Here is a 461373-nt window from a genome sequence, read left to right as displayed (position 1 = left end):
GCATCGGCTTCACAAGCCTAAATCAGCTATTTTCAGGATCCTTTGCTTCTTCGCGCGCGCAGGATGCCTTTGAGCGCGGTGAGCATCCTCTACTGGCTCCACTAACCGAAACGATCTGGCCACTTGTAGAGGCGCAGCGCTCTGGAGACAGCCGGGCGATCATCGACATTCTTAGGCGGAGTAGCCCGGCTTTCGCGGTGGACGGCGTCAACGCAGCGAAAAGCCTGCGCTCCATGGTCGAAACTTCGATCGACATTGTCTCCGAACTTGTCAAACGATGGGATGCCGCGCCGGTCGGCGAGATTCTGCTTTTCGCTTCCGAGAAGAAGCTAATCCGAGTTACCGACCGCCTACAGGCGCACTTAGATCGCGCCCCGCGTGGCGAGGAATACGACTCTGAGCAGCATAGTTTGGAGAAGGGTGACTGGCTCGCTGATGCGCTATTCGCGATGGATACCGGCGAGATTCCTGCCTATGCATCCTTCATCGGCAACCACACAACTTACAGCACTCAGCATGGCGTTAAAGGTGAGGAATACTCCAAGGTGTTAGTTGTATATGACGACATTGAAGCAGCCTGGAATAATTACAACTTCAGTAAGCTCCTAACGCCGGGAGTTGCGGGAGGTGCAGGTACGGACAGACAGGAGACTCGCGGCAGAAAGCTCGCCTATGTTTCCTTCTCGCGAGCACTTCAAGATCTGCGAGTGCTGTTGTTTACAACCAATCCAGAGGCTGCGCGCGACGAGATTATTGCGAATGGTCTACTGGCGGCCGAGCAGATCGAGATCGTTGCTTGAATTAACGAACGTAATTATTAAAGGCAATCGGGGTCAGGTTCACTTACCCGCGAATCAGCGCTGAAGGCGCGCCTGGAATTCGGCCTCGGCCTGCGCGAGTTCCTAGAGCTTGAGTTCGCGCTGCTAGTCCGCCTTGCGCAGCGATTCGCGCGCTTCCTTTATCACTTCCTGCGCGAGGTTGTGGCTGGTGTGGTGCTGCTTCATGTCGATCGCGGACGCCAAGAGAATAATGGGGTCAGGTTCATTTACGGCCATGCCCGGTCAGTGCCGCATAGCGTCATGGTGCCCAACCTGTCCAGCAAGCCGTAGCATCAGCCTTCAAATCAAGGCTGACATCGCGGGAAAGTCCTACGCTGAAACGTCCGGAATTCCCAACGATCAGGCTTGACCGCCTCGCCTGCTCATTGCAGACTCGATGCCAAGGAGCGTAGAAACTCCTCGTACAGCGGTTCCCACCTCCGTCAAGCCGGTGGGTTTTTTGTGCCCGTGTTGCTGCGGGCATGAGCCGACGCGATGCCTGCGTCGGGAGGGCGGCTAATACAACACCCTTCGGGGAAATACGCCCGCCGTCTGTACGCGGTTTCTAACCTCCCGACTTCCCGTCCACCTGCGTGGACGGGCACTTCATGGAAGGAGGAGACGACGATGTCGAAGTTCGATACGGAAGAGCGCGGAGTGCAGGGCTATTTCCTGCCCGAGGACGGGCAGGCCCGGCTGCGCAAGTTGCAGGCACACATGGCATGGCTGTCGCGCCTGCCGGAGCCGGGAGCGGGCGAGGTTGCGCCTGCGCACGGGACCGACGTGCCTGCCTTGGCCGGTGGCCTGGCCCTGCTGGCGGAAGAGGTGCAGCGGATACTCGATACGGTGTCCTGGCTGGCGCGCATGGAGGCGAAAGATGCGCCGACCGCCGCTGACGGCGAGGCCGAGGACGCGAGCGATGCCGACGCGATCGCGCAGGCGGGGGACGCCGAGTTCAGCGCGTCGGCAGCTAAGGCTCCCAGGCGGTATGTCTGCGCCATGACGCTCGATCAGTTGGACGATATCAACCGTCTGCTCGAACGGTTGGCTGCGCAAGGCGATCTGTTGGCGGCCGGCCCCGGTGACTTTGCGACCAGTACGATCACTGCGATCGGCGAGGCCCTCTTCGCGGGTGCGAATGAGGTGCATGACATCATCCGGGACGTGGCATTGCAGCGTGTCGAAGCGGGTTCGCGGGTGCGGGAGATGCCGGCCCTGTACGGCCGCGTCGTGGGGCATGAGCCTTCACGCCTGTCCAGACGCGCGGCGGCGCAGCGTTCGCGTCCTGCCTATGGAAGTGGCGCAGCGCAGTTGCATTGAGTGCGGTCGCGGGGCAGCGCGGTGAAAGACCGTGCCGCCCTACACGCGATCAGGCCAAGCTCGAGGTTCCCCGCGTCCGGCGGCAAGCCCCGGCAACGCTTCGTTCACTCTTCCGCCAGCAGGTTCAACAGGCTGCGACGGCGTGCCGCTGAGGCCGTGCGGAAGCGGGTGAGCAGGGTCATCTCGTCCCGGGTCTGCACGGTCTTTGCGGACTCGCGTGCGCCTTCGCCGACCCGGCGGGTGTCGCCGCGCGTGGATGTGATGGCGTAGGTGTCGTCGATCAGGTAGTCCAGCGACAGTCCATCGGCGGCATACAGCCGGCGGATCTTGGCCAGGCTGGCCAGGTTGGGTTGTGCGCGCCCGGTTTCCCATTTGGACACCGTGGCCTTGCTGACATCCAGCTCGAAACCGACCCGCTCCTGGGACCAGTCCCGGGCATCGCGGAATGCCTTCAGGCGTGTGCCGAATGTCGTGCTCATGGCGGGCATTCTCGGTGCCGTGGGCACATCTGTCGTTTCCATTGTGTTGACTTTTGATGTCTCTTTTATGGATACTATCGATGTTGCGGGAACGGAGACCTGCGGCCAGCGCAGTGGAAGACGTCGCTTCTGGCGGCGGGCGCAGGCGGGGCTCGCGATGCAGCGATCAGGAGGACGGCATGCGGTGGTGCCTTCGCGACCCGATGGCAACTGCCATGCTGACCTCTTCACTTCCGTCAACGCGTCGCGGCGGGCGGCCACTTCAAGGAAGGAGGAGACGATGATGTCGACGTTCGATTCGAATGATCTGGGCGCCCCGTGCTACGTGCTGACGGAAGACGGCGAGTTCCGGCTGCGGAAATTGCGTGACCACATGAGGTTCCTGTCGCGTGTTGCGCAGCCGCGCACGTGGGACGAAGAGGCGGACGGCGCGCCGGAGATCGCCATGGGTGAACTGGCGGTCTGCCTAGAATTTCTGGCGGAACAGGCCCATCGGGTGGTGGAGGCGGTGTCGCCTTCGCGGCAGCGGAACGCGACCCAGACGGCCCATATGCCTGAGCCCGGCGAGGCAGCCGATGGGGTGCAGGATGCGGACGACACCGGGGATGACGATTTCAGTTACGGCGTCACCATGGACCAGGTCGATGCGCTCAACCACCTGAGCGCCTTGCTCTCGGCGCATGGCGACGTGGTGTCGGCAACGCAGACGACCGCATTCGTCGATCACACGGTGCCTGTCATCGGCCACGCGATCTTCGACGGCGCGCAGGCCGTGCGCGACCTGGTCCGCGAGGTGGAAACCCAGTCGTTGCATCGCGACAAGCGTTCCGCGAGCGGTGTGCGCGAAGCACGGGCCACCTACGGCCTCGCGCCCGCGCAGGTGTCGCTGCTGTGGGAACCTGGGCTACCCGGAGACGCTGCACGCCTGCACTGACCGGCACCGGCGTAAACCGGGGTCAGCGTAGACTTTGGAGGTGGGTGCCTGTCGCGACGACACGCACCTGCCTGTGCATGGCGTATTGCAGGGGATTCCATATCTATACACCAAGTGTATAGTGGCCCCATGGACAACGCATTGACCCTGCTGGGTCTGGCCTGTGTGGCGCCAAGCTACGGCTACGACTTGAAGCACACGTACGACCGCTACTTCGGTTTGAAGAAGCCGCTCGCCTTCGGCCAGGTGTACGCGACGCTCGCTCGCATGATCCGCGATGGCTATATCGCCGAAGTGGGCACCGAGGCGGGAGGTGGGCCGGATCGCAGGCGCTACCAGATCACGGACGAAGGCAGGCAAAGGCTGGAGACCTGGATCGCGACGCCGGACGTGCCCTCGGAAGCGCTGCAATCCAATCTGTTTGCCAAGGTCGTGGTCGCGCTGCTGACCGGGCGTGACGCCGACCGGCTGCTCGACCTGCAACGTGCCCGGCACATGCAGCAAATGCGGGTTTTGACCAAGGCCAAGCAGCAGGCCGACTTGCTGCATGTGCTGCTGTATGACCACGCTCTTTTCCACATCGAAGCAGATCTGCGCTGGATCGAGATGACCAGCGCGCGTCTTGACGCCATGAAAGCCGAACTCACATGACCCCTGTCCTGCGCGCGGAAGCATTGAACAAGCACCTCGGGAACACGCACGCGCTGCGTGGCGTCGACCTGGAGATCGACCCGGGCGACATCGTGGCCATTACCGGGCCGAGTGGCTCGGGCAAGTCCACGCTGTTGCACTGCCTTGCGGGGATTCTGGCGCCTGACGGTGGGCGCGTGCTGTTGTCGGGTACCGATATCGGAAGCCGTAGCGAGGATGAGCGCAGCAGGTTGCGGCTGACACGGTTCGGTTTCGTGTTCCAGTTCGGGCAACTGCTGCCCGAACTCACGGCGCTGGACAACGTGTGCCTGCCGCTGCTGCTGGCGGGAAAAGCCCGTCACGTCGCGCGTCGCGAGGCCATGGCCTGGCTTGAGCGCCTTGGCATCGGGCAGTACGCGGAGGCTCGCCCCGCGCATCTGTCTGGCGGACAGGCGCAGCGGGTCGCGGTTGCGCGCGCGCTGGTGATTCATCCGGAAGTGCTGTTTGCCGATGAGCCGACCGGGGCGCTCGATTCCTTGAATGCCGAAGACACCATGGCCCTGCTGTGCGACCAGGCCAGGGCGACGGGAACCACCCTGGTGGTCGTGACCCACGATCCGCGCATGGCCGCCTATGCCGACCGCGAGGTCATCATCCGCGACGGTCGCGTCTCGGTGGACTCGCGGCAGGCCGCATGATGAATCCCGCGTTCCTGCGCCTGGCCATTGTTGGCAACCGGCACGCCATGGGACGGCTCATGGCCGCAGCCTTCGGCATTGCGCTGGGCACGTCCATGATCATGTTGCTGATGGGGGCCTTCAGTGCGCTGTCCGACCGCGAGGAGCGCAGTGCCTGGGTCAGGCCGGTTGGCGTGGCTGCCGGTGCTGATGCGGTCGCCGATGGTCGTACGGCCGTCCTTGCCGAGGTGCAGGACTGGTTCGATGGGCGTTCAATCGCGCGTCTCGATGTCTTCGCGCCAGCAGCTAGCGTGTCGACGCTGCCTGCCATCCCCGAATGGCCGGCGCCAGGGCAATACTCTGCATCGCCTGCACTGGCGGCGCTCGTCGATTCGGTGCCTTCGGACATGCTCGGGGACCGTTACGGGCAACGTGTCGGCATCATTGCCCCCGAGCATCTGAAGGGCCCGAACGCGCTCGTCGTGGTGACCGGGCAATCGCTCGATGACATGCGGGTGCGCAAGTGGCTGCTTGTCGCCGCATCTGCGAAGGGGCAACCGGATACCGAAAGCACAGGATTCCAGGCTGTCGCCGCGATCGGGGCGATTGGCATCCTGTTCCCTGTCCTGCTGTTCGTGACGATTGCCGCCCGGCTGGGCGCGGCCACGCGGCGCGAGACATTTGCGACCTTGCGTCTCATTGGGGCCACGTCGAAGCAGAACGGCCTGGTGGCGGGCCTGGAAATGCTGCTGGTCAGCACCGCCGGCGCCGCACTCGGCATTGGCGCGGCACGGGTCGTGCGGCCGCTGGTGGCGCGATTCGAACTCGCTGGCACGCAGTTCTATCCATCGGATCTCGACGTGGGCCCGGTCGCCACGCTGTTGCTGGCGTTGATGGTGATGGCGTCGTCCACGCTGGTGAGTGCCATCAGCACCTGGAGGGCGGGCATCGGTCCCCTCGGTCCAACGCGGGCGATGGCCGAGCCGTCTGTCCGTTGGCATCGCGCGACGCTATTGCCCGCGGGACTGTGCATGATCGCCTTGTGCGGACCGGGCGGGCTGGGGCCCTCCCTCTCCAGGGAAGCGGCGCTGGTGCTGTTCCTGTCCGGGTTTGCCATCACGTCGTTCGGTGTGGTCTGGATGGGGCCGTGGCTGACGGCAATCGCGGGTCGCGTGGTCGCTCGGCGGACGCAAACCGCTGCGGGCGTGATGGTGGCCAATCGCATCGCGCAGGCGCCGGTGGCCTCGTTCCGCTCGGTCAGCGGTCTGGTGGTGGGCGTGTTCATGGTGACGGTGTTCGCCGTCGCCAGCAGCGGTGTCTCCAGCCGTTTCCTCGTCGAAGATGTACCCGATCGCTTGCCGACAGAGGCATTGCTCGTCCTGCTCGCCGAGCACTCGCGCGTGCCCGAGACGATTCCTGGCAGTTCGCTGCAGGTCGTGGGCTTCGAGGCACCGGGCACGGGCAATGAATTCATTTTTTCCGGCAGCGATCTGGCGCAGCTTGGTGTCAGCACGCCCCTTGCGGCGGCCGCCTATTACCAGGTGAACCTGTCGACGTTCGCTTCAGCGAGCCGTGAAGGCGTGCTTGCACCCAGGCAAGTGTCCGTGGACGCAGGGACGTTGGCGCCTCGGGTATTGATTGCGGTCACCCGCGGGGCGCCGCGCACGCTCGAGCTTGCGCGAACGTACCTGCAGACGGGGACGACATGGACCATTGCGCCGCTGCTGCGGACGGAAGCCAGCCTGCTCGGCGCCAACAGGGTGCTGAAGGAGTTGTCCTTCGTTGCGTACAACGGCGCCCTGGTCACGATACTGATCGCGGGGCTGTCGCTCGTACTCTCAACGCTGGGTTCGATCATGGATCGGAAGCGTGTGTTTGGCCTGCTCCGGCTGGCCGGGATGCCGGCAAGCATGCTCGATCGCATCGTGCTGCTTGAAGCGACGGTTCCCCTGGCGGCAGTCCTTGCCTTGTCTGTCGTCTCGGGCGGTGTCTCGGCCTATCTCATCGTGCATGCGCTCAGCGACACGATCGGCATCGGCATGCCGGACCCGCGCTACTTCTATTTTGTTGGAGCCGGCCTCCTTGGCGTGCTCGCCCTTCTGCTGATGAGCAGGCGGGCCGCCTATCGCTTGCTGGATCGCCAGACGTTGCACTTCGATTAGGCCCTTGGGCAGCGTCGACGTGCGCGGCGATGAATGCCGATGGCGACGCCGCCTGTCCGCATCGTCGCCCCTTGCCGTCCTTGACCTCAACCGGGCTTAAGGCCGCATCCTCGTCGGCCCGATCCCCCGTAGCCGCAAGCAGCACCCCAGATGACGATCTCCAGCGAAGACTCCAGCGGTGCCTGTGTCGGCGACGCCTTGCCTGCCATTCCGACCCCGCGCGCGGACGCGTCGCTCTCGATCCTCGGGCCGCGCTACCGCATGGCCACGATCGGCATGGTGGTGCTGGTGGCCTTGGGCGCGTTCGAGGCGCTGGCGGTGGCGACCGCGATGCCGACGGTGGCGCTGGAACTGGATGGGCTGCGTCTGTACGCGCTGGCCTTCGGCGGCACGCTGGCGACCAGCGTGATCGGCATGACGCTCGCCGGGAGTTGGAGCGACCGCCGCGGCCCGGGGCCGGCGCTGTATGCGGGCCTGGCCTGCTTCGTGCTGGGACTGCTGGTGGCCGGGCTGGCCCGGCAGATGCCCACGCTGATCGTGGGCCGCCTGTTGCAGGGGCTGGGCGCGGGGGCGTACTCGGTGGCGCTGTACGTGATTGTCGGGCGGCTTTATCCGGAGGCGCTGCGGCCGCGGATGTTCGCTGCGTTCTCGACCGGCTGGATCGTGCCATCGCTGGTCTGGCCGGCCTTGAGTGGACTGATCGTCGAGCACGTCGGTTGGCGCTGGGTCTTCCTGAGCGTGCCGCTGCTCGCGATCCCGGCAGGACTGCTGCTGCGTCCCACCTTGCGTGGGCTGACCGGTACGCCGTCGTTGGCGCAGGACCACCAGCGTGTGTATTGGGCGATCGGCTCGGCGACGGGCATCCTGTTGCTGTATCTCGGCGGACAGCAGCGGGCGCTCGATGCACTGCTGTGGTTGCTGCCGGGCTTGGCGCTGTTGCTGCTGTGTACGTGGCGCCTGCTGCCTGCCGGCACGCTGCGGCTGGGCCGTGGGTTATCCAGCGTCATCGTCCTTCGCGGACTTGCGGCGGCGGCCTTCTTCGGCTGCGAGGCCTTCCTGCCGCTGTTGCTGTCGCATCATCGCGGCCTGTCGCCGTGGCACGCGGGCCTGGCGCTTGGCATCGGTGCACTCGGCTGGTGCAGCGGTTCCTGGTACCAGGGCAACCACACGCGCGGTTGGTCGCGCTCCGGCCTGATCGTCACCGGTGTCGGTTTGATGGTCGTCGGCATCACGGGATCGGCGCTGGTGCTGACGACGCAGCCGGTATGGCTGGCGATCATGGCCTGGGCAGTGACCGGCCTGGGCATGGGCCTGGTGTATCCGAGCCTGTCGGTACTGACCCTGGCGCTGTCCACGCCGGAGCAGCAGGGACGCAACACCTCGGCGTTGCACCTGAGCGAGGCGATCGCGGTGGCGACGACGCTGGCCGTGTCGGGGTCGCTGTTCGCCTTCCTGCTGACGCAGTCCGAACGCGCCGCCTACATGGCCTGCTTCATCGCGCCCATCGGACTGGTGCTGTTGTCGGTGCTGGTCGCACGCCGCGTGCAGGAGAAGCGCTAAACGCGAGCACGACGAATGCTGCGGTCGAAGCGAGGGCCGCGCTTCGAGGCAACAAACACGCACCTACTGACGCTTCTGTTTCAGGGGTCCGCGTCGCCTTTCTCTAGACTGCTGTGCAACAGGCCACGATGGCGGCGGTTCTGTTGCCGCTGTGGTGGCCGCTGCGGCTGTCCCTCTAGCCGTAGTAGGCGAGAAACATGTCCACGGCCGACGCGCCGACCTGCTGTTGGCGCTCGGGGCTGAGCGTGGGTTGGCCCATCGACAGCTGAGGCCAGAACGCGAAGCCTTTGATGAGGCCCTGCAGCTGCATGGCGGCGAACACCGGGTCGTCGGTCTTCAGTCGACCGTCGGCGGTGGCGGCGCGCACCCAGGTGGTCAGGCCTTCCTCGCGGTCGCCGAGGCGGGCGAGCATCTCGCGTGCGAGTTCCGGCGAATGGATGCCGGCGGCGATCGCGACGCGGGCAAGGTCGACGAAATGCACGTCGTCGAGCAATCGCAGCTTCTGCCCGACCAGCTCCATCAGCTGTGGGCGCAGCGGGCGATCGGCGCGGTAGGCGAGGTCGGGGCCGGCGATGCCGCGGTCGAGCATTTCCTCGAGGATCCGCGTGAACAGCGCTTCCTTGCCCGGGAAGTGGTTGTAGACGGTGCGCTTGGACACCCCGGCACGCGCCGCGATGCGGTCCATGCTGGTGGCCTCGTAGCCGGAGGCGCGGAATTCGGCCACTGCGGCTTCCAGGATCGCCGCGTGCTTGCGGTCGGTCAGGCGGGTCGGCGGGGCAGCAGGCAGGGACATGCCTGAATTCTACACCCGGGGGTTTACTTTTCGATTCCTGTAACTACACTGCACGGTGTAGTTCCTTCCCTCGAGCCCCACAGTCGATCCCTGCCCATGCACCCCAAGCCTGTTCCTTCCCCGCGGCCCCGTCGCCGCCTGCTGCGTCGACCGCTGGTGCTGTCCGTCCTCTTCCTCGGAGTCCTCATCGTGAGTGCCTGCCTGCTGTCCTTTGTCCGCACCAACCATGCCCTGGCCGACTACGCGGCTTCGCCGCAATCCACGGAAGGGCGGTTCCGCAATGCGCTGCCGCGTCCGGCGGTGGGCTTTGGGAAGACCGTCAAGATCTTCTGGGATTTCTTCTTCAACAAGCCCGACGGCACCGTGCCGGCGACTGCGCCGCAGGTCTTGCCGCTGACTCGCGCCGACCTCGATGCCGCGCCCGACCGCAGCCTGTTCCGGCTCGGCCATTCGACGCTGCTGCTGAAGCTGCGTGGCGGGTTCTGGATCACCGATCCGGTGTTTGCCGAGCGCGCGTCCCCGGTGCAGTGGGCCGGGCCGAAGCGCTTCCACGCGCCGCCGATCGCGCTCGACGACCTGCCGCCGCTGCGGGGCGTGCTGCTGTCGCATGACCACTACGACCACCTGGACCGTGAGACCGTGGTGCGCTTGGCCGAACGCGCCGAGGTCTTCCTGACGCCGTTGGGCGTAGGCGACCGCCTCATCGCCTGGGGCGTGCCGGCGGCCAAGGTGCGCCAGTTCGACTGGTGGCAGCACGTCGACCTCGACGGCCTGCGGTTCACCGCAACGCCGGCACAGCATTTTTCCGGGCGCGGCCTGTTCGACAGTGACCGCACGCTGTGGGCGTCGTGGGTCATCGTCGATCCGCCGGCCGCGGAAGACGATCGCGGCCTGCGCCTGTTCTTCAGTGGCGACACCGGCTATTTCGACGGTTTTGCCGAGATCGGCCGTCGCTTCGGGCCGTTCGACGTCGCGATGGTCGAGACCGGCGCCTACGACCCGCGCTGGGCCTTCGTGCATATGCTCCCCGAGCAGACCCTGCAGGCGCATCAGGACCTGGGCGCACGCTGGCTGCTGCCGGTCCACAACGGCACCTTTGACCTGGCGATGCATGCCTGGGACGACCCGTTCGAACGGATCAGCGCCCTGGCGACCGCGCGCGGCGTCGCCCTGTCGACACCCCGGATGGGCGAGCGCGTGGATCTGAGCGCGCCCCAGCCCACCACCGCCTGGTGGCGCGACTAGCGCCGGAGCTGTCGACTCGAGCCGTCGACCGGGCAGTCGACTCAAGCCGTCAGACCGGGCACTCAATCCGGGATTACTGTGCTTGACACAGTAGTACCCTTGCGCCTACTGTGCGCAAAACAGTATTAGGTGGCGCATGGTAGAGCGGGACAACACGGGACTGACCGAGCTGCGACGCGGGGTGCTGGTGCTGGCCGTGCTGTCGCGGCTGCAGGTGCCGCAATACGGCTACTCGCTGAAGCAGGCGCTGGTCGAGGGTGGCATGCCGGTCGAGGAGGGCACGCTGTATCCCTTGCTGCGCCGGCTGGAGAGCCAGGGCCTGTTGGCCAGCGATTGGGATACCGCCCATGCGCCTCCGCGCCGCTACTACCGGCTCAGTACCGAAGGCGCGCAGGCCTATGCCGCGCTGAGCGAGGCCTGGCGCGACCAGGTCAGGGTGATCGGGGCGTTTCTGGACGGAGGGGCGGATGAACGTGAATGACGTTGTCGAATCCTATGTGCGCGATGTCGCAGGCTGCCTGCCGCGCGAACGGCGCGCCGATGTGGCGTTCGAGTTGCGCGCCTTGCTGGACGAGGAGCTGGCGGCACGCGCGCAGGGGGCCGGCCATGCGCCGGACACCGCGATGGCGATGGCCTTGCTGAAGGACTTCGGTCGACCGGCCGACGCGGCGCAGCGCTATCACGCGCGGCCGGCATTGATCGAGGCCGCCGACACCCACCACTTCCTGATCTGGGCGCTGGGCGGCCTCGTGGTGCTCGCCGTGCATGTATTGACGGGTCATCGTGATGTCGATTTCGACGCCACGGCGCTGCAGTGGTTGGGCATCCTGCTGCTGTGTTTCGCGTTGGCGGGCTGGTGGCGCCGACGCCGACCCGGCAGGTTTGCATGGAAGCCCACGCATGGTCCGGAATGGATGCCGCGCAGTCTGTCGGCATTGGCGTTGGTCGGGATCCTGGTGTTCCCGGTCTTCATGTATGCCGCGCCGGTGACGTTTGCCGGCCTGTGGCTGCCAGCCGCAGTGCCGGTGGACGGGCTGACGCTGTCGGCGGCGTTTGCGGGCAGTTGGCAACGCGCGCTGACGCTGGCGCTGCTGATCGCCATGGCGCTGCAGCATGGCATCGCGTGGGTGCTCGGAGGCCAGCCGACCTGGTGGCGGCGTGCGGACGTGGCGGTGAACCTGGCGCTTGGCGTGATGCTTGTGGCGCATGCCGCGCCGCGTGGTCTCGATGGTGCGCCTTCGTCCAGCGTCTTCGTGTCTGCCGCTGCGAACGCGGTGGCCGCGCCGATCTTCATGGGCGTCGGCGGCATGATGGTGTTGTTCGGTCTCTATTACGCGTATCGCGAATGGATGCATATCCAGCCGGCGCCGACGGCGACGGGTGCAGGCGTGTCGTAAGCCTTCGCCGATCACAAGATGCGTGCGAGCAGACGCGTGGCAGCGTCGACTGTCTAGCGCGACGCAAGAAGGGCGACGCTGAGCACCGACGCTTTGTTTGAACCGGTTTGTTTGCTTGAACGTGGCTTGAACCCGTTCGTTAATTCGATGTGCGTGCATCGTGAAGGTTTGCATGAGCTTCAGCTTGTAAACGCTTTACTGCGCCGGTGCGATGCATTCGGAACCGGTGGATTCGTCTTCCTGACCGAGATGTCGCACGCCCTTTGGCGAGACGTCACACACAGAAGAAAGGAAGATCCCCATGACCAAGACCCTTATTTGCGCCGCGTTCGCGGCTTCATTGTTCGCGCCGCTGGCGTTCGCGCAGAGTGGTGGCGACAACTATCGTCCCGACAAGCAGGTTGGCGAGGGCAATGCCTTTGTCGCCGGCAGCCTCGGTCGTACCGATGGCGGCACGGCCGGCCGTTTCGGCACCGGTGATTTCAATGTCTTCGAAGGTCGAGACGGTCGCAAGACCGGTTACGGTCTCGTCGGCGGTTACCGCTGGAAGGTCGCGCCGTCATGGGGCGTGGGCATCGAAGGTGGCTACGCCGACCTGGGCAACCTCGTCGTGCGCAATGCGTTCAACAGCGATCCGGTGAATCAGCGCGAAGACACCAACGCGCTGCGTGGCTGGCTGGTCGGCGCGAACGCGCGCGTCAACGTCAATCCGGCGTGGTACATCGGTGCGCGAGGCGGCTACTTCCGTGCGTCCGACAACAACGTCGATTACTACAACTCGGTCGGCCAGAACCTCGGCCTCGAAAGCGGCGGCAGTGACGGCCGCAACAGCTGGTATGCCGGCGTCGGCACCGGCTGGAACGCGACCGAGAACTTCAGCGTCGGCCTGCATTACGACTATTTCCGCGCCAAGTCCGGCGACGTGCGTGACCCGGTCAGCGGTGCCGAGTTCGAAGGCCCGAAGCGTTCGACCGCACTGCTCGGGCTGACGGCGGAATACGCGTTCTGACGGGAGCCGCCTGGTTCCTTCGTGTCGCGGCTGATGCTCCACGTCAGCGACACCATGCGGGCGCCTTCGGGCGCCCGTCTTCATGGGGCGGATCTGATGACACAGTCCATCCAGCGATGGTGCGCGTGACTCGCCGGACCGCTAGCACGTCACCAGTTCGATATTCGGATGGTTGGCGATGATGCCGAGCACGATGTCGAAATAGGTCTCTCCATCTCCCGCATCGAGTCTGGCAAGACTGTCCTGGATACGGGAGGTGTCGTAGCGCTGTGGCTGCTGAAGCTTGTGCAGATGCAACTGGCGGGTGGCATGGAGGCCGAGAGCTTCGCGGCTGCGCTCGAAGTCATGCCAGGCCAACACGACAGGTTCGTTGCCCTTGATCACGCCGTAGCTTCCGTACAGTAGGTCATCCAGCGCATCGAGATTGGGAGCGAGCGACCAGTCCTCGCCGACCATCAGCACACGATTGATCTCGTCGTAGAACGACGCGATGTCGTGGATGCGATCGCCGTGAAGGGCCAGTGTCTTCCTGGTGGTCATGCCGAGTTTGAATGGACAGTGTGCATTCGGCCAGAACGCCTGTGTTCTATGCGCGGAAGCAGGCGATGCGGGTGACCTGCTTCCGCGCCTGCTTTCAGTGTTGCGGTTCGGTTGTTCTGCAATCGATCAGATCGGCATCTGCGCGCAGGAAGACCGCGGCCGTGGATTCCGAGGTGTTGCCATGGGCGACGCCGTACAGGAACTGCAATCCCTGCGGGTCGGCTTCATGGGCGATGGCGGCGCGCAGCAGTTCCAGCGTCTGCGGGGCATGTTCGCCATGCAGGACCGCGACGAACTCGGCGCTGCCGCTGCTGCGGGTGATGGCGTCGTCTCCGGCGGCCAGGGTCTGCTCCAGGACGTCGTCCAGCCGTTGCAGCAGTTTGTCGGTCGCGCGCTCGCCGAGGCGGCTGACGGTACCGGCGTGGTCCTGCAGTTCGATCAGCACCAGTAGATACCCCGCGCCGTTGGCTGCGCGCGTGTTCGCTTGCGACTCGGCTTCCACCAGGCTCGCGGCGGTGTGGGCGATGAAGTTCTCGTGCTCGAGCGCGCGTTCGCGTGCACGGGCTTCCAGCAGTGTCATCGTCAGGCGCGCCAGCGACGCGAGGGCGTTGCGCTGTGCGTCATCGAGTTCACGCGGTTGCGCATCGAGCACGCAGACCGTGCCGATGGCGGCGCCTTCGGGCGTCACCAGCGGCATGCTGGCGTAGAAGCGTGCGGCGCCGGCTTCGCCATTGACGTAGGGGTTGGCCGAGAAGCGTACGTCCTGGCTGAGGTCGGGGATTTCCATCAACTGGTCGGGCACGCGGATCGCATGATCGCAGACGGCGATGCTGCGGCTGGTTTCGGTGCCGTCAAAGCCGGTCTTGGCCTTGAACCACTGGCGGTCGCGGTCGATCAGCGTGATCAGCGCGGTCGGGGTGCCGCACAACGATGACGCCAGTTGCACGATGTCGTCGTACGCCGCTTCAGGCAGGCTGTCGAGGACGTGGTAGCGGTCCAGCGCGCGCTGGCGCGTGGCTTCGTCGTGGGGCGTCGCCGTCGGGTTCGTCATGGGGACCTCGCGATGGTCGGAGCCAGGATTTTGACAGCACAGATGTAAACGGCGGGTTGTCCCGGCACCAGCCGTGACGTGTTGCCCACGTCCCGTCGCGGCGGCGGGGCAATGACCTTGATCCGCGATCGCGCCGGATTCTTCGCGGCGGGCGGGCATGCGTTGTACGATGCCCGCATACGACGTGCATCGGCATTGCCTGCACGTCCCTGGCCTCCAACCGACAAGCCTCCGCGACCCATGCGCAACGCCCTGCAGGAACAATTGCTCAAAGCCGGCCTGGCCAAGAAATCCAAGGTCGACCAGATCGCACGCGAGCAAATCAAGCAACGCCAGGGCAAGGCGCCGCCACCGCCCAAGGACGAGCAGGCCGATGCCGAGCGCCTGCGCCAGGAGCGCGTCGAGCGAGACCGTGCGCTGGCCGCCGAGCGCAACGCGCAGGTGCGCGCGCAGGAGTTGCGCGCGCAGGCGCGACAGATCGTCGAGCAGAACAAGCTGCCGACCGAGGGTGAGGTCGAGTACCGCTTTACCGACGGCAATGCGATCCGCAGTCTGCTGGTGACCGAGGCCGTGCGCGGCCAGCTCGCCAAGGGCAGCCTGGCGATCGCCCGCCACGACCAGCGCTACGCGATCATTCCGCAGGCGGCGGCCGACAAGGTCGAAGCGCGCGATGCCACGATGATCGTCGTCAACCATGCGCGCAATGCGGCGCCGTCCAGCGATGCCGACGACGACGAGTACTACAGCCAGTTCAAGGTGCCGGACGACCTGATCTGGTAAGCGTGATGCGCCTCGCGACGCCGCGATCCAACCTCGACATCCCCTGAACATGCATTGCCCTATACCGTCGGCTTCCCCCCCGACGGAGACGCGTCATGGAGACCCAGGAACTGCATCGCGGCAGGCTGATCGACCATCTGCAGCTGGTCGTCGGCGACATCGAGGCCAGTCGGCGCTTCTACAGTGCGGTGTTCGAGGTGCTGGGCGTGCCGATGGGGGGCAGCGAGCAGGACTACTTCTGGGCCGATGAGCTGTTCGTCTCGACGGCCGACAGCGAGGCGGCGCAGGGCGAGTTGACCGGGCGCCATCACCTGGCGTTCCAGGCCGCGAGTCGCGAGCGGGTCGATGCCTTCCACGCAGCGGCATTGGCGCATGGCGGACGCGACCATGGCGCGCCGGGTGAGCGACCCTATCATCCGGGTTATTACGGGGCCTTCGTACTCGATCCGGACGGCAACAACATCGAGGCGGTGTATCACGGCGAGGCCAGGCGCAGCGCGGCATCGGTGAAAGTGACGTTCTAGCGGGCGAAGTCGCGTCGCGGGTGCCCGGGGCGTTGCCGTAAGGGTGCGATCGCATGACGCAATACGACGACATTGGCAGCATCGATGCGATCAATGCCGTCGGTGAACGGCGGTTGTCGCGCCTGCGAGGACATGCATTCACGCGGCGGGCACGTCGATGAATCGCACCGTCCTCCTGCCGGGTGCAGGTGTCGGAATTCACTTGGGCTTGCAACGGGATCATTAGGATCCTTGCCAACGTGGAACCCCACGCGACTGCAACATGGAGCGAACATGACACGCACGAACCGCCTGAAGATGACCCTGTTGGCCATGGGCCTGACGGTTGCCGCCGGAACTGCGCTTGCACAGGATGCGCAGGGCCTGACCTCGCCGCAGGTACGCGCGCAGCTGGAAGCGCAGGGCTATACGGATGTCCATGACATCGAGTTCAAGAACGGCGTCTGGGAAGTCGATGCGAAAAGCGCCGATGGCAAGAGCGTCGACCTGCGTATCGATCCTAAGACCGGCGAGATCTATCCCGACAAGAACGTGACGACGCTCAGCGAGGCCGATGTCCGCGCGAAGCTGTCGACTGAAGGCTATACCGATGTCCATGACGTCAAGTTCGACGACGGCATGTGGAAGGCCGAGGGCAACGATGCCGCGGGCAAGAAGGTCGAGGTGCTGCTGGATCCCAACACCGGTCGGATCGTCGGCAAGGAAAAGGACTGAGGCGTGCAAGCGCAGCAGTAGCGCACGGAGGCCACGGGCGCCGGGGAAACCCGGCGCCCTTTTTTTGGGGAATACGTTGGGGCTGCGAATGTCGGCGTTGGCGGTGAGCTTTTTGCCGTCTCCAATACGAACGGCCGCGCCATCGCCTTGCATGGCGACGGCGCGGCCGGCGGTCTGCGGCCGATCCTGCTCGGATCGAAGTCAGATACCGATCAGTCCGACGTCAACTGCTGAGTTTCTTGGCGGCGGTCAGGCCGAGGATCAGGAAGATCGCGGCAATGATGATCGCTGCGAAGAACAGGAACTTGGCGATGCCCATGGCGCCGCCTGCGATTCCGCCAAAGCCGAGTGCGCCGGCAACCAGGGCGATGACGGCAAAAATGATGGCCCATTTGATCATGTCGTTCTCCTTCGTTCCGGTCACGCGGATGCGGTTCCGGTGCGCGCGTTCCAAGATGCTGCGGCAGCCGGAAATCTACGCCGGGACGGGTGGCGCCTGCGTGAAGTATCGTCGTGCAAATCCTGCGCGGGCATGCCGCCACGCCATGATCGGAGACGATGATGACCACAGAAGTCGAATACGCTGCCGCCACCGCGCTGTTTTCCGTCGTCAGCAACCGCGACAATGCACGCAACCTGGGCCAGGAGGAGTTGTTCGACCTCTACCAGGTCTGCCTCGAGATCATCACGGGACGGCGCAGGCCGACGCGTCGGATGACGTTCTCGACCCAGTGCCCGGCCTGCGCCGAAAAGGTCGACATTGAACGGGTGGTGCCGGTGGTGGCCTGAAGCCGCAGGTGGCCTGCGTTATTGGCGCACGCCCAGCACGCCGTCGAGGACGAGCTGCGACTTGAATCCGGCCTTGTCGAGGCGACGCGCGACTTCGCGTGGCACGTCGCGACCACTGGTCAGCTTGTTGGGGCTGCCGGTGTAGTGGAACAGCTTGCCGCCCTTGCGCAGGACGCGCGCGAGGTGCTGGTAGAACACCAGCGAATACAGTTCGCCGGCAATGCCGAAGCGCGGCGGGTCGTGCAGGATCGCGTCGAACGAGGCGTCGGCCAGCGTGGCGATCGCGACCGAGGCATCGGCCTGCTGCAGTTGCAGGCGTCCACCGGCGCTGTCGGCGTCGGGATCGGGCGACCAGGGATTGAGTGTACGCAGCCACAGCACTTCATCGTTCTTCTCGAACGACTGCATGCGGGCGACGCCGGCCTCGAGCGCGCAGGCGGCGAAGTAGCCGAGGCCGCCGCAGGTGTCGAGCACCTGCTTGCCGCGCGGATCGACCAGCGCGACCTTGCGGCGCGCATCCTCGAATGGCGAGATCTGTGCGGTCGGCAGCATCTTGATGCCATCGATCTCGAATGTCGGGGCGCCCCAGTCGGTCGGTACCAGCTTGAACAGCGCGCTGCCGAAGCGGGAGGCCTGGGTGAAGCCCTCGCCGTCCCAGTAATGGATCGTGCGGTCCTTGAGCTTGCCGGGATAGGGGTAGGGCTGGTCCTGCCATTGCCAGTGCCCGGCGCCGATCCCGGCGGTACCGGTCGTGCGGCCCAGGTCCAGCGAGCCCGTCCACGTGGCCTCGCCGCGATCGCGCGCAGCGGCGAGTGCCTGGGCGGTCTGGCGGGTCAGCAGGGGGCCGGGGTAATGGGGCACGGGCGATGGCATCGAGAGGAGGCGCAGCATCGTAACCCGCGCAGCTTGGCGGCAGGCGTGCGTGTAGCGCGCGGCGCCGGCGCGCCAGCCGCCGCTTGATCGCGCCGCGAAGGCCCCAATGTCAGGAGACTCCCTTGCCTGGAACACTCCCATGTCGACGATCCTGATCACGGGTGCCAATCGCGGCATCGGCCTGGCCTTGACCCGGCGCTTCCGCCAGCGCGGCGACGAGGTCATCGCGGTCTGCCGGCAGTCCAGCGCCGAGCTCGATGCCACCGGTGCGCGTGTCGAGGCGGGAATCGATGTCGCCGACGATGCTGCCGTCGCCGGTCTGCGCCAGCGCCTTGGCGACGCGCGCATCGACGTGCTGGTGCTGAACGCCGGCATTTTCCGCAACGAGCACCTGGGCGAACTCGGCGCCAATGCGATCGCGACGATCCGCGAGCAGTTCGAGGTCAACACGCTGGGTCCGCTGCGGGTGGCCGAAGCGGTGCTCGGCCATCTGCGCGATGGCGCGAAGGTGGCCATCACCACCAGCCGCATGGGCTCGATCGCCGACAACACCTCGGGCGCCTATTACGGTTATCGGGCGTCGAAGGCAGCGGTCAATGCGGTCGGCAAGTCACTGGCCAACGACCTGCGGCCGCGCGGCATCGCGGTGGTGCTGTTGCACCCGGGCTATGTCGCCACCGATATGGTCGACAACCAGGGCGATGTCAGCCCGGACGAATCCGCACGCGGCCTGATCGACCGCATCGACAGCCTGACGCTGACCGACAGTGGCGCGTTCTGGCACGCCAACGGCACCTCGCTGCCCTGGTAGCCGGCCCGCCCGGTGTTGCCTTGGCTGGCCGTTGGGCGATGCGCGGTGCTATAACCTGCGCTCACGCCTGCCTGCGAGCCGGTGTGCCGGGTATCGGCGCAGCCCGCTCCATCGCGCCATGGCAACAGGGCATCGGCAACATGCGACAAGGGCAGACAGCTGTGACGGGACCGCGGGTACGCGCTTTGGCGTTGTGCATCGCGGCGGTGTGGATGAGTGCGTGCAGCAAGCCCGCGCCGGAGGCGCCCACCGAGGCGGCCGCCCCCGACGCGACGGCCACGCCTGCGGCCACCGCGGCGCCGCCGCCGAGCGAACATCGCGATCCGCTCGCGCTGACCCTGCCGACCGGCAAGCCTGCGCCGGTGTCGCCGGAGCAGTACCAGCAGCTCGCGCGTTCGCTGCTGGCCGAGATGGTCGCTATCGACACCACGCTGAGCAAGGGCAGCACGACCCGTGCGTCGGAAGCGGTGCGCGCGCGCCTGCTGGCGGCCGGCTTTGCCGAGTCCGACGTGCAGGTGGTGACCGCGCCGGACCTGCCCGAACGCGGCAACCTGGTCGTCAAGCTGGCGGGCAGCGATGCGTCGCTGAAGCCGTTGTTGCTGCTGGCGCATATCGATGTGGTCGACGCCAACCGCGAGGACTGGACGCTGCCGCCGTTCGAGCTGATCGAGCGCAATGGCGCGTTCTACGGCCGCGGCGTCGCCGACGACAAGGATGAAGCCGCGATCTACATCGCCAACCTGATCCGGATGAAGCAGGAAGGCTTCGTGCCGCGCCGCGGCATCGTCGTCGCGCTGACCACCGAGGAAGAGACCGGCGAGCCCAACGGCGTCGACATGCTGCTGCGCGAGCATCCGCAGCTCGTCGATGCCGCGTTCGTGTTCAACGAAGGTGGCGGCGGCAAGCTTGCCAGCGACGGCCGGCGGGTCAGCAACCAGGTGCAGGCGGCCGAGAAGAAATTCCTGAACTACACGCTGGAAGTCACCGATCCGGGCGGTCACAGCTCGCGCCCGCGCGAGGACAATCCGATCCGCCGGCTCGGCGTGGCGCTGAGCCGGATCTCGACGACGTTCCTGCCGGTCAAGCTCAATCCGGTCAGCCGCGAATACCTGCGCCGTACCGCCGACCTGGTCGGTGGCGAGGACGGCAAGCAGATGACGGCACTGGTGGCCAACGACCAGGACACCGCGGCGATCGCGCACCTGTCGAAGGACCCGGGCAACAATGCGACGATCCGCACGACCTGCGTGCCGACGCTGCTGCAGGGCGGTCATGCCGAGAACGCATTGCCGCAACGCGCGACTGCGAACGTCAATTGCCGGCTGGTGCCCGACGAGGAGCCCGAGTTCGTGTTGGCGCAGTTGCGCAAGATCATCGCCGACGATGCGGTCAAGGTCACGATCAGCGGCGAGGCGACGCCGAGCCCGCCGTCGCCGGTCGAAGGCCAGGTGCTGACGGCGATCACCCGCGTCACCGAGCAGATGTGGCCCGGCGTGCCGGTGGTGCCGACGATGGGTGCCGGCGCGACCGACAGCAAGTATTTCCGCATGCGCGGGGTGCCTGCCTACGGCGTCACCGGCCTGTTCTACGACGAGACCGGCGCGCACGGCATGAACGAGCGCGTGCCGGTGCAGTCGTTCTACGAAGGCCAGGAGTTCCTGTACCGCCTGGTCAAGGACGTCAGCGCCGAGTAAGGCGCAAGACCGCGATCGTCCCGCATACCGGCGCATCCATCGATGCGCCGGTATGGCGTCGGCCGCGGCGCGGTTACGGCCGGACCCGCAGCAGTGCGAGCCCGAAGCCGGCGAAGATGCCGCCGGTCAGGCGGTTGAACGCGCGCTTGAGTGCCGGCCGCGTCAGGTGCAGCGCCAGCTTGCGGCCGCCGAACGCGTAGGCGAGATACCAGAAGGCTTCGACTGCGGCGAAGGTTGCGATCAGGATCGCGTACTGCTGTGCCTGCGGCTGGCCGTGGTTGACGAACTGCGGCAAAAAGGCCGCGGCGAACAGCAGCAGTTTGGGATTGCTGATGCCGATGACGAAGCCGCCACGGAACAGCGCCCAGCCCGACATCTGCGCGGTCAGCGTGCCGGTGCCGACATCGAACGGTGCGTCGTCGCCGCGCCAGGCGCGGATGCCGAGGTAGATCAGGTAGGCCACGCCGAGATAGCGCACCACGTCGAACACGGTGGGCGCAGCCAGCAGCAACGCGCTGAGCCCACCGGCCGAGGCCATCAGCACCAGCACCAGCGCGCTCATGCAGCCGGCCATCGTCGCCAGGCTGCGGCGCACGCCAAAGCGGATGCTGCGCGACAGCACATGCAGCATGTTCGGGCCGGGCGTGCCCGACAGCAGGAACACCGCGACGCAGAACAGCCACCAGGTATTGAGGGTCATCGATTGATCTCGGCCGATCCGCGCCAGCCGGAGGCGCGGCAAGGCGTGCAGCATACGGCGGGCGCCCGCCGGATGCATCGGACCCTGCAGGCGCGCGTCCATACCCGGGCGCGACGCGCGGGTCGATCCGTGTGCCCCGCTAGCGGAGCGGAGGCGAGCCGGTGGCGTCCAGCGCCATCACCTTGCGCAGGTCGGCCAGCATGCGTTCGGGGGTCTCGTCGTGGCGGAACGCCAGCCGCAGCTGCTGGTCCGGACCGATCAGGTAGATCAGCATCGTGTGGTCCATCGCGTAGCCGTTGGCGTTGGGCACCTTGCGGAACGTGGCGCGGAAACTGTTGGCGGCGCGTCGGGTCTGCTCGAGGTCGCCCCGCAGCGCGACGATGCCGGGATCGAATGCGGCGACATAAGGCGTCAGCACCTGCGGCGTATCGCGCTCGGGATCGACGGTGACGAACAGCAGCTGCAGGCGTTGCGCGTCCGCGCCGAGGCCGCGACGGGCCTGCGCCGTCTTCAGCAGACTCAAGGGGCAGACTTCCGGGCAATGGGTATAGCCGAATGTCAGCAGCGCATAGCGGCCCTGGAAGTCGGCCAGCGAACGCGGCCGGCCTTCGAGGTCGGGCAGGGCGAGGCCGCGACCCCAGGACTCGCCGCGCAGGTCGATGCCATGGAACGGGCCCTGCTCGCGCGAGCCGCAGCCGGCCAGCAGCAGGGCGGTGAGGATCATGCCAACCAGCCGCACGCCCGCATTCCGCGCGACATGCCGCATGGCAGCGCGTTGCGCGAACGCAGGCAGCAGGGCGATTGGGCGCTTCAAGGACGTGGGCAGGACACGTGGGCAATCCCCGGGATCGACAGGGCGTCGCCGGCGCGCCCGGCCTCGCACCGAGGGAGGGATGTGCGATGGCAGGGCGTGCGGAGGCGACCGGTCCATGGTAGCCGCGGCCCCGTCGGCGGCCCTGCGACATGTCGTCGCAGGCCGCGGCGCGGAGGCATGCGTATCATCGACGCTGCTTTCCATCGATGCCGATTGCGGCAGGAGTTTCGACATGAACCTGGACATGCACCTGGAAAGGTCCTCGCCGCTGCGCAGGTGGATGGGGCCGTCCTTGGCGCTGGCGTTGCTGGTGGCGGTGTCGGCCTGTTCCGGCCCGGCACCCGAGGATGCGGATGCATCCGTGGGCCAGGGCAACGCCGTTCAGGGCGAAGGCCTGCAGGTCAGCGACGCCTGGATCCGCCTGCCGCCCCCGGGCGCGGCGGTGGCCGGCGCCTACCTGACGATCGCCAACGCCAGCGGCAGCGACGATCGCCTGGTCGGCGTCGATACCGCTGCGGCGGAGCGCGTCGAGCTGCATGACATGCGCATGGAGAATGGCATGATGCAGATGCGCGAACTCGGCGACGGCCTGGCATTGAAGGCGAGCACGCAGACCACACTGGCGCCGGGTGGCGTGCACATGATGCTGATCAATCCGCGCGCATCGCTGGCGGTGGGCTCGAGCGTGGAGGCGAGGTTGCGCTTTGCGACCGCCCCGGCGCAGACCGTGCTGCTGGAAGTGCGTCCGTTGACCGGCAGCGCAGCTGCCGGCCCTGACGATGGGCACCCTGACGATGCGCAGCACGGCGACCATGGCGATCCTGCGCCGCAGGACGTGCCGGATGCGGATGCCGCCGCGCACGATGCACATGCCGGGCATGGCGATCCGGCCACCACGCCGGCCACCGCGCCTGCCGCCTCGGAACACGCTGCCCACGACAAGCATTGAGGTCCGCGCAGGGATGCTGGCGCAGGGAGGGCGCCGCATTGAGTACGTCGCATTGAGGGCGCCGTATAGAGCGCGGCGCGAGCTGTGCGGCCTTGCGTGGATTCAAGACCGCGCCTGCATGCAAGCGCATCTGCACGCGCGCACCGCAGCGCGGGAATACGCTCAGCCGATGACGCGTTCGAACGGCGGCAGGGCATCGATGATGCGCTTGCCGTAGCGCCGGCTCAGCAGGCGCGAGTCGAGGATGATGACGCGGCCGGTGTCGCTGGACGTGCGGATCAGGCGGCCGGCGAACTGGGTCAGCGTGCGCAGCGCATGCGGGATCGCGATCAAGTTGAAGGCGTTGTGGCCACGGCTTTCCAGCCACTCGCTGAGCGTCGAGGTCTGCGGGTCGGTCGGTACCGCGAACGGCACCTGGGTGATGACGACCGTCGTGCAGGCCTCGCCCGGCAGGTCGAGGCCTTCGCCGAACGAATTCAGGCCGAACAGTACCGAGCCCTTGCCGGCGGCGATGCGCGCGAGATGGTCGGCCACCGCCTGCGACTTGTTGCCGGTGCCCTGGACCAGGATCTGCCGGCGCTGCGCGTCGGGCATCAGTTCGGCGACCTTCTCCATCTTCCAGCGCGAGGTGAACAGCACCATGCTGCCTTTCTTCCAGTCGAGTTCGCGCACCAGGTAGTCGGCGACCGCCTTGGGATGGCCTTCGCGATCGTCGGGCGTCACCGGGAAGCGCGGCACGATCAGCTGCGCCTGCCGGGGCAGGTCGAACGGCGACGGCAGGCTGACGGTTTCGGCGTGGTCGGGCAGGCCGGTATCGATGGCGAACGATTGGAAGTCGCCGCCACCGGTCAGCGTCGCCGAGGTCATCACCACCGAGTCCACGTCCTTCCACAGCAGGCTGCGCAGCACCTGCGCGGCCGAGACCGGCGAGCAATGGCAGACCAGGTCGCCATCGCGGGTCTGGGTCAGCCAGCGCGCCATCGGCGGCTGGCCTTCGCGATCCTCGCGCCGCCAGCCCGACCACAGCGCGTGCTGCTGCTCGACCATTTCCAGCGCCATGCCGAGGTTGCGTTGCAGGCGCTCCTTGGTCGGATCGTCCTGCTTGGACTTGGCGACCATCTGTTGCGCGGCGTGGACCCAGTTGAACAGGCTTCGGGTGTCTTCGCCGAGTTCGTCGATCGCCGGGCGCCAGTCGTCCGGCAACTGGCCATGCGGCGCGCGCCACATCGGCTCGCGGTCACCGGGTTCGGGCGTCCATGCGCGTTCCAGTTCGACCCGGAACGCCTTCAGCAGCTTGGCCACGCGCGCGGCCAGTTCGACGGCTTCGTTGGGCAGCAGGTTGCTGATGCGGTCCTTGTCGACCAGCCGGTAACTGCTGGCGATCAGGATCTGCATGCGGCCGACGCGCTTGGCCATGTCGCCCATCGGCAAGCGCGCGGCGCCCTGGTCGATGGCGACGCTGGCAACGTGGTGGCCTTCGTCGAGCACCAGCAGCATCTCCGACGGGGCGGCCAACAGCGGCTGGCCGCTGTCGGCATCGCCCAGCGACAGCGACGACAGCAGCAGCGCGTGGTTGGTGACCACGATCTGCGCCTCGCGCACGCTGGTGCGCGCGCTGAGCACCGGGCATTGGGTGGCGTAACCGCAACGGCGGCCGGAGCAGCTCGATGCCGGCGTGGTGATCTGCGCACGCAGCGCCGGACCGACGACTTCGGGTGCGGCATCGAGATCGCCGTTCCACAGGTGGCCGGTGTAGGCCTCGAGCAGGCGTTGCGCGGTCTCGATCTCGAACGAGGCGAGCGGACGCTCGTACAACGGTTCCTCGTCGGGGAACATCGCGTCCTGGCTGGAACCGCCCTGCAGCTCGGCGGCGTTGCGCGTGCACAGGTAGCGGGTGCGGCCCTTGGCCAGCGCGACCCGCGCCGACAGCCCGGTTGCGCTGAGGAAGGCAGGGATGTCGCGTTCCACCAACTGCGACTGCAGCGCCACGGTGCCGGTGCTGATGACCAGCTTCTTCTTGGTCGCCAGCGCGATCGGCACGCCGGCGGTCAGGTAGCCCAGGCTCTTGCCGACGCCGGTCGGCGCCTCGGCGATGCCGATGCCGCCCGACGTCGCCAGCGCCCGCGAGACCACGCCGATCATCTGGCTCTGCGCGCGGCGCGTGCTGAAGCCGGGCGTATTGGCCTGCAGGCTGCTGTAGGCGGCGCGGATGTCGGTCTTCAGGGCCTCGGTCAGGACGCGTGCGCTGGCGGCCGGCTCGGCCGCCGTGGGGTGTTCGGTGTCGTCCATCGGTGCATTTTCCCATGTCCGGCGCATCGCTGCCGTCGCCCGGCGGCGGCATGGTCGGGTGCGGTGCAGGCGCGCACGGGCATGGCATACGCGGGAAGGGGCGCGCACGGTAAGGGCGCACGCGACCATCGCTTCAGCCGGGGACAGGCTGGTGCCGGCTATGCTGCTTGCCGCATTCACCCCCTGCGCCCGATCCGATGCCGTCGATGCCTGCACGCCGCCTCCGTCCCTTCCTGCGCCAGCGCCTGCCGGCCCTGCTGCTGACCAGCCTGGCCGTGCTGTTGGCGGGCTGTGGCGGCGGCCAGGCCGTGCAGGCACCGCCCCCGCCGGCCGCCGTGGTCGCGCCGGCCAAGGCACCACCGCTGCGGATCGGTCTGGCCCTGGGTGGCGGCGCGGCCAAGGGGTTCGCGCATATCGGCGTCATCAAGATGCTCGAAGCCAATGGCATCGACGCGCGCATCGTCAGCGGCACCAGTGCCGGCAGCGTCGTCGGCGCGCTGTATGCCAGCGGCATGGACCCGTTCAAGATGCAGGAACGAGCGGTGGCGCTCGACGAATCGTCGATTCGCGACGTGCGCCTGTTCGGGGGCGGCCTGGTGCAGGGCCAGGCACTGCAGGATTACGTCAATGCCGAGATCGGCAACCGCAGCATCGAGCGCATGCCGCGCCGTTTCGCCGCGGTCGCCACGCGCCTGGATACCGGCGACCGCACGGTGTTCGTCCGCGGCAATGCCGGCCAGGCGGTGCGTGCGTCCAGTAGCGTACCCGGCGTGTTCGAGCCGACCCGCATCGGCGAGCGGCAGTACGTCGATGGCGGCGTCGTCAGTCCGGTGCCGGTGGATGCCGCGCGCCAGCTCGGCGCCGAACTGGTCATCGCGGTCGACATCTCGACCAAGGCCAGCGGTGCCAATCCGGTCGGCATGCTCGGCATCGTCAACCAGTCGATCGCGATCATGGGCCAGAACCTCGGTCGCCAGGAACTGGCGCGTGCCGACGTGGTGATCCGCCCGCAGGTCAACGACATCGGCCCGGCCAGTTTCGAGCAGCGCAGCCAGGCGATCCTGCTCGGCGAACGCGCAGCGCTGGCGGCGATGCCGCAGATCCGCGCAAAGATCGAACAGTTGCAGGCCGAGCGCGCACGCAATGCCGCCCGTCAGCTGCCGGCGACACCGGCGCCCGCGCCGACCGACATCAACTGCGGCGACAGCTGGGTGCGCAAACTCAATCCGTTCTCGCGCGACAAGCCCTGCTGAGATCCTGTCCACGATCTGGCTGCGCTTGCCATCTGACGCGCGTGCGGTGCTCGGTTGCTCATGGTCCCGCACCTACGCTGCGCTTTCTTCGCCACCTGGCTGCGCTCGCGACAGCGCGTGATCAGGTGCTGAGCGGCCGCGCGTTACGGTCGCGGCGCGTTTGCGCAGAAGAGCCGCTCAGCGGCGCAAGGCGGCGGCGTAGGCGGCGTTGATCTGGGCCGAGCGCTGCTCGGCGAGCGCGCGGATCTCGGGCGCCAGGGTCGCGACCTTGTCCGGGTGGTATTGACTGATCCGGCGCTGGTAGGCGGCGCGGATGTCGTCGTCGCTGGCATCCCACGAGACCTCCAGTACGTCCCACCAGGCCTGCTCGGCGCCATCCGTCGCGGCCGCATCCGGTGCTTCGCGCGTCAGGGGGTCGTCGGGCAGGCTGTCGCGACCGAGGAAGGCGCTGATCAGCCAGTAGCCGATCGCCAGTCCGCTGATGCCGGCAAGGATCTCGAACAGGGTCATCGTGGCGGACGTGTCATGCGCTTGGCGGGCGTGTCGTCATGGTGTGTCGGGAACGTCTGCATCACGGCAGCGTGCTGGCGATCCGCTGGCGCGCGCTGCGCAGCGAGACGGCGTCGACGCGGTCGCTGGTGCTGCGGTCGCCTTCCGGTGTCGTGCGATCGCCTGCGGCACTCGCTGCATTCGCGACAGGGCTGGCATCAGGGGCATCGGCCTGGTCGTCGACCAGGCCCAGCAGGGACAGTCGTCGTTCGATATCGCGGCGCAGCCGTTGCTGCTGCTCGCGATCGAGCGTGCGCGCGGCGAAGTCCAGCGGATCGCCACGCAGGCCGCGGTGCTGGCACAGCCGGCGGAACAGGTTGATCGCATACGGCGGGCACAGCAGGGCTTCCACGGCGAGGCCGGCCAGTTGTCGGCGGGTCCATCCCAGCACGCGACGGCGTCGCAGCACGATCAGCAGCATCGCCAGCGTCAGCAGGTAGCTGGTCGCCAGCACCGCCAGCAACTGCACGGGATCGCGGCCGCCGAGCAGGATCGCCGGCAGTGCGACCAGCAGGCAGACCGCGACCAGCATGCAGCCGACGCGGATCGGCCACAGCGGGCGCACGAAGGCGTCGAGGTCGCGGGCCGAATCGACGGACGCCGCCGCCTCCACGGCCTCGCCGCCGCTGCGGGGTGCATGCAGCCAGCCGGCGCGGAACTGCGCCCGCATCGGAAGCAGCGGCGACGGCAGCCACAGGAAGCGCCCGCGCACTTCCAACCATGCGTCAGCGGTCACGTCCCAGCCGCGGCGGCGGCCGGAGACGATCAGGTCGTCGAAATGCAGCAACCGGGCCGCGTCGTGCAGGTAGAACACGAACAGGCCGAGTACCAGCAGCAGTTCCGCATGCGGCAGCAGGCCCGGCGGGATCATTCCGGCCGATTATCCCTGTCTTGGCCGGTGCCCTTGTCCTTGTCCTTGCCCTTGAACAGCTTCTTGAACGCCACGCCGATGCCGACGATGCCGAGCAGGACCAGCTTCCAGAACTTCGCCAGCGCGACCGCGATCGCGGCGAAGAAGCCCTTCTTCGAGGCCACGGCGGCGGCGCCACCGGTGATCAGCGCGGCCAGGCCGATCTCGGCAACGTGGTCGCCGGGCTTGAACTCGCTGTACTTCTCGCCATCGGCGAAGCTGTAGCCGGGCACCATCGCCTTGAACTGCGCGATCGACGCGTCCATGACCTCGGGATCGGTGACCAGCACCACCTCCATGACGCCGCGACGGCCGAGCAGGCGGGTGTTGTAGTTGATGACCTTGGACTGCGACGGCTCGGTCTGGCCCAGGATCGCCCACTCGAGTGCGTTGAGCTGCTTGTCGTACTGCGGCTTGAACGACCAGCCGAGGATGTTCAGCGTTTCCCAGCCGCGGCTGCGGCGCTCGACGTTGCCCTCCTCGGTGCCTTCGCGGATGCTGACCAGCATGTTGTCGGCATCGAGGACTTCGTCGTCCTTGATGTAGCCGATATCGCTGAAGCTGAAATACGCGACCCACGACAGGTCTTCGGCGGCGACCACGTACTGGTCGGTGCCGGTCGGCGGATTCTCGAACAGCACGTCGAGCTGGCGCGCACCCTCGGCGCCGAGGAAGGAATAGCCTTCGGGCACCTCGATGGTGGCGCGCTCGCCGATCTTGCCGATGGTTGGGCCGTGTTCCCACGGCAGTGCCGCGACCGGGTCCTGTTCTTCGGTGGCGGCGTCCTGCGCGCGGGTCATGCCGACGGGCAGCAGGCAGAGCAGCGCGGCCAGCGAGGCCGCGAAGAGGTGACGTGTCATTCCTTTGTCCTTTGTCGATCCGGGCACGGCCCCCTGTGATAAATGCCGCGGTCATGGATGCCGCCTATCGGTCATCCATGCCCGCGTCCCGTGCCGTGCCCCGCCAGGACGCGGGCGCAGCTTGCGCCAAGCCGGTGCGGCAGCGCAAGCGGATGTCCGCCGACCTCCAGTGCAGCCCATGCAATCCATGACCACGCGCCCCCGGGCGCGCTGCGCGCTTGGGCCAGGGCCTGTTAACGCTATTGATGTGTGTCGCACCGGCCCTGCGGGCGCGATTGACAAGGAAGAGCGAGGGCGCGTATGTCGATACGCAACGCAGCGATGACGCCGTCAAGCGTGGTCACAGGGCCGGCCCTTCGGGTGTTGTCTCCGAGGCCGCCATGCGGCGCCGCACGGCTTGAACTGACGGCCAGTCAGTCGCTGCGCCGCGCAACACCACCTGACGGCCTCGGAGACAGCATGCAGCAGACATCAATAGCGTTAACAGGCCCTAGTCCGGTTGCGAGGGTTTCCTCGATCGCACTGAACGCCGAATGCGCACCGCGTGCGGTCTCGGCGACGCCGGTCGCGAGGTAGGCCACGCCGGTGCCGGCGTCGCGATCGATCCACAGGCCCGACAGCAGACCGTAAGCATTGCCGGCATGGCCGACGCGGGAGCGGCGGTCGCCGAAGGGATCGTCGCGGCACTCGGCCTGATCGGTCGCCAGCGTCTGCGTCGCCAGGCCATAACGGCAGAGAAATCCATGGCTGATGCTGTCGGCAGTGTCTTCCTCGTACGTCACGCCGCCATCGCGGCCCTGTCGCCAGACCGGCGTCAGCAGCGTCTTCACGGACCGCGCCGACAGCAGGCGCACGCCGTCGACCTCGCCGTCGCCGAGCAGCAGCCGGCCGATCTTCGCCAGCCCGTTCGCGGAGATGCGCAGGCCGCCCTGCGGCGAGAAGGTCGCGCCATTGCGGCCGGCGCGCCATTGCCCGAGGTCGCAGTTGCCGTCGCTGGCGGGCACGACATTGCAGGCGGGCTTGCGACCGTGGTGGTCGTCGCGCACCGGCTGGCCGTCGCTGCCGTACAGCACGACCGCGCGCGCTGCGGTCGCGTCGTCGCAGGCGTCCAAGTTGTAGCAGCCGGCGATGCCCAGCGGCGCCAGCACCAGCCGCTGCATCAGCAGGTCGAAGCGCTCGCCGGTTGCCGATTCCATGACCGCGGCGACCAGGGGAAAGTTGAGATTGGTGTAGCGGAACCATGTCCCCGGCGCGTGCGCGTCGTCCCAGGCGCGCGGGTCCTGCACGACCTCGGCCAACGCGCCGTCCAGCGGCACCGCGTAGTAGCCGGCGGCGTCGGTCAGGCTGGCCCGGTGCGACAGCAGCAGGCGTAACGTGATCGGGATCCCGGGCCAGTGCGGATGACGCAGCGTCCAGCCCAGTTGCGTCGAGACATCCGCGTCGAGATCGAGCGTGCCGGCCTCGACCAGGCGCATGACGCCGATGGCGACGACCAGTTTGGAGATCGACGCGATCCGTGCCGGATCGTCGGCGCTGATCGCGCGTCCGGCGGCGACATCGGCCAGGCCGGTCGTCGTCGTCTCCGTGATGCCGGCGCGGTCGAACGCGACCCGGACGGTCGCGACCGGCTCGGCGGCCCGCAATGCGCTTATGGCCGGCAGGATCAGCATCAGCGCCAACGCCCACCACGGCGCCGAACGGATCGCCGCGCTTGGCGCATGGCTCGGCTGGGACCTGGATGGCGATGCGATGCGGGGCATGGCGGCTCCGGAGCGGTGACGAGGCGTCAATGTAGCGGATCGTTGGGGGGTGGATATCCGGACGGGGACGCCGGCTGGGCAGCCGTCGGGAGGCGGCGAGCGGCGGACGTGTCGCAGGGTGCGGGCGGGTGCGCGGGGGCTCGGCCCGGATCTGGCTCGCGGCTCGCTGTGGCGGGTGATGTGGCGGGTGATGGCCCGAACCGGCGGGTATCGCGCGCTGTTGGCGCCTGCCCCGACCGGCCGATCAGACCGGCAGATCCGGGCGCCGCATCGCAGCGTGCCACCTGCGCAACGGTCGTTTTGTGCTGCAATGCAACATAATTGGGGCATGACCTCCGTTGCCCTTCCCGACGCGAACACCGCGCCGCCGCTGCTGTCGCGCCGCGACTACGTCCTGATTCTGATCGCATTGGCCATGGGCGGCTTCGCCATCGGCACCAGCGAATTCGCGACGATGGGCCTGATGCCCAACATCGCGCGCGGCCTGGCGATCACCGAACCCCAGGTCGGCCACCTGATCAGCGCCTATGCGATGGGCGTCGTCGTCGGCGCGCCGCTGCTGGCGATCCTCGGCGGCCGCCTGCAGCGCAAGCCGCTGCTGCTGCTGTTGATGGGCTTCTATGCGCTGGGCAACTTCGCCAGTGCGCTCGCGCCCGGCTACGCCAGCATGCTGGTGTTCCGTTTCATCGCCGGTCTGCCACATGGTGCGTACTTCGGCGTTGCCGCGCTGGTGGCCGCTTCGGTCAGCCGGCCGGAAGCGCGCGGGCGCGCGGTCAGCCTGGTGATGATGGGCCTGACGCTGGCGCTGCTGCTGGGCAATCCACTGGCGACCTGGCTGGGCCAGCGCATGGACTGGCGCGATGCCTTCCATTTCGTCTCGGTCATCGCCCTGCTGACGGTCGTGCTGATCGCGTGGTGCCTGCCGGCGCATCGCGACGCCGACGCGCCGCATCCGCTGCGCGAACTGCGCGCGTTCAACCAGTCGCAGGTGTGGCTGGCGCTGGGCATTGGCGCGATTGGCTTCGCCGGCATGTTCTGCGTGTTCTCGTACCTGGCGCCGACGCTGCTGCAGGTCACTGGCGTGTCCGAGGCCTGGATACCGCTGGGCCTGATGGCATTCGGCATCGGTGGCGTCATCGGCAACATCGGTGGCGGCTGGCTGTTCGACCGGCTGGGCTTCCGTGCGGTCGGCATCGTGCTGTGCTGGTCGATCATCGTGCTGCTGGCGTTCCCGTTCGCGGCGCAGTCGTTGTGGACGGTGATCCCGGCCGTCATCGCGGTCGGCACGATGGTCGCGCTGGGCCCGATGCTGCAGATCCACCTGATGGACGTGGCGACCGGCGCGCAGACGCTGGCGGCGGCCTCGCACCATGCCGCGTTCAACGTGGCCAACGCGCTCGGCCCGTGGCTGGGTGGCATGGCCATCACCGCCGGCCTCGGCTGGACGGTCACCGGGTATGTCGGCGCGGCGACGGCCTTCGCCGGCCTGCTGATCTATCTGTGGGCGGCGCGTGACATCCGTGCTGCGCGCGAGTGCACCGCCTCGGCTTGAGGCAGGCACGGTGCTGGTGTCGCCACCGCTCGGCATTGTTGCGGCGGCGACGCGCCGGATTGTGGCCATCCCTCCCTTCGCGCGGAACGCATCCGTCACGTTCGCCCTCTGATCGGGCGGCGTTGATGGCGGGCATGCGGGCTTCCTGTTAGCGTCCCTGCATCGTCCGATGTGGAGTCGTGCATGGCCAGTGGCACGCAGGAACTGGAGTGGTTCGTCCGGGAGGCCCTGTCGCGCGGGCAATCGCGGGACGCGATCGAAGCGGCGCTGACCCAGGCCGGTTGGGCGCCGGAACAGATCCGCAGCGTCATGGCGGCCTATGCCGATGTCGCGTTCCCGGTGCCGGTCCCGCGACCCCGCCCCTATCTGTCGGCGCGCGAGGCGTTCCTGTACCTGGTGCTGTTCAGCACGCTCTACGTCTGGGCCTACCAGCTCGGCAGCCTGCTGTTCGACCTGATCAACCATGCGCTGCCCGATGCCGCCGATCCCGAGTACAAGGTCATGCGGCTGGGACATTCGATCCGCTGGGCCAGCGCGTCGGTGATCATCGCGTTCCCGGTGTTCGTCTTCGTCGCGCGACTGCTGGCGCGCGAGCTTGAGCGCAGTCCGGTCAAGCGGCTGTCGCCGGTGCGGCGCTGGTTGACCTACGTGACGCTGTTCATCGCCGCGGCGGTGCTGGTCGGCGACCTGATCACCCTGGTCTACAACCTGCTCGGTGGCGAGATCAGCCTGCGCTTCGTGCTGAAGGTGCTGGTGGCGGGCCTGATCTCCGGCGCGATCTTCAGCTACTACCTGATCGACCTGCGTCGCGAGGAGCGCGAACCATGACGCCGGCGCGCTATGGCCGCTGGCTGTTGATCGCGGGCGCGGTGGCGATCGTCGCGACCCTGGTGGCGGCGGTGCTGATCATGGGCACGCCGTCGGCGCAGCGCGACGCGCGGCTGGATGCACGCCGCGTCAGCGACCTGGCCGCCATCGAGAACGCGATCGACGCGTTCGGCGAAGGTCGCGCATTGCCCGGCACCCTGGCCGAACTCGGGCAGGACGCGGGTGCGCGATTGGCGCTGGTCGATCCGGTCGACGGCGCGGCCTACGGCTACGACATTGTCGGCGACGACGGCCGTTACCGCCTGTGCGCGCGCTTCGCTGCCGACAGCCGCGATGCGATCCGCAGGGGCGATGCCTGGCATGGTCGCCACTGGGATCACCCGGCCGGCGAGCATTGCTTCGACCGGCGCAAGGCCCGCGATCGCGAGCGCCGCAACGACGGCTGATCGCAGACCGGTCGCGCCGCTCAGCCGCGCAGCTGTGGGGGCGATGATGTGCTCAGTGCGCCTGCGCCGAGACGTCGACGAGGTTGCCCTGTTCTCGCGGCGAGGGCGCGTCTTCGCGTGGTTCGATCATCCGCAGCGGCAGACCCTGCCACCGGAACTCCAGCGCATCCTGCAAGGCCTGCAGGTTCTCCACTTCGTCGCAGAGCGCCTGCGCCTGGCGCTCCAGCGCGGTGCTGCGGGCCTCCATGCGCGCGTCGAATTCGGTTTCCATCTTCTCGGCGCGGCGCTCCATGCGTCCGGCGCCACCGGTCAGCATCTGCCACATCATGCTGCGGCCCAGGCTGTTGGACATGCGCTCGGCCGCGGCCTCGACGCGTTCCTCGAAGCCATCGCCAAACACGTCCTGGTCCCAGCGCCCGGTGCCGAGCGTACTTGCGACGTGCTGCAGCGCCTCGCTGCGCATGCGTTCGATGTCGCGTCCGCGCCGCCGGCTGCCGGTCATCACTTCGACCACGCCCGCCAGGGCATCGAACGCGATGTCGACCGATTCGTTGGCGATGCCGGTGACCTGCGGCATGACCCGCTGCGCACCCAATTCGATCTCGCGCAGGCGCGCCAGGTCGGCCTCGCTGGTCGGCTGCACCTTGCCATCGACGCTGAGCTCGCCGCTGCGGATGCGGATCTCGCGCGGCGTCCCTTCGGCGCGATACAGCCAGAGGCCGCCGCTGTCGACGAGTACGTTATAGGGCGTTGCCAGTCCGCAGCGGCTGGACGTGAAGTGCGGAACATCGCTGTCGTTGGGGTCGCTGCCGTTCGTGTCACTGCCGATATGCACGGTCTGCGCGCTGGCCGGTGCCGGCATCGCCAGCAGGGCGACCGCCATGCCTCCGCACAGCAAGCAGGCCTGCAGCAGGCCGGCGGTCATCGAGATCGGGGCAGGGCGCACGGAGGCTTCCGGAACGGCGTTGGCGAGGGTGCCAGCATCGGATGCAAGACGCATCAACGCACGTGCGGGAAGTCACGCGGACCATGGACAGGGGCGTGCCGGACCCGCTCGGCGCGTTGGCGACGCCGTCATTGCGATGCCGGGCCCGACGATGGCGGCGGCGATGGGCCGCGCGCTTCGATCAGTTGCTGTGCGCGCTCGGCCGTTGTTCGGCGCCGACCCGGCGGCGCACCGCGTCGACATCGCGCAATGCACGGACTTCGATGCAACCGGTGCCTGCCCACGGCAACGCACGCGCCAGTTCGATCGCATGCGCCAGGCTGTCGGCCTCGACCAGGTTGAAGCCGGCCAGCATTTCCTTGGTCTCGGCAAACGGACCGTCGAGCACGGTGGTCTTGCCGGCGCGGATGCGGACCGACTTCGCGGTCGCCGGGGCTTCCAGCTGCTGGAAGCCGAGCAGGGTGCCCTCGTCAGCCAGGGTGTCGGCGTGGGTCAGGCAGTGGTGCATCATGCGGTCGAACTCGCCATCGGGCAGCGCGTCGATCAGGGTGTCGTCGGTGTAGACCAGCAGCAGGTACTTCATGTGCTCTTGTCCTTGGTGGACCCGGGAACCAGGGACCGCGAGTGTGCACCAGCCGGCCCCGCGCGGGAATGAAGGAAGCGCGAGCGGGGGGACCGCGGATGCCGGCCGCTGGATGCGATCAGCCGGTCAGATAGCCCGACTCGCCACGCTGCAGCGGATCGGGCAGGGCTTCGCCGGTGGGCGTGAAACCCAGCGAGACCGAATTCAGGCAGTGGCGCTCGAAGCTTGGCGGCGGGCCGTCTGGGAATACGTGGCCCAGGTGGCCCCCGCAACGCGCGCAGACGATCTCGGTGCGGACCATGCCGTGGCTGGTGTCGCGGATCGTGCGCACATGGCTGGCATCGAACGGGGCAAAGAAGCTCGGCCAGCCGGTGCCGGATTCGAACTTGGTGCTGGACGCGAACAGCGGCAGCCCGCAGCAGCGGCAGGTGTAGACGCCCTCGCGCTTGTTGTCGAGGAACAGGCCGCAGAACGGCGCCTCGGTGCCGTGCGCCAGCAGCACCCTGCGCTCCTCGTCGCTGAGCGCGGCGACCAGGGCGTCGTACTGCGGGCGGTCCGGCGGAGTGAGGTCGAAGCGGCTCATACGGGGGGCTCCATGGACGGGGGCGAGAGAAGAGGCGAGGAGACGCCTCCCAAGATGCTGCCGCCGCGGGCATGTTTCAAGCCGGCATGGTTCAAACGTGGCGGCGTAACGGCGCGCGGGCGCCGGTGTGCCGGGAGATCGCGCCGCCGCCGCGCGGGCGTTCGCCCCGTCGGTCTGATCTGCAGGCCTGCTCTGAATGCCTGCTCTGAATGCCTGCTCTGAATGCATGGGCCTGCAGGCATGAACTGCACCCATCGCGCGCGGCCATGGCATGCGGGCGGTCGTGACGGCAGGGGCGCAATCGCGGTTAATCTAATCGCCGGCATCGACACGCAAGCAGGGCAGCACAGGTGGATCAAGCGCAGGACCGGATCGAGGGCGTGGCATGCATTCGATAGAAGTGGTCCTGGCCATGTTGCTGGCGGTGCTGTGCAGCGGCTATCTGATGCGCATGCTGCCGTTCTCGCTGCCGTTGCCGCTGGTGCAGATCGCGCTCGGCGCGGTGATCGCCGGGGTGTTCAACGAAGGCGTGCAGCTGGACCCGGACATCTTCTTCCTGTTGTTTCTGCCGCCGTTGCTGTTCCTGGATGGCTGGCGCATTCCCAAGGACGGGCTGTTCCGCGACCGCGCGGTGATCCTGGAGCTGGCGTTCGGCCTGGTGGTGTTCACCGTCATCGGCGCCGGCCTGCTGATCCACTGGATGATCCCGGCGATGCCGATGCCGGTGGCATTCGCGCTGGCGGCGATCGTGTCGCCGACTGATCCGGTCGCGGTGTCGTCGATTGCCAAGCGCGCGCCGATCCCGAAACGCCTGATGCACGTGCTGGAAGGCGAGTCCCTGCTCAACGATGCCTCCGGCCTGGTCTGCTTCCGCTTCGCGGTCGCGGCGATGATGACCGGCGGGTTTTCGCTGGCATCGGCCTCGGCAACCTTTCTGTGGGTCGCATTTGCAGGCGTCGCCGTCGGCGTGCTGTTCACGCTGGCGGTCAGCCGCGCGCAGAACTGGTTGTCGCGGCATTTCGGCGAGGAGAGCGGCACGCCAATCCTGATCAGCCTGCTGATCCCGTTCGGCGCGTACCTGATTGCGGAGCACCTGTCGGCGTCGGGCATCCTCGCCGCGGTCGCCGCCGGCATCACGATGAGCCATGTCGAACTGACCGGCCGCGCGCTGGCGACGACGCGCGTGCAGCGCACCGCGGTCTGGGACATGCTGCAGTTCACGCTCAACGGCATCATGTTCGTGCTGCTGGGCGAGCAGTTGCCGGGCATCCTCGGCAATGCGCTGGTCGACGTCAGCGAGAGCGGGCACGCCAACCCCTGGTGGCTCCTGGTCTACGCGCTGGCCTTGAACGCCGCGCTGGCGGCGCTGCGCTTCCTGTGGGTCTGGATCTCGCTGCGGATCAACCGCATGAAGGCGCTGCGTCGTGGCGAGTCGCCGCTGCTGCCCGGCTGGCGGCTGGTCGCCGCGACGTCGCTGGCCGGCGTGCGCGGTGCGATCACGCTGGCCGGCGTGCTGACGCTGCCATTGCTGTTGCCGTCGGGCGAGGAGTTTCCGGCGCGCGACCTCGCGATCTTCCTGGCGGCGTCGGTGATCATGGTCTCGCTGGTGGTGGCCAGCCTGGCCCTGCCGCGCCTGCTGCGCGACCTCGACCTGCCGGCCGAAACCGAGGGCGATCGCGAACAGGACCTGGCCTTGCGGATTTCCGCGGACGCGGCGATCGCGGCGATCGACCGCGCGCAGCATGCGATCCCGCAGGATCCGGAAGAGACCGACCTCTACGCGCAGGCGGCGGTGCGGGTGATGGCGCTGTACGACCGCCGCCGCGGCGAAGACGAGAGCGGCGGCATCGATGCGGAACTCTTGCGGCGCGCCGACCATGCCGAGCGCACGCTGCGCCTGGCCGGCCTGCAGGCCGAGCGCGAGACGGTGTTCGACCTCGCGCGGCATCGCCGGATCTCCGATGAGACCGCGCGCAAGCTGGTCAGGCAGATCGACTTGCTGGAAGCGCGCTACCGCTGAACGTATGCAGCGCGCGCGGGCGCAGGCCCCTGAACGCGACTCAGGCGTCGGTGGCGTCGTCGCGGAACCAGGCGCTGACCGTGCCCTTGAGCTTGAACGTCATCGGTTGCCCGCGACGATCCAGCGCCTTGCCGGCGGCCACGCGGATCCAGCCTTCGCTGATGCAGTATTCCTCGACGTCCCGGCGCTCGTTGCCGTTGAAGTGGATGCCGATCCCGCGCTCGAGGGCCGAGGCATCGTAGAACTTGCTGCGCGGGTCGTTGCAGAGGCGGTCGGGCGGAGTCTCGGTCATGAGCGGATGCATCAGGTGGGAATGCGGCCATTCTAAGCCATGGTCCGGCGACCGGCCCCGGTGGGTCGCGAAGCGGCGCGGCTGGGTGTCGTCGTCGCCGCGTAGGCAGGCCGGCTCAGGCGTCGCGGGGTCGCCGCACCATGCGGTCGAACAGGTGTTCGAGCATCGCCGGCAGGTCGCCGCAGGTACCCATGTGCACCTGCGAGGTCTGGATGATCGCGCTGCGCTGCGCGGTCAGCCAATGGAAGCGCGCGCGTGGCTTCAGCAGGCCGATCGGCCCGCCGGCTGGCCCGCCGCGGCAGATGCGCTGGATCGCCTGCAGGTGCTGGTGCAGGGCATCGATGTCGACGGTCGGGTCGAGCGCATGCACACGGGTGGCGTCGAGTTCGATGCGCGCATCCAGGAAGCCGCTGGCCTCGCACGACAGCAGGATGCCGACGTTGATGAACTCCTCGCGCTCCACTCGTGGCACGACCCGGATCGTGGCGTAGTTGTACAGGTCCGGCACGCGCGCGTCGGGCGCGGCACCGGTGTCCGGGCGAGGATCAGGTGCGTGCACGGATGGCCTCCTCGACGAAGGCATGCGGCGCGTTCAGGCGCGCGACCAGGTACTCGCGATAGGCGGCACGCTGCGCATCGGGAGGACCGAACGCATGCGGATCCAGCAGCCAGTCGTCGGGGATGGCGTCGACGATCGTGGCGATCTGCGCAGGCGACAGGCGCGCCGACAGGTCGCGATCGGCCTCGGCCAGCGCATCGGCCCACGGCAACAGCACGTGATCGCGGATCAGCGGGAACGGTTTGGCTGCCTGGGTGCTGCTGCCATCCCAGCCGTGGTGGAAATACAAGGCCGCGCCATGATCGATCAGGTGCAGCTTGCGATGCCACTGCATCAGGTTCGGATTGCGCACGGTGCGGTCGACGTTGCTGGTGTAGGCATCCAGCCAGACGATGCGCGACGCCAGTGCGGCATCGGGCGTCCATGCGACCGGATCGAAGTTGATCGCGCCGGGCAGGTAGTCCATCGCCAGGTTCAGTCCGGCGCTGGCCTGGATCAGGTGCTGGATCTCCGGGTCGCCCTCGGTGCGCGCCAGGATCGGGTCGAGCTCGGCCAACACGATCTCCGGCACCGGCAGCCCCAGGCTGCGTGCGATGCCGCCGACGATCCATTCCGCGACCAGCGCTTTCGCGCCCTGGCCCGCGCCACGGAACTTGAGCACGTACATGCCCTCGTCGTCGGCTTCGATGACGGCGGGCATCGATCCGCCCTCACGCAGCGGCGTGACGTAGCGGGTGACGTGGATCGTGCGTGGCGGCGGCAGGTCTGGCATGCGCGCAGCATACCGGTTCGCGCGCAAGGGCCAAGATTCGTTTGGGTCAACAGCATCCGCCGCGTGCCACGCGTGGCCTGACTATGTCGGTCCGCCGCCGGCGCGCGATGCACGAGGGTGCCCCGCGCCTGCCTGGCATAGACTCGCAGGTCACCTGCCTGCGACGAGTCCGCCATGCGCTTCACTCCGCTGTTGTTGTGCCCCTTGTTGCTGTCCTCCTTGTCGTGGCCCGCCGCCGCGCAGGCGCAGACGCAGCCGTCCCCACCGACGCAGGCGGCGCCCGCCGACCTGCAGACGCGCGCGGTGGCCGCGGGCTACAAGGCGCTGACGTTGTGCAGCGCGCATTTCATCGCCGGTCGCACGCCCGCGCAGGTCGAGGCGCTGGAGCTGCAGGGCAGCTATGCCGAGTACGAGGCGCGGGTGCATGCGTCGACGGCGACGATCGATGCGCAGGCGCGCACGGTGTCGGTGGCGTTCGATGCGGGATTGCCGCCCCGGATCGCGGCGTGGCGGCCGAACCTGGGCTGCGCGCAGTTGCCGATCGGTGCCAGCGCCGATGCGGTCGCCACACTGCCGCGTTTCGATACGCCCGCGCCGCAGCTGGATCGCGAGCCCTGGCCGCTCGGTGACCGCGACGCGACCGCCCGCGCGGCCGGCGATGCGCGGGCGCTGGCCCGTGCGATCGCGGCGGCCTTCGGCCATGACGACGCGCAGGCCTATGGCGAAGGCCATGCCACCACCGGCGTCATCGTGCTGCAGCACGGCAGGATCATCGCCGAGCGCTATCGCGATGGCTTCGGCCCGCATGTGGCCCAACGCACCTGGTCGGTGGCCAAGAGCCTGACCGGTGCGCTGATCGGTGTTGCGGCCCAGGCCGGCGAGATCGATCCGCGGCAGCCGGCCCCGGTCCCGGAATGGCAGCGCCCCGGCGATCCACGCGCGGCGATCACCGTCGAGCAGTTGCTGCGCATGTCGAGCGGCCTGTACAGCGCGACGGCGGGCAACCGCACCGATGCGCTGTATTTCGGCGGCGCGACGGTGGCCGAGTCGGCGACGGGCTGGCCGTTGCAGGCCGCGCCCGGCACGCGCTTCCGCTATGCCAACAACGACAGCGTGCTGGCCGTGCACGCCCTGCGTGGCCGCACCGGCGACGAGGCGCGCGCCTTGTCGCGCCCGTACACCGACCTGCTGTGGCCGCTGGGCATGACGCGCACCCATGCCGAGACCGACTGGCAGGGCGGCTACGTGATGTCGAGCCAGGTCTGGTCGACCGCGCGCGATCTCGCACGCTTCGGCCTGTTGTTGCAGAACGATGGCGTGTTCGCCGGGCGACGCCTGCTGCCGGAAGGCTGGGTGCGTGAGGCGACCACGGCCTCGGGCCCGCAGCCGGAGCCGCAACCGGGCAGCGACTTCGGCTATGGCGCGACGCTGTGGCTGCTGCAGCGCTCGCCGGGCGTGCCGGTCGATACCTATGCGGCGATGGGCAACCGGGGCCAGTACATCGTGGTGGTGCCGTCGCGCGGTATCGTCATCGTGCGCCGTGGTGAGGATCGCGCCGGCAAGCGTTTCGATGTCGCCGCGTTCACCGCTGCGGTGCTGGCGACGCTGGAATGACGGTGCGGGCGTGACGGCCGCGCAGCGATGGCCTTGCCTGGGGGAGCTGCCTGGCGGGGCTGTCTGAGCTTGCGCGATCGGGTGGCGGGCATCAGCGTGCGGCGTGCTTGAGTGTCAGCGCATGCGCGCGCAGGTCGTGCAGCAGGCCGACATAGGCCCCCATCGCGTCGTCGCACAGCGAGGTGTTGGTGAACAGGATGACGCCGACGCCCTGCGCAGGATCGAACAGCATCTCGGTCTTCAGGCCGGGGTCGGTGCCGCCATGGCCGACCAGGCTGCCGCCGAGCTTGGTCGCCCAGAACAGGCCCGAGTTCTTGTCGGCCGGATCGACGTTGTCGGGATGGTGTCCGGCATCGAACTGCAGCCGCAGCATCTCGCGCGTGGACGCGGGATCGAGCATGCGCCCGCCGCCCTGCAGCAGCGCGATGAAGAAGCGCGACAGGTCGGCCACCGAGCTGCGCACACCGCCATCGGGATACGAGGTCATGCCGTACAGCGGGATCGGGATCGTCAGGCCCAGCTGCGAGACATACAGCGCGGCGTGCCGGTCGCGCGGGATGTCTGACAGCCGCCACCCGGTGCGGTCCATGCCCAGCGGCTCGAAGATCCGCCGCCGCGTGTAGTCGGTAAAGGCTTCGCCGCTGACGCGCTCGACGATGTAACCGACCAGCGCGGCGCCGATGTTGGAGTATTCGCGATGCGTGCCCGGCGCCTGGGCGAGGAAATTGCCGGCATCGTAGTCGTTGCCGCCGGGCACGAAGTAGCCGGCCAGGAAGTCGCCGAGCGCGACCGGCGAGTCGCCGCCATAGTGGTAGACGGTGTCGTAGACGGCCATGCGGTCGCTGATGCTGGAGGTATGCGTCGCCAGCTGCCGCAGCGTGATCGGCGTGTCGGGAAAGGCGGGATTGACCACCTTGAACGGCAGGTAGCGATTGATGTCGGCGTCGAGCGCGAGCAGACCGTCGTGGACCGCCTGCATCATCGCGACGCCGGTGACCGTCTTGGTGATCGAGCCGATGTTCATCACCGTGTCGGGCGTGAAGGCGATGCGGCGCTCGCGATCCGCCCAGCCGTAGCCCTGCGTCCAGGCCACCTTGCCATCGATGATGATCGCCGCGCCGACGCCGACCATGCCACCGTCGCGCATGCGCTCGGCGACCTTGCGGTCGAGCGGCACGGCATCGCTGGCTGCCGCCGGCTTGCGTGCCTGACACGTGGGCGCTGCGGTGGCGGCACCAGCAGGAGAGGTGGCAGACAGGGTGGACGCCGGCCACGCCGCGAGCAGGCAGGTGGCGGCGAGCAGGCCGCGGGCGACGACGGGGAGAACGTGCGTGCAGGACGTCATGGCATCACCGGTGCGGCTTGGGTCGCCCCGTAATCTGCGAGGCGCGGCCTCCGGCGACAAGCGGCTTGCGACGAAGCGCCGGCAGCGCCGATGAAACCCCCGGATCGCGGCATGAGGCAGCTCCGGCGTGCCCGCGCGTGCGTCCCGCGCGGGCCTCAGTGTGCGTGCTTCAGTGCGCGGCGGTCTTCAGCGTCTGCGCGTAGGCGAACAGCGCGTCGACCAGCGCATTGAAGGCCTTGCGGCCGGTCGGTGTCAGTTCGGTATTGGTGAAGATGATGATGCCGGTGACCTGGGCCGGGTCGGCGAGCATCTCTGTCTTCAGCCCCGGGTCGCTGCCGCCGTGCCCGATCAGGCGGGTGTTGAGCCGGGTCGCCCAGAACAGGCCGGAGTTCAGTTCGGCGACGTCGACGTTGTCGGGATGCCGGCGTGCATCGAACTGGAAGCGCAGCATCTCGCGTGCCGATGCGGCATCGAGGATGCGCTGGCCGTCCAGCGCGCCGTCGCCGAGCAGGGCCAGGAAGAAACGCGACAGGTCGTTGACCGAGGTGCGCACGCCGCCATCGGGATAGGTGCTCAGGCTGTACGGGCGCAGCGCTTCGGGCTGGCCGTCGCGCAGCGTGTACAGGGTCGCGTGGCGGCCTGCAGGAATCTCCGCCAACCGCCAGGCGGTGCGCGTCATGCCCAGCGGCACGAAGATGCGCTCGCGGGTGTAGGCGTCGAGCGTTTCGCCGCTGACGCGCTCGACGATGTAACCGGCCAGCGCGGCGCCGATGTTGGAATAGTCGCGATGCGCGCCGGGCATCCTGTCCAGGAAATTCGCGCGATCGTAGTCGGCGCCCGCAGGGTCGAAATACGCGGCCAGGAAGTCGCCGAGCGCGACCGGCGCATCGCCGCCGTAGTGATAGGCGCGGGCATAGACCGCTTCGCGATCGGTGATGCTGGAAGTATGCGTCGCCAGTTGCCGCAACGTGATCGGCGTGTCCGGGAACGCGGGATTGACGACCTTGAACGGCAGGTAGCGGTTGATGTCGACGTCGAGATCGAGTTGCCCGTCCTGCACGGCATGCATCATCGCCGCGCCGGTGACGGTCTTGCTGATCGAGGCGATGTTCATCACCGTGTCCGGCGTGAAAGGCACTTTGCGGGCGAGGTCTGCCCAGCCTTCGCCATGCGTCCACGCGACCTTGCCGTCGACCAGCACGGCGGCCGCCACGCCGACCAGCCCGCCTTCGCGCATGCGCTCGGTGAAGCTGCGCTCGATCGCGGCGGACGTGGCCGTGGCCGTGCCCTGCGCGACGGCCCGGCGGGCGGTGGGTGCCTGCGCATGCGTTGCCGCATTCGCTGCCGCGACCGACTGCGCAAACGCAGGCGTACCGGGCAGGACCATCGCGATGGCGAGCAGCAGGTGATGCAAGCGTGCACGCGTCCCTGGTGGCGTTGCGGCCGCGTGCGGTGCATCAGTGCGCAAGCTCATGTCTTCACCGTGTTGGGAGAGAGGCGGGTGTCGGGGCGCACCGAGCATAGCCGCGAACCGCGATGGCAGGTCCGCGATGCGCGGACCTGCCGATCAACGGCCGTTGCCCCGTCGCGCCAGGTGGCGATCGAAGAACGCCAGTGTCGCGGCGACCCGGTCGCGCAGCTGGCCATGGGTGGCCGGCGAGTGCGTGCCGCCGGGCTCGACGATCGCATCGACGGCGATGCCGCGCCGGCGCAACCGCTGCCCGAGTTCGATCGCCTGCACCAGCCAGCCCTGGGCGTCGTCGTCGCCGCTGATGAACAGCAGCGGGGCGCGCCAGCCCTCCAGTGAGGCGTTGGCCGACGAGGCATAGGCCAGGTCCTCGTATTGCATGCGCTGCGACAGCCGGAATGGCAGGCGCGCGCCATCACGGTCGAGTTCGAGTTCCATCTGCCAGTCGGCGACGCCGACGATGCTGACGCCGGCCGCCCACAGCTCCGGCGCCTTCGCCATCGCCGCGGTCGTCAGGTAACCGCCGTAGGAAATGCCGAAGATGCCGATCGCATCCCCGTCGACGTCGGGCAGGGCCCGCAGGTACTTGCCGGCGGCGGTCATGTCCAGCGTGTCGGTGCCGCCGCTACCACCGTAGCCGGGGGTCTCGCGGAACGCCAGGCCGTAGCCTTCGCCGCTGCGGTAGTTGGGCACCAGCACGACATACCCGCGCGCGACCAGCGCCTCGACGATGCCCCAGGCATGCAACGGTTCCACGGTCTCGATCCAGCGCGAACCACCATGCGCATAGACCACCGCCGGCGACTTGCCGGCTCGCGGGGTCGCGGGCCTGTACAGCAGCGCACGATGGCGCAGGCCGTCCTCGGCACTCAGCGTCACGATCTCCGGCGTCGGCAGCAGTGCGGCCGGGATCGCCGGGCGTGCAGCGGTCGAAGCGGAGGCCGCTGCGGCGCCGGAAGCCGATGCCGACAAGCTGCGTGCGCTGCCGCCGGCATCGATGGCCATCATGCGCACCGGGGCGCTGGGCTGATAGGCCGGCACGACAACGCCGGCCGCGCCCCGCGCGACCGGCCGGATGCCGCGCGTGGCGATGCCCTCGCCGACGAGCAGGCGCTGGCTGGCACCTCCGGACGCGGCGACTGCATGCAGGTCGAAGCGTTCGCGGAGATCGGCATTGGCGGTGTAGTAGATGCGGCGACCGTCCGCCGACGGGATGGCGGTGGCGACTTCGCCATCGCCGCTGCTGAGGCGTGTCGGCGCGCGACCGTCCAGGCCGAGTCGATAGAGCTGGCGCCAGCCGGTCTTTTCCCAGAACAGGCCGATGCTGTCGGCGTCGATCCAGAACGGATCGGAGCCGTAGGGCGTGCTGCCGGCACCGCGGTCGGCGGTCCACAGCGTGCGGGTCTCGCCGCTGTCGGCATTGGCCAGCATGATCGACCAGGGGATGCTGTCCAGGCGGACCGTGAAGCGGTAGCTCTGCGTTTCCTCGCGTTCGCGCAGGAACAGCAACTGGCGGCCATCGGGCGACCAGCGCGGCTCGCGGTCGCTATCGATGCCTGGCGCGAGATAGCGCAGGCGGCGATCGGCGAGATCGAAGATGCCGACGAAGCTGTGGCTGCCGCGATGGCTGACGAACGCGAGGCGACGTCCATCGGGCGCCCATGCGAGATCGCCGGCACTGCCGTGCAGCGTGAACAACCGTTGCGGTTGCGACGCGGGATCGCGCAGGTCGCTCGACCAGACCTCGCGGCCCTGGGCATAGACCAGCGACGCGCCATCGGGCGACAGCACCGGCGAATGCAGCCGCGCGGTGCTGCCGCCGGCGATCCTGCGCGGTGCCGGCGCCGTCGTCGTGGTGGCCCAGAGCACACGCTCCTGCGGATCGGCCAGGTGCAGCGGGTTGTTGATCTCGCCCTGTGCGTTGGGCCCGCTGCCGACGATGTAGGCCAACCGGCGGCCATCCTCGGAGACGGTCAGCTCGGACATCGGTAGGCCATTGTCGGCGAACTGCGCCAACGCGCGGGGAGCGGCATCGGTGGCTGCTGCGAACCAGATCGTGCGGCGTCCGCCGACGTTCTCGACCCAGGCCGCGGCCTTGCCGCTGGCGGTGCCGGTCGGCGGCGTCAGCAGCGGGTAGTGGTCGAGCACGCTGGCGAAGCCGTCGTCGGCTGCGCGTGCAGGCAGCAGCAGGGTCAGGGCCAGCAGGGCGCAGGTGGCCAGCGCGCCGGCGAAGGCGGGCAGGCGCGGATCACGGGTGGGCATGTCGAATCTCCGGCAGGACAGCGAAGGACACCGCCCGGGCGTCGGTCGTGCCCGCTCCAGGTTCCGCGATGCTAGGCAAAAGCCGAGGGGGCGCCATCGGTGCCAGTACTTAAGTTGGCCGCTGGGGCGAGGCGCCGGCACCCGCGCCGACGAACGGTCAGCCGGACGCGTCCGGGGCCTGGGCGCCGGGACGCTGCGTGGTCACCAGGCGCAGGAAGGTCTCGTGCTGGTAACGGCTCATGCGCAGCTGCTGGCCGTTGTCCATCGTCACCACGTGGTAGCCGTTGAACCAGGGGTCGATGGTCTTGATGCGCTGGATGTTGATGATCGCCGAGCGATGCACGCGCGCGAAGCGGCGCGGGTCCAGCCGTGCCTGCAGCGCGGTCATGGTCTCGCGGAGCTCGTGCACGCGGCCGGGCACGTGGATCTGCACGCTGTTGCGGTTGGCGCGGATCCAGATGATGTCGTCGACATCGACGAACACCACGCGTTCGTCCTCGCGCACCGGGATGCGCGCGAGGTAATCGTCGCGCTGGCGCAGGGCGTCGAGTGCCTGCATGATCCGCGCGGCGGTGTCGGCATCGGTGCCCTGCGCTGCCGCCAGCCGCGCCTTGACCCGGCGCAGCGCATCGGCGAAACGTTCGCGGGCGAAGGGCTTGACCAGGTAGTCGACGGCATTGGCATCGAAGGCCCGCACCGCGAACTGTTCGTAGGCGGTCACGAAGACGGTCGCCGGCATGCGCGCCGCGCCGATCGTCGCGACCACGTCGAGGCCGGTGATGCCGGGCATCTGGATGTCGAGGAACACCAGGTCGGGCGAACTGCTGCGGATCGCTTCGACCGCGGACACGCCGTCGCCGCACTCGCCGACCAGCTCGATCTCGGGGTCGTCGCGCAGCAGGCGCACGATCGCCAGCCGCGCGATCGGCTCGTCGTCGATGACCAGTGCGGTGAGGGTCATGCGCGCGGCACTTCCGGAGCGTCGTCGTCATCGAACGGGTCGGTATCGTGCCTGTTGGCGGCGGATCCCGGGACATCAGGCCCGAACGGATCGACCGCAGCTGCTTCGATCCTGCGGAACGGCAGCTGGATGCGGCAGGCGACGCCCTGCGGCCAGGTGATGTCCAGGCGCACCTGCGCGGCATCGCCATACAGTTCCTTCAGCCGCAGGCGGGTATTGGACAGGCCGATGCCATGGCTGGGGACATCCCCGGCATCGCCGGCCAAGGGGGCGGTGCCGGCGCCGGTGCCAGCGCCCTGCTCGTCGAGGCTGCTGTTGCGGTTGCGCACGTCCAGGGACAGGGTGTCGCCTTCGCGACGGCTCTCGATCTCGATGCAGTCCGCGCCCACGCGCTTGCCGATGCCGTGGTGGATCGCGTTCTCGACGATCGGTTGCAGGATCAGGCTGGGCACCGCGCAGTCGAGCGTGTCCGGCGCGATATAGATCCGCGTGGTCAGGCGATCCTTGAAGCGCGTGCGCTGGATGCCCAGGTACAGGTCCAGCAGCATCAGTTCCTGGCGCAGGCTGATCTCCTGGCCGTCATAGTCCTCCAGGAACGCGCGCAGCAGTTCGCTCAGACGCAGCAGCATGTCCTCGGCCGAGACCTTGTCCTCGTCGAGCAGGGTGATGATGGCGTGCAGCGTGTTGAACAGGAAATGCGGCTGCAGCTGCGACTTGAGCGCCAGCAGCCGCGATTGCGCCAGCTCGGTGGCCAGCCGGCTGGTTTCCAGCTCGCGCCGCGCCTTCTCGGCGTGGAACTGGATGGCCTGCTGGATGGCGAACAGCATCCAGTAGGTCAGCAGGCCGATGGCGAAGTGCTGCTCCAGGAAGTATCCCAGCTGCTCGCCGAAGCCGCTGGGTTCGAACAGCGTGGAGACCATCGCGCCGATCATCATCGCGATGAACGTCATGCACAGGCTGGCCAGCAGTTGCTTGCCCAGTCCGTGGAAGCGCAGCGTGTTGCTGACCGGGTAGCGCTCGGCCAGGCGGAACACGGTGGGGGCCAGGGCCGCCCAGGTGTACCACTGGATCAGCGACCAGCGCAGCAGATCCCACAGCGGCCAGTCGGTACTGGGCAGGCCGCGGTTGATCTTGTTCTGCAGGGCGAACAGCACCGCGACCGCCGTCCACAGCGCCAGGTAGCGGAACAGGCCGATCTCGTGACTGCCTAGGCGGATCTTCATGCTGCTCCGGTGTCGATGTCGCGTGCGGTGGGCGTGCGGGTCATGGCGGCGTCGTGGCGCCCCCGGCGTGGTGCCCGGCCATCTGTGGGGGACGTCCGCATCCTAGGCGCATTGGCGGGACGCCGGAAGCGATTCCGGCCGCCGGCTACGATTGGCGCGCGCACTACGACGATTCGTCCCGAATCGCTTTCCGGCGCCACGACGACACGGCCTGATGCCGGTGCCGGAGCGTGGATCGCCTGTCTCCGGCCCCCATTCCCTGCACCGGAGCCACTGTCATGTCCATCGCGCACACTCTCGCCCTGGTCGCGCTGCTCGCGACCGCATCCCACGCCGCCGACGTCCGTGCCGAAGGCACCGGCACGCGCTACTTCGAGCTGATCAATGCCAGCCACGACAGCGTGGTCTCGGCCTCGGCGGCACCCGCCGGCGACGGCACGTTCGTGCCGATCGCGATCGCCGCCCCCTTGCGTGGCGGTTTCACCGCCGCGACGGTCGAAGTCTCCGGTGCGCACTGCGTGCAGGACTTCCGCATCGGCTTCCGCGATGGTCGCACCCTGCTGTACCGCGACATCGACGTCTGCCGCAGCCGCGGCCTGCGCCTGGGCGCGACCGACGGTCGGCGCGGAGACGGCCGCGCGAACGGCGTGCTGGCCGACCGCGCCCACTGAAGCTTGACGTCGGGTAGCGGGGGCGCCGAACGACAGCGCCCCGCGCGGCTGTGGGTGGCGGTCAGCCCTTCTGCTGGCTCGCGATCCACTGGTCGATGCGGCGCTCCAGCAGCGTCAGCGGCATCGCGCCGCCGCCGAGCACGGCGTCGTGGAAACCGCGGATGTCGAACTTGTCGCCCAGCGCCTTTTCGGCCTTGGCGCGCAGCTGCTGGATCTTCAGCATGCCGACCTTGTAACCGGTCGCCTGCCCCGGCCAGGTGATGTAGCGGCGGACTTCGGCGCGGATCGCCGGCAGCGGGATCGAGCTGTTCTCGGAGAAATAGGCTACGGCCTGCTCCTCGGTCCAGCCCTTGGCGTGAAGGCCGGTGTCGACGACCAGCCGGATCGCGCGCCACATCTCCGAGGTCAACCGGCCGAACTCCGAATACGGATCGGTATAGGTGCCGGGCATCTCGCGCGCCAGCCATTCCGAGTACAGGCCCCAGCCTTCGGCATAGGCATTGAACATCGCCTGCTTGCGGAACTCCGGCACGCCCTGCAGTTCCTGCGCGATCGCGATCTGCATGTGATGGCCGGGCAGGCCTTCGTGGTAGGCGATGACTTCCAGCGTGGTCCGGGGCATCGCGCTCATGTCCGACAGGTGCGCGTAGTAGACGCCGGGACGCGACCCATCGGGCGTGCTCGGGAAATAATGCTGCGCAGCGCCGTCCTGCTCGCGGAACGCCTCGACGCGCTTGACCACCAGCTCGGCCTTCGGCAGCAGGCCGAAGTAGTTCGGCAACTGCTTGCGGATGGTGTCGATGGCCTGGGTCGCGCCATCGATATAGGCCTGGCGGCCGGCATCGGTATTGGGGAACTTGAACTGCGGATCGCTATCGACGAACTTGAAGAAGGCCTTCAGGTCGCCATCGAAACCGACCTTGGTCTTCAGCGCTTCCATCTCGGCGCGGATGCGCGTGACTTCGTCGAGCCCGATCTGGTGGATCTGCTCGGCGGTCATGTCGGTGGTCGTCGACGCACGCAGGCGTTCGGCGTAGTACGCGGCGCCGTCGGGCTGGGTGGTGCCGACGCCGGAGGGATTGACCAGGGCATTGGGCAGGTCGGAAGTGAACCAGGCGATGACGTCGCTGAAGGTGGGCTTGACCGATTCGAGCAGGGCCTTGCGCGCCTCGTCCTTCAGGGCCTGTGCGCGCGCGGCGTCGATCTTGCCGGCTTTCTGCAGCGCATCGGCCTTGGCCTGGGCGTCGGCCCACAGCGCACTGTCGGGACCATTGTCGAACGGCGCGCCTGCGATGACCTTGCCGGCCTGGTCGATGACGCCCTCCTCCGCGAAGCGCGGCGGGCGGATGCCGGCGGCGGCCGAGCGCTTGACCTGTTCCAGCAGTTGCCCGAACGCGCGCGGCACTTCGCGCAGGCGCGACACATACGCCTGATAGTCGGCCTCGTCGTCGACCTTGTGGAAGTTGATCAGGAACGTCGGCAGGAAGGCCTGCGCGCCGCCCATCTGCTCGAACGGATAGCCGTGGTCGTGGAAACGCTCGGCGGCCTTCGCGGCCTCGAGCTGGTAGACGAACAGGTCCCAGGACAGCTTGGCGTCATCGCCGAGCGCGTCGTAGTCGAAGCTCGACTTCATCTCATCGACTGCAGCGGCCTGCCACGCCAGCTGCTTGGCAGCGCCCTCGCGCGACATGTCGTCGAGTTCGCCGTAGCGGTCCTTGCGGCCGAGCATGGTCATGCCCAGCGGGCTGAACTGCAGTTGCTCCTCGTACTTGCGCTCGAACCATTCGTTGAGGCGGGCGTCGGTGGTCGCGGCCCGTGTGCCTGCTTCGGCGGCCGTGGCCGGGGTGCCATCGGCGGCCGGGGGCGTGCCCGGCGAGCAGGCCGCGCACAGGGCCAGGGACAGGGCGGACACGGCAAGGATGCGGCGCATGGGCAACTCCGGCGGAAACGGTGGTCCGCCGATCATGCCGCAACCGCTTGCCGGTGCGCAGTGCCGGACGTGATCCCGGACCGGTGCGGCCGATACCGTGCGTTGACATCAGGCGCCCTGCCGGCCAGGACATGCGCGCCTCGGACGAGGCCGGACGGATCAGGGCATGGGACACAACCCCATGAAGACGGGCGACTGGGGAGTTTCCGCCATTCCCTTGGATTCATCGTGAAAACAGTCACTTGCGGGAAGTTATTGCTTTACATCGTGCTGCCATCAGCGTTCCATGGAGAGGACAAACGTATGTCAGCCGCCGCTCGCCTCCATGTCATCCGACCGCCACGAATGGTTCCTCAACCAGGTCTTCTGCCATCGGCAGGTGCTGCAGCAGTACCTGCGCAAGTATCTGAACTCCGACGAGGACATCGAGGACGTCATCCAGGACACCTATTTGCGCATCTACGGCATCCGGGACTACACCGCGGTCGAGTCGCCCAAGGCGTTGCTGCTCACCATCGCCCACAACCTGGCAGTGGAACTTGGACGCCGCCGGGTCAGTCGTGCGACCGATGCGGTGGCGGATTTCGATGCGCTGGGCGTCTGTTCCGATAGCCCTCAGGTCGAAGAGCAGCTGGATGCACGCCACCGTTTCGAGGCGTTCTGTTCAGCCGTGGATAGCCTGCCACCGATCTGCCGGCGCGTCTTCGTATTGAGGAAGGTCTACAAGTTGTCGCAAGCGGAGATCAGTGCGGTGCTCGGCATCTCGCAGAGCACCATCGAAAAGCACGTCGCCAAGGGCTTGGTCCGGTGCCGGGATCATCTGCGCGAGCACGATCTGTTGGGCACGCCCGTATTGATGGACGAGGTCCCCAACGTGCGCAGGCTCAAGGACGAAGGAGACAGCCGATGAGCGACGTGGTGAAATTCCGTAGTCTCGTTGAAGTGGAAGAGGAAGCCGCGATCTGGGTGTGGCGGCTGGATGATGGCGATGTTGCCGACGAGGTGCGTGGCGAGTTCGAACAATGGCTGCGGCGTGATCCACGCCATCGCCGCGCGTTCGAAGAGCTGGGCGGTATCTGGACATCGCTGGACGAACTGGCAGAGGCCAAGCGCGACGAGAAGGTCGCCACCTTCGTGGCCGAAGAACGACGCCTGTACGCCAACGCGACCTCAAGGCCGGCGCGCGGGTCTCTGCGCCGCTGGGGGCCGTGGGCGATGGCCGCATCGCTGGCGATCGTGGTCGGTAGCCTGTCGTGGTACCAGCGCGACAGTGAATCGCAGACCCTGGGCACCGCGGTCGGGCAGCAGCGCAGCGCCACGCTGATCGACGGCTCGGTGGTGCAGCTCAACACCAACACGATCCTGGAGACGCGGTTCACCCGCGGGCAACGCGTGGTCTACCTCAAGAAAGGCGAAGCGACGTTCACTGTGGCCCGCAATCCGGAACGCCCGTTCCTCGTCTACGCCAGCGACATGGTGGTGCGTGCGGTCGGCACGGAATTCAACGTGCGGATTCGCGAGAACCAGGACATTGAGGTCATCGTCACCGAAGGAAAGATCAGCGTAACACCGCAGACAGGCGTGTCGGCACAGGCGGTGGGCGGTCGCCCGACGGCTGCCGTGCCGGCGGGCAGCGAACTGAGCGCCGGGCAGCGCTTTGAAGCCGCAGCCGCGTGGCCGGTGGCGCAGATCACTCCGGTCGCCGTTTCCAACACGCTGGCATGGCGGGAAGGCGCCGTGGTCTTCGACGGCGAGCCGCTGGTGCAGGCGATTGCGGAACTGAACCGCTACACCGATACCCGGCTGGTGGTCGCCGATGCCAGTATCCATGACCTGCGCGTGGGTGGGCGCTTCCGCACCGGTGATATCGATGGCTTCCTGGAGGCCCTGACCAAGGCGTTTCCGGTGACGACGCGTCGCACATCCGATGACCTGGTCTACATTCACGCACGTGCGCCGGCAACGCACCAGTAGCCGATTCCCACCCCCTCCACTTCTCTCCCCCGCCTGCAGGGCGCTGGCGATGAGGGCGTGCATCGCGCGAAGTGAATAGTGGAAACGAGCGTCATTCCCGTCTATCAGTGACCGGACGCCATCGCGTCGTCACCTTGATAAGCAGACCGAATGGATAACACCATTGGGAATTCCCGCGGGTCGCGGTTGCTGGGACTCGTGTTTTCACTGATTGCGATGTCGGCCTGCGTGGCAGCGGACAGCCAGCGCAAGCCCTTTGACATCCCCGCGCAGCCGGCAGCTTCGGCACTGAACGAATTCGCGAAGCAGGCGGATGTCGCGCTGATTTTTTCCTACGACCTGGTCGCCGGGGAGCAGGCTCGCCCATTGAAAGGGAGCTTCACTGTGGGCGACGGGCTCAACCGGCTTCTGGACGGCACACCTTTCGGGTATCTGCAGACAGCCGACGGGATGTACCTCATCTGCCCGCTGGCGTCCTGCCGATTTTCTCCACCCGCAGTATCGGAAGCGCCGGGAAGGCCGCGTGCGCAGGAATAGCGGAAATCCATTGCAAGCCCGTCTTCAACACAAGCCGGTGGAAGTGCCGGGGACTGAATCCATCTTTGGGGAGAGCATGCAACCATGCGATGTCATCTTGCGTTGAGAACGGCCCAGCGTCACATCCTCTGCAGCGCGCTGGTCATCGCCATCGGTATCGGGGGCGCGGCGACGGACCTCCATGCGCAGGAGACGCCAGGCAAGACGCATTTCGAGGTGCAGGCGCAATCCGCAGCATCGGCACTGAATGTCTTTGCCGAGCAGGCGGATATCACACTGGTGTTTTCGCGGGACGATATTGCCGACGTCTCCGTACAGGCGCTGGATGGCGTCTACACGACGACGGATGGCCTCAGCAAACTGTTGGAAGGCACGCAACTTTCGTATCAGAGGCTGGCCGACGGCACATTTGTCGTTGAGCCGTCGAACGCCATTTCCGCACAGACGCCAGTCTCGCAACTGGCAACCATCGAGGTGACCGGGTCACGCATCCGCGGCACGGATTCGGTGTCGCCCATCAGCATCTACAGCGGAGAGGACATCGAACGTTCCGGCTACGCCACCGTACAGCAGTTCCTGCAGACCTTGCCGCAGAATTTCTCCGGCGGGCAGTCGGACCAGGCGAGCAACATCAGTGGCGCAGTCACGTTTAGCCGCATGGGATCGGGGGTCAATCTGCGCGGTCTCGGCAACGAAGCGACCCTGATCTTGCTCAACGGGCAGCGGCTGGCGCCCGCGGGCACCGGCAACTTCGTGGACGTGGGCATGATTCCGGCCAGCGCGGTAGAGCGGATCGAGGTACTGACCGACGGCGCTTCGGCGATTTATGGGTCGGACGCCGTCGGCGGGGTGGTGAATTTTGTCCTGCGACAGGATTTCGAAGGCGGCGACACTCGGCTCCGCTACGGTTCGGTTACAGAGGGCAGCAGTTCGGAGTACCGCGCCTCCCAGACGCTCGGGCGCGCTTGGTCCGGCGGCAGTTTCCTGGCCAGCTACGAGTTCTACAAGCGGGATCCGCTGGACACCGAGTCGCGTGACGCGACCCGGATCGCGCCTGATCCCTCGGACATATTTCCCGGCGAGCGGCGGCATTCGTTGTTGCTGCACCTTGAACAGAAACTGGGCGAACGCTTGCGGCTAATCGCCGATGGCCAGTATGGCGACCGCGAGGGAAACGCCCGCGATGTCGATCTGCTGGGACAGCTGAACGACTACGATCTGCTGCAGAAGCAGTACGGCGGCAGGATGGGACTGGTGATGGATCTGCGCCGTGACTGGCGCGGCGAGGTATTCGCGTCCTATTTCAGCAACAAGAATGATGTGGCGGTGAGGGTCGCTGGCATCGCGCCTGCGGGTATTCCGTCCACGTCTTCCGATGTCGCGGCGCTGGATGTAAAGGCGGACGGTGGCCTGTTCCAATGGCCGGGCGGCATGGTCAAGGCCGCCATCGGCGGGCAGTTTCGGACCGAACAGTTGGATTACCGGTATCGCGGGGTGAGCCAGCGCCGCGATGCGGGCAGCGTCTTCGGCGAGGTGAGCGCGCCGATCGTCGGCGCGGACAATGCGATGCCAGGCCTGCGCCGTCTGACCGCGACCGCTGCCGTGCGCTACGACCGTTACGACGACTTCGGCCATACCACCAACACCAAGTTTGGCCTGTCATGGAGTCCCATGGAGGGCATTGGCGTGCGTGCCACCTACGGAACCTCGTTCCGTGCGCCGTCGCTGTTCGACGTCAGTCCGGTTGCCGACCAGGTCGTATCCATTCTGGTGGCGGACCAAGGCGGGGTGCCGGCGGTGGCCTTGCTCCAGGTCGGCAGCAATCCGGATCTGCAGCCTGAGACCGCACACACCTGGACGGCCGGGGTGGATTTCCAGCCGCGGGGACTGCCCGGATTCAAAGCGGCGCTGACTTATTACCAGATCGACTACGACGATCGCATCATCGCGCTGGCCAAGGATCCACGGGCATTCCAGGCGCTGCAGTACGCATCGATCTTTTCGGAAGTGATCACCCGCGATCCTTCTCCCGCCGAGATCGTGGCGTTGACCATGCACCCGCGCTTCTCCAATTTCGGGCCGATCCCCACCGATCTGCTCCCGACGATGACGGACGCTGTCATCGACCTTCGCTCCAGGAATCTGGCCGGCACCCGCACCCGCGGACTGGACCTGAGCTTGAGCTATCCATTTGGGGAAGGACGCGATCTGTATGGGGTGTCGCTTGACGGCACTTATGTGCTGGAGCACTCGCAGCGCATCACCGGCACGGCCCCCTGGGAAGACCGAGTGGGTACCACGCTGAATCCAAGCCGCTTCAAACTCAGGTCGGGGTTCACCTGGGCCAGGTCCGGTGTCAGCGCCGCACTGTTCGTCAATCACACGGACGGTTACACCCACACTCTGGTCGCTCCCATGGAGGTGGTGGATGCCTGGACGACGGTCGACCTGAATGTGCGCTACGCGTTTGGTGGTGTCGGTGGGTTTTCACGTGGACTGGCGATCAGCGCCAGCGTCGTCAATCTGTTCGACAAGGGGCCGCCGTATCTGTCCGCTGCGCTGCCCTTGACCATGAACTACGACCCGAGCAACGCCGATGCGATGGGAAGGTTCGCGGCGTTGCAGATCAGCAAGGAGTGGTGACGTGTCGATGAATGACTGGAAACAAGGTTGCCTGGCGCTGGTGCTGGTGTTCTCTGCCAGCGCGACACTGGCATGGGCCCGTACGGCTCCCGCAGCGCTGCAGGCACCCCTGCCGCTGGAAGTCGCCACGCAAATGAACGCCCACAATGGACGGTCGCCGATCGAGCTGTCCCCGGACGGGCAATGGGTGGCGCATACCTTTTCCGGCGCGGAGACGGTGGCGCGGGACACTGCGATGTATACCGCCAGCGGCTTTCCGTTGGCCGAAGGCAATGCCCGCATGCATGCGGTGGTCACCCATACCCGCACCGGAGAGATGATACGGCTCGGCAGCGACGACAGTGCGAGTTGGGGCGCGGTATGGGCGCCGGATGGACGGCGCGTTGCCTTCTATTCCGATGCGGGCGGTGAGGCGGGACTGTGGATATGGGACATGGCGACCCGGACTGCACGCCGTTTTCCGGGCATCGTCGTGCGGCCGTTCTTCGGTTTCGAGACAGTCCGCTGGATGGCCGACAGCCGCCGGCTGGTCAGCAAGGTGCTGCCAGAGGGCATGCGTGCGGCGGAAGCCAATGGCGCCGCGCTGCAGCCGGAGGGCGACAATCGGTTCAGGCCTGTCGGTGCCAATGAAGCGTCGGTGTTCGTGCTGTCATCAAGACCGCCTCCGCCGACGGTCCAGACCGCCCGACCACCTGCCGCGCTCGCGATCGATCCGCTGGCGGCTGAGCTGGCCGTGCTGGACGTGGACGCCGGTACGATCCTCCGTGTCGGAGCCTACTCGGCCATACGTTATTACGCGATCTCACCCGACCAGCGACATCTGGCCTACACGGTTGTCGCTGGCTTCGAACCCAACAGCCAGCAGCCGCTGTACGACCTGATGCTGTATTCGTTCTCCTCTGGCACGCCGCGCAAGCTGGCTGCGGGGGTCAAGCTGGCGTACGGACTGGAGTGGAGCTGGTCGCCTGACAGCCGCCGGCTGGCCTACATCGCAAGTGGCCTACGTGCGGACGGCGCCATCGTGGTGGTGTCACTGGAAGATGGAAAGGCGCGCCGGCTGGAGCTGGGGGATGCGCCTGGATTCGATAACGGCAACGGCATCTTGCCGCCTTGCTGGGATGCACAGTCGGAGCACCTGTACACGGTGGGCAAGGATGGCAAGCTGTGGCGCACACCGCTGGATGCTGGTCGCGCTGTCCTGGCAGGCGACATCGAGGGGCAGCGGATCACCGAGATCGTCACTTCGCGCAGGCGGTCCGGTGTCTGGGCCCGTGACGGCAGGATATGGGTGCTGGCACGCGCCAAGGAAGGCGCGCAGTCGGGCTTGTACGGTATCGATCCGGCGACCGGGCAGGTCGAGCCTGGGCTGGTGGAGCAGGCCAGGCAATACACCACCTATTTCAATCTGGATGTAAGCGAGGCCAGCGGTGAGATCGCATACGTCGCCAGCGACCAGCAGCGCCCGTTCGACGTCTGGCTGTTCGATCCCGTCAGCGGCAAGACGCGCCAGGCCACGCATCTCAATCCGGGGCTGGAGCGCTACCACCTGGGCCAGGCGCGGGTGATCGAATGGAGCGGCGCCGACGGCCGCCGGCTGCGCGGTGCGCTGTTGTTGCCGCCCGGCTACCAGCAGGGGGACAGGCTGCCCTTGGTGGTCTGGGTGTACGGCGGCGCCAACGGGTCTGAATCGGTGGACAGCTTCGGCCTGTGGGGCAAGATGGAAACCTTCAACATGCACGTACTCGCCACCCGCGGCTACGCCATCCTGTATCCAGATGCGCCGGTGGACGTTGGAACGCCGATGAAGGACATCGTCGATGCGGTGATGCCGTCCCTGGACGCGGCCGTGCAGCAGGGTTACGCCGATCCGGACCGGATCGCGGTGATGGGGCAGAGCTACGGCTCCTACAGCGCACTGGCGTTGATCGGGCATTCCAATCGCTTCAAGGCGGCGGTGCTGACCGGAGCGGTCGTCCATCCCGACCTGGTCGCCGGTTATCTCGAAATGAGCCCGCAAGGCATGGCCAACAACATCGGCTACTACGAGCAGGGGCAGGGCAGCATGGGGGGCAGCCCGTGGCAGTATCGCGAGCGCTATCTGGACAACTCGCCGGTGTTCCTGTTCGATCGCATCGAGACGCCGGTGCTGATCGGGCAGGGCTCGCAGGACAGCCGGCTGTTTGCATCCGACGCAATCTTCGTTGGCCTGCAAAGGCTGGGCAAAGAGGTTGAATATCGCATCTATGAAGGCGAATCCCACGTGATCAGCCGTCGACCGAACGTGATTGATTTCTGGCAGCGCCGTATCGATTTCCTGGACAAGCATCTTGGTGTATCGCGCGTTGATGACACCCAATGATCGAGGCCAGGGCTGGAAGTGTTGCAGGAGCATCCTGCGGCGGTGGACCGGCGGCTCTGGCTATTCAAAGGCAAGCAAGTCAAAGGAAAGCAAGCGGCGAGATGGATAATTGAGAATGGCTTATCGCATCGGCGGTCCGCCAAGGCGTGCCAGCTTGTCGGGATTGCGCATGACGAAGACGTCCTGCAACTGGCCGGCGTCATCCCAGGCGAACGAGACGGTCGCGGTGATGCCGTCGGCGTCGCGGACGATGAAGCCGGGCAGGCCATTGAGCAGCACCTCCTGCATCGCCGCCGGCGACCACCAGACATGCAGGCCGGCTTCGATGAAGCGCAGCACTTCGCCATGGCCGCGCATCACGCGGCGCGCGGCGCTGACCTTGCCGCCGCCATCGGACGACAGCCGTACTTCGTCGGACAGCAGGGTCGCCAGCAGGGTCGTCGAGCCGGTCGCGATCGCGTCGCGGAACGCGTCCAGCAGGCGCCGCTGCCGTGCCGCCGGGGTCGCATGGCGCACACGCTCGCCGGCAATGTGCTGGCGTGCGCGGGCGACCAGCTGGCGGCATGCGGGCTCCTGCAGGTCCAGCACAGCGGCGACGTCGGGATAAGGCCGGTCGAAGATCTCGTGCAGCAGGTAGGCCGCGCGTTCCTTCGGGGTCAGCCGCTGCAACGCCAGCAGGAATGCCGTCGTCAGCGACGACGCCAGCGTCGCCGCCTGCAGCGGATCGCCGGCGCTGCTGGCGTGGGTGTCGCCATCCACGCCACTGAGTTCGTCATGGCCACCGCCATCGGGCACCGTCTGCACCGGCTCGGGCAGCCAGGTGCCGATGTAGTCGACGCGCGCACGGTCGGCCGCCTTCAGCAGGTCCAGGCAGTGGCGCGTGCAGACGGTGGTCAGCCAGGCATCGGCATTGGCGATGTCGCTGCGCTCGTTGGCCTGCCATTTGAGGAAGGTGTCCTGGACGGCATCCTCGGCGTCGGCGCGCGAGCCGAGGATGCGATAGGCCAGCCCGAGCAGCATCGGCCGCGCGGCCTGGAAGCGCCAGGCGGGGTCGCTGTGATCGAGGAGACCGACGGTGGACATGTTAGAACCTGTGCAAAGTCTGTCGCGAGCGCGGCCATGTGGCGCGTGACGTGCATGCTAGTGAAGAGCAGGCAGAAAGCGCAGTGTACGTGCCTATCAATCAACACCTTCATGAGCATTTGCGGCCACCCTCCATGGCGGCCACCCTTGGGGCCATCGCCGGCGCGATGTCAAGAACCGCTCCAGGCGGTTCTTTCGAGCACCGCACGCGCGCCAGATGGCAAGCGCAGCAGGATTTTGAACAGGTTCTCAGTGGTTGGAGACCTGCAGGCGGTTCCACAGGTTGATCATGCCGATCGTCGCGGTCAATGCGGACGCCTCGGCATCGCTGAAATGCGCCCGCAGTCCGGCGCGCAACGACGCGTAGTCGGCCTGCGGATCGAGCTGGGTCAGCGCTTCGGTCCATGCCAATGCGGCGCGTTCGCGCGCGCTGTAGTCGCCGACGTGGCGCCAGACGACGAGCCGGTCGAGGCGTTCGCTGGTCTCGCCGTCGTCGCGGGCCTCACGGGTGTGCATCTTGACGCAGTAGCCGCACTGGTTGATCTGCGAGGCGCGCAGCACGACCAGGTGGTGGAGCTTGCGGTCGGGCTCGGCCGCGCCGATCGTGGCCTGCGCGGCGATCAGCGCCTGCATGACGTCGGGAAGTTGCTGCGGCAGGTGGAACGGGGCATCGGGTCGGGACATCGTGGCCTCCTCGGCATGGGGTTCACAGGTCCGACGATCCACGTCGTGCCGCTGTGACATGCCGTTGCAGGATGGGCCTGGGGCGCGTGCCGATGCCTCGATGCCGGATCGGTCTTGCCCTCGTCTCGTCCGGCGACGCTGGCCCCCGCAGGGATCAGCGCGCCGCCGTCACCGCTTCGAGGATGCGCTTGCCGGCCTCGATGTCGGCCTGCTGCTCGGAGACCGCTTCGACCGGCGCCGATTCGGCGTCGCTGCGTGCCGCCAGCGGGCAGTGCGCGGACATGTAGTCGATCTCGAGGTTCAGGCGTTCGAGCAGGAAGTCGACGAAGGCGCGCACCTTCGGCGATTGTCCGTGGCCACGCGGGAACACCGCGTTGAGCACGTACTCGCCGCCGCTCCAGCCGGCCAGCACGCGCTTGACCAGGTCGCGCTCGACGAAGGCCTTGACCATGACGTCGGCACCGATGACCAGGCCTTCGCCGCACAGCAGCGCGCCTTTCAGCGCGGCCGGGTCGTTGGCCACCAGGATCGGGTTGATCGCGAAGCTGCGCATGCCGTTGCCGTCGTCGAGCGACCAGTGGTACCCGTTGCCGTGGCGGTTCTTCGGCATCGCCAGCGTGCGGTGGTACTGCAGTTCGTCGGGGTGCAGCGGCTCACCGTAGCGCGCGATATAGGCGCTGCCGGCGAACACCTGGGTCTTGAGCACGCCAAGCTTGCGTGCGACATAGGTGGAGTCGGGCAACTCGCCGATGCGCAGCGCGACATCGATCTCGCCGCCGATCAGGTCCAGCGGTTCGTTGCTGAGCAGCATCTCCACGCGCACTTCGGGATGGCGCATATGGAACTCGCCCAGCAGCGGTGCGATCTTGTCGATGCCGATCGAATACGGTGCAGTGAAGCGCAACCAGCCGCGCGGGCCCGCCTGCAATTGCGTCACCGCGCTTTCGGCTTCATTGAGGTCGCGTGCGATGCGTTGCGAATGTTCGAAGTAGATGTTGCCGGCTTCGGTCAGGCCGAGCTTGCGCGTCGTGCGATGCAGCAGTTGCGCGCCGAGACGCGTTTCGAGTTCCTGCACCTTGCGGCTGACCGTGGTCTTGGGCAGTCGCAACGACTTGGCGGCCGCGATGAAGCTGCCGTGCTCGACCACCTTGACGAAGATCAGCGTGTCGTTGAGATCGTGTGACATGGGAGGCTCCGGAGGGGGAAAGGGCGATTGGCCCACCTGCTGGACAATTATTCCCTGAATTGATGGCTAATCAAGTGCCGGTCCAGCGTCTATCGTGAGCGCCATTCCCGCCGAGGACTGCCGTCATGCGCGCCACCCGCCACTCCCATCTCTCCTACAGCAGCCTGGTGCTGCTGCTGGCCGTGGACGTGCTCGCTCTCAGTGCTTTCCTTCTGGATCAATGGCTTGAGATGGGTCCTGGGTGGGTCTGGCTGGTCGCCGGGGCGGTCACCGCGGCGACCATGCCGGGGTTGCTGCGGCTGGCGGACAAGGTGTTCGTGGCGGCCCGTGCATACCGGAATATCCCGGTGATGGGAGTGAAAATCCCATGATCGGGACAATGTCGAACGGGACAATGCCCGCGACCCTGGTCTTCGGCGCCACCGGCGGCGTCGGCCGGGGCGTGGTCGAGGCCGCCCTCGAAGCCGGGCGCCGCGTTGTCGCGGTCTCCGCCGATGGCGCGGCCCTGCGCCAGTTGAAGCGCCGCCATCGCGGCGATCGCGTGATCACCCTGGGTGCGGCGATCACCAGCGATCGCGACGCGGCCGCATTGGCCGAGCGCCTGCGCGCGCTGGACGTGTCGATCGATGGCGTCGTCGCCAGCATCGTCGGCGAACATGATTGCGGCCGCCTGCTGGACCAGGCCGCCGACGTGCTGCGACGCACGCTCGACGAAGACCTGATGCCGCACCTGTTCGCCGCACGCCACCTGTTCCCGTTGCTGCCGCAGGACGGCTCGCATGGCTATGTGCTGATCGGCGGACCCGGCGGCGACTATCCGTGGGCCGGCTATGGCCATTGCTCGATCGCCGCCGCCGCGCTGCAGATGATGGCGCGCGTGCTGCACGACGAAGCGGGTCGGCATGGACTGCGCGTGCACCTGCTCAACATCGATGCGCCCGTGCGCACGGCTGTCAACGCCGGACAGGCCTGCGACGCCTGGCCGAACGCGGTCAGCGTCGGCCGCCGCGCGCTGGCGCTGCTCGAGCGTGATGCCGCACGCAAGCCGCTGCCTGCGGTGGTCGGCTATGCCGATGCCGCGCGCTTGACCTCAAGTGCGCTTGAGAGCGCAGCATCGCGTTCCGCTGCCGCCCGTGCACCCGCCGGGCCGGCGAAGCCGCCAAGCCCTCCAAGCCACGCGATCGCGACCCGTCCCCGTCCGGTGGTCCGGATGCGTGACCTTCGCGATGCCCGCCAACTGCTCGATCAATGTGCCTCCCTTCCCCTCCCAGGATCTTTTGAAGATGAACATTCATGATGCAATGACCGTCGCTGCCAAGCGCACGCGACGATTCGCCCTTCCCGCGCTCGGCCTGTTGGCCGTCGCGGTGCTGGCTGCGTGCAGCAGCCAGGCCGATCCCGGCGAGGCCGCAGCGATGCCAGCACCCGAGGTCAGCGTTGCCGAGGTGCTGTCGCGTCCGGTCGCCGAGTGGGACGGCTTCACCGGTCGCGTGCAGGCCGCGGAAACCGTCGAACTGCGCCCGCGCGTCAGCGGCTATGTCGAACGCGTGGCCTACCGCGAAGGCGGCGAGGTCAACAAGGGCGACCTGCTGTTCGTCATCGACCAGCGGCCGTACCGGACCGCGCTGGCCAGCGCACAGGCGCAGCTGGCACGTGCCCGCAGCGAAGCGCAGTTGACCCTGACCCAAGCCAATCGCGCCAGCGAGCTGCTGGCCGCCAGCGCCATCTCGCGCGAGGAATCCGAGACCCGTCGCGCTGCCAGCACGCAGGCCGCGTCGTCGGTGCGGGCGGCCGAAGCGGCGGTGCAGGCCGCGCAGCTGGATCTGACGTTCACCGAGGTGCGCGCGCCGATCAGCGGCCGCGCCGGACGTGCGCTGGTGACCGCCGGCAACCTCGCCCAGGCCGACGGCACCTTGCTGACGACCCTGGTGTCGATGGATCCGGTGCACGTGTATTTCGAGACCGACGAGCAGACCTATCTGCGCTACAACCAGCTGACCCGCGATGGCGATCGCGCGGCATCGCGCAATGCGGTGCGCGTGGGCCTGTCGAACGAGCAGGGCTATCCGCACGAGGGCACGGTCGACTTCATCGACAACCGCGTCGAGGCCGGCACCGGCACGATCCGCGCGCGCGCGGTGCTCGCCAATCCGGATCGCGTGTTCACGCCGGGCCTGTTCGCACGCGTGCAGATCGAAGGCGGCAACGCGACCACCGCGATGCTGGTCGACGACAAGGCCGTGCTGACCGACCAGGACCGCAAGTACGTCTACGTGCTGGGCGCCGACAACACCGCGCAGCGCAAGGACGTCACCGTGGGCCGTGTCGTCGATGGCCTGCGCGTGGTGCAGTCGGGGCTGGAGGCGGGCGACAAGGTCATCGTCAACGGCGTGCAGAAGGTGTTCTTCCCGGGTATGCCGGTGAACGCCAAGCCGGTCGCGATGACCGGTGCGGCGCGCGCGCCGGAGACCGCGGTGGCCAGCAAATGATCGTCGCCAGCGAAGATCATGCGCGCGACGGTCGCGGCTGACCTTGCGAGCTGACGAGCACGCCTGACAAGCGGGCCTGACAGGCAAGCCCGCCTGCCAGGCAGTCGACCGGCCCGCCATCGCGGCGCGCCGGGGTCCGGCGTCGATGCAATACCGCAATGCCTGCGCACGGACCTGTGCGCAGGACGGCACTTCATTCTCTTTTCCAGGACGTTCCTCCATGGACTTCTCCCGTTTCTTCATCGACCGGCCGATCTTCGCCGCGGTGTTGTCGATCGTGATCTTCGCCGCCGGCCTGATCGCGATCCCGATGCTGCCGATCAGCGAATATCCCGAAGTCGTGCCGCCCTCGGTGGTCGTGCGCACCGTCTATCCCGGCGCCAACCCCAAGGTCATCGCCGAAACCGTCGCCACGCCGCTCGAGGAAGCGATCAACGGCGTCGAGGACATGATGTACATCAAGTCCGTCGCCGGCTCCGATGGCGTGCTGGTGACCACCGCGACGTTCCGCCCCGGCACCAATGCCGATGATGCCGCCGTGCGCGTGCAGAACCGCGTCAGCCAGGCGCTGGCGCGACTGCCCGAGGACGTGCGCCGCCAGGGCGTGACGACGCAGAAGCAGTCGCCGGTGTTCCTGATGGTGGTGCACCTGACCTCGCCCGATGGCCGGTACGACACCCTGTACCTGCGCAACTACGCGCGCCTGCACGTCAAGGATTCGCTGGCGCGACTCAGTGGCGTGGGCGATGCGCAGATCTTCGGCGGCGGTGACTACGCGATGCGCGCCTGGCTGGACCCGGACAAGATCGCCTCGCGCGGGCTGACCGCCGGCGACGTGGTGCGCGCGATGCGCGAGCAGAATGTGCAGGTTTCCGCCGGCCAGCTCGGCGCCGAGCCGATGCCCAACAGCGACTTCCTGACGCTGATCAACGCACAGGGCCGCTTGCAGTCCGAAACCGAGTTCGGCGACATCGTGGTCAAGGGCGGCGCTGATGGTGAGATCGTGCGGTTGTCGGATGTCGCGCGCCTGGAGCTGGGCGCGGGCGACTACAGCCTGCGCGCGCAGCTCGACGGCAAGAACGCGGTCGGCATCGGCATCTTCCAGGCGCCGGGCGCGAACGCGCTGCAGATCCAGGAGCAGGTCATCGCGAACATGGATCGCCTGTCCGAGAGCTTCCCGGAAGGCATCAAGTACGAGGCCGTCTATGACACCACGATCTTCGTACGCGACTCGATCAAGGCGGTCGTGACGACGCTGCTGGAAGCGACCCTGCTGGTCGTGCTGGTGGTGATCCTGTTCCTGCAGACCTGGCGCGCGTCGATCATTCCGTTGATTGCGGTGCCGGTGTCGATCGTCGGTACGTTCGCGGCGCTGTACCTGCTGGGGTTCTCGATCAACACGCTGAGCCTGTTCGGTCTGGTGCTGGCGATCGGCATCGTCGTGGACGACGCGATCGTCGTGGTCGAGAACGTGGAACGCAACATCGAGGAGGGCTTGACGCCGCTGGCGGCCGCCCACCAGGCGATGAAGGAAGTCTCCGGTCCGATCGTCGCGATCGCGCTGGTGCTGTGCGCGGTGTTCGTGCCGATGGCCTTCCTGTCGGGCGTGACCGGCCAGTTCTACAAACAGTTCGCGGTGACCATCGCGATCTCGACAGTGATCTCGGCGATCAACTCGCTGACCCTGTCACCGGCGCTGGCCGCCCTGCTGCTGAAGCCGCATGGCGCCCCCAAGGATGCGCCCACGCGCGTGATCGACCGGCTGTTCGGTTGGGTCTTCCGTCCGTTCAACCGCTTCTTCGCGTCGAGCTCCAACCGTTACCAGGGCGCGGTATCGCGTGCGCTGGGCAAGCGTGGCGCGGTGTTCCTGGTCTATGCGGCGTTGCTGGTCGCGACCGGCCTGATGTTCAAGGTCGTGCCGGCGGGCTTCATCCCGCTGCAGGACAAGCAGTACCTGATCGCCGCGGTGAAGCTGCCGGAAGGGTCGTCGATCGCGCGCACGGATGCGCTGCTGAAAAAGGTCACCGATGTCGCGATGGCGACCGACGGCGTGCAGCATGCGATCGCCTTTCCCGGGTTGAACGCGGTGCAGTTCACCAACACGCCCAACACCGGCGTCGCGTTCCTGCCGTTGAAGCCGTTCAACGAGCGTAGCCGCAGCGCCGTGGAGATCACCGCCGAGATCAACCAGAAGATCGGTGGCTTCCAGGAAGGCTTCACCTTCGCGCTGATGCCGCCGCCGATCCTCGGCCTGGGCAATGGCGCGGGCTACCAGATGTTCATCCAGGACCGTGGCAACCTCGGTTACGGCGCCTTGCAGAACGCAGTCAGCGCCTTCCAGGGCACGGTCATGCAGACGCCGGGCATGGGCTATGCGAACACGACCTACCAGGCCAACGTGCCGCAGCTCGACGCCGAAGTCGACCGCGTCAAGGCCAAGGCCCAGGGCGTGCCGCTGACCGAACTGTTCGACACGCTGCAGACCTACCTGGGTTCGGCCTACGTCAACGACTTCAACCAGTTCGGCCGCACCTGGCAGGTGATCGCCCAGGCCGATGGTTCGTTCCGCGACAGCGTCGAGGACATCGCCAACCTGCGCACGCGCAATGACCGCGGCGAGATGGTGCCAATCGGTTCGATGGTCTCGATCAAGCAGAGCTTCGGCCCCGACCCGGTGCTGCGCTACAACGGCTACCCGGCGGCCGACATCGCCGGCGACGTCGATCCGCGCGTGATGTCGTCGGCCCAGGCAATGGACGTGGTCCGCGACGTGGCCGCCAAGGTGCTGCCGCATGGCATGGAAATCGAATGGACCGACCTGAGCTACCAGCAGGCCAGCCAGGGCAATGCCGCGCTGGTGGTGTTCCCGCTGGCGGTGTTGCTGGCGTTCCTGGTGCTGGCAGCGCTGTACGAAAGCTGGACGCTGCCGCTGGCGGTGATCCTGATCGTGCCGATGACGCTGCTGTCGGCGCTGCTGGGTGTCTGGATGACCGGTGGCGACAACAACGTGTTCGTGCAGGTGGGCCTGGTGGTGTTGATGGGCCTGGCGTGCAAGAACGCGATCCTGATCGTCGAGTTCGCCCGTGAACTGGAGCTGCAGGGCAAGAGCATCGTCGAGTCCGCGCTGGAAGCCTGCCGCCTGCGCCTGCGTCCGATCGTGATGACGTCGATCGCGTTCATCGCCGGTACCGTGCCGCTGGTGTTGTCGACCGGCGCCGGTGCGGAGATCCGCTCGGTGACCGGCATCACGGTGTTTGCCGGCATGCTCGGCGTGACGCTGTTCGGCCTGTTCCTGACCCCGGTGTTCTACGTCGCGTTGCGCAAGCTCGCAAACCGGCCGCTGGTCTCCCATGGTCCGCATGCGCCGGTCGCGCACGTGGCGCAGCTCTGAACCACGGCTTGGCTGGCGCTCAGCCAGGCCCTGCTTGAATCCATTCCCTCCCGCCGCGGCCGTCACCGGCCGCTTGCAAGCTCCCTCCCCCTGTCCACTTTCCCGTTCCCCACATCCGAAGAGACATCCCGATGAACGCAACCACACAACGCATTGCCCTGGTCACCGGCGCGACCCGCGGCATCGGTCTTGAAACCGTGCGCCAGCTGGCGACGGCCGGCGTGCACGTGCTGCTGGCCGGCCGCGACCGCGCCAGGGCCGTCGAGGCCTCGCTGGCCCTGCAAGCACAGGGCCTGCCGGTCGAGGCGATCGCCCTCGACGTCACCAATGCCGACAGCCTCGCGGCCGCCGTCGCTGAAGTCGGTGCCCGCCACGGCCGCCTGGACATCCTGGTCAACAACGCCGGCATCATGATCGACGCCCCCGGCGTGGCACCGTCGCAACAGTCGCTGCAGGTCTGGCGCGACACCTTCGACACCAACGTGTTCGCGCTGGTGGCGACGACCCAGGCCTTCCTTCCGCTGCTGCGGGCCGCGCCGGCCGCGCGCATCGTCAATGTGTCCAGCGTGCTCGGCTCGGTGACGCTGCACAGCCAGCCCGGCTCGCCGATCTACGACTTCAAGGTGCCGGCCTACAACGTGTCCAAGAGCGCGGTGAACGCGTGGACGGTGCAGCTGGCCTACGAGCTGCGCGACAGCGCAATCAAGGTCAATGCGATCCATCCGGGTTACGTCAAGACCGACATGAGTCCCGAAGGTGACATGGACGTGGTCGAGGGTGCGCGCTCCAGCGTCGAGATGGCATTGCTCGATGCCGACGGTCCGCAAGGCAGCTTCACCCATCTGGGACAGGTGCTGCCATGGTGACCCGTCTGCTGGTGAGTACGCTGGCCACGGCGCTGCTGGCGGCGTGCGCGGTCGGCCCGGAACATGTGCGTCCGACGATGGCGGTCGCCGACAGCTTCGGTGCGGCCCCGGTCGCCGGCGCCGTGACCCATGCTGCCGTGAGCAACGATGCGCTGGCGCCCGCCGGTGCCGCCGACGACGCGTTCTGGCGCGCGTTCGGCGATCCGCAACTCGATGCGCTGGTCGACGACGCCCTGCTGGCCAACCACGACCTTCGGATCGCGCTGGCCAACCACGATCGCGTGCAGGCGCTGCTGCGCGGGACGCGGCTGGACCGGCTGCCAACGCTGACCGGTACGGCCGAGGCCAGCACGCGCCGCGCCAGTGGCGACCAAGCACCCGGCGTGACGTCGCGGGCACGCGATGTCGACAGCTACTCCGCCGGCATCGAGGCCGCGTGGGAGCTGGACCTGTTCGGTCGCGTACGCAGGAACGTCGAGGCCGGCGGTGCCGAGGCCGCGGCCTCGGAAGCCGACCTGCGCGCGATGCAGGTGGTCATCGTGTCCGAGGTCGCGCGCCAGTACGCCAACCTGCGCGGCGTGCAGGAGCGCCTGCGCGTGGCCGAGGCCAATGTCGACAACCAGCGCGAGACCGCCCGCATCGTGCAGTCGCGCCTGGATGCCGGTCGCGGGACCGACTTCGATACCGCGCGTGCGCGTGCCCAGCTCGACACCACGCAGGCGCGCATCCCGGCATTGCAGGCCGAGCAATCGGCCACGCTGAACCGCCTCGCGGTGCTGACGGGCCGGATGCCCGAAGCGCTGGACGCGACGCTGGGCGCGCGGGCACCGCTGCCGTGGGTACCGGCGATGATCGATCCGGGCACCCCCGGCGCGCTGCTGCGCCGCCGCCCGGACATTGCCGCTGCCGAGCATCGGCTGCATGCGGCGACCGCGCGCATCGGCGTCGCCACCGCCGACCTGTTCCCGCGCTTCACGCTGGGTGGTCTGATCGGCACCCAGGCGACCGACAGCAGTGCCCTGTTCGAGCGCGGCAGCGAAACACGCCTGGTCGCATTGGGCATCGACTGGTCGTTCCTCGATGTCGGGCGCGTCCGCGCCCGGATCGCCGCGGCCGATGCCGATGCCGAAGGCGCGCTGGCCCGCTACGAGCAGACCGTGCTGACCGCGGTCGAAGACACCGAGAACAGCCTGGTGCGGCACGCGCGCACGCGTGAGGAAGATGCGTATCTGCAACGCGCGGCGCAGGACAGCGCCAATGCCGCCCGGATCGCGCGCCTGCGTTACGAAGCCGGTGCCGGCGAGCTGCTGGAAGTGCTGGATGCCGAGCGCACGCAATGGCAGGCCGAGGATGCATTTGCCGATGCCAGGACGCGCACCGTGACCAGTGCGGTGGCGCTGTACCGCGCCCTTGCCGGCGGTTGGCCGACGTTGCCGACGCGCGTGCCGGTCGCCTCCCGCGGAGATTGAAGCCTGGGCTGATCGAGGGCCTGGGGTGATGGAGGGTCCGAGATGAGGATCGTGGCCATGGAGGGCCGCGATCCCTTTGTCGGCAGGCGTTGACACGCCACGCATCCGTCCCGCCGACACGATCGCGTATGTGAACCCAGTCGCAATCCGTCTGTAGCGTTCCCGCATGAACAGGCATTCGTTCACTGCATCGACACTGCCGCCTTCCTAGCCTGATCGCGTTATCTCAACGAGCGGGCAACGACAAGGATGGGCGACATGAACAAGACGTCGCGAGATCCTGCAAACGCCATTTACGCCGACCTGGATCTGGCTTCCGATGCCTGGCGTCAATGCGAGCGACGCCTGTTCCGCAACTACCTGCAGGCCGAGTGGTACTCCACCGGCCGGCATTGGACGGATTACGCACCGGCCTTCCACTACGGCCACGTGCAGGCACTCCGTCATGCAGGTCAGCGGTTCGAGGACGTCGCGCCTGCGTTGCAGGCAGGATGGGCGGACGCGGCAGGCGACTCGCGCCTGAGCTGGGCGGAAGCGCTCGGCCCAGTCCGCGAGGCCTGGCAGGACGCGGAGCGGATGCAGGCACGCGGTGCGCGGACCGGGAGCACCGGCACGCGTCAATGACGGGTTTGCTCCAAGGCGGGCTTGCTCCAGGACGGGCTTTTCCCATGACGACACTGCGGGCGGCCATCATGGACCAGCGCCTGCTCGCGACCACGCACAAACCCGCGTAAAACCGGGCGGCGCTGCAAGCTTGCGCGAGCAGCCGCGGCCCCGCCGATGCCTGATCTTCCGCCGCGGGCATTGGCCCTGCGCGAGGACGTGCCGCGCCAGGGCACACGGACGCAAGGTGGCCCTCGTTCCAGGCCTACGCCATGTCACGCACCCGGCGGACCCTGCGTCGGGCGCGGTCGCGCGTTACCATGGCGCTCTTTGCCGGCGCCCCGAGGGCCTTTGCGATGGATTCCAACGACAACCAGCACAACGGCGTCAGCCGCACCCAGGCCGAAGAGGCCGTGCGCACGCTGCTGCAGTGGGCGGGCGAGGATCCCGCACGCGAAGGCCTGCTCGATACCCCCAAGCGCGTGGTCAAGGCCTACCAGGAATGGTTCAGCGGCTATGCGCTCGACGCCGACGAGTACCTGGCGCGCACGTTCAAGGAAGTCGAGGGCTACGACGAGATGATCGTGCTGCGCGACATCGAGTTCGAAAGCCATTGCGAGCACCACATGGCGCCGATCATCGGCAAGGTCCACATCGGCTACCTGCCCAAGGGCAAGGTCGTGGGCATCAGTAAGCTCGCACGCGTCGTCGAAGCCTATGCCAAGCGTTTCCAGGTGCAGGAGAAGATGACCGCGCAGATCGCCAGTTGCATCCAGCGCGCATTGCAGCCGCTCGGCGTTGGCGTCGTCGTTGACGGTGCCCATGAATGCATGACCACGCGTGGCGTGCACAAGCGCGGCGTCAGCATGATCACCTCGACGATGCTGGGCAGCTTCCGTGAGGATGCGCGCACCCGCGCCGAGTTCCTGCGTTTCATCGAGGTCGGCGGCGCGCGCCGCTGAGCCGCGATCCACGCTCCACGCAATCCTGCTGCGCTTGCCGGTCGCGGGGCGTGCGGTGTTGCGGCTGATGTCGTCGCACAAGTGCGCAGCGTCCTGCTCGATCCTCGCTCGCCCACCACGCGTCGCGGGGCTGCGCCTGCGTCAACGCGTGAGCGGGGTCTGAGCCGGCGATGGTGAGCAGCGCGAACCCGGCCGATGGCATGGCGATCGATGACGGCAGCCGCTGTCCCTGCGATTCCGGGCGTCGTCATGGCGCCTGTTGCGGGCCCTGCCATGCCGGAACGCCGGCCGCCGATGCCGAGACCCTGATGCGGTCGCGCTACAGCGCCTACGTACTGCAGCGCGCCGACTACCTGCTGGCCAGCTGGCATCTCTCGACGCGTCCGCAAGCCTTGTCGTTCGATGATGCGCCCACTTGGATCGGCCTGCAGCTGCGCCGTCATCGCGTCATCGACGCGACCCATGCCGAGGTCGAGTTCATTGCGCGCTTTCGTGTCGGTGGCGGCTCGGCCCGGCGCATGCACGAACGCAGCCGTTTCGTCCACGAGGATGGACGCTGGTATTACGTCGACGGCGAGATGCTGTAGCGCGGCGGCACGGTTGCCGACAATGCGCGTCGATGGCCCCCACGACACAGGCCACACAAAACAGCAGGGCCGGACGACAGCATCGCCCGGCCCTGCGTTCATTGCGGTTGCGGCAGCTGGCCTGCCAGCGACCTGCTTACCAGCGACCCTTCAGTGTCAGGTTGTAGCTGCGTGGGGTGCCATAGACGTTCTCGTTATAGATGCTGCCGATGGCCTGGTAGTAGCGCTTGTCGGTCAGGTTGTCGCCGTACAGTCCGACGGTCCAGGTGTCGTCGATCTCGAACTGCACCGAGGCATTCCACAGTGCGTAACCGCCCTGGCTGTATTTGAAGGCAAGGTAATCGGTATCGGGATCAGCCGGATCGGCCGGCACATAGCCGCTCATGAAGCCCTCGCTCTGCGCGATGACGCCGCCGTTGAGGGTCAGGCGCGACCACTTGCCCGGCAGGCGGTAGGTCGACCAGACCTTGAGCAGTTGGCGCGGGGTCACGCCGAGCAGGAACGCTCCGCTGCCGTAGAAGCCGGCATCGCCACTCATGCCGTTGTACTGGGTGCGGACATAGGTATAGCCCGAGAACAGCTGCCAGCCCGGTGCGATCAGGCCGCTGAACTCCAGGTCGATACCCTCGGAGGTGATGTCAGCCTGTCCGATGTAACAGCACGAGGACCCCTCGGCACCAGGCACGTTGGCCGGATAGGCGGGATCGCTGATGCCCTCACCGACGCGTTTGACACGGTAGATGGCAGCGGCGGCGTTGACGCCCTTGAACAGCTCACCCTTGATGCCGAGTTCCAGGCTGTTGCCGGTGATCGGATCCAGAGGGGTGCCCGGCAGCGGGCCCTTCAACAGCGATGCCTGGATCTTGTAGTTCTCGCCATAGCTCAGGTAGCTCGTCCAACGGTCGGACAGCTTGTAGCTCAATGCCGCGCTGGGGATGAATGCAGTGTCGGAACGGCTGATGTAGGACACACTCGCGGGCGGGCCAATGCGGTTGACCACTTGCTTGTAGTTGAAACTGCCGTAGCGGCCGCCGATGGTCAGTCGCAGCGGATCGGTCAGCTGCAGGCCGACGGTCGCGTAGTAGCCACGCTGAATCTGGCGGTTGACCGGAATATAGTTGCCGAGCGTCGAGGGCCGTTCGGGGAAATCGGCAGGATCGTAGTTGAAGACGTCGATCGAGTTGTTCACCGGGTCGTACGCATATCCGGACACGTAACTCTGCTGGCCGCCGCCATCGAGCTTGGCGAAATCTACGCCGACGGTGTAACTGTGGTCGCTGCGGCCGAACAGCCCGAACTTGCCGCTGGCGGACAGGTCCGCCAGGTCCTGCGACGAGTCGTAGCTGTTGTGCGAGCCATACGCTACTGGCTGCGCGCCTGTGGCTGGATCCACGTAACCGGAAATCAACAGATATTTAGCTTCGCTCTCCTGCTCGATCCGCGACAGGTTGAGCCGGATCGTGCCGGTCTCGCCGTACTTCTGCTCGGCCTTGAAGAAGAACTCCTTGTTGGTGAAGTCCCAGTGCGCCCAGTCCGGCGCGAAGCTCTGGCTGCGCGGCAGATACAGGTCGCCGCCATCGGCATAGCGCGGGACGCCGGCCCAGCCGACATAGCTGCTTTCATCGCGCTTCTCGTAGTTCGCGCCAAGGCTCAGCACGGTGGTGTCGGTGGCATCGAATTCGAGCACGCCATAGACGATGTCCTTGCGTGTGTTGGCGCGATCCCAGAAGTAACCCTTGTCGACATAGGCTGCGACCGCGCGTCCACGCAGTCGACCGTCCATCGCCAGCGGACCGGTGACGTCGATCTGCGCGCGACGGTTGTCCCAGCTGCCCAGCGAGAGGTCGAGCTTGGTCGACAGGTAGTCCAGCGGACGCTTGCGCACCAGGTTGATGACGCCGCCGGGCTCGCCCGCGCCGGAGTACATGCCGTCGACGCCACGCAGCATCTCGATGCGCTCCAGGTACGCGGTGTCGGGCGTGTAGAAGAAGCCCAGGCCACCGGTGAACGCCGGCGCGCCGCCATCGAACTGCAGGGTCTGCACGCGGAAGCCGCGCGAGTAGAAGAAGCTGTCGACCGGGCTGTAGGCGCCGACGGTGACGCCGGTCGTCTGGATCAGGGCTTCCTGCAGATCGGTCAGGTTCTGCGCTTCGATGCGCTCGCTGGTCATCACGGTGACCGACTTTGGCGTGTCGCGCAGCGACTGGCCGTCCTTGCCGCCGGCGCTGATGGTGTTGTCGAGCGTGCCGAACACGCTGACGGTATCAAGGGTCTTGGCGTCCGTGCGCGGGGTGTCGCTGGCGGCATCCTGGCCGAAGGCGGGAAGCGCTGCCATCGAGACGAGCAGCAGCGAGAGTTGCAGCGCAAGTGGCGAGCGTTGCAGGGGACGGGACTTGGTGGACATGAGAGCACCTGGCGTTGGAAGGTTGGCAAAGCCGCAGTCGCCGGATCCATGGTGTGCGGGTTGATGAGGTCTGTTTTCAGCGTGTTGCTGGTTGCTCGGATGACTCCGAAACCATGCGTGTCACGCGCGCCGCATGTCCAGCAGGACGGCCTGTATCACTGCGAGCACGGGTTTTATTGGACAGTCCTGCGCACATGTTTGAATCAGTAGTTCTACCGGATTAACGGAATATTTATATGCTATTTGGCGCGATGTTTTGCAGTCATTGTTTTTTGCATTGATCAGCGCGCCGATTCGACATGCACGCCATGCTTCCATGTTGCGAATGCGGCTTGTTTACGGTCGCATTTGGTTTGCGATTGCGGCTGAAAAAGCAGATGAAGGATCCACGCGAAGCAAGGCGTGCGAGCAACTCGACAGCGGGATCAACGGCTGCATCAACTGCTGTACCAGAAAAAAAAGCCGGACGACCATGTCGTCCGGCTTTCAGGTGTTGCAGGAACGCGTGTTGTAGATCGGGTTGCTGCGGAACCTGCGATGGCAGGATCAGTTGTGACAGCGCCTGTTGTTCAAGAGCCGGTTGTCGCAGAACCAGTGTCGCCTTGCTTACCAGCGACCCTTCAGCGTGAAGTTGTAGTTGCGCGGGGTGCCATAAACATTTTCGCCATCGATTCCGCCCACTGCGGTGTAGTAAGTACGGTCGGTGAGATTCTCACCGTAGATGCCGACGGTCCAGGTGTCGCTGATCTCGTACTGCACCGAAGCATTCCACAACGCATAGCCACCCTGGCTGTTGCGATAGGGCTGCCAGCCAGCTATCACGATCTCGTCGTCGACAGTCCCGAAGATCGGGGCAGAACCATCCATGTACGACGCGCTCTGCGCGATCACGCCGGTATTGATGGTCCAGCGCGACAGGTTGTCGGGCAGGCGCCAGGTGCTCCAGGCCTTGAACACGTGTTTGGGCGTGCGACCGAATGCCCATGCGCCGGTTCGCCAGGCTTCGTCAGTCGCGTTGAAACTGGTGTTGACGTAGGTGTAGCCCGCGAACAACTGCCAGCCGGGCAGCACCAGACCGCTGACTTCAAGATCGAAGCCCTTGGACTGGACGTCGCCATTGGCGCGATAGCAGCACTGGTTGCCGTTGTTCGGATCAATCGGCGCACCTGGGAAACTGCTGTCCGGTTGACCTTGGCCGATGCGCTGGACGCGATAGATCGCAGCGGCGAAGTTGAGTCGTTGGAAAATCTCGCCCTTGATGCCCAGTTCAAGGCTATCGCCGGTCACTGGATCCAAGGAAGTACCCGGCAGCGGTCCTTTCAACAGGCCGGCCTGCGGCTTGTAGTTTTCGCCGTAGCTCAGGTAGGTCGTCCATTTGTCGGACAGGTTGAAGCTCAATGCGGCGCTGGGAATGAAAGCAGTGTCGGAGTAACGGCTGATATTCTGATTGCCGCCAACGATGTTTTGAACCGAGTAGTAGCGATACTCGCCATAACGCCCACCGATGGTCAGCCGCAGTGGATCAGCCAACTGCAGGCTGAGTGCGGCGTAGTAGCCGCGCTGGGCCTGTTCCAGGACCGGGTAATAGGAGGACAGCACCGATGGTGCGTCCGGATACTGGGTATGGTCGTAGTTGAAGACGTCGACGTCATGGCTCGCCCAGCCGTAGCCGACCACGTCGTAAGCGCGCTGGCCACCGCCGTCGAGTTTGGCATAGTCGGTACCGACGGTATATCGGTGGCTGCGGCCGAACAACTCGAAGCTGTCGCTGGCCGACAGGTCGATCAGGGTCTGCTTCGACGTGTATTCGTTATGCGAAGCACTGAGCTTCGGCATTATGTTGGCCTGCTCATCAAGAAAGCCATACACCGTGGTGTAACGCGCGACGCTGTCCTGACGCAACTGGGTCGTGTTGAGCTTGATCGTGCCGTTGTTGCCGTACTTCTGCTGGACGTTGGCAAACAGCTCCTTGGTGTTCTGATCCCAGCGCGACCAGTCCGTCGCAAAGTTGGTGCTGCGCGGCAGACCCAGGGAAGAGCCATCGGAGTAGCGCGGCATGCCCGACCAGCCGACATAGGCGCCTTCGTCGCGCTTCTCATGCGTGGCACCGACGTTCAGCAACATGGTGTCGGTGATGTCGTATTCCAGCGCGCCGTAGACGACCTGCTTCTCGTTGTTGGCACGGTCCCAGAAGTAGTTGCGATCGCCGAGGGCGACCACCGCACGGCCGCGCAGGCGACCGTCCTCGGTCAGCGGGCCGGTGACATCGAACTGGCCGCGATAGTTCTGCCAGCTACCGGCCGACAGGTTCAGGCTGGCGGCGAAATCCTGCTGCGGGCGTTTGCGCACCATGTTGATGACGCCGCCGGGCTCGCCGGCACCGGAGTAGATGCCGTCGACGCCGCGCAGCATCTGCACCTGGTCCAGGGTCGCGGCATCGGGGGTGTAGTAAAAGCCGAAGCCGTAGGTGTAGGCCGGGGCGCCGCCGTCGAACTGCACGGTCTGCACGCGGAAGCCGCGCGAGTAGACGAAGCTGTCCAGCGGGCTGTAGGCGCCGACGGTGACGCCGGTGGCCTGGGTCAGGATTTCCTGCAGGTCGGTCAGGTTCTGCGCCTCGATGCGCTCGTTGGTCATCACGGTGACCGACTTGGGTGTTTCCTTCAGCGAGGTGCCGTCCTTGGAGCCGGCACTGATGCTGCTGTCGAGGGTGCCGAAGACGCTGACGGTGTCGAGGGTCTTGGCGTCGGCGCGCGGTGCATCGGCGGCGGCATCCTGCGCCAGCGCGATACAGGGGAAAGCGGCCATCGATGCGATCAGCAGCGACAGGTGCAGTGCCAGCGGCGAGCGCTGCAGGGGGCGGGGTCGGTTCGACATGGGACTACCTGGCAAAAGTGGATGGATGCAGCGGCCAGCGGACCCGCGGGGGCAGGGCCGGGACGGTCTTCGGGACGTTGGAACCGGGAGCAGCGGGGGGACTGCAGGGCCGGTGCGGGGCTCAGGCCGGCCGCTTGGAGGCGGTCCGGAATCGGCGCGGGCACGGCACTTATTGGGCGGCGAGGGGGCAAGAAAACGAATCTGTAGTTTCACCTAATTTAACGAAATCTTCATAATCATTTCGTGTTAGTACGAAAGCGTGTGGCGGCGGCGCGGATTACGGCAACTTGTTGAAAAATAATAAAAAAGGCCGGGCGACAATGTCGCCCGGCCCTTGCTGGCACCCTTGGAAGGCCTGGCTTACCAGCGACCCTTCAGCGTCAAGTTGTAGCTGCGCGGGGTGCCGTAGACATTCTCGCGGTTGATGTCTCCGATGGCCTGGTAGTAGCGCTTGTCGGTCAGGTTGTCGCCGTAGACGCCGACGGTCCAGGTGTCGTTGACCTCGAACTGCACCGACGCATTCCACAGCGCGTAGCCGCCCTGGGTGTACTGGAACGGAATGGTTCCGGCGGCGGGATTGGTCGGGTCTGCCAGCACCGAGCCCCGCATGAAGCCTTCGCTCTGTGCGATGACGCCGCCGTTGAGGGTCAGGCGCGACAGCTTGCCGGGCAGACGGTAGGTCGACCAGACCTTGAGTTGCTGGCGCGGGGTCACGCCGAGCAGGAAGGCACCGCTGCCATAGAAACCGCCATCTCCTTCGAGGCCGTTGTATTTGGTGCGCACATAGGTGTAGCCCGAGAACAACTGCCAACCCGGTGCGACCAGGCCGCTGAACTCCAGGTCGATGCCCTCGGAGGTGATGTCGGCCTGTTCGATGAAGCAGCACGACGAGCCTTCGCCGCCGGGCAGGTTCTCCGGGTACGCGGGATCACGGACGCCTTCGCCGATACGCTTGACCCGGTAGATTGCCGCGGCGGCGTTGACGCCCCTGAAGATCTCGCCCTTGATGCCGAGTTCGAGGCTGTTGCCGGTGATCGGATCCAGCGGCGAGCCCGGCAGCGGTGCCTTCAGCGACGTGGCCTGGACCTTGTAGTTCTCGCCGTAACTCAGGTAGCTGGTCCAGCGGTCGGACAATTTGTAGCTCAATGCCGCGCTGGGGATGAAGGCACTGTCGGAATAGCGGATGTAGGACGTACTGGGACTGTCGCCGTAGCGATGGACGAGCTGCTTGTAGTTGAACTCGCCATAGCGACCACCGAGGGTCAATCGCAGCGGGTCAGTCAGCTGCAGGCCGACGGTCGCGTAGTAGCCGCGCTGGATCTGGCGGTTGACCGGGTAGAACGCTGCCAGCGTGGAGGCCGTCTCCGGATAGATCGAAGGATCGTAGTTGAAGACATCGGCCTGCTTGCCGTCGCCGAAGGCATAGCCCGCCATGTTGTAGCTGCGCTGACCGCCGCCATCGAGCTTGGAGAAGTCGACGCCCACGGTGTAGCTGTGGTCGTCGCGGCCGAACAGGCCGAACTTGCCGCTCGCCGACAGGTCGGCCAGGTCCTGCGCCGAGTCGTAGGTGTTGTGCGAACCGTAGACGGTGGGACGCTTGTACAGATCCGGGTTGTCGTTGGGCTGCACGTAGCCGTAGATCAGCAGATACTTGCCTTCGCCTTCCGAGGTGATGCGCGACAGGTTGAGTCGGACCGTGCCGGTGTCGCCGTACTTCTGCTCGACCTTGGCGAAGAACTCGCGGTTGGTGAAGTCCCAGCGTGCCCAGTCGGGCGCGAAGTTCAGGCCGCGCGCCAGGTTGAGGTCGCTGCCGTCGGCATAACGCGGCACGCCGGACCAGCCCATGTAGCTGCCTTCCTTGCGGGTTTCGTAGTTGGCGCCGATGCTCAGCAGGGTGGTGTCGGTGGCATCGAATTCGAGCACGCCGTAGACGATGTTCTTGTCGTTGGTCGCGCGATCCCAGAAGTAACCCTTGTCGACATAGGCCGCGACCGCGCGGCCGCGCAGGCGACCGTCGAGTCCCAGCGGACCGGTGACGTCGATCTGCGCGCGACGGTTGTCCCAGCTGCCCAGCGACAGGTCGAGCTTGGTCGACAGGTAGTCCAGCGGGCGCTTGCGCACCAGGTTGATGACGCCGCCAGGCTCGCCTGCACCGGAGTACATACCGTCGACGCCACGCAGCATCTCGATGCGCTCCAGGTACGCGGTATCGGGCGTGTAGAAGAAGCCCAGGTCGCCGGTGAACGCCGGCGCGCCGCCATCGAACTGCAGGGTCTGCACGCGGAAGCCGCGCGAATAGAAGAAGCTGTCGACCGGGCTGTAAGCGCCGACGGTCACGCCGGTGGTCTGCACCAGCGCTTCCTTGAGGTCGGTCAGGTTCTGCGCGTCGATGCGCTCGCTGGTGACGACGGTGACCGACTTGGGCGTTTCCTTCAGCGACTGGCCGTCCTTGCCACCGGCGCTGATGGTGTTGTCGAGCGTGCCGAACACACTGACGGTATCAAGGGTCTTCGCATCCGTGCGCGGGGTATCGGTGGCGGCATCCTGGCCGAAGGCGGGAAGCGCCGCCATCGAGACGAGCAGCAGCGAGAGTTGCAACGCCAGCGGCGAGCGTTGCAGGGAACGACGGGGGATGGACATGGACGGGCCTGGAGAAATGTGGAAAGGAACAGCCGCCACCGCCGGAATCGCAAGCGGATCCGGGGCGTCGTCTGGCGGTAGGGTTGGCTGGCAGCCGGAGGGCCGCGTAGCTGGGTGGGGCAAAGTGGCTGGCGGACGGGCCGCGTCGCTGGTGCATCGCTCGCATCGGCTGTCCTGCGGTGCAGGACGCGGCCGGGAGCCACAGGCACGGTGCCGATGCTTGGCCACGGGTGGCCGGATCGGTTGCGTAGTTTGACCTGAATTAACGAAAAAATCATAGACCCGGGTGCGAGGCGTCGTCCGGGCGGCCGGTCGCTGATGGAAGCCATGCATTGCGAAGGCATCGGCGATGACCGCCAGCACCTGCGACGTGCGCGCTGCGTTGACGTGCATGAACGCTGGAATGCCGATCCGCGATACGCGACGCGATCGTGCGTGTGGGCCACGGCCTTTGCCCTACCATGGCCTCCATCCTCGGAGGACAAGACACCGCATGGCCAGACGATCCGGAGCCGAAGCACGTCGCCGCCTGCGCCCCTGGCATGGCATGGCGCTGGCCTGCCTGGCCGGCACCTGCTTGCCCGCAGCGGCGCAGCAGGTGGTTGCGTCCGGTCAGCAGGCGCCGCAGGCGATACAGCAGGCGGTGCAGCCTGCTGTACAGCCAGAAGTACAACCTGCAGCACCGCCCGCCGTACAACCGACACCGCCCGACGATCCGGCCTACCGTCAATGCCTGCTGCGGCTGCGGCCGCAGGCGATCGCGCAGGGCGTCCGTGGCGAGTTCTTCGACGCGCGGACCTCGACACTGCTGGCCGATCGCAGCGTGCTCGAACTGCTCGACGCGCAACCCGAGTTCACCACGCCGATCTGGGATTACCTGGCCGGGCTGGTCGACGACGAGCGCGTCGCCGACGGCCAGGCGATGCTCGAGCGCCATCGTGCGCTGCTCGACAAGGTCGCGCAGGCCTACGGTGTCGACGCCGCGACCGTAGTCGCGGTCTGGGGTGTCGAGAGCGATTTCGGCCGCGTGTTCGGCAAGCGTCCGCTGCTGCAGTCGTTGTCGACGCTGTCGTGCTTCGGTCGCCGCCAGGCCTTCTTCCAGGGCGAGTTCATCGCGACGCTGAAGCTGTTGCAGGCCGGCGACATCCGCAATCCCGACATCACCGGCTCGTGGGCGGGCGCGTTCGGGCACACCCAGTTCATGCCGACGACCTATGCGCGGATCGCGGTCGATTTCGACGGCGATGGTCGTCGCGACCTGGTCGACAGCATCCCCGATGCGCTGGCGTCGACGGCGAATTACCTCAAGCGCGCCGGCTGGCGCAGTGGTCAGCCCTGGGGCGTTGAAGCGAAGCTGCCTGCCGGCTCCGATGGCCGCCTGACCGGGCTGGCCGGTCGCACCGCGCGGCGGCCGCTGTCGGACTGGATCGCGCGCGGCGTGACCCGGGTCGACGGGACGCCGCTGACGACGGGGGGCCTGGCCGCCGACACCAACGCGGCATTGCTGTTGCCTGCGGGCGGCCATGGACCGGCCTTCATCGTGTTCCGCAACTACGACGCGATCTACAGCTACAACGCCGCCGAAAGCTATGCCCTGGCGATCGCCACGCTGGCCGACCGCCTGCGTGGCGGCAAGGGACTGGCGACGGCCTGGCCGACCGACGATCCCGGCCTGTCGCGCGCGCAGCGGCGCGAACTGCAGACCCTGCTGCTGGCGCGCGGGCACGACATCGGCACGGTCGACGGCATGATCGGCAACAACACCCGGCGCGCGATCCAGTTCGAACAGCGCGCGCTGGGTCTGCAGCCTGAAGACGGCCGTGCCGGCGGCAAGGTATTGAAGGCGTTGCAAGCGGCACCGGCTGCTGCCGTCGCGCCGCCAGCACCGCCGCCGCAGCGTTGACCGGCTTGCAGACGGCGGGCGTCGGCGGACGCGCGTCGCTGCTGTCTGCCTGACCGCTTGCCGTTCGCCGATGATGCCGCCGGCCTGATGGCGTCAGCAGGGACCGCGCCGCTCCCGCAGGCGCGGGGCTTCGCGCATAATCCGCGCCTTCGCCATCGCGCATGGATCTCCCGTGAGCCCGCCCCTCGCCAGCTCCACCCGCAAAGCCGCGCTTGCGTTCATTTTCATCGTCGTGCTGATCGACGTGCTGTCGTTCGGCGTGATCATTCCGGTGCTGCCGCATCTGGTCGAGGACTTCGCCGGTGGCGACCGCGCGCAGGCGGCGATCTGGGTCGGCATCTTCGGCACGGTGTTCGCTGCGGTGCAGTTCGTGTCGTCGCCGATCCAGGGCGCCTTGTCCGACCGCTATGGTCGTCGTCCGGTGATCCTGCTGTCGTGTCTCGGGCTGGGCCTGGATTTCATCCTGATCGCGCTGGCGCCGTCGCTGGCCTGGTTGTTGGTCGCGCGCATCATTTCCGGCGTCTTCGCGGCCAGCTTCACCACCGCCAACGCCTACATCGCGGACATCACCGCGCCCGAGCAACGCGCCAAGAGCTTCGGCCTGATCGGTGCGGCGTTCGGCCTTGGCTTCATCGTCGGTCCGCTGATCGGCGGCTGGCTCGGCGAATACCACCTGCGCGCACCGTTCTGGTTCGCGGCCGGCCTGTCGCTGCTCAATTTCCTGTACGGCATCTTCGTGCTGCCCGAATCGTTGCCGCCGGAGAAGCGCGCGAAGCGCTTCGACTGGTCGACGATCAATCCGCTGGCGCCGATCGTGCTGCTCAAGCGCTATCCGGGCATCTACGGGCTGGCGGCCGTCATCCTGATCGCCAACCTGGCCCACTACGCGTACCAGAGCATCTTCGTGCTGTTCGCCGACGTGGCTTATGGCTGGGGCGCGCGCGAGGTCAGCTGGGTGCTGGCGCTGGTCGGCGTCTGCAGCGTCATCGTCAACGTCGGTCTGGTCGGGCGCGTCGTCAAGCGCCTCGGCGAACGTCGCGCGCTGCTGTTCGGCCTGGCGTGCGGCGTGGTCGGGTTCACCGTCTATGCGTTCGCGTCCGAGGGCTGGATGTTCCTGCTCGGCCTGCCGATCAGTGCGCTGTGGGCGATCGCGGGACCGGCGTCGCAGGCGCTGGTCACGCGCCAGGTGGACGCCAGTGAACAGGGCCGTATCCAGGGCGCATTGATGAGCCTGATCTCATTGGCCGGCATCGTCGGCCCACTGCTGTTCGCAGGCGTGTTCGGATTGTTCATCAGCGACCGCGCACCCTTCGCGCTGCCGGGCGCGCCGTGGTTGCTGGCGGCCTTCCTGCTGGCGATTGGCCTGGCGATCGCCTGGCGTTCGGCGATGATGGCGCCCGCGGCACCGGATGCGGCGAGCGGAGGCGACGACGCGGGCGCTTCGGCGGAGACGGATGCGGACGTCGCGCAGACCACGGCCCAGTCGGGCGTCATCGAGCAGACGGTGGTGCAACAGGCGGCCTCGGAACGGAACTGAGGATCCGCTCGCCTGAGGGAAGGCTCGACGGCACCATGTCTGGGCGCCGTGCCTGCGTGGGTGAGAAGCTGCGGTGATTGCTGATTGCGGCGATTGGGGCTGCGGCGATCGCGACCGCGGCAATTGATCTACGCCAAGGCGCTGATCGGGCCCGTGTCTCGGCCCGATCAGGCGCGATGCCTGCGCGGAACTGCCGCGATCAGGTCGTGGTCGGCACGCTGTCGGGATCGGTCGGCGGGGTTTCCGGCTGGGTCGGATCGCTGGGCGGCGTGTTGGGCGTCGTCGGCTGCATCGGATCGGCAGGATTGGTCGGCGGCACCATCGGATCGGCCGGTGCGGGTTCGGTCATCGGTGGTGGCGGTGAGGTGGCCGGCGCCGGATCGTTGGCGCTGGGCAGTTCATCGGTAGGCGTGTAGGCCTCTTCCGGACGTTGGCAGGCGGACAGGGCGAGCGAGAGTGCGGCAACGGCCGTGAGCGGGAGAATCATGCGGCGCATGCGAAAACTCCTTGTTCCAGTCGTGGATGGCACCACGGGAGTCCTGAGTATCGTCATAGGCATGTCGCAGCGGCGTCATCTCCCGGTGAACGCACCGTCAAGGCATTGTTCGGAAGGCCTCATGCTCCTGCTGCCCCGCGCCCAGCGACACGCGTATGGGGCCGGTCACTTGCGGCCCCTAGGCTGCATGGCGATGATCCCGGAATCAACTCCCGGAGAGATCCCATGCATCGCTTCGCCTTGCTGGTGACCGTCCTGCTGCTCAGCGCCTGCGGCAGCGTCGAATATCGCGATACCAGCGCCGCCGTGGACGCCAATCCCTTGTGCGCGAGCCGCCCGGACCAGCCCAATGAGCCGGTGTCCCGCGATTGCGAACGCAAGCAGGACGCGACCTGGAGTACCGAGCGCAAACGTGATGCCGCGCCGCTGGATTTCTCGGGCAAGCGCAAGGACGACTGAGCGCGCCGAGCCTGGCGACACGGCAACGCGACAACACCTCATTCGGGCAACACCACCACCGGGCAGCGCCGCGATCGCTGGCGATGCCCGATGGTTGGCTTCAGGTCGTGCAGGATCAGCCGCAGCGCAGGGACTGGATCAGGCCCTTGTCGTCGGTCGCGATATCGAGGCGATCCTGGCGGAAATCCATCGTGGCGGCATCGCCGGGCTTGAGTACGCGCGAGATCGCTGCGCCGCTGTCCTTGACGGCCTGTTCGACGGTCGCGGCGGTGGCTTCCTGGCCGACCAGAGCCTGCACGGCCTCGGCGTTGCAGGTCGCGGCGGCGTCATCGGGCGCGGGAACGGCCTCGGCGGGCTCGGTGCCGACCGTCGCCGCTTCCGTTGCCGGGGCCGCAGCGGCGTCTTCCGCCGGGGGCGTCGTCGGCTGGCAGGCCGCCAGCATCAGGACCGCCAATGCGCCGCAGGCCAGCGAAGCGCGGGAAAGGGATCGTGCGTAAGCCATGTTGACTCCTGAGGGTTGAGGGACGCGGCCACTGTAGTCCCTGACACGTTAAAGAAGCGAGTCAGCGCGGCGAGCGCGCTGTAGCGCCGGGCCGATGCCGACGCGCCGGTTGCGATGCGTTAGCCTCTTCGCATCTGTTGATCGTGGATGTATCGAGATGTCGCGGAATTGCCGGTTGTCCCTGGCCTGCCTGCTGCTGTGTCTGGCATGGTCTTCGTCGTCGCTTGCCGCCTCGCCCGGCGAGGACATTCCCGGTGGCGGGATCCAGGCCCAGCAGCTGGCCGGGCACCTGCGGGTGTTGAGCTCGGATGCGTTCGAAGGTCGCGCGCCGACGACGCCGGGCGAAGACAGGACCGTGGCCTACATCAGCGAGCAGTTCGCGAAGGCCGGCCTGCAACCGGCGGGAGACGCCGGTGGCTGGACGCAGGCGGTGACGCTGGAGCGCAGCGAGATCGCGGGGCCGGTGCGGGCGACGCTGCACGTCGGCGGCGCTGACCGCGCGCTGGTCAACAGCGAGGACATCGCGGTCGAGACGCTGCGGCCGCTGGACACGGTGGATCTTCGCAGCACACCGCTGGTCTTCGTCGGCTACGGCATCACCGCACCGGAGCTGGAATGGGACGACTATGCCGGTGTCGACGTGCGCGGCAAGATCGTCGTGATCCTGGTCAACGATCCCGATTTCGAAACTGCGCCCGGCAGGTTCGGTGGACGCGCGATGACCTGGTACGGACGCTGGTCGTACAAGTACGAGGAGGCCGCGCGACGCGGCGCGGCCGGCGCGCTGATCGTGCATGAGACGGAGCCCGCGGCGTATCCGTGGGCGACGGTCCGCAACGGCCGCAATGGCCCGCAGTACGACATCGTCCGCGCCGATGCGGAGGCCTATCACCTGACGATGCGCGGCTGGATCCAGCGCAATCTTGCGGTGGGGTTGTTCCGTTCGGCCGGTCTCGACTTCGAGGCCGAGAAGCGTCGCGCGCAGCAGGCCGGTTTCGTCGCGCAGGCGGTGCCGGGCGCGGCGTTGTCGATCCGCTTCGACGTCAAGCGCGATCGCATCACCACGCGCAATGTCGCAGGCCTGCTGCCCGGCGGCGCGCGCGCTGATGAGACGGTGATCGTGTCCGGCCATTGGGACAGCTTCGGCATCACCGCCAATGCCGATGCGTCCGGCGACAACATCATCAACGGCGCGGTCGACAATGCCACCGCGATCGCGTCGATGATCGAGTTGGCGCGCGTGTTTGCCGCAGGCCCGCGGCCGCAGCGCAGCCTGCTGTTCCTGGCGCTGACCGCGGAGGAGAACGGCCTGCTCGGCGCCAAGTACTACGCCGCGCATCCCTTGCGTCCGCTGGCGACCACGGCGGCGATGTTGAACATGGAGATGTGGAGCCCGGATGGCGAAACCCGCGACATCTCGTCCTGGGGCGTCGGCAAGGTCTCGCTGGAGCGCAGCCTGGTCGAGGCCGCCGCGCGCGACGGGCGCAGTTACTCGGCCGATGCCAACCTCGAGGCCGGGCTGTTCTTCCGTGCGGATCATTTCGCGCTGGCCCAGGCCGGCGTGCCGGCGATCACGATCGGCCCGGGCATGGACCAGCTCGATGGCGGCATCGCCGGCGGCAAGGCCGCGCGCGCCGACTATTTCGCCAAACGCTACCACCAGCCCGGTGATGCCTTCGACGAAAGCTGGGACATGGCCGGCCCGGTGGCCGACACGCGCACGGTCTACCGGCTTGTGGCCGACATCGCCAACCGCAGCGACTGGCCGCAGTGGGACGACGACAGCGAGTTCAAGGCCGCGCGCGACCGCAGCGCAGAGGCGCGTGCCGGAGAGGATGCGCGGTAGAGGTCCCCCGTTTCTTCGCCGGCGTGCAGATCGTTTCTGTGGGAGCGCCGACAGGCGCGATGAAGCCTTCCTGTGAACGCCTGCCGGCATTCCTGCAGGAGTGGGATCTGCGCGTCTATCCTCCGACGGCATTGCGCTTCGCGGCCGGCAGCGCGGCGCGGATCATCGCGTTGTAGCCGTCGGCCAGAAGGCCGAAGCCCGATTCGGTCGGGTGGATTTCGTCGTACCAGAAGCCGGGCGTGCCGGCGTCGGCCATCGACGAGAAATCGGCATACGAAAACACGCCCGGATGCGCAGCCTTGCTCGGTGCCAGCACGCGGTCGCGGAAACCGTCCACCAGCAGGCGGCGCGCGAAGCGTTCGGCTTCGGCCTTGTCGTTGCCGAGCACGCGTTTCATCGTCGGCCACAGCCAGGGACCGACGTTGCCGATCAACGGCGCCGCCAGCCCGACGTTCTTGATGTTGGTCCGGCCCTTCATGCCGATCGCATCGCGCAGCAGCGGGGCGTAGCCATGGCCGACGACGCGCCGTCCGATCCCGCCCATCGCGGTCAGCAGCAAGGCGTAGCGTTCGCGGATGCCGTCGAACGCGCCGCTGTCGGCCACCGTCTGGAAGGCCGCATCGGCGTCCATCCGTGGCCTGCCTTCGAACAACGCCTGCAGCCTCGCGCCCAGGCAATCGTTGCCGCCGATGCTCAGGCACAGCAGGTCGAACTCGCGCGAGGCCAGCCGCTCGGCGACCTGGGCGCAGGCCGACGGCGTCAGCATCTTCGCGGCGGTCAGGCCGGGACCGCCCAGTCGCAGCGACATGCCGTCGATGCGCGAGAAGCTGTTCCAGTAGAGGTTCTTGTACAGCGGCGTGCTGAACCAGGAATCGCCCCAGTAGGCGATCGCGGGGCGGCGCTGCAGGTAGTCGCGCCAGACCTGGCGTTGCCGGGAGCCGGGCGTGCCGGTGGCGGCATTGACCTGCGACCAGTTGTCGTAGATGCGTTTGAGCGACATCGTCATCCCCGGGGGCGGGTGGAGGAATGGCCGTGCGGCAGGCGCGGCCTTCCTGCTGACAACGCGGGCGCGGGCCAGGGACGGACAGCGGCCGCAGGCCGCCACGCAATGCGTTTGACGTAAAGTGATCCGGGGGGATTCGCCTTGCAATGGAGCGCAGCGTGGATCTGCAGGACGTGGTGCCGGCATTGAAAGCCCGGTTGTTTGGCGGCGATCCCGAGAACAGGGTCGACAGCGATGCGGTCAAGGCTGCCGAGCTTGCGTTGATCCTGGGGGATGCCTGGGAACCACCGCAGGCCGGCGACGCCGACGCACGTGCCGACGATCCGGCCGCGCCATGGGGGCTGGCCCTGTCGGGGGGCGGCATCCGCAGCGCCACGTTCGCGCTGGGCGTGCTGCAGACGCTGGCACGCCAGCGCCTGCTCGGCAGCTTCCATTACCAGTCCACGGTCTCCGGTGGCGGCTACATCGGCGCGTTCCTGCAGGCGTTGATCCGACGGCACGGGTTCGCGCGCGCGTTCGCGGTACTGCGGGCGCAACCGGGCGCGCGCGATGAGGGCGATGCCGGCGATGGTGCCGGACCGGTCGCGGCGACCGATCCCACGCTGGCCGTGCATCGGCCGATCCGCCACCTGCGCGAATACAGCAACTACCTGAGCCCGCGCAAATCGCCGTTCTCGGGCGACACCCTGGGCATGGTCGGCACCTACGTCCGCAACGTGTTGCTGGTGCAGCTGCAGTTGTGCGCGCTGATCCTGGCGATGGCCCTGCTGCCGCTGCTGCTGTACGGCGTGCTCGGTCGCGTGGATCCGGCGACATGGCTGTCGCTGGCCGGGTGGCTGGGCCTGCTGGCGGTCGCGCTGCTGGCCTACGTCAGCACGCATGGCGATCGGTATCAGGCCGATAGCGATGGCGGCATGCCATCGCAGCCGGTGGTGCTGGCGGCGCGCGGGGTCATCGCCGTGCTGGCGGCGTCGTCGATGGCCGGTGCATTCGGGCTGGCGATGTTCGCGGAGATGCCATGGCCGTTCTCGCGGATCGCGGCCCTGGGGATGGCCTCGCCGATGCTTCAACTGGGCATCACCACCGCGCTGCTGTACGCGGCGATGTGGCTGGCCTGGCTGTTGCTGGATCGCGGGTACATGCACCTGAAGGGAGGCGGGCCTTCCAAGGGCGCCGGATTTGCAGGCGAAGGCGCGGCCGTTACCGGCGACCTGCCATCGCCCCTGCAGCGGCACCCGTGGCGCTATGTGCTGGCGACGCTGCTGACCAGCGTGTTCGCCGGCGGCGCGATCATGGCCCTGGCCAGCGTGCTGCGCTTGCAGCCCGAGACCACCGGCCTGTGGTCCACGCTGGTGCTCGGGCCGAGCCTGGTGGTGCTTGCGGTCGTGCTGACCGGGATCATGCATGTGGGGTTGGCCGGGCCGGCGATGAGCGACCTGCAGCGCGAGATCTGGGCGCGCGTCGGCGGCAAGACCGCAGGCGTCGTCCTGCTGGGCATCACCGTGCCGCTGGCCCTGGTGATCTGCGGACCGTTTCATCTGCTGCAACTGGTCGATGTCGGCCAGGACCGCGTTGCCGGCCTGGGCTGGGCCGGCGTGCTGGCCTGGCTGTCGACGACCGGCCTGGGCCTGGTCATCGCGCACGGCAAGCGCGATCCCGAGGCCAAGGGCGCGGGCGCCAGGGTATTGGACGTCATCGCGCGCATCGCGCCGTGGGTGTTCATCCTGGGGTTGCTGATCGGCCTGAGCCTGATCGGGCACTGGCTGTTGCAGACGCTGGCGCGGCGGCTGCCCGGCACCGGCGCGGTGGTCGATGCGGCGAAGGACCTGCTGCAGGCCCCGACGCGTGCCGACTATCTGGGGCAGCTTGAGCAACTGATCGTCGGCGCGCCGCTGGCCTTGTGCCTGCTGTTCGTGGGCGCGCTGTTGTTGTGGCTGCTGTTCGCCTGGGCGGTCAACGTCAACGAGTTCAGCCTCAACGCCTTCTATCGCAATCGCCTGGTGCGCTGCTACCTCGGGGCCAGCAACGCGCTGCGCAATCCCGAGCCGACCACCAATTTCGATGTCCAGGACGACCTGGTGCTGGCCGATGTGGTCGAGCAGAGCCGCCTGGACGGGCAGCGCCCGCTGTATCCGCTGATCGGCACCGCGATGAACCTGGTCGCCGCCAAGCAACTGGACTGGCAGGATCGCAAGGCGGCGACGTTCTGCCTGTCGCCGGGCTACTGCGGTCACCTGCCGCCGTTGTCGCGGCCGGATGAAAGCGCGGTCGGCGATCGCTTCGCGGCGACCGCCGGCACCGCGCAACGACGCATGGCAGGCGCTGCGGTCGCAGCATCGGCATCGACATCAGCGGCATCGGCATCGGCATCGGCATCGGCACCGCCGCGCATCGGTTCGCTGGCCAGCGCCCTGTCGCTGGGCAGCGCGATCGCGATCTCCGGGGCCGCGGTCAATCCCAACATGGGGTATCACAGCTCGCCTGCGGTGACCTTCCTGCTGACGCTGTTCGATGCGCGCCTGGGCTGGTGGCTGCCCAATCCCAGCCATCCGCAGCATCCCGATCCCGACAGTTCGCCGTTCTTCGGTCGCTGGCTGTTGGCCGAACTGCTCGGGCGTACGCATGCCGGCGGCAAGTTCGTGCACCTGTCCGATGGCGGGCATTTCGAGAACCTGGGCCTGTACGAGCTGGTGCGCCGGCGTTGCCGCTTCATCCTGTGCGTGGATGCCGGCGCCGATGGTCGCCGCGAATTCGCCGACCTCGGCAATGCCGTGCACAAATGCCGCGTCGATTTCGGTGCCAACCTGCGCATCGATGTCGACGCCCTGCGGCCGGGCAGCGACGGTCGCGCCGAACGCAGTTGCGCGGTCGGGCGCATCGACTATGCCGATGGCAGCAGCGGCACCGTGCTGTACCTGAAGCCGACGCTGACCGGCGCCGAACCCGCGGACATCGGCCACTACGCGCGGACGCACGCCTGCTTCCCGCACGAGGCCACGTCCGACCAGTATTTCGACGAAGCCCAGTTCGAAAGCTATCGCCGCCTGGGCGAAGACATTGCCGCGCGCGCGCTGCTGCCGGCGATCGAACGCATCGGGGCCGATGCCGGCGCGCCGCAGCACGGCCGCCTCGGGCTGGCCGATTCGACGCTGAAGCAGAAGCTGCTGGTCGCGTTGCGGCAGAAATGGGTGGCGCCGCTGGCGGATGCGAAGGGGCGCTTTGCCGTGCACGCCGATGCCTTGACCGGATTGTTCACGCGCCTGCGAGAGACGCCTGCGCTGGCGGTGCTGGATGCGCAGTTCTATCCAGCCTGGGCCGACCTGGTCGAGGATCCCGATGTTGTGCCGGGTAGCGATGCCGCGCGTCCGCTGGGACGACGCACGCGGATGCCGGCGGCGCGCGATTTCCGCGCCTGCTTCTACTTCTGCCAGGAATTGATCCGGTTGATGGAATCGGTCTATCACGACCTCGACCTGGAGCAGGCCTGGGACCATCCCGACAATCGCGGCTGGATGAACGCGATGCGCCATTGGAGCTGGGCGCCGATGTTCCGGATCGCATGGACGGTCGGTGCGCCCACGTTCGGCGCGCGCTTCGTCGCGTTCTGCGAACAGCGCCTCGACCTGCCGCGGCTGAGCAACGACGACCGCGCGCAGCGCACGCTGCGGATCGAAGAAGCCTCGCCGGGCGAGGGCGTCGACTGGATCGCGCATTGCGGCACGCTGATGGCGCAGGCCCGCATCAACCACATCGAACACGGCATCCTGACCGCAGAGACCCTGCTGCGCGGCGAGGCCGTGCCCGAGCGCCTGTTCCTGCTGCGGCTGCGCTGGAAGAACGTGCTCGCGCGCACCGGTACGCGGATCCCTGATTCGACGCTGGGCATCGCGGTGTTGTCGGGCGGCACGCTGCGATTGCTGCGCGTACAGGACCACGTGCGCAGGATGGGGCTGGCGACCGAGTTCATCCGCCTGCTGGTCGACCGCCAGCGCATCGAAGCCGTCGACGTGCGTGCCGGCTACTACGGCCTTGCCGGGGTTTGCCGCACCGGCACCGCGCGCAGCGTCAGCGCCTGGTTGCAGGCGGCGCTGCTCGCGGCACGCCAGCGCCGGCCGCGCCGGTCGCGTCGAGCAGGCACGCCAGGCACGCCGCCGCGCGGAGACGATCGAGCCGGGGACCAGTGAGGCGGGAACGATCCATCCGCCTGACGCCGCCGTGTGCCCGCGTGTCGTGTTGCCCGCCACCATGACGCTCGCCACATGGCAGGGTCGCGGCGCTGCGGCACAATGGCCTTTCATTCTTGGGGGGAACGCCATGCACCGTGCGGCTTCGTTATTGCTGGTTCCGCTGCTTGCCCTGGCCGCGTCCGCGTCCGCCGCGCCGCCGTCGTCCGCCGAGGCCAAGGCCTTTGCGGAACGCACGCTGGCCGACAACTGCGACCCCAACGGGCCGGGCATGGCGGTGTTGCTCGCACGCGGCGACAACGTGCTGTATCGCGGCGCCTGTGGCCAGGCCGATATCGAACTGGCGGTACCGCTTTCGCCCGACCAGGTGTTCCGCATCGGATCGGTGACCAAGCAATTCGCCGCTGCCGCGGTGCTGAAGCTGGTCGAGGACGGCAAGCTGTCGTTGCGCGATCCGCTGACCAGGTTCGTGCCGGGCTATCCCGGTGGCGACAGGATCGACGTCGAGATGCTGTTGAACCATACCTCGGGCATCCGCAGCTACACCGATATCGCGGCGATCATCGAGGACGGTATCCGCAAGGATCTCAGCACCGCGGCGCTGATCGATACGTTCAAGGATGAGACGCCCGACTTCGCACCGGGCGAAGGTTGGCACTACAACAATTCCGGCTACGTGCTGGTGGGGGCGGTCATCGAAGCCGCCAGCGGCAAGCCTTGGCATGCCTACCTGCAGGAGGTGTTCTTCGCGCCGCTGGGGATGACCCGGACGGGCTACGGCAACGAGCAGGACGCCGTGATTTCCGGCCATGTCTCCGGCTACACCCGCAAGGGCGACGCCTGGGCGCGTGCGCGTTATCTCAGCATGACCCAGCCGCACGCTGCGGGCGCGCTGGTGTCCACGGTCAACGACCTGCTGACGTGGAATCGCGCGCTGCACGAGGGCAAGGTGCTCAAGCCCGACAGCTATCGCGCGATGATCACGCCGGTCGGCAAGGCGGAGAAGAGCGGATACGGCTACGGCATCAGCGCGGCCATGCTGCGCGGCGAGCCGCTGCTGCAGCACAGTGGCGGGATCTTCGGCTTCAGCAGCTACCTGCTGTACACGCCGGGCAGCGATACCACGGTCGCGGTGCTGTACAACGCCGACGGCGGCAGGCCCGGCAAGCTCGACACCGGCGGTATCGCCAAGACCATTGCCGCGTACTCGCTGGGCCGGCCCTATCCGGCCAAGCAGGCGATCGACATCGACGCCGCGACACTGGCGCAGTACGAAGGCGTCTATCGCAGCGATGCCGACACCACGCGCGTGCTGCGCATCAAGGACGGCCGAGCGACCCTGCAGCACAACGGCGGACAGCCCCAGCTGCTGATTCCGGTGGCGGCCGACACCTTTCTGTTCGAGCAGGGCTTCTCGCGGCTGCGGATCGAGCGCGACGGCGAGGGTCGTGTCTCGGCGTTGCGGCTGTTTCCCGAGGACGAAGGCGAAGGTGTTGTCTCGCCGCGCTCGGGCGATCCGCTGCCGGCCGAGCGCGTCGCGGTCGAGGTTCCGCGTGCGGCGCTCGAGCGTGTCGTCGGCGAGTACGCCAAGGACGGGCTGGCGTTGAAGGTCTTCCTCGACGGCGACACGCTGAAGGGGCAGTTGGCAGGGCAGCCGGCGTTCGAGCTGTTCGCCGAGTCGGCCTCGGCGTTCTTCCTGAAAGTGGTCGAGGCCCGGCTGGTGTTCGCGCCCGGCACCGGTGCCGTGACCGCCGTGACCCTGCACCAGGGGGGCATGGAGCAGGTGTTCACGCGCAACTAGCGGATCGTCTCCTTGCGAGGGCACCGACCGGTGGCCGGCCGCCGCCGGTCTGGCCGATTTGCATCGCCTGCAGCGTTGTGCCAAAGATGAACGGGCCCGGCGCTGCACCCGCCGGGCCCGGGGCCATCGCATCCAACGGAGCCAGGCATGCCCGCCAGGCACACCAGCAGCCGCTCGCTCGCTCCCCGGCAGGACCGGGGCGCCTGGGCGCGCCGGCACAACCAGGCCCTGGTGTCGCTGGCGCGTCGGGTCTGGAGCAAGCACTGCGACCTGGCATCGGCGATGGCGATGATCTGCGAGACCGCCGCCGAGACGCTTGAACTCGATCGCGTCGGCATCTGGACGCTGGATCCCGGACGCCGTCGCCTGCGCTGCGTGCACCTGTATGCCGGCGTCGATGGCCATTACAGCCACAATGCCGGCGACTGGCAGGTCGAGATCGACTTCGGCCATGACTACGGCGAGCGCATCGGCGACGTCCGCGTCGTCGACGCCAGCGGCGCCGCACGTGCGGCCGATGAGCCCGCGGTGCGCGAGTACCTGCAGCGGCACGCCGTCGGGTCGATGCTGGACGCGCCGATCCGCAGCGAAGGCACGCTGATCGGCGTGGTCAGCCATGAACACATCGGCGCCGAACGCGAGTGGACGCAGGAAGACCTGGCGTTCGCAGGCAGCATCGGCGATTACGTTGCGATGGCGCATGAAATCGTGCGCAGGCGCGAGGTCGAGCGCCGCCTGCGCTACCTCGAGCACCATGATCCGCAGACCGACCTTCCCAACCGCGACCACCTGCTCGAAGTGGTGCACTCGGCGTTGCGGCCGATGCATGGCGCGTCCGCGGGACTGGTCGCGATCCACCTGCAGATCGGCGATGCGGTCGACGACCACGGCGGCGATCAGGCGATGCTGCTGAAAGCCGCCGCGCGATTGCGTGGCGAGCTGGGCGAGTCGGCCACCATCGCCCGCGTGCGCGACGATGCCTTCGCGGTACTGCCGCACGGCTACATGCATGAAACCGAGGCCCTGAACCTGGCCGAGCGCTGCGTCGAGCTGGTCCGCGACGAGGCCACCAGCGAAGCCGGTCAGTCGATCGCTGCGGCCGGCATCGCGTTCTCGCGCGACCTCGCTGCGCCGTCGGCCGACCGCCTGCTGCGCAATGCCGAGATCGCCAGCCAGCGCGCGCGCAGCAGCGGCCACAACCGGTGCGAGGTCTTCAACGCCGAACAGCATCGCGGCCTGCTGGCGCGCCTGCGGATCGAGCGCGCACTGCGCGAGGCGATGGCCGAGCAGCGCATGCAGGTGTACTTCCAGCCCGAGGTCGATCTTCGCGATAACCGCTGGTATGCCGCCGAAGCGCTGGTGCGCTGGATCGAATACGACGGCACCTGCCGCGCCGCACACGAGTTCATCGACATCGCCGAGGCTTCCGGCCTGATCGTGCCGCTGGGGCGCTGGGTGCTGGCCGAAGCCTGCCGGCATGCACGCGACTGGCCCCGTCACGAGGGACTGGCGCCCACGCTGCGGGTCAACCTGTCGGCCAGGCAGTTCGAACAGGTTGGTCTCGTCGAGGACATCGCGCGGGTGCTGGCCGAGACCGGCCTGCAGCCCGGGCGGCTGTGCCTGGAGCTGACCGAGACCGCGCTGCTGGCCGACCTGCATGTCGCCGCGCAGTCGCTGACCCGGCTGCGCGAGCTGGGCATCCGCATCGCGCTGGACGATTTCGGCATCGGCTATTCGTCGCTGGCCTACCTCAAGCGCCTGCCGATCGATGCGATCAAGCTCGACCGCAGCTTCGTCGCCGGCCTGCCCAGCGATGCCTACGATCTTGCGATCGTGCAGGCCATCGCCGGACTGGCCAGCAAGACCGGCATCGCGGTGGTCGCCGAAGGCGTGGAAACCCAGGCGCAGGCCGAGACGCTGCGCGAATGCGGCATCGTGCGTGCACAGGGGTTTCTGTACGCGCGACCGATGCCGGCCCAGGCCTTGCTGCAGGGGATGCAGGCGGCGGGGTGATCGGGGCAGGCTGACCAGGGCAGGCTGATGAGGGCAGCGTGCATCTGCGTTATGTTGTCGCGATTCCATTCCGGGGCCTCCGCCATGTCGATCCGATCCTTCCCGCTGTTGCCGGCGTTGGCCTGCCTGGCCGTGGCCTGGTCATTGCCGCTGCAGTCCGCGGACCGCATCACCGGCAAGCCGTTCGCCACGCGCAGCGAGGTCTACGCACCGCATGCGATGGCGGCGACCTCGCATCCGCTGGCGACGCAGATCGCGCTCGATGTCATGAAGGACGGCGGCAGCGCGGTCGATGCCGCCATTGCCGCGAATGCGGCACTCGGCCTGATGGAGCCCACCGGGAACGGCATCGGCGGCGACCTGTTCGCGATCGTCTGGGATCCCGGGACCCGCAAGCTGCATGGCTACGACGGCTCCGGCCGCTCGCCGAAGTCGCTGACGCTGGCCGAGTTCGAGCGTCGTGGGCTGAAGGACATCCCCTCGCACGGTCCGTTGCCGGTCACCGTGCCGGGCGCGGTCGATGGCTGGTTCGCGCTGCATGCGCGGTTCGGCAAGCGCACGATGGCGCAGAACCTCGCGCCGGCGATCGCCTATGCGCGCGATGGCCACCCGGTGCACGAGGTCATCGCCTACTACTGGAACCGCTCGGTGCCGGTGCTGTCGAAGTGGCCGGGCTTCAGCGAGCAGTTCACCGTGGCCGATGCGAGCGACAGGACCGGCACGCATCGCCGCGCACCGCGCACGGGAGAGACCTGGAAGAATCCCAACCTCGCCAACACCCTGCAGCAGATCGCCGACGGCGGCCGCGACGCGTTCTACAAAGGCGATATCGCGCGCACCATCGGCGCCTACTTCGCGGCCAACGACGGCTACCTGTCGTACGAGGACCTGGCCGCGCACACCGGCAACTGGGTCGAGCCGGTGTCGACGAACTACCGCGGCGTCGACGTCTGGGAGCTGCCGCCCAGCGGCCAGGGCATTGCCGCGCTGCAGATCCTCAACCTGCTCGAGCCCTACGACCTCAAGGCCTACGGCTTCGGCAGTCCCGAACACATCCACCTGTTCACCGAGGCCAAGAAGCTCGCGTTCGCCGACCGCGCGCGCTGGTATGCCGATCCCGCGTTCCATCCGGCGCCGGTCGCGGCGCTGATCTCGAAGGACTATGCGCGCCAGCGCGGTACCTTGATCTCGATGGACCGCGCGCTGGGCGAAGTGCAGCCGGGCACGCCGAAGCAACTCGACGAGGGCGACACGATCTACCTGACCGTGGCCGATCGCGACGGCATGATGGTGTCGCTGATCCAGTCCAACTATCGCGGCATGGGCAGCGGCATGGCGCCGCCGGGGCTGGGGTTCATTCTGCAGGACCGCGGGGAACAGTTCGTGCTCAAGCCCGGCCACCCGAACAGCTTCGCGCCGGGCAAGCGCCCGTTCCACACCATCATCCCGGCGTTCGCCATGCGCGACGGCAAGCCCTGGCTGTCGTTCGGCGTCATGGGCGGCGCGATGCAGCCGCAGGGCCATGTGCAGATCCTGATGAACCTGATCGACTTCGGTATGAACCTGCAGGAGGCCGGCGACGCGCCACGCATCCAGCATGATGGCTCGACCGAGCCGACCGGGCAGAACACCGTGATGTCCGACGGCGGCGAACTCGACCTCGAGACCGGCTTCCCGTACGAGACCGTGCGCGCGCTGATGGGCAAGGGGCATTCGGTGCGCTTCGCGCATGGCCCGTATGGCGGCTACCAGGCGATCATGGTCAATCCCGGGGGCGGCTACATCGGCGCCAGCGAATCGCGCAAGGACGGGCAAGCTGCGGGATACTGACGGCCTGGGCGATGGGGGACCGGTGGCGGGGGCCAGCGGACATCGCCCGGCATCGAAGACGATGCACACGGAGGTTGCAGGATGGGGATCAGGGGACGGGCATCGCATGCCCAGCTGATGTACGTGTGGCCGATGTGCGCGTTGCTGTTGCTGGCGTGTCTTGCGTGCGGACCTGCGGGGGCGGTCATCCGCGAAGTGCGTGCCGGCGAGGACGTGAGCGTACCGACGGGCAGCGGACTGCTGTTGCTTGCCGTCGATTCCGACCAGCCCTTGCCTGCCGTCAGGATCAAGCGCAATGAGGCCATGTTCGGCGCCGAGTCCCTGCGCTCGCTGCCCAAGGGCACCACGATGCGGCTGTACGTGCTGCCGGCAGGCAGCTATCGCTGGGACAGGATGCGCGACAAGGAAACGCACTACAGCTTCGAGAACGACGATGGCGATTACTCCTTCGAGGTCGCGGCCGGCGTCGTCAACTATCCCGGACACCTGGTCGCCCGCGTAATCACCGACAAGCGCGTGCTGGCGCATGTCGCCAACCGCGGCCTGATCGCGATGGACTGGCTGCGCCAGCACCATCCCGGCGCGTCCACGCAATACGCGTTCACCTACCAGGGCTACTATCCCGACCCCTTCCCGGCGTTCTATCGCGAGCACGGCGCGCCGGGCAGGCATGCCAACGAGAAGCGGCCACTGTTGCCCGCGGCCGGCAAGCTGCCGCTGCCGGTCGATCTGCTGTGGCGACCGGTCGAACTGCAACTGGTCGGCATCAATCCGGCCGGCGACACCGTCGCCACCGTCGATCGCGTGAAGGAGGGCGACACCTGGCACTGGATCGTCACCCTGACCGACCTCGCGACCGGTCAGGCGGACCCGATCCTGAATTCCCTCGTGGAGATCTCGCGGCTGGACTGGACCGGCAACCACACGCTGGTCATCAGTTGCGAGCAGAAAGGCAAGATGGATGGCATCTTCGTGCTGCAGATGCGCGGCGAAAGCCCGCAGCGTGCGCATGAGATGTTGACCGTGCCGCTGCGCGGCAAGCTGGTCGACGTGCTGCCCGGCGATCCCGACCACATCCTGTTCTCCAGCCTCTATTCCGATGGCGTGGAATCCGGCCTGCAGGTGCACAAGCTCGACATCTCGAGCCAGAGGGCGATCAACCGCGCAAAGTTCGGTCGTTTGAGCGCGCTCGACCGCACGGTCGAGGAAGGTCGCACCTGGTACTCGGACGCCAGCGGCGCGCTGCGTGCCGCGGTCGCATATCGCGAAGACGACAATGTGTTGCTGCACGGCACGCCCGGTGCCTTCCGCGACGTCATGGTGCTCGACGACGAGCACAGTTTCGCGCCGGTGGCCTTGTCGGCCGATGGCAACCTGATCTATGGCACCAGTGAGAAGGACCGCCCGCAGCGCGACCTGGTCGAGCTTGATCCGGCAACCGGCAAGATCCTGCGGACGCTGTGGTCGCGCCCGGGCGTGGATGTGCAGAGCGCGCTGTTCGATGATGCGCACAACCTGATCGGCGCCACCTATTACGAGGACGGCCTGCTGGTCAGCGACTACCTCGATGAAGGCGCCAAGGCGCGGCAGGAGATGCTGCAACGCGCGTTCCCGGGCAAGACCGTCCGCGTCGTCGATCGCGATGCCGGCTCGAAACAGTTCCTGCTGGTGGTCGGCGGCAACGCCACACCCAGCGAGATCTACCACTTCGATTCGGTGGCCCTGCGCGCCTCGTTGATGTTCCTGCGCCAGCCCTGGTTGGAAGGCACGAAGTTCCTGGAGTCGCAGGTGGTGCGCACCACCAGCCGCGACGGCCTGCCGATCGAAGCCTACCTGACGCTGCCGGCCGCCCCCGCGCAACCGCCACCGCTGGTGGTGCTGGCGCATGGCGGCCCGATCGGCGTGCGCGACACGCGCTACTTCGATCCGGAAGTGCAGTTTCTCGCATCGCTGGGCTATGCCGTGCTGCAGGTCAACTTCCGTGGCTCGGAAGGCTATGGCCGCCAGTTCCGCGAGGCCGGCAAGCGCAACTACGGTTCGCTGATCGAGGACGACATCGACAGCGCATTGACGGCGGCACTTGCGCAGCATCCGATCGACCGCAAGCGCATGTGCGCGATGGGCAGCAGCTATGGCGGCTACTCTGCGCTGGTATCGGCGATCCGCTGGCCCGACCGCTTCCGCTGCGTGGTGTCGATCGCCGGTGTCAGCGACCGCGTGCTGTTCTTCACCGCCAGCGATGCCGGACGTTACAAGGCCGGGCGCAAGGCGCTGGAGGACGCGATCGGCAACCCGGTGGAGGATGCGGAGACGATGCGCACGTTCTCGCCGCTGTACCGCTACCGCGAGCTTGGCGATACCCCCATCCTGCTGGTCCACGGCACCGAGGATTTCCGCGTCGACTACGAACACAGCCGACGCCTCGACCGCATGCTGTCCGAAGCCGGCCGGGCACCGGACCTCCTGACGCTGGAAGGCGAGAGCCACGACATGGACGGCGAGTCCAGCCAGAAGCAGCTGTGGGAAGCCGTCGCGGGCTTCCTGCGCCTGCACCTGCCGACGACGGGCGCGAACCCGGCCGTCGCCTCGGCCTCTACAGCAGAAGGCAAGGGTACGGAGGGCACCCCTGGCGAAGCCGGCAAGGAACAGACGGGCCAGCGCCCGTCAGGCAGCAACGAGCCAGGCAACAGCGAGGCAGGCAACAGCGAGGCAGGCAAGGGCGAATCAGGCAAGGGCGACTCAGCCAGCAGCGGCGCTGCGGGCAGCCACTGACCTCGCCACGCGCGCTGCAAAGCGCGCAGTCAGCCGCCACCGGTATGCTGTGGCATTGACCGAGGAGTCCACGGATGCGCACGACCCTGAGCCTGATCGCGTTGCTGCTGCCGGCGTTTGCGGCGCATGCGCAATACGCCCCGCAGGCCCCCAGCGCGGATGACATCGCACGCGAACAGGCGCAGCAGCAGGCGTGGCAGGCCTACACCACGCGCGTGGCGACGGCGCTCGGGCGGTCCGATGCCGCGCGTGATCTGGCCTTTGCCGCGATCCTCGACGACGTGGCCAGGCAGCCCGCCGAACCGGCCATGCCGTCGGGCGATACGCCGTCGCGACCGGTCGAGCCCGCACCGGCCTCCAGCCAGGCCGCGCGCTGGCGGCAGGCCGCCACGCAGAAGGCCGGCCAGGACGTGCTGGCCAACCAGTGGCTGATCGCGTCCCGGCGCAGCGGCGACGCGCCCGCGCGCACCGAGGCCGCGCGTCGCTGGCAGGCCCTGGAGCCGCAGAACCTGGCGCCGCTGATGTTCCAGGGACTGGGCATCGACGCGTTGCTGGCCGCCGCCCGCACCACCACGCATTCGGACCTGCACATGTACGACAGCGTGCGCTGGATGCAGGCGGCGCTGCTGCGCCATCCGCCGACGGCGGTCGAACAGCGCGCACTGACCGACGATGCCGCCTTCCACGCCGACGAATACAGCGCACTGTCGGCGATGGGCTTGTGGTCGGCCTTCGTGATGCCGGCCTACCAGACCTTGACCCAGGCCTGCGAAGGCAGCGCGTTGCGCGCGAACGCGAGCCGCGCCGCCGATTGCCGGCATGTCGCGCAGGTGCTGGTCGCGCAACCCTCGACGGCGCTGGAACACAGCATCGGCCTGGGCATGCAGCGCAACCTGGCCACGACCGCCGCCGAGCGCGCGCAGGCCGATGCCGCACGTCGCCGGCTGGACTGGCAGATGCAGCAGTGGGGACGCGTGTCGAGCCAGGCCGAGCGCGAAGGCGCCGCGCAGTTCGCGCGCCTGCTGGCCGATCCCACGATCAAGCGCGAGCAGCAGCTGGTCGAGCGCGTGCTGCAGGAAGCGGCGATCGTGCCCGATCCGCCCGCGGGCTGGCGTTCGCCGTGGCAGGGGCGCTGACGAGCCGACAGGCGCACGGCGACTGCCGCAACCCCGTCCGTTTCCCGCTGCTCAGTCCGCCGGCACCGTGCGGCTGCCGGCCCAGACGCGCAGCGCTTCGACCTGTTCGCGCATCAGCACCGACAGTGGACGACTGGTCCGCAACTCCTCGAGCAGCATCGCGTCGTCGAGCGGCCGGCTCTCGGCATGCGCGGTGTACAGCGAGGCGACGATGGCCTGCTCGATCTCCGCACCCGAGAAGCCCGCGGCCTGCGCGGCCAACGCGTCGAGCGCGAATGTCGCCGGTTCGAGCGAGCGCCGCCGCAGGTGCAGGGTGAAGACCTCGCGGCGGGTGTCGGCATCGGGCAGGTCGACGAAGAAGATCTCGTCGAAGCGCCCCTTGCGCAGCAGTTCGGCGGGCAGGTCGTGGACCTGGTTGGCGGTCGCGACCAGGAAGACCCGCGACTTGCGTTCGGCCATCCAGGTCAGCAGGTAGCCGAGCACGCGCCGCGAGACGCCACCGTCGCCATCGGCGCTGCTGGCGGCCAGGCCCTTCTCGATCTCGTCGATCCACAGCACGCACGGGGCGAGCTGCTCGGTCGCGGCCAGTGCGGTACGCAGGTTGGCCTCGGTCTCGCCGTGGTACTTGGCGTACAGCGTGCCGAAGTCCAGGCGTACCAGCGGCACGCCAAAACCGCCGGCGACCGCCTTGGCCAGCAGCGACTTGCCGCAGCCCTGCACGCCGAGCAGCAGGATGCCCTTGGGCGGGTCGAGCCGGTACGCGGCCTGGGTCGCCGGCGCGGCGGGGGCGGCGTCGGGCGACAGCGGATGGGCCGGCACCGCTTCGCTGGAGGCGTCGGCGTCGATGAAGATCCTGCGCCGCTGTTCGATCCAGCGCTTCAGGCGACGTGCGCCGGCCACATCGGCAAAACGCGCGGTGTCGTACTCGTAATGCAGGTGGCCGCTGTTGTTGAGCAGCTCGAACTTCAGCTTGGCCAGCGCCGGCAGGTCGTCGGGGCCCAGCACGCCATCGGCGAAGATCAGCTGGCGGGCGATCCGGCGCGCATCGGCCAGGCTCAGGCCCTGCAGGTTGCGGACGATCTGGCGGACAGTGTCCTGGTCGGCCTCGACGCGCTTGCCGCCGTGCTCGCGCTGGTAGGCCGCGGCCTCGTCGCGGACCAGCTTCAGCAGCGCGTTGGCGTCGGGCAGGCGCAGCGTGAAGCGCACCGCCTGGGCGTCAAGGTCGCCCGGCAGCTCGATCTTGTGGCCCACCAGCACCAGCACGTGCGGCAGGCAATGCCGGCGCTGCAGGATCTCGCGCAGCTGGCGCTGGGTGCCGGCGTAGCCGAGGTAGGGGTGGAAATCGAGCAGCAGGTAGACGCCGCGCTGGTCGGCGTTGCGGATCGCCGACAGCGTCGCGGTCGCGTCGGGCGCGGTGTCGGCGCCTTCCTCGCGATCCAGGTCGAGCCGGCGCAGGCCCTCGGTGATCGACCAGCGATACAGCGCCCGCCAGACATGCATCAGCGATTGCCGGAACAGCTCGACGATCCGCCCTTCGTCGGGGGTCTCGATGACGATCAACGGGGTATCGGCGCGGATCAGTGCCGCAAGGTCCTGCAACTCGCTCATGTCGGCTCTGTTCCGTGGCGCGGTGACGATAGCAGAAGCCCCGCATTCCTGAATGGTCCGCGCCGGGGTACCGCCTGTCGTCGTCGATCGCGGCATCGGCGCGCGGGCGGGTTCGCAGTCGACACCGGACCGGTGTACGCTCGCCAATCGTTTCCCAGCCGGAGGTTGCACGGATGAAGACGGTACTGGTCGCCAGCTCCAAGGGTGGCGTGGGCAAGACGACGATCGCCACCCACCTGGCCGCGCAGTCGGCACTGGCGGGACAGAAGACGGTACTGATCGATGCCGATCCGCAGGGCTCGTCGACGCGCTGGGCCGAGCGGCGCGCCGCACTGGAAAGCGCCGTGCTGCCGCTCGATGGCAGCAGCCGCCACAAGACGGTCTGGAAATCGATCCCCGATGGCACCGACCGTGTCGTCATCGACGCCCCCGCCGGCGCGCATCCCGACGATCTGGAGTCCTATCTCGAACACGTCGATGCGCTGGTGGTGCCGGTGCTGCCCTCGTCGCTGGACATCGATGCCACGGTGCCGTTCCTGAACGCCCTGGCCAAGCATCCGCGCGTCCGCCGTGGCCAGTTGCGCGTGGGTCTGGTCGCGAACCGCCTGCGGCCGTGGACCAATGCCTCGCAGCAGGCGGTCGAGCTGCTGCAGCAATGGCCGTACCCGGTGATCGCGCAACTGCGCGACAGTCAGGCCTACGTGATGCTGGTCGGCCTGGGCAAGAGCCTGTTCGACTACCAGTCCGCGCAGGTGCGCGACCATCAGGAAGACTGGCAGCCGCTGCTGAAATGGTTGAAGAAGTGACGGTTGGCGCCGGCCGCAGTCCGCGGCTTCGTTGTTCCATCTTCACACCCGGCAGAGCACCATCGCCTGCAGCGGTCGCGGGCGCACCGCAACCGGTCACGGCGGCATGCATTCCAGCGGCACCCACCACAGCGGCACCCACCACACCACGGGGATACGCATGCGAGAGTTGATCCTGTTGCGCCATGCGCATGCCGAGCCGGCGACCCCCGGCGTGTCCGACCTTGATCGGCCGTTGTCGGCCGAAGGGCTGGCCGAAGCCGAGATGGCCGGGCAGTGGCTGCGCGACAAGGGCCTGATCCCGGACCGCGTGCTGTCGTCCCCGGCCCGACGTACCCGCGAGACCGTCGAAGCCGTGCTGGGCCTGGTCGGCTATGTCGACCAGCGGCTGGAGCCGTCCATCTACGAGGCGACCTCGGGCACGCTGGCGGCGCTGATCGACAGCCACCGCGATGCCGAGCGCCTGCTGCTGGTCGGCCACAACCCCGGGCTGGAACGCCTGGCCGCCTTGCTGCACAGCGGCCAGTCCGGCGATTACCGCGGTATGCCGCCAGGTGCGATCGCCCTGCTGACGCTGCCGATCGATGCCGAGTTCGAGCCTGGCGTGGCCAGCCTGTCCGCCTTCTGGTGGCCGTGAGTCCAGCACGCCGCGCGTGGGGCATGGCGATGTGGTGGGCCGCGGCGACCGCATTGCTGGCCGCCGCATCCAGCCATGCCGGCCAGATCGATACCGCCGCCTCGCAGATCGGTTTCAGCCTGAAGACCCGCTGGGGGCAGACCCTGGACGGCCGGTTTCCGGTCTGGGAAGGCCGCATCCATACCGTCGACGGCGGCCTGCGCCAGGTCCGGCTGCGGTTGTCGGCGGCGGACGTCGAAATCGCCGAGCATGCGCAGTACACGCGGCTGACCCGGGGCGCGGGCTTCTTCGATGCCGAGCGCTTCCCGCACGTCGATTTCGTGTCCGATCCCTATCCCGTGGCCCTGGCGCGTGACGGCGGCGAACTCTCCGGGGTGCTGAGCATCCGGGGCGTCGCCCGGCGCGAGGTGTTCACGGTGCTGCCGGCGGGCTGCGCACACCCGGGCGACGACTGCGACATCGTCGCCAGCGGCGTGATCCGGCGCGGCGACTATGCGATGGATCGCTGGGCGTTCGCGCTTGGCGATCGCGTCGTGTTCACGCTGCGCATCCGGACCCGGGAGCCGGCCGGCAAATGAAGCGATGGCAGTACGCATGGCTGCTGCCTTGGCTGCTGGCGGGCACCGGCTGCTTCAGCCTCAGCCAGCAGCAGCGCGAGCAGGCGACCCATATCGCAGCGCAGGCGCGTTCGACCGAGGTCGACTGCAGCGCGCCCGATGCCTGCGCGCGGCCTTCGCCGCTGCGTGAGCTGGGCGTCGCCGCCCGCCCGCCCGGCGCCGGTCCGCGCCAGCCTGTCGGCAACGATATCGTCGGCAGCACGGCCGGCTTGCCCACGGCCCCCGCCCCGGCGGCCGGCGCGCCCGCGCCGCTGCAGCACGCGCTGCTGCTCGATTACGGCCAGGACGCCCTGCTGGCACGGCTCGACCTGATCCGCGGCGCCCAGCGCAGCATCGACCTGCAGACCTATATCTTCGACGAGGACGACGCCGGCCACCTGGTGCTCGACGAACTGCTGACCGCCGCCCGTCGCGGCGTGCACGTGCGCGTGCTGGTTGACCAGCTGGCGGCGCTGCGCGAGGTCGAGACCCTGTCGGCACTGGCCAGCGCGCACGCCAACTTCGAGCTGCGCGTCTACAACCCGATGCTGGGCAAGGCGCGCATCACCTATCCGCAGTACGCCCTGGCCGCCGCCTGCTGCTGGCGCCGGCTCAACCAGCGCATGCACAGCAAGCTGCTGCTGGTCGACGGCCTGGTCGGCATCACAGGCGGGCGCAACTACCAGAACGATTATTACGACTGGAATTCCGAGTACAACTTCCGCGACCGCGACATCCTGGTCACCGGCCCGGTGACGCTGGCGATGGCGGGCAACTTCGAAGCCTTCTGGTATGCCCGGCTCAGCGTCCCGGTCGAGCAGCTCAGCGACGTCGGCCGCCACCTGCTGCGCAATGGCGCGCCGGCATTGCCGCACGAGCCCTACCAGCACCCCGAGCGCGTGCAGGCGATCTCGCGCGATGCCGACGACGCCGCGCTGGTACGCAGCAAGCTGGTGTCGGCGGCCTTGCCGGTGCGGCAGATGGAGTTCGTCGCCGACCTGCCGCAGAAGCACCGGCGTGATCGCGAACAGGCCAATGCCTCGATCCACACCACGCCCGGCCTGCTGGGGCTGATCGCATCGGCCGAAGACAACGTGCTGCTGCAGACGCCCTACCTGGTGTTGTCCAAGCCGGCGCAGCGCACGTTCGAGGCGCTGCAGGCGCGGGTGTCGCCGCCCCGGGTGGAGATCTCCACCAACAGCCTGGCGGCGACCGACTCGTTCATCACCTACGCGCTGTCGTACAAGTACAAGCGCCGGTACCTGCGCGACTTCGGTTTCGAGATCCACGAGTTCAAGCCGTTCCCGGAAGATGCGCCGGTCGATCTGGACGCCACCGGCGCGGTCGGCATCTCGTGGAATCCCGACGGCAGCGTCAACATAGGCGATGAGGCCGATGGCGATGGCACGCCGGCCTCGTCCCCGGACGTGCTGCGTTTCGGCAGCAGCGGCGAAGGCGGTCGCGGCGGATCCGAGCCATCGCGCCCGGCACCGTTGTCGCGCGAGTACGCCGCGTTGCGTTACGCCGGCATCGGCGTCAACCGCCGCGTGCCGGTCGCGCGTGCCGGCGTGCGTTTCGGCCTGCACGCGAAGTCGCTGGTCGTCGACGAGCGCATCGGCGTCGTCGGCACGCACAACTTCGATCCGCGTGGCGACGACTACAACACCGAGAGCGCGGTCGTCATCGACGACCCCGCGTTCGCACGCCTGCTTGCCGCCAGCATCCGCCGCGACATGCGTCCCGAGAACAGCTGGGTCATCGCGCGACGCGACAAGCCGCCGGTGTTCTCGGGGCTGGAGTATTCGCTGGCCAAGGTTTCCGAGCACCTGCCGATCTTCGACCTGTGGCCGGTGCGCTACGCCACCAGCTACGAGTTCGTGCCGGGACCCGCGTGCCCGGAGCCTTTGTCGCCGCGCGATCCCACGTTCCGCAGCTGTTACGAACCGGTCGGCGATTTCCCTGAAGTCGCACTGGGCTTCAAGAGCCTGCTGACGCGGATCTTCACCGCCTTCGGTGCGGGGCTGGCACCGATCCTCTGAGCCCGGGACCGGCGTGCGCGCCGGCACTTCGGTCTGCAGGCAATGCGATCTGATTGCGACATGCGGCGCGCGCGTCTGTGATGCGCCCTGTTGCCGGCCTCGACCACGCGCACGCATTACCGGGACTTCGATCGCGGTGACGCAGGCCACTGCGTGGGCGTACGGCGTCGCCGCGCATGCACGTGAGCCTTCCATGCCTTCCTTGGCCGTAGGCCGCCGTCCTGGCGGCTTCGGGCAGTCCCTGGCCCGCGCCCGGCTCGCATTCCACCTGCGGGGCGCGGCCTGCGCCCCCCTGTCATCAGTCATGCCTGCCGGCTGCAACCCTGGGCCGCCAAACCCCATCCAAATCAATCAGTTCGCTGCAATCTGATTGCGCCGCCAGCCTGAACGGATGGCAACAAATCCCCTGACATGACTTCCGGCACGGGCGAACTGGTTATGGTGTGGTAGTCTACCAACACACCAAATCACAAACACACCTCGGAGCCTCACCATGAACACCTCGATCCTCGCCACCCTGTCCACCACCAACCGCACCGCGTCCAACGCCGCCATCCTCGAGACCGGCAACGTCGTCCGCATCGGCCTCGAGCAGCGCCGCCCGCGTGACTTCGGCGTCGGCTACGGCAACAGCAGCGGCTACGCCAGCAGCAAGCGCTACACCACCACCTCGGTGCCGTCGCGTTTCCGCTGCGCCTGATCCATCCGCCTCACCACGGTCCAGCGTGGGAGGGGTCTGCCGGGCGCTGAACGCTGGCGTGTTGATGCCGGGCGCTGAACGCCCGGCCCCGGCCCGACCACCACGCAACCCGACGACCCGTCGCCACAAAGCGCCAACCGCTGTCCGTACCTTGCCTGTCCACGTCGGCCCCGGCCGACGCCAGGCCAGCCGCAACACTGTTCCCAGTCACCCGGCTCGCGTCCACCATGGCCCGTCCCCGCGTCAACGCAGGCGGCCTCGCCGCGGGCATTTGACGATCCACCGCCCCGACCCTAGGCTGCCGGCTCTTCCTGTCCGGACCTGCGCGATGCCGCTATCGCTGACGATCGACCTCAACGACCAGGATCTTGCCCACTTCACCAGTGCGCTCGAAGCGGCCCGCAAGGCGGCCGCCGGGAAATCGCCCGAGGACATCGTCGACGCGGCGGCGACCCTGCTGCAGGAGGCGCAGAAGACCCAGGCGCCCGACGTCATCCGCGAGCGCCTGGCGCGCCTGGACGACATGATCGCGATGGTCCGCGACGAGGGCTGGCACCTCGATGCGGCCGACCGCCAGCGCGTGTTGTCGGCGCTGGTCTATTTCGCCGATCCCGCCGATGTGATCCCCGATCACATTCAGGTGCTGGGCTATCTCGACGACGCGATCCTGATCGAGCTGTGCGTGCGCGAACTGAGGCACGAGCTCGAGGCCTACGACGATTTCTGCGACTACCGCGAACGCGAGGCCGGCAGACGCGGCATCGCCGCGTCCGCGGTCGGCCGCACCGACTGGCTCGACAGCCGCCGCGACGAGCTGGTCGAACGCATGCGTGCGCGTCGCAGCCGCGAGGACGGCGATTTCGGCATCGGCTATGGCAGTAGCAGCGGCTACGGCAAGCCGGCCTACAGCCGCGCCTGGCGGCCGGGCCTGTTCAAGTTCAGGTGACCAGGCTCAGCTCACCACATTCATGGTCGTCGCGTCCCGGCGACCTCATGCCAATGATCCGGAGATCCTGATGTTCCGTACCGACCTGTCGCTCGACGCCCTCAATGCCATGTCGCAGAACACCGCGCTGGAGACCCTGGGCATCCGGTTCACCGAACTCGGCCCCGACTACCTGCGCGGCACGATGCCGGTCGATGCGCGCACCCACCAGCCCTACGGCCTGCTGCATGGCGGCGCCTCGGTGCTGCTGGCCGAGACCCTGGGCAGTACCGCCGGCGGCCTGTGCGCACCGCCGGGCCATGGCGTGGTCGGCATCGAGATCAACGCCAACCACCTGCGCGGCGTGCGCAGCGGCGAAGTCACCGGCACCGCGCGCGCGCTGCATGTCGGGCGCAGCACCCAGGTCTGGGAAATCCATATCGTCGACGCCGCCGGCAAGCCGGTCTGCGTCTCGCGATTGACGCTGGCGGTGATTCCGCAGCCCTGATGGGCCTTGATGGATGACGGGCCCTGGCCGAGCTCCGACGCCAGGCCTGCCGTGGACGATGCTGCCAACAGTGGCAGTTGCCGGCCGGCTTTCGGTATCGTGGGCGGATGTCGAATCCCCCCCGAACCGCCGGCAGCCCGCTGGCCCGTGCGTTGCGCTACCTGATCCGCGTGCCGATGCTGCTGTGGCACCTGCTGATCCACCTGCCGCTGACCGTGCTGCTGCTCAATCCCTGGACCGGCGCGATCCGCTTCGGCAATGGCGAACGGCTCGACCACCGCCTGATCCGGCTGTGGTCGGGTGGCCTGCTGCGCGTGTTCGGCATCCGCCTGCAGCGCACCGGCACCCCGCTGGCGGGCGCGACATTGTTTGTCGCCAACCATGTCAGCTGGATCGACATCGTCACCCTGCACAGCCAGCGCATGATGGGGCTGGTCGCCAAGCGCGAGATCGCAAGCTGGCCGCTGATCGGCTGGCTGGCCACGCGCGCCGAGACGATCTTCCACCAGCGCGGCAGCCAGGAATCGCTGGGCGGCGTGCTGCAGGAAATGCTGGCGCGGCTGCGCTCCGGACGCGCGGTCGGCGTGTTCCCCGAAGGCCGCACCCGCGACGGTCGCGACGTCGGCCCCTTCCATGCGCGCATCTTCCTGGCCGCGGTCGAGGCCGGCGTGCCGGTGCAACCGGTCGCGCTGTGCTACGGCGACGGCGCGTCGGCGCAGACCCAGGTCGCGTTCCGGCCGGGCGAGCATTTCTTCGGCAACTTCATCCGCCTGCTCGGCGAGCCGGGCATCCGTGGCCAGGTGATGTTCCTCGAGCCGATCGCACCCGGCGACGCCGAGGGCCGCCGGCGCATCGCGGAAACCGCGCGCGACCGCATCGTCAGGGCGATGACGGGCTGATCCGGGATGCTCAGCGGCTCGGATTTCCTACCGCCGCGCTGGCTGCGTAGTCCGCACCTGCAATCAATCCTTGCCAGCAGCCCGTGGCGTCGCCGCCGCGGCGCGCAGGCGCTGGCTGCGATCGGTGCCAGCAGCGAGGCGCACCTGGTCGATGGCGGTGAAGGCATCCGCCTGCAGGGTCTGCTCAGCCGCGTGCGCGGCGGCGGCCAGCGTGGCCTCGCGCTGCTGCTGCATGGCTGGGAGGGCAGCAGCGAGTCGAGCTACATGCGACTGACGGCCGCGCGCCTGCTGGCCTGCGGGTTCGATACTTTCCGCCTGAACTTCCGCGATCACGGCGAGACCCATCACCTCAACGAGGGCATCTTCCACTCGGGGCGCATCGACGAGGTCGTGCATGCCGCGCGCGACATCGGCAGCCGTTTCACTGACCGGCCGATGGTCGTCGCCGGCTACTCGCTGGGCGGCAACTTCGCCTTGCGGCTGGCCCTGCGTGCGCCCGCCGCCGGCATTGCGCTGTCGCGGGTCGCCGCGGTCTGCCCGGTCATCGATCCGGCGCGCACGATGCTGCGGATGGAAGAGGGGCCGCGCTTCTACCTGCATTATTTCGAACGCAAGTGGCGGGGCTCGCTGCGGCGCAAGCAGGTGCTGTTCCCGCAGATGCTGCACGACTTCGACGCCGCCGCGCTGCGCCTGGACATGCGCGCGTTGACCCAGTGGCTGGTGCAGCGGCATACCGATTTCGGCAGCATCGACGACTACTTCGATGGGTATTCGATCGCCGGCGATCGCCTGTCCGCCCTGCAGGTGCCGGCCGATATCCTGATGGCCGCCGACGATCCGGTGATCCCGCTCGATGCCTTCCATACGCTGGCCCTGCCGGACAGCACGCGGCTGGAGGTCGCGCGCTGGGGCGGCCATTGCGGCTTCCTCGAAGGCGCGCGCCTGGATGGTTTTGCCGAGCGCTGGGTCGCCGAGCGCCTGTGCGGGGATGCCGCCGCCGCGGCCTGAGGTGGCGGCGCTGCATCCGGTGGCACCTGGTCGCGCTTGAATGGGGCCGGCCACGGCGAGTCGCTAGAATGCGGGGTTCCACCCGCCGCGATAGCGGCCATGCAGACCAACGATGCACGAACAGATCCTCGAAGCCCTGCGCCGCGGCGCCAATGACGAAGCCCTGGGCCTGGCCAACCGCGCGATCGAGACGACGCCGGAATCGGCCGACCTGCGCTACGCGCTGTCGCTGGCGCTCAATGCCACCGGTGATCGCGCGGCGGCGATGACGCAGATCGATGCCGCGATCGAGCGCGCGCCCGACGAGGCCCGCTTCCACCTGCAGCGCGCCGGTTACCTGATCCGCACGCGCGACATCGATGCCGGCATCGCCGCGCTGGAACGCGCGATCGCACTCGACCCCAACCTGCTGCCGGCCTACGTGATGCTCGGGCGGCTGGCGCTGTCGCGCGACGATGTCGAGAAAGCGCAGCGCAATGCCGTGCTGGCCGCGCGCATCAATCCCGAGCATCCCTGGGTGCTGGCGATCGAAGGCGACCTCGCGCTGCGTCGCAATGAGCCCGACCAGGCGCTGGCCCTGCTGGTGCGCGCGGGGCAACTGGCGCCGGACGATCCGCAGGTGCTGCATCCGCTGGGGCTGGCCTACCTGGCCAAGGGCCACCTTGCGTTCGCCGAACAGGTCTTCCGCAACATGCTCGCGGCCGGTGGCGATGGCCTGCAGTCGCGGCAACTGCTGGCGCAGGTCGTGCACGAGCAGGGACGCCCGCTGGATGCGCTCGAGGTTCTGCGTCCGGCGCTGGAGGGCGAGTCCGCCGCCGACCCCGCGCTGCTGACCCAGGCCGCACAGCTGGAACTGGTCGGCGGTCGTCCGGCCGAGGCGCTGGTCTGGTTGCGGCGTGCGCTGCCGCTGCAGCCGTCGGCGCGTCCGATCATCGACACCATGATGGAAGCCTGGCGCCTGCTCGACGACGTCGAGGATGCACGCAGCACGCTCGATGCCGCGCTGGAGACGACGCCCGAGGTCGACCTGCTGTGGCTGGCGCGGCTGTCGGTCGAGCCGCTGGCCGGCGACGCCGCCGCGACGATCATCGCGCGCTGGAACGCGCTGCGTCCCGGTCATGTCCCGGCGCTGGAGGCCTTGATGTCGCTGCATGCGATGGCAGGTGACGCGGCGCAGGCCGACGCGGTCGCCGAACGCATCGTCGCGATCTCGCCGGGCCGCATCGGCGCCGAGCAGCGTGTTGTCGATGCGCTGCTCGCACGCGATCCGCAGGCGGCGGTCGCGCACGTGCAGACCCTGATCGCCGGTGTCGGCGACAACGCACCAGCCCGGCATGCGCTCGGCAACTGGCTGGGCGTGATCCTCGACCGCAGCGGCCGTTACGACGAAGCCGTCGCCACCTGGCTGCAACCGCATGCCGAACAGGCCGAGCGCATGATGCCGCTGCCGGCGCCAACCGCGCAGCAGGCGGGCTGGGCTGTGCCCGAACCGGTGGCCCAGGACGCGGGCGAACCCGCGCCGTCGAGCGGTCACCAGGCCTTCCTGTACGGCCCGCCGGGTTCCGGCGTCGAGCAGTTGGCGGCGACCCTGGTCGGCGTGCTGAAGGCCTTCACCAGCGATCGCCTCGGCGACCGCCCGCCGCAGGACCTGTTGCAGAACATCCACACCGTGCCGCAGCTCGCGGACGGCACGCTGGCGCCGGCGCAGGTCATCGCCAGCTGGCGCGAGCAACTGCCCCAGCGCGGTGGCGACGCGGCCCAGGTCATCGACTGGCTGCCGATCTGGGACAACGCGCTGCTGCCGGTGTTCGCCGAAGGCCTGCCCGATGCCGCGCTGCTGTTCGCGCTGCGCGATCCACGCGACATGCTGCTGGACTGGATCGCCTTCGGCGCGCCGGTGCCGTTCAAGCTGGCGCCGCTCGATGCGTCCGCGCGCTGGCTGGCCGACCATCTCGCGCAGATCGCGTTCGTCATCGATAGCACGCGTCCGGGCTGTCGCGTGCTGCGCACCGACGACCTGCTCGGCGATCCGGAGCGGATCGCGGATGCGCTGGGCGCTGCGCTCGAGACCCGGCTGCCGGCCGCGCCGGTGCAGCGTCTCGGACAACCACGGCTTCCCGCTGGCCACTGGCGCGTCTATGCCGACACCCTGGCCGAACCGTTCGCCACGCTGACGCCCGTCGCGGTGCGGCTGGGCTATTCCGAACACTGATCACAGGAGATCGCGATGCGCATCCACAGCGACAGCTTCCAGCACGGCCAGCCGATCCCGGTTGAATTCGCCGCCGGTGCGGCCGATGGCTTCGGCGGCAACCGCAATCCGCACCTGGCCTGGGAGGACCTGCCCGCGGGCACGCGATCGCTGGCCCTGCTGTGCATCGATACCGATGCGCCGACGGTCGCGGAGATGGCCGGCAAGGAAGGCGTGCTGATTCCCGTCGAGCAGCCGCGCGCGGACTTCTCGCACTGGGCGATGGTCGACATCCCGCCCGGCGTGCATGCGATCGCCGCCGGCAGTGCCAGCGACGGCATCACCGCGCACGGCAAGCAGCAGCCGGCCGGTCCGGCCGGTGCGCGCCAGGGCCTGAACGACTACACCGGCTGGTTTGCCGGCAATGCCGATCTGGCCGGCGACTGGTTCGGTTACGACGGCCCGTATCCGCCGCCGAACGACCTGCGCGTGCACCGCTATTTCTTCCGCCTGTTCGCGCTGGATGTCGAACGGCTGGCGGTGGGCGAGCGCTTCACCGCCGGCGACGTATTGCGGGCGGTCCAGGGTCATGTGCTGGCCGAGGCCTCGTTGTACGGCACCTACTCGCTGCATCGCTGAGTGCCTGCCCACGAGCGTGTTGCGCTCCGCGGATGACGCGCGTGCGGTGCCCGGATTGCTCCTGCGCCACACGGACACTGCGCTGCCTGCCCGCGGTTCACTGACGTGTCTGCCACGCGCCATCTGATGGCGCGCGCGACTGAGCGTGAACAGGTCCAGGTGCCCTACGCCGTCATCACGCCAGCGGCGCGATGACGGTGGCGATGTGGCCGGGCAAGGCGGCCAAGCGCCTGGCGGTCGGCCCCGTCGCGATCAGGGTTTGACCATCTCGGACTCGACCACCATGTCCAGCACGTAGGCCACCGACGACGCGTCGGCAGGCACCGGATCCTTGCGGTCGAAGCGGTGCAGGCGCAGCACGTTGCGGATGCCCGGCTCGTGGGTATAGCCCTCGATGTCCTGGTACAGGAACTGCCATTCGCCGGTCGAGGTCTTGACGCCGTTGTCGCCGTACTGGATCTCGCGGACGTGCAGGCACTTGTAGTCGGGCATCATCGGGTGATGGCAGGCCACGCGCTCCGGCGCGACCTCGAGGAACATGCGGGTGCCCTCGCTGCCGTATTTGGTCTGCGGCGTCGGCACACCGTTGAAGTGCAGCGTGTCGCCCGCGGCAGTGGCCAGTGTCAGCGTCGGCGTCTCGCCCGCCGCCAGCACCAAGGTGCTGCCGCCGGCCAGGCGCTCGCTGATCGCGTCGTCGGCCTTCATCAGCGCGGTCTCGGTGCAGGCGCGCTGCGTCATCACCATCGGTCCGACGGAAAGCGCATCGCCCTTCAGCGTGTAGCTGCCGCCGACCATGTTGCAGCCGTTGGCGATCGACACGCGGCCCTCCTGGAACGTCACCTGCAACGCGGGTTCAGGACGCGGGAACAGGGCGTCGATGCGAGCGCCGGCGCCATCGGTGGCGTCCTTGAGCTGCCAGTAGTACCCCGACAGCCGTTGCGGGTTGACGGCGGTCGCCGGGGTCGCGGCCGTTGCGGCCGTCGTGGGCGTTGCGTCGGGGGTTACCGGAGCGGTGGTCTGGCCGGGCTGGCTGCAGGCCGCGAAGACCAACGGCAAGGCCAGTGACAGGGTCAGCATCGGGGCCAGTGAAAGCAGGGAGCGGGTCATGGTGGTGGTTTCCTGATGGGTCGGCGGATGTTAACGCCCGGCCGTGACGGACGGGGTTGGCGGTTCCGACCCTTCCGAGGCGAAGGATTGCGGGTCGGTTCAGGCAAAAAGTGGCGTGCGATCTGTCGATCCGTCGTCCTCCCGTTCGTCGTCCTCCAACACGCCACAGGAGTGACACCCGATGAAACTGATTCCCTACCTGTTCTTCAACGGCGACTGCCGGGAAGCGATCACGCGGTATCGCGACGTGCTGGGCCTGCGCCTGAGCGACATCATGGCTTATGGCGAGACCCCCTGCGACGAAGGCGAGCCGTTGCCGCCCGAGTGGCGCGACAAGGTCATGCATGCCTCGCTGGAGCAGGACGATGGCGACGTCCTGCTGATGGCCTCCGACGGCATGCCCGACAAGCCGCTGCACGGCGAGCGCCAGCATGTGGCCATCGGTATCGACGACCTCGCGCGCGCCAAACAGATCTTCGATGCGCTGGCCGAAGGCGGCGACGTGAAGATGGCGTTCGGGCCGACGTTCTGGGCCCAGGGGTACGGCATGTTGACCGACCGCTACGGCACGCCGTGGATGGTCAACTGCGCCTGCGCGCTGGAGCAGGACGCGCTGGCGCATGCGCAGGGCACGCCCACCCAGGGCTGATGCCGGCGGGCCAGCGCCCCGCACGTTGAGGTCACCGCGTTCCAAGCCGCGCCTTCCACTTCCACCTCACGCCCTCCACCCCCACACCTTCCACTTCCGCCTGCACAGAGAACAACCGATGACCAGACAGATCTTCGTCAACCTGCCGGTGCGCGATCTTCCGCGCACGAAGGCATTCTTCATCGCGCTTGGCTTCCACTTCAATCCCGCGTTCACCGACGACAACGCCGCGTGCCTGGTCATCGACGACAACATCTTCGCGATGCTGCTGATCGAGCCGTACTTCCGCACGTTCACGCACCGCGAGATCTGCGACACCAGCCGCCAGATCGAAGTGCTGAACTGCCTGTCCTGCGACAGCCGCGAGGAGGTCGACGACCTGGTCGCGAAGGCGCTGGCCGCCGGTGGCGCGGCGTCGCGACCGGCCGAGGATCACGGCTTCATGTACGCGCACGGTTTCGAGGATCCCGACGGACATCGCTGGGAGCTGGCCTACATGCGCGAGATGCCACCGGAAGCCGGCTGACCCCTGGTCCGGACGGACATCGCATGACGATCCTGGGATTGCTCGCGCGCAGGCCGGAGGCCTGGCGGCAGGACACGCCGCCACGCGCCAGCCCCGACACCGAGGCGTCGATACCGACACCAGCACCGACACCGGCACCGTCGTGCCACGAGGCCGGACCCGGGCAGGACCGGACGCTGAAGAAGCCGGGCCGACGTCGACGTTCGATAGACGAGGCCCGCGGCGATGACACGCACGAGCAACCATGACGCCGGCGGCGTCCGGCGCTTGCGCTGGCACCGGCGCGGTGGTGTCATCGCCGCCAATGACCCAGACCGATACCCACCGCACCATCGATGCGATCTGGCGCTTCGAGTCGCCGAAGATCGTCGCCGCGCTGGTGCGCATGTTGCGCGACATCGATACCGCCGAGGAGCTGGCGCAGGATGCGCTGGTCAGTGCGCTTGAACGCTGGCCGCGCGATGGCGTTCCCGACAACCCCGGGGCCTGGCTGATGGCCACGGCCAAGCATCGCGCCATCGACCGGTTGCGGCAGTACCAGCTGCGCGACCGCAAGCACGTGCTGCTGGCGCAGGAGCTCGATGCCGAGCGCGAGGACGCGCAGGCGCGCGAGCAGGACGCGCTCGACGACGACATCGGCGACGACCTGCTGCGGCTGATCTTCGTCGCCTGCCATCCGGTGCTGTCGCTGGAGGCGCAGGTCGCGTTGACGTTGCGGTTGCTGGGTGGCCTGACCACGCCCGAGATCGCGCGTGCGTTCCTGGTGCAGGAGGCAACGATCGCGCAGCGCATCGTGCGCGCCAAGCGCACGCTCAGCGATGCCGACATCGCCTATGAAGTCCCCCGTCGCGAAGACCTGCCGGCGCGCATGGAGGCCGTACTCGGCGTGGTCTACCTGGTGTTCAACGAAGGCTATTCGGCGACAGCGGGCGACGACCTGATCCGGCCGGCGCTGTGCGACGAGGCGCTGCGGCTGGGACGGCTGCTGGTCGACCTGCTGCCGCAGCATGCCGAGGCGCACGGGCTGCTGGCGCTGATGGAGATCCAGGCCTCGCGTGCGCGGGCGCGGGTCGATGCCGATGGCGTGCCGATCCTGTTGCAGGACCAGGACCGCGCGCGCTGGGACCACGCCGCGATCGCGCGTGGACTGGTCGCGCTCGAACGCGCCGGGCAGCTGTCGCCGACGCCGCGTACCTACGCGCTGCAGGCCGCGATCGCCGCCTGCCATGCGCGCGCGACGACGCCCGGACAGACCGACTGGGCGCGGATCGCCGCGTTGTATGCGCTGCTGGCACAGGTGTCGCCGTCGCCGATCGTCGAACTCAACCGCGCGGTCGCGATCGCGATGGCGCAGGGACCGGCGGCCGGACTGCGGCATCTGGACGGACTGCGCGAGGAACCTGCGCTGCAGGGGTATCCGCTGCTGGCCGCCGTCGAAGGCGACCTGCTGGAGCGGCTGGGCCGGCATGCCGATGCCGCCGGGGCGTTCGCACAGGCCGCGACGCTGAGCCGGAACGCCCGCGAGCGGGACGTGCTGCGTCAACGCGCGCAGGCCTGCGCCGCCAGGCAATAGCCCGGTTCTGGCGGCTCAGTCGCCGACCGGCAGGAACAGCAGCAGTGCCGCACCCAGCAGGATGCGGTAGACCGCGAAGCCGGTGAAGCGGTGCGACTTGATGTAGCTCAGCAACCACTTGACGACGATGAAGCCGGTGAAGGTCGCGGCGATGAACGCCACGGCGACGTCGCCCCAGGCTTCGCCACCCAGGCCGTGCTTCATCCACAGCTCGAGGAAGGCGTAGGCGCTGGCGGCGAACATCGTCGGAATGCCGACCAGGAACACGAATTCGGTCGCCGCCGAGCGGCGGCTCAGGCCTGCCAGCATCGCCATGAAGATCGCCGCCGCCGACCGCGAGGTGCCGGGGAACACGCCCGCGACGACCTGCGCCAGACCGACCAGGATCGCCACCGTCCAGGTCACTTGCGCGATATCGCCGCGCCGTTCGGCGAGGCGCTCGGCGACCAGCATCCAGACGCCGCCGATGATCAGCGCCATCGCCACCGGGGTCACCGTTTCCGGCAGTTCCCAGCCGGCAAGGCGGACCGGCAGGCCGACCAGCGCGGTCACCAGGAAGGCGGTCGCGAGCTTCATCGCGTAGTCGCGGTTGTCGCGATCGCGCAGGCCGGTCGCCAGTCCCCAGATCCGCTGGCGGAACACCAGCGTGCAGGCGACGATCGCGCCGGCCTGGATGACGATGTTGAAGAAGTCCGAACGTGCGCCCAGCCAGTGCTGCGCGATCAACAGGTGTCCGGTGCTCGACACCGGCAGGAATTCGGTCAGGCCTTCGATGATGCCGAGGAGGAGGGCGGCGAACAGGTCGGACATGGCGCGGGCTGGTCTGCTGGGCGGGCCGGACAGCATACGCGAAGCCTGAATGCACCATCGTGGTGCAATTTGCGTTCAATCTGCATCTGTTTGGTGCTTTTGCCGTGGCCGCTTTTGGTGGGACTCAATCAAATCAATCAGTTGGAGGCAGATTGGAGTTGGCATGGCGCTTGCGTTGTATCCAGATATCCAATCCACCGCAGGAACCTGTTCCATGTCGCTCGAGAACGTCGAAAAGCTGATCAAGGACCACAAGGTCGAGTTCGTCGACCTGCGCTTCACCGATATGCGCGGTGTGCAGCACCACGTGACCTTCCCGAAGTCGATCGTCGACGCCGAGCTGTTCGAAGACGGCAAGATGTTCGACGGTTCGTCGATCAGCGGCTGGAAGGGCATCCAGAACTCCGACATGGTGCTGATGCCCGATCCGTCGACGGCCTTCATCGATCCGTTCCCGGCCGATCCGACCCTGGTGCTGACCTGCGACATTCTCGATCCGGCGACGATGCAGAACTATGAGCGCGATCCGCGCGGCATCGCCCGCAAGGCCGAGGCGTTCCTGAAGTCCAGCGGCATCGCCGACCAGGCCTTCTTCGGCCCGGAGCCCGAGTTTTTCATCTTCGACTCGGTGCGTTACGCCAACGAGATGGGCCACACCTTCTTCCACATCGAGTCCGAAGAAGCGCACTGGAACTCGGCCAAGGAATACGAAGGCGGCAACAGCGGCTACCGTCCCGGTATCAAGGGCGGCTACTTCCCGGTCGCACCGCTGGATTCGCTGCACGACATCCGCGCCGAGATGTGCAAGACGCTGGAACAGGTCGGCATCGAGGTCGAAGTGCACCACCACGAAGTCGCCAACGCCGGCCAGTGCGAGATCGGCACCAAGTTCAACTCGCTGGTCGCCAAGGCCGACGAGCTGCAGACGATGAAGTACATCATCAAGAACGTCGCCTTCCGCAACGGCAAGACCGCGACCTTCATGCCCAAGCCGATCGTCGGCGACAACGGCAGCGGCATGCATGTGCACCAGTCGCTGGCCAAGGGCGGCACCAACCTGTTCACCGGCGACGGCTACGGCGGCCTGAGCCAGATCGCGCTGTGGTACATCGGCGGCATCTTCAAGCACGCGCGTGCGATCAACGCCTTCAGCAACGCGTCCACCAACTCCTACAAGCGCCTGGTCCCGGGCTTCGAGGCGCCGGTGATGCTGGCCTACTCGGCGTCCAACCGTTCGGCATCGTGCCGCATCCCGTACGTCGCCAACCCGAAGGCGCGCCGCATCGAGATGCGCTTCCCCGATCCGATGCAGTCGGGCTACCTGACGTTCGCCGCGCTGATGATGGCCGGCCTGGACGGCATCAAGAACCAGATCGACCCGGGTGGCCCGAGCGACAAGGACCTGTACGACCTGCCGCCGGAAGAAGAGAAGGGCTTCCCGACCGTCTGCCATTCGCTCGACCAGGCGCTCGACGCGCTCGACGGCGACCGCGACTTCCTGAAGGCCGGTGGCGTGTTCACCGACGACTTCATCGACGCGTACATCGCGCTGAAGATGAAGGAAGTCACCGCGTTCCGCGGCGCGACCCACCCGCTTGAGTACCAGATGTACTACGCGATCTGACGATCGCATGACACGCGCCGGCCCGGTCTTGCCGGGCGGCGCGGATGATGGGTTCAAAACGGTCCAGGCAACGCAGTCCTTCCCCCACGTCGGTTGCGTTGCCTGGGAACCGTCCCGCACCAGGCACAAGAAGTCGAATACATGCAGGCGCCGTGTCCCGGACATGGCGTTACCGGGCGAAGCCTTGCCCGCAGGACAGGGACAGCCGGCAACGCAACCTCCCGCATCGCTGCGGACGAGGCCTTCGATCGCCACCAGGAGCCCACCATGCCGACCGCCTTCGTCATCCACTCCCGCCAGCGCACCACTACGGCGACCACCACCAGCCTGCGCATGCGTGATGCCACGGCCGTGCCCGGCCAGCCGGCGCTCGATCTGGCCGCCGCCGCGGTCATCGCAGGGGCCGCGCGGGGTGCCGCCAGCTTCAGCGGCTGCAGCGACAGCGCAAAGGCGCTGCGCAACCGCCGTTCGTTCCGGCATGGCCGCGAGGTGCCGGCGGTGACCCGCTGAGGCGCCGGCAACGATTCCAACCATCGTGCGACATCCATAACAAGAAACCACCGCAATACCGACCGCAGCATCGAAAGACCAAAAACAAGAAAACAAACAGAACACGTACTACGCAATGACCGGGGAGGGCTTTCCATTCAATGAGGAGCCTGTCATGACGTCACCACGCAAGAACGTACTCGCAGTCCTGTGTTCCATCGCCCTGCTCGCCGCAGGTTCCGCGCAAGCGGAAGTCTCCGGTGCAGTCACGGTCGTCAACGACTACCTGTTCCGCGGCATCACCCAGACCAACGAGAAGCCCGCCCTCCAGGCCGGCGTCGAGTACGCGCACGAAAGCGGCTTCTACGCAGGCGCATGGGGCAGCAGCATCAGCTGGCTCGCCGATTCCGATCCCGACATCTCCAGCCAGGTCGAGCTGGACGGCTATTTCGGCTATCGCGGCGATTTCGGCGACAGTGGCGTCGGCTATGACGTCGGCGTCACCCGCTACTGGTATCCGGGCAGCTATCCGTCGGGCTTCAACAAGGCCGACACCACCGAGGTCTACGCCGGTCTGGGATGGAACATCCTCAGCGCCAAGTATTCCTACGCCGTCACCGACCTGTTCGGCATCCCCGATTCCGATGGCAGCAGCAACCTCGACCTTGGCGCCGACTGGGAGTTCTCGCCCAGCTGGACGCTCAGCGGCGCGGTCGGCAAGCAATGGGTCAAGGGTTCGGCCGGCACCGCGACCTATGCGTTCTGGTCGGTTGGCGTGGGCAAGTCGTTCGACAACGGCTTCGACATCGCCGTGGCCTGGAACGACAACGACCTGATCGGTCCCGACGAAACACTCACCCTGGCGCTCACCAAGTCGTTCTGATCGCGCTGGCACCTGCACACCCCACTGGAGGCGTTACATGAAACTGATCATCGCCATCATCCGGCCGTTCAAGCTCGACGAGGTGCGCGAAGCCCTCGGCGAAGCGGGCGCGGCCGGATTGACCGTCACCGAAGTCAAGGGCTTCGGTCGACAGAAAGGCCATACCGAGCTGTATCGCGGCGCGGAATACGTCGTGGATTTCCTGCCGAAACTGAAGATCGAATGCGCGGTCAGCGATGACACCTTCGAAGCGGCGCTGGAAGCGATCACCAGCGCGGCGGGCACCGGCAAGGTCGGCGACGGCAAGGTGTTCGTCGTTCCGCTGGAGCAGGTCATCCGCATCCGCACCGGCGAAATCGGCGCAGACGCGCTCTAATCCCACTCGGAGACAGTCATGAAGATCCCGTTTATCTCCGGGGGTGCATCCCGGTTGCAGGTCGCAGCGCTCGCGCTGCTGTGTGCATTGATGTGCGTGGGCGGCATCTCGTCCGCACTCGCGCAGGACACCACGGCCCCGGTCGCCGAAGCGCCGGCCGCCGTTGAAGCTGCCGTTGTCGAGCCCTCCGTTGTCGAGCCTGCGGTTACTGGGCCCGCCGTCGCCGAGCCCGCTGCGGTCGAGGTCGCGGTGGCCGAAGAAGCCGTTGCCGAGGAGGTCGTCTTCGACAGCGGCAACGTCGCGTGGATGCTGACGTCCACCCTGCTGGTGCTGCTGATGGTGGTGCCGGGCCTGGCGCTGTTCTATGGCGGCATGGTGCGTTCGAAGAACGTGCTGTCGGTGATCATGCAGGTGCTGGTGGTGTTCTCGGTCGTCATCATCCTGTGGATGGTCTACGGCTACAGTGCCGCGTTCACCGAGGGCAACGCCTTCTTCGGTTCGTTCACCGAGAAGGCTTTCCTCAAGGGCATCACGCCCGACACCGATGCCGGTGGGTTGCCGGAGTTCCTGTTCATCGTGTTCCAGTCGACGTTCGCGGGCATCACCACTGCACTGGTCGTGGGTTCGTTCGCTGAGCGCATCAAGTTCTCGGCCGTGCTGCTGTTCTCGGTGATCTGGGTGACGTTCGCCTACCTGCCGATGGTGCACATGGTGTGGAGCGGCGAAGCCGGTTTCCTCGCGCACCGTGGCGTCATCGATTTTGCCGGCGGTACCGTCGTGCACATCAATGCCGGTGTTGCTGGCCTGGTGGGCGCGTACTTCCTCGGCAAGCGCCTGGGCTATGGCCGCGAAGCGATCAAGCCGCACAACGTGCCGTTCACCTTCATCGGTGCGGCGCTGCTGTGGGTGGGCTGGTTCGGCTTCAACGCCGGTTCCGCACTGGCGGCCGACGCCAGCGCATCGTTGGCGATGATCAACACGATGGTGGCGACCGCTGCCGGCGTGGTGGCCTGGAGCGTGGTCGAGGCGATCAGCAAGGGCCGTCCTTCGGCCCTGGGCGCGGCGTCGGGTGCGATCGCCGGCCTGGTCGGCATCACGCCGGCCGCAGGCAGTGTCGGTCCGATGGGCGCGCTGGTGATCGGCCTGGCGGCGGGCGCGATCTGCGTCTGGGCGGTGACCGGCCTGAAGCGGCTGCTCAATGCCGATGACAGCCTGGACGTCTTTGGCGTGCATGGCGTCGGCGGCATCGTCGGTGCGTTGTTGACCGGCGTGTTCAGCGACGCGTCGCTGGGCGGAACCGGCATCGATGGTTCGATCGGTGCGCAGGTGTGGGCGCAGTTGTTCAGCGTGCTGTTCACGATCGTCTGGTGCGCCGTGGTCACGGCCGTCGCGATCCTGGTCACCAAGGCCGTGATCGGCCTGCGCGTCACCGCCGAGGACGAGCGCCAGGGCCTGGACATCGTTTCGCACGGCGAGTCCGCGTACGAGCATTGATCCACCACGTGGCCTGACCGCCACGGCTTGAAAGGCGTTGCCTGGGCTCGATGGTTCGAGCGTGGCGCGCCGATCGACACCACCTCCCCCACGAGGTGACAGCCACTTCCCCACAGGGTGGCGTGCACGGGCAGCTTCGGCTGCCCGTGTTCTTTGCGCCCCGTGCAGGGCACGCCTATCGCAGGCACGCTACAGGCACGTTGCGGGCACATCGCCGGCGCATCGCAAGCACGCTGCAGGCGCATCCGCGTGCACCGTGGCGACGCTTGCACTTGCAATGCGCGCGCGCAGCGGGTGCAATGCAGCGATGCGTATTCCTGTCTTCCTGCTGGCTTCGGCCCTGGCGCTGAGCGCCTGCACCCACACTGCGCCGCGCAATCCGATGGCGACCTGGGTGCCTTCGGAGAACTTCGACCAGCGCCGCGCGCAGTTGATCGTGGTCCATTTCACGCAACAGGATTCGGTGCAGCGCAGCCTCGATACGTTGCGCAGCCGCAACAGCGGCGGCCGCGTCAGTTCGCATTACCTGATCGGCGCTGACGGTTCGAATTACCAGTTGGTGTCCGACGACCTGCGTTCCTGGCATGCCGGTGCAGGCAGCTGGGGCACCATCCACGAGGTCAACTCGGCGTCGATCGGCATCGAGATCGACAACGATGGCGTCGAACCATTCACCGACGCGCAGATCGACACCTTGATCCGCCTGCTCGAAGACCTGACCACGCGCCATCGCATTCCGCGCAGTGCGGTGATCGGTCATTCCGATCTCGCGCCGGGCCGCAAGGTCGATCCCGGACCGCTGTTCCCGTGGAAGCGACTGGCCGAGGCCGGGTTCGGCATCTGGCCCGGCGATACCCGTGGCGTGGTGGTGCCGGCCGGTTTCGATCCGCTGCAGGCGCTGCGCTTGATCGGTTACGGCATCGACAATCCCGAGGCGACGATCCGTTCGTACCGACATCGCTTCCGTGGCGACGACGCCCGTGTCCTCGACGACGAGGACCTGCGGATCCTGTACCTGCTGTCGGCGCCGCCGTCAGTGCCAGCTTCGCGCTGAGCGCCACGCGCACGCGGCCGTAGCCGTGCCGTAGTCGTAGTCGCGCCTCAGGGCGCCGACGACAGGCTGTCGATCAGCCGCTGCCTGGCCTCCGGCCTGCGTATGCGTGCACGCCACCACTGCAGCGCGGCGCCTTCCTCGTCGGGACGCCAGGCCAGCCGGAAGGTTTCGCTGGCGCGTGGTTCCTCGACCTGCTTTTCCACCAGCAGGCCCGCGTCGAGCGCCGCCTGCGCCATTGGCCGCGGCACGAAGCCGAAGCCCAGCCCGGCAATCTGAAACCTCAACTTGGTCGCAAGGTCCGGTACCGTCAGCGTGTCCTGGCCGAACAGCAGCCCGACCGTGCGCGGCAGCAGTTTGCGGGCCGAGTCAGCGACCGCGACCGCGCGGTGTCCCTGCAAGTCGCCCTTGCCGAGCGGATGCGCCAGGCCCGCCAGCGGGTGCGTCGGTGCGACCGCGAAGACGAAGTCGACCTCGCCGATCAGCTCCGAGACATGGCCGCCGCCCGAAGGGCCTTCGCCGGCGGCGCCGACCAGCAGGTCGACGCGGCGGTCGAGCAGTGCTTCCCAGCTTCCCGACAGGGCCTCGTGGACGATCCGCAGCCGCGTGCCCTCGGCGGCACGGTAGAAATCGGCGATGTCGTCGGCCAGCGCCATCGGCTGGAACAGCGAATCCATGCCGATCGCGAACTCGGTCTCCCAGCCCGACGCCACGCGGCGCACGCGGTGCTCCAGGTCCTGCGCGGCCTTCAGCAGGTGGCGCCCTTCGCGCAGCAGTTCATGCCCGGCCGCAGTCAGCGCGACCCGCGGGCCCAGGCGCTCGAACAGTTGCACGCCCAGCCCGTCCTCCAGTGTCGATACCGTGTACGAGATCGTCGACGGCACCCGGAACAGTTCCTTGGCGGCGCCGGAGAACGAACCGCGCCGATCGATGGCGTCCATGACCTGCAAGGCGTCGAGGCTGAGGCGGATCATGGCCTGGGGCTCAATCATCGAAAAAATCGATCATAGCATCAGAAACTACTCGTTTTTCAACTGCGATCCGGGCGCGGATACTGGCCGCAACCGGCAGAAGCAGGGCGCGGATACCGGTAGATCCGGACCGCGCAGAATGTCGAACATCAAGAACATCGAGGAGTCGATCATGTTGCAGACCCGCAAGAGCCAGGACCGTGGACCCGCCGAGCTGGGCTGGCTGTCGTCGCGCCACAGTTTCTCGTTCGGTCATTACCACGACCCCGCGCATATGGGCTTCGGCCCCCTGCGCGTCATCAACGAGGACCGCGTGCAGCCCGGCATGGGCTTCGGCACCCACGGCCACCAGGACATGGAGATCATTTCCTACGTGCTCGACGGCGCGCTGGAGCACAAGGACAGCCTGGGCACCGGTTCGGTGATCCGCTACGGCGACGTCCAGCGCATGACCGCCGGCAGCGGCGTGCAGCACAGCGAGTTCAACCACTCGCGCAGCGAGCAGGTGCATTTCCTGCAGATCTGGATCATGCCCGACCGCCAGGGCATCGCCCCCAGCTACGAGGAGAAGCACTTCAGCGCCGCCGACAAGCAGGGCCAGCTGCGCTTGATCGCCTCCAGCGATGCGCGCGAGGGTTCGGTGCGGGTGCACCAGGACGTGTCGATCCATGCCGCGATCCTCGGTGCCGACGACCGCCTGTCGCATCCGGTCGCCGAGGGCCGCCTGGCCTATGTGCATGTCGCGCGTGGTGCGCTGGTCGTCAACGGTGTGGCGCTGGAGGCCGGCGATGCCCTGAAGCTGGTCGACGAGCCCGAGGTCCGCCTCGAAGGCGGCAAGGACGCCGAGGTCCTGCTGTTCGACCTGCCCCGCTGATGGCATTGCCGCGCGGGGCACGATCTCCGCGGGCACATGTTCGCGCGGCACCCTCGCATGGCGGTCATGTTGGCCGCCGATGCTGTCCCGGCAGGGATGCCGTCTTGGACGTGTGCCTCGCGTCACGCACCGCAGCGCGCCCGCGCGCTAGCGTGGCCTGACGTCCTCGCGGCGTCCATGCAGCGTCCATAGGGGGGCCGTCCACGGAGCGTCCTCCGAGTCCCCACGCGGCGGTCGCTGCGACCTGCCTTGACCCGCCCTGCAAACGCACGCAGTCCTCTCCCCTCCACGCCTCCACAGGAATCCGCCGATGAGCAGCATGTTCACCACCAAAGACGGTACCCAGCTCTATTACAAGGACTGGGGCAAGGGCCCGGTTGTCGTCTTCAGCCACGGCTGGCCGCTGTCGGCTGATGCCTGGGACCCGCAGATGTTCTTCCTCGCGTCGCACGGCTACCGCTGCATCGCCCATGACCGTCGTGGTCATGGACGCTCCAGCCAACCCTGGCACGGCAACGACATGGACACCTATGCCGACGACCTGGCCGAGTTGCTCGAACACCTCGACATCAGCGGCGCCATGCTGGTCGGCCATTCGACCGGCGGCGGCGAAGTCGCGCGCTACATCGGCCGCCACGGCACCGCGCGCGTCGCACGGGCCGTACTGGTCGGCGCGGTGCCGCCGATCATGCTCAAGACCGCCGACAATCCCGGTGGCCTGCCGATGGCGGTCTTCGACGGCTTCCGCAAGGCCTATCTCGAAGACCGCGCGCAATTCTTCCTGGACGTCGCCAGCGGTCCGTTCTTCGGCTTCAATCGCCCGGGCGCGAAGGTCTCGCAGGGCCTGATCCAGTCGTGGTGGACGCAGGGCATGCAGTCCGGGCACAAGAATGCGTACGACTGCATCCAGGCATTCTCGGAGACCGACTTCACCGAAGATCTGAAGAAGTTCGACGTCCCGACGCTGATCATCCATGGCGACGACGACCAGATCGTGCCGATCGACGCCTCGGCCCGTCGCAGCGTCACGCTGGTCAAGGGTGCCGAGCTCAAGGTCTATCCGGGTGGCAGCCACAGCCTGGGCGACACCAGCAAGGACCAGCTGAATGCGGATCTGCTAGCCTTCCTGCAGACCTGATCCCGCAGATTTGATCCCGGCACCCCGCTGCACCTCTCCAGGACCTGGTCCGGACGCACCACCGGCACGGACTCGCTGACAGCCCCTCCGCTTTCGCAAAAGATCGACGGCAAGGATCGCCCGCAAGGATCGATTGCGAAGGCAGGGGCATGCATCGCCGCATCAGCCGCAAGCAAAGACGCAAGCCACGCCACGTGCCGGCCCGAGCAGGACTCGGCCGGCATCCCGACCTGCCTGTCAGCTCTGGAGTCCGCCACGATGTCTGCGACCTTTTCCCCGAATGGAATCCTGCATACCGCCCTGAGTCTTGTCCCGGTGTTCGTCGGCGCCTGGGCGCTGCTGCGCGATGGCCGCATCGCGCCCGACACGCCCATCGGCGGCATCTACCTGTGGGGCATGCTGGCGTCGATCTTCTCGTCGTTCGGCCTGTCCAGCACCGGTGGCTTCAACGAGGCGCACGCGCTCGGCGTCGTCGCGCTGGTGGTGTTGGCGGTCGGCTACAACACGCACCGCCTGCGATGGCTGGGTGGCCTGGCCGAGTATGTGCAGGTGCTGAGCCTGTCCTTCAGCTACCTGCTGCTGTATATCCCCGCGATCAATGAAACCCTGAAGCGGGTGCCACCGTCGCGACCGCTGGCCAGCAGTTCGGACGACCCGCTGATCCTCAACCTGGTCGGCGTCGCCTTGCTGCTGTTCGTGCTCGGCGCCGCGTGGCAGGTGCGGCAGTTGCGGCGAGCACGTCGACGGCTCGCGCCCGCCTGAGAACCTGTTTACGATCTTGCTGCGCTTGCCATCTGGCGCGCGTGCGGTGCTCGGTTGCTCATGTACCTGCACGTACACTGCGCTTTCTGCCTGCTCTTCACTGGTATGCACGCCACGCGCCACCTGGCTGCGCTCGCGACAGATCGTGAACAGGTTCTGAGTCGCTGCCGTCCGGGCCGTGGCCGAGGCCCGGCCTGCGTGCAGGGGCTTGCACGGGGTGTGACGCGTCCCTCTATCGTTGGCAGCGGGTTTTGCCCTAGATTGGTGCAATGTCGACCCCTGCTCCCCACTCCGGTGCATTCGATGCCCTGGTCACGCCGCTGGCGTGGGCCGGCGCGAAAGGCCGCCTGCTGTCCTGCAACCTGGCGTTCGCGCGCTGGCTGGGGGTCAGCCAGAAGCGCTTGATCGACCAGCCGATGGCCGCGCTCGAAGTCGACGGCGACATGCTGCGGCGCGCGCTGCGCGACCAGCCCGACGACGACCAGCCACCGTTGCTGCTGCGCCGGATCGCGCTGGCGTTCCTCGGCGGCGAGCCGCGCTTCGCCGATGTCTGGATCACCCGTGGCGAAGACGGTGGCTTCCTGCTGGAGGCGCACCCGGTCGAGGAGTTCCCCGGTGCCGATCCGGCGCTGGCCTTCCCGGGCGCGTTGTCGGCCGCGTTGAAGGGGCTGGCGCACGAACTGCGCAATCCCCTGGCCGGCCTCAAGGGGGCCGCGCAACTGCTGGCGCGGCGCGTGGAGGATCCCGATGCGCGCGAACTGACCGCGCTGATCGAATCGGAAGTGCAGCGGCTGGCACAACTGCTCGACGACCTGATGTCGCCCAAGCCCGTGCGTCCGCACGAGTCCTTGAACATCCATCTGGTGCTCGAACGCGTGCTGCGGCTGGCCGAGAGCGATGCCGGCTGGGCGGTGCGACTGGTGCGCGACTACGATCCCAGCCTGCCCGAACTGCTGGGCGATACCGACCGCCTGACCCAGGCGGTCTGGAATCTCGTGCGCAACGCGATCCAGGCCGGCGCCGCCAACGTCACGCTGCGCACGCGCGTCGAGCACGGCCTGCGCATCGGCGAGGACCTGCATCCGCTGGTCGCGCGGCTGGAGATCGGCGACGACGGCCATGGCGTGCCCGAGGACCTGAGCGAGCGCCTGTTCCTGCCGCTGGTCAGCGGCCGTGCCGACGGCACCGGGCTCGGTCTGGCGCTGGCGCAGCAGGTCGCGCGCGAGCACCACGGCTCGCTGTCGTATCGCTCGCGCCCCGGGCATACCGTGTTCACGATGCTGCTGCCGCTGGAGGTGCAGGGTGACTGACGAGGCGGCCCGGGTCTGGGTTGTCGACGACGATCGGGCGGTGCGCTTCGTGCTGTCGACCGCGCTCAGCGATGCCGGCCATGCGGTGTCGGGCTTCGACAGCGCGCAATCGGTCCTCGACGCGCTGGAATCGCGCGCGGCCCCCGACCTGCTGTTCACCGACGTGCGCATGCCCGGCGACAGCGGACTGGTGCTGCTGGATATCCTGAAGCAACGCTTCCCGCAGCTGCCGGTGGTCGTGATGTCGGCCTATACCGATGTCGCCAGTACCGCCGGCGCATTCCGGGGCGGCGCGCACGAATTCCTGTCCAAGCCCTTCGATCTCGACGAGGCGGTCGCACTGGCCGAGCGCGTGCTGGCCGAGCGCGTCGTTGTCCCGGCCCCGCCGGCGGGCGAAGCGACGGGCGCGGATGCGCTGGTCGGCGACACGCCGGCGATGCGCCAGCTGTTCCGCGCGATCGGCCGCCTCGCCCAGGCCCCGCTGTCGGTGCTGATCACCGGCGAAACCGGCACCGGCAAGGAGCTGGTCGCACGCGCGCTGCATCGCGAGTCCCCGCGTGCCAAGGCGCCGTTCGTCGCGCTCAATACCGCCGCGATTCCGGCCGAACTGCTCGAGAGCGAACTGTTCGGCCATGAGGCCGGCGCCTTCACCGGTGCCAGCAAACGGCATATCGGACGATTCGAACAGGCCAACGGCGGCACGCTGTTCCTCGACGAGATCGGCGACATGCCGCTGTCGCTGCAGACCCGCCTGTTGCGCGTCCTGGCCGAAGGCGAGTTCTTCCGCGTCGGTGGCCGCGAGCTGATCCGCGTCGATGTGCGCGTCATCGCTGCCACCCACCAGAACCTCGAGGCACAGGCCCGCGACGGCAGCTTCCGTGCCGACCTGCTGCATCGCCTCGACGTCGTGCGCCTGCGGCTGCCGCCATTACGCGATCGCCGTGAGGACATCCCGCGGCTGGCCGAGCGTTTCCTGGTCGCGGCGGCGGACAAGTTCGATGCGCCGCCCAAGCGCTTCAGCAAGGCCGCGCAGGACCGCCTGCTCGCGCACGACTGGCCCGGCAACGTCCGCGAACTCGAGAACCTGTGCTGGCGCGTGGTCGCGCTGGCGCCGGGCGACGTGGTGACGCCGGCGGACCTGGATGGTGCGCTGCTCGATGCGTCGTCGCTGCCGCCGGCCGGAGGCGGTGGCAACGACTGGGATGCCGCGCTGAAGCGCTGGGCGCGCGAACGCCTGGTCGACGGCGACGAGGACATCCACGCCGCCGCACGCGAGCGCTTCGACCAGGTCCTGCTGGAGGCAGCCATGGAACACACCGGTGGACGTCGCGCCGACGCCGCGCAGCGGTTGGGACTGGGGCGCAACACGCTGACGCGCAAGCTCGGCACCAGTCGCGGCCGGCGGTCCACCTAGTCGCGTGCGGCCATCGCCCTGCCACTTCATCGTCGGCACAGGCTGGCGGCCGTATCTTTCTTACGATCCAATACCGCGAGTCCCGAGCCCGATGCGCATCCCGGTTGCTGTCCAGATCTGCGTCCCGACGATGGCCGCGCTGTTGCTTGCGTCCTGTGCCAGCGCGCCACCGGTCGCCACTGGCGTGACGCAACCGCCACGCGTCATCGCCGAGACCGGCACCGCACAACAGGCCATCGCCAATCTCGCGTCGGCATCGGGCAGCTTGGTCAGCGGCCGGGTCACGCTGACCCAGCAACGCGGCGGCGTGCGCATCACCGGCCTGATTGGTGGACTGGTGCGCCATGGCGCGCACGGCCTGCAGGTGCATGAGCGCGGCGACTGCAGCGCGGTCGATGCCAGCAGCGCCGGCCGCTACTACGATCCGCTGGCGGGCGCGCGGCAACTGGGTGGCGTCGGCGATGCGCCGGGGCGCATCGTCGCCGACGGCAACGGACAGGCCAATGTCGATCTCGTCGTCGAGGGCGCGGTGCTGGGCGGCGGCGCGCACAACGACATCGCCGGTCGCGCCCTGCTGGTGCTCGGCGCGACGCCCGGCGCGATCAGCGCGCGCGTGGCCTGCGGCGTGATCCGCAACAGTGCGACGCAAGGCGCTGCGGCCCCGGGCGGCCGGAGTCAGGGCAGCGCGACGCGCTGACTTCGGAACGCTGGCTCTGCATGCTGGGCAGGCCATGCTGAGTACGACGCGCTGGGCGCGCCACGCAGCGCCGCCTGCCGCGGCCAGCTGACCACGCCTGCACATCGGCCGTGCGATCATCCGCGGGTGTGCCGGAACCTCCGGCGCAATGCCCAGCCCCCTTCCGATATTTCTGGAGTTGAGTCATGCGCAATCCCGCCCTGAAGCCGCTTGCGGCGCTGCTTGTTCCTGCCTTCCTGGCCCTGGCCGCCTGCACGCCGTCCGCCCCCGAGGCCCCGGCCGCGACCGACCCGCAGCCCGCGCAGCCGGCCGTGGATGCCGTCGACGCCGCCGCGGCGCAGCCTGCGCCGGCTGCCTCGACCGCCACCGCCAGCGTCACGCTGGCGCCGACCCAGGGCAACCAGACCGCAGGCACCCTGCAGCTCGCCGTCGTCGACGGCGCGGTGGTCGTGACCGGCGATGTGACCGGCCTGAAGCCGGGCAGCCAGCACGGCTTCCACCTGCATGAGAAGGGCGATTGCAGCGCGCCCGACGCCACCAGCGCCGGCGGCCACTTCAATCCGGCCAGCAGCAACCATGGCCGCGTCGGCCAGGGTGCGCACCATGGTGGCGACAGCGACAACCTCGTCGCCAACGACCAGGGCGTCGCGACCGTCAATGCCCGCTTCGAAGGCGTGACCATCGGCGATGGCGCGGCCACCGACGTCGTCGGCAAGGGCGTCATCGTGCATGCCGATGCCGACGACTACGTGACCCAGCCGACCGGCAATGCCGGCGCGCGCCTGGCCTGTGGCGTCATCGCCTCGACCGCGTCGCCCTGATCGATCGATTCAGTGATCGAATGACCCCGCGACTCAGTAGTGATCAAGTGATTCATTGATCCAGCGCGGGCTGTCGTGTCCGCGGGTGCCGGCCAACGGCATCCGCAGGCGCGTCGATGGCGGTGATGGCGACACGTTCGCCGTACACACCGCGATCGGTCGATGACTCCCGAGGATGCGTGGGATTGCGCGCGTGACCGTCCCTACTCGTGCAGCCGTGCCTGTGGCGTATCGCCCGCGTCGCAATGCACGAAGGTCACCGGGATCGCGTGCGCCGCCAGGACCGAGGCGAACTGGCGCTGGCGCGCTTCGTAATGTCCATGCAGGCGCTCGGCCTGCGCATCGTCCAGCGTCGCCGCATAGCGCGCACGCCAGGCGTCCGGCGGCAGCATCGCGATGCGGACCTCGCCATCGCGCCAGCACAGCAGCGGCTCCGGCGGCGCATCCAGCCAGGTCTCGCGGGCCGGCGACAGCAGCGCGGTTTCGATCAGCGGCCACAGCGGCGACAGTCCCGCATAGTCGTAATGCAGCGCGATCATCGCGCACAGATCGTGCAGCGTGAGGTAACGCGCGTGTTCGATGCGCAGGCCGAACACCTGCTGCGCACGCAGGGCGGTCTCCGCGCCGGCCATGCCGGTTTCCATCAGGTCGCGCTCGAGGGTCTCGCCGACGCTGGCGATGTCCGCGGCCGCGCCGCGCAGCACGAACGGCACCAATCGCAGCGGCCCGCCGACCTGGTCGGCCGATGGCGCCAGGTTGCCCGGCAGGCGACCCTCGTGTGCGCCATAGGCGACGATCCTGGCCTTGTCCTCGCCGGGCGCGCGCGCCGACAGCTGGTCCAGTTCGTCGAACAGCGGCCAGCGCGGTCGCAGCAGCTCGATCGGATCGTAATGCGCGCCGACCGTGCTCAGCTCCAGCTGCGTGACGGTCTTGTCAAAGCCGGCAAGATCGCGCGCCATCAAGGCGGCGAGCTCGCCGGCTTCACGCTGCGCGAGCACGGGCGACGAGGGCTTGGCGGACGTGGCGAGCGCGTTGGGCGCGGGCATCGACAGCTCCAGCGCGAGCGCGCCGAAAAGCGGTGATGCCGGGTTCAGCGGCGAGTCGGTCATGCGATTGGACTGGTGGCGGGGCAGGGTTAGACTCCGTGCATTATGCCCGCCGCGTGATCCGGGCCCGTCCAGCAAGGAGTTCCCGATGCTCAAAGGTCGTCCCGTCGCCGTGCTGGGTGGCGTGCGTATTCCGTTTTGCCGGCAGAACACGGCCTATGCGGATGTCGGCAACCTGGGCATGTCGGTACGCACCCTGGGCGCGCTGGTCGAGCGGTTCGGCCTGCACGGGCAGCAGTTGGGCGAAGTCGCGATGGGGGCGGTGATCAAGCACTCCAGCGACTGGAACCTCGGCCGCGAGGCCGCGTTGTCGTCGGGCCTGTCGGCGCTGACGCCGGGCATCACCCTGCAGCGCGCCTGCGGCACCTCGCTGGACTCGATCATCACCATCGGCAACAAGATCGCCGTCGGCCAGATCGAGTCGGGTATCGGCGGCGGCTCCGACACCACGTCGGACGTGCCGATCGTCTATGGCAAATCGCTGCGTCGCCGCCTGCTGGCCGCCAATGCGGCCAAGACCACGCGCGACAAGCTGGCGGCGTTCAAGGGCTTCCGCCTCGGCGAGCTCAAGCCCGACTTTCCCGGCGTGGCCGAGCCCCGCACCGGCAAGTCGATGGGCGAGCACTGCGAGGACATGGCCAAGGAGTGGAACATCTCGCGAGACTCCCAGGACGAGCTGGCGGTCGCCTCGCACCACAAGCTGGCCGCCGCCTATGAGCGCGGCTTCTTCGATGACCTCGTCGTCAGCTTCCGCGGCGTCTCGCGCGACAACATCCTGCGTCCCGACAGCAGCCTGGAGAAGCTGTCGACGCTGAAGCCGGCGTTCGACAAGACCAGTGGTCGCGGCACCCTGACCGCCGGCAATTCGACGCCGCTGACCGACGGCGCGTCCGCCTGCCTGCTGTCGACCGACGAATGGGCCGCCGCGCATGGGCACGAGGTGTTGTGCCACCTGCGCGACGCGCATGTGTCGGCCGTCGATTTCGTGCATGGCGAGGGCCTGCTGATGGCGCCGACCGTCGCGGTCGCCGAAATGCTCCGCCGCAACAACCTGAGTCTGCAGGACTTCGACCTTTACGAAATCCACGAAGCCTTCGCCGCCCAGGTGCTGTGCACGCTGCGCGCATGGGAAAGCGAGGACTACTGCCGCAACCGGCTGGGCCTGGATGCGCCGCTGGGCCGCATCGACCCGTTGAAGATGAATCCCCTCGGCTCCTCGCTGGCCACCGGCCATCCGTTCGCCGCAACCGGCGCGCGGATCGTGGCCTCCGCGGCCAAGCAGCTGAAGGAGCGTGGCGGCGGCCGCGCGCTGGTGTCGATCTGTACCGCCGGCGGCATGGGCGTGGTGGCGATCCTCGAGCGTTGAGGGCCAGCGCTAGGGGCGTGACATGGCGGTCCTGTGCATGCAGTCGTCGGGATCCAATCCGACGCCGGTCGGCGTCGTTGTCAGCGTGACGCAAGCATCTGGACCGCTGTGATCAGGCCCGTTTGATCAAGTCGGTTTGATCAAGTCGGCTTGATCAGGCCCATTCGATCAGGCTCGTTTGATCGGATCCGTTCGATCAGACCCTTCTGATCACCCCCTTTCGATCAGGAGGGTTCGATCAGGCGTTGCCTGATCTCGCATGTCGGATCAGGCGTGCCCGATCCAACCTATTCGCGACAGCGCATCGCGTTGAAGCGTTGCGTGCGGCGGATGCGGTCCGCACGCGCCTTGGCTCGGCACGACGTACGAGGTCTGCATGCAGCCCGCCCGCCAGGGCGGACGGGCTCGCCTTCAACCGCGCAGCCGGGGCACGCCGTGTTCGTCGCGGTCTTCGATCACCGCTTCGTCGAGGATCTGCTGGCGCAGGCCGCGTCCACCGATCGGCGTGACGGCTTCGCCGCGCAGTGCGCGCAAGGCATTGGCGTAACACTGGCTGGCACGGGTGTCGTCGCCGGCGGCAGTGAAGCCGTGGCCGAGTTCTTCCCAGGCGTCATGCCCGGCGCCCTGCGCGAGGGCGCGATGCAGGAATTCCTCGGCCTGCGGCCATTGGCCTTGCGCTCGCGCCAGTCGCGCCAGTGTGATCAGCAGCGCCGGGCTTGCCGGATGCGCCTGCAGCCAACGCTCGGCATTGGCGCGTCGCTGTTCCAGCCGTCCCAGCGGCAGCATGCCGTAACGCGCGATCAGGTCGTCGTGCCATTGCGCGTCGATCGCATGTTCGAGCGCGCTGGTTGCGGCGGCGTCCCAGCGCAGGTCGACGGCGCGGTCGGCATAGGCGATGACCACGCCGTGATCGGCCTTCAGGGGCTTGGGCAGGCGATCCCAGAGATCGGCCAGGACGTTGGCGTCGGACGCTTCCAGCAGGGCTGCACGTGCCCACTCGCGTTCGCGCTGGTCGAGTTGCAGGTCGGCGAGCGCGCGTTGCTGGCGCAGCGGACCCAACAGTCCGTAGGCCTGCCCGGCCTGGCCATTGCGAGCCAGGATGTCCGAACGCAGCACCAGTCCACGCGGGGGCAGCGGCTGCGCGCTCGGCGCATCCAGGGCGGCCAGTGCATCCAGGTCGCGGCCTTGCGACAAAGCCAGCTCGGCCCGCGCGACGGCCTGGGCGCCGGGGTGGCGATCGTTGAAGCCCTGGAGGTGGGCCCGCGCCGCCTCGCTGTCGCCACGGGCGATCGCGGCATGCGCGGCACCGACGCGCGCGGCGACTTCCAGTCCCGGATCCTCGCTGGCCTGCGCCAGCAGCGTTTCGGCGCGCGCATGGTGGCCCAGGTGCAGCGCATCGAAGCCCTCGCCGATGCGTGCGCGTGCGCGCAGGTCGCGGCGGCGTCCCCAGGTCCGGAACGGCAGGCTCAGCAGCCACCAGACCAGCCACAGCGCCAGCAGGATGCCCAGCAGCAGCGCGACCGCCTTGAAGACCGTGGTGGTGTAGTCGAAGCCGCGCCAGCGCACCAGCACGTGGCCCGGATCCTGGGACAGCAGCAACTGCGCAAGCAGTGCGCCGACCAGCGCCAGCACGCACCAGAACAACAGGTTGCGGAACAGTTTCATCGCAGCTCTCCAGCGGATTCCAGCGCGACCATCGCACGGATGCCGTCACCGGCCTGTGCAGTGGCTGAATGCGAGCCGGCCGGCACCATGCCGGCCTCAGCGCGCGCTGCGCTGGACGCGCAATTGTTCCAGCGTGCTGCCCAGCGTCGGTAACTCGACGGCCAGCGGGAGTGCCTGCAGGGCACGCAACTGCCGGCGCAGCGCCTGCTGCTCGGGCGAAACCGGCCACAACCGTGCGACCCAGCCGTCGGCGCGCGCCAGCGATGCGCGCGTCGCGGCCTGGTCGCGGCGTTCGATCGCGGCCTGGGCCAGCGTCAGCTCCAGGCGCAGCGCGGCCAGTCCGGCCGCGCGATCGGCCGGTTCCACCGCGATCGCGGTCGCGCTGGGGCGCACATCGACGAGGCGGCTGAACGCACGTTCCCACCACGCGGCGGCGGGATCGGCGGGGCCATCGTTGCGGACCGGCAGCGATGGCAGCGTGGCCGCGAAGGCTTCGAGCCGGCCGGCCGCGACCGACTTGGGATCGTCGCCGAGAGCATCGAGTGCACTGCGCTCCTGGGTCAATGCCTGGCGCAGGTTGAACCAGGCCGGATCGGCGATGCCTTCGAGCAGCTGCGCGGCGATCGCGTAGACCCGGCGCGCGCCATCGAGGTCGCCCTGCAACTGCAGGCGCTGCTGGCCCTGCGCGAGCAGGATCTCGACTTCATCCAGGCGCAGTGCCTGCATGCCGCTGCGTTCGGGATCGGCGAGCTTGTGCAGGTTGTCCTCGACCAGGGCCGCGCGCTGGCCCAGGCCGAGCAGTTCATCGCGCAGCACGCGGTTGGTCGATTCGGCCTGCTGCAGGCGCGATGTCTGCGCGCGCAGGTCGTTGCGCAGGTGGTCGACGCGCTGCTCCAGCGCATCCACGCGCTGGAGGGTGCCGTCGGCGTCGGCGCGCAATGGCAGCCGGCCGCCGTACCAGGCATAGGCGATCGCGCCCAGCAAGGTCAGCAGGCATAGCACCAGCAACCAGGCCAGCACGCTGCCGCGCCGCCGCGGCGGCGCCGATGCAGGGGCCGCAATGGCAGCGGGAGTCTCTGGCGGAGCAGCGCCAGCGGGAGCAGCAGAAGGAGCGGGGGAATCCATGCGCAGGGTCATCTGGGGGAGGCGGGGCATCCGTGCCGGGTCCGTAAGTACGACGGATGACGCAAATGCTAGGCCGAAGCGGACCGGGTGGCTATGCCAGCGCGTCTGCGGCGGCCTCGAGCAGGCTGGCCGGGCGCGCGTCGCGGGCCACGACCACGCGCGAAAACCCCTGTTGCCGGGCCAGTTCGGCCAGGCGCGCGCTCGCAGCCAGCACCAGCGCGCCACGCAGGCGTGCGTGCGTGGCAGCGTCGAGCTGCGGCAGCAACTGCGCAAGCGCTTCCTGGCTGCTGAGCGCCAATAGAAGCGGCGCGCGTCCGTTGCGGAGCCTGGCCAGTGCCTGCGCGTTGGCCGCGACCGGTACGCGGGCATAGACATCCGCGCGCAGGACGCGTGCGCCGCGTTGTTCGAGGGTGCGCGCGATGACGCCGCGTCCGCCGGGCGCGCTGACCATGCCGACCGGCTGCCCCTGCAGCGATGCCAGCGCGGGCAGCGCCAGCAGGCCTTCGCTGTCCATGCGGGTCGGCGCCTGGACCTGGGCGATGCCGGCGCGTCGCAATGCCGCGGCGGTACCGGCGCCAACCGCCAGCCACTGCTGGCCGGGCCGGGGAGACAGGCCGCGGAGGCGGACCGCGCCGCGCACCGCCGCCGGACTGGTGAACAGTACGGTCGCTGCCGACAGCGCCTGGCGCAGGCCGTCGCGGGTGGCCGCATCGTCGTGGAATGCCAGCCGCCACGGCGACAACGCCAGGACCTGGACGCCATGGCGCGCGGCGGCACGGCGCACGGCGGCATGGCCGCCGACCGGGCGCAGCGAGACCAGCCAGTGGGCGGGCAGCGGGAGGGCGGGCAATGGGGAAGAAGCCGGGGCGCCGGACATCGGGGGCCTGTACTCGATCGGAAAGTCGTGCGCGCTGCAGCGGCGGGCCCTGCCAGCTTGGTGGCTGGGGTCGGCCCCCGCAAGCCCGTCCGGTCCCGGCGCCATGACGGACGCAATCGGCTGAGGACCTGTTCACGATCTGTCGCGAGCGCAGCCAGGTGGCGCGTGGCGGAGCACAGAAAGCGCAGTGTACGTGCAGGTACATGAGCATTTCGAGCACCGCACGCGCGCCAGATGGCAAGCGCAGCAAGATCGTAAACAGGTTCTAACGCCTTGCTCGGGTCGATCGCGCACAATATGCGCCCCACCTTTGTCCGGGTTCGCATGACCAGCCAGGCTTCACTGCGCGCAACCAGCCCTGTGCGCACTCCGACGGGCGCCCCGTCCTGCGACCCGATGCGCGACTTCATCGCCCATTACCAGTCGATGCCGCCGGTCGCGGCGATGCAGGTCAGTGTCGCCGGCTACGACGGCAAGTGCCTGCGCCTGCACGCGCCGCTGGCCCTGCACGTCAACGACAAGGGCTCGGCGTTCGGTGGCAGCCTGGTGTCGCTGATGACGCTGGCGTCCTGGGGCTTGGTGACGCTGCGGCTGGCCGAGGCCGGCATGGATGCCGAGGTCTATGTCGCCGACAGCGAAGTCCGCTATCTGTCGCCGCTGCTCGACGACCTGGAGGCCGAGTCGCAGCTGGCCGACGACGAATCCTGGGACACCTTCCTGTCGACGCTGCGCCAGCGCGGCCGCGCGCGGACCACGCTGGTGTCGCGCGTGGCGCTGCCCGACGGCCGCCTGGCCACGACGTTCCGCGCGCGATACGCGGCGATCGCCCGGCGCTGAGAATCTGCCGCCGCCCGGCCACGGCAGATCGCCGGCGCCGGGAGGTACGATGATGGACCGATCCGGAGCGACCAGACGATGCGTGGAACCTGCCTGCAGAGACTGAGCACATGGCTGTTGCTGGCCTTCGCCGCGACCTGGCTGGGCGGTTGCGCCAGCGCCGGTACGGCCAAACAGGGCGACGCACTGCAGACCGCCCAGTACGCCTGGTCGGCGGCGATCCGCTGGGGCGACTTCGAGGGCGCGCTGAACCTGGTCGACCCCCGCTACCGCGAGGCGCATCCGATCACTGCGCTGGAGCTGCAGCGCTACGAGCAGATCCGGATCTCGTCGTACCGCGAGGGCGCGAGCCGGGCCGGCGAGTCGGAGATGCAGCGCGACGTGCAGATCGGCGTGGTCAACCGCCACAACATGGCCGAGCGCACCGTCCGCTACACCGAGCGCTGGCGCTACGACCCGGTCGCCAAGGCCTGGTGGATCGCCGATGGCCTGCCCAACCTGTGGGCCGGCGAGTAGCCGCGACACCCGCGGCATGGCGTCCGGTCGGGTATGCGACAATCGCCGCCCGCTGTCCTCGCCCCCTGACTGCCTGTGAACCTTGAAGCACTGCTGGCCTTTTTTGGCCGCCAACCGATGTTGTCGCTGCTGCTGGCGGCGCTGACCGTCGCGATCATCGTCAACGAGATCCTGCGCCTGACCCGCGGGTTCAAGACCCTGCGTCCGGCCGAGGCCACGGCGCTGATCAACCGCGAGAACGCGCTGGTCATCGACCTGCGCGCCATCGCCGACTTCGAGAAGGGCCACATCCCGGGTTCGAAGAACGTGCTGATGAGCCAGTTCGATCCGGAAAACAAGCAACTGGCGCCGGCCAAGGCGCTGCCGGTGGTGCTGGTCTGCAAGACCGGCCAGACCGCCAACGACGCCGCCAAGCGCCTGCGCAAGGCCGGCTTCAGCCAGGTCTTCGTGCTCGATGGCGGCATCGCCGGCTGGCAACAGGCCGATCTGCCTCTGGTGAAGGGCCGTCGCTGACCCCATTGGGATCATGTCCCTGCGTTTGCGCCGCCCCGCGATCCATACCCCGTAATGCGATAATCGCCCTCTTTTAGCCGTCTCACTGTTGGAGTGACCACCCCGATGTCCGACCAAGCCCCGAACGGCGCCGCCGCGCCCGCACAAGCCAACGGCCCGCAGTTCAGCGTGGAAAAGATCTACGTCAAGGACGTCTCGTTCGAGTCGCCGAAGGCCCCGCAATCGTTCAACGAGCAGGCCCAGCCGCAGCTCAACATGAACCTGAACCAGCGCGTGCAGCGCCTGGGCGAGAACGCCTATGAAGTGGTGCTGGCGATCACGCTGACCTGCTCGGTCGGCGAAGGCGAAGGCAACACCATCTACGTGGCCGAAGTGCAGCAGGCCGGCGTGTTCGGCCTGGCCGGCTTCGAGCCCAACGTCATCGACGCGCTGCTCGGCACCCAGTGCCCGAACGTGCTGTACCCGTACGCCCGCCAGCTGATCGGCGAGCTGATCCAGGCCGGTGGCTTCCCGCCGTTCCTGCTGCAGCCGATCAACTTCGACGCGCTGTACGCCGAAGGCCTGCGCCAGCGCCAGGACCAGGCCGGCAACGGCGGCGACCTCGCCGTCAACAGCGAGACTGCAGGCAACGCCTGAGTCATGACGGTGGCGTCGAACCCGGCCGACCTGGCAGACCAGGCCGGCTCCGCGACGGCCCCGCCGTCGGTCGCCGTGCTCGGGGCCGGCTCCTGGGGCACCGCGCTGGCCGCGCTGATCGCGCGCCACGACATTCCCGTCACCCTCTGGGGGCGGGATGTCGCCATGGCGGACGCGATCAACACCCGCCACGAGAACACCCGCTACCTGCCGGGCATCCCGTTGCCGCCGGCGTTGCGCGCGACCACGGACCTGGCCGACGCCGTACAGGGCGCCGACCTGCTGCTGGTCGTCGTGCCCTCGCATGCATTCGCCGAGACGCTGGCGCTGGTCGCGCCGCTGCGTCCCGCACATGCCGGCGTGGCCTGGGCGACCAAGGGCTTCGAGCCCGGCTCGGGACGGTTCCTGCATGAAGTGGCCGGCGACGTGCTCGGCCCGGACGTGCCGCTGTCGGTGGTCACCGGTCCCTCGTTCGCGAAGGAAGTCGCGTCCGGCCTGCCGACGGCGCTGACCGTGCATTCCGACGATCCCGACTTCGCCCGCCAGGTCGCCGAGGTGCTGCATGGCCCCGGTTTCCGCGCCTATACCGGCGACGACATGCGGGGTGCCGAGCTCGGCGGCGCGATGAAGAACGTGCTCGCGGTCGCCACCGGCGTCGCAGATGGCATGGCGCTGGGCCTCAATGCGCGCGCAGGCCTGATCACCCGCGGCCTCAACGAAATGCTGCGCCTGAACATCGCGATCGGCGGCCGTCCGGAAACCCTGATGGGGCTGGCCGGCTTGGGCGACCTGGTGCTGACCTGCACCGGCGACCTGTCGCGCAACCGCCGCCTCGGCCTCGCGCTGGGCCGTGGACAGGGCATCGACGAAGCCGTCCGCGAGATCGGCCAGGTCGTCGAATCGGTGCAGACCGCCGATGAAGTCATGCGCCTGGCCGACCGCCACCGCATCGAACTGCCGATCGCCAGCAACGTCCGCGACGTTCTGCATGGCGACATCACCCCGGCCGAAGGCCTCGCACGCCTGATGGCACGCGAGCGCAAGGCCGAGTACCCGAGCAAGCTGTTCGACTGATCGGACGCCGGTTTTTCTTCAGGTCGCGCATGAAAAAACCCGGCCGTTTCCGGCCGGGTTCCAGGTTGCGATCGTCAGCTCGGGAAAGCGTGCCCCGGCCGATCGCGTCGTGAGCGGGAAGCGGGAGGGAGCTCCCCGCTCACGGACCGGCAACGCTTACCAGCTGAAGCGCGGGCCGATGAACCACTGCTTGTCGCCGCCCTTGATCAGCTTGACGTCGCTGCTGACGCCCCAGTTCTGGTTGAACTTCCACTGCGCGCCAAGGCGGCCGTAGAAATCGCCATCGGTCTGGTCGCCGTCTTCATAGCCGGCCAGCGCATAGCCTTCCAGCTGCGGCAGCAGGGCGCTGCGCGCGCCGACTTCCACGCTCCAGCCATCGCTGTCGAGGCCGCTGCCGAAATCGAGCTTCTCGTAGGCCACGCGGGTCAGCAGGTCGGTGCGCTGGGTCAGCGCGTGGTTGTAGCCCACGCCCAGGCGCCACTGGTCGAAATCGAGGTTGCTGTTGTCGAATTCCTGGTTGCTGTAGTCGCCGAACACGTGGAAGTTCGGGTGGAACGCGACCGATGCCTTGACGCCGAAGCCGTCGGCATCGGGCAGGCCCTTCAGGTCGGTCTTGGCGTAGCCGCCTTCGACATAGTTGTACGACACGCCCTCGGCGGCGGACGCAGCGAACGGAGCGGCAACGAGCAGGGCGACGGTCAGGGCAGCGGGGGCAAGCAAGGAAACTTTCATCTGGAAAACCTCATGTTTCTGCGTTATGGGCCCGTCCGGAAGGTGGGGGAGAGCCGGTCGAAACCAGCAGCCATCCGGGCAGGTGAACGCATTCTCACCATTGTGAAATAACGCAAACTGAATACTAAACCGAGGAGTTCAGGAACCTTTCAAGGTCCGGTGTTGTCCGCAGCGCCCGCGAATCCGGACTGCCGCCAGGCCTCGAACGCGACTACCGCGACCGCGTTGGACAGATTCAGGCTGCGATTGCCCGGCCGCATCGGCAGACGCAGGCGCTGGCCCTCCGGAATGGTCGCCAGCAAGGCATCGGGCAGGCCCGAGGTTTCCGATCCGAACACGAACGCGTCGCCAGGCAGGAAGCGCGGCTGGTCGTAGCGGACGCTGTTGCGGGTGCTCAGTGCGAACACGCGCGGTGGCTTGATCGCCGACAGCGCTGCGGCGAAATCCGCATGCACCTGCAGGCTGGCGTACTCGTGGTAATCCAGGCCGGCGCGGCGCAGCTGGCGGTCGTCGAGATCGAAGCCCAGCGGCTGCACCAGGTGCAGGCGCGCACCGGTATTCGCGCACAGGCGGATCACGTTGCCGGTGTTGGGCGGGATTTCGGGCCGGTGCAGGATGATGTCGAACATGCCGACATTATCGGCGGACAGCGGTGCGATGGGTTCGTATACGGTCGACGATCGCGACCGGCCTCACCAGGCGACCGTCTCGCCCTGCCAGTCTAGAAAACGCCCGCTGTCTTCGGACTGCAGGGCGTCGATGACGTCGAGCAGGCCAGCGGCCGAGGTCTGGGGCGTGATCTGCGCGCCTTCGCCACCCATGTCGGTACTGACCCAGCCCGGATGCACGCAGGCCACGACGATGCCGCGATCGTGCAGGGCGCGCGCGAGCTGCGCGCCGACCATGTTCAGCGCTGCCTTGCTGACTGCGTAGCTCGGCGTGCCGAAGCGCGCGACCTGGCTGACCGCGCCCAGCTGGGACGACAGGTTGACCACGCGTGCGCCGTCGACCAGCAGTGGCGCCAGCGCCTGGGTCAGCAGCAGCGGCCCCAGCGCGTTGGTGCGGAAACTGTCTTCGAAGTTGGGGGCGGTCAGCTTGCCGAAGCGTTCGCCCGAATGCAGCACGCCGGCGTTGTTGATCAACAGGTCCAGGCGTCCTTCCTCGCCGAGCACCAGCGGCAGCTCGCGGGCAAGCTCGTCGTGGCTCTTGGGTGCGGCGACATCCAGCGGCAGCACGTGCAGGCGACCCGGATGGTGTCCGACCAAGGTGTTCAGCGCCACCGCCTTGCCGGGGTGCCGGCAGGCGGCGACGACATGGTCGCCACGCGCCAGCAGCCGATGGCAGAAGGCCAGGCCCAGTCCGCGGTTGGCACCGGTGACCAGGACGTTGCGAGCGGCGTTGGCGCGGGGTGCCTGCATGACCGCAGTCTGCCACCTGCGGCGTGATGCCGTTGCGCGCATGCTCAGCCGCACACCACCACAATGCGGCTCGCGCTACCCTGTCATCCCCATCCGCCGAGGCCCGTCATGCGCAAATTGCTGCCCACCCTGCCCCTGATGCTGATCCTGAGCGGCTGCACCTGGGTCCACATGGCCCCCGGTGCGAGCGCTGTGAAGGTGCTGAATGCGGCGCCCCAGGGCTGCGAGAAGCGGGGCGAGGTCGAGGTCTCGGTCAAGCACAGCGTGGCCTTCGTCGACCGTAACGCATTGAAAGTACGGGACGAACTGGAAACCCTGGCGCGCAACGAGGCGCCCGGCCTGCAGGCCGACACGATCCATCCGCTGGCGCCGCCGGCCGGTGGCGCGCAGAGCTTCGCGGCCTGGCGCTGCGGTCGCTGAGGCGTCGCCCATACGCTGGCGAATGCGAAAGAACGGCGAAGCCAGTACCCTATGCGGCTGTTTTCCTGATTCTCCGGCGGCCAGCCCATGCTGTTCCAACACGTAGCCATCGCCGGCCTGGCGCATATCGATGCCCCGCGCCGACTGTCTTCCGATGAAATCAACGCGCGCCTGAAGCCGACGCTGGACAGGCTGGGCATCCGGACCGACGTGCTCGGCGATATCGCCGGCATCCACGCCCGCTACCTGTGGGAAGACAACGTCCTGGCCTCCGACGTCGCCACGCTGGCCGGCGTCAAGGCGCTGGCCGATGCCGGCATCGATCCGGACAAGGTCGGCCTGCTGGTCAACACCTCGGTCAGCCGCGACTACCTGGAGCCGTCGACGGCCAGTATCGTCAGCGGCAACCTCGGCCTGTCCGACACCTGCCAGAACTTCGATGTCGCCAATGCCTGCCTGGCCTTCATCAACGGCATGGACATCGCCAGCCGGATGATCGAGCGCGGCGAGATCGATTACGCGCTGATCGTCGATGGCGAGACCGCGAACCTGGCCTACGAGAAGACCCTTGAGCGCCTGAGCAGCGTGGACGCGACCGAAGAGCAGTTCCGCAACGAAATGGCGACGCTGACGCTGGGCTCCGGTGCCGCCGCGATGGTGCTGGCGCGTTCCGAACTCGCGCCCGGCGCGCCGCGCTACAAGGGTGGCGTCACCCGCGCCGCGACCGAGTGGAACAAGCTGTGCCGCGGCAACCTCGATGGCATGGTCACCGATACCCGCCTGCTGCTGATCGAAGGCGTCAAGCTCGCGCAGAAGACCTTCATCGCCGCGCGCCATGCGCTGGGCTGGGTGGCCGAGGAGCTCGACGAGTTCGTGATCCACCAGGTCAGCAAGGTGCATACCGCTGCGTTCACCAAGGCGATGGGCATCGACCCCAAGAAGGTCATGACCATCTTCGGCGAGCACGGCAACATCGGCCCGGCCTCGGTGCCGATCGTGCTCAGCAAGCTGCGCGAGATGGGGCGCCTGAAGAAGGGCGACCGCGTCGCGCTGCTGGGCATCGGATCGGGCCTGAACTGCTCGATGGCCGAGGTGGTCTGGTAACCGCAGTCTGGTACAACAGACTGGCTGCATGGGTTGCCAGTGTTGAACTGGCCATCGCGCGCATCGGCGGCCGCGCTGTGCGCGGCCCATCGCGAACCGGCGGCGCACAGGCGCTGCTTCCGTCGACGTCAACGGGGAACTTCGATGCCTGAGAGACTGCCTTCCCACCTGCAGCTTGCGCTGGCCTCGGTGCCGGTGTTCACCGATGACGGCCGGCTCGACATGGCCGAAGTCGAGCGCCTGCTGGCGCTCGCGCTGGCCGACCACCAGCTCGACGACGACGAGAAGCGCGTGCTCGACAACATCTTCGCGCGCGCGACCGGCGACGGCGTCGATGCCGAGGTGCAGGCCCGCATCGACGCGATCCGCGAGGCGCACGGGCTGTCCTGATGCCCGCGCCTGCATGCATGCCCACGCCGCCTGGGGCGGACGCCCCTGCAAGGCCCCGTCCATGACCTGCGCACGCCCGACATGATCTATCCCGACTACCCGTTCACCCCGCAGCGCTTCAACGTGCGCCCCGGCATCGCGATGTCGTACCTGGACGAAGGTCCGCGTGATGGCGAGGTCGTGGTGATGCTTCACGGCAATCCGTCTTGGAGCTATTACTGGCGCCGCCTGGTGTCGGCGCTGAGCGCACCCGTGTCCGGCAAGGCGTACCGCTGCATCGTGCCCGACCACATCGGCATGGGCCTGTCCGACAAGCCCGACGATGCCGAACGCGCGCTGCCGCGCTACGACTACACCCTGCAGTCGCGGGTGGAAGATGTCGCCGCGCTGCTCGAGCACTTGGGCATCACCGGTCCGGTGACGCTGGCGGTGCACGATTGGGGCGGCATGATCGGTTTCGGCTGGGCGCTGTCGCATGCCGCGCAGGTCAAGCGGCTGGTCATCACCAACACCGCTGCGTTCCCGATGCCGAAGGACAAGCCGATGCCGTGGCAGATCGCGCTGGGTCGCGATTACGTGCTCGGCGAGCTGGTGATCCGCGGGTTCAACGCGTTCTCTTCCGGTGCGTCGTATTTCGGCGTCGAACGCAGGATGCCGACGGACGTCCGCCGCGCCTACGTGGCGCCGTACGACAGCTGGGCCCACCGCATCTCGACGATCCGCTTCATGCAAGACATCCCGCTGTCGCCGAAGAACCGCGCCTGGGCCCTGCTGGACGCGGCCGGCAAGGCATTGCCGACGTTCGCCGACCGTCCGGCCTTCATTGGCTGGGGGCTGAAGGACTTCGTGTTCGACCGCCACTTCCTCGATGGCTTCCGTGCCGCGCTGCCGCAGGCCGAGGTGCACGCCTTCGACGATGCCGGGCACTACGTGCTCGAAGACAGGCACGAGGTCCTGGTGCCGGCGATCCGCCGCTTCCTGGACGCCAACCCTCTCGACGCGAGCGCGGGCTGACACGCGCGTGGACCTCGACGCGCTGGACCGGACCCTGCGCGACAGCGCGCAGGACTTCACCCTCGACAACCACGAGAAGTTCGAGCTGCGGCAGATCGGCCAGCAGCTCGATGCCGGACGCATCCGCTTCCTGCGCAATCGCGCCTTCGACATCGCGCGCGACGCGATGCGTACCGAGCCGGCGGCAGCGATGGACGTCGTGCGCTGGCTGGAACAGGTGGTCAAGACGCTGGACGTAGCCGGCGAACGCGCGACCACGGTCTCCAGCGCCTATTTCTCGCCCGGCGATACCTGCCTGCGGCGGCTGCGCGAGCTGATGCGCGCCTGCCGGCAGACGCTGGATGTCTGCGTGTTCACGATCGCCGACGACCGCCTCAGCAAGGAGATCCTGGACTGCCACGCGCGTGGCGTGGTCGTGCGCGTGATCAGCGACAACGACAAGCGCCACGATGCCGGCAGCGACATCGACCCATTGATCGCGCGTGGCGTGCCGGTGCGGCTCGACGACAGCCCGTACCACATGCACCACAAGTTCGCGCTGTTCGATGGCCGCCTGCTGGCCAACGGCAGCTTCAACTGGACCCGCAGCGCGACCGTCAACAACGACGAGAACCTCGTGGTCAGCGACGATGCCAACCTGATGCGGGTCTTCGGGCAGCAGTTCGAGACGCTCTGGCAGCGCTTCGCCTGACTCGGCACGGAACCTGTTCACGAGCTGTCGCGAGCCCCGCATGCGCGCCAGATGGCAAGCGCGGCAGATCGTAACAGGTGCTCAGGCCGCGATCGGCGGCACCCGTGGCGGCATCGGCGACGAAGGATCGTTGTCGTGGTCATTGTCGCCGGCAGTGACATCATTGGCGGCCTCGTCACGCCAGCGCCAGTCGCTTGCGGTCAACGCCGGCATGCCATGCGCGATGCGCGCCTTGTCGCATTGCGCGCTGGCGACGCCGAATTCCCAGGACGCATCCACCTCACGGCAGACGCTGGGCCGCTGTGCATGGATCGAACAACGCGAATACACGCCGATGTCGGCGTCCAGCGCGACGCAGCGGATCGGCGCCGAGTACGTCCCGCGCATGCACAGCCGGTGCGTATCCAGCGGTTCGGTCAGCGCGCTGGGCACGCCGCCTTCGACCGCCGCATCGGATTCGAGCCAATGGAAGGCCACGCGGTATTGCGTGCAGCAGGCGCCACAGGTCAGGCAGGGGTGCATGGGGGGCGCGGACGGGAGGTGACGATGCGCATTTTTCGGCCTGCGACCGCCGCAGCGCAAGTCCCCGGCGCACGCCGGCCGCCGGTGCCAAGGGAGAGGTCGGCCGCGATTGCCCTGCCAGGACGCCTCGGGGATCATCGCGCCAGCGGCACAGTGGACATCATGCCGCCACTGGCGCCCACCTCGGCGTTTGCCATCCCTTGCTCCGCCGCCCCACCAGGAACCCTTGCCCATGACCGACGCCAAGCCCGCCGCCACGCCCGTTCCGACCGTCCAGGCCAGCAGCGATGCCGCGCCGTGGCGGGTCGCCCTGCGCGACGAGGGCGGCCACCTGTGGCATGCCGACGAACCAGCCGTATTCGGCGGCGCGGACACCGCGCCGACGCCCGACCAGCTGCTGCTGTCGGCGCTGGGCGCCTGCACCGCGATCACCGTGCGCATGTACGCGCAGCGCAAGCAGTGGCCGCTGGACGGTATCGACGTAGTGCTGCAGCTCAACCCGGGCGGCAAGCCGGGCGATGCCAATGCGATCGATCGCCGCATCACATTGCGGGGCGCGCTCGACGACAGCCAGCGCCAGCGCCTGTTGCAGATCGCCAATGCCTGCCCGATCCACAAGCTGCTGACCGGCGAGGTCCGCGTCGAGACCGGGCTGGCCTGATGACGCGCAGCGCCTCCGACCGGCAGGCCACGCGGCGACCGGCGATAATCGCAGCATGAGTGCACCCTGCAATATCGCCGCAGCGCTGCCGCGGCTGGCGGCGGAACGTCCCGATCAGGTCGCGATGCATTGTCCCGGCGCGGATGGCCGCTATGGCATCCGTCTGACCTATGGCGAGCTGGATCGCCGCAGCGATGCGATCGCCGCCGGCCTGGCCTTGCGCGGCATCGGTCGCGGCACCCGCAGCGTGCTGATGGTGCGTCCGACGCCGGAATTTTTCCTGCTGATGTTCGCGCTGTTCAAGGCCGGCGCGGTGCCGGTGCTGGTCGATCCGGGCATCGACAAGCGTGCTTTGAAGCAATGCCTCGACGAGGCGCAGCCCGATGCGTTCATCGGCATCCCGCTGGCGCATGTGGCCCGCGTCGTGCTCGGTTGGGCGCGCAGCGCAAGCGTGCGCATCACGACCGGACGTAGGCGGTGGTTCGCGGACGCGACGCTGGCCGAGGTCGAACGCGACGGTGCCGGCGCACCGCCCCAGGCGCTCGGCACCGATGGCGACGACATCGCCGGCATACTGTTCACCAGCGGCTCGACCGGCGTGCCCAAGGGCGTGGTCTACCGGCACCGGCATTTCGTCGCCCAAGTCGACATGCTGCGCAACGCCTTCGGCATCGTGCCCGGCGGCGTCGACCTGCCGACGTTCCCGCCCTTCGCGCTGTTCGATCCCGCGCTCGGGCTGACTTCGATCATCCCGGACATGGATCCAACCCGGCCTGCCAGCGCCGATCCGCACAAGCTGCTGGGCGCGATCGAGCGCTTCGGCGTCGACCAGCTGTTCGGCTCGCCGGCACTGATGCGCGTGCTTGCCGACCATGGCCAACCCTTGCCGATGCTGAAGCGGGTGACCTCGGCAGGCGCGCCGGTCCCGGCCGACGTGGTCGCGACGATGCAGCGCCTGTTGCCCGAAGACGCCGGCTTCTGGACGCCTTACGGGGCCACCGAATGTCTGCCGGTGGCGGTCATCGAAGGACGCGAACTGATCGCGCTGCGCGAACGGACCGAGCGCGGTGCCGGCACCTGTGTCGGCCGGCCGGTCGCGCCCAACGATGTGCGCATCATCGCCATCCAAGACGCCGCGATCGCGGACTGGTCGCAGGCCGTGGTGTTGCCTGCAGGGCAGGTCGGCGAGATCACCGTGGCCGGTCCCAGCGCGACCGACATGTATTTCAACCGCGACGCGCAGACGCGGCTGGCAAAGATCGCCGAGACGACCGCGGACGGCGCCCGACGCATCGTGCACCGCATGGGCGACGTCGGCTATTTCGATGCAGAGGGCCGGCTCTGGTTCTGCGGTCGCAAGACACAGCGCGTTGAGACCGGCGACGGACCGCTGTACACCGAGCAGATCGAGCCGGTGTTCAACGCGCATTCGCAGGTACGGCGCAGCGCGCTCGTCGGCATCGGCCCCGCCGGCCGGCAACGTGCCGTGCTGTGCGTCGAACTGCACGCGCGCGTACCGGCGCGCGACCAGGCGCGCATCGTCGATGCACTGCGCGCGCTCGGCCAGGCCTTCCCGCCGGCCGCGCGGATCGATACCTTCCTGTTCCATCGCGGCTTTCCGGTGGACATCCGCCACAACGCCAAGATTGGCCGCGAGAAGCTGGCCCTCTGGGCAGCGACGCAACCGGGCGCAAGACGGTGACGGCAACGCATGACGTTCGGCGAATGACGAGGCGGGAGAGGCAGGTATGAAGATCCTGGTCACGGGCGGTGGGGGGTTCCTCGGCCAGGCGCTGTGTCGCGGCCTGGTCGAACGCGGCCACGAGGTCTCCAGCTTCAATCGCGGGCACTACCCCGAACTTGATGCGATCGGCGTGCGCCAACTCCGTGGCGACCTCGCCGACGGCGCTGCCGTCATGGCAGCGGCGCAGGGCTGCGAGGCGATCTTCCATAACGGCGCCAAGGCCGGCGCCTGGGGCAGCTACGACAGCTATCACCAGGCCAATGTCGTCGGCACCGACAACGTGCTGTCGGCCTGCCGCGCACAGGGCATCGCGCGGCTGGTCTACACGTCCACGCCCAGTGTGACCCATCGTGCAACCCATCCCGTCGAAGGCGGCACCGCCGACAGCGTGCCCTACGGCGAAGACCTGAAAGCGCCGTATGCGCAGACCAAGCTTCTCGCCGAGCAGGCCGTGCTCGCCGCCAATGGCCCGACGCTGGCGACGATCGCACTGCGTCCGCGCCTGATCTGGGGGCCGGGCGACCAGCAGTTGCTGCCGCGCCTGGTCGATCGCGCCAGGGCAGGCCGGCTGCGGCTGGTGGGCGGTGGCCACAACCGCATCGACACGACCTATATCGACAACGCCGCACAGGCGCACTTCGACGCGTTCGAGCACCTCGCGCCGGGTGCGGCCTGCGCGGGCCGCGCCTACTTCATCAGCAATGGCGAACCCAGGCCGGTCCGCGAGATCGTCAATGCATTGCTGGCCGCAGCCGGCGCGCCGCAGGTCACCGCTTCGATTCCGTTCGGCGTGGCCTACGCGATCGGCGCGATCTGCGAGACGGTCTGGCCCTGGCTGCGCCGTCGCGACGAACCTCCGATGACGCGGTTCCTGGCGGAGCAGTTGCAGACGACGCATTGGTACTCGATGGAACCTGCATGGCGCGATTTCGGCTATGTGCCGAAGGTGTCGATCGAGGAAGGGTTGCGGCGATTGCGGGATGCTTGCGGGCGAGAGAGTGGTTGAAAAGGGGGGGAGGAATGGCGGTGAGACACGGGCGCGCTGCGGCGCGTTACGAGAGGCCAGCGCATAAAGGCTGAGGGGGCGCGGAACCTGCATGGCGCGATTTCGGCTATGTGCCGAAGGTGTCGATCGAGGAAGGTTTGCGGCGATTGCGGGATGCGTACGGCCAAAGTGAGCGATCAGAAGTCTAGGCCCCGGCGACGCCGACGTTCACAGCAGGATCATCCCGCTGAACACTGCGCGGCGACCCTGAAGCTGCGTTCACTTGGCGACGACTGCCACTGCGAGAAGGTTCACCCGTACCTGTCCTGATCGACGCACCGATCAACACAACCGCGGGAGTTCACCATGCTTAGTTATGCCGTCATTTTTCTCGTCGTCGCCATCATTGCCGGCGTGCTTGGTTTCAGCGGCATCGCCGGTGCAGCCACCAACATCGCCTGGATCCTCTTCATCGTGTTCCTGGTGCTGGCCGTGATCTCGATGCTGCGCGGCAAACGGGTCTGACCCGGTTGCCGATGTGTCGCCCGGCGCGAGGTCCGGCTGGCGCGTGATGCGTCGCCCGCCAAACCGGCACGCGATGCCGACAAGCCCGCCGCAAGGCGGGTTTGTCGTTTCCGGGAACAGGTGTGCGGACGGCAGGCGTCGATGCCGGCAGGTCCTGGCGCCCGTGTCCGGCGGCTGTCCTGCCGGCGACGATGGCGAGGCTACAATGCGGTATGGCTGAATCTTCCTTTTCCCCGTTCTCCGCGCTGAAGCCGATGGCCGGCCGCGCGCTGGAGATCGCGCTCAACCAGGCGCTGGCCCTGGACACCGAGACCCGCGAGGCGTTGCGCCGGCTGGACGGTCGCCGGATTGTGCTGGCGCTGGCATCGCCGCCGGTGTCGATGCAGTTGCAGGTCGAAGGCGACCGCCTGGCAGTCGGCCCGGTCGCAGGCGAGGATGAGCCCGACCTGGAAGTGCGCAGCACGCTGGCCGGCGTGCTGTCGCAGCTGCGCGCGGTCGTCGGCAGCGACGCGCGCCGCGATGCCGCGCCGCCGATCGGCAAGGTCCGGGTCTCGGGCGACGCCGAACTGGCGAGGCAGCTGCAGCGCCTGGCCGAGCGTTTCGACCCGGACTGGCAGCGTCCGTTCGTGTCGGTCTTCGGCGAGGTCATCGGGGTGCAGGTCGCCCAGGCGTTCGCCGGGGCATTGCGCCAGGCTCGCGCCGCCGGGCAGGCCTTCGCCGAGAGCGCCGCGGAGTACGTGACCGAGGAATCGCGCGACGTGGTCGCGCGTGGCGAGCTCAACGCCTTCCATGACGATGTCGACCATCTGCGCGATGCGGTGGAGCGGTTGGCGGCCCGGATCGCGCGCCTGCCGGCCACGTCAGGGGCCATGGGCATGGGAGCACAGCATTGAAGACGATCCTGCGCGCGACGCGGATCGGCCGGGTGCTGCTGCGCTACCGGCTCGACGACCTGCTCGACGATACCGCCGCCGAGCGTTGGCTCAAGTTGATGCGGCCGTTCGTGCCGCGCGCGTCGGCCGCGATCGCGGCGCAGTCGCGCGGCGCCCGCCTGCGCCTGGCGCTGCAGGAGCTGGGGCCGATCTTCGTCAAGTTCGGGCAGATCCTGTCGACCCGCCGCGACCTGCTGCCGATGGACATCGTCGACGAGCTGGCGCTGCTGCAGGACCGTGTCGCACCGTTCGATGGCCAGACCGCGCGCCGCATCGTCGAAGCCGAACTGGGCGCGGTCGACACCGCGTTCGCCGCGTTCGACAACGAGCCGCTGGCATCGGCCTCCATCGCCCAGGTACACGCGGCGACGCTGCCCCCGGTGGACGGCAAGCCGCCGCGCGAAGTGGTCGTCAAGGTGTTGCGCCCGGGCATCGAGAAGCAGATCGCCGGCGATATCGCGTTGCTTGGCAGCCTGGCCGCACTCGTCGACCGCACGCACCCCAATGCCGACAAGATCCGTCCGCGCGAGATCGTCGCCGAGATCGAAAACACGCTGGCCGCCGAGCTCGACATGCAGCGCGAGGGCGCCAATGCTTCGGTGCTGCGGCGCTTCTGGCTGGACTCGCCGGACCTGTACGTGCCCGAGCCGATCTGGTCGCATACCAGTCAGCGCGTACTGACCATCGAGCGCGTGCGTGGCATCAACAGCGATGACATCGCCGCGCTGGACGCCGCCGGCATCGACCGCAAGGCGCTGGCCGCCAAGGGTGTGCGCGTGTTCTACACGCAGGTGTTCCGCGACAACTTCTTCCATGCCGATGCGCACGCCGGCAACATCTGGGTCGACGCCACGCGCCAGGACAATCCGCGCTTCATCGCGCTGGATTTCGGGATCATGGGCCAGCTCTCGAGCGAGGACCAGTACTACCTGGCCGAGAACTTCATGGCGATCTTCAACCGCGACTACCGCCGCATCGCCGAGCTGCACGTGCAGGCCGGCTGGATGCCGTCGTACATCCGCATCGACGAACTCGAGGCCGCGGCGCGTTCGGTCTGCGAGCCGTACTTCACGCGTCCCCTGTCCGAGATCTCGCTGGGTGAAGTGCTGGGCAAGCTGTTCCGCACTGCGCAGCGTTACGAGCTGACCCTGCAGCCGCAGCTGATCCTGTTGCAGAAGACCCTGCTGAGCATCGAGGGCATCGGACGGCTGCTGGATCCGAAGATCGACATCTGGGCGGTCGCGCGCCCGGTGCTCGAACGCATCCTGGTCGAGCGTTACAGTCCGCAGCGGCTGACCGCCGAGTTCCGCAAGCGCCTGCCCGAGATGATCACGCACGCGCCCGACATGCCGCGGCTCGCGCATGCCTGGCTGCGGCAGCAGGTCGAAGGCCAGCACGAGCTGAAGATGCGCTCGCACGATCTTGCCGATCTCAACGCGACCATGCAGGCGATGCAGCGGCGCGTGGTCGCGTCGATCCTCGGCGTCGGCCTGCTGATCGTCGCGGCGGTGATGTATTCGCTGGAAGCCGGCGGCCCGCGCATGTTCAGCATCCCGGCGGCGTCATGGATCGCCGGCATCGGTGGTCTCTGGGCGATCCTCGCGGCCTGGCCGAGGCGCTCGCGCTGAGTGGAGGCAGCGGCCGGGTGCCGCTGGAAGCGCCACCCGGATCCGATGGCTGGAACAGACCTGCTGGCGCTGCCGCGGGACGCCTTCAGTACCGCACTTCACCTGTGGGGACGGGCTGCAGGCGCACCAGGCCGGGCGTCGATGTGTCGACCAGGATCGGATAGGCATCGCGCAGCGCGCCAAGGAACGCGTGCATGCCGTCGTTGCGGAAGACGCCGGTGATGTGGACGTCCGACAATCGTGCATCGGTCAGCACGATCTGCCGGTGGCTGTAGCGGTTGAACTCGTCCACCACCTCCCGCAGGGACGCGTCATCGAAGACCAGCCGTCCGGACAGCCATGGCGGCGCGCCGGCGCCGGGCAAGGCTTCGACCAGGGGCCGGTTGCCGTGATCCGGACCAAGACGGGCCTTGTGGCCCGCCAGCATCGCCACCGCGGTGCCGGCCCCATCGCCCGTCGACAGCATCACCTTGCCCTCGACCAGCAGGACCTCCATGTCGCCTTCGTGGCGATAGACCTCGAACTGGGTGCCTACCGCACGGACATCGCCGTGCACGGTCTGCACGAACAGCGGGCGCGCTTCCTTGGCGACCTCGAAAAACGCGCGGCCCTCGTCCAGGATCAGCCTGCGCTCGCGTTCCGAGTATTCGACACGCAGCCGCGTGCCGGTATCGAGCGTCACCCTCGTGCCGTCTTCGAGCGTCATCCGGCGCTGCTCGCCGATCGCGGTGACGTACTCGAGCGCGGGCTCGTCCACCGGCAGCAACGTCCAGGCGCCAACGGCGGCCATGGCGACCGCTGCCGCCACCGCGAGGGCAGCGATCCAGCGGCGAGGCCGCCTGCGGGCGCTCGCGGTGGCTGGCGCATCGCTTCGCACTGCGGTCGCCAGTCGCCTACCAATGTCCGGTGCCGGTGCATGCTCGCCCAGCGAGGACCACAGCCGTTCCAGCCGTTCATAAGCTGTGCGATGGCGGTGGTCGGCATTCGCCCAGGCCTGCCACTGGCGGCGATCGGCTTCGCTGACGTCGTCCGCACGCAACCGCGCGAACCAGGTGGCCGCCTGGAGACGGATCGGATCGCCGCCATCGATCAACTCGAGGTCAGTCGTCATGATTCGCCCAGTTTTGTGTCCAGATGCAGCATGGCGCGCATCATATGTTTTTCCACCGCACTCACGCTGATCTCCAACCGCTTGGCGATGGCGCTGTAGGTCAGTCCATCGTAGCGCTGCAGCAGGAAGACCTGATGACAACGCGGCGGCAGCTCGTCCAGTGCCTGCAGGAAACGTTGCAGGCGCGCCTTGTCATCGTAGACGCGCTCGCAGGAAGGTTCCTCACTTGGCCAGGCCTGCACGATCGAATCGATCGGGACATGGTCGGCCACCTGGTGGCTGCGATCGCGCCGGAACCGGTCACGCAGCAGGTTGGAGGCAATGCGCAGCAGATAGGCCTCCGCGTTGGCCAGGCCGGCGATGGTGTCCGCGGATTGCTGGCTCAGGCGCGCAAGGGTCTCCTGGGTGAGGTCCTCGGCGTCCTCGCTCGAGGAAAGATGGCGCGAAAAATACCGCATCAGTGCCGGTCGGTGACGCTCGGCCAAACGATCGACGGCGCGCCCGGTCGGGCACGTTGGGGAAGGCGCGTCGGCCTTCCCTGAAACGGGAGGAGTCATCTTCGGTCGGGGCGCGGGCAACGGCTGGCGTGTCCGAACCCTACGTGAGTCCTGGATCGCGGGCAAGGTGAGGGATCGGGCGCTACCTGCGTCTACCCGCATAGAAGGAGCCGTTATCTGGACCACGGACGACCCCACCCCACATCCGAGCATCGAGGGATCTACATGGCAATTGGCAATAGCAGCAGCGGCGTTCGACGCCATTCACAGCACCCCCTGGCGATCGCCCTCGCGGCATCGCTGGGACTGATGGCGTGCGCAACCGCGCTGCCGTTGATGGCACAGGACCCGGCGCACAGCTACGCCCTGCCAGCGCAGCCGCTGAGCACCGCGTTGACGCAGCTGGCCATCGCCTCCGACCGCCAGATCATGGTGCCGCCGGAGCTGGTTCGCGGCTTGAATGCCCCGGAGATTTCCGGCCGCTACACGTTGTCGCAGGCGCTGTCGTTGTTGCTGGCCGACACCGGGCTGTCCTATCGCGACCTCGATAGCGAGGTCATCATCATCGCCGCGGAGCAACCGGCCACGCCCCAGCAGGCGCCGGCCGCACCGATGCCCGTGCCCGCGAAAGGCGCGGACGCGAGCGGGGCGACGAATCTGGATGTCGTGCGGGTCACGGGCTCGCGCATCGACCGTCCCGACTTCGTGTCACCGACGCCGATCCTGCCGATCAGCGCCGAAGAGCTGAGCCTGAACATGCGCACCAACGTGGGCGCGGCACTGAACGACCTGCCGCAGTTCCGCGCGACCAGCTCGCCGCAGACCACCGGTTCCAACACCGGCGCCGGCAACGCGCCGGTCGACCTGCGCGGCCTGGGCATCAGCCGCACGCTGGTCCTGGTCGATGGCCGCCGCGTGTCGAGCGACAACGATCTCAACACGATCCCGTCGATCCTGGTGAAGTACGTCGACGTCGTCACCGGCGGCGCGTCCGCGGCCTGGGGTTCGGGCGCGGTCGGCGGCGTGGTCAACATCACCCTCGACCATGACTTCACCGGCGTGAAGTTCGGTGCACAAGCCGGCCAGTCGACCTATTCCGACGGCAAGGAAAAGCGTTTCGAGGCCGCCTATGGCACCGACTTCGCCGATGGCCGCGGTCATTTCCTGATCGGCGGTGAATTCCTCGACAACGACGGCATCGTGCCGCGTACCGCGCGTGCCAATGCCGGGCGCTGGTCGACGCTGAGGAACGCGGCGGGCCAGCTCGAGTTGATGCCTGACGTGGGCTTCGCGGATGCTTCCATCGGGGGGCTGATCGTTCCGCAAAGCACGACTGACAACTTTTCGCTGATTGGCCAGACCTTCAATCCGGACGGCTCAATGCGCGATTTCAACTTCGGCTATCGCGTGGGTCCGCTGATGAGCGGCGGAGAAGGTCCTTCCAACGACAACTTCAGCCCGCTGAGCGCGCCGCAGAAGCGCTATTCGGCCATGGCCAGTGTGCGTTACGACCTGACCGACGAGGTCCGCATGACCGTCGATCTGCGCCATTCGCGCATGTACAACCACTACATCTGGTTCGGCGACCATAGCCGCGGAACCAACTTCACGACGATCGGTATCGACAATGCGTTCCTGCCGACGGCGGTCCGCGATGCAATGCTGAACGAAGGCCGCAGCTCCATCCAGATGGGCCGCTTCAACAACGACATCAACTACCCGCACATCGATTTCGAGCGCAAGACCACCCAGGCCACGCTCGCGTTCGACGGCTACACCGGCGACAGCTGGCGCTGGAGCGCCTACTACTCGCATGGCGAGGCCGAGCAGAACTTCGACACCCCCGGCTTCATCCTGCGCGATGCCTGGGCCAATGCGGTCGATTCGGTCATCGATCCGGTGTCCGGCAATCCGATCTGTCGCGTCACCCTTGCCAATCCGAGCGTCTACTGCGCGCCGATCAACCTGTTCGGCGAAGGCTCGCCGTCGCAGGAAGCGATTGACTACGTGACCGGCACCCCGAGCCAGCGCTCGATGGTCAAGCTCGACGTCTTCGGCGCCAGCCTGCGTGGCGAACCCTTCTCGATGCCCGCCGGTCCGGCCTCGGTTGCGGTCGGTATCGAGGCGCGCCGCGAGTCGATCGACCAGCGCGTCGGCGAACTGGACGCCGCCAAGGCCTTCCGTTCCTTCAGCTTCAACCCGATGCAGGGCAGCTTCACGGTCAAGGAAATGTTCGGCGAAGTGCTGCTGCCGATCGCCAAGGACCGACCGGTCCTCAACGATCTCGCGATCAATGCCGCCGCGCGCGTGTCCGACTACTCGACCACCGGTTCGATCTGGTCGTGGAAGCTGGGCGCCACCAATGAGTTCTTTGAAGGCTTTCGTGGCCGCATCGCACGCTCGCGCGACATCCGTTCGGCCAACCTGACCGAGATGTACACCACCAGCACCACCGGCTGGAGCACGGTGTTCGATCCGTTCACCGGGCGCACCGACTCCGTCCTGGTCAATGGTGGCGGCAACGCCAACCTGACGCCTGAAACCGCCGATACGCTGACCTTCGGCGTGACCTGGTCACCGCAGTCGGTCGAGGGACTGGACCTGTCGGTCGACTACTTCGACATCCAGATCAAGGACGTCATCACCACGATCGGCCTGAGCGACATCATCGGGCGTTGCTTCGCGGGCAATGCCGCGCTCTGCGCCCGCATCGAACGTGATGCCAGCGGACAGATCAGCCGTGTGATCTCGACGTACACCAATCTCTCGGAGTACAAGACCGACGGCATCGACTTCGAAGTCGCCTACCGTCGCCCGGTGACGCTGTTCGGTGTCGGCGGCACATTGAACACGCGCACGCTGGCGACCTGGACCAACAGCCTGACCACCGATGATGGGGTCAACCAGATCGAGTACGTCGAATCGCAGGGCTATGCGTTCGGGCTGGGCGTGCCGAAGTGGCGTGCGGTCAGCAGCCTGGGCTTCACCAGCGACCGGTTCTCGGCCAATGTCCGCGCCCGCTACATCTCGGCCGGCCATTACGACCGCAACCAGGCGATCGTCAACGGCGCGATCGGAAGCTATGTCTACTACGATCTGGGCGCCAGCACCCGGGTGGGCGAGGGCAAGCAGGTCGAGCTGTACGCCGCGATCAACAACGTGACCAACAAGGAGGCGCCGATCGGATCGACGTTCTCGCCGTACTACGACGTCATGGGTCGCTATTACACCGCCGGCCTGCGCCTGAACTTCTGACCGGTCTTCCCGGTTCCCACCTCATCATCAAGATCGCGAGGATTGCATGAAACATTCGATGCTGACCTTCCTCGGTTTGACCCTGATGGCGACAGCAACGGCCGCGCAAGCGGCCGTTGCTGTTCCTGCCGCCGTGGTCGCCGATGGCGTACCCGATATCCCCGAGCAGACCGTGCACGACACGCGCACCTACCTGGAGTTCCGCAGCGCCAACTTCCTGGGCTGGAATCCCGCCGACCGCTCGATGCTGGTCAAGACCCGCTTCGGCAGCACCGACCAGCTGTTCCAGGTCGCGGCGCCGGGCAGCGCCCGTCGCCAGATCAGCTTCGAGAACGAGCCGACGCCGTTCGCGACGCACGCACCCGGTGGCGGCGATGTGCTGGTGGTCCAGAAGGACACTGGCGGCGACGAGTTCTACCAGCTGTACCGGCTCGACAACGGCAGCCTGACGCTGCTGACCGACGGCAAGAGCCGCAACTGGTTCGGCAGCTGGAGCCGCGACGGCCGCCTGCTGGGCTATGCGTCCAGCCGTCGCAACGGTGCGGACATGGATCTGTACGTCGTCGATCCGCGCGACCCGTCGACGGATCGTCGCGTGGCCGAGGTCAAGGGCGGCGGCTGGAACATCAGCGACTTCTCCGCCGATGGCCGCAAGGCGCTGGCGATCAACCGCCTCGCGATCAACCATGCCGTGGTGACCGAAGTGGATCTGGCCAGCGGGCGCATGCGCAACCTGACCGATGCCCGGCAGGCCGTGTCCTATGCCGATGCGCACTATGCTGCCGACGGCCAGATCTGGGTGCTGTCCAACCGCGATGCCGACTTCGTCCGCCTGGGCAAGCTCGACCCGCGCAAGGGCAGCTTCAGCGCGGTCAGCCGCGAGCCGAAATGGGACGTGACCGACTATGCGGTGGCGGCCGACGGCACGTTCGTGGTCTATGCCATCAACGATGCCGGCGTGTCGCGCGTACGCGTGCTCGATACCGCCAGCGGCAACGTGCGCAACGTGGACGGACTGCCCAATGGCACGCTGCACTGGAGCTTCGGCCAGCTGCTGCAGATCGCGCCCTGGGGCGAGATCGGGCTGAGCCTGTCGTCGGCCAGCGTGCCGGGAGACACGTTCTCGATCGATCCCGGGACCCTGGAGGTCAAGCGTTGGACTTTCAGCGAATCCGGTGGCCTCGACGTGAGCCGCAACCGCGAGCCGGAACTGGTCGACATCAAGAGTTTCGATGGCGAGGCGATGTCGGGCTTCCTGTATCGTCCGGACCCGGCGAAGTTCCCCGGCAAGCGTCCGCTGATCGTCGATATCCATGGCGGTCCGGAAGGGCAGAGCCGTCCCGGTTACCTCGGGCCGGACAACTACCTGGTCAACGAGCTCGGCATCGCGATCTTCATGCCCAACGTGCGTGGATCGTCGGGTTATGGCGCGCGTTTCCTCAGCCTGGACAACGGTCCGTTCAAGCGCGAGGACTCGGTCAAGGACATCGCGTCGTTCCTGGATGCACTGGCGGTCGATCCCGCGCTGGATGCCGACCGTTTCGCGGTCTATGGCTTCAGCTACGGCGGCTACATGTGTTACGCCTCGGCGGTGCACTACAGCGATCGCCTGCGAGCGGCCAGCTGCGCGGTGGCGATCTCCGATTTCGTGACGTTCCTGGAGAACACCCAGGCCTATCGTCGCGACCTGCGCCGGGCCGAATACGGCGATGAGCGCGATCCTGCGCAGCGCGCCAAGCTCGCGGAGATTTCGCCGTTGCGCAATGTCGACAGGATCCGCATCCCGCTGATGGTCGCCACCGGTGGCAACGACCCGCGCGTGCCCGCGTCGGAAGCCGACCAGATCATCAAGGCGGTGCGCGACAATGGCGGCGAAGCCTGGCACGTGCTGGCCAGGAACGAGGGTCATGGCTTCCACAAGCGCGAGAACCGGGACTTCATCTTCTGGAGCGGCGTCGAGTTCTGGAAGCGGTTCCTGCTGTCCCCCGACACCGCCCGCAATCCCGCCCGCCCACAATGACAGGATGCAACATGACTGCAGATCCAGGCATCACCCCGCGCACCCAGGTCCGGCACCGGCTTCTCAACGTGCTCGTCGGTGCCTCGCTGGCGCTGGCGTCGTTCGGGGGGCTCGCCGCGACCCCTCGCGACGCCGCCGTCGATGACGCCATCGCCTATTACGACACCTGGCTGGCCTACCAGCGGCAGTACCAGCGCATCCCGGGCATCCAGGTCGCGGTGCGCACCGGCGATCGCCTGGCCCTGAGCCGTGCCTACGGCGAAGCCGATGTCGAGCAGCATGTCCCGCTGCGCCAGGACCACCTGTTCCGCATCGCCTCGCACTCCAAGACTTTCGCCTCGATCGCCGTGCTGCAGCTCGTCGAGCAGGGCAAGCTGCGACTGGACGACACCGTGGGCCACTGGCTGCCGTGGATGGCCGAGGCGAAGTCGCCGTTGGCGACGGCGACGGTCGGCGAACTGCTGTCGCATTCGAGCGGCATCATCCGCGACGGGCGCGACAGCGATTTCTGGCAGCTCGGCAAACCATTCCCCGACCGGGACGCGCTGAAGGCCGAGATGCTCAGCGCGCAAGCGCCGGTCATCCCGGCGAACGATCACTTCAAGTACTCCAACATCGGCTACGGCGCGCTGGGGCTGGTCATCGAAGCGGCCGCCGGAACGGACTTCAACAGTTATGTGCGGAGCCACATCGTCGATCGCCTCGGGCTGGCCAACCTCGGCCCCGAGTACGAGCCGTCGCGCGCAGGCGAATACGCCACCGGCTACAGCAGCTTGCTGTACGCCGACCATCGCGTGCCGATCGAGCATGTCGATACCCACGCCCTGTCGGCGGCCACCGGCTTCTACGCCAACGCGGAAGACCTGACGCAGTACTTCAGCACCTACTACTTCGGCGACCAGCGATTGATCAGCGACGTCTCGAAGCGACGGATGTTCCATCCCGTCTGGACGGCGGACGACAATCGCACCAGTGGTTCGACCTATGGCCTGGGCGTGTTCATCGAGCGCGTCAACAAGCGCACGCTGATCGGCCATTCCGGCGGCTATCCGGGGCACATCACCAACTCGCTGGTCGACCCCGACAACAAGATCGCAGTGTCGGTGCTGACCAATTCCCTGGGCAGCCCAGTGTCGCCGCTGGTGCAGACGGCCTACAAGCTGATCGACCTGGCGAGCGCGCCGGCGTCCGACGTGGATGCCAAGGCGCCGCGCACGCGCGTCGACCTGCACAAGTTCACCGGCAGGTTCGCGTCGCTGTGGAGCGTCTTCGACGTGGCGGTGCTGGGCGGCAAGCTGTACATGCTCCAGCCCTACGATCTGGACCCGGCCAAGAACGCCATCGCGCTGAGCGTGATCGATGGCAATACCTTGCGCGTCGACGGCGGCACCGGCGGCAACCAGTACCGCGAGCCGATGGTGTTCACGTTCGATCCATCCGGAAAGATCGCATCGGTCAGGCTGAGCGGTCTGTTCGTGCCCTACGACCAGTGGGTGCTACCCGCGCAGGTGCGCAAGGCCTACTGATCCCCTTCCGGGTCACGCCTGATCCAGGACCATCGTGACCAGTGTTGATCGCGGGCCATCGCGGCCTTGCGATCCGACCCGCCGCCCATGCGCATCGCAGGGGCGGCGGGAGGGCGATCAGTCGCTTTCGTGCCGCCAGTTCACCGAGCCGCGGCTTTCCAGCGTGCTCGATTCGATTTCGACGTCGAAGCCCTTGCGCAGCAGGTATTTCAGCGTCAGCACCTGGCCGGTGCCCAGCAGGGACACGCCGAAGCCGACATAGAGCTTGGGCGACAACTGCTTGCCGATGCCGAGCACGCTGCCGCCGAGTGCGCGCGATTCCATGACGCCGGCATCGTCGAGGCCGATCTTGGTGCCCAACTGCGAGGCCAGCAGGCTGCCGCCGGCAGTCAACGCGGCGGATGCGGCGTCGAGCTGCCGGCCCTGCGCGCTGGACAGACTCGACAGCGAGCGGCCCAGGGCCAGGTACGACAGCGCCTGCGAATTGTCGGTGGCCGGATTGGTCCAGACCTCGACCTGCGGTGCCGACGCGCGCCCGCTGACGGTCAAGCCGGCGGTGATGTCCTCGGCTTCGATCTCGCGCTCGGCGCGCAGTTCGATGACCGGATCCGACACCGGCCCATTGGTGAAGACCAGGTTGCCGCGCGTGATCGCCAGCTCCTGCCCGTAGGCCTTGTACTTGCCGCCGACTTCGAGCCGGCCGCTGCCGGTCATCTCGCGTCCGGGCAGCGCGCGCACGCGCAGGCTGCCGCCGATGCGGCCGTCGAGGCCGAAGCCGCGCAGGCGCACGTCGTCGCCCATCGCCAGCGTCAGGTCCAGGGCGAGCGGCGATGCGGTGCCGCTGCTCTCGGGATCGATCGGATCGAGCACGACGACATCCTCGGACACCGACACGCCACCTTCCAGGCGTTCCAGATCGAGCAGGGCGCTGGGTACGGTGACGGTGCCGGACACGTTCAACGGCTGGCGTGCGGAGTAGCGCACGGTCAGGTCGGGATTGACGACCAGGCGCAGGTCACGGGTATCGGACGCCAGCACGTTGTCGCCGCGCACGTTCAACACCAGCGGCAGGTCGTCGCCGCGCCAGTCCAGCGTGCCATCGAGGCCCAGCGTGCCCTGCCCGGAACGCACGCTGCCGACGATGCGCGCACTGCCGTCGGCCTGCGCGTCCAGCCGCACGTCGCCATCTTCCAGCGCGATCGCCAGCGCCGGCAGTTCGGTGCTGAAGCCGCTCAGGTGCGCCTGCCCGCCCAGGCTCGGCTGCGAGCGCGTGCCGCCCAGCGAGATCCGTCCGTCCAGCCGGCCCTTGGGCTCGACGATGTCCTGCGAAAACAGCTCCAGCCAGGTCAGCTCGGAGATGTCCATCGTCAGGTTACCGCTGAGCGGCGAGTACGCATCCCAGCCGGTGCTGACCTCAGCGCTGAGCTGGCCGGCATCGGGGAACTGCGTGGCCAGCGTGGCGTGGATCCGCGATGGATTGAAGTCGGCGTCCAGCGTCAGCGCGCGGTAGCCGATGACGTCGCGGCGTGCGCGTTCGCTGGCGCGCAATCCGCCTTCGCTCGAGCGCAGCGTCACCGAGCCCTGCCAGGCGTTGCCGGCCGGACGCAGCTGCGCCTGCAGGTCGATCGTGCCGCGCAGCATCCACGGCTGCCCGGGTTCGCGCTCGGGCAGGTACGGCGAGGCCAGCGCCAGCGGCAGCGCATTGGCGTCGATCGACAGGCCGCGTTGCGGCCAGTCCGCGCTGGCGCACAGCGAGCCCCCGCCGTTGGCCGCGAAGCAGCTCTGCGACAACGTCCAGCGGTTGCCGTTTTGCGCGTAGTTGGCCGGCGCGGTCAGCTGCCAGGCCGCGCCCTTGACCGGTGCCAGCCGCAACGAAGACAGCGTGCCGCGCCAGTTGCCGTTGCGGGATTCGGCGGTGGCCGCCAACGCCAGCGTGCCGATCTCGCCACGGGCCTGGGCGTCGAGGCGCAGGCGCTCGACCGCACCGACGGCATCGATGTTGACCTCGTCCAGCACTACGCCGGCCTCGATGCCGCGGGCCTGCACGGCCAGCGTGCCGTCGCCGCGCTGCCAGGGCAGCCGCCCCTTCGCGCTGAGACTGGCGGCGCGATAGTCGTCATAGCGCAACGCGCTGCCGGTGAGGTCGGCTTCGATGTCGGGCGTGGTGCGCCCGCCGGTCACGCGCACGCGGCCCTGCAGGCGGCCATCCGCATTGGGTAGCAGGTCGTCGAGCTGCAGCGGCGCCAGCGTGGCTTCGATGTCCAGGCGGTCGCTGACGCTGCCCTTGGCATCGATGCGGCTGTCGCCCATGCGCAGCGCGATCTCGCCATCGAAATCGCTGCGCGTCTGCCCGGTGGCCGGGCCATGCATCGCGAAGCGCGCCTTGCCGTCGAGACGGCGACCGCGCAGCGTGCCGCCGAGCTTGCTGGCGTCCACGGCAACCTCGAGCCCGCCGTCGTCGCGGGTCTCGCCGGTGCTGGTCAGCCTGCCGTTGACCGCGCCCTTCCAGTCGCGCGCGAAGTAGCCGGGGTCGAAGCCGGCCAGTGCCGCGTCGATCTTCCATTGCAGCGCCGGTGCCCAGCCGACGCGACCGCTGGCGTCGAGCGTGCCGGTCGGCATCGTCGCGCGCAGCGCCTTGAGGTCCATCGCCTCGCCATCGCCGCGGCCGTCGAAGGTGACCTTGGCCTGCTGGCCGTCGCGGCTCAGCGTGGCATTGCCGATGGCGGCCCATTGCGCGGTGCGGCCGGCAATACCGAAGTCGGCTTCCACGCCGATCGCCGGCGCCGGCTCGCCACCTGCGGGGTCTGCCTCGCCGCCGAAGCTGAGCTTGCGTGCGTTGACCGCGAACTTGAAGCGCGCATCGCTGGGCGTGCTGAAATCGCCCTGGCCGGTCGCGCGGATGCGGCCACCGAAGATGTCGACCACGACGGGATCGAGATCGAGCACCTGGTCCTGGATGCGGACCTTCGACGGCTGCAGCAGCACGTGCAGGTCGCCCTGGGTCATCTCGCCACGCAGTTCGGCGGCGCCGCCGACCCCTTCGGCCAGCAGCGAGAATGCGATCGGCGTGCCGGGTTCGCCGGTGCCCGACATCAGGCCGGGATCGAGCGCATCGGACTGCGCGGTCATCGACCAGCGCGGATCGTCCTGGCCGCGCAGCGTCAGGTGCGCGCGGACCGGCGAAGGCACGTGGCCGGATATCGCGACGTCCATCGTCGCCAGGTCGCCGCGCGCGGCCAGGCCGATGCGCGGGCGCGTGCGTCCGGTCGGTGCCGGCAGCAGCGCGCTGGCGGTCAGGTCGGTGCGGAAGTTGTCGCCCGGCGCATAGTCACCGTCGACCTTGAAATGTCCACGGTCGCTGTCGACGACGAGGCCGACGATCCGCAGTTGCCCATCGCGCGCATCGAGGCCGCCGCGCAGGCTGCGGATATCGATCATCGTCTCGCCGGCCTGGGTCACCTTGAAGCCATCGATGCGGATGGTGTCGGCCTGCAAGGCCAGCGGCAGCGTGATCTGCGGCAGAGATTCCGGCCAGCGCGGCAGCTCGAAGGGCTCGTCGCTGACCGGAAGGTCGAGCGTGGCGCCATCGACATCGAGTGCGTCCAGGCGCAGGCGCTTGCCCAGCAACGGACGGATCGCCGGATCGACGAGGATGCGCGCGGCGGTAAACACCAGCGTCGTCGGCTTGTCGCACTGGTCGTAGGCCACCGGCTCGCCGTCGCGGTCCGGGCAGCCCTTCTGCACGTAGCGCACGTTGTACATCATCAGGTTGTCGGACACCGCGCCCTCGGCGCGTTCCCATTCCAGCGTGGTGCCGGCAGGCAGGCGCGACACCACCTGCGCGAGCAGGAAATCGCGTCCGCCGAAACTCGTCAGCAGCCAGTACAGCGCACCCAGCGCCAGCGCCAGCAGCAGGAGGCTGCCGATGCCGCTGCGTACGGCCAGCATGCGCACGCGCGCACGCCTGCGCGCACGCAGTTCAGCGATGCGCGCCTCGCGTTCTTCCGGCGTCGGCTGCGCGCCGGGTGGCGGTGCGCCGGTCGGGGAGGGTGCGTCCTGCGGGGGAAAAGCCATCTCAGTACTCCGCCCCGATGCTCAGGCCGATGGTGAACGGCGAGTCCGGATTGTCCAGGCCGCGGCCGATGTCGAAGCGCAGCGGGCCTACCGGGGATTTCCAGCGCACGCCGACGCCGACGCCGGTGTGCCAGTCCGGCGTGGTGCCGTCGAAGGCGCTACCACTGTCGACGAAGACCGCTGCGCCCCAGCTGTCGAGGAAGTAATGCTCGAACTCGACGCTGGCGGTGACCACGTTCTTCGCGCCCAGCGCATACGAACTGACGCGGCGGAACTCGCCCGGGTTGTCCGCGTCTTCTTCCAGCGTGATCAGGCGCGGGCCGACTTCGCGCCATTCGTAGCCGCGGATGCTGCGATCGCCGCCGGCATAGAAGCGCAGGCTCGGCGGGGTCGACACCAGTTCGTTGGTGTAGGTATGGCCGACTTCGCCGCGCACGATCAGGCGGCTCTTCTCGCCCATGCCCTGGAACCACGACGTCCGCGCATGCACCTGCGCGAAGCTGGCATCCGAGCCGACGCCCTCGGCGCCGCCACGCAGCATCAGCGAGCCACTGATGCCGCGGCGCGGGAAGATCTGGTCGTCGACATTGATATATTCGGCGCGCAGCGAGGGATAGGTGTACGTGGCGTAGCGGTACAGCAGGCGCCCTTCGTCGTCGGCATCGATGTCGTAGGCCCAGCGCTCGCGCAGCACGTGCAGCGATGCCACCAGGTTGAGGTTGCGGCTGTACTGGCCGCTGCGGCTGCCGACCAGCTCCAGGCGGCGGGTGTCGATGTAGTCGGTCTGTTCGTCGTAGGCCTGCAGGCTGACGGTGTACCAGCCGTCGAACCAGGCGAACGCCGGGATGCGGTACTGCGTGGTGAGCGTCTTGCGCTTCTGCGCGTAATCCAGCTGCGCCAGCGCCTTGTGCCCGCGCTGGTTGACGTAGCGGCGCTCGACGCCGAGCCGGATACCCGGTCCGCTGTCGGTGCCGTAGGCGATACCGGCGGTGTAGATGCTGCGCTTGGCCGGGGTCAGCGTGACCTTGACCGGGACCAGCTTGTCGACGGCCTGGTCGACCTGGGGTTCGATCTCGATCTCGCCGAAATAATCCAGCTTGCCCAGCGACGTGCGCAGGCGATCGATGCGTCCCTGGTGGTAGTACTGGCCCTCTTCCCAGTAGATCAGCTTTTCCAGCAGGTCGTCGTTGATGATGCGCTTGGGCGATTGCTCGAACGTCGTCGGGCCCATGTCGTAGCGCTCGCCGCTGTTCCAGACCAGGTCGATGTCGGCGGCCTTGTCGGCGCGCGTGACCTCGACCCGGCGCGACGAGAAGTCGGAGTCGAAGTAACCGCGCTCGGTCAGCCTGCGGCTGATGCGGATCTTGCTGGCCTCGTACTCGGCATGGTTGAACACCGATCCGCGCCCGGGGATGAAATTGGCCAGGTCCTGCTGCAGGTAGCGGTCGCCATTGCCTTCGCCGAGAATCGCCAGGTCGGCGTTGCGGACGCGCACCGGCTCGCCGGGCACGATGGTGATCGACACTGTGAGTGCTTCCTCGCCACGCGCGCGTTCGACGGTGATCGTGGGGTCGTAATAACCGAACGGTTCCAGCGCTTCGCGGGCTTCGTTCTCGGCCTCGCGCAGCATGTAGGCCATGCGGCGTCCGGTGACCTCCTTGTCGATCGCGTCGACCAGCGACAGCGCGACGCGGACGTTGTTGGTCATGGTCTCGTCGAGGCCGTGGATATCGACGCGCTGCACCTTGGCCGCGTGCGCAACGCCGGCCGAGAACAGGAAAAGGGCGGCGATGGCGGGTGCGATACGGGATGCGGGCATCCGCGCAGCATACCGAAGCGACGTCAAGAATCGCTTAATGGCGCGGAACAAAGGCCGCAAAACAGGGCGCCGGCCCCGCATTCGCAGGTCCCGGATGCGCAGCGTCTTGTTCAGACGTTGCGCCCGAGCTGCGGGAGCCCGAGCGGTACCCGCGACGTCTCGATGGGCCAGGGCGGGCAAGTCCGACAGGCTCCGATAGCGCATCGGGCCGCGCGGCAGTCCTTCAAAGGCAGCCCTTCGAAGGCGGTCTTGCGAGACCTGCCTCCAGACCCTGGCCTTTCCGTCCCGACATTCGATATCAGGACAAACCTGCGAATCCTGGCCTCAGGACGACAGATGCTCGATCGCGGCCACGCTGCCCAGGCGGTCGGCCAGGCGCTTGAGCAGGGCCAGGCGATTGCGGCGCAGGGCGATGTCGTCGACATTGACCATCACGCCGTCGAAGAACGCATCAACCTGCGGCCGCAGCCGCGCCAGGTGCGCCAGCGCGTCGACATAATCGCCATGCGCCAGTGCATGCCCGGTCTCGGCGTAGACAGCCTCGACCGCCTCGGCCAGCGCGGATTCGGCCGGCTCGCGCAGCAGGTCCTTGTCCTCGATCGACGGGATGTCGACGTCGGCCTTCTTCAGGATGTTGTTGATGCGCTTGTTGGCCGCGGCCAGCGCTTCGGCTTCGGGCAACTGGGCGAACGTGCCGATCGCATCGATGCGACGGTCGAAGTCGTACAGCGAGGCCGGACGCAACGCGGCGACGGCATTGAAAAGCGGGCCGGGCACGCCCTTGTCGGCGTAGTAGCCCTTCAGCCGGTCGAGGATGAAGTCGTAGACCGCTTCGACGTCGCCGTCGGCGACCACCTGCGTCACCGATACGTGGTCGCCATCGCGCTTGAGGCCCAGCGTGGCGGCGAGCGCGGCGACGCGATCGGCATCGGTGGCCGGGATCTTCGCGATCGCCAGGTGCGCCTGCAACACCGCGCGGGCGATGGCTTGGCGGATGTCCAGTGCGAACCCGCTCTCGATGACCGTGCGCGCCAGTCCCAGCGCGTTGCGGCGCAGTGCGAACGGATCCTTGTTGCCGGTCGGCCTCAGGCCCGCGGCGAAGCCGCCGGCCAGCGTGTCCAGGCGCTCGGCGATCGCCAGCAGCTTGCCCAGCGGCGACAGCGCGATGTCGTCGGCCGCGAAGCGCGGTTGCCAGGCTTCGTCCAGGGCCAGCGCGAGCGCCTTGCGGTCGTCCCTGGCCAGGTCGTCGAGCGCGCTGTCGCGCAAGCTGTAGTAGCGACCGGCGATGCCCTGCAGTTCGGGGAATTCATTGACCAGCCGCGATTGCAGGTCGGCCTTCGACAGCAACGCCGCGCGCCGCGCCAGCGCCGGGTCGACGCCGACCTTCGGCGCGATGGCCTCGGCCAGCGCGGCGACACGCTGGACCTTGTCGGCGACGCTGCCCAGCTTGGCCTGGTAGGTCACGGTCGACAGTCCGGCGTTCATCGCTGTCAGGCCCTGCTTGAGGTCCTCGTCGAAGAAGAACTTGGCGTCGCTGAAGCGCGGTCGGATCACGCGCTCGTAGCCCTTGCGGACCTCGTCGACGTCGCGTGATTCGATGTTGGCGATGCCGATAAAATGCGCGGTCAGACGACCGCCGTCGTCGAGCACCGGGAAGAATTTCTGGTTGGCTTCCATCGTCGCGACCAGCGCTTCCGACGGCACCGCCAGGAAGTCGATGTCGAACGTGCAGCCCACGGCGCTCGGCCATTCCACCAGGCAGGTGACCTGCTGCAGGTTGTCGTCGTCGATGCGCGCGGTGCCGCCGGCCACGCGCGCGGCGGCTTCGACTTCGGCGACCACGCGGTCGCGGCGCAGTTGAGGATCGACCAGCACCCTGGCGGCTTCGAGCGCGGACACATAGTCGCCGGGCTGCGCGATCGCGACCGGCCCGGCATGCATGAAGCGATGGCCGCGGCTGATGCGGTCGGCACGGATGCCGAAGACCTCGGCGTCGACCACGTCCGCGCCCAGCAGCAGTACCAGCCAATGCACCGGCCGTGCGAACGCGTAGGCATGGTCGCCCCAGCGCATCGGCTTCGGGATCGGCATTGCCGCGATGGCCTCGTGCAGCACCTCCGGCAGCAGGTCGCGGGTGCGCGCGCCCGGCTTGACTGCTCGGTGCACGAAACGCTCGCCCTTGGCGTCGCTGGTGCGCTCGAGCGTGGTCCAGTCGATGCCGGCCTTGGCGGCGAAGCCCTGCAAGGCCTTGGTCGGCTGGCCATCGGCATCGAGCGCGATGTTGAGGTAGGGGCCGAGGACTTCGGATCGCTGCTCGGGCTGCTCGACGGCGACGCCGGGCAGCAGCACCGCGAGCCGGCGCGGTGTGTAAAGCGGCCGGGCATCGCCGCGATCGACGGCGACGCCGCGCTTGTCGAGCGCGGCCAGTACGCCGTCGAAGAAGGCCTGCGCCAGTCCGGGCAGTGCCTTGACCGGCAGTTCCTCGGTCCCGAGTTCGATCAGCAGGGGTTTCATGTCAGCCATTGCGACTACCTTCGTGATTGCTTGGGCCCTGTCTCCGCAGGCGGAGCAGGGGTTGCGGCGCACGTGCCTGCAGGGCCGCGCGCGTCGCTGTGCGGATGTCGTCGTCCCGTGTCAGGACAGGTCCTCAGGGCGACGACGCCTTCAATCCGGGAAAACCCAGCTTCTCGCGCTGCGCGTAGTAGGCCTCAGCGACCGCCTGCGACATCCGGCGTACGCGCAGGATGTAGCGCTGGCGCTCGGTGACGCTGATCGCGCGGCGCGCATCGAGCAGGTTGAAGCAGTGGCTGGCCTTGCAGACCTGCTCGTAGGCAGGCAGCGGCAGCCCCTGTTCGACGATCGCCAGCGCCTCGGCCTCGCACTCGTCGAAGCGACGCAGCAGCACGTCGACGTTGGCATGCTCGAAGTTGTACGCGCTCTGTTCGACTTCGTTCTGGTGGTAGACATCGCCATAGGTGACCACGCCCTGCGGACCGCGGGTCCAGACCAGGTCGTAGACGTTGTCGCAGTTCTGCAGGTACATGCACAACCGCTCCAGGCCATAGGTGATCTCACCGAGCACCGGCTTGCACTCCAGGCCGCCGGCCTGCTGGAAGTAGGTGAACTGGGTGACTTCCATGCCGTTGAGCCAGACCTCCCAACCCAGGCCCCAGGCGCCGAGCGTCGGCGATTCCCAGTTGTCCTCGACCAGGCGCAGGTCGTGCACCTGCGGATCGATGCCCAGCGCCTTCAGCGAGTCGAAGTAGAGCTCGACGATGTTGTCAGGATTGGGCTTGAGCGCGACCTGGTACTGGTAGTAGCGCTGCAGGCGGTTCGGATTCTCGCCATAGCGGCCGTCGGTGGGGCGACGGCTCGGCTGCACGTAGGCCGCGTTCCACGGCTCCGGTCCGAGCGCGCGCAGGAAGGTCGCCGGATGGAAGGTGCCGGCGCCGACCTCGAGGTCGAGCGGCTGGATCAGGACGCAGCCCTGTTCTGCCCAGTAGGTGTTCAGGCGCTGGATCAGGCCCTGGAAGGTGATCGGCGGGGAGGTCGGGGCGCTCATCGAGGGTCCGGAAGATGGATCGGAACAGCCGGCTAGTATAGCGACGGCGACAAAAGCGCCGCCGCGCGCACGCGGCGCGAGGGCGGGCTCAAGTGCTGCGATGCGGCCTGCGCGACGCCGACGGCAACTGCGCCTCGGCGATCTGCAGCAGCGCCTGCTGGATGCCCGGGCTTGCGGCGCGGAATCCACGCAGCATCTGGCGTTCGACGGGATCCTCGATCAGTTCGGCGTCGAGCGCAGTGTTCTGGTGGTCCAGGTCCAGTGCCGGCATGCCGCGACCGGTCGCCAGCCACTCGTGCGAGACCCCGGTCGCGACCGCGATCGCCATCAGGTGATGGCTGGAGGGCTGCACGTTGCCCGAGCATTCCCAGTTGGCGACGGCGCTGCGGCCGACCCCGAGCCTCGCCGCGAGCTCGGCCTGGGTCAGTTCGGCGCGCCTGCGGGACACCCGGATCCGTGTATTCAGGTTCATTTCTGCGACCTCTTTATCAGGGCCGGACCGCCGAATGGCGTGCCGGGGCAAGCATTTGCTGGCATGTCAACGATATTGGCGCAAGCTGATGCGCGTTGCTGGCCAAAATTTACAACTTCATGATTTTAAAACAAGTGAATTGTCAGATGCCAGCAATATTGACACGTTTTACACAATGTTGCGGTTGCGGTGTCACTGCGGAATGAGAATAGTGAGCGTGCGGAATGTGTCCTGCGACACATTTCCGATCGGAGTTCTCTCGCACGGAAGCGATCTATTCGGGGTTGCGGTCGGCGGGGTGGGAAACTCCCACCCCGCTGGCGCGTACGGATCTCCTGGATCAGGACGACGAGGCCGCAACGGCCATCCTCAACGCGGCCCAGCGCGGCGCAGACAGTGCCAGCGCACACCGCGGTCCAGCGCCGACAGGCTTGGCAGCCCAGCGAAACGTCCCGGCGCTCATCTCCTCCCAACGCCTGGCCCGATACTGCCTGTCCAGCGCGGTATCGCGCACGCACGATGTCTTCGGCCGTCCACGGCAGGCATTCCCGGACTTCGACCAAGGCGTCTGGTCCCATGCTGGCCGGCCTCGCTCCTGGCTGCGATGATCTGCACCACGCTCCCTTCCAATCGTGCCCACGCATGTCCCCTCGCCGCAGTGCCCCCTTCCTGATCATCGAGACCGGGCAGCCGGTCGCGTCGATGCGCCGGCATCGAGGGTTTCCGCATTGGATCCGGGTCGCGGCCGGCCTCGATCGGCAGGCCGTGCGCGTCGCCAATGTCGAAGCCGGCGATCGCCTGCCCGAAGCGGGCCACTGGGCCGGCGTCATCATCACCGGCTCCGGCGCGATGGTCACCGACCGCCACGACTGGAGCGAACGCAGCGCGCAATGGCTGCATGACGCCGCGCATGCCGGCGTGCCGCTGCTCGGCATCTGTTACGGGCACCAGTTGATCGCGCACGCGCTGGGTGGCGAGGTCGGCGCCAATCCGAACGGACGCGAGATGGGGACCGTGGCATTGGCCCTGCATCCCGAAGCGGGCGACGATCCGCTGTTCGCCCGCCTGCCCGACAGGTTCAATGTCCAGGCCACGCATCTGCAGAGCGTGCTGCGCGCGCCCGAGGGTGTCGCGGTGCTGGCCAGTTCCGACCAGGACGCCTGCCATGCCTTCCGCTGGCGGCGGCATGTCTGGGGACTGCAGTTCCATCCTGAATTCAGCGCCGGGCACATGCGCGGCTACGTGCATGCGCGCGCCGAGGCGTTGGCGCACGAGGGGGCGGACCCGCGGCAGCTCGCGCGATCGGTCGTTGCTGCGCCGCATTCGCGGCGGGTGCTGCGGCGTTTCGTCCGCCATGCGCGGCAGCTCGCGGAGCGCTGACGCAGGCGATGTCCGGCGCCCGTCGCGGCCCTTGGAGCCTTTGTTTTCCAGCGTCGGCGGGGTGCTTGCAGTACGATGTGCAGGCGTGGCATCGGCCACGAAACTTCGCAGGATTCCTGAAATGACGACACGTGCACTGGGACCCGCCGCCGGCTGGTCCTGGCTGGCCAAGGCCATCAATCTCGGCCGCGGCAATCCCAAGGCGGTGATCGGCGCGATCGCGCTGCTCGCTGTGATCGCGCTGATCCCCAGCTTGCTGCAGGTGCTGCTGCAGCAGTTGCTGCCGGTCGAGACGGTGATGGTGATGGCCGGCGTGATGACGCTGGTGATGATCGTCGTCTATCCGCTGCTGATCGGCGGCGTGCTGCGCGTGATCCACGCGGTCGAACGCGGCGTGCCGACGCGCGCGGGCGCGGTGTTCGACACGTTCAAGCCCAGCGATGATCGCGCGCGGCTGATCGGCTTCGGCGTCGTCATGGCGGTCATCTACATCGCGATGTTCGTCGTCGTCGTCAGCCTGTTCGGCAAGGGTTTCATGGCCTGGTACATGGAGGTCATCCAGATCAGCGCCGATTTCAGCGCTGCCGGCGATGCCTCCAAGCCGCCGGTCTATCCGCCCGCGCCGGACGGCATGGGCACGATGATGGCGCTGCTGATGGCGTTCGGCCTGTACTTCGGTGGCGTCTACGCGATCGGCTTCGGCCAGGTCGCGCTCGCCGGGCGCTCGCTGAAGCAGGCGCTGAGCGACGGCTTCGCGGGGTCGTTGAAGAACCTGCTGCCGATCATCGTGCTCGCCGCGATCTCGTTCTTCGGCATGATCGCGCTGTCGTTCGTGCTGGTGCTGGTCGGCGGCATCCTGGCGCTGATCGGTGGACTGATCCACCCGGCGGTGGCCGTGCTGCTGGTGATGCCGCTGTACCTGGCGATGCTGCTGGTGGTCTACATGGTGATGTTCGGCGTGATGTACCACCTGTGGCGCGATACCTGCGCCGATCCCGCGCAGCCGCCGGCGTTGCCGCCGAACCAGGTCGAGCTCTGATCGCAGTCCCCTGACCTGCCGGCGCCGACCTGCCGGCGGGCTCCTTGTCGGCATGCTCCTCACTCCGCCGCACGTCATCCGACGGCGCGCGAGACAGATCGCTTACAACAGGCGCGCGAATGCCAGGTCCAGATACGCCTGCAAGCGGAGCGTCAGCCAGGCGACCGCACCGAAGAACGCCAGCGCCTGCCATGCCAACCATGCGCCCGCCCAGGCGGGCAGCGGCGTCGATGCCGGCACCTGCTGGATGACCTGCGCACCGGCGATGCGGTCATGCAGCGCGCGGTGCTGCGGAGGCACCAGCGCGGTCGCATGACCGAGGTTCAGGCTGATCCACGACAGCAGGCCCGCCGCTTGCCGCACCATCGCGCGCGCCAGTCCCGGCGGCTGGCCCTCCAGGTCGGTGACCTGCAGCTGCAACAGTCGTTTGCCTGGCGAAGCCTGCCAGCGCGAGGCTTCGAAACCGGCGTGGTACACGAACGCCAGCATGGCGAACGTCGCCATCGTCGGCAACAGCAGGCGGGTGATCGTCGATGCCAGCGACAGGATCGCCGCATGCAGCGTCGCGTCCTGCAGCCATTGCGCGGCCAGCTGGGCGGGCGGCGTGGCGAGTTGCAGCGCGTCGTACATCATCGTGGCCAACGCCGTCGCCAGCGCGCGGATATCGCCATCCAGTCGCAGCCATACCGGATGCCAGTACGCGAAGCTCAGCAGCATGGCGGGCACGGCGATCACGACCGCGTCCATGGACCAGGCCGCGGCGCGTCGTAGACAGCCCGCCGGCCCGCTCATTGCGGGGTGTCGATGCCTTCGTCGGCCGCGGGCTTGGGCGCGACCAGCCGCGCCGCGATGATCCCGGCTTCGTACAGCAGGCACATCGGGATCGCCAGCAGCAGCTGCGAGATGATGTCCGGCGGCGTGATCACGGCGGCCAGGATGAAGACGCCGACGACGGCGTAGCCGCGCCATTCGCGCAGCTGCTTGGGCGTGACCCAGCCCAGCAGCACCAGGATCACCAGCGCGACCGGCAGTTCGAAGCTGATGCCGAACGCCAGGAAGATCACCAGCACGAAGTTCAGGTAGGCGTTGATGTCGGTCATCATCGACACGCCTTCAGGCGTGATCGCGGTCAGGAAGCTGAAGACCGACGGCAACACGACGAAGAACGCGAACGCGCAACCGGAATAGAACAGCAGGACCGACGACACCAGTAGCGGGAACGCCAGGCGCTTCTCGCGGCGATACAGGCCTGGCGCGACGAAGGCCCAGGCCTGGTACAGCAGCCATGGCATCGACAGCACCAGGGCCAGGAAGAACGCCAGCTTCAGCGGCGCGAAGAACGGCGACGCGACCTCGACTGCGATCAGGTGCGCGCCTTCGGGCAGCTTGTCCAGCAGTGGCTGCGCGAACACGGCATAGAGCTTGTTGGCGAACGGCAACAGGCACAGCAGGACCGCGCCCAGGCCGATCAACGCGCGCATCAGGCGCGAGCGCAGTTCGATCAGGTGTTCGATCAGGCTGCCTTCGCCACCGTCGATCGCATCATGGTCGCTCATGGACGCGGCGTTCCGGCGAAGTCGTCGACCGACAGCGGCGCAGCCTGCGGGGCGGGCGACGCCGGCAGGGTCTCGCCGGGCGCTTCGGGATCGGGCATTCCGAGTACTGGCGTGCCGAGTGCGGGTGTAGCGGCTGCAGGCGCGTCGAGCGCGGGTGCGCCAGTGACGGGCGTGGCAGTCACGTCGCCATCGCCATCGCTTGCGGCGGTACCCTGTGCGGCGGTGTCCGGCGATTCAAGCTGACGCACGGCTTCGATCGCCGGCTGCACGGCCGCCACGGTGTCGCGGCGCATGCCCTCGACTTCGCGTTGCGCATCCTCGCTGGCGGCGCGGATCTTGGTCTCGACGTCGCGCAGGGTCTGCTTGGCCTCGTCGAGGCTGCGCTTGAGGTCTTCGGCGGCCATCTCGCGCTCGAACTCGGACTTCACCGAATACCACTGCGCGCGCGCGCGCCGCACCCACAGGCCGGCGAAGCGCGCGGCCTTGGGCAGGCGTTCTGGACCCAGGACGATCAGGGCCACAACCGCGATCACCACGATTTCGGAGAAACCGATGTCGAACATGCGAGGAAGCCGGGCTACGCGGTGTCAGCGCGACGCGCTGTCGTCCTGGCGCGACTTCTCGGTATCGGCCGGGTCGGCCTTGCGCGACTGGTCGCTCAACTCGCCGGTCGGCGCGTCGTCGTCCATGCCCTTCTTGAATCCCTTGACCGCTTCGCCCAGGTCGCGTCCCGCGCCACGCAGGCGCTTGGTGCCGAAGACCAGCAGCACGACCACCAGCACGATGATCCAATGCCAGATGCTGAAACTGCCCATTGCGCGCTCTCAGGAAAGATTGGGGGCTCAGGATAACGCAGAGCGGCCGCCTGCATGACGCCGCGGGTGGCGGATCCGGACGATGAATACCGCCAATCGTCATGACACAAGGGCGGATTGTCCTGTCGACCACCCGCTGCACGGCGCCGGATCGCGGCGCGCGACATCCCGTGCAGGCTGTTCAGGCCGGCCGGCTGACGCCGGCCCGCGCACATCAGATGATCAGAGTCAGAGCAGGTCAGGCCAGAGAAGATCAGGCCAGATGAAGTCAGGCCAGATGGGATCAGGCCTGGCTGCCTCAGGGATTGTCGGGCAGCTGCTCGATGACGGCCGGGTTGTCATGGACCGGCTCGAACGGCTGCGGCTGCGCTTCCTGCGCCTGCGGCGAGGTATTGAGCGGAGACGTCGACGTGGTCGATGCCGGTGCCTGCTGCGCAGTGGGGGCCGGCGTGCCGTTGCCATGGCGGGTGGCGCGGGCCGAGGCGGTGGCTTCCTCGAGGCGGTCGCGGAAATCGACGACCGCATTCGACGGGGAATGGCTCAGGCGGCCTTCGAAGATCATCCGCGGCGTGGTGTCGCGTCCGTAGACCGCCTCGTTGGCGGCGCTGTCGATCGACAGCACGGCGCCGTCGAGCGCGACGCCGGCGAACAGACCGCGCGCGCGCGACCAGGACCAGATCTCGGCCTTGAGCTGGCCATCGGTGGCGGCGGACGCGGAGCGGCCGACGGGGCCGGCGGCGACGCCGGCATCGGCGCCCAGCGTGACCTTGCCGTTGACGATCGATTCCAGGCTGCGGTCGTTGCGGAACACCAGCACCACGTCCGACGACTGCACGCCGGCCTGGAAGCCGATGCTGCCGCCGGTGAGCTTGATGAAGCTCGGGTTGGACCAGCTGCCGTCGGCGTTCTTGACCGACAGCAGACCGTGGCCGCGGCGGCCGCCGAGCACCAGGCCGACCTTCAGCGTGTCCGGGATCACGACGATCGCGCGGGCCTCGTCGAGCAGCTTGTCCGGGATCGCCGACTCCGGGATCGCCTGGATGTCGGTCAGCACGCGCACGGCGTTCTGGGCGCGCGCATCCTCATCGACGCCAGCGAACGCGGGCGCGGCAGAAAACGATACGGCCAATGCGGTGGCCAGCAGCAACGGACGCGGCAGGATGCGGGACAGGCGGGAGATGGACATCGGAGGCTCCGGAGGTTGGGCGGCACGCGGGGTGCGGCCAGGTCGTGGACCACGGGCGCAGCGGAAGGATCGGCAGCAATCTAAGGTATTCAGGCTAGTCGCGGTGCGATGAATCACTGGTGAGCAACGCACCGGTGTCGCGACCGGGGTCGCGTGGTCTGCCTGGGGCCTGTCCAGCCATGCCTGCGTGGTGCCAATTGTCGTCGCGCCTGCCATCCTATGCGGATGATCGATTCCCGCTCCGATGCCGACACCGCCCTGTTGCTGGTCAACCTGGGCACACCCGAGGCCGCGACCGCCGATGCGGTCCGCCGCTATCTCGGCGAGTTCCTCGGCGATCCCCGCGTCGTGCAGATCCCGCGCCTGCTCTGGCTGCCGTTGCTCTATGGCGTGATCCTGCCGCTGCGTTGCAAGCGCGTGGCGCACAAGTACGCCGAGATCTGGATGGAGGGTGGATCGCCACTGGCGGTCTACACCCGGCGCCTGGCCGAGGCGGTGCAGCAGCGCCTGCCGCAGACGAAGGTGCTCGACGCGATGCGCTACGGCAAGCCGGCCCTGCGCACGCGTTTGCAGGCGCTGCAGGCCGAGGGTATCGGTCGCGTGCTGGTGCTGCCGCTGTATCCGCAGTATTCGACGACCACCACGGCCTCGGTCGAGGATGTCGTCAACGAGGCGGTGGCGGCCGGGCTTGATGCTCGCGTCATCGTCGACTATCCGGTCGATCCGGGATGGGTCGCGGCGGTCGCCGATTCGATCCGGACGCATTGGCAGGCCAATGGCCGCGCGCAGTTGCTGCTGTTCTCGTTCCACGGCATCCCGCAGCGGCTGGTCGATGCCGGCGATCCCTACGAACGCCAGTGCCGGGCCAGCGTCGCGGCGCTGGCCCAGGCGCTGTCGCTGCGCGAGGACGAGTACCAGCTGACGTTCCAGTCGCGGTTCGGGCGCGAGCGCTGGCTGGGCCCGGCCACCGACGCGACGCTGCGCGCGCTGCCGGCGACCGGCGTCCGCGACGTCGACGTGGTCTGCCCCGGATTCGCGGTGGATTGCCTGGAAACGCTGGAGGAGATCTCGATGCAGAACGCCGATCTGTTCCGCGAGTCGGGCGGCGAGGCGCTGCATTACATTCCGTGCCTCAACGATTCGCCTGCGCATGCCGACGCGCTCGCCGCGCTCGCCGCGCGGACGTTGGCGCAGTGGAAGGCCGGAGCACCGTGATGAGCGACCGCACGGAACAGGGCACGCGCTCACAGGGTGTGCCGTCGCAGGGCACGCTGATGCACGAGCTGGAACTCGACATCCCCTGCGGCCGTATCCGCGGCCTGCGCAACGACAATCCCGGCGGCGCGCGCGTCATCGCGCTGCACGGCTGGCTCGACAATGCCGCCAGCTTCATGCCGCTGGCGCCGTACCTGCAGGGTCTGGACCTTGTGGCGCCCGAGCTGCCTGGACACGGCCGCAGCGCGCATCTGCCGCGTGGCACCGATTACTCGTTCGCCGGTGCGCTGCACAACGTGCTCGATGTCGCCGACGCGCTGGGCTGGGAGCAGTTCTCGCTGCTCGGCCATTCGATGGGCGCCGGTATTTCCAGCCTGATCGCGGCGGGCTGCCCGCGACGCGTGCGCCGGCTGGTCGCGATCGAAGCGCTGGGCGCATTGCCCGAGACCGTCGAGCGCACGGTGCCGCGCCTGCGCGAAGCCATCGACGCGACGCGCGCGCTGACGGGCAAGCAATTGCGGGTGTTCCCGGACCTGTCGGCGCCGATCCGTGCGCGCATGCAGGTCAATGCGCTCAGCGAACCGGTCGCGCGGCTGCTGGTCGAGCGCGGCGTCGACGCGGTCGAAGGCGGCTATGTCTGGAGCAGCGACCCGCGCCTGACCCTGCCGACGATGACGCGGATGACCGGCGAGCAGATCGACGCGCTGATCGCCGGCATCGAATGCCCGACCCGGGTGATCTATGCGACGCCGGCGCAGGTCTACCTGCCGGAACCCGATCGCAGCCGGCGCGCGCGGCTGTTGTCGCAGGGCGACCTGGTGCTGTTGGCGGGTGGCCATCACCTGCACATGGAAGATCCCGCAGCCGTGGCTGCGGCGATCGGCTCGTTCTTCCTGGACGCCTGAGCGTCGTGGCCCAAGGGCGCTGACGAGCCGGAAGCTGGCGAGCCAGAGGCGCTGACGGCTCAGGCAAGGCGGTTTGATCGCCGGCGGTCAGCGAGATGCGCCGAGGGCGACTCCCGAGGCGTGCGCGCTATGCGCCCTATTCCCCTACGCGCCGTTGAGCAGCGTATGCAGGCTGGCCTTCAGGTGGCGGCCGTGGTCGCGGAAGTAATCGCGGGCGTCGTGCCAGTCCGGGCAGCGGCGCTCCACTTCGCGCCAGAACGCGCGTGAATGGTTGGCGTGGATCAGGTGGCAGAGTTCGTGGACCAGCACGTACTCGAACGCGCTCTGACGGCCGAGCACCAGCGACAGGTCCAGCGTCAGCGTCCCGTCGGGGGCCAGCGAGCCCCATTGCGAGGACAGCACACGCAGGCGGATCCGCGACGGCGGGCGCGGCAGGCCGGGCATGTAGACCGGCATCCAGCGCGCGATGTCCGAGCGTGCTTCGGCCTCGTAGAAATCGCGCAAGGCGCGCCGGATCGTGGCGTCGCTGGCGGTCGCGGGCAACTGGAAGCGGATCGCGTCGGCGTCGCGCGCGATCTGGGCGAAGCGGCCTTCCTGCCAGCGCAACGGCACCGCGGCATCGCGCAGGGGCAAGCTTGCGGTGGTGCCGCGCAGCAAGGGCGTGATGTCGCCGCGACAGACCTGCAATTGCTGCGCGATCCAGTCGCGATGCTCGTGCATGAAGCGGTCGCCGGCGACCAGACTGGCGCGCAACGGCAGTGTCAGGCGCGCGCCGCGTTCGCCCACGGACAGCTTGATCCGCTTCGCGCGGGGATCGCGCACGCGCAACACGTCGATGCTGTTGCCATCGGCGAGTTCCAGGTGGGCGATGTCGCGTTGCAGGGCTGGTGGGGCGGAGCGGGGGGAGAGCAGGCGCAGCAGGGATGGCATCGGCACTATGCTACCGCCGCAGCGCGCCGACGGCGATGTTTTTCATGCGGCGGTCATCGGCGGGTGGCAAAGGCCACGCGCCCGGGGACGATCAGGCGTCGGCCTTGGACAGTTTCAGTGCCGGTTCCAGGATCGAGAACAGACGCTTGAACTCGCCGCTCATCAGCGCAAAGCGGGCATCGAGCTCGGCGCGGATGTCGTCGTTCTCGGTGCCTTCGAGCTTGTCGATCGCGCCGTCGAGCAGCTTGAACTTGCGGATGATCAGGTCCTCGCCGAGCACGAACGAGACATGGTCGTCGAGCGTCAGCGCCAGTTTGGTGACCTGCTTGCCCGAGTCCAGGTGACGGGTGATTTCGTCGCACTGCAGTTCCTGGCGCTGGCACTTGATGATCGCGCCATGCTCGTCGGGGTCCTTGAGTTCGCATTCCTCGCCCAGGCTCAGGCCATCGGGCAGCGGCTCGCCGGCGATCCAGCCGGTCAGGATCGAGCGCGGCGCGACTTCGGCATTGAGCGGCAACGCCGGGAAGCTGCCGAGCGCGGTGCGGATTTCCGAGACCACGTTCTCGGCCGACTTGCGGCTGGAGGTGTCGACGACGCAGACGCCATGCTCCAGGTCGATCAGCGCATCGGTGCGCGACGGCCGCACGAAGGCACGTGGCAGCAGTTCATGGACCAGGTCTTCCTTCAGGCGCTTGCGCATCCTGCCGCCCGGGCGACGGCCTTCCTTCTGTTCCATCTCCGACAGCTTGCGTTGCAGCAGGTCGTTGACGACCGCGCCGGGCAGGATCTTGTCCTCGCCGCCCACGGTCACCCAGATCGCGTCCTCGATGCGATGCGAGAACGCCTCGGCGTCGCGGCCGAACGGCGAGATGAAACCGCGCGAAGACAGCTCCAGCGCCGCGACCGGCTTCAGCGGGTGGTGTTGCAGTTGGGCGTCGAGATCGGACAGGTCGAGCGAGGTCGGGAAGCGGAACAGGGTCAGGTTGCGAAAGAACATGGACATCCGGGCGTGGGAAAGGGAGGTGGCGCTGTCGGGGGACGGCGCTGGCGCCGCGAAGGTGCGCGCCAGCGATGGATCAGGTGCAGTGGGTCAAGCGGAGGTGAGCAGCGGGGGTGGCATTCCAAGCGACAGGAAGTCGAACAGCTTCGGATCGCTGAGCTGGGACGGACGGATGTCGCCGAGTGCGCGTGCGATCGTCTCGATGCGGCCGGGTGTCTCGCGTTCCCAGGCATCCATCATCTTCTTGACCTGTTTGCGCTGCAGGTTTTCCTGCGAGCCGCAGAGGTTGCACGGGATGATCGGGAATGCGCTGGCGGCGGCATAGGTGGCGATGTCGTCCTCGGCGACATAGGCCAGTGGACGGATCACGACATGCCTGCCGTCGTCGCTGCGCAGCTTCGGCGGCATGCCGCTGAGCTTGGCGTGGAAGAACAGGTTGAGGAAGAACGTCGCCACCAGGTCGTCGCGATGATGGCCCAGCGCGATCTTGGTGAAGCCGTGCTGCTCGGCATGGTGGTACAGCGCGCCGCGCCGCAGCCGCGAACACAGCGAGCACATGGTCCTGCCTTCCGGGATCACGCGGCTGACGACCGAATAGGTGTCCTGTTCGATGATCTGGAAATCCACGCCGAGCGCGCGCAGATAGTCGGGCAGGATGTGTTCGGGAAAGCCGGGCTGCTTCTGGTCGAGGTTGACCGCGGTCAGCGAGAACGACACCGGCGCCTTCTTCTGCAACTGCAGCAGGATGTCGAGCAGGGTGTAGCTGTCCTTGCCGCCGGACAGGCAGACCATGATCCGGTCGCCTTCCTCGATCATGCCGAAGTCGGCGATCGCGCGACCGACCTGGTGGCGCAGCCGCTTGCCGAGCCTGGCCGTCGCATGCGCATGCTCGCGCTGATCGCGGTGGCGATCGCGACGCAGGACGGGCTCGGGCAGGGGCAGGACGGTACTCATCGTCCGGGTAGTTTACCGGCACGTGCGGGTCTTCACGGCGGCGGTCCGCCAGGGCTGGCGTTCATCCCGTCGCCGGCCACGCGCGCTAGACTCCACCGCGTCCGGACTTCGCCGGGCTTTCCTGGAGCGCGCATCGATGTGATGCATTGAGCCGACATCGAATCCACCGACCCTGCCGGGGTCGTCGTCGAGTCTGCCAGAGGCCTCCATCATGCCGTCGTACTCCACTCCGCTGCCGGGCGCCTCCCGGCCGCAGCCCGATGTGCTGCAAACACCACAAGTGCCGCTCAACCCGCCACCGGGCCGTCAGCGCCCGATCCGGCTGCAGGCCCGCGGCCTGTCCGCCGTACTGCCCAATGGCCGGGTCCTGTACGACCACATCGACCTGCACCTGCACGAGGGTCCCTGTGCACTGATCGGTGCGAACGGCGTTGGCAAATCCACGCTGTTGCGCCAGCTCGCCGGCCACGGCGTCCCGGGCGAGGCCTGCGTGCATGTCGATGGCGGCCAGGTCGACGGTCTTACGTTCTGGCTGGCGCAATCGGTCGGCCGACTGCCGGGACGCCTGGTCGATGTGCTCGGATTCGGTGCACGGTTCGACGCCCTGCAACGACTGCTCGACGGTCGTGGCGACAGCGACGATGCCGCGCTGGTCGGCGACGACTGGTCGCTGCCGGCGCGATTGCGCGCGGCGCTGGAGGCGCACGGCCTTGCCGGCATGTCGCTGCTTGCCGATCCGGCGCAATTGTCGGGTGGGCAATGCCAGCAGTTGCGGCTGCTCGGCGCGCTGCTGTCGGATGCGCGCGTCGTACTGCTCGACGAGCCCAGCACGTTCCTGGATGCGGGGGTGTCGGCGCACTGGTGCGAGGCGTTTGCGCGGCGCGATGGCGCGGTGCTGGTGGTCAGCCACGATCCTGCCTGGCTGCAGGCGATGCCGCGGTTGTTGGAGTTGCGCCCCGGCGGCCTGCTCGATGTCGATGGCGGACTGCAGGCCTGGCGCGCCTTGCGCGATACGCAGCGCCGACAGCAACAGCATGACCTCGAACAGGCCCGCAGCGCGCGTGCGCAGCTGCAGCGCGATGCCGTACGCGAACGCCAGCGCCTGGACCAGCGCCAGGCCGGCGGGCGACGCGCGCACCGCGACAGCAACCAGTCGCCACTGCTGCTCGATCACCTGAAGGGCAAGGCCGAGCGCAACGACGGCCGCTTGCGCAATGGACTCGCACAACGGCTGCAGGTCGGCGAGGACGCGGTCCGCGCGGCCTTCGCAGCCGTCGACGCGGCCGTGGCACCGGCGTTCGTCGACGCCAGCGTCGTGTTGCCGGCGGGGCGGCGCGTGCTGACGTTCGTCAATGCGCATCCGTGTCTGGCGGCACCCGCGCAGGCGCTGGACTGGCAGGCCTGCGGACCGGTGCGGATCGGCCTGGAAGGCGCCAACGGCAGTGGCAAGACCACACTGTTGCGCGCGCTGCGCGGCGAGACCTCGTTGGCCAGCGGCACGGTTTCGGCGCATGTGCCGGTGCAATCGCTCGACCAGCATCTGGCCGACCTGCCCGACACCCTGACGGCGCTGGACTGGCTGGCGTCACGGATGCAGGCGGCTTCGGCCCAGGTCGACGCGATGCATGCACCGGCGACGCGGCTCGCGCTGCTGGGGTTGGCCGGCGAGCGGGCGCGCCAGCCGCTGGCGACCCTGTCGGGCGGCGAGCGCATGCGCGTCGCGCTGGCGGCCGCGGCCTGGGCGCAGCCGGCGGCGCCGCTGCTGTTGCTGGACGAGCCGGCAAGCCATCTGGATTTCGACAGCGTGGATGCGCTGGTCGAGCTGTTGCGCGGCTGGCCGGGGGCGCTGCTCGTGGTCAGCCACGACCCCGCGTTGCTGGCCCGGCTGGGCCTGGAGCATCGCCTGCGATTGCAGTCCGGGCGACTGTCGCTGGAACATTGCGGGGCGACCGCATAAGGCCGACGCTGGGAGGGTGCGCGGCGGGCATGGCGGCGTGTAAGCTCGGCCCATGTATCCCGACGCCTCCGCGATCCCCCGCAAGCTTGCCGAACTGCGCAGCGAGCATCGCGATCTCGATCACGCGATCTCGCGGCTGCAGGCCGACATCGCCGCCGACGAGTTGTCGGTCAAGCGGTTGAAGAAGCGCAAGCTGCAGCTCAAGGACATGATCGCCCGCCTCGAAAGCGCCCTGATCCCCGACGAGCCCGCGTAGTCCGGATCTCGATCCGGCGCTTCTTCAACGCCCTGTCCGCCGGCCCCAACCCGGCGCTCCACAGACATCGCGCCGCACCTCCCTCACGACATCGTTCGCGACCCACCCGCCGGTCGCAACATCATCGCCACCGCCGACGTCAGCCGCATCAATGCCGGCTGGCTGCGCTCGCCGGTCTTGTCGAACACCACCTTGAGCCGGGTCTGCGCCGTCGCGGTCGCGATGCCCAGGCTGTCGGCGGCCTTGGCCAGATCGGTGTGCCGGTGCAGCGTGACCACCAGCGCGGCCTCGGATTCGGTCAACGGGAACAGCTGGCGCAGCAACTGCTTCAGGTCGTCCGGCGTCGAGGCCTGTACCGGCTGCACGAACATGATCGCGCGCTCGTGCCCGGCGCCCTGCGGCAGGGGACGCACGCTGGCGACCAGCACCACGCGACCCGCGGCATCGCGGAGATTGGCGCTGTTGCCCGACGGCGTCGTCGCCCGGATCGGCGACATGCCCTGGCAGGACTCGCCGAGCACGCGCTGCAACGGCCCGCCGTTGAAGCGGGCGGTCGGACGGCCGCCATCGAGATGCAGCAGGTCGCTGGATGCCAGCAGCTGTTCGGCGGCGGCGTTGCTGCGCACGACCTGCTGTTGTGCATCGAGCAGGAACATCGCCATCGGCGCCGCCTCGATCGCGGCATCCAGCGTTGCGCTGCGCTGTTCGAACCAGCCCAGTCTGCGCTGCAGGGCGTAGGCGTTGACCCAGTGTGGTGTCAGCCGGTGCAGCAGGTCGATGGCCTCGCGGCCGAAGCGGCGTCGCGGATCGCCATGGCAGATCGATAGCGTGACCGAACTGACGCCATCGAAATGACCGACCGACACCACCTGCTGGGCCACGCCGATGACCTGGTAGTGCTCGGAATAGGCCTGCGAGTGGCGCATCTGCGACAGCGGCAGCATGTCGTGGCTGTCGATGACGCGACCGGTCTCCAGCAATGGGGTCGCGCGCTGCATCCATGGATCCTTGTGCAGGTCGCACTGCGCGACGCGCTGCATCAGCCAATCGTGGTCGATGCCATGGGCCAGGCTTGGCGCCGCGCGGCCGACCACGACGTCATGGGCCATGATCGCGGTGATCGAGCTATCGGTCGCATCGGCCAGCGCGCGGCTGAAATCGCCCAGCCGCTCCGGTGCGAGCACGGAGGCGTACAGCGGCTCGAGCACCGCTGACAGCGTGTCGTCGAATGTCATCAAAGCGTCCCCTGTCACGCGGCCAAACGCAATGCGCCGGCGTCCTATCTCCCGAAGACGGAGATTAGAGATGCGCCGGCGGGCCCGCAAGCGGGCAGGGGGATCTGTCGCCGTGCGCCGCCGTCAGTCGACGACAGGCGCCGGGGGCTCCGCGGGCTTCACCGCTTCCGGGCTGACCTTCTCGATGGTGTGGCGCAACTCGCGACCGAGGATGACCTTGGCATCCTTGGCCCAGGCATCGAGGCGCTGGTCGAAGACGAGCTTGCTGTTCTGGTCAAGCTTGACCAGCTCCAGTTCGCGCAGCTTCTGGATGAAGCTGCGGAACAGGGTCTTGTCGAAGAACTCCGGCGCAGCCGGCGCGTACAGCAGCGACAGCCGCTGCGCGGCGAGCTGGCAGAGGCTTTCGAGTTCGCCGGCGCCCAGGGTGCCGGGGCCGTTCTTGGCCAGCACCGAGATGGCGATGTAGTAGCGCTCGAATGCCTGCTGCAACGGGTGGCCGAGCGCACGCAGGCGGAAGACTTCGTCCGACTGGCCCGCATTGCGCGCGAGGATGCCGCCATCGTCGTCGCTGACCTGCTCGAGCAGGCCTTCGCGCACGAAGACGTCGATCGTGCGGTCGATGCGATCGGCGAAACCGTCGCCATCCCACGGCAGGAACAGCTCGCCCTGCAGGAACGGATACATCGAGCGGCCGATCCTGCGCAGGTGGTTGCGGCCCATGCGCCGGTTGTGCAGGAAGCAGCACGCGATCCATGCCGGCTCGGTGAACAGGTGCAGCACGTTGTTGCGGAAATAGCTCAGCAGCACCGCCGTGTCGCCGTCGACCTTGAACACGTCGCCGAGCGGATGGCGGATGCGTGCGAGCACGCCGATCTCCTCGCCATGCGCGACGATCTGCTCGGGCGTGTGCGGGGTGACCGTGACGAGGTCGGAGTACGGCACTTCGCCCAGCAGCGTCTTCGACAGCGTGATCTGCGCGAGCAGGTCGGCCTCGCCCATCGCGTGCTTGGGCGTGGACAGCACGGCCAGTGCCAGCAGGTTGATCGGATTGACGTCGGCGGCGCGGTTGATGTTGACCTGGATCCGGTGCGCGGTCGCATCGACGGTGTCCGACAGCCAGTCCGGGCGATCCTCGTCGCCGAGCGGGCGGCCATCCCATTCGCTGGCGTGTTCGGCCAGCAGATCCTTCAGCGGGATCGGCTCGCCGAAATTCACCACGACCTGGCCGTAGTTCTGTCGCAGCACCTTGGGGATGCCCCACAGCAGGGCCCAGATCGATTCCTTTTCCTTCGGCTTGCCCGACAGTTCGTCGAGGTAGCTGCCGCCTTCCATCAGTTTCTCGTAGCCGATGTAGACAGGCTGGAACAAAACGGGGCGCGTGGGCTGGCGCAGGAACGCGCGCAGCGTCATCGCGATCATGCCGCCCTTGGGCTGCAGCAGCCGACCGGTGCGCGAGCGTCCGCCTTCGATGAAGTACTCGATCGCGTAGCCGCCGGCGACCAGTTGCGCGACGTACTCCGTGAACACCGTCGAATACAGCGCATTGCCGCGGAAGCTGCGGCGCATGAAGAACGCGCCGCCACGACGCAGGATCGGCCCGATCACCGGCAGGTTGAGGTTGATGCCGGCAGCGATGTGCGGCGGCACCACGCCCTTGGTGTACAGCAGGTACGATAGCAGGAGGTAGTCCATGTGGCTGCGGTGGCAAGGCACATAGATGATTTCGTTGCCGGGCGCGACGCTCTTGAGGTTGTCGAGGTGGTGCACCAGCACGCCGCGGAAGATCCGGTTCCAGACCGTGGTCAGCAGGAACGAGGCCGAGCGCACCACCGGATGCGAATAGTCGGCGGCGATCTCGTAGGCGTAGCCGTGCGCCTGCTTCCAGGCTTCGATGCGGCCCTTCTCGGGATTGGCGTTCTTCTCGCGCCGGGCCTGCGCCTCGATGGCGTCCTTGACGGCGGTCGAGGCCAACACCTTGTCGATCAGCAGGCGCCGGGTCGACAGGTCGGGGCCGATGACGGCCTCGCGGATGCGGTTGAAATGCGTGCGCAGCAGGCGCGACAGCTTGCGCACCGTGCGCTCGGGCGGCAGGTCTTCGGCCAGCAGGTCGCGCACGCTGACCGGTGCGGAGAACTGCACCAGGGTGTCGCGGCCGTTGAGCAGGATCGACAGCAGGCGGCTGAACCGGCCGACGATGGTCCAGTTTTCCGAGAACAGCACCGAGAACCAGCCACTGGCCTTGTCCGGGGAACGACCGACGAAGATCGAGACCGGGACCAGTTGTACGTCCAGCGCCGGGTCGAGACGATGGGCGTCGATCAGCCGCGCCAGCGATTCGGAATGGGTCTTCTTGACCGGCGGCTGCCCGGTCGCCAGTGCCAGCGCGCTGCCGGCATTGCGTCGGGACAGGGCGACATAGGCGCGCTTGCGGCCGAGCGGGTCGCCGGGCAATGGACGCAGTGGGGACGGCAGGCCGGCCTCGCGGGTGGCGCGTTCCAGGATCAGCGCGTTCGACAGGCCGTAGTCCTCGAGCACGTAGCAGACCGCACGCGCGTCGACGAGCTCCTGCGGCAGCTGCGGTTCGATCTTCAGTGCGATCCACGGCTCCATGAACCAGCCGAGCAGGCCGGCCCACCATGGGCGCCGGCTGCGTGCGGCGGTGACGTGCGCCGGTACCGGGCTGACGGCGGTGGCCAGGACGGGCGGGGTGTCGTCTTCGCGTGGTCCGGGGTCGGCGGCATCCGGTGCTGCAGGGTTGGCCGCAACACTGCCCGTCGAGGCCGTCACATCCGCTGCGGTCCCGGCCTCGGGTCCAGCCACGGCCGCGGCCTGGTCGTCCAGCGGCGCGTCGTCGTGGTCCTGCTGGCCCTCGGTGGGTTCCGGCACGGCGTGGGCGACCGGCGCTTGCGCGTCATCCGGGGTGGACGGGGGGACCGGCGCGTCGACCTGGGTGGCGTCGAACAGCGAGGACTGGTTGGGCGGGGTCGGCTGGTTTGGCATCCCGGACATTATGCCCAAGCCGGGAGTCCGGACAGTGTCGGCACGCCAGTCCGGGGTGGACGCAGGCGGTGACGCGGCGGACTCAGGCTGTCGGCGCGGGCTGTGCCGGGCTTGTGGCAGGCACGGCCGCAGGCGCGCGGGGTGTCGTCGCGGGAGCTGGCCTGGTCGTCGGAGGGCTGGAGGCGGGCGCGGGCGAAGCCACCGGCGGCCGCGGTCCGGAGGCGGCAGGGTCCGCGGGCGCGGCGTCGAACGGGATGTCGGGCGTTGCGGGGGCGGGCGGTGTCGCGCCTTGGGCGGCCGCGACTGCGGCGCGGGCGTTGTCGACGAAGTCGGCGACATACCAGCGACCGTCGTAGCGCTGCACCGGGACGATGGTGTCGATGGGGCTGCCGGCCACGCTGTAGCGCATCCGCACTTTGGCGAGGTCGCCGGTCTGCGACAGCATCTGCACTTGCATGTCGGCCAGTGAGGCATCCAGGTCCAGGCCGTACAGGGCGATCGCCTGTTTGGTGGCGGCGACCATGCCGCCCATACGGCGCAGGCTCTCGTCCATGCCGGCCTCGGCGAAGGCGGCGTCGCTGTCCAGCCGGACCTGGCGGGCGGCCGGGATCAGCAGGGCAAGTGCCGCCTGCGCGCGTTTGCGGTCGGTCAGGGGGGCGCCTGCGGCCCAGCGGCTCAGGGTCGTCAGCAATTGGCCGAAATGTTGTCGCTCACTGTCGCTGTAGCCACTGCGCTGCTGCACGAACTGTACGGCGAAAATGCCCAGCGACTGTACGGTCTTGCGCAGGTCGCCCGAGGCGCCACGGAACTGTCGGTCGAAGGTGCGCATCAGTTCGACCTCGGCCTGTTCGGCGCTGAGCGCGGCCAGTGCACGCGGATGCTGCGGCGACAGCGGCAGTTCTTCCAATGGCCAGCGGGTCTGGCCGCGCTGCCAGGCTTGTTCGAGTTCGACATGCAATGCGGGGGGCACGGCATCGCGTGCGAATGCCTGCAGGTCGTTGTTGTGGAGGTGCGCAGTGAGTTCGCGGACGGCGTCCGCGGGGCGGCTGGCGCCGGTCTGGGTATCGCGGGCATCGCCCGGTGCGGCCGGCGGGCCCTGGCAGGCCGTCAGCAACAGCAGGCAAGCGAGCCACGACCGCAGGACATTGCCTGGCCGCATCGGTCACTCCTGAACAGGTAGTGGTGCATCTTCGCCGGGCTTGGCAGGCGCAGGCAACGGGACTGTTCCGATGCGGGGACGTGGGTCACGGGTCGGGAGGGCTGTGGGGGCGCGTGGTTGGAGCATCGGCTTCCAAAGCCGCGTCCTCTCTGGAAACTCCGGCCCAGGCGACGCGATGTTGCAGATCCAGCGCAGGTGATCCGGCTTTGGCACTTTTTTCTCCTAAACGAAGTAAAGCAGACACGCTTTTGGCTTCGGAAGCCGCGGCGCCCCGTCCAGGGCTTGCTACTCGGCTCGGTCAGCCCGTGCCGCTGTGCGGCCCGGTCCGGCCCGGCGCAGCACGCCGGGCGTTCGCATGGGCTGCGCGGCAGTGCCGCGCAAGCAGCCCCTGCTCACCCATGGCTGACTCGCCGCCGCGGGCCATCCATGGCCCGCTCTCCGCAATCCCCGGCCGAGGCGACGCACTGGTGTTGGATGGACCGATGTCTTCGATGGTGGGAATGCGTCGATAACCTGCCAACGCCGCAATCCTGACGCTTGCGGCAGTGGCGGGTCGGGCGGAGGTTGCGCCCGAGTCAGGGCAGGATGCCCTGACCGAGGGAAGAGCAGCCGCAGCCCGGCACGCCGCTGCAAGTCCGGGCTCAGCGGCTTTTGAGCTCTGTTCTTCTCGGAGTTGTAGGCAGGGGCTTGCTTGTATCAGCGCTCCTGCAAGCCTCGGATTCCCATCGTTGATTCCCACAAGCCGGCAAAAAGCCAAAAAAAACGGGAGGCCAATGAGGCTTCCCGTGAATCCGGCAGAGCCGGAGGACTGTGTTGTGGCCGGCGCAGACTACCGGACCCCAAAAGCTAATGCAACACATGATGTTGAGCCATGTAACCCATTGATATTTTTGATTGGACTTGGCGAGCCATGCTGCCCAAGCGCCTGGGAGCGGGCCGCCGCCTTCGCAACGGCCCTCCGGCCATGGATGACAGGCCCTAACGCGCCGTGTTGAGGGCCTCGCGCTTGTGGCCGCGACGGACCTCGCGTGGATCGCCCCAATTGTTGTTGAACGTGGCCGGCTCCCACGAACCGTAGGTCGGGTTGGCCAGCATCCACCAGCGCTCGCCGAACCAGTCGCCATAGGTCTCCATCAGGCCATCGCGGGCCTCGGCCGTATTGGCGATCACCTCGACAAAATCGCCCAACTGGTCTCCAAATTGCATCAACACCCGGTATTTCTGTCCCGCGAGACGGCGGCGGCAGACCTTCTCGGATCCATTCTGCTCGCAGCCCTCGACATGCGTCCCCAGGCCCAGGAACACACTATCGCCCTTCACCGGCAGGCCTTCGGCACGCAGGTTGGCCAGCGTGGCCTCCTGCAGGTGCTGGGCCCGGTTGGACAGGTACAGAATCGTCACGCCCTTGGCATCGGCAACCTTCGCGAAGTCCAGCACGCCGGGCACCGGCTTGGCTTTCCTCTCCGCCACCCACGCAGCCCAGGTCACCTCGTCGTACTCCTCGCCGCCGGCGATCAGGCGCGCCTGGTACGGCGAGTTGTCGAGCACTGTTTCGTCGATGTCCATGATCACCGCCGGCGGCAGCGCGTCGAGCTTGCCCGACAACGCCCGCTCTTCCGGAACCAGCGCATCCCAGTGGGGCTCGGCCAGCGCGGCGTCGAGATGATCGGCGGCTGCGCGATACAGCGAGATCGTATTGGCCTGGTACTCGGTCGAACGCTGGACCCACAGCACCGCATTGAGGTTGTCGTCGGGTGTCGACGGCGCCGGTGTGTTCTTCGCAGCCGCGGCATCGGCGGCCGCGGGCGTGCTGGTCGGCGTTGCCGGTGCGGCCTCGGGGACGGGAGCCGTCGGCTTGCAGCCGACGACGGCGGCGCCGGAGAGCACCAGCAGCAGGGGGAGCAACGTCCGTGAAGTGTGCATCGCGGGTTCCGTTTTGAAGAATGGTTTGAGTAGCGCAAGCCGCGGAGTGTAACGGAGTGTGCTGACAGGCCGATGGCAGCGCTCGGGTATCCTTGCGATCGCTGTCTTCGATGTCCATGGCCATGTCCGATCCTTCTTCACCCCTGCCGCTGAGTGTTGCGGAAGCCCGCGTGCTGGGCTGCCTGATCGAGAAACAGGCGACCACGCCCGACGTCTATCCGCTGACCGTCAGTGCCGCGGTGTTGGCCGCCAACCAGAAGACCGCGCGCGATCCGCTGCTGTCGCTGCAGCAGGGCGACGTGCACCACGCGCTGCGCCAGCTCGAACTCAAGCGACTGGCGCGACAGGTGTTCTCGTCGCGCGCAGAACGCTACGAACACCTGGCCGAACGCGCGTTCGCGCTGACCGGTCCGCAGGTTGCGCTGCTGGCCGTGCTGCTGCTGCGCGGCCTGCAGACCGTGCATGAACTGCTGTCGCGCAGCGAACGCCTGCATGCGTTCGCCGATGCCGACGATGTTCGCCATCATCTCGATCGCCTGATCGGACGTGAAACCCCGCTGGTGGTGCTAGTGCCGCGTGGCCCTGGGCAGCGTGAGGACCGTTATGCGCACCTGCTGTCAGGCGATGTCGATGTCGCGGCGGTGTCGCGGGCGTCAGCGTCCGTTTCGGCGGTGGGCGGAAACGCCGGGAGCAGCGGCACGTCGTCAGGGCATGCCAGCGCACTGGAAGCGCGCGTCGATGCCCTGGAAGAAGAACTGGCGCAGCTGCGTGCGCAGGTCGAGCGCTGGATAGCCGGCGCCGCAGCGCAGGGCGATGGCGGCAATGACGCGGGCGCTCCCCCGGCAACGACCGACGAGGCCTGACGCCGTCGTTGCAGCAAAGGCCGGCAGGTGCCGGCCCTTCCTCAGGTTTCGCCCAGCAGCGCCTTGATCGAAGCGAAGCCGACCTGTGCGCGTTCCTGCTTGCGTGCCGCATCGGCAACCGGATCGGCACCGTCGCGCTGGATCTCGGCGGCCGGCAGTTCCTCGAAGAACCGGCTCGGCGCCTGCTTCAGCTTCTCGCCCCACTTCTGCGCCTCGCGCGCATACGACAGCCACAGCTGTTCCTTCGCGCGGGTGATGCCGACGTAGAGCAGGCGCCGCTCCTCATCGATGCGGCCCTCGTCGACGCTGGCCTCGTGCGGCAGCGTGTAGTCGTCCATGCCGATGATGAACACGTAGCGGAATTCCAGCCCCTTGGCCGCGTGCAGGCTCATCATCCGCACCTGGTTGCCGGCATCGTTCTTGTCGGCATGGCTGAGCAGCGCCAGTTGCGCGGCCAGCTCGCCGGGCGCGGCGCCGCGCGCGCCTTCGAACCAGTCGGCGAGCTCATCGAGGTTGCCGCGCCGGATCGCGAACAGCGAGTCGGTTTTGCACTCGGCGCGCAATGCCGCGAGCAGGCCGGAGCGCTCGTTGAGGTTGCGGACCAGCTCGGCAGGCGGCAGCCGCGCGGCATCGCTGCGCAGGCCGCGCAGGATGTCGGCGAAGCCGCTGAGCGCGTTCGCCGCGCGCGGCGGCAATTGCTTCAGCAGGCCGATGGATTCGGCGGCACGCGACAGCGGCAGGTGTGCGTGCTGCGCCAGTTCGGCCAGCTTGGCCAGTGTGGTCGCGCCGACGCCGCGGCTGGGCGACTGGACCGCGCGCAGGAATGCGGAGTCGTCTTCCGGGTTGGCAATCAGGCGCAGCCATGACAGCGCATCCTTGACCTCGCCGCGGTCCAGGAAGGCGGTGCCGCCACTGAGGTGGTAGGGCACGCGCAGCAGCTGCAGCGCTTTCTCCAGCGCGCGCGACTGGAAATTGCTGCGGAACAGGATGCAGAACTCGTTCCACTCCACCTTGCGCGCGGTCTGGATGAAGTGGATCTCGCCGGCCACGCGCTCGGCCTCGTGCGCGGCATCGCGGCATTCCCATATACGGATGCGCTCGCCGTCGGCCTGCGCGCTCCACAAGGTCTTGGGATGTTCGTGCGGATTGTTGGCGATCAGCGTATTGGCCGCGCGCAGCACGCGGTTGCTGCAGCGGTAGTTCTGCTCCAGCTTGACGATGACCAGGTTGGGGTAGTCGCGCGACAGCTGCAGCAGGTTCTCCGGATTGGCGCCGCGCCAGGCGTAGATGCTCTGGTCGTCGTCGCCGACGCAGGTGAAGTTGCCCTTGTCGCCGGCCAGCGCCTTCAGCAGGCGGTACTGCGCGTCGTTGGTATCCTGGCATTCGTCGATCAGCATGTAGCCGATGCGCTCGCGCCAGCCCATCGCGCATTCCTCGTCGGTTTCCAGCAACTGCACCGGCAGCCGGATCAGGTCGTCGAAGTCGACCGCATTGAACGCCGACAGCCGTGCCTGGTACTTCGCGTACAGCGCGGCCACCTCGAACTCGCGCGCGCTGACCGCGCGCTCATGCGCGTCCTGCGGCGACAGTCCGGCGTTCTTGACGTTGGAGACCAAGCCCTGCATCTGCTGCACCACGTCGGGCTTGACGCCGGGCATCAGATCCTTGAGCTGGGAGACGGTATCGTCGCTGTCGAAGATCGAGAAGCCACGCCGCAGGCCGACCTTGGCATGTTCGATCTGCAGGATCTTCAGGCCCAGCGCATGGAAGGTGCAGACCGTCAGCCCTTCTGCGGCGTCGCCACGCAGCCGCTTGGAGACGCGCTCGCGCATTTCCTTGGCGGACTTGTTGGTGAACGTGATCGCCGCGATGCGCTTGGCCGGATAGCGTCCGGTAGCGATCAGGTGCGCGATCTTCTCGACGATCACGCGCGTCTTGCCGCTGCCGGCGCCGGCAAGTACGAGGGTCGGGCCGTCGCAATGGACGACCGCGGCGGATTGTTGGGGGTTCAGGCCGTGCATGGGGAGCTGGGAGCGGATAGGCCATCAGTTTACAGACACCGCCCGATCCCGGCCTGTAGCATCTGTGCAATATCCGCAATGCTGGGCTTTCGACATGACATCGACCTCCCTTCGTCTCCTAATGCTGCTGGTGTTGGCGGTCGCGAGCTCCGCGACCCACGCGCAGACGCGCACGCTGCCGCCCGATCCCACCGAGGATCCGCTGGTGATTCGCGCCGGTTTCCTGAACGCGCATCCGGACCTGCGTTTCCGTCTGCTCGGCCTGGAGCGCATGAAGCAGGGCAAGCACGAGGATGCGTTGAAGTTCTTTATGCGCGCGGGCTTTTACGCCGACAAGCCGTCGCAGGGCATGGTGGCCGAGATGTTGTGGACCGGGCAGGGCCAGCCGCAGGACAAGGCCCTGGCCTATGCTTGGATGGATCTGGCCGCCGAGCGTGGCTATGCCGGATTCCTCGGCCTGCGCGAGCGCTACTGGGCTGGCCTGGATGAAGCCGAGCGCGAGCGAGCGCTGAGCGAGGGCCAGGCGCTGTACGCCCGTTATGGCGATGCCGCCGCCAAGCCGCGCATCGCCACCGTGCTGCGGCGCGAGCGCAAGCGCATGACCGGCAGTCGCACGGGCTTTGTCGGCTATGTGCAGATCCTGGTGCCCAGCCCCAGCGGTATGGAGCAGATCGACGGTTCCAAGTACTACGACCCGCGCTACTGGGATCCCGACCAGTACCAGCAGTGGCATGACGCGACCTGGTCCCAGGCACGCGTCGGTCGCGTCACCGTCGGCGAGATCCAGGCCGCGACGGGACCCGACCTGCCGCCCGTGCAATCGAGGGTGCCGGTGTCTGCGCCGCAAACCGATGCGCAGGAGCCCGAAGTGCCGTCGGAAGACGAGCAGCCAGGCGAGACGCCGCGCGACTGACGTATGCGTGAAAGTGGCTGGCCTGTGGCGTGATCGTTGCAGCCGCCTCATCACGTTGCCGTTCCGCAAGACCTCGCGATCAAAGCCGCTGCGCACGGTGCCGCGGCACCGTGCGCAGCGCGATCGCTGTTCGACCGCCCGCTCAGCGCACCCGTGCCGGATACGCGCGCGGCAAACCGCCGGCTTCCGGTGACGGGGCCGGTGGCAGGTAGCGATCCCGCAGTTCGGTCTGGAACGAACGCATCGATGCCGCGCGACCGCTGAACCACACCTGCTGCGCGGTATGCGCGACATCCAGCGGGTCTCCGCTCCACAGCACCAGGTCGGCCCGCTTGCCGACGGCGATGCTGCCGACCTGGTCGGCCACACCGAAGGTTTCCGCGGGCACGCGGGTCAGGCCGGCGAGGCCTGTTTCCCACGGCAATCCGTTGGCGACGGCGTTGCCGGCGTGCTGGCGGATCTTGCGCGCGCTGTGGGATGCGTAGCCGGACTGGGTAAAGCTCACGCGTACGCCGGCAGCGCTCAGGCGGGCCGCGTTCTCCAGGGTCGCGCCGATCTGGTCGAAATCGGTCGGCAGGTTCGCCAGTGCGTCGACGAACACCGGCACGTCGGCCGCGGCGATCTCCGGTGCGAGCTTCCATGCTTCGGCGCCGCCGGCGATCGCGATCAGGACGCCCTGGCGCTTCGACCAGCGCAGCAATTGCCGGATGTCGGACGCGCGTTCGACGCGGACCACGACGCGGCCGCCGCCATCCAGATAGCGACGCAGCGTCGCGCGTCCGGCCGGCGTCAACAGCGTGGCCTCATCGTTGGCCGCAAGCCGGCCGCGTGCCTCATCGGCCAGTTGATCGAGCAGCATCCATTGCGCCGCGCGCGACGAACCGGTCAACGGTGACGCCGCGCTGCCCAACGCCAGGAACAGCACGCGCGGCGTCAGCGCATCGATGCTGCCATCGAGGCGGACCACGCCGCCCTGGCCGCCGACGATCGAACCGCCCGGCGTGCTGTTGGCGGTCAGCAGCGTGAATCCGATGCCTTCCACGCGCGCCACCGGCACGACCAGCGAATCGGGGTTATAGGCCAGCGTCACGTCGAACTCGGGACGCACCACCATGTCCTTGGGTCCATCGCCGAGTGCCAGCGCTGTATCGCGCGTGGCTTCTTCGATCGACACATCCTCGATGCCGAGTCCGGTGATACCGCCGAACAACGTCGGTGACAGCGGCTTGCCGGCGGCATCGATCGCCTGCACGCCCGCGGGGGCGCCGAGCCCCTTGCCGATCGCGGCGATCCGCCCGCCCTGGACCAGCACATCGGTCGCCTGCAGGGTGCCGCGTTCGGTCGCGGTATGCACGGTGGCATTGCGGATCAGCAGGTCCTGCGCCGGGCTGCCCAGAGCCGCGCACAGCGCGAACAGGCCCGTGACCGTGGCCGCGATGCGACGCGTCGGGTGGCGGCTCATCGCGCACCTCCCGCGGCGACCTGGCCGAGCAGGAAGTCGGCGACCGGTTGTCGCGAAGGATCGTTGCGGTCGTAGAGGTTCGCACCGTCGATCCAGACCTTCTCGGCATGCGCATACACAGTAAAAGGATTGCCGTTCCACAGCACCACGTCCGCCATCTTGCCCGCCTCCAGCGTTCCGGTCCGTTCAAGTACGCCCAGCGCCTTGGCCGGGTTCTGGGTCAGCCAGCGGATCGCATGCTCGGGCGAGATCTCCCCCATGCCGGCACGCCGCGCATTGGCGATGACTTTCGCGGCTTCCTGGTTGAGCCGCTGGATGCCTTCCTCGGAATCGGAATGCACGATGGCGCAGCTGTTGGCGACGCGATCGACGATGGCCACGTTCTCCTGCACGCTGTCCCACGCTTCCATCTTGTAGCCCCACCAGTCGGCCCACAGGGCGCCGCAGATGCCCTCGCGCGCGATCTCGTCGGCGATCTTGTAAGCCTCCACGCCGTGGTGGAACGCGGCGATGCGGAAGCCGAACTCGTCGGCCATGTCCATCATCAGCGCCATCTCGTCGGCGCGATAACAATGGATGTGCACCAGGATGTCGCCATTCATGGCCGCCGCCAGCGTGTCCAGCCTGAGGTCGCGCTTGCCCGGATCCGATCCGCCGCGCTTGTTCGCGTAGTCCTGCGCCTCGATGAAGGCGGCGCGGTAGCCGGCGACATTGCCCATCCGCGTGGCCGGGCCGCCCTTCTGGCCGTAGACACGCTTGGGGTTCTCGCCGCAGGCCATCTTCAGGCCCTGTCGCGCGCCGGGGAATTTCATGGCCTGCATCGTGGTGGCGGCGACGTTCTTCAGTGTCACCGTCCGGCCGCCGATCAGATTGGCCGAGCCCGGCAGCACCTGCAGCGCGGTCACGCCGCCGGCCAGCGCCGTCGCGAAACCCGGATCCTGTGGCGAGATCGAATGCTCGGCCCAGACATGCGCGGTGACCGGTGCGGTCATCTCGTTGCCGTCGCTGTGCGAGCGGACGCCGGGATTGGGGTAGACGCCCAAATGTGAATGCGCGTCGATGAGGCCAGGCGTCACCCATTTGCCCGTGCCATCGACCCGGATCGCATCCGCCGGAGCGGCCAGGCCCGCGCCGACCTGCACGATCTTGCCGTCGCGCAGCAGGACGTCGGCGCCTTCCAGTCGCTGCCCGTTGCCGACCAGTACGGTGGCATTGGTGATCAGGACCGGGGGGGACGCGATCGGGCGATAGGTGCTGGCATAGGCATCGCCGACAAAATCAGCCGAGCCGGACGCGGATCCCGATGGGCGCGCGGTCCCTGGCGCCGTGTGCGCGCAAGCAGCCAACAAACCGACGGCAATTGCGGCGGTCAACGTTCGAAGCATGAGAATCTCCCCGGTGAGAACGACGGCATGGTGGATCCCCGCTGCCAGGACGGATGCGCAAGGCAGCACGGGGAGCCTTTGAAGGGATGCGCGGGGGCGGGGTTTCCGCCAGTCGCCCGGACGGGCGGCTTCCACAAGGCAGGCCGTCGTCTTTTCTTGCACTGCCGATGGCGGAAAGTTCTCGTCCGCGCATCGTGTTCAATCAGGAAGCGCTGGAAACGGCATGCCGGGTCAGGGGCGGCGCAGGTGACAGAAGACGTGGGGCAAAGGCGCAGGCGGTGCAACGGCGCAGGCTGGGCAACAAAGTAGACGTGACAACGACGTGCGCCTTCGGCCGAACCGGCCGGGGCGATGCGGAATCCGGGGTGATGGGCCAATCAGCGGGGGGCGTGGAAACAGATGAGCGCACGTGCGCAATGGATCGCTGATCACATTCTTCCGCACGAGCCGGACCTGCGGGCATGGCTGCGACGACGCATGCCGCGCTCGTTCGAGCTCGACGACATCGTGCAGGAGACCTACGCGGTGCTGGCCGGGCTGGCCGAGGTGTCGCACATCACCGACCCCCGCGGCTATTTCTTCACCAGTGCGCAGTCGGTGGTGCTGCAGCAGGTACGGCGGGCGCAGGTGGTGTCGTTCGAGACGGTTGCCGAACTCGACAAGCTCGATGCCGCACGCGACGACTTCGACCCCGAGCGCCACGCGGTCGCCGGCGATGAATTGCGACGCATCGCCGCATTGATCCTCGCGTTGCCGGAGAAATGCCGGCAGGCCTTCGTGCTGCGCAAGGTGCATGGCCTGTCGCAGCGCGAGATCTCGGATCGCATGGGGATCAGCGAGAACACGGTCGAGAAGCACATCTGCAAGGGGTTGAGGGTGTTGACGGAGGAAATGAAGCACGGGGCTGGCCCCCTGCGACAAGGGAGCGTCGAAGCGTATGCACAACGGATCGAACACAATGAACAGCGCGGCGAATATTGACGACGTCGCGGCCGCCTGGGTCGCACGCGAGGACAGGGGCGCACTCGAGACCGATGCGCTGGCGGAGCGCGACCAGTGGCTGGCCGCCGACCCGCGCCACCGTGGCGCCTACATCCGTGCGCAGGCGGTGTTCCTGCGCGCGGGGCGGGCGAGTGCGCTGGGGCGCGGGTTCGGGCAGGAGCCGCGGCGCCAGGACCGGCGTGCGTCGCGCAGCGGCAGGTACCGTTGGCTGCGTTCGTTCGCGGTGGCGGCAGTGCTCGCGGTGGTCGCCTTCGGGCTGCGTCCGTTGCTGATGGAAAGTGCGGGGACGCACTACCGCACCGGCATCGGCCAGGTGTTGCGCGTGCCGCTGCAGGACGGCTCGGTGATGACGCTCAACTCGGATACCGAGGTCATGGTCCGCTATCGGCGCGACGAGCGCAGGGTGGAACTGTTGCGGGGCGAGACGCTGGTAACGGTCACCAAGGACGCGTCGCGACCGTTCCGGGTCAGGACCGGCACCGTCGACGTCGTCGCCGTAGGCACCAGCTTCAGCGTGCGCAAGGATGCGGGCGAGGCCTTCATGGTGCTGGTCAACGAGGGCATCGTCGACATCCGCAAGCCCGACAGCTTGATCGAGCCTGTGCGCGTGAGCGCCAACCATGCGGCCATTGCCAGCATCGACCGCCGGCTGCGGGTCGAGCCGTTGAGCGAGCACGAAACCCAGCGCCGCCTGATCTGGCGCGAAGGCTTCATCTCGTTCGAGGGCGAAACCCTTGGCGACGCCGCGATGGAGTTCTCGCGATACAGCGCGGTGCGCATCCTGATCGACGATCCGAATGTCGCCTCGCTGCGCGTGGTGGGCGTGTACTCGTCCGCCGATCCGGAAGGATTCGCGACCGCGGTCGCGGCGAGCCTGGGATTGCAAGTGGAAAAGGCGCCGGAGGGAGTGTACCTGCGCGCGTCATGGTGATCTGAACAAGGTGGGTTGCGGCAGCCGCGCTCGAGCCTCGTGGTCCGGATCGATGTCCTGAATTTGAACGACTTGAACATTACGGGGAACACCATATGAAGCGGAGCAAGATGGCGGCCAAGCTGTTGTGCCGATCGATCGCGTTGGCATTGTGCGCAGGCAGCGCGGCGATGGCCGCACCGGCCGTGGCCCAGGACAGGGCCTTCGACCTGAAGACCGCGGAGCTGCGGTCGGTGCTGCCCGAGTTCGGCCGACAGGCCGGACTGCAGATCGTCGCGCCCAACGAAGGCGTCGGCCATATCCGCACCAAGCCGATCAAGGGCACGCTGCCTCCGCGCGAAGTGCTGGCGATGCTGCTCGACGGCACTGGCATCTCCATCGCGTCCGACGACGGCCACACGATCGCGCTGCGGGCGTCGCTGCCGATGACGGCATCGCTGGGCGGCGTGTCGCACCGGAGCAACGCGGCGGCCATTGCGCCGGTCGTCAGCATGGCGATGCAGGCAGCGCCGGCGGCGGTGGCCAGCGAGCCCGTGCGCGCGCCGCAACCGCCGCGGGTGTCGACGCTCGACAAGGTCGAGGTCATCGGCACGCAGATCAAGCGCGCGGCCGCCTCGGAAACCCTGCTGCCCTCGCTCGGCATCCGCCCGGAGCAGATCGAGGCGACCGGCGCCGTCAACGGCGACGACCTTTACCGCTCGATCCCGCAGATGGGCGATGTCACGTTCCACAGCGGCAACGGCACCAGCAGCAGCAACTTCGCGCGTGGCGACATCTCCGGCGCCAACCTGCGCAACCTGGGGCCGGGCAATACGCTGCTGCTGATCAACGGCAGGCGCACCGTGCTGCACCCGACCAGCCAGGGCGACGAGAACGCGGTGCCGGTGTTCGCCTACAACGTCAACACCATCCCGGTGCCGGGCTTGGCCCGCGTCGACGTCCTGCTCAATGGCGCCTCGGCGATCTATGGCGCGGACGCCGTGGCCGGCGTGGTCAACAACGTGCTGCGCGACGACTACGACGGCGCTTCCATCAGCATGCAGTATGGCTTCGGCGAAGGCACGGGCCTGCGCGACCGCATGATCAGCGGTCTGTGGGGGCACAACTTCCACGACCTGCGCGGCAACGTCACGCTGGCATACACGCTGCAGGACAGCAGCGGGCTCGACTCGCAGGACCAGTGGTGGACGGCGACGCGCGATCGCCGGTTCGATTTCGTCGGCACCCGTTTCGAAGGCTATGGCAGCCTGAACCGCACGCTGGGCGGCTACTCGCGATTCGCCAACCTGACCGCGCTGCAGCCGGGTGGCGTCTCGCAGAACGGCGTCGCGTTGACCACCACGGCAGGGTTCTTCCATACCCAGCCCACGACCAATGCCGGCTGCATCGTCCAGCTGACCGCCGGGACCTGCATCGACGATGGCTCGCAGGACGTCGCCGGTGCCGATGCGAACCTGCGCTGGGATTCGCAGAAAGAATTCCCGTCCTCGTTCGACCCGGAATTCAACCGCGTCAACCTGTTCGCCACCTCCAAGTACGATTTCGACAACGGTATCGGCCTGTTCAGCGAGCTCGGCTACTACCGCTCGCGCTCGCACATGTGGCAGCCCACCGCCAGCAGCATCAGCGCGCAGGTGGCGATCGTCGCCGCCAGCAACTACTGGAACCCCTTCGGTGCGGTGACCCTGCCCAATGGCATGCCCAACCCGAATCGCCTTCCAGGCCTGAACGTCCCGGTCGAAGGTATCGACATCGCGATCCGCGGCATCAAGATGGAGCGCCCGACCATCGTCGACGTCGACCACAAGCAGTACCGCGCCCTGGTCGGACTGCGTGGCCTGCACTTCGGCTTCGACTGGGAGACCGCGCTGCTGTATTCGCAGGCCACCGCGACCGACAGCATGAACGCGATCAGCTCCACCGCGCTGGAACGCTCGATGGCGCTGTCGACGCCCGATGCCTACAACCCGTTCGCGACCAGCATCAACAGCGATGCGGTCATCGATTCGGTCACCTTCAATGCCGTGCGCGCGACCAAGAGCACGCTGGCGCTGTGGGACTTCAAGGCGTCGCGCCCGGACCTGTTCTCGATCCCGGCCGGCGACATCGGCCTCGCGACCGGCGTCGAAGTGCGTCGCGAAACCCAGCTCGACGACCGCGACCCGCGCGTCGACGGCTCCATCACCTGGAACAGCCGGTCCGGCGTGGCCTATCCGGGCGACATGTTCGGCGTCAGCCCGACCCCGGACACGTACGGCAAGCGTACCGTCAGCGGCGTCTATGCCGAGCTCTACCTGCCGCTGGTGTCGCCGGACTGGAACATCCCGTTCGTGCGCCGGCTGGACATGCAGATCGCCGGCCGCGCCGAGCACTACAGCGATTTCGGCAATGTCTCCAAGCCCAAGATCGCCATCGGCTGGGACATCCTGGACGGACTGAGCATCCGCGGTTCCTGGTCGAAGGCCTTCCGCGCGCCCAACCTCGAGCAGATGAATGCCGCGATGATCGTGCGCACCAACGGCCGCATCGATCCGCTGCTGTGCGAGGCCGACGTCCGCAACGGCAGCCTGGCGAACTTTGCCGCCTGCGCGATCAACTACGGCATTTCCGGCAACCGCATGGGCAATCCCGACCTGAAGCCGGAAACCTCCGACAACGTCAGCGGTGGCATCGTCTTCGAGCCGAAGTTCCTGCCCGAGTGGTTCGGCAAGCTGCGCATGTCGGTCGACTACTTCAAGTACGAGCAGGAAGGCATCATCGGCATGTACGGCGATACCAACCATCTCGCGCTCGACTACCTGCTGCGCGTGCAGGGCAGCTCCAACCCCGCCGTGGTCCGCGCGGCCCCCAACCCCGACGACATCGCGCGCTTCGCGGGAACCGGGTTGGCGCCCGTGGGCGAGGTGCTCTACCTGGAAGAGCAGTTCGTCAACCTGCTGCCGCAACGCGTGCGCGGCGTCGATTTCGCGGTGGACTGGCAGTCTCAGGAAACCGCCTTCGGCACCTTCAGCCTCGGCGTCAACGGCACCCGGCTCATCGAGTTCTACCGGGAGGTCTCGCCCGACGTGCAGGTGCTGGTCGATGCCCGCAACGCCGGCACCATCAATGCCGCGACCACCATCGTCGGCGGCGGCGACCTGCTGATGATCAACGGCAAGCCCAAGTGGAAGTGGACCGGCATCGCGACCTGGTCGATGGGCAATGTCCAGACCGGCCTGACCGCGCGCTACACCGGCAACTACTACGAGAACTTCCTGCGCGACAGCATCGGATACTACGAGCCGGGCTCCTCCACGTACTGGAACGGCCATATCAAGTACAGCTTCGACAACGGCGACGGCTGGTTGTCGGGGACCTCGATCAAGCTGGGCGTCAACAACATCGAGGGGCGTCGTCCGCCGATCTCCAGCGATACGCGCGGCTACCTGCCGCTGCTGTACACCGGCACGCCGCGCTACTGGTACGTCAACGTGACCAAGGAGTTCTGACGGTCGTCGGATCCACCGGCATCCGCAACCACCGTCCTGCAGCGCAGGACGGTGGCGCGCGATCCGTGCCACGCGCACAGCCCGCGCGCACGATTTTCTTGCAAGTCCTTCCTCCTGCGCCAGCTGCCATGCTCCCGACCCCGGAGAACACCATGATCCGCATCCTCCTGTCCGCATTGCTGGCGATCGCCGCATCCGCCGGCCTCGTCGCGCAGGCCGCGACACCCGTGGCACCTGCCGCCCAGGCAGGCCCGCGTCCATCCGAGGTCACCGCCCTGACCGGCGGGCCACTGAGCGCGCCCGATCCGCTGCCCAATGCGGCCAAGCTCGAAGCAGACCTCGCCGCCGCCCGTGAGGCCTTGCGCCAGCATCCCGACGATCCCGAAGCGCTGATCTGGGTCGGCCGGCGCCTGGGCTACCTGTGGCGCTACCGCGAATCGATCGATGCGTTCACGCAGGGCATCGAACGCTTTCCGGACGACGCCCGGTTCTATCGCCATCGAGGCCACCGCTACATCACCGTGCGCGACTTCCCTCGTGCGCAGGCCGATCTCGAGCGGGCCGCGGAGCTGATCGTGGGCAAGACCGACGAGATCGAACCCGATGGCATGCCCAACCGCGCCAACCAGCCGCGCACCACGCTCGCCTACAACACCTGGTACCACCTGGGCCTGGTGCATTACCTGCAAGGCGACTACGAAGGCGCGCTGGCGGCGTATCGCGAACTGCTCAAGACCGAGGCCGCGAACAACAACGATTCCATCGTCGCCGTCAGCGACTGGATGTGGATGAGCCTGATGCGGCTGGGGCGCAAGGACGAGGCGATGGCGTTGCTGGATCGCATCACCCCCGACATGCCGCTGCTGGAGAACGACAGCTATCACCGGCGGCTGCTGATGTACAAGGGCCTGGAAACGCCCGACCGCCTGCTCGATCCCGCGACCGCCGACGGCACCGACCTGGCCACCCAGGGCTACGGCGTGGCGAACTACTACCTGGTCACCGGCCAGCCCGACAAGGCCAGGGCTGTGCTCGACCGCATCGTGGCCGGCACCGCGTGGAACGCCTTCGGCTACATCGCCGCGGAAGCCGACCTGAGCCGCATGCAGTAGCGACCGCGCGCTACACGCCCAGGTAGATGTCGGCGCTGTTCTTGACCTCTTCCATGACCGCGTAGGTGCGGGTCTCGCGCACGCCGGGCAGCTGCCACAGCACGCGCCCGGCGATCTGGCGGTAGTCATCCATGTCCGAGGCGCGCAGCTTGATCAGGTAGTCGAAGCCGCCGGCGACCAGATGGCATTCCATGACCTCCGGCCGGTCCTTCACCGCCTGCTTGAACTCCTCCAGCGTGTGCGGCGTCGTGCGGTCGAGTTGCACCTCCACGAACACCAGCATGCCGGCGCCGAGCTTCTGCGGATTGAGCCGCGCGCGGTAGCCCAAGATGTAGCCGTCGGCGGTCAGCCGGCGCACCCGCTCCAGGGTCGCGGTCGGCGACAGGTGCACCGCCTCGGCCAGTTTGAGGTTGGTGATCCGCCCGTCCTGCTGCAGCAGGGAGAGGATCCTGCGGTCGGTGCGGTCCAGCGCCGTCGAAACTTCGCTCATGTCCGGGAATCCCTGCTGCTAACGGAGATTAATTCTACGGAATACCAAAGAAAATGGCAGATATCCACCACATCCCTGCGGATACCTGTCAATCATGCGCCTGCCAAACCCGTATCGCCCCGAGTCCGACGTCGTCTCCGGCCTGCTGTCCCGCGTGGAGGGCCTGGACTGGGCCAGTGCCAGTGCCGATGGCATCGGCTGGATCGGGCAGGTGCGCACGCAGAAGCCGTCGAGCTTCGCGATGGAGGCCCTGCTGCGCGAATACCCGCTGTCCAGCGCCGAGGGCCTGGCCCTGATGCGCCTGGCCGAGGCGCTGCTGCGCGTACCGGACGCCGAGACGGCGATGCTGCTGACCGCCGACCAGCTCTCGCGCGCCGATTTCTCCGGTGCCTCGCAGTCCTGGCTGGCCACGCTGTCGAGCCAGGCCATCGGCCTGTCCAAGAAGATGCTCGGCGAGGACGGCCAGAAGGCCGGCTTCTTCGCCAAGATGGGCGCCAAGGCCGTCGTCGCGACCACCGTGCGCGCGGTGCAGCTGATGGGCGGCCAGTTCGTCATGGGCGAGACCCTTGACGAGGCGCAGTCCGACGCCCGCAAGCAGCGCAAGGCGCGCAACAGCCTGCGCTTCTCCTACGACATGCTGGGCGAGGGCGCCCGCACCGAGCATGACGCCCAGGCCTACATGCGCAAGTACCACGCGGCGATCGCCGGCCTGGCCGCGCAGCGCGACCGCCGCGTGCCGCTGGAACAGGCCGACGGCGTCTCGATCAAGCTCTCGGCGATCGACGCCCGCTTCGAGGCCCTGCAGCCCGACCACGTCAATACCGTGCTGGTGCCGCGCGTGCTGGAGCTGGCGCGCGTCGCCGCCGATGCCGACATCAACCTGACCATCGACGCCGAGGAAAGCGAGCGCCTGGAAATCTCGCTGGACGTGTTCGAGACCGTCGCACGCGAGATCGCGGCCACCCATCCGACCTGGGCCGGCTTCGGCCTGGCGGTGCAGGCCTACCAGACCCGTGCGCTGGAGGTCATCGACGAAGTGGCCCGCATTGCACGCGCGCATGGCCAGCGCTTCATGGTGCGCCTGGTCAAGGGCGCCTATTGGGACTACGAGATCAAGCGCGCGCAGGAGCTTGGCCTGCAGGCGTTCCCGGTGTTCACCCATCGCCATCACACCGACCTGTCCTACCTGGCCTGCGCCCGCGCGATGCTGGCGGTGCCGGGGCAGATCTACCCGCAGTTCGCCGGCCACAACGCCGGCACCATCGCCGCCATCCTGCACATGGCGCGGACCGCTGGCGTGCCGTTCGAGCTGCAGCGCCTGCACGGCATGGGCGAGCCGGTGTATGCCGAAGCGCTCAAGCAGTACCCCGATGTCGGCTTGCGCATCTATGCGCCGGTCGGCCCGCACAAGGACCTGCTGGCCTACCTGGTGCGCCGCTTGCTGGAGAACGGCGCCAACTCCTCGTTCGTGCACCAGCTCACCGATGAAAGCGTCGCCCCGGCCGACCTGGTGCGCTCGCCGCTGTGGCTCGACGAGCGCAGTGGCGTGACCCTGCCGCTGGACATCCTCGACGACCGTCGCAACGCTGCCGGCACCGATCCGACCTGCAAGGCGCTGGCCGGGCCGCTGCTGGCCGCCTGGAACAGCACCCGCCTGGACGTGCCGGCCGACACCGCCGTGGCCGACATCGACGCCACCGTGACCCGCCTGCATGGCGGCCAGAAGGCCTGGAACGCGCTCGGCGTCGAGGCGCGCGCGGCCGTGCTCGACAAGGCCGCCGATGCACTCGAGCGCGATCTGGCGCAGTGGTGCGCGCTGATCGTGCGCGAAGGCCACCGCACCTGGGGCGACTCTATTTCCGAAGTGCGCGAAGCGGTCGACTTCTGCCGCTACTACGCCGCCGAGGCGCGCGGCCTGATGGCGCCGCGCACGCTGCGCGGCATCACCGGCGAGCGCAACCTCTATCGCCTGCGCGGTCGTGGCGTCTGGGTCTGCATCTCGCCGTGGAACTTCCCGCTGGCGATCTTCACCGGACAGGTGGTCGCGGCGCTGGTCACCGGCAATGCGGTGGCGGCCAAGCCGGCCGAGCAGACCCCGGGCGTGGCCGCGCGGATGATCGCGCTGCTGCACGAGTGCGGCGTGCCGCGCGATGTGCTGGCCGGCGTCTACGGTGCCGGCGAGACCGGCGCGGCGCTGGTCTCGCACCCGAAGATCGGCGGCGTCGCCTTCACCGGCTCGACCGCAGTGGCCAAGGCGATCGCACGCACGCTGGCCGGCAAGGACGGCCCGATCGTGCCGCTGATCGCCGAGACCGGTGGCATCAACGCGATGATCGTCGATGCGACCGCGTTGCCCGAGCAGGTGGTCGACGCAGTCGTGCAAAGCACCTTCCGCAGCGCAGGCCAGCGTTGCTCGGCCCTGCGCGTGCTGTGCGTACAGGACGACATCGCCGACGGCGTGCTGGAGATGCTGCGCGGTGCGATCGGCCTGCTGCGCGTGGGCGATCCCTCGCAGCTGTCGACCGACCTCGGCCCGGTCATCGACGCCGAAGCGCATGCCCGCCTGCAGCAGCAGATCGGCGTGCTCGAGCGCGAAGCCAAGCTGGTCGCACGCGCGCCGTTGCCCGAAGGCGCGGCGCAGACCCACTACATCGCGCCGGTCGCCTTCGAGATCGCCTCGGTCGCCCGCGCGGGCGAGGAAGTCTTCGGCCCGGTGCTGCAGGTCGTGCGCTGGAAGGGCGATGTCGGCGCCCTGGTCGAGCAGATCAACGCGCTGGGCTATGGCCTGACCCTGGGCGTGCAGACGCGCATCGACTCGCGCGCCGATGCCATCGCCGAGGCCGCCCACGCCGGCAACGTCTACGTCAACCGCAACATGATCGGTGCGGTGGTCGGCGTGCAGCCCTTCGGCGGCGAAGGCCTGTCGGGCACCGGGCCGAAGGCCGGCGGCCCGCTGTACCTGACGCGCTTCTGCGCCGAGTCCTCGGTCAGCATCAACACGGCTGCGGCCGGCGGCGACGTCGAACTGATGATGGCGGCCCACTAAGCCGGTGCAGGCCAGGCCGGCGCAAGCCGGCCATCCCGCGCCCCGGCCCTCGTGCCGGGGTCTGCGGGCCGCGTGAATGCGGGCAACGGGCAGCGCGAGGGTAGGCTGCGCGACCGTGTTCCCCCATCCAGGGAAGCTGCGTCGAACGGGGGCGCGGATTCCTCCAATCGATTTCACGCCGGCCATCGGGTAGCGTGTCCTCCTGCATCCAGCGGGAGGGGCGCTCCACGGCGGCGTGATGGACAGTGCATTCGAGACATGGTTCCAGCGCGAGATCCTGCCCCATGAGGCAGCACTCGTGCGTTTCCTGTCGCGCAAATGGGTCCATCCCAGCGAAGTCCACGACATCCGCCACGACATCTACATCCGGGTGATCGAGGCCGCCGAGCGCAAACTCCCGCATTCACCGCGTGCGTTCCTGTTCGACGTCGCCCGCAAGCTGCTGGTCGACCGCGTGCGCCGCGAGCGCATCGTGTCGTTCGACCTGCTGGCCGACGTCGACAGCCTGAACGTGCTGATCGACGAGCTCTCGCCCGAGCGCCAGGCCGCGGGGCGCGAGCAGATGCATCGGCTCGCCACGCTGTTCCGGCGGTTGCCATTGCGATGTCGGCAGGTGGTGTGGATGCGGCGGATCGAAGAGCTTCCGCAGAAAGAGATTGCCCGGCGCCTCGGTATTGCCGAAGCGACGGTGGAGAAGCACCTGATGCGCGGCATCGGCCTGCTGGCCGACGCGTTGTACGGTGGCGCGGTCGGCAGACAGGATGCCGGGGATATGTGGAACAGGATCGGGTTCAGTCGTGGCAAGTAGGCAACAAGACGAGCAGGAAGCGACCGCCTGGCTGCTGCGGCAGGATGGCGGCCCGTGGACGGCGGACGATGCATGCGCATTCGAGGCATGGCTGGCGCAGTCCGCCGGTCATCGCGCGGCGTATTACCGGTTCAAGGGTGCCTGGCAGGAAGCCGGGCGGCTTGGCGCTTTGCTCGGGCCCAGCGTGGCCCAGCGCGGTGGCGTGGACGCCGCACTCGCGATCGATGCGGACGCCGACCTCGATGTTGATGCCGATGCTGACGTCGATGCGGGCGCCCGTCCGCACGGACAGGTGGCCGCCAAGTCTCCGCGCCGCCGGGTGCCGGTGCTGGCGATCGCCGCCAGCCTCGCCTGCGCCGTTGGTCTGGCGGCACTGACCTATCGCCTGCTGCCGCCACCGTCCAATGTCTACGCCACGCGCGTGGGCGCGATGGAAACCGTGGCACTGTCGGACGGCTCGCGGCTCACGCTCAATACCGACAGCCAGCTGCGCATCGACATGGACGCCAGCGACCGTCGCGTGCGCCTGCGCCAGGGCGAAGCCTTCTTCGAAGTGGCCAAGGATCCGTCCAGGCCGTTCGTGGTCGAGGCCGGCGACAAGCGCATCATCGCGGTCGGCACCGCGTTCTCGGTGCGCCGCAACGGCGACGACGTGCGCGTGGTGGTCTCCGAGGGTCGCGTCCGCGTCGAGACCGTCGGGCGCCGGGCCGGCGCGACCCCGGCACCGCTGCTGGATGCCGGCATGGTCGCCAGCACCCAGGGCGAGGCCGTGCTGGTGCAGAGCCGCTCCGAACGCGAGATCGCGCAGAACCTGAGTTGGCGCACCGGCCAGCTGGTGTTCCGCGATACACCGATGGCCGAGGCCGTCGCCGAGTTCAACCGCTACAACACCCGCAAGCTGGTCATCGAGGATGCCGCGGTCGACGACCTGCGCATCGGCGGCATCTTCCGCGCCAACCAGCTCGATGCCTTCGTCAGCCTGGTCCAGCAGGGTTTCCCGGTGCAGGCGCGCACCGAGGACGACCGTATCGTGCTGGCGTCGCGCAAATGAGTTGCCGGAAACGCCGCCTTCGTTCGACCTGAAGATCAAGGGCCCCTGCGCGGGCCGGTCGCGGGGAACGCCATGCACGCACGCCATCACCCTTCATCCGCTGCGATTGCGCTGATCGCACCGATCGCCGTAGCGATGACGGCAACATCGTCGCTGCTGGCGGTTGGGCATCACGACGCTGCCGCACCCGGTCTCCACGCGGACAAGGAACGACGCGCATGCAGGTGACGCGCAGGACGTTGTTGAAGGCCGCGCCCGCCGCGATGCTGGCGTATGCGTCGCGGGGAACGGCAGCCGCGCTGTCGCGCCCGGGCGACCTGCTGGACCTGTCGGCGGTCGAACTGGCGGCCGCGATCCACGCGCGCAGCGTCTCCGCGCGCGAGCTGATGCAGGCCTACCTGGCGCGGGTCTCCGCGCTCAATCCACGCTTCAATGCCATCGTCTCGGCGGTCGCGTCGGAGCAACTGCTGCAACAGGCGGCCGCGCAGGATGCCGACGCCGCGAAAGGCCGCTTCCATGGCGCGCTGCACGGCATCCCGCATGCGGTCAAGGACACCGCGCCGGTGCAGGGCATCCTCAGCACGCAAGGCTCGCCATTGCTGCGCGACAACGTGCCGGCCGCCGATTCGCTGGTGGTGTCACGCATGCGCGGCGCCGGCCTGATCTTCACCGGCAAGACCAACGTGCCAGAGTTCGCACTGGGTTCGCACAGCTACAACCCGCTGTTCGGCGTGACCCACAATGCCTACGCGCCGGGCAAGTCGGCGGGCGGCAGCTCGGGCGGCAGCGCGGTGGCCCTGGCCCTGCGGATGACCCCGCTCGGCGATGGCAGCGACTTCGGCGGATCGCTGCGCAACCCCGCGGGCTGGAACAACGTCTTCGGCTTCCGCCCCTCGTTCGGGCGCGTGCCCTCGGCGCCGTCGACGGATGTCTTCGGCCAGACCTACGCGACCTCCGGCCCGATGGCGCGCAACGTCGATGACCTTGCCCTGATGCTGTCGATCCAGGCCGGTGCCGATCCGCGCGCACCGTTCGCGCTGAAGGATGACCCAGCGATCTTCGCCCGACCGCTGGCGCGTGACTGGAAGCACGCACGCATCGGCTGGCTGGGCGATCTCGGTGGCGCATTGCCGATGGAAGACGGCGTGATCGCGACCTGCGAACAGGCTCTGTCCGCGTTCCGCGCGATCGGCATGCAGGTTGATGTCGCAACGCTGGACGAGCCGGCCGATGCGATGTGGCGCACGGCGGTCACGCTCCGTCATCTGTCGGTGGGGGCCGACCTGCGCAACTTTGCCGCCGACCCCGCGCGGCGCGCGCAGATGAAGCCCGAGGCGCTGTGGGAAGTCGATGGCTTCAATGCCCTGACCGCCGCGGCGATCACCGAGGCCCAGGCCGGGCGCACGCGCATCTTCGAGGCGTTCCGCAAGGCGTTCACGCAGTTTGATTTCCTGCTGCTGCCGACCGCGCAGGTGTTCCCGTTCGACGTCGACGTGCACTGGCCCACCGAGATCGCCGGCCGCCAGATGGACAGCTATCACCGCTGGATGGAAGTGACGCTGCCGGCAACGATGGCCGGCCTGCCGGCGCTGGCGGTGCCCGCCGGCTTCGGCGGCGCGCAGCGCCTGCCGATGGGGCTGCAGATCATCGGCCCGATGCATGCCGATCTTGCGGTGCTGCAGCTCGCGCATGCCTATGAACGGGCATCGCCGTGGATCGGCACCAGCCTGCCGGAGGCGCTGGTCGCATTGCGCGGCTGAGCGCGACGTCGCCCGCAGACGGAACGCGAGCGACGTACAAGGCAGGGCAGTGTGCAATGCGCTGGCCTTGGTTCGAGTGCCTGATTGGAATCACCGCGCGCGTATGTCGTGCGCGGCGACAGCTTGCCCGTGCCGCGTGCGTGCGATCGCGCGGGGATGAACACGACTGCGCGGGTGGTTGCTCGCGCCGGTGCATCGGTCATGCCCGAGGCCGTGGTCGAAAAATCCCTTAACATGGCTGCGATTGTCGCGATCCATGGCGTGCCTGGCCATGCGTGTCGTCCGCAAAGCCGGGTCGCAGTGCCTAGCGGCGACAGTGTCGTGCGGCGCAAGCACGACAGCACGATCTGCGGAATATCGAATCGGGTTACCGGAAACGGCGCGCTCGTTCGATCCCGTAATCAGCGGCCTACCACCGGGCCGGTCACGGGGAAGCTTAATGCCACGTTCGAATCGCTTTCGATCCAGCCTGATGGCCGCCGCCATCGTCGCAGTCCTCTCGTTGCCGGTGATCCCGGCAGCCGTCGCCGCCGAGCCCAAACCGGTCGAGGTGGCAGCAGGCGACCTGGTCGAAGCCCTCGAAGCGCTGGCGCGACAGTTCGGCGTCAATGCCATCTATCCGTCCGAACAGCTGCGCGGCCTGCGCACCCAGGGTGTCAGCGGCGTGCTCGAGACGCGCGAAGCCTTCGAGAAACTGCTCGAAGGCACCACGCTCAATGTCACCGAAGAAGATGGCTCGGTGCTGATCAGCCTGCCGCGCCAGGTGCCCGCTGCGACCCCGGCCGTGCCGGGTGCCGCCCGTCGCGATCCCTCGGCGACCACGCTCGACACCGTGCAGGTCACCGGTTCGTCGTCGCGCCTGGATCGTCCCGGCTTCGATGCGCCCACGCCGACCACCACGTTGACCGCGCAGGAGTTGAGCATCGGTGCGCGCAGCAATATCGCTGCAGCGCTGAATGACCTGCCGCAGTTTCGCGCCGGCGTGTCGCCACAGACCACAGGCACCAACACCAGCGCAGGTTCCGCGCCGGTCGACCTGCGCGCGCTGGGCCCCAACCGCACCCTGGTGCTGCTCGACGGCCGCCGCTTTTCCAGCACCAACGATCTCAACACCATTCCCACGGTGATGGTCAAAGGCGCCGACATCGTCACCGGGGGCGCATCCGCAGCCTGGGGTTCGGGTGCGGTCAGCGGCGTGGTCAACATCGCCATCGACCGCAGCTTCACTGGGACGCGCCTGGGCGCGCAGTACGGCCTGTCCGACCAGGGTGACAGCAACGAGCGGCGCATCGAGGCGGCGTTCGGGCAGGAACTGTTCGGCGGCCGTGGCCACATGGTGGTGGGTGCCGAGTTCCTCGACAACGATGGCATCGTGCCGCGCTCGCGTCGCAGCGATGTCGCCGGCTGGGCCACGCTGTCGGACGGACAGGGCCGGTTCGTACTGACGCACGGCGTCAGCATCGCCGATGCCGCCTATGGCGGCCTGATCCTCAACGGCTCGCTGCGCGGCAAGGAGTTCAATCCGGATGGTTCGCTGAGCGACTTCCAGTACGGGCGCGTGGTCGGCACCTCGATGGTCGGCGGTAACGGCCCGACCGCCGACAACTTCAGTCCATTGGTGACGCCCCAACGACGCTACAGCGCGATGGGGACCGCCTACTTCGACATCACCGAGGACACCCGGCTGACGCTCGATCTGCGCCACTCGCGGATGTACAACGACTATCCCTGGTTCGGCGACCACAACCGTGGCAGCTCGCGGCTGACGATCCGCGCCGACAACGCCTTCCTGTCGCAGGGCGTGCGTGATGCGCTCGCCGCCGCAGGCGAGACCACGTTCCAGATGGGGCGTTTCAATTCCGATTTCGCGTACGCGCGCATCGACTACCAGCGCAAGACCACCGAAGCCACGCTTGCGCTCGACGGCTATCTCGGCCAGGGCTGGAAGTGGAAGTCGTACTACACCCACGGCGAGTATCGCGAGGACATCCGCAACCCCGGCTTCCTGCTGCGCGACAACTATGCGCGCGCGGTGGACTCGGTGATCAGCCCGAGCTCCGGCCTGCCGGTCTGCCGCGTCGCATTGACCGACCCGACCACCAACTGCGTGCCGATCAACCTGTTCGGCAGCGGTTCGCCGTCGGCGGCGGCGATCGCCTACGTCACCGGCGCGCCCAGCCAGGAAGCCCTGACCAAGCTCGATGCCGGCGGCGTCAGTCTGCAGGGTGATCCCTGGTCGTTGCCGGCCGGCGACGTCTCCGTGGCGATGGGCCTGGAAGCCCGTCGCGAATGGCAGCAGACCCATGCCGGCGTGCTCGATACCTCCGGTGCCTTCAGTACGTTCAAGCACGCCTCGATGTTCGGCACCTTCAACGTCAAGGAGGCCTTCGGTGAAATCCTGGTGCCGCTGGTCCGCGACGTGCCCGGCTTCAACAAGCTCGAACTCAACGCCGCCGCGCGCCTGAGCGACTACGACACCACCGGCTCGATCTGGTCGTGGAAGCTCGGTGCCACCAATGAGATCGTGCCGGGCCTGCGCGCGCGAGCCACGCGCTCGCGTGACATCCGTTCGGCCAACCTCACCGAGCTGTTCACTACCGCCACCACCGGCTGGAATGGCCTGGCCGATCCGGTGACCGGGCAGAACGTCACCGCCCTGGTCATCGGCGGCGGCAATCCCAACCTGCGCCCGGAAGAAGCCGACACCACGACCTTCGGCATCACCTATACACCGGGCTTCGTCGAAGGCCTTGACCTGTCCATCGACTACTTCAACATCACCATCAACGACGTGATCATGTCGCTGGGCGTGCAGGAAGTCGTCAACCGCTGCTTTCGCGGTAACCAGGCGCTGTGCGGCCAGATCACCCGCGATGCCAACAACAACATCGAACGCGTGATGTCGACGCCGGTCAACCTGGCCGAATACAAGACCGATGGAATCGATGCCGAGATCCTCTACACCATGCGCGCCGACAGGCTGTTCCCGTCCGCGAGTGGCAGGCTGCAGTGGCGCACGCTGGCGACCTGGATCAACAATCTGACCACCGATGACGGCGAGGTCAAGCTGGGCTACATCGGTTCGCAGGGCTCGGCCTTCGCCGGTCCGGGTATCCCGCGGCTGCGCGTGGTCAACAACATCGCCTACCGCGGCGACACTTTCGGCATGAACCTGCGTGCGCGTTACATCTCGGCCGGCAAGTTCAACGCGGCCGTCGACATCGTCAACAACGACATCGGCAGCTATACCTACTTCGACCTTGGCTTCAATGCCCGCATCGCCAGCTTCGCCGGCTCCGATCTCGAGATCTTCTCCAACATCAGCAACCTGCTCGACAAGCAGCCGCCGGCATCGTCGGCGTTCTCGGCGTATTACGACGTCGTGGGCCGCTACTACTCCATCGGTGCGCGCCTCACGTTCTGAGGCATTGATGCCTGCGATCCATGGATTCCCGGGGCGGCCTCGCGGCCGCAGGGCCGCTGGCCCACCCGGGAATGCCGGCCCTCCTTCCACGCGCCACCACGAGACCACCATGCCCAGACTTCGCGCGATCCTTGCGGGCGGCCTTGCCTGCCTGTTGCTGCTGAGCAGCGTTGCCCATGCCAGCGAGCAGACACCTGTCCAGCCCGCCCAGTCCGTTCGCGACGCGCTGGACTACTACGCCGACTGGGTCGGCTTTCGCCAGCAGTACCTGCGCGTGCCTGGTGTCCAGCTCGCGGTCCGCATCGACGGCAAGGAAGTGCTGGCCAGGTCCTATGGATTAGCCGACGTCGAGCACGGCACCCCGCTGACCAACGCCCACCTGTTTCGCGTCGCCTCGCATTCCAAGAGCTACACCGCGGTCGCGGTGATGCAACTAGTCGAAAGCGGCAAGCTGCGCCTCGACGATACCACCGGACAATGGCTGCCGTGGTTGAAGGCGTCGGGATCGACCCTGGCTGACGCCAGCGTGCGCGAGCTGCTGTCGCATGCCAGCGGCGTGATCCGCGATGGCCACGAGAGCGACTTCTGGCAACTGGGCAAGGTGTTTCCCGATCGCGACAGCCTGCGCGATGAACTGCTGGCGCAGACCGCCGCCGTGATCCCCGCCAACCAGCGCTTCAAGTATTCCAACGTCGGCTACAGTCTGCTCGGCCTGGTGATGGAAGCCGCCAGCGGCCAGTCCTATGGCGACCTGCTGCAGCAGGCCGTCGTCGACAAGCTCGGCCTGCGCAATACCGGACCCGATCTCGACCGCAGCCGCCTCGGCGAATTCGCCACCGGCTACACCGGCCTTGGCTATTCACCCACGCGCGTGCCGTTCGATCACATCGATACCGGCGCGATGGCCGCGGCCACCGGCTTCTATGCCACCGCCAGCGACCTGTCGGACTTCTTCTCCGCGCTCGCGCTCGGCGACAACCGCCTGCTCAGCGATGCCTCCAAGCGCCGCATGCAGCAACCGCTGTGGGCCAACGGCGACGGCCGCAGCCACTACGGCCTGGGCATGGCGATCAGCAAGATCGGTGATCGCACCCTGGTCGGACACAGCGGTGGCTTCCCGGGCTTCATCACCATGACCCTGGTCGATCCTCAGGCGCGCATCACCGTGTCGGCGCTGACCAATGCCATCGACGGGCCGGCCGGGCAGTTGGCCCAGGGTGCCTTCCACCTGATCAACCTGGCCGCCAAGCCGCCGGTGGCGAATGCACCGTCGCCCGAGCGCCTGCGCCGCTTCACAGGACGCTACGCCACCTATTTTTCGGTTGTCGACATCGTCGTCCTGGGCGGACGCCTGTACATGATTTCGCCGACGTCGGCGGACCCCGCATCCGGTGCAACCCCACTGGCCTATGTCGACGAACAGACACTGCGCGTCGATGGCGGCAACGGTGGCAGCTATGGCGAGCCGGTGGCCTTCAGCTTCGACCGCGCCGGCGCCGTGACCTCGATGCGCCTGGGCAGCAAGTACGTCCCGCTGCGCGACTTCAAGCTGCCGGACCGCGTACGGTTGGCGCCGTAGTTCGCGATGGGCCGGGGCACATCGCATCCGCATCGCAGGTGTCGATCGGCGCGACGCGCTGGCCGTGTCCATGCCTGCGATGACACAAGTGCATGAATGCGACCGCGTGCCGGCACTCGCCGTATTCAGCGCCAATCGCAATCCGGCCTGCGCGTGGAACGTTCCATGCCAGCGCATGCGCACCGGCATTGAAACGGATCGACCTGCCCTGTCTTCGCTCCAGGGCATCACACCCTCGACACTCGACGTGATCCATGTTCGCGGCCCCGGCAACGACACCTGCCGGGAATTCCATCCACCCTGACAGGAGCGCAGACATGGCGATCACCAACTTGGAAGAACTGTTCGTGCACGAACTTTCCGACATCCATAGCGCAGAGCGGCAAATGACCAAGGCGCTGCCGCGGCTTGCCCGCGCAGCGGACAATCCTGCACTCAAGGATGGATTCGAGACGCACCTGGAGGAAACCCACGGGCAGATCGAACGGCTGGACAAGGTCGTCAGCATGCTGGGCATCAAGCTCAAGCGCATCAAATGCGCCGCGATGGAAGGCCTGGTCGAAGAGGGCAAGGAGATCATCGAGTCGATCGAGCAGGGCGCGATTCGCGACGCCGCGCTGATTGGCGGCGCGCAGAAGGTCGAACATTATGAGATTGCCGCCTATGGCACCTTGGCTGCGCTGGCCAAGCAACTGGGATACAAGGATGCGCTCCCGTTGCTGATCGAGACCTTGAACGAGGAAAAGGCGACCGACGCCAAGCTCACCCGGTTGGCGGAAGGTGGCGGTAACCAGAGGGCCGCTGCAGCCTGACGGTGGTTGTCATCGTCACCGCAGCCGCGGTGCGGTGATGCGGGCGGGGTTCTCTTCCCGGAAGACGAATCCCGCTCGTCCGATACCTCGCACGATCTGTCCTGTGCGATCTGCCTTTGTTTGAGCGGGAGCAGTCATGGATCAGTTGATGGACCGCCTGTTCGATCTCGCCATGCCATGGTGGGAGTTCGTGATCCGTGCCGTGGCGGTCTATGTGGCGGTGCTGATCATGGTCAGGATCGTCGGCAAGCGCACGGTAGGCCAGTACACTCCGTTCGACCTGATCGTCGTCGTCCTGCTCGGAACGGCAGTGCAGAACTCCCTGATTGGCGAAGACCAGTCACTGCTGGGCGGTTTGATCCTGGCCGCGACCTTGCTGTCGCTGAACTGGGGGGTGGGATTCCTGTCGGCAAGGAGTCGGCGGTTCGACCGGCTTGTGGAGAGACATTCGATCGTCCTTGCCCGCGATGGCATCGTCGATCAGGATCAGTTGCGGCGCCAGTCGATCAGTGAAGAAGACTTCCGTGCCGCCTGCCGCTCCGGTGATTGTTGCGAGCATTCGGAGATCGCGTTGGCCATCCTCGAAAGCTCGGGAAACATCACCGTCATCAAGCGACCCCAGCGAGCGGAAGGAGCAGCGTCATGAGCAGGCAGCCGGACCTAGGCTGATCCGATGAAAAGCGGCACCTGTAATGGGCAGTCGGTCAGTCCTGATCGACGCCTGACGAATCGACCGCGACGTGCCGATGGCCCGCCAGCGACGCGATGACGTCCAGCAGGTCGGGTGCCACGGGAGGATGCAGTGTGAAAAGCGGGACGCCTTCGATGTAGAGCACCTTGCCGTGAAGATCCACGCCTTCGCCCAGCAGCAGTTCGCGTCCTTCGGAGTCCTTCAGAAGCCGGCCCATCGTGATCGCTCCGCTCTACGGAATGCCAACATACCTGTCATCTCGTTAAACGGCTGTCATCTCACACGCGCTGTGATGTGACGGCAGTCGTCTTTCGGGGCGACCGGAAGCGCGGCGGACGGATCATCCAGGCAGGGCGCACGACACGTCCCAGGCATCGCGCACGGCGTCATCGATGCTGACGATGCGGTCCAGCCGAAGGGTCTGGCCGTCGTCGAGCTGCATGTATTCCATGCCGTCCTTCGCAAACAGATCGAGGATGCGCGCAGCGACGACCTGTTCGCTGCCGCCTTCGTCGAGGTGGCGGAACGTGGCCACGCGACGACGTGTCGCGGTCGCTTCAAGCAGGTCGTGGAACTCGCAGTTGATGGGGACGTAGGTCGCGTTCATGGCGGATCACCGCTTGTGGTGGTGGGGGCAAGGCAAGCACCTTCGAATCCGGGCCCTTCGATTCCAGGCCGTGCCGGAGAAGCGCTGGCCGGTGGCAACCGGCCAGCGTGTTGCGTCCGATGTCAGCGCAGTTTGATGCCGGGGAAATCGACCGGCACTGCGAACGCGACATTGATGTAGTTCGTGAACAGGTTCAGGGCCACGTGCGCCAGGATCTCGACGATGGCTTCGTCATCGAAGCCGGCCGTGCGCAGCTGTGCGACGTCGGCGTCCTCGATCTGTCCGCGGCCTTCGACCACGCGCAGCGCGAAGCGCAATGCGGCAGCGCTCTTCGGGTCTTCGGATTCGCCGTCCTGCGCGGCGGTCATTTCCTGGCTGCTGGCGCCGGCCTTGCGGCCCAGCGCGGTGTGGGCCGCAAGGCAGTACTCGCAGGCATTGCGGTTGGCGATGGCCACGGCGATCTGCTCGCCGAGCCGGGTGGGAATGACGCCACCTCCCAGCGCGCCGAACGCGCCCCACATGCTCTTCAGCGCGGCGGTCGAGTTGGCAACAGCGCGGAACATGTTCGGGGTGACGCCGAAGGCGCCGTGGATCTGGCCGAGCAGGGCCTGCCGTTCTCCGGTCGTGTCGTTGCGGTCGATGAGGGGGACGCGGGCGAGGGTGGACATGAGTCGGGTTCCTGTTGAAGTACCGTCCGGGGTGGCCGGTTGAGAGTCATCATGGGCATCAGGCCTGGACGATAGGTGTCTATATGACGATAATTGTTGTCAATTCGTCCCGGAATTCTGCCGTGCCTGCCGACGCGGGGCTGCCACAGATCGATCGCCTGACGCCGGTGCTGGAGCGCTTTCGCGTGCAGGCATCGCTGTTCCATTCCGGCCCCCTGTGCGGCCACCAGGTCTTCGATGCCCGGCCCGGCCGGGGCTTCCTGCATGTGCTGCGGCGTGGCGAAATGGACATGCTCCATCGCGAAGGTGCGCGACTGGCGCGGACGCATCTCTCCGAGCCCACCCTGTTGCTGTTTCCAAGGGCGGTCCACCACGAGTTCATTAACCCGCCTGTCGACGGATCGGATTTCACCTGCGCCACGCTGGATTTCGATGGCGGTGCCCGCAATCCCATCGTCCAGTCGCTGCCCGATGTCATCGCCGTGCCGCTGGAGCGTATCGACGGATTGGCCGCGACGCTGGACCTGCTGTTCGCCGAGTCCGACCACGCGCGATGCGGCTCCAGGCTGCTGACCAACCGTCTGTTCGAAGTGGTGCTGATCCAGGTGCTGCGCTGGATCATCGACCACCCCGCCGAGGCGAACGTCTCGCAGGGCATGATGATGGGCCTCTCCGACTCCAGGCTCGCAAAGGCCTTGATGGCCGTGCACGCAGCGCCCGACGCCGACTGGACGCTCGAACGCATGGCGGCCAACGCCGGCATGTCGCGCAGCGCCTTTGCGTCGGCATTCAAGCACGCTACCGGCACCACGCCAGCCGCGTACTCGCTCGACTGGAAACTCAATGTCGCCGCGTCACTGCTGCGCGCGGGTCGACCGGTGAAGCAGGTCGCGCTGGATCTCGGATTTGCGGATGCACCGACATTCTCGCGGGCCTTCCGCAGGAGGACGGGAGCGTCGCCGCGGGAATGGTTGGCGTCGGGGCAAGGGGCGTGATGGCCCAGGCCGGGCCGTGATCCCGTGTTCCGCTAGAATTCCGGCGATGCATGACACGCAGGCATCGCATCAACGGCGGACCTCCCCTTGACCGAAGACCACCGACCTACCGACAGGACGATCATGCATCCTGGTGCCGGGCATGACGTTCCGAAGGCACCAGGCGGTACTGAGGTGTCGTCCCATGGCCTCGCATCGGGAGGGCTGGCATTCCTGTCGGCGACCGAGCTGGCGCAACGGATCCAGCGCAAGCAGATCAGCGCGGTCGAACTGACGCGGTATTTCATCCAGCGCATCGAACAGTTCGACACCGCGTTGAACGCCGTCGTGGTGCGCGATTTCGAGCGTGCCTTGGACGCCGCGAAGGCATCCGACCAGTCGCTTGCCAAGGGACACCGGCTGGGACCGCTGCACGGCGTGCCGATGACGGTCAAGGAAACCTTCGATGTATCCGGATTGCCGACGACGTGGGGCGTACCGGAGCAACGCGACCACCTGGCCGGCGAAGACGCCACCGTGGTCGAGCGCCTGAAGGCGGCCGGTGCGCACATCATCGGGAAAACCAATGTCCCGTTGCGGCTCGGGGACTGGCAGAGCTACAACGACATCTACGGCACCACCCGCAATCCCTGGGAGACCGGCAGGTCGCCGGGCGGATCTTCCGGTGGGTCGGCTGCCGCGCTGGCGGCCGGTTTGACCAGCCTGGAATTTGCATCCGATATCGGCGGGTCGATCCGGAATCCGGCCCATTTTTGTGGGGTCTACGGGCACAAGCCGACGTATGGCATCGTTCCGACGCTGGGCCATGCGCCGCTTGGCGTTGTCTCTGCGCCGGATCTGAATGTGGTCGGGCCGATGGCGCGAAGCGCGGAAGATCTGGCACTGGCGCTCGATGTCGTTGCAGGCCCGGACCGGTTCCGGTCGTCGGGCTGGAGGCTGGTGCTGCCACCACCGAAGGCGCGCACGTTGCGGGGCTTGCGTGTCGCGATCTGGCCGAAGGAGGATGTCGCTCCCACCTCCGTCGAGATCTCCGATCGTGTGCAGGACATCGGAGACGCGCTGGCTCGGGCTGGCGCGATCGTCTCCGATCGGGCGCGCCCTGGCATCTCTCCAGGGCAATCGCACGACACCTACCTGAGCCTGTTGGGAGCGGCAGGGCTGGCCGGTCTTCCCGATGACTACTACGCCGAGAGCCAGCGGGCGGCAGCCCAGCTTGACACGGACGACGCCTCGCCGCTGGCGGTGCTGACGCGCGCCCGCGTCATGGACCATCGGCGCTGGTGCGATCTCGACGAAGCACGCGTACGCGACCGACTACGCTGGCGCGCCTTCTTCGACGATTGGGACGTGGTGATCAGCCCGGTGTCCGCGACAACGGCCTACGCACATGATCACCGTCCCAAGCTCGAGCGGGTTCTCACCGTCGACACGGCACGCACGTCGCATTACGAACAGTATTTCTGGGTAGGCCTTGCGACCGTCGCCTGTTTGCCGAGCACGGCGTTCCCCAGCGGATTGTCGCGCGGTGGGCTGCCCATCGGCCTGCAGATCATCGGTCCCGAGTATGGCGATCGCACCACGATTGAAGTCGCCCGGCTCATCGCGCAGGCGCTGGGCGGCTTTCAGCCGCCGCCGGGCTTTGGTGCGTGATCTCCAGGGCCAAGCGTCTGCAGTGTGCAACTGATCGCGCCTGACCGTCGGGCCGAAGCGTTCACTCCCCGACAGCGCCACTGCATGAAGCGCGATCGAGCCCCATCAGGCGCATGGCGTCATGAACCCGCCGCGCGGTCCAGGTCGCGATCCAGCATGCAGTCGATGAATGCCCGCAACGCGGGCAGGACATGGCGACGGCTGGCGTAGTACAGATGCAGGCCGGGCACGGTCGGCGACCAGTCGGCTAGCACGCGCGTGAGCCTGCCGTCCCGCAACGCTTCGGCAATGCCGTCGTCGTTGTACGCGTACAGGATCCCCAGTCCCTGCAATGCAGCGGGCACGACGATGTCCTGGTGGTTGGCGATGACCGGACCGTCCACCATGACCTCGACCAGCGTGTCCTTCTTCCTGAACTCCCAGCCGGCGACCTTGCCGCTGCCGGGGAAGCGCCAGTTGATGCAGGCATGGTGTTGCAGGTCGTCGGGCGTCCTGGGCGTGCCGTGCCTTGCCAGATACGCCGGCGAAGCGACGGCCAGAAGCTCCACGTCCGGGGTCAAGCGCACGGCGATCATGTCCTTGTGCAGGCGCGCGCCCACGCGGATGCCCGCATCGAAGCCGTCGCCGGCGATATCGGTCAGGCCATCGTCGATCACGATGTCCAGGACCACGTCCGGATGTGCGGCGTGGAAGCGGCCCAGGCGCGGCGCGATCACCTTCCTGGCCGCCATGGACAAGGTATTGATGCGCAGCGTCCCGGCGATCCGCGCGGTCTCGCCGATGGCCTGGGCGACCGCATCGTCCATCTCGCGCAGCATCGGCGACACCCGCGCGTGCAGGCGCCTGCCGGGTTCCGTGGGCGACACGCTACGGGTCGTACGGTTGAGCAAGCGCACGCCCAGTCGGTGCTCGAGCTGACGGATCACCTGGCTCAGCGCCGAGGGCGACAGGCCCAGGTGGTCGGCGGCGCGCGCGAAGCTGGCGCGTTCGACCACGGCCACGAAGGCTTTCAGCTCGGCGAACTCGGAGCCACGCATTCTGTATTGGTTTCTTAATAGACTGATCGGATCATAGATGATTCTCTTGTGGTCGCAACGCGCCCATCCTGCTCTCCACCCAACAGGAGAGCGCCCTCATGAATGTCTTGAACCTGCCCGAACCCATCGCCGCCTATTTCCGGGCGGACCGCCAGGACGCGGGCGCAGTCGCCCGCTGCTTCACCCGGGATGCCTGCGTCAGGGACGAAGGCCAGACGCACCAGGGCATCGCCGCGATCGAAGCATGGAAGGCCGACACGTCTTCGCGCTTCTCCTACACGACCACGCCGATTCATCTGGAGAAGCTGGATCGCGAGTACAGGGTGACGGGCCATGTCGTCGGTGACTTCCCCGGCAGTCCGGTGGACCTGCGCTACCGCTTCACGCTCGAGCGCGGAAAGATCGCCTCGCTGGAGATCGCACCATGAGCTTCGATCTGCAACTGGCGGGCAAGCGGGCCCTGGTGACCGGCGGCACCCGCGGGGTCGGCGCCGAAGTGGTCAGGGCACTCGTGCAAGCCGGCGCTGTGGTGGTCGCCGCGGCGCAATCGAGTCCGGAGCATCCCGTGGACGCGGTGCACTATGTCGCCGCCGACCTCACGCGCGCGGAGGGTGTGCAGCAGGTGGTCGCGACGACGCTTGGCCACCTGGGCGGCATCGACGTGCTGGTCAACGTGGTCGGAGGCTCCTCTGCGCCGGCCGGTGGCTTCGCGGCGCTCACCGACGCCGACTGGTCCAGGGAGCTGGATCTGAACCTGATGCCGGCAGTGCGCCTGGATCGCGCCTTGCTCCCGTCGATGCTGGCGCAGGGAGCGGGCGTGATCCTGCACGTGAGTTCGATCCAGCGGGTGATGCCGTTACCGGACGCGACGACGGCCTACGCGGCCGCCAAGGCCGCGCTGTCCACCTACAGCAAGGCGCTGTCCAAGGAAGTCACGCCCAAAGGTGTGCGGGTGGTGCGCGTCGCGCCGGGGTGGATCGAAACCGAGGCGTCGGTGGCGCTTGCGCGACGCCTGGCCAGCCAGGCCGGAACCGACTACGAGGGCGGCAAACGCCTGATCATGGACCAGTTGGGCGGCATACCACTCGGACGTCCCGCCAAACCCTCGGAAGTGGCCGACCTCATCGTCTTCCTCGTCTCGCCTCGAGCGGGTTCCATCTCGGGCACCGAGTACACGATCGACGGCGGCACGGTGCCAACGGTCTAGCCGTGTGGGGCGCAGCGGACACTCAGCTCGACAACGCGTCCCGAAGCCTCTGTACCTGCCGGTTCAAGGCACCCAGTTCCTTGGCGGCCATGCCCGATTTTTGAGCGAGGGTGTCCGCCAGGCACCGCGTCCTGGCACGAATCGCAAGACCCGCCCGGGTCAGGTGGACGTGGACCTGGCGCTCGTCCTGGCTGCTGCGCCGGCGCTCGACAAATCCGGCTTGCTCCAAGCGCTTCACCAGCGGAGTGATCGTGCTGGACTCCAGCGACAGGCGCGCGCCGATGGCACTGATCGACAGGCCGTCCACCTCCCAAAGTGCGCTCAGGACCAGGTACTGGGGGTAGGTCATCCCCAGCGCGTCCAGCAGAGGTTTGTAGGTCCGGTTGATCTCCATGCTCGCCCGGTAGAGGGAGAAGCAAAGCTGCTCATCCAAGGGGAAGGTGGCGTCGTCGGGCATCGCTTGCGGCCTCTGGTTTTCAATGGGATCAATAGCTTGGAATGAAAAATATTACCACGATAAATAATTGCTTGACATCTATCTTCGGCTTGTTGTTAGATGAATATCGCGATAACAAATATCGTGATATTAAAACTCTTTCCGTTGATCCACTCTTTGGGAGCACGTCCATGCACACCTTCCGTACCCGCCTCGCCTCTGCCCTCCTGATCTCCCTGGCCATGCCCGCAGCCGTCATCGCTGGTGCGCCTGCCGCCGACCAGGCCGCTTCCGTCGAACCAGCCGAGGCCACGCCCTCGGTCGTGCTGGTGCATGGCGCCTTCGCCGACGGCTCGTCGTGGAACAAGGTCATCCCGCTGCTGCAGGCCCGGGGACTGAAGGTCGTGGCCGTACAGAATCCGCTGACCTCGCTGGAAGACGATGTCGAGGCCGCCAACCGCATCATCGACGCGCAGGACGGTCCGGTCGTGCTCGTCGGCCACTCGTGGGGCGGCTCGGTCATCACCCAGGCTGGCGGCAGCGACAAGGTCAAGGCGCTGGTCTACGTGGCCGCCTTCGCGCCGTCGCTGGGACAGGCACCGGTCGTCGACCTGCAGGCCTATCCGACGCCGTCGGGAGCGTCCCACTTCATCCAGGACAAGCATGGCTTCCTGACGTTGTCCCCGCAGTCGATCGCCAGCGAGTTCGCCCAGGACGTGAGTGCGGAGGAAGCCAGTCTCATTGCTGCCACGCAGGGTCCCGTGCGCGGCGCCAACTTCGAACAGCGCGTCACCGTCGCCGCCTGGACCACCAAACCGTCGTGGTACATCGTTGCCGACCAGGACCGGATGATCCATCCGGACGCCCAGCGTGGGCTTGCCAGAAAAATCGATGCCAAGGTCGTCACACTGCCCACCAGCCACGTGCCGATGGTGTCCGATCCGCAGGCCGTGGCCGACGTCATCGCCGAGGCGGCCGAAGCGATTCGCTAGATGGGGATTGCGCAATGTTGCGGCGACGTCGATCGCGGCGTCGCCGCAACCAGTATCGGGCAGAGACCAAGTGCCGATTCAACATCAGCCAGATGGAGGATCTTTTCCGGATACGCCAGCCGTCGCACACCGGACAACGCGGATATGGCACCGATGCGTTGACCCGCATACGAGGTGGCGGGGTTCAATGGCACGTCACGGCTCCCTGGGCGTCGGTGAGCCGGCCCACGACTTGCTCATGATCATTTACTCGCCGCCGGTCTTCAGCAGGACCACGTAGTCCACTCCCTTCCAGCTGGGGTAGTCCAGCATCACTCTGACCGCCGCGAGGTTCTCGGTGACGTCCACGATGTCGTAGCTGCGTTTGCGCGGCGCTTCATCGGCGGCGGGCTGGCCGTCGAATCCCTTCGCAGATCAAGATCCTGCCTGGAGCACATACGACGAATTCACTTCCCGAGTTGGTCCCGGGTCTGACTGATCATTCATTCAAGCCGACAACGCTTCGCAGCACGACTTGCTACGGCATTGACCAATGTCCATGCCTGGACGCAAGTCTCCCTGTCGGTTCGGGCGGCAACTTGCCACCTGAAAACGGACGTCGTGCGCAATTCGTTCGTGATGCCGGGCGAGGCGACCTGAACAGGATGCGCGCGAGAACGTACGACGTTCTCATCGATGGATGGAAGGCATCGAAGACATCGGTCGGCGCAAAGAAGCTTGCATGTGAAGGCCTGCGACCGACCTCGGCAGGATGGGTAACGCGCGTTGGGATCGGCAACAGGAAAGACATGGCGACCTCGATCATGCCCTGCGTGCGAAGACGCGGGGATGCAAGTCGATACGCGCACGAATTCCTGCGTTTCACGCTTCATCTACGTAGTGCAACGCTAGCTGAAGCTTGGTTGTAGCGCAGGCAAGAAAGACCGCTATATTCCGAGACCCCAGACGAAGGAAGATTGGAATGAATACGACCCAGCGATACCTGAACACGGCGCGTGTGCTCGGCGTAGCGATGGTTGCGGCCGTTGGTCTTTCCGGTTGCGCCACCTACAAAGAAGAATTTGCAGGCATCAACTCACGCCTCGATCAACTCGACACCCGGGTGCAGGGCGCGGCCCAAAGTGCCGAATCCGCCAATCAATCCGCGCAGCGCGCCAACCAGCGTCTGGATCAGATTGAAGGTCGCGTCCAGCAGCTCGAAACGGCCCCGCGCCGTGTGCCGCGCGGTTGATCGCGCTTGCACGATGTGTGACGCACTAGCGTGAACCCGGGGCCCGGTGGCGTTCGCTCGCCACCGGGCTCCATGCTTGTCCCCAACTCATTTCGAGGAATCGCGCCATCCGTACGTGCATACACCCTGCAATCCGTGCCGCCTGTGGCGCGATGCTGTTGGTCGTGGCGTCCGCGAGCTTCGGGGCGAGCGGCGCCGAGCGCGCCGCCAAGCCAGCGGCCACCAGCGCCGACCATCTTCCACAAGACCAGGACGTTGCCGACACGGTCATCGAGCTCGCGGGCTGGATTGTCGCGACCCAGGACAGCCAAGGCTATCCCTTCGCAATCATCGACAAGGCTTCTGCACAGATCCTGGTGTTCGGCGGCGACGGCAAGCCTCGTGGCGCGGCTCCCGGGCTCTTCGGCTCGGCGATCGGCGATCACACGGCGCCCGGCATCGCCGGTCTTGCGCTTCGCGAGATTCCGGGCCGGGATCGTACAACGCCTGCGGGTCGTTTCGTCGGCGGTTTCGGCCCGTCCATCGACGCGGGCCGCGTGCTATGGGTGGATTACGATTCCGCGGTCTCTATCCACCCGACTGCGACGGGTGTCCCGGGCGAGAGACGTGCAGAGCGGCTTGCCTCGCCTTCGCCCGATGACAATCGCATCACGCATGGCTGCATCAACGTCGCGCCCGAGTTCTACGAAGGGATCATGCAACCTACGTTCGAGCGGGGCGGGGTGTTCTATATCCTCCCGGACAAGGCGACGCTGGAGGAGACCTTCCCCGAGTTCGCGCAAAGTCGCGCGGGGACGGGCCGCAATGACGGAAAACGGGCCCGCGCTGCCCGCGATTGAAGTGCGCGCCGGTCAGGCGTTCCATCTATTGCGTCTGATGCTGGCCGTCTCCGGCTCATATCAGGGTCCACGCGCATCAGACTCAAGGGGCATACATCCTTGGCCCGACACCCGACACCCGACACCCGACACCCGACACCCGACACCCGACACCCGACACCCGACACCCGACACCCGACACCCGACACCCGACACCCGACACCCGACACCCGACACCCGGCTCCCGGCTCCCGGCTCCCGGCTCCCGGCTCCCTGGCAATGGCTCGGCCTCGTTTCGGCCAGTGAACAGGCCTGAAGTGGCCTCGGGGCTCGGCTGGATATCCGGTGTTGGCCAACGTCCGCTTCCGGCCCGAAGCGCACATCGGTCGCGGACATCCACTGCCGCCCAGGCGTGACCATCAGCTCGCCACTTCCCGCACATGCGACGAACGGTTCCGGAACCGGCGTGACATCCATTCGCCCAGATCGTCGATCAGGGTGAATGCCGCCGGGATCACGATCAGGCTCAGCAGCGTGGACGTTACCAGGCCGCCGATCACGGCGATTGCCATCGGTGCGCGGAAGCTCGAATCACCGGCGAACCCGAGCGCGATCGGCATCATGCCCGCGCCCATGGCCAGGGTCGTCATGATGATCGGCTGGGCGCGCTTGCGGCAGGCGTCGATCAGGGCGTCGTGCTGGCTCAGGCCATGTTCGTCCTCGGCGATGACGGCGTAGTCGACCAGCAGGATCGAGTTCTTGGTGGCGATGCCGATCAGCATCAGCAGTCCGATCAATGCCGGGAGCGACAGCATGTTCTGGGTCAGCAGCAGCGCGCCGAACGCACCGCCTGCGCACAACGGCACCGCGATCAGGATCGTCAGCGGCATCAGGGCATGGTTGAACAACAGCAGCAGCACCATGTAGATGCAGACGATGCCGGCGGCCATGGCCAGCAGGAAGCCGAGGAACAACTCCACGAAGACCTCGGCATCGCCGGTGTTGAGGAAGCTCACGCCGGGCGGCAGGCGCTGCACGCTGGGCAGCTTCTGCACCGTCTCCATGACTTCGCCCAGCGGGCGGCCGTTGAGCTCGGCGGTCAGCGTCACGTTGCGCTGGCGCTGGTAGCGCGAGATCTGTGAGGGGCCGCTGCCCATCTGGATGTCGGCGACTGCCGCCAGCGGCACGGGACCGTAGCGCCCCGGCACGCGCAACTGGCCGATCAGCGCCGGGTTGGACAGCGTGTCCTCGGAGAAGCCCACGCGGATCGGCACCTGGCGGTCGGGCAGGTTGAGCTTGGCCAGCCGCTGCTCGTAGTCGCCGGCCGTGGCGATGCGTGCGGCCTCGGCAATGTCGGCCGTGGAGACGCCCATGTCGGCGGCGCGCGCGGAGTCCGGCACGATCTGGATCTCGGGCCGCAGCAACGACGCCGTCGAGGTCACGCTGCCCAGTCCCGGCAGGCCCCGCAGGTCGCGCTCCAGCGCCAGCGATGCGTCCTGCAGGCGCTGCGGATCGTCTCCGGACAGCACGAGCTGCAGCAGGTTGCCCGGCTCGGAACTCACGTAGCTGATGCGCACGCCGGGAATGTCGGACAGTCGCGTGCGTGCCTCGCGTTCGAGCGCGCGCTGGTCGCGGTTGCGGTCATCGGACAGGCCCCAGTCCAGCACCAGCGTGGCCTTGCGCGGATCGGGCACGCCCGTGGTGGAGGGGTCGCCCAGATCGAGCACGCTGCCGACGGCGGTGTAGACCTGTTTCAGCTCGGGCATGTCCTGGATCAGAGCGCGCGCGCGTTCGGACACCGCCACCGTCTGCTCCAGACGCGTGCCCGGCGGAAGTTCGAGGCTCAGGTTGCTGCGGCCGAGGTCGGACTGCGGAATGAACGTCGCCGGGATCAGCGGGATCAGCGCCAGCGATGCGAAGAACAGTCCGGTGGCGATCCACAACGTGCGGCCACGGTGACGGAGCGCGGCATCCACCCAGCCCAGGTACCACGTCATCAGCCGGGATTCCGGCTTCTCCTCGCCATGCGGCTTGAGCAGATAAGCCGCCATCATCGGCGTCAGCAAGCGCGCGACCAACAGCGAGAACAGCACCGCCGTCGCGGCCGTCCAGCCGAATTCACGGAAGAACTTGCCGGCGATGCCGGGCATGAACGCGACCGGCACGAACACCGCCGCCAGGGTCAACGACGTCGCGATGACGGCATTGCCGATCTCGCCGGCCGCTTCTCGCGCGGCTTCCAGCGGCGGCTTGCCCATGCGCAGGTGGCGGACGATGTTCTCGATCTCGACGATGGCATCGTCGACCAGGATGCCGACCACCACCGACAGCGCGAGCAAGGTGATCATGTTGAGCGTGAAGCCGAACAGGTGCATCACCGCGAACGTCGGAATGATCGACAACGGCAAGGCCATCGCGGATACCCATGTCGCGCGCCAGTCGCGCAGGAACGCCCAGACCACCAGCAGCGCCAGCAGCGCGCCTTCGTACAGCATCGTCATCGACGAGTCGTAGGAGCGATGGGTCTCGTCGATGGCGGTCGTGACCAGCCGGAAATCCACGCCCGGATGGGAGGCCTTGAGCGCATCCAGCGCCTCGTGGACGCCGGCTTCGACCTTGACCTCGCTGGAGCCGCGCGTGCGCGACATCGAGAACGCAACGACGTCCTCGCCGTCCAGCAGTGCGGCCTGCGTCGGGTCAGCGGCCGCGTCGGCAACGGTGGCCAACGCCGACAGCCGGACCGAGCGTCCATCGGGCAGGCTGATCGAATAGTCGCGCAGCGCCTGCGCGTCGCCAACAGTCCCGAGTGTTCTTATGGTCTGCAGCGCGCCATCGAGTTCGGCCTTGCCGCCCGCGCGTTCCACCTGGATCCGCGCCAACTGCTGCGAGACATCGCCCGCGGTCACGCCGAACGCCAGCAATGCATTGGGATCGAGGTCCACCCGCACCTGCCGCTGCACGCCGCCGATGCGGGTCACGCGCGCCACGCCGGCCACGCCATACATCGCGCGCGAGATCTCACGGTCGACCAGCCAGCTGGCTTCATCCTTGGTCAACTGCGGCGCGACCAGGGCATAGGTCATCAGCGAGCCGCCGATATCGACCTTTGAGATCACCGGTTCCTGGATGTCCTGGGGCAGGTCGGTGCGTACGCGCGTCACCGCATCGCGCGTGTCGTCCAGTGCCGTGGCCAGGTCCGCCTCCAGCTCGAACTCGATGCTGGTCGTGCTGACGCCTTCGCTGACGGTCGACATCACGCGCTTGACGTTGTTGACCGTGGCAACCGAGTCTTCGATCTTGCGCGTGACTTCCGTTTCCAGCTGGCTGGGCGATGCGCCCGGCTGGGTCACGGTCACGGTGGTCATCGGGAACGCGATATCGGGGAAGCGCGCGACCGGCAGCTGGTAGAAGCCCCACAGTCCCGCGACGCACAGGACGAAGAACACCATCAGTGCCGGAAGCGGGCGGCGAATGGCCCATTCGGAGAAGTTCATTTGGCTGCAGCCTCCTGGCCGGCGCCGACCACGCGCACGCGATCGCCATCACCGAGGAACCCGGCCCCTTCGGACACGACCTGCTCGCCCGCCTTCAGGCCTTCGATGATCTCCACGCGTCCCTGCGTGGTCTGTCCCGTGCGGACGCGGCGCCGTTCCACGGTCTGCGCGTCCTTCATCGTAAAGACATAGCTGTGGCCATCGCGCTGCACCACGGCAGTCGCGGGCACCATCAGCGACTGGCCGTCCCCGGTCAGGATGCGGCCTTCCACGAACGTGCCCGGCTTCAGCGGACCCGGGTCGGGGAGGTCGGCATAGACGGTGCCGGTGCGCGTCTGCGCATCGACGCCGGGGGTGACGGCACGCACGCGACCGGCGATCTGCTGGCCGGCATACGACAACGCGATGTCGTTGCCGACGGCGACATCGGCCAGCTGGTGCTCGGGCAATTCGGCGCGCCACTCAAGCCGGCCGTCGCGGATCAGGCGCAACAGTTCGGTGCCCGCCGAGACCACCTGGCCAGGCTGGACCAGACGCTTGGAGATCACGCCGTCGGCCGGTGCGCGCAGTTCCGCGAAATCGCGCTGCAGCCTGGCCGCGTCCTGCGACGCGCGTGCGGTGGCGAGTTGGGCCTGTGCCTGCAGGGTGGTCGCACGCAGCTGGTCGAGGTCGCTCGCACTGATCAGCTGGCCGCCTGCCAGCTTCGATCCGCGCACCTGTTGCGCCTGCGCGAGTTCCAGCGTCGCCCGCGCCTGCTGTGTGGAGGCTTCGGCCTGCGCCAGCGCGCTGTCCAGCGTACGGTGATCGAGTTCGAGCAGGACCTGCCCCTTCCTGACAGGCTGCCCGACATCGATGTTCAGCCGGGTCACGCGCTGGCCGCTGAGCTCGACGCCGAGCTGCATCTCCTCATAGGGCGACACAGGTCCTGACACCACGACGCTGCGCGCCAGGGGGAAAGATTGAACGGGCGTCAGTGCGACCGCCATGTTGGAGGAGGTCTCGGCGGGCGCTTCCTCCTTGCCACCACAGGCGGAGACCACGGAGACGGCAGCGAGCAGGAAGGACCAACGCAGGAGTTGCGTGCGCATAAGGGAAGCCGGGATAGGGGTAAGGGGGTTCGCTACTGCAGCGCGCCGGTGGGCGCATGCATGGCTGTCGGGAACAGCATCGAGCGGGGATGTGGCCTGGCTCGCATTACGGTGACGCCGGTGTCGCTCCGATCCGCCGCTCGACACCATCGAGCAGCAGGTCGATGCCATTGTTGAAACGTCCGTCGAAATCGAGGTCCGCGATGGACTCGCGCGCTTGCCAGCAATGCGGGAAGCGCGCTTTGGCCAGCGCGAAGAAATCCTCACGGATGCCCGCGACGGAATCCGCCTGGGTCGGCAGCGACTGCTCTTCGATGACGAAGCCCATGACATAGCAGATCGAATCCAGCGCCGTCGTCGCCGCAAGCTCGAGCGACGCGCCCGCCTCGACGAGGGCCGCGATGCTGGCGTCGGCGACCCGCAACACGTTCTCGGTGGCCAGGAACGTACCGGCATACACGCGTGCACCGTCCCGACGTGCCTTGAAGGCCGCACGGAACTCGTCTGCGATCTGGTGCATCGTGACCCGCCAGTGCTGGCCTGCAGGAATCTCGCGCGCCACGTCCGAGATCAACGCATCCGCCAGCGCATCGATCAGCGCCTGCTTGCTCTTGAAGTGCCAATACAGCGACGGCGCCCGGATCCCCAGGTTGCAGGCCAGCTTGCGCAGGCTCACGCCTTCGATGCCCGTCTCGTCCAGGAGTCGGAACGCGGCCTCGATGATGTGTTCCTGGTTGAGAGGGCGGCGCATACAGCAACCTAACGGTGTCAGGTTGCGAAATCTAACAGCGTTAGTCTGGGTTGGCAACGGGATTTGAGCGGTGGTGTTTGGACGGTGTTTGAGACGCCGCGGGTCGAGACCCGCCTTACGCAGGCCAGGTCCCGAGCCGACGCCTGCCTCGCTACCCCTCAAGGTGCCACTCCACCCCCTGATGCCAGCATTCCCGCACAGATGCGTACATTATCGATGCAGGGGATCACCGGCTGAGAAGGACAACCTATGATGCGGACACCGTATTTTGCGCTTGGGCTTGTTGCGGTGACGGCGCTTGCCGGAGGGTGGGCCCGGGCTGCGCCGGTTGGAACAGACGCAGGCGAAGCGGTGCAACAGGCGGCGACGTCAGCCATGAATGGAGAAGCCCGCGTGGTGCAGGCGACGGATTCCACCGCGGGAGGGACGATGAGCGATGCCAGCCATCCATTGGGCGCAACGCCCGAGGCCTTGGCGCAGCGCCAGCTCGCGGCCTACAACGCCCGCGACATCGAGGCCTTCCTGGCGCCTTACAGCGAGGATGTGGAGATCTACGACTATCCCGGGAAGCTGCTGTACACGGGCAAGGCCCGCATGCGCGAGCGCTATGCGGGGTTGTTTGCGGCGTCGCCGGCCCTGCATTGCGATCTTGTCGCCAGAATGGTCCTGGGGAACGTGGTCATCGACCACGAGCACCTGTCCGGGCATCGCGATGGTGTGACGAAGGCCATCGCGATCTACACGGTGCGCGATGGCCGGATCGCGCGGGTCGAGTTCGTGAAGTAGTCGGCAGCGGCACATGGAAGATTGTTCTTCCCACAGCAGCGAGACCATCAGGATGAAGACGTCATGCCTCCGGGCGGCGGTCGTGGCATTGGCGGTCAGCCATGAGGACGCTCTGTGCTATGACGCGTCAGGCTGGCATGTGATCTCGTCGACCCTGACGACGATTTCCTGAAGCCGCCTCTCAGTACGTCTGGCATCCGTCCGCCAAAGACGCGGACCGTTACGGCGGCGACTGCGACTCCATCGGATGCGTCGCGTGCAACTGCACTGGCCTCGTCACGAAGCACGGACGGGATCGGAATGACAACCCGGTGCGTCGGCAATCGAGCCGGGGCTGCGTCGTATCAGAACTCACAAGGCGCGACAGCCCCTCGTGATGGGCGAGCCTGCGCACGCACATCAATCGAACGCGGAGTAGTGCACCAGTTTCCCTGGCTGTGCGGGCAGGTTCTCCGCAGCCCAGCGACCCGCACCGGCGAAGGTGTTGCGGTAGGTTTCGCGCGCCGCGTCCAGCGCGGATTCCTGGAACGAACGACGCGTCGGGCTGGTGGCTTCCCGCAGGTAGGCGGCCACGAACTTGCCCGTTGGATTGGCGTAGTCGCGGGTGTGCCGCAGCCAGCGTGAATACACCCAGCCGCGCTGGCCATCCTGCGGCGACAGGATGAAGCTGTCCGGATCTGCGCAGAATTCGATCACTGCACCGGACACGTCGGCCTGCGGCGCCATCGCCTGCTGGACGCCCCACATCAGGATGCCGGCGCGCGAGGGGCGCTTGTTGGTGGTGCCCTCGCTCCACTGCTTGTTGACCGTTTCGCGGTCGATGGCCCCGCGGCCCCACCAGGTGCCGGCACGATCGAACAGATGATCATTGGTCTGGTTGAAGCAAAGGAACACCAGCTTGCCGTCGCCGATATTGATCAGGGTGTGCCAGTCGACGTAGGCAATATGGCGCGCCCCCGCGCATTGCCTGCGCATGATGTCGAACAGCGTCCGCGAAGACCACTCCGAACGTGTGCCGCCATATTCGTAACCGTCCGGCTCCTGATACTGGCCGCGGCCCAGGGCATCGCTGACCTCCCAGCGACCGTACTTCTGTTCGGCCGCGGCGTAGGCGGCGTCGAACTCCGCCACCAGCTCTTCATCGTGGCCCATGCGGGTGGGGAAGGTGTCGAAGATCTCCCGGAACAGCGGATTGACCGGCGGTGGGCTGGTGAAGTCGATCGAGTTGCGGTTGATGTTGACCTTGTTCTCGTTGGTGCGGAGCATGTGGGCAAAGCCCCAGGGGTTGACCGCATGCACCAGCAACGCGGCGACACCCTTGGGCAGGGCCTGACGCGGCGCTTCGTGGGTCAGCCAGTCGATCTGCGCGGCGGAGCCGCAGAAGCCCTCGGCACCGTGGGTGCCGCAGACCGACACCACCACCGCGTCCGCGTCCTGCGGGCCAATACGTGCGCTGTCCATGTACAGGGGCCTGCCGTCCGGCCCGTCGAAGCCGGGCAGCCGGTGGTGTTCGATATGCGCACCGGCGGCCTCTGCCGCGGCCAGGAACTTGCCGCGCGCGGTCTGGTAATCCTGAGAGAAGGGTGTGGTATCGGGCCTGGCGCTGCCGCCGGTCTTGCCCGCAGAGGCTGGGCTGGACTGGGCGCCGGCGCTGGTCGCCGCAGCAGCAGAACCGAAGCCGAGCGCGCCGGCTCCGAGGATGGACGACGACGCCCCCACCAGCAGCTGTCTTCTGTTGAAGGTCATGACGGACTCCGGCGGGTGACGTGGCGGCAATGAGACTGCAGCATAGGAAGCGACGCTTGGGATGGCATCCGGGAAAACACTGGAGCTGGCAGCCGGGCAGGGAGGCCGACTTCACCGGACGTTGGCTGGACAAGGGGGCCTTGCTGCGGCTGTTCGACGCGATCGCCGTATGCGGATCCATCAGTGCCGCACTTCAACAGGCAGCGTCACGGCCTGTCATCTCGTCTTGCGTTCCGTCGGAAGTCGATTCGACGGCATCACTCGACAACACGACGTTGGTGGCAAGTCAGCAGTAGCCCCCATGCGGCGCTCAGGGCGAGTGTGCCAAGTCACTCGTGCAAGGCGTTTCGGCGAGGCACAATGTGCGTCTGCCCGAAGGATTCCGTTCGGGGCACCCCACCTCGCGGATCGTCGGTATCCGCGACGGGACCCAAGCGCACATGGCATTTTTTCGGGTCATGTCAAACGCATCGCTATCCATCCATCAAGAAGTCATCCTGTGGCCAAGCTGTATTTCTATTATTCGGCGATGAACGCCGGCAAGACCACGACGCTGCTGCAGTCGGCGCATAACTATCGCGAGCGCGGCATGCGCGTGCTGATCCTGACGCCGCGACTGGATGCCCGCGCCGGCAGCGGCAAGGTCGCGTCGCGGATCGGCTTGCAGGCCGACGGGGTGGCGTTCGATCCCGATGACGATCTGCAGGCGCTGGTCGATCGCGACATCGCTGCGCACGGTGCGCTGCATTGCGTGCTCGTCGACGAGGCGCAGTTCCTGGGCAAGGCGCAGGTCTGGCAGTTGAGCGAGGTGGTCGATGTGCTGCGTATCCCGGTGTTGTGCTACGGGCTGCGCACGGACTTCCAGGGCGAGCTCTTCGAGGGCAGTCAGCATCTGCTGGCCTGGGCCGATGAGCTGACCGAGATCAAGACGATCTGCCATAGCGGCAAGAAGGCGACGATGACGGTGCGCGTCGACGACAACGGCGATGTGGTCCAGGACGGGCCGCAGGTACAGATCGGCGGAAACGAGCGTTACGTGTCGGTCAGCCGCGCCGAGTTCAAGCGCATCAGTCGCGGCGAGGGCCGGATCGAGATGGATCTGAAGCAGCCGCTCTAGGGTTACCACATCGCGTGGTCGGTGCCACCGCAGGTCACTGCGACGGCGGCGATGTGGCGCCGGCCTGTGCGCAATGCCGGGCGATGCGCTCGATGTCGCGCACGACGACACCTCCTTCGGGCTGGGCCGCGCGGACATCCGCGTCGAGCTGCTTCAGCGACGACAGCATCGCGTTGCGTTCCCCGCGCAGGCAGCGCGCTTCGGCGGCGTAGGCCTGGGCCAGCCAGGCGACCTTGCGCAGTTCGATGTCCGTCAGCGGCAGGCCGGCCAGCACGTCGAGCCGCGTCAATGCGCCGGGCTGTCCGTGCACGGACTGGTAACGCGCGAGTGAGAGCTCGGCGCGGCGGGTGTGCGAGTGCTTGGTGCCGTAGTCGCCGCGGGTGATGTCGGCGGCGCGTTGCAGTGCGTCCAGTGCGCGCGTGTCGTGCCCGAGCATGGCGTCGACCTCACCGATCAGGCGCAGGGTATCGCCGACCAGGCCATGCTCGGGTCCGAACGCCTTGCTGCGTAGCGCCAGCGATTCGTCCAACAGCGGGAGCGCCGCCTCGGGGCGGTTCACGCTGTGCAGCACCAGCGCCTGGTTGAACAGCCCGTCCGCCAACTGCGAGGGGCGACCGCTCTCTCGCCAGATCTCGACGGCCTCGGTGAGGTTGGCCAGCGCGGCATCGGTGTCGCCGAGTTCCCAGGCCACGATGCCGAGGCTGTTGTAGGCGCGTGCGACGTCGCTGTTGCGGTCGCCCAGGCGTTCGCGCATCCATGCCAGCGCATCCTCGAACTCGCCCTGCGCCTGCTTGAACAGGCCCTGGTCGACATGCAGTGCAGCCAGCTGGCGGCGCGCGTCGATGGTGTCGCGATGATGCGGGCCCTGCAGGTCCTGCGACAGCGACAACGCGAGTTCGCAGTCGCGCTCGGCACTGACCATGTCGTCCTGCTGGCGCTGCAGCGAGCACAGGCTGCGCAACAGGCTGACTTCCAGTGGATGCTCTTCGCCGACGCTGCTGCGCAGCAGCGACAGCGCGGCCTGAGTTTCGCCGAGGGCACGGGCGGCATGGCCGCTGTCGGCCTGCAGCCCGGCCAGGTCGACCAGGTTCTCGACGATGCCGGCATCGTCGCGCGTGGAGCCCCGGCGCAGAGCCAGCGAGCGCAGGAACATCAGCCGCGCGGCATCGCCTTCGCCGACCGCGCGATGGCAGCGGCCAAGCTGGGTGTAGTAGCTCGCGGCGAGGGCGGCACCGCGTCGCTGTTCCTGGCCGGCAGTGGATTTCTGCGGTTGCATCGCGGTGATGCAGGTGCCGGGCTGGCCGATCAACTGCTGCACGCGACCGATGTCGATGGCGGCCTGCAATTGCAGGTTCGCCGGTACGTTGTCGAGTGGCGCGACCAGTTGCGCCTGGCGCTGCAGCAGCGCCAGCGCCTGGTCGTAATCGCCCAGCCCCAGCCGCAGCCGCGCGATCAGGCCGAGCAGCTCGGCATGCGCGAGCGGTTGCCGCGCCAGTTCGCGCTCGCCGCGCTGCACGCCCGAGTCGAGCAGGGTGCGCACGTCCAGTGGCGTACCGGTGGGCGCACTGCCGGCGTTCTCGAACAGGCCGACGATGAAGTCCTGCATCGCCTGCGCGCGCGCGGACTCGTTGACGGCTTCCCTGGCCTGCCAGCTGATGATGCCCAGCGCCGAGACCAGCACCGCCGACACCAGCACGGCGGTCGACAAGGCCCAGCGCTGGCGCGCCAGGAACTTGCGCGCGCGATAGGCCAGGCTCTGCGGACGCGCGAGCACCGGCTTGCCGTCGAGATGGCGGTGCAGGTCGAGCGCGAGCGCTTCGACCGAGGGATAGCGTTGCTCGGGGCGCTTGGCCAGCGTCCGCAACGTGATGTTGTCGAGGTCGCCGGCAAGCGCGCGCAGGCGACGCTTGAGCATCGCGCCTTCCAGCGCGGGCGTATCGGCACCGTTACGCTGGATCGCGATCGACGGGCGCACCGGATCGCTGTTGAGGATCGCGTCTTCCCATTGCGCATCGCTGGGACGCTTGAGTTGGTAAGGCTTGCGGTCGGTCAGCAGTTCGTACAGCACGACGCCGAGCGAGTACACGTCGGTCATCGTCGTGACCGGCTCGCCGAGGATCTGCTCGGGCGCGGCGTAGTGCAGCGTGAACGTGCGCAGTCCGGTACGGGTGTTGTCGGGCGCCTGCTCGCCGCTGTCGAGCAGTTTGGCGATGCCGAAATCGAGCAGCCGGACTTCGTCGAGCGGCGTGACCAGGATGTTCGACGGTTTCAGGTCGCGGTGCACGATCAGGTTGGTGTGCGCGTGGCTGACCGCGTCGCAGATCTGCAGGAACAGCCGCAGCCGGTCCTCGATGCTCGGCGTATGCGCGCGACACCAGTCGGTGATCGGCTCGCCTTCGACGTACTCCAGCGCCAGGTAGGGCTGCTGGTCGCTGCTGATGCCGGCATCGAGCAGGCGCGCGATATGCGGATGTTCGAGTCGTGCCAGGATCTGCCGCTCGCGCGTGAAGCGCAGCCGCAGGTTGGGATCGGCCAGGCCCGGGCGCAGCAGTTTCAGCGCGACGCGCTTCTGGTACAGGCCGTCGGCGCGGCGCGCCAGCCAGACCTGTCCCATGCCGCCTTCGCCGAGCAGGCGTTCGAGTTCGTAAGGGCCGACCGACATGCCCGACTGCACGCCGTTGTGCACGGCCATCAGCGGTTCGGACAGGAAGTCGTCGCCTTCGGCTTCCATCGCCAGCAGCGATTCGAGATCGTCGGCCAGCGCGGGGTCGTCGAGGCGGATCGTCGCCAGCCGCATCGCGCGCGCATCGGGCTCCAGCTCGAGCAGCGCATCGAGCAGCGGGGACAGGGTCTGCCAGCGCAGCGGATCCATCGCGTTATGCCGGGGTGCGCGACACGAGGGTCGCGGATGTCGTCGCGCGTGTGCTCAGGCTCACGCGCGTGCCGGTACTCGTGCCGGCGGCATCCGGCGTGTGCATCGCGATGCGCATCGCCACGTGGAGGGGCGCGCGGCGTCCGGCGTCCATCGCTGCCGGCTCAGTCGGTTTTCAGCGAAGCCAGCAGGTACATCCGCGCCTTCTGCCAGTCGCGGCGGATGCTGCGTTCGGAGCGGTCCATCAGCGTCGCGATTTCCGCTTCCGACAGGCCACCGAAGTAACGTAGCTCCACGACCTGTGCCAGTCGGGCGTCGACGCTGGCCAGCCGCGTCAGCGCGGTGTCCAGGCCCAGCATTTCCTCGTCCAGCGGCAGGCCACCTTCGACATCGTGCGGCAGGTCGGTGACACGGTGCAGGTCGCCGCCGCGCTTCTGCGCGAGACGCTGGCGGGCGTAGTCGACGACGACGCTGCGCATCGCCGATGCGGCATACGCGAAGAAGTGCGCGCGGTCGTCGAACTTGGTTTCGCGGCGGCCGATCAGCTTCAGGTAGGCCTCGTGCACCAGCGCCGTCGCATCGAGCGTGTGGCCGTGCTGGCCAGCGAGCTGGCGGCGGGCCATCGAATGCAGTTCCTGGTACAGCGTGCCCAGCACCTGGTCGAGCGCGCCACGGTCGCCGCCACGGGCGGCGTCCAGCCATTGCGTGATGTCGGCGGTATCGGACATGTCGGTTCCCCGTGCGAGCCCCGGACTATACCGCGAAGTGCGCGCGCGATCCTGTATCGCGGCCCCGTGGCGGGGGGCCACAGGTCATTACGGATCGGCCGGAATGACCGGCAGGGCCAGCCTCAGCGCTGGCAGTGGCCGCACCAGACTGTCGCCCGCTGCGCGATCGTGGCCTGCTTCATCGGCCGCCGGCAACGCGGGCAGGGTTCGCCGCCGCGTCCATAGGCCGAGAGTTCCTGTTCGAAATAGCCGGGCTGGCTGTCGGGACTGAGGAAGTCGCGCAACGTGGTGCCGCCGCGGCTGATCGCGTATTGCAGGATGCGTTTGATTTCATCGGCAAGCACTTGATAGCGTTCACGCGAAATCTTGCCGGCCGGACGCAGTGGTGAAATGCCGGCGGCGAACAGGGCCTCGGCGACGTAGATGTTGCCGACGCCGACCACCACCGCCTGATCCATGACGAAGGCCTTGACCGCTGCTTTGCGTCCACGACTCAGTGCGAACAGCCAGTCGCCGTCGAAGGCGTCCGACAGGGGTTCCGGGCCGAGCGACTGCAGCAGCGGATGCGTCTCGCCGGTCGGCTGCCACAGCAGGCTGCCGAAGCGCCGGGGATCGGTGAAGCGCAGCACCTGGGTGCGCCCGAAGACCAGGTCGACGTGATCATGCGTGCCCACCGGCGTCGTGGGCGGCAGCACGCGCAGGCAGCCGGACATGCCCAGGTGCAGCAGCGCGCTGCCGGCGTCGGTATCGAGCAGCAGATATTTGGCACGGCGGCGGATGCCGTTGACGCGTTGACCGGGCAGCAAGGCCGAGACTTCGGGCGGGATCGGCCAGCGCAGGTCGGGGCGGCGCAGTGTGACCGCGGTGATCCGCCGGCCCTCGAGATGCGGTGCCAGTCCGGCGCGGGTGGTTTCGACCTCGGGCAGTTCAGGCATCGACGGCGTTCCTGATGGCTGCGCCCGGGCCGGCCATTGGCGTGGTGGTGTCGGCGGGGGTGGCGACGTCGATGGGGATGGGGCGCGGGCTGACATCGACGAACACCTGGCCGGCATTGCCGTCGGGTGCGTGCAGGCGCAGCGGGGCGCCGAACGTACGCGACAGCCAGTCCGCGGTCAGCAATTCGGTGCGTGGCCCATCGGCGACGACCTGTCCGTCGCGCAGCAGGACCAGATGCTCGATCTCGGGAATCATTTCCTCGAGGTGGTGGGTCACCAGCAGCAGCGCAACCCCTTCGCGCGCGAGTTCGCGCAGCGTGTTCAGCAGGTGCTGGCGCGCAACCGGATCGAGACCGGTGGTCGGCTCGTCCAGCAGCAGGGCTGGCGGACGGTGGACCAGGGCGCGGGCGATCATCACCCGGCGCGCCTCGCCGGTCGACAGCGTGCGGTACAGGCGGCCGCGCAGGTGGCTGGCCTGCGCGCGTGCCAGTGCCAGCGCGGCCTGGGCACGCATGGCCTCGGTGATGGTCTCCGGATCGGGCGCGGCCAGCCGCGACTGGAACGCGCCGAGCACCGCATCCTCGACCTCCAGCGCGGGCACGCTGGCAAGCTCGTCGTGCAGGCTGCCGGTGACGATGCCGAGCCGGGCGCGGATCTCGCGCACGTCCCACAGGTGTTCGCCGAACAGGCGCACCGCCGGTCGGCCATCGTCGTGCGCCATCGGGTAGAGCTGGCGCGTGATCAGTTGGATGAAGGTCGACTTGCCGCAGCCATTGGGGCCGAGGATCGCGGTATGCCGACCGACCGGCACCTGCAGGCTGACGTTTCGCAGCGCCTGGCGATCGCCGCGGCGGACGCTGGCGTCGTCGAGTTCGATCAGCGGCGCAGGGACGGGCGTGGCGACGGAGGCGGGCATCGGAACAGGGGCGTCGGGCATGGGGCGAACGTGAACAGGAGGAGGCGTGTGGGCCCGCTGCGGGGCCGGACGGGCACCCCTAGGCGGCTTGTGGGTGGATTGCCGTGGCGCGGTGGCCGGCAACTGAATGCCGTACGCCCTCGCAGGGTGGCAATCGGCCGGGGATGACTCCATGATGTAGGAATTCACCCCGCTTTGACACGTGCCATGCCTTCCACGTTCCTCGACTTTCTCGCCGGTGGCCTGCTGCAGTTCGGATTCTGGGGGCTGGCGCTGTACCTGCTGGTCGCCACCCAGTTGACGATCTTCGCCGTCACCCTGTACCTGCATCGCAGCCAGGCGCATCGCGGCGTGGACTTCCACCCGGCGATCGCGCATTTCTTCCGGTTCTGGACGTGGCTGACCACGTCGATGATCACCAAGGAGTGGGTGGCGATCCATCGCAAGCACCACGCCAAGTGCGAGACTGAGGAAGATCCGCACAGCCCGATGCACAAGGGCATCAAGACCGTGTTCTGGCGCGGCGTGGAGCTGTACCGCGAAGCCCGCGGCATGCGCGCCGACATCGAGCAGTACGGCAAGGGCGCACCCAGCGACTGGATCGAACGCAAGCTCTATACCCCGTACGCGACGCTGGGCCCGACGATGCTGCTGTTCATCAGCTTCGGCCTGTTCGGTTTCGCCGGCATCGCGATCTGGGCGATCCAGATGGCGTGGATCCCGTTCTGGGCGGCTGGCGTCGTCAATGGCCTCGGCCACTGGTGGGGCTACCGCAATTTCGAGACCACCGACACCGCGACCAACCTGACGCCGTGGGGCGTCTGGATCGGCGGCGAGGAGCTGCACAACAACCACCATGCCTTCCCGAGTTCGGCCAAGTTCGCCCTGCGCCGCTGGGAGTTCGATATCGGCTGGGCCGTCATCAAGGGCCTGGAGAAGGTGCGTCTGGCCAAGGTGCTGCGGGTCGCGCCGTCGCTGGACGTGCGTCCCAACATCCAGGCGCCCGACACCGACACGATGAAGGCGCTGCTGACGCATCGCTTCCAGGCGATGACCGATTACCAGCGCAACGTGCTGACGCCGGCGCTGCGCGAGGAGGCCCGCATCGCCGGTGCCAAGCTGCGCTCGCTGCTGCCACGCAAGCTGCGCAAGGGGCTGGTCGATGATGGCCGCTGGTTGCAGCCCGAGGCACGCGAACAGCTGCAGCAATGGATCTCGCAGCGCCCGCGGATCCACACGCTGGTCGAGTACCGCGCGCGTCTGGCGGCCCTGCTTGAAGCCCGCAGCCAGAATGCCTCCGAGACCCTGCACAACCTGCAGGTCTGGTGCCGCGAGGCCGAAGCCACCGGTATCCGCGCGTTGCAGGATTACTCGGCGCGACTCAAGGGTTACACGCTGCAATCGGCGCGCGCCTGACCTGACCTGCGATGCATCCGCAGCTCCGGCCATGCTGATGTCGGCATCGCGTCCCGCCAAGCCCATCCAGCACTGGATGGGCTTTTTCATCTGTGTCGTCAGCGTGCTATCGGCGGCGCCACCACTCGCGGCGCAGGTCGCGCAGACCGGCGACTACCTGGCGCGGATGGACAGCGACCGCGATGGCCGCGTCTCGCTCGACGAATACCTGGTCTGGATGGGGTATGCCTTCACGCAGATGGATCGCAATGGCGACGACGTGCTGCAGATGGAGGAACTGCCGGCCGGGCGCGGGCGTTCGGTGACGCGTACCGAGCATCGCCAGCGCCTGGCCGAGCGCTTCGCCCTGCAGGACGCAAACCGCGACGGTTACCTGGATGCGAAGGAGCTGTCGGCGCCACCGCGCTGACGAAACCGGTGTTCGGGTTGCAGGCGTTATGAGATCTGTTCCAGATGCGCCAGCGGTACCCAGCCGGACTCCGAGGTCGATTGCTTCTCGGCCCAGAGCCAGCCGTTCAGGCAGCGGCTGCCGGTGACGATATCGCCGGCGTCGACGCTGAGCTCGCGCGCGGTGTAGTCCTCAAGCGCAAGCCCCGGGGCCAGGCTCGCCTTTTCCCCGCGGCGGACATCGGCCGGGACGTCTGGTGCCGGAACACTCGATGCTGACCCTGGTTCTCGTGCCACCGGACCGATGATCTGGCCGGGCACCCAGCCGCCGGATTGTCCCGGCGTCTGGCAGAAAAACCAGTCGTCCCAGCCTTCGGGACCGTCGTAGCGTTCACCGACCGCGAGCAAGGCGCCGGCAGAGAATGTGATCGGTTCGGGGTACTGGCTGACGTAGGACACGGTGACGCGGTAGTGGTGGATGGTCATGGCGTGTTCCGGTCGCGGGTGTCGATCGCAGGCGCGATACGGCCGCACTGTACGCGCCGTGAGGGTGCAGGCGAAAGCCCATGCCGCGGTCGCGGCATCGTCCACCGGCGCCCCTCACGACGAAGGCGCAGCCATGGGATGCGCCTTCGAAGGTGACGACGTGCGCGGATCGGATCCGTTGCGTCATGCTGGTCGCTCTCGCCATCGCGTCATCGGGCCAGCATGTGCTGCTGGCCCGATGTGCGGACGAAGGTCAGGCGGTCTCAGAAATCCATCTGCACATTCAGTGCCAGCGTCCTCGGCGCGCCGATGGCGAAGTTGAAGTAGCCACCCTGCCAGTAGTTGCGATCGAACAGGTTCAGGACCTGTGCGCGGAAGGTCACCGGCCGCTCCGCGATGGTCGTCCGGTAGCTGCCGCCGGCGTTGAACACGGTGTAGCCGGCGGCTTTGACTGTGCGCAGGGTATCGACGCCCGCCACCTTGATCGTGAAGTTGCTGACCGTGGTCTCGCCGTAGTACTTGGCGTCGGCATGCACGGACAGGCCCTCGGCCCACGGTACTTCGTAACTGATGTTGGCCGAGGCCATGTGCTTGGCCACACCTTCGACTTCCGCCCCTATGCGTGGTTCGTTCGGCGCCATGTCCAGATAGGTGCCGTCGATGTACTGCAACGAGCCACCGACCCGCAGACTGTCGCCGAGCATGGCGGTGCCGGCCACTTCAAGACCATCGTAACGATGGATGCCGTCCTGTACGTAGAGGGTCTTGATCTCGCCGATGTTGCGGCCATAGCCTGCGCCGCGATCGATGCGGAACGCGGCGGCCGACGCATTCCACGATGCGCTCTCGTACTTGAACCCCAGCTCGTACTGCTTGCTCAGCAGCGGATCGAGCCGCTCGCCTTCGTTGAAGTAGGTATTGCTCACCGTGCTGCCCTGCTGCAGGGACTCGACGTAGCTGGCATAGATCGTTGTGCCCTCGTTCGGCTTGAACATCAGCGCCGCGGTCGGCGTGGTGGCGGTCTTCTTGTACCAGTCGTACGAATGAATGACATAGATACCTTCCGGGTCGAGGCGACGACGCGTACCGCCCACTGAGTACATCTGCGAGTAGTCGGTGTAGCGCAGGCCGGCCAGGAACGACCACTTCTCGCCGAAGTTCAGGGTGTCGCTGATGAAGGCCGCGCGCTGGGTCGTCACGCTGGCCAGGCCATCGGTGGGTTCGCCCGGGAACGGGCTCCAGACCAGCCGCTCGGGCGCGTAGATGTTGCTCTGGTTAAGGCGCACGCTGCCTGGGAAGTAGTTGGTGCGGCCGATATTGCCTGTGCGCCGCTGCCAGGACACGCCGACCACCGGCTGGTGTTCGATGAAGCCGGTACGGAATTTGCCCTGCAGCAGTGCCTGACCGAAGTCGGCCGAGAAGATATTCAAGCCGTCGAAGGTTTCGTTCTGGTAGTCGCCTTCGCGATTCAGGAAGTACATGTACTCCTGCGACAGGCGGAACGTACTGCGCGAGGTGCTGGCATTGAGGTGCAGGTTCCAGTCCGGCTTGATCTCCCAATACATGCCAGCGGTCAGGTAGTGGAACTTGTTGGAGATGTGCGACTGGTCGGAGGCCGGATTGGTCTTGCCGCTCAATGCGGGTGGCAGCTTGTCGCCCACGTAGGGGCTGTACGTGAGGCCACCCAGCGTGACGCCATCGACGGTCATGACGGTGTAGTACGGACTGGGTCGCGAGGTGTCGTTCAGCTGGCCCAACACGTCCACTGTCCATGCCAGGTTGTCGGTGATGCGGCCGTTGAGGGTCAGCGCAAGCGCCTTGCGATCGACGTCGCTGTCGGAATAGGTGGTGCCGTGCTCGCGCGAGACGTTCAGGCGGTAGCCCAGGCGTCCATCGCTGGCGAGCGGGCCGCTGAGGTCGACATGCTGGCTGAACAGGCTGTCGGAACGGAAGCCGACGTCGACGTTGAACAGTTCATACGGGGTCGGCTGCTTGGTGCGGTAGTTGACGATGCCGCCGGGTGCGCTGAATCCGTACATGAAGCCCGAGGAACCCTTGAGCAGTTGCACGCTGTCCATGTCTTCGATGGGCAGGTTGACGCCGAACAGGAAGCCTCCGGGCACGCCGTTGATCTTGATGCTTTCGTCGAAGTCGATTGGTAGGCCACGCACGATCAGGCGCGAGGCCCAGCCGTTGTAGTCGCTGCCGGCCGCGCGCGAGACACCGGCGTCATGGGCAAAGACCGAGACCAGCGAGTAGGCCTGACGTTCCTGGATATCCTCGGCGTTCACCGTGGACAGGGAGAACGGTGTGTCGAGATCCTTGCGTCCACCCAGTGCGCCGCCGGTGGTGCGGCGTGGTGGGCCCTTGGCTTCGACGACGACGCCGGTCAGGTCGGTGACGTCTTTCTTGTCGGTGGCGGCGGCAGCGTCCTGCTCGGCCTCTTGTGCCTGTCCGGCGTGCGCCATCGAGGCCATGGCGAGGAGGACGGCAGCGGTACAGGTGTTGAGCGCCAAATGGCGCGCAGGCTTAAGACGCATGACAGGAATCCCTCATGTGGTGATGTGAGCTGGCGATGCATGGTGGCCCCACCCACCATGGAGAGCATTTGGCGTTTAGCCAGTGCAGGTCGATAGTTGCACAGCCAAAAACGGCAAGGTATAGGCGTAAATACCTGATCGTCTCCCGGTGGACATTGGCCCGGGCACGATCGATGCCGAGGGATGGATGTGAATACGCTGGAAGAGGTTTCTTCCCGGGTGCTTGAGAAGCGTGCTCGGGAGAAAGGTCGGTCTGGGGGATCGCTGGGGGTGGATCTCTGATGCTGGTCATGGGCTTCGGATCCGCAGCGGCGGGTGGGGCTGCGACTGCTCTTCCCTCGGTCAGGGCATCCTGCCCTGACCGAGGGCGCACGCCATCCATGGCGTGCTTGGCGCAGCCTCCACCCGCGACCACTGCCGCGAGCGTCAGGATCGCGGCTTCGTGTCAGCAAAAAAAAGCGCCGGCCTTTCGGCCGGCGCTTGCGCATGACGTGGGGTGTTGTGCGCGGGATTACTTGGTGATGTCGACGTCCTTGGTTTCCTTCAGGAAGAAGGTGCCGATGATCAGGGTCATGACCGCGATCGCGATCGGATACCAGAGGCCGTAGTACAGGTTGCCGGTGCCGGCCACCAGCGCGAACGAAATCGCCGGCAGGAAGCCGCCGAACCAGCCATTGCCGATGTGATACGGCAGCGACATCGAGGTGTAGCGAATACGCGTCGGGAACAACTCGACCAGATAGGCAGCGATCGGACCGTAGACCATCGTCACGTACAGCACCAGGATCCACAGCAGCAGGATCGTCATGGGTACGTTGATGCGCGACGTATCCGCCTTCTCCGGGTAACCGGCCGTGGCCAACGCGCTCTTGAGCTCCGCACCGAACGCCGCCTGCTTCGCCTTCAGCTCGTCTGCGGGCAGGCCGGTCGCCTCGAACGACGTCGTCGACGTCTCGCCGACACGCAGCACCGCCAGCGAACCGACCGGTGCCGCTTCCACGCTATACGGCACGCCGGCGCGGGTGAGGGCCGCGGTCGCGACGTCGCAGGAACTGGTGAACTTGCGAACGCCCGCCGGATCGAACTGGAAGCTGCAGGTCTTGGGATCGGCGACCACGACGGCCGGCGACGCATTGCGTGCTTCCTCGATGCCCGGGTTGGCGTAGTGCGTGATGCCCTTGAAGATCGGGAAGTAGGTCAGCGATGCCAGCAGGCAGCCGGCCATGATGATCTTCTTGCGGCCGATCTTGTCCGACAACCAGCCGAACACCAGGAAGAACGGCGTACCCAGCAGCAAGGCCGCGGCGATCAGCAGGTACGACCACGTCGGGTCGACCTTGATCATGCTCTGCAGGAAGAACAGCGCGTAGAACTGACCCGCGTACCAGACCACGGCCTGGCCGGCGGTCGCGCCGAACAGCACCAGCAGCATCAACTTGAAGTTGCCGCCCTTCAGCGAATCGCGGAACGGCTGCTTGGAGCCCTTGCCCTCGGCCTTCATCTGCTGGAACAGCGGCGATTCGCTGAGCTGCAGGCGGATCCACACCGAGATGCCCAGCAGCACGATCGAACCCAGGAACGGGATGCGCCAGCCCCAGGCTTCGAAGGCCTCGTTGCCCAGCGTCAGGCGGCAGATCAGGATCACCGCCAGCGACAGGAACAGGCCGAGCGTGGCCGTGGTCTGGATGAATGCCGTGTACAGACCGCGCTTGTTGGCCGGTGCGTGCTCGGCCACATAGGTCGCCGCGCCGCCGTACTCGCCGCCCATCGCCAGGCCCTGCGCCAGTCTCAGCACGATCAGGATGACGGGTGCGGCAAAGCCGATCGACGCGTAGTTGGGCAGCACGCCGACCAGGAAAGTCGAGATGCCCATGATCAGGATCGTGATCAGGAACGTGTACTTGCGGCCGATGCGGTCGCCCAGGCTGCCGAAGAACGCGGCACCGAAGGGACGCACGAAGAAGCCCGCCGCGAACGCCAGCAGGGCGAAGATCATGCCCGTGGTTTCATTGACGCCACTGAAGAACTGCTTGGCGATGATGACGGCAAGCGAGCCGTACAGATAGAAGTCGTACCACTCGAAGACGGTACCCAGGCTGGACGCGAAGATGACCTTTTTATGGCCCTTCGTCAGGTCCTGCTTGGGGGCATTGGCAGTTGTCGTGGACATGTTGGCTTCCCCTCCGAAGCGTTCGTGTAGGTGTGCGGACACGGCGGTGCGCCGTGAAACCGGTCAGACGTGCGGCATGTACGGCAGTTGTTGGGAGATCGGTGACGGTGAAGGCGGTGGCGCGACAGGCCGGCACTCCGGCCGGTTGCCGCAGCGCAGGGCCTTGCGGCCCTGCGTGCAGGACATCAGAAGCTGTAGCGGGCCATCGTATGCAGGCGCATCAGCTCGCCGTTGGCGCCGGACTCGAGCGTGCGCTCGCCCCAGATCGCCTCGATGCCGAAGTCGAGCTTGGGCGCCGGCGACCAGATCAGGTTGGCGTGCATCGACTGCACCTTCTGGGTCACGCCGAAACCGGTCCATGCGGTGTCGTTGTCCCATTGCGAGCGGGCGTAGAACAGGTTGCCGCGCAGGCCCGGGCTGAAGACATGGCGCAGGCCGACATAGGCCGCCCAGCCACCCAGCGCGTCGAGGTTGCCGGCGGCGTCGGCGATCGCATCCTGCTGCACGGTGGCCAGGCCGATGTAACGGCCGATGCCGTCGCCGGCGGTCGCCTGGTAGCGGATGTCGGTGCTGTCGCCCAGCTTGACCAGGCCGCTGACGCTGGCACCGTAGCCGGTATCGGTGCTGCTCTGGCCGGGAACGGGTTCATACTTGAGCTGGCGCGCGACGCCGGCCACGCTGAAGTGGCCCCAGCTGCCCTTGTGGGTGTAGCGCGCGGTGACGTCGGGCAGGGCGCTGTTGTCGCCGGCGATGACGCGCGCGGCGCCGCCGAACGGCTGCACCGTCGTCTCCGGGCTTTCCAGGCTGACCGTCCAGGCGCCGCTGGTGTAGCGGATCTGCGGCTGGCGCACGAACACCACGGCATCGGTCGGGCCGACGAAGTCGACCGAGTCGATCAGCGCATTGGTGTCCATCAGGTTCGACCAGGTCTGGCCGACCAGCCAGTTGTTGTAGGTCAGATAGGCATGGCGCAGCGTCGTGCCGTAGGTGTTGGTGGCCGCGGTGTTGCCGAGCGTGCCGCCGAAGAAGTCCATCTCGAAGCGGGCGCCCAGCTTGTCGCCGGAATCGAGCACGGTGCTGGCGTCGAACCAGATCCGCGAGAATTTCGCGTGCGCATCGACGTAGGTGTCCGGGGCATCGCCGCCGACCGGGATCGCGCCGGGTACGTAGAAGTCGCGGCCGGCCGTGCCCTTGGCGATGTCGCCGTCGGTGGTCTTGGTCGCGAAGCCGTCGATGCGGATGTTGCCGCCGACGGTGAACTTGGTGCCGGGGTTCGCGCCGGGGGTGATCGTGCTGGCCTGGATGGGTTGGGTGCCGGCCGGCAATGCCGCCGGGGCCGCCGCCTGCGCGGTGCGCACCTGGTCGAGCTGGGCCTGGGTGGTGCTGATCGCGCCCTGTTGCTGCTGCTGCGACGACAGCAGCGCCTGCACCTGCTGCTCGAGCTGCAGGACGCGAGCCTCAAGCTCCTTTTCCTTGGCGGTCTGGGCCAGCGCCATGCCCGGCGCCAACAGTGCGAACAGGACGGCGGTCGCCAGCGGGCGACGCCTGCTGCGTTGCATGGTGTTGTGTTGCGTGGACATAAGATCCCCTCCCAGGGTCATGACGATTGAGACGGACCGTACAGACGGACCATCGCAGCCTGCGCTGCCGGTGCCGCCCCCGCCAATTCGCCATTGGTCGAATGCCGACGGGCGGTCACCACACCCGATCGCGCCTTTTCATACGAAGGTCTAACCCTTGTTGGATGGACTTGCGGCACACTGGAGGAGAGGGGAGATGCCGCTACGGGAGGAGCCCACATGTCCGACACCACACAACTGATCTACCCGGTCCCACCAGCCTTCGCCGCGAAGGCCGGGATCGGCCGCGACGACTACGAACGCCTGTACCAGCAGTCCATCCAGGATCCCGATGGCTTCTGGGGCAAGGTCGCTGGCCGCCTGGACTGGTACCGCACGCCCACCCAGATCCGCGACGTCAGCTACGACCTCAAGGACTTCCGCATCCGCTGGTATGCCGATGGCGAGCTCAACGCCAGCGTCAACTGCCTGGACCGCCACCTGGCCACGCGCGCCGACAAGACCGCGCTGATCTGGGAGCCCGACAGCCCGGACGCCGAGGCCCGTTACGTCAGCTACCGCGAGCTGCATGAGCGCGTCAACAAGCTGGCCAACGCGCTGCGCAGCCTGGGCGTGGAGAAGGGCGACCGGATCACGATCTACCTGCCGATGATCATCGAGGCCGCGGTGGCGATGCTGGCCTGCGCCCGCATCGGCGCGATCCATTCGGTGGTGTTCGGCGGCTTTTCCGCCAACTCCATCGCCGATCGCGTCGGCGACTGCGGCAGCAAGCTGATCATCACTGCCGATGAAGGCCTGCGCGGCGGCAAGAAAGTGCCGCTGAAGGCCAACGTCGATGCTGCGCTGAAGCTGCCCGGCACCCAGACCGTCGAAACCGTGCTGGTCGTGCGCCATACCGGCGGCGCGGTCGACATGCAGATGCCGCGCGACCGCTGGTACGACGCCGTCGTCGACAGCCAGCCCGCGTTCTGCGAGCCCGAGCGGCTCAATGCCGAGGATCCGCTGTTCATCCTCTACACCTCCGGCAGCACTGGCAAGCCCAAGGGCGTGCTGCATACCACCGGCGGCTACCTGACCTACGCCAGTTATACCCATGAGGCTGTGTTCGACCTCAAGGAAGACGACGTCTACTGGTGCACCGCCGACGTCGGCTGGGTCACCGGGCACAGTTACATCGTCTACGGTCCGCTGGCCAACGGCGCGACCGCGCTGATGTTCGAGGGCGTGCCGAACTACCCGGACGTGTCGCGCTTCTGGAACGTCATCGACAAGCACAAGGTGACGATCTTCTACACCGCGCCGACCGCGATCCGCGCGCTGATGCGCGAAGGCGAAGAGCCGGTCAAGCGTACCTCGCGCAAGTCGCTGCGTCTGCTGGGCACGGTCGGCGAGCCGATCAACCCCGAGGCCTGGCGCTGGTACCACGATGTCGTCGGCGACGCGCGCCTGCCGATCGTCGACACCTGGTGGCAGACCGAGACCGGCGGCATCCTGATCTCGCCGCTGCCGGGCGCGATCGACACCAAGCCCGGGTCGGCGACCAAGCCGTTCTTCGGCGTGCAGCCGGCACTGGTCGATGCCAATGGCGAGCTGCTCGAAGGCGAGGCCGAGGGCAACCTGGTGCTGCTCGATTCCTGGCCGGGCCAGATGCGCAGCGTCTATGGCGACCATGCGCGTTTCATCGACACCTACTTCAAGACCTATCCGGGCACGTACTTCACCGGCGACGGCTGCCGCCGCGATACCGACGGCTACTACTGGATCACCGGTCGCGTCGACGACGTCATCAACGTCAGCGGCCACCGCATCGGCACCGCCGAGGTCGAGAGCGCACTGGTCTCGCACCCCAAGGTCGCCGAGGCCGCGGTGGTCGGGTTCCCGCACGACATCAAGGGCCAGGGCATCTACGCCTACGTCACCCTGATGGATGGCGAGGCCTACACCGACGAACTGCGCAAGGCACTGGTCGCGCACGTGCGCAAGGAGATCGGCCCGACCGCATCGCCGGACCACATCCAATGGGCGCCGGGCCTGCCGAAGACGCGCTCGGGCAAGATCATGCGCCGCATCCTGCGCAAGATCGCCGAGAATGCCCCTGACCAGTTGGGCGACACCAGCACGCTGGCCGATCCATCGGTCGTCGATGCGCTGGTCAAGGAGCGGTTGACGCGCTAGGCGCAGGACAGGCCAGCCCTCCGGCGGTTGAAAGCCGGGAGCCGGGCGTCGGGAACCGTGGAAACGGTGTCCCGCTCCCCCGGCTCCCACCGTTCCTGCAGACCGGTGTTGCGGTTGCGGTGGATGTTTTTCCGTTTCGTTTTTCTGCTCTTGCGATTCCAGACTTTCGATTATTGTCTCAACGATTTCCGGCCCCTCAATGACCACCCTGCTGATTGCCGACGACCACCCGCTGTTCCGCGAAGCCCTGCGCGGCGCGGCGTTGCGGGTGTTGCCGGACGCGGTGGTGCACGAGGCCGACAGTGCGGCGGCGTTGTTCGCGATGGTCGAGGAGCATTCCGAGGCGGACCTGCTGCTGCTCGATCTCAACATGCCGGGCGTGCAGGGCTTCAGTGCGCTGGTCCACCTGCGTGCGCAGCATCCGCAGTTGCCGATCGTCATGGTGTCGGCGCGCGAGGAGCCGCTGATCATGCGTCGCGCGCTGGATCATGGCGCGATGGGCTTCGTCCCCAAGTCGGTCGATGCCACGATCATCGGCGCGGCGTTGCAGAAGGTGCTCGATGGCGACCGCTGGATTCCCGATGGCATTGCCGATGTGTCGGCGGTGTCGCCGGAAGAGCACCAGGTCGCCGCCCGCGTGCGTGAACTGACGCCGCAACAGTTCCGTGTCCTGCAGATGCTGGGCGCCGGCATGCTCAACAAGCAGATCGGCTACGAGCTCGGCGTGTCCGAAGCGACGATCAAGGCGCATATGAGCGCGATCCTGCGCAAGCTCGGCGCGACCAATCGTACCCAGGCCGTGTTGATTGCCGGCAAGCTGGCCGTGGACCCCGAAAGCGTCGCCGCGATCGCAGGCGACGACGGCGAGGGCTGAGCGCGACGCCTTTCGGCGGCAGAGCCGTCGGTGACTGCGGTTCGCACGGCATGGCATCGTGACCGCGTGATTCCATTGCGATGCAGCGATGCGAGTGGGTGGGTGTTCACTCACGGGATCACCTTGCGGGATCTCGTCGGGATCACCGCGTCGGCGGCAATCCTTCGAGGCTCAGGCCACCGGTGCGGTCGACGCGCGTCCGCTGCCCGCGCGCTGTGCCAGCAGGAATGCGCGCAACGAGGCAGGTTTGACCGGTTTGGTCAGTACGCGATAGCCACGCGCCCGCGCTGCGCGCTTGAGTTCGTCGCTGCCGTCGGCGGTCAGCAACGCACCCGGCAGCTTCGGCACGATGCCGCGCAGCAGGTCCAGCGTGTCGAGACCGTCGAGGCGGTCGTGCAGGTGGTAGTCGACCAGCAGGACATCGGGCTGCGCCGACATCTGCTCCAGCGCCGCATCCACCGTGGTCGCCAGCAGCGGCTGCACCTGCCAGCGCGACAGCAGCGCCTCCATGCCGGCCAGGATGTCGGGATCATTGTCGACGCAGAGCACGCGCAGGCCGGCCAGCGATGGATCATGATCGGCGATCGACGCCGGCCTTGGCAGTGCCGGCACGGTCGCAAGCAGGCTGCGCGGCACGATGATCGAGAACATGCTGCCGCGGCCGACCTCGCTGCGCCCGTCCAGCGCATGCTCGAGCAGGCGCGAGATGCGCTGGCAGATCGACAGGCCAAGCCCGAGCCCGCGACCATCCCAGTCGAAGGGCTGCTCGTAGCGGTGGAACTCGTCGTAGATCTGGCGCATGTGGTGTTCCGGGATGCCCGGACCGGTATCCCAGACCTGCAGGGCGACCATCTCGCCGCGACGGCGCGCGGCCAGGACCACGCGACCGCTGCGGGTATAGCGCAGCGCATTGGCCAGGAAGTTCTGCAGGACGCGGCGCAACAGGCGACGGTCGCTGCGCACGGGCAGCATGCGCGCATGCACGCGGATCTCGATCTTGCGCGCCGCCGCCATCGGCGCGTACTGGCTGGCCAGCTCGCGCAGCAGCTCGCCGACGTCGAAGTCGGTCAACTCCGGACGTAAGGCGCCTGCATCCAGGCGCGATACGTCGAGCAGGCCGTCGAGCAGCTCTTCTGCGGCGCGCAGCGAGGTGTCGATGCGTTCGGCCAGGTGCAGCTGCTGGCCGATCTCGGTGCTGTCGCGCAACGCGGACGTGAACAGTCGCGCCGCGTTCAAGGGTTGCAGCACGTCGTGGCTGACCGCGGTCAGGAAGCGCGAGCGCGACTCCTGTGCGAGTTCGGCCTCACGCGTGCGTTCGACCACGCGCTGCTCCAGGTTTTCGTTGACCTCGCGCAGTTCGCGTTCGACACGCTTGTAGTCGGTGACGTCGCTGTAGCTGGTGACATAGCCGCCGCCGGGCAGGGGCTGCCCGCGCAGCTCCAGCACCTGTCCATTGCTGCGCACGCGTTCGGACACGTGCGCCGAGCCGGCGCGCATGTAGCCGACGCGCTTCTCGATCTTGTCCTCGATGTCGTCCTGTCCTAGGTCGCCCAGTTCGCCGCGTTCGGCGTTGAAGCGGATCAGGTCGGCGACCGGGCGGCCGACGTAGAGCATGCCGTCGGGATAGTTGAACAGGCGCTGGTAGCGGCGGTTCCAGGCGACCAGGCACATGTCGCGGTCGACCACGCTGACGCCCTGGTCGATGTTTTCCAATGTCGACGACAGGATCTCGCGGTTGAAGCGAAGCTCCTGCCCGGCCTCGTCGAGCAGGGCGACGACCTCGGCCACTTCCATGCCTGAGCCGCGCAGCGCGCTGGTCAACACCAGTCGCGCCGAGGCCGCACCGATCGCGGCCGCCAACAGGCGTTCGGTGAACTGCACCCAGTTGCGGTCGGCGCGCGCAGTGGGCAGCAGCTCGCGCTTGAGCACCACGGCCTGTTCGTCGAACGCGCGTTGCGCGGTGCGCTCGCCGACGATGCGGCCGGCCAGCGTCAACAGGTCGCCGACCTGGACGTTGCCGTGCCAGGTATCGGATGACAGCGCATTGCGCTCGGCATAGGGATCGAGGAAGGGCGCCGCGCGGATGCGTTCGTCCAGCGTCGGCCGCCAGCGTGCGGAGACCAGCAGCAGCGCGCCGACGTTCATCAGCAGCGACCAGAACGTGCCATGCGTCAGTGGATCCCAACCGCCCAGCCCGAACAGTTGTCGCGGCCGCAGCCAGGCGATGCCGAGCGGGCCGTCGATGAGCCAGTTGCGGTCGATCCAGCCGGCATCGGTCAGCGTCGGCAGCAGCAACGTGTAGATCCAGACGCTGAAGCCGATAATCAGGCCGGCCTCCGCGCCCTGGCGACTCGCCCCGCGCCAGTACAGGCCGCCGAACAGCGCAGGCGCGAACTGCGCGACCGCCGCGAATGCCATCAGTCCGTATGCGGCCAGCGCGGTATCGCTGCCGCTGAGGCGGTAGTAGCCATAGGCCAGACCAGCGATCGCGATGATCGCGATGCGGCGGATCCACAGCACCGTCGAGGCGACGTTGCCACCGTGCCGCTGCGCCCAGCCGCGCCGCAGCAGCGGCGGCATCACCAGGTCGTTGCTGACCATCGTCGCCAGTGCCACGGTCGAGACGATGACCATGCCGGTCGCCGCCGAGAAGCCGCCGACATAGGCCAGCAGGGCCAGCATGTTGCTGTGCTCGGCCAACGGCAGCGCCAGCACGAAGCTGTCGGACGCAACGCCGCTGTCGCGCCCGAACAGGGCGACGCCGGCGCTGGCGATCGGCAGCACCATCAGGCTGATCAGCACCAGATAGATGCCGAACAGCCAGCGCGCACGCCGGATGTCGGCGACGTTGCCACATTCGACGACCGCGACATGGAACTGGCGCGGCAGGCAGATGATCGCCGCGAACGCCAGCAGCGTCTGCCCGACGAAGCCGACCGGTGGCGCGTTCTGGAACAGCGCCTGGGTGGCGTCGACGATCGGCAGCTCATGCTTGTTGAGCCAGCCGTAGGCGAACAGGCCGACCGCGATCAGCGCGACCAGCTTGACCAGCGATTCCAGCGCGACGGCCAGCATCATGCCGGGGCGATGCTCGGTGGCGTCGACCTGGCGGGTTCCGAACAGGATCGCGAACAGCGACATCAGCGCGGCGACGTAGATCGCCGGGTCGCCGATCGTGCTATTGGCCATGTCCTGGCCGCCGAGCACGCCGAGGCTGATCGTGACCGCCTTGAACTGCAGGGCGAGGTAGGGCACGGCGGCGACGATGGCGATGACCGCGACCAGCGCGGCCAGCCGTTGCGAGCGCCCATAGCGCGAGGCGATGAAGTCGGCGATCGAGACGGTGTTCTGCGACTGCGCGATCATCGCCAGCCGCTCCAGGATCCGCCAGCCGAACAGCAGCATCAGCAGCGGACCCAGGTAGATCGGCAGGTAGCCCACGCCGTAGCGCACGGCAGAACCGACGGCGCCGTAGAAGGTCCACGACGAGCAGTACACCGCCAGCGCCAGGCTGTAGACGACGGGGCGCAGCCATGGCCGCTGCGGATACAGCGGATAGCGGTCGCCCAGCCATGCCACCGCGAACAGCACCGCAGCATAGCCCACCGACACCAGCAGCAAGACCCAGCCTGGCAGCACGCGTGTTGTCCTTCGCTCGGGAAGCCGAGAGTGTACGCGGCCCGCCGCCGGCGTTCGCGCCCGCGTCAGACGGTTGTGGTGGCCTGGGCTGACCGATCACTAGCGCTCGCGGCCGCTCGCCGCGGCGCCGCTACAGGAACGAATCGGCCAGCCGCGCGATGCCTTCGAGGCTGCGTCGCCAGGCCGGGCGGCGGCGCAGGGTGTCGGCGCTGACGGTATCGGCCTCGGCCAGGTAGGCGTCCTCGATGGCACGCAGCTGGGCAACCACCGCGCGGTCGTAGCAGACCAGGCCGATTTCGGCGTTCAGCGCGAACGAGCGGATGTCGAGGTTGATCGAGCCGACCAGGGCGATGTCCTCGTCGATGCTCAGGTGCTTGGCATGCAGGAAATGCGGCCGGTACAGGGCGATGCGCACGCCGCTGTCGACCAGCTCGGCATAGTAGGACGACTGCGCCCATGCGGTCAGGCGCTGGTTGTTGCTGGCCGACAGGATCAGTTGCACGTCCACGCCCGACAGCGCGGCGATGCGCAGTGCGCTCAACGTGGCGTCGTCGGGAATGAAGTACGGCGTCACCAGCACGACACGGCGGCGCGCGAGGTGGATCAGGGCGTTGACGGTATCGCGCGCGTTCTCGAACGGGTAGGCCGGGCCGCTGGGCAGCAGTTGGGTCGCGACATCGGCATCGGGCAGCGCCAGCGTCGGGATCACGTCGAGGCGCTCGCCGGTCTCGATGTACCAGTCGCTGGCGAACACGGCTTCCAGGTGTGCCAGCACCGGCCCTTGCACGCGCGCGACGAGCTCGCGGTTCGGGAATTCGCGGATGAAGCCGGCATCGGCGAGGTTCTGCGAGCCGACGTAGGCTGCGCGGTTGTCGATCACGGCGATCTTGCGATGGTTGCGCAGGTCCATGCGGCCGCTGCGGCGCCAGCGCAGTCCGCCGGGGAGCATGGCATGCACCTGCACGCCGGCCTGGCGCAGGCGGCACGCGTAATGGCGCAATCCACGTTTGGCGCCGACGGCATCGAGCAGCACGCGACAGGTCGCGCCGCGTGCGGCGGCGCGCTCCAGTGCCTCGACCACGGCCTCGCCGACGGCATCGTCGAACATCAGGTAATACAGCAGGTGCACGCGCTCGCTGGCGGCATCGATGTCGGCCAGCAGGGCCTGCAGCGAGCCGTCGTAGTCATCGAGCAGTTGCACGGCATTGCCGTGCGTGGGCATGAAGTCGCCCAGTCGTTCGAGCAGGGGGACCATCTCGGCGTCGGCGCCATGGGGGCCCGGTGTCCAGCGCAGGTCGGCCAGCAGGGCTTGTTCGTCACGGATCACCTGCGAGGCCAGTCGTTGTCGCTGGATGCGCTCGCGCGACAGCCATGGGTGGCCGAAGAACAGGTACAGGGGCAGGCCCGCCAGGGGGACGAAGCCGACCAGCAGCAGCCAGCTGCGTGCGGCCGCTGGACGCGTGCGGCTGGGGATCCACAGCAGTGCGCCGATCCGGATCACCCAGTCGATGACGAGGATCCACACGCTGGCGTTGAGCTCGGACCAGGTCATGCCCGGATTGTGCGGGGATCGTGCGCGCTGCGCGAGTCCGGTCGGGGTTTGATTGGCGGCGAAGGGGGCTCGTGGGGATCGCTGATCTGGTTGGATTGCCGACAGTGGTTCACTGGCTTCTGCTGCTCTTCTGATGACGTGCGAGAAAGGGCTCGAAGCTGGATCGCCGGTGTCGGACTTGCAGCGGCGTGCCGGGCTGCGGTTGCTCTTCCCTCGGTCAGGGCGTCCTGCCCTGACTCGGGCGCACGCCATCCATGGCGTGCTTGGCGCAGTCTCCGCCCGACCCGCCACTGCCGCGAGCGTCGGGATTGCGGCGTCGACAGGTCTAGCGCGCCCTCGCCGTCGAAGACATCGGCTCATCCAAAATCAGTGCGTCGCCTCGGCCGGGGATTGCGGAGAGCGGGCCGTGGATGGCCCGCGGCGGCGAGTCAGCCATGGGTGAGCAGGGGCTGCTTGCGCGGCACTGCCGCGCAGCCCATGCGAACGCCCGGCGTGCTTCGCCGGGCCGCACAGCGGCACGGGCTGACCGAGCCGAGGAGTAAGCCCTGGGCGGGGCGATGCAGCTTCCGAAGCCGACCAAGCCAAGCCGTTGCCCTCAACTCCGAGAAAACAGAGCTGAAAAGCAGAGCCGCTGAGCCCGGAATTGCAGCAGCGTGTCGGGCTGCGATTGCTCTTCCCTCGGTCAGGGCATCCTGCCCTGACTCGGGCGCACGCCATCCATGGCGTGCTTGGCGCAACCTGCGCCCGACCCGCCACTGCCGCGAGCGTCAGGATTGCGGTGTCGGCAGGGTATCGACGCATGCATCCCATCGAAGACCTCGGCCCCTCCGACGCCAGTGCGTCGCCTCGGCCGGGGATTGCGGAGAGCGGGCCATGGATGGCCCGCGGCGGCGAGTCAGCCAAGGATGGCTGACCGAGCCGGGCAGCAAGCCCTGGACGTGGCGATGCAGCTTCCGAGGCCGACGAACACGAGCCGTTGCCTTTAACTTCGAGAAAAACAGAGCCCAAGAGCAGAAAAGCAGATTCGCTGAGCCCGGACTTGCAGCGGCGGGTCGGGCTGCGGTTGCTCTTCCCTCGGTCAGGGCGTCCTGCCCTGACTCGGGCGCACGCCATCCATGGCGTGCTTGGCGCAGCCTCCACCCGACCCACCACTGCCGCGAGCGTCAGGATGGCGGCGTCGACAGGTCTAGCGCGAGCGCCGCCGAAGACATCGGCTCATCCAACATCAGCCGCCCGCGCCTCCCCTCCGATGTGACATAGGCATGCGAACGGTCACCCTGTCCCCCGGAGAACGCCCAAAGAAAAACCCGCCTTGCGGCGGGTTCTTCAGGGAAACAGATCGATGGTCCGCGCAGGCGCGGATTACTTGATCTTGCCTTCCTTGTAGACCACGTGCTTACGGACGACGGGATCGTACTTCTTGATCTCCATCTTGCCGGGGGTGTTCTTCTTGTTCTTGTCCGTGGTGTAGAAATGCCCGGTGTTAGCCGAGGAAATCAGACGGATCTTGTCGCGCTTGCCTGCCATGATGCTTTACTCCTCAGACCTTTTCGCCACGGGCACGGAGCTCGGCGAGCACGGCATCGATGCCGTTCTTGTCGATGGTGCGCAGGGCCTTGGTGGAAACACGCAGCTTGATCCAGCGGTTTTCGCTGGCAACCCAGAACCGGCGCTCATGCAGGTTCGGAAGGAAGCGGCGGCGGGTCTTGTTCATGGCGTGCGACACGTTGTTGCCGGTCGTCGTACGCTTGCCGGTGACTTGGCATACTCGGGACATTACGCACCTCGAATGTGTTTGATATCGCCCTTAGCCAGGGAGATGGCGGCCCCGGCCCAGTGATGCGGATGCATCGCGGACCACGCAGACGGGTCAGGTTTCACGCTGCACGGGGTGGCGGATTGCGCTTCCGGTCCACGCCCGCGACCCGGAAACAGCGGGGGTCGGGCACAGCGAGCCGGGCATTATGCCTGTCGCCGCCCCGTCGGGCAAGGCGGGAGCGGGTTGCGGGCGGCTCGCGGGCCGGGAGAACGCCCGCTCAGGCCATGGCGAGCGCGTCCAGATGCCCGGCCAGTCCGCCCCCTGCGGTCGCGGCGTTGACGTGGTCGAAGTAGTCGTACCAGCCGCTGGCGGCGATGCCGGCCAGCAGCGCATCGCGTCCGGCAGCGTCGTTGAAACGCCAGATCCCGACGAAACGGTGTCCGCTGGCCAGCGCCGTTGCCGGGTCGACCTCGCCCAGCGCCAGCACCTCGATGCCGGCATCGGCCAGGGCCGCCATCCCAGCACCGATGGCCGCGAGGAAGGCGTCGCGCGCGCTGCGCGGCAGCGCCAGCCATGCGGCGTTGGGAGTGTACAGCTCGACCAGGTAGTGGGACATCAGGGCGTCTCGGGTGTGGAAAGAAGGCGTTCGCCGCGTCGGCAGATCCGCTCCGTCGTCGCGGCGGGCGAGGCTTGGCGCCATTGCCGGCAACGGTCGCGGACCCAGCCCGGCGCATCCTTGGCGGCATCGTTGAGCCAGTTGCCGACCGAGTCCTGCACGTACGGCGAAGGGTCCGCACGCAGCGGCTCCAGGATCGGCAGCGCCCGTTGCGGGGCCTGTTTCAGTGCGGGCAGGTGCGCGCACCAGACGCCGCGTGGGCGAAGCGCCTCGCTCGCGAAACGGCGGATGCGCTCCGATGGCGACGCCGTCCAGTCGGCCAGCCCCGCGATCGCCGTGTCCAGGTCCGCTGCCAGCGCTGGGCGGACCGCCAGCCAGGCCCACTCGCGGACGCCGAAATGCGGGTCGTCGGCCAATGGCTGGATCGCCGCCAACCGCGCGCGCGTCGACAGCCCCGGCTGCGCACCGATGATGAAACAGGCCCAGCCGCGCACGGTGTCTGAAGCGTGGTGGCGGCAGACCTCGGCATGCGCCGGGCCGTATTGCGCCAGCAACACCTCCGCTATCGTCCGCATGCGCCGCAGGATGCCGACCGCGCCGGACACCTTTGCACGCGCCAGCGCTTCGGCCGGCAGGCCGGGATGCGTGGCACACAGCAGGGCCGTTTGATCGATCGCCAATCCTTCGGCCAGCGTCGCGGTCGACAACGTGCCGGCCTGCAGCGCGGCGAGCACATCGGCAGGGATATCGGCGGCCCGCGATGCCCCCTTGCGTGGGCGGTGCGGGGCGGGGGTGGCCTCGCGTGGCCTGCCGTGCCGGCGCTTGGCCGTAGGGGGAGCGTCGCGCGTCATCGGGTGGGCGTGCGCGCAGCCAGTCCACCGGCGACCTTGCCGAGCAGGCCGGCCAGCGTGCTGCGTTCGCGCGCGTTGAGGCCGGAGAACAGTCCTGCAATCCAGCGGCCGTGGGCTTCGAACAATGCGCCCGCCAGCGCCTTGCCGTGCCGGGTCAACTGCACCCGCAGCGCACGGCGGTCATCAGGGTCGGCCTGCCGTTCGACCAGGCCCTCGCGTTCCAGGCCATCGAGCAGGCCGGTCACCGTGGCCCGGGTGACCCCGGCGCGGCTGGCCAGGGCGTGCGCGGCCAGTCCGTCCTCGGCCGCGTCGAGCAGGAACAGCAGCACGAAACGGCCTTCCGACAGGCCATGCGGCGCCAGCAGGGCGGCGCAATCGCGATCGATGGCCGATGCCAACGACAGGGTCTGGAAACACAGCGCGATGCCGTCGAGGTCCGGCAACTGGCGGCGCTGGGCTTCATCCAGCAGGGCGAGGTACTTCTGTTCGAGGGGTTGCATGATGTCGCCATATTATATGGCGGCTAATCATATAGCCAGCGCGCATGACGGAACCGCGCAGCGGATCGCAAGGGCTCGCCGTTGCTTGAACACGCCGCCGCTTGCTCGCCGCTACTTGAAGTAGCTGCGCAGCATCCCCGACAGCGCCTCACTCTCGGCCTGTCGCGCCTGCGCGTCCGGCTCCTGCACCAGGTGCGCCTGGAGGTGGTCGTCCAGCAGTTCGACCATCAGCGACTGCGCCGCGCCCTTGATCGCCGCGGTCTGGGTCAGTACCGCCAGGCATTCGGGGTCGTCGAGCAGGGCCTTCTCGAGTGCTTCGACCTGGCCCTTGAGCCTGCGTACGCGCGTCAGCAGGCGCGTACGGTTGCCGGAAACATGCGACATCTGACTGTTCTCTATACCCCTGGGGGGTATAGCATAACGCGCTCCGCCCCCCTCGATGCCGCCGCCATGTCATTGCAGGCCGCTGCCGCCGACCGCCAGCACACGCACGCCTTCGACGAAGGCAATCCCCTGGCTGAGCGCAACACCCGCCGCGCCGTGCTGCTGACCGCCGCGATGATGGTGGTCGAGATCAGTGGCGGCTGGTACTTCAATTCGATGGCCTTGCTGGCCGATGGCTGGCACATGAGTTCGCATGCGCTGGCCTTGGGGCTGTCGGTCTTCGCCTATCGCTTCGCGCGCCGGCACGCGCATGACCGGCGCTTCGCGTTCGGCACCTGGAAGGTCGAAGTGCTGGGTGGCTACACCAGTGCGATCCTGCTGCTCGGCGTCGCCGCGATCATGGCCTATCAGTCGATCGAGCGGTTGATGAACCCGTTGCCGATCCATTACGAGCAGGCGGTCGCGATCGCTGTCGTCGGCCTCGCGGTGAACCTGGTCTGCGCATGGTGGCTCAAGGACAGCCATGCCCATCACGCCCACCACGGGCATTCGCATCATGACCATGGACGTCAGGATCACGCGCATGAGCGTCGGATGCAGCCCGCGCAAGGACAGCATGCCGACCACGACCACGACCACGACCACGACCACGACCGCGAGCATGCGCACCTCCATCAGCACGCACACGGGCACACACACCACGCCGACCTCAACCTGCGCGCGGCCTACCTGCATGTGGTCGCCGACGCCGCGACGTCGGTGCTCGCAATCGTCGCGCTGGTCGCCGGCTGGCGCTGGGGCGTGCAATGGATGGATCCGGCGATGGGCCTGCTCGGTTCGGCGCTGATCGTCATCTGGGCCTGGGGCCTGCTGCGCGACAGTGGCCGCGTGCTGCTGGATGCCGAGATGGACGCGCCGGTCGTGGACGAGATCCGCGACGTCATCGCCCACGATGTGCGCGACGCCCTCATCACCGACCTGCATGTCTGGCGCGTCGGCAAGGGCAAGTACGCCTGTGTGCTCGCCGTGGTGAGCGACGGTGAGGTTTCGGCGGACCAGATCCGCAATGCGCTCGCCGTGCATGAGGAACTGGTGCATGTCACCGTCGAGGTGCAGCCGCTGATGCGGGCCCGCCCCGCGCGCTGAGCGCGTGAGCGCCTGGGCGAGTGTGCCGAGTGTGGCGTCCGGCATCGAAGCCTGTCCCGGATATCATGCCGCGGCATGTCCGATATCCGAAGACGTGTTGCCGATGCGCGACGACGCGCGGATGCGCGCGTCCTAGAATAAGCGGGTTGCCAGGAGCCCTCCGCAATGTCCGACTCTGCTATCGCTGCCTCATCGTATTTCGAACGCGTCGACCACCATCGCTTCCGGCCGACCGTGCATGTCGGCGGCGGCTGGAACCCGGACGAGCAACACATCGCACCGGCGTTCGGCTTGCTCGCGCATGCCGTCGAAGCCGACCGCGATGCGCGTCGCGACGATGGCCTGCGCCTGGGACGTGTGTCCTACGACATCCTCGGCATCATCCCGATGGATGTCGTCGACATCGAGATCAACGTCCTGAGAGCGGGCCGCACCATCGAACTCGTCGAGGCGCGCATGCAGCATGGCGGACGCACTGCGGTGATCCTGCGCGCGTGGCTGATGGCGGGCAGCGACACCACGGCCATCGCCGGTACCGGACTGTCGTCGATCGCGCCGCCGGAACAGATGGCGCCCTGGGATGTCGGCAGCCGTTGGCCCGGCGGCTTCGTGCGCTCCGTCGACGTGCGCCGTGACGAGCCCGAACCCGGCAGTGCCCGCTACTGGGTCCGCACTGCGCACGCACTGATCGCCGGCGAGACTGCCAGCGCGACCGCCCGCATGCTGGGCCTGGTCGATGTCGCCAACGGCATCACGCCGCGCGCTGAACCTGGCGACGTCGCATTTCCCAACCTCGACCTGACCGCGCACCTGTTCCAGGCGCCGCGCAGCGAATGGATCGGCTTCGATACCCGCGTCAGTTTTGGCAGCGATGGCATCGGCCTGACGCACAGCGTGCTGCACGATGTCGCCGGCCCGATCGGCGCAGTGTCGCAATGCCTGACGGTGCGGCCGAAGTAGGCAGGCTGCGGTGCGCCTGGCGCCGCCGGCGGGGCACAAGGCGCCGCAGCGACCGAAGTCCCGTCGGTCTTCGTGTCGACCTCACCGACAGGCGCGGCCAGGCTCTCGCTCATACCAAGCGCGACTCCGGTTGACCGCATGCACCACGGACAGCATGACGGGGACTTCGATCAACACGCCGACGACGGTTGCCAGCGCGGCGCCCGAGTGCACGCCGAACAGGCTGACCGCCGTGGCCACCGCCAGTTCGAAGAAGTTGCTGGCGCCGATCAGCGCCGAAGGGCCGGCGACGCGATGGGCGACGCCCAGCCGGCGGTTGAGCAGATAGGCCAGCCCGGAATTGAAGTACACCTGGATCAGGATCGGGACCGCGAGGATTGCGATGACCAGTGGCTGCTCGATGATCTGCCGGCCCTGGAATCCGAACAGCAGGATCAGGGTGGCGAGCAATGCTGCCAACGAGATCGGGCCCCACTGATCGATGGCCGCTTGCAGCCGCGCGCCGCCGCCGCGCGCCAGCAGCCATCGCCGCAACGTGAGGGCGACGGCGACAGGTACGAGGATGTACAGGGCAACCGACAGCGCCAGGGTATCCCAAGGCACACGGATCGATGAGAGCCCGAGCAACAGTGCGACCAGCGGTGCGAACGCCACGACCATGATCGCGTTGTTGAGGGCGACCTGGCTCAGTGTGAAGTTGGCATCGCCCCGGCACAGCTGGCTCCACACGAACACCATCGCCGTGCAGGGTGCGGCGGCAAGCAGGATCAGCCCTGCCATGTAGGCATCGACCTGCGCGGCCGGCAGGGCGTCGGCAAACACATGCCGCAGGAAGACCCAGCCCAGCAAGGCCATCGAGAACGGCTTGACCGCCCAGTTGATGAAGAGCGTGACGCCGATGCCGCGCCAGTGTTGTCCGACCTGGCGCATGGCGCTGAAGTCGACCTTCAGCAGCATCGGGATGATCATCAACCAGATCAGCCCTGCCACCGGCAAATTGACCTTCGCGATCTCGGCGCTGCCCAATGCGGCGAATGCGTCGGGAAACAGATGGCCCAGCAGCGTGCCGGCCACGATGCACAGCAGCACCCAGACCGTCAGCCAGCGTTCGAACAATCCCATGCGTGGCGTTGCATCAGGCATGGACAGGCACGTCGTCGCCCGGCTGCACGAAGCCGATGCGATCGAGGGCTTCCTTGAGCGCGGCCCGGTCATCCCAGGTGTCGGCCGGCAAGGCCAGCAACGCCAGCAGGCGGGCCTTGATGATGCGGTGCGCCTGTTGGAACGCCTCGCGCCGCTCGCGATCGTCTCCGTCGACGGCCGCGGGGTCCGGCAGACCCCAATGGGCGCGCACGAAGTCGCCGAACACGACCGGGCACGACTCCGCAGCGGCGGCATCGCAGACGGTGATGACCAGGTCCATCGGCGCGGCGTCTTCGGCCGCGAACGCATCCCAGGACTTGCTGCGCAGGCCGGCGGTGGACATGCCCTCGGCGGCCAGTTGCGCCAATGCGTAGGGGTTCACGACGCCGGCAGGCTGGCTGCCGGCACTGAACACCTCGAAGCGGCGGCCGGCCCAAGCGCGCAGCGTGGCTTCGGCCAGGACGCTGCGGGCGGAATTGCCGGTACACAGGAAAAGAACGCGGCGTGTCATGGCGGTCATCTCGCAGGAGGATTCATTCGCGTCGTGCAATCAACAGGGTGGGCCGCCGCCAGGCGGGCAGGCCTCATCGCCCGATCCGGCGCAGCAGTTGTGGGTGAGGTAGGCGATCAGGTCGTTCATCGCCGCGTAGTTCGCGCGGTAGCAGACGTTGCGGCCCAGGTTCTCGCTGTCGATCAGGCCGGCATGCACCAGTTCCTTGAGATGGAACGACAGCGTGGCATTGGGGACCGACAAGGCCGCGGCGATGTCGCCGGCCATGCGGCCCTCAGGCCCGGCTTCGACCAGCAGCCGGAAGGCGGCCAGGCGTGTGGCGTGGCCGAGGGCGGTCAGTGAGGCTATTGCATGTTTTGTTTCCATTTTTCTAGAATAGTCGAATGAATATGACAGAACAAGGCTCGCCCCCGGATCTTCCCCATGTCGATGCACGCCAGCTTCCCGCGCCCCGCCTAGACCTGCTGGGGACTGCCGATGCCCATCCTCCGCGCATCCTGCTGCTGTATGGCTCGCTGCGTCCGGAGTCCTACAGCCGCAAGCTGGCGCTGGAAGCCGAACGCATCCTGCGCCATCTCGGCGCAGAGACCCGCGTGTTCGACCCGCACGGGTTGCCGATGGTCGATGACGTCGGCAAGGCGCACCCGGAGGTGCAGCGACTGCGCGCGTGGTCGCAATGGTCCGAGGGCCAGGTCTGGGTGACGCCGGAGCGGCACGGCACGATCACCGGCGTGTTCAAGAACCAGATCGACTGGCTTCCGCTGGAAGAAGGCAGCGTACGTCCAACCCAGGGCAGGACGCTGGCGGTGATGCAGGTCAGCGGAGGCTCGCAGTCGTTCAATGCGGTCAACACCCTGCGGATCCTAGGCCGCTGGATGCGCATGGTCACGATCCCGAACCAGTCGTCGGTGGCCAAGGCCTGGCAGGAATTCGGCGACGACGGACGCATGCGGCCGTCGGCGTACTACGATCGTGCCGTCGACGTCATGGAGGAACTGGTGAAGTTCACCCTGATGACGCGAGGGCGGAGCGACTATCTGGTCGATCGCTATAGCGAACGGAAAGGCGCGGACGACGCGCGTCGACTGGCGGCAGCCGCGAATGTCGTGGAGCCGCTGGAGAGGTAGGGCATCTTCAGTCGGTTCCTGCCAGTGACCGGCCGCTGCGCATTCACTGCGACCAATCCAGCCAATCGCCGGGTGAAATCGCCTGCACCGGGAACGATCGACCACGCGCCGCCTTGCGCAGCTCGCCCAGCGGATCGGCGACTTCCACATACGCCTCGATGCCGCTGATGCCGTAGTGGATGGGGACCAGCATGCGCGCACCGAGAATCGTGGCGGCGGCCACGGCCTGGTCGGGTGTCATGACGCCGGGCAGGCCACTGACGGGTTGGCGCCAGCCGAAGCGCGCGCCATTGATGGGCAGGAAGACCGCATCGAATGGACCGAACTGACGCCCGATGCGCCACCAATGCCCATGCCACAGGGTGTCGCCGCCGTGGAAAATGCGTCGGCCTCCCGCGGTAACGACCCACGACACCTGCGTATCGCCATAGCCATCGGAGGCGGGGACCGGCGTGGCGGTGAAATCGCCCAGCAATTGCGGCTCCCAGAGCGCGCTGGGTCTGGCGCGCACGCCGACCGGCAGCGGGAGCTGGATGCCTGCGGGATACGCCTGCACGCCGCCACGCTGGAGCGCGTCGCCGGTCGCCTGTGCATCGAAATGGTCCGGATGCGCATGCGTGATGAGCACGCTGGTGTCGCCCACGCTGTCGCGCACCGGCACCAGGGGGTCGGCGAGCGCTGTGCCCCAGGCATTCGTATCCACCAGCGGGTCGATGAACAAGGTCGACTGCGGAAGCTGCAGGCGAATACCCGCCCACGCCAGGCGCTGGATGCGCAGCGCCGGTGCCGGGCCGGTTGCCTGCAATGCGCCGCAAGGCAGCAGCGCGGCCGTCGCGGCGCCGGCCGAGCAGGCCAGGAATCGCCTGCGCCCGGCGTTGCCGCACACCCTGCTCCGATCGCGGCTCATGCGACGTGTCCCCGGGATGCCATCGCTGCATCGAGCGCAAAAATCGCCTGCGCGCCGATCACGTCCAGGTTGTTCCCATGCCATTCGCGTTCGAACGCGCTCGGCTCCACCTGTGGCGCGATGCAATCCTCGATGCGGATAGCGGCGATCCGCTGCTCGATCTCCGCAGAAGGTGCCTGCGTCCGGATGTGCACGACGGCCTCCCGCAACCGGGCCAGGTAGTGCAAGGCGTTGTCGAGCACCTGGGCGTCGAATGCACCCACGTGCCCGCCGACGACCCTGCTTCTCCCGAATTGCCGGATGCGTCCGATCGCTGCCTGCTGCAGCGCCGGATCCGATTTCGACAGATAGACGATGTTGCCGACGATGTTGTCGCCCGCGCAGACCAGGTCGGCGCTGGGGACATCCACGCTCAGGTGGTCCATCGTCTTGCCAGGGTTGTGCAGCAACCGCAACGCGTGCCGCCCCCAGCGCAGGGCCATGTTGTCGAACACGATGTCCGGTTCGCGGTAGAACGCGTCGACGGGTCGGTTCTGCGACAGGAAGGCATGGCGATAGTGCCGATGCGCCATGACCAGGGCGCGGGGAAATGCCGTCAGACCGGCGATATGATCGCTCATGAAGTGCGTGGTCGCCATCAACCGTACGGTCTTGCCCATCTCGCCGCAAAGCACATCACGCAGCCATGCCGCGTCCTCCACGCTGCCGAGGGCGTCCACCAGCAGCACGTCATCGCCATCGATGAAGGCGGTGGCAACGGATTGGACGTCGTTGCCGACGAACATCAGTAGATCTGGAGCCAGTTCTTCGACACGCACAGGGGAGACCTCCGAGGACAGGGCGGCATGGTCGCGAAGACGGCGTGCCCCGGCAAACGAGTTATTTCGTTGTTCGCTTTAGAAAAACTAAAGCGATACGATCCCAGCGACCCGGATCAGTCAAGACGCCCGTGAAGCCCCGTCATCCCGCCCCGCTCAATGCCCTGCGCACGTTCGAGAGCGCGGCCCGACACCTCAGTTTCAACCTCGCGGCGCAGCAGCTTTTCGTCACGCCGGCAGCGGTCAGCCACCAGGTCAAGCAACTGGAGGCGTACCTGGGCGTGCCGCTGTTTCGCCGGACGCATCGTGCGGTGGAACTGACCCGCGAAGGCGATGCGCTGGCGGCCACGCTGGCGGACCTGTTCGGACAACTGGACCTGGCGCTCGACCGCGCGATGTCGCGCGAGATGGCGGAGCTCCGCGTCACGACCATGGAGTCGTTCGCCGCCAAATGGCTGGCACCGCGGCTGCATCGGTTCCAGCGTGCATGGCCCGGCATCCGGGTGCGCATCGATACCGGAAACGGCCACGCCGATTTCGCGCGGGATGGTGTCGACGTCGGTATCCGCTATGGCCCGGGAGGCTACGCCGGCGTGCATGCCACGCCGCTGATGGCAGCGCAGGCCTTTCCCGTGTGCTCGCCTTCGCTGCTGGCGCAGGCGTCGGCGCCGCTCGCACGTCCTGGCGATCTCCGGCAGCACACGCTGCTGCACGACGAGACTGCGCTGGGCCGACACGGTGTGCCAGGCTGGTCGGACTGGTTGGAAGCCGTCGGCGTCACCGATGTGGACGCGCAGCAAGGGCCGGTGTTTGCCAGCATCTATCTGGCGCAGGAAGCGGCCATCGCCGGGCATGGCGTTGCACTGGGGATTGGTCCGCTGGTGGAAGACGATCTTCGCGCAGGTCGCCTGGTCAGGCCCTTCGACCATGCGCTGGAGAACGCGTACGGGTTCTGGCTGATCCTCCCGGACAAGACAGCACCGGGCCCCGCCATCGAAGCATTCTGCCGATGGCTGCAGGAGGAATGCGCGGGCGAAGCGGTATCCGGGGCTTGAGGGACCGGCACGGTTTTCGACCTGCAGCCCTCCTGTTCGACGCGCAGCCCTGAAGGCTGCAGGGCCGTCGAAACGATGAACTGGGCAAGAGCGGGTGATCGGCGCATGCTCCAGCAGGGCATGTTCCAGCAGGGCATGCGCCAGAAGAGCCGGCCTCAAAAAAGCACGATCAACGAGCGCATGACCGACGAGCGCATGACTGACGGCAGCATGGACCCACCGATGGCGAGCCGTGGCGCATCCCCTCGCGACGGCATCGCGCGCGGCCTCGGCTGGGCCATCGTCTGGCTTGCACTCGGCGTGATCAGCTTCGAGTTCCTGCTGATGATCCATGGGAAGTACGCGCATCTGGGGTCGTCCGCCTACGCGATGTTCGCGAACCGCCACGGTTGGCTGTGGACCCATCTTGCCGGTGGGGGCCTGACCCTTGCGCTGGGACCGCTGCAGTTCCTGACCCGGTGGTCGCGGACCCGGCTGCGATGGCACCGCTGGGCGGGTAGGCTCTACATCGGTGGCATCCTGGTCGCGTGCGTGGGCGCTACCGGCCTGATCGCGACCTCGCCGGCGCCCTTCGCCATTCGGTCGGCTTTCTCAATGACGGCGCTGGCCTGGCTGACGACCGCACTGATGGCGATGATCGCCATCAGGCGCCGGCAAGTGTGGCTGCATCGGCGCTGGATGATCCGCAACTATCTGGTGACCCTGTCGCCGATCACGTTCCGGATCCTGCTGCAGGCGCATCTGCAACTGGGCCCGCCGTCGCCGGAGGCGATCGCATTCATGTTGTGGCTGAGCTGGCTGCTGCCGCTGCTCGGATATGCCGGGATCGCTCGCCTGTTGGCGCTGGTCCGCACCGCGCGGACGCAGGACATCGAGGCCAGGCCCACGTAGAGCGTCGGCCCCCCGTCACTGACACTCGCGGACCCGCAGGCTAAGCTTGCCGGACCCTTCCGGATACGGCTTTCATGTCCACCGATCTGCCCAGCGACGCCGACGTCAAGACCGTTTCCGCCATCACGGCGATCCCGAAGATCCTCGAAGCCCTGGCCAGCTTCACCGGCATGCGTTTCGCTGCCGTGGCGCGGGTTACGGAGACGCGATGGACTGCCTGCGCGGTGCTCGATGAGATCAACTTCGGCCTGGTGCCGGGAGGCGAACTCGAACTGTCGACGACGATCTGCGACGAGATCCGTGGGCATCACGCCCCGGTCGTCTTTCCGGACGCCCTCGCCGACGAGCGCTTTCGCGACCACCACACGCCGAGGCTCTATGGCCTGAGAAGTTACCTGTCGGTGCCGATCTTCCGCGCGGATGGCTCGTTCTTCGGAACATTGTGCGCCATCGACCCGGAGCCGCAGACGTTCGACGTGGCGGCGGCGATGCGTACCGCGCAGTTGTTCGCGGAACTGATCGGCATCCAGCTCAGCGTCGAGCACGAGGCCGGCGTCAATCGCGCGGCGCTGCTGGCGGCGCTGGGCGCAGCGACGGCCCGGCAGGTGTCGATCGTTGGTGTTCGCGAGCAGTTGAACACGCATCTGCAGGACATCAGCGTGGAAACCTACCTGCTCAAACAGGTCGACGGCCTCAGCGATGAAGCGAGGCAGCACGTGCGCGCGATTGAAAGCAGTGCCTTCGCGATGACCTCGGTGGTGGGCGGACTGTCGGACCGCGGCGGCCGCATCAGTGGTGTGCTCAGGAAGACACGGCTGTCCGGCGGTACGCTGGCCGATGCCCTGGCGGCTGCGATCTCACGCGCCGGGACGTCGAAATCGGGACGCATGCTGTTGTCATCCGTGGACATCTCCTGCGACGTGCATTGCGATGCCGCTGCCGTCAGCGAAGCCTGCGAGATCCTGGTACGCGTGGCACTGGAAGCCGGCGCGGCTGACCGGCCGGTCGAAGTGGAAGCCCGTAGCGCCGCGGACGAACTGACGTTCCGCGTGCTGTTCCACAGTGTCGACGGCGCGCGCATCGCCGAGGACGCGTTGTTTGTCGCCGAACTGATTGCGCAGGAACACGGCGGCAACCTGCGGCAGGAGCGCATCGGCCAGGCGACCCGCCTGACCCTGGCGGTGCCGTGCGCGGTGGAAGCCGATGAGGTGGCTGCTGAAGTGGCTGATCCATAGGACGGCAGGTGCGCCATCGCGCACTCGTGCTGGTGCATGAGGTATGTGGCGTGTGACTTCTGGCCGCCGGTGCTTCCGGTCGGTTGGCCTGAAGCAGGCCTGCATGGGTTGGCCGCGAATCGACCGTCGGAGGTGACGGTCTGGTCGTCAAGCCTTTGTGCTACCACGGAAGAGGTGTTTTCCCGCAACTTCCCGAAGGGTGCTGCCGATGTTCTGCAGTGTGGCGGAACGCACGGCCGCATGCTGCCAGAACAATGGCAAGTCCAGCGAGCGCTGGGGGCCGACGATGACGATTTTGCCGGACTGCAGCGCAGGCGCGATCTGCGATTCCGGTGCCAGGCACCAGCCCAGGCCGCGCTCGGCCGCCTCGATGAAACCCGTCGAAGTTGGCAGGTAGTGGATCGGCGGCATCAGCTTCGCGCGGGTAATTCGCCGCACGAATCGCCATTGAAGATCGTCTTTCCGGTTGAAGACGATCATCGGTGCCCTGGCCAGCGTGGCTGCCGTCAGTCCATCGGCGAAGTGGCGGGCCACGAAGTCGTGCGACGCGATCGGGTAGTAGCGCATCGCACCCAGCGCATGGACGTTGCAGCCCTGCAGCGCCTTGCTGTCGGAGGTGATTGCGCCCAGCACGATACCCTCGCGCAGTAGTGCCAGTGTGTGGTCCTGATCGTCGACACGAACGTCGAACAGATACCCGTGGCGCTGGTGCAGCAGCGCCGCCGCTTCCAGAAACCAGGTCTGCAGCGAGTCGTCGTTGACGGCAATGGCGACCGTTCGCGGTTGCTTCGCCGCGTCTTTTTCCGGCAGGAACTCGGCGATGGCCTCGGCTTCCAGCGCCTGCATCGGGCGGACGCGGCGCAGCAAACGTTGGCCTGCCGGCGTCGGTCGGCAGGGCGACTCGCGGACGACCAGGACCTGACCCAGGCGATCTTCCAATGCCTTGATCCGTTGCGAGACCGCCGAAGGCGTGACCGAAAGCCTGCGCGCAGCAGCGTCGAAGCTGCCTTCTTCGATGACGGACGAGAATGCCGACAGTTGTGGATGCAGCAGGTCCATGGACGGGCCTCATTAGATTGTCTAATTCATGAACAGAATAATTAGATTGGCTAAGGATGCAATGGACAGCACGATGACGCTCCCGCTGCCAGGACGTTCCCGATGTTTTTCATTGCTTCAGCTGCTGGCTTCGTCGCCGGCGCCGGTCTCATCATTGCCATTGGCGCCCAGAATGCCTTCGTTCTGCGGCAGGGGCTCAAGCGCCAGCATGTTCCCCTCGTCGTCGCGATCTGCGCGTTCGGGGACATTGCCCTGATCCTGCTCGGCGTCGCTGGCATCGGGGTGCTGGTCCAGCAGTGGCCTGAGCTTCTGCAGATACTGCGCTTCGGCGGCGCTGCGTTCCTCGCCTGTTATGGCCTGCTCGCCGCGCGACGGGCATGGCGAGGGTCCGCAGCCTTGTCGCCGGAAGGAAGCGAGCCTGCGGACTGGCGCCGGGTGTTACTGACCTGTCTGGCCTTTACCTTCCTCAATCCCCATGTCTATCTCGACACGATGGTTCTGCTCGGGAGTCTATCCACCCGCTATCCCGATGCACAGCGCTGGGCGTTCGCCTTTGGTGCTTGCCTGGCCAGCGTGACCTGGTTCTCCACGCTCGGATTTGGTGCCCGGCTGTTGCAGCCCGTGTTTCGCAAGCCGAAGGCCTGGCGTGTCCTCGATGGTGCGATCGCCATCTTCATGCTGGTCCTGTGCCTGATGTTGCTGCTGCGTCCCCTGCATTGAGCAGCGTCGCCGTTGCCGCCCTCATGACCGAAAAGGAAAACCATGTACACACCCGCGATGTTCGAAGAATCAAGACCCGACGCCTTGCATCTCTTCGTGCAGCAACATTCACTGGGGATGTTGATCACGCATACAGCCGATGGCCTTGGCGTTGATCATCTGCCGTTCCTGCTGGATGACACGCATGCAGGTGCTCGTCTGTTGGCCCATGTTGCCCGCGCGAACCCGGTCTGGCAGCGGTGCAGCGATGGCGACGACGTTCTTGTGGTCTTCAATGGCGCGCAGGGCTACATCTCGCCCGGCTGGTATCCGAGCAAGATGGAAACCCATCGCCACGTGCCGACCTGGAACTATGAAACTGTGCACGCACGCGGGCGTATCCACGTGCGCGACGACGCGACCTTTGTCCGTGGCGTGGTCGCACGACTGACCCGCATGCATGAGGCGAAAGAGCCGACGCCATGGAAAATGGGTGATGCGCCGACGGACTATCTGGCGGAGGAACTGGCGCAGATCGTCGGCATCGACATCGAGCTGACGAGCCTGGAAGGCAAGCGCAAGCTCAGCCAGAACCGGACGTCACGTGATTTTTCAGGTGTTGTCGATGCCCTGGAGGCTCGGGGATGCCATACGCTCGCATCTGCGATGAAGGCCGGCAGGGAGGAGTGCCCGCCTGCCTAGTACGCGTGTGGTGACGTTGGTTGCAGTGACCGCCGCCAGCGGCCTGCAAAGGCGGTTCCCTGCTACTTGCGCCGCTTGCGTGGCTTGCTGCGCGGGCGCGGCAGGCCGCTGTCGGTCTGCGGTACATCCTTGGCGGTGAGCACGCCGCTGTCGTTCAATTGCTCCAGCCACGACATGGCGTCGACGTAGGACAGGAACTGCTGCAGGTAGTCGGGCGAGAGTGCGTGCATCAGGGTCAGCGAGCGATGCACGAGGCGGCTCGAGTTCAGCGGGCCGGCATTGGTGGGCGATCGCGCCAGCGAGCGTTCGACCTGGCTGTCGCTGCGGACGCGGCTCCAGAGCTTGCGGAAGTCCTCGAGGGCGGGCAGCTCGGGATACGCAGGCGATGCTCCGCCCACGGGCGTTGCGTTGGGGGCGCCGAGATTGCCCATGGTGTTGTCAGCGCGGCCGGCATTGCGGGCCTGGGCACGTGCGTTGAAACCATCGAGCAGGCCGCGCAGGGTGTCGTCGGTGCGCACGCCTGCCGCGCCGTGGTCGCGCGCAGGCGATGCGGCGCTGGCCGCCTGTTCGACATGGTCGGCATAGGCCTGCACCAGCGTCGCCAGGCGGGCGTCCAGCGTGCGCCGGATGTCGCCGTGATGGGCCGCCGCGCGTCGCTGCAGGGCGGCGATGCGCTGGAACGCGATCGGGTCGACGCGGTCGGCACCCTGCGTGCGCCAGCGTGCCAGCATCGCGTCCGCCATGTCCGTCATGTCTCCTACGTCCGCGACGGCCATCTTCGCGTCAGCGTGCATCGGCAGCAGCGGGCGCAGGTTGCAGGCGCGGCACCGGCGCCATCTCGACGCGACGGTTGCTGGCGCGGCCGGCCTCGTCGGCGTTCGAGCCGACCGGTTGTTCGGCACCGAACGCGGCGGCGAACACCGACGCCGACGGCACGCCTTCGGCGATCAGTGCGCGGGTGACGGTCAGGGCGCGTTGCGCGGACAGCTCCCAGTTGTCGGCGAACTGGCGGTTGCTGTCGCGCACCTGGCGGTCGTCGGTGAAGCCGCTGACCATCAGCGCTTCGTCGCGGGCGTGCAGGTATTCCTTCAAGGGACCGGCCAGGGTCTTCAGCACGTCGCGGCCCTCGGGCTGCAACTGGTCGGAGTTCAATGCAAACAACACGCTGCCGCGGATGCCGATGCGGCCGTCGACGAGAGTGATGCGACCGGCGGCCAGCGGACCGGCGAGCGCCTGCTCCAGCGTCTGCCGGCGCTCGGTCTCGATGCGACGCTGCGCGATCTCTTCCTGCAGCTTGATCTCCAGTTGCAGCTGTACGGCGATCACGCCGACCAGGATCAGCACGAACGCGCCCAGCAGCACCGACATCAGGTCGCCGAACGCGGCCCAGACCGGGACCGAGGCATCGCCGTCGCCATCGACCTCGAGTTGCAGGTCGGCGCTCATGCGGCTTCGGGTGCCGTGGCGGCGCGCGTGCCGGACAGCTGCTGCATGTCTTCGACGATCTGCTTCTGCGCCAGCATGCTGAGTTCGATGACCTCGCGCGCCTGGGCGACGTAGTACGCCAGTTGCTCGTCGCTGCGCGTCAACGAGGCCTGCAAGGCATCCTCGATGCCCTGCAGGCGGCCGGCGAGCTTGTCGTTGGCGTCGCCGAAGACCTGCACGGCGGCGCCGAAGGCTTCGCCGAGGCTGGCGACTTCGACGGCGCCGACGCTGACCTGGTCGGCGACCGTGCCGAGCTTGCCGGTCTCGGCCTCGATATGGTCGGTGAAGCGGGTGCCGACGCGGTCGAGCAGGTCGGCCGAGGTCGCGACCAGGGCGTCGATCGCGGCGCGCTGTTCGGTCGAGGCGTGGTTGACCGCCGACAGCAGCGTCTCCAGCGTGCCCATCAGCTGCGTGCGTTCCTGCAGCATCGCGGTGTCGCGGACCATGCTGTCGGACAGGGTCTGGCGCAGTTCCGCGATGACGTCGGCAGCGGCCTTCGGCGCTTCCGAGGCAGTGTCGACCAACCGCGAGATCTCGGCGATGGTCTGGCCGGCATGCGCCTGCGTGCGTGCGCCGATGTCGTCGGCGGTGCGTGCGAGCGTCTCGCAGATTTCCTGCTGCTGGCGCGTGTTGTGCGCGCCGGCCTCGGTCCATTCCTCGCGCAGCGCGGTGCCCATCGCGGCCAGGCTGTCAGTCCAGGCGGCCAATCGCTGCTGGTCCTGCGCGGCGAGCGCGGCCTGCAACTGCGCCTGCGACTGTTCGACGCCCTGCAGCAGCGAGGCCGAGTGCTGCGCGAAGGTTCCGGCGGCGGCGGCGAGTGCCTCCTGTTGGCGCGCGGCAGTGGCGGTGTTGGCGTCCTGCTGCTGCGCCAGCGCGTCGCTCCACGCCGTGGCGACATGGTCTGCGGTGGCATCCAGGCGCGACGACACGCCGTCGATGAGGCTCGACGCGCGCTGCTCGAACGTGCCGGTGAACGCCTGCAGCGATGCGCGCAGGTCGTCGGCGAGGGCCTGGTTGGCCTGCTGTTGTCCGCTGACGGCCTGCTGCCAGATATCGGAGACCGTCGTGGTCGTCGCGCTGAAGCCGGTCGACAGTTCCCGCAACTGCTTGTCCACGGCCTCGGCGACGGTCTGCTGCAGCACGGTGGTCTGCGTGGCGATCGCGTGCATGGTGCCGTCGATGACCGGCTGCAGGGCCTGGCTGGCGGCGCGCGCGCTGTCGACCACGCTGGCCTGCAGCGATTTCTCCACCGACGTGGCCAACTGCGTGTAGATCGCTTCAGTACGCGCATGGAAGGCGTCCTGTTGCGCGCCCTGGCGCTCGCTGGCCGCAAGCTGCTGCTGTTCGAGCGTGGCCATCATCGCCTGCAGGCGGTCGATCAGCGTCGGCATCAGTTCGGTCTGGCGCTGCAGCAGCTTGAAGGACTCGTCGCGCTGGTGCGCCTGCGAATGCACGCGCAGCGTGGTCGCGATGCTGGCATCGAGCGCCTGCACGACGCGCAGACGCTCGCGCTTGGCCAGCGCCGACAGCAGGCCCAGCATCGCCGAGGTCGCGACGCCGGCGATCGACGTGCCGAACGCGAAACCCAAGCCCTTGACCGGCGCGGCCAGCGAATCGCGGATGGCCTGCAGGTCGGTCGCGGTTTCCAGCGCCATGCCGGTGCCGCGCAGCATCGCCATCATGCCCAGCAGGGTGCCGAGCATGCCCAGCAGCACCAGCAGGCCGACCAGGTACGGCGTCAGCGCGGGGCCGGGCAGGGCGACGCGCTGGCCATCGATGCGCTGGCGCGTGGCATTGCGCAGCGAGGGATCGAGCTGGGCCAGCCAGCCCTCGAGGCTGGCGGGCGCCGTCGTCAGTCCGGCGACGCCATCGGCCAGCGTGGCGGTAGCCTGGCGATAGCGCAGCAGTTCGAGTCCGCCTGCGATGTAGCCGGCGGCGATCAGCAGCGTGACCGCCAGCGCCAGGGTGTGGGTGCCGATGTAGCCGGCACCGATCCAGCACACGGCGACCAGGCCGAGGAAGAACACAACAAGATCAAGCAGATGTCTGAACATGACGTCCCTGGGAGTGGGTGCGAAGCGCTGCGAGCAGGGCTTCGATCGGTAGAAAACGGACATCCAGCTCGGCGTGCAGCACGCCTTGCATGTCGCGGTGGAAGCTGTCGAGCCAGGCCGTGGACACTGCCGGCACGGCAGCGTCTTCGGAGGGCAGGTCGTGGGGGGGTGTGTCGTGGGTGGGGGCGGCTTCGGACGCGCCGTCATCAGACCTGCTGTCGCCAGGGCTGCCGTCATCGGGCTTGCCGTGATCAGGCCCGCCATCTGCGGCGCTGTCGCCGTCCGGTGCCTGCGCGGCGACCTCAGGTACGCGCGCTTGCGCGGCCGCTCGCTGGCGTTCGAAATGCTCGCCGAGCAGGGTCGGCACCGCCGCCAGCAGCGCGTGTTCGCGCGGGCTCAGCACCAGCTCCATCAGCGCATCCACATCGGCGAGCCGGGCCATGTCCGCCGACAGCGGCGGCAGCATGTCGCGCAGGCGTCCGCGCAACTGCCCGGTCGCGATCTGCATCGAGCGCTGCATCGCCAGGTAATGCTGGCGGAACGGTGCGAAGTCGATGTCGTCGGCCGCGACGCTGCCCGTGGCCGTTGGCCCCGCGGCGATCGCCTCGGCTAGCGACTGGCGCGTGCGCACGCAGGCCAGTTCCTCGATGTCATCGAAGCCCGGCCCACCGAAGGCGGGCGCCGAAGGCGCGTCGTCGAGCACCCGGGACAGCGCGACGGCACGGGTCCAGTCGATCCATTGGCTCAGGCGGTCCGCCAGCGACGGATGGGAGGGCGGGACGTCGGCCTCCGTCAGTCGCGCGAGCAGGCGGATGAACGTCGGACCACGGACAAGGGCCCGGTGGGGAGCTTCCAAGATGCGAATGGCCCAAAAACGACCATTTTACAGGGGAACCGGATCCGCCGCGGCCCGCTGTTCAGCTTGCCGCGGGCAGGCCCAGCCAGCCGGCGCCGGGGCCGGCCATAGGCCGTCCGGCGGCCGGTCGGGACGCCGGGCTTGCGGTCCGCCGCAGCACCCGGCATGGCCGCAAAGGGGACAAGGAGCCCGCCTGGTGCGGACCTCGCCGACCGAGACATCCCCTCCCGACGCTGGACATCGCGTTCACGCCGCTGGGCCTTAGATGACGGGCACGCCGGCACCGGCCGGTCCCGGAGAACTGCCATGGCCCGACCCATCTGGAGCGGCTCGCTGTCGTTCGGCCTGCTCAACATCCCGGTCTCGCTGATGTCCGGCGAGCGCAGGACCGACATCAGTTTCCGGATGCTGGACTCGCGCGACCGCAAGCCGATCCGTTTCGAGCGCGTCAACGCCGAGACCGGCGAGGAGGTGCCGTGGAAGGACATCGTCAAGGCCTTCGAATACGACAAGGGCAGCTACGTCGTCATCGAGAAGGAAGACATTGCCGCGGCGGCGCCGGAGACGCACGAGTCGGTCGACGTCGAGGCCTTCGTCGACGCGTCCAGCATCAATCTGCGCTACTTCGAGAAACCCTACGTGCTGCTGCCCGGCAAGAAGGCCGAGAAGGGCTATGTGCTGCTGCGCGATACGCTGAAGAAGAAGGGCAAGGTCGGCATCGCCCGCGTGGTCATCCGCACCCGCGAGTACATCTGCGTGGTGATGCCCGAGGACGATGCGCTGGTGCTGATCCTGCTGCGCTACCCGCAGGAGGTCATCGACCTGGACGAATACAAGCTGCCCTCGGGCAAGGCCACCGACTACCGGATCGCGCCGAAGGAGTTCGAGATGGCCGAGAAGCTGATCGATTCGATGACGTCGGAATGGAAGCCCGTCGACTACCACGACGAGTTCCGCGAGCGGCTGTCGGCGATCATCAAGAAGCGCATCAAGTCGGCGGGCGCGACGACGCGTTTCGAAGAGCCCGAGCATCATGAGTCGGCCGCGACCAATGTCGTCGACTTCATGTCGCTGCTCGAGCAGAGCCTGAAGACCAACAAGCGCACGCCGGCGAAGTCCGGCGCACCCAGGGCCACGGCCAAGCCCACCAAGGTCGCCACGAAGAAGACCGGCAAAGCAGCCAAGACGACCAGGACGACGAAGGCCGCCAAGGCAACGAAGGCACCGGCGCGGAAGAAAGCGTCGTGACGCTGACGGGCCTGCCTTCGATGTGTCTGCTCCATCTATGTCTGCTCTTGACGTGCCTGCTGCCGATGGTCATGGGCATGACGCGCAGGGCCACAGACCCGCGCGCAGCAAGCTGACGCGACAGCGCATCGATGAGCCTGCTCGACTACCGCCGCAAGCGCAGCTTCGCGCGTACGCGCGAGCCCGAGCCGGGCAAGCGCGTGCCGCGCGGCAAGCGCGCGATTTTCGTCGTGCAGCTGCATCACGCCAGCCGCAGGCATTACGACTTCCGCCTGCAGGTCGGCGACGCGCTCAAGAGCTGGGCCGTGCCGAAAGGCCCCAGTTACGATCCGGCGGTCAAGCGCATGGCGGTCGAAGTCGAAGACCATCCGCTGGACTACGCCGGTTTCGAAGGCGAGATCCCCAAGGGCGAGTATGGCGGCGGCCACGTCGCGCGCTTCGATGAAGGGGTCTGGTCCAGCGATGGCGACGTCGAGGCGCAACTGGCCAAGGGGCACCTGCGTTTCGAGCTGTTCGGCCGCAAGCTCAAGGGCGGCTGGCATCTGGTGCGTTCGGCCAAGACGGCCAGGCAGCCGCAATGGCTGCTGTTCAAGGACAAGGATGCCTATGCCGGCGATCTCGAAGCCGACGACCTGCTGGCCGACGTGTCCGCAGCACCGGCCGAGGACATCCAGCGGGCAGGCGCGGGCAAGCCGGCGAAGAAGCGTCGCGCGACCGTCGTCGCCAAGCGTGCGCGTCGCAAGGATTGGACCAGGGCGGCACTGGCGCTGCCCGGTGCGAAGCGCGCCGTCGCGCCGACGCGACCCTTCGCGCCGCAGCTGGCGACCCTGGTCGAGACCACGCCGCAGGGCACGCCGTGGATCCACGAGATCAAATGGGATGGCTACCGCATCCTGGCCCTCGTTAACGACGGCCAGGTGCGGCTGTGGTCGCGCAATGCGATCGACTGGACCGATCGCTTGCCGGATGTGCGTGCATCGATCGAAGCGCTGGGCCTGGTGTCGGCGGCGTTGGACGGCGAGCTGATCGCAGGCGATGGCCGCCGCCAGGATTTCAACCTGCTGCAGGCCACCTTGTCCGGCGAGCGACAGGCCACGCTGGCCTACGTGCTATTCGATGTGCTGCACCTGCAGGGCGTCGATGTTGGCTGCGCGCCGCTGCTGGCGCGCAAGCAGCTGCTGCAGGCCTTGCTGGAAGGCGCCCCCGGGCACCTGGCCTTCAGTTCGCATATCGACGGCGATGGCGAGGCCGCGTACCGGCTGGCCGGCGAACGCGGCTTTGAAGGCATCGTGTCCAAGCGTGGTGACCGCGCGTACCACGGCGGACGCGGCGACGACTGGCGCAAGACCAAGCAGGCGGCCAGCGACGAATTCGCGGTCGTCGGCTATACCGCGCCCAAGGGCAGCCGGACCGGCTTCGGTTCGCTGCTGCTCGCCCGGCCTGACGGAGCGGGTGGCTGGCGTTACGCCGGGCGTGTCGGCAGCGGCTTCTCCGCCGCGCTGATGCGCGAACTGGTCGAGATGCTGGGCGACGCGTCCGGCAAGCGCGGCAGCCGCACGCCGAGCGTGCAGGTCGACACCCTCGACACCGATCTGCGCGGAGCGACCTGGTTCGCGCCGCGCATCGTCGTGGAGGCGTTCTATCGCGGCATCGGCCGGCAGGGATTGCTGCGCCAGCCATCGCTGAAGGCGGTGCGTCGCGACAAGCGTGTCGACGACCTGCTGGCGGATGCGGACACCGTGGCACCACCGACGAAGGGGAGCGCGATGAAAGCTTCGACGTCCACGCGGGTCGCCAGGACCACCAGGACCGCAAAAACCGCGAAGGCCACCAAGACCACCAAGACCATAAAATCCGCGAAGACCGCGAAGACCGCGAAGCGCTCTGGCGCAACGACCGAGGAGGCATTGCCCACGCTCTCCAGCCCGACCCGGATCGTCTTCCCCGACATCCGGGCCAGCAAGCAGGATGTCTGGGACTACTATCGCGCCGTGGCGCCGCAGCTGTTGCCGGAGATCGTCGGGCGGCCGCTGTCGATCATCCGCTGCCCGGCCGGTGCGGAGCGGCCCTGCTTCTTCCAGAAGCACCACACGGCGGGTCTGGAGCGCGTCGCGAGGGTGCGCCTGAAGGAAGACTCGGGCGCGTCCGGCGACTATCTGGTCGTCGAGGATCTGGCCGGCCTGATGGCGCTGGTGCAGTCCAACGCGCTGGAGTTCCATCCCTGGGGTGCGCATGCGCGCGAGCCCGACCGTGCCGACCGCGTGGTCTTCGATCTGGATCCGGGCCCGGGCGTACCGTTCGCTGAGGTCAAGCGCGCGGCCGTCGACATCCGCAAACTGCTGGAACGCCTGGCGCTGACCTCGTTCCTGCGCGTCTCCGGCGGCAAGGGCCTGCACGTGGTCGTGCCCTTGCAACCGGGCTGCGACTGGTCGCTGACCAGGCGTTTCGCACACGGTTTTGCCGATGCGCTGGCGCGCTCGGAACCCGATCGCTTCGTCGCCAGCGCAAGCAAGCGCCTGCGCCACGGGCGCATCTTCGTCGACTACCTGCGCAACGGCCGCGGTGCCACGGCGGTGGCCTGCTACTCGCTGCGTGCGCGTCCCGGTGCACCGGTGGCGATGCCGCTGGCCTGGCGCGACCTGCCCAAACTGGCCCGCGCCGACGCGTTCACGATCCAGGACGTTCCCGGCCTGCTGCGCCGTCGTCGCAAGGATCCGTGGGACGGCATCGACCAGGTCAGGCAGACCCTCGCACGCTGGGCGCGGCAGGAGTAAGTTGCGCTGACGGCCCGGCACCACCGCCGACGCCGCGCGCCCGCAGTGCCGCCATCCCGCATCGAGGACACGCGCATGCAACTGGGAGATTTTTCCGTCAGCCTCGCCGTCAAGGACATCGCACGTTCGCGCGCGTTCTACGAAACGCTCGGCTTCACTCGCTGGGGTGGCGACCAGGCGCAGCACTGGCTGATCATGAAGAACGGCAGCACCGTCATCGGCCTGTTCCAGGGCATGTTCGAGCGCAACCTGCTGACCTTCAACCCCGGTTGGGATGGCGATGCCACGCCATTGCCGTCATTCACCGACATCCGCGCGCTGCAGCGCGAACTCAAGGCGCGCGGCGTGGTCCTGCTCAGCGAAGCCGACGAATCCGGATCGGGCCCGGCGAGCCTGGTCATCGAGGACCCCGATGGCAACCAGATCCTGCTGGATCAGCATGTCTGAGGTGCTGGCGGCGGGTTTGCCATCCCTGCCGTGCTCCGCGACGTGCCCACTCGCGGTACTTGCGACTGCTCGTGCGCACCGCGCGCGGTATCTTGTATCCGCACGCGCGAGCGTCCAGCGCTTCACGAGCCGCCGCTTCGTGAGCCCCTGCTTCGCGAGCGCATGATCGCGAGCCCCTGCTCGCGAATCACCGACACCACGCCCACCCCGGACCATCGGATCACCGACATGCCCGACACCCCCGTCAAAGGACCCGCCTCGTATTTTCCGTCGATCGAGAAGACCTACGGCCAGCCCGTGCAGCACTGGTTGTCCTTGCTCGATACCGTCAAGGACCGCAAGCACATGGAGCAGGTCGCGTTCCTGAAGTCCGAGCACAAGATCGGGCATGGCCATGCCAATGCGCTGGTCGCCCATCACCGCGCGCAGCACGGCGGCTGATCGTCATGGTCGACCCCGGTCGACGTCGTTTGCCACGTCATCCGTGCCGTGCGTGCCACCCATGCCCGCGAGGTGTCCCATGCCAGGGCCTGCGCCGTTCCTGACGTTCGCACGCGTGGCCCTTGCGCTGCTGGTGCTGGCGGCGATCGGCTGGCAGTTGCGGCTGCACCTGGCCGCCTCGTACAGCGCGCTGAACTTCTTCAGCTATTTCACCAATCTGTCCAACCTGTTCGCGGCCGGCGTGCTGCTGGTCGCGGCGCGGTCGCGCGGCAGCCGGACGGGCGAGGTGGCGCGGCATGACCTGGTGCGCTATCTCGCGACCGTCAACATGCTGGTCGTCGGCGTGGTGTTCGCGTTGCTGCTGCGCAATGTCGATCTCGGCGCGCTGCGCCCCTGGATCAATACGCTGCTGCACGACGTGATGCCGGTGGCGATGCTCGTGGACTGGTGGCGGGTGCCGCCGCGGACCACGCTGGGTGGGCGGCATGTCGCGATCGCGCTGCTGTTTCCGGCGGCGTACCTGGTCTACGTCCTGGTCCGGGGGGCCGTCACCGGCTGGTATCCGTATCCCTTCCTGGATCCCGCGAAGGTCGGCGGGTATGGGGCGGTCGCCCTGTATGCCGTGGGGATTGCCGTTGCCTTCGTACTGGCGGCCTGGGCGCTGCTCGCGATCGGCAACCGGCGCTCGGCGTCGCGGCTGCACGCCGCCACGGACTGAGCCGGCGCCGCCGCCGGTCCCGGACGTTCGACCGCGCGATCGTGCCGTTCGTCCCTGCAGGGTGTCGTCGCAGGCAGTGGGCGGCCACGTTGACGCTTTTGGCCCGCGCCCGCGAGGCTCCGCCCCGATGTCTGCCTTTCCTGACGGCTGCCCGATGTCTTTGCCTGCAGGCGTGCCCCGGTGATCCGCGCGCCGGACGCAGGCGATCCGCGGATACCCGCGTCGTTGCTGCTGCTGCGCGGCAGCGTCGCGCTGATCTTCATGGCCCATGCGGTGGTCCGGCTGGTCAACGGCAGCGTGCCGCGTTTCGCGGCGTTCCTCGAGCTGCAGGGCTTTGTGCATGGCGTGGCGTGGGTGCTGTCGATCTCGGCCTGCGAGATCGTCTGTGGAGGACTGCTGGTGCTGGGTCTGGCGATCCGCTGGGCCTGCGCTGCATTGGCCTGCATCGTGGTCACCGGCATCGTGCTGATCCATGCGCGCCTGGGCTGGTTCGTTGGCGAGCATGGCACCGGCGGCATGGAGTTCAGCGTGCTGCTGTGCGCGGCGCTGCTGGTCATCGCCAGCGATACCGGAGGCCGTGCTAACGTCGGCGCACGGCCGGACACGGGGCAGGCGCAGCGATGACGCAAGGCCGACGTGGCACGACCTTCTCTGACCAGCGCCTGCCATGACCCTGTTCAAACGCATCCCGTCGGTGTTCTGGATCGTCCTGCTGTGGTGGACGGCGTATGCGCTGATCTTCGCCACCCAGGTGATGCTGATGGAAGAGCAGCAGGGTCGTCCGATCGCGTGGCAGCAGGCCTTGAAGTTCAGCTTCGGCGGCTGGATGACCTGGGTGCCGCTGAGCCTGGGGCTGTACTGGCTGGTCAGACGGCATGCCATCGAGCGCGGCCACGTGTTGCGTGCGCTGGTCGTGCTGAACCTGGCGGCGCTGGCCGTCGTGCTGCTGCGCGCGGTCTATGTCTATGCCAGCAATCCGGTGTTCGCATGGTATGGCGACGATCCGTTGCCGTCCTTCGGCAGCGTGCTGACCACGGCCTTCATCAACAATTTCATGCTGGCCTGGCTGGTCATCGGCATCGCGCATGCGATGGTCTTCTACCAGCGCAGCCATGAGCGCGGCCAGAAGGTCGCGGAACTGGAATCCAACCTGACCCGGACGCGGCTCGACGCGCTGCGCTCGCAGCTCAATCCGCATTTCCTGTTCAATGCGCTGAATTCGGTGGCCGAGATGGTCCATCGCGATGCCGATCTGGCCGACCGCATGCTGGTGGCGCTGGCCGCGATGCTGCGCGACAGCCTGTCGTCGGAACAGGACCAGCTGCGGCCGCTGCGCGACGAGCTTGCGCTGGTCGAGCACTACCTGATGATCGAGAAGATCCGCCTCGGCGATCGGCTGCAGCTGGGCTGGGATGTCGCGCCCGGGAGCCTGGACGCGCAGGTGCCGGCGCTGATCCTGCAGCCGCTGGTCGAGAACGCGATCGTGCATGGCATCGCGCGCCGCCGCGCGCCCGGTCTGTTGCAGGTGCGCGCGGGCGTGGACGGGGGGCAGCTGTGGCTGGAGGTGCACAACAGCGCCGCACCCGACGACAGCGTGTCGCCGGGTACCGGCATCGGGCTGCAGAGCACGCGCAGCCGGCTGCAGTTGCTGTACGGCGATCGTGCCGGGTTGCTGCGCGAGCGGACGGTCGACGGCGATCATCGGGTCCGGCTGGTGGTGCCGCAAGGCATGGCGTTGCGTCCGTCTGCCGCTGCGGACACGCGCGCGCCGTCGGGACGGTCGCGATGAACGAACTGCGCGTCGCGATCGTCGACGACGAACCCCTGGCGCGCGCACGCCTGCGCCGCCTGCTGGAGAAGGTTGGCGGACACGGCCTCCGGATCGTCGCCGAATGCGTCGACGCCGACGAACTGCTGGCGACGGCGGCGGGTACCGCCATCGACGTGCTGTTCCTGGACATCGAGATGCCGGGCGGCAGCGGCTTCGCCGCGCTCGAGCGCTGGCAGGGGCCGCGACCGCAGGTGGTGTTCGTCACCGCCTACGCGCAGCATGGTGCACGTGCGTTCGACGCGCGTGCCACCGACTACCTGATGAAGCCGGTCTCGGCGGAGCGGCTGCGCGATACGCTCGAGCGACTGCGCAGTGCGGCACCGCAGGCCGCTGCCGTGGTCGCGTCGCCGACGGGACAGCGGCTGCCGTTGGCGATCGGACAGCGCACGTTCCTGGTGCCGACCGCACAGATCGACCTGGTGCTGGCGCAGGGCAATTACCTGGAGGTGCATGCCGCAGGTGCGACGTACACCATCCGCAGCACGCTCGCCGATTTCGAATCCAGGCTCGAACCCGCGCAGTTCGCCCGGTTACATCGTTCGGCGATCGTGCGCCTCGCCGCGATCCAGCAGGTCAAGCCGGTGGGCTCGGGGCGTTTCCGGATCAGCCTGCACGACGGCCGCCAGCTGCATTCCGGCCGGCATTTCCGCGACCGGGTCCATGCGCTGCTGGGGATCACCGGCGACGACGACGTTTGAAGGATGCGTTGCGGTCGCGTCGGTGCGCAGCCAGTCGCCTGGACGGGGCGCACCGTGTGCGGTCCGACGACAGCGTCGTGGCGTTGGTCCCAGCTGCACGGTCGACTGGCCCTGCGAGCGGTGTGATGGCCTCCCATCACCCGCACATGGAGTCACGCATGACCGCTCACTCGCCCGCCTTCCTCCCATCCGCTGACTTCGCAACGCCCGCCAAGACTGTCGTGATGACGGCCGCGCTGTTCGCGTTGCTGACGGGCTGCGCATCGTTCGCCGTCAGCGAGGACGCCCTGGTCCAGCGCACCGGCTTCGCGCTCGGCCTGGAGCCGGGCCAGTACACGATCTCCAACCGCATGGACGAGGGCACCACCACGCGCTACCAGGTCAAGACCACGGCGGGACGCCAGTACAACTGCTCGCTGGGTGGATCGGTGTCGGTCCTCGGCAAGACCGTCACCGATGCGATTTGCACGGAAACCGGCAAGGACGGCGCGCAGCTGCAGGGCAGCCAGGGCGGCGGCAACTGCAATGCGCTGCTGAAGGCCGCCAACAAGTGCTGAGCGGGTCGTGAGCTTGCCAGGCGCTCGCGCCGGGCATGCCTTGTCCTGGCAGTGCCCCCGCCTTCAAGGCCAGCGGCACGCCGTTGAACACGATGCCGAAGGGCTGATGAGGGATCGCGCGATGCGAAGCGCGTCGCCCGCAGGGCCGACCGCCGAAGCGGTCGGCCTCGCCGGCTCAGCCCACAGGCAGCGCCTTCGCCTGCGCGTCGCGACGATGCATCCAGCGGTACAGCACCGGCAGCACCAGCAGGGTCAGCAGGGTCGACGAGAGGATGCCGCCGATGACCACGGTCGCGAGCGGGCGCTGCACTTCCGAGCCGGCACCGACGTTGAACGCCATCGGCACGAAGCCGAGCGAGGCGACCAGCGCGGTCATCAGCACCGGGCGCAGGCGGCCAAGGGCGCCGTCGACGATGGCGCGGTCCAGCGACAGACCGTCCTCGCGCAGCTTGCGGATGAAGGCGATCATCACCAGTCCGTTCAAGACCGCGACACCGGACAAGGCGATGAAGCCGACGCCGGCCGAGATCGACAACGGGATCCCGCGCAGCGCCAGCGCCAGCACGCCACCGGTCAGTGCCAGCGGCACGCCGCTGAACACGATGATCGCATCGCGCGTCGAGCCGAACGCCATGAACAGCAGCGCGAAGATGATCAGCAGCGTCACCGGCACCACCAGCGCGAGCCGCTGGCTGGCAGAGATCAACTGCTCGAACGTGCCGCCGTAGTCGATCCAGTAACCGGCCGGCAGTTTGACGTCGCGGGCCATGCGTGACTGCACGTCCTCGATGAAGCCGCCGAGGTCGCGGCCGCGGACGTTCGCGGTGACCACGATGCGGCGCTTGCCGTTCTCGCGGTTGACCTGGTTGGGCGCCATGCGGGTGTCGATGCTGGCCAGCTCACGCAATGGCACGGTACGCGGGGCACCGGCACGCCAGGCCAGGCTGTGGCTGGACTCGTCTGGGCTCAGGCTGGCCTCAGCCGGCAGTGGCACCGGCAGGTCCGCCAGCGCGGCGGTGTCGGTGCGCAGGGCTTCGGGCAGGCGCACGACGATGTCGAAGCGGCGGTCGCCTTCGAACAACTGTCCCGCCACCTCGCCACCGACCGCAGCGGCGACCACCTGCTGCACGTCGCCCGGATTGAGGCCGTAACGCGCCAGCGCGCTGCGGTCCGGGTTGATCTCCAGCAGCGGCAGGCCATCGAGCGCCTCGATGCGGACATCGGCGGCGCCGTCCACCGACTGCAGCACGGTTTCGACCTGGTCGGCCACCTTGCCCAGCTGGTCGAGGTCGTCGCCGTAGATCTTCACCGCGACGTCGCTGCGCACGCCGGAGATCAGCTCGTTGAAGCGCATCTGGATCGGCTGGGTGAACTCGTAGTTGTTGCCGGGCAACTGCTCCACGGCCTCCTCGATCTCCGACACCAGCGTGGCCTTGAGCTTGCGCGGGTCGGGCCACTGCGCGCGTGGCTTCAGGATCAGGAAGGTATCGGCGACCGACGGCGGCATCGGATCGCTGGCGATCTCGGCGGTGCCGATCTTCGAGAATACGCGCTCGACTTCCGGGAACTGCATGACGCGCTTTTCCAGCGTGACCTGCATCGACACCGACTGTTCGAGCCCGGTGCCGGGAATGCGCATCGCGTGCATCGCGATATCGCCTTCATCGAGGCCGGGCACGAACTCGGTGCCCATGCGCGTGGCGAGGAAGCCGCAAGCCAGCACCAGCACGGCGGCGCCGCCGACCAGCCAACGGCCATGGGCGAGCGCCCATTGCAGCGTCGGCGCGTAACGGTTGCGCGCGGCCCGCACGATGCGGTTGTCGTGCTCGGCGACGCGGCCGCGCAGCAGCAGGGCGATGGCCGCCGGCACGAAGGTCAGCGACAGCAGCATCGCGCCGGTCAGCGCCAGCACCACGGTGATCGCCATCGGATGGAACATCTTTCCCTCGACGCCCGACAGCGCGAAGATCGGCAGGTAGACCGCCGCGATGATGCCGACGCCGAACAGACTGGGCCGGATCACTTCGGCGGTCGCCGAGGCGGCCAGGTCGTCGTGCTCCTCGCGGTCGAGCAGGCGGCCGAGGCGATGCTGGGCTTCGCCGAAGCGGCGCAGGCAATTCTCGACGATGATCACCGCGCCATCGACGATCAGGCCGAAGTCGAGCGCGCCCATGCTCATCAGGTTGCCCGACACGCCGCCCTTGACCATGCCGATGATGGTGAACAGCATGGCCAGCGGAATCACCAGCGCGGTCAGCAGTGCCGCGCGCAGGTTGCCCAGCAGCAGGAACAGCACGACGATGACCAGCAACGCACCTTCGATCAGGTTCTTGGCGACGGTGCGGATCGTGCGGTCGACCAGCGCGGTTCGGTCGTAGACCGGCACCGCATGCACGCCGGCGGGCAGGCTGGCATTGGCGGTCTGCAGTCGCGCCGCCGCGGCCTGCGAGACCTCGCGGCTGTTCTCGCCGAACAGCATGAACACCGTGCCGAGCACGACCTCGACGCCGTTCTGCGTGGCCGCGCCGGTGCGCAGCTCGCGGCCTTCGCCGACGGTGGCGACATCGTGGACATGGATCGGCACGCCTTCGCGGCGGTCGAGCACGATGTTGCCGATCTGGTCGGCATCGGCGATCTGCCCGGGCACGCGCACCAGCAGCTGGCGGCCGTTGCGCTCGATGTAGCCGGCACCGACGTTGCGGTTGTTGCGCGCGACCGCGGTGACCACGTCTTCGAACGTGAAGTCCAGGGCGACCAGCAACGCGGGGTCGGGCGTGATGTGCAACTCGCGCGCGAACCCGCCGATGGTGTTGACCTCGGTGACGCCGGGCACGTTGCGCAGCTGCGGACGCACGACCCAGTCCTGCAGCGTGCGCAGGTCGGTCGCGGTGTAGGGGTTGCCATCGGGCTTGCGCGCGTCCGGCTTGGCCTCGACGGTGTACATGAAGATCTCGCCGAGCCCGGTCGAGACCGGACCCAGCTGCGGCTCCAGTCCGTCGGGCAGTTGCGATTTCACCTGCTGCAAGCGCTCTGCGACCTGTTGCCGCGCGAAGTACAGGTCGGTGCCGTCCTGGAACACCACGGTGATCTGCGACAATCCGTAGCGCGAGATCGAGCGCGTGTAGTCCAGGCGCGGCAGGCCGGCCAATGCAGTTTCGATCGGGAAAGTCACGCGCTGCTCGGCTTCCAGTGGCGAGAAGCCCGGCGATTCGGTGTTGATCTGCACCTGCACGTTGGTGATGTCGGGCGTGGCGTCGATCGGCAGCTGGCGGAAACTCCAGACGCCGATGGCGACCAGCGCCGCGGCCAGGATCATCATCAGCCAGCGATGGCGGATGGCGGAACGGATAATGGATTCAAGCATGACGCATCCTCCCGGATGGTCGCCTGGCGCACGCGGTGCGGGTGCGCGTGGGGCTGGTGCTTGCGGCACGCAGGTCGATGGCTCGGGCGTCAGTGTTCATGCGTGGCCCCCGACTTGGCGATGTCGGCCTTGACCGTGTAGCTCTGCTCGACGACGACCAACTCGCCGGCCTTGAGACCGGACAGCACTTCGACCTTGCGCGCATCGCGACGGCCGAGCGCGACCTTGCGTGCGCTGTAGACATCGCCTTCGCGCACGTAGACCACGTCCTTGCCTTCGTCTTCCTGCAATGCGGTCAGCGGCACCATCAGGCCGACCTCGTCCAGCGACACCGTCACCATCGCGCGGACCGCCGAACCCGGGCGCCACTGGCCGTCGCTGTTGTCGAGTGTGGCGCGGGCGACGGTGCTCTGGCTGGCGGTCGCGGTGCCGGGCAGGATGCGGTCGATCTTCGTCTCGGCCATCGTGCCGTCGCCGAGGCGGCGGATCGTCACCGGCGAGCCGGGCGCGAGGTGCTCGGCATCGCGGCCGAACACATGCAGGTCCACCCACAGCCGCGACAGGTCGGCGATCTCGTACAGCGCCGCGCCTTCGCTGATCGATTGCCCGACCGAGGCGTCGCGCGCGAGCACGGTGCCGGCGATCGGGGCCGACACGGAGTAGGTGGACAGGCTGAGGTTGCTTTCGATCGTCGCCAGCGCCTGGCCGGCGCGGACCTGGTCGCCGACGTTGACATGCAGGTGGCGCACCAGGCCCGGGAAGCGCACGGTCACGCGCGCGTTGCCGTTCTCCAGCGTGGTCAGCAGGCCCTGCACTTCGTGCTGGTCGGCGATGGAGCCGGCGCCGACGGCGGCGGACACGATGCCTGCCTGCTGCGCGATGCCGGCGGGGATGGTGGTGCTTTCGCCGTGGTCCTCTTCGGCCTCGGCGGCCTTGCCGTCATGGGTGTCGGCAGGCGCGTCGTGGTCCTCGCCCTCGGCATGGTCGTGGTCGTCCACGGGCGCGGCAGTGCCGGCGGGTGCGGCGTTGTCGCTTGCGGTCTTGTCACCGCAGGCGGCCAGGGCGAAGGCGACGCTCGCGGCCAGCAGCACGGCGCGTATCAGGGCAGGGGTCATGGGGTGGCTCCATCGAGCGGTTCGGAGGCATCGGCCGCGGGGCCGACGATCAGGGTGTGGCCGGTCAGGCGCTGGATCTCGATCAGCGCGGTCTGGGCTTCCAGTGCGGCATCGAGCTGCTGGCGCAGTGCGGCGGTGCGTTCGTCCTGCAGTTGCCACCATTCGAGATAGCTGACCGCACCGGCGCGCCAGGCGCGCTCGGTGGCGGTCTCGGCGCGCGCCAGCCGCGGCAGCACGTCGCGCTGCAGGCGCTGCACTTCGTCCTGCGCGACCAGGTAGCGGCCATGTGCGTCGGCCAGCGTGGCCAGCAGCGACAGCGCGCCAGACTCGCGTTCCAGCGACAGCATGTCCATCTCCGCCTGCGCGGCCTGGATGCCGGGCTGCGCGCGCGCGCGCTGTCCCAGCGGGACCGAGAAGCCGCCCAGCAGCGACACGTCGCCGTTCTCGCGGCCATAGCGCGCACCGACCTGCCAGGAGACATCGGGCGTGGCCTGCGTGCGTGCAAGCTGCAGGCGAGACTCGGCGATGCGCTGGCGGTCGTTGAACTGCAGCAGTTCGGGGGTGCGTTCCAGGCCCGCACGCAGCGCCGAGAAGGCCTCGATGCGCGGCAACTGCAAGGGATCGGTCGCCGGGATCTGGAACGCGGGTTCGACGTCGCCCCACAACACGGCCAGGCTGCGTCGCGCGCTGTCGAACTGCTGGGCCGCGCGCGCAGCCTGCAGTTCGGCCTGTGCCAGCGAGGCCTGCGCCGACAGGATCACCGATTCCGGCGAGGCGCCTGCCTGGAAGCGCTGGCGGGCCGCAGCGACCATGCGCTGGCGTTGCCCGATCTCGCGGGTCGCGATCGTCGACTGCTGGCGCGCGAACACCAGCGCCAGGTAGCGGCGCGCGGTCTCGGCCAGCAGGTCGACGCGGGCGCGCTCGCGGTCCAGCGACAGCGCATCGATGCGACGCTGCACCAGGGCACGGCGCGCATCGAGCTTGCCGCCGCGCTCGTAGACCGAGGCCAGCGTCAGCGTGGCCTCGATCGCACGCGTGCGCTGTGCGGAATCGTTGAGGACCAGCCCTTCGATTTCGGCACCGATCACGCGCTCCGGGCGCAGGCTGGCTTCGGCCTGCTCGGCGTCGAGCACGCGGCGCTGGCCATTGAACAGGCGCAGGTCGGGATGGCTGTCGGAGACGCGTTGGAAGGCGTCGTCGAGGGTCAGTTCGGACACGCGGCGGGACGCGTCGTCCAGAGTGGGTACAACAGCAGTGTCATCGGCGCGAACGCCTGTGGGCGACTGCGCCGATGCCGTCAGGCATGGCGCAATCGCAAGTGCGGCAAACGCCGCGACTCGCAACAACATGGGGAATCTCCAATCGGAAACGTGACGGGAATCGGCCGCCGCAACGCGTGCGTGCCGGATCGGGTCAGGCGGCGATCGGAGGCCTGAAGAGGTCTTCCGGTGCGGAGGGTGCAACGCCGGCATCGTGGTCGATGCCCGGCGTGGCCGTCATCGGCAGCAGCGTCGCCAGCATCAGCGCCGGTACGATCGCCGAGGTGTGGCCGCAGCAGGCACTGGCATGCATCGCGGCATGCAGCAGGGTGCCGGCATCGCCGGCGTCGTCCTGGTCGCCCGCATTCCCGGCGCTGCCGGTGTCATGCGCGTGGGCCAGGGCTTCGCCGTGCACGATCGCATGCGTCTGTCCGGCCAGCGTCAGCACCGGCGCGGCGATGAAGCCCAGCAGCATCAGGCCCAGCAGCGCGAGGCGGGCCAATGACAGCGAGGACGGGCGGGCGGCAGACATGGCGCGCAGGCTAGCGCCTGTGGCGCGCGTTACACAATTCCAAAGCGTGCGCGCCGGCCGGCCACGCGATGCGGGGCGACGGGACGCATGCATCGCGTGCATCGTCACCGCAGCCTGCTCATTGGGCCGCCAGCACACGTTCGACGAGCGCGGTGAACAGGCCGACGCCCAGCGGCAGCGCGTCGTCGTTGAAGTCATAGCAGGGATGGTGCAACGGGCGCTCGCCGTCGGGCCCGGGGTCCGCGCGGCCCTGACCCAGCCACAGATAGGCGCCGGGGCGCTGCTGCAGCATGAACGCGAAGTCCTCCGACGTGAACGCGGGATCGGGCGCGACGCGCGCATCGAGTCCGGCATCGGCGGCCGCCGCGAGGGCGATCGTGACTTCCTGGCCGCTGTTGATCGTCGCCGGGTAGTAGCGCAGGTAATCGACGGCCACTTGCGTGCCGGTTGACAGGCCGATGCCTTCGGCCATCGCCCGCAGCGAGGCCTCGATGCGGTCCTGCACCTCGGGATCGAAGCTGCGCACGGTGCCGACGACGGTGACGCGGTCGGGCAGGACGTTGTGCGCATGTCCGCCTTCGATCCTGGTCACCGACAGCACGGCCGATTTCACCGGATCGATGTTGCGCGAGATGATCGTGTTGAGCTGCAGCACCAGCTGGCTGGCGGCGAGGATCGCATCGGGCGTGCTGTGCGGCATGGCGGCATGCCCGCCGCGACCGGCCACGGTGATCTCGAAGCGGTCGGCGGCGGCCATGATCGGCCCGGGCCGGCTCTGCAGTGTGCCCAGCGGCAGCCCGGGCCAGTTGTGCACGGCGTAGACCGCATCGCAGGGAAAGCGCGCGAACAGGCCGTCGCGGATCATCGCGTCGGCACCGCCCTGGCCTTCCTCGGCGGGCTGGAAGATGAAATGCACGCTGCCATCGAAGCGACGGCTGCGGGTCAACTGGCGCGCCGCGCCGATCAGCATCGCGGTATGGCCGTCGTGCCCGCAACCGTGGTGCACGCCGGGGTTCACGCTGGCATGTGGCAGCCCACTGCGTTCGACGATCGGCAGTGCATCCATGTCCGCGCGCAGGCCGATGCTGCGCGGGCCGTCGCCATTGCGCAGCGTCGCGACCACGCCGGTGCCGCCGATGCCGGTAGCGACCTCGAGGCCGAGCGCGCGCATCGCATCGGCGACCAGTGCCGCGGTGCGGTGTTCGGCAAAGCCGAGTTCGGGGTGCGCATGCAGGTCCCTGCGCAGGTCGCGCAGGTCCGGCAGCAGGTCGGCAAACGGGTCGGTCACGGTGGGTGGTCGCGGTCGGGTGGGGAAAGGCTGGGCGCAGGCGCGGCGGTGCAGGTCAGGGCGGTGGCGCGTGGCTGGTGTCGGCGAGCGGGCGCTGGCCGGTCGCCAGTCCCACAGGCAGGCCGCCCGCCTGACGGGCAGCATACTGGCCCGGGGTCATGCCGCAGGCCTGCTTGAAGTGGCGCGAGAAATGGCTCTGGTCGTAGAAGCCGCAGGCGTCGGCGGCGTCGGCCGCGGACATGCCCTGGCGCAGCAGTTCGCAGGCGTGGTCGATGCGCAACTGGCTGATGTAGCGGTGCGGAGGCACGCCCATCTGCTGGCGGAACACGATCGCGAACCGCCACATGCTGAGGCCGGCCAGGTCGGCCAGCATCTGCAGGGTGATGCGTTCCCCAAGGTGCGAACGGGCATAGTCCAGCGCGCGGTTCAGCGCGAGGGTACTGCGGTGTTCGTCGGGGTGGACGGTCTCCATGACCTGAGCGTAAGCGCAAGCGCGTCGCGCGCGATGCTGTCGGCGCCGGCCCCGGCGGTAGATCATGGCGTTGTCGGCGGCCGGTCGGCAGATGATCCTGCCGGGCAGGTCAGACGGTGGGCGCGGCGGGGCAGATGCCGGGGCGGTGGCGGTCGCTGGCGTTGCCGGTTGCGGCGCATGGCCGGGTGCGGCGCGCGCAGCCAGGGAGAGGCCGATGCCGGGCTTGGTCGGCCGCGCGTTGCGCCATCACAGGTTGGGCGTGAACAGCTTCTCGATCGGCAGGTGCGCCTTGATGAAGGGCGACTTGATGACGATGAAGCTGAAGTACTTCTCGATGCCGATGTTGCGCTCGAGCAGTCCCTCGATCAGCGTCTGGTAATGGTTGACGCCGCGCACCATGAACTTCAGCAGGTAGTCGTAGCCGCCGCTGACCAGGTGGCACTCGATCACTTCGTCGACCTGGCGGATCGCCTTCTCGAAGCGGCTGAAGTCGTCGATATGGTGGTCCGACAGCGTGACCTCGGTGAACACCGTCAGGGTATCGCCCAGCTTGGCCAGGTCGATCTGCGCCGAATAGCTGGTGATGTAGCCGGCCTGTTCCAGCCGCTTGACGCGCACCAGGCACGGGCTCGGCGACAGGCTGACGGCGTTCGACAGCTCGACGTTGGTGATCCGCCCGTTCTTCTGCAGGTGGCTCAGGATCCGCAGGTCGATACGGTCAAGCTTGAACGAAGTGGTCACGGTGGTCGCCTGTGGACTGGGTCGTTCCGATTCTGTTGAAGCAGAAAAAACTGGTCAACAGGTTTCGCATCAATCTGCGAGCGCTGCCTTGACCTCATCGAGTGCGAGCACTTCGTCCAGTGTGCGGCGCAGGCGTTCGCCCAGCATGTCACATTCGTCGAGGGTGATGCACAGCGCCGGCGCAAAGCCGAGGATCTGGTCGTTGAACGAACGGATTACCAGCTTGTTGGCGTAGGCGATGCGGCTGATCTTGTCGGCAAGGCCCAGCGCGGGATCGAAGCCGCGCTTGCTGGCCTTGTCGCTGACCAGCTCGACCGCGCCGAGCAGGCCGAGGTAGCGCACGTCGCCGACCAGCGGATGTGCGGCGACGCTGTCCAGTGCCTGGCCGAAGCGGCTGGCGACCGATTGCGCATGCTGAAGCATGCCGCCTTCCTGGTAGATCCGGATGACTTCGAGGGCCACTGCGGCGGCGACCGGGTGGCCGGAGTAGGTCGCACCATGGCCGATCAGGGCGCCACTGGGGGCACCGTCGGCAATGCCTGAATAGACCTTCTCCGACAGCAGCGTCGCGCCCATCGGGATGTAGCCCGAGGTCAGGCCCTTGGCCAGCGTCATCAGGTCGGGATCCACACCCTCGTGATCGCAGGCGAACATCGGACCGGTGCGGCCGAAGCCGGTGATGACCTCATCGACGACGAACAGGATGTCGAGTTCGCGCGCGGCGTCGCGCATCGCCTTCAGCCACCCGCGTGGCGGGATGATGACGCCGCCCGAGCCGAGGATCGGTTCGCAGAAGAAGGCCGCCACCTGGTCGGCGCCGAGTTCGGCGACCTTGTCGCGCAGCGACTGCACCGAGGCGTCGATGACCGCCTGCGGATGGCCATCGCCGCTGCGATAGGGGTTGGGGGCGGGCAGGTAGTGCTGGGTCTTCAACGGCAGGTCGAAGCCGCGGTGGAACGCCGGCAGCGCGGTCAGGCCGGCGCCGGTGGACGAGGAGCCGTGGTAGCCGCGTTCGAGCGAGATGAAGTGCTTCTTGGTCGGGCGGCCGACATTGTTCCAGTACTGCACGATCAACCGGAACGCGGCGTCGACGGCTTCGGATCCGCCGCCGCTGAAATAGACGTGGCGCAGCGACGGCGGCGAGATCTCGACCAGTTTGTCGGCGAGCCGGATCGTGGGCTCGCTGCCGAACGAGAAGTAGCCGGTGGCGTACGGCAGCTTGTGCATCTGGCGGGTCGCGGCCTCGACCACGCTGCGCTGGCCATAGCCGACGTTGACGCACCACAGACCGGCGAATGCATCGAGCAGTTCGTTGCCATCGCTGTCGCGCAGCGTGCAGCCTTCGCCGGACTCGAGCACGGTGACGCCGCGCTGCTCGTGCGCCCGCCATGCCGACACCGGATGGATCAGGTGCTGGCGGTCGAGCTCGCGCAGCGACGGCTCGGCCGCATCGTGTGCGGTGGCGCTGGCTGTTTCGGCGTCCGGCGCGTGGGCGCCCGAGAGGGCTGACGTCGCATGCTGCATGGCGGTGGAACCTTGTCGGGGGTGATCAAAGGTTATGTCCACCGGCGTGGCGGTAGATGCCGTGCCCATGCGCCTGCGAAGGCGCTCCTGCCGTTGTTCCGCAACCGCTTGGAACAACATGCCGTGCAGGGAGCGGGGCCAGGCCCCGGACCCTGCACGGCACTACCCCAAGGCCTGTGTGGCCAGGGCAAACAGGTGTGCGCCACCGTCTTTGGCGGCCACGGGGCCGCGCGCCATCGCGGTGACGGTGCCGACGCGCTGCAACTGCAGCGCTTCGACCCAGGCGACGAGGCCCGACGAAAATTCGAGATCGATGCGGACGAAGCGGCCTGCGGCGAGGCTTGCGAAATGTCCGATCAGGGCCTTGGCGCCGGTGGCATCGGAGGCGATGACCGGCCCGATGACGAGGCCGCGGCCGAAGCGCCGCAGCACCGCGTAACCGCTGAGTTCGCCGCCATGGTCGAGCACCATCACCGACTCGGCGGTGTCCAGGCACATCCGCAGCAGGCTTGGCCGCGACCAGCCACGGGCCCGCGTATCGAAGGCGAACAGGGCCTCGTCGTCGCTGCGGTCGTAGGGGCGCAGGCGCCAGCCATCGCCGAGCGCGATCAGGGGCGCGGGACTGGCGATGCCCTGGTGCTGGCGGATCTCGCCGGTGCGCACGAAGCCGAGGCGCTCGTACAGGCCGCGCCCTTCTTCGGTTGCATGCAGCGACACCGTGTAGCCGTCGAGGTCGTCGAGCAGCTGCGAGGTCAGCGCGCTGCCGACCCGGCGGCCGCGCATGTGTTCGGAGACGATGATCAGGCCGACGGTCGCGTGGGTCGCGTCCCAGCGCCAGCGCAGTGCGCTGCCGACCACCTGTCCATCGCATTCGGCGACGATGCCCTCGCCGAGGGCGAGCGCGTTCTCCCAATCGACCGGCCGGTGCGGCCAATGCTGATCCAGCGACAGGCCCCAGGCCTGGTCGAGGTCGCGCGCTTCCATCGGGCGGTAGTGGACGCCATCCTCGGCGTTGGCCGGTAACCGGCTGTGTGTACTCATTCTTGCCTTTCCGAACAGACGGGCATGCATGCGGACAATCGCATTCGTTGCGGCAAGCCTATAGGACAATCTTGCTGCGGCACCGAGGATCCCGAAAAGCGGCAGGTTCCACCGCCCGAGGGCGCGCGATCGACATTTGCTGCGTGTGATGGCGTCCGCAATCGACACAAATCCCGTGTCGGTGGGCTGCCGGCCGGCCGACATCCGCCTGGCGCGGGCGACCCTGCGGCGGCGGGCGTCGCTGCGCCGGCCAATGCGCGGTCGACAGCGGGCGGACGCATGCCATGGCAGGTGGTGTCGGCGCAGACCCTGCTGTCGACGCCTGCCAAAAGAGCATGCGCATGCCGCGCGACGTGTGCGAACGGGGCTTGCATTGCGAGGGGATCATGCTTCAATTGGTTGGCACCACCGCCGCATCGGATGCGGTGATCGCAGTGCCGGCATGACAGGGCCGGACAAGCGCATCGCCCGAAGCGACCACACTGGAATCCACACAAGGCCCATGCCGTGACTGTGTCCTCCGCCACCGCGACGTTCGCGCTCCGAGCCGGCATGCTGATGCTGCTGGTGCTGGGCATCGTCGTGCGGCCGGCACTGGGACTGGCCGGCGAGCTGCATGCGATGGAGCACGCCGCGGGCATGGCGGGCGGCGGGCACGGACATTCGCACGCTGCCGCGCAACAGGGGCATGCCGTTGCGCATGCCAGTGGCACGCATGCCGCTGACGTGCATCACGCCGATGTCGGTCACGCGCATGCCGACGCGCCGCTGGCAGGCGCGAACGACGCCACGCATGACCACGGCGATCATCATCAACATGGGCATGGCGGCGACCGTCATGATTCCGACGCGCTTGCCGATGGCGCGGGCGATGCGCGTCATGCCGATCACGGCGATCACGGCCACGGCGATGCCCACGATCACGGCGATGACGATGCCGACCATACCCGCGGCAGCCATGGCCTGCTGCACCAGGCCGACGTCGGCTGTTCTGCCGGCCTTCTGATCGCCTACGGCCTCCCCGAAGCGTTCGGCTTCGCGGTGATGTTGCCGTCGAGTGCCTGGGTGTCTGCGCCTCCGCAGCGCTCCACGTCGCCGTTCCGTCCTCCGATCGCCTGACGACACGTTCCGGCTGCCCCTGAGGCGGCCCACCACGCTGTTCGTCCATCGATCGGAGAGATTCCGTGAATCCGTTCCGCTTGCCGGATCCGGCTTGTGCCGGACCCCGCGACGTTGCCCCGTGGCGCGCCTGCGTTGCCACGGCCACGTCGATCGCCAGCACGCGCGTCGTGCCCGCCTGCGCTTTCGCCCCGTCCGGGCACGGCCTCGCATGCCCGGATGCGATGTCGTTACCCCGGCGACTCCGTCGCCTCGGCGCATGGCGGCAGAGGATGCTGCGCCAGCCGTTGAAAACGGCAGCCGCGCCATGCGCGGCGCGTCGAATCACGGTCCCGGCCGCCGGGGCGCGTGCTTCAATCGGGCCGACCTCCATCGCGCCCGCGTCCGCCGGGCCGGGGCGCGGCGCGAGCATGCGCGCGCCGTCCGCGATGGCCGCAGGGCGGGCCGGTTGCCCGCCGCCTGATAGACCTACTCTCAAGGGTGACCGGATGAAACTGCAGTCGTATTGGACCGACACGGTGGCGAACTACGTGCCGCAGACGGAGGCCTGGCCGGAACGCGTCGATGTCGCCGTCGTCGGTGCCGGTTTCACCGGCCTGTCCGCGGCAGTGGCGCTGGCCCGGCGCGGTGCCCGCGTCGCCGTGCTCGAAGCCGGGCCGCGGATTGCGTTCGAGGCCTCGGGTCGCAATGGCGGCCACGTCAACAACGGGCTGGCGGTCGACTACGCGGAACTGGCCGCTCGCGTCGGCGTGGCGCAGGCGCGTGCGTGGTATCGCGCCTACGACGATGCCGTCGACAGCGTCGAGCGCGTGGTCCGCGAAGAGGCGATCGACTGCGACTTCGCCCGCAACGGCAAGCTCAAGCTGGCGACGCGGCCCGCGCATTACGATGCGCTGGCGCGTGGTGCCGAGCGCCTGGTCGAGGATGGCGTCGACACCGACATCGAACTGCTGGATGCCGCACGCGTCCGTCATGAAGAAATCGCCAGCGAGCGTTTTGCCGGTGGTCTGGTCTACAAGCGAAGCGCGCAGATGCACATGGGGCGCTTCGCCAACGGTATGGCCGCAGCAGTGGAGCGGTTGGGCGGCGCGATCTTCGTCGATGCCGAGGTCCGGCGTATCGACCGTGCCGTCGATGGCAGGCCCGCGCGGCTGCACACTGCACGCGGGCCGCTGCAGGCCGACCAGGTGCTGCTGGCCAACGGTGCCGGCCGCCATGGCAGCTATCGCCAGTTCGGCTGGCTGCGTCGGCGCATGGTGCCGGTGGGCAGTTTCATCCTCGCGACCGCGCCGTTGGGTCGCGAACGCGCGCAGCGCCTGATGGCCAAGCGGCGCACGTACACCACGGTCGCCAACATCCATCACTACTTCCGCCTGAGTCCCGACGATCGCCTGATCCTCGGCGGTCGCGCGCATTTCGGTGTGTCGTCGCTGACGTCGGATGCGCGCAGCGTGCCGATCCTGCGCGAGGGCATGCTCGGGATCTTCCCCGAGCTCGACGATGTCGCGATCGACTACTGCTGGGGCGGCGTCGTCGACATGACCCAGGACCGCCTGCCGCATGCCGGCGAACGCGATGGCCTCTGGTACAGCACCGGCTACAGCGGGCATGGCACGCAGATGTCGGTGCACATGGGCCAGGTCATGGCGCGCGTGATGGCTGGCGAAGCCGATGCCAATCCGTGGCGTGGCCGTTCCTGGCCCGCCATTCCCGGTCACTTCGGTCCGCCGTGGTTCCTGCCACTGGTCGGCCTCTACTATCGAACCAAGGACCGCTTCTCATGAGTGGAGCTGTTGATCGTCCCGGGCCGCGTGCCCTGGGATTGCTGGTGGCGGCATGGATGATGTGCAGTGCGCCGCTGGCGCATGCGGCCAGTGCCGCCGATACCCCCGGACTTGCGCGCGCGGTCGATGCGGCCTGGACGCGCGCGAGCCAGGCGCGCCAGGCCGAAGGCGAGTCGGTCCGCGCAGAGGCCGCGCGTCGCGTTGCGGGCAGCCTGGCAGCCGATGGTCCGTCGCTGTCGTTCTCGCGCAACGAGGGCGAATGGTATGGCGGCGCCAATGCCGGCACCGCGACCGAAACCGAGGTCGGCGTGTCGTGGCCGTTGTGGATGCCGGGCCAGCGCCGCGCTGCGATCGGTGCCGCGCGTGCCGACATCGGCTGGGCCGAGGCCAACCTGCAACTGGCGCGACTGGAGATCGCCGGACAGGTCCGCGAGGCGGCATGGAATGCGGCGACGCGGCAGGCGGAACTTGCGTTGGTCGAGGCGCGCGTGGAGTTCCTGAAAAAGCTGGCCCACGATGTCGGCCGAAAGGTCGAGGCCGGCGAGCTTGCGCGCAGCGATGCCCTGGCCGCACAGGCCGACCTGCTGGCCGCGGAAGCTGAGCTGGCCGATGCGCGGCGCGAGCTGCATGTGAGCCATGCGCAGTGGCGCGTGCTGACCGGGCTGGAGGCGTTTCCCGACGGCAGCGAGATCGAGAACGAAGCGCATGCCGACGTCGAGTCGCTGATCGCCAGTGCCGGTACGACGCCAGCGTTGGCGGCGGCCGAGTTCGCGGTCGAACGCGCCAGCGAGCAGGTCTCCGTGGTGCGCCGCTCGCTGGGCGGCACACCGGCACTGGGCATCGGCGCCAAGGAGGAAGCCGCCGGACCCGGCGCCGCGTCCGAACGCAGCCTGGTGCTGTCGTTGACGGTGCCGCTGGGCCTGGGTGCGCGCAAGGCCACGGCACGCGCGCAGGCGCAGACCGCGCTGGACGTCGCGCAGTCCGAGTTGTCGCTGGCGCGCAGTCGCCATCGCGAAGCCATCGAGACCGCGCGTCTCGCCATCGCCCTGGCCGACCAGCAACTCGACAGCGAGCGTCGTCGCTCCAGCCTGTTGAACGAACGCACGCGGCTGATGCAGCAGGCGTTCTCGGCCGGCGAGATCGATCTTGCCGACCTGCTGCTGGCGACCCGTTACTCGACCGAGGCCGATGCCGACCTCGCCCGCCGCCATGCCGAACACGGCCTGGCGCATGCCCGTCTTCTGCAAGTCATTGGAATCCTGCCATGAAGCCTGTCCTTCCTCCGATGTTCCCGCTGCCAGGAGTGTCGATCCGTTCGCGCCGGGTCGCCCATATGTTTTCTGTCGGCGCGATGCTCATCGTCGCGATGCTCGTCGCCCTGCTGGTCGCCGGCGGTGCGCAGGCCGCGCCCGGCGCGCATGGCCCCAATGGCGAACATCTCGACGGTCCCGCCGCGGGTGCGGCTGCCGCCAGCGATGGCCGCCCGCGCATGGAGTCGTTCACCGAACTGTTCGAACTGGTCGCGCACCTCGAGCACGATGCGCTGACCGCGATGATCAACGTCTACGAGACCAACGTGCCGGTCGATGGCGCCGAGGTCGAGCTCGAAAGCAATGGCGTGGTCGCCAAGGCCACGTTCGATCCGCAGACCGGCGTCTATCGCTTCGCCGATCCCAAGTTGATCGCGATGCTGTCCGAGCCGGGCAAGCATCCGCTCGCGTTCACGATCACCACCGCCGACGATTTCGACATCGTCGCCAGTGCAATGGACGTCAGCGACGCCCATGCGCCGTCCGGCGCCGCGCCGTCGCGCGTGTGGTGGCTTGCCCTGACCGCAGTGCTGCTCGCTGCGCTCGCCTTCTTCTTCCTGCGTCGCCGCAAGCCGGCCCGACGCCATGCCGGAGCGCACGCATGAACCGTCTGTCCCGCTTCCTCGTTCCCGTGTCCCTGGGTGCCGCTGTCGTGGTGATCGCAGGTTCGATCGGCCTGCACGCCGCGCCCGGTGCGCATGGTCCCAACGGCGAGCACCTCGATGGGCCCGTCGCCACCGGTGGCGTCGCCGGACTGTCGCGACTGGCCGATGGCAGCGTCAACGTGCCGATGTCGGCGCAGCGCCGGATGGCGATCCGCACCCGCTTCTCGGTCGAAACCGATGCCGCGGCCAGCGTCGAATTGATGGGCAGGATCGTCAACGATCCCAACGCCGGCGGCCTGGTGCAGCCGATGAGCAGTGGCCGCATCGAAGCCGGTCCCGATGGCCTGCCGACGATCGGGCAGTCGGTGCGACGCGGCCAGGTGCTGGGCTACGTGCGCTACAACGCCGACCCGTATGCGCGCGCCAACCAGCAGGCGCAGCTGGCGCAGATGCGCAGCAACCTCGAGCTTGCGCGCCAGCGCGTGGCGCGGCTGGAGTCGCTGGCCGATACCGTGCCGCGCAAGGAGATCGATGCCGCGCGCGCGGAACTCAACAGCCTGACCGCGGGCACGCGCAGTGTCGGCGCCGGCCTCGACGGACGCGAGCCGCTGCTGGCGCCGGTGGCCGGCGTCATCGCCCAGGCCAACGTCATCAGCGGACAGGTCGTCGATGCCCGCGACATCCTGTTCCAGATCATCAACCCGACCCAGTTGCAGGTCGAGGCGACGACCGCCGATCCAACGCTGGCCGCGCAGATCGAAGGCGCCAGCCTGACCGAGGCCGGCACCGCGACGCTGACGCTGATCGGTGCCGCCAGCAGCCTGCGCGACGGGCTGATCCCGCTGCGCTTCAAGGTCTCGCTCGGTGAAGGCGCCGAAGGCGGACTGCCGCTGGTGGTCGGGCAACCGGTGACGGTGGTCGCGCGCATGCGCGACACCAGCAAGGGCGTGGTGCTGCCGCGCGAGGCGCTGGTGCGCAACGCCGCCAACGAACCCATCGTGTGGATCAAGTCCGGGGCCGAGCGCTACCTGCCGCAGCCGGTGCAGGCGCGGACGCTGGACGCACGCAGCGTGGTCGTCACCGAGGGACTGGGTGAAGACAACCGCGTAGTCGTGCAGGGCGCCGCCTTGATCGCCCAGATCCGCTGACGCCAGGAGGCCAGACGTCATGTTCGATTGGATCGTCAGTTTCAGTCTCCGCAACCGCCTGATGGTGCTTGCCTTCGCCGCCCTGCTGCTGGTGTACGGCAGCATCGTCGCCATGCGCACGCCGGTGGACGTGTTCCCGTCGCTCGACAAACCGGTGGTCACGGTACTGACCGAGGCTGGCGGCATGGCGCCGGAGGAAGTCGAGCAGACCATCACCTTCCTGATCGAGACCAGCCTCAACGGCATGCCCGGCGTGACCCGTGTGCGCTCGACCTCGGGCGTGGGCCTGTCGATCGTCTACGCCGAGTTCGACTGGGGCACCGATGTCTACCGCAACCGGCAGATGGTCGGCGAGCGCCTGGCGCTGGTCCGCGAAGAGCTGCCCGACGGCATCGCGCCGGTCATGGGCCCGGTGTCGTCGATCATGGGCGAGATCACGCTGATCGCGTTCCCGATTGCGACCGACGAGGCCGGCAACGCCATGCGCGTGCGCGAGTACGTCGACTATGTCGTGCGTCCGCGCCTGCTGTCGGTGCCCGGCGTCTCGCAGGTGATCCCGATCGGCGGCGACGTGCGCACGCTGCGGGTCGAGCCCGATACCGGGCGGATGGCCCAGGTCGGGGTGTCGCTGACCGAAGTCGAGGCCGCGCTGAAGGGCTTCGCCAGCAATGCCGGCGGCGGCTTCATCGATCTCAACAGCCGCGAGTATCTGATCCGCCACATCGGCCGCAGCCTGCAGATCGATGACCTGCAGCGCGTACCGGTCAGCTTCCGCGACGGCAACCCGATCTACCTGTCGCAGGTGGCATCGGTGCGCTACGCGCCGGCCAACAAGCGCGGCGACGGCAGTTACGGTGGTGCGCCGGCGGTCATCGCCAGCGTGCAGAAGCAGCCTGGCGCCGATACGGTCGCGGTGATGAAGGGCGTCGACCAGGCGCTGGAAGAGTTGTCGCGTTCGTTGCCCAACGGCGTCGGCCAGCCCAGCGTGCTGTTCCGCCAGGCCGATTTCATCGAGGCCTCGACTGGCAACGTCGCCGAGGCGCTGCGCGATGGCGCGATCATCGTCGCGATCATCCTGTTCGCCTTCCTGCTGTCGGCGCGCACGACCATGATCTCGCTGCTGGCGATCCCGCTGTCGCTGGCGGTATCGGCGCTGGTGTTCCGCTGGTTGGGCCTGTCGATCAATGTCATGACGATGGGAGGCCTGGCGATCGCGATCGGCGAGCTGGTCGACGATGCCGTCGTCGACATCGAGAATATCCAGCGCAGGCTCAAGCAGAACCGCGAGGCCGGCAATCCGCTGCCGGTGCTGCAGGTGGTGCGCCAGGCCAGCCTGGAGGTGCGCTCGGGCATCGTCTACGCCACCGCGGTGGTGGTGCTGGTGTTCGTGCCGCTGTTCGCGCTGCCGGGCATCGAAGGCCGCCTGTTCGCGCCGCTGGGCGTGGCCTATATCGTGTCGATCCTGGCCTCGCTACTGGTGTCGATCACGGTGACGCCGGTGCTGGCCAGCTACCTGCTGCCGAAGATGAAGCGCCTGACCCATGGCGACGGCCCGCTGGTGCGTTGGCTCAAGCACTACGACGCGCGCCTGCTGGCGTGGTCGTTCCCGCGTGCACGCAAGCTGCTGCTGGGCAGTGTGGTGGTCGTGGTGATGGCGGTCGCGACGATCCCGCTGTTCCCGCGGTCGTTCCTGCCGCCGTTCAACGAAGGTTCGCTGGTGCTGGGCATGCTGCTCAGTCCCGGGACCTCGCTGGAAGAGGCCAACCGTATCGGCACCGCCGCGGAAGAGCTGATCCTGCAGGTGCCGGAAGTGACCCAGGTCGGGCGCCGCACCGGTCGCGCCGAGCTCGACGAGCATGCCGAAGGCGTGCACGCGTCCGAGATCGACGTCGACCTGAAGGCCTCCGATCGCAGCCGCGAGGAGGTGCTTGCCGACCTGCGCGCGAAGCTGGCGGTGCTGCCGGCACAGACCGCGATCGGTGCGCCGATCGCGCATCGCCTCGACCATCTGCTGTCGGGCGTGCGTGCACAGGTGGCGGTCAAGATCTTCGGCGACGACCTCGACACGCTGCGTGGCCTCGGCGAGCAGATGCGCACGCGGCTGCAGAACGTGCCCGGGCTGGTCGACCTGACCGTCGAGAAGCAAGTGCTGATCCCGCAGATCACCGTGCGCATCGACCAGCGCAAGGCCGCGCAGGCAGGCCTCGCGCCCGGCGAGGCGGTGCGCCTGCTGCAGGTGCTGACCGATGGCGCGCATGGTGCCGACATCGTCGATGGCCAGCGTCGTTACGAACTGGTCGTGCGCCTGCCAGACGACGCGCGTGGCCCGCAGGACCTGATGCGGACGCTGATCGATACGCCGATCGGCCGGATCCCGGTGTCGTCGATTGCGGAAGTCTCGGAAACCGACGGCCCCAACCAGATCGGTCGCGAGAATGGCCGCCGTCGCATCGTGGTCTACGCCAACACCGACGGCTCGGACATGAGCCGGGTCATCGCCGACGTGCGCAAGGCGATCGCCGAGGCCGAGGTGCCGACCGGCAACTTCATCACGCTCGAAGGCCAGTTCCAGGCGCAGGAGCAGGCGACCCGGTTGATCTCGGGGCTGGCGGTGGTGTCGCTGCTGCTGATCTTCCTGCTGCTGTACAGCCGCTACCGGTCGATGGTGCTGACCGGCATCATCATGGCCAACATCCCGCTGGCGCTGATCGGCAGCGTGATCGCGATGTGGATCGCCGGGGTCGAGCTGTCGGTCGCGTCGATGGTGGGCTTCATCACGCTGGCCGGCATCGCCACGCGCAACGGCATCCTCAAGATCAGCCACTACATCAACCTGTGCAAGTTCGAGGGCGAGACCTTCGGCACGCAGATGATCGTGCGCGGTTCGCTGGAGCGCCTGACACCGGTACTGATGACCGCGCTGACGGCGGCACTGGCACTGACGCCGTTGGTGCTGTCGGCCAACGCGCCCGGAAAGGAACTGCTGCATCCGGTCGCGGTGGTGATCTTCGGTGGCCTGATCAGCTCGACCCTGCTCGATACCATGCTGACACCGATGATGTACTGGCTGTTCGGTCGCAAGCCGACCGAACGCCTGCTGCAGGAGGACACGGCGCAGGCGACGCCGTTGCTCGATGGCGCGCAACCGCAGGATGCGTTCTGAGCGCGGAACGTATCGCAACGACAACAGCACAGGCCAGCACGGCACCGCCTCAAGCGTGCCGTACCCAGTACCCCGTACACGTCCCAGGAGAGAACACAATGCGTATTGCTTCCTTCAAATCCCTGTTTGCCACGCTGGTCATCGGCATCGGCCTCCAGTTCGGCGTCGCCGCGTCGGCACTCGCCCATGGCGAAGCCGAGCCGCGCTTTGGCGGCATCGTCAAGGCGGCGCAGGAAATCTCGTTCGAACTCGTCGCCGCGGCACCGGGTGGCGCGCAGATCTACATGGACGACCATGGCGAGCTGATGCCGACGACCGGCATCACCGGCAAGCTGACGATCGTCAGCAAATCCGGCCGCAAGGAAGTCACGCTGGCCGCGGACGGCAAGAAGCTGGTGGCCGCCGGTGCGACGCCGGTGTCCGGCGACCGCGTCGTCGTGGTCGTCGTGCTGCCGTCGCAGCAGACGATCTCGGTCCGCTACGCGATCCCGTGACACGGCACGCCGGCGCAGGCCGCTCCAGGGCTGCCTGCGCCTTGAGGCCGCCGCGCCGGCAACGCTCAGGGTCGCCTGCGCCGCCTGCCGCCCGCGCACGTTATCGTGTGCGGGCGGCGGCGTTTCCGGCCCCGCGCATCCTGCGGCAGTCGATCCCAGCGCTGTCGCGCGGGCCGGCACGGTCGGACCGGCCGCATGGCGTTCATCGAACGGCCGCACGACGTCGGCCTGGAAACCCCTGCTGCAGCGCAGGCGCCGCCAGGGGACTTGCCGGATCCGGCAGTGCGATGTGCTGGATCGGGCCATCCACGCAGTAGGAATGCTCTGGCGAAGGATCGCGCATGGCGGGGTCGTGTCGTTTTGGCGACAACGCCATGTTTCGTACAAGACGGCATCAAAAGCCAGCGCGGATGCTTGGGTTGCGCCGGACATCCGGGTCGCTTCCAGCCCCCCTGTGCCACCCTTTGCAACAGGAACCGCCATGCCTCGCCGCTCCCCTATCCGCATTCTGATCCCCTCCTGCCTGGCGGTCTGCACGCAGATCGCCATCGCCCAGGACGTCGCGCAGGCCCCCGTGCCGCCCGCGTCCACCTCCAACGACACCGCGAAGACCCTCGACACCGTGCAGGTCCGCGACCAGCGCCAGCCCTACCGCAACCTCAGCGTCACTGGCGCCACCAAGACCGACGCGTTGATCCGCGACCTGCCGCAGAGCATCCAGATCCTCGGCGCCGACCTGCTGCGCGATGCCGGCGTGACCGACCTGGCCAGCGCGCTCGACCTGTCCAGCTCGATCTCGCGCCAGAGCAACCTCGGCGGCATGTGGGACAGCTACGCCATGCGTGGCTTCACCGGCGATCCCAACTTCGGCTCCGACTACATGGTCAACGGCTTCAATGCCAGCCGTGGCTACAGCGGCGTGCGCGACAACGCCAACGTCCAGTCGGTCGAGTTGCTGAAGGGACCGTCGTCGGCGCTGTACGGCCGCGGCGAGCCTGGAGGCGCGGTCAACATCTCGACCAAGAAGCCTTTGTTCAAGCCGGCCTATTCGGCCGAGCTGTCGGCCGGTAGCTGGAGCACCTATCGCGGCGCGGTCGACCTGACCGGTCCGATCAGCGAGACCGTGGCCTATCGCCTCAACGCCTCGCACCAGCAGGGCGACAGCTTCCGCGACACCATCGAGTTCGACCGCTACCTGGTGACGCCGTCGGTGCTGTGGATGATCACGCCCGACACCACCCTGTCGTACGAGATCGAAGCCCTGCGCCAGCGCCAGCCGTTTGATCGCGGCGTGGTCGCGGTCAATGGCGTGCTGGGCGTCGTCGACCGCTCGACGTTCTACGGCGAGCCCAACGACGGCAAGCACGAGACCAAGTCGACCTCGCACCAGATCTTCCTGACGCATTACTTCAACGACAACTGGTCGCTGCAGACCGGTTTCAACTACCGCGACAGCTCGTTGAAGGGCGTCAGCAGCGAGGTCCGCCCATACGGTGCGCTGGTCAACAACGGCCAGACCCTGCGCCGCCGCATCCGTACCCGCGACAACCATGCGCTCGACCGCAGCGGCCGTTTCGAAGTCCTCGGCAAGGTCCAGACCGGCGCGATCACGCACAACCTGCTGTTCGGCCTGGACGGCTACAAGTTCAACGACTGGCGCCTGCAGTACGCGGCCGATCCGGCCGGCATCACCTACGGCATCGACCTGCTGAACCCCGTCTACGGTGCGCCCAAGCCGGCGTTCAATACGATCCCGTCGATCAACACCCTGGAGCGTCAGGATTCGTGGTCGTACTACTTCCAGGACCAGCTCGAACTCAGCGAGCGCTGGAAGGCCCTGTTCGGCGTGCGCCGCGACGAGTACGAGCAGCAGGTGACCTCGCTGAACAACGGCCGCGTGACCCGACAGGAACTCAGTGCCACCAGCCCGCGCATCGGCGTGGTGTTCCAGCCGGTGCCGGCCCTGTCGCTGTATGCGACGACTGCGCGCAGCTTCCGTCCCAACAGCGGCATCAGCCGCGACTTCGCTTCGTTTGATCCCGAGAAGGGCAAGTCGTACGAGATCGGCGCCAAGCTCGACAGCTTCGACGGTCGCCTGAACACCACGCTGGCGGTGTTCCAGATCGAGAAGACCAACGTGCTGACGCCCGATCCGGTCGATCCGCAGAACTTCAACATGGCCGTGGGCGAGGTCGAGAGCAAGGGTGTCGAACTCGACATCAACGGTCAGATCATGCCTGGCCTGCGGGTGGCGGCGTCGTTCGCCTACACCGATGCCCAGGTCACCCAGGACAACGCGGCGCTGACCGGCCTGAGCTTGGTCGGTCGCCAGTTGGCCAACGTGCCCAAGGAGGCCGGCAACGTGCTGCTGATCAAGGAGTTCCCGCTGGCCGGGCGCGCCGCGACCATCGGCGGCGGCATCCAGTACGTCGGCAAGCGCGAAGGTTCGGTGGCGCCGTTCACGCCGGTCGACCTGTTCTCTCTGAAGTCGTACACGACCTACTCGCTGGTCGGCTCCTGGCAGGCGACGCCCAAGCTGCGCCTGTCGCTGGATGTCGAGAACCTGTTCGACAAGGAGTTCTACGTCAATTCCTACAGCGCGTACTGGGTCTACCCCGGCACCGAGCGTCGTTACACGGTCAGCGCGCGGTTCTCGTTCTGAGCCCCATGCGCCGCACGCCTCACGCCCCTGTCCGTCGATCCACCCGATGTCTGGAGATAGCGATGTCCTTCAAGCGTTCCCTGATCCGTTCCGTGTTTCCCGTGCTGCTGCTCGCTTCCGCCGGTGCCGCCCAGGCCCACCAGTTCTGGTACGAAGGCAAGGGCGAGCAGTTGACCTTCCGCTATGGCGAGCTGCACCTGAACCTGCATGAGGTCTCCCCCGGCGGCCTCGATCGCATGGTCAAACTGGAGACGACCTGGTACTCGCCCAAGGGCGAGACGCCGGTCGCGTTGACCAAGCGTGCCGACAGGCTCGACCTCGATCCGGCAGTGCGACCGGCTGCGACCGACTCGCTGGTGTCGGTGGACCTGGAATACCCGATGCACGACATCTCGCGCGACGGCAAGACCCTGCACAACTTCTGGGTCCCGGCCACGCGCTGGGTCGGGGACTTCAGCGCACGCGAGCCGGTGCTGACGCTCGACATCGTGCCGACCGGCAAGCGCCATGGCGATGCGGTCGAGTTCCAGGTGACCTACCTGGGCGAGCCACTCGCGGGCGAGGAACTCAAGGTCTCGGTGCCGTCGGGCTGGGTGCGTCCGGTGATCAGCGACATCGAAGGCAAGTTCCACGTCGCGTTGCCGTGGTCGGGCGACTACAGCGTCAACCTCTATTTCGTCGACGAGGTCGAGGGCGTGCGCAAGCTGGACGGACGGCCGGACGAGGCCTACCAGAGCGAAGGCTACAACACCACGTTGTCGTTCCACGTCGACCAGGGCCTCGCGCCGCTGCCGGTGGCCGACAAGACCTTGCCGGCTTCGGTGCTGCTCGAGCAGGGCATTGCCCCGCCCAAGCACCGCTAAGAACCTGTTCAACGTCTTGCTGCGCTTGCCATCTGGCGCGCGTGCGGTGCTCGAAATGCTCATGTACCTCTACGTACATTGCGCTTTCTGCGCTCCACCACGCGCCACCTGGCTGCGCTCGCGACAGACCTAGAACAGGTTCTGAGGCCGACACCGGCGGCCAGCTTCCTCCCCCCTTGCTGGCCGCCGGACCCTATACGCTTTACCCGCTCCAAACGCTCCAAACGCTCCAAACGCTCCAAACGCTCCAAACGCTCCAAACGCTCCAAACGCTCCAAACGCTCCAAACGCTCCAAACGCTCCACCGCCGTCTGCTGCAACCGCTCCTGCTGCACCGGCTTCCGATCCACTGGCTTCATGACGAGGTAACGCATGTCCACCCGCCTCCATCCGGGCGTCGTCCCGGGCGCTTCCGCCGCCACGCCGGTCGCCGCTGCGTCCGCGGTCGCCGCACACGGCAAGCGCATCACCTCGATCGACGCGCTGCGCGGGCTGGTCATGTGCGTGATGATGATGGACCACGTCCGCGAGACCCTGTACCTGCACCTGCAGGTCAGCGATCCGATGGCGATCGCCGACACGCCGGCCCGGGTGTTCTTCTCGCGCCTTGCCGCGCATTTCTGTGCGCCGGTCTTCGTGTTCCTGACCGGCCTGGGGGCGTGGCTGTACGCCAATCCGCCGTCGGGAACGCCGCGTTCGGCGCGCGACTTCCTGCTCAAGCGCGGCGCGATGCTGGTGTTCCTGGAGGTGACGCTGATCAGCTTCCTGTGGGTGGGGCAATTGCCCAACGTGATCTACCTGCAGGTGATGTGGGCGATCGGCTTCTCGATGATCGTGCTGGCGTTCGCATCGGCGCTGCCGCGCCTGCTGTTGCTGGCGGTCGGGCTGGTGATCGTCTGCGGGCACAATGCGCTGGCCGGCATCGATCTGCCACGCGAGCATCCGCTGTACGAACTGTGGACGCTGTTCCTGCATCGCGGCTGGCTGTTCGAGGACACGATGCCGCAGATCCGCGTGACCTATCCGGCCCTGCCCTGGGTCGGCGTGATCCTGCTCGGCTGGGCCGCCGGGCCGATGTTCTCGCGCAACTTCGATGGCGCGCGCCGGCGCAAGCTGCTGGTCCTGCTCGGCATCGCCAGCTGGATCGCGTTGCTGGTGCTGCGCGGCTTCAACCTCTACGGCGAGAATGCCGACTGGGCACCGCAAGCGACGACGCTGCTGACGGTGATGGATTTCCTGAACTTCACCAAGTACCCGCCGTCGCTGGACTTCCTGTTGATGACGCTGGGCGGCGGTTGCTTCGTGCTGGCCCTGATGGATCGCGCCGACAACGTCTTCACCCGCTTCATGGCGACCTTCGGCGGCGCGCCGATGTTCTATTACATCCTGCACCTGGCGGTGCTGATCTTCGGCTACAAGCTGCTGCTGGCGGTATTCGGGCCCAACCAGGGCACGCGCTTCGGCGTGGCGCCGGACCAGTTCTGGGTGGTCTGGGTCGCTACCGTCGGCATGTGGTTCCTGCTGTACTACCCGACCAAATGGTTCGGTGATTACAAGCGCAGGACCACGATTGGCTGGGTCAAGTATTTCTAGTACAGGCGTGCCCGCGCTGATCCACGGTGTTTCCCGGCGAGGCGTGTCACCACGCGCCTCGTCGGAGCTTGTCTGTCCCGATCGAATCCCGGAGTCCGCATGTCGCCCCCGCTGCTGAGTATCGCCACCGCCGATGTCCTGCCCGAAACCGCCGATACCGTGGTGATCGGTGCGGGCATCGTTGGCGTCAGCGCGGCGTACTGGCTGGCACGCGCCGGCCAGCGCGTGGTGCTGCTGGAGAAGGGGCGGGTCGGCGCGGAGCAGTCCAGCCGCAACTGGGGCTGGTGCCGGCAGCAGAACCGCGATGCGCGCGAGCTGCCGCTGTCGACCCGGAGCCTGGCGTTGTGGGAGGACATGACCGCCGACATCGGTGAGGACATGGGCTTCTCGCGCTGCGGCCTGCTGTACCTGTCCAACGACGAGCGCGAGATCGAAGGCTGGGCGGCATGGGGCCGCTTCGCGCGGGGCGAGGGCATTGATACCCGCATGCTGTCCGCAGCAGAAGCCGCCGAGCGTGGCGCGGCGACCGGCAAGCCCTGGAAAGGTGGCGTGTGGTCGCCGACCGACGGCATCGCCGATCCGTCGCGCGCCGCGCCGGTCATCGCCCGTGGCGTGATCAAACACGGCGGCGCGGTGGTGCAGAACTGCGCCGCACGCGGCATCGAGACGCAGGCCGGCGCGGTATCGGGCGTGATCACCGAGCGTGGCGTGATCCGCACACGGCAGGTCGTGCTGGCCGGCGGCGCCTGGGCGTCGAGCTTCCTGCACCAGTCGGGCATCGTCTTCCCGCAGGCGACGATCCGCAGTTCGATCCTGTCGGTGGCGCCGGGTCCGCAGGGCCTGCCGCCGGCGCTGCACACCGCCGACGCGTCGGTGACCAGGCGTGGCGATGGCGGTTACACGCTCGCGATGTCCGGCTTCGGCAAGGTCGATCCGACGCCGGGCCTGATCCATGGCGCCCGGTACTTCCTGCCGATGTTCGCCAAACGCTGGCGGCTGGTGTCGCCGGGCGGGCTGCAGGCTTGGCGCGCCGGTTTCGACACCCGCGCGAAGTGGCGCATGGACCGGCCGACGCCGATGGAGTCGATGCGCATCCTCGACCCGAGGCCATCGCGTCCGGTGCTCGACCGGACGCTGGCGCGCGCGCGCGCGCTGTTGCCGCAGCTGCAACAGGCGCAGGTGCAGGTGCAGGCGGAATGGGCCGGCTACATCGACAGCACCCCCGATGGCGTGCCGGTCATCGACGGCAGCATCGGCGTCGACGGCCTGCTGCTGGCGGCGGGGCTGTCAGGACATGGCTTCGGTATCGGCCCGGGCGTCGGCCACCTGGTCGCCGACATGGTGCTCGGTCGTGCGCCCATCGCCGACACCGCGCAGTACCGGCTTGCCCGCTTCGACAGGGCGCAATGGGGCAAGGTCTCGGACTTCTGAGCTGCGGCCGATGGTCCTGCCGCGCCTGCCATGCGGACCCGCGTGCGGTGTCCGACATCCCTGCTCTCGCCGCGCGGACACCGTCCCCGCCGTGCTTCTGCCGGGCGCAAACAATCTGCTGAGCCGCTGGCGCCAAACCGCAGTTTCCCATGACGCCGGCGGCGACAACGCTACAACGCCTCACGGCGCGCATGCTTCAATCTCAACAGGCGCGCTCGACAGGCCCGCCTGACACGTCCACTCAACAGGTCCGTTCAACAGGTCCGGGACCGCGGCACTCTTCCCACCCTCCATCCCCTGCGATAGGCGCGCTGCGATGACTTTCAGGCCCAAGTACATTTCCTTCGACTGCTACGGCACCCTGATCAACTACGAGGCCGGCGAGATGGCCCGCGTGATCTTTGCCGACCGCATCACACCGGAGCGCATGCCGCAGTTCCTGGCCGACTTCACCGCCTACCGCTTCGACGAAGTGCTCGGCCCGTGGCAGCCGCTCGGCGACGTGATCAAGAACGCGCTGCGCCGGTTGAGCCGCAAGTGGAAGCTGCAGTACATCGATGCCGAGGCGCAGCGCATCTGCGACGCGGTCAAGACCTGGGGCCCGCATCCCGATGTCGTCGCCGGCCTGTCGAAGATCGCGCACGAGATCCCGCTGGTGATCCTGTCCAACGCCGACGACCACGACATCCTGAAGAACGTCGCGCTGCTGGAGGTTCCGTTCCATCGCGTCTACACCGCCGAGCAGGCGCAGGCCTACAAGCCGCGCTTGCAGGCGTTCGAATACATGATCGACAGCCTGGGCTGCGCGCCGGAAGAGATCCTGCACGTGTCTTCGAGCCTGCGCTACGACCTGATGTCCGCCGACGACATCGGCATCGTCAACAAGGTGTTCATCAATCGCGGGCATGGCCCCGGCAATCCGGCGTATCGCTACACCGAGATCCAGGATGCCGGTGGACTCGCCGCCGTGGTCGGCCTGTAACCGGACCCGACGGACATGAGCGCACGCGAGGATCTGCGCGGCCTCCTGGACACTGCGGACAGCAGCCGCGTCCTCGATGCGCTCGCACGTGGCGCCAGCCGCCGCGACGTCCTCAAGCTGTTGATGGGAGCCGGCATGGCGCTGGCCGGCTCGACCGGCATCGTCACGCTGGCACAGGCCGCGGTCGCCGCGACGCCACGCCGCGGTGGACGCGTGCGCGTGGCCAGCGCGACGTCGTCGATCGCCGATACGCTCGATCCGGCTAAGCTCTCCAACCAGACCGACTATGCGCGCTCGCGCATGCTTTACAGCTGCCTGACCACGTTCGACGGCAGCCTGGCCCCGCGGCCGGCGCTGGCCGAACATTTCGTCACCACCGATGCGCGCCGCTGGCGCTTCACGCTGCGCCGCGGCGTGACCTTCCACGATGGCCGCGCGCTGCACGCCGACGACGTGGTGTTCTCGCTGATGCGGCACAAGGACCCCAGCACGGTGTCCAAGGCCAAGATCTTCGCCGACCAGATCGCCAGCGTGCGCGCGGTGTCGGCGGACGTGGTCGAGATCGTGCTGCACGAACCCAATGCGGACCTGCCGGTGATGTTGGGCATGTTCTGGTTCGCGATCGTCCGGGCCGGGACCCGCGACTTCAACGCCGGCATCGGCACCGGTCCGTTCCGGCTCAAGGAATTCAAGCGCGGCCTGCGTTCGATCATGGTCCGCAATCCAGACTACTGGCGCGAAGGCCGACCCTACGTCGACGAGATCGTGTTCGCGGGCCTGGGCGACGAAGGCGCGCGCGTCAACGCGCTGCTGTCAGGCGACCTCGACCTCGTGGCCGCGGTCGACCCGCGTTCGGTCGCGCGCATCCAGGCATCGCCGGGCTTCACCGTATTCACCCAGCCTTCGGGCCAGTACAGCAACCTGGCGATGCGCCAAGACATGGCGCCGGGCAGCAACCGCGACTTCGCGATGGCGATCAAGCTGCTGTTCGACCGCCAGCGGATCGTCGACTCGGTCGCGCTGGGCCATGCGGTCATCGCCAACGACCAGCCGATCCATCCGACCAACCGCTTCTGGTTCAGCGGCCTGCCGCAGCGCGAGCAGGACCTGGACCGTGCGCGCCACCATTTCGCGCGCAGTGGGATCGGCGCAACAGCCATCCCGGTCGTGGCCTCTCCGGCGGCGAGCTACAGCGTGGAGATGACGCTGGCGCTGCAGCAGTCGGCGCGGCGCATCGGCATGAACCTGCAACTGCAACGCATGCCGCCCGATGGCTACTGGTCCAACCACTGGGGCAAGAGTGCGGTCGGCTGGGGCAACGTCAATCCACGCCCCAATGCCGATGCGGTGCTGACCCAGTTCTTCAAGTCCGATGCCAGCAACAACGACGCGCGCTGGAAGGATCCGCGGTTCGACCAGCTGCTGCTGGCGGCGCGCTCGGAAGTCGACGAGGCGCGCAGGAAACGGATGTACGCCGACATGCAGGTCATGATCCACGAGCAGGGCGGCGTCGCGATCCCGCTGTTCATCTCGTCGCTGGATGCGCACAGCACGCGCCTGAAGGGCCTGTCGCCGATCCCGGTCGGCGGCCTGATGGGCTACGACTTCGCCGAGCACGTCTGGTGGGACGCGTGAGCCCGCTGCTGCGGATGCTGCTGCAGCGGCTGGGCCTGGCCGTGGTCTCGCTGCTGCTGGTGTCGATCGTGGTGTTCGCGATCACCGCCGTACTGCCCGGCGATGCCGCCGAGGAACTGCTGGGCCAGGATGCGACCCCGGAAACGCTGGCCGCCCTGCGCCTGCAGATGGGCCTGGACCAGGCACTGCCGACGCGTTACCTGCACTGGCTGGGCGGGCTGCTGTCGGGCAATCCCGGGCGCTCGCTGGTCAGCGATGCCTCGGTGATGGAGCTGATCGGCAACCGCCTGCCGAACTCGCTGATGCTGGCCGCCGTCACCGCGTCGATCGCAGTGCCGCTGGCCTTGCTGCTGGGCACGCTGGCGGCGATGTTCCGTGGCGGCTGGCTCGACCGCGCGCTCAACAGCGGCGCGGTCGCGATGGTCTCGGTGCCGGAGTTCCTGATCGCGACGATCGCGGTGCTGGTGCTGTCTGTGCAACTGGGCTGGTTGCCGGCGCTGTCGTACGCCAGCGATATCGACTCGCTGGCCGACGCCGCGCGGGTGTTCGTGATGCCGGTGTTGACGCTGTGCTGCGTGACCGTCGCCCAGATGATGCGGATGACGCGCGCCGCGCTGGTCGACCAGTTGGAAGCGCCGTATGTCGAGATGGCGCGGCTCAAGGGCGTCGCCCCGGTCCGGCTGGTGCTGCGGCATGCCGCGCCGAACGCGATCGGCCCGATCGCCAACGCGGTCGCGCTGAGCACCTCGTACCTGCTGGGCGGCGTCATCATCGTCGAGACCATCTTCCATTACCCGGGCGTGGCCAAGCTGATGGTCGACGGCGTGGTCCAGCGCGACATCCCGCTGGTGCAGACCTGCACGATGATCTTCTGCGCCGGCTACCTGGTGCTGGTGACCATCGCCGACATGATCGGCATCCTCGCCAATCCCCGCCTGAGGCACGCCCGATGAGCGCGACGCCGCCGGTGACAACGACCACGCCGACATCGGCCGCTGCCGCGTCAGTCGCGCCTTCGCTCGCGCCGCCGCCCGCATCGCGACGCCGGCTCGCGCTGGGGCCGGCCGGCACGCTCGGACTGCTGGTGGTGCTGGCCTGGCTGCTGGTCGCGGCGCTGGCGCCGTGGCTGGTGCCGGCGGGCACGCAGGACATCGGCGCGTTGCCGGTGTTCGCCGCGCCCGACGGCACGCACTGGCTGGGCGCCGATTACCTCGGCCGCGACATGCTCGGCCGGGTCGCGCTGGGTGCGCGCTACACCGTTGGCGTCGCCCTGGTGTCGGTGCTGCTGGCCAGTTCGATCGGCACCGTGCTGGCGCTGTGCGCGGCGGTCAGCGGCGGCTGGATCGATGCGGTGCTGAGCCGCGGCATGGACACGCTGATCTCGATCCCCAGCAAGCTGTTCGCGCTGATCATGGTCGCCGCATTCGGTTCCTCGGTGCCGCTGCTGGTGGTCACCGCGGCGGTCATCTACGTGCCGGGTGCGTTCCGCATCGCGCGTGCGCTGGCGATCAACATCGTGGCGCTGGACTACGTCATCGTCGCGCGCACGCGTGGCGAGACGCGCTGGCACCTGATGCTGCACGAGGTGCTGCCCAACATCATCGGCCCGATGCTGGTCGACCTCGGCCTGCGCTTCGTCTATGTCCTGCTGCTGCTGGCCAGCCTGAGCTTCCTTGGCCTGGGCGTGCAGCCGCCGGCCGCGGACTGGGGCACGCTGGTGCGCGAGAACCTGGGCGCGCTGTGGCAGGGCGGCATGGCGGTGGTCGCGCCGGCGCTGGCGATCGGCAGCCTGACGATGGCCGTCAACCTGCTGGTCGACAGCCTGCCGGGCCGGGCCGCACGCAAGGAGGTGCCGTGATGGGCGCGCGCATCGAGGTCCGCGACCTGAAGATCGTCGCCGGCGCCGCCACCCTGGTGCAGGACATCGGCTTCACCGTCGCGCCCGGGCAAGTGTTGGCGTTGATCGGCGAGTCCGGCTCGGGCAAGACCACGATCGCGCTGTCGCTGATGGGCTATGCGCGTCGCGGCTGCCAGATCGCCAGCGGCACGATCCGCATCGGCGATGTCGACGTGCTGGCGTTGCCGGAATCGGGCAAGCGCGCGTTGCGCGGACGCCAGGTCGCGTACATCGCGCAGAGTGCGGCGGCCGCGTTCAATCCTTCGCGCAGGATCCTCGACCAGGTCATCGAGCCGGCCCTGCTGCATGGCGTGATGGCGCGCGATGCCGCCGAGCGCAAGGCGATCGGGCTGTTCCGCGAACTCGCGCTGCCCGATCCCGACCACATCGGCCAGCGCTATCCGCACGAAGTGTCCGGCGGGCAGTTGCAGCGGGTCATGGCGGCGATGGCGCTGATCGCCGATCCCGATGTCGTGATCTTCGACGAGCCCACGACCGCGCTCGACGTCACCACCCAGATCGAAGTGCTGGCGGCGTTCCGGCGCGCGGTGCGCGAGCGCAACGTCACCGCGATCTATGTCAGCCACGACCTCGCCGTGGTCGCGCAGATGGCCGACCATATCCTGGTGCTGCAGCAGGGCCGCGAGCGCGAATACGCGTCCACCGCGAACCTGCTGGAAGCGCCGCAGCACGACTACACGCGCAGCCTGCTGGCGGCGGCCCGTCCCGGCGAGCGCGCGCCCGAGGCCGCGATCGATCGCGCCGCGGCGCCGCTGCTGGAAGTGCAGGGCCTGTCGGCCGGCTACGGGCGCGGCAAGGACGGGCAACCCAAGCACCTGGTCCTGCAGGACATCGGCTTCAGCCTGTTCCGTGGCCAGGCGATCGGCGTCATCGGCGAGTCGGGTTCGGGCAAATCGACGCTGGCGCGCTGCATCGCCGGCCTGATCGCACCGTCGTCGGGCAGCCTGCGCTTCGATGGCCAGCTGTTGCCGGGCGGCATCGAGGCGCGCGACCGCGAGACCCTGCGCCGCGTGCAGATCGTGTTCCAGTCGGCCGACACCGCGCTGAACCCGGCGCAGAGCATCCGCCAGATCCTCGAACGGCCGCTGGCGTTCTTCCATGGCATGGACGCCGCCGCCCGCACGCGTCGCGTCGCCGAGCTGCTGGACCTGGTGCGGTTGCCGGCATCGGTGGCCTCGCGCGTGCCGGCCGGCCTGTCGGGCGGGCAGAAGCAACGCGTCAACCTGGCGCGCGCGCTGGCGGCCGAGCCCGAGCTGATCCTCTGCGACGAAGTCACGTCCGCGCTCGACCCGGTGGTCGCCGCGGCGATCCTCGACCTGATCGCCGACCTGCGTCGCGAGGTCAACGCGTCCTACCTGTTCATCAGCCACGACCTGCACAGCGTGCGCGCGGTCTGCGATGAGATCATCGTGATGCGCCACGGCCGCCAGCTGGCCCAGGTCGCGCGCGCCGACTATGCACGCGGCCCGCATCATCCGTATTACGAACAACTTGCCCGCTCGGTCCCCGAGCTGCGGCGCGGCTGGCTCGACGACGTGCTGGCCGCACCCGGGCGCACCCCCGAAGCTGCAGGAACCTCGTCCGCATGAGCGCCTCCCCCTTCCACATCGCTTCCATGAGCCTCGCTCCCGTGAGCCTCGCCACCATGAGTCGCCCCGCATGAGCCGTCACCGCATCGCAGTCATCCCCGGAGACGGGATCGGCAAGGAAGTCATGCCCGAAGGCCTGCGCGTGCTCGAAGCCGCGGCGCAGCGCTTCGGCCTCGACCTGGAGTGCGTGCATTTCGACTGGGCGCACTGCGAGTATTACCAGGCGCACGGGCAGATGATGCCCGACGACTGGAAGCAGCAGCTCGAAGGTGTCGAGGCCCTGTATTTCGGCGCCGTCGGCTGGCCCGAGACCGTGCCCGACCATGTCTCGCTGTGGGGCTCGATCCTGAAGTTCCGGCGCGAGTTCGACCAGTACATCAACCTGCGCCCGGTGCGGCTGTTCGAGGGCGTGCCGTGCCCGCTGGCGAACCGCAAGCCCGGCGACATCGACTACCTGGTCGTGCGCGAGAACACCGAAGGCGAGTACACCGCGCTGGGCGGCATCATGTTCGAGGGCACCGATCGCGAGATCGTGATCCAGGAATCGGTGTACTCGCGCTACGGCACCGACCGTGTGCTGCGCTACGCGTTCGAGCTGGCCAATACCCGCAAGCGCCGCCACCTGACGGTCGCGACCAAGAGCAACGGCATCGCGATCAGCATGCCGTGGTGGGATTCGCGCGCCGAGGCGATCGCGGTCGACTATCCGGACGTGCAGGTCGACAAGCAGCACATCGACATCCTGACGGCGCGTTTCGTGCTGCAGCCAGGGCGTTTCGATGTCGTGGTCGCGACCAACCTGTTCGGCGACATCCTGTCCGACCTCGGCCCGGCGACGACCGGCACGATCGGGCTGGCGCCATCGGCCAACCTCAATCCCGAGCGCAGGTTCCCGTCGCTGTTCGAACCGGTACACGGCTCGGCGCCGGACATCTATGGACGCAACATCGCCAACCCGCTCGCGATGATCTGGTCGGGCGCGCTGCTGCTGGATTTCCTGGGCGGCGGCGAAGGCCCGGCGCGAGCGGCGCACGATGCCATCGTCTCCGCGATCGAAGAGGTGCTGCGCACCGGCCCGCTGACGCCCGACCTCGGCGGCACGGCATCGACCACCGACCTCGGCGTGGCCGTGGCCGCGCTGGTCGCCAAGGGCTGATCCCCTGCAGCCCGGGGCGTCACCCGCGCCCCGGTCGCTTTCGATGCATTGCAGTCGGCCCCGCACGCAGCACTACGCACCACCGCAGTCCGCCCCACAGCCATTCGATCCGCAGCAGTCAGTTCATCCCTTCCCGAACGGCGACACGACCATGCCCCTGACCCTTGAACGCAGCGACCTGCTGCTGTCGCGCCAGTACATCGCCGGGCAATGGTGCGATGGTGCCGATGGCCAGCGTTTCGATGTCATCGATCCGGCTACCGGGCGCGTGTTCGCCAACGTGCCCGATGGCGGTGCCGGCGATGGCCGCGCCGCCGTCGATGCCGCCGAGCAGGCGCTGCCGGCCTGGCGCGCGTTGCCGGGCAAGCAACGCGCGCGCATCCTCGCGCGCTGGAACACGCTGCTGCTGGAACACCAGCAGGACCTGGGTCGGCTGATCTCGCGCGAGCAGGGCAAGCCGCTGGCCGAGGCGGTCGGCGAAGTGGTCTATGCCGCCAGCTACGTCGAGTGGTTCGCCGCCGAGGCCACGCGCGCCTACGGCGACGTGATCTCCGCACCGGTGGTCGGCCGGCGCATGCTGGCGCTGAAGGAGCCGGTCGGGATCGTGGCCGCGATCACGCCGTGGAACTTCCCGGCCGCGATGATCGCGCGCAAGATCGCGCCGGCGCTGGCCGCCGGCTGCACTGTCGTCGCCAAGCCTGCCGAAGACACCCCGCTGACCTCGCTGGCGCTGGTGCGCCTGGCCGAAGAAGCCGGCGTCCCGCCGGGCGTACTGAACCTGGTGACGGCGTCGCGCGCACGCGCAGCCGAAGTCGTCGACCAATGGCTCGCCGATCCGCGCGTGCGCAAGCTGACGTTCACCGGCTCCACGCCGGTCGGCCAGCACCTTGCGCGCGGCAGTGCGCAGACACTGAAGAAGCTGTCGCTGGAACTGGGCGGCAATGCGCCCTTCATCGTCTTCGACGACGCCGACCTGGACGCCGCCGTCGACGGACTGATGGCCGCCAAGTTCCGCAATGGCGGGCAGACCTGCGTTTGCCCGAACCGCGTCTACGTGCAGGCCGGCGTGCACGATGCCTTCGTCGCCAAGCTGGCGGCGCGGGTGTCCGCGCTGCGGGTCGGGCCTGCGACGGCCAGCGACTCGCAGATCGGTCCGATGATCAATGCGCGCGCGGTCGACAAGATCGAGCGCCACGTGCGCGACGCGCTGTCCAAGGGGGCGTCGTTGGTGACCGGCGGCACGCGTCGCGGCGATCTGGGCGACAACTACTTCCAGCCGACGGTGCTGGTCGATGTCACCGCGGACATGGACTGCAGCCAGGAAGAAACCTTCGGCCCGGTCGTGCCGGTGACGCGGTTCGACGACGAGACCGCGGTGATCGCCGCCGCCAACGGCACGCCGTACGGCCTGGCCTCGTATTTCTACACCGCCGACGTGCGCCGGGTCTGGCGCGTGGCCGAAGCGCTGGAGTCGGGCATCGTCGGCATCAACGAAGGCGCGATCGCGGCCGAGATCGCACCGTTCGGCGGCATCAAGGCCTCCGGCTACGGGCGCGAGGGCTCGCGCTACGGCCTCGAGGAATACATGCACATCAAGTACGTCTGCCAGGGCGGCCTGGACTGAGCGCCCCGCGCACCGTCCCACGTCTCATCATCGCTGCCGCCGCCGTTTCCACGCCAGGACATCGCGCCATGTCATTCCGGATCGAACACGACCTGCTCGGCGACCGCGAGGTGCCGGCTGATGCCTACTGGGGCGTGCACAGTCTGCGCGCCAGCGAGAACTTCCCGATCACCGGCATCGCCATCGGCCACTATCCGGCGCTGGTGAATGCCCTGGCGCTGGTCAAGCAGGCAGCGGCGATCGCCAACGGCTCGCTGGGCCTGCTCGATCCGCCGCGTGTGGACGCGATCGTCGCGGCCTGCGTGCGCATCCGCGAAGGCGCGCTGCACAACCAGTTCGTCGTCGACGTGATCCAGGGCGGCGCCGGCACCTCGACCAACATGAATGCCAACGAGGTCGTCGCCAACCTTGCGCTGGAACTGCTGGGGCATCGCAAGGGCGACTACGCCCGGCTGCATCCCAACGAGCACGTCAACCTGGGCCAGAGCACCAACGATGTCTATCCCACCGCGCTGAAGCTGGCGGCGTGGTCGGCGACGCACGAACTGCTGGACGCGATGGCGGCGCTGCGCGCGGCATTCGCGAGCAAGGCGCTGGAGTTCGTCGACGTGTTGAAGATCGGCCGGACCCAGCTGCAGGATGCGGTGCCGATGACGCTGGGACAGGAGTTCTCGACCTACGTGGTGATGCTGGAAGAGGACGAGCAGCGCCTGCTGGAGGCGGCGCAGTTCCTGCGCGAGATCAACCTGGGCGCGACCGCGATCGGCACCGGTATCAATGCCCATCGCGATTACGCCGAGCGCGTGCGCGCCACGCTGTCGGAGCTGACCGGCGTCGCCCTGGTCACCGCGCCGGACCTGATCGAGTCGACCCAGGACTGCGGCGTGTTCGTGCACCTGTCGGGCGTGCTCAAGCGCATCGCGGTGAAGCTGACCAAGATCTGCAACGACCTGCGCCTGCTGTCGTCGGGCCCGCGCGCGGGACTGGGCGAGATCAACCTGCCGCCGCGCCAGTCGGGCTCGTCGATCATGCCCGGCAAGGTCAATCCAGTGATTCCCGAAGTGGTCAACCAGATCGCCTTCGAGGTCATCGGCAATGACGTCACCGTGACCCTGGCCGCGCAGGCCGGGCAACTGCAATTGAATGCCTTCGAGCCGATCATCGCGCACAGCCTGTTCAAGAGCTTCGCGCACCTGCGTCATGGCTGCCTGACCCTGGCGACGCATTGCGTGGCCGGCATCACCGCCAATCGAGAGCGCTTGCGCGACCAGGTCGAGCATTCGGTCGGGCTGGCGACCGCGCTCAATCCACACCTGGGCTACGTCACCGCGACCTCGATCGCGATGGAGGCGCAGGCCACCGGTGAGGGCGTGCGCGAGATCGTGCTGCGGCGCGGACTGCTGACTGCCGACGCGCTCGACGCGATCCTGCAACCCGGCCTGCTGACACGCCCGCTGCAGGACTGACGGCCGGTCGCCAACGAGGGCTGCAGAGCTTCAGTCGGCGAGCACTGCGATGGCATCGATCTCCACCAGGAAGCCGTAGTGCAGTTCCGGCACCGGCACCACCGTGCGCGCGGGCTTTGCGTCGGGCAACATCTGCGCATAGATCGCGTTGAAGGCCGGCCAGTGTTCGACGCCGACGATGTACACCGTGACCCGGGCCAGCCGCGCCGGCGTGGCGCCCGCGGCCTGCAGGATCGCCAGCAGGTTCGCGATCGCCTGGCGTGCCTGCGTCTCGAAGCCCTGGTCGGGCAGCGGCGCGCCATCGGGGCGCAGCGGCAGTTGTCCGGAGATGTAGACCTGCTGCCCGGCGATGATGGCCTGGGCGTAGTGACCGGCAGGCGTCGGCGCGGCCTCGGTCTGCACAGGAACGAGCGGTGTTGCGAGGGTCATCACCAACCTCCGAAGCGTGGCCAATAGGCAGTGACGCCGGGATCGGCGCCCTGTACGACGTGGTAACCCGCATGCTGCGACGCGGTGGCGCAGGCATGGTTGGGCAGGATGCGAACGCGATCACCGATCGCCAGCGAGGGCAGCACCTCGTCGCTGCCCGGACGCACGGTGATGATGCCGTGCTCCTGGTTGGCGTCGGCGACGATCAGGTCCGGATACGGCTCGCCGTCCAGGTCGCAGACGACGCCATAGCCCTGGTCGATGGTCTGGCGCGCGGTGCCGCGATCGCGCGACATCGCCATCCAGCCGGCATCGACGATGATCCAGCCCTTGTCGTGCTGGTGGCCGATGACGGTGCCGAGCACCGAGATCGCGATGTCGTCGATCGCGCAGACACCGATGCCGGTCATGACCAGGTCGAAGAACACGAACACGCCGGCACGGATCTCGGTGACGCCGTCCAAGTCAACGGCGTGATGCGCTGTCGGGGTCGAGCCGAGGCTGACGACCGGGCAGGGCAGTCCGGCATCGCGCAGCAGCGTGGCCGCGGCGACCACCGCGTCGCGCTCCTGCTGCGCGCAGCGTTGCAGCGCTTCCGCCCCACGCGCGCTGTAGCTCTCGCCGGCATGGGTCAGCACGCCGCGCAGTTCGGCGCCCTGCTGCAGGGCATGGCCGATCGCCAGCAGGTCATCGGTCTGCGTCGGCAGCACGCCGGAGCGGTGGCCGTCGCAATCGATCTCGATCAGCGCCGGAATCGGCGTGCCGGCCTCACGGCTGGCGCGCGCGACGGCTTCGGCCTGCTCGACGCTGTCGAGCAGCACCACCAGGTCGATGCCATCTGCCCGCAACGCCTGCACGCGCGGCAGCTTGTCGGGGGTGATGCCGACCGCATAGATGATGTCGCGCACGCCGGCGGCGGAGAACTGCGCGGCTTCCTTCAACGTCGACACCGCGACCGGGCCGTCGTTGGCGTCGATCATCCGGCGCGCGACCTCGACCGACTTGGCGGTCTTCAGATGGGGCCGCAGGGTCACGCCCTGGCCGTCCAGTCGCGTCCGCAGCCGCGCGATGTTGCGCGTCATGCGCGTCTCGTCCAGCACCAGGCACGGCGTGTCCAGCGTGGACAGGGTGACGGCGGGCGTTGGCGCGGGCGCGGACACCTGCGCGGGCTGACGGTCGGCGACGGACGCCGCGCCGGCGATCCCGCCCTGCACGCCGGGGAGGGCGGGGCGGAGGGCTTCGAGCGAGGTGTGACGGGTGGGCGTCGTTGTGGTCACGACGGACTCCGGAGGGACGGGATGGCGCGCAGTGTGTGCGCCAATCAATAACTCCACAATTTACATGAACTGCATATAGCGTTAAGTTTTGACTTAATGATTACTTCCGACGACCTGGCCTTCTTCGCCGTGCTGGCGGATTCGCGTTCGCTGGCCGATGCCGCGCGCAAGCTCGACGTCACGCCACCGGCGGTATCGCAGCGGCTGCGGGCGCTGGAGGCGCAGATCGGCGTCCGGCTGATCGACCGCAATGCGCGCCGCGCGATGCTGACCGACGAGGGCAGCCTGGTCGCCGAACACGGGCGTCGCGTCGCGGACGCGATCGAGGCGCTGAACGAGGCGTTGGCCGAACGTACCGGCCAGGTCAGCGGCCACCTGCGCGTGGTCGCGCCGCATGGCTTCGGGCGCCTGCATGTCGCGCCGGTGGTACAGGCCTTCGCGTCGGCGCATGCCGGCGTAGCGGTGACGCTGGAACTGTCCGATCACCCGGGCGCGCGGCTGATCGAAAGCTGCGACCTGGCGATCCATATCGGCCCGCAAGGCCCGCCCAGCGAAATCGTCACCACGCTGGCGCCGAACCGGCGGATGCTGTGCGCCAGCCCGGCCTATCTTGAACGCGCCGAAGCGATCACCACGCCCGACGACCTGCTGCGGCATCGTTGTCTGGTGGTGCGCGAGAACGACGAGGACGTCACGCTGTGGCGGCTGCAGCAGGCCGGGCACGAACCGGCGACGATCCGCATCCAGCCGGCGATGTCCAGCAACGACGGCGCCGTCGTGCTCGACTGGACGCTGGCCGGCATGGGTATCGCCATGCGCTCGGAATGGAGCGTCGCCGACGATCTCGCCGCCGGTCGCCTGCGTGTCGTGCTACCGGCGTGGGCGCCGCCATCGGCCGACGTGGTGGCGATGCTCGGTGCGCGCCGGCATGGTCGCAGCGCGCGCACCACGGCCTTCCTGGCCATGCTGCGCCAGGCGCTCGACCCGGCGCCATGGCGGCAGCCGGCGCGAGCACGCGGATCACTGCCTGCCCAGTAGCCCTCCAGCTCAGTGGCCGCCCGCTCAGTAGCCGACGATCGCCTTGGTTTCCAGGTACTCGCCGAGACCGTGGACGCCGTACTCGCGGCCGTTGCCCGACTGCTTGTAGCCGCCGAACGGCGCATGGCCATTCCACGGCGGATAGTTGATGTGGACCTGGCCGGCGCGGATCCGTCCGGCCACGCGACGCGCGCGCGCCGGATCGCCTGATTGCAGGTGCGCGCCCAGGCCATAGACGGTGTCGTTGGCGATCGCGATGGCTTCCTCTTCGTCGCGGTACGGCATGATCACCAGCACCGGCCCGAAGATCTCCTCGCGCGCGACGCGCATGTCGGGCGTCACGTTGGAAAAGATCGTCGGCCGCGCGAAGAAGCCGTGCTCCAGTCCGTCCGGTCGGCCGGGACCGCCACACAGCAAGGTGGCGCCGTCCTCGATGCCTGCCGCGATCATCGTCTGCACGCGGTCGAACTGCGCGGCATTGGCGATCGGGCCCATCGTCGTGCGTTCGTCGTTCGGGTCGCCGACCAGGATGCCGGCGACCGCGGCGGCGGCCAGCGCCTCGACTTCGGCCAGCCGCGATGCGGGGACCAGCATCCGCGTCGGCGCGCTGCAGGACTGGCCGACATTGCGCATGCCGGCGAGCACGCCCTTGGCGACGCCCTGTTCGAAATCGGCATCGTCCAGGAACAGGTTCGGGGATTTGCCGCCCAGCTCCTGGACCACGCGCTTGACGCTGACCGCGGCGGCCTGCGCGACCAGCACGCCGGCACGCGTCGAGCCGGTGATCGAGATCATGTCGACATCGGGATGCGCGGCCAGCGCCGCGCCGACGACCTCACCGGTGCCGCCGACCAGGTTGAACACGCCGGCCGGGACGCCGGCATCGTGCATGACCTGCGCGAACAGCTGCGCGCTGTAGGGCGACAGTTCGCTGGGCTTGAGCACGACCGTGCAGCCGGCCGCGATCGCCGGCGCGACCTTGGCGGTGATCTGGTACAGCGGCCAGTTCCACGGCGTGATCAGTGCGCAGACGCCGATGGGTTCCTTGGCGGTGGCCAGGCCACCTTCCTGCGACAGGAACGCGAAATCGCGCAGCACTTCCCTCTGCACGCGCACGTGCGCGATCGCGAACGGTACCTGCGAGGCACGCGCGAAACCGATCGCGGCCCCCATCTCGGTGACCAGGGCCTGCGCGAACAGTTCGGCGCGCGCTTCCAGCAGCACGAGGATCCTGTCCAGCAGCGCGAGCCGCTCGTCGACGCTGCTCTGCGAAAACGTCACGAACGCGCGTCGCGCGGCGGCCACGGCCAGGTCGACATCCTCGCGCGAGCCGGCGGCGACATGGCCGACCACGCGTTCGGAGAACGGCTCGACGACGGCGATGCGGGGCGCGTCGGGGCGCTCCTGCCAACGGCCGTCGATATAGAACCGGAAATCGTTGTTCACTGTCATCACCACGCCTCTTCTGGCCACGCCCTGGACATTCGGCGGACGAGGTACCGGGAGACCGGTCGCACTCGCGCACCGCGACGCAGGTGCGGACGCGGTCCGACCCCTGCGTCGATCATGGAACCATGGCGGCGCAGGCAGGAGATCCCGTAATCGCGCCTGCGATGCGTCGAGGCTGCCGTTGCGACCGGGCCTCGCTGGCGCGACATGCCGTGGCCCGCGTGGCCCAGCGGTCAGGTCCAGCGCGCGGGGCTCAACGGGTGAGGTTCAGCGGACGCCTCTCAGCTGGCGGGCTCGCTCCAGACCGCGAACTCGTTGCCGCTGGGCTCGGCAAAATGGAAGCGGCGGCCGCCGGGGAAGGCGAACACCGGCTTCAGGATCCGGCCGCCGGCCTGCTCGACGTCGGCCAGTGTCTGTTCGAGGCGCTCGCTGTAGAACACCAGCAGCGCACCGCCGCGGTCGGTGGTCGAGGCCAGCGGCGCGCGGAAGAAGCCGCCATCAAGCCCGGCCTCGCCACGGGCGAACGCGATGTAGTCCGGGCCGTAATCGACGAACGTCCAGCCGAATGCGCGCGCGAAGAACGCGCGGGTTGCGTCGAGGTCGGCGGCGGCGAATTCGACGTAGTCCAGTGTTCCGTGCGCGGGCATGCGGGTGTCCTTGTCGTGTGGGGCGATGCGGCACGACGCGCTCAGGGGCGCGGACGCCGGGCGTTCAGGGGCTGCGCAAGCGCAGCCGCTCGAGCACGCCGTCCAGCGTGTCCAGGCTGGTGTAGTGGATCACCAGCTTGCCCTTGTTGTTGCGGCCATGGGCGATGCTGACCTTGGTGCCCAGGGTTTCGGCGAGTTCGTTTTCCAGCGTGACGATGTCCGCCGGCGGTCGCGCCTTGTTGGCGCCTGACTTCTTCGAACTGGTCGGCACCTTGCCGGCGGCGAACTGCTGCGCACGGTGCTCGACTTCGCGCACCGACCAGCCGTTCTCGGCGGCATCGGAGGCGAGCTTGCTGGCCAGTTCCGGCGACAGCGTCAGCAGCGCGCGCGCATGGCCCATCTCGAGCCGCTTGGCTTCGACCAGCGCGCGGATCGCCGGCGGCAGCTCCAGCAGGCGCAGCAGGTTGGACACGGCGGCGCGCGAACGGCCGACCGCTTCGGCAGCCTGTGCGTGGGTCAGGTCGAATTCGTCGATGAGCCGCTGCAGCGCCTGCGCTTCTTCCAGCGGGTTCAGGTCTTCGCGCTGGATGTTCTCGATCAGCGCCATCGCGACGACGGTGCGGTCGTCGACCTTGCGGATGACGACCGGGATCTCGCTGAGGCCGGCTTCCTTGGACGCGCGCCAGCGGCGTTCGCCGGCGATGATCTCGTAGGTGCGGTCGGGCAGCTGGCGGACGACGATCGGCTGGATCACGCCCTGCGCCTTGATCGACTCGGCCAGCTCGGTCAGCTTGTCGGGATCCCAGTGCTTGCGTGGCTGGTACTTGCCTGCGCGCATCGCGTCGACGGGCAAGGTCCGCAGCGTGTCCTCGGGCGTGGCTTCGAGCTTCGGTGCCTCGGCGGCGGCCTTCGGGCCGAGCAGGGCTTCAAGCCCGCGTCCGAGGCCACGCTTCTTGGCGGGCGCGCCCTTGCCGCTGCCGGGTGCGCTCATGCCGGGTTCTCCATCGTTGCCTTGTCCTCGTGTTGTTCGCGCTCGCGCTGGTGACGCATGACTTCGCCGGCCAGCCCCAGGTACGCGACGGCGCCGCGCGATGCCTTGTCGTAGCCGACGATGCTCTGGCCATGGCTCGGCGCCTCGGCCAGGCGTACGTTGCGCGGCACGATGGTGCGGAACACCTTGTCGCCGAAATGCTCGACCAGCTCGGCCGAGACCGCGTTGGCCAGGTTGTTGCGGACATCGAACATCGTGCGAAGCACGCCTTCGATCTCCAGGTCGGGGTTGAGTTGTGCCTTCAGCGCATCGATGGTCTGCATCAGCGAGCTCAGGCCTTCCAGCGCGTAGTACTCGCACTGCATCGGCACCAGCACCGAGTCGGCCGCGGTCAGCGCGTTCAGCGTCAGCAACGACAGCGCCGGCGGGCAGTCGATGATGATGAAGTCGTAGCGCGCGCGCAGCGGATCGAGCGCGCGCTTGAGGCGCTGCTCGCGTCCCTCGGCGTCCATCAGCTCGATCTCGGCCGCGGTCAGGTCGGTGTTGCCGGGGATCAGGTCGAAGCCTTCGACCGTTTCCATGATCGCGTCCTCGGCCAGCACCTCGCCCATCATCACGTCGCAGGTCGAGGCCAGCAGGTCGCGCTTGTCCACGCCGCTGCCCATCGTGGCGTTGCCCTGCGCGTCCAGGTCGATCAGCAGCACGCGCTTGGGCGCGGCCGCGAGTCCCGCCGCCAGGTTGACCGCGGTGGTCGTCTTTCCGACGCCGCCTTTCTGGTTGGCGATGGCGATGATGCGGGCCATGGGTCCGTGTGCCTCGGTCGCTGCGGGAGTGATGCGGGGATGTTGCAGGGGGTGGAGCGCGGGGTGGAGCGTTGGATCGTACCGGCTGCGGAGGCCGACCTGGCCGGCTCCGGACGAGGGATTATGCCCCGAGCCGGACGCCGCGCGACCGGATGGTGAGCAAATCGCCAGACCGATCAGGCTGCGGCGCGGCCGATGACCACCAGGTGACGGTCGGCGCCCAGGCCGGGCACGGCCAGCGCGTGCAGGGCCTCGAGGCGCCAGCCGGCCGGGAGGGCGGCGATCTCGTCGTCCGGGCGGACGCCCTTCATCGCCAGCAGGCGGCCGCCGGGGCCGGGCAGGTGTCCGCCGACGGCGATGATGTCGCCCAGCGTGGCCAGCGCGCGCGCGGTGATCGCGTCGAACGCGCCCGGGCGGTCCAGCGCCTCGGCGCGCGATTCGGCGACGCTGGCATTGGCCAGCTTCAGCGTGCGCACCGCCTCGCGCAGGAAGCGCGCCTTCTTGCCGTTGGATTCCACCAGGGTCACCTGCAGGCCGGGGAAAGCGATCGCCAGCGGGATGCCGGGCAGGCCGGGGCCGGTGCCGAGATCGGCCAGCGTCGCCAGGCCGGCGACGTGCGGCGCCATCGCCAGCGAGTCCAGCAGGTGCCGGGCGACCATCGTCTGCGGGTCGCGGATCGCGGTCAGGTTGTAGGTGCGGTTCCAGCGGTCGAGCAGGGCCAGGTAGACGAGCAACGGATCGGCGAGCGTGGTCGCCAAGTCGAGCGCGGCCAGGCCGGCGGTCAGTTCGTCGCGGACGCTAGCGGGGAGGGAGTCGGTCATGTCGCCATTGTAGGAGCGCGGGGAGCTTGTGCAGGAACAGCTGGAATTTCGTGGGAGCGGTCATGGCCGCAATGAGGCTTTCAAGGGAATGCGGGATCGCGGCCATGGCCGCTCCCTCAGGTCATGCCCTTTGCCGCGCGCGCCAGGCCAGCGTGGCCAGGTAGCCCGGCATCGGTGCGAACGCATGCAGCGACCAGTCGACTGGCCGGCCCAGCTCGGGGTCGCAGTCGGTCAGCGACCAGCCCTGGTCGTCGAGGATGAAGGCCAGCCGGTGCAGGCCGAACGACAGGCCGCGGCCATGCGCCTTCAGCACCGCTTCCTTGGCGCACCACAGCCGCACGAACGCGGTCTCGCAGTCGTCGGGGGCCAGTCGCGCCAGGATCGCGGTCTCGCTGGGGGCGAAGAAACGCGTCGCCAGCGGCATCGCGTTGTGGCGCGGGCGCAGCCATTCGATGTCGACGCCGACATCCACGCCGGTGCCCAGTGCCACCAGCAGGGCTTCGCCGCTGTGGCTCCAGTTGGTGTCGACGTCCCGATGCGCTGCCGCCAGGTGCGGGCGTCCATGCACGTCCCGCCACAGGCCGAGCGCGGCTTCGGGCTGCTGCAACGCCTGCGCCAGCCACGGCCGTACCAGTGGCTCGGCGGCGACACCGCGCTGGTAGTCGCGCCAGGCGCAGCGGATCGGGCCGACCTGGAGGCCGCCGTCGAAGCCGGCCTGTGCTCCAGGCAGGGGCGCGGCGGCGGGCGGGGTGTGGGCTGGGGCAACCATGGGCGGGCAGCGTAAGCTAAAAGGCCACGGACACAGAACACCGCGGCAGCGACCGCGTTCCGCACCCATGTCGGCCCATCTCCGCCCCAACTCCCCGCCGTCCCCGTCGATGCCGCTGTTGCAGGGCGCCGCCGACAGCCCGATCGCATTCGCCGACGGCCGCTGGATCACGCGTGAGCGCTTCGCCGACGAGGTGCGCGGCGTCGCCGCGTCGCTGCCGGCCATCGGCCATGTCGTCAACCTGTGCGAGGACCGCTACCGTTTCCTGGTGGCGCTGTGCGCGGCCGCGATCCGCGGCCAGGTCACGCTGCTGCCGCCGTCGCGGACGCGCACAGCGATCGACGACGTCCGCGCCCGTCATCCGGCCAGCTACTGCATCGGCGATGTCGACGACTGCGGCTGCGAATCCGGCCCGATGGGTTGCCTGCCGCATTACCAGCGGCTGCCGGACGTGCTGCCGCGATTGCCCGGCGCCGCACTGGAAGTGGCCCGCGACGCGCTGGCGGTGATCGGTTTCACCTCGGGCAGCACCGGCACGCCCACGCCCAATCCCAAACGCTGGGGCATGTTCGACACCAGCACCGCGCAGAACGTGCGGGCGCTGTCGGGGTTGTGGCCTGCGCAGGCGCGGCCGGCGATCGTCGCCACGGTGCCGCCGCAGCACATGTTCGGCATGGAGCTGTCCGTGCTGTGGCCGATGCTGTCGCAGGCCTGCGTGCATGGCGGGCGTCCGTTCTTCCCCGGCGACATCGTGCAGGCGTTGTCGGACATGCCCGAGCCGCGCGTACTGGTGACCACGCCGGTGCACCTGCGCGCGCTGGTCGAATCGGCGGTCGCGCTGCCGCCGATGGCGGCCGTGGTCACCGCGACCGCGCCGCTGCCGCAGGCGCAGGCACAGGCCGCCGAGGCCGCGTTCGGCTGCCCGGTGCGCGAGGTCTTCGGTTCTACCGAGACCTGCATCATCGCCTCGCGGCGCACGGTGTCGGAAACGGCCTGGACGCTGTTCCCGGGCGTCAGCCTGCAGCCGCGTCCCGAAGGCACTCTGGTGCAGGGCGCGCACCTGCCCGAGGCGGTCGAACTGGCCGACCTGATCGCCTTCACCGGTCCCGATCGCTTTGAATTGCGTGGGCGCCAGGCCGACCTGCTGGAGATCGCCGGCAAACGGGTGTCGCTGGGCGAGCTGACGCGCCGGCTGCTGGACGTGCCCGGCGTCCGCGACGGCGTGGTGGTGCAACTGGACGAGACCGATGCCCGAGGCGTGCGCCGGATCGCGGCGCTGGCGGTCTGCGACGGCGTCGACGAGGCCGCGATCCTGCGGGCGCTGCGCGCGAGCATCGACCCGGTGTTCCTGCCGCGGCGGGTGCGCTGCGTGGCCAGCCTGCCGCGCAACGAGACCGGCAAGCTGCCGCGCAGCACCGTGCTGGCGCTGCTGAAGGGCGAGGACGGCTGAGAATCTGTTCAAACTTTGAACCGGGTCTGGGGCGCTGGCCAGCCGGATGCTGGCTGCAGATGGACGGAAACCCTGACACCGCCATCACGGTGGCGCTGTCAGTCTGCGATGACCACGTCGCGTGCGATCGAAGCATTCGCTTCTTCGTGCAATTTTCTCGTCCAACCTGGGAGTTCATGCATGGGCATCATCATCTGGTTGATCGTCGGCGGCGTCGTGGGATGGCTCGCAAGCCTGGTCATGCGTACCGACGCGCAGCAGGGCATCCTGCTCAACATCGTGGTCGGCATCATCGGTGCGTTTATCGGCGGCTGGCTGATCGGACCGCTGGTCGGCGCAGGCTCCATCAACGATGGCTTCAGTATCATGAGCTTCGTGGTGTCGCTGATCGGCGCGATCGTGCTGCTGGCGATCATCAACCTGTTCCGCCGCGGCAAGGTACGCTGAGCGATCCGGTCGAGCGCAGATGTCGCGCTCGGATCGGTCGGCCTCAAGTCCGTCCAACGAAGGCCCGGCATTGCCGGGCCTTTTTGTTGTGCCCATTGAGAGGATCTTGCTCTGATTGCGAACCCTGTCCGCAGCTGGTGCTGTCGCGCAGGCTGCGCTAGCGTGGGCAAGGCGGCGGACGCGCGCCGCAGCAGGGAAGGACGCGGCATGCAAGCGATCAGCCTGTTCTCGCTCGAACGTCATGCCGGTGCCTATGACACCTGGCCGGCGACGACACGCCTGTATCGCGATGGCGCCGCGACCACGACCGGGTTCCCGGCTACGTCATCGAAGCGCAATACGCCTGCGCGCAGGGATTCGTACTGGTGCTGTCGCAGGACTGCCCGTTCGAGGAGTCCAGCCATGTCATCCTGCTCGACGCCGCGCTGCAGCTCCGTGCCACGCGCGCGCTGCAGCGGCCGTACCAGTCGTTCCTGCTGCACCGGCATTGGCCGATCGCCGACGACGCGATCGCGTTGCACTATCGCGACGACCTGGTGCTCGTGCTGCAGGTCGTCGCCAGGCGACTGGGCCGCGGCCATCGATTGCGGCTGCGCAATGTCCGCGACCTGGCGCAGGTGCCGGGCGCGGAGGCGTCGGTCGCAGGCCTGTCCGCGAACGCGGTGCAGGCACCCTTGACGGACGCGGATTGACGGCAGGCAGGCTGCACGTAGCAGGCTTTGGCGCGCCGAGGACCGCCGCGCGACTCAGCTGACGGAGTCTTCGCCGTGCAGCGTCATCAACGATTCCATCAGGTCGTCATCGGCGCTGGCGCAGACGCCCAGCACGGTGGCTTCCTCGCAACCGGTGTCGACGATGTAGGCGTGGCCCATCTGGCTGTCGATATAGATGCCCTGCCCGGTATCGAGCGTGACCGGATCGTAGAACTCGGTATGTACCTGGATGCGGCCTTCGAGCACGTGCACGTATTCCTCGCCCGGGTGGCGGACCAGCTCGCCGAACTCCGCCGGCGTCTTGGCGCGGATGCGGGTGATCAACGGGATCATCCGCTTGCGGCGCAGCTCGGTGCACAGGTAGTAGTAGTCGTAGTTGGCGGTGGTGACGCGCAGCGAGTGCTCGATGGTGCCGATGCTGCGGCGCGCGGTGATGGCCTTGGTGCTGACCGCCTCGGGTTCGGCGAACAGCTCCGACATCCGGATGTTCAGGCGCTGGCTGAGCTGCAGCAGCTTGTCGTAGGTCAGGGTCAGGCGGTCGTGCTCGACCTTGGACAAGGTCGAGAGCGGGATCTGGGTGTGCTCGCTCATTTCCTTGAGCGTCCAGCCGTTGCGGCTGCGGAGGCCGCGGAGCAGGGTTCCGAGTGTCGGTGACTTCGAACTCATCGAAAGGGGGCCTTCGTCAATCCTTGGAAGAGAGTGAGCACGATACTACCCGGCGGGGACAATTGTCCTGATCAGGATTGCAGCGGTCGCCCGGAGGGGGCGGCCCCGCCACGCCGGGCCGGCCGGATGGTCCGAAGCGCCGCCCGCAAGTGCATGTGGGATCAGGGCGCTGCCCGGTTCGACGACCGCCGTCCGGCGGGCGCCCGGCGGGTTGCGGTGCAGCATTGACAATTCTCTGATTAGGACTACTGTGTCCGAAACAGGATCTATACCATCACCGATCCTGCCGTTGTCGGGTCTGCGGACCGGTCGAAAAGGGAGTGTTGCATGCGTCTGTGGTCCTGGGTGGTCGTGTTGGTGTGTGGCATGCCGGTATGCGGCATGTTGTCGTCCACTATCGTGCAGGCGCAGCAGCCGGTCGCCGCGGAAGCCGCCGCGACGCCGGTGCCCGCCACCGCACCGGCCCCCGTCCGCAACCCGCAGGTCAATTCGGCCGATGTCGGCAACTGGCTGGACGGCTACATGCCCTACGCGCTGGCCCGCGGCGATGTCGCCGGTGCCGTGGTCACCGTGGTCAAGGACGGCGAGATCATCGTCAAGCGCGGCTACGGCTACGCTGATGTCGAAAAGCGTATTCCGGTCGACCCCGACGTCACGCTGTTCCGCCCGGCGTCGGTGTCCAAGCTGTTCACCTGGACGGCGGTGATGCAGCAGGTCGAGCAGGGCAAGCTCGATCTCGATGCCGACATCAACACCTATCTCGATTTCAAGGTGCCGCGCAGCGGCAAGCCGATCACGCTGCGCCACCTGATGACGCACACCGCCGGCTTCGAAGCCAACATGCGGCGGATGTGGATGACCGAGGACGATGCCGCCGCCGGCCACGCCGCGCTCGGGCCGGCGCTGAAGGAATGGGTGCCGGGGCAGATCTTCGAGCCGGGCACCGTGCCGTCGTACTCCAATTACGGCACCAGCCTGGCCGGTTACATCGTCGAGCGCGTCAGCGGCCAGTCGTTCGACGACTACGTCGAGCAGCACATCTTCGCGCCGCTGGGCATGCAGCACGCCAGCTTCCGCCAGCCGCTGCCGCCGGCGCTGCGCGCGCACGTCGCCGAGGGCTACCGGGTCGCGTCGGGCAAACCGCACCGTTTCGAAGTCACGTCGTCGGCGCCGGCCGGTGCGTTGTCGGCCAGCGGCAGCGACATGGCGCGCTTCATGATCGCGCACCTGACCACGGCGTCCGGGGTCGATTCGCCGCTGTTGAAGGCCGCGACCGCTGCCGAGATGTACACGCCGCAGAAGCGCTTCGCGCCGCCGCTGAACACGATGCTGCTGGGCTTCTACGAGATCAACCAGAACCAGCAGCGCATCATCGGCCATGCCGGCGACACGATGATGTTCCACTCGCAGCTGTTCCTGTATGCCGACCAGGGCATCGGCGTGTTCGTCTCGGTCAACAGCGCCGGCCTCAACGGCGTGACCGGGCCGATCCGCAGCCAGTTGATCGAGCGCTTCACCGACCGTTACTTCCCGCATGCGCAGGTCGATCCGCCGGTGGACCTGGACGCTGCGAAAGCGCAGGCCAAGGCCTTGGCCGCCGGCGTGTTCACCACGTCACGGCGCAGCGAGACCGGCGTCGGCCGCCTCAGCGTGGTGCTGTCGCAGATGCGCTTGACCGACAACGGCGACGGCACCATCACCTTCGCCAAGGCCAAGGACATCAGCGGCCAGCCGGCGAAGTTCGTGCCGATCGCGCCGTGGGTCTGGCGTGCCGTCGGCGGCAAGCAGAGGCTCGCCGCCGTGGTCGAGGACGGACGCGTCACCGCGTTCGCCCTCGACGGTTCGTCGCCGTTCGTGATCTACCAGCGCGTCGAGGGCTACCGTTCGGCGCTGTGGCTGAAGCCGCTGCTGATCGTGGCTTTGATCGTGCTCGGCGCGACCGCACTGGCTTGGCCGATCGCCGCCCTGGTGCGTCGCCGCTATCGTCGCAGCCGCGACTGGCCGGCCACCGCACTGAAGGCGCACCGCGCCGCACGCGTCGGCATCTGGCTGATGCTGCTGGCCTGGATCGGCTGGTTCTGGCTGATGTCCTGGGCCACCGCGGATTACGTCCGCCTGGACGCGCGCATGGACAAATGGATCGTGCTGCTGGGCCTGCTGTCGGTGCTGGCCATTGTCGGCGGGCTGGCCGCCACGCTGTGGAACCTGCTGCAGGTGAGGCGTGCGGGCCGCTCGCTGTGGGCACGGATCTGGGCGTTGCTGCTGGTGCTGGCGATGCTGCTGCTGAGCTACGCCGCGGTCCTGCAGGGCTTCGTCGATTTCGCACTGAAGTACTGAATCAACACCTCTGCCTGAGTCAGCCCGGCAGGCAAGCGTCCGGGTCGAAGGAGCACTGTCCATGAAGATGAAACTGCAGATCGAACCGCTGGAAATGCTGGCGCCGTTCCGTATCAGCGGCTATGTATTCACCGAGTCCCCGGTGTTGCTGGTCACGCTGGAAGACCAGGGCCATCGCGGTCGCGGTGAGGCCAGCGGCGTCTACTACCTCGACGATCGTCCGGCGCAGATGCTGGAGACCCTGGAAGCCTTGCGTGGCGAGATTGAGGCGGGCATCGACCGCAGCGCGCTGCAGTCGCTGTTGCCGCCCGGCGGCGCGCGCAATGCGCTCGACTGCGCGCTGTGGGAACTCGAAGCCAGCCGCGCCGGCGTGCCCGCGTGGAAGCTCGCGGGCCTGGCGCAGACGCGCCCGCTGCTGACCACGTGGACGCTGGGCGCCGAAGATCCGGCAACGCTGCAGGCGACCGCGACCGGCCGCTACAAGCCCGCGCGCGCGCTGAAGCTGAAGCTGACCGGTGAACTGGAAGACGATTGCGAGCGCGTGCGCGCGGTGCGCGCGGTGCGCCCGGATGTCTGGATCGGCGTCGATGCCAACCAGGGGTACAGCGTCGATGTTCTCGACAAGCTGATCCCGGTGTTGCTCGACAACGATGTCAAGCTGCTCGAGCAGCCGCTGCGGCGCGGACGCGAGGCCGATCTCGACGGTTTCCCGCGCGCGCTGCCGTTCGCTGCCGATGAAAGCGTGCAGGGTCTGTCGGAGATGGATGCGCTGGCCGGCCGCTTCGACGTGGTCAACATCAAGCTCGACAAGTGCGGTGGCCTGACCGAGGGGCTGGCGATGGTCGAGAAGGCGCGCGCACTGGACATGAAGGTCATGGTCGGCAACATGATCGGCAGCGCCTGGGCAATGGCGCCGGCCTATATCGTGGGCCAGCATTGCGACGTCGTCGATCTCGACGGGCCGCTGGCGCTGAAGCGGGACCGCGAACCCGGCGTGCGCTACGACAACGGCGACATCCATTGCGACGACAACGTCTGGGGTTCGCGCTGATGGCCGCGCCGCGCATGCGCGCATGGCGTGGCACCCGCGTCGGCATGGCCGCGCTGCTCGCGACCCTGCTCTGCACCGCCCCGGCGATCGCACGCCAGGCGCCCGCGGCAGCGGTCGCGCCGGCCCCGGCTGCTGCCGTCGCCAGCACTGATCCTGCCCCGGCCGGCCTGGCCGCACCGGCGTCGCCCGCGCTGGATCGCGCCAGCGTCGATGCCTGGCTCGATGGCCTGGTGCCCTACCTGATGGCCGAAGGCGATCTCGCCGGCGCCGTCGTCACGATCGTCGCCGACGGCAAGGTGCTGACCGAGCGCGGCTTCGGCCTGGCCGATGTCGACGCACGCAAGCCGGTCGATGCCCAGACCACGCTGTTCCGTCCGGGCTCGGTGTCCAAGCTGTTCGTCTGGACCTCGGTGATGCAACTGGTGGAGCAGGGCAAGCTCGACCTCGACGCCGACATCAACACTTATCTCGACTTCAAGGTGCCGCGCAGCGGCGAGACGATCACGCTGCGCCACGTCATGACCCATACCGCCGGGCTCGAGGAACGGCTGCGGCACCTGATCGTGCTCGGCCCGGACCATGCCAGCACCGCGGCCAACTTCATCAAGGACTGGGTGCCCGACCAGATCTTCGCGCCCGGCACGCGCCCGGCCTATTCCAACTACGCCACCGGCATCGCGGCCTACATCGTCGAGCGCGTCTCCGGCCAGCCGTTCGAGGACTACGTCGAGCAGCACATCTTCACCCCGCTGGACATGCGCAGCGCCAGCTTCCGCCAGCAGTTGCCGGACACGCTGCTGGCCGATGCAGCGAAGGGCTATCGCCTCGGTTCGGGCAAGACCTACCCGGCCGAGAAGGTCACCTCGCCCGGCGTCGGCGGCCTGTACGTGTCGGGCGCGGCGATGTCGCGTTTCATGCTCGCGCACCTGAACCTCGGCGAGCTCGACGGCCAGCGCATCCTGTCGGCGCAGACCGCGCGCGCGATGCACACTGCGCAGGCGGCCGTGCTGCCTGCGCTGGCGCCGATGGCGCTGGGCTGGATGACCTCCGAGGTCGGCGGCTATCCGGTGATCTCGCACGGCGGCACCTCGCTGTTCTTCTACTCGTGGCTGTACCTGCTGCCGGAGCAGCGTATCGGCCTGTTCGTCTCGACCAACAGCGCCGGCCGCAATGCCGCGGGTGCCGCGTTGCGCGGGCAGGTGTTCGAGCGCTTCGTCGAGACCTTCCTGCCGCCGCGCGCATTGCCGACGGCGACCGCTACGGTCGATGCCGACACCGCTGCCGAACATGCCGCCGCACTGGCGGGCATCGACTGGCGCAGCACGCGACGCTCGCAGACCTCGTTCCTGAAGGTGCTCGACCTGCTGTCGCCGACCCGCGTGCACGCGCACGACGACGGCACGATCTCGGTCGACGGCCTCAAGGACGTCAATGGCGTGCTGCTGCGCTGGCGCGAGGTCGCGCCGTGGCAGTGGCAGCAGGTCAACGGACGCAACCGTCTGGCCGCGAAGGTCGAGGACGGACGCCTGGCGTATTTCAGTGCCGACCCGATGGGCTCGGTGATGGGCTATGAGCCGATCCCTGGATCGCGTTCGCCGCGTTGGCTGCAACCGGCGTTCGTCGTCGCCTTGCTGCTGCTGGTGACCACGATCGTGCTGCGCGTCGGTGGCGTGCTGACGCGTCGTTACTACGGCGTCGTCGCCCTCGAGGCCGGACGTGGATTGCGCTGGCTGCAGAACCTTGCCTTGCTGTTGCTTGTCGGCGGTTTCATCGCCTGGCTGGTCTACCTGCAATCGCGCGACGGCCCCAGCGTATTGCTCGATCCCTCGTTGCCCGGCCTGGTGCTGATGCACGTGGTGTCGTGGCTGGCGCTGGCCGGTGTGGCGCTGCTGGCATTTGCCGCGGTCCGGCAGCCGCTGGGCTGGCCGCGCGCAACGCGGATCTGGTCGTGGTTGCTGGTGCTGGCCGGCGCCGTGATCGGCTGGGTCGTACTGGTGCACGGACTGGCGACGTCCGGCCTGCAGTACTGAGAGCCGGTTCTGACGCGCCACTGAGTCACGCGACCACGTGCCCAGCCCTGCCGCAAGGCAGGCAGGGTGGCGCACGTCCCAATCCCCTGCCGATGCTGCCGTTCCCCCGCAGCGGCATCTTCCTGAGGACATCCCAGGCGGCCATCGGCCGCAACGGGACCTCGATGTTGTGTTTTCCACCTGATCAGTTCTGGGAGTGAGTTTGCATGCGCAAGACAATGAAGCGGTCGATCCTAGCGACGATGTGTGCACTGTGCTGCGCGGGCCTGGCAGGTGCGGCATCGGCGCAGGATGCCGCCAGCGACGCCAACGCGGACGTCCGCGCGAAGGCGCCCGATGCGGTCGAGCTCGATCGCGTGGTGGCGACCGCGCAGAAGCGCAGCGAGAACATCATGGAAGTGCCGGCCGGCGTGAGCGTGATAAGCGAGGCCCGACTGGAGTCGCTCAATGCCGCACGCCTGACCGACTACGCCGCCTACATCCCGGGCTTCCAGGTCGACAGTGGTGGTGCGCCGGGCCAGACCACGATGGCGCTACGCGGCGTGGCCCCGCTCGGCGGCGGCGCGATCATCGGCACCTACATCGACGACACGCCGATCGGTCCGAGCAGCAACAAGCAGCGTGCGACCACCTATGCGCTCGACCTGCTGCCGTATGACATCGAAAGCGTCGAAGTGCTGCGCGGCCCCCAAGGCACGCTGTACGGCGCCGGCGCAATGGGCGGCCTGTTCAAGTACATCACCAAGTCCGGCGACCCGGACGCCTTCGAGTTCCGTGCCGGCATGGACGTCAATTCAGTCAGCGAAGCCGGCGACGTCGGTACCGGCGTGCGCGCCGCGTTCAACCTGCCGCTGGTCGAAGGCCGCGTCGGCCTGCGCGCCAGCTTCGCGCGGCAGACCACGCCGGGCTATGTCGACCAGCCCGCGCTTGCAGGCAAGGACGGCAAGGACAGCAACGGTTACGAGCAGCTGGCGTCGCGACTGGCGCTGACCTGGCGCATCACCGACAACATCGACCTGCGCCTGCAGGGGCTGTGGCAGATCGTCGATGCCGACAACGCGACCCAGGTCGGCTTCGACTTCAACACGCTCGAGCCCTTGGCCGGTCCGCTCGACGGTCTGATGCGGCGCGCGACCCCGTATCGCATGGAAACCGATTACTACTCGGCCATCCTCGACTGGGACCTGGGCTGGGGCGACTTCGTGTCGGCCAGCAGCTACTCGGAAACGCGCATGGACGAGACGGCGGATTCCACGCTCGTCTACGGGCCCTATTGGGGTGGCCAAGGGCAGTTCGACATTGCCCTGGGGACCGAGAAATGGACCCAGGAGTTCCGGGTCAATTCCAAGCAGAGCGATCGCTTCGAGTGGCTGGTCGGTACCTTCCTGACCGGCGAGAAGCACAGCAACCACCAGACCGTGTATGCCTATGACATGACCGGCAACCTGTTGCCGATCAATCCAGGCATCGCGACCCTGCCGGGAAGCTACGACGAGCAGGCGCTGTTCGCCGATGCGACCTACAAGTTCGGACCGCGTTTCGATGTCTCCGCCGGCGTTCGCTATGCGCGCAACCAACAGGATTTCGAACAGCACAGCTATGGCCTGCTGTACGGCGCCAATCGCATCGACGTGGCATCGTCGTCCGACGAGAACGTCACCACATGGAAGCTCGCCTCGCGCTGGCATCTGAACGACAACGCGATGGTGTATGCGCGCTACGCAACCGGCTATCGACCCGGCGGCCCCAACACCTCGACCACCGGCATCGTGCCGATGACCTTGTCGGACACGCTGGACAATATCGAGGTCGGTTTCAAGTCTCACTTCTGGGATCGCCGCGCGATGATCGATTTCGCGCTGTTCCGCATCGACTGGGAAGACATCCAGGTCCGCGTCACCGAGAACGGCATCAGCCGCATGGGCAATGCCGGCAGTGCCAAGAGCGAGGGCGTCGAGCTGGCCTTCATGGTTCGACCTGCCGAGCGCCTGACGCTGGGCGTCAACGCGGCCTACATCGATTCGACCATTGGTGACGTTCCGGCATCGAGTGGTCTCACGTCGGGCAATCGCATGCCGCTGACACCCGAATGGAGCGGCTCGTTGACGGCCGACTACGACTTCGACATCACCGAGCAGTGGCGTGGCCGGATCGGTGGTGGCTATCGCTACACCGGCGACCGCGTCGGTTTGCAGGGCTTTGTCATCGACAGCTATGACGCGATCGACCTGCATGCCGAGATCACCAACATGACCTGGACCGTGCGCCTGTACGCGCGCAATGCCACCGACGAGCGCTCGTACGTGTCGATGGCGCCGGTCCGGGACTACCTCAACCGCAATGTTGCCGTGACCGGCGTGCCGCTGCAGCCGCGCACCGTCGGCCTGTCGATCGACTACCGCTTCTGATGCGAGCGGCCTTGCAGCGGGCGGCAGGCGTCCGCCGCAAGGTCAGCCCGCGCTCGTCCTGCTTCGCAATCGCGTCCTCCTCCTCCCCTCCGAACGTCCCCACATCTCCAGGAAGGCCTCTGCCATGGTCTCGACGACCCTCCCCAAGCTCGCACCGCTACCGCACCCCTACCTGCTGTTCCTTGGCGATACCACCGAAGCGGGCTATGCGAAGACCGCGATCGGCCTGCGCGACTGGGCGCCGGAGCTGTGCGTCGGCGAGTGGGCCTTGCCGAGCTGCACCGTCAGCACCGGCCTGCCGCGGATGACCCCGGCGCAGGCGCGTGAGGCCGGCGCCCGTTCACTGGTCATCGGCGTCGCCAACGGCGGCGGCGTGGTCGTGCCGGCCTGGTTGCCGTCGCTGGTCGAAGCGCTGGCGCAAGGGCTGGACCTGGTCAGCGGCATGCACCAGATGCTGCGCGACATCCCCGAACTCGCCGAGGCCGCGCAACAGCATGGGCGACAGCTGATCAATGTGCGCGTGCCGCCGCCGGGGATCCCGGTCGCCAATGGCCGCAAGCGTTCCGGCAAGCGCGTGCTGACGGTCGGCACCGATTGCGCGCTGGGCAAGAAGTACACCGCGTTGGCGCTTGCACGCGGCCTGCGCGCCCGCGGCGTCGATGCCGACTTCCGCGCGACCGGGCAGACCGGCATCCTGATCGCCGGCAGCGGCGTGCCGATGGATGCGGTCGTCGCCGACTTCTCCGCGGGCGCCGCCGAACTGCTGAGCCCGTCGGCCGCCGACGACCATTGGGATGTCGTCGAAGGCCAGGGCTCGCTGTTCCATCCGGCCTACGCGGGCGTGACGCTGGGCCTGCTGCATGGCAGCCAGCCCGACGTGTTCGTGGTCTGCGACCAGCCGGGTCGCAAGCACATGCTTGGCTATCCCGATTACCCGCTGCCATCGGTCGAGGACGTCATCGCGCTGACCGTGCAGTTGGGCCGGCGGACCAATCCCGCGATCCGCTGCGTCGGCATCAGCCTCAATACCCACGGCATGACCCAGGAGGCGGCACTGGCCGCCTGCGCGGACGTGTCGGCACGGGTCGGATTGCCGGCCGGCGATCCGATGCGCGACAACAGTGGTTTCGACAGGGTCGTGGAGGCCTGCATCGCATGAAGATGATGAAGAAGCACGCAGTGACGGGATTGGGATTGGCGCTGGTGCTGGCGATGTGCCCGCAGGCACAGGCCGACAGCAAGCGCATCGAAGCCGAGGTGGCGCGCCTGGCGTCGACGATCGATGGCGACGTCGGCATCGCCGCGTGGCGGCTCGACGGCAGCGGCGACAAGGTGCTGCACAATGCCGATCGCGCCTTCCCGATGGCCAGCACCTACAAGGTCGCGATCGTGGCCGCGGTGCTGGCGCGGGTCGATGCCGGCGAACTGAAGCTGTCGACGATGGTGCCTGTCCCGCCGTCGATGTATGTCAACTCCGAAGTCATCGCCGACCGTTTCATCCATGAAGGCGTCAGTCTGTCGATCCACAACCTGATCGAGGTGACGCTGACCCAGAGCGACAACACCGCGACCGATGTGCTGATGGCGCAGGCCGGTGGTCCGGCTGCGGTGACGGCCTGGTTGCGTGGCCAGGGCATCGAAGGCCAGCGCGTCGATCGCGATACCAATCGCCTGCTGCGCGATTTCTACGGTGTCGGCCCGGGGCCGATGGCCGAGGTCGTCAAGGCAGCGCTGGCTGCCGATCCTTCGCTGGCCAAGCGGGGCGAGAGTGCCCACCCACCCTTCGACAACGATCCGAAGGACACCTCGACGCCGCGCGCGATGGCGACGCTGCTGACCCGGCTGTTCCGTGGCGAGGCGCTCAGTGCCGAGAGCACCAAGGTGATCTCCGAAGTCATGGAGCGCTGCCGCACCTGCGATGCGCGCCTGCGTGGCCGCATGCCACCGGGCACCAAGGTCGCCGACAAGAGCGGCACGGTCGGTGGTACCGTCAACGACGTCGGCGTGGTGACCCTGCCCGACGGCAGCCAGTTCGCGATCGCGGCCTTCGTGATGCGCAGCAATGTGCCGCGCAGCGAACGCGAGCGCGTCATCGCCGAGATCGCGCGCACGGTGCGCGATTACTACCTGCTGCAGGGACCGACCCCCGCGCGCTGATCGCGGGCCGGGGTTTGCCCGTGTTGCGCCCGAGCATCCGGCGCAGGCGCAACACGGCAGGTCCGCGCCGTGCAAAGCCGCCGTCTTACCTCACCCGTGCCGTCCTGCCGGGCAGGCCGACACGGCGCCAAGCCGCATGACGACTGGCCTGGACGCCCTTCGGAGCCTGCTGCAGCGCAGGATTGACAATTCTCTGATTAGGACTAGTGTGTCCGAAACAGGCTTGATTTCGTCTGAAATCATTGCGCCCGGATTCCGTCGCCAGCACCAGTCAAGAAGGGAGCGTTGCATGCGTCCGTCATTGTGGGTGGTCACGTTGTTGTGTGGATTTCTGTCGCCTGCGCTGGTTCTCGCGCAGGTTCCGCCGACGCCGCTGGATCCGGCGCCTGATGCCAAGCCGGCCACGGCAGCCGCGCCCGTCCCGGTGCAGCCAGACGCCAGCCCCCGGCTGACCCAGGCCGATGCCGAGGCCTGGCTGGATGGCTTCATGCCGTACGCGCTCGCGCGTGGCGATGTCGCGGGGGCCGTGGTGACCGTGGTCAAGGACGGCAAGCTGCTGGCCGCGCGCGGTTACGGTTACGCCGATGTCGCAGCACGCAAGCCGGTCGACCCGCAGACAACGATGTTCCGTCCGGGTTCGGTGTCCAAGCTGCTGACCTGGACCGCGGTGATGCAGTTGGTGGAGCAGGGCAAGCTCGACCTCGACACCGACGTCAACACCTACCTCGACTTCAAGGTGCCCAGCAAGGGCGAGCCGATCACGCTGCGCCACGTGATGACGCACAGCACCGGGCTCGAGGAGCGCATCAAGTATCTGATGAGCAACGATACCGCCGGTCCCGGACCGCTGGGCGAGTACCTCAAGTCGTGGGTGCCGGCGCAGATCTTCAAACCGGGCACCACGCCGGCGTATTCGAACTACGCCACCAGCCTGGCCGGCTACATCGTGTCGCGGGTGTCGGGGCTGTCGTTTGACGACTACATCGACCAGCACATCCTGCAGCCGCTGGACATGCGCCATGCCAGCTTCCGCCAGCCGCTGCCGGCGGCGTTGCAGCCGTTCATGTCGCAGGGCTATGCACTGGGATCGGGCGAGCCCAAGCCCTACGAAATGGTGCTCTCCGCGCCGGCCGGCAGCCTGGCGGCCTCGGGTGCGGACATGGCCAAGTTCATGCTCGCGCATCTGCAGACCGCGGGCGGACAGCCCTCCGCACTGCTGCGTCCGGAGACGGCCGCGCGCATGTACGAACGCCAGACCGTGCACACGCCGCCGCTCAATACGATGGCGCTGGGCTTCTACGAGAGCAACATCAACGGTCGCCGCGTGATCTCGCATGGCGGCGACACCCAATGGTTCCACTCCGACCTGCACCTGTTCACCGGCGAAGGGGTCGGCCTGTTCATCTCGGTCAACAGCGCCGGCAAGGAGGGCGTCAGCGGGCCGCTGCGCAGCCAGTTGTTCACGCAGTTCGCCAACCGCTACTTCCCGGCCACGGACGCCTCGCCGGCCGCCGCCGGCATCGATGCCGAGACCGCCGCCGAACACGCGCGCCTGATGGCGTCGCAGAAGTACGAAAGCACGCGCCGTCCGGGGTCGAGCAGCTTCGTCAACCTGCTCGGCTTCAGCCAGACCAGCTTCGACATCCACGAAGATGGCACGATCAGCTCGAGCAGCCTCAACGCCGCGAACGGCCAGCCGATCCGCTGGCGCGAAGTGGCGCCGTTCGTCTGGCAGGACGTCGCCAGTGACGAGCGCCTGGCCGCGGTGGTCGATGCCGACGGCAGGATCCAGCACTGGAGTATCGGTGCCTACGCCGCGATCATGCAGTTCGAGCCGGTGCCGGCATCGCGCTCGGCATCTTGGCTGACGCCGCTGCTGCTGGTGTCGCTGCTGTCGCTGGCGTTGAGCGCGCTGTTCTGGCCGATTGCCGCGATCGTGCGTCGCAAGTATGGACAGCGCCTGGAATGGCCGCAACGCGACCTGCGCGTGCGTCGTTACGCACGCTTGGCCGCAACCCTGATCGTGGTGGCCTGGATCGGCTGGATCAGCCTGCTGATGTTCGTGATGGGCGACCTCAGTCGCTTCACCGACGGCATCGACAAGTGGGTGCTGCTGTTGAGCGCGCTCGGTGTGCTGACCGCGACCCTGGGCACCGCCGCGATCGCCTGGCATGCCTGGCTGTCGTGGACCGCGCGCAAGGGCTGGCTGAGCCGGTTGTGGAGCGCCTGGCTGGTGATCGCCGCGCTGGTCTGCGTCTATGCGGCGGTGGTGTTCGGCCTGCTGTCCTTCGCGAACCAGTACTGATTCTCTCCGCCGGGAGGACCCAGGTCCTCCCGGCTTTTTTTTGTCCCCCTTCAACGCACTGCACGTTTTTCCTCCCCCGCACCCCACTGATCCGGAGTACACGCCCGTGGCCCATGCCATGCGACCGACGCTGTCCCTCGCCCATCCACGGCCCCTGTCGTCGTCGTGTTGCCGCGCGCTTTCCTCCCTGCGCACGCCCCTGCGCGTGCAGGACCTGCGGGGCCTGCCGCGTTGAGCGCTGACGCCAGCGCGACAGCGACGCGCAGCTGGTTCGGGCAACCGCCCGGACTGACGATCCTGTTCCTGACCGAGATGTGGGAGAAGTTCTCCTACTACGGCATGCGTGCGCTGCTGGTCTATTACATGACCAAACAGCTGCTGTTCGGCCAGCAGCAGGCATCGATGATCTACGGCATCTATACCGCGCTGGCCTACCTGACGCCGGTGTTCGGCGGACTGCTCGCAGACCGTTGGCTGGGCAAGCGGCGCGCCGTGATCATCGGTGGTGTGGTGATGGCCATCGGCCACTTCCTGATGGCGTTCGACTCGTTGCTGTATCCGGCGCTGCTGGCGATCGTGCTCGGCAACGGCCTGTTCCTGCCGACGTTGCCCGGCCAGGTCGGCGACCTCTACGCACGCAACGATCCGCGCCGCGGTTCGGCGTTCAACATCTACTACGTCGGCATCAACCTCGGCGCCTTCCTCGCGCCGCTGGTCTGCGGCACGCTCGGCGAGCTCTACGGTTGGCACGTCGGCTTCGCGGCCGCGGGCGTCGGCATGCTGCTCGGCCTGGTGATCTACATCGCCGGCCGTCGCCACCTGCCGCCGGACCCGCCGCGCGCGCAACGCGACCTGGTGCCGATGTCGGCACTGTGGCAGCCGGCGCATCGCCCGCTGCTGCAGATGCTGGCGACGATCGCGGCGATCGTCGTGGTGTTCCGGCTGGCCTACGAACAGGTCGGCAACACTATCGCGCTATGGCTCGATGCCGGTGTCGATCGTGCGATCAGCGCCGACTTCACGATCCCGATGACCTGGTTCTTCTCGCTCAATCCCTTGCTGGTGTTCCTGTTGACGCCGTGGCTGGTGGCGTCGTGGACGCGACAGGCGCGCGCGGGCCGCGAGCCTGCCGCGCTGACCAAGATGGCGATCGGTGCGGCCATTGTCGGCGGCGCCTACGTGCTGGTCGCCTGTCTCGGCGGTGACGCGCAATCGCAGGTCGGCTGGGGCTGGGCGATGCTGTTCTTCCTGCTGTTCACGCTCGGCGAGCTGTTCATCCTGCCGGTCGGCCTGGGCCTGTTCGCGCGGCTCGCGCCGGTGGGCTTCGGCGCGACGATCATCGCGTTGTGGTTCCTGGCGTCGTTTGGCGGAAACCTGCTGGCCGGCGCGGCCGGCACGTTGTGGAGCCTCGTCGACGTGCATGGCTTCTTCGCGTTGATGGCGGCCGTCTGCGCGCTGGTGGCGCTGATGCTGTACCTGCTCGAACGCAAGGCGCGACCGCTGCTCGGCGTGCCTGCGGCGACCGTTCCCGATGCCAACCAGGAGACCACGTCATGAGCACGCCTGTCCGCAAACATGCGCACGGCAGACCGCCGATCACGCCGCGTTCGGCGATGCGCTGGACCGCAACCCTGTTGGCGGTGCTGTGCGCGGGCGCGATCCAGGCGGCCGCGCACGATACGCCTGCGCCGGGCGCGGCTCCGGCGCCGACACCCGCCGCCGCTGCAGACAGCGGCGTGCGCTATGTGCAGGCCGGCTGGCTGCTCGCCGATCCCACCGATGGCAAGGTGCTGCGCGAGCAGACCGTGGTCATCGACGGCGGACGCGTGCGCGAGATCCTCGATGGCTTCCATGGCGAGCCGGGCCGCGTGATCGACCTGCGCACGCGCTTCGTGCTGCCGGGCCTGATCGACAGCCACGTGCACCTGAGCGGCGAGAACAATCCGCAGGCGCAGCTGCAGGCGGTGCAGAAAACCTCGTCGGACATCGTCATCGACGCCGCCGTCAACGCACGCAGGACCTTGCGCGCGGGCTTTACCACCGTCGCCGACCTCGGTGGCGACCCGGATGCGATCCTCGCCCTGCGCGATGCGATCGCGCAGGGTCGCTTCGCCGGCCCGCGCATCATCGCGGCCGGTGGCGTCGGTGCGCATGGCAGCCACGTCGATATCCACGGCTACCGCCCCGACATCATCAAGCTGTTCGCCTATCCGGGCCTGTGCTCGGGCGCCGACGATTGCCGGCGCGCGGTGCGCCAGACCGTGCAGCGCGGCGCCGACGTGATCAAGATCGCCTCGACCGGCGGCGTGATGTCCAATACCGCATCGGGCGTGGGCAAGCAGTTGTTCGACGACGAGCTCAAGGCGATCGTGGACACCGCACACAGCCTCGGCCGGCGCGTGGTCTGCCATGCGCACTCCGCCGACGGCATCCTCGCCGCGCTCAACGCCGGTGTCGACAGCATCGAACACGGCACCTACCTCGACGACGCCTCGATCGCCGCGTTCAAGCGGGGCGGCGCCTACCTGGTGCCGACGCTGTTGGCCGGCGATACCGTCGCGCGCCAGGCCAGGGACGCCGACTGGATGCCTGCAGCCGTGCGGGCGAAGGCCGCGGCGGTCGGGCCGCAGATGATGGCGATGGCGCGGCGGGCGCATGCCGCCGGCCTGCGCGTGGCCTTCGGGACCGACAGCGGCGTGTCCGCGCATGGCGACAACGCACGCGAGTTCGCGTTGATGGTCACGGCCGGCTTCACACCGCTGGATGCGATCCGCTCGGCAACGGTCTGGGGCGCCGCGCACAACCGCCTGCAGGACCAGATCGGAGCGCTGCGTCCCGGCATGGCCGCGGACCTGATCGCGGTCGACGGCAACCCGCTCGCCGATGTGCGTGTGCTCGAACACGTTGAATGGGTCATGCACGCGGGCCGGGTGGCTGCCAGCGAAGATGTCCGGTAAAGGCGTCAACAATCCTGAATACAGGCTTTCTGTTGACAATTCTCTAACGGGGATAAATATTCCCTTCTCAGGATCGAATGGACTGGCCTCATGACTGACCGTTTCCCACACTCTCCTGCACGTCGCCGCCTGATCGGCGGAGCCGCCGCCCTCGCCGTCGGTGCCGTTGCCTTCCCGATGATCGCCACCGGCCGTCATCGCATCCTGCCCGCCCTCGACACGCTGTACTCGACCCGTGCGATCGACCTGGTCCGCGAGTCGCTGGTGCTCGACATGCTGGCGCCGCTGAAGATCGACTTCCGTCCGGAGTACTTCGCCAGCCGCATCAGCGAAGAGGACGCCGCCGACATCCGCGCCAGCGGCATCACCGGTTTCCATCATGCGATCGGCATCGGCGGCCCCGATGTCTACGCCGACACGCTGGCCTACATGGCGGCATGGAACGGTTTCGTCGGCCGTAACAGCCATGTGTTCACGCTGGTCGACCAGGCCGAGGATCTCGATCGCGCCAAGGCCGACGGCAAGGCCGCGGTAATCATCGGCGTGCAGAACGCCGACCACTTCCGCACGCCGGCCGACGTCAACATGTTCTACCAGCTGGGCATGCGCTGCGCGCAGCTGACCTACAACTCGCAGAACTTCATCGGCTCGGGCAGTACCGATCGCGTCGATGGCGGCGTCAGCGATTACGGTGTGCAGATCATCGAGGCCATGAACACGTCGGGCATGCTGATCGACGTCTCCCATTGCGGCGACCAGACCACGCTCGATGCGATCGAACTGTCGCCGCGCCCGATCGCGATCACGCATTCCAACTGCCGCGCGCTGAACACCCATCCGCGCGTCAAGACCGACGAAGCGATCCGAAAGCTCGCCTCCAAGGGCGGCGTCATGGGCATCACCGGCGTGCGCATGTTCGTGCGCGACCGCGAGCCGACGACGATCGAACACCTGGTCGACCATATCGACCACGTCGTCAAGCTGGTCGGCATCGAGCACGTCGGCATCGGTTCGGATGCCGATCTCAACGGCTACGACGACATGCCCGCAGACCAGAACAAGATGCTGCGTGGCGGCTACAAATCCAGCTATGCGTTCCGCGACAAGCTCGATACCGATGGCTTCGACCATCCCCGCAAGACCTACGACCTGGCCGAAGTCCTGATCAAGCGCGGATACACCGACGCCCACATCAAGCTCGTGCTCGGCGGCAATTTCAGGCGCCTGCTCCGAGAGACCTGGAAGCCCGTCGTCCTTCCCACCTGATCCACTGTTGGAGTCCAGCCATGCGCAAGATGATGAAGCGGTCGGTTCTCGCGTCGATGTGTGCGTTGTGTTGTGCAGGAATCGCGTCCACCGCGATGGCGCAGGAAGCGGCCAAGGAGACTCCCGCCCGGGCCAGCGAGACCGTCGAACTCGAGCGTGTCGTCGCCACCGCCCAGAAGCGCACGGAAAGCATCATGGAGGTGCCGATGGGCATCAGCGTGATCTCCGAGGAAAAGCTGGAATCGCTCAACGCCGGTCGCCTGACCGACTACGCCGCCTATGTGCCGGGCTTCCAGGTCGACAGCGGCGGCGCGCCCGGCGTGACGTCGATGTCGTTGCGCGGCATGGCGCCGCTGGGTGGCGGTGCGATCATCGGCACGTATATCGACGACTCGCCGATCAATCCCAGCAGCAACAAGAACCGCGCCACCGGCTACGCGCTGGACCTGTTGCCCTACGATATCCAGAGCGTCGAAATCCTTCGCGGTCCGCAGGGCACGCTGTACGGTGCCAGCTCGATGGGCGGCCTGTTCAAGTACATCACGCGCGCGGCCGACACCGAGAACTTCGAGTTCCGTGCCGGCATGGACGTCAGCTCGGTCAGTGATGCCGATGAACTCGGCACGGGTGTGCGCGCCGCAGCCAATATCCCGCTGACGGAAGGCAAGCTGGGCATGCGCGTCAGCTTCGCCCGACAGACCACGCCGGGCTACATCGACGAGAAGATCCTCGGGAAGGAAGACGCCAACGGTTACGACCAGCTGGCCGCTCGCCTGGCGTTCACCCTGAACATCAACGAGAACGCCACCCTGCGCGTGCAGGGTCTGTGGCAGACCATCGACGCCGACAGCATCGCCCAGGTGGGCCTGGATCCGGCAACGCAGAAGCCCGAACTCGGCCCGCTCGACGGCAATGCCTACTTGATGCAGCCGTATCGCAACGAGGTGGATTTCTATTCCGCCATCCTCGACTGGAACCTGGGCTTTGCCGACCTGCTGTCGTCGACCAGCTACTCGGCGACGCGCATGGCGATCACCACGGATGCGTCGCCGACCTATGGCGTGGCATGGCCGCTGTTCGGCTATCCCGCGGGCCTGGCCAACTTCGATCTGTACCTGGGTACCCGCAAGTGGACGCAAGAGTTCCGCCTGACCTCCAAGACCAGCGAACGCCTGGACTGGCTGGTAGGCGCCTATTTCACCGATGAGGTCAATACCAATCGCCAGAGCGTGATGGCCTGGGACAACGACTTCAACGTGCTGCCGTTCAATCCGGCCGTGATCGCGTTGCCGGGCGCGTACAAGGAAGCCGCGGTCTTCGCCGACGCTACCTGGAAGTTCTCGCCGAAGTTCGACGTTTCGGTCGGCGCACGATACGCGCGCAACGAGCAGGAATTCACGCAGATCACGACCGGGCTTCTGGTGGGCGAGGCCAACACGCCCGGCGAATCGGCCGAGAACGTCTCGACCTGGAAGCTGGCCTCGCGCTGGCATCTGAATGACGATTCGATGCTCTATGCACGCATCGCGACCGGCTATCGACCCGGTGGCCCCAACCTCGCGCTGCCGGGCGTGCCGCCGATGACCAAGTCCGACACCACGCACAACCTGGAGTTGGGTTTCAAGTCGCAGTTCTGGGACCGTCGCGGCATGATCGACCTGGCGCTGTTCAAGACGAGCTGGGACGGAATCCAGGTGGGTGCCATCACCGGAACGGGCTTGACCTACATCACCAACGCGCCCGGGGAATCGAAAAGCCAAGGTGTCGAACTGTCCATGCTGTTGCGTCCGCTGGCGGGCCTGACCTGGGGCGTCAATGCCGCGTACATCGATTCCACTATCAGCAAGGGCGTGCCGGCAAGCAGTGGCTTGACGCCGGGCGGCCAGATGCCGCTGACCCCGAAGCGCAGCTGGTCGACCACGCTGGATTACGACTTCAGTGTCACCGACCAGTGGAGCGGAAAGGTGGGTGGCGGTTATCGCTACACCGGCGACCGGATCGGCTCGTTCGGCGGCTTCCCGATCGATGCCTACAAGGCGGTCGACCTGCATGCCGAGCTCAGGAACCAGAACCTGACCTTCCGCCTGTACGTGCGCAACGCGACCAACGAGCAGGAATACATGTCGATCGGCGTGCTGCGCAATGCATTGAACGGCAACATCGAGCAGGCCCGCGGCACGCCGCTGGTACCGCGCACGATCGGCATGTCGGTCGACTATCGCTTCTGATCCTGCGTCACGCCCCGCTGGACGCATCGCGTCCAGCGGGATCCCCTCGCACGCGCCCGTACGACGAGAAGCCTCCTGCATGCGTTCTCCCGAAGCCGTCATCGCCGCCGTCATGTTGCCGCAGCCCTACCTGCTGTTCCTGGGCGACATCACCGAACCCGGTTACGCCAAGACTGCGGTCGGGCTGCGCGACTGGGCCGGCGACGCCTGCGTCGGCGAGTACAGCCTGCCCGGTTGCAAGGCCAGCACCGGCTTGCCGATGCTGGATCCCGTGCAGGCGCGCGTACAGGGCGCGCGTTCGCTGGTCATCGGTGTCGCGACACCGGGCGGCACGATTCCCGCGCACTGGCTGCCGGTCCTGGTCGCCGCGATGGAGGCCGGGCTCGACCTCGTCAGCGGCATGCACATGCGGCTCGCAGACACGCCGGAACTGCGCGACGCCGCGCAGCGGCTGGGCCGTGGCCTGCACGACGTGCGCACGCCGCCACGCGACATCCCGGTCGCCAATGGCCGCAAGCGCCGGGGCAAACGCCTGCTGACGCTCGGCACCGACTGCGCACTCGGCAAGAAATACACCGCGCTGGCCCTGGCGCGCGCGCTGCGCGCGCGGGGCGTGCCCTCCGACTTCCGTGCGACCGGCCAGACCGGCATCCTGATTTCGGGTAGCGGCATCCCGATGGACGCGGTGGTTGCCGACTTCTCGGCTGGCGCGGCGGAGCGTTTGAGCCCCGCAGCCGCCGACGACCATTGGGATGTCATCGAGGGGCAGGGCTCGCTGCTGCATCCGGCGTATGCCGGGGTGACGCTGGGCCTGCTGCACGGCAGCCAGCCCGATGTGTTCGTGGTCTGCCACCAGCCCGGACGCGCGCACATGCTCGGCTTTCCCGACTACCCGGTGCCGACGATCGAGGAGATCATCGCGCTGGCCGTGCAGTTGGGGCGGCGTACCAATCCCGGCATCCGCTGCGCGGGCGTGAGCCTCGATACCCATCTGATGGACACGCAGGAGGCATGGGCGGCCTGCGCTGACATCCAGGCGCGGCTGGGCTTGCCGGCGGCCGATCCGATGCGCAGTGACGACGGCTTCGACGCCTTGTTCGGCACGCTGGTCGATGCCTGCCTGGCATGAGGGCGACGATTCCCCTGCGAAGGAATTCGGCATGGTGACGCTGCCTGATGACGGCAGGTTCTTCATCGCCATATTGGCCATGCGCAGCATGGCGGCCGTTGCGGACTGCGTCATCGCGGAGCGCGCGGAGATTGCGGGAATCGCGCACAGCGTGCGTGACGCCCACCTGTTCCAGCCGGCCGCGGCCTCGCCGTGATGCCATCCATGGTCGCCGCCCGGACCCCGGTCCTGGCGGAGGCCGGACCGCGCGCAAGCGCAACACGTGACTTCGGGAGAAACACCGCTCATGCGTCGATTGATGTCGTACTCCATCGCACTGGCCCTGGCCGGTTCCGCATCGCTGCAGGCGCATGCCGCCGACACCGCGCCCTATGACCTGCTGATCCGTAATGGCGTGGTCTACGACGGCAGCGGCGCGGCCCCCAGGCAGGTGGATGTCGCCGTACGCGGCGACCGTATCGCCGCCTTGTTGCCCGCCGGCAGCCAGGCCAATGCGACCCGTACCGTCGATGCAGCCGGGCAGGCGGTCGCACCCGGCTTCATCAATGCTCTGAGCTGGGCCACCGAGTCGCTGATCGTCGACGGCCGCAGCATGAGCGACACCAAGCAAGGCGTAACGCTGCAGATCTTCGGCGAAGGCTGGTCGATGGGGCCGTTGAACGAAAAGATGAAGGCCGACGTACTGGGCAAACAGTCCGACCTGCGCTATCCGGTCGACTGGACGTCGCTGGGCGATTACCTGGAATTCCTCGCGCGTCGCGGCGTCACTCCGAACGTCGCCTCGTTCGTCGGCGCGGCCACGGTGCGTATCCATGAGCTGGGCTACGACGACGTGCAGCCCGATGCCGCGCAGCTTGCGCGCATGCAGGACCTGGTGCGTGCCGCGATGCGCGAAGGCGCGCTGGGCGTTGGCGCCTCGCTGATCTATCCGCCGGCGTTCTACGCCAAACCAGCGGAACTGGTCGCGCTGTCGCAGGCCGCGGCCGAGTCCGGCGGCGGCTATGTCGCGCACATGCGCAGCGAAGCCAATGAATTCCTGCCGGCGCTCGAAGAGACCATCGCGATCGCGCGCGCGACCGGCCAGCGCGCCGAGGTCTATCACCTGAAGGCTGCCGGCGAGGCCAATTGGCCGAAGATGGCGCAGGCGATCGCGCGCATCGAGGCGGCACGTGCCGAAGGCCTGCAGGTCAGCGCCAACATGTACACCTATACCGCCGGCGGTACCGGCCTCAGCGCGAGCATCCCGCCGTGGGTACAGGACGGCGGCCACGCGGCGATGATCAAGCGCCTGAAGGATCCGCAGACGCGCGCGCGCATCATCGCCGAGATGAACGATCCCGATGCCGATTGGGAAAACCTGCGACTGCTCGCGGGCTCGGCCGATCGCCTGGTGCTGATCGGACTCAACACCGACGCATTGAAGCCCCTGATCGGCAAGACGCTGGCCGAGGTCGCGCAGCAGCGTGGCACGCCGGTCGAGGACACCTTGCTCGATCTGATCGTCGAGGACGATTCGCGCGTCGAAGCCGCGTATTTCCTGATGAGCGAGGACAACGTCGAGCTCGGCCTGCGCCAGCCCTGGGTCAGCCTGGGCTCGGATGCCGAGTCCTCGGCGCCGGAAGGCGTGTTCCTGAAATCGAGCGCGCACCCGCGCGCCTATGGCAACTTCGCGCGTTTCCTCGGGCATTACGTCCGTGACCGCAAGCTGATGCCGCTGGAGGAAGCGATCCATCGCCTGACCCGGTTGCCGGCCGAGAACTGGAAGCTGGCCGATCGCGGTTGCCTGGATGTCGGCTGCCATGCCGACATCGTGATCTTCGATCCGGCGACGATCCGCGACCACGCCACGTTCGCCGAGCCGCTGCAATACGCGACCGGCATGCGCGATGTCTTCGTCAACGGCGTGCAGGTACTGCGCGATGGCGAGCACACCGGCGCCACGCCCGGACGCGTCGTGCGCGGTCCGGGCTGGTCGGCTACCGACGCGGCGCCATGACGGCGGGGTCGGGCAGGTTCCAGCGGCTCATCCTGCCGGGGCTGGCATTCAAGTCCGTCGTCATTGGCGGCGGCTATGCGACGGGTCGCGAGCTGGCGGAGTTCTTCCTTCCGTCCGGTCCCTGGGGCGGCATCGCCGGCATGCTGCTGACGATGGTGGTGTGGAGCGTGGTCTGCGCAGTGACCTTCCTGCTTGCGCGTGCCATTGGCGCGCGCGACTACCGCGCCTTCTTCAAGCACCTGCTGGGCCGGGGCTGGGTGCTGTTCGAGGCAGCCTACCTCGGGCTGGTGGTCGTGGTGCTGGCGGTGTTCGGCGCGGCCACCGGCGAACTGTGCCGGACGATGTTCGGCTGGCCGCCGCTGCTGGGCACGGTGCTGCTGGTCGCGCTGATCGCGGCGGTCGTGCTGGCCGGCAACGATGCCGTCGAGCGCCTGTTCAAGTACATGTCGATCTTCCTGTACCTGGTCTACGCGATCGCGGCGATCCTGATGCTGACCCATTTCGGCGACCGCATGGTCGCGCAGTTCGATGCCGCGCAAGGGCTCGGCGAAGGCTGGGCGCTCAATGGTCTGACCTATGCCGGCTACAACATCATCGGCGGCATCGCGATCCTGCCGGTGCTGCGGCACATGCTGTCGCGGCGCGACGCCGTGGTCGCCGGCCTGCTGGCCGGACCGCTGGCGATCCTGCCGGCGATCGTGTTCTTCATCTGCATGGTCGCGTACGCGCCGGGCATCGGCGACGAGCCGCTGCCGTCGGACTTCCTGCTCGGGCAGGTCGGCATGCCGTGGTTCCACCTGGTGTTCCGGATCATGATCCTGACCGCATTGATCGAGACCGGGGTGGCGATGGTCAGTTCGATCGACGCGCGCGCCAGTGCCGCATGGAAGGAGCGCACCGGTGCGCCACCGGCCTCGCGTGCACGGCTCGCGCTGATCGTCGGCGTGTTGCTGCTGACCGTGTTTCTGGCCGATGCGATCGGACTGGTCGCGCTGATCGCCAGTGGTTACCGCCTGCTGGCCTACGCGCTGCTGGCGACCTATGTCCTGCCCTTGCTGACCTACGGCCTGTGGTGGTTGTGGCGCCATCGCCACGTTGCCGATGTCGGCATCCCCGCCGCCGTCGCCGAGCCGAGAGGAGTGTCCTGATGCTGTGGAATGCCGTGCGATCCATCTGCAAGTCCCGGAACAGGACGAAGGCACCGGCGCCCGCCAGGCCGCATCCGCATCGGCGCACCCACGGGGGGGGCGGGACAGGCGCGGCCACGCTGGCATTCGCACTGTCGCTGGGCCTGGCCTGCGGCGCCGCGTCTGCCGCGCCACCGGAAGACCTCGACGCGCGCGTCGAACAGCTGCTGGCGCAGTACGGCGTGCCCGGCATGGCGGTGAGCATCGTCGAGCAGGGCCGCACCGTGCATGCCGCAGGCTATGGCGTGCGTCGGCTGGGGTCTCCCGAGCGGGTCGATGCCGACACGATCTTCCAGACCGGCTCGACCGGCAAGGCGATCACCACGGCGGCACTGGCCGTGCTGGTCGACGAAGGGCGGATCGACTGGGACGATCGCGTCATCGACCACCTGACCGATTTCCAGATGTACGACGCCTGGGTCACGCGCGAGATCACCATCCGCGACCTGCTGGTGCATCGCAGTGGCCTCGGACTGGGCGCGGGCGACCTGTTGTTCGTGCCGCGCTCGTCGCTGAGCCGGGCCGAGACCGTGCGCCGCGTGCGCCATCTGCGCCCGGAGACCAGCTTCCGCAGCGGCTACGCCTACGACAACCTGCTGTATGTGGTGGCCGGGCAACTAATCGAAGCGGTCACCGGCCAGTCCTGGGAAGTGTTCGTGCGCGAGCGTGTGCTGGCGCCGGCCGGCATGCGCAGCTCCACGACCGAAGACGCCGCGCGGCTGGCCTCGCCGAACCGCGCGCATCCGCATGCGCGCCTCGACGGTGGCCTGCGCGGCATCGGCACCCAGGAATTGCTCGACGAGGCCAAGGGACTCGGCAGCAATGCCGCGCCTGCCGGCGGCATCTCGTCGAGCGCGCACGACATGGCGCGTTGGCTGACGATCCAGCTCGCGCACGGCGCGCTGCCCGAAGGCGGGCGCCTGTTCAGCGAAGACGCCTCGCGCGAGATGTGGACGCCGCAGGTGCTGATGCCGATCTCGCAGGCCCCCGGCGAACTTGCCGACACCACGCCGCAGTTCTCGGCCTACGCACTGGGCTGGAGTGTGCGTGACTATCGCGGCGTCAAGATCATCGAACACGGCGGCGCGGTGTTCGGCGTGCAGACGATGGTCGTGCTGGTCCCGGGGCGCGACGTCGGCTTTGCGTTGCAGATGAATGCCGAGGACGGCATCGTGCTGCGCGGCCTGACCTACGAACTGCTCGACCATTACCTCGACGCGCCCAAGCGCGACTGGGTGGCGGCGTACGCGCGCTTCAAGTCCGCGCGCGATACCGCGGCCCTGGCACAGGTGGGCACGGGCGCGCAGGACAGCAGGGTCCGCTCGAAGCCTTCATTGCCGCTGGCAGGTTATGCCGGCGACTATGCCGATGCCTGGTACGGCCCGATCGGCCTGCGCCAGGAACGCGGCGCGCTGCGCATCGACTTCCGCCAGACCCCGGACATGGCCGGCACGCTGGAACACTGGCAGTACGACACCTTCAAGGTGCGCTGGGACGATCGCACGATCGAGCCGGCCTTCGTCAGCTTCGCGCTGGATGCCGAAGGCAAGGTCGAGCGCATCACGATGAAGGCGGTATCGCCGCTGGCCGATTTCAGCTACGACTACCACGACCTGCTGTTCAAGCCTGTTCCTGTCGAGCCTGTTCCTGTCAGTCCTGCTCCGGCCGACAAGCGATCGCGCTAGCGGTCGACGCCACGCCGCCGGATCGCATCACGCGATCGACGGCGCAACGGTCGTGGGGTGGGACAAAGCGATCAGGTCGCCAGCTGCACCCAGGCCGGCGCATGGTCGCTGGGGCGTTCCCAGGTCCGCGGCTCGCGATCGATGCCCGATGCGATGGCGCGCGCCTTCAGCGCGTCCGACACCAGCGTCAGGTCGATGCGCAGGCCGAGGTCGCGACGGAAACCGGCCTGGCGATAGTCCCACCAGCTGAAGATGCCGGCGTCGTCGTGGTGCAGGCGGAAGGCATCGTGCAGGCCGAGCGCGTACAGGCGCTGCAAGGCATCGCGCTCGGCGACCGAGGTCAGGATGTGCCCGTCGTTCCAGACCGCCGGATCGTGCACGTCGCGATCGTCGGGTGCGATGTTGAAATCGCCCAGCACCACCAGTTGTGGATGCGCCTGGATCTCGGCGGCCAGCCAGGCCTGCACCGCATCCAGCCAGCGTAGCTTGTAGGCGTACTTGTCGGTGCCCACGTCCTGGCCGTTGACCACGTACAGGTTGACGATGCGCACGCCATCGATGGTCGCCGCGATGACGCGCTTCTGCTCGTCCTCGAAGCCGGGGATGCCGATCTGCACCTGTTCGATCGTGCGATCGCGCGCCAGGATCGCCACGCCGTTGTAGGTCTTCTGGCCGGAGAACACGCTGCGATAGCCCAGCCCCGCCAGCGCCGTATCCGGAAAGCGCGGATCGTCGAGCTTGGTCTCCTGGATGCCCACGACATCGGGTTGCGCATCGCGCAGCCACTGTTCGAGGTGCGGCAGGCGCACGTTGAGGGAGTTGACGTTCCAGCTGGCAATTTTCATATGGGGTTGTACTTGTATGAACATCAATGGCTTACAAATAGTACTCGCATTGATCCAGCTGGCAGCGGTCCGATTGGCGACCCGAGCGCAGAGGCCCTGGCAGCCAACGGCCTGCTATCCCGTTGGTGGATCGCGAACGCATTGTCCTTGGGCTTGAGCGGAAAAGGGTGGGGCGCCGATGCGTGTCGGGCGTGTCGGGAAATGCCAGCGCCAGGCGCGGCGACGCAGGTCGGCCTGCGCGCCGGACGTGGCCTTGGGCCGGTGGTCACCGGTGCGCTGCCTGCGATCCCCCTCCCGTTGGCATGCGCACGATGCCTTTCAACGACGCCATCAGCGCCAGGCGCTCCGGCGTAACGTATTGCTCCGCTTCGGCCAGTCGGTGAGCAAGATCATGGGCGTGCGGGGTCGGGACGCCTGCTTCGATCAAGCCTTCTGCATCGCGTATCCCGTCGCCTGCACACAGCACGGTGACCCGCGCGCCGTCCTGGCGCCGGAGCAGGGCGCGACCGCCGGTCGCGTCCTGTGTCCAATCCACTACGGCATGATCGCCGGTCACCACTACGGGTGCCGCATCGAGCGGGGCGTCGGGACGATCCCACGTTGCATGCATGAGTTCCAGGATCGTTTCCCTGTCCTGGTCCTGCGTTGTCGGCGCAGGAGAGGAACAGGCTGCAAGCAGGCAGGTCAACAGCGCGATAGGCCAGGCAAGTGCTTTCATGATGGATGTCCCCTGGCAGTCGATCAGAACTGGAACCGCACGCCGACGTACACGGAGCGAGGCGCGCCCGGCTGCAGCAGTGCATCGCCGACGCTGGCCCGGTCGCGCACACTCATCGCCCCCACGTAGGCCTTGTCGAGCAGGTTCCGCACTTCTCCGAACACCTGCCAACCCTCCTGTTCGAAGCCTGCGCGCAAACCCAGCAAGCGGTAAGAATCGATCCTGTAGGTATTGCTGAAGTCGGCATAGCGCGCGCCGATCAGGTCGAAGGTCGGACCGGCGAAGAATCCGCCCTGATGGCGATACATCACTTCCCCGCGCACCGCATAGTCGGGTGCGGCCGGCAAGGCATTGCCGCCATAGACGGCGTGGTTGTCGAAGGTGAAGTCGCTGTAGGTCGCGCTGACCAAGGGTTCGATGCGATGCGTGCCGCCTGCAATGGGGAAGCTGGCCCCGAGCAGGGCTTCCACGCCCGCATGGGTGGTGCGATCCACGTTGGTGGACAGGCTGGTGCCGGGCGCGAGTGGATCGTCGATGGACAGGATCTCGTCGCGGATCTGCGCGTAGTAGACCGAGACGTCCCAATGCCAGCGTGCGGCATCAGGTGGCGTGGCCGTACCTCCGCGCACGCCTACCTCATAAACCGTGCCGTGCATGGCCTCGAGCGTTGCGTCGTTCCCGCGGATGTCGTCCTGCAGCTCGAACGTGGTCGGCGCCTCGTACAGCCGGCTGACACTGGCGAAGGCTTCGCTGTCGGGGCTCAACGCGCGGATCGCACCGACCCGCGGGTTGAAGGCGCTGTAGTCGGCCTTGGGGTTGCGCAATATGCCGCTGGCAAGATCGATATTGCGGACATCGCGACCGGTGAGCACGCCCTGCGCGCCGTAGACCAGCGTCCAGTCGGGCGTGAGCTTCCAGCGGTCCACCAGGAAGACTTCCACGCTGTCGGAGCGATTGTCGAGGGTGCCCGTCTGCCCATTGCGTTGACCGCCATCGTTGCGGAAGTTGCCACCCGTTTCATGCGTGTTGGCCAGGTTGAGGCCGGCGAGGATGTCGTGGTCGCCGCGCCTGAGGTTGTATCGCAGCATGCCGCCCACGGTGCGCTGGTCGGTGTTCTTCAGCAGGCTGAAGACCTCGACAGGCAATGCAGGGCCGGGGCCGTCGAAATCGACCAGTACCTTGTCGACGATGGGGTGGTAGAGCGCCTGGTCTTCGTACGACAGGCCGAACGCCAGTCGGCTGTCGGCATCGATGTTCCACGTGCCCTTGGCCGCCAGGCGGCTGGTCCTGACGTTCAACTGGAAGTTGCCGGTGATTGCCGACGGGTTCGCTTGTCGTGGATTGGCCTCGAACTGCGCCCTGGTCAGCGCGCCGGCGAGTTGCTCGTCGTTGTCCACATGGGTTGCGAAGACGCGCAGGTCGAGATCGTCGGAGACCTGCCAACCCGCATTGGCGTAGAGTCCGAACCGGTCCTGGCGGCTGTGCGCGCGGTAGCCGTCGCGGCCCCTGCCTTCCAGCGTGACCTGGCCATCCAGGTCGCCGGATACGCCGCCAGCGGTCAATCTGCCGCTGATCATGCCGAAGCTCCCGCCGGTGATCGAGACCTGCGATCCCGCGCTGTTGCGGGCGGTGGGCGACGTGAAGTCGATCGCGCCGCCCAGCGTGCTCGCGCCGTAGGTGAGCGCATTGGCACCGCGCGCCACGACCGCGTAGCGGGCCGCCAACGGATCCAGGAAACGATTGTGGTTGTTGCCGTCGGCCGTGCTGACCGGCAGGCCGTCCTGGAACAGGCGGATGCCGTTGCTGTCGTAGTCGGTGGCGTCCAGGTTGGAGCCGCGACTGGAGATGAAGATGGCATCGCCACCGGTGCCGCTCTCGGTCCACAGGCCGGGCACGTACCGTAGCGAGTCGGACATGTTGTTGACGGCGCGCGTGTGGAAGGACTCGCCGTCCACGACGGTGACGCCGCCTGGCGTCAGCGCCCGCTCGGTGGTGACGGCATCCGGGCGGAAGCCGCGTACTTCAATACGGTCCAGGGTGCCGGGAGGTGCCTGTGCGGCGCTGTCGGCAGCCGCATCATGGGCATGGCCGGACAGGGGAAGCAGGGCTGCTGCAATGGCGACGAACAGCTGTGACGCACGCGATGGCGTGCGGGAATGAATCGGCATGATGGCTCCAGATGGATCAGGACGCAGCGTGTTGGCTGCGTGGGGAGTCGATGGTTTGCGTGACCGGTGTGCGCACCCATGCCCGGAAAGGCACGGGGTCCCAGGCAAGGCGCCTGGTGTTGGCCGGTGTCAGGAATTGGCCGCGAATGCCAATGAAAAAGCCTTGCTGGAACAGGCCGCAGTCCTGCCTGCCGTTGCGTCCCTGGCAGGGCTCGCCGCGGCCGCCATCGATCCTGCCGCGCGGCATGGCCACGTGCACAGGATCGACGCCGCGCAACGCACGGTCATCGCAAACGGAATGTTCGACCAGGCAGGTCGCGACCGATCAGGTCAGCCCGATCAGATCAGGCCGATCAGATCAGGCCGATCAGATCAGGCCGATCAGATCAGGCCGCGAGCGGTGGTCCGCGGGATCCAAGACCACAGGGGCACCTGCCCGCTGCGCGCGAAGGGCGCCGTGCGAAGACGGGCAGGGCCGCCATCGGCACCAGCGACCAGGCCAGCCATAGCATCGCGACCAAGGTGGTCGCGAGGAGCGGGCAGTAGGCGCAGTCCGGCATGTCGCCGTGTTTTGCCGGGGCGGGCTCCGGCGTGTCGAGCAACGCGAACGGATCGACCATGCTGACCAGCGTCTCGCCGCCCATCGTGCACATCTCCATCAGGATCGTGCGGGGACCGGCATCGTGTGAGCTGGCGAGCCGGCCGATGGAGGGCAGGAACGCAAGCAGCAGCATGGCCGTCAGCGACAGCCATGCGAATGCGCGTCTCGATCGACTGCCTCTGGACATCCCGGCAGTCTAACCGGGCGTGGCGGGAAGAAAGCGGGAGATCCGGTGCCGGTGCCTGCGACCGTTTGTCGCATCCAACACAACGGCTTCTCCGGAAGACCTGCGACCGGGCATGCATGATTGAAGCGTGGCCACGCCTGTCGTTGGGCAGCGTGCCGCGCTCTTTCCAGGCTGTCAGCAATGGAGACTTCAAGCCGTGTACGCATCCGTGTCCGTCACGGCCGCATAGGCGAACGCCAGCGCGGCCATCGCCGTCGCATGCAGTTGGGGAGCGGGAATCGCGACGCCATTGAACGTGAGCGCCATCGTCGCGCAAGCATCGTGCACCACGGTGACCGGTTAGCCGAAGTCGGCGGCCGCACGGGTCGTCGCTTCCACGCACATATGACTCATCGCACCGATCACCACGAGCTGCTCGACATGCTGGTCGTCGAGCAACTGCTTCAGGCTCGTGTCACGGAACGCGTTGGGAGCGTGCTTGACGACAACAGGTTCCCCCTCGAGGGGGGCTACCGCAGGGATGATCTGCGCGCCGTCGGTTCCGGGCAAGAAGACCGGCGCGTCCGTGTGGCTTGCGTGCTGACGTGTCCGCCACATCGTCAGGGCCTGCTCGCCAGTGCTGGCAAGCGCTGCGCCGGATTCAGGTCGCGAACAGCTGTTCCATGTCCTGGAACGCCTTGAACTCAAGCGCGTTGCCGGAAGGATCGAGGAAGAACATCGTCGCCTGTTCGCCCGGCTGGCCGACGAAGCGGATGTAGGGTTCGATGATGAACTGTATGCCGGCGGTCGTGAGGCGATCGGCCAGGGCCTGCCATTGCGGCATCGTCAACACGACGCCGAAGTGCGGCACCGGCACGTCATGGCCGTCCACGGGATTGGCGAATGCGGCGTCGCGCGTACCAGTGCCGGGTTTGTAATGGGCGACGATCTGATGCCCATAGAGGTCGTAGTCGATCCAGGTGTCGCTGCTGCGGCCTTCCGGGCAGCCCATCACGCCTCCGTAGAATTCGCGGGCCTGGCCAAGGTCATGGACCGGGAAGGCGATATGGAACGGCGTCAACGTGGGCGTCGTTGTAGTCGTCATCATCTGGGTGATTCCTCCGTATGTGTTGAAGTGGACGCGGCTTCCTCCCGCTCGATGCGGTCCACCAGCGGCAGATAGCTGCGCCGCAGGTAGAGCAGCAGCACGGCCGCGCAGATCAGGCTGCCGACACCGACCAGTGTCATGCTGGACAGCAGGCCGGTTTCGCCAGTGAAGCGATGGTCCGACAGATAGCCGATCAGCCACACGCCTCCTCCTGTGATCAGGGCCCGGATCACCAGGGCGAAGGCGGTCATCTGTCCGCGCAATCGCCCCGGCGCAATGCGCTGCAGGACATAGAAGTTGTAGCTGGTAACGACGCAGACCAGCAGGCCCAGCACAGCGAATGCAGCGACCACGTGCAGGGCATCGTAGGCCAGCGCGAACGTTGCAGCAGGCAGGATCGCCAGCGATGCTGCCAGCACCATGATCGCGAGCTCCGGCATCCGCGAACCGCGCTGCTTGAAGCGCCTGAACAGGAAGTTGGCGACAAACGGCGCCAGCAGTGCGCCAGCGGCAGCGGCAAAGCCGATCTTTACTCCGATCTCGCCGGCATGCAGCGAGAAGTTGCGGGTCAACGCGGTTGGCAACCATTGCAGGGTGGCGTCCAGCCCGACCACGCAAAGCGCCAGCGCGATCGGGTACAACATGATCACGCGGCGGTTGCCCCAGGCATAGCGCGCGAAATTGGATTCCTGCGGTACGACGGTGCCAGCGTCGGTACGTCCCTGGCGGCTGGGCTCGGGCATCAGCATCAGCAGGGCGGCCACCAGCGGGACCGGGAGCGCGACCAGCACGAACGCCATTCTCCAGGGCTCGAACCCTGCCGGCAGGAAGGACAGCTGCGCGATGATCGCAGGCGATTGCTCGACCAGCGTTCCGCACAGCATGTACGCGACCATGATCGAAACGTTGGCGCCGCCGATCAGGAAAAGGTTTGCGGTCGGGCGGCGCGCGGGGCTGAACAGGTCGGCAAGCATCGAGATCGCAGCCGGATACAGGCAGGCCTCGGCGATGCCGAGGCCGATCCGGGTCATGAAGAAAGCTTCGTAGCTGCGCGACAGGCCGGTGGCGACCGTCATCACCGCCCAGGCAAGCATGCATACGACGAGGATGTTGCGACGGTTCCAGCGATCCACCGCCCAGCCGAATGGCATCGACATCACGGCCATGAACAAAGTCGCGCTGAAGCCCTGCACCAGCCCCATCTGGGCATCGGTCAGACTGAAGCTGGCCCGGATGGGATCGACGACGAAGACGATGACCTGGCGGTCGATGTAGCCCAACGTCATCGTCAGGATCAACAGCGCGAGGGTGATGCTGGCCGTGCGCAGGGACGGATAGCCGTCGGCGCGGTCGATCGTCGTGTCTGTCATCCGCGCGGCGTTCCCAGAGAGGAGGTCATCGAATCCATGCTAGACGAAAGCCAAGTGCGAATCCGGCAGGTTTTGACCGATATGAGCCGTGATTTCGCATTCGCGGCCAGACTGCGCAGATCCGACGCGAAGCCACGGTCGAGGTCGTGCATCGCGTCGAAATTGCAGCTTCCCGTCTTGCCATCACGGCTATGATCGGACCACTCGCCCGCGAACGATCTCTTCATCCTTATGCGCCACGTTGTTGATCCGCGCCGACGCGCAACCCTGTCCGCACTGCTCGCGTGCGCCGCTTCCCCACTGTTTCCCGTGACCGCGACGATGATGTCCCATACGCCTCCCGCAAGCCCCAGGACCCGTGATGCCCGACGCGATCGCGACTCGATCAAGGGCCTCCCGCATGCTGGCATCGCCGCGATGGGGGTCGGCGAGCTGGCTGACGCGTTTTCGCGAAAGTCGCTGTCACCGGTCGAGGTGTCACGCGCGTTGCTGGAGCGGATCGAGGCAGCGCAACCCCTGTTGAGGGCTTACAGTCACGTGGATCCGCAACGCACGCTGGAGGAGGCGCGGCATTCGGAGGCGCGCATGCTGCGTGGCGGGCGGCTGGGCATGCTTGATGGCGTACCTGTGTCGTTCAAGGCCTCGTATGGCGTGCGCGGCTGGCCGGCGACGTCGGGTACGATCGCGCTGGCCAACAGGCGCGCGGACCAGGATCATGCCCTGGTCGCGAGGCTCCGAGCGCTCGGCGGCGTCACGCTTGGATTGACCGGCATGCCGGACCTCGGCTTCTGTACCTGTTCGATCAGCTCGGACGCGGGGGTCATCCGTAATCCCTGGGACCTCAGCCGCACGACAGGTGGGTCCAGCGCAGGTGCTGGTGCCGCGGCAGCGGCAGGCCTGGGGCCGATGCACTTCGGGAGCGATGGCTACGGCTCGGTGCGGCTGCCAGCAGCATGGACAGGCACGATCGGTTTCATGCCTGGCTCGGGCAGTGGTCTGCTGGCCCGCGGCATCGACGACATCCAGCATGTCTACGCTGCGATGGGCCGCCATGTGCGTTGGCACAGCGAGCGCGGACGCTGGGCGGGGTACCTGCCGATGCCGGCGCAACATCCGTTCCCGGAACGCGGCCTCGCACCGCTGGCGTCGCTGGCGGGCCTGCGTGTCGCTTATCTTCCCCAGGCGTCGCCGGACAGCTTTCCACCCGAGGATGATGTGATGGCCGTGGTCGAAGCGGCGGTCAATGCCATCGCCGTGGGCGATGGCATCGAGATCGAACGCCTCGCACCGCTGCTTCCGCTGGGGTCGAAGGCGGCCAGTGGGGTCACCGTGTTCACCAAGGCGCGGCGCGACATCCTGGCCGATTTTCCGCCCGAACGCTTCGCACTGCTCGACGTTCTGCCGCGCGAGTTGACTGAGCGCGCCGCGACGGTAAGCGAAATGGAATTCGAGCAGGCGCAACGGCGCGCGCACGAGATCTGGGACGACTTCACCTTGACGCGTCCGCTGGACAGCTTCGACATCGTGCTGACACCCTCCGTGCGGATCCGACCGTTCCAGGCCGATCAGCGCTATCCCGACGGCTACGATCCGTACCTGGTTCCGCATGGGCTTGATGACGGCACCGCGACGGTCATCGAACTGGGCATCTTCAACATGCTTGGCGGCTGGTCCTGTTTCAATCTGCCCTGTGGATTCACCCGCGATGGCTTGCCGGTCGGCCTGCAGGTAGCGGTCCGGCCGTCCGCCGATGCGGTCGCCCTGTCGATGCAGGCGACAGCGCATCTACAGCGCGTGCTCGGCATGCAACCCGCCACCATGCCGTTCGATTGAGTGGATGCGCGCGCCCGCGCAATCAGACCACGATCAGTTCGCGTGGAAAATCCGTCAGTGACTCACCACCGCCGGCGCGGACCCGCACGGTCTCGCTGAAGATCACGGGGACCTCGTGCTCCCAGGTTCCGATGACGATGTGGATGGTTTCATCCTCTGCCAGCAAGGTCGTGTCCTCGGCCTGCAGGCTCAGTCCGCCTTCACCCCAGTCGATGCCGATCGCGTAGCCGAAGCGCGAGCGCTTAATGACGCCGCGCGCATCCAGGACTTCCATGCCCGCGCGATGGATCGCGCTGCAGGGCGCGCCGGTACGCGCCGCTGCCAGGGCCACCTGGTACGCGGCGACAACCGAGTCCCAGGTCTCGCGCAGCCCTGGCGAAGGTGGGCCAAGGCTGACGGTGCGCGCGAGCGCGCCACAGTAGCGGTGGCGATATGCGCCCAGTTCCAGGTTGACATGGCTGCCAGTGGCGATGGGATCGGTGGTCCAGCGTGCATGGCCTTCGAACAGTCGCGGCCCTGCGGAGATCACCAGCGGGATCGGCAGCGGCGGTGAGGCGGGGAGTCCTGGCAGGCCTTCGGCCTGACGGGCGAGGATCACGCTGGCCAGTTCCGACTCCAGCGTTGGCCCCTGTGCCAGGCGCTCGATGCCTTCACGCAGCGCGCTCGCCGCAATATGGCCGGCCTCGCGCATCCATTGCAGTTCCTGAGCCGTCTTGCGCCGGCGCGGGGCGCGCAGCACTGCGGTCGCATCGACCAGGGCTCCGATGCCCTTGGCATGGGCGAGGGCGGAAGATGCCGCGGCGGTGAAGCTGGATGCGCCCAGATCAGCGCCCACGTCACGGCCATCGGCAAGTTCACCGATGCGCCGTGCGACGAAAGGCCATGCACCACCGGCGATGGCACTGTCGTCGAAGGCCTCCACGTTCTCGCGACGCAGGTAAGCAGTTGACCATGCCGACACGGCATCCATCTGGCGAGTGATCAGTCGGGGTTCGTCGTCCTCCAGCCGGACGACCATCGCCTTGATGGATCCGGGTGCATTGGCGTTGTAGCCAAGATAGAAGTAGTGCACGGCATCCGACACGCTGGCGACGATCTCAAGCTTGGCAGCGCGCATCGCCTGCTTGAGGTTCTCGAGGCGCTGGCGGTATTCGTTGGGAGTGACATGGCTCATGGCGGGATCCTGTGGCGCGCAAGGTCAGGTGGGGAGGCGGCGATGCATGCGCTGGCCGACATGCACGGCCTGCGCGAGACCGTTGCCGTCGAATTCGGAGAACACCACCGGCTGCGGAGCGCTCGCGCTACCGTCACGGCGAAGTGCCAGGCTGTGATCGAGCGCCCAAAGGCGTCCGCTCGTTGGCTTGATCATGCCCGAAGGATCGTTGCGCGGCCCCGAGCGCAGCACCAGCCCGTCGGCATCCTGGTCGATGTCGATGAAACGCGCGCGGCACGCGTAGCGTCCGAGCAGCGGCGCAATCGACACATTCGGGACGGCTGCCGGTGGCGATTGGAACAGGCCAGGTTCGTCCGGAAGCAATCGGCGCAGCAGTGCAGAGAACAGCGTCCGTGCGCCCGGGCCGGTCGCAGCGGCCGCGATGACGATGCCGCGGTCGGGCACGAGCCGCAGCATTGCTGCCTGGCCGGGTGTTGCGCCGTCGTGGCCTGGCAGCAAACGTTCCGGGGGCCCGAACAGCTCCCAGCCAAGGCCGCGCGCCCCGCACTCCCAGTCACCGGGCGGCGGCAAGGCGTGCACGGATTGCATCGCGCGGAGCTGCGACGTCGGAAGCAGTCGCGGATCCGATGACAGGTGCAGTCTGGCCAATCGCACGACATCGTGGATCCTGCCGCTGGTTCGCGCTCCGGCGGGTGCATGGGCATAGGGAGGCAGGTGCCGGGCGATCGGTACCAGTCTTCCGTCGTCCATGATGTGGCCATCGGCGCGATTCCTTCGTTGCTCGCCACGTCGCTCGATGCGCAGGCTGTGGTCGCCGAGCAGGGTGCCGATGCGCGCATCGAACACTTCGTCGAATGGGCGCATGCAGGCGCGTTCGATCAGCCAGCCGATGATTGCGTAGCCAGCGTTGCAGTACGACACCCCGGCCCCTGGGGCATGCAGCTGTTCGAGTCCGGCGCAGGCGCTTGCGTAGGACTCCAGCGCCAGAGGGCCATCGCCGGTGTCCTTGAAGAAGTCTCCGTCGATGCCGCTGGAGTGGGATAACAGTTGACGAAGGGTGATGGAGGTGCTGGCGTCAGCGTCGGCAACACGGAAATCGGGAACGCGCTCGCGGACGGGACGATCCAGGTCGAGGAGTCCTTCCTCAACCAACTGCAGCGCGATGGAAGCCACCAGTACCTTGGTCAAGGAGCCGATCTCGAACAGGGAGTCTGGACGCACAGGCGCAAGCGACGTGGTGTTCAGATAGCCATGCGTGGCGACATGCACGCTCGCGTCGGGGCCGCTGATCGCGACGATCGCACCCGCGACATCTGCGTGTGCAGCCGCCGCCGAGAGCGCGGCCTGAAGGTCCGAGGCCGACGCCATCGCGCTCACAGTGTTGTCCGGGGCACGCGCGGCCAGTAATCGAGCGGGCGCTGCCTGTAGGGGATGCTGCCGAAGTCGGTGGTCAATGCGCCCGGGCCGGCCAAGCGCACGATCTCGCTGGCGATCGGCGCGAAGCCGTACTGGAAATGCTGGGTCGACTTGACGACGACGGCACGCAAGCCTTCCAGAGCAAGCCCAAGGCCGCTGAATGCGTCCGGGCCGAAGGTTTGCGTCCGTTGCGTCGTCAGCACCAGATGTACGCCATTCTGCGCTTCGAGCCAGACAGATCTGCCGAGCTCCCTGCTGGCGCCATCGTACCCGCGCTGCGAATGGTGGTCGGCCACGCCGCGAACGGTGACCGTGACATCCACGGGCGTGCCCGACGTGACGCCTGCTTTCCCACCGATGCGTACGGGCAGCTTCGCGCCGACGCCGGCTTCGGCGCAAAGCATGACCGCGACCGGGTCCCAGAACAGGCCCAGTGCGATGTCGTGGATGCCCAATGCCAGCACGCGCTCGAGCACATGGGTATTGTCGGACGGCGCGCCTCCGCCGGCGTTGTCAGCCATGTCGGCGAGCACGGTCAGGCCTTCGCTTTCGCTGATCCGGGCCAGGCCTGCGTCGACGGTCAGCGTTGCGAGCTGGGTCTGTTCGCGCAGTTCCCAGAACTCCGCCGCGACCTCTCTGGCGATCCGTTCTGCCAGCGCTGCATCGGAATCGGCGACGACGTGGACGCAAGCGCCGCTATCGCGGGTATCGCCCCATGGGAAACCATGGACGATGTTGATTGCGAGCACGCCATCGATACCGACACGTCCGGCGGTGCGGTCAACGAAGCTGCGCATCGGCTGTTCGGTCGTGGGCCAGGTACCGACCAGCCGACAATCCATGATCGCCGAAACCGGGTTGATCTCGCCGCGCAGCTTGCGAGCGCACAGTGCGTAGAGATCCTCGGCGCGCTCGGCGCCATCGGTATGCGGGTACTCGCGCATCAGGACCAGCGCATCCGAATACGCGGCCATGTCGTGGGTCATGTGGCAATGCGGGTCGAGCACTGCGCCGATGAATACATCTTGCCCCAGCGTTTCGCGCAGCCGCCGAAGAAGGTCGCCCTCGCAGTCGTCGTAGCCATCGGCCATCATTGCACCGTGCAGCATCAGCAGCACGCCGTCGAAGGGGCCTTGTTCCACTGCATCGCGCACGATCTCGTCGCGCAATGATTCGTAGACGCTGGCCAACGTCAGTCCAGCGGGTTGCGCGAACGCTGCGACGCTGGCGAACGCCTCGTCGCCATTTGCCTGCGCGATGTCCAGGACCTTGAGCACGCCGGCTGTGGCGGAACCGGCTTGCAGGCCGTCCCGGCCGCGCTGTATGCCTTGTTGCGAGAACGCGTGCCACCCGGTCGCGAACGGAGAGAAGCTGTTGGTCTCCGTCATCAGGGCGGCGGTCAAAAGTCTCATCTGCGCTTTTCGACTCACGATCGGGGTCGTCACAATGCCACGCGATGATCGCCGGAATCCTTCAAAGTCGTCGTATTGAGGCAGGATCCCGGCGCTCTGCGTGCCGTTGCGCATTCAAGCGTCGCTGATCTCGATCGGCAGCGAGAACCCGGCCTTGACCCGATCCATGACGACCAGCGTTTTGAAGCTCTTGATGTCGGGATTTTCATAGAAGAAGCGCGACGTGAACGCTTCATAGTCTTCCATGCTTTTTGCCGTGACGATCAGGGCGAAATCGACTTCTCCCGTGATGTACCAGCCACTCATGACTTCCGGGGTCTCGCGGATCGAGCGCTTGAAGCGATTGATGATGTCGGCGCGTTCGCGTTCCAGGCTGACCAGGACCAGCATGGTCAGTGGCCGCCCGACGACCTTTGGCGACACGATCGACACTTCCGCTTCGATGATGCCTTCCGAACGCAATCGCGCAACCCGACGCAGGCACGCTGTCGGCGACAGGAACGCGATCTCGCTGAGTTGTTCGGACGTTAGCCGGCTATTGGATTGCAACGCGGTCAACAGCCGCGCATCGGTTGCATCAATGGCCATGTCTCAGTAGTTCCAGTGAAAGAATACGGATGCGACTCGGCGGTATCCATTCCGGCCATCTTCGCGGTTCATATGCGGATACGTCGAAAAAATGCATAAAAACTGCGGTGTTGGGCTTGATAGTGCCTAGATTGCGCCTGATCGCCCATAGGTAAGTTCACCTATTTTTTCCGGATTTCGCCTCGACTGATCTGATCGGCTTCAGTGGAATTTCGCAGATGAGCAAACACCTGATCCTCGTGCAGTCCGATGGCTTTGCGACAATAGTGAGAATGCGAATTGATCCATCTTCTTGGGCAGCTTGCTCGCGCCCAACGGCGGGGAAGATGGCGTCGAAAGGAGTGCTCATGGACGGTGCTGTGCAAACCGTCATGACGCATGCGAGATCCGGAGGCGACCGAAGGCAATACGCGCTTTTCGACTGAAAAAATGCATGCCCCGTCTGGACGGGGCATGCGGAGGTCAGAAGAACAGGAAGGGGTTGTCCGGTCAGTAACGGAAGGCGATCTTCGCGTAGTACATCCGCGGATCCTGGTAGATGATGCCGCCATTGACACTGCCTGACGTGCCGCTGATGGAGTTGACGATCTTCTCGTCCAGGATGTTGATGCCGCTGAGCGACAGCTGGATGTTGTCGCTCAGGCGGTAGGATAGCGACAGGTCCATGCGGGTATAGGGATCGAACCGGTAGCTGCCGATGTTGTCGATCATGCGGCTGGAGAAGTACATCAGGCCACCACCGAAGGTCAGGCCCCGCAGCGGACCGTCCTTGATCTCGTAGTTGCTGTAGAGCTTGAACTGGCCGCGGGGAGAGTTGGCGCGTTGCTTGCCGACCTCGTTGGGGTTGGCCGACTCCGAGACCTCGACCTTGAGGTAGCTGTATGAGCCGAACAGGTTCCAGCCCGGCAGCGGCTCGCCCATCAGTTCGAGTTCGACGCCCTCGTGGATCTGTCCGCCAATGCCTCTTACGAAGCCTTCCGGATTCGGAGGTGGCAGGCCAACCGCGACGTTGGAGCGCTCGATGCGAAACACAGAGACCCCGTAGAACAGGCGATCGTCCGCAATGTTGCCCTTGGTGCCGAACTCCCACTGGACGCCTTCTTCGGGACCGAGCAGCCTGCCATCCTCGGTGCGAGCGGTCTGGAAAATCACGCCTTCCGAGTAGCTGCCATAGAGGTTGAGGTTGTCGGTGAGGTCATAGACCACGCCGAGCCGCGGGGTGATCGCATTGTCCTTCAGTGCGCGGTTGCGGACGCCCGTGAAGAGGTCGTCGTGATGGGTCTCGATTTGAGTCCATCGGGCGCCGGTCATGACCGTCAGGCGATCGGTGGGGTGCAGCAGCAACAGGCCGCCAACCGCCAGTTCACGCGAGTCTCCAATTTCACTGTAGAGATAGGTGGAGGCATCGGACAGCGGTGGCGGAGAGTTGAGATCAAAGTAGCGCTCCGGTGACTTTTGATCGAACACATTGAAACGCTGCTCCTCACTTTCGTAACAGCAGATCAGACGGGTCGGCGTACTGCTGTAGAAGCTGTTGAGCATGAGCGTGTGGCTACGCCCCAGAAAGTCGAACTCACCGGTCAGGGTCAGATCGGCGGCGGCCGTTTCCAGATAGTCATTGACGTAAAAGTCGTAGAAGGGCGCCGTGCCGTATAGCGGGGAGTTCGGATCGTTGTTGACCCGGCCAGAGATATACGATTCGCGGGCATTCACGTCGTTCTCTGCATACGACGCCATCGCCTTCAGGTTCCAGCGATCATTGAAGTGATGGGTCAGGCTGGCCATGAAGAAAGCGGTCGTCAGATCGACGCCATTCTTATTGTGTCCCTGAAAGAATGCACGGGGGACATCCGGCAGCTGGTTGTCGTCGGTCAGAGAAAAGCCGTAGTTGGTGACCAGGTGCGACTTGTTGTAGAACGCGGTCAGCTCGAGGAAGGTGTTTTCGCTGAGGTCCCAGTCGAGCGCGGTGTAGACGCTTGGCAGATCCCGGCCGACGTAGTCCGTCTGGCTGTTGCGATCCTCGTACGACACCACCGCGCGTCCACGTACGCTGCCATCCTCATTCAGCGGGCCGGTGACGTCGGTGTACGCCTTGTAGAAGTCGTAAGAGCCGATCGTGAACGCGGTTTCGGTCGATTGCTTGGCGCGCGGACGCTTCAGCGCGGTGTTGATCGTGGTGCCGTAGTCGGCCTGGCCGTAGATGATCGACGACGGTCCCCGGACGATCTCGACGCGGTCTACAGTATCGAAATCGATCAGGATGCCGTTGTTGGTGAACGGCATCGTGTTGATGCGGAATCCGCGCGAGTAAGTGACCGGAAAGCCGCGTGCCGTGACGTCGAAGATCGTCGAGACATCACGTTCGCCATTGCGTACGCCGGGCGCCAACGTGGCGACCTCGCCGACGTTCTGCGGCGTAATCATGTCCATCAACTCGCGTGAGACGATCGTGATCGACTGTGGCGTATCGACGACGTCCATCGGGATCTTGGTCCCTACGCCGGTATCGACCGGCTTGAAGGGCTGGCGCGAACCCACCACGGTCACCTGGTCCAGGTTGGTGACCGTTTTGGGAGTGTCGGAGTCCTGTCCCTGTGGATCGCCGCTGTCCTGCGCGGCGGCCTGCGTGCTGATAACGGCGATGGCCGCCAGTGCGAGGGCTGTGGTGACATGCTTCCGGTTACAAATGCGCCGCCGTTTCATCAAGACCGCCTCTGGGTTGAAGGAGTCACCAGCGTGGCATCGTCCCCCCCTGTCCCGTTCGGCGGAATTGGTTTCACATGGGCCTATTTGCGGCGCATTTGTTAAAAATTCGCAGTATCTGATCGTTTCGTTGGCCTTGTCGGGCGGCGCGGCGCCCCCCCCTATATCTCCAACGGCTGTCAAGGTCGTTCGCGATCAGCGATCACCTCGGGGTCAGGGATCGAGACCCGGAATTCCTTCAGCTTCTTGTCAGTCCAGGAAGCCGCGCACCGTTGCTGGCCTTCGAATCCTTCGCCTCGTACACCCGCCGCGTGTGCAATGAAGTCACTGGCGCCATTTTGATGACGGGATGGATCATGGAGCCTAGGACCGCCGTGCATCCATCAGGCGCGACAACACGTCCTCGCGGCAGGCGTCCAGGATTTCATCCGCCAGCGGCGCATCGTCCGGGCAGGATCGCGACAGCACCACGGCGCCGATCGCCTGTGCCATCAGCGCGATCCGACGCGCACGTGCCTTTGCCGCTGCCGCGCCCTGGCGACCCGGTACCGACAGCTGGGACTCGATGCCGGCCGCGAAGGCCGTCTTGACCGATTCCGGCTGGCGCGCGGCATCTGCGCATAGCGCGGCCATCGTGCAACCCTCGCCAGGCGTGTCCCGATGTTCCCGTGACAGGTAGTACGTCATGAAATCCACCAGATCGCCGCCTGCCGCGGCGTCCGCGGACTGGGCCAGACCGCAGCTTGCCGCCTCCGCCATCAGGTGGGTCTTGGACTCGAAGTGCTTGTAGAAGCCCCCGTGGGTGAACCCCGCGGCTGCCATCAGATCCGCGACACCCACGCCGTCGTAGCCGCGCTCCCTGAACAGCGTGGAAGCGGTCTCGACGATGTGCGCCCGGTTTGCCTGCGCCTGTGCCCTGGTGACCTTCATGACCTGGTGTCTCTTGATGTCCTGCAACGGAAGGCGCGCATGTTACCACGTATTGATTATATCCATCATCAAACTATTGACATCAAAGATTATGATCATCATCATTGTTTCCACAGGCCACGCAGACCTGCCAGGACGGACACGCGATGGCGTTGCCGTCGCTGGTCCTTTCACGATCAAGACCCCAGACACGACATGACCCACACCACGCTCTTCCAGCCCTATCCCCTCGGCCCGCTGACGCTTGCCAACCGCATCGTGATGGCACCGTTGACGCGCAACCGCGCCGGCGCCGGCCTGGTGCCCAGTCCGCTGGCCAGCACCTACTACGCCCAGCGCGCATCGGCTGGCCTGATCATCAGTGAGGCCACGCAGATCTCGGCGCAGGCGCAGGGCTATCAGGACACGCCCGGCCTGTACACGCAGGATCAGATCGATGGCTGGCGCAAGGTGACGCATGCCGTCCACGAGCGGGGCGGGCGCATCTTCGCGCAGCTGTGGCACGTCGGCCGCATCTCCCATGTCGATCTGCACGGCGGTGCCGCGCCGGTGGCCCCGTCGGCCATCCGCGCCCAGGCCAAGACCTTCGTCAACAACGGCTTTGCCGATGTCTCCGAACCCCGTGCGCTGGACCTCCACGAGCTGCCGGGCATCGTCGACGACTTCCGCCAGGCCGCCGCCAACGCGATCGCGGCCGGTTTCGACGGCGTGGAAATCCACGGCGCCAACGGCTACCTGCTCGAACAGTTCATCAAGGACGGTGCCAACGAGCGCACCGATGCCTATGGCGGATCCATCGAGAACCGTGCGCGCCTCCTGCTGGAGGTCACCGACGCCGTGGTCAGGCAGGTCGGTGCCGAGCGCACCGGTGTGCGCCTGTCGCCGGTGTCGCCGGCCGGGGCCATCTCCAGCAGCGATCCGCAGCCGCAGTACGACTACATCGTCGATCAGCTCGATGCGCTGGGCATCGTCTACCTGCATGTGGTGGAAGGCGCCACAGGCGGCCCACGCGAAGTGGCGGCGTTCGACTTCGATAGCCTGCGCCGGCGCTTCACGCGCACGTATCTGGCCAACAACGGCTACGACCTGGAACTTGCCAGCGCTCGCCTGAGCGAGGGCAAGGCAGACCTGTTCGCCTTCGGCCGTGCGTTCATCAGCAACCCCGACCTGGTCGAACGCCTGGAGACCGGCGCGGCGCTGACTGCGTTGAATCCCGCCACGCTGTACGGCGGCGGCGCCGAGGGCTACATCGACTACCCGAGCCTGGTCGACACGCACGCGCACTAACCCAGTCCCCGCGGCCGCGAGGCATGCGGCCTCCTCCTGCCGGCACGGAATACCACCGTCCCGGATCCGTCCCCTCCCATACACAGAAGCCCACCACCGTGACCCTCCTTCCTTCCGTCCTCATCACCGGCGCGTCCAGCGGCATCGGCGCCACCTATGCCGATCGCTTCGCGCGGCGCGGCCACGACCTCGTGCTGGTCGCACGCGACACCGCACGACTGGACACGCTTGCGACGCGTCTCCGACAGGACACCGGGGTCGCGATCGAGGTGCTGTCCGCCGATCTCACGCAGCCCGATCCATTGGCCATCGTCGAAGCGCGCCTGCGCGACGATGTCCGCATCGGCATCCTGGTCAACAACGCCGGCATCGCGCAGTCTGGCGGCTTCGTCGATCAGTCGGCCGGCAGCATCGATCGGCTGCTGACGTTGAATACGATCGCGCTGACGCGCCTGGCCGCCGCCGCCGCTCCGCGGATGGTCGCGGCCGGCGAAGGCGCGATCGTGAACATCGGTTCGGTGGTGGGTCTCGCACCGGAAATGGGCATGTCCGTCTACGGCGCGACCAAGGCGTTCGTGCTGTTCCTGTCGCAGGGGCTCAGCATTGAGCTCACCCCCAAGGGCGTGTACGTGCAAGCCGTGCTGCCTGCCGCCACGCGCACCGAGATCTGGGAGCGTGCCGGCATCGACATCAACTCGCTCCCGGAAGTGATGGACGTGGGCGAGCTGGTCGATGCCGCGCTGATCGGCTTCGATCGCCGCGAGACGGTCACCATTCCGCCGTTGCATGTGACCGCACGCTGGGGCACGTTGGACGGTGCGCGCCAGGCCCTGCTCAGCGACATCCGGCAGGCGCAGGCCGCGGAACGGTACCGCGCTGCCGTCTGAGCCGGCGGTACGGTCAGTCGCCTTCCACGGCCCGGGTCCTCACGGCAGCTGTCGGTGGCGTGCCGGTTCGTACCCAAGGTCCGGCCACCCACTTGGAGACGCACGTCCATGAAAGCCTTCCTCATCGACCGCTACAGCAAGACCGACCCCGGCCGCATCGGCGACATGCCCGAGCCCGAGTTGCGGGACGATGACGTCCTGATCCAGGTCCATGCCGCAGGCGTCAACCCGCTGGACGTCAAGATCAGGAGCGGCGCGTTCAAGCAGATACTTCCCTATCGCTTCCCGTTGATCCTGGGGCATGAAGTAGCGGGCACCGTCGTGCGCGTGGGGGCCCATGTCCACCGGTTCAAGCCGGGTGACGAGGTCTATGCGCGCCCCGACGATCATCGCATCGGTGGATTCGCCTCCTTCATTGCGGTCAAGGCCTCGTCGCTGGCGCTCAAGCCCCGGAACCTCAGCATGGTCGAGGCCGCCTCCGTTCCCCTGGTGGCGCTGACGTCCTGGCAGGTGCTGGTCGACACCGCCAAGTTGCAACCAGGACAGAAAGTGCTGATCCATGCCGGCTCCGGTGGCGTCGGCACGATGGCGATCCAACTGGCCAAGCACCTTGGCGCCTTCGTCGCGACGACCACCAGCACCGCTAATGTCGCACTGGTGAAGGCGCTGGGTGCAGACGTCGTCATCGACTACAAGCAGCAGGACTTCACCACGGTGCTGCGCGACTACGACGTAGTGCTCAACAGCCTGGGCAGCGATGAACTGGACAGATCCCTCCAGGTCCTCAAGCCCGGCGGGCATCTGGTTTCGATCTCCGGGCCGCCCACGCCGGCGTTCGCCGAGGCACAAGGGTTGGCGTGGCCGCTCAAGCAGGTGTTGCGCCTGTTGAGCGCCGGCATCCGCAGGAAGGCCAGGCAGAAGAACGTCGCGTACACCTTCGTGTTCATGCGTGCCGATGGCGAGCAGTTGCGCCAGATCGCCTCGCTCATCGAATCGGGTGCACTCCGCCCAGTGGTCGACACCGTCTTTCCATTTGTGGAGACCGACAAGGCGCTGGCCCTTGTGGAACGTGGGCGCGCCAAGGGCAAGGTCGTGGTGCAGATGATGTAGCGGCTGATGGGAAAGCCTTGCAGGACAGGCTAACGAGCACTGTCCCTCGCAGCCGGATGAGGCCGGGACGTGGAGCTCTCACGGATGTCTTTGGACGGATGCCTTCGGATGGATGCGGCGCGGGAGGGCGCGGCACGCCCATCCCCAGGGCGGCCGCGCTCCTTCACCCTGCCTTCCTTCGCCCACGCTATGGTGCATTGCACAAGGAGCGCTCATGTCCAGATCATCTACCGGCAAATTGTCAGGTCAATTGACCGCCTTGGGGACGGTTGCGCCCGAGGTCATTGCACGCCGCTTCGCACTGCTTGCGGTGGGCAATCACGCCTCGTCGGCACGCAACCAGCGGGAGATCACCCGCATGTCGTCAGAAAAGATCGAGGCCGCATGGCTCGCCTGGACTGCGATGAGCGTGGAAGCGGCGCACATGCAATGGACAGCGCTCTCCATGGTCTGGTCCATGTGGATGCCGAAAAGCGCCGCGTCCAGCTGGTCGTCATGGTATGAGCACGCAGGGACGCAACTCGCCACCGCCGGGCTCGCGCCTTACGTGCGGATGGTCAAGGCCAATCACACGAGGTTGTCGAGCAAGACGCGGTAGACGCACACGCCGGTCGAGGCATCATCGGCCGCGTCGCGCCGTGGATCGCGACGCCCAGCGACCGCAACATACGTTCAGCCGGAGAGCTGTGCGCGACGGCGGACGATCGTCGCTGCGGCATCGCGGACGGCTGCTGAGCTGATACGCCGCGGGGCTGGCGCCCGCGCGTATTCAAGCGTTTCCACGGATGATCCTCCTGCGGGGCTGCAACGATGATGCCGTTCAGCGCATCGTGCAGACGCTGGGAGTGGCCATGCGAGCAGATCCTGATCGGCGTTCACGGGCCCGCGCCGACGCGACGCCGGACGCTGCTGTCGACGCTTCGCCTGCGCAGCCGGGACGGCGGCAGTGGTTGCTGGGCACCGGCGCGCTGGCGATGCAGGCGGCGGTTGCCGCCGTGCTGCCTTCCGCCCAGGCGGCTGCAACGCTCGCGGTTGCAGACGACACATCCGTCCATGCGACCGCTCACGCCGCGTTTCCCGTCGTCGACACGACCACCGGCAAGATCCGTGGACTGGCCGATGGTCCAGTCCGGCAATTCCTTGGCGTGCCCTACGGCGCATCCACCGGCGGCGCGCATCGTTTCATGCCGCCGCGCCGGCCCGAGCCCTGGGCCAGCGTGCGCGACTGTTTCGGTTTCGGCGAACGTTGCCCGCAGCTGCCGCCCCCGGACATGGCGTTCAGTGCGCCGTATTTCCAGTTGATCCAGTGGGACCGGCATGTCGGTGGCATGGGCGAGGATTGCCTCAACCTCAACCTGTGGACGACCGGCGCCGACGATGGCGGCAAGCGCCCGGTGATCGTGGTGTTCCACGGGGGCAACTACGATCGTGGCTCGGTCAATGCACCGGCCTACGACGGCAAGAACCTCGCCCTGTCCGGCGATGTCGTCGTGGTCACCGTGAACCATCGCCTCGGCCCGCTGGGCTATCTGCATGTCGCCGAACTGGGTGCGCCCACCGCGTTCCGCGACGCCGGCATGGCCGGTGCGCACGACATGGTGGCGGCGCTGCAATGGGTGCGCGACAACATCGTCCGTTTCGGTGGCGATCCCGCGCGGGTGACGATCGTCGGGCAGTCCGGTGGCGGCGGCAAGGTCGCCACCCTGCTGTCGATGCCCGGTGCGGTCGGCCTGTTCCATCGTGCGGTGATCCAGAGCGGTGGCCGCCTCGGCATCGGCACCTCCGCCAAGGCGACCCAGGCCGCCGCGGCGCTGCTGCAGGCACTGCAGCTGGCTCCCGGCCAGTTGCAGCGGCTGCAGGCGCGGCCGTGGCAGGACGTGGTGCTGGCGCTCGGTGGCGCCGGTAATGGCCGGTTCGCGCCCTTCGTCGGCGAGGCAGGCCTGCCGCGCCATCCCTTCGATGCCACGGCGCCTGCGGCGAGTGCTGGCGTCCCGTTGATCATCTCGTCGACGCTCGAGGACGCGGCGATGTTCAGCGCCGACTTCGCGATGACGGACGCGCAGTTGCGGCAGTCGCTGGACGAAGATTTTCCGGACGACGCATCGCAGGCGCTGGCGATGTATCGCGATCTCGCGCCAGGCAAGTCGCCGTACCTGATCCGCGCGCAGATCGATTCGGACATCAACTACCGGCTGCCGGCGCTGACGCAGGCCGAGGCCCGTGCAGGCCAGGGCGCACCCGTCCACATGGCGTTGTGGCGTTGGCCATCGCCGGCCTACGACGGCCAGTACGGCGCCGTGCATTTCATCGACGTGCCCGCGATGTTCAACAACGCGCGCGATCCGATCGTGGGTGCCGGCGCGGGCGAAGGCGCGGCGATGTGCGCGCAACTGTCGACGGCGCTGGTCGCGTTCGCCGCGACCGGGCGTCCGGCGACGCCGTCGAGCGACTGGCCCCTGTTCGAGACCACCACGCGTGCGACCCGGATCTTCGATACCGGCGCGCGCGTGGAGCACGACCCGCGTGCGCAGATGCGTGCGTTCTGGTCCGAGGCGGCGACGCGACAGGACAGATAGGTCGCACGCGACCGGGGGCGCTGAGGCCTGCCTGGGGATGACGGCCATGCCACAACAGGCGGCCTGCGGTCGCATTCGCCCATCGAAGGCTTGTCCCCGGCCGGAATACTGGCATCATCGAGGCTAGCGTCAGTTGCCCTTACACGGTACCGAGCCTGGCAGCCAGGGAGTTTTTGTCCGGTATCCGGTCGATGACGCATCTCCCCATGAATGCCCCTGGCTTTTTTTCGAAACATGCTCCGATCTTCGAAGCCTGCGTCCGGCGCGGGCCATCGTGCGTGCACCTGAGGGCGCTGCTGGCCTGCGTGCTTGCACTGGCCTCGGGCGTGCACGCGCCGACGATGGCCGCGCAGCATGGGAACGCCATGCCCGTGGCGATCATCGACCTGCCGGCGCAACCGCTGGGGCGATCGATCAATGCCCTCGCACGGCAGGCCGGCGTGGCGATCTCGGTCGATGCGGACCTGGTCGCGGGGCACTCCGCGTCCGCGCTGAACGGCCGGCTGACATTGACGCAGGCCCTGGAGCGGCTGCTGCAGGGCACGGGGCTGGTAGCCGTCGAACAGGTCGGGGGTGGGTACGTGATCAGGGGATCGCCAGCGGCGACTGCGACGGCAGATGCGCAGGGCGACACGATTCCGACCCTGGCCGGCGTGGATGCCTCCATGTTCGCCGGGACCCATCAGCATGCCGAACTGCCTGGCAGCGCGCAGGTCGGCGGCAAGTCCGGGCAGTTGTTGCGGGAGATCCCCAAGTCGGTGTCGATCATGACCCGCGAGCGTATCGAGATGCAGCACCTGGGAACGCTGCAGGAGGTGCTGCTGCAGGCGACCGGCGTCAGCGCCGGTGCATTCTCGCCACTGGACACGTACTACTACGCGCGCGGCATGCGCCTGCAGACCTATCAGTTCGACGGTGGTGCACCGGCTTACGTGGGTGGCCTGGGCTTCAACTACACGCCCGATACCGCGACCCTGGATCGCGTCGAGCTACTTCGTGGCGTGGATGGTGTGTATTCCGGTGCCGGTGAGCCGGGCGGCGTCATCAACCTCGTGCGCAAGCGGCCGGGCCATGAACGGGCCGTCGATCTCGACCTGTCGGTCGGCGACTGGAACCACCGCCGGGCGACGCTGGATGTCTCCGCACCGCTTGCCCTGGAAGGCCGGCTGCGTGGCCGCGCGGTCGCGTCGCAGACCGATCGGCGCTACTGGCAGGACCGCTATGTCAGCGCCAAGCAGGTGGCCTATGGGGTGCTCGAATTCGACGCCGGCGAAACCACGCGTGTGACCCTGGGCGCGCTGCACGAGCGGCGCGAGGATGATGGATATTCGAGTTGGTCGGGGATCTCGCGCTACAGCGACGGCGGCGCGCTGGACCTGCCGCGCGGCTACAGCATCGCGCCCGACTGGTCCCGCTGGCACACGCGGACCAGCGAGTGGTTCGCCACGCTGGACCAGCACTACGGGCAGAGCGGCAACGTGCAGTTGAACCTAGCGCGGATCGCGCAGGACACCCGGATCAAGCAGGCGCTGGCTTGGGGCGCGGTGGACCGGGCCACCGGCACGGGCGCCATTTTCTACGGCACCGAGGTCCACAACGTCCCCGTGCAGCGCCTGGCGGATCTGTCAGCCAGCGGTGGCTTCGCGTGGTTCGGGCGCAGCCACCGCTACACGGTCGGTGCCGACGCTTCCACGCTCGATGGCGCAGGCCAGACACAATACGGGCTGGAGGGACTCGGCTATGCCGATGCGATGCCGCTGGATTACGCCAGTTTCGATCCGGCCTCGATCGCCGAACCCGCCTCGCATGTCGTTGGCCGCTATCCCACGCTGGAACAGTCGCAGCAGGGTTACTACGGCGCATTGAAGCTGCAGCTGTCCGACCCGCTGCGCCTGATCGTCAGCGGCCGGCTGGGCCGCTACCGCTACCGACAGGTCTATCGGACTGAGGCGGGCGACGCGAGCGTGCAGGCGTTCGACGACACCCGCTTCATTCCCAGCGCTGCACTGAGTTACGACCTGTCCGGACACTGGACGACCTACCTCAGCTACGGCGAGACCTTCAAGCCGCAATCGCATTTGCTGGAAGGGCCGCTGCCCGGCAGGTCGCTGGCCCCGATGCAGGGCGACAGTCTCGAGCTGGGGCTGAAGGGTGACGTGTTCGCCGGGATGACCGCAGCGCTGGCGGTCTATCGGCTGACACGCAACGGGCAGGGGAATCCGGATCCGCGGTATCCCGGCTTCGTCATCGACGACCAGAACGGTTCGGTCTGTTGCTATGTCGCCCAAGGTGAAGTGGAAGTGCTCGGGGTCGACGCCGAACTCTCCGGCGCCATTGCGCCGGGCTGGCTGCTGTTTGGCGGTTATACCTACATCACGGCCTCGACCGACGGCATCTCCAGCGTCGTCGCCACGCTGGGGCGCACGCCGCGACATCAGCTCAAGCTGTGGACCAGCTACCGGCTGCCGGGCGCGCTGTCGCGCTGGACGCTCAACGGTGGCGTCATCGCACAAAGCGACACCGCGTACGTGGTGCCGTACGGCGGGATGACCCTGTGGAATGCGGCGCTGCGCTTCGAGATCGACCCGCACTGGTCGCTGAGCCTGTCGGGCGACAACCTCACCGACAAGCGCTACTGGCAGTCGACCGGCACGCTGAACAACCAGAACGTCCGCGGGTCTCCACGCATGTGGCTGGCGACCCTGTCCGGTCGCTGGTAGCCGGTTGCTGTTCTTGGGTCGCCGGTCCCCGGGGCCGCAGCGAAAATAATTGTCCGGTCCGGCGCCGCTGGCGCATCCCCTGTCTGCAACCAATCATCCGATAGGGGACCCCCACCGTGTCAATGCAACAGATCCAAGGGCATGGCGCCCACACTCCCATCGCCGTGGCCTGTGCCATCGCGTTGGCTGCCGCCAGCATGCTTCCCGCGTTTGCACAGGACCAGACGCGTTCCGCGTCATCTCCGGAGGCCGTCGAGGACGCCGCCAGTGCGGAACGTATTTCGACCCTGGACAGCGTCAACGTGTTCGCGACGATGGAAGAAAGCGTGAGCATCGGCGGCAAGTCCGAGCAGACCCTGCGTGAGGTTCCCAAGTCGGTCACCATCATGACCGGTGAGCGCATCGAGGCGCAGAACCTGACATCGCTGCAGGAGGTGCTGATCCAGACCACGGGCGTCACCGTGGGGGCCTTCAATCCGCTGGAAACCTTCTACTACTCGCGTGGCATCCGCCTCGAGACTATCCAGTTCGACGGTGGCGCGCCGGCCTACACCGGTGGTGCCGGCTTCTACTACACGCCGGACACTGCGACGATCGAACGCGTCGAGATGCTGCGTGGCGTCGATGGCATGTACTCGGGTGCCGGTGAGCCGGGCGGCGTGATCAACCTGGTACGCAAGCGTCCCACGCGGACCAAGTCGCTGAAGATCGATCTGTCCGCCGGTACCTGGGACAACTATCGCGCGACCTTCGATGCCAGCGGCCCCCTGGCCCTGGACGGACGCCTGCGCGGACGTGCCGTGGTGTCGTGGATGGATCGCGGCTACCACCAGGACCGCTACACCACCGCCAAGAAGATCCTCTACGGCACCCTCGAGTTCGACGCCACCGATACGACGTTGCTGGCGCTGGGCGCATCCTACGAGAAGCGCGACGACGAGGGCTTCCCGGCCTGGGGCGGTCTTCCGCGTTATACCGATGGCACGCTGCTCGACCTGCCGCGCAGCTTCAGCACCGCGCCGCCGTGGGCGCACTGGAACTTTGAGACCAAGGAAGTCTTCGCCCGTGTCGAGCAGAAGTACGGTGACACCGGCACGCTGCGCCTCAACGTCAACCAGATCGAGCAGGAGAGCGACCTGTTCTATGCCACGATCTACGGCGCAGTTAATCCGACGACGCTGGCGGGTTCGCGGATCTATGGTTCGCGCGCGGACTACAAGCCGGTGCAGCGCATGGCCGACCTGTCGGCCAGCGGCAAATTCGACCTGTTCGGAAAGACCCACAGCTATACCGTCGGCACCGACTACAACGAGCTCGACAACAGCGGCCAACGTGGTTACGCGGTGCCGGGCTTCGAGTATGCCAATGCCGTAGGCATCAACTACTTCGACTACAACCCGTACTTCGCCGCGCCCGAGACCACGTTGACCTCGGATTACCCGGTCTACAAGCGCTCGCAACGCGGCCTCTATGCGACCGTCGGCATCCAGCTCGCGGAACCCCTGCGCCTGACCCTGGGCGGCCGCTACGGCCGCTTCAACTACGACCATCAGTTCCGAAACCTAGTGACGGGTACCAGCAGCTACCTGAACTACGAGGAAAAGGAATTCATCCCCAGCGCAGCATTGAGCTACACGCTGTCCGACCGCTGGACCATGTACGCAAGCTACGGCGAGACCTTCAAGGCGCAGGGAGATCTGCTCTACGGACCGCCGCCCGGCAGCAGTCCGCTGACGCCGATCGTCGGTGACAATCTCGAACTGGGCATCAAGGGCGACGTGTTCCGCGGCGTCACCGCCGCTGCCTCGATCTACCGGCTGACGCGCGATGGACAGGGCGTTGCCGATCCCGACTACGTGGCCGTCACCAACCCCGAGGACGGATCGAGATGTTGCTACATCCAGCGCGGCCAGATCACCGTCGAGGGCCTGGATCTTGAAATGTCAGGGATGATCGTTCCGGGTTGGCAGCTGTTCGGTGGCTATACCTATACCGAGACCAGCTACTCGGGCAATCCGAGCGGCGCGGCCACGCTGGGCCGCACGCCGGAACACCAGCTCAAACTGTGGAGTACCTATCGCCTGCCGGGCAAGTGGTCGCCGGTCACGTTCAATGTCGGCGTCGTCGCGCAGAGCGAGAGCTACTACGGCATCTATCGCTACGGCGGCATGGCGCTGTGGAATGCCTCGGTGCAGTACCAGCTCAACGACAGCTGGACGCTGTCGCTGTATGGCGACAACCTGACCGACCGGACGTACTGGCAGCCGACCGGTGATCTCAACCGGCAGAACATCGTCGGTACGCCGCGCAGCCTCACGCTGTCTCTACGAGGGCGCTTCTAACCGGCGGCCGTTCAGCCAGGGTCTTCGACGTGCGCGCCGCCGCTGGCGGCGCGCACGCAGACGGCTGCCCGCGCATCGGATCTTTGCGCGGCCCTTGGCCTGCATCGTCGTTCAAAACAGGGAGTTCTACCTATCCGCGGCAGGCGCGACGCCCCTATATGATCCAGAGGATGCACCGATCGCGGCGCATGCCGATGCTGATCGGCACGCAGCACGATGCCGAATCCGCTGGAGCCCTGATGTTCGAGCGCTACTACCAAGAGCTCTACCACTTCTTCCTGAGGTCCTTGTCCAACCGCGATCGCGCGGCAGACCTGGTGCAGGAGAGTTATGCGCGGGTGTTGTCGCTGGAGTATCGCGGTATCGAGATCCGTGAGCCTCGCGCGCTGCTGTATCAAACGGGCAAGCGCCTGGCCATCGAGAACGCGCGCCGGCACCAGGCGGAAGCGCGGATGATCGAAGCGCTGGAAGAGTCATGGCCTGGGGACGTGCCATCGCTGGAGCGCAACGCGATCGCGCGCCAGCAACTGGACCGGTTGCTGCTGCGGCTCAAGCGCATGCCGCGCAAGCGCCGCGAGGTGTTCATCCTGGTTCGCATGTACGGCTATACCCACGCCGAAGCCGGCGCGCATCTCGGGATCAGCGCGGTGGCGGTGGAAAAGCACGTGGTCCGTGCCGTGCTCGACCTGGCGGGGCTGGAAGGAGGAGACGCACCATGACGCAAGGACAAGCGCGCAACGAGGTCTCCATCGGCGGAGGCGCTGCGGCCCTGATCGAACAGGCCTTGACGCTGATCGCCCGGCAACGTGGCGGCGACGCGGCGACGGCACGCGAGGTCGGTGTCCAGGCCCGCGCCTGGCGCGACGCGGACCCGCAGCACGAAGCGGCATGGCACGCCGCCGACAGGCTGTGGCGGGCCAGCGATCCGGAGTACTGGGACATGCGCATGGCGCTTCCGCCGTCGTCCGAACGCCGCCGTCGTCAGCGCATCGTGGCCGGACTGGGCATCGCTGCCGCATTGGCGTCCGGCGCGCTGGTGTTGTGGTTGCAATGGCAGCAGCCGTTGAGCGAATCCTCGCTGGCGACCACGGTCGAGCCATCGCTGGACCATGCATTGCCCGACGGCACGCGGTTGTCGCTGGACGCGCGAAGCCGCACGCAGGTGGCCTACTACCGCGACTACAGGCAGGTGCGCCTGGAGCGTGGCGGCGCCTATCTCGACGTCAGGCCGGATCCGCAACGACCGTTCATCGTCGAGACGCCGGCCGGCAGGGTCCGCGTGCTCGGCACCGCCTTCGATGTGCGCCTCGACGGCGACGCCCTGCATGTCGCGGTGGCCCACGGGCGCGTCGAGGTGTGTCCCGGTGCCGGCCTCGACCTTGCGGCGGACGAGCCTTGTCCCACCGATCGCGCCATCGCGGTGCTGCCGGGGCAGAAGCTGGCCGTCGGCCAGGGCCGCGCCGTGCGTCTTGGACGCCTGCCGGCCGATGACGTTGGCGCCTGGCGCCAGGGCTGGCTGGTGTTCGACGATACCCCGCTGCCCGACGTCATCGCGAGGTGGAATGCCTACCTGCCGCAACCGCTGGAACTGGCGCCGACGCCGGCCCTGCAGGCATTGCGCCTGACCGGCAGTTTTCCGCTCGACGATCCGGCGGCCTTCGTCGATGCGTTGCCGCAGGCGTTGCCGGTGCAGTTGGTGCGTGATGGCAACGGCAGCGTCCGGGTGGAGGCCGTGCGTCGCTAGGCCGGTGCGCGTCGTCTCGCAGGGGCGCGCTCAGCGCACCAACATGCGCATGACGCGCTCGATCCGCGAATACGGCGGTTTCAGCAGGTCGCTGCCGGCGATGCGCGACTGCCACAGGATTGGCAGCGCCTTGCTCATCGCATCAAAGCCGGCGCGGCCGTGGTACGCGCCCATGCCGCTGGCGCCGATGCCGCCGAACGGCAGATGGTTGATGCCGAAATGCAGCAGGGTGTCGTTGACGGTGATGCCGCCGGCCAGCGTCCGTTGCAGGATCGCCTCGACCGTCGCGTGCTGGTGGCTGAAGGGATACAGGGCCAGCGGCCGGTCGTGCGCGTTGACGTAGGCGATGGCGTCGTCGATCGCGCGGTACGACTTGATCGGCAGGATCGGGCCGAAGATCTCTTCCTGCATCACGCTGGCGTCGTCGCCGGGATCGAGTACCAGCACCGGCGGGAAGAACCGCGTGCCGGCAGTCGCGGCGTGATCGCCGGGCGCAAGCTCGATCACCGTCAGGCCGCGTGCGCGCGCGTCGTCGACATGCGCCTGCAGGCGCTGCAACTGGCGGTCGTTGATGATGCAGGTGTAGTCGGCGCGATCGGCGAAGCCGGCATAGCGCGCCTGCACCTGCGCGCGCAGCGCGTCGACCAGCGCGTCGCGCCTGGCGGCGTCGACGAGGATGTAGTCGGGGGCAATGCAGGTCTGGCCGCCGTTGAACCACTTGCCGGTCGCCAGCCGTGCCGCCGCCTGCGCGATCGGATAGTCGGCGGCGATGATCGCCGGCGACTTGCCGCCCAGCTCCAGTGTCAGCGGCGTCAGCTGGGCGGCCGCGGCGGCCATGACCTTGCGGCCTACCGCGGTCGAGCCGGTGAACACCAGGTGGTCCAGCGGCAACGCGGCGACGGCCGCCGCGACCTCGGCGCCACCGCTGACCACGGCCACGCGGTCGTCCGGGAAGACCTCGGCCAGCAGCTCGCGCAGGAACGCAGTGGTGCGCGGCGTGTGCTCGGAGGGCTTGAGCAGCACGTGGTTGCCGGCGGCGATCGCGGTCGCCAGCGGGATCAGGGCCAGGTTGACCGGGTAGTTCCACGGTGAGATCACGCCGACCACACCCACCGGCACCGACCGCAGCTCGGCACGGGCCGGCCAGAACCGCCAGCCGACGCCGACCCGGCGCGGCGCCATCCAGCGGCGCAGGTGGCGGCGCAGGTGGTCGATCTCGTTGAGCACGGTCATGCCGTCGGCGATCAGCGACTCGTGGCGCGAGCGGTGGCCGAAGTCGGCGGCGATCGCCGCGGCCATGGCCTCCAGTCGCGAGGCCAGTGCCGCGCGCAGCCGGGTCAGGTCGTCGTGGCGCTGGGCACGGTCGGGCTTGGCCGCCTGCCAGGCATCGCGCAACCGGGCCAGCGTTGACGGAAGTCGGGCCAGCGTGCCGGCATCACCGGTGGCGGCGTCGGGTGGCGACGTGGGCGAGGGCGGCGCGGCGGGCTTGTCCATGGCGGCCACTATACCCAGCGCGCGCGGGCGACCGACCTGCAGGGGAATGACCCGCAGGCCTGCGCGGGGCGTTAAAATCGCAGGATGAGCACACTGATCCGCCCTTACCGCGACAAGCTGCCCCTGGTGGGCGAACGCGTCTACATCGATCCGTCCTCCACCGTGATCGGCGATGTCGAGCTGGCAGACGACGTGTCGATCTGGCCGATGACCGTCGTCCGCGGCGACGTCAACTACATCCGCATCGGCGCGCGCAGCAACCTGCAGGACGGCGTGGTGGTGCATGTCAGCCATGACGGACCGCATGCCAAGCTCGGCGGCTTCTCGACCGTGATCGGCGAGGACGTCACCGTGGGCCACAAGGCGGTCATCCACGCCTGCCGCATCGAGGACGCGTCGCTGATCGGCATGGGCGCGCTGGTGCTCGATGGCGCGGTCGTCAAGAAGCACGGCTTCGTCGGCGCTGGTGCGCTGATCGCGCCGGGCAAGGTCGTGGGCGAAGGTGAGCTGTGGCTCGGCAATCCCGGCCGCTTCGTGCGCAAGCTGACCGACGCGCAGATCGAAGGCCTGTATTACAGCGCCGCGCACTATGTGCGGCTGAAGGACGAGTACCTGGCCAGCGGCAAGTTCTGATCGCCTGGCCGGGCTGGCAACTTCAAGACGATCGTTTGCCATCCCGCCGCGGGCGCCATGCCCGCATCCACGCGTTACAGTGGCGCCATGAAGGGGGCCGGCGCGATGTTGAGCCATCAGTGGGATCCAAGCGGGAAGCAGCGACGAGGGATCGGGGCGGCATCCGGCTGTGGCTGCGCTGCAGCGCAGGCGGCCGCATCGTCGGCGTCGGCACGTCCTCGCCCCGAAGGTGCGCGCGCCTGCGACCATCGCCCCGACGGCCGTCGCCCATGATCGCAGCGATCGTTGCCGGCATCGGACCGGCCGCCTGATGCTCGATACCGTTCGCGAGGTCCATACCCCCGAAGGCGTGGCGTTGCGGCTGCCTGCGGCCGGACCCTTCCCGCGGGCGCTGGCCTGGTTGATCGACCTGGCGATCCGTTTCGCACTGGTACTGGTGACCGCGCTGGTGCTCGGCGTGCTCGGTGGTTTCGGGCAGGGCCTGCACCTGATCCTGATGTTCCTGGTGACTTGGGCCTACCCGGTGGTGTTCGAGGCGATGATGGATGGCCAGACGCCGGGCAAGCGCGCGCTGGCGCTGCGGGTGATCTCGTCCAACGGCGCGCCGATCGGCTGGATGGCGGCCTTCCTGCGCAACCTGATGCGGACCGCCGACATGCTGCCGCTCGGCTATGCGCTGGGCCTGTCGGCCAGCCTGCTCGACCCCTGGGGGCGCCGGCTCGGCGACATGGTCGCCGGCACGATGGTCGTGCATGCGCCGCGCGAGACGCCACAGGGCAGCGGGACCGCCGAAGCGGCGCGCGCCCCGGCGCTGGCACTACGCCTCGACGAACAGGTGGCGGTGATCGCCTTCGCCGAACGTGCCGCTGCGCTGACGCCGCAACGCCAGCAGGAACTGGCCGATCTCGCCGCGCCGGTCACCGGGCTGCGTGGCCAGGCGGGTGCCGCTGCGCTGGCGGGTGTCGCCCACTGGTTGCTCGGACGGCGTACGTGAGGCAGGACGCGTTCGTCGCCCGCTACGAGGCCGAGTGGCAGGCCTTCGAACAATGGCTCGACCAGCGCGGCGGCAACGTGCGACGTGCGCGCCTGTCGCGCGGCTGGGACGGACTGCGCGACGAGGACATGCCGTCGCGCTATCGCCGCCTGTGCCACCAGCTCGCACTGGCGCGCGGTCGCGGCTACAGCCCGCTGGTCACCGGCCGGTTGCAGGCCCTGATGCAGCGTGGCCACGACGTGCTCTATCGCGCGCCACCGCCGCCATGGCGACGCGCGCTGCAGTTCGTGATGGCCGATTTTCCGCGTCTGGTACGCGCGCAGCGCGGTTGCCTGTGGCTGTCGGCGTTGCTGTTCGCCGGGCCGATGGTCGCGATGTTCGCGGTGGTGATGCGCTGGCCGGAACTGGCCTACAGCGTGTTCGACCAGGCGCAACTGGCGCAGTTCGAAAGCATGTACGACCCGGCCGACAGCCGCCACGCGCTGGGCCGCGAGAGCGGGGACGACATGCGGATGTTCGGCCACTACATCTACAACAACATCAGCATCGGCTTCCGCACCTTCGCAAGCGGACTGCTGGCCGGCGTCGGCACGATGGTCGTGCTCGCGTTCAATGGCGTGTTCTTCGGCGTGATCGCCGCGCACCTGCAGGGCATCGGCCATGGCGATCCGTTCTGGCGCTTCGTGGCCGGGCACTCCGCGCCCGAACTGGTCGCGATCGTGATCGCCGGCGCCGCCGGCCTGCGGCTTGGCCTGGCCCTGGTCTCGCCCGGCCGGCTGCGCCGCGCCGATGCGCTGCGCGAGGCCGGCCGCGTTGGCGCGCGGCTGTGCATCGGCATCCTGCTGATGCTGCTGTTCGCCGCGTTCGTCGAGGCGTTCTGGTCGTCGATCCAGTCGATCCCAGCCGGCGTGAAGTTCGGCGTCGGCGGTGCGCTGTGGCTGCTGGTGCTGGCATGGCTGGCGCTGGGCGGCCGGGGGGCGGTGCGCGATGCGTCCTGAGGCCCTGCGGGTCGTCCTGCGCCCGCGCTCGCCGTGGGAAGCGGTCGAACTCGGCACCGCGCTGGTGCGCCAGCAGGCGTCGCCGTTGTGGAAGGCCTGGTTCGCATCGACCCTGCCTGTGTTCGCGGTCGTCAACGCACTGGCCTGGTGGGGCGACGTGCTGTGGCTGGCCCTGCTGCTGATGTGGTGGATCACGCCGCTGTTCGATCGCATCGTGTTGTTCGTGCTGTCGCGCGCGGTGTTCGGCGCCTCACCGACGGCGCTCACGACCTTGCAGGCGATGCGGTATTGGGGATGGCGTCCGATGTGGGGCTATCTGCTGTGGCGGCGCCTGAGCCCATGGCGCTCGCTGACCTTGCCGGTGGACCTGCTTGAAGGCGGCAGCGCCGAGGCGGCGAACGCGCGGCGGAAAGTCATCGGCCATGGCGTCATCGGGCATGCGTTCGTGCTGACGGTCAGCTGCCAGGCCTTCATCGCGATCCTGGCGGCGTCGTGCATCTCGCTGGTGCTGCTGTTCGTGCCGACCGAGCTGCTGTCGGAGTCGGCGCGTGCGGTCTGGACGCTGATGACCGATGCGCCGCCGCGCTGGGCGCAACTGGTGCTCAACCTGGTGGTCTGGCTCGGGGTCTCGGCGATCGAGCCGTTCTTCGTCGGCGCGGGCTTCGGCCTGTACCTCAATCGCCGTGTACAGCTCGAGGCCTGGGACATCGAGATCGTGCTGCGCAAGTTGCGCGCGCGGATCGCACCGCTGGCGGCCACGTGGTTGCTGGTGCTTGCGTGGCCGCTGCTGTCGCCCGCGCAGGCGCAATCCTCGCGCCACCACGAAGCACCACCGCCGGTCCCCGCCCAGCATGTCGACCAGGCCGGGTTGCAGCAGGCGCCCGACACCACCGGGCAGGACACGCTGGGCGAGGTCTTCGGCGAGGACAACGTGGTCGATTCGCGCGGCTTCGCGCGTGCCGTCGCCAAGGCCGCCAAGGATCCGCTGCTCGACCACAAGCGCACCGACAAGGTCTGGCAGCGCCGCGACAGGACCGAGCGGGCCGATACGCCACCGGCGGCGCTGCCGGGGCTGGCGCGGTTGTTCGCGCTGGTCGGCGAGTTCGGCCTGTGGTTCGTCGTCGCGGTATTGGTGCTGGTCCTGGCGCTGACCGCGCGCCGCTGGTGGCCTTGGATGCGGGGATGGGCGGCGCCGTTGCCGAAGGACAGCGAGATCGTGTCGTCGCCGATGCCGCCCGACGAGCCGCTGCCCCCCGACCTCGCGACGCAGGCCCGGCGGCTGTGGCGCGAGGGACGGCCGCGCCGCGCGCTGGCATTGCTGTATCGCGGCAGCGTCGCGGCGATGGCCGAACGCCTGCAGGTCACGCCGGTGCCCGGTGCGACCGAGGCCGAGTGCCTGCGGCTGTCGCGACGCTTGCCCGATCCTGCCGATCGCGATGTGTTCGCGCGCGTCGTGCGGACCTGGCAGTACGCGGCGTATGCGCAGCGGTTGCCGGATGAGACGGCGTTCGAGCAATTGCTGGGCGACGCATCGCAGCGCTTCGGGTGGCTGCGATGAGTGCCGTTGCCGCCGCTACGCGTGGACGGGTGGGCTGGGGATTGCGCCTGGGCATGCTGTTACTGGGACTGGCGGTCTCCGGTGCGATGGTCGCGTGGTGGTTGCATACGCACGAGCGGGTCGATCGCGAGGTCGACCTGCCGGCACGCGGCGAGGCCGCCTACAACCCGCTGTACCTGCTGCGCGAAGCGCTGCGCGCCGATGGCGTGCCGGCGCAGTCGCGGCAACGCCTGCAACTGCAGGAGATCGTGCCGGCGCAACGCGACACCCTCGTCATCCTCAGCGATACGCGTGGCCTGTCGATCGTCGATGTCGACGGGCTGCTGGACTGGGTCGATGCGGGCGGCCACCTGCTGGTGACCACGCCGCGCGTATCCGGCCGTTTGGGCGTGCCGCGCGAATGGGAGCTGCTGCAGCGATTGGGCGTGGCGTTGTACGAGGACGCCGCGGGCTGCCTGTCGTACCGGATGCCCGGCGAGGAGGCCCATGTCGAGTTCTGCGGCGCCACCCGCTTCTCGCTTCCGGACGACGAGCCCGGGATCGCCTGGGGCGATTTCGCCGACGGTTTCGTGCTGGCGCGCCTGCAGCGCGGCAAGGGCACCGTCGATGTCGTCGCGTCGATGGACTTCATGCTCAACGACAGCCTCAACGAGGCGCCGCACGCCGCCCTGGCCCGGCAGTTGCTGGCGCCGAACTACGGGCAGGGCACGGTCCACCTGGTCTACGCCACCCGCATGCCGCCGCTGTGGCGGCTGCTGCTGGAGCGCGCGTGGATGGTCTGGCTGCCATTGCTGCTCGCGCTGGTGGCGTGGCTGTGGATGCGCACGCAGCGTTTCGGACCATTGCAGCCGACGCCGGCACTGGCGCGCCGCGCCCTGCTCGAACACGTGCAGGCCAGCGGCGAGCACCTGTATCGCTACGGCCAGGCCGGCCACCTGCACGCTGCCGCCCGCGACGCTTTCCTGCAACGCCTGCGCCGCCGCGATCCCGTCGCGGCGTCCCTCGAAGGCGAGTCCCAGGCCGAGGCCATTGCCGCGCTTCTGGGCACGCTGTCCGCGCGCGATGTCTCGCATGCCCTGCGTTCCCCGCGTCCCCATGATGCCGCCGACTTCCGGCTGCGCATTGCCCGACTGATCGAGATGAGAAACCGGCTATGACCACAACCAGCACGCACGAACCCCTGCTTGGCGAACACGACGCCCCGCTGGCCGCGATCAGCGGCGAGGCCCTGGTCGCGCGCGTCGCGGCTGTCCGCGACGAAGTCTCCAAGGCCTTCATCGGACAGCCCGGCGTGCTCGACCAGATCATGGTCGCGCTGCTGGCGGGCGGCCACGTGCTGATCGAGGGCGTGCCGGGCCTGGGCAAGACGCTGCTGGTGCGCGCGCTGTCGAGCGTGCTCGGTTGCGGCTATGCACGCGTGCAGTTCACCCCGGACCTGATGCCCAGCGACGTCTGCGGCCACGCCGTATGGGACACCCGCAGCGAGACGTTCGTGGTCCGTCGCGGACCGATCTTCACCAACCTGTTGCTTGCCGACGAGATCAACCGGGCGCCGGCCAAGACCCAGTCGGCGCTGCTGGAAGCCATGCAGGAACAGCAGGTCACGATCGAAGGCCACAGCTTCGAGCTGCCGCCTCCGTTCATGACGTTGGCGACGCAGAACCCGGTCGAGCAGGAGGGCACGTATCCATTGCCCGAGGCGCAGCTCGACCGCTTCCTGCTGAAGGTGCTGATCGACTACCCGCAGCACGCCGACGAGGTCGCGATGGTCACCGCGATCAGCAGCGGCAAGGTCGCCGCCGATTTCGACCTGTCGCAACTGCAGGTGGTGCTGCAGCCGGGCGAGATCGTCGCGTTGCAGCAGGGCACCGCCGCCACGACCGTCGACGCCGAGGTCATCGACTACGCCGTGCGCATCGCCTCGGCGACACGCCAGTGGCCGGGCATCGCCCTCGGGGCCGGCCCGCGCGGCAGCCTCGCGCTGGTGCGGGCCGCCCGCGCCCAGGCGGTGCTGGCCGGTCGCGATTTCGTCACTCCCGACGACATCCGCGACATCACCCGGCCGGCATTGCGGCATCGCATCTCGCTGGCACCGGAACTGCAGATCGAAGGCCAGGACAGCGACCAGGTGCTGCAGGCGCTGCTGGCGAAGGTGGAAGCGCCGCGCCAGTGACTGCCGCCGCGCCTCCGCCACGCCTGCTGCCGCGTCCATCACCCTGGCTGGTGGCGCTGCTGGCCGCGTGGGCGTTGCCGGGCATCGCCACCAGCCTCGGCTGGCTGCCGCGGGCGACGTGGCTGCTGGCCGGTGCCGTGCTCGGCATGCTGGTCGTGGTCGACCTGTGGCGTTTGTGGCGCCGCGCGACGCCCGACGTCGTCCGCGATCTGCCCGATGCGCTGCCGCTGGGCGTGGCGCGCGAGGTGGTGCTGCACCTCGAACCCGGCGCGCATCGGCAGCGGCTCGACGTGCATGACGGCCATCCCGGCGACTGGCGCGTCGACGGCCTGCCGCGACGGCTGACCCTGGTGCCGGGGATTGCATCCAGCGTGAGCTATCGCCTGCATCCCGACGCGCGCGGCGAGCATGTCTTCGATGGCGTGCACCTGCGCCTGCAATCACCCTGGGCGCTGTGGCAGCAGCGTCGCATCGCCGGCATGCCGCATCGCCTGCGCGTGTATCCCGACTTCGCACCGCTGACCCGGCTCGCCCTGCTCAGTGCCGAACAGGCGTCGCGGCTGGTTGGCGCGCACCTGAAGCGCCGTCGCGGCGAGGGCACCGATTTCCACCAGATGCGCGAGTACCGCGTCGGCGACAGCCTGCGCCAGATCGACTGGAAGGCGAGCTCGCGCGCACGCAAACTGATCTCGCGCGAGTACCAGGACGAGAAGAACCAGCAGTTGCTGATCGTGCTCGATACCGGCCGCCGGATGCTCGCGCGCGATGGCGGGTTGGCGCATTTCGACCATGCCCTCAATGCCAGCCTGCTGGTGTCGTATCTCGCGCTGCGCCAGGGCGATGCGGTCGGCCTGCACACGATGGGCGGCGAGCGTCGCTGGGTCGCCCCGCAACGCGGCATGGGCGCACTCGATACCCTGTTGCGGGCCAGTTACGACCTGCAGCCGTCGGCGGTGGCGACCGACTACCTGGCGGCGGCGACCGAACTGTCGCTGCGCCAGCGCCGTCGCGGCCTGTTGATGCTGGTGACCAACCTGCGCGACGAGGACATCGAGGATGTGCTGGTCGCGGTGCGGATGCTGCGCCGGCGACACGTCGTCGTGGTCGCCTCGCTGCGCGAGCGCGCGCTCGACGATGCGCTGGATGCGCCTGTGGATTCGCTCGACGACGCCCTGCGCGCCGGCGCGACCGCGCGCTATCTTGCGCAACGCGCCGTCGCCCACGAAGCACTGCGCAATCATCGCGTGGCGGTGCTGGACGTGACCTGCGAGCAGTTGCCCGGGGCGCTGGTGGAGCGGTATCTGGCGATCAAGCGCGATGGGGTGTTGTAGGGGAGTGCTTGCGCGTAGCCTGCGCGTTTAGCGTTTAGCTGTCGACGTGTCGCGCTCCCGGCTCCCGCTCCCGGCTAGGGCCGCGTCGCGATCTCCAGCGCGCCGATCAGGCGCATCGCCATCCACCGCCCGTCACCGCACAGATCCGGCGCCGGCTTCAGCGAACCGCAGAAGGCAGGCCGTTCGGGTTTGCCGAACAGGCGGCAGCGCAGCGCGTCATCGAGTTGCACGCAGGGCACGCCCGCAGGCTTGCCATCCGGCATGCCTGGGATCGGAGAGGTGATCGACGGCGCGATGCAGCAGGCGCCGCAACCGTCACGACATTGCATGCGGCGGGTTGGGCGGCGTCGCCGGCTTGCGCGCGAGCGCGACGCCCAGCAGCACGATCGCGGCGGCGTCGATCAGCGTGAAGAACAGACTGGACGCGGCGAAGATCCACGTCGTCTGCGTCGCCGTCGTGGTGGTGATGAAGGTCTGCAGGAGGGTATAGAACGCGGTCTGCAGCAGGGTGCCGGCCAGCAACAGGCCGAAGGCCAACAGTCCGAGGCGGCCGGCGCTGCCCAGCTGCGCGCGCCGCTGCACGACCAGCACGATGGCGACCGTCAATGCGATCAGCGTCAACAGCAGGCGAGGCAGTTGTTGCAGCAGGGCAGGGATCAGGTCCATCGGTACGTCCTCGTGCATGCACGCGCATGCGGTGGCGATGTCAGTCGGCGGTGACCAGGGCGGCGGTGCGGCCCAGCAGTTGGGCGTGGATCTCGTCGGTCTGCGGACGCACGCCGTGCCACAGGGCGAAGCTCTCGGCCGCCTGTTCGACCAGCATGCCCAGGCCGTCGATCGCGACCTGCGCACCATGCGCGCGCGCCCAGGCCAGGAACGGGACGGCCACCTCGCCGTAGCTGAGATCGACGGCCGCGCAACGCGGGCCGACCAGCGACATCGGCAGCTTCGGCAACTGGTCGCCGCGCGCGGCCGACGTCGCGTTGATGATCAGCGAGAAGTCGCCCAGTTCGTGCAACTGGTCGAGGTAGCGGGCATGCACGCGGCCGGGCTCGCCGAGCGCATCGACCAGCGCGTCGGCGCGTGCCGGCGTGCGGTTGACGACATAGAGTTCGCCGATGCCGGCATCGACCAGGGCCGGCGCCACTCCGCGCGCGGCGCCGCCGGCGCCGATCAGCAGGGTCCGGCGCTGGCGCAGGTCCAGGCCGTGGCGTTCGGTGAGGTCGCGGACCAAGCCGGCGCCATCGGTGTTGTCGCCATGCCAACCCTCGCCCAGCCGGGCCAGCGTATTGACGGCCCCGGCGCGGCGCGCGCGGTCGGTGACCGAGCCGGCTAGCGAGAAGGCGGATTCCTTCAGCGGCAGGGTGACGTTGGCCCCGACACCGCCGCTGGCGGCGAACTGTTCCAGGGCCTCGAAGAAGCCCTCGGGCTGCGCATCGATCGCGGTGTAGTCGATCGCGATCCCGGTCTGCTGGCCGAAGGCCGCGTGGATCCGTGGCGACAGCGAATGCGCGACGGGGTGGCCGAAGACCGCGAAACGGGCGGATTGCGACATGGATGACCTCAGCGATGGGCCGGGTCCGATCGCGGCCCCGATGGGCGCCAGTCTAACGGGAGTTATCTGCTACTGCTCGCGCAGCCAGCGCGCCGCATCCAGCGCGAAATACGTCAGCACGCCGTCGGCGCCTGCGCGCTTGAAGCACAGCAGCGACTCCAGCACGCACTTGCGCTCGTCCAGCCAACCATTGCCGGCGGCGGCCTTCAGCATCGCGTACTCGCCGCTGACCTGGTAGGCGAAGGTCGGCACGCCGAACGCATCCTTCACGCGGCGCACGATGTCGAGGTAGGGCATGCCCGGCTTGATCATCACCATGTCGGCGCCTTCGTCGAGGTCCAGCGCGATCTCGCGCAGGGCTTCGTCGCCATTGGCCGGATCCATCTGGTAGGTCGACTTGTCGGCCTTGCCCAGCGCGCTTGCCGAGCCGACCGCGTCGCGGAACGGGCCGTAGAACGCGGAGGCGTACTTGGCCGAATACGCGAGGATGCGGGTATGGATGTGCCCGGCGTCCTCGAGCGCGGTGCGGATCGCGCCGATGCGACCGTCCATCATGTCGCTGGGCGCGACGACATCCGCGCCGGCACGGGCATGCGACAGGGCCTGCTGCACCAGCACGTCGATAGTCTCGTCGTTGAGGACGTAGCCATTGCCGTCGATCAGGCCGTCCTGGCCATGCGAGGTATACGGATCGAGGGCGACGTCGGTGATGACGCCGAGCTCCGGGAAGCGCGACTTCAGGGCGCGGATCGCACGCTGGCACAGGCCGTCGTCGTCGGAGGCGGCGCGGGCGTCGAGGGACTTGGCCTCCGGCGCGGTCACCGGGAACAGCGCCAGCGCCGGGATCCGCAGCTCGGCGGCGGTCTCGGCCACGCGCAGCAGCTCGTCGATCGACAGGCGCTCGACGCCGGGCATCGAGGCGATGGTGTCGCGGCCGGCGGGCTCGTGCACGAAGACCGGGTAGATCAGGTCGTTGGCGGTCAGCACGGACTCGCGCATCAGCCGGCGCGAGAAGTCGTCGCGGCGCATCCGCCGCATGCGGGTATCAAGTCGGGTCATGCCGGCATTTTACGCCGCTGGCCGGGCTGCCGGGCTGCGACCCGATGTCGCGCGGCCCGGACCAGCCGGGCCAGCCGCCTCAGGTCATGCTGCCCCAGATCACGCAGCCTTAGATCGGGCCGCCTCAGATCAGGCCGCCACCCAGGGTCAGGCGGAAGATCGCGACCACGATGACCAGGCCGTTGAGCACCAGGCCGGTCTTGGCGCGTCCGCGCCGGCCGGGCGAGGTCACCAGGACGCCGATCGCGGCGATGATCGCGCCCACGGCGGCGAACGGGATCAGGAACCAGTTGCCCCAGCCCAGCAACGGGATCAGCGCAAGGATCATCCACAGCATCGACACGATGCCCCAGAGCAGGCTGATCAATCCCATTGCAGCACTCCACGTCAGTTGGGCGCTCGGCCCGATGTCGTCAAGATGGCGTCCGCGGCGGCGGCGATCAAGGCCCGTTGGTCACGGGTCGCCCGCGCTACGCGTCCGGGTCTCGCTCTCCCAGTGGCTCAGAACCAGTTCACGATCTGTCGCGAGCGCAGCAAGATCGTGTACAGGTTCTCAGCGCCGGTCGTGGACGCCGTCGATCTCGACCGCCAGCTCGCGCCGGCAGATCGCCGCGTGCAGCAGGATCCTCGGCACCGACGGTCCCAGCCGGGCGTCCAGCGCCTGCGCCACGATCGGCAGGTCGGCGGCATCGCGGACATACACCTTCAGGCGCGAACCGGGGCCGAAATGCTCGGGCAGGGTCGGCCGGCCGGCGCGCGCCGAGGTCAGCAGGGCGTCGAAGTTGGCCAGGGTCTCGTCGAGCTGGGTCAGCAGTTCGCCCTCGTGCTGCGAGGCATGGCCGACGATCGCGGCGGTGCCCGACAGCAGCAGCGGCATGCGGCTGCCCGGCGGCGGCAGCATCGCGCGCGCGAAGCTCGGCGACTGCGGGCCGTACTCGCGCGGGTAGCGGTAGGCGCTGACCTGGCGCGGGTTCTCGACCGGCAGGCCCGGCGTCCGCGACGCCAGCCAGTACACCTGCACCGTGCGTGAGTGGTCGCAGCGCCCGATCGCGGTTGCGGCGGGCAGGGCGGTGATGTCGAAGGTACCCAGGCCAAGCGCGCGGCCGACGCAGAACTGCCGGTAGCGTTCGGCGTCGCCATCGCCCAGCGTGATCGCGTCGAGGTAGTTCCAGACCCGCAGCAGGTGCGGGTAGCCGCTGCTGGTGACGAAGCGGGTCATCCGCGTATAGGCGTGGCGGGCGGCCTCGATGACATCGGTGTTGTCGCCATCGAGCGGCTCTTCGGCCTCGATCGTGCCGAACTGCAGTTCGCCGTCGCAGGACCAGGCGATATCGCCATCGCGGCCGTGCTCCACCGGCCCGTTCGCCTGCCAGACCTCGAACGGCGATGCGCCGTAGGGCTCCAGCGGCACGCGCAGGTAGCGCGGGTCCGGGTCGTGCGGCGCGTGGCTGCCGAAGCCCAGTACGGCCAGTACGTCATCGCGGGCCAGCAGGTCGGCCGGGGCGTCCGCCTCGACATAGTCCACGTACAGCCGGGCCTGGCGCGAGCTCAGGCTGGGCGACTGCGGCAGGCTCAACGGTGGGCTCCGGGTGTCGCCGCCAGAGGTCGCGCGCGCGAAGGGCAGGCAAGCGGGCAGCCATCCTCGGCCCCGATCCCCACAGTGCGGCAGGCGGCCGCGACGCGGGCGGTCACAACATTGGTGTCGGTCATGTCGAGCGGCGATCCATCATGCGGCGCATTTTAGGGCCTGCACCCGTGCTTGGGCCAATCCGATGCGCCCCGGGACGATCAGGCCCTGCGATTGCACGCGCGACGCTGCGCAGGCAGCGCGCATTCAGGCTGCACACGCCGGTGGCCGTGCTTGCGTGGAGGCGGCGGATGCACGAAGGTTGCGCCCCACTCCCGTGCCCCGTACCGTCAGGGCGACCGGGCCGATCTCCGCCCCTTCCGGAATACCGCATGTCTTCGCAAACCGCCGCCGAACTCGAACTTGCCGCGCTGCTGGTCGAAAGCCTGAACCTGGACGACACCGATCCGGCGTCCATCGATCCCGAAGCGCCGCTGTTCAACGCCGGGCTGGGACTGGATTCGATCGATGCCCTGGAACTGGCGCTGGCGATCAGCAAGCGCTACGGCTTCCAGCTGCGTTCGGACAACGACGAGAACCGCCGCATCTTCGCGTCGCTGCGCGCGCTGTCGGCGCATGTCGAGCAGCACCGCGCAGGCTGAGCCGCACCGGCAAGCCACGCGTTCCAGACCCTCGACGACCACGACCCGTGATTGCCCTGCTGCAGGTCGTGCTGATCGTCGGCTACGCGCTGCTGGCGCACTTGGCCAGCGCGCGCCATCACGATGGACTGGCATTGGCCGCGATGGGCTGCCTGGTCGCGATGTTGCTGCTGCCGCCGCTGGCGGACCGCCGCTGGTGGGCCTGGCTGCTGCTGCCGCCGCTGGCCGCTGGCAGCTGGTGGCTGTACCGCCATGGCCATGGCGCGCTGCCGCTGCTGCTGGCGCCGCCGATCTTCACCGGCCTGATCGGCTGGATGTTCGCGCGCAGCCTGCGCGCGGGCAGCACGCCGTTGATCACGCGCATCGTCTGTGGCCTCGATCGCGTCGCGCCTGCGCAACTGGACCCGGCGCAGGCCAGCTACACGCGCGGCCTGACTGCCGCCTGGGCCTGGCTGCTGGCCGGACTGACCGTGGCCAACCTGCTGCTGGCGCTGATCGCGCGGCCCGATGGCCTGCTTGCCAGCCTGGGCGTGGATGCGCCGATCTCGATCACCACCACGCAATGGTCGTGGTTCGCCAACCTGCTCAACTACGGCATCCTCGGCGGCTTCTTCTTCTTCGAGTTCCAGTTGCGCAAGCGCCGCTTCCCGGGACAGTTCGCCAGCTTTCCCGACTTCCTGCGCAAGCTGGCCGGGCTGGGGCCGGCGTTCTGGCGGGATTTCCTGCGTTGACGGTCGCGCCGTCGTGAGAACCTGCTCACGATCTTGCTGCGCTTGCCAGCTGACGCGCGTGCGGTGCTCGGGATGCTCATGTACCACACGTACACTGCGCTTCCTGTGCTCCACCACGCGCCATCTGACTGCGCTCGCGACAGATCGTGAACAGGTTCTGAGCAACGCGCTGCACGTCGCATGGGACAATGTCGACGCATGAGCCTGCCCAGCCACCGTTTCACCATCGATGCCGCGCATCCGTGCCTGCCGGGGCATTTCCCGGGACAGCCGGTGGTGCCCGGCGTGGTGATCCTGGAGCAGGTGGTCGCCGCGATCGAGGCCCTGCATGGACACCTTCCGGCGCTGCGCCTGCCGCAGGTCAAGTTCCTGCAGCCGTTGTTGCCGGGACAACCGGCGGACATCGTACTCGAGCCGGCCACCACCACGAGCGGCCTGCGCTGGCGCTTCCGCGTCGAGCATGCGGGGCAACGCGTAGCCAATGGCGAGGTCGCCTGCGATGACCTGCGCGCAGACATTGTGTCGGATGGGACCGTATCCGCTGCGGACACCGATGGCGGAGACGCGCCTGCATGAGCGCGGCATCGTGGAAACAGCGTCCGGAGGGCGGCGGTCGCTTCGCGCTCGGCCTGATCCGTGCCATCGGTCGCTACGGCGGGCGCACCGTCGCGCGGCTGTTGCTGTACCCGATCACGCTGTACTTCCTGCTGCGGCGCGCACCGGAACGGCGTGCGTCGATCCAGTTCCTGACCCGCGCGCTCGGACGCCCCGCGCGCCTGCGCGATGGCGCCCGGCATATCCATGCGTTCGCCTCGACGATCCTCGACCGCATCTTCCTGCTGCAGGGCGACATGCGCAGGTTCGACATCCGCATCCATGGCCTGGACCTGGTCGAGCCGGTGCTCGATCGCGGGCAGGGCATGCTGCTGTTCGGTTCGCACCTGGGCAGCTTCGAAGTGCTGCGCGTGCTGTCGCGGCGGCGCCCGGCCACCGACATCCGGGTGGTGCTCGACAAGGGCCACAACCCGGCGTTGACCCAGTTGCTCGACGACCTCGATCCGGCGATCGCCTCGGGCATCATCGATGGTGGCCAGGATGGACCGTCGCTGATGCTGGCGATCCAGCAGGCCGTCGAGGCAGGCTCGCTGGTCGCGCTGCTGGTCGATCGCGTCTACCCGGGGCAGCCCTCGGTCGAGGTCTCGTTCCTCGGCCATCCCGCGCCGCTGCCGCAGGCGCCCTGGCTGGTGGCGGCGGTGCTGAAGGTGCCAGTGATGCTGGCGTTCGGCCTGTACCGCGGCGGCAACCGCTACGACGTGATCTTCGAGGCATTCAGCGATGGCGTGCAGTTGACGCGCCAGCAGCGTGCGACCGGATTGCCGGCGCTCATCCGGGGTTACGCGGCACGGCTGGAACATCATGCGCGGCAGGCCCCTTACAACTGGTTCAACTTCTATGACTTCTGGACGGATGGCGATGCGGAACGGACGGACGAAGGCGCGCGTGGCCACCCGGTCGACGGCCCTGCTGCTCGCGATGGTGGTCGCCACGATCGCCACGACGGCGATGCCGCGGGCGGCGTCGGCCCAGCAGAGCATTGATGCCGGCTGGATCCTGACGCGACTGGCGCGCCCGGCGCCCGACAGCACGCCGTTCCTGGAAGTCCGCGATTCGCCGATGCTGAAGGCGCCGCTGCGCATGGCCGGCGAATATCGCCGCCCCGACAGCGACACGCTGGTGCGCGAAGTACGTACGCCCTATGCCGAGACCACGACGATCCGTGCCGGCGAAGCGGTGATCGCGCGTGCCGGTCGCGCGCCACGCCGGTTCTCGCTGGCGCGCGCGCCGGAGCTGGCCAGCCTGCAGTCGAGCTTCGGCGCCCTGCTGTCGGGCGATGACACCGCCCTGCGTGCGCAGTACCACGTCAGCGCCAGCGGCCATGCGCAGGCCTGGACCTTGGTGCTGGCGCCGCGCGACGCGGCCATCGCCGCGAAACTGCGCGACATCACCCTGCGTGGCCGCGGCGACGAACTGCGCTGCATCGAGACCCGGCCCGTCAAGGGCGAGCTGCAGCGCACCCTGATGGCCGGCGCCGCACGCGCCGCGTCACCCGATGCCGACGGCGCCGCGTTGGCCGTGCTGTGCCACGGCGGCGGACAGTCCTGATGACGCCATCGCGCCGTTTGCTGCTTGCACTGCTGTGGCTGGTCGGCCTGCTGCTGGCGGGCGCATGGCTGGGCCAGCGCCTGGATTTCAGTGGCGACCTGCGCCGCTTCATGCCCGATCCGCAGACACCGGAGCAGAAACTGCTGATCGATGAACTCGGCGAAGGGCCGGGCTCGCGGCTGCTGCTGCTCGCGTTGTCGGGCGCCGATGGGCCGGTGCTGGCCGCGCAGTCGCGACAGTTGCGCGACACGCTGGCCGCCGATCCACGTTTCGCACTGGTCACCAACGGCAGCGCGGCGTCGCTCGACGACATTCCCGAGCACCTGCGCAGCTATCGCTACCTGCTGTCGCCGACGCTCGACACGCAAACGCTGGATGCCGACTTCCTGCGCGATGCCCTCGATGCGCGCCTGCAGGACCTGGGCTCGCCGGCCGCCGGCCTGGTCGAACCCTTGCTGCCTTCGGACCCGACGCTGGAGATGCTGACGCTGGCCGAGGCCTGGCAACCGGCGCACGCGCCGCAACAGTTGCACGAGGTCTGGTTCGACCGCGCCGGCGCCCAGGCGCTGCTGCTGGTCGAAACGCGCGCGGCCGGGTTCGACCCCACCGGCCAGCAGGCTGCCGTCGATGCGATCGAACAGGCCTTCGATCGCATCCGCGCCGACACCGGCAGCGCGCTGGAGATGACCGGCCCCGGCGCCTTCGCAGTGGAGATCGGCGGCCGCACCGAGCGCGAGGCGCGCTGGATCGGCACGCTCGATACCGTGGGCCTGGTGTTGCTGCTGTGGCTGGCCTACCGCAGCTGGAAGATCCCGCTGCTGGGCGTGCTGCCGCTGGCGAGTGCCGGCATTGCCGGGCTGTCCGCGGTCGCGCTGCTGTTCTCCGGTGGCGTGCATGGCATCACGATCGCGTTCGGCTTCACCCTGATCGGCGTGGTCCAGGACTATCCGATCCACTTCTTCAGTCACCAGCGCTCGGGCATCTCGCCCTGGCAGAACGTGCGCGCGCTGTGGCCGACGCTGGCGACCGGCGTCATCGCCACGTGCATCGCCTACCTGACGTTCCTGTTCTCCGGCGTCGATGGCCTGCGCCAGCTGGCCGTCTTCACGATCGCCGCACTCGCCGCCGCCGCGCTGTGCACGCGCTACCTGTTGCCGGCGCTGATCGATCCCGATGCCCGCGACCCCGCCGATTCGCGCTGGTTGGCCGAATGCTGGCGCTGGATCGAACGCCTGCCGCGTCCGCGCTGGTCGCTGCTGGTGCTCGCGGTGGTCGCGTTCGCGATTGTCGCCCTGCGTCCGGGCGCGTTCTGGCAGAACGACCTGTCGAAGCTGACGCCGGTCCCGGCCGCCGCACTGGCGCGCGATGCGCAACTGCGCAGCGAGCTCGGCGCGCCGGATGTGCGTTTCGTCATCGCGGTGCAGGGGACCGATGTCGATACCGTGCTGCAGATGTCCGAACGCCTGCAGCCCGAGCTGGAGGCGCTGGTCGCCCGCGATGCGCTCGACGGTTACGACCTTGCCGCGCGCTACCTGCCCAGCGAAAGCCGTCAGCGCAGCCGCCAGCAGCGGTTGCCTGCGCCGGACGACCTGCGCAACGCGCTGGATGCGGCGGCCGCCGACTCGGCCTTCCGTGCCGATGTCTTCGCGCCGTTCCTGGCCGACGTCGAGCAGGCACGCAAGGCCGAGCCGCTGCGGATGCGGGATCTTGCCGGCACGCCATTCGCGGCGGCCGTTGGAGGGTTGCTGCTCGATGGCGGCGGCCACGCGACCGCGCTGGTGTCATTGACCGGATTGACCGATGTCGACGCCGTGGCGCAGGTCGCGCAGGCGCATGGCGCCCGCCTGATGGACCTGAAGCAGGCCTCGGAGTCGCTGGTCGCCGAGTACCGCGTGCGCGTGCTGCTGGCCCTGGCGGTGTCCGCGGTGCTGCTGCTGGCGACGGTCTGGGCCGCGCTGCGCTCGCCGCGCCGTGTCTGGCGCGTGCTGCTGCCGATGGCGCTGACGACGTTGCTGATCCTGGCCGTGCTGCGTGGCCTCGGCATCGAGCTGACGCTGTTCCACCTGATCTCGCTGATCCTCGCCGCCGGCCTCGGACTCGACTACGCCCTGTTCTTCGAACATGCCGGCGACGATCGTCGCGACCAGTTGCGCACCCTGCATGCGGTGATCGTCTGCAGCCTGATGACGCTGCTGGTATTCAGCCTGCTGGCGTTGTCGACGATCCCGGTGTTGCGCGCGATCGGCAGCACCGTGGCGTTGGGCGTGCTGTGCAACTTCGTGCTGGCGCTGCTGGTCGCGCGTCATCCGTCGCCGGACGCATCCGGTGCCACGGAGACGCGCGCATGACGGCCGCGATCGATCGTGCCCGGATCCAGGCGCTGATCCCGCACCAGGGCGCGATGTGCCTGTGGGACGAGGTGCTGGCCTGGGGTCCGCAGTCGATCCAGCTCGCCGGACAGGGCCACCGCGATCCTACCCATCCCTTGCGCAGCGGCGACCGCCTGCATGCCGTGCACCTGTGCGAGTACGGCGCCCAGGCGATGGCGGTGCATGGGGGGCTGCTGGGCGAACAGCGTGGCGCGGCCGTGTCGGGCGGCCTGCTGGTCGCCCTGCGCGATGTCCGCCTGCACCTGTCGAGCATCGACGACCTGCCAGATGCATTGCAGTGCACGGCCGAGGTACTGGCGCTGGACGAACGCAGCCAGCAGTACCGCTTCGTGCTGACGCATCGCCGGCAGACCCTCGCCGAGGGCCGCGCGATGGTGATGCTGCAATCGCGCTGAGCGCACCGTTGCTGCGTGTCAGTGACCCTCCGTCCCATGGCCCCACGGTACCCCGTCGAGATCGCTGCGATCGCCGCGATCAGCCTGCAGTGGAACGGCACCCGGTGATGGAGCGCATGCGCGTCAGCTGACTGCGCTCGCGACAGGTCGTGAGCAGGTTCTCCGAATGAGACTTCCCATTGCGGGTAGGCCCGCTCCTACAATGCCGGCATGAACCCGACTTCCCTTTCGAAACGCGCCCTGGTCACCGGCGGCAGCGGCGACATCGGCGGCGCGATCTGCCGGCGCCTGGCCGCCGATGGTCTGCATGTCATCGTGCATGCCAACACCCAGCCTGCCCGCGCGCAGCAGGTCGTCGATGCCATCGTCGCCGCAGGCGGCAGCGCGGAGGCGGTGGCCTTCGATGTCGCCGATGCCGAGGCCAGTGCGCTCGCGCTTGCCCGCCTGCTCGATGCCGGGCCGGTGCAGGTGCTGGTCAACAATGCCGGCATCCACGACGACGCGGTGATGGCCGGCATGACTGCGGCGCAGTGGCACCGGGTCGTCGATGTCTCGTTGCATGGTTTCTTCCACGTGACCCAGCCGCTGCTGTTGCCGATGGTGCGCAAGCGCTGGGGACGCATCGTCAGCGTGTCGTCGGTGGCGGCGGTGCTCGGAAACCGCGGGCAGGCCAACTACGCGGCGGCCAAGGCCGGGCTGCATGGCGCGTCGAAGTCGCTGGCGCGTGAGATGGGCTCGCGCGGCATCACCGTCAACGTGGTCGCACCCGGCGTCATCGAAGGTGCGATGGCCGACGAAGCCTTCCCGCCCGAACGTGTCCGCGAGATCGTCCCGGCAGCGCGTGCAGGACGCCCGGATGAGGTCGCCGCGCTGGTCGCCTTCCTGTGTTCGGAGCAGGCCGGCTACATCAATGGCCAGGTCATCGGCATCGATGGCGGCATGAGCTGAGCCGGCACTGTCCCGGTGCCGGCGCTCCAACAGGCCTGCCGGACGGTTCAGGTAGCGGTTACCGCGACGACGCCATCGCCACCCCGACGGGCGTAGCATGGCGTCATTCCACAGGAGTTGGCCCCATGATCCGCAAAGCCCTGATCGTCTCCGCGGTGCTGTTGCTGGCCGGTTGCGCCAGCTCGCACATCCTGACCGGTACCCCACGGCCGCCGATCGATCCGGCCCAGGTGCAGATCTATTACGGCCCGCCGCCGGGCAAGTTCGAAGAGATCGCGCGCCTGGAGACCAGCAGTGGCGCGCTGACCTACGGCGAGCAGAACAAGACCAATTCGGTGCTCGTCAAACTGCGCAAGGAAGCCGCCAGCCTGGGCGCCAACGGCGTGCTGTTCCAGGGCACTGCCGATGGCTACGGCGGCGGTGGCGTCAGTGTCGGTGCAGGCGGTGGACGCATCGGCGGACGTGGCTTCTCGTCGGCCGGCGTGGGCGTGGACATCTCGCCGAGGCAGAAGCATGCCAGCGGCGTGGCGATCTACGTGTTCGATCCGCAGCCGGTGCCGGCACCCGCTAACTGACGTGTCCTCGCGCGGCGGCGTCAGCCCGCTGACCCATTAGTCCCGGCCCATCGCCCGCAGCCTGGCTGCGGGCGTGCTGTCGCATGCGTGATGGTGCGCGCGTATTGCATGGCGTCGATGAAGCGACGCGCAAAGCAGGACGACCCCGGCTCAGGACGCAGATCGTCCCGGCGTCACCGCCAGCGCATCGGGCATCGCCTTGGCGTCTTCGGCATCGTCGATGACCGGTGGCCGTGCACGCGTGCGCTGGTATTCCTGCAGCAGCTGGCCGTAGTCGATGATCTGCGCGGACACGTGCGAGGTGATGTTGTAGAGGTCGCGGAACAGCCGGAAGTGGCTCTTGCGGAAGCACTCGTCGGAGTCGGCGGACTCGTAGCGTGATTCCACCGGCACCGAGACCACGCCTGCGCCAAGCCGACGCGCGGCCGAAATCAGCAGTTGCGCCTCGAACACGAAGCCGTCGCCCGGTACGTGGGTCATCGCCGCGACCGCGGCGGGATAGAAACGCTGGCCGCTCTGGGTATCGACGATGCGATAGCCGCAGCCCCAGGAAATGCCCCAGTCGCCAAAGTCGTTGCCGATCCTGCGATACCAGGGCTGGCGCTCGCGCTTGCGCAGGCGCGCCCCGATGACGATGTCGCCGGGATGGCGCGCAGCCGCGTCCAGCAGGCGCGGAATGTCGCTGGCGCGATGCTGGCCGTCGCCGTCCATCGTCAGCACGCCGACGCACCCCTGGCGCAGCGCCTCGGCAAAGCCGTCGCGCAGCGCGGCACCCTTGCCCATCCGCTGCGGATGCCGGATGACCGTGGCCGGCAGGTCGGCGATGCGTGCGACGGTGTCGTCGTCGGAGCCATCGTCGACGACGATGACATGCTCGCAGTGGGCCAGTGCGCCGGCGACCACGTCGCGGATGCGCAGGGCCTCGTTGAGTGCCGGGATCACGATCGCGACATTGCCGCGATGCGGTGCGGGTGGACGTGTCATCCCTGGATCTCCAGATGCAGCAGCCGTCCCGGGCCCGCCTTGAGAAAGGTCTGCGGGGTTCCGCGTGCAAGCGCTTCGAACAACGCCAGCATCGGCGCCATGGCATTGGCCCCGGCGATCGCATGCAGCGTGCCCTCGTTCGCGGGGGCACTGCCTTCGCGCAAGGTGACCTGCAGGCCGGTCGTCATCGCGGACGCAGCCGCAGGCTGGCGCAACGACGACAGCACCAGCGCGCCGCCGAGCAGGCCGTCGCCATGCGGCAGGCTGGCCAGCGCACCGCGCGCGGCGATGTCGTAGGCCACCAGCAGCACGGCATCCGCGCCGCAGGCCAGTTGCGTCATCGCCTCCAGCAGCGCCTGCGCGAAGCTGGCGTCGGATGCGCTGATCGCGGTCGTCGCATGCATGCAGCCGTGGCCGATGGTCCAGTAGCCGGCCGCGGCGTTGTGCACCGAATTGTGGAACTTGGTTGGCGAGATCGCATCGGGCTGGCTGGCCAGCGTTGCGCACATGTAGTCGGTGATCGCCATGTCGCCGTGCGTGGAAGCGAATACCGAGGGCAGCGTGGCCGGGTCGCGCCCGGCGGCGATGCAGGCGGCCTGCGCCACTTCCAGGGCGACCGCGACCGACTCCGGCGCACGCCGGCGTTCGTTGGGCGCCAGCAGCGTCGGTGCCGGGCGTTGCGGCGGCGCCTCAGGGCGGACGCCATCGCGGACCCACCGGCAGGCGTCTTCCCACGAGGGCAGTCCACCGGCCCAGAAGCCGATGCCTTCGATGCGCGCCGACAACATGGCGGCCGGGGTCATGGCGCTGCGTGGTGTTGAGGTCGAGGCGTTCATGCCGCCTTCCCGAAGACCAGCGCGCAGTTGTTGCCGCCGAAGCCGAAGGAATTGTTCATCGCGTAGCGGATATCGGCCTGCGCATTGTCGAAGCGGATCTGCGGGCCGCAGGCGGGATCGGGCGACTGGCTGTTGAGCGTGCCGGGCAGCAGACCCTGTTCCAGCGCGATCATCGCGAACACCGATTCGACGATGCCGGCGGCGCCGAGCGTATGCCCGGTCCAGCCCTTGGTCGAACTGGCATGCAGTCGCGCCGGGAACATCCGCGCGACCGCGGCGGCTTCGATCGCATCGTTGGCCGGTGTCGCGGTGCCATGCAGGTTGAGGTAGCCGACGTCGGCCGCGCTGATGCCGGCACGCGCGATCGCGTCGCGCATCGCCAGTTCCGCGCCCAGTCCCTGCGGATGCGGCGACGACATGTGATGCGCATCGCTGGATTCGCCGTAGCCGCACAGGCGGATCCCGGGCGCATCGTCGTGCATCCGTTCCAGCACGGCAAAACCGCCGGCTTCACCGAGCGACAGGCCGTCGCGCTGCTGGTCGAACGGACGGCAGCGTTCGCGCGAGACCAGGCCCAGCGCGTTGAAGCCGAACAGCACGCTGCCGCACAGGGTATCGACGCCGCCGACCAGCGCCGCATCGACGATGCCGGCCTGGATCAGGCGCGCGGCCTGCGCGAAGACCTTGGCGCTCGACGAGCAGGCGGTGGCGACGGTGATGCAGGGGCCACGCAACGCGGTGGCGTGCTGCACGAAATCGCCGAGCGAATGCACGGTATGGATGATCGGCCGGGCCAGCGCGTCGGGAAAGCGCGGCACGCCGAGATCGTTGGTGACCAGCTGCTGGTAGGCATCCTCGGTGGCACCGATGCTGGAGGTCGAGGTGCCGAGCACCACGGCCACGCGGTCGGCGCCATGGCGGGTCCGCACCCGCGCGATGGCGTCGGGCAGGCCATCCTGCTGCAGGGCCAGCCAGGCCAGCCGGTTGTTGCGGCATTCCCAACCGGCCAGATGCGGCGGCAATGCCGCGGTTTCAAGGCCTTCGATGCGGCCGATCCAGGTCGCCAGCGGGGCATGGCCGAAGTTGTTGGCGATCAGTCCCGAACGTCGTGATGCCAGCGCCTGCCGGTGCGCGTCCATGCCGCGCCCCAGCGCGGTGGTGATCGACCGTGCACGGATGGTCAGCGCCGGGATCCTTGGCGGGATCGATGGAGGGGCGTCGGACCGGGCGGTGGCCGGCTGGGCTTGGGACGGTGGCTGCAACGACAGGGACCCATGGGCGCTCGGAAGGGCCGCAGTATAGCCACGGGTGGGTGAACTCCCCGAATGCATTCCCCGGCCGGGCAGCCTTGTTGCGCGGCCGGCAGGACAGGACCTGTCGTCACGGCCGGGACCTCGCCCGTGGCGGCCGCAGGGGCGTGGTGCGTGGCTTAAACTGCGCGGCCGCGACACCACTTTCACTTGCATGAATCGGCTCCGCCACCAGTTGAGGCTGTTCCGCGACCGTGACGCGCTGCATGGCGCACTGGTGGCCGGCGGCGCCTGCGCGCTGACGCTGGGACTGGTCTACGTCGGCTATGTCGTGCATGTGCTGCGGACCGCGCGGCGTGCACCGACGACCCCGGACATCGCGGGTTGCGTGTTGCTGTTCGGCAAGCACGCGCCGGCCGGTCGGATCGACGGCGATTTCGCGGCCCGCATCCAGCGCGCCCTGGCCGTGGCGCGATCGCATCCCGAGACCCGGCTGGTCCTGCTTGGCGGCGGTGCCGGCGCGGGGCCGACCGAGGCCGACGTGGCGCACCGGCAGCTGTTGTCGGCAGGCGTCGACAACGCGACGCGGATCCATCTGGAATCGACCTCGCGCGACACCTTGCAGAACCTGCGCAATGCCCGCGAACTGCTGCGCGAGCTGCAACCCGATGGTCGCGTGATCCTGCTGACAAGTCGCTACCATCTTGCGCGCTGCGCGTTGCTGGCCCGGCAGCTTGGCCTGGATCCCGCGTTGTGCGCCGCCGAACCGCAATGGCGCTGGACGCCGTCCGCCACGTTGCGGATCGTCGGCGAGGCCGGTTATCTGTGCTGGATGGATCTGGGCACGCGCTGGGCGAGGCTGATCGGCCACCGGCGTATGCTGGCAAGGGTGACCTGATCGCGGCAGGTGCGCGGCATGCCGGATGCCGGCCTGCAGGGTCTGGTCGCTTTTTTTGTTCTGTCAGGAGTCGTGATGTTCTTGGGAAAGGCGCAGGTGATGCTGATGGTAGGGACCTTGTTGACCGGTGCGCAGGCGATCGCGCAACCCGTGGCCGGAGCGGTGGACCAGGGCAAGGGCGATCAGGGTGCGGCCGGTCATGCTGCGGCCGGGCGTGTGGCGGTGACGGAGGCCGACTACGCGCGCGCGACGCGTCTGTTGCCGGCCAACGCCAACCCGCTGGTCGACCATGTCGTCGAGGCCTTGCACTGGGATTCGGACACCGGCTTTCACTACCGGACGCGCGACGCCGACGGCGAACGCTACGTGCGCGTGGACGCGAACACCGGCGCCAGCGCACCGGCCTTCGATCACGCCCTGCTGGCACGCCTGCTCGGCAAGGCCGGCGACAGCAAGATCGATGCCACCAGGTTGCCGGTCACCGCATTCCGCGTGCGCGACGATGGCGGCGATGGCGAACAGACGCTGGACGTCGATACCCGCGATGGCAATTACACCTGCACGCTGGGCAGGCGCGGCGAATGCCGTGTGCGGCCCGAGTACCAGGAAGGCGTCGCCGGACATGAGCCGGGCGTGGCATCGCCGGACGGCAGGCAGGAAGCCTTCATCCGCGACTGGAACCTCTGGGTCCGCGATGTCGCGGGCGGCAACGAAGTCCAGCTGACCACCGACGGCGTCGTCGATTACGGCTATGCGACCGACAATGCCGGCTGGCGCAAAAGCGCCTCGCCGGTGTTGGTGTGGTCCCCGGACGGGCGCAGCATTGCGACGTTCCAGCAGGATCAGCGCCGGACCGGCGAGATGGTGCTGGTGGAGACCAATGTCGGACGCCCGAAGGTGCAGCGCTGGAAATATCCGCTGGTCGGCGACGAACACGTGACGATGATCGAACGCGTGGTCATCGATGTCGCGGCGCGCCGGATCGTGCGGCTGGACATGCCGCCGGACCAGCATCGCTCCACCATCTGCGACGACCTGACCTGCGCCGGTGGCTGGGAAGACGTGCAGTGGGGCGCCGACAGCCGCAGCCTTGCCTTCGCATCGACCGCGCGCGACCACACACAGGCCTGGGTCCGCATCGCCGACCCCGGGACCGGCGCCGTGCGCGAAGTGTTCGACGAGAAGGTCCGCACGTGGTTCGACAGCGGCATCGGCGGCGTCAGCTGGCGGTATCTGTCGACCAGCAACGAAGTGCTGTGGTTCAGCCAGCGCAGCGACTGGGGACAGCTGTACCTGTACGACGCCGGCAGCGGCAAGCTCAAGCACGCCGTCACCACCGGCGACGGCAACGTCGTCGAAGTGCTGCATGTCGATGCGGCATCGCGCCGGGTCTGGTTCGTCGGCGCCGGCCGCGAAGCTGGCCGCAATCCCTACCATCGCCACCTGTATGTGGTGTCGCTCGACGGCGGCGACGCCCGCCTGCTGACGCCGGAGGATGCCGACCACGCGGTCACGCTGTCGCCGGATGGGCGCTGGTTCGTCGATACCTATTCGACGTCGACGACACCGCCGGTGTCGCTGCTGCGCAGCGGCGACGGAGCCCTCGTCGCCGAACTCGCGCGGGCCGACATCGCAAGGCTGCAGGCGGCGGGATGGACGCCGCCGGAACCCTTCACGGTCAAGGCGCGCGATGGCCGCACCGATCTGTACGGCCTGATGTTCAAGCCCTCGGGCTTCGATCCCGCGCGCCGCTACCCGATCGTCAACTACATCTATCCCGGCCCGCAGATCGGTTCGATCCGCTCGCGCAGCTTCCTGGCCGCGCATGGCGACAACCAGGCGCTGGCCGAGCTGGGATTCATCGTCGTCGCGATCGACGGCATGGGCACGCCGATGCGTTCCAAGTCGTTCCACGACACCTGGTATGGCGACCTCGGCGACAACACGCTGCCCGACCAGGTCACCGGCATGCAGCAGTTGGCCGCGCGGCACCCGTGGATCGACCTCGCGCGCGCCGGCATCTGGGGGCATTCGGGTGGCGGCAATGCGACGGCGGCGGCGATGTTCCGCTATCCGGCGTTCTTCAAGGTCGGCGTCAGCCAGGCCGGCAACCACGACAACCGCAGCTACGAAGACGACTGGGCCGAGAAATGGCAGGGCCTGCCCGTCGTCGGCAAGGACGGCAGCAGCAACTACGACGACCAGGCCAACCAGAACCACGCCGACAAGCTGGAAGGCAAGCTGATGCTGGTGCATGGCGGACTCGACGACAACGTGCCGCCGTACACCACGTTGCTGGTAGTCGAAGCGCTGGCGAAGGCCAACAAGGACTACGACCTGATCTGGTTGCCCAACAGCCGACACGGATTCGGTACCGGCGATGTCGGCAACTACGTGGTCCGCAGGCGCTGGGATTACTTCGTGCGCTGGTTGCTGGGCAGCGAGCCACCGGCGTTCAAGGTCACCTCGCCATAACGGCGAACGCACGGCGGTCCAGCACGCACGCCTCTTGCCGGGGAGAATCCCCGTTCGCGTGCAAGGACGCTCTTGCGCCTTGCAGGAGCGGCCTGGGCCGCGAATCGCAGTCCAGGCGCGCGCATGGGCGTGCCTGCGTCAGCGCGCTCCCTGTCCGAACAGCAGCTTGCGTTCGGCGTCGCTCATCGGCTTGCCGGCCTGGGCATTGACCTGTCGGGTCAGCGCATAGGCGCGCTGCGTGGTGGGGCGTTCGGCGATCGCGGCCTGCCAGCGACGCAGGTCCGGGAACGGCGCCAGGTCCAGCGGTGCCTTGTCGTAGGGACTGATCCACGGGTACGCGGCCATGTCGGCGATGCTGTAGTCGTCGCCGGCAATGAAGGCGCGGCCGGCCAGGCGCTTGTCGAGCACGCCCAGCAAGCGCTCGGACTCGCGCTGGTAGCGGTCCTGCGCGTACGGCAGCTGTTCCGGCGCGTAGACATGGAAGTGGCCGTACTGTCCGGTCATCGGCCCCAGGCCGCCGACCTGCCAGAACAGCCATTCCAGCACGGTGTTGCGTCCGCGCAGGTCGCCGGGAATGAACTGCCCGGCCTTGTCGGCCAGGTACAGCAGGATCGCGCCGGACTCGAAGACGCTCAGCGGGCCGCCGCCATCGGCAGGCGCGTGGTCGACGATCGCCGGCATCTTGTTGTTCGGCGAGATCGCCAGGTACTCGGGCTTGAACTGGTCGCCGCTGCCGATGTTGACCGGCTTGATCGTGTATTCCAGCGCATGCCCGGCTTCGGCGAGTTCCTCCAGCAGCAGCGTGACCTTGTGGCCGTTGGGGGTGGGCCAGTAGTGCAGGTCGATCATGACGGACTCCGTGGGCAGGGCGCGATGGCGAAGCCCGCAGTGTAGGCGTCGCCCGACGAGACCGACCTCACGCCGGCGCGATGGCGTGTTCCATCCGTGGCCCGCCATGTCAGGTGCCGGTCGGACATCGTCGATGCACGGGGGACCTTCAGTTCCCCGTGCACGAGTGCTGAACGAGAGGCGATCGGCGCGACTAGTCACGCCGGCACGACAGCCGGTACTCGGCGTCGGTGCCCAGCACCACTTGCGACAACGACAACGACAGCCCCGGTGTCGAGCGGATCCCCAGTGGCGCGTCCAGGCGCGAGACATCGACGCCCGCCGATCGCAGGCATTTCAGTGGAACCGCCGCGGTAATCCACTTGTCGCGCGGCAACGACGCCAGCCACGGGCCGATAGGCAGCTCGCCGCCGCAACCGGGGCCGCAGCCCGCGTACAGCGTGGCTTCGCCAACAGGCAGGCCATCGATGCGCATAGTGGCTACCAGCAGCACGTCGCCATTGGTCTCGCGATCGATGTCGATCACCTCCGGAGACACCATGGCAAACGTGGCGTTGCCGGACCAGGCCAGCTTGCGTGCATCCTCCTGGGCATTGTGGTCGACCGCGGTGATGGCCAGAGCACCGTCGGTGCTGCGCGCGGGGACGTGTTGCGCGGTTGTTTGACTGCCATCGGCAGCGGTCAGGCGCATTTCGATGCCGCCTCGCGGCACGCCGCGGACAAAGAACCGGCCGTTTTCCTGCACGCCGGCGGTGACGCCAGGGTCTTCGGGCAGCGTGGCCAGGTTGCCGTTGTCGGCATAGCGCAACCCGAAGCCATAGGCGAACAACGGGTCGTAATCGTGCTGGTCGATGTTGTTGACGTACTGGTTGCCCCGGCGGGGCCAGGAGAACGCCAGCTTGCCGTGGAAGTCATGCTGCACCTTGCCCGCGGTATCGCGCAGCAGGACGTCGGCGATCCCTTCGCCTTCCGAGCCGGGCAACCATGCCGCGACGAATGCGTCGGAGGCGTTGATTTCCCGGTTCATCCACAGCGGACGACCACTGAGGAACACCGCCACCACGGGAATACCGTCGGCCTTGAGCCGCTTGATCAATGCAAGGTCGCGGTCGTCGCCTGGCTTGTAAAGCAGCGTGGGAATGTCGCCCTGGAACTCGGCATACGGATCTTCGCCAAAGACAACGATCGCGACGTCGGGCTTGCGTGAGTAGCGACCGTCGATCGACAGCACGGCCTGGCCACCGGCCCGTTCGACCTGGGCGGCGATGCCTTCGTGGACGGTGGTGCCGTTGGGATAGTCCGCGCGCTTGGTACCGGTGCCCTGCCAGTTCAACGTCCAGCCGCCGGACTGCTTGCCCATGTCGTTTGCGCCGTCGCCGGCGACGAGGACACGCTGTGCGGGCGACAACGGCAGTAGGCCGTTCGCGTTCTTCAGCAGCACCAGCGACTCGCGGACGGCCTGCCGCGCTACGGCCCGGTGCCCGGGTGAGCCGAGCAGTTCGAACCTGGCGCCGAGCGCGCGCTGCGAGGGCTTGGGTGCGTCGAACAGGCCGAGCCGGAACTTGACCCGCAGGATCCTGCGCACGGCATCGTCGAGCCGGGCCATCGGCAGGCTGCCATTCTTTGCTGCAGTCAGTGCCGATTCGTAGAATCCCTTCCAGCTGTCGGGGGCCATTGCCATGTCAAGCCCGGCGAGAATCGTCGCCGGGCAGTTCTCGTTGCTGCAGCCCGGGATCTGGCCATGGCCGTTCCAGTCGCCCACGACAAATCCGCCGAAGTTCATCCGGTCCTTGAGGACGTCGGTCAGCAGGGCCTTGTGGCCGTGCAGCTTCCGGCCGTGGAAACTGTTGAAAGAGGCCATCACCGATTGCGCGCCTGCGGCGATCGCCGGAACGTAGCCGGCGCCATGCACATCCCGCAGTACCGCTTCGCTGACAATCGTGTCGCCCTGGTCCTTGCCTGCGCTGGTGCCGCCATCGCCCACGAAGTGCTTGACCGACACCATCACCCGGCGTTCGCCGAGGAAGTCGGCAGACCCGACCTTGCCCTGCAGGCCTTCGACCATTGCGCCGGCAAAGCTCGCGACCAGGGCCGGATCTTCGGAATAACCTTCGTAGCTGCGGCCCCAGCGATCGTCCTGCGGGACCGCGACAGTGGGGGCGAACGCCCACTCCATGCCAGTGGTGCGCGTCTCGATGGCGGTGATCTCGCCGATCTTGCGGATCAGCTCGGGGTTGCGGGTTGCCCCAAGGCCGATGTTGTGGGGAAACAGGGTCGCGCCGACGACATTGCTCTGTCCATGCATCGCATCGATGCCGAAGATCAGCGGGATGGCCTTGCCGCCGCCACGGGTATCCATCGACGCTTCCCAGAACGCGTCCGACACGGCCAGCCAGTCCGCAGGCGAGGCATCGTAACGGCCGCCGGGATCGGAGCTGCCGCCCGCCAGGATCGAACCCAGCCGGTACTTGCGTACGTCTTCGGGCGTGATCGACGCAAGATCGCCCTGGACGATCTGTCCAACCTTTTCTTCCACGGTCATTGAGGCCAGCAGTGCATCCACGCGCGCTTCCAGGGCCGCGTCATGCGCGAACGGCCATTCCACTTCAGGCCAGTGTGCTGGCGTGATGGCGACATCTTCGGCGTCGGCAGTTGCGGCGCTCTCGCTCTCGGCCGGCCGGTGGGCAGCACCGCCGCAGGCGGCCAGGCTGAGTGCCAGAACGGTTGCCAACAGGCGCACGGCAAGTGGGGCGGTAGGGCGGCGAGTCCAGTTCATTGGCGTGTCCTCGGGGTCATTGCGTCGGCCGGGCTGGCGCGATCGGGTCGGAAGAAGCGTCGAAAGGGGGGGGCGGGTAGTGCAGGGCCATGGATTCACGTCGCGATCGCCGGGGCGGGGCTGGACCACCGATTGGTTTTCGCAGCACGGGGCCATCTCAGTCTCGTTGCGTGACAGCGCTGTCAAACAAGCGGCAGAATAGCGCGAGTCGGCTGCGGATGCTTGTTGCAGGGCGGCATGGACCGTGATGCGTCGGCAGCACGGAAGGTGGGGCGTGGTGCGATGTCCGCACCGTGACTGTTGCTGTCGATGGGGAGGACGGCCGATGTCGGCAAGGTCGATTTGTGCGACTGAGTGGATTTGACGTGCGTGCCAAGCTGCATCTGGCAAAATCTCCATCGAAACCGGAATTGGGCGGATCGAACACCATGCGCGTGCGGATCGAGGATGTGGCCGAAGCGGCTGGCGTCTCCATGAAGACTGTGTCGCGGGTGCTCAACCACGAGCCTAACGTCTCCGGAGCCACCCGCATGGCGGTCGAGGCTGCGGTGGAGAAGCTGCGCTATCGCCCGCATCCTTCTGCGCGGGTACTCGCCGGGCGCAAGTCCTACCTTGTGGCGATGCTGTACGACAACCCTTCCAGCAACTACTTGATGGAAGTCGAGTTGGGCGTGCTGGATGCGTGCCAGGAACAGCATTACAACCTGATGCTTGCACCGCTGGTCTACGACGCCCAGGAGATCGTCGGCAAAGTCGAGGCGCTGATCGTGCAGTCACAACTCGACGGGGTAGTGTTGACGCCACCGATTACCGATGATGCTGCGCTGCTACAGCGGCTGGAGGAATTGAATATCCCTTACTCCAGCATTTCACCGATCGAAGCCCATCGTCGCGTTGGCGTGGTGGTCGACGAGCAGGCCGCGGTGCGCGAACTGGTTGCGCATCTGGTGCAGTTGGGGCATCAACGCATCGCGCATATCAAAGGTCATCCAGCACACGGTGCCAGCGGCTGGCGACTGACGGGCTATCTCGAAGGGCTGGCAATGGCCGGTTTGCAGGAGGACCCGATGTTGATCGTCGATGGTGAGTTCTCGCACGAGTCGGGCATGGCCGCGACCCGGGCCCTGCTCGCGTTGGATCAGCCGCCGACGGCGATCTTTGCAGCCAACGACGACATGGCAGCTGGTGCGATCTGTGCGATCTGCGAACAGGGGTGGTCTGTGCCCGGGGATATTTCGGTCTGTGGCTTCGATGACACGCCGATTTCGCGACAGATCTACCCGGCGTTGACGACAATCCGTCAGCCTACCCGCGAAATGGGGCGCCTGGCAGGTATCGAACTGCTCAAGTCCATCCGCAGCAGTGGTGCCGGGAGCATGGTCGAAGTCCCTTATGAGCTCCAGGTCCGCCGTTCCACTGGGCCTGTGCCAGGCAGCGATCGCGGCCGCGGCCGCCGCTAGGGCAGATCACGCCAGCGGACCAAGTGCCTGCGCCTCACTTGCCGTCGTGCCTGCTGCCTGCGCGGCTGTGCCGACGGGGCGCTGGCGCTGTCCACCTGGTGTCGTGTGCGCGGCCCGGGGCAGTCATGCATTGTCCGCGCAGTTGCATCGACCGCCACCTGCATGTCTTCGCTGGCGTGTGCTGATCACCAGAACAGCGCGTACAGCGCGATCAGTATCACGGTGACGCCAATGGCACCGATGTTGAAGACCGTGTCCGTCCTGTAGCTGACGTCGTCAGTGCGGATGATGTCCTTGCTGGCGGCTGTCGTCGTGGCCAGGGAGACGCCGACAGCCAGCACCAGCGCGAGCAGGAAAACGATGCCCACGCGGTCCATGAAGGGCAGGGTGGGCCAGGCGAACTTGAGGACGATCGACAGGGCGAACGAACCGATTGCCGCGGCCAGTGCACCAGCCTCGTTAGCACGCTTCCAGAATAGCCCCAGCATGAAGATCACCACGATGCCCGGCGTGAAGTAACCGGTGAAATCCTGGATGTACTGGAACGCCTGGTCGAAGCTTCCCAGCAATGGCTTGGCGGCGAGGATGCCGATCAGCACCGACAACGCTGCGGCAAAGCGGCCGACGCGCACCAGTCGAGTCTGCGTCGCTGCCGGGTGGGCCTTGGAATAGATATCGAGGGTGAAGATCGTGGCCACCGAGTTGATCTTGGATGCAAGCGAGGCCACGATCGCGGCGACCAGTGCCGCGAATACCAGGCCAAGAATGCCGGTGGGCAGCAATCCCATCATCGTCGGGTAGGCCTGGTCCGGACGGGCAAGGTCGGGCGCCAGCATCACCGCCGCGATGCCAGGCAAGACCACGATTACGGGCATCAGCAGCTTGAGGAAGCCCGCGAACAGCACGCCGCGCTGCGCTTCGCCGATATCCTTGGCCGCCAGTGCGCGCTGGATGATGTACTGATTGAAGCCCCAGTAGCTCAGATTCATGATCCACATGCCCCCGACCAGCACGCTGATGCCAGGCAGATCCTTGTAGAAGGGGTTGTCCTTGGCGAGGATCATCTCGAAGTGACTGGGGTGGGTAGCCCAGAGCCGGTTGAATCCGGCGACGATGCCTTGGCCTTCACCGAGTTGGCTCAGTGTCAACCCGGTCACCAGCATACCGCCAAGCACGAGCAGGGTGACTTGGACGATGTCGGTCAGCGCCACCGCCTTCAGCCCGCCATAGAGCTGGTAGATCAGCGCGAAGACTCCGATCAGGGCAACGGCGGTGAGTTGGTCGATGCCGGTGATCTGGTTCACCGCGATGGCGCCAAGCCACAGGATCGAAGTGATATTGACGAACACGTACAGCACCAGCCAGAACACGGCCATCAGCGTGCGGATCCGCGTGCCGTAGCGCTGTTCCAGGAACTGCGGCATCGTGTAGATACCGTTGCGCAGGAAGATCGGTAGAAACCACTTACCGACGATCAGCAAGGTGATCGCCGCCATCCATTCATAGGATGCGATCGCAAGCCCGATCGCATAGCCCGAGCCAGACATGCCGATGATCTGTTCAGCCGAAATATTGGCCGCGATCAGTGATGCGCCGATCGCCCACCATGGCAGTGACTTGCTGGCGAGAAAGTAATCCTGTGCGTTCTTGGTATGACCGGCTTTTTCGCGCGAGACCCACTGCGCCAGAATGAAGATACCGAGTAGGTAGGCTAGGACGATGCCTGTATCGAGAGCGGAGAGTGTCATGCGCGAGCCATCAGGAGTGGGCGGGGAAGCAGGCAGCAACCGCATCGATCGGAGGCGCAGGGCCGGTGAGCCCTGCGCCGGTGCGATCAGAAGTGGTAGCGTACCCGCACACCGTAGCTGCGAGCGTCATTGAGGAATCGGACGTTGATTCCGGAGCCTACGAGCGCTTTCTGGGAGACGTCGTTGTTGAGCAGGTTGTTGCCCCAAGCCTCGAAGCGCCAGGCCCCGCTCAGCGTGGTGAAACCAATGCCAGCGTTGAGCGTGGTCTCGGCGTCCTGTCGATCCGGGAAGCCCGCGGTGGCGGCATCTTCCACCCGTTCGACTGTTCCTGCGGTGTCGGAGATGAAGATCACATCGCGGTTGTTGAACTGTGTCAGGTAGTATGCCGAGCGATAAGCCGCAAGGATCTGCCAGTCCAGCGTACCCCGCGAGAGTTCGGTCATGTGCTGAAGACGTGCATTGAAGGTCAATTTGGAAGCCAATGGCAACTCGTTGCCCGACAGGTCGATCAATGAAGTGATGCCGCCGGCTCCGTGATTCTGACTGCGTACGTCGGCAACCACGCCTTCCTTGATCTCGCTGTTGAGATATAGCGCATTGAGGTTGAGCGAGAAACCATGGTTGAAGCGCAGTACGCTCTCGGCCTCGACGCCATAGATCGCCGACTTGCCGACATTACGGTTGACCAGCGAATAGCCGGTCGCCTCGCCCAACTGGTTGACGGCAATAACGGCCAGATCCTGGAACACCTGGTCGGAGTAGTCGTAGTAGAACGCACTGACATTGAAGGTCGAGGGCCGGCCAAACCAGCGGTGGCTGCTCTTGCTCCCGACCTCATAGGCAATGATCGATTCCGGCTTGAACGCTTCCGGAATCACGTTGACGTCGAAAGTGTCGTTGAATCCGCCTGCCTTGTGTCCACTGGAGATCGTGGCGTACAGCATGTGGTCGGTACTGCGATCGTACTCGAAGCCCAAGCGCCAGTCGGTGAAATTGAACTTGCTCTGACCGAACTGTTGCGATGGGATGCCGCTGACCTGGACCCAGCTCTGATAGGGGCAGTCGATGGTGTCGCCGCCGATGTCGGGGCGATCCACGCAACCGAACTCGCCCCCACCGGGAACCGCGCCGATCTGTTGCAGAATGGTGTCATTGATGCCCTGCGACATGATGCCCTGAAGGAGGAACGCTGCGCGATCTGCCTGAGAAGTGATGCCACTGACGTCGAAATTCGGGCGTTTCATGAATGCGGGAACGAAGCCCGGCGTGCCGAGGCGCGTCGCGAAGTCTCCGCCGACACCAGGCAGGCCCATGGCCCAGTTGCCGCCGATGCCATAGCGCGACTTGTTTTCCTGGGTGTAGCGCAGGCCCCCCTTCACGCGCATGCGGTCGTTGACGTCGAACGTGCCGTCGGCGAACACAGCCGATGAGCGTCCGTTGACTTTCGGCATCGTGAATTCGGTGCCGGAATACCAACGCCCCTTGTCGACCAGTGAAAGATAGCCCACCTGCTGGTCTTCGTTGAAATGGAACAACCCCGTGGTCCAACGGAAGCGGTTTTCGTCGTCGGATGACAGGCGCAGTTCGTGCACCTGGGATTGCGACAGCGTCATCCAGTACTGCGTGGAGTAGTTGTCGTAATCGATACCGCCTGGATTTGTCGTGGAAGCTTGGGCGATGTTGCGGCCAGGCCATAGAATGCCTTCGCTGGCTGCATTGGTCTGGCGGTAGTCGACATCCCGATAGCTGGCGTTGTATTCCAGCGAGAGCGGACCGAAGTCATAGCTGATGTTGGCTAGCGCACCCCAGTTGGTGCTGTCGAGCGTGCCTTGAACGCCGCGGTAGATCACTTTGCGCAGGTCCATCTGGTCGGGCGAGTAGCCCTCGCGCGCTGCGCCGATGATGTTGGCGCCGGGATAGCCGGTGCCGCCTTCCTTGCCCATGTCGGCCATCAGGAACACTGACAGCTTATCGTCGGGTTCGTACAGGAACGAGACACGTGCCCCCTTCTCATCCTGGATCCCGGCCGGGTCAAGATGCTGGGACATGCCGGCATTCTCGAAGGAACTGCCCTTCTCCACCTTGTAGCCGGCTACACGCAGTGCCGCCCAGCCACCGAGCGGCATATTGAGGGCGAACTCTCCGCCGCGGTGGTCGCGGTTGCCGGATTCCAACTGGGCGTAGCCACCGAAGTTCTCGAGATCAGGTCGCTTGGTGACGATGTTGAGCGTGCCTGCCAAGGCATTGCGGCCACGCAGAGTGCCCTGAGGGCCCTTGTTGATCTCGACGCGTTCGATGTCGTAGAACATGCCGCCCAATCCACGGGGGCGAGCAATATAGGCGCCGTTGATATGCGGTGCGGCGCCAGGGTCGCCCAGCTCGGTGCTGTTGGCGGAGCCAACGCCGCGGATGAAGATTTCCAGATTGCCTTCCTGGTTGGCCATGCTCAGCCCCGGCACCATGGCCTGGATGTTGCGCAGCTCATTGTTGATGCCGAGCAGGCGCGCGTCCTCCTGGGTGATCACCTGCGCGGTACCTGCATACTTCTGCAGATCCTGTTCTCGCCGTTCTACAGTCACGATGACTGTATCCAGGGTTTTGGCCTGTTCCTCGGCAGAGGGCGTGGCCGATTGCGCCAATGCCAAGGGCGCGGCACCGATCAGGACGGCGCCCGACAGCGCGACCATGACAGCGCGGGACAACGTATTGCAACGGAATGTGGTGTACATGCTCCCTCCCCAGGGACGACTGACTTGAATGAATGTGTCCGCCCCCGGACGCTGCGCCAGCGCTGATGGGCCTGATGCGTTTTATCGCTCGTTGACAACGCTGTCAATCGTGACGGCGGATCCCTGGGGGAGCACTTGCGCCGAGAACTGTGGCGCCGGCGCAGGTGGGAGCGCCGGCCACCGGGCGAAGACCCGTGCAGTCAGGCATTTCACGGCTTGGCTTGGCGCCTGCGGCCGGAGGAGGGGCGGGCTGGTCGGGGCCCTCGGGGCCGCTTGGCAATGTTGCGGCGCAGCGTTAATCTCCGCGCTCTTTCCCGCTTCCCGAGCCTTCCATGCTGCCCCAGCAGGCCCCGCGTCTGAACCCCCTGGCCTACGTCATCTTCGGCTCGCGCTGGCTGCAGCTGCCGCTGTACCTGGGCCTGATCATCGCCCAGTGCGTCTACGTATTCCTGTTCCTGAAGGAGCTGTGGCACCTGGTCCACGGCGCCAACACGCTGACCGAGCAGGGGATCATGCTGCTGGTGCTGGGCCTGATCGACGTGGTCATGATCTCCAACCTGCTGGTGATGGTGATCGTCGGCGGCTACGAGACCTTCGTGTCGCGGCTGGGCCTGCACAACCACCCCGACCAGCCGGAATGGCTCAGCCACGTTAACGCCAGCGTGCTCAAGGTCAAGCTGGCAATGGCGATCATCGGCATCTCGTCGATCCACCTGCTGAAGACCTTCATCGCCGCCGGCGACCTCGGGCTGCCGGTCTGCGGCACCACCGACTTCATCAATGCGCTGCAGGCACATGCCTCGGCGGTCGCCAGCGGGCTCAGCCTGGCCACGCCGACCTGCACCAAGGCCACCGTGGCCGGCGTGACCTGGCAGACCATCATCCATGGCGCCTTCATCCTGTCGGCGATCGGCATCGCCTACACCGACAAGCTGATGACCGCGGTCTCGGCCAAGCGCGAGCACGTCGCGCACTGAGTCGCGACCGCGACGCCGCCGCCCGGACCGCAGGCCGGGCGGGCGGCAGGCGAAGCGTCGTCCAACCCGGTGCGACGGCGGGCGCGTAAAATGCGCCGATGGATGTTTCGTATCTGATTGACGGGCTGAACCCCGCCCAGCGTGAAGCCGTTTCCGCCCCCCCTGGCCACTACCTCGTCCTCGCAGGCGCAGGCAGCGGCAAGACGCGGGTACTGACCCACCGGATCGCCTGGCTGAACGAGGTCGTCGGCGTGCCGGTGCACGGCATCTTCGCCGTGACCTTCACCAACAAGGCCGCCGCCGAGATGCGCCATCGCGCGGACGCGCTGCTGCGCCACGGCAGCCGCGGATTGTGGATCGGCACCTTCCATGGCCTGGCCCACCGGCTGCTGCGCATGCACTGGCAGGACGCCAGGCTGCCGGAAGGCTTCCAGATCCTCGACAGCGACGACCAGCTGCGGCTGATCAAGCGCGTCGTGCAACAACTCGAACTCGACGACACGCGCTTTCCGCCCAAGCAGATCATGTGGTGGATCAACGCACAGAAGGACGAGGGTCGCCGCCCGCAGAACATCCAGGGCGATGGCGACGAATGGACCAGCGTGATGCTCAAGAGCTACCAGCTCTACCAGGAGCGCTGCGACCGCGCCGGGCTGGTCGATTTCGCCGAGATCCTGCTGCGTGCGCATGAGCTGCTGCGCGACACGCCGGTGCTGCTGGCGCATTACCGGCAGCGCTTCGGGCAGTTGCTGGTCGACGAGTTCCAGGACACCAACAGCATCCAGTACGCGTTCATCCGCGTGCTGGCCGGCGACACTGGGCAGGTCTTCGTCGTCGGCGACGACGACCAGGCGATCTACGGCTGGCGCGGCGCGAAGGTCGAGAACGTGCAGCGCTTCCTGAAGGACTTCCCGGGCGCCCAGACGATCCGGCTGGAGCAGAACTACCGTTCTACCGCCAACATCCTCAACGCCGCGAACGCGGTCATCGCGCACAATCCGGACCGTCTCGGCAAGCAGTTGTGGACTGACAGCGGCGAGGGCGACGGCGTCGACCTGTATGCGGCCTACAACGAGATCGACGAGGCGCGCTTCGTCATCGACCGCATCGGGCAATGGGTGCGCGATGGCGGCAGCCATGGCGACTGCGCGATCCTGTATCGCAGCAATGCGCAGTCGCGTGCATTCGAAGAACACCTGCTGGCCGAGCAGGTGCCGTTCCGCGTCTATGGCGGCATGCGCTTCTTCGAGCGCGCCGAGATCAAGGACACGCTGGCCTACCTGCGCCTGATCGCCAACCGTGCCGACGACGCCGCGTTCGAACGCGCGGTCAATACGCCGACGCGCGGTATCGGCGATCGCACGCTCGACGAAGTGCGCCGGCTGGCGCGCGAGCAGGCGCTGTCGCTGTGGCAGGCCTCGCAGCAGGTCGTGCAGGGCAGCGGCCTGCAGGCGCGTGCGCGCAATGCGCTGGCGGGCTTCCATGGCCTGCTCGAAGGGCTGTCCAGCGAAGTCGTGGACCTGCCGTTGAAGGACAAGATCGACCACGTACTGATGCGGTCGGGGCTGCGCACCCACTACGCCAACGAATCGCGCGGTGCGATGGATTCGCGCGTCGACAACCTCGATGAGCTGGTGTCGGTGGCGTCGCGCTTCGTCAAGGGCGACGACGAGGATGCCGCGCAGCTCAGCGAGCTGGTCGCGTTCCTGGCCTATGCCGCGCTGGAGGCGGGCGAAGGGCAGGCCCAGGCGGGCGAGGACGGCGTGCAGCTGATGACCCTGCACAGCGCCAAGGGACTGGAGTTTCCGCTGGTGTTCCTGGTGGGCATGGAAGAAGGCCTGTTCCCGAATGCGCGCTCGGTCGATGAGAGCGGGCGCCTGGAAGAAGAGCGGCGGCTGGCCTATGTCGGCATCACGCGCGCGCGCCAGAAGCTGGTCATGAGCTATGCCGAGGCGCGACGCCTGCACGGGCAGGATATGTTCGGCGTGCCCTCGCGCTTCCTGCGTGAGATCCCGCCGGCGCTGCTGCAGGAGATCCGTCCGCGCGTGCAGGTTTCGCGGCCGGCGTTCGCACCCCGGCCGCAGCGCAGCTTCGGCCACGCCAGCCTCGACGTCTCGCCGGGCCTGCGCATCGGTCAGAACGTCAGCCATGCCAAGTTCGGCAGCGGCGTCATCACCGACCTGGAAGGCACCGGCGCGCACGCGCGCGTGCAGGTCAATTTCAGCGACGCCGGCAGCAAGTGGCTGGTGATGTCGTACGCGAACCTGCAGCCGGCCTGAGCGCCGGTTCACGCGCGGTCGAGGTGCGTCAGGTACAGGCGCAGGTCGAGTTCGAGCTGGTGGTAGTCGGGTGCCATGTGCGTGCACAGCTGGTAGAACGCCTTGTTGTGGTCGCTTTCCTTCAGGTGCGCCAGTTCGTGCACGACGATCATCTTCAGGAAGTCGGCCGGGGCGTCGCGGAAGACCGTGGCGATCCTGATTTCGCGACTGGCCTTCAGGCGGCTGCCCTGCACGCGCGACACCGTGGTATGCGTGCCCAGCGCCTGGCGCAGCACCTGCAGCCGGCCGTCGTAGAGCACCTTGTGCAGTGGATTGGACTTGCGCAGGTAGCGGTCCTTCATGTCCTGTACGTAGTCGTACAGCTGACGGTCGTTGCGGACGGCATGCGTGCTGTCGTAGCGACGGGCGATGTACGCGCCCAGCGTGCCGGCATCGCGCATCGCACGCGCCTTGTCCTGCAACGCGGGCGGGTATCCGCCGAGATAGCGTAAGGAGTCCATGTGCGCACGATACCGCCGAGCGACCACGAGGTGGGACCGCCGTGTGCATCGCCTTGCATGTGCGATGGCAGGCGATACGAAGCGATGACCGGCGCCATGGCTTGATCGCGATCAATGCGCTGCGTCGACATCCGCGGTGCAATGCTGCCTCTTCCAGGCACAGCGAGGTGACCCATGTACCAGCACATTCTGATCGCCACCGACGGCTCGGAGCTGTCGCGCAAGGGCATGGACCATGGCCTGTCGGTGGCGTCGGCCACCGGCGCGCGGGTCACGGTGCTGACCGTGACCGAACCCTGGCAGTCGGCGGATCCGTCGATGGCCTGGGGCGGTGTGCCCGACCTGCCGGCGGCCTGGCGCGAGGAGCGTGCCCGCGAGGCGCGCGAGATCCTCGACGCTGCGCAATCGGAAGCCGTAGCGCGTGGCGTCGCCTGCGATGCGGTCCACGTCCCCGAAGGATTCCCGGCCGATTCGATCGTCGAGCAGGCGAAGCTGCTTGGCGTCGACCTGATCGTCATGGCCTCGCATGGACGCCGCGGCCTCGGGCGCCTGTTGCTCGGCAGCCAGACCAACAACGTGGTCACGCACAGCGAGGTGCCGGTGCTGGTGGTGCGTTGATCGACGCGGCGGAGATGTCGTGAGGCGGGCGTGTTGTCCATCGTGGGAGTTCCCGCGACGGATGCCGGCCCGCCTAGATCAAGGTTGCGCCAGCTCCCGCAACTCCCTGGAGCCTCCTACAGGCCTGCTCCGACGTATCGCCGCGGCGTACGCTTCAAGCCGCTGAGCAGGCTGTACGGGCTGGTGCCGCAATGGGCGGCGACCGTCGCGACCGGCAGCTGCGCGCCCCAGAATTCCACCCGGCTGCCGAGTCCCGCCTGCGGATGGTCGGTCAGGTCGACGGTCAGCATGTCCATCGACACGCGTCCGATCACGCCGCCGGGCTGGCCGTCGATCAGCACCGGCGTGCCTTCGGGCGCGCGCTGCGGATAGCCGTCGGCATAACCCATCGCCACCACGCCAACGCGCGTCGGGCGACGCGTGACGAAGCTGCCGGCGTAACCGATCGGCTCACCGGCCTCGAGGTCGCGCACCGCGATCACCGCCGACGACAGCGTCATCACCGGTTGCAGGGCGTCGGCGCTGGCGCAGGGGCCGTCGAAGCTCGACGTGCCGTACAGCATCAGGCCCGGACGCACCCAGTCGCGTCGCGTCTGCGGCCAGGCCAGCAGGGCTGCGGAATTGGCGACGCTGGCGGTGGCGCCGGGCAGTCCACCGGATACCCCATCGAACGTGCCGGTCTGTTCCTGCGTCCGCGCGCTGGACAGTTCGTCGGCGCTGGAAAAATGCGTCATCGCGACGACGTCGTCGATGCCCGGCAGGGCCTGCAGCCGCCGCCACGCATCGGCGTAGTCGCCGGGAGCGAAGCCCAGCCGATGCATGCCGGTATCCATCTTCAGCCACACTTGTCGCGGCAGGGGGCCGGCGTGGCGTTCGAGCGCATCGAGCTGCCACGGCGATGCCAGCGCGGTCCACAGCGAATGGCGTGAGATCAGCGCGAGTTCATCGGTGTCGAAGAACCCTTCCAGCAGCAGGATCGGTGCACGGATGCCGGCCTCGCGCAGCACCAGCGCCTCTTCGATGCAGGCCACGCCGAAGCCGTCGGTCTCGCCATCGAGCGCCTGCGCGCAGGCGACCGCGCCGTGCCCATAGGCATCGGCTTTGAGCACGGCCAGCGCCTTGCCACCGCCGAGCGCACGCGCCAGTCGGTAGTTGTGGCGGAACGCATCGAGGTCGATCAGGGCAAGGGCGGGGCGCATCGTCGGGCAGTCGCTTTACGTCGGGGGCACAGGAGGCAATGCGAAGGGATGCACTGCGGCAGGTGGCGCTGGGGCAGGAAGCCGTGCGGTAGCCGGCATGGTGGAGCAAACGCGACGCGGGTGCGAGGCGGTTTCGCGCGCGCTATGCGCGCCCATCGCCGGGATCAGCGCTTGCTGGCCGGCGCGCTCGGCCACGGCCGGTCGTAGCGTGAGATGTCGAGGCCTTCGGTGTCGATCTGCGGTGTCTGTCCGCACATCAGGTCCGCCAGGTAGCGTGCCGAGCCGCAGGACATCGTCCAGCCCAGCGTGCCATGGCCGGTGTTGAGGAACAGGTTGCCGAACTTCGTCGGCCCCACCACCGGCGTGCCGTCCGGCGTGGATGGACGCAGGCCGGCCCAGAACTCCGCGCGCGACAGGTCGCCGCCATCGGGATACAGGCTGCGCACGACCATCTCCAGGGTGTCGCGACGCCGCTGCGGCAGCGACAGGTCGTAACCCGAGACCTCGGCCATGCCGCCGACGCGGATGCGGTTGTCGAAACGGGTGATCGCGACCTTGTAGCTCTCGTCGAGGATGGTCGAGGTCGGCGCGGCGTCGGGGTTGGTGATCGGCAAGGTCAGCGAATAGCCCTTCAGCGGATACACCGGCAGGCGGATGCCATGGCGGGCCAGCAACGGCGCCGACCAGCTGCCCAGCGCCAGCACGTAGCGATCGGCGGTTTCCAGCTTGCCGTCGATCAACACGCCGGTGATGCGATCGCCGTCGGACTGCAGCGCCTGGATGGTCTGTCCGAACCGGAACTCCACGCCCTGCTGCCGCGCCAGTTCGGTCAGCTTGCGGGTGAACAGGTGGCAGTCGCCGGTCTGGTCGCCGGGGAGGCGCAAGGCGCCGGCCAGCGTGTGCGCCACCGCGGCCAGCGCGGGTTCGGCACGCACGATGCCGGCGCGGTCGAGCAGTTCGTAGGGCACGCCGTAGTCGCGCAGGATCGCGATGTCCTTGGCGGCACCGTCGAGCTGCGACTGGGTGCGGAACAACTGGCTGGTACCGAGCTGGCGTTCCTCGTAGTGGATGCCGGTTTCGGCGCGCAATGCGTCCAGGCAGTCGCGGCTGTACTCGGCCAGCCGGACCATCCGCGCCTTGCTGATCGCGTAGCGATGCGAGGTGCAGTTGCGCAGCATCTGCCACAGCCAGCTGTACTGGGCCGGGTCGAGCGTGGGCTTGATCGCCAGCGGCGCATGCCGCGACAGCAGCCAGCCGACCGCCTTCAGCGGGATGCCGGGTGCGGGCCACGGCGAAGCGTAGCCGGGCGAGACCTGGCCGGCGTTGGCGAAACTGGTTTCCTCGGCCGCGCCGGACTGGCGGTCGACCACGACGACGTCATGGCCGGCACGCCGCAGGTACCACGCCGTGGTGGCGCCGATCACGCCACAGCCAAGGATCAGGACTCGCATCGTCTGGTCTCGCAGTTCATGGGTGGCCATGCCGGCGTCGGGCGCGCGGACGCAGGCTCGTGGATTGCCCTAGTATATGAACAGTAATCCAGTGGTTATCACTGATTTGTAGTCATCATGCAGGCGAACAGCCTGTGATCTTGGGCGTCGACGGGAGATACGATGAAAGCCAAGGAGCTCGACCGCACCGATCGCAAGATCCTGCGACTGCTGCAGCAGGAGGGGCGGATTTCGTTCACCGAACTGGGCGAGCGGGTCGGGCTGTCGACCACGCCATGCACCGAGCGCGTGCGCAGGCTGGAGCGCGACGGCGTGATCACCGGTTACCACGCGCGGCTGGCGCCGACGATGGTCAAGGCCAGCCTGCTGGTGTTCGTGGAGATCAGCCTGTCGTACAAGTCCGGCGACATCTTCGAGGAGTTCCGGCGCGCGGCCCTGAAGCTGCCCAACGTGCTCGAATGCCACCTGGTGTCGGGCGACTTCGATTACCTGATCAAGGCGCGGATCTCGGAAATGGCCTCGTACCGCAAGTTGCTCGGCAGCACCCTGCTGACGCTGCCCTACGTGCGCGAATCCAAGAGCTACATCGTCATGGAAGAGATCAAGGAAACGCTGGAGCTGCCGCTGGCCGACTGACGGCCGCGCGCAGGCGGCCCGGCTTCCGCCGTCCCCTGCTGGCAGGCCCCGCTGCGACGTCTCAGCGCGGAAGCGCCACGCGTGTGCCGGTGTCGGCGCTGTCGATGCCGGCGGCGATGACACGCATCACCTGCAGGGCCTCGTCGGCGGTGACCGGTGCGGGCTGGCCACGGGTGATCGCATCGCGCAGTCCGCGGTAATAGGCCAGGTAGTCGCCTGCGACGCCCGGCGTCGTGCTGCTGCGTTGCAGGTTGCCGAACGGCCGTGCCAACGTGCCCGGATGCGGGTCCTGGCCCCAGCCGGCATCGCCGGGCAGTTCGCGCGCGCGCAGCGCGGCTTCCTGCGGATCCAGCCCGTGCTTGATCCAGCTGCCCTTGCTGCCGTGCACGGCAAAGCGCAGGTCGTGCGCCACGACCACCGAGCCGGCATGCAGGAACACGCGCCGCCGCGGGTAATGCAGCACCACGTGGAAACCGTCGTCGACCTCCGCGCCGGCGCGCAGCGTCCAGCGATCGGCCTGGACCGCGTCGGGCATGCCGAACAGCTGCAGCGCCTGGTCGACCAGGTGCGGACCGAGATCGAACCAGAGGCCGCTACCGGGCCCGGGCGCCTCGCGCCAGCGCACCGGAACCTGCGGACGATGGCGGTCGAAATGCGAATGCAGCTCGACGATGTCGCCGAGCGCGCCTTGCCGGATCAACGCCTGCAGAGTCAGGAAATCGCTGTCCCAGCGCCGGTTCTGGAACACGCTGACGATGCGCGCGCTGCGCCGGGCGGCCTCGACGACCTGGTGCGCCTCGTCCAGCGTGGTCGTGAACGGCTTGTCGACCACGACATGGCGACCGGCCTCCAGCGCGGCGATCGCCAGCGCGGCATGGCTGGCATTGGGGCTGGCGATGATGACCAGCTCGATCGCCGGATCCTGGAATGCTGTCAGCGGGTCGGCGACCACGCGGACATGGGCCAGCTCGGCATGCACCTTGCGCGCATCGCTCGACACCACCGTATGCAGGTGCAGGCCGGGCGTACGCCGGATCAGCGGCGCGTGGAACACACGCCCGGCGGCGCCGTAGCCGACCAGGCAGACGTTGACGACCTCAGCCACGCGGGTCGATTACCAGCCGAACAGCTTGAAGTAGGTCTGCGGCGGGTTGTCGCCGCTCTTGTCCATCAGGCCGTCGCCATCGCGGTCGTACAGATAGTAGGTCGGTCCGCGCGACGGCACGACCATCACCGCACGCAGCTGGCCGCCGATGCGGTACTCGGTGATGACATCGCCATTGGGCTCGGTCCGGGTCGCTTCGACGACGTCGCCGGTCAGGCCGTGGCCCGGGGCGGACGTGTCGGCGGTGCTGGCGCAGCCCGCCAGAACCAGCAGGCCTGACAGCAGCACGATGCGGGGATGCAGGGACATGGCGCGTTTCCACGGAGGAGGGAGGTGATCCGATTATGCGCCCTGGGGGGTGACGGCGCCGCGTCGATGCGCCGCTGCCCATATGCGCCGTGTGACGCGCATCGCGCCCGTGGCTGGCGGTGTCCGTCGACGGCCGCGAGCAGGCTTGCGCGGTAGAATCGTCCGATGACACGTCTCGTCCTGATCGATGGTTCTTCGTACCTGTTCCGCGCGTTCCACGCGCTGCCACCGCTGACCAATGCCGATGGCGAGCCGACCGGCGCGCTGTTCGGCGTGGTCAACATGCTGCGGTCGACGTTGAAGGAACAGCCCGACTACACCGCGTTCGTCGTCGATGCCAGCGGGCCGACGTTCCGCGACGCGCTGTATCCGCTGTACAAGGCCAACCGACCGCCGATGCCCGACGAACTGCGTGCGCAGGTCGAGCCGATGATGCGGCTGGTCGAGGGGCTCGGCTTTCCGATCCTGCGCGTCTCCGGCGTCGAGGCCGACGATGTCATCGGCACGCTGGCCCTGCAGGCGATGGCCGACGGCATCGACGTCACCATCTCGACCGGCGACAAGGATTTCGCGCAGCTGGTGCGCCGCCGTCCCGATGGCGGCCATGTCGAACTGGTCAACACCATGACCGGAAGCCGCATGGATGGCGACGAGGCGGTGATCGCCAAGTTCGGCGTGCGCCCGGACCAGATCGTCGACATGCTCGCGCTGATGGGCGACAGCGTCGACAACATCCCCGGCGTGCCCAAGTGCGGCCCGAAGACCGCAGCGAAATGGCTGGCAGAGTTCGACACCCTCGATGGCGTCATCGCCAATGCCGGCAACATCAAGGGCAAGATCGGCGAAAGCCTGCGCGAGGCGTTGCCGCAGCTGCCGCTGAGCCGCGAACTGGCGACGATCAAGACCGATGTCGTGCTCGACGTCGCCCCGCGCGACCTGCGCCTGCGCACGCGCGACGCCGACGCATTGCGCGTGCTGTACGCGCGCTACGGCTTCAACCAGGCGCTGAAGGAACTCGAGGGCGGGGTGGTGCCCGAGGTCGCCGAACGCGAGCCCGGCAAGGCGCGCGGCAACGGCAACTACACCGCTGCCGCGCCGACAGCGGGCGAGACCGCCATCGATCCCGCGCTGTCGGCGGCCGGCGAGTACGAGACCATCCTGACGATGGCCCAGCTCGATGGCTGGATCGCGACGCTGCAGGCCGCGCCCGAGATCGCGATCGACACCGAAACCGACTCGCTCGATCCCATGCAGGCCAACCTGGTCGGCATCAGCGTCGCCGCGGAGCCAGGCTGGGCGGCCTACCTGCCGCTGGGCCACGACTACCCCGGCGCACCGGCGCAGCTGGATCGCAGCCAGGCGCTGGACGCCCTGCGCCCGCTGCTGGTCGATCCGGACAAGCGCAAGATCGGCCAGCACGGCAAGTACGACATCCACGTGCTGCGGCGCCATGGCATCGACCTGCAGGGCTATGCCGACGACACCCTGCTGGAGAGCTTCGTGCTCGACGCCGGTGGGGCGCGTCACGACATGGATTCGCTGGCGGCCCGCCACCTGGGCTACCAGACGATCAAGTACGAGGACGTGGCCGGCAAAGGCGCCAAGCAGATCCCGTTCTCGCAGGTCGCCATCGACGACGCCACCCGCTATGCGGCCGAGGATGCCGATATCACGTTGCGCCTGCATCGTGTGCTGTCTGCGCGGCTGTCGGCGACACCGTCGCTGCAGGGTGTGTACCGCGACATCGAGATGCCGCTGGTGCCCGTGCTGGCGCGGGTCGAGGCCAACGGCATCAAGGTCGACATCGACGAACTGCGCCGCCAGAGTGGCGACCTGTCCAAGCGCATGCTGGCCGCGCAGCAGAAGGCCACCGAACTGGCCGGGCGCACGTTCAATCTCGACTCGCCCAAGCAACTGCAGGCCCTGCTGTTCGACGAACTGAAACTGCCGGCGGTGCTGAAGACACCCAAGGGCCAGCCCAGTACCAACGAGGAGGCGCTGGAAGCGATCGCCGACCAGCACGAGCTGCCACGGGTGATCCTGGACTACCGTGGGCTGGCCAAACTGCGCAGCACGTACACCGACAAGTTGCCGGAGATGATCAACCCGGTCACCGGTCGCGTGCACACCAGCTACCACCAGGCCGGCGCCGCGACCGGGCGGCTGTCGTCGTCGGACCCGAACCTGCAGAACATCCCGATCCGCACCGACGACGGCCGCCGCATCCGCCGCGCTTTCATCGCGCCGCCGGGCCGCAAGCTGGTGGCCTGCGACTACTCGCAGATCGAACTGCGGATCATGGCGCACCTGTCCGAGGATCCCGGACTGGTCAAGGCCTTCGAGTCCGGCGCCGACATCCACAAGGCGACCGCCGCCGAAGTCTTCGGGCGCAAGCTCGAGGACGTCACCTCCAATGAGCGTCGCGCCGCCAAGGCGATCAACTTCGGCCTGATGTACGGCATGAGCGCGTTCGGGCTGGCGCGCAACCTCGGCATCGGTCGTGGCGAAGCGCAGGACTACATCGCGCTGTACTTCTCGCGTTATCCCGGCGTACGCGACTTCATGGAACGCACCCGCACCGAGGCGCGTGAACGCGGCTATGTCGAAACCGTGTTCGGTCGCCGGCTGTACCTGGAGTACATCCAGAAGGGCACGCAGGGGCAGCGTGCGGGCGCCGAGCGTGCCGCGATCAACGCACCGATGCAGGGCACCGCCGCCGACATCATCAAGCGCGCGATGATCGACATCGATGGCTGGCTTGCCGCCAAAGGCGGCACAGCGCGGATGTGCCTGCAGGTGCACGACGAACTGGTCTTCGAAGTCGACGCCGATGCGGTGGATGCGTTGTTGGCCGAAGTCGTGCCGCGCATGGCATCAGCCGCGGAACTACGTGTTCCATTGCTGATCGATAGCGGTGTCGGAAACAACTGGGATGAAGCCCATTAATGTTTGTGAATACGTGACGCAATGCGCCGGGTGGCCAGAAGTGCCTGTTTTCCCGCGCGTTTGCCTGGACAGCGTCCGATCACGCGTTTGCGCGAGCAAGTAAACGCTGGCTGAATTCTTCTGTTCGGCGTCGCCAATTTTCACGAACTTTAAATGTGCGAAGTGGTCATATGACTCGCGACAGATGCAAGGTCTGTCGCTGATCCCTCCCTTCCCCTGGAGTGATCCGGAACGAAGACTTCTCCCCGAGTCCCGTTCCCCGAGCCCCGCTGGCCCCCCCTGCCAGCGGGGCTTTTTTATGCGCGCAGTTCATGTGCGCGGTGGGGCTGCGGGCCGGCCGCGTTGCGTCCCGCTGCCGCCCGGCCGACACTCGCGGTCTTCCCGGGGAGCATCCAATGAGCACACTGTTCGAACTGTCGTCGCCGTGGTGGCACTTCGTGCTGCGCGCGCTGGTGATCTATGTCGTGGTGATGCTGCTGGTGCGGATCTCCGGCAAGCGCGCGGTGGGCCAGTTCACGCCGTTCGACCTGGTGCTGCTGATCCTGATCGGCAACGCGGTGCAGAACGGGCTGAATGCCGGCGACAACTCCCTGACCGGCGCGCTGCTGCTGGCGGTCTGCCTGATCGCGCTGAACTACCTGGTGGCGCTGCTCAATGCCCGCGTCGGCTGGGCGCGGCGGATCATCGAGGGCGAACCGGTGGTGCTGGCCCGCGACGGCAAAGTCGACCATGCGGTGCTGCGGCGCGAGCTGGTCGGCAAGGCGGATTTCCACGAGGCCATGCGCGAGGCCGGCTGCGCCGATGTCGGCAGGATCCGGCTGGCGATGCTGGAGACCAATGGCCGCATCAGCATCCTGCTGAACACCCAGGACGATCGCAGCTCCGATGACGGGATGCCCGACGACGCACCGGGGACGTCCGCCTAGGCGCCGCCACGCGCTTCGGGAGGGCTGGGGGCGGGGGCATTCCCCCAGCGCAGGCCCACAGGCGCTGCCGTGCTCAGCCGGCTGCGTGCAGCCAGTCGCGCGGGCGCAGGTAGTCGGCCAGTCGCGCTTCCTCGCTGCCGGGCTCTGGCGTGTAGCCGTATTCGAAGCGGACCCGCGGCGGCAGGCTCATCAGGATCGACTCGGCGCGGCCGCCGCTCTGCAGGCCGAACAGGGTGCCGCGGTCGTAGACCAGGTTGAACTCGACATAGCGCCCCCGCCGGTACAGCTGGAACTCGCGCTCGCGTTCGCCGTAATCGGCATGCTTGCGCCGTTCGACGATCGGGAGATAAGCGTCCAGGAAGCCGTCGCCGACCGCTTGCATGTACGCGAAGTCGCGATCGAAGTCGCCGTGCAGGTCGTCGAAGAACAGGCCGCCGACGCCGCGGGTCTCGTTGCGGTGGCGCAGGAAGAAGTAGTCGTCGCACCAGCGCTTGTGGGCGTCGTAGCGGTCCTGGCCGCCGAACGGCTCGCAGAGGTCGCGCGCGACCCGGTGCCAGTGGCGGACGTCGTCGTCGACCGGGTAGAACGGGGTCAGGTCGAAGCCGCCGCCGAACCACCAGGCCACGGTTTCTCCATCGCGGGTGGCGCGGAAGTGGCGGACATTGGCATGAGTAGTCGGCAGGCGCGGATTGTGCGGGTGGAACACCAGCGACACGCCGACTGCCCGCCAGGCCGCGCCCGCCAGTTCCGGCCGGCTGGCGGTCGCCGACGGCGGCAGCGTGGTGCCCGAGACGTCCGAGAAGCCGATGCCCGCCTGCTCGAAGACCGCGCCGTCGCGCAGCACGCGCGTGCGCCCGCCGCCGCCCAGCGCGGGGCTGGCCGCCTCGGCCTCGCGGGTCCAGCGGTCCTCGATGAAGCGCGCGCTGCCGTCGGCGGTTTCGATGGCGGCGCAGATGCGGTCCTGCAGTCCGGTCAGATAGTCGCGGACGGTGTCGAAGTCGTTCATGCGCGCCATTGTACCGGGCGTGCGCGGAGGCGAAGCCGGGGCGGGCGAAGGCGGCGCACGCGATCTATCTTCTCCGCCTGGCTTCCCCTCATGCCTACCGCACGTCGGAAGATTGCGTGCGCGCGGTCGCCGTGTTGGCCGCATCCGTGCCGCCATCCGCGTTGTCACGGATGTGGGGCGGCATCCGGGGACACGCGCACCGGCAGATGCGCGGAGGGATGCGGCGGTGCAGCAATCCCTGCGTCCGTCTGGAGCGCGACGTTGCATATCGACGCGCTGCGGGCGATGGACAGTCCGTCTGTGCGATTGCTGATGACGAGGTGTCCTGAGCAAGGACTTGCGTCGCGCTTTCACAGGAACACGATGGAGATCGGCCATGGATTCGCAGGAACGGGAACCAACGGTGCGTGGCAGGGTCTTCAATCGTTGACGCAGCAGGAAACAAGGCAAAGCACGCTGGAAAATGCATGCGTCGACAATTGCGCGGCGATTGCCATGCCTGCGTCATCAAAGCAGGCGAGGCTGTTGGATCAGGCGTGGCTGCGATGGTCGATGTGTGATGACATGCCCTCGCGATGAATGGACGTACAGGTGATTCACCACGCTCTAACGTGGTCACTGTGTAAGGTAGAACGAATGGATACGAATCAAACAATCATCAAGCCCGCCAGCGTGCCCACGCACGCGGCACCACAGCTGCAGGGATTGCAGCAGCACCCGCTGGACATCCGTCGCCCGCACCGCCTGCCGGTGCTGGACCAGGTCATCGAAATCGCCGACGCCGCGATGGCAGCACAGCGCCCGGCCAGGATCGTCCCGCAGCTGGTCGAAAAACTGCAGGCGCTGTTCGCGGCCGATCCGCATCTGGCCAGCGATGTCCCCGCGTCGTTGCAGGGCACGTCGCCAGACGGCTACCTGCGTCGCGAGCTGTATCGCTCGCCGCAGTTCGGTTATCACGTGTTCCTGATGACATGGGCGCCCGGCCAGCACAGCCCGATCCACGATCATGCCGACGTCTGGGGCATCGAGGCCGTGCTGAAGGGCGAGCTGGAAGTCGTCGACTACCGCATGGCCGGTCGTCGCGACGCACTGGTGGAACTGCATCCGGTGGCCCACCACCAGATGACGCCAGGCAGCGTCATCGGCCTACTGCCGCCGCACGACCTGCATGCCTGCGGCAACGCCGTTCCCGACGGCGTCACCGTCTCGCTGCATATCTACGGCCACCACATGGAAGAAGTGCAGCGCTACGCCCACGTCGAGAACCTGCTGTACCGGCCGCAGAGCGTCTTCCTCGAGAGCATCTGAGTTTCAGGCTCCAGACGTATAGCGGGGCTCACGCGTGTGGAGGACTGTTGGGTGTCGCGTCTGGCGGGTTTTGGCCTGCCATGGTTCGGGGCATCAGGACACGCTTGTCGAGACCCGCCCTCCCCGGGCCACGTAGGGCGGGGTTCAACCCGCCGTTCTTCTGAGCATCACAAGACGCGAGCCAAGACGCGCCCTATTTCAGGACGCGCTCGAACAACTCGTGGATGCGGCGGTACTGGTCGTACCAGGAGTCGGGGTGCTGGTAGGCATGGCGCTCCAACGGGTAGCTGGCCAGCTCCCATTTGTCCTTGCGCAGTTCGATCAAGCGCTGCGCCATCATTACCGAATCCTTGTAGAACACGTTGTCGTCGATCATGCCGTGCGCGATCAGCAGGTGGTCCTGCAGCTGGTCGGCGTATTCGATCGGCGATGATTTGCGGTAGGCCTCGGGATCGAGCTCGGGCGTGTTGAGGATGTTCGCGGTGTAGGTGTGGTTGTACTGCGACCAGTCGGCAACCGGGCGCAGCGCAGCGCCGGCCTTGAACACGCCTGGTTTGCGGAACTGGGCCATGAAGGTCATGAAGCCGCCGTAGCTGCCGCCGTAGATGCCCACGCGATCGCGGTTGGCCTGCTTGTGCTCGACCAGCCAATCGATGCCGTCGAGGTAATCCTCGAGTTCCGGATGCCCCATCTGCCGGTAGATCGCGGTGCGCCAGTCGCGGCCGTAGCCCTTGGACGCGCGGAAATCCAGGTCGAGCACGATGTAGCCCTGCTGCACCAGCAGGTTGTGGAACATCTGCTCGCGGAAGTAGTTGGGATACTGGTGGCTGACGTTCTGCAGGTAGCCGGCGCCATGCACGAACAGCACCACCGGATACTGCTTGCCCGGTTCCATCTGGCGGGGGCCGTAGTACTTGCCCCAGACCGCACCGGCGCCATGCTTCGACGGCACCTGGACGTACTCGGGCTCAAGCCAGTCGAACGCCTTGAAGGCCTCGCGGCGGGTATCGGTCAGCGTGCGCAGCGGGCCACCGTCGGCCGCGACCACCGCCAGCTGCGCCGGCACGTAACTGCTGGAATGCATGACCAGCAACTGGCGGCCGTCGGGAGACACCGCGAAGCGCTCGACGCCATCGACCGACGTCAGTTCGCGCACCTCGCCACCCGCGGCGGGCAGGCTGCAGACCTCGTAGTCGCCCGGTCGCTCGCGGTTGCACAGGAAGTGGAAACGGCTGCCATCGGCCGACAGCACCGGCGAGGACACTTCCCAGCGGCCGGAAGTCAGTGCGCGCGCGCGGCCGCCCTGCAGCGTGTACAGGTGCGACCAGCCCGATTCCTCGGACAGGAACCACAGGCCGCGGTTGTCGGGCAGCCATCCGAACTCGTTGTAGTCCCAGTTGATCCAGCCCGGATCGGTCAGGCGGTGGCGGGACTGCAACGATGCATTCTCGGGATCCACGGTGACCAGCCAGCGGTCCTTGTTGTCGACCGAGTGCAGCATCAGCGCCGCGCTATGGCTGTCGCTGCTCCAGCGCAGCGATTCGGCGCCGCGGCTTTCGATCCGCACCGCGCGGTTGCCCTTCAGCGGCTCCTTGCCGGCCGCCTTGCGTAATGCGGCCAGCGGATCGCTGGCGATGCCGGGCAGGCTGTCGAGCGTCAGTGCGCGCGGACGGCCGTCGGCCATGTCGACCAGCCAGAACGCCTGCGGGACGGGATCGGTGCGGCCCACGCGCGTGCGCACGTCTTCGAATTCCTCGTAACCCGATTCGGTCACGTAGCGCGGCATCTTGCCCGCCTGGCCCTTGTCGGCGGACTTGGATTCGGTTGCGACCACCAGCCAGCGTCCATCGGGCGACAGCGCGCTGCCGACGATCTCGACATCCTTGCCCAGGTACACCGGCGCGGGCGCGCGGCTGTGGTCGGCGGAGCGCCACTGCTGCTCCTGCAGGCGCTGCGCATCGCGACGCTCGCGTTCGGTGCGCAGCGTCTGGATCAGTCGCAGCTGCTCATCGCGCAACGCGTCGGCTTTGGGCGCCTTGGTCGGGTTGTCCTCGGTTTTCAGCGAAGCGGCCTGACTGACGCCCTGGCGCGCGTCCCAGCGATACCAGTCGTTGCCGGCGTTCCAGACCAGGGCGCCGTCCTGGCTCCACTGCAGCGCGGTCTCGGTGGCTTCGGTGCGGGTCAGCTGGCTCAGCGCGCCGTTGCGGAGGTCGCGGACGAAGACGTCGCCATTGCGCACGAAGGCCATGCGCGTGCGTTGCGGGTCCAGCTGCGGCTGCGCGGCGTCGATGTCGCCGCGCGCGGCGCCGTCCAGGCGCACCGGCGTGGCGTTGCCGGTGACGTCCAGGGCGTGGATGTCGCGGATACTCGCGCCCTCGCGCTTGAGCGTGTAGTACGCGCGTTGCCCGTCCCAGGACCACCAGGCCTGCTCGACGGCGGGGCCGATCCAGTCCGGATCGGCCATGATCCGGTCGAGGGTCAGGGGCTGTGCCGGTTGCGCCGAGGCGGCGGCAGTGGCAAGCAACAGGGACAACAGCAGCAACGGGCGGGCACGTGATCCGGACATGTCGTTAGGCGGTGGTTTCAAAGGGCCGAGGGTACCAGCTTGCCGGCCGCGGCTCTGGCCACAACAACAGGCGGGGGCGTTCAACGCCTCGATGGACTTCCCCCCGTCCGCAGCGGCCGCGTTTCCGAGCCTCAAACAGGCCTCAGTGCAGGGCGCGCGCGTCCCGCGAAATGCGCGGGAACTTGGGGGAGTGGTCGCGCTGGGGAGGATGCGGGGGGCGTTGCACGGGCGCGGTCGCAGGCAGGAAGGTTCGGAAAAACAGGGCCCGAAGGCCCTGTCCGTACTTCCGTGTACACGGCTTACCCGGCCGGAGAACCTGCAGGCATCACCAACTGAAGCCGGCGCCTGCCGACACGCTTTTCTCGTCACCACTGAACGCCCCGGCGATCGAGACGCTGGCGCGGTTGCCGATGGCGCGCTGGTAACCCACCGCCAGCGCCTGCTCGCCGCCCTGCGCGCCGACGCCGACGCCGATGCGATTGCGACCCGCCAGCCCCGCGGTATTCATGGCCATGCCTGCGTACGCGCCACTCATCGCCGCCAGCTTGTCGATGCGACGGTCCTGCTGATGAAAACGGCGATCGGTGTCCCCCCGGAATGCCTCGAAGCTGTCTGACAAGCCGGCCAGCTCGGCAAAGCGGGTGTCGGTGTAGGCGTTGGCGGTGGTGAGGGTCTGGGTGGCAGTGGTGTCGGTGTACTCGTTGGCGGCGGACAGCGTCTGCGCATCACCCGCTTCCACCTGTCCCAGGTTCACCGCATCGGTGGCTTCCACCGCATCGGCCACGTTGGCGATACGCGTTCCGTCGGCACCGGTCATGGTCAGCACGTCACGCGTGTCGCTGTCGTAGGTCACGCTGCGCGGCCCGCCGCCGGCCGGACCTTCGGGACCGGTCGGGCCGGCCGGTCCCTGCGCGCCATTCAAGGACTGCAGCCAGTCCCCTTCGGTACCTGCGAATCCATTGTTCACCGCGATTTCGTAGGCACTGAAACCCCGTTCGCCCTGGATGCCACCGGCAGCGACGATGCGGGCGTTGATATCGGTCAGCGCAGAATCCACGGCGGTGAATGCAGAACCGATGTTGGTGTAGTTGTTCGACTGAATGAGATAGGTCGGCCCGGTGAAGACGCCGCCCGCATAGTTTGCGCCACCGCCGAGCGCGGTCGCCAAGGGATACAGCTGGGACAGATTGACCGCGTCCTCATCCTCGGAGCCGGCGGCGAGGTTGACGATCTGGTTCATCTGTGCGGCCGAGCCGACAGCGATCGTGTATTCGCGATCAGATACGGCACCAAAACCAATGGCGACACTGTGTCCGGCGATGGCGGTGGCATTGACGCCAAGCGCTGCGCTGTAGTCACCTCGTGCGGCCACGCCGGTGCCGACAGCTACCGCACTGATGCCTTCTGCATAAACGGACTCGCTGTCCGGATCGATCATCCCATTGCCATCACGGTCGTACCAACCACCCATGGCCACGCTGCTCAAGCCGTTGGCACGACTGAAGTAGCCGAAGGCGCTGCTGCCATGCCCCCTGGCCACGGTCGCGACGCCGAAGGCGCTGCTCCCCGTCGCGCTGGCCGTGCTGCCCAGACCGAACGCGTTGGCGGAACTGCCGCTGGCCGTGTTGTTGTAACCGAACGCGCTGCTGTACGAACCGCTTGCGGTGTTGATCGCGCCAGACGCATTGCTGGAGTCGCCGCTGGCGGTGTTCTGGAAGCCGAATGCATTGCTGGAGTAACCACTGGCGGTATTTTCATGGCCGACGGCACTGCTATAGAAGTCAATGGCTTTATTGAGAAAACCAAGGGCACTGCTTCCGTCACCGTTTGTTACATTCTTATACCCGACGGCACTGTTGCCCCCTCCCGCGGCCACGTTCTGGAAGCCGATCGCAGTGGAATAATTGCCGCCGGCACTCAGTTCGTAATAGTCGGCTTGTCCATCGTTATCCTCGTCGTTCCACGCACCGATGGCGTTGTTCACGCCGAGCGCAGTACTGCCTTCGCCCCAGGCCCAATTCCCATGGCCGACGCCAGTGCTGCGTGTGCCCGGAGTCAGGTTCTCCGAACCGAAGGCAGAGCTCCAATCGCCGGTATCGATGCGGCCGCCGCTCTCGTCGAAGCCGGCGTTGTTGAAATAGCCGCAAGCCACGGCTTGCTCACCGCCGGCTTCACTGCCTGCCCACTGGACATTGCCGGCATCGTCGAGGAAGAGGCACGCCGCATCCCGCGCCCACGTCGGGCTGGAGATGCAGGTCAGAAGCGCGACGGCGATCAATGACCGCTGCAGGGCGCGGGCGCGATGGTGGAGCATAGTGAACTGCTGCAGGCGTGACGTGTTGTTCATGTCGATCTCTCTCGGTTGGGTAAGCCGGAATTGCCCGGCTACGAGAGAGATCGAAATTCAGTGCCCGCGACTGACATCGGCCCGCAAAACCCCGAAGAGCAGGCTTTGCCCCACTGCTTTTCCGAACATGGCCCGGGTGTACGGGGAGCGCAGCAAGCCCCGCTCTACGGCGGGGATACCGATGCCGTGCGATGCTTCAACGATGAGGCTTCTCCGCAGGCTGCCGCACGCCGTCCCACAGCTCGACCGGCTCAAGCGGCGTCAACACTCTCTTCGGATAACGCGGCACGCGTACGTCGGGAATGGTGACCCATTGCGGGATGCTGTCGAGCAGGCAGCCCTGTATCGCGTAGGTGCCGTTGACTGGACGGTCGAACCCACGCGAGCGGTAGGACACGAAGCTGACCGTCTTGCCACCTCCGTCGGCGTAGAGAGGCCCGTCCTCCCGCACCCGGAACACCGCGGCGGCGTTCTGCGTGCGCAGTGGATACCAGGCCAGTTCACCACCGCCCTGTATGCGCAGGTGCGCACCCCGCCAGTCGGCTTCGTCGAGGGTGATGGTCACCGATCGGACCTGCAGCACCTTGTCGGCAGGAATGGCCTTGGCCGATGTGCCCGCCCCGCTGTAACCGGCGGGGATCTGGTAGCGGCCACGATCCACGAAGGTGTGTGCGCAGCGGGCCGTGAGGACGGAGGTGTCCAGGCGCGGCAGGTCGATCGCACGCGCATCGAGCAGACGGCTGGCCGGCGGCGCGGCGAGAGCGATGCTGGCAATCAGCGCGCTGGTCAGGGCCGCCGTTGCGAGGGCAGCCGTAGTGAGAGCAGCCGTAGCGAGAGCGTGCCGGCTGCGGGTGGGGATGCGTTGATGCATGGGAGCGTCCTTTCGATAGTGCGTGAGGATCAGATGGGAGCATCCGGTGTCATGTGCCGGATGCTCCGTTCAGGGCCGCAACGGTCAGACTTACAGGTCTACGCCGAAGCCGAGGCCTGCGGACTTCTCACCGCCTCCGAAGGCGCCGCCGATCGAGAACGAGCCGCGATTGCCGATCCTGCGGCCGTAGCCGATCGACAGCGCCTGCTCGCCACCCTGGACGCCGGCACCTACGGCAATACGGCCACGCGGGCTCTGCGAACCTCCGGCATTGATCGCCATGTTGGTCATGGCCGATGTCATCGCACCCAACTGGTCGATCCGGCGATCGGTCTGCCGGAAGCGCTGGTTGACGTCGCCGCGGAGCAGCTCGAACTCATCGTTCAAGGCGTCGAAGCGGACGTCGGTATAGGCCTTGGCCGACGCCAGCGTGACGGTGGCGGTGTTGTCCGTATAGGTGTTTGCAGCCTGGAGCGTGGCTGCATCACCGGCGGCCATATCACTTCGGACCACGGTTTCGCGGGTATCGGTGTAGGTGTTGGCCGAGGCCAGGGTCGCCGCATCGCCAGCTTCGAGCTGGCGCACGTTGACGGCATCCATGTCGTCAACGCCATCGGCAAGGTTGTGGATACCGGTGCCCGTGCCCGTGCCGGGCGTGCCAGCACCGCCACCATTTCCGCCCAGCGTCACACTTCCCTGGCTGGCATCGTCGTAGTACACCGCCAGATCGGCGCGCGCGATGATCGCCGACAGCCGGGTGTCGATCGCCAGGAACGCATCGCCCGCATTGTTGTAGGTGGCACCCTGGATCAGGTAGCTCGGCGGCGTGAACGTGCCGCCGGCATAGCTGGCGCCCCCTCCAAGGGCGGCGGCAAGGGGGCTGAGGTCGACTGCTGCGATGGCGGCCCGCATCTGCCGCAGGTTGACCGCGTCATGGTCCTCGCTGCCGTCCGCCAGGTTCACCAGTTGCCGGCGCAAGGTGCTGTTGCCGATGGAGACCGTGTACGCGCGGTCCGCGGCGCTGCTGGTGCCCAGAGCGACTGATTGCAGGGCCGTCGCAGAGGACAGTGCGCCCAGCGCGGTATTGGTGAAACCGCCCGCTTCCGCGCCTGAGCCGATCGCCACGGACAGGAAGCTGCCGGCTTGGGCCGACATGCCGATCGCAACCGCACCCGGGCCGGCTGCCCCTGACTGCCTGCCGATCGAGATCGCGCCCGCCCCGCTGGCGGTCGCTTCCATACCCATGGCCACTGCATTGGTGGTGGCCACCGCCCGCTGTCCCAGTGCGCTGGCATCGGCGGAGGCCTCGGCATTGGCGCCGACCGCGGTGGCATTGAGCCCGTGCGTGCGCGTGGCCACGCCGACCGCTACCGACTCGGCAAATTCCGCTTTCGTATCACGCCCCAGCGCGGTGCTGTGCTCACCTGCTCGCGCCGACTGCCCGACCGCTGTCGCCCACGATCCGGTGGCCGATGATTGCGTGCCCAATGCCGTCGTGAATCCGCCTTCCGCATAGGCGCCTGCGCCCACGGCTGTGGCGTTGTCGGTCATGGCGCGTGCAAACTGGCCGAGTGCGGTGCTGTACTGGCCGGCCGCATGGCTGATGTAGCCCACCGCGGTACTGCCGATGCCGTTGGCTTCCGCGAAGCTGCCGAGCGCACTCGCATTCTCGCGGGTGGCCCGGGCTTGCCGGCCGACCGCGGTGGTGTTGGCGCCATCGGCATAGCCCAGAAAGCCCACCGCGATACTGCCGTCGGAATAGGCGTTCGAGTCGGTTCCCACCGAGATGGAGCGCGCGCCCTCGGCATTGCTGCTGTTGCCCAGCGCCAAAGCGGCCAAGCCATTGGCGACCGCGTCGGTGCCAATGGCCGTGGCGTAGCTGCCGTCAGCTAAGGCATTGCTGCCGCAGGCCAGGCTCGCGGCGCCGTTGCCGTAGGGATCGTTCGGGGCGGGTACGCCGGGTGGCCAGAAGGGCGAGCCCGCCATATCGCAGGCACCGGCAAACACCGGGAGTGAGGCGGCGCTCAGGGCGAGCGCAAGCAGGCTGAGGGCATATCGTCGGCGCTGAACCGCACGGGGTTGGGCAAACATGAGGGTCTCCGCTGGGTAGGCCGGAAATCCCCGGCTACCAGAGAGATCGCAATCCGGTGCCCATCACTGACATCGGGTTCTGCGTGGGCCCCGAACTGGGGCGCGCGATGCCTGTGGTCTGCCGGCACTCGCAGGCGAGCCGCCGCGGGGGGGCGTCCGCGTCACAGATACCTGGACAGGCCTCAACGCGCCAGGTCGGCGGCGACGGCAAACTCCGGTGCCGATGGGGCGGTCGTCGCCACCAGCAGTTGGTACGCAGCGTTGGCCGCGTTACGCCGGGCCGCCGCATCCCCGAGGGCCGCGTGGACCCGGGCTTCTTCCAGGGCTAGCTGGATGCGGACGATGGGGGCACTGTTGTCGGGCAGCAACGCGCGTGCTTCGTCCACCAGCTTGAGCGCCAACGCGGTATCGCGCTGACTGCGTGCCAGCTCGGACTGCGCCACCAGGGCGCGGGCGAGTTGCCTGGACTGGGTGCGGCGAAGTTCAGGCAGCTGCGTCTCCAGCAGCCGCCTGGCCGAAGCGGCATCACCTTGTACGAGATAGGCGCGTGCCAGCATCGTGGTGACGCTGTCACCCAGGTTGATGCTGTTGGCCGAATTCCTCTGCAGCCGATCCAGCACGGCCTTGAATTGGCCGATCGCCGCGGCTGCATCCCCCTGGCGCAGCATCGTCTCGCCGAGGGAGCGGCGCACCAGGCCCGAGATCGGGTGATCCGGCGCAAGGGTATCGATCAGGCGTGCCGATTCCTGCAGATGGCGACGGGCAGCGGCCAACTCGCCGGCGCCCAGTTCGGCACGCCCCAGCAATTGCAGTGAACGCATGTACTTGAGGGTGTCGGTGCCGTAGATCTGCGCCACCATCACCTGCGCCCGGCGCAGCAACGGAACAGCTTCCGCATCGCGTCCGGCAGACGACAGCACGTTGCCCAGCGCCCACAATGCGCGGCTCACCGAGGGTTCCGGCTCCGAGGGATGCCGCTGTTCCAGGATGCGCAACGCATCGCGCGCCGCCGCCACCGCAGCTTCCGGCTTGTCAGCTGCATCAAGGAAATAGCTCAGTTCCAGCAGTGACTCTGCATGCTCGTCCGACTCCCGGCCATGGAGGCGGGCTGTGATCTGCGATGCAGTGCGCTGCGCCGCCAGAGCGGGCTCGAATTTTCCTTGCAGGTAGAAGGAGGAGCCCAGAGTGCCCAGTGCCTCGATCAGTCCCGCATCTGGCGGATCCTGGTCGAACAGTGAGACCGCCTTGCTGGCCTGCGCCTGAGCTTCGGTCATCCGGCTTTCCGACAGCAGGACATAGGCGTGCTCGGCCAATGCCCGTGCACGAATGACGGGCGCGATCGACGGGTGCTGGTCGGCGACGGCCGTGGCCTGCTCCAGCAATGACATGGCGTCCTGATAGAGGCTGAGATCGGAATACGTTTTACCGATCAGCGTCATCATTTCGACACGCATCTCCGGCTGTCCGGAAAATTCCGTTGCAATGCGCGCCTTGCTGCGATCGAGTACCTCGCGGACGGTGGTCTTGTCGCCGCGGTTGCTTTCGGGGGACGCCTCTGCAAACAGGGACGCAAGAAAATCCCGGCTGACGCGCGCGTGCTGTGCTTCCGATTCGGCGCGCGCGCGCTCGTCATTTGCGCGGCGTGCTTCCGCCTCGGCCCTGTCGGCGGACTCCCGGACCTTTCCGGTCTGCATCAGGATGCCCGTGATGCCCGAGACCAGTGCCAGTGCCGCCAGCGTGCCCATGACCACGCCCCAGCGGTTGCGGCCGATGTACTTGCGGGCCCGATACGCGAAGGTGTCGCCACTGACCGAAACGGTGCGGCCGGTGAGGAAACGTTCCAGATCGCTGGAGAACGCCTGCACGCTGGCATAGCGACGCGACGGTTCCTTGGCCAGTGCAGTCTGCACGATGCGCGACAGGTCGCCCTTGACGAATCGCCTGAACCCTCGCAGGTCGGTGTTGCGCTGACTCAGGCGGGTATCGACGTCCTGTTGCGTGCCGGTGGTGATGGCCTGGTCCAGGCGTGCCGCGGCGCGTCCGGTAATGGCCTCGGCCGTCGCGCGCAGGTCGTCCTGGTCGAAGGTGTAAGGCAGCTTGCCGGCAAGCAGCTGATACAGGATGACCCCCAGCGCATACACGTCGGTGGCGGCGCTGATGACGCCACCGGACACCTGCTCGGGCGCCGCGTACTCGGGCGTGAAGCCCACCAGCATGCCCGTCCGTGTGGCGCCGGCTGCATCATCGATGCGCTTGGCCACGCCAAAGTCGAGCACCTTGGGATGGCCCTCCTGATCCACGAGGATGTTCTCGGGCTTGAGGTCCCGGTGGACGACGAAGTGTTCGTGCGCATGCTGCACGGCGGCGCAGACCTGTCGGAACAGGTCCAGTCGTGCGCGCAGGTCGAGCTGGCGCGCATCGGCCCAACGGATCAAGGACTGGCCCTGCACCAGCTCCAGGGCAAACCATGGGCGCTGGTCCTCATCCAGGCCGTGATCGATCAGGCCTGGGATGTTGGGGTGTGACAGTGCGGCAAGGATGCGGCGTTCCTGCAGGAAACGCTGCGCCTGCAGGCTGCCATCCCAGCGCCGGTGCAGGCGTTTGATGGCTGCGCGTTGTCCGGTGTCGCGGTCATCGCGGCGGGCGGCATAGACCGTGCCCATGCCGCCACGGCCGATCATGGCGTCCAGCAGCCAAGGGCCCAGGTGGCGGCCCAGGTCCTGGCCCGTGTCCTCGGCATCGACGGGATCGAATTCGATCGAGGCACCGACCACGCCCTGGTCGAAGGCATGGCTGCTGGCATCGGCCGACAGCATGCGCGCAAGTTCGCTGTGCAGCAGGGGGTCGTCGGCGCATTCGGCGTCCAGCAGTGCCGCGCGGGCTTCCGGCTCCAAGTCCAGGGCACGTTCGAACAGTTCGGAGATCCGACGCCAGCGTGCAAGGTCTGCGGATGTGGTCATGCCGCCTGTCCAAGCTGCATCAACAGGAAGGCGCGCGCCTTGCGCCAGTCACGATGGATCGTGCGTTCGGTCAATCCAAGATGCGTGGCGATTTCGTTGAACTCCATGCCCGCATAGAAGCGACACTCGACGACCGTCACCAGGCGCGGATCCAGTGCCTCCAGCGCGTCCAGGCCCTTCTCGATATCCAGCAGGTCGACTTGCCGGGAGGTGCCGGCGAACGGGATGTCCGTGCTGAGGGTCACCCTGATCTGGTCGCCGCCGCGCTTTTCCGCCCCGCGTGCGCGCAGGTGGTCGATCAGAACATGGCGCATGGCCTTGGCCGCCAGCGCGAGGAACGGACCGCGCTGACTGGCATCGATCGGCGCTCCGTTCAGTTTGAGGTAGGCTTCATGCACCAGCACGGTGGTGTTGAGCGTGCTGCGCTGCGAGGCCCGCAGTTCGCGACGGGCAATATTACGCAGCTGTTCGTAGAGCGCGACAAATTGCTGTCGGTAGGCGTCTGGAACCGTGGCGGCGGCCTCTTCCATGTCCACTGCAGGCGTTGTCACGAAGTTCCGGACTGGCGAGCGTAGCCTTGATCGCGACACGGTGCGAGGGGGGGGCGGCGCGGGGCATGCCGCGAAAACGTCACGCCCGTGATGGACATCACATCGCCGTACGGTCTGGCTGCGACAATCCGACGCGGATGTCCGCGACCGGGCTCGTGGACAATCGCCGCACCGCAACGCAGGCGCGCCAGGAGCCATGATGGATGCACTACTGCTGTCGCGGATCCAGTTCGGGTTCGTGATCTCGTTCCACATCCTGTTCCCGGCCTTTACGATCGGGCTCGCCAGCTGGCTGGCGTTCCTGGAGTGGCGCTGGCTGCGCACCCGCGACACCTTGTGGCGCGACCTGTATTTCTTCTGGCTGAAGATTTTCGCGGTGTCGTTCGGCATGGGCGTGGTGTCGGGCATCGTGCTGAGTTTCCAGTTCGGCACCAACTGGGCGGTGCTCAGTGAGCGGGCCGGCAACATCCTCGGTCCCTTGCTCAGCTACGAGGTGCTGACCGCGTTCTTCCTGGAGGCGAGTTTCCTCGGGGTCATGCTGTTCGGCTGGAACAAGGTGTCGGAGAAGCTGCATTTCCTGTCGACCTGCCTGGTCGCGCTGGGCACCTTGATCTCGACGTTCTGGATCCTGTCGGCCAACAGCTGGATGCAGACGCCGGCGGGTTACACGCTGGTCGACGGCGTGTTCCATCCGGAAAGCTGGATGGAGATCATCTTCAATCCCTCGTTCCCGTACCGGCTGTCGCACATGGTGCTGGCGGCCTTCATCACCACATGCTTCGTCATCGGCGGGGTCAGTGCCGGTTACCTCCGGCGTGGCGTGCATGTCGAGGCCGGCAGACGGATGCTGAAGCTGGCGGTGGCATTCGCGGCGATCACAGTGCCGCTGCAGGTCTTCGTCGGCGATCTGCATGGCCTGAACGCGCGCGAGCACCAGCCGGTCAAGGTCGCGGCGATGGAAGCGCATTGGGCGCACAAGCCGGCCGGCGAGGGCGTGCCGCTGGTGTTGTTCGCAGTGCCCAATGCACGCGAGGAGCGCAACGATTATGAAATCGCGATTCCGCGGCTGGGCAGCCTGATCCTGACCCACAGCTGGGATGGCGAGATCGAACCGCTGACGGCGTTTCCGGCCAGTGAGCGGCCGCCGGTGAAGCCGGTGTTCTATTCGTTCCGGGTCATGGTCGGGATCGGCATGGCGATGCTGGCGCTGGTGTTGGCATCGCTGTGGGCGTGGCGACGGCGGACGCTGTTCACGTCGCGCTGGATCCTGGATGGCTGGCGCGTGCTGACGTTGTCGGGATTCGTCGCGGTGTTGTCGGGCTGGTATGTCGCCGAGATCGGTCGCCAGCCGTACGTGGTCTACGGGCTGCTGCGGACCCGTGATGCGGTCAGCGATGTCGGCGTCGGCAGCGTGCTGACGTCGCTGATCGTGTTCGTGCTGGTCTACCTGATGGTGTTCGGCGTGGGCGTGCGTTATCTGGTCAAGATGGCGCGCAGTGGCCCGCAGCCCTTCGAGCCGCCACCGCGGACCGAGGATGGTGAGAAGACGCCAGCGCGTCCGTTGTCGGCGGCCGATGATCCGCTCGAAGGAGAAAGCCCGCCGCAAGATGACGCAGGCCGGGCAGGAGGGCGCGGATGAACCTGGAGATGGTGCTGCCGGTGGTCTGGTTCGGCGTGATCGGCTTCGGCGTGCTGATGTACGTGCTGCTGGACGGCTTCGTTCTGGGGCTCGGCATCCTGGCGCCGTTCGCCGAGGACGAGGGCCAACTCGACCACATGATGAACACTGCGGCACCGATCTGGGACGGCAACGAGACCTGGCTGGTGCTCGGCGGCGTCGGCCTGTTCACGGCTTTTCCCAAGGCCTATGCGCTGGTGCTGTCGGTGCTGTACCTGCCGGTGCTGCTGATGCTGATCGCGCTGGTGTTCCGCGGCGTGGCGTTCGAGTTCCGCTTCAAGGCGCGGCGCAGCAAGCGCGCCTGGGGTGCGGCATTCTCGCTGGGGTCGATCCTGGCGGCGTTCGCCCAAGGCGTGATCCTGGGTGCGCTGGTCGAGGGCATGCCGCTGCAGGAGGGCAAGTATCTGGGCGGTACATTCGGCTGGTTCAGTCCGTTCTCGATGCTGACGGGGGTGGCCGTGGTGTTCGGCTATGGCCTGTTGGGATCGTGCTGGCTGATCCTGAAGACCGACGGGCCGCTGCAGAAGGTCGCGCGCACGCTGACCCGTCCGCTGGTGTTGGTGGTGGTCGCATTCATGGCGCTGGTCAGCACATGGCTGCCGTTCCTGGACTCGCGGATCATGGCGCGCTGGTTCGAGGGTGGGAATTTCCTGTGGCTGTCGCCGGTGCCGGTGCTGGTGCTGTTGAACGCGGTGCTGCTGTGGCGTGCGGCGTTGCGTGAGGGCCGCGATGCTGCGCCGTTCCTGTTGACGCTGTGCTTTTTCGGCCTGGGCTTCGCTGGTCTGGTACTGGGCATCTGGCCCAACATCGTGCCGCCGGACCTGAGCATCTGGGAGGCTGCGGCGTCGCCGTCGTCGCAGATGTTCGTGCTGGTCGGCCTGGTGTTCCTGCTGCCGATGATCCTGGGCTACACCGCCTGGTCATACCGGGTGTTCCGCGGCAAGGTGAAGGCGGACGCGGGATATCACTGAGCCGCCGCCTGCGAACGCCCGGCGTGCTTCGCCGGGCCGGACCGGGCCGCACAGCGGCACGGGCTGACCGAGCCGAGGAGTAAGCCCTGGGCGGGGCGATGCAGCTTCCGAAGCCGACCAAGACAAGCCGTTGCCCTCAACTCCGAGAAAACAGAGCTGAAAAGCAGAGCCGCTGAGCCCGGAATTGCAGCAGCGTGTCGGGCTGCGG

387 protein-coding genes and 3 pseudogenes (1 of these 390 only partly in view) are annotated in these 461373 nt (G+C 67.6%); 226 read left to right on the top strand and 164 right to left on the bottom strand.

The window, feature by feature from the left end; all coding sequences use genetic code 11:
* Positions 1-800: the final stretch of a UvrD-helicase domain-containing protein gene (locus ACYX7E_RS01950; RefSeq protein ID WP_462078846.1), read on the top strand. Its footprint begins 1039 nt before the window's first position; the window shows 800 of its 1839 coding nt (coding positions 1040-1839); its start codon lies off the left edge, out of view; the stop codon is at positions 798-800.
* A 645-nt stretch (positions 801-1445) separates the two neighbouring features.
* Positions 1446-2138 carry an XAC0095 family protein gene (locus tag ACYX7E_RS01945; RefSeq protein ID WP_462078845.1) on the top strand — a complete coding sequence of 231 codons (693 nt, stop codon included), beginning with the start codon at positions 1446-1448 and terminating at the stop codon, positions 2136-2138.
* A gap of 104 nt (positions 2139-2242) precedes the next feature.
* On the opposite strand, the gene ACYX7E_RS01940 is transcribed toward ACYX7E_RS01945, so the two are convergent.
* A complete protein-coding gene (locus ACYX7E_RS01940; protein ID WP_462078844.1) occupies positions 2243-2617 on the bottom strand; it encodes a helix-turn-helix transcriptional regulator in 375 nt (124 codons plus the stop codon).
* Between the two features lie 283 nt (positions 2618-2900).
* Here ACYX7E_RS01940 and ACYX7E_RS01935 point away from each other — a divergent pair, with 283 nt between their 5' ends.
* The 5 genes from ACYX7E_RS01935 to ACYX7E_RS01915 all read left to right on the top strand — a co-directional run bounded on the left by ACYX7E_RS01935 (position 2901) and on the right by ACYX7E_RS01915 (position 8580).
* The gene (locus ACYX7E_RS01935) at positions 2901-3551 is read left to right on the top strand and encodes an XAC0095 family protein (protein WP_462078843.1); all 651 of its coding nucleotides are present in this window, start codon (positions 2901-2903) and stop codon (positions 3549-3551) included.
* Between the two features lie 129 nt (positions 3552-3680).
* The gene (locus ACYX7E_RS01930; RefSeq protein ID WP_462078842.1) at positions 3681-4202 is read left to right on the top strand and encodes a PadR family transcriptional regulator; all 522 of its coding nucleotides are present in this window, start codon (positions 3681-3683) and stop codon (positions 4200-4202) included.
* Entirely contained in the window at positions 4199-4879 is a 681-nt protein-coding gene (locus ACYX7E_RS01925; protein ID WP_462078841.1) for an ABC transporter ATP-binding protein, read from the top strand. The genes ACYX7E_RS01930 and ACYX7E_RS01925 overlap by 4 nt, the downstream gene beginning before the upstream one ends.
* The gene (locus ACYX7E_RS01920; RefSeq protein ID WP_462078840.1) at positions 4879-7020 is read left to right on the top strand and encodes an FtsX-like permease family protein; all 2142 of its coding nucleotides are present in this window, start codon (positions 4879-4881) and stop codon (positions 7018-7020) included. Before ACYX7E_RS01925 ends, ACYX7E_RS01920 begins: the two co-directional genes overlap by 1 nt.
* 150 nt (positions 7021-7170) lie before the next feature.
* Positions 7171-8580, top strand: a complete 1410-nt coding sequence (locus ACYX7E_RS01915) for an MFS transporter (RefSeq protein WP_462078839.1) — start codon at positions 7171-7173, stop codon at positions 8578-8580.
* 175 nt (positions 8581-8755) lie between these two features.
* On the opposite strand, the gene ACYX7E_RS01910 is transcribed toward ACYX7E_RS01915, so the two are convergent.
* Positions 8756-9373, bottom strand: coding sequence for a TetR/AcrR family transcriptional regulator (locus ACYX7E_RS01910; RefSeq protein ID WP_462078838.1), 618 nt, complete (start codon positions 9371-9373; stop codon positions 8756-8758).
* A gap of 96 nt (positions 9374-9469) precedes the next feature.
* Here ACYX7E_RS01910 and ACYX7E_RS01905 point away from each other — a divergent pair, with 96 nt between their 5' ends.
* The 4 genes from ACYX7E_RS01905 to ACYX7E_RS01890 all read left to right on the top strand — a co-directional run bounded on the left by ACYX7E_RS01905 (position 9470) and on the right by ACYX7E_RS01890 (position 13024).
* Positions 9470-10618 (top strand): MBL fold metallo-hydrolase, encoded by a 1149-nt coding sequence (locus ACYX7E_RS01905; protein ID WP_462078837.1) that lies wholly within the window; start codon positions 9470-9472, stop codon positions 10616-10618.
* A 136-nt stretch (positions 10619-10754) separates the two neighbouring features.
* Positions 10755-11099, top strand: coding sequence for a PadR family transcriptional regulator (locus tag ACYX7E_RS01900; RefSeq protein ID WP_462078836.1), 345 nt, complete (start codon positions 10755-10757; stop codon positions 11097-11099).
* The gene (locus ACYX7E_RS01895; RefSeq protein WP_462078835.1) at positions 11086-12015 is read left to right on the top strand and encodes a hypothetical protein; all 930 of its coding nucleotides are present in this window, start codon (positions 11086-11088) and stop codon (positions 12013-12015) included. Before ACYX7E_RS01900 ends, ACYX7E_RS01895 begins: the two co-directional genes overlap by 14 nt.
* Before the next feature lie 301 nt (positions 12016-12316).
* On the top strand, positions 12317-13024 hold the full coding sequence (locus ACYX7E_RS01890) for an outer membrane protein (RefSeq protein ID WP_462078834.1): 708 nt from the start codon (positions 12317-12319) through the stop codon (positions 13022-13024).
* A 141-nt stretch (positions 13025-13165) separates the two neighbouring features.
* Here the strand turns inward: ACYX7E_RS01890 and ACYX7E_RS01885 are convergent, their stop codons facing one another.
* Complete coding sequence (locus ACYX7E_RS01885) at positions 13166-13564, bottom strand: barstar family protein (RefSeq protein ID WP_462078833.1); 399 nt, start codon at positions 13562-13564, stop codon at positions 13166-13168.
* 94 nt (positions 13565-13658) lie between these two features.
* A complete protein-coding gene (locus ACYX7E_RS01880) occupies positions 13659-14615 on the bottom strand; it encodes a GAF domain-containing protein (RefSeq protein ID WP_462078832.1) in 957 nt (318 codons plus the stop codon).
* Positions 14616-14855: 240 nt separating this feature from the next.
* Between ACYX7E_RS01880 and ACYX7E_RS01875 the strand changes: the two genes are divergently transcribed.
* From ACYX7E_RS01875 to ACYX7E_RS01865, 3 genes are all read left to right on the top strand, one after another.
* The gene (locus ACYX7E_RS01875) at positions 14856-15395 is read left to right on the top strand and encodes a DUF2058 domain-containing protein (RefSeq protein ID WP_462078831.1); all 540 of its coding nucleotides are present in this window, start codon (positions 14856-14858) and stop codon (positions 15393-15395) included.
* Between the two features lie 95 nt (positions 15396-15490).
* The gene (locus ACYX7E_RS01870) at positions 15491-15919 is read left to right on the top strand and encodes a VOC family protein (RefSeq protein ID WP_462078830.1); all 429 of its coding nucleotides are present in this window, start codon (positions 15491-15493) and stop codon (positions 15917-15919) included.
* 273 nt (positions 15920-16192) lie between these two features.
* The gene (locus ACYX7E_RS01865; protein WP_462078829.1) at positions 16193-16633 is read left to right on the top strand and encodes a PepSY domain-containing protein; all 441 of its coding nucleotides are present in this window, start codon (positions 16193-16195) and stop codon (positions 16631-16633) included.
* A 223-nt stretch (positions 16634-16856) separates the two neighbouring features.
* Here the strand turns inward: ACYX7E_RS01865 and ACYX7E_RS01860 are convergent, their stop codons facing one another.
* A complete protein-coding gene (locus ACYX7E_RS01860) occupies positions 16857-17033 on the bottom strand; it encodes a DUF1328 family protein (protein ID WP_462079055.1) in 177 nt (58 codons plus the stop codon).
* 161 nt (positions 17034-17194) lie between these two features.
* Between ACYX7E_RS01860 and ACYX7E_RS01855 the strand changes: the two genes are divergently transcribed.
* The gene (locus ACYX7E_RS01855) at positions 17195-17422 is read left to right on the top strand and encodes a hypothetical protein (protein ID WP_462078828.1); all 228 of its coding nucleotides are present in this window, start codon (positions 17195-17197) and stop codon (positions 17420-17422) included.
* Positions 17423-17440: 18 nt separating this feature from the next.
* On the opposite strand, the gene ACYX7E_RS01850 is transcribed toward ACYX7E_RS01855, so the two are convergent.
* Entirely contained in the window at positions 17441-18313 is an 873-nt protein-coding gene (locus ACYX7E_RS01850; RefSeq protein ID WP_462078827.1) for a class I SAM-dependent methyltransferase, read from the bottom strand.
* A 121-nt stretch (positions 18314-18434) separates the two neighbouring features.
* On the opposite strand from ACYX7E_RS01850, the gene ACYX7E_RS01845 reads away from it, so the two are divergent.
* Together ACYX7E_RS01845 and ACYX7E_RS01840 are read left to right on the top strand one after the other, a co-directional pair.
* The gene (locus ACYX7E_RS01845) at positions 18435-19106 is read left to right on the top strand and encodes an SDR family oxidoreductase (RefSeq protein ID WP_462078826.1); all 672 of its coding nucleotides are present in this window, start codon (positions 18435-18437) and stop codon (positions 19104-19106) included.
* 212 nt (positions 19107-19318) lie between these two features.
* On the top strand, positions 19319-20800 hold the full coding sequence (locus ACYX7E_RS01840; RefSeq protein ID WP_462078825.1) for a M20/M25/M40 family metallo-hydrolase: 1482 nt from the start codon (positions 19319-19321) through the stop codon (positions 20798-20800).
* A 73-nt stretch (positions 20801-20873) separates the two neighbouring features.
* Here ACYX7E_RS01840 and ACYX7E_RS01835 read toward each other — a convergent pair whose 3' ends face one another.
* Positions 20874-21500 (bottom strand): LysE family translocator, encoded by a 627-nt coding sequence (locus ACYX7E_RS01835; RefSeq protein WP_462078824.1) that lies wholly within the window; start codon positions 21498-21500, stop codon positions 20874-20876.
* A 139-nt stretch (positions 21501-21639) separates the two neighbouring features.
* A complete protein-coding gene (locus tag ACYX7E_RS01830; RefSeq protein ID WP_462078823.1) occupies positions 21640-22224 on the bottom strand; it encodes an SCO family protein in 585 nt (194 codons plus the stop codon).
* 322 nt (positions 22225-22546) lie between these two features.
* Here ACYX7E_RS01830 and ACYX7E_RS01825 point away from each other — a divergent pair, with 322 nt between their 5' ends.
* On the top strand, positions 22547-23263 hold the full coding sequence (locus ACYX7E_RS01825) for a copper chaperone PCu(A)C (RefSeq protein ID WP_462078822.1): 717 nt from the start codon (positions 22547-22549) through the stop codon (positions 23261-23263).
* 162 nt (positions 23264-23425) lie between these two features.
* Here ACYX7E_RS01825 and dinG read toward each other — a convergent pair whose 3' ends face one another.
* Positions 23426-25552 carry an ATP-dependent DNA helicase DinG gene (dinG, locus tag ACYX7E_RS01820; RefSeq protein WP_462078821.1) on the bottom strand — a complete coding sequence of 709 codons (2127 nt, stop codon included), beginning with the start codon at positions 25550-25552 and terminating at the stop codon, positions 23426-23428.
* Between the two features lie 197 nt (positions 25553-25749).
* Here dinG and ACYX7E_RS01815 point away from each other — a divergent pair, with 197 nt between their 5' ends.
* A complete protein-coding gene (locus ACYX7E_RS01815) occupies positions 25750-26805 on the top strand; it encodes a patatin-like phospholipase family protein (protein ID WP_462078820.1) in 1056 nt (351 codons plus the stop codon).
* Positions 26806-26982: 177 nt separating this feature from the next.
* On the opposite strand, the gene ACYX7E_RS01810 is transcribed toward ACYX7E_RS01815, so the two are convergent.
* From ACYX7E_RS01810 to ACYX7E_RS01795, 4 genes are all read right to left on the bottom strand, one after another.
* On the bottom strand, positions 26983-27315 hold the full coding sequence (locus tag ACYX7E_RS01810; protein WP_462078819.1) for a J domain-containing protein: 333 nt from the start codon (positions 27313-27315) through the stop codon (positions 26983-26985).
* A 61-nt stretch (positions 27316-27376) separates the two neighbouring features.
* Entirely contained in the window at positions 27377-28225 is an 849-nt protein-coding gene (locus ACYX7E_RS01805; RefSeq protein WP_462078818.1) for a hypothetical protein, read from the bottom strand.
* Entirely contained in the window at positions 28222-29124 is a 903-nt protein-coding gene (locus tag ACYX7E_RS01800) for a DUF2167 domain-containing protein (protein ID WP_462078817.1), read from the bottom strand. Before ACYX7E_RS01800 ends, ACYX7E_RS01805 begins: the two co-directional genes overlap by 4 nt.
* A gap of 413 nt (positions 29125-29537) precedes the next feature.
* Complete coding sequence (locus ACYX7E_RS01795; RefSeq protein WP_462078816.1) at positions 29538-30884, bottom strand: serine hydrolase domain-containing protein; 1347 nt, start codon at positions 30882-30884, stop codon at positions 29538-29540.
* A 328-nt stretch (positions 30885-31212) separates the two neighbouring features.
* Between ACYX7E_RS01795 and ACYX7E_RS01790 the strand changes: the two genes are divergently transcribed.
* The 3 genes from ACYX7E_RS01790 (at position 31213) to ACYX7E_RS01780 (ending at position 33710) form a co-directional block, all read left to right on the top strand.
* Entirely contained in the window at positions 31213-32436 is a 1224-nt protein-coding gene (locus ACYX7E_RS01790) for an MFS transporter (RefSeq protein ID WP_462078815.1), read from the top strand.
* A 183-nt stretch (positions 32437-32619) separates the two neighbouring features.
* Positions 32620-33264 carry a DUF5671 domain-containing protein gene (locus tag ACYX7E_RS01785; protein WP_462078814.1) on the top strand — a complete coding sequence of 215 codons (645 nt, stop codon included), beginning with the start codon at positions 32620-32622 and terminating at the stop codon, positions 33262-33264.
* Positions 33261-33710 carry a hypothetical protein gene (locus tag ACYX7E_RS01780; RefSeq protein ID WP_462078813.1) on the top strand — a complete coding sequence of 150 codons (450 nt, stop codon included), beginning with the start codon at positions 33261-33263 and terminating at the stop codon, positions 33708-33710. The genes ACYX7E_RS01785 and ACYX7E_RS01780 overlap by 4 nt, the downstream gene beginning before the upstream one ends.
* A 52-nt stretch (positions 33711-33762) precedes the next feature.
* Here the strand turns inward: ACYX7E_RS01780 and ACYX7E_RS01775 are convergent, their stop codons facing one another.
* The 3 genes from ACYX7E_RS01775 to msrB form a co-directional block, all read right to left on the bottom strand.
* The gene (locus tag ACYX7E_RS01775; protein WP_462079054.1) at positions 33763-34422 is read right to left on the bottom strand and encodes a DUF2884 family protein; all 660 of its coding nucleotides are present in this window, start codon (positions 34420-34422) and stop codon (positions 33763-33765) included.
* A gap of 415 nt (positions 34423-34837) precedes the next feature.
* Entirely contained in the window at positions 34838-35239 is a 402-nt protein-coding gene (locus ACYX7E_RS01770) for a YciI family protein (RefSeq protein ID WP_462078812.1), read from the bottom strand.
* A 118-nt stretch (positions 35240-35357) separates the two neighbouring features.
* The gene (gene msrB, locus ACYX7E_RS01765; RefSeq protein WP_462078811.1) at positions 35358-35822 is read right to left on the bottom strand and encodes a peptide-methionine (R)-S-oxide reductase MsrB; all 465 of its coding nucleotides are present in this window, start codon (positions 35820-35822) and stop codon (positions 35358-35360) included.
* A gap of 385 nt (positions 35823-36207) precedes the next feature.
* Here msrB and ACYX7E_RS01760 point away from each other — a divergent pair, with 385 nt between their 5' ends.
* Positions 36208-37842, top strand: a complete 1635-nt coding sequence (locus tag ACYX7E_RS01760) for a Na+/H+ antiporter (RefSeq protein ID WP_462078810.1) — start codon at positions 36208-36210, stop codon at positions 37840-37842.
* Between the two features lie 40 nt (positions 37843-37882).
* On the opposite strand, the gene ACYX7E_RS01755 is transcribed toward ACYX7E_RS01760, so the two are convergent.
* From ACYX7E_RS01755 to ACYX7E_RS01745, 3 genes are all read right to left on the bottom strand, one after another.
* Positions 37883-38134 (bottom strand): DUF3297 family protein, encoded by a 252-nt coding sequence (locus tag ACYX7E_RS01755; RefSeq protein ID WP_462078809.1) that lies wholly within the window; start codon positions 38132-38134, stop codon positions 37883-37885.
* Between the two features lie 115 nt (positions 38135-38249).
* Complete coding sequence (locus ACYX7E_RS01750) at positions 38250-38642, bottom strand: DUF3037 domain-containing protein (protein WP_462079053.1); 393 nt, start codon at positions 38640-38642, stop codon at positions 38250-38252.
* A gap of 37 nt (positions 38643-38679) precedes the next feature.
* A complete protein-coding gene (locus ACYX7E_RS01745) occupies positions 38680-39465 on the bottom strand; it encodes a HipA family kinase (protein WP_462078808.1) in 786 nt (261 codons plus the stop codon).
* A 174-nt stretch (positions 39466-39639) separates the two neighbouring features.
* Between ACYX7E_RS01745 and ACYX7E_RS01740 the strand changes: the two genes are divergently transcribed.
* The gene (locus ACYX7E_RS01740; RefSeq protein WP_462078807.1) at positions 39640-41079 is read left to right on the top strand and encodes a serine hydrolase domain-containing protein; all 1440 of its coding nucleotides are present in this window, start codon (positions 39640-39642) and stop codon (positions 41077-41079) included.
* 91 nt (positions 41080-41170) lie between these two features.
* Here ACYX7E_RS01740 and ACYX7E_RS01735 read toward each other — a convergent pair whose 3' ends face one another.
* From ACYX7E_RS01735 to ACYX7E_RS01715, 5 genes are all read right to left on the bottom strand, one after another.
* Positions 41171-42424: a serine hydrolase domain-containing protein gene (locus ACYX7E_RS01735; RefSeq protein WP_462078806.1), complete on the bottom strand. Its 1254-nt coding sequence runs from the start codon at positions 42422-42424 to the stop codon at positions 41171-41173.
* A gap of 169 nt (positions 42425-42593) precedes the next feature.
* Positions 42594-43898 carry a serine hydrolase domain-containing protein gene (locus ACYX7E_RS01730; RefSeq protein WP_462078805.1) on the bottom strand — a complete coding sequence of 435 codons (1305 nt, stop codon included), beginning with the start codon at positions 43896-43898 and terminating at the stop codon, positions 42594-42596.
* A gap of 93 nt (positions 43899-43991) precedes the next feature.
* Positions 43992-46154 carry a S9 family peptidase gene (locus ACYX7E_RS01725; protein ID WP_462078804.1) on the bottom strand — a complete coding sequence of 721 codons (2163 nt, stop codon included), beginning with the start codon at positions 46152-46154 and terminating at the stop codon, positions 43992-43994.
* Between the two features lie 157 nt (positions 46155-46311).
* The gene (locus ACYX7E_RS01720) at positions 46312-47115 is read right to left on the bottom strand and encodes a LytR/AlgR family response regulator transcription factor (protein WP_462078803.1); all 804 of its coding nucleotides are present in this window, start codon (positions 47113-47115) and stop codon (positions 46312-46314) included.
* Positions 47112-48338: a sensor histidine kinase gene (locus ACYX7E_RS01715; RefSeq protein ID WP_462078802.1), complete on the bottom strand. Its 1227-nt coding sequence runs from the start codon at positions 48336-48338 to the stop codon at positions 47112-47114. The genes ACYX7E_RS01720 and ACYX7E_RS01715 overlap by 4 nt, the downstream gene beginning before the upstream one ends.
* A 278-nt stretch (positions 48339-48616) precedes the next feature.
* On the opposite strand from ACYX7E_RS01715, the gene ACYX7E_RS01710 reads away from it, so the two are divergent.
* Positions 48617-49009: a hypothetical protein gene (locus ACYX7E_RS01710; RefSeq protein WP_462078801.1), complete on the top strand. Its 393-nt coding sequence runs from the start codon at positions 48617-48619 to the stop codon at positions 49007-49009.
* A gap of 61 nt (positions 49010-49070) precedes the next feature.
* Here ACYX7E_RS01710 and ACYX7E_RS01705 read toward each other — a convergent pair whose 3' ends face one another.
* Complete coding sequence (locus ACYX7E_RS01705) at positions 49071-50939, bottom strand: DUF885 domain-containing protein (protein ID WP_462078800.1); 1869 nt, start codon at positions 50937-50939, stop codon at positions 49071-49073.
* 325 nt (positions 50940-51264) lie between these two features.
* Here ACYX7E_RS01705 and ACYX7E_RS01700 point away from each other — a divergent pair, with 325 nt between their 5' ends.
* The 5 genes from ACYX7E_RS01700 (at position 51265) to ACYX7E_RS01680 (ending at position 58452) form a co-directional block, all read left to right on the top strand.
* Entirely contained in the window at positions 51265-51849 is a 585-nt protein-coding gene (locus tag ACYX7E_RS01700; RefSeq protein WP_462078799.1) for an RNA polymerase sigma factor, read from the top strand.
* A complete protein-coding gene (locus ACYX7E_RS01695) occupies positions 51846-52913 on the top strand; it encodes a FecR family protein (protein ID WP_462078798.1) in 1068 nt (355 codons plus the stop codon). The genes ACYX7E_RS01700 and ACYX7E_RS01695 overlap by 4 nt, the downstream gene beginning before the upstream one ends.
* 150 nt (positions 52914-53063) lie before the next feature.
* Positions 53064-53450: an STN domain-containing protein gene (locus tag ACYX7E_RS01690; protein ID WP_462078797.1), complete on the top strand. Its 387-nt coding sequence runs from the start codon at positions 53064-53066 to the stop codon at positions 53448-53450.
* Positions 53451-53552: 102 nt separating this feature from the next.
* Positions 53553-56093, top strand: a complete 2541-nt coding sequence (locus ACYX7E_RS01685; RefSeq protein WP_462078796.1) for a TonB-dependent receptor domain-containing protein — start codon at positions 53553-53555, stop codon at positions 56091-56093.
* Positions 56094-56100: 7 nt separating this feature from the next.
* Positions 56101-58452, top strand: a complete 2352-nt coding sequence (locus ACYX7E_RS01680) for a S9 family peptidase (protein WP_462079052.1) — start codon at positions 56101-56103, stop codon at positions 58450-58452.
* Positions 58453-58572: 120 nt separating this feature from the next.
* Here ACYX7E_RS01680 and sigJ read toward each other — a convergent pair whose 3' ends face one another.
* The 3 genes from sigJ to ACYX7E_RS01665 form a co-directional block, all read right to left on the bottom strand.
* Positions 58573-59535, bottom strand: coding sequence for an RNA polymerase sigma factor SigJ (sigJ, locus tag ACYX7E_RS01675; RefSeq protein WP_462078795.1), 963 nt, complete (start codon positions 59533-59535; stop codon positions 58573-58575).
* A 249-nt stretch (positions 59536-59784) separates the two neighbouring features.
* Positions 59785-60219: a carboxymuconolactone decarboxylase family protein gene (locus tag ACYX7E_RS01670; RefSeq protein WP_462078794.1), complete on the bottom strand. Its 435-nt coding sequence runs from the start codon at positions 60217-60219 to the stop codon at positions 59785-59787.
* 154 nt (positions 60220-60373) lie between these two features.
* On the bottom strand, positions 60374-61405 hold the full coding sequence (locus tag ACYX7E_RS01665) for a LysR family transcriptional regulator (RefSeq protein ID WP_462078793.1): 1032 nt from the start codon (positions 61403-61405) through the stop codon (positions 60374-60376).
* Positions 61406-61530: 125 nt separating this feature from the next.
* Here ACYX7E_RS01665 and ACYX7E_RS01660 point away from each other — a divergent pair, with 125 nt between their 5' ends.
* The 9 genes from ACYX7E_RS01660 (at position 61531) to ACYX7E_RS01620 (ending at position 71772) form a co-directional block, all read left to right on the top strand.
* On the top strand, positions 61531-61776 hold the full coding sequence (locus ACYX7E_RS01660) for a hypothetical protein (protein WP_462078792.1): 246 nt from the start codon (positions 61531-61533) through the stop codon (positions 61774-61776).
* Positions 61777-61799: 23 nt separating this feature from the next.
* Positions 61800-62702 (top strand): SDR family oxidoreductase, encoded by a 903-nt coding sequence (locus ACYX7E_RS01655; protein ID WP_462078791.1) that lies wholly within the window; start codon positions 61800-61802, stop codon positions 62700-62702.
* Positions 62703-62706: 4 nt separating this feature from the next.
* Entirely contained in the window at positions 62707-63894 is a 1188-nt protein-coding gene (locus tag ACYX7E_RS01650) for an efflux RND transporter periplasmic adaptor subunit (protein ID WP_462079051.1), read from the top strand.
* Between the two features lie 220 nt (positions 63895-64114).
* Positions 64115-67285, top strand: a complete 3171-nt coding sequence (locus ACYX7E_RS01645; RefSeq protein WP_462078790.1) for an efflux RND transporter permease subunit — start codon at positions 64115-64117, stop codon at positions 67283-67285.
* Positions 67286-67416: 131 nt separating this feature from the next.
* The gene (locus tag ACYX7E_RS01640) at positions 67417-68151 is read left to right on the top strand and encodes an SDR family oxidoreductase (protein ID WP_462078789.1); all 735 of its coding nucleotides are present in this window, start codon (positions 67417-67419) and stop codon (positions 68149-68151) included.
* Positions 68145-69620, top strand: a complete 1476-nt coding sequence (locus ACYX7E_RS01635) for an efflux transporter outer membrane subunit (protein ID WP_462078788.1) — start codon at positions 68145-68147, stop codon at positions 69618-69620. The genes ACYX7E_RS01640 and ACYX7E_RS01635 overlap by 7 nt, the downstream gene beginning before the upstream one ends.
* Before the next feature lie 258 nt (positions 69621-69878).
* Complete coding sequence (locus ACYX7E_RS01630; RefSeq protein WP_462078787.1) at positions 69879-70244, top strand: hypothetical protein; 366 nt, start codon at positions 69879-69881, stop codon at positions 70242-70244.
* Between the two features lie 335 nt (positions 70245-70579).
* On the top strand, positions 70580-71185 hold the full coding sequence (folE, locus tag ACYX7E_RS01625) for a GTP cyclohydrolase I FolE (protein ID WP_462078786.1): 606 nt from the start codon (positions 70580-70582) through the stop codon (positions 71183-71185).
* 200 nt (positions 71186-71385) lie between these two features.
* On the top strand, positions 71386-71772 hold the full coding sequence (locus ACYX7E_RS01620; RefSeq protein ID WP_462079050.1) for a YchJ family protein: 387 nt from the start codon (positions 71386-71388) through the stop codon (positions 71770-71772).
* Between the two features lie 136 nt (positions 71773-71908).
* Here ACYX7E_RS01620 and ACYX7E_RS01615 read toward each other — a convergent pair whose 3' ends face one another.
* Positions 71909-74176 carry a TonB-dependent siderophore receptor gene (locus ACYX7E_RS01615; RefSeq protein ID WP_462078785.1) on the bottom strand — a complete coding sequence of 756 codons (2268 nt, stop codon included), beginning with the start codon at positions 74174-74176 and terminating at the stop codon, positions 71909-71911.
* Positions 74177-74441: 265 nt separating this feature from the next.
* Here ACYX7E_RS01615 and ACYX7E_RS01610 point away from each other — a divergent pair, with 265 nt between their 5' ends.
* Positions 74442-74690 carry a hypothetical protein gene (locus tag ACYX7E_RS01610; RefSeq protein WP_462078784.1) on the top strand — a complete coding sequence of 83 codons (249 nt, stop codon included), beginning with the start codon at positions 74442-74444 and terminating at the stop codon, positions 74688-74690.
* 92 nt (positions 74691-74782) lie between these two features.
* On the opposite strand, the gene ACYX7E_RS01605 is transcribed toward ACYX7E_RS01610, so the two are convergent.
* Positions 74783-77050, bottom strand: a complete 2268-nt coding sequence (locus ACYX7E_RS01605; RefSeq protein ID WP_462078783.1) for a TonB-dependent siderophore receptor — start codon at positions 77048-77050, stop codon at positions 74783-74785.
* A 360-nt stretch (positions 77051-77410) separates the two neighbouring features.
* Positions 77411-79690 (bottom strand): TonB-dependent siderophore receptor, encoded by a 2280-nt coding sequence (locus tag ACYX7E_RS01600; protein WP_462078782.1) that lies wholly within the window; start codon positions 79688-79690, stop codon positions 77411-77413.
* A gap of 493 nt (positions 79691-80183) precedes the next feature.
* Between ACYX7E_RS01600 and ACYX7E_RS01595 the strand changes: the two genes are divergently transcribed.
* Both ACYX7E_RS01595 and ACYX7E_RS01590 read left to right on the top strand, forming a co-directional pair.
* A complete protein-coding gene (locus tag ACYX7E_RS01595; protein WP_462078781.1) occupies positions 80184-81593 on the top strand; it encodes a lytic murein transglycosylase in 1410 nt (469 codons plus the stop codon).
* A gap of 154 nt (positions 81594-81747) precedes the next feature.
* Complete coding sequence (locus tag ACYX7E_RS01590; RefSeq protein ID WP_462079049.1) at positions 81748-83130, top strand: TCR/Tet family MFS transporter; 1383 nt, start codon at positions 81748-81750, stop codon at positions 83128-83130.
* Positions 83131-83329: 199 nt separating this feature from the next.
* On the opposite strand, the gene ACYX7E_RS01585 is transcribed toward ACYX7E_RS01590, so the two are convergent.
* On the bottom strand, positions 83330-83626 hold the full coding sequence (locus ACYX7E_RS01585) for a hypothetical protein (protein WP_462078780.1): 297 nt from the start codon (positions 83624-83626) through the stop codon (positions 83330-83332).
* 225 nt (positions 83627-83851) lie between these two features.
* On the opposite strand from ACYX7E_RS01585, the gene ACYX7E_RS01580 reads away from it, so the two are divergent.
* A complete protein-coding gene (locus ACYX7E_RS01580) occupies positions 83852-84085 on the top strand; it encodes a hypothetical protein (protein ID WP_462078779.1) in 234 nt (77 codons plus the stop codon).
* A 115-nt stretch (positions 84086-84200) separates the two neighbouring features.
* On the opposite strand, the gene ACYX7E_RS01575 is transcribed toward ACYX7E_RS01580, so the two are convergent.
* Complete coding sequence (locus ACYX7E_RS01575) at positions 84201-84587, bottom strand: I78 family peptidase inhibitor (protein ID WP_462078778.1); 387 nt, start codon at positions 84585-84587, stop codon at positions 84201-84203.
* Between the two features lie 175 nt (positions 84588-84762).
* Here ACYX7E_RS01575 and ACYX7E_RS01570 point away from each other — a divergent pair, with 175 nt between their 5' ends.
* On the top strand, positions 84763-86433 hold the full coding sequence (locus ACYX7E_RS01570) for a M28 family peptidase (RefSeq protein ID WP_462078777.1): 1671 nt from the start codon (positions 84763-84765) through the stop codon (positions 86431-86433).
* Between the two features lie 115 nt (positions 86434-86548).
* On the opposite strand, the gene ACYX7E_RS01565 is transcribed toward ACYX7E_RS01570, so the two are convergent.
* Positions 86549-87433, bottom strand: a complete 885-nt coding sequence (locus ACYX7E_RS01565) for a hypothetical protein (protein ID WP_462078776.1) — start codon at positions 87431-87433, stop codon at positions 86549-86551.
* Positions 87434-87594: 161 nt separating this feature from the next.
* On the opposite strand from ACYX7E_RS01565, the gene ACYX7E_RS01560 reads away from it, so the two are divergent.
* The 6 genes from ACYX7E_RS01560 (at position 87595) to ACYX7E_RS01535 (ending at position 101172) form a co-directional block, all read left to right on the top strand.
* Complete coding sequence (locus ACYX7E_RS01560; RefSeq protein WP_462078775.1) at positions 87595-91620, top strand: hypothetical protein; 4026 nt, start codon at positions 87595-87597, stop codon at positions 91618-91620.
* A gap of 130 nt (positions 91621-91750) precedes the next feature.
* A complete protein-coding gene (locus ACYX7E_RS01555) occupies positions 91751-93421 on the top strand; it encodes a serine hydrolase (protein ID WP_462078774.1) in 1671 nt (556 codons plus the stop codon).
* 147 nt (positions 93422-93568) lie between these two features.
* On the top strand, positions 93569-95434 hold the full coding sequence (locus ACYX7E_RS01550; protein ID WP_462078773.1) for a putative bifunctional diguanylate cyclase/phosphodiesterase: 1866 nt from the start codon (positions 93569-93571) through the stop codon (positions 95432-95434).
* Positions 95435-95518: 84 nt separating this feature from the next.
* Complete coding sequence (ggt, locus tag ACYX7E_RS01545; protein WP_462078772.1) at positions 95519-97264, top strand: gamma-glutamyltransferase; 1746 nt, start codon at positions 95519-95521, stop codon at positions 97262-97264.
* 213 nt (positions 97265-97477) lie between these two features.
* On the top strand, positions 97478-100036 hold the full coding sequence (locus tag ACYX7E_RS01540) for an alpha/beta hydrolase family protein (protein ID WP_462078771.1): 2559 nt from the start codon (positions 97478-97480) through the stop codon (positions 100034-100036).
* Positions 100037-100110: 74 nt separating this feature from the next.
* Entirely contained in the window at positions 100111-101172 is a 1062-nt protein-coding gene (locus ACYX7E_RS01535; protein WP_462078770.1) for a hypothetical protein, read from the top strand.
* A 51-nt stretch (positions 101173-101223) separates the two neighbouring features.
* Here the strand turns inward: ACYX7E_RS01535 and ACYX7E_RS01530 are convergent, their stop codons facing one another.
* A complete protein-coding gene (locus tag ACYX7E_RS01530; RefSeq protein ID WP_462078769.1) occupies positions 101224-102780 on the bottom strand; it encodes an AAA family ATPase in 1557 nt (518 codons plus the stop codon).
* Positions 102781-102953: 173 nt separating this feature from the next.
* Between ACYX7E_RS01530 and ACYX7E_RS01525 the strand changes: the two genes are divergently transcribed.
* The 11 genes from ACYX7E_RS01525 to ACYX7E_RS01475 all read left to right on the top strand — a co-directional run bounded on the left by ACYX7E_RS01525 (position 102954) and on the right by ACYX7E_RS01475 (position 113728).
* Positions 102954-103586 carry a nucleotide-binding protein gene (locus ACYX7E_RS01525; RefSeq protein WP_462078768.1) on the top strand — a complete coding sequence of 211 codons (633 nt, stop codon included), beginning with the start codon at positions 102954-102956 and terminating at the stop codon, positions 103584-103586.
* Positions 103587-103746: 160 nt separating this feature from the next.
* Positions 103747-104223, top strand: a complete 477-nt coding sequence (locus tag ACYX7E_RS01520; RefSeq protein WP_462078767.1) for a SixA phosphatase family protein — start codon at positions 103747-103749, stop codon at positions 104221-104223.
* Positions 104220-104801: a YceI family protein gene (locus ACYX7E_RS01515; RefSeq protein WP_462078766.1), complete on the top strand. Its 582-nt coding sequence runs from the start codon at positions 104220-104222 to the stop codon at positions 104799-104801. Before ACYX7E_RS01520 ends, ACYX7E_RS01515 begins: the two co-directional genes overlap by 4 nt.
* Positions 104798-106858 carry a phospholipase D family protein gene (locus tag ACYX7E_RS01510; RefSeq protein ID WP_462078765.1) on the top strand — a complete coding sequence of 687 codons (2061 nt, stop codon included), beginning with the start codon at positions 104798-104800 and terminating at the stop codon, positions 106856-106858. The genes ACYX7E_RS01515 and ACYX7E_RS01510 overlap by 4 nt, the downstream gene beginning before the upstream one ends.
* Positions 106859-107351: 493 nt before the next feature.
* Positions 107352-107558, top strand: a complete 207-nt coding sequence (locus ACYX7E_RS01505; protein WP_462078764.1) for a hypothetical protein — start codon at positions 107352-107354, stop codon at positions 107556-107558.
* A gap of 328 nt (positions 107559-107886) precedes the next feature.
* Positions 107887-108504 carry a YkvA family protein gene (locus ACYX7E_RS01500; protein WP_462078763.1) on the top strand — a complete coding sequence of 206 codons (618 nt, stop codon included), beginning with the start codon at positions 107887-107889 and terminating at the stop codon, positions 108502-108504.
* 70 nt (positions 108505-108574) lie between these two features.
* A complete protein-coding gene (locus tag ACYX7E_RS01495) occupies positions 108575-108991 on the top strand; it encodes a hotdog fold thioesterase (RefSeq protein ID WP_462078762.1) in 417 nt (138 codons plus the stop codon).
* A 107-nt stretch (positions 108992-109098) separates the two neighbouring features.
* Entirely contained in the window at positions 109099-109890 is a 792-nt protein-coding gene (locus ACYX7E_RS01490; protein ID WP_462078761.1) for a lysophospholipid acyltransferase family protein, read from the top strand.
* Positions 109891-109896: 6 nt separating this feature from the next.
* Entirely contained in the window at positions 109897-110898 is a 1002-nt protein-coding gene (locus ACYX7E_RS01485; protein WP_462078760.1) for a YheT family hydrolase, read from the top strand.
* Between the two features lie 112 nt (positions 110899-111010).
* Entirely contained in the window at positions 111011-113110 is a 2100-nt protein-coding gene (locus ACYX7E_RS01480) for a tetratricopeptide repeat protein (protein WP_462078759.1), read from the top strand.
* 15 nt (positions 113111-113125) lie between these two features.
* Entirely contained in the window at positions 113126-113728 is a 603-nt protein-coding gene (locus ACYX7E_RS01475; RefSeq protein WP_462078758.1) for a YbhB/YbcL family Raf kinase inhibitor-like protein, read from the top strand.
* Between the two features lie 252 nt (positions 113729-113980).
* On the opposite strand, the gene ACYX7E_RS01470 is transcribed toward ACYX7E_RS01475, so the two are convergent.
* Positions 113981-114835, bottom strand: coding sequence for a DUF4377 domain-containing protein (locus ACYX7E_RS01470; RefSeq protein WP_462078757.1), 855 nt, complete (start codon positions 114833-114835; stop codon positions 113981-113983).
* A gap of 181 nt (positions 114836-115016) precedes the next feature.
* On the opposite strand from ACYX7E_RS01470, the gene ACYX7E_RS01465 reads away from it, so the two are divergent.
* The 4 genes from ACYX7E_RS01465 to ACYX7E_RS01450 all read left to right on the top strand — a co-directional run bounded on the left by ACYX7E_RS01465 (position 115017) and on the right by ACYX7E_RS01450 (position 117583).
* Positions 115017-115484, top strand: coding sequence for a VOC family protein (locus ACYX7E_RS01465; protein ID WP_462078756.1), 468 nt, complete (start codon positions 115017-115019; stop codon positions 115482-115484).
* Positions 115485-115602: 118 nt separating this feature from the next.
* On the top strand, positions 115603-116010 hold the full coding sequence (locus ACYX7E_RS01460) for a VOC family protein (RefSeq protein WP_462078755.1): 408 nt from the start codon (positions 115603-115605) through the stop codon (positions 116008-116010).
* 23 nt (positions 116011-116033) lie between these two features.
* The gene (locus ACYX7E_RS01455; RefSeq protein ID WP_462078754.1) at positions 116034-116258 is read left to right on the top strand and encodes a hypothetical protein; all 225 of its coding nucleotides are present in this window, start codon (positions 116034-116036) and stop codon (positions 116256-116258) included.
* A 56-nt stretch (positions 116259-116314) separates the two neighbouring features.
* Entirely contained in the window at positions 116315-117583 is a 1269-nt protein-coding gene (locus ACYX7E_RS01450; protein ID WP_462078753.1) for an RNA polymerase sigma factor, read from the top strand.
* Between the two features lie 15 nt (positions 117584-117598).
* Here ACYX7E_RS01450 and ACYX7E_RS01445 read toward each other — a convergent pair whose 3' ends face one another.
* Positions 117599-118393: an undecaprenyl-diphosphate phosphatase gene (locus ACYX7E_RS01445; protein ID WP_462078752.1), complete on the bottom strand. Its 795-nt coding sequence runs from the start codon at positions 118391-118393 to the stop codon at positions 117599-117601.
* Positions 118394-118607: 214 nt separating this feature from the next.
* On the opposite strand from ACYX7E_RS01445, the gene glnA reads away from it, so the two are divergent.
* The 6 genes from glnA (at position 118608) to ACYX7E_RS01415 (ending at position 124313) form a co-directional block, all read left to right on the top strand.
* On the top strand, positions 118608-120017 hold the full coding sequence (gene glnA, locus ACYX7E_RS01440) for a type I glutamate--ammonia ligase (protein WP_462078751.1): 1410 nt from the start codon (positions 118608-118610) through the stop codon (positions 120015-120017).
* A gap of 267 nt (positions 120018-120284) precedes the next feature.
* On the top strand, positions 120285-120527 hold the full coding sequence (locus ACYX7E_RS01435) for a hypothetical protein (protein WP_462078750.1): 243 nt from the start codon (positions 120285-120287) through the stop codon (positions 120525-120527).
* Between the two features lie 154 nt (positions 120528-120681).
* Positions 120682-121389: a TorF family putative porin gene (locus ACYX7E_RS01430; protein ID WP_462078749.1), complete on the top strand. Its 708-nt coding sequence runs from the start codon at positions 120682-120684 to the stop codon at positions 121387-121389.
* Positions 121390-121426: 37 nt separating this feature from the next.
* Positions 121427-121765 carry a P-II family nitrogen regulator gene (locus ACYX7E_RS01425; RefSeq protein WP_462078748.1) on the top strand — a complete coding sequence of 113 codons (339 nt, stop codon included), beginning with the start codon at positions 121427-121429 and terminating at the stop codon, positions 121763-121765.
* Positions 121766-121783: 18 nt separating this feature from the next.
* Positions 121784-123259, top strand: coding sequence for an ammonium transporter (locus ACYX7E_RS01420; protein WP_462078747.1), 1476 nt, complete (start codon positions 121784-121786; stop codon positions 123257-123259).
* 307 nt (positions 123260-123566) lie between these two features.
* Positions 123567-124313, top strand: a complete 747-nt coding sequence (locus ACYX7E_RS01415; RefSeq protein WP_462078746.1) for an N-acetylmuramoyl-L-alanine amidase — start codon at positions 123567-123569, stop codon at positions 124311-124313.
* A gap of 47 nt (positions 124314-124360) precedes the next feature.
* Here the strand turns inward: ACYX7E_RS01415 and ACYX7E_RS01410 are convergent, their stop codons facing one another.
* On the bottom strand, positions 124361-125284 hold the full coding sequence (locus ACYX7E_RS01410) for a LysR substrate-binding domain-containing protein (RefSeq protein WP_462078745.1): 924 nt from the start codon (positions 125282-125284) through the stop codon (positions 124361-124363).
* Positions 125285-125453: 169 nt separating this feature from the next.
* Between ACYX7E_RS01410 and ACYX7E_RS01405 the strand changes: the two genes are divergently transcribed.
* From ACYX7E_RS01405 to ACYX7E_RS01375, 7 genes are all read left to right on the top strand, one after another.
* Positions 125454-126155, top strand: coding sequence for a pirin family protein (locus ACYX7E_RS01405; protein ID WP_462079048.1), 702 nt, complete (start codon positions 125454-125456; stop codon positions 126153-126155).
* Positions 126156-126465: 310 nt separating this feature from the next.
* Positions 126466-127293, top strand: coding sequence for an alpha/beta fold hydrolase (locus ACYX7E_RS01400; protein WP_462078744.1), 828 nt, complete (start codon positions 126466-126468; stop codon positions 127291-127293).
* 258 nt (positions 127294-127551) lie between these two features.
* On the top strand, positions 127552-128055 hold the full coding sequence (locus ACYX7E_RS01395; protein ID WP_462078743.1) for a hypothetical protein: 504 nt from the start codon (positions 127552-127554) through the stop codon (positions 128053-128055).
* A 269-nt stretch (positions 128056-128324) separates the two neighbouring features.
* A complete protein-coding gene (locus ACYX7E_RS01390) occupies positions 128325-129365 on the top strand; it encodes a two-component system sensor histidine kinase NtrB (RefSeq protein ID WP_462078742.1) in 1041 nt (346 codons plus the stop codon).
* Entirely contained in the window at positions 129358-130779 is a 1422-nt protein-coding gene (gene ntrC, locus ACYX7E_RS01385) for a nitrogen regulation protein NR(I) (protein WP_462078741.1), read from the top strand. Before ACYX7E_RS01390 ends, ntrC begins: the two co-directional genes overlap by 8 nt.
* A gap of 91 nt (positions 130780-130870) precedes the next feature.
* Positions 130871-131476, top strand: a complete 606-nt coding sequence (locus tag ACYX7E_RS01380; RefSeq protein ID WP_462078740.1) for a superoxide dismutase family protein — start codon at positions 130871-130873, stop codon at positions 131474-131476.
* 185 nt (positions 131477-131661) lie between these two features.
* Positions 131662-132297, top strand: a complete 636-nt coding sequence (locus tag ACYX7E_RS01375; protein WP_462078739.1) for a superoxide dismutase family protein — start codon at positions 131662-131664, stop codon at positions 132295-132297.
* 203 nt (positions 132298-132500) lie between these two features.
* On the opposite strand, the gene ACYX7E_RS01370 is transcribed toward ACYX7E_RS01375, so the two are convergent.
* A complete protein-coding gene (locus ACYX7E_RS01370) occupies positions 132501-133406 on the bottom strand; it encodes a hypothetical protein (protein WP_462078738.1) in 906 nt (301 codons plus the stop codon).
* Positions 133407-133491: 85 nt separating this feature from the next.
* Between ACYX7E_RS01370 and ACYX7E_RS01365 the strand changes: the two genes are divergently transcribed.
* A complete protein-coding gene (locus tag ACYX7E_RS01365) occupies positions 133492-134769 on the top strand; it encodes an acetyl-CoA C-acetyltransferase (RefSeq protein WP_462078737.1) in 1278 nt (425 codons plus the stop codon).
* 411 nt (positions 134770-135180) lie between these two features.
* On the opposite strand, the gene ACYX7E_RS01360 is transcribed toward ACYX7E_RS01365, so the two are convergent.
* The 3 genes from ACYX7E_RS01360 to ACYX7E_RS01350 all read right to left on the bottom strand — a co-directional run bounded on the left by ACYX7E_RS01360 (position 135181) and on the right by ACYX7E_RS01350 (position 138436).
* Positions 135181-136434 (bottom strand): heme biosynthesis HemY N-terminal domain-containing protein, encoded by a 1254-nt coding sequence (locus tag ACYX7E_RS01360; protein ID WP_462078736.1) that lies wholly within the window; start codon positions 136432-136434, stop codon positions 135181-135183.
* A 96-nt stretch (positions 136435-136530) separates the two neighbouring features.
* A complete protein-coding gene (locus ACYX7E_RS01355) occupies positions 136531-137454 on the bottom strand; it encodes a uroporphyrinogen-III C-methyltransferase (RefSeq protein ID WP_462078735.1) in 924 nt (307 codons plus the stop codon).
* 196 nt (positions 137455-137650) lie between these two features.
* Positions 137651-138436, bottom strand: a complete 786-nt coding sequence (locus tag ACYX7E_RS01350) for a uroporphyrinogen-III synthase (protein WP_462078734.1) — start codon at positions 138434-138436, stop codon at positions 137651-137653.
* 396 nt (positions 138437-138832) lie between these two features.
* On the opposite strand from ACYX7E_RS01350, the gene ACYX7E_RS01345 reads away from it, so the two are divergent.
* From ACYX7E_RS01345 to ACYX7E_RS01325, 5 genes are all read left to right on the top strand, one after another.
* Positions 138833-139273, top strand: a complete 441-nt coding sequence (locus ACYX7E_RS01345) for a YiiD C-terminal domain-containing protein (protein WP_462078733.1) — start codon at positions 138833-138835, stop codon at positions 139271-139273.
* Between the two features lie 78 nt (positions 139274-139351).
* Positions 139352-139789 carry a hypothetical protein gene (locus ACYX7E_RS01340; RefSeq protein WP_462078732.1) on the top strand — a complete coding sequence of 146 codons (438 nt, stop codon included), beginning with the start codon at positions 139352-139354 and terminating at the stop codon, positions 139787-139789.
* Between the two features lie 75 nt (positions 139790-139864).
* Positions 139865-140302, top strand: coding sequence for a rhodanese-like domain-containing protein (locus ACYX7E_RS01335; protein ID WP_462078731.1), 438 nt, complete (start codon positions 139865-139867; stop codon positions 140300-140302).
* A 105-nt stretch (positions 140303-140407) separates the two neighbouring features.
* Positions 140408-140938, top strand: coding sequence for a protein-export chaperone SecB (gene secB / locus ACYX7E_RS01330; RefSeq protein ID WP_462078730.1), 531 nt, complete (start codon positions 140408-140410; stop codon positions 140936-140938).
* Between the two features lie 3 nt (positions 140939-140941).
* On the top strand, positions 140942-142012 hold the full coding sequence (locus ACYX7E_RS01325; protein WP_462078729.1) for an NAD(P)H-dependent glycerol-3-phosphate dehydrogenase: 1071 nt from the start codon (positions 140942-140944) through the stop codon (positions 142010-142012).
* 156 nt (positions 142013-142168) lie between these two features.
* Here ACYX7E_RS01325 and ACYX7E_RS01320 read toward each other — a convergent pair whose 3' ends face one another.
* The 3 genes from ACYX7E_RS01320 to ACYX7E_RS01310 form a co-directional block, all read right to left on the bottom strand.
* Complete coding sequence (locus ACYX7E_RS01320; protein WP_462078728.1) at positions 142169-142744, bottom strand: OmpO family porin; 576 nt, start codon at positions 142742-142744, stop codon at positions 142169-142171.
* 149 nt (positions 142745-142893) lie between these two features.
* The gene (locus ACYX7E_RS01315) at positions 142894-143373 is read right to left on the bottom strand and encodes a tRNA (cytidine(34)-2'-O)-methyltransferase (protein ID WP_462078727.1); all 480 of its coding nucleotides are present in this window, start codon (positions 143371-143373) and stop codon (positions 142894-142896) included.
* Between the two features lie 63 nt (positions 143374-143436).
* On the bottom strand, positions 143437-144162 hold the full coding sequence (locus tag ACYX7E_RS01310) for an SDR family oxidoreductase (RefSeq protein ID WP_462078726.1): 726 nt from the start codon (positions 144160-144162) through the stop codon (positions 143437-143439).
* Between the two features lie 108 nt (positions 144163-144270).
* Between ACYX7E_RS01310 and ACYX7E_RS01305 the strand changes: the two genes are divergently transcribed.
* From ACYX7E_RS01305 to ACYX7E_RS01285, 5 genes are all read left to right on the top strand, one after another.
* Entirely contained in the window at positions 144271-144582 is a 312-nt protein-coding gene (locus tag ACYX7E_RS01305; protein WP_462078725.1) for a DUF4156 domain-containing protein, read from the top strand.
* Between the two features lie 87 nt (positions 144583-144669).
* Positions 144670-145686 carry a 3-oxoacyl-ACP synthase III gene (locus ACYX7E_RS01300; RefSeq protein WP_462078724.1) on the top strand — a complete coding sequence of 339 codons (1017 nt, stop codon included), beginning with the start codon at positions 144670-144672 and terminating at the stop codon, positions 145684-145686.
* A gap of 144 nt (positions 145687-145830) precedes the next feature.
* Entirely contained in the window at positions 145831-146076 is a 246-nt protein-coding gene (locus tag ACYX7E_RS01295; RefSeq protein WP_462078723.1) for a hypothetical protein, read from the top strand.
* A gap of 81 nt (positions 146077-146157) precedes the next feature.
* Positions 146158-147090: an alpha/beta fold hydrolase gene (locus ACYX7E_RS01290; protein WP_462078722.1), complete on the top strand. Its 933-nt coding sequence runs from the start codon at positions 146158-146160 to the stop codon at positions 147088-147090.
* A 7-nt stretch (positions 147091-147097) separates the two neighbouring features.
* Entirely contained in the window at positions 147098-147781 is a 684-nt protein-coding gene (locus tag ACYX7E_RS01285; RefSeq protein WP_462078721.1) for a phospholipase D-like domain-containing protein, read from the top strand.
* Between the two features lie 81 nt (positions 147782-147862).
* Here the strand turns inward: ACYX7E_RS01285 and ACYX7E_RS01280 are convergent, their stop codons facing one another.
* Complete coding sequence (locus ACYX7E_RS01280) at positions 147863-148303, bottom strand: YkgJ family cysteine cluster protein (RefSeq protein WP_462078720.1); 441 nt, start codon at positions 148301-148303, stop codon at positions 147863-147865.
* Between the two features lie 232 nt (positions 148304-148535).
* Between ACYX7E_RS01280 and ACYX7E_RS01275 the strand changes: the two genes are divergently transcribed.
* The 6 genes from ACYX7E_RS01275 to ubiB all read left to right on the top strand — a co-directional run bounded on the left by ACYX7E_RS01275 (position 148536) and on the right by ubiB (position 154778).
* A complete protein-coding gene (locus ACYX7E_RS01275; protein WP_462078719.1) occupies positions 148536-148964 on the top strand; it encodes an OsmC family protein in 429 nt (142 codons plus the stop codon).
* A gap of 55 nt (positions 148965-149019) precedes the next feature.
* The gene (oleC, locus tag ACYX7E_RS01270) at positions 149020-150666 is read left to right on the top strand and encodes an olefin beta-lactone synthetase (protein WP_462078718.1); all 1647 of its coding nucleotides are present in this window, start codon (positions 149020-149022) and stop codon (positions 150664-150666) included.
* Between the two features lie 46 nt (positions 150667-150712).
* Complete coding sequence (gene oleD / locus ACYX7E_RS01265) at positions 150713-151714, top strand: 2-alkyl-3-oxoalkanoate reductase (protein WP_462078717.1); 1002 nt, start codon at positions 150713-150715, stop codon at positions 151712-151714.
* A 345-nt stretch (positions 151715-152059) separates the two neighbouring features.
* Positions 152060-152218 carry a DUF1328 domain-containing protein gene (locus ACYX7E_RS01260; protein ID WP_462078716.1) on the top strand — a complete coding sequence of 53 codons (159 nt, stop codon included), beginning with the start codon at positions 152060-152062 and terminating at the stop codon, positions 152216-152218.
* A gap of 212 nt (positions 152219-152430) precedes the next feature.
* Positions 152431-153111, top strand: a complete 681-nt coding sequence (locus ACYX7E_RS01255; RefSeq protein WP_462078715.1) for a ubiquinone biosynthesis accessory factor UbiJ — start codon at positions 152431-152433, stop codon at positions 153109-153111.
* A complete protein-coding gene (ubiB, locus tag ACYX7E_RS01250) occupies positions 153108-154778 on the top strand; it encodes a ubiquinone biosynthesis regulatory protein kinase UbiB (RefSeq protein WP_462078714.1) in 1671 nt (556 codons plus the stop codon). The genes ACYX7E_RS01255 and ubiB overlap by 4 nt, the downstream gene beginning before the upstream one ends.
* A gap of 85 nt (positions 154779-154863) precedes the next feature.
* Here ubiB and ACYX7E_RS01245 read toward each other — a convergent pair whose 3' ends face one another.
* Positions 154864-155889 carry a FecR family protein gene (locus ACYX7E_RS01245; protein WP_462078713.1) on the bottom strand — a complete coding sequence of 342 codons (1026 nt, stop codon included), beginning with the start codon at positions 155887-155889 and terminating at the stop codon, positions 154864-154866.
* The gene (locus ACYX7E_RS01240) at positions 155886-156446 is read right to left on the bottom strand and encodes an RNA polymerase sigma factor (protein WP_462078712.1); all 561 of its coding nucleotides are present in this window, start codon (positions 156444-156446) and stop codon (positions 155886-155888) included. Before ACYX7E_RS01240 ends, ACYX7E_RS01245 begins: the two co-directional genes overlap by 4 nt.
* 165 nt (positions 156447-156611) lie before the next feature.
* On the opposite strand from ACYX7E_RS01240, the gene ACYX7E_RS01235 reads away from it, so the two are divergent.
* Genes ACYX7E_RS01235 through ACYX7E_RS01225 form a run of 3 tightly spaced genes read left to right on the top strand, consistent with a single transcriptional unit; the run spans position 156612 to position 163187 of the window.
* Complete coding sequence (locus ACYX7E_RS01235) at positions 156612-159641, top strand: TonB-dependent receptor domain-containing protein (protein WP_462078711.1); 3030 nt, start codon at positions 156612-156614, stop codon at positions 159639-159641.
* 46 nt (positions 159642-159687) lie between these two features.
* Entirely contained in the window at positions 159688-161661 is a 1974-nt protein-coding gene (locus ACYX7E_RS01230) for a S9 family peptidase (protein WP_462078710.1), read from the top strand.
* A gap of 11 nt (positions 161662-161672) precedes the next feature.
* Positions 161673-163187 (top strand): serine hydrolase domain-containing protein, encoded by a 1515-nt coding sequence (locus ACYX7E_RS01225; RefSeq protein WP_462078709.1) that lies wholly within the window; start codon positions 161673-161675, stop codon positions 163185-163187.
* Positions 163188-163304: 117 nt separating this feature from the next.
* Here the strand turns inward: ACYX7E_RS01225 and ACYX7E_RS01220 are convergent, their stop codons facing one another.
* From ACYX7E_RS01220 to ACYX7E_RS01200, 5 genes are all read right to left on the bottom strand, one after another.
* Positions 163305-167261: a translocation/assembly module TamB domain-containing protein gene (locus ACYX7E_RS01220; RefSeq protein ID WP_462078708.1), complete on the bottom strand. Its 3957-nt coding sequence runs from the start codon at positions 167259-167261 to the stop codon at positions 163305-163307.
* Between the two features lies 1 nt (position 167262).
* Positions 167263-169080: an autotransporter assembly complex protein TamA gene (locus ACYX7E_RS01215; RefSeq protein ID WP_462078707.1), complete on the bottom strand. Its 1818-nt coding sequence runs from the start codon at positions 169078-169080 to the stop codon at positions 167263-167265.
* Between the two features lie 324 nt (positions 169081-169404).
* Complete coding sequence (glyS, locus tag ACYX7E_RS01210; RefSeq protein ID WP_462078706.1) at positions 169405-171603, bottom strand: glycine--tRNA ligase subunit beta; 2199 nt, start codon at positions 171601-171603, stop codon at positions 169405-169407.
* Positions 171604-171727: 124 nt separating this feature from the next.
* Positions 171728-172642 carry a glycine--tRNA ligase subunit alpha gene (glyQ, locus tag ACYX7E_RS01205; protein WP_462078705.1) on the bottom strand — a complete coding sequence of 305 codons (915 nt, stop codon included), beginning with the start codon at positions 172640-172642 and terminating at the stop codon, positions 171728-171730.
* 88 nt (positions 172643-172730) lie between these two features.
* Positions 172731-173114, bottom strand: coding sequence for a helix-turn-helix transcriptional regulator (locus tag ACYX7E_RS01200; protein WP_462078704.1), 384 nt, complete (start codon positions 173112-173114; stop codon positions 172731-172733).
* A 642-nt stretch (positions 173115-173756) separates the two neighbouring features.
* On the opposite strand from ACYX7E_RS01200, the gene ACYX7E_RS01195 reads away from it, so the two are divergent.
* Together ACYX7E_RS01195 and ACYX7E_RS01190 are read left to right on the top strand one after the other, a co-directional pair.
* Positions 173757-174494, top strand: a complete 738-nt coding sequence (locus ACYX7E_RS01195; RefSeq protein WP_462078703.1) for a glutamine amidotransferase — start codon at positions 173757-173759, stop codon at positions 174492-174494.
* Between the two features lie 121 nt (positions 174495-174615).
* Entirely contained in the window at positions 174616-175533 is a 918-nt protein-coding gene (locus ACYX7E_RS01190; RefSeq protein WP_462078702.1) for a hypothetical protein, read from the top strand.
* A gap of 102 nt (positions 175534-175635) precedes the next feature.
* Here the strand turns inward: ACYX7E_RS01190 and ACYX7E_RS01185 are convergent, their stop codons facing one another.
* From ACYX7E_RS01185 to ACYX7E_RS01165, 5 genes are all read right to left on the bottom strand, one after another.
* Complete coding sequence (locus ACYX7E_RS01185) at positions 175636-176325, bottom strand: RDD family protein (protein WP_462078701.1); 690 nt, start codon at positions 176323-176325, stop codon at positions 175636-175638.
* Complete coding sequence (gene tatC, locus ACYX7E_RS01180) at positions 176322-177089, bottom strand: twin-arginine translocase subunit TatC (protein WP_462078700.1); 768 nt, start codon at positions 177087-177089, stop codon at positions 176322-176324. Before tatC ends, ACYX7E_RS01185 begins: the two co-directional genes overlap by 4 nt.
* Positions 177086-177652 carry a Sec-independent protein translocase protein TatB gene (gene tatB, locus ACYX7E_RS01175; RefSeq protein WP_462078699.1) on the bottom strand — a complete coding sequence of 189 codons (567 nt, stop codon included), beginning with the start codon at positions 177650-177652 and terminating at the stop codon, positions 177086-177088. The genes tatC and tatB overlap by 4 nt, the downstream gene beginning before the upstream one ends.
* Positions 177653-177676: 24 nt before the next feature.
* Positions 177677-177904 (bottom strand): Sec-independent protein translocase subunit TatA, encoded by a 228-nt coding sequence (gene tatA / locus ACYX7E_RS01170; RefSeq protein WP_462078698.1) that lies wholly within the window; start codon positions 177902-177904, stop codon positions 177677-177679.
* Positions 177905-178202: 298 nt separating this feature from the next.
* A complete protein-coding gene (locus ACYX7E_RS01165) occupies positions 178203-179063 on the bottom strand; it encodes a lipid-binding SYLF domain-containing protein (protein WP_462079047.1) in 861 nt (286 codons plus the stop codon).
* 252 nt (positions 179064-179315) lie between these two features.
* Between ACYX7E_RS01165 and hemH the strand changes: the two genes are divergently transcribed.
* Both hemH and ACYX7E_RS01155 read left to right on the top strand, forming a co-directional pair.
* On the top strand, positions 179316-180305 hold the full coding sequence (gene hemH, locus ACYX7E_RS01160; RefSeq protein ID WP_462078697.1) for a ferrochelatase: 990 nt from the start codon (positions 179316-179318) through the stop codon (positions 180303-180305).
* 59 nt (positions 180306-180364) lie between these two features.
* Positions 180365-181210 (top strand): alpha/beta fold hydrolase, encoded by an 846-nt coding sequence (locus ACYX7E_RS01155; protein WP_462079046.1) that lies wholly within the window; start codon positions 180365-180367, stop codon positions 181208-181210.
* A 144-nt stretch (positions 181211-181354) separates the two neighbouring features.
* Here the strand turns inward: ACYX7E_RS01155 and ACYX7E_RS01150 are convergent, their stop codons facing one another.
* The 3 genes from ACYX7E_RS01150 to ttcA form a co-directional block, all read right to left on the bottom strand.
* Positions 181355-182140, bottom strand: coding sequence for a M48 family metallopeptidase (locus ACYX7E_RS01150; RefSeq protein WP_462078696.1), 786 nt, complete (start codon positions 182138-182140; stop codon positions 181355-181357).
* A 91-nt stretch (positions 182141-182231) separates the two neighbouring features.
* On the bottom strand, positions 182232-183137 hold the full coding sequence (locus ACYX7E_RS01145) for a recombination-associated protein RdgC (protein ID WP_462079045.1): 906 nt from the start codon (positions 183135-183137) through the stop codon (positions 182232-182234).
* A gap of 93 nt (positions 183138-183230) precedes the next feature.
* Positions 183231-184094, bottom strand: coding sequence for a tRNA 2-thiocytidine(32) synthetase TtcA (ttcA, locus tag ACYX7E_RS01140; protein WP_462078695.1), 864 nt, complete (start codon positions 184092-184094; stop codon positions 183231-183233).
* A gap of 211 nt (positions 184095-184305) precedes the next feature.
* Here ttcA and ACYX7E_RS01135 point away from each other — a divergent pair, with 211 nt between their 5' ends.
* Together ACYX7E_RS01135 and ACYX7E_RS01130 are read left to right on the top strand one after the other, a co-directional pair.
* A complete protein-coding gene (locus tag ACYX7E_RS01135) occupies positions 184306-186051 on the top strand; it encodes an ATP-binding cassette domain-containing protein (protein WP_462078694.1) in 1746 nt (581 codons plus the stop codon).
* Between the two features lie 52 nt (positions 186052-186103).
* Complete coding sequence (locus ACYX7E_RS01130; RefSeq protein ID WP_462078693.1) at positions 186104-186307, top strand: YdcH family protein; 204 nt, start codon at positions 186104-186106, stop codon at positions 186305-186307.
* 83 nt (positions 186308-186390) lie between these two features.
* Here the strand turns inward: ACYX7E_RS01130 and ACYX7E_RS01125 are convergent, their stop codons facing one another.
* The 4 genes from ACYX7E_RS01125 to ACYX7E_RS01110 form a co-directional block, all read right to left on the bottom strand.
* Positions 186391-187542, bottom strand: a complete 1152-nt coding sequence (locus ACYX7E_RS01125) for a hypothetical protein (protein ID WP_462078692.1) — start codon at positions 187540-187542, stop codon at positions 186391-186393.
* Between the two features lie 123 nt (positions 187543-187665).
* Positions 187666-190551 carry a glycerol-3-phosphate 1-O-acyltransferase PlsB gene (gene plsB / locus ACYX7E_RS01120; protein ID WP_462078691.1) on the bottom strand — a complete coding sequence of 962 codons (2886 nt, stop codon included), beginning with the start codon at positions 190549-190551 and terminating at the stop codon, positions 187666-187668.
* Positions 190552-190624: 73 nt separating this feature from the next.
* Positions 190625-191701: a hypothetical protein gene (locus ACYX7E_RS01115; RefSeq protein ID WP_462078690.1), complete on the bottom strand. Its 1077-nt coding sequence runs from the start codon at positions 191699-191701 to the stop codon at positions 190625-190627.
* Between the two features lie 978 nt (positions 191702-192679).
* Entirely contained in the window at positions 192680-193624 is a 945-nt protein-coding gene (locus tag ACYX7E_RS01110) for a 5'-nucleotidase, lipoprotein e(P4) family (RefSeq protein WP_462078689.1), read from the bottom strand.
* 122 nt (positions 193625-193746) lie between these two features.
* On the opposite strand from ACYX7E_RS01110, the gene ACYX7E_RS01105 reads away from it, so the two are divergent.
* Positions 193747-194487, top strand: a complete 741-nt coding sequence (locus tag ACYX7E_RS01105; RefSeq protein WP_462078688.1) for a YceH family protein — start codon at positions 193747-193749, stop codon at positions 194485-194487.
* Between the two features lie 41 nt (positions 194488-194528).
* Here ACYX7E_RS01105 and ACYX7E_RS01100 read toward each other — a convergent pair whose 3' ends face one another.
* Complete coding sequence (locus ACYX7E_RS01100) at positions 194529-196508, bottom strand: UvrD-helicase domain-containing protein (RefSeq protein WP_462078687.1); 1980 nt, start codon at positions 196506-196508, stop codon at positions 194529-194531.
* A gap of 94 nt (positions 196509-196602) precedes the next feature.
* On the opposite strand from ACYX7E_RS01100, the gene ACYX7E_RS01095 reads away from it, so the two are divergent.
* A complete protein-coding gene (locus ACYX7E_RS01095; protein WP_462078686.1) occupies positions 196603-197421 on the top strand; it encodes a hypothetical protein in 819 nt (272 codons plus the stop codon).
* A 142-nt stretch (positions 197422-197563) separates the two neighbouring features.
* Here the strand turns inward: ACYX7E_RS01095 and ACYX7E_RS01090 are convergent, their stop codons facing one another.
* Both ACYX7E_RS01090 and ACYX7E_RS01085 read right to left on the bottom strand, forming a co-directional pair.
* The gene (locus ACYX7E_RS01090) at positions 197564-198883 is read right to left on the bottom strand and encodes an amidohydrolase family protein (RefSeq protein ID WP_462078685.1); all 1320 of its coding nucleotides are present in this window, start codon (positions 198881-198883) and stop codon (positions 197564-197566) included.
* Positions 198880-200268, bottom strand: coding sequence for an amidohydrolase (locus ACYX7E_RS01085; protein WP_462078684.1), 1389 nt, complete (start codon positions 200266-200268; stop codon positions 198880-198882). Before ACYX7E_RS01085 ends, ACYX7E_RS01090 begins: the two co-directional genes overlap by 4 nt.
* A gap of 399 nt (positions 200269-200667) precedes the next feature.
* On the opposite strand from ACYX7E_RS01085, the gene ACYX7E_RS01080 reads away from it, so the two are divergent.
* The 4 genes from ACYX7E_RS01080 (at position 200668) to ACYX7E_RS01065 (ending at position 206801) form a co-directional block, all read left to right on the top strand.
* The gene (locus ACYX7E_RS01080; RefSeq protein ID WP_462078683.1) at positions 200668-201249 is read left to right on the top strand and encodes an RNA polymerase sigma factor; all 582 of its coding nucleotides are present in this window, start codon (positions 200668-200670) and stop codon (positions 201247-201249) included.
* Complete coding sequence (locus ACYX7E_RS01075) at positions 201227-202201, top strand: FecR family protein (RefSeq protein ID WP_462078682.1); 975 nt, start codon at positions 201227-201229, stop codon at positions 202199-202201. Before ACYX7E_RS01080 ends, ACYX7E_RS01075 begins: the two co-directional genes overlap by 23 nt.
* A 95-nt stretch (positions 202202-202296) precedes the next feature.
* A complete protein-coding gene (locus ACYX7E_RS01070; protein WP_462078681.1) occupies positions 202297-205689 on the top strand; it encodes a TonB-dependent receptor domain-containing protein in 3393 nt (1130 codons plus the stop codon).
* A gap of 152 nt (positions 205690-205841) precedes the next feature.
* Positions 205842-206801, top strand: coding sequence for a tetratricopeptide repeat protein (locus ACYX7E_RS01065; RefSeq protein ID WP_462078680.1), 960 nt, complete (start codon positions 205842-205844; stop codon positions 206799-206801).
* 10 nt (positions 206802-206811) lie between these two features.
* Here the strand turns inward: ACYX7E_RS01065 and ACYX7E_RS01060 are convergent, their stop codons facing one another.
* Positions 206812-207291 (bottom strand): Lrp/AsnC ligand binding domain-containing protein, encoded by a 480-nt coding sequence (locus tag ACYX7E_RS01060; protein WP_462078679.1) that lies wholly within the window; start codon positions 207289-207291, stop codon positions 206812-206814.
* Positions 207292-207385: 94 nt separating this feature from the next.
* Between ACYX7E_RS01060 and ACYX7E_RS01055 the strand changes: the two genes are divergently transcribed.
* The 9 genes from ACYX7E_RS01055 to ACYX7E_RS01015 all read left to right on the top strand — a co-directional run bounded on the left by ACYX7E_RS01055 (position 207386) and on the right by ACYX7E_RS01015 (position 220417).
* Positions 207386-210337, top strand: coding sequence for an L-glutamate gamma-semialdehyde dehydrogenase (locus ACYX7E_RS01055; protein ID WP_462078678.1), 2952 nt, complete (start codon positions 207386-207388; stop codon positions 210335-210337).
* Positions 210338-210575: 238 nt separating this feature from the next.
* Complete coding sequence (locus tag ACYX7E_RS01050; protein ID WP_462078677.1) at positions 210576-211145, top strand: RNA polymerase sigma factor; 570 nt, start codon at positions 210576-210578, stop codon at positions 211143-211145.
* A complete protein-coding gene (locus tag ACYX7E_RS01045; protein ID WP_462078676.1) occupies positions 211135-212196 on the top strand; it encodes a FecR family protein in 1062 nt (353 codons plus the stop codon). Before ACYX7E_RS01050 ends, ACYX7E_RS01045 begins: the two co-directional genes overlap by 11 nt.
* Positions 212197-212414: 218 nt before the next feature.
* Positions 212415-213956 carry an amidase gene (locus ACYX7E_RS01040; RefSeq protein ID WP_462078675.1) on the top strand — a complete coding sequence of 514 codons (1542 nt, stop codon included), beginning with the start codon at positions 212415-212417 and terminating at the stop codon, positions 213954-213956.
* A 472-nt stretch (positions 213957-214428) separates the two neighbouring features.
* The gene (locus ACYX7E_RS01035; RefSeq protein ID WP_462078674.1) at positions 214429-217380 is read left to right on the top strand and encodes a TonB-dependent receptor; all 2952 of its coding nucleotides are present in this window, start codon (positions 214429-214431) and stop codon (positions 217378-217380) included.
* A gap of 109 nt (positions 217381-217489) precedes the next feature.
* Positions 217490-218959 carry a serine hydrolase domain-containing protein gene (locus ACYX7E_RS01030; RefSeq protein WP_462078673.1) on the top strand — a complete coding sequence of 490 codons (1470 nt, stop codon included), beginning with the start codon at positions 217490-217492 and terminating at the stop codon, positions 218957-218959.
* Between the two features lie 70 nt (positions 218960-219029).
* A complete protein-coding gene (locus tag ACYX7E_RS01025) occupies positions 219030-219263 on the top strand; it encodes a hypothetical protein (protein ID WP_462078672.1) in 234 nt (77 codons plus the stop codon).
* Positions 219264-219276: 13 nt separating this feature from the next.
* Positions 219277-219771 (top strand): YciE/YciF ferroxidase family protein, encoded by a 495-nt coding sequence (locus ACYX7E_RS01020; RefSeq protein WP_462078671.1) that lies wholly within the window; start codon positions 219277-219279, stop codon positions 219769-219771.
* A 148-nt stretch (positions 219772-219919) separates the two neighbouring features.
* Positions 219920-220417 (top strand): DUF421 domain-containing protein, encoded by a 498-nt coding sequence (locus ACYX7E_RS01015; protein WP_462079044.1) that lies wholly within the window; start codon positions 219920-219922, stop codon positions 220415-220417.
* 58 nt (positions 220418-220475) lie between these two features.
* Here ACYX7E_RS01015 and ACYX7E_RS01010 read toward each other — a convergent pair whose 3' ends face one another.
* The 3 genes from ACYX7E_RS01010 to ACYX7E_RS01000 all read right to left on the bottom strand — a co-directional run bounded on the left by ACYX7E_RS01010 (position 220476) and on the right by ACYX7E_RS01000 (position 221737).
* Positions 220476-220679 carry a hypothetical protein gene (locus tag ACYX7E_RS01010; RefSeq protein WP_462078670.1) on the bottom strand — a complete coding sequence of 68 codons (204 nt, stop codon included), beginning with the start codon at positions 220677-220679 and terminating at the stop codon, positions 220476-220478.
* A gap of 123 nt (positions 220680-220802) precedes the next feature.
* The gene (locus ACYX7E_RS01005) at positions 220803-221069 is read right to left on the bottom strand and encodes a hypothetical protein (protein ID WP_462078669.1); all 267 of its coding nucleotides are present in this window, start codon (positions 221067-221069) and stop codon (positions 220803-220805) included.
* Positions 221070-221191: 122 nt separating this feature from the next.
* Positions 221192-221737 (bottom strand): carboxymuconolactone decarboxylase family protein, encoded by a 546-nt coding sequence (locus ACYX7E_RS01000; protein WP_462078668.1) that lies wholly within the window; start codon positions 221735-221737, stop codon positions 221192-221194.
* 83 nt (positions 221738-221820) lie between these two features.
* Here ACYX7E_RS01000 and ACYX7E_RS00995 point away from each other — a divergent pair, with 83 nt between their 5' ends.
* Entirely contained in the window at positions 221821-222732 is a 912-nt protein-coding gene (locus ACYX7E_RS00995; RefSeq protein WP_462079043.1) for an AraC family transcriptional regulator, read from the top strand.
* An 87-nt stretch (positions 222733-222819) separates the two neighbouring features.
* Positions 222820-224382, top strand: a complete 1563-nt coding sequence (locus tag ACYX7E_RS00990; RefSeq protein ID WP_462078667.1) for an amidase — start codon at positions 222820-222822, stop codon at positions 224380-224382.
* Positions 224383-224501: 119 nt separating this feature from the next.
* Here ACYX7E_RS00990 and ACYX7E_RS00985 read toward each other — a convergent pair whose 3' ends face one another.
* A complete protein-coding gene (locus ACYX7E_RS00985; protein ID WP_462078666.1) occupies positions 224502-225419 on the bottom strand; it encodes a LysR family transcriptional regulator in 918 nt (305 codons plus the stop codon).
* Positions 225420-225517: 98 nt separating this feature from the next.
* Here ACYX7E_RS00985 and ACYX7E_RS00980 point away from each other — a divergent pair, with 98 nt between their 5' ends.
* Together ACYX7E_RS00980 and ACYX7E_RS00975 are read left to right on the top strand one after the other, a co-directional pair.
* The gene (locus ACYX7E_RS00980) at positions 225518-225847 is read left to right on the top strand and encodes a nuclear transport factor 2-like protein (RefSeq protein WP_462078665.1); all 330 of its coding nucleotides are present in this window, start codon (positions 225518-225520) and stop codon (positions 225845-225847) included.
* On the top strand, positions 225844-226626 hold the full coding sequence (locus ACYX7E_RS00975; protein WP_462078664.1) for an SDR family oxidoreductase: 783 nt from the start codon (positions 225844-225846) through the stop codon (positions 226624-226626). The genes ACYX7E_RS00980 and ACYX7E_RS00975 overlap by 4 nt, the downstream gene beginning before the upstream one ends.
* 22 nt (positions 226627-226648) lie before the next feature.
* Here the strand turns inward: ACYX7E_RS00975 and ACYX7E_RS00970 are convergent, their stop codons facing one another.
* A complete protein-coding gene (locus ACYX7E_RS00970) occupies positions 226649-227083 on the bottom strand; it encodes a MarR family winged helix-turn-helix transcriptional regulator (protein WP_462078663.1) in 435 nt (144 codons plus the stop codon).
* A gap of 41 nt (positions 227084-227124) precedes the next feature.
* On the opposite strand from ACYX7E_RS00970, the gene ACYX7E_RS00965 reads away from it, so the two are divergent.
* Positions 227125-228054 carry an alpha/beta fold hydrolase gene (locus ACYX7E_RS00965; RefSeq protein ID WP_462078662.1) on the top strand — a complete coding sequence of 310 codons (930 nt, stop codon included), beginning with the start codon at positions 227125-227127 and terminating at the stop codon, positions 228052-228054.
* A gap of 246 nt (positions 228055-228300) precedes the next feature.
* Here ACYX7E_RS00965 and ACYX7E_RS00960 read toward each other — a convergent pair.
* Positions 228301-228435: pseudogene (locus tag ACYX7E_RS00960) on the bottom strand (nuclear transport factor 2 family protein); the annotation flags it as partial.
* 580 nt (positions 228436-229015) lie between these two features.
* Here ACYX7E_RS00960 and ACYX7E_RS00955 point away from each other — a divergent pair.
* Both ACYX7E_RS00955 and ACYX7E_RS00950 read left to right on the top strand, forming a co-directional pair.
* On the top strand, positions 229016-229285 hold the full coding sequence (locus ACYX7E_RS00955) for a hypothetical protein (RefSeq protein WP_462078661.1): 270 nt from the start codon (positions 229016-229018) through the stop codon (positions 229283-229285).
* 152 nt (positions 229286-229437) lie between these two features.
* Entirely contained in the window at positions 229438-230124 is a 687-nt protein-coding gene (locus tag ACYX7E_RS00950) for a hypothetical protein (protein WP_462078660.1), read from the top strand.
* Between the two features lie 398 nt (positions 230125-230522).
* Here ACYX7E_RS00950 and ACYX7E_RS00945 read toward each other — a convergent pair whose 3' ends face one another.
* The 3 genes from ACYX7E_RS00945 to ACYX7E_RS00935 all read right to left on the bottom strand — a co-directional run bounded on the left by ACYX7E_RS00945 (position 230523) and on the right by ACYX7E_RS00935 (position 235436).
* On the bottom strand, positions 230523-233597 hold the full coding sequence (locus ACYX7E_RS00945) for an efflux RND transporter permease subunit (RefSeq protein WP_462078659.1): 3075 nt from the start codon (positions 233595-233597) through the stop codon (positions 230523-230525).
* Positions 233594-234685 (bottom strand): efflux RND transporter periplasmic adaptor subunit, encoded by a 1092-nt coding sequence (locus ACYX7E_RS00940; RefSeq protein ID WP_462078658.1) that lies wholly within the window; start codon positions 234683-234685, stop codon positions 233594-233596. The genes ACYX7E_RS00945 and ACYX7E_RS00940 overlap by 4 nt, the downstream gene beginning before the upstream one ends.
* A 106-nt stretch (positions 234686-234791) precedes the next feature.
* A complete protein-coding gene (locus ACYX7E_RS00935; RefSeq protein WP_462078657.1) occupies positions 234792-235436 on the bottom strand; it encodes a TetR/AcrR family transcriptional regulator C-terminal domain-containing protein in 645 nt (214 codons plus the stop codon).
* Between the two features lie 429 nt (positions 235437-235865).
* Here ACYX7E_RS00935 and ACYX7E_RS00930 point away from each other — a divergent pair, with 429 nt between their 5' ends.
* Entirely contained in the window at positions 235866-236222 is a 357-nt protein-coding gene (locus tag ACYX7E_RS00930) for a nuclear transport factor 2 family protein (RefSeq protein WP_462078656.1), read from the top strand.
* A 399-nt stretch (positions 236223-236621) separates the two neighbouring features.
* On the opposite strand, the gene ACYX7E_RS00925 is transcribed toward ACYX7E_RS00930, so the two are convergent.
* Entirely contained in the window at positions 236622-237968 is a 1347-nt protein-coding gene (locus ACYX7E_RS00925) for a DUF2817 domain-containing protein (protein WP_462078655.1), read from the bottom strand.
* Between the two features lie 499 nt (positions 237969-238467).
* Between ACYX7E_RS00925 and ACYX7E_RS00920 the strand changes: the two genes are divergently transcribed.
* Positions 238468-239085: a thymidine kinase gene (locus ACYX7E_RS00920; RefSeq protein WP_462078654.1), complete on the top strand. Its 618-nt coding sequence runs from the start codon at positions 238468-238470 to the stop codon at positions 239083-239085.
* 34 nt (positions 239086-239119) lie between these two features.
* On the opposite strand, the gene ACYX7E_RS00915 is transcribed toward ACYX7E_RS00920, so the two are convergent.
* From ACYX7E_RS00915 to ACYX7E_RS00900, 4 genes and pseudogenes are all read right to left on the bottom strand, one after another.
* Positions 239120-241957 carry a serine/threonine-protein kinase gene (locus ACYX7E_RS00915; RefSeq protein ID WP_462078653.1) on the bottom strand — a complete coding sequence of 946 codons (2838 nt, stop codon included), beginning with the start codon at positions 241955-241957 and terminating at the stop codon, positions 239120-239122.
* A 164-nt stretch (positions 241958-242121) separates the two neighbouring features.
* Entirely contained in the window at positions 242122-242685 is a 564-nt protein-coding gene (locus ACYX7E_RS00910; protein WP_462078652.1) for an ECF-type sigma factor, read from the bottom strand.
* Positions 242686-242807: 122 nt separating this feature from the next.
* A complete protein-coding gene (mutM, locus tag ACYX7E_RS00905) occupies positions 242808-243620 on the bottom strand; it encodes a bifunctional DNA-formamidopyrimidine glycosylase/DNA-(apurinic or apyrimidinic site) lyase (RefSeq protein WP_462078651.1) in 813 nt (270 codons plus the stop codon).
* A 133-nt stretch (positions 243621-243753) separates the two neighbouring features.
* Positions 243754-244536 (bottom strand): annotated as a pseudogene (locus ACYX7E_RS00900) (ABC transporter ATP-binding protein); the annotation flags it as partial.
* A 207-nt stretch (positions 244537-244743) separates the two neighbouring features.
* On the opposite strand from ACYX7E_RS00900, the gene ACYX7E_RS00895 reads away from it, so the two are divergent.
* Both ACYX7E_RS00895 and ACYX7E_RS00890 read left to right on the top strand, forming a co-directional pair.
* Positions 244744-245952 carry a DesA family fatty acid desaturase gene (locus ACYX7E_RS00895; protein WP_462078650.1) on the top strand — a complete coding sequence of 403 codons (1209 nt, stop codon included), beginning with the start codon at positions 244744-244746 and terminating at the stop codon, positions 245950-245952.
* Positions 245953-246028: 76 nt separating this feature from the next.
* Entirely contained in the window at positions 246029-246361 is a 333-nt protein-coding gene (locus ACYX7E_RS00890; protein WP_462079042.1) for an EF-hand domain-containing protein, read from the top strand.
* 26 nt (positions 246362-246387) lie between these two features.
* Here ACYX7E_RS00890 and ACYX7E_RS00885 read toward each other — a convergent pair whose 3' ends face one another.
* The 4 genes from ACYX7E_RS00885 to ACYX7E_RS00870 form a co-directional block, all read right to left on the bottom strand.
* The gene (locus ACYX7E_RS00885) at positions 246388-246825 is read right to left on the bottom strand and encodes an SH3 domain-containing protein (RefSeq protein WP_462078649.1); all 438 of its coding nucleotides are present in this window, start codon (positions 246823-246825) and stop codon (positions 246388-246390) included.
* 263 nt (positions 246826-247088) lie between these two features.
* Entirely contained in the window at positions 247089-249365 is a 2277-nt protein-coding gene (locus ACYX7E_RS00880; RefSeq protein ID WP_462078648.1) for a TonB-dependent siderophore receptor, read from the bottom strand.
* Between the two features lie 511 nt (positions 249366-249876).
* Complete coding sequence (locus tag ACYX7E_RS00875; RefSeq protein WP_462078647.1) at positions 249877-251535, bottom strand: MFS transporter; 1659 nt, start codon at positions 251533-251535, stop codon at positions 249877-249879.
* Positions 251536-251720: 185 nt separating this feature from the next.
* Positions 251721-253115, bottom strand: a complete 1395-nt coding sequence (locus ACYX7E_RS00870; RefSeq protein WP_462078646.1) for a DcaP family trimeric outer membrane transporter — start codon at positions 253113-253115, stop codon at positions 251721-251723.
* A gap of 219 nt (positions 253116-253334) precedes the next feature.
* On the opposite strand from ACYX7E_RS00870, the gene acs reads away from it, so the two are divergent.
* Positions 253335-255290 (top strand): acetate--CoA ligase, encoded by a 1956-nt coding sequence (acs, locus tag ACYX7E_RS00865; RefSeq protein WP_462078645.1) that lies wholly within the window; start codon positions 253335-253337, stop codon positions 255288-255290.
* A gap of 199 nt (positions 255291-255489) precedes the next feature.
* Positions 255490-256164 carry a response regulator gene (locus tag ACYX7E_RS00860; RefSeq protein WP_462078644.1) on the top strand — a complete coding sequence of 225 codons (675 nt, stop codon included), beginning with the start codon at positions 255490-255492 and terminating at the stop codon, positions 256162-256164.
* 171 nt (positions 256165-256335) lie between these two features.
* Here ACYX7E_RS00860 and ACYX7E_RS00855 read toward each other — a convergent pair whose 3' ends face one another.
* From ACYX7E_RS00855 to ACYX7E_RS00820, 8 genes are all read right to left on the bottom strand, one after another.
* The gene (locus ACYX7E_RS00855) at positions 256336-259803 is read right to left on the bottom strand and encodes a hybrid sensor histidine kinase/response regulator (protein ID WP_462078643.1); all 3468 of its coding nucleotides are present in this window, start codon (positions 259801-259803) and stop codon (positions 256336-256338) included.
* Between the two features lie 130 nt (positions 259804-259933).
* Positions 259934-261355 (bottom strand): cardiolipin synthase, encoded by a 1422-nt coding sequence (gene cls, locus ACYX7E_RS00850; protein WP_462078642.1) that lies wholly within the window; start codon positions 261353-261355, stop codon positions 259934-259936.
* 1362 nt (positions 261356-262717) lie between these two features.
* Positions 262718-262885 carry a 50S ribosomal protein L33 gene (gene rpmG / locus ACYX7E_RS00845; RefSeq protein WP_462079041.1) on the bottom strand — a complete coding sequence of 56 codons (168 nt, stop codon included), beginning with the start codon at positions 262883-262885 and terminating at the stop codon, positions 262718-262720.
* Positions 262886-262895: 10 nt separating this feature from the next.
* On the bottom strand, positions 262896-263132 hold the full coding sequence (gene rpmB / locus ACYX7E_RS00840; protein ID WP_462078641.1) for a 50S ribosomal protein L28: 237 nt from the start codon (positions 263130-263132) through the stop codon (positions 262896-262898).
* 259 nt (positions 263133-263391) lie between these two features.
* Positions 263392-263730: a DUF6616 family protein gene (locus ACYX7E_RS00835; RefSeq protein ID WP_462078640.1), complete on the bottom strand. Its 339-nt coding sequence runs from the start codon at positions 263728-263730 to the stop codon at positions 263392-263394.
* Complete coding sequence (locus tag ACYX7E_RS00830; protein ID WP_462078639.1) at positions 263730-264581, bottom strand: DNA alkylation repair protein; 852 nt, start codon at positions 264579-264581, stop codon at positions 263730-263732. The genes ACYX7E_RS00835 and ACYX7E_RS00830 overlap by 1 nt, the downstream gene beginning before the upstream one ends.
* Positions 264578-265081 (bottom strand): MarR family winged helix-turn-helix transcriptional regulator, encoded by a 504-nt coding sequence (locus ACYX7E_RS00825; protein WP_462078638.1) that lies wholly within the window; start codon positions 265079-265081, stop codon positions 264578-264580. The genes ACYX7E_RS00830 and ACYX7E_RS00825 overlap by 4 nt, the downstream gene beginning before the upstream one ends.
* A gap of 111 nt (positions 265082-265192) precedes the next feature.
* The gene (locus ACYX7E_RS00820) at positions 265193-265465 is read right to left on the bottom strand and encodes a metal-sensing transcriptional repressor (RefSeq protein ID WP_462078637.1); all 273 of its coding nucleotides are present in this window, start codon (positions 265463-265465) and stop codon (positions 265193-265195) included.
* 66 nt (positions 265466-265531) lie between these two features.
* Here ACYX7E_RS00820 and ACYX7E_RS00815 point away from each other — a divergent pair, with 66 nt between their 5' ends.
* Both ACYX7E_RS00815 and ACYX7E_RS00810 read left to right on the top strand, forming a co-directional pair.
* Positions 265532-266611 (top strand): cation diffusion facilitator family transporter, encoded by a 1080-nt coding sequence (locus ACYX7E_RS00815; RefSeq protein WP_462078636.1) that lies wholly within the window; start codon positions 265532-265534, stop codon positions 266609-266611.
* A gap of 165 nt (positions 266612-266776) precedes the next feature.
* On the top strand, positions 266777-267571 hold the full coding sequence (locus tag ACYX7E_RS00810) for a thioesterase family protein (RefSeq protein WP_462078635.1): 795 nt from the start codon (positions 266777-266779) through the stop codon (positions 267569-267571).
* Between the two features lie 81 nt (positions 267572-267652).
* On the opposite strand, the gene arsB is transcribed toward ACYX7E_RS00810, so the two are convergent.
* The 3 genes from arsB to ACYX7E_RS00795 are packed head-to-tail and all read right to left on the bottom strand — an operon-like array spanning position 267653 to position 269591.
* Positions 267653-268693 carry an ACR3 family arsenite efflux transporter gene (arsB, locus tag ACYX7E_RS00805; RefSeq protein WP_462078634.1) on the bottom strand — a complete coding sequence of 347 codons (1041 nt, stop codon included), beginning with the start codon at positions 268691-268693 and terminating at the stop codon, positions 267653-267655.
* Positions 268694-268706: 13 nt separating this feature from the next.
* A complete protein-coding gene (locus tag ACYX7E_RS00800) occupies positions 268707-269225 on the bottom strand; it encodes an arsenate reductase ArsC (protein ID WP_462078633.1) in 519 nt (172 codons plus the stop codon).
* Positions 269226-269264: 39 nt separating this feature from the next.
* Positions 269265-269591: an ArsR/SmtB family transcription factor gene (locus ACYX7E_RS00795; RefSeq protein WP_462078632.1), complete on the bottom strand. Its 327-nt coding sequence runs from the start codon at positions 269589-269591 to the stop codon at positions 269265-269267.
* A 23-nt stretch (positions 269592-269614) separates the two neighbouring features.
* On the opposite strand from ACYX7E_RS00795, the gene arsH reads away from it, so the two are divergent.
* A complete protein-coding gene (gene arsH, locus ACYX7E_RS00790) occupies positions 269615-270352 on the top strand; it encodes an arsenical resistance protein ArsH (protein ID WP_462079040.1) in 738 nt (245 codons plus the stop codon).
* Between the two features lie 43 nt (positions 270353-270395).
* Here arsH and ACYX7E_RS00785 read toward each other — a convergent pair whose 3' ends face one another.
* Positions 270396-271259 (bottom strand): MBL fold metallo-hydrolase, encoded by an 864-nt coding sequence (locus ACYX7E_RS00785; protein WP_462078631.1) that lies wholly within the window; start codon positions 271257-271259, stop codon positions 270396-270398.
* Positions 271256-272077: an MBL fold metallo-hydrolase gene (locus ACYX7E_RS00780; protein ID WP_462078630.1), complete on the bottom strand. Its 822-nt coding sequence runs from the start codon at positions 272075-272077 to the stop codon at positions 271256-271258. Before ACYX7E_RS00780 ends, ACYX7E_RS00785 begins: the two co-directional genes overlap by 4 nt.
* Before the next feature lie 44 nt (positions 272078-272121).
* Between ACYX7E_RS00780 and gcvA the strand changes: the two genes are divergently transcribed.
* The 3 genes from gcvA to ACYX7E_RS00765 all read left to right on the top strand — a co-directional run bounded on the left by gcvA (position 272122) and on the right by ACYX7E_RS00765 (position 275258).
* On the top strand, positions 272122-273132 hold the full coding sequence (gene gcvA, locus ACYX7E_RS00775; protein WP_462078629.1) for a transcriptional regulator GcvA: 1011 nt from the start codon (positions 272122-272124) through the stop codon (positions 273130-273132).
* Positions 273133-273237: 105 nt separating this feature from the next.
* A complete protein-coding gene (locus ACYX7E_RS00770; protein WP_462078628.1) occupies positions 273238-274023 on the top strand; it encodes a DUF2306 domain-containing protein in 786 nt (261 codons plus the stop codon).
* 74 nt (positions 274024-274097) lie between these two features.
* Positions 274098-275258, top strand: coding sequence for a GAF domain-containing protein (locus ACYX7E_RS00765; protein WP_462078627.1), 1161 nt, complete (start codon positions 274098-274100; stop codon positions 275256-275258).
* A 147-nt stretch (positions 275259-275405) separates the two neighbouring features.
* Here ACYX7E_RS00765 and ACYX7E_RS00760 read toward each other — a convergent pair whose 3' ends face one another.
* Entirely contained in the window at positions 275406-276317 is a 912-nt protein-coding gene (locus tag ACYX7E_RS00760; RefSeq protein WP_462078626.1) for a LysR family transcriptional regulator ArgP, read from the bottom strand.
* A gap of 102 nt (positions 276318-276419) precedes the next feature.
* Between ACYX7E_RS00760 and lysE the strand changes: the two genes are divergently transcribed.
* Together lysE and ACYX7E_RS00750 are read left to right on the top strand one after the other, a co-directional pair.
* Positions 276420-277037: an L-lysine exporter gene (gene lysE, locus ACYX7E_RS00755; RefSeq protein WP_462078625.1), complete on the top strand. Its 618-nt coding sequence runs from the start codon at positions 276420-276422 to the stop codon at positions 277035-277037.
* A gap of 42 nt (positions 277038-277079) precedes the next feature.
* A complete protein-coding gene (locus ACYX7E_RS00750; RefSeq protein ID WP_462078624.1) occupies positions 277080-277718 on the top strand; it encodes an FMN-binding negative transcriptional regulator in 639 nt (212 codons plus the stop codon).
* Positions 277719-277780: 62 nt separating this feature from the next.
* Here the strand turns inward: ACYX7E_RS00750 and ACYX7E_RS00745 are convergent, their stop codons facing one another.
* Genes ACYX7E_RS00745 through ACYX7E_RS00730 form a run of 4 tightly spaced genes read right to left on the bottom strand, consistent with a single transcriptional unit; the run spans position 277781 to position 282116 of the window.
* The gene (locus ACYX7E_RS00745; protein WP_462078623.1) at positions 277781-278470 is read right to left on the bottom strand and encodes a DUF2894 domain-containing protein; all 690 of its coding nucleotides are present in this window, start codon (positions 278468-278470) and stop codon (positions 277781-277783) included.
* A gap of 31 nt (positions 278471-278501) precedes the next feature.
* Entirely contained in the window at positions 278502-279164 is a 663-nt protein-coding gene (locus ACYX7E_RS00740) for an OmpA family protein (protein ID WP_462078622.1), read from the bottom strand.
* Positions 279161-281257: a DUF802 domain-containing protein gene (locus tag ACYX7E_RS00735; protein WP_462078621.1), complete on the bottom strand. Its 2097-nt coding sequence runs from the start codon at positions 281255-281257 to the stop codon at positions 279161-279163. Before ACYX7E_RS00735 ends, ACYX7E_RS00740 begins: the two co-directional genes overlap by 4 nt.
* Positions 281238-282116: a DUF3348 domain-containing protein gene (locus tag ACYX7E_RS00730; protein WP_462079039.1), complete on the bottom strand. Its 879-nt coding sequence runs from the start codon at positions 282114-282116 to the stop codon at positions 281238-281240. The genes ACYX7E_RS00735 and ACYX7E_RS00730 overlap by 20 nt, the downstream gene beginning before the upstream one ends.
* Positions 282117-282419: 303 nt before the next feature.
* Between ACYX7E_RS00730 and ku the strand changes: the two genes are divergently transcribed.
* From ku to ACYX7E_RS00685, 9 genes are all read left to right on the top strand, one after another.
* Positions 282420-283361, top strand: coding sequence for a non-homologous end joining protein Ku (ku, locus tag ACYX7E_RS00725; RefSeq protein ID WP_462078620.1), 942 nt, complete (start codon positions 282420-282422; stop codon positions 283359-283361).
* 131 nt (positions 283362-283492) lie between these two features.
* Entirely contained in the window at positions 283493-286135 is a 2643-nt protein-coding gene (ligD, locus tag ACYX7E_RS00720; RefSeq protein WP_462078619.1) for a DNA ligase D, read from the top strand.
* A 75-nt stretch (positions 286136-286210) separates the two neighbouring features.
* Positions 286211-286582 (top strand): VOC family protein, encoded by a 372-nt coding sequence (locus tag ACYX7E_RS00715; RefSeq protein WP_462078618.1) that lies wholly within the window; start codon positions 286211-286213, stop codon positions 286580-286582.
* 228 nt (positions 286583-286810) lie between these two features.
* The gene (locus ACYX7E_RS00710) at positions 286811-287023 is read left to right on the top strand and encodes a DUF4287 domain-containing protein (protein WP_462078617.1); all 213 of its coding nucleotides are present in this window, start codon (positions 286811-286813) and stop codon (positions 287021-287023) included.
* Between the two features lie 79 nt (positions 287024-287102).
* Complete coding sequence (locus ACYX7E_RS00705) at positions 287103-287741, top strand: Pr6Pr family membrane protein (protein ID WP_462078616.1); 639 nt, start codon at positions 287103-287105, stop codon at positions 287739-287741.
* A gap of 180 nt (positions 287742-287921) precedes the next feature.
* Positions 287922-288365: a DoxX family protein gene (locus ACYX7E_RS00700; protein ID WP_462078615.1), complete on the top strand. Its 444-nt coding sequence runs from the start codon at positions 287922-287924 to the stop codon at positions 288363-288365.
* A 43-nt stretch (positions 288366-288408) separates the two neighbouring features.
* Positions 288409-289530, top strand: coding sequence for a sensor histidine kinase (locus ACYX7E_RS00695; RefSeq protein ID WP_462078614.1), 1122 nt, complete (start codon positions 288409-288411; stop codon positions 289528-289530).
* The gene (locus ACYX7E_RS00690; RefSeq protein WP_462078613.1) at positions 289527-290270 is read left to right on the top strand and encodes a LytR/AlgR family response regulator transcription factor; all 744 of its coding nucleotides are present in this window, start codon (positions 289527-289529) and stop codon (positions 290268-290270) included. The genes ACYX7E_RS00695 and ACYX7E_RS00690 overlap by 4 nt, the downstream gene beginning before the upstream one ends.
* A 158-nt stretch (positions 290271-290428) precedes the next feature.
* The gene (locus ACYX7E_RS00685; protein WP_462078612.1) at positions 290429-290827 is read left to right on the top strand and encodes a hypothetical protein; all 399 of its coding nucleotides are present in this window, start codon (positions 290429-290431) and stop codon (positions 290825-290827) included.
* A gap of 175 nt (positions 290828-291002) precedes the next feature.
* Here ACYX7E_RS00685 and ACYX7E_RS00680 read toward each other — a convergent pair whose 3' ends face one another.
* The 10 genes from ACYX7E_RS00680 to ACYX7E_RS00635 form a co-directional block, all read right to left on the bottom strand.
* Positions 291003-294191: an efflux RND transporter permease subunit gene (locus ACYX7E_RS00680; RefSeq protein WP_462078611.1), complete on the bottom strand. Its 3189-nt coding sequence runs from the start codon at positions 294189-294191 to the stop codon at positions 291003-291005.
* Between the two features lie 89 nt (positions 294192-294280).
* Positions 294281-295306 (bottom strand): efflux RND transporter periplasmic adaptor subunit, encoded by a 1026-nt coding sequence (locus ACYX7E_RS00675; RefSeq protein ID WP_462078610.1) that lies wholly within the window; start codon positions 295304-295306, stop codon positions 294281-294283.
* A complete protein-coding gene (locus ACYX7E_RS00670; protein ID WP_462078609.1) occupies positions 295303-296655 on the bottom strand; it encodes a TolC family protein in 1353 nt (450 codons plus the stop codon). Before ACYX7E_RS00670 ends, ACYX7E_RS00675 begins: the two co-directional genes overlap by 4 nt.
* 64 nt (positions 296656-296719) lie before the next feature.
* Complete coding sequence (locus ACYX7E_RS00665; RefSeq protein ID WP_462078608.1) at positions 296720-297097, bottom strand: hypothetical protein; 378 nt, start codon at positions 297095-297097, stop codon at positions 296720-296722.
* 118 nt (positions 297098-297215) lie between these two features.
* Positions 297216-298385, bottom strand: a complete 1170-nt coding sequence (locus tag ACYX7E_RS00660; RefSeq protein ID WP_462078607.1) for a M20 aminoacylase family protein — start codon at positions 298383-298385, stop codon at positions 297216-297218.
* 55 nt (positions 298386-298440) lie between these two features.
* Positions 298441-298857, bottom strand: a complete 417-nt coding sequence (locus ACYX7E_RS00655; protein ID WP_462078606.1) for a helix-turn-helix transcriptional regulator — start codon at positions 298855-298857, stop codon at positions 298441-298443.
* 246 nt (positions 298858-299103) lie between these two features.
* The gene (locus tag ACYX7E_RS00650) at positions 299104-299598 is read right to left on the bottom strand and encodes an Lrp/AsnC family transcriptional regulator (protein ID WP_462078605.1); all 495 of its coding nucleotides are present in this window, start codon (positions 299596-299598) and stop codon (positions 299104-299106) included.
* Between the two features lie 69 nt (positions 299599-299667).
* Positions 299668-301122 carry an aminotransferase class III-fold pyridoxal phosphate-dependent enzyme gene (locus tag ACYX7E_RS00645; protein ID WP_462078604.1) on the bottom strand — a complete coding sequence of 485 codons (1455 nt, stop codon included), beginning with the start codon at positions 301120-301122 and terminating at the stop codon, positions 299668-299670.
* Positions 301123-301284: 162 nt separating this feature from the next.
* Positions 301285-302163 carry a GNAT family N-acetyltransferase gene (locus tag ACYX7E_RS00640; RefSeq protein ID WP_462078603.1) on the bottom strand — a complete coding sequence of 293 codons (879 nt, stop codon included), beginning with the start codon at positions 302161-302163 and terminating at the stop codon, positions 301285-301287.
* 384 nt (positions 302164-302547) lie between these two features.
* Positions 302548-303123 carry a hypothetical protein gene (locus ACYX7E_RS00635; protein WP_462078602.1) on the bottom strand — a complete coding sequence of 192 codons (576 nt, stop codon included), beginning with the start codon at positions 303121-303123 and terminating at the stop codon, positions 302548-302550.
* Positions 303124-303506: 383 nt separating this feature from the next.
* Here ACYX7E_RS00635 and ACYX7E_RS00630 point away from each other — a divergent pair, with 383 nt between their 5' ends.
* The 8 genes from ACYX7E_RS00630 to ACYX7E_RS00595 all read left to right on the top strand — a co-directional run bounded on the left by ACYX7E_RS00630 (position 303507) and on the right by ACYX7E_RS00595 (position 315311).
* Entirely contained in the window at positions 303507-305066 is a 1560-nt protein-coding gene (locus tag ACYX7E_RS00630) for an NAD(P)/FAD-dependent oxidoreductase (protein WP_462078601.1), read from the top strand.
* On the top strand, positions 305063-306334 hold the full coding sequence (locus ACYX7E_RS00625; protein WP_462078600.1) for a TolC family protein: 1272 nt from the start codon (positions 305063-305065) through the stop codon (positions 306332-306334). The genes ACYX7E_RS00630 and ACYX7E_RS00625 overlap by 4 nt, the downstream gene beginning before the upstream one ends.
* Positions 306331-306981 (top strand): hypothetical protein, encoded by a 651-nt coding sequence (locus tag ACYX7E_RS00620; RefSeq protein WP_462078599.1) that lies wholly within the window; start codon positions 306331-306333, stop codon positions 306979-306981. The genes ACYX7E_RS00625 and ACYX7E_RS00620 overlap by 4 nt, the downstream gene beginning before the upstream one ends.
* Entirely contained in the window at positions 306978-308129 is a 1152-nt protein-coding gene (locus ACYX7E_RS00615) for an efflux RND transporter periplasmic adaptor subunit (RefSeq protein ID WP_462078598.1), read from the top strand. Before ACYX7E_RS00620 ends, ACYX7E_RS00615 begins: the two co-directional genes overlap by 4 nt.
* A gap of 19 nt (positions 308130-308148) precedes the next feature.
* Positions 308149-311292, top strand: coding sequence for an efflux RND transporter permease subunit (locus tag ACYX7E_RS00610; protein ID WP_462078597.1), 3144 nt, complete (start codon positions 308149-308151; stop codon positions 311290-311292).
* A gap of 98 nt (positions 311293-311390) precedes the next feature.
* Positions 311391-311786, top strand: coding sequence for a hypothetical protein (locus ACYX7E_RS00605; RefSeq protein WP_462078596.1), 396 nt, complete (start codon positions 311391-311393; stop codon positions 311784-311786).
* Positions 311787-312267: 481 nt separating this feature from the next.
* Positions 312268-314448, top strand: a complete 2181-nt coding sequence (locus tag ACYX7E_RS00600; protein WP_462078595.1) for a TonB-dependent siderophore receptor — start codon at positions 312268-312270, stop codon at positions 314446-314448.
* A gap of 62 nt (positions 314449-314510) precedes the next feature.
* On the top strand, positions 314511-315311 hold the full coding sequence (locus ACYX7E_RS00595; RefSeq protein ID WP_462078594.1) for a hypothetical protein: 801 nt from the start codon (positions 314511-314513) through the stop codon (positions 315309-315311).
* A gap of 59 nt (positions 315312-315370) precedes the next feature.
* On the opposite strand, the gene ACYX7E_RS00590 is transcribed toward ACYX7E_RS00595, so the two are convergent.
* Positions 315371-315685: a hypothetical protein gene (locus ACYX7E_RS00590; protein ID WP_462078593.1), complete on the bottom strand. Its 315-nt coding sequence runs from the start codon at positions 315683-315685 to the stop codon at positions 315371-315373.
* Between ACYX7E_RS00590 and ACYX7E_RS00585 the strand changes: the two genes are divergently transcribed.
* From ACYX7E_RS00585 to aspA, 10 genes are all read left to right on the top strand, one after another.
* Complete coding sequence (locus tag ACYX7E_RS00585) at positions 315684-316904, top strand: DUF1624 domain-containing protein (RefSeq protein WP_462078592.1); 1221 nt, start codon at positions 315684-315686, stop codon at positions 316902-316904. The genes ACYX7E_RS00590 and ACYX7E_RS00585 overlap by 2 nt on opposite strands.
* Before the next feature lie 99 nt (positions 316905-317003).
* Positions 317004-318335 (top strand): NAD(P)/FAD-dependent oxidoreductase, encoded by a 1332-nt coding sequence (locus ACYX7E_RS00580; RefSeq protein WP_462078591.1) that lies wholly within the window; start codon positions 317004-317006, stop codon positions 318333-318335.
* Positions 318336-318651: 316 nt separating this feature from the next.
* Positions 318652-319317 (top strand): haloacid dehalogenase type II, encoded by a 666-nt coding sequence (locus ACYX7E_RS00575; protein ID WP_462078590.1) that lies wholly within the window; start codon positions 318652-318654, stop codon positions 319315-319317.
* 15 nt (positions 319318-319332) lie between these two features.
* Positions 319333-320952: an ABC transporter substrate-binding protein gene (locus ACYX7E_RS00570; protein ID WP_462078589.1), complete on the top strand. Its 1620-nt coding sequence runs from the start codon at positions 319333-319335 to the stop codon at positions 320950-320952.
* Positions 320949-321905: an ABC transporter permease gene (locus ACYX7E_RS00565; protein ID WP_462078588.1), complete on the top strand. Its 957-nt coding sequence runs from the start codon at positions 320949-320951 to the stop codon at positions 321903-321905. The genes ACYX7E_RS00570 and ACYX7E_RS00565 overlap by 4 nt, the downstream gene beginning before the upstream one ends.
* Positions 321902-322810: an ABC transporter permease gene (locus ACYX7E_RS00560; protein WP_462078587.1), complete on the top strand. Its 909-nt coding sequence runs from the start codon at positions 321902-321904 to the stop codon at positions 322808-322810. The genes ACYX7E_RS00565 and ACYX7E_RS00560 overlap by 4 nt, the downstream gene beginning before the upstream one ends.
* The gene (locus ACYX7E_RS00555; RefSeq protein WP_462078586.1) at positions 322810-324459 is read left to right on the top strand and encodes an ABC transporter ATP-binding protein; all 1650 of its coding nucleotides are present in this window, start codon (positions 322810-322812) and stop codon (positions 324457-324459) included. The genes ACYX7E_RS00560 and ACYX7E_RS00555 overlap by 1 nt, the downstream gene beginning before the upstream one ends.
* Before the next feature lie 70 nt (positions 324460-324529).
* On the top strand, positions 324530-325615 hold the full coding sequence (locus ACYX7E_RS00550; RefSeq protein ID WP_462078585.1) for a tartrate dehydrogenase: 1086 nt from the start codon (positions 324530-324532) through the stop codon (positions 325613-325615).
* 151 nt (positions 325616-325766) lie between these two features.
* Positions 325767-327239: an NAD-dependent succinate-semialdehyde dehydrogenase gene (locus tag ACYX7E_RS00545; RefSeq protein ID WP_462078584.1), complete on the top strand. Its 1473-nt coding sequence runs from the start codon at positions 325767-325769 to the stop codon at positions 327237-327239.
* Between the two features lie 68 nt (positions 327240-327307).
* Complete coding sequence (gene aspA / locus ACYX7E_RS00540; protein ID WP_462078583.1) at positions 327308-328705, top strand: aspartate ammonia-lyase; 1398 nt, start codon at positions 327308-327310, stop codon at positions 328703-328705.
* A 30-nt stretch (positions 328706-328735) separates the two neighbouring features.
* Here the strand turns inward: aspA and ACYX7E_RS00535 are convergent, their stop codons facing one another.
* Together ACYX7E_RS00535 and ACYX7E_RS00530 are read right to left on the bottom strand one after the other, a co-directional pair.
* Complete coding sequence (locus tag ACYX7E_RS00535; protein WP_462078582.1) at positions 328736-329134, bottom strand: RidA family protein; 399 nt, start codon at positions 329132-329134, stop codon at positions 328736-328738.
* A complete protein-coding gene (locus ACYX7E_RS00530; RefSeq protein ID WP_462078581.1) occupies positions 329134-330411 on the bottom strand; it encodes a DSD1 family PLP-dependent enzyme in 1278 nt (425 codons plus the stop codon). Before ACYX7E_RS00530 ends, ACYX7E_RS00535 begins: the two co-directional genes overlap by 1 nt.
* Before the next feature lie 96 nt (positions 330412-330507).
* Here ACYX7E_RS00530 and ACYX7E_RS00525 point away from each other — a divergent pair, with 96 nt between their 5' ends.
* On the top strand, positions 330508-331449 hold the full coding sequence (locus tag ACYX7E_RS00525) for a LysR family transcriptional regulator (protein ID WP_462078580.1): 942 nt from the start codon (positions 330508-330510) through the stop codon (positions 331447-331449).
* Positions 331450-331473: 24 nt separating this feature from the next.
* Here ACYX7E_RS00525 and ACYX7E_RS00520 read toward each other — a convergent pair whose 3' ends face one another.
* The 6 genes from ACYX7E_RS00520 to ACYX7E_RS00495 form a co-directional block, all read right to left on the bottom strand.
* Positions 331474-332901, bottom strand: coding sequence for an aldehyde dehydrogenase family protein (locus ACYX7E_RS00520; RefSeq protein ID WP_462078579.1), 1428 nt, complete (start codon positions 332899-332901; stop codon positions 331474-331476).
* Positions 332902-333179: 278 nt separating this feature from the next.
* On the bottom strand, positions 333180-333545 hold the full coding sequence (locus ACYX7E_RS00515) for a VOC family protein (protein WP_462078578.1): 366 nt from the start codon (positions 333543-333545) through the stop codon (positions 333180-333182).
* A gap of 64 nt (positions 333546-333609) precedes the next feature.
* Complete coding sequence (locus ACYX7E_RS00510) at positions 333610-334536, bottom strand: ParB/RepB/Spo0J family partition protein (protein ID WP_462078577.1); 927 nt, start codon at positions 334534-334536, stop codon at positions 333610-333612.
* Positions 334533-335339, bottom strand: coding sequence for a ParA family protein (locus ACYX7E_RS00505; RefSeq protein ID WP_462078576.1), 807 nt, complete (start codon positions 335337-335339; stop codon positions 334533-334535). The genes ACYX7E_RS00510 and ACYX7E_RS00505 overlap by 4 nt, the downstream gene beginning before the upstream one ends.
* Before the next feature lie 176 nt (positions 335340-335515).
* On the bottom strand, positions 335516-336160 hold the full coding sequence (rsmG, locus tag ACYX7E_RS00500; protein ID WP_462078575.1) for a 16S rRNA (guanine(527)-N(7))-methyltransferase RsmG: 645 nt from the start codon (positions 336158-336160) through the stop codon (positions 335516-335518).
* Positions 336161-336281: 121 nt separating this feature from the next.
* Positions 336282-336929, bottom strand: coding sequence for a 4'-phosphopantetheinyl transferase family protein (locus ACYX7E_RS00495; RefSeq protein WP_462078574.1), 648 nt, complete (start codon positions 336927-336929; stop codon positions 336282-336284).
* 67 nt (positions 336930-336996) lie between these two features.
* Between ACYX7E_RS00495 and ACYX7E_RS00490 the strand changes: the two genes are divergently transcribed.
* The 3 genes from ACYX7E_RS00490 (at position 336997) to ACYX7E_RS00480 (ending at position 339518) form a co-directional block, all read left to right on the top strand.
* Positions 336997-338379: an AMP-binding protein gene (locus ACYX7E_RS00490; protein WP_462078573.1), complete on the top strand. Its 1383-nt coding sequence runs from the start codon at positions 336997-336999 to the stop codon at positions 338377-338379.
* 180 nt (positions 338380-338559) lie between these two features.
* Positions 338560-338826, top strand: a complete 267-nt coding sequence (locus ACYX7E_RS00485) for a GlsB/YeaQ/YmgE family stress response membrane protein (protein WP_462078572.1) — start codon at positions 338560-338562, stop codon at positions 338824-338826.
* A gap of 365 nt (positions 338827-339191) precedes the next feature.
* Entirely contained in the window at positions 339192-339518 is a 327-nt protein-coding gene (locus ACYX7E_RS00480) for a hypothetical protein (RefSeq protein ID WP_462078571.1), read from the top strand.
* A gap of 54 nt (positions 339519-339572) precedes the next feature.
* On the opposite strand, the gene ACYX7E_RS00475 is transcribed toward ACYX7E_RS00480, so the two are convergent.
* Positions 339573-340205 carry a helix-turn-helix domain-containing protein gene (locus ACYX7E_RS00475; protein WP_462078570.1) on the bottom strand — a complete coding sequence of 211 codons (633 nt, stop codon included), beginning with the start codon at positions 340203-340205 and terminating at the stop codon, positions 339573-339575.
* A 381-nt stretch (positions 340206-340586) separates the two neighbouring features.
* On the opposite strand from ACYX7E_RS00475, the gene ACYX7E_RS00470 reads away from it, so the two are divergent.
* From ACYX7E_RS00470 to ACYX7E_RS00395, 16 genes are all read left to right on the top strand, one after another.
* On the top strand, positions 340587-342542 hold the full coding sequence (locus tag ACYX7E_RS00470) for a serine hydrolase domain-containing protein (protein WP_462078569.1): 1956 nt from the start codon (positions 340587-340589) through the stop codon (positions 342540-342542).
* A 61-nt stretch (positions 342543-342603) separates the two neighbouring features.
* Entirely contained in the window at positions 342604-343593 is a 990-nt protein-coding gene (locus ACYX7E_RS00465) for a dipeptide epimerase (RefSeq protein WP_462078568.1), read from the top strand.
* Positions 343563-345623 carry a serine hydrolase domain-containing protein gene (locus ACYX7E_RS00460; RefSeq protein WP_462078567.1) on the top strand — a complete coding sequence of 687 codons (2061 nt, stop codon included), beginning with the start codon at positions 343563-343565 and terminating at the stop codon, positions 345621-345623. Before ACYX7E_RS00465 ends, ACYX7E_RS00460 begins: the two co-directional genes overlap by 31 nt.
* Positions 345624-345829: 206 nt before the next feature.
* Entirely contained in the window at positions 345830-348031 is a 2202-nt protein-coding gene (locus tag ACYX7E_RS00455) for a TonB-dependent receptor (RefSeq protein ID WP_462078566.1), read from the top strand.
* Between the two features lie 124 nt (positions 348032-348155).
* Positions 348156-349190 (top strand): DUF1611 domain-containing protein, encoded by a 1035-nt coding sequence (locus ACYX7E_RS00450; RefSeq protein WP_462078565.1) that lies wholly within the window; start codon positions 348156-348158, stop codon positions 349188-349190.
* Positions 349187-350188 (top strand): class A beta-lactamase, encoded by a 1002-nt coding sequence (gene bla / locus ACYX7E_RS00445; protein WP_462078564.1) that lies wholly within the window; start codon positions 349187-349189, stop codon positions 350186-350188. Before ACYX7E_RS00450 ends, bla begins: the two co-directional genes overlap by 4 nt.
* A 289-nt stretch (positions 350189-350477) precedes the next feature.
* Entirely contained in the window at positions 350478-352493 is a 2016-nt protein-coding gene (locus ACYX7E_RS00440; protein ID WP_462078563.1) for a serine hydrolase domain-containing protein, read from the top strand.
* A gap of 231 nt (positions 352494-352724) precedes the next feature.
* Complete coding sequence (locus tag ACYX7E_RS00435; protein ID WP_462078562.1) at positions 352725-354050, top strand: peptide MFS transporter; 1326 nt, start codon at positions 352725-352727, stop codon at positions 354048-354050.
* Positions 354047-355450: a metal-dependent hydrolase family protein gene (locus tag ACYX7E_RS00430; RefSeq protein WP_462078561.1), complete on the top strand. Its 1404-nt coding sequence runs from the start codon at positions 354047-354049 to the stop codon at positions 355448-355450. The genes ACYX7E_RS00435 and ACYX7E_RS00430 overlap by 4 nt, the downstream gene beginning before the upstream one ends.
* Positions 355451-355540: 90 nt before the next feature.
* Positions 355541-356716, top strand: a complete 1176-nt coding sequence (locus ACYX7E_RS00425; RefSeq protein ID WP_462078560.1) for a dipeptidase — start codon at positions 355541-355543, stop codon at positions 356714-356716.
* A 20-nt stretch (positions 356717-356736) separates the two neighbouring features.
* On the top strand, positions 356737-358944 hold the full coding sequence (locus ACYX7E_RS00420; RefSeq protein WP_462078559.1) for a TonB-dependent receptor: 2208 nt from the start codon (positions 356737-356739) through the stop codon (positions 358942-358944).
* Between the two features lie 79 nt (positions 358945-359023).
* On the top strand, positions 359024-360073 hold the full coding sequence (locus ACYX7E_RS00415; protein WP_462078558.1) for a DUF1611 domain-containing protein: 1050 nt from the start codon (positions 359024-359026) through the stop codon (positions 360071-360073).
* A 31-nt stretch (positions 360074-360104) separates the two neighbouring features.
* On the top strand, positions 360105-360269 hold the full coding sequence (locus ACYX7E_RS00410) for a hypothetical protein (protein WP_462078557.1): 165 nt from the start codon (positions 360105-360107) through the stop codon (positions 360267-360269).
* A gap of 102 nt (positions 360270-360371) precedes the next feature.
* Positions 360372-362069 carry an N-acyl-D-amino-acid deacylase family protein gene (locus tag ACYX7E_RS00405; protein WP_462078556.1) on the top strand — a complete coding sequence of 566 codons (1698 nt, stop codon included), beginning with the start codon at positions 360372-360374 and terminating at the stop codon, positions 362067-362069.
* Positions 362066-363217 (top strand): YkvI family membrane protein, encoded by a 1152-nt coding sequence (locus ACYX7E_RS00400; protein ID WP_462078555.1) that lies wholly within the window; start codon positions 362066-362068, stop codon positions 363215-363217. Before ACYX7E_RS00405 ends, ACYX7E_RS00400 begins: the two co-directional genes overlap by 4 nt.
* Positions 363217-364941, top strand: coding sequence for a serine hydrolase (locus ACYX7E_RS00395; RefSeq protein WP_462078554.1), 1725 nt, complete (start codon positions 363217-363219; stop codon positions 364939-364941). Before ACYX7E_RS00400 ends, ACYX7E_RS00395 begins: the two co-directional genes overlap by 1 nt.
* A 71-nt stretch (positions 364942-365012) precedes the next feature.
* Here the strand turns inward: ACYX7E_RS00395 and xth are convergent, their stop codons facing one another.
* The 7 genes from xth to ACYX7E_RS00360 all read right to left on the bottom strand — a co-directional run bounded on the left by xth (position 365013) and on the right by ACYX7E_RS00360 (position 371917).
* Positions 365013-365786, bottom strand: coding sequence for an exodeoxyribonuclease III (gene xth / locus ACYX7E_RS00390; RefSeq protein WP_462078553.1), 774 nt, complete (start codon positions 365784-365786; stop codon positions 365013-365015).
* A 265-nt stretch (positions 365787-366051) separates the two neighbouring features.
* The gene (locus tag ACYX7E_RS00385) at positions 366052-366504 is read right to left on the bottom strand and encodes a copper uptake system-associated protein (protein ID WP_462078552.1); all 453 of its coding nucleotides are present in this window, start codon (positions 366502-366504) and stop codon (positions 366052-366054) included.
* A 23-nt stretch (positions 366505-366527) separates the two neighbouring features.
* Positions 366528-368672, bottom strand: a complete 2145-nt coding sequence (locus tag ACYX7E_RS00380) for a TonB-dependent receptor family protein (RefSeq protein ID WP_462078551.1) — start codon at positions 368670-368672, stop codon at positions 366528-366530.
* A 386-nt stretch (positions 368673-369058) separates the two neighbouring features.
* Positions 369059-369460: a DUF2946 family protein gene (locus ACYX7E_RS00375; protein WP_462078550.1), complete on the bottom strand. Its 402-nt coding sequence runs from the start codon at positions 369458-369460 to the stop codon at positions 369059-369061.
* 339 nt (positions 369461-369799) lie between these two features.
* Positions 369800-370057, bottom strand: a complete 258-nt coding sequence (locus ACYX7E_RS00370; protein ID WP_462078549.1) for an isochorismatase family protein — start codon at positions 370055-370057, stop codon at positions 369800-369802.
* A gap of 43 nt (positions 370058-370100) precedes the next feature.
* The gene (locus ACYX7E_RS00365; RefSeq protein WP_462078548.1) at positions 370101-370547 is read right to left on the bottom strand and encodes a VOC family protein; all 447 of its coding nucleotides are present in this window, start codon (positions 370545-370547) and stop codon (positions 370101-370103) included.
* Positions 370544-371917 carry an MFS transporter gene (locus tag ACYX7E_RS00360; RefSeq protein WP_462078547.1) on the bottom strand — a complete coding sequence of 458 codons (1374 nt, stop codon included), beginning with the start codon at positions 371915-371917 and terminating at the stop codon, positions 370544-370546. Before ACYX7E_RS00360 ends, ACYX7E_RS00365 begins: the two co-directional genes overlap by 4 nt.
* Positions 371918-372226: 309 nt before the next feature.
* Here ACYX7E_RS00360 and ACYX7E_RS00355 point away from each other — a divergent pair, with 309 nt between their 5' ends.
* Entirely contained in the window at positions 372227-373750 is a 1524-nt protein-coding gene (locus tag ACYX7E_RS00355; protein WP_462078546.1) for an amidase family protein, read from the top strand.
* A 22-nt stretch (positions 373751-373772) separates the two neighbouring features.
* On the opposite strand, the gene ACYX7E_RS00350 is transcribed toward ACYX7E_RS00355, so the two are convergent.
* The 6 genes from ACYX7E_RS00350 to ACYX7E_RS00325 all read right to left on the bottom strand — a co-directional run bounded on the left by ACYX7E_RS00350 (position 373773) and on the right by ACYX7E_RS00325 (position 381973).
* On the bottom strand, positions 373773-374924 hold the full coding sequence (locus ACYX7E_RS00350; protein ID WP_462078545.1) for a M24 family metallopeptidase: 1152 nt from the start codon (positions 374922-374924) through the stop codon (positions 373773-373775).
* 24 nt (positions 374925-374948) lie between these two features.
* Positions 374949-376292, bottom strand: coding sequence for a serine hydrolase domain-containing protein (locus ACYX7E_RS00345; RefSeq protein WP_462079038.1), 1344 nt, complete (start codon positions 376290-376292; stop codon positions 374949-374951).
* Between the two features lie 5 nt (positions 376293-376297).
* Positions 376298-377866: a M81 family metallopeptidase gene (locus ACYX7E_RS00340; protein WP_462078544.1), complete on the bottom strand. Its 1569-nt coding sequence runs from the start codon at positions 377864-377866 to the stop codon at positions 376298-376300.
* A complete protein-coding gene (locus ACYX7E_RS00335; protein WP_462078543.1) occupies positions 377867-378340 on the bottom strand; it encodes an Lrp/AsnC family transcriptional regulator in 474 nt (157 codons plus the stop codon).
* Positions 378341-378829: 489 nt separating this feature from the next.
* Positions 378830-381043 (bottom strand): TonB-dependent siderophore receptor, encoded by a 2214-nt coding sequence (locus ACYX7E_RS00330; protein ID WP_462078542.1) that lies wholly within the window; start codon positions 381041-381043, stop codon positions 378830-378832.
* Between the two features lie 363 nt (positions 381044-381406).
* Positions 381407-381973, bottom strand: a complete 567-nt coding sequence (locus ACYX7E_RS00325) for a TetR/AcrR family transcriptional regulator (RefSeq protein WP_462079037.1) — start codon at positions 381971-381973, stop codon at positions 381407-381409.
* Between the two features lie 195 nt (positions 381974-382168).
* Here ACYX7E_RS00325 and ACYX7E_RS00320 point away from each other — a divergent pair, with 195 nt between their 5' ends.
* The 9 genes from ACYX7E_RS00320 (at position 382169) to ACYX7E_RS00280 (ending at position 394639) form a co-directional block, all read left to right on the top strand.
* Positions 382169-383260, top strand: a complete 1092-nt coding sequence (locus tag ACYX7E_RS00320; RefSeq protein WP_462078541.1) for an alkene reductase — start codon at positions 382169-382171, stop codon at positions 383258-383260.
* 98 nt (positions 383261-383358) lie between these two features.
* Positions 383359-384147, top strand: a complete 789-nt coding sequence (locus ACYX7E_RS00315) for an SDR family NAD(P)-dependent oxidoreductase (RefSeq protein WP_462078540.1) — start codon at positions 383359-383361, stop codon at positions 384145-384147.
* Between the two features lie 108 nt (positions 384148-384255).
* A complete protein-coding gene (locus ACYX7E_RS00310; protein ID WP_462078539.1) occupies positions 384256-385257 on the top strand; it encodes an NADP-dependent oxidoreductase in 1002 nt (333 codons plus the stop codon).
* Between the two features lie 214 nt (positions 385258-385471).
* The gene (locus ACYX7E_RS00305; RefSeq protein ID WP_462078538.1) at positions 385472-385855 is read left to right on the top strand and encodes a hypothetical protein; all 384 of its coding nucleotides are present in this window, start codon (positions 385472-385474) and stop codon (positions 385853-385855) included.
* Positions 385856-386108: 253 nt separating this feature from the next.
* Positions 386109-387833, top strand: coding sequence for a carboxylesterase/lipase family protein (locus ACYX7E_RS00300; protein ID WP_462078537.1), 1725 nt, complete (start codon positions 386109-386111; stop codon positions 387831-387833).
* Positions 387834-388111: 278 nt separating this feature from the next.
* The gene (locus tag ACYX7E_RS00295) at positions 388112-390553 is read left to right on the top strand and encodes a TonB-dependent siderophore receptor (RefSeq protein ID WP_462078536.1); all 2442 of its coding nucleotides are present in this window, start codon (positions 388112-388114) and stop codon (positions 390551-390553) included.
* 164 nt (positions 390554-390717) lie between these two features.
* Entirely contained in the window at positions 390718-392895 is a 2178-nt protein-coding gene (locus ACYX7E_RS00290; protein ID WP_462078535.1) for a TonB-dependent siderophore receptor, read from the top strand.
* Positions 392896-393089: 194 nt separating this feature from the next.
* On the top strand, positions 393090-393614 hold the full coding sequence (locus ACYX7E_RS00285; RefSeq protein ID WP_462078534.1) for an RNA polymerase sigma factor: 525 nt from the start codon (positions 393090-393092) through the stop codon (positions 393612-393614).
* Positions 393611-394639, top strand: coding sequence for a FecR family protein (locus ACYX7E_RS00280; protein WP_462078533.1), 1029 nt, complete (start codon positions 393611-393613; stop codon positions 394637-394639). The genes ACYX7E_RS00285 and ACYX7E_RS00280 overlap by 4 nt, the downstream gene beginning before the upstream one ends.
* A gap of 30 nt (positions 394640-394669) precedes the next feature.
* Here the strand turns inward: ACYX7E_RS00280 and ACYX7E_RS00275 are convergent, their stop codons facing one another.
* Positions 394670-396133, bottom strand: coding sequence for a coniferyl aldehyde dehydrogenase (locus ACYX7E_RS00275; RefSeq protein ID WP_462078532.1), 1464 nt, complete (start codon positions 396131-396133; stop codon positions 394670-394672).
* A gap of 84 nt (positions 396134-396217) precedes the next feature.
* Between ACYX7E_RS00275 and ACYX7E_RS00270 the strand changes: the two genes are divergently transcribed.
* From ACYX7E_RS00270 to ACYX7E_RS00240, 7 genes are all read left to right on the top strand, one after another.
* Positions 396218-396766, top strand: coding sequence for a gamma carbonic anhydrase family protein (locus ACYX7E_RS00270; RefSeq protein WP_462078531.1), 549 nt, complete (start codon positions 396218-396220; stop codon positions 396764-396766).
* A 310-nt stretch (positions 396767-397076) separates the two neighbouring features.
* On the top strand, positions 397077-397760 hold the full coding sequence (locus tag ACYX7E_RS00265; RefSeq protein ID WP_462078530.1) for an RDD family protein: 684 nt from the start codon (positions 397077-397079) through the stop codon (positions 397758-397760).
* Positions 397757-398758: a stage II sporulation protein M gene (locus tag ACYX7E_RS00260; protein WP_462078529.1), complete on the top strand. Its 1002-nt coding sequence runs from the start codon at positions 397757-397759 to the stop codon at positions 398756-398758. Before ACYX7E_RS00265 ends, ACYX7E_RS00260 begins: the two co-directional genes overlap by 4 nt.
* Entirely contained in the window at positions 398748-400316 is a 1569-nt protein-coding gene (locus ACYX7E_RS00255) for a DUF4129 domain-containing protein (RefSeq protein ID WP_462078528.1), read from the top strand. The genes ACYX7E_RS00260 and ACYX7E_RS00255 overlap by 11 nt, the downstream gene beginning before the upstream one ends.
* Positions 400313-401473 (top strand): DUF4350 domain-containing protein, encoded by a 1161-nt coding sequence (locus tag ACYX7E_RS00250; RefSeq protein ID WP_462078527.1) that lies wholly within the window; start codon positions 400313-400315, stop codon positions 401471-401473. The genes ACYX7E_RS00255 and ACYX7E_RS00250 overlap by 4 nt, the downstream gene beginning before the upstream one ends.
* A complete protein-coding gene (locus ACYX7E_RS00245) occupies positions 401470-402489 on the top strand; it encodes an AAA family ATPase (RefSeq protein ID WP_462078526.1) in 1020 nt (339 codons plus the stop codon). Before ACYX7E_RS00250 ends, ACYX7E_RS00245 begins: the two co-directional genes overlap by 4 nt.
* Positions 402486-403820: a DUF58 domain-containing protein gene (locus tag ACYX7E_RS00240; protein ID WP_462078525.1), complete on the top strand. Its 1335-nt coding sequence runs from the start codon at positions 402486-402488 to the stop codon at positions 403818-403820. The genes ACYX7E_RS00245 and ACYX7E_RS00240 overlap by 4 nt, the downstream gene beginning before the upstream one ends.
* A 74-nt stretch (positions 403821-403894) precedes the next feature.
* Here ACYX7E_RS00240 and ACYX7E_RS00235 read toward each other — a convergent pair whose 3' ends face one another.
* The 6 genes from ACYX7E_RS00235 to ACYX7E_RS00210 form a co-directional block, all read right to left on the bottom strand.
* Positions 403895-404149: a YkgJ family cysteine cluster protein gene (locus tag ACYX7E_RS00235; protein WP_462078524.1), complete on the bottom strand. Its 255-nt coding sequence runs from the start codon at positions 404147-404149 to the stop codon at positions 403895-403897.
* Positions 404136-404486, bottom strand: a complete 351-nt coding sequence (locus ACYX7E_RS00230; protein ID WP_462078523.1) for a hypothetical protein — start codon at positions 404484-404486, stop codon at positions 404136-404138. Before ACYX7E_RS00230 ends, ACYX7E_RS00235 begins: the two co-directional genes overlap by 14 nt.
* A gap of 40 nt (positions 404487-404526) precedes the next feature.
* Positions 404527-405375: a shikimate dehydrogenase gene (gene aroE, locus ACYX7E_RS00225; RefSeq protein WP_462078522.1), complete on the bottom strand. Its 849-nt coding sequence runs from the start codon at positions 405373-405375 to the stop codon at positions 404527-404529.
* A gap of 69 nt (positions 405376-405444) precedes the next feature.
* Positions 405445-406434 (bottom strand): porphobilinogen synthase, encoded by a 990-nt coding sequence (hemB, locus tag ACYX7E_RS00220; RefSeq protein WP_462078521.1) that lies wholly within the window; start codon positions 406432-406434, stop codon positions 405445-405447.
* Between the two features lie 124 nt (positions 406435-406558).
* The gene (locus tag ACYX7E_RS00215) at positions 406559-406807 is read right to left on the bottom strand and encodes a hypothetical protein (RefSeq protein ID WP_462078520.1); all 249 of its coding nucleotides are present in this window, start codon (positions 406805-406807) and stop codon (positions 406559-406561) included.
* Positions 406808-406987: 180 nt separating this feature from the next.
* Complete coding sequence (locus ACYX7E_RS00210; protein WP_462078519.1) at positions 406988-408010, bottom strand: chorismate transformation enzyme, FkbO/Hyg5 family; 1023 nt, start codon at positions 408008-408010, stop codon at positions 406988-406990.
* A gap of 383 nt (positions 408011-408393) precedes the next feature.
* Here ACYX7E_RS00210 and ACYX7E_RS00205 point away from each other — a divergent pair, with 383 nt between their 5' ends.
* The 9 genes and pseudogenes from ACYX7E_RS00205 (at position 408394) to ACYX7E_RS00165 (ending at position 415865) form a co-directional block, all read left to right on the top strand.
* A complete protein-coding gene (locus tag ACYX7E_RS00205; RefSeq protein ID WP_462078518.1) occupies positions 408394-408663 on the top strand; it encodes a phosphopantetheine-binding protein in 270 nt (89 codons plus the stop codon).
* Positions 408664-408710: 47 nt separating this feature from the next.
* Positions 408711-409394, top strand: coding sequence for a COG4648 family protein (locus tag ACYX7E_RS00200; protein ID WP_462078517.1), 684 nt, complete (start codon positions 408711-408713; stop codon positions 409392-409394).
* Between the two features lie 198 nt (positions 409395-409592).
* Positions 409593-409895, top strand: a pseudogene (locus ACYX7E_RS00195) (hotdog family protein); the annotation flags it as partial.
* Between the two features lie 71 nt (positions 409896-409966).
* Positions 409967-410992, top strand: coding sequence for an LpxL/LpxP family acyltransferase (locus ACYX7E_RS00190; RefSeq protein WP_462078516.1), 1026 nt, complete (start codon positions 409967-409969; stop codon positions 410990-410992).
* The gene (locus ACYX7E_RS00185) at positions 410928-411557 is read left to right on the top strand and encodes a LolA-related protein (RefSeq protein ID WP_462079036.1); all 630 of its coding nucleotides are present in this window, start codon (positions 410928-410930) and stop codon (positions 411555-411557) included. The genes ACYX7E_RS00190 and ACYX7E_RS00185 overlap by 65 nt, the downstream gene beginning before the upstream one ends.
* Entirely contained in the window at positions 411557-413905 is a 2349-nt protein-coding gene (locus ACYX7E_RS00180) for an MMPL family transporter (protein ID WP_462078515.1), read from the top strand. Before ACYX7E_RS00185 ends, ACYX7E_RS00180 begins: the two co-directional genes overlap by 1 nt.
* Positions 413902-414342: a phosphotransferase gene (locus tag ACYX7E_RS00175; RefSeq protein WP_462078514.1), complete on the top strand. Its 441-nt coding sequence runs from the start codon at positions 413902-413904 to the stop codon at positions 414340-414342. The genes ACYX7E_RS00180 and ACYX7E_RS00175 overlap by 4 nt, the downstream gene beginning before the upstream one ends.
* A 210-nt stretch (positions 414343-414552) precedes the next feature.
* Positions 414553-415290, top strand: coding sequence for a 3-oxoacyl-ACP reductase FabG (fabG, locus tag ACYX7E_RS00170; protein ID WP_462078513.1), 738 nt, complete (start codon positions 414553-414555; stop codon positions 415288-415290).
* Positions 415291-415415: 125 nt separating this feature from the next.
* Positions 415416-415865: a hypothetical protein gene (locus tag ACYX7E_RS00165; protein ID WP_462078512.1), complete on the top strand. Its 450-nt coding sequence runs from the start codon at positions 415416-415418 to the stop codon at positions 415863-415865.
* A gap of 150 nt (positions 415866-416015) precedes the next feature.
* Here the strand turns inward: ACYX7E_RS00165 and ACYX7E_RS00160 are convergent, their stop codons facing one another.
* The 3 genes from ACYX7E_RS00160 to ACYX7E_RS00150 are packed head-to-tail and all read right to left on the bottom strand — an operon-like array spanning position 416016 to position 418878.
* Positions 416016-416849 (bottom strand): glycosyltransferase family 2 protein, encoded by an 834-nt coding sequence (locus ACYX7E_RS00160; RefSeq protein ID WP_462078511.1) that lies wholly within the window; start codon positions 416847-416849, stop codon positions 416016-416018.
* The gene (locus ACYX7E_RS00155) at positions 416846-417637 is read right to left on the bottom strand and encodes a beta-ketoacyl synthase chain length factor (RefSeq protein WP_462079035.1); all 792 of its coding nucleotides are present in this window, start codon (positions 417635-417637) and stop codon (positions 416846-416848) included. Before ACYX7E_RS00155 ends, ACYX7E_RS00160 begins: the two co-directional genes overlap by 4 nt.
* Positions 417638-417681: 44 nt before the next feature.
* A complete protein-coding gene (locus ACYX7E_RS00150; protein ID WP_462079034.1) occupies positions 417682-418878 on the bottom strand; it encodes a beta-ketoacyl-[acyl-carrier-protein] synthase family protein in 1197 nt (398 codons plus the stop codon).
* Between the two features lie 271 nt (positions 418879-419149).
* Between ACYX7E_RS00150 and ACYX7E_RS00145 the strand changes: the two genes are divergently transcribed.
* The gene (locus ACYX7E_RS00145; protein ID WP_462078510.1) at positions 419150-419833 is read left to right on the top strand and encodes a YdcF family protein; all 684 of its coding nucleotides are present in this window, start codon (positions 419150-419152) and stop codon (positions 419831-419833) included.
* 75 nt (positions 419834-419908) lie between these two features.
* A complete protein-coding gene (locus ACYX7E_RS00140) occupies positions 419909-422308 on the top strand; it encodes a S9 family peptidase (protein ID WP_462078509.1) in 2400 nt (799 codons plus the stop codon).
* A 138-nt stretch (positions 422309-422446) separates the two neighbouring features.
* On the opposite strand, the gene ACYX7E_RS00135 is transcribed toward ACYX7E_RS00140, so the two are convergent.
* On the bottom strand, positions 422447-423157 hold the full coding sequence (locus ACYX7E_RS00135; RefSeq protein WP_462078508.1) for a glutathione binding-like protein: 711 nt from the start codon (positions 423155-423157) through the stop codon (positions 422447-422449).
* Between the two features lie 193 nt (positions 423158-423350).
* Positions 423351-425933 carry a glycoside hydrolase family 3 protein gene (locus ACYX7E_RS00130; RefSeq protein WP_462078507.1) on the bottom strand — a complete coding sequence of 861 codons (2583 nt, stop codon included), beginning with the start codon at positions 425931-425933 and terminating at the stop codon, positions 423351-423353.
* Between the two features lie 428 nt (positions 425934-426361).
* On the opposite strand from ACYX7E_RS00130, the gene ACYX7E_RS00125 reads away from it, so the two are divergent.
* Entirely contained in the window at positions 426362-427393 is a 1032-nt protein-coding gene (locus ACYX7E_RS00125) for a LacI family DNA-binding transcriptional regulator (protein ID WP_462079033.1), read from the top strand.
* A gap of 185 nt (positions 427394-427578) precedes the next feature.
* On the opposite strand, the gene ACYX7E_RS00120 is transcribed toward ACYX7E_RS00125, so the two are convergent.
* Together ACYX7E_RS00120 and ACYX7E_RS00115 are read right to left on the bottom strand one after the other, a co-directional pair.
* Positions 427579-429141 (bottom strand): sodium/sugar symporter, encoded by a 1563-nt coding sequence (locus ACYX7E_RS00120; protein ID WP_462078506.1) that lies wholly within the window; start codon positions 429139-429141, stop codon positions 427579-427581.
* A gap of 86 nt (positions 429142-429227) precedes the next feature.
* Entirely contained in the window at positions 429228-431870 is a 2643-nt protein-coding gene (locus ACYX7E_RS00115) for a TonB-dependent receptor (RefSeq protein WP_462078505.1), read from the bottom strand.
* Positions 431871-432202: 332 nt separating this feature from the next.
* Here ACYX7E_RS00115 and ACYX7E_RS00110 point away from each other — a divergent pair, with 332 nt between their 5' ends.
* Together ACYX7E_RS00110 and uvrD are read left to right on the top strand one after the other, a co-directional pair.
* Positions 432203-432847, top strand: coding sequence for a TIGR00645 family protein (locus ACYX7E_RS00110; protein ID WP_462078504.1), 645 nt, complete (start codon positions 432203-432205; stop codon positions 432845-432847).
* Positions 432848-432945: 98 nt separating this feature from the next.
* A complete protein-coding gene (gene uvrD / locus ACYX7E_RS00105; RefSeq protein ID WP_462078503.1) occupies positions 432946-435126 on the top strand; it encodes a DNA helicase II in 2181 nt (726 codons plus the stop codon).
* An 8-nt stretch (positions 435127-435134) separates the two neighbouring features.
* On the opposite strand, the gene ACYX7E_RS00100 is transcribed toward uvrD, so the two are convergent.
* Positions 435135-435626, bottom strand: a complete 492-nt coding sequence (locus tag ACYX7E_RS00100; protein WP_462078502.1) for a M48 metallopeptidase family protein — start codon at positions 435624-435626, stop codon at positions 435135-435137.
* Positions 435627-435800: 174 nt separating this feature from the next.
* Between ACYX7E_RS00100 and ACYX7E_RS00095 the strand changes: the two genes are divergently transcribed.
* Positions 435801-436244, top strand: coding sequence for a universal stress protein (locus ACYX7E_RS00095; RefSeq protein WP_462078501.1), 444 nt, complete (start codon positions 435801-435803; stop codon positions 436242-436244).
* 116 nt (positions 436245-436360) lie between these two features.
* Here ACYX7E_RS00095 and alr read toward each other — a convergent pair whose 3' ends face one another.
* Positions 436361-437443: an alanine racemase gene (alr, locus tag ACYX7E_RS00090; RefSeq protein ID WP_462078500.1), complete on the bottom strand. Its 1083-nt coding sequence runs from the start codon at positions 437441-437443 to the stop codon at positions 436361-436363.
* A gap of 164 nt (positions 437444-437607) precedes the next feature.
* Positions 437608-438894, bottom strand: a complete 1287-nt coding sequence (locus tag ACYX7E_RS00085; protein WP_462078499.1) for a D-amino acid dehydrogenase — start codon at positions 438892-438894, stop codon at positions 437608-437610.
* Between the two features lie 162 nt (positions 438895-439056).
* On the opposite strand from ACYX7E_RS00085, the gene ACYX7E_RS00080 reads away from it, so the two are divergent.
* Positions 439057-439530: a winged helix-turn-helix transcriptional regulator gene (locus tag ACYX7E_RS00080; RefSeq protein WP_462078498.1), complete on the top strand. Its 474-nt coding sequence runs from the start codon at positions 439057-439059 to the stop codon at positions 439528-439530.
* A 61-nt stretch (positions 439531-439591) separates the two neighbouring features.
* On the opposite strand, the gene ACYX7E_RS00075 is transcribed toward ACYX7E_RS00080, so the two are convergent.
* Positions 439592-440635, bottom strand: a complete 1044-nt coding sequence (locus ACYX7E_RS00075) for an oxidoreductase (protein ID WP_462078497.1) — start codon at positions 440633-440635, stop codon at positions 439592-439594.
* Positions 440636-440644: 9 nt separating this feature from the next.
* Positions 440645-440944: a DUF2782 domain-containing protein gene (locus ACYX7E_RS00070; protein WP_462078496.1), complete on the bottom strand. Its 300-nt coding sequence runs from the start codon at positions 440942-440944 to the stop codon at positions 440645-440647.
* Positions 440945-441109: 165 nt separating this feature from the next.
* Between ACYX7E_RS00070 and polA the strand changes: the two genes are divergently transcribed.
* Positions 441110-443890 (top strand): DNA polymerase I, encoded by a 2781-nt coding sequence (gene polA, locus ACYX7E_RS00065; protein WP_462078495.1) that lies wholly within the window; start codon positions 441110-441112, stop codon positions 443888-443890.
* A gap of 395 nt (positions 443891-444285) precedes the next feature.
* Entirely contained in the window at positions 444286-444816 is a 531-nt protein-coding gene (locus ACYX7E_RS00060; protein ID WP_462078494.1) for a DUF421 domain-containing protein, read from the top strand.
* A 73-nt stretch (positions 444817-444889) separates the two neighbouring features.
* Here the strand turns inward: ACYX7E_RS00060 and hemF are convergent, their stop codons facing one another.
* Positions 444890-445822, bottom strand: a complete 933-nt coding sequence (hemF, locus tag ACYX7E_RS00055) for an oxygen-dependent coproporphyrinogen oxidase (protein ID WP_462078493.1) — start codon at positions 445820-445822, stop codon at positions 444890-444892.
* A 261-nt stretch (positions 445823-446083) separates the two neighbouring features.
* Here hemF and ACYX7E_RS00050 point away from each other — a divergent pair, with 261 nt between their 5' ends.
* A complete protein-coding gene (locus tag ACYX7E_RS00050; protein WP_462078492.1) occupies positions 446084-446401 on the top strand; it encodes a hypothetical protein in 318 nt (105 codons plus the stop codon).
* Between the two features lie 57 nt (positions 446402-446458).
* Complete coding sequence (locus ACYX7E_RS00045) at positions 446459-447130, top strand: cysteine dioxygenase family protein (RefSeq protein ID WP_462078491.1); 672 nt, start codon at positions 446459-446461, stop codon at positions 447128-447130.
* Between the two features lie 193 nt (positions 447131-447323).
* Here ACYX7E_RS00045 and ACYX7E_RS00040 read toward each other — a convergent pair whose 3' ends face one another.
* The 6 genes from ACYX7E_RS00040 to ACYX7E_RS00015 form a co-directional block, all read right to left on the bottom strand.
* A complete protein-coding gene (locus tag ACYX7E_RS00040; RefSeq protein ID WP_462079032.1) occupies positions 447324-449672 on the bottom strand; it encodes a S9 family peptidase in 2349 nt (782 codons plus the stop codon).
* Positions 449673-450021: 349 nt separating this feature from the next.
* Entirely contained in the window at positions 450022-452043 is a 2022-nt protein-coding gene (locus ACYX7E_RS00035; protein ID WP_462078490.1) for a YadA-like family protein, read from the bottom strand.
* A 196-nt stretch (positions 452044-452239) separates the two neighbouring features.
* On the bottom strand, positions 452240-452914 hold the full coding sequence (locus ACYX7E_RS00030) for a hypothetical protein (RefSeq protein ID WP_462078489.1): 675 nt from the start codon (positions 452912-452914) through the stop codon (positions 452240-452242).
* Between the two features lie 90 nt (positions 452915-453004).
* Positions 453005-455005: a hypothetical protein gene (locus tag ACYX7E_RS00025; protein ID WP_462078488.1), complete on the bottom strand. Its 2001-nt coding sequence runs from the start codon at positions 455003-455005 to the stop codon at positions 453005-453007.
* Between the two features lie 182 nt (positions 455006-455187).
* Positions 455188-457686, bottom strand: a complete 2499-nt coding sequence (locus ACYX7E_RS00020) for a serine/threonine-protein kinase (protein WP_462079031.1) — start codon at positions 457684-457686, stop codon at positions 455188-455190.
* 275 nt (positions 457687-457961) lie between these two features.
* Positions 457962-458495, bottom strand: coding sequence for an ECF-type sigma factor (locus tag ACYX7E_RS00015; protein ID WP_462078487.1), 534 nt, complete (start codon positions 458493-458495; stop codon positions 457962-457964).
* Positions 458496-458715: 220 nt separating this feature from the next.
* Here ACYX7E_RS00015 and ACYX7E_RS00010 point away from each other — a divergent pair, with 220 nt between their 5' ends.
* Positions 458716-460155 carry a cytochrome ubiquinol oxidase subunit I gene (locus tag ACYX7E_RS00010; protein ID WP_462078486.1) on the top strand — a complete coding sequence of 480 codons (1440 nt, stop codon included), beginning with the start codon at positions 458716-458718 and terminating at the stop codon, positions 460153-460155.
* The gene (gene cydB, locus ACYX7E_RS00005; protein WP_462078485.1) at positions 460152-461165 is read left to right on the top strand and encodes a cytochrome d ubiquinol oxidase subunit II; all 1014 of its coding nucleotides are present in this window, start codon (positions 460152-460154) and stop codon (positions 461163-461165) included. Before ACYX7E_RS00010 ends, cydB begins: the two co-directional genes overlap by 4 nt.
* Positions 461166-461373: the final 208 nt, after the last annotated feature.

Source organism: Luteimonas sp. RIT-PG2_3, assembly GCF_054902115.1.
This window is presented reverse-complemented; position numbering and strand designations above follow the sequence as displayed.

Excerpts from the sequence above, each read along its gene's own strand:
- ACYX7E_RS01945 (WP_462078845.1), top strand. The coding sequence starts at position 1,446 with ATGTCGAAGTTCGATACGGAAGAGCGCGGAGTGCAGGGCTATTTCCTG.
- ACYX7E_RS01940 (WP_462078844.1), bottom strand. The coding sequence starts at position 2,617 with ATGAGCACGACATTCGGCACACGCCTGAAGGCATTCCGCGATGCCCGG.
- ACYX7E_RS01935 (WP_462078843.1), top strand. The coding sequence starts at position 2,901 with ATGTCGACGTTCGATTCGAATGATCTGGGCGCCCCGTGCTACGTGCTG.
- ACYX7E_RS01930 (WP_462078842.1), top strand. The coding sequence starts at position 3,681 with ATGGACAACGCATTGACCCTGCTGGGTCTGGCCTGTGTGGCGCCAAGC.
- ACYX7E_RS01925 (WP_462078841.1), top strand. The coding sequence starts at position 4,199 with ATGACCCCTGTCCTGCGCGCGGAAGCATTGAACAAGCACCTCGGGAAC.
- ACYX7E_RS01920 (WP_462078840.1), top strand. The coding sequence starts at position 4,879 with ATGAATCCCGCGTTCCTGCGCCTGGCCATTGTTGGCAACCGGCACGCC.
- ACYX7E_RS01915 (WP_462078839.1), top strand. The coding sequence starts at position 7,171 with ATGACGATCTCCAGCGAAGACTCCAGCGGTGCCTGTGTCGGCGACGCC.
- ACYX7E_RS01910 (WP_462078838.1), bottom strand. The coding sequence starts at position 9,373 with ATGTCCCTGCCTGCTGCCCCGCCGACCCGCCTGACCGACCGCAAGCAC.
- ACYX7E_RS01905 (WP_462078837.1), top strand. The coding sequence starts at position 9,470 with ATGCACCCCAAGCCTGTTCCTTCCCCGCGGCCCCGTCGCCGCCTGCTG.
- ACYX7E_RS01900 (WP_462078836.1), top strand. The coding sequence starts at position 10,755 with ATGGTAGAGCGGGACAACACGGGACTGACCGAGCTGCGACGCGGGGTG.
- ACYX7E_RS01895 (WP_462078835.1), top strand. The coding sequence starts at position 11,086 with ATGAACGTGAATGACGTTGTCGAATCCTATGTGCGCGATGTCGCAGGC.
- ACYX7E_RS01890 (WP_462078834.1), top strand. The coding sequence starts at position 12,317 with ATGACCAAGACCCTTATTTGCGCCGCGTTCGCGGCTTCATTGTTCGCG.
- ACYX7E_RS01885 (WP_462078833.1), bottom strand. The coding sequence starts at position 13,564 with ATGACCACCAGGAAGACACTGGCCCTTCACGGCGATCGCATCCACGAC.
- ACYX7E_RS01880 (WP_462078832.1), bottom strand. The coding sequence starts at position 14,615 with ATGACGAACCCGACGGCGACGCCCCACGACGAAGCCACGCGCCAGCGC.
- ACYX7E_RS01875 (WP_462078831.1), top strand. The coding sequence starts at position 14,856 with ATGCGCAACGCCCTGCAGGAACAATTGCTCAAAGCCGGCCTGGCCAAG.
- ACYX7E_RS01870 (WP_462078830.1), top strand. The coding sequence starts at position 15,491 with ATGGAGACCCAGGAACTGCATCGCGGCAGGCTGATCGACCATCTGCAG.
- ACYX7E_RS01865 (WP_462078829.1), top strand. The coding sequence starts at position 16,193 with ATGACACGCACGAACCGCCTGAAGATGACCCTGTTGGCCATGGGCCTG.
- ACYX7E_RS01860 (WP_462079055.1), bottom strand. The coding sequence starts at position 17,033 with ATGATCAAATGGGCCATCATTTTTGCCGTCATCGCCCTGGTTGCCGGC.
- ACYX7E_RS01855 (WP_462078828.1), top strand. The coding sequence starts at position 17,195 with ATGACCACAGAAGTCGAATACGCTGCCGCCACCGCGCTGTTTTCCGTC.
- ACYX7E_RS01850 (WP_462078827.1), bottom strand. The coding sequence starts at position 18,313 with ATGCTGCGCCTCCTCTCGATGCCATCGCCCGTGCCCCATTACCCCGGC.
- ACYX7E_RS01845 (WP_462078826.1), top strand. The coding sequence starts at position 18,435 with ATGTCGACGATCCTGATCACGGGTGCCAATCGCGGCATCGGCCTGGCC.
- ACYX7E_RS01840 (WP_462078825.1), top strand. The coding sequence starts at position 19,319 with ATGAGTGCGTGCAGCAAGCCCGCGCCGGAGGCGCCCACCGAGGCGGCC.
- ACYX7E_RS01835 (WP_462078824.1), bottom strand. The coding sequence starts at position 21,500 with ATGACCCTCAATACCTGGTGGCTGTTCTGCGTCGCGGTGTTCCTGCTG.
- ACYX7E_RS01830 (WP_462078823.1), bottom strand. The coding sequence starts at position 22,224 with ATGATCCTCACCGCCCTGCTGCTGGCCGGCTGCGGCTCGCGCGAGCAG.
- ACYX7E_RS01825 (WP_462078822.1), top strand. The coding sequence starts at position 22,547 with ATGAACCTGGACATGCACCTGGAAAGGTCCTCGCCGCTGCGCAGGTGG.
- dinG (WP_462078821.1), bottom strand. The coding sequence starts at position 25,552 with ATGGACGACACCGAACACCCCACGGCGGCCGAGCCGGCCGCCAGCGCA.
- ACYX7E_RS01815 (WP_462078820.1), top strand. The coding sequence starts at position 25,750 with ATGCCGTCGATGCCTGCACGCCGCCTCCGTCCCTTCCTGCGCCAGCGC.
- ACYX7E_RS01810 (WP_462078819.1), bottom strand. The coding sequence starts at position 27,315 with ATGACCCTGTTCGAGATCCTTGCCGGCATCAGCGGACTGGCGATCGGC.
- ACYX7E_RS01805 (WP_462078818.1), bottom strand. The coding sequence starts at position 28,225 with ATGATCCCGCCGGGCCTGCTGCCGCATGCGGAACTGCTGCTGGTACTC.
- ACYX7E_RS01800 (WP_462078817.1), bottom strand. The coding sequence starts at position 29,124 with ATGACACGTCACCTCTTCGCGGCCTCGCTGGCCGCGCTGCTCTGCCTG.
- ACYX7E_RS01795 (WP_462078816.1), bottom strand. The coding sequence starts at position 30,884 with ATGCCCCGCATCGCATCGCCATCCAGGTCCCAGCCGAGCCATGCGCCA.
- ACYX7E_RS01790 (WP_462078815.1), top strand. The coding sequence starts at position 31,213 with ATGACCTCCGTTGCCCTTCCCGACGCGAACACCGCGCCGCCGCTGCTG.
- ACYX7E_RS01785 (WP_462078814.1), top strand. The coding sequence starts at position 32,620 with ATGGCCAGTGGCACGCAGGAACTGGAGTGGTTCGTCCGGGAGGCCCTG.
- ACYX7E_RS01780 (WP_462078813.1), top strand. The coding sequence starts at position 33,261 with ATGACGCCGGCGCGCTATGGCCGCTGGCTGTTGATCGCGGGCGCGGTG.
- ACYX7E_RS01770 (WP_462078812.1), bottom strand. The coding sequence starts at position 35,239 with ATGAAGTACCTGCTGCTGGTCTACACCGACGACACCCTGATCGACGCG.
- msrB (WP_462078811.1), bottom strand. The coding sequence starts at position 35,822 with ATGAGCCGCTTCGACCTCACTCCGCCGGACCGCCCGCAGTACGACGCC.
- ACYX7E_RS01760 (WP_462078810.1), top strand. The coding sequence starts at position 36,208 with ATGCATTCGATAGAAGTGGTCCTGGCCATGTTGCTGGCGGTGCTGTGC.
- ACYX7E_RS01755 (WP_462078809.1), bottom strand. The coding sequence starts at position 38,134 with ATGACCGAGACTCCGCCCGACCGCCTCTGCAACGACCCGCGCAGCAAG.
- ACYX7E_RS01745 (WP_462078808.1), bottom strand. The coding sequence starts at position 39,465 with ATGCCAGACCTGCCGCCGCCACGCACGATCCACGTCACCCGCTACGTC.
- ACYX7E_RS01740 (WP_462078807.1), top strand. The coding sequence starts at position 39,640 with ATGCGCTTCACTCCGCTGTTGTTGTGCCCCTTGTTGCTGTCCTCCTTG.
- ACYX7E_RS01735 (WP_462078806.1), bottom strand. The coding sequence starts at position 42,424 with ATGACGTCCTGCACGCACGTTCTCCCCGTCGTCGCCCGCGGCCTGCTC.
- ACYX7E_RS01730 (WP_462078805.1), bottom strand. The coding sequence starts at position 43,898 with ATGAGCTTGCGCACTGATGCACCGCACGCGGCCGCAACGCCACCAGGG.
- ACYX7E_RS01725 (WP_462078804.1), bottom strand. The coding sequence starts at position 46,154 with ATGCCCACCCGTGATCCGCGCCTGCCCGCCTTCGCCGGCGCGCTGGCC.
- ACYX7E_RS01720 (WP_462078803.1), bottom strand. The coding sequence starts at position 47,115 with ATGACCCTCACCGCACTGGTCATCGACGACGAGCCGATCGCGCGGCTG.
- ACYX7E_RS01715 (WP_462078802.1), bottom strand. The coding sequence starts at position 48,338 with ATGAAGATCCGCCTAGGCAGTCACGAGATCGGCCTGTTCCGCTACCTG.
- ACYX7E_RS01710 (WP_462078801.1), top strand. The coding sequence starts at position 48,617 with ATGTCCATCGCGCACACTCTCGCCCTGGTCGCGCTGCTCGCGACCGCA.
- ACYX7E_RS01705 (WP_462078800.1), bottom strand. The coding sequence starts at position 50,939 with ATGCGCCGCATCCTTGCCGTGTCCGCCCTGTCCCTGGCCCTGTGCGCG.
- ACYX7E_RS01700 (WP_462078799.1), top strand. The coding sequence starts at position 51,265 with ATGTCATCCGACCGCCACGAATGGTTCCTCAACCAGGTCTTCTGCCAT.
- ACYX7E_RS01695 (WP_462078798.1), top strand. The coding sequence starts at position 51,846 with ATGAGCGACGTGGTGAAATTCCGTAGTCTCGTTGAAGTGGAAGAGGAA.
- ACYX7E_RS01690 (WP_462078797.1), top strand. The coding sequence starts at position 53,064 with ATGGATAACACCATTGGGAATTCCCGCGGGTCGCGGTTGCTGGGACTC.
- ACYX7E_RS01680 (WP_462079052.1), top strand. The coding sequence starts at position 56,101 with ATGAATGACTGGAAACAAGGTTGCCTGGCGCTGGTGCTGGTGTTCTCT.
- sigJ (WP_462078795.1), bottom strand. The coding sequence starts at position 59,535 with ATGTCCACCGTCGGTCTCCTCGATCACAGCGACCCCGCCTGGCGCTTC.
- ACYX7E_RS01670 (WP_462078794.1), bottom strand. The coding sequence starts at position 60,219 with ATGTCCCGACCCGATGCCCCGTTCCACCTGCCGCAGCAACTTCCCGAC.
- ACYX7E_RS01665 (WP_462078793.1), bottom strand. The coding sequence starts at position 61,405 with ATGTCACACGATCTCAACGACACGCTGATCTTCGTCAAGGTGGTCGAG.
- ACYX7E_RS01660 (WP_462078792.1), top strand. The coding sequence starts at position 61,531 with ATGCGCGCCACCCGCCACTCCCATCTCTCCTACAGCAGCCTGGTGCTG.
- ACYX7E_RS01655 (WP_462078791.1), top strand. The coding sequence starts at position 61,800 with ATGCCCGCGACCCTGGTCTTCGGCGCCACCGGCGGCGTCGGCCGGGGC.
- ACYX7E_RS01650 (WP_462079051.1), top strand. The coding sequence starts at position 62,707 with ATGACCGTCGCTGCCAAGCGCACGCGACGATTCGCCCTTCCCGCGCTC.
- ACYX7E_RS01645 (WP_462078790.1), top strand. The coding sequence starts at position 64,115 with ATGGACTTCTCCCGTTTCTTCATCGACCGGCCGATCTTCGCCGCGGTG.
- ACYX7E_RS01640 (WP_462078789.1), top strand. The coding sequence starts at position 67,417 with ATGAACGCAACCACACAACGCATTGCCCTGGTCACCGGCGCGACCCGC.
- ACYX7E_RS01635 (WP_462078788.1), top strand. The coding sequence starts at position 68,145 with ATGGTGACCCGTCTGCTGGTGAGTACGCTGGCCACGGCGCTGCTGGCG.
- ACYX7E_RS01630 (WP_462078787.1), top strand. The coding sequence starts at position 69,879 with ATGAACAAGACGTCGCGAGATCCTGCAAACGCCATTTACGCCGACCTG.
- folE (WP_462078786.1), top strand. The coding sequence starts at position 70,580 with ATGGATTCCAACGACAACCAGCACAACGGCGTCAGCCGCACCCAGGCC.
- ACYX7E_RS01620 (WP_462079050.1), top strand. The coding sequence starts at position 71,386 with ATGGCGATCGATGACGGCAGCCGCTGTCCCTGCGATTCCGGGCGTCGT.
- ACYX7E_RS01615 (WP_462078785.1), bottom strand. The coding sequence starts at position 74,176 with ATGTCCACCAAGTCCCGTCCCCTGCAACGCTCGCCACTTGCGCTGCAA.
- ACYX7E_RS01605 (WP_462078783.1), bottom strand. The coding sequence starts at position 77,050 with ATGTCGAACCGACCCCGCCCCCTGCAGCGCTCGCCGCTGGCACTGCAC.
- ACYX7E_RS01600 (WP_462078782.1), bottom strand. The coding sequence starts at position 79,690 with ATGTCCATCCCCCGTCGTTCCCTGCAACGCTCGCCGCTGGCGTTGCAA.
- ACYX7E_RS01595 (WP_462078781.1), top strand. The coding sequence starts at position 80,184 with ATGGCCAGACGATCCGGAGCCGAAGCACGTCGCCGCCTGCGCCCCTGG.
- ACYX7E_RS01585 (WP_462078780.1), bottom strand. The coding sequence starts at position 83,626 with ATGCGCCGCATGATTCTCCCGCTCACGGCCGTTGCCGCACTCTCGCTC.
- ACYX7E_RS01580 (WP_462078779.1), top strand. The coding sequence starts at position 83,852 with ATGCATCGCTTCGCCTTGCTGGTGACCGTCCTGCTGCTCAGCGCCTGC.
- ACYX7E_RS01575 (WP_462078778.1), bottom strand. The coding sequence starts at position 84,587 with ATGGCTTACGCACGATCCCTTTCCCGCGCTTCGCTGGCCTGCGGCGCA.
- ACYX7E_RS01565 (WP_462078776.1), bottom strand. The coding sequence starts at position 87,433 with ATGTCGCTCAAACGCATCTACGACAACTGGTCGCAGGTCAATGCCGCC.
- ACYX7E_RS01555 (WP_462078774.1), top strand. The coding sequence starts at position 91,751 with ATGCACCGTGCGGCTTCGTTATTGCTGGTTCCGCTGCTTGCCCTGGCC.
- ACYX7E_RS01550 (WP_462078773.1), top strand. The coding sequence starts at position 93,569 with ATGCCCGCCAGGCACACCAGCAGCCGCTCGCTCGCTCCCCGGCAGGAC.
- ggt (WP_462078772.1), top strand. The coding sequence starts at position 95,519 with ATGTCGATCCGATCCTTCCCGCTGTTGCCGGCGTTGGCCTGCCTGGCC.
- ACYX7E_RS01535 (WP_462078770.1), top strand. The coding sequence starts at position 100,111 with ATGCGCACGACCCTGAGCCTGATCGCGTTGCTGCTGCCGGCGTTTGCG.
- ACYX7E_RS01530 (WP_462078769.1), bottom strand. The coding sequence starts at position 102,780 with ATGAGCGAGTTGCAGGACCTTGCGGCACTGATCCGCGCCGATACCCCG.
- ACYX7E_RS01525 (WP_462078768.1), top strand. The coding sequence starts at position 102,954 with ATGAAGACGGTACTGGTCGCCAGCTCCAAGGGTGGCGTGGGCAAGACG.
- ACYX7E_RS01520 (WP_462078767.1), top strand. The coding sequence starts at position 103,747 with ATGCGAGAGTTGATCCTGTTGCGCCATGCGCATGCCGAGCCGGCGACC.
- ACYX7E_RS01510 (WP_462078765.1), top strand. The coding sequence starts at position 104,798 with ATGAAGCGATGGCAGTACGCATGGCTGCTGCCTTGGCTGCTGGCGGGC.
- ACYX7E_RS01505 (WP_462078764.1), top strand. The coding sequence starts at position 107,352 with ATGAACACCTCGATCCTCGCCACCCTGTCCACCACCAACCGCACCGCG.
- ACYX7E_RS01500 (WP_462078763.1), top strand. The coding sequence starts at position 107,887 with ATGCCGCTATCGCTGACGATCGACCTCAACGACCAGGATCTTGCCCAC.
- ACYX7E_RS01495 (WP_462078762.1), top strand. The coding sequence starts at position 108,575 with ATGTTCCGTACCGACCTGTCGCTCGACGCCCTCAATGCCATGTCGCAG.
- ACYX7E_RS01490 (WP_462078761.1), top strand. The coding sequence starts at position 109,099 with ATGTCGAATCCCCCCCGAACCGCCGGCAGCCCGCTGGCCCGTGCGTTG.
- ACYX7E_RS01485 (WP_462078760.1), top strand. The coding sequence starts at position 109,897 with ATGCTCAGCGGCTCGGATTTCCTACCGCCGCGCTGGCTGCGTAGTCCG.
- ACYX7E_RS01480 (WP_462078759.1), top strand. The coding sequence starts at position 111,011 with ATGCACGAACAGATCCTCGAAGCCCTGCGCCGCGGCGCCAATGACGAA.
- ACYX7E_RS01475 (WP_462078758.1), top strand. The coding sequence starts at position 113,126 with ATGCGCATCCACAGCGACAGCTTCCAGCACGGCCAGCCGATCCCGGTT.
- ACYX7E_RS01470 (WP_462078757.1), bottom strand. The coding sequence starts at position 114,835 with ATGACCCGCTCCCTGCTTTCACTGGCCCCGATGCTGACCCTGTCACTG.
- ACYX7E_RS01465 (WP_462078756.1), top strand. The coding sequence starts at position 115,017 with ATGAAACTGATTCCCTACCTGTTCTTCAACGGCGACTGCCGGGAAGCG.
- ACYX7E_RS01460 (WP_462078755.1), top strand. The coding sequence starts at position 115,603 with ATGACCAGACAGATCTTCGTCAACCTGCCGGTGCGCGATCTTCCGCGC.
- ACYX7E_RS01455 (WP_462078754.1), top strand. The coding sequence starts at position 116,034 with ATGACGATCCTGGGATTGCTCGCGCGCAGGCCGGAGGCCTGGCGGCAG.
- ACYX7E_RS01450 (WP_462078753.1), top strand. The coding sequence starts at position 116,315 with ATGACCCAGACCGATACCCACCGCACCATCGATGCGATCTGGCGCTTC.
- ACYX7E_RS01445 (WP_462078752.1), bottom strand. The coding sequence starts at position 118,393 with ATGTCCGACCTGTTCGCCGCCCTCCTCCTCGGCATCATCGAAGGCCTG.
- glnA (WP_462078751.1), top strand. The coding sequence starts at position 118,608 with ATGTCGCTCGAGAACGTCGAAAAGCTGATCAAGGACCACAAGGTCGAG.
- ACYX7E_RS01435 (WP_462078750.1), top strand. The coding sequence starts at position 120,285 with ATGCCGACCGCCTTCGTCATCCACTCCCGCCAGCGCACCACTACGGCG.
- ACYX7E_RS01430 (WP_462078749.1), top strand. The coding sequence starts at position 120,682 with ATGACGTCACCACGCAAGAACGTACTCGCAGTCCTGTGTTCCATCGCC.
- ACYX7E_RS01425 (WP_462078748.1), top strand. The coding sequence starts at position 121,427 with ATGAAACTGATCATCGCCATCATCCGGCCGTTCAAGCTCGACGAGGTG.
- ACYX7E_RS01420 (WP_462078747.1), top strand. The coding sequence starts at position 121,784 with ATGAAGATCCCGTTTATCTCCGGGGGTGCATCCCGGTTGCAGGTCGCA.
- ACYX7E_RS01415 (WP_462078746.1), top strand. The coding sequence starts at position 123,567 with ATGCGTATTCCTGTCTTCCTGCTGGCTTCGGCCCTGGCGCTGAGCGCC.
- ACYX7E_RS01410 (WP_462078745.1), bottom strand. The coding sequence starts at position 125,284 with ATGATCCGCCTCAGCCTCGACGCCTTGCAGGTCATGGACGCCATCGAT.
- ACYX7E_RS01405 (WP_462079048.1), top strand. The coding sequence starts at position 125,454 with ATGTTGCAGACCCGCAAGAGCCAGGACCGTGGACCCGCCGAGCTGGGC.
- ACYX7E_RS01400 (WP_462078744.1), top strand. The coding sequence starts at position 126,466 with ATGAGCAGCATGTTCACCACCAAAGACGGTACCCAGCTCTATTACAAG.
- ACYX7E_RS01395 (WP_462078743.1), top strand. The coding sequence starts at position 127,552 with ATGTCTGCGACCTTTTCCCCGAATGGAATCCTGCATACCGCCCTGAGT.
- ACYX7E_RS01390 (WP_462078742.1), top strand. The coding sequence starts at position 128,325 with ATGTCGACCCCTGCTCCCCACTCCGGTGCATTCGATGCCCTGGTCACG.
- ACYX7E_RS01380 (WP_462078740.1), top strand. The coding sequence starts at position 130,871 with ATGCGCATCCCGGTTGCTGTCCAGATCTGCGTCCCGACGATGGCCGCG.
- ACYX7E_RS01375 (WP_462078739.1), top strand. The coding sequence starts at position 131,662 with ATGCGCAATCCCGCCCTGAAGCCGCTTGCGGCGCTGCTTGTTCCTGCC.
- ACYX7E_RS01370 (WP_462078738.1), bottom strand. The coding sequence starts at position 133,406 with ATGACCGACTCGCCGCTGAACCCGGCATCACCGCTTTTCGGCGCGCTC.
- ACYX7E_RS01365 (WP_462078737.1), top strand. The coding sequence starts at position 133,492 with ATGCTCAAAGGTCGTCCCGTCGCCGTGCTGGGTGGCGTGCGTATTCCG.
- ACYX7E_RS01360 (WP_462078736.1), bottom strand. The coding sequence starts at position 136,434 with ATGAAACTGTTCCGCAACCTGTTGTTCTGGTGCGTGCTGGCGCTGGTC.
- ACYX7E_RS01350 (WP_462078734.1), bottom strand. The coding sequence starts at position 138,436 with ATGTCCGGCGCCCCGGCTTCTTCCCCATTGCCCGCCCTCCCGCTGCCC.
- ACYX7E_RS01345 (WP_462078733.1), top strand. The coding sequence starts at position 138,833 with ATGCGCGACTTCATCGCCCATTACCAGTCGATGCCGCCGGTCGCGGCG.
- ACYX7E_RS01340 (WP_462078732.1), top strand. The coding sequence starts at position 139,352 with ATGCGTGGAACCTGCCTGCAGAGACTGAGCACATGGCTGTTGCTGGCC.
- secB (WP_462078730.1), top strand. The coding sequence starts at position 140,408 with ATGTCCGACCAAGCCCCGAACGGCGCCGCCGCGCCCGCACAAGCCAAC.
- ACYX7E_RS01325 (WP_462078729.1), top strand. The coding sequence starts at position 140,942 with ATGACGGTGGCGTCGAACCCGGCCGACCTGGCAGACCAGGCCGGCTCC.
- ACYX7E_RS01320 (WP_462078728.1), bottom strand. The coding sequence starts at position 142,744 with ATGAAAGTTTCCTTGCTTGCCCCCGCTGCCCTGACCGTCGCCCTGCTC.
- ACYX7E_RS01315 (WP_462078727.1), bottom strand. The coding sequence starts at position 143,373 with ATGTTCGACATCATCCTGCACCGGCCCGAAATCCCGCCCAACACCGGC.
- ACYX7E_RS01310 (WP_462078726.1), bottom strand. The coding sequence starts at position 144,162 with ATGCAGGCACCCCGCGCCAACGCCGCTCGCAACGTCCTGGTCACCGGT.
- ACYX7E_RS01305 (WP_462078725.1), top strand. The coding sequence starts at position 144,271 with ATGCGCAAATTGCTGCCCACCCTGCCCCTGATGCTGATCCTGAGCGGC.
- ACYX7E_RS01300 (WP_462078724.1), top strand. The coding sequence starts at position 144,670 with ATGCTGTTCCAACACGTAGCCATCGCCGGCCTGGCGCATATCGATGCC.
- ACYX7E_RS01295 (WP_462078723.1), top strand. The coding sequence starts at position 145,831 with ATGCCTGAGAGACTGCCTTCCCACCTGCAGCTTGCGCTGGCCTCGGTG.
- ACYX7E_RS01290 (WP_462078722.1), top strand. The coding sequence starts at position 146,158 with ATGATCTATCCCGACTACCCGTTCACCCCGCAGCGCTTCAACGTGCGC.
- ACYX7E_RS01280 (WP_462078720.1), bottom strand. The coding sequence starts at position 148,303 with ATGCACCCCTGCCTGACCTGTGGCGCCTGCTGCACGCAATACCGCGTG.
- ACYX7E_RS01275 (WP_462078719.1), top strand. The coding sequence starts at position 148,536 with ATGACCGACGCCAAGCCCGCCGCCACGCCCGTTCCGACCGTCCAGGCC.
- oleC (WP_462078718.1), top strand. The coding sequence starts at position 149,020 with ATGAGTGCACCCTGCAATATCGCCGCAGCGCTGCCGCGGCTGGCGGCG.
- oleD (WP_462078717.1), top strand. The coding sequence starts at position 150,713 with ATGAAGATCCTGGTCACGGGCGGTGGGGGGTTCCTCGGCCAGGCGCTG.
- ACYX7E_RS01260 (WP_462078716.1), top strand. The coding sequence starts at position 152,060 with ATGCTTAGTTATGCCGTCATTTTTCTCGTCGTCGCCATCATTGCCGGC.
- ACYX7E_RS01255 (WP_462078715.1), top strand. The coding sequence starts at position 152,431 with ATGGCTGAATCTTCCTTTTCCCCGTTCTCCGCGCTGAAGCCGATGGCC.
- ACYX7E_RS01245 (WP_462078713.1), bottom strand. The coding sequence starts at position 155,889 with ATGACGACTGACCTCGAGTTGATCGATGGCGGCGATCCGATCCGTCTC.
- ACYX7E_RS01240 (WP_462078712.1), bottom strand. The coding sequence starts at position 156,446 with ATGACTCCTCCCGTTTCAGGGAAGGCCGACGCGCCTTCCCCAACGTGC.
- ACYX7E_RS01235 (WP_462078711.1), top strand. The coding sequence starts at position 156,612 with ATGGCAATTGGCAATAGCAGCAGCGGCGTTCGACGCCATTCACAGCAC.
- ACYX7E_RS01230 (WP_462078710.1), top strand. The coding sequence starts at position 159,688 with ATGAAACATTCGATGCTGACCTTCCTCGGTTTGACCCTGATGGCGACA.
- ACYX7E_RS01225 (WP_462078709.1), top strand. The coding sequence starts at position 161,673 with ATGACTGCAGATCCAGGCATCACCCCGCGCACCCAGGTCCGGCACCGG.
- ACYX7E_RS01220 (WP_462078708.1), bottom strand. The coding sequence starts at position 167,261 with ATGGCTTTTCCCCCGCAGGACGCACCCTCCCCGACCGGCGCACCGCCA.
- ACYX7E_RS01215 (WP_462078707.1), bottom strand. The coding sequence starts at position 169,080 with ATGCCCGCATCCCGTATCGCACCCGCCATCGCCGCCCTTTTCCTGTTC.
- glyS (WP_462078706.1), bottom strand. The coding sequence starts at position 171,603 with ATGGCTGACATGAAACCCCTGCTGATCGAACTCGGGACCGAGGAACTG.
- glyQ (WP_462078705.1), bottom strand. The coding sequence starts at position 172,642 with ATGAGCGCCCCGACCTCCCCGCCGATCACCTTCCAGGGCCTGATCCAG.
- ACYX7E_RS01200 (WP_462078704.1), bottom strand. The coding sequence starts at position 173,114 with ATGAACCTGAATACACGGATCCGGGTGTCCCGCAGGCGCGCCGAACTG.
- ACYX7E_RS01195 (WP_462078703.1), top strand. The coding sequence starts at position 173,757 with ATGTCCCCTCGCCGCAGTGCCCCCTTCCTGATCATCGAGACCGGGCAG.
- ACYX7E_RS01190 (WP_462078702.1), top strand. The coding sequence starts at position 174,616 with ATGACGACACGTGCACTGGGACCCGCCGCCGGCTGGTCCTGGCTGGCC.
- ACYX7E_RS01185 (WP_462078701.1), bottom strand. The coding sequence starts at position 176,325 with ATGAGCGGGCCGGCGGGCTGTCTACGACGCGCCGCGGCCTGGTCCATG.
- tatC (WP_462078700.1), bottom strand. The coding sequence starts at position 177,089 with ATGAGCGACCATGATGCGATCGACGGTGGCGAAGGCAGCCTGATCGAA.
- tatB (WP_462078699.1), bottom strand. The coding sequence starts at position 177,652 with ATGTTCGACATCGGTTTCTCCGAAATCGTGGTGATCGCGGTTGTGGCC.
- tatA (WP_462078698.1), bottom strand. The coding sequence starts at position 177,904 with ATGGGCAGTTTCAGCATCTGGCATTGGATCATCGTGCTGGTGGTCGTG.
- hemH (WP_462078697.1), top strand. The coding sequence starts at position 179,316 with ATGATCGATTCCCGCTCCGATGCCGACACCGCCCTGTTGCTGGTCAAC.
- ACYX7E_RS01155 (WP_462079046.1), top strand. The coding sequence starts at position 180,365 with ATGCACGAGCTGGAACTCGACATCCCCTGCGGCCGTATCCGCGGCCTG.
- ACYX7E_RS01150 (WP_462078696.1), bottom strand. The coding sequence starts at position 182,140 with ATGCCATCCCTGCTGCGCCTGCTCTCCCCCCGCTCCGCCCCACCAGCC.
- ACYX7E_RS01145 (WP_462079045.1), bottom strand. The coding sequence starts at position 183,137 with ATGTTCTTTCGCAACCTGACCCTGTTCCGCTTCCCGACCTCGCTCGAC.
- ttcA (WP_462078695.1), bottom strand. The coding sequence starts at position 184,094 with ATGAGTACCGTCCTGCCCCTGCCCGAGCCCGTCCTGCGTCGCGATCGC.
- ACYX7E_RS01135 (WP_462078694.1), top strand. The coding sequence starts at position 184,306 with ATGCCGTCGTACTCCACTCCGCTGCCGGGCGCCTCCCGGCCGCAGCCC.
- ACYX7E_RS01130 (WP_462078693.1), top strand. The coding sequence starts at position 186,104 with ATGTATCCCGACGCCTCCGCGATCCCCCGCAAGCTTGCCGAACTGCGC.
- ACYX7E_RS01125 (WP_462078692.1), bottom strand. The coding sequence starts at position 187,542 with ATGACATTCGACGACACGCTGTCAGCGGTGCTCGAGCCGCTGTACGCC.
- plsB (WP_462078691.1), bottom strand. The coding sequence starts at position 190,551 with ATGTCCGGGATGCCAAACCAGCCGACCCCGCCCAACCAGTCCTCGCTG.
- ACYX7E_RS01115 (WP_462078690.1), bottom strand. The coding sequence starts at position 191,701 with ATGCGGCCAGGCAATGTCCTGCGGTCGTGGCTCGCTTGCCTGCTGTTG.
- ACYX7E_RS01110 (WP_462078689.1), bottom strand. The coding sequence starts at position 193,624 with ATGCACACTTCACGGACGTTGCTCCCCCTGCTGCTGGTGCTCTCCGGC.
- ACYX7E_RS01105 (WP_462078688.1), top strand. The coding sequence starts at position 193,747 with ATGTCCGATCCTTCTTCACCCCTGCCGCTGAGTGTTGCGGAAGCCCGC.
- ACYX7E_RS01100 (WP_462078687.1), bottom strand. The coding sequence starts at position 196,508 with ATGCACGGCCTGAACCCCCAACAATCCGCCGCGGTCGTCCATTGCGAC.
- ACYX7E_RS01095 (WP_462078686.1), top strand. The coding sequence starts at position 196,603 with ATGACATCGACCTCCCTTCGTCTCCTAATGCTGCTGGTGTTGGCGGTC.
- ACYX7E_RS01090 (WP_462078685.1), bottom strand. The coding sequence starts at position 198,883 with ATGAGCCGCCACCCGACGCGTCGCATCGCGGCCACGGTCACGGGCCTG.
- ACYX7E_RS01085 (WP_462078684.1), bottom strand. The coding sequence starts at position 200,268 with ATGCTTCGAACGTTGACCGCCGCAATTGCCGTCGGTTTGTTGGCTGCT.
- ACYX7E_RS01080 (WP_462078683.1), top strand. The coding sequence starts at position 200,668 with ATGAGCGCACGTGCGCAATGGATCGCTGATCACATTCTTCCGCACGAG.
- ACYX7E_RS01075 (WP_462078682.1), top strand. The coding sequence starts at position 201,227 with ATGAACAGCGCGGCGAATATTGACGACGTCGCGGCCGCCTGGGTCGCA.
- ACYX7E_RS01070 (WP_462078681.1), top strand. The coding sequence starts at position 202,297 with ATGAAGCGGAGCAAGATGGCGGCCAAGCTGTTGTGCCGATCGATCGCG.
- ACYX7E_RS01065 (WP_462078680.1), top strand. The coding sequence starts at position 205,842 with ATGATCCGCATCCTCCTGTCCGCATTGCTGGCGATCGCCGCATCCGCC.
- ACYX7E_RS01060 (WP_462078679.1), bottom strand. The coding sequence starts at position 207,291 with ATGAGCGAAGTTTCGACGGCGCTGGACCGCACCGACCGCAGGATCCTC.
- ACYX7E_RS01055 (WP_462078678.1), top strand. The coding sequence starts at position 207,386 with ATGCGCCTGCCAAACCCGTATCGCCCCGAGTCCGACGTCGTCTCCGGC.
- ACYX7E_RS01050 (WP_462078677.1), top strand. The coding sequence starts at position 210,576 with ATGGACAGTGCATTCGAGACATGGTTCCAGCGCGAGATCCTGCCCCAT.
- ACYX7E_RS01040 (WP_462078675.1), top strand. The coding sequence starts at position 212,415 with ATGCAGGTGACGCGCAGGACGTTGTTGAAGGCCGCGCCCGCCGCGATG.
- ACYX7E_RS01035 (WP_462078674.1), top strand. The coding sequence starts at position 214,429 with ATGGCCGCCGCCATCGTCGCAGTCCTCTCGTTGCCGGTGATCCCGGCA.
- ACYX7E_RS01030 (WP_462078673.1), top strand. The coding sequence starts at position 217,490 with ATGCCCAGACTTCGCGCGATCCTTGCGGGCGGCCTTGCCTGCCTGTTG.
- ACYX7E_RS01025 (WP_462078672.1), top strand. The coding sequence starts at position 219,030 with ATGCCTGCGATGACACAAGTGCATGAATGCGACCGCGTGCCGGCACTC.
- ACYX7E_RS01020 (WP_462078671.1), top strand. The coding sequence starts at position 219,277 with ATGGCGATCACCAACTTGGAAGAACTGTTCGTGCACGAACTTTCCGAC.
- ACYX7E_RS01015 (WP_462079044.1), top strand. The coding sequence starts at position 219,920 with ATGGACCGCCTGTTCGATCTCGCCATGCCATGGTGGGAGTTCGTGATC.
- ACYX7E_RS01010 (WP_462078670.1), bottom strand. The coding sequence starts at position 220,679 with ATGGGCCGGCTTCTGAAGGACTCCGAAGGACGCGAACTGCTGCTGGGC.
- ACYX7E_RS01005 (WP_462078669.1), bottom strand. The coding sequence starts at position 221,069 with ATGAACGCGACCTACGTCCCCATCAACTGCGAGTTCCACGACCTGCTT.
- ACYX7E_RS01000 (WP_462078668.1), bottom strand. The coding sequence starts at position 221,737 with ATGTCCACCCTCGCCCGCGTCCCCCTCATCGACCGCAACGACACGACC.
- ACYX7E_RS00995 (WP_462079043.1), top strand. The coding sequence starts at position 221,821 with ATGACGATAATTGTTGTCAATTCGTCCCGGAATTCTGCCGTGCCTGCC.
- ACYX7E_RS00985 (WP_462078666.1), bottom strand. The coding sequence starts at position 225,419 with ATGCGTGGCTCCGAGTTCGCCGAGCTGAAAGCCTTCGTGGCCGTGGTC.
- ACYX7E_RS00980 (WP_462078665.1), top strand. The coding sequence starts at position 225,518 with ATGAATGTCTTGAACCTGCCCGAACCCATCGCCGCCTATTTCCGGGCG.
- ACYX7E_RS00975 (WP_462078664.1), top strand. The coding sequence starts at position 225,844 with ATGAGCTTCGATCTGCAACTGGCGGGCAAGCGGGCCCTGGTGACCGGC.
- ACYX7E_RS00970 (WP_462078663.1), bottom strand. The coding sequence starts at position 227,083 with ATGCCCGACGACGCCACCTTCCCCTTGGATGAGCAGCTTTGCTTCTCC.
- ACYX7E_RS00965 (WP_462078662.1), top strand. The coding sequence starts at position 227,125 with ATGAAAAATATTACCACGATAAATAATTGCTTGACATCTATCTTCGGC.
- ACYX7E_RS00955 (WP_462078661.1), top strand. The coding sequence starts at position 229,016 with ATGAATACGACCCAGCGATACCTGAACACGGCGCGTGTGCTCGGCGTA.
- ACYX7E_RS00950 (WP_462078660.1), top strand. The coding sequence starts at position 229,438 with ATGCTGTTGGTCGTGGCGTCCGCGAGCTTCGGGGCGAGCGGCGCCGAG.
- ACYX7E_RS00945 (WP_462078659.1), bottom strand. The coding sequence starts at position 233,597 with ATGAACTTCTCCGAATGGGCCATTCGCCGCCCGCTTCCGGCACTGATG.
- ACYX7E_RS00940 (WP_462078658.1), bottom strand. The coding sequence starts at position 234,685 with ATGCGCACGCAACTCCTGCGTTGGTCCTTCCTGCTCGCTGCCGTCTCC.
- ACYX7E_RS00935 (WP_462078657.1), bottom strand. The coding sequence starts at position 235,436 with ATGCGCCGCCCTCTCAACCAGGAACACATCATCGAGGCCGCGTTCCGA.
- ACYX7E_RS00930 (WP_462078656.1), top strand. The coding sequence starts at position 235,866 with ATGAGCGATGCCAGCCATCCATTGGGCGCAACGCCCGAGGCCTTGGCG.
- ACYX7E_RS00925 (WP_462078655.1), bottom strand. The coding sequence starts at position 237,968 with ATGACCTTCAACAGAAGACAGCTGCTGGTGGGGGCGTCGTCGTCCATC.
- ACYX7E_RS00915 (WP_462078653.1), bottom strand. The coding sequence starts at position 241,957 with ATGGATCCGCTGCGCTGGCAGACCCTGTCCCCGCTGCTCGATGCGCTG.
- ACYX7E_RS00910 (WP_462078652.1), bottom strand. The coding sequence starts at position 242,685 with ATGTCCGATACCGCCGACATCACGCAATGGCTGGACGCCGCCCGTGGC.
- mutM (WP_462078651.1), bottom strand. The coding sequence starts at position 243,620 with ATGCCTGAACTGCCCGAGGTCGAAACCACCCGCGCCGGACTGGCACCG.
- ACYX7E_RS00895 (WP_462078650.1), top strand. The coding sequence starts at position 244,744 with ATGCCTTCCACGTTCCTCGACTTTCTCGCCGGTGGCCTGCTGCAGTTC.
- ACYX7E_RS00890 (WP_462079042.1), top strand. The coding sequence starts at position 246,029 with ATGGGCTTTTTCATCTGTGTCGTCAGCGTGCTATCGGCGGCGCCACCA.
- ACYX7E_RS00885 (WP_462078649.1), bottom strand. The coding sequence starts at position 246,825 with ATGACCATCCACCACTACCGCGTCACCGTGTCCTACGTCAGCCAGTAC.
- ACYX7E_RS00880 (WP_462078648.1), bottom strand. The coding sequence starts at position 249,365 with ATGCGTCTTAAGCCTGCGCGCCATTTGGCGCTCAACACCTGTACCGCT.
- ACYX7E_RS00875 (WP_462078647.1), bottom strand. The coding sequence starts at position 251,535 with ATGTCCACGACAACTGCCAATGCCCCCAAGCAGGACCTGACGAAGGGC.
- ACYX7E_RS00870 (WP_462078646.1), bottom strand. The coding sequence starts at position 253,115 with ATGTCCACGCAACACAACACCATGCAACGCAGCAGGCGTCGCCCGCTG.
- acs (WP_462078645.1), top strand. The coding sequence starts at position 253,335 with ATGTCCGACACCACACAACTGATCTACCCGGTCCCACCAGCCTTCGCC.
- ACYX7E_RS00860 (WP_462078644.1), top strand. The coding sequence starts at position 255,490 with ATGACCACCCTGCTGATTGCCGACGACCACCCGCTGTTCCGCGAAGCC.
- cls (WP_462078642.1), bottom strand. The coding sequence starts at position 261,355 with ATGACCTGGTCCGAGCTCAACGCCAGCGTGTGGATCCTCGTCATCGAC.
- rpmB (WP_462078641.1), bottom strand. The coding sequence starts at position 263,132 with ATGTCCCGAGTATGCCAAGTCACCGGCAAGCGTACGACGACCGGCAAC.
- ACYX7E_RS00835 (WP_462078640.1), bottom strand. The coding sequence starts at position 263,730 with ATGTCCCACTACCTGGTCGAGCTGTACACTCCCAACGCCGCATGGCTG.
- ACYX7E_RS00830 (WP_462078639.1), bottom strand. The coding sequence starts at position 264,581 with ATGACGCGCGACGCTCCCCCTACGGCCAAGCGCCGGCACGGCAGGCCA.
- ACYX7E_RS00825 (WP_462078638.1), bottom strand. The coding sequence starts at position 265,081 with ATGCAACCCCTCGAACAGAAGTACCTCGCCCTGCTGGATGAAGCCCAG.
- ACYX7E_RS00820 (WP_462078637.1), bottom strand. The coding sequence starts at position 265,465 with ATGTCGCATGTTTCCGGCAACCGTACGCGCCTGCTGACGCGCGTACGC.
- ACYX7E_RS00815 (WP_462078636.1), top strand. The coding sequence starts at position 265,532 with ATGTCATTGCAGGCCGCTGCCGCCGACCGCCAGCACACGCACGCCTTC.
- ACYX7E_RS00810 (WP_462078635.1), top strand. The coding sequence starts at position 266,777 with ATGTCCGACTCTGCTATCGCTGCCTCATCGTATTTCGAACGCGTCGAC.
- arsB (WP_462078634.1), bottom strand. The coding sequence starts at position 268,693 with ATGGGATTGTTCGAACGCTGGCTGACGGTCTGGGTGCTGCTGTGCATC.
- ACYX7E_RS00800 (WP_462078633.1), bottom strand. The coding sequence starts at position 269,225 with ATGACACGCCGCGTTCTTTTCCTGTGTACCGGCAATTCCGCCCGCAGC.
- ACYX7E_RS00795 (WP_462078632.1), bottom strand. The coding sequence starts at position 269,591 with ATGGAAACAAAACATGCAATAGCCTCACTGACCGCCCTCGGCCACGCC.
- arsH (WP_462079040.1), top strand. The coding sequence starts at position 269,615 with ATGACAGAACAAGGCTCGCCCCCGGATCTTCCCCATGTCGATGCACGC.
- ACYX7E_RS00785 (WP_462078631.1), bottom strand. The coding sequence starts at position 271,259 with ATGAGCCGCGATCGGAGCAGGGTGTGCGGCAACGCCGGGCGCAGGCGA.
- ACYX7E_RS00770 (WP_462078628.1), top strand. The coding sequence starts at position 273,238 with ATGCTCCAGCAGGGCATGTTCCAGCAGGGCATGCGCCAGAAGAGCCGG.
- ACYX7E_RS00765 (WP_462078627.1), top strand. The coding sequence starts at position 274,098 with ATGTCCACCGATCTGCCCAGCGACGCCGACGTCAAGACCGTTTCCGCC.
- ACYX7E_RS00760 (WP_462078626.1), bottom strand. The coding sequence starts at position 276,317 with ATGGACCTGCTGCATCCACAACTGTCGGCATTCTCGTCCGTCATCGAA.
- lysE (WP_462078625.1), top strand. The coding sequence starts at position 276,420 with ATGTTTTTCATTGCTTCAGCTGCTGGCTTCGTCGCCGGCGCCGGTCTC.
- ACYX7E_RS00750 (WP_462078624.1), top strand. The coding sequence starts at position 277,080 with ATGTACACACCCGCGATGTTCGAAGAATCAAGACCCGACGCCTTGCAT.
- ACYX7E_RS00745 (WP_462078623.1), bottom strand. The coding sequence starts at position 278,470 with ATGACGGACATGGCGGACGCGATGCTGGCACGCTGGCGCACGCAGGGT.
- ACYX7E_RS00740 (WP_462078622.1), bottom strand. The coding sequence starts at position 279,164 with ATGAGCGCCGACCTGCAACTCGAGGTCGATGGCGACGGCGATGCCTCG.
- ACYX7E_RS00735 (WP_462078621.1), bottom strand. The coding sequence starts at position 281,257 with ATGTTCAGACATCTGCTTGATCTTGTTGTGTTCTTCCTCGGCCTGGTC.
- ku (WP_462078620.1), top strand. The coding sequence starts at position 282,420 with ATGGCCCGACCCATCTGGAGCGGCTCGCTGTCGTTCGGCCTGCTCAAC.
- ligD (WP_462078619.1), top strand. The coding sequence starts at position 283,493 with ATGAGCCTGCTCGACTACCGCCGCAAGCGCAGCTTCGCGCGTACGCGC.
- ACYX7E_RS00715 (WP_462078618.1), top strand. The coding sequence starts at position 286,211 with ATGCAACTGGGAGATTTTTCCGTCAGCCTCGCCGTCAAGGACATCGCA.
- ACYX7E_RS00710 (WP_462078617.1), top strand. The coding sequence starts at position 286,811 with ATGCCCGACACCCCCGTCAAAGGACCCGCCTCGTATTTTCCGTCGATC.
- ACYX7E_RS00705 (WP_462078616.1), top strand. The coding sequence starts at position 287,103 with ATGCCAGGGCCTGCGCCGTTCCTGACGTTCGCACGCGTGGCCCTTGCG.
- ACYX7E_RS00695 (WP_462078614.1), top strand. The coding sequence starts at position 288,409 with ATGACCCTGTTCAAACGCATCCCGTCGGTGTTCTGGATCGTCCTGCTG.
- ACYX7E_RS00690 (WP_462078613.1), top strand. The coding sequence starts at position 289,527 with ATGAACGAACTGCGCGTCGCGATCGTCGACGACGAACCCCTGGCGCGC.
- ACYX7E_RS00685 (WP_462078612.1), top strand. The coding sequence starts at position 290,429 with ATGACCGCTCACTCGCCCGCCTTCCTCCCATCCGCTGACTTCGCAACG.
- ACYX7E_RS00680 (WP_462078611.1), bottom strand. The coding sequence starts at position 294,191 with ATGCTTGAATCCATTATCCGTTCCGCCATCCGCCATCGCTGGCTGATG.
- ACYX7E_RS00675 (WP_462078610.1), bottom strand. The coding sequence starts at position 295,306 with ATGACCCCTGCCCTGATACGCGCCGTGCTGCTGGCCGCGAGCGTCGCC.
- ACYX7E_RS00670 (WP_462078609.1), bottom strand. The coding sequence starts at position 296,655 with ATGTTGTTGCGAGTCGCGGCGTTTGCCGCACTTGCGATTGCGCCATGC.
- ACYX7E_RS00665 (WP_462078608.1), bottom strand. The coding sequence starts at position 297,097 with ATGTCTGCCGCCCGCCCGTCCTCGCTGTCATTGGCCCGCCTCGCGCTG.
- ACYX7E_RS00655 (WP_462078606.1), bottom strand. The coding sequence starts at position 298,857 with ATGGAGACCGTCCACCCCGACGAACACCGCAGTACCCTCGCGCTGAAC.
- ACYX7E_RS00645 (WP_462078604.1), bottom strand. The coding sequence starts at position 301,122 with ATGCAGCATGCGACGTCAGCCCTCTCGGGCGCCCACGCGCCGGACGCC.
- ACYX7E_RS00640 (WP_462078603.1), bottom strand. The coding sequence starts at position 302,163 with ATGAGTACACACAGCCGGTTACCGGCCAACGCCGAGGATGGCGTCCAC.
- ACYX7E_RS00635 (WP_462078602.1), bottom strand. The coding sequence starts at position 303,123 with ATGGCTGCCGCGGGTATGGTCGGCATCGTCATCGCCGTGATCGTGGGC.
- ACYX7E_RS00630 (WP_462078601.1), top strand. The coding sequence starts at position 303,507 with ATGTCGTTACCCCGGCGACTCCGTCGCCTCGGCGCATGGCGGCAGAGG.
- ACYX7E_RS00625 (WP_462078600.1), top strand. The coding sequence starts at position 305,063 with ATGAGTGGAGCTGTTGATCGTCCCGGGCCGCGTGCCCTGGGATTGCTG.
- ACYX7E_RS00620 (WP_462078599.1), top strand. The coding sequence starts at position 306,331 with ATGAAGCCTGTCCTTCCTCCGATGTTCCCGCTGCCAGGAGTGTCGATC.
- ACYX7E_RS00615 (WP_462078598.1), top strand. The coding sequence starts at position 306,978 with ATGAACCGTCTGTCCCGCTTCCTCGTTCCCGTGTCCCTGGGTGCCGCT.
- ACYX7E_RS00610 (WP_462078597.1), top strand. The coding sequence starts at position 308,149 with ATGTTCGATTGGATCGTCAGTTTCAGTCTCCGCAACCGCCTGATGGTG.
- ACYX7E_RS00605 (WP_462078596.1), top strand. The coding sequence starts at position 311,391 with ATGCGTATTGCTTCCTTCAAATCCCTGTTTGCCACGCTGGTCATCGGC.
- ACYX7E_RS00600 (WP_462078595.1), top strand. The coding sequence starts at position 312,268 with ATGCCTCGCCGCTCCCCTATCCGCATTCTGATCCCCTCCTGCCTGGCG.
- ACYX7E_RS00595 (WP_462078594.1), top strand. The coding sequence starts at position 314,511 with ATGTCCTTCAAGCGTTCCCTGATCCGTTCCGTGTTTCCCGTGCTGCTG.
- ACYX7E_RS00585 (WP_462078592.1), top strand. The coding sequence starts at position 315,684 with ATGTCCACCCGCCTCCATCCGGGCGTCGTCCCGGGCGCTTCCGCCGCC.
- ACYX7E_RS00590 (WP_462078593.1), bottom strand. The coding sequence starts at position 315,685 with ATGCGTTACCTCGTCATGAAGCCAGTGGATCGGAAGCCGGTGCAGCAG.
- ACYX7E_RS00580 (WP_462078591.1), top strand. The coding sequence starts at position 317,004 with ATGTCGCCCCCGCTGCTGAGTATCGCCACCGCCGATGTCCTGCCCGAA.
- ACYX7E_RS00575 (WP_462078590.1), top strand. The coding sequence starts at position 318,652 with ATGACTTTCAGGCCCAAGTACATTTCCTTCGACTGCTACGGCACCCTG.
- ACYX7E_RS00570 (WP_462078589.1), top strand. The coding sequence starts at position 319,333 with ATGAGCGCACGCGAGGATCTGCGCGGCCTCCTGGACACTGCGGACAGC.
- ACYX7E_RS00560 (WP_462078587.1), top strand. The coding sequence starts at position 321,902 with ATGAGCGCGACGCCGCCGGTGACAACGACCACGCCGACATCGGCCGCT.
- ACYX7E_RS00555 (WP_462078586.1), top strand. The coding sequence starts at position 322,810 with ATGGGCGCGCGCATCGAGGTCCGCGACCTGAAGATCGTCGCCGGCGCC.
- ACYX7E_RS00550 (WP_462078585.1), top strand. The coding sequence starts at position 324,530 with ATGAGCCGTCACCGCATCGCAGTCATCCCCGGAGACGGGATCGGCAAG.
- ACYX7E_RS00545 (WP_462078584.1), top strand. The coding sequence starts at position 325,767 with ATGCCCCTGACCCTTGAACGCAGCGACCTGCTGCTGTCGCGCCAGTAC.
- aspA (WP_462078583.1), top strand. The coding sequence starts at position 327,308 with ATGTCATTCCGGATCGAACACGACCTGCTCGGCGACCGCGAGGTGCCG.
- ACYX7E_RS00535 (WP_462078582.1), bottom strand. The coding sequence starts at position 329,134 with ATGACCCTCGCAACACCGCTCGTTCCTGTGCAGACCGAGGCCGCGCCG.
- ACYX7E_RS00525 (WP_462078580.1), top strand. The coding sequence starts at position 330,508 with ATGATTACTTCCGACGACCTGGCCTTCTTCGCCGTGCTGGCGGATTCG.
- ACYX7E_RS00520 (WP_462078579.1), bottom strand. The coding sequence starts at position 332,901 with ATGACAGTGAACAACGATTTCCGGTTCTATATCGACGGCCGTTGGCAG.
- ACYX7E_RS00515 (WP_462078578.1), bottom strand. The coding sequence starts at position 333,545 with ATGCCCGCGCACGGAACACTGGACTACGTCGAATTCGCCGCCGCCGAC.
- ACYX7E_RS00510 (WP_462078577.1), bottom strand. The coding sequence starts at position 334,536 with ATGAGCGCACCCGGCAGCGGCAAGGGCGCGCCCGCCAAGAAGCGTGGC.
- ACYX7E_RS00505 (WP_462078576.1), bottom strand. The coding sequence starts at position 335,339 with ATGGCCCGCATCATCGCCATCGCCAACCAGAAAGGCGGCGTCGGAAAG.
- rsmG (WP_462078575.1), bottom strand. The coding sequence starts at position 336,160 with ATGACCGACTCCCTCCCCGCTAGCGTCCGCGACGAACTGACCGCCGGC.
- ACYX7E_RS00495 (WP_462078574.1), bottom strand. The coding sequence starts at position 336,929 with ATGGTTGCCCCAGCCCACACCCCGCCCGCCGCCGCGCCCCTGCCTGGA.
- ACYX7E_RS00490 (WP_462078573.1), top strand. The coding sequence starts at position 336,997 with ATGTCGGCCCATCTCCGCCCCAACTCCCCGCCGTCCCCGTCGATGCCG.
- ACYX7E_RS00485 (WP_462078572.1), top strand. The coding sequence starts at position 338,560 with ATGGGCATCATCATCTGGTTGATCGTCGGCGGCGTCGTGGGATGGCTC.
- ACYX7E_RS00475 (WP_462078570.1), bottom strand. The coding sequence starts at position 340,205 with ATGAGTTCGAAGTCACCGACACTCGGAACCCTGCTCCGCGGCCTCCGC.
- ACYX7E_RS00470 (WP_462078569.1), top strand. The coding sequence starts at position 340,587 with ATGTTGTCGTCCACTATCGTGCAGGCGCAGCAGCCGGTCGCCGCGGAA.
- ACYX7E_RS00465 (WP_462078568.1), top strand. The coding sequence starts at position 342,604 with ATGAAGATGAAACTGCAGATCGAACCGCTGGAAATGCTGGCGCCGTTC.
- ACYX7E_RS00455 (WP_462078566.1), top strand. The coding sequence starts at position 345,830 with ATGCGCAAGACAATGAAGCGGTCGATCCTAGCGACGATGTGTGCACTG.
- ACYX7E_RS00450 (WP_462078565.1), top strand. The coding sequence starts at position 348,156 with ATGGTCTCGACGACCCTCCCCAAGCTCGCACCGCTACCGCACCCCTAC.
- bla (WP_462078564.1), top strand. The coding sequence starts at position 349,187 with ATGAAGATGATGAAGAAGCACGCAGTGACGGGATTGGGATTGGCGCTG.
- ACYX7E_RS00440 (WP_462078563.1), top strand. The coding sequence starts at position 350,478 with ATGCGTCCGTCATTGTGGGTGGTCACGTTGTTGTGTGGATTTCTGTCG.
- ACYX7E_RS00430 (WP_462078561.1), top strand. The coding sequence starts at position 354,047 with ATGAGCACGCCTGTCCGCAAACATGCGCACGGCAGACCGCCGATCACG.
- ACYX7E_RS00425 (WP_462078560.1), top strand. The coding sequence starts at position 355,541 with ATGACTGACCGTTTCCCACACTCTCCTGCACGTCGCCGCCTGATCGGC.
- ACYX7E_RS00420 (WP_462078559.1), top strand. The coding sequence starts at position 356,737 with ATGCGCAAGATGATGAAGCGGTCGGTTCTCGCGTCGATGTGTGCGTTG.
- ACYX7E_RS00415 (WP_462078558.1), top strand. The coding sequence starts at position 359,024 with ATGCGTTCTCCCGAAGCCGTCATCGCCGCCGTCATGTTGCCGCAGCCC.
- ACYX7E_RS00410 (WP_462078557.1), top strand. The coding sequence starts at position 360,105 with ATGGTGACGCTGCCTGATGACGGCAGGTTCTTCATCGCCATATTGGCC.
- ACYX7E_RS00405 (WP_462078556.1), top strand. The coding sequence starts at position 360,372 with ATGTCGTACTCCATCGCACTGGCCCTGGCCGGTTCCGCATCGCTGCAG.
- ACYX7E_RS00400 (WP_462078555.1), top strand. The coding sequence starts at position 362,066 with ATGACGGCGGGGTCGGGCAGGTTCCAGCGGCTCATCCTGCCGGGGCTG.
- ACYX7E_RS00395 (WP_462078554.1), top strand. The coding sequence starts at position 363,217 with ATGCTGTGGAATGCCGTGCGATCCATCTGCAAGTCCCGGAACAGGACG.
- xth (WP_462078553.1), bottom strand. The coding sequence starts at position 365,786 with ATGAAAATTGCCAGCTGGAACGTCAACTCCCTCAACGTGCGCCTGCCG.
- ACYX7E_RS00385 (WP_462078552.1), bottom strand. The coding sequence starts at position 366,504 with ATGAAAGCACTTGCCTGGCCTATCGCGCTGTTGACCTGCCTGCTTGCA.
- ACYX7E_RS00380 (WP_462078551.1), bottom strand. The coding sequence starts at position 368,672 with ATGCCGATTCATTCCCGCACGCCATCGCGTGCGTCACAGCTGTTCGTC.
- ACYX7E_RS00375 (WP_462078550.1), bottom strand. The coding sequence starts at position 369,460 with ATGTCCAGAGGCAGTCGATCGAGACGCGCATTCGCATGGCTGTCGCTG.
- ACYX7E_RS00370 (WP_462078549.1), bottom strand. The coding sequence starts at position 370,057 with ATGTGGCGGACACGTCAGCACGCAAGCCACACGGACGCGCCGGTCTTC.
- ACYX7E_RS00365 (WP_462078548.1), bottom strand. The coding sequence starts at position 370,547 with ATGATGACGACTACAACGACGCCCACGTTGACGCCGTTCCATATCGCC.
- ACYX7E_RS00360 (WP_462078547.1), bottom strand. The coding sequence starts at position 371,917 with ATGACAGACACGACGATCGACCGCGCCGACGGCTATCCGTCCCTGCGC.
- ACYX7E_RS00350 (WP_462078545.1), bottom strand. The coding sequence starts at position 374,924 with ATGAGCCATGTCACTCCCAACGAATACCGCCAGCGCCTCGAGAACCTC.
- ACYX7E_RS00345 (WP_462079038.1), bottom strand. The coding sequence starts at position 376,292 with ATGGCGTCGGCCTCGGACCTTCAGGCCGCGCTCTCGGCGGCGGCTGCA.
- ACYX7E_RS00340 (WP_462078544.1), bottom strand. The coding sequence starts at position 377,866 with ATGCGCAACGGCACGCAGAGCGCCGGGATCCTGCCTCAATACGACGAC.
- ACYX7E_RS00335 (WP_462078543.1), bottom strand. The coding sequence starts at position 378,340 with ATGGCCATTGATGCAACCGATGCGCGGCTGTTGACCGCGTTGCAATCC.
- ACYX7E_RS00330 (WP_462078542.1), bottom strand. The coding sequence starts at position 381,043 with ATGAAACGGCGGCGCATTTGTAACCGGAAGCATGTCACCACAGCCCTC.
- ACYX7E_RS00325 (WP_462079037.1), bottom strand. The coding sequence starts at position 381,973 with ATGAAGGTCACCAGGGCACAGGCGCAGGCAAACCGGGCGCACATCGTC.
- ACYX7E_RS00320 (WP_462078541.1), top strand. The coding sequence starts at position 382,169 with ATGACCCACACCACGCTCTTCCAGCCCTATCCCCTCGGCCCGCTGACG.
- ACYX7E_RS00310 (WP_462078539.1), top strand. The coding sequence starts at position 384,256 with ATGAAAGCCTTCCTCATCGACCGCTACAGCAAGACCGACCCCGGCCGC.
- ACYX7E_RS00305 (WP_462078538.1), top strand. The coding sequence starts at position 385,472 with ATGTCCAGATCATCTACCGGCAAATTGTCAGGTCAATTGACCGCCTTG.
- ACYX7E_RS00300 (WP_462078537.1), top strand. The coding sequence starts at position 386,109 with ATGCGAGCAGATCCTGATCGGCGTTCACGGGCCCGCGCCGACGCGACG.
- ACYX7E_RS00285 (WP_462078534.1), top strand. The coding sequence starts at position 393,090 with ATGCTGATCGGCACGCAGCACGATGCCGAATCCGCTGGAGCCCTGATG.
- ACYX7E_RS00280 (WP_462078533.1), top strand. The coding sequence starts at position 393,611 with ATGACGCAAGGACAAGCGCGCAACGAGGTCTCCATCGGCGGAGGCGCT.
- ACYX7E_RS00275 (WP_462078532.1), bottom strand. The coding sequence starts at position 396,133 with ATGGACAAGCCCGCCGCGCCGCCCTCGCCCACGTCGCCACCCGACGCC.
- ACYX7E_RS00270 (WP_462078531.1), top strand. The coding sequence starts at position 396,218 with ATGAGCACACTGATCCGCCCTTACCGCGACAAGCTGCCCCTGGTGGGC.
- ACYX7E_RS00265 (WP_462078530.1), top strand. The coding sequence starts at position 397,077 with ATGCTCGATACCGTTCGCGAGGTCCATACCCCCGAAGGCGTGGCGTTG.
- ACYX7E_RS00255 (WP_462078528.1), top strand. The coding sequence starts at position 398,748 with ATGCGTCCTGAGGCCCTGCGGGTCGTCCTGCGCCCGCGCTCGCCGTGG.
- ACYX7E_RS00250 (WP_462078527.1), top strand. The coding sequence starts at position 400,313 with ATGAGTGCCGTTGCCGCCGCTACGCGTGGACGGGTGGGCTGGGGATTG.
- ACYX7E_RS00245 (WP_462078526.1), top strand. The coding sequence starts at position 401,470 with ATGACCACAACCAGCACGCACGAACCCCTGCTTGGCGAACACGACGCC.
- ACYX7E_RS00235 (WP_462078524.1), bottom strand. The coding sequence starts at position 404,149 with ATGCAATGTCGTGACGGTTGCGGCGCCTGCTGCATCGCGCCGTCGATC.
- ACYX7E_RS00230 (WP_462078523.1), bottom strand. The coding sequence starts at position 404,486 with ATGGACCTGATCCCTGCCCTGCTGCAACAACTGCCTCGCCTGCTGTTG.
- aroE (WP_462078522.1), bottom strand. The coding sequence starts at position 405,375 with ATGTCGCAATCCGCCCGTTTCGCGGTCTTCGGCCACCCCGTCGCGCAT.
- hemB (WP_462078521.1), bottom strand. The coding sequence starts at position 406,434 with ATGACCCGACTTGATACCCGCATGCGGCGGATGCGCCGCGACGACTTC.
- ACYX7E_RS00215 (WP_462078520.1), bottom strand. The coding sequence starts at position 406,807 with ATGGGATTGATCAGCCTGCTCTGGGGCATCGTGTCGATGCTGTGGATG.
- ACYX7E_RS00205 (WP_462078518.1), top strand. The coding sequence starts at position 408,394 with ATGTCTTCGCAAACCGCCGCCGAACTCGAACTTGCCGCGCTGCTGGTC.
- ACYX7E_RS00190 (WP_462078516.1), top strand. The coding sequence starts at position 409,967 with ATGAGCGCGGCATCGTGGAAACAGCGTCCGGAGGGCGGCGGTCGCTTC.
- ACYX7E_RS00185 (WP_462079036.1), top strand. The coding sequence starts at position 410,928 with ATGGTGGTCGCCACGATCGCCACGACGGCGATGCCGCGGGCGGCGTCG.
- ACYX7E_RS00180 (WP_462078515.1), top strand. The coding sequence starts at position 411,557 with ATGACGCCATCGCGCCGTTTGCTGCTTGCACTGCTGTGGCTGGTCGGC.
- ACYX7E_RS00175 (WP_462078514.1), top strand. The coding sequence starts at position 413,902 with ATGACGGCCGCGATCGATCGTGCCCGGATCCAGGCGCTGATCCCGCAC.
- fabG (WP_462078513.1), top strand. The coding sequence starts at position 414,553 with ATGAACCCGACTTCCCTTTCGAAACGCGCCCTGGTCACCGGCGGCAGC.
- ACYX7E_RS00165 (WP_462078512.1), top strand. The coding sequence starts at position 415,416 with ATGATCCGCAAAGCCCTGATCGTCTCCGCGGTGCTGTTGCTGGCCGGT.
- ACYX7E_RS00160 (WP_462078511.1), bottom strand. The coding sequence starts at position 416,849 with ATGACACGTCCACCCGCACCGCATCGCGGCAATGTCGCGATCGTGATC.
- ACYX7E_RS00155 (WP_462079035.1), bottom strand. The coding sequence starts at position 417,637 with ATGTTGTCGGCGCGCATCGAAGGCATCGGCTTCTGGGCCGGTGGACTG.
- ACYX7E_RS00145 (WP_462078510.1), top strand. The coding sequence starts at position 419,150 with ATGAATCGGCTCCGCCACCAGTTGAGGCTGTTCCGCGACCGTGACGCG.
- ACYX7E_RS00140 (WP_462078509.1), top strand. The coding sequence starts at position 419,909 with ATGTTCTTGGGAAAGGCGCAGGTGATGCTGATGGTAGGGACCTTGTTG.
- ACYX7E_RS00135 (WP_462078508.1), bottom strand. The coding sequence starts at position 423,157 with ATGATCGACCTGCACTACTGGCCCACCCCCAACGGCCACAAGGTCACG.
- ACYX7E_RS00130 (WP_462078507.1), bottom strand. The coding sequence starts at position 425,933 with ATGAACTGGACTCGCCGCCCTACCGCCCCACTTGCCGTGCGCCTGTTG.
- ACYX7E_RS00125 (WP_462079033.1), top strand. The coding sequence starts at position 426,362 with ATGCGCGTGCGGATCGAGGATGTGGCCGAAGCGGCTGGCGTCTCCATG.
- ACYX7E_RS00120 (WP_462078506.1), bottom strand. The coding sequence starts at position 429,141 with ATGACACTCTCCGCTCTCGATACAGGCATCGTCCTAGCCTACCTACTC.
- ACYX7E_RS00115 (WP_462078505.1), bottom strand. The coding sequence starts at position 431,870 with ATGTACACCACATTCCGTTGCAATACGTTGTCCCGCGCTGTCATGGTC.
- ACYX7E_RS00110 (WP_462078504.1), top strand. The coding sequence starts at position 432,203 with ATGCTGCCCCAGCAGGCCCCGCGTCTGAACCCCCTGGCCTACGTCATC.
- uvrD (WP_462078503.1), top strand. The coding sequence starts at position 432,946 with ATGGATGTTTCGTATCTGATTGACGGGCTGAACCCCGCCCAGCGTGAA.
- ACYX7E_RS00100 (WP_462078502.1), bottom strand. The coding sequence starts at position 435,626 with ATGGACTCCTTACGCTATCTCGGCGGATACCCGCCCGCGTTGCAGGAC.
- ACYX7E_RS00095 (WP_462078501.1), top strand. The coding sequence starts at position 435,801 with ATGTACCAGCACATTCTGATCGCCACCGACGGCTCGGAGCTGTCGCGC.
- alr (WP_462078500.1), bottom strand. The coding sequence starts at position 437,443 with ATGCGCCCCGCCCTTGCCCTGATCGACCTCGATGCGTTCCGCCACAAC.
- ACYX7E_RS00085 (WP_462078499.1), bottom strand. The coding sequence starts at position 438,894 with ATGCGAGTCCTGATCCTTGGCTGTGGCGTGATCGGCGCCACCACGGCG.
- ACYX7E_RS00080 (WP_462078498.1), top strand. The coding sequence starts at position 439,057 with ATGAAAGCCAAGGAGCTCGACCGCACCGATCGCAAGATCCTGCGACTG.
- ACYX7E_RS00070 (WP_462078496.1), bottom strand. The coding sequence starts at position 440,944 with ATGTCCCTGCATCCCCGCATCGTGCTGCTGTCAGGCCTGCTGGTTCTG.
- polA (WP_462078495.1), top strand. The coding sequence starts at position 441,110 with ATGACACGTCTCGTCCTGATCGATGGTTCTTCGTACCTGTTCCGCGCG.
- ACYX7E_RS00060 (WP_462078494.1), top strand. The coding sequence starts at position 444,286 with ATGAGCACACTGTTCGAACTGTCGTCGCCGTGGTGGCACTTCGTGCTG.
- hemF (WP_462078493.1), bottom strand. The coding sequence starts at position 445,822 with ATGAACGACTTCGACACCGTCCGCGACTATCTGACCGGACTGCAGGAC.
- ACYX7E_RS00045 (WP_462078491.1), top strand. The coding sequence starts at position 446,459 with ATGGATACGAATCAAACAATCATCAAGCCCGCCAGCGTGCCCACGCAC.
- ACYX7E_RS00035 (WP_462078490.1), bottom strand. The coding sequence starts at position 452,043 with ATGAACAACACGTCACGCCTGCAGCAGTTCACTATGCTCCACCATCGC.
- ACYX7E_RS00030 (WP_462078489.1), bottom strand. The coding sequence starts at position 452,914 with ATGCATCAACGCATCCCCACCCGCAGCCGGCACGCTCTCGCTACGGCT.
- ACYX7E_RS00025 (WP_462078488.1), bottom strand. The coding sequence starts at position 455,005 with ATGTTTGCCCAACCCCGTGCGGTTCAGCGCCGACGATATGCCCTCAGC.
- ACYX7E_RS00020 (WP_462079031.1), bottom strand. The coding sequence starts at position 457,686 with ATGATCGGCCGTGGCGGCATGGGCACGGTCTATGCCGCCCGCCGCGAT.
- ACYX7E_RS00015 (WP_462078487.1), bottom strand. The coding sequence starts at position 458,495 with ATGGAAGAGGCCGCCGCCACGGTTCCAGACGCCTACCGACAGCAATTT.
- ACYX7E_RS00010 (WP_462078486.1), top strand. The coding sequence starts at position 458,716 with ATGGATGCACTACTGCTGTCGCGGATCCAGTTCGGGTTCGTGATCTCG.
- cydB (WP_462078485.1), top strand. The coding sequence starts at position 460,152 with ATGAACCTGGAGATGGTGCTGCCGGTGGTCTGGTTCGGCGTGATCGGC.